345 protein-coding genes, 8 pseudogenes and 1 riboswitch (1 of these 354 cut by a window edge) are annotated in these 384,448 nt (G+C 63.3%); of the genes and pseudogenes, 163 read left to right on the forward strand and 190 right to left on the reverse strand.

Translation table 11 applies throughout. The features are described from left to right. The 5 genes in view from P9255_RS01240 to P9255_RS01260 are tightly spaced (at most 22 nt apart) and all read right to left on the reverse strand, a layout consistent with a single transcriptional unit that may run on beyond the window. Positions 1-229, reverse strand: partial view of an N-carbamoylsarcosine amidohydrolase gene (locus P9255_RS01240; protein ID WP_309768473.1) — the beginning only. 383 nt of this gene lie to the left of the window's left edge; 229 of the gene's 612 nt are visible here — the first part of the coding sequence; it begins with the start codon at positions 227-229; its stop codon lies off the left edge, out of view. Further along, complete coding sequence (locus P9255_RS01245) at positions 226-1,266, reverse strand: 2,5-dihydroxypyridine 5,6-dioxygenase (protein WP_309768474.1); 1,041 nt, start codon at positions 1,264-1,266, stop codon at positions 226-228. The genes P9255_RS01240 and P9255_RS01245 overlap by 4 nt, the downstream gene beginning before the upstream one ends. Before the next feature lie 16 nt (positions 1,267-1,282). Continuing rightward, positions 1,283-2,113, reverse strand: coding sequence for an alpha/beta hydrolase (locus tag P9255_RS01250; protein WP_309768475.1), 831 nt, complete (start codon positions 2,111-2,113; stop codon positions 1,283-1,285). A gap of 14 nt (positions 2,114-2,127) precedes the next feature. Then, positions 2,128-2,883 carry an Asp/Glu racemase gene (locus tag P9255_RS01255; RefSeq protein ID WP_309768476.1) on the reverse strand — a complete coding sequence of 252 codons (756 nt, stop codon included), beginning with the start codon at positions 2,881-2,883 and terminating at the stop codon, positions 2,128-2,130. A 22-nt stretch (positions 2,884-2,905) separates the two neighbouring features. Beyond that, positions 2,906-4,117 (reverse strand): FAD-dependent monooxygenase, encoded by a 1,212-nt coding sequence (locus P9255_RS01260; protein WP_309768477.1) that lies wholly within the window; start codon positions 4,115-4,117, stop codon positions 2,906-2,908. Positions 4,118-4,317: 200 nt separating this feature from the next. On the opposite strand from P9255_RS01260, the gene P9255_RS01265 reads away from it, so the two are divergent. Beyond that, positions 4,318-5,103 carry a TetR/AcrR family transcriptional regulator gene (locus P9255_RS01265; RefSeq protein WP_309768478.1) on the forward strand — a complete coding sequence of 262 codons (786 nt, stop codon included), beginning with the start codon at positions 4,318-4,320 and terminating at the stop codon, positions 5,101-5,103. Positions 5,104-5,125: 22 nt separating this feature from the next. Here P9255_RS01265 and P9255_RS01270 read toward each other — a convergent pair whose 3' ends face one another. The 4 genes from P9255_RS01270 to P9255_RS01285 all read right to left on the reverse strand — a co-directional run bounded on the left by P9255_RS01270 (position 5,126) and on the right by P9255_RS01285 (position 9,850). Further along, positions 5,126-5,353, reverse strand: coding sequence for a hypothetical protein (locus P9255_RS01270; protein ID WP_309768479.1), 228 nt, complete (start codon positions 5,351-5,353; stop codon positions 5,126-5,128). Between the two features lie 72 nt (positions 5,354-5,425). Continuing rightward, entirely contained in the window at positions 5,426-6,835 is a 1,410-nt protein-coding gene (locus P9255_RS01275; RefSeq protein WP_309768480.1) for an MFS transporter, read from the reverse strand. Positions 6,836-7,195: 360 nt separating this feature from the next. Next, positions 7,196-8,743 (reverse strand): serine hydrolase, encoded by a 1,548-nt coding sequence (locus P9255_RS01280; RefSeq protein ID WP_309768481.1) that lies wholly within the window; start codon positions 8,741-8,743, stop codon positions 7,196-7,198. A gap of 117 nt (positions 8,744-8,860) precedes the next feature. After that, positions 8,861-9,850, reverse strand: coding sequence for a homocysteine S-methyltransferase family protein (locus P9255_RS01285; protein WP_309768482.1), 990 nt, complete (start codon positions 9,848-9,850; stop codon positions 8,861-8,863). Between the two features lie 230 nt (positions 9,851-10,080). On the opposite strand from P9255_RS01285, the gene P9255_RS01290 reads away from it, so the two are divergent. Next, positions 10,081-11,115, forward strand: a complete 1,035-nt coding sequence (locus P9255_RS01290; RefSeq protein WP_309768483.1) for a helix-turn-helix domain-containing protein — start codon at positions 10,081-10,083, stop codon at positions 11,113-11,115. A 364-nt stretch (positions 11,116-11,479) separates the two neighbouring features. Here P9255_RS01290 and P9255_RS01295 read toward each other — a convergent pair whose 3' ends face one another. After that, positions 11,480-13,867, reverse strand: coding sequence for a phosphocholine-specific phospholipase C (locus P9255_RS01295; RefSeq protein ID WP_309768484.1), 2,388 nt, complete (start codon positions 13,865-13,867; stop codon positions 11,480-11,482). Between the two features lie 343 nt (positions 13,868-14,210). Beyond that, positions 14,211-15,110: a LysR family transcriptional regulator gene (locus P9255_RS01300; RefSeq protein WP_309768485.1), complete on the reverse strand. Its 900-nt coding sequence runs from the start codon at positions 15,108-15,110 to the stop codon at positions 14,211-14,213. 107 nt (positions 15,111-15,217) lie between these two features. Between P9255_RS01300 and P9255_RS01305 the strand changes: the two genes are divergently transcribed. The 5 genes from P9255_RS01305 to P9255_RS01325 all read left to right on the forward strand — a co-directional run bounded on the left by P9255_RS01305 (position 15,218) and on the right by P9255_RS01325 (position 19,098). Beyond that, positions 15,218-16,090 carry an aldo/keto reductase family oxidoreductase gene (locus tag P9255_RS01305; RefSeq protein ID WP_309789057.1) on the forward strand — a complete coding sequence of 291 codons (873 nt, stop codon included), beginning with the start codon at positions 15,218-15,220 and terminating at the stop codon, positions 16,088-16,090. Between the two features lie 225 nt (positions 16,091-16,315). Continuing rightward, positions 16,316-17,086, forward strand: a complete 771-nt coding sequence (locus tag P9255_RS01310) for a hypothetical protein (RefSeq protein WP_309768487.1) — start codon at positions 16,316-16,318, stop codon at positions 17,084-17,086. A gap of 95 nt (positions 17,087-17,181) precedes the next feature. Continuing rightward, positions 17,182-17,886, forward strand: coding sequence for a glutathione S-transferase C-terminal domain-containing protein (locus tag P9255_RS01315; RefSeq protein WP_309768488.1), 705 nt, complete (start codon positions 17,182-17,184; stop codon positions 17,884-17,886). 15 nt (positions 17,887-17,901) lie between these two features. Then, the gene (locus P9255_RS01320; protein WP_309768489.1) at positions 17,902-18,519 is read left to right on the forward strand and encodes a TetR/AcrR family transcriptional regulator; all 618 of its coding nucleotides are present in this window, start codon (positions 17,902-17,904) and stop codon (positions 18,517-18,519) included. A 144-nt stretch (positions 18,520-18,663) separates the two neighbouring features. Next, the gene (locus P9255_RS01325) at positions 18,664-19,098 is read left to right on the forward strand and encodes a pyridoxamine 5'-phosphate oxidase family protein (RefSeq protein WP_309789058.1); all 435 of its coding nucleotides are present in this window, start codon (positions 18,664-18,666) and stop codon (positions 19,096-19,098) included. Positions 19,099-19,188: 90 nt separating this feature from the next. On the opposite strand, the gene proP is transcribed toward P9255_RS01325, so the two are convergent. Next, positions 19,189-20,655, reverse strand: coding sequence for a glycine betaine/L-proline transporter ProP (gene proP, locus P9255_RS01330; RefSeq protein WP_309789060.1), 1,467 nt, complete (start codon positions 20,653-20,655; stop codon positions 19,189-19,191). A gap of 517 nt (positions 20,656-21,172) precedes the next feature. Between proP and P9255_RS01335 the strand changes: the two genes are divergently transcribed. The 10 genes from P9255_RS01335 to P9255_RS01380 all read left to right on the forward strand — a co-directional run bounded on the left by P9255_RS01335 (position 21,173) and on the right by P9255_RS01380 (position 31,109). Next, on the forward strand, positions 21,173-22,405 hold the full coding sequence (locus P9255_RS01335; protein WP_309789061.1) for an urea ABC transporter substrate-binding protein: 1,233 nt from the start codon (positions 21,173-21,175) through the stop codon (positions 22,403-22,405). A gap of 65 nt (positions 22,406-22,470) precedes the next feature. Further along, on the forward strand, positions 22,471-23,340 hold the full coding sequence (locus P9255_RS01340; protein ID WP_309768493.1) for an ABC transporter permease subunit: 870 nt from the start codon (positions 22,471-22,473) through the stop codon (positions 23,338-23,340). Between the two features lie 9 nt (positions 23,341-23,349). Beyond that, positions 23,350-24,432 carry an ABC transporter permease subunit gene (locus tag P9255_RS01345; protein WP_309768494.1) on the forward strand — a complete coding sequence of 361 codons (1,083 nt, stop codon included), beginning with the start codon at positions 23,350-23,352 and terminating at the stop codon, positions 24,430-24,432. Further along, positions 24,429-25,139, forward strand: coding sequence for an ABC transporter ATP-binding protein (locus P9255_RS01350; protein WP_309768495.1), 711 nt, complete (start codon positions 24,429-24,431; stop codon positions 25,137-25,139). The genes P9255_RS01345 and P9255_RS01350 overlap by 4 nt, the downstream gene beginning before the upstream one ends. Beyond that, positions 25,136-25,843, forward strand: coding sequence for an ABC transporter ATP-binding protein (locus P9255_RS01355; protein ID WP_309768496.1), 708 nt, complete (start codon positions 25,136-25,138; stop codon positions 25,841-25,843). Before P9255_RS01350 ends, P9255_RS01355 begins: the two co-directional genes overlap by 4 nt. Positions 25,844-25,856: 13 nt before the next feature. Continuing rightward, the gene (locus P9255_RS01360) at positions 25,857-26,843 is read left to right on the forward strand and encodes an acetamidase/formamidase family protein (RefSeq protein ID WP_014252311.1); all 987 of its coding nucleotides are present in this window, start codon (positions 25,857-25,859) and stop codon (positions 26,841-26,843) included. A gap of 81 nt (positions 26,844-26,924) precedes the next feature. Next, positions 26,925-28,079, forward strand: coding sequence for a transporter substrate-binding domain-containing protein (locus tag P9255_RS01365; protein ID WP_309789062.1), 1,155 nt, complete (start codon positions 26,925-26,927; stop codon positions 28,077-28,079). A 1-nt stretch (position 28,080) separates the two neighbouring features. Beyond that, positions 28,081-28,731 carry an ANTAR domain-containing protein gene (locus P9255_RS01370; RefSeq protein ID WP_309768498.1) on the forward strand — a complete coding sequence of 217 codons (651 nt, stop codon included), beginning with the start codon at positions 28,081-28,083 and terminating at the stop codon, positions 28,729-28,731. A 42-nt stretch (positions 28,732-28,773) separates the two neighbouring features. Further along, a complete protein-coding gene (locus P9255_RS01375) occupies positions 28,774-29,538 on the forward strand; it encodes an SDR family NAD(P)-dependent oxidoreductase (protein ID WP_309768499.1) in 765 nt (254 codons plus the stop codon). Positions 29,539-29,567: 29 nt separating this feature from the next. Next, entirely contained in the window at positions 29,568-31,109 is a 1,542-nt protein-coding gene (locus P9255_RS01380; protein ID WP_309768500.1) for an amidase, read from the forward strand. A gap of 115 nt (positions 31,110-31,224) precedes the next feature. Here P9255_RS01380 and P9255_RS01385 read toward each other — a convergent pair whose 3' ends face one another. Next, positions 31,225-36,090, reverse strand: a complete 4,866-nt coding sequence (locus tag P9255_RS01385) for an NAD-glutamate dehydrogenase (RefSeq protein ID WP_309789063.1) — start codon at positions 36,088-36,090, stop codon at positions 31,225-31,227. Positions 36,091-36,533: 443 nt separating this feature from the next. Between P9255_RS01385 and P9255_RS01390 the strand changes: the two genes are divergently transcribed. Beyond that, the gene (locus tag P9255_RS01390; RefSeq protein ID WP_309768502.1) at positions 36,534-36,761 is read left to right on the forward strand and encodes a hypothetical protein; all 228 of its coding nucleotides are present in this window, start codon (positions 36,534-36,536) and stop codon (positions 36,759-36,761) included. A gap of 236 nt (positions 36,762-36,997) precedes the next feature. On the opposite strand, the gene P9255_RS01395 is transcribed toward P9255_RS01390, so the two are convergent. Next, positions 36,998-37,405 (reverse strand): Hsp20/alpha crystallin family protein, encoded by a 408-nt coding sequence (locus P9255_RS01395; RefSeq protein WP_309768503.1) that lies wholly within the window; start codon positions 37,403-37,405, stop codon positions 36,998-37,000. Positions 37,406-37,422: 17 nt separating this feature from the next. Beyond that, a complete protein-coding gene (locus P9255_RS01400; RefSeq protein WP_309768504.1) occupies positions 37,423-37,866 on the reverse strand; it encodes an Hsp20/alpha crystallin family protein in 444 nt (147 codons plus the stop codon). 249 nt (positions 37,867-38,115) lie between these two features. On the opposite strand from P9255_RS01400, the gene P9255_RS01405 reads away from it, so the two are divergent. The 3 genes from P9255_RS01405 to flhC all read left to right on the forward strand — a co-directional run bounded on the left by P9255_RS01405 (position 38,116) and on the right by flhC (position 39,957). After that, complete coding sequence (locus P9255_RS01405) at positions 38,116-38,499, forward strand: hypothetical protein (RefSeq protein WP_309768505.1); 384 nt, start codon at positions 38,116-38,118, stop codon at positions 38,497-38,499. A 574-nt stretch (positions 38,500-39,073) separates the two neighbouring features. Continuing rightward, positions 39,074-39,370, forward strand: a complete 297-nt coding sequence (locus P9255_RS01410; protein ID WP_309768506.1) for a flagellar transcriptional regulator FlhD — start codon at positions 39,074-39,076, stop codon at positions 39,368-39,370. A 2-nt stretch (positions 39,371-39,372) separates the two neighbouring features. Beyond that, complete coding sequence (gene flhC / locus P9255_RS01415) at positions 39,373-39,957, forward strand: flagellar transcriptional regulator FlhC (protein WP_309768507.1); 585 nt, start codon at positions 39,373-39,375, stop codon at positions 39,955-39,957. A gap of 529 nt (positions 39,958-40,486) precedes the next feature. Here flhC and P9255_RS01420 read toward each other — a convergent pair. Together P9255_RS01420 and P9255_RS01425 are read right to left on the reverse strand one after the other, a co-directional pair. Then, positions 40,487-41,827, reverse strand: coding sequence for an MFS transporter (locus P9255_RS01420; RefSeq protein ID WP_309768508.1), 1,341 nt, complete (start codon positions 41,825-41,827; stop codon positions 40,487-40,489). A gap of 125 nt (positions 41,828-41,952) precedes the next feature. Beyond that, positions 41,953-42,912, reverse strand: a complete 960-nt coding sequence (locus P9255_RS01425; RefSeq protein WP_309768509.1) for an MBL fold metallo-hydrolase — start codon at positions 42,910-42,912, stop codon at positions 41,953-41,955. 174 nt (positions 42,913-43,086) lie between these two features. Here P9255_RS01425 and P9255_RS01430 point away from each other — a divergent pair, with 174 nt between their 5' ends. After that, entirely contained in the window at positions 43,087-43,893 is an 807-nt protein-coding gene (locus P9255_RS01430) for an IclR family transcriptional regulator (protein WP_309768510.1), read from the forward strand. Beyond that, positions 43,883-44,716: an IclR family transcriptional regulator gene (locus P9255_RS01435; RefSeq protein ID WP_309768511.1), complete on the forward strand. Its 834-nt coding sequence runs from the start codon at positions 43,883-43,885 to the stop codon at positions 44,714-44,716. The genes P9255_RS01430 and P9255_RS01435 overlap by 11 nt, the downstream gene beginning before the upstream one ends. Before the next feature lie 120 nt (positions 44,717-44,836). Here P9255_RS01435 and P9255_RS01440 read toward each other — a convergent pair whose 3' ends face one another. Together P9255_RS01440 and P9255_RS01445 are read right to left on the reverse strand one after the other, a co-directional pair. Next, entirely contained in the window at positions 44,837-45,055 is a 219-nt protein-coding gene (locus tag P9255_RS01440) for a DUF2783 domain-containing protein (RefSeq protein ID WP_309768512.1), read from the reverse strand. Positions 45,056-45,060: 5 nt separating this feature from the next. Further along, on the reverse strand, positions 45,061-46,743 hold the full coding sequence (locus P9255_RS01445; protein ID WP_309789064.1) for an FAD-dependent oxidoreductase: 1,683 nt from the start codon (positions 46,741-46,743) through the stop codon (positions 45,061-45,063). A gap of 946 nt (positions 46,744-47,689) precedes the next feature. Here P9255_RS01445 and P9255_RS01450 point away from each other — a divergent pair. The 5 genes from P9255_RS01450 to P9255_RS01470 all read left to right on the forward strand — a co-directional run bounded on the left by P9255_RS01450 (position 47,690) and on the right by P9255_RS01470 (position 54,523). Then, positions 47,690-48,772, forward strand: a complete 1,083-nt coding sequence (locus tag P9255_RS01450; protein ID WP_309789065.1) for a hypothetical protein — start codon at positions 47,690-47,692, stop codon at positions 48,770-48,772. A gap of 24 nt (positions 48,773-48,796) precedes the next feature. Continuing rightward, positions 48,797-49,747: a KpsF/GutQ family sugar-phosphate isomerase gene (locus P9255_RS01455; RefSeq protein WP_309768515.1), complete on the forward strand. Its 951-nt coding sequence runs from the start codon at positions 48,797-48,799 to the stop codon at positions 49,745-49,747. Between the two features lie 9 nt (positions 49,748-49,756). Next, on the forward strand, positions 49,757-51,055 hold the full coding sequence (locus tag P9255_RS01460; RefSeq protein ID WP_309768516.1) for a cytidylyltransferase domain-containing protein: 1,299 nt from the start codon (positions 49,757-49,759) through the stop codon (positions 51,053-51,055). Positions 51,056-51,320: 265 nt separating this feature from the next. Beyond that, positions 51,321-51,785, forward strand: coding sequence for a ProQ/FinO family protein (locus P9255_RS01465; protein ID WP_309768517.1), 465 nt, complete (start codon positions 51,321-51,323; stop codon positions 51,783-51,785). A gap of 458 nt (positions 51,786-52,243) precedes the next feature. After that, the gene (locus P9255_RS01470) at positions 52,244-54,523 is read left to right on the forward strand and encodes a filamentous hemagglutinin N-terminal domain-containing protein (protein WP_309768518.1); all 2,280 of its coding nucleotides are present in this window, start codon (positions 52,244-52,246) and stop codon (positions 54,521-54,523) included. Positions 54,524-54,562: 39 nt separating this feature from the next. Here the strand turns inward: P9255_RS01470 and P9255_RS01475 are convergent, their stop codons facing one another. The 7 genes from P9255_RS01475 to P9255_RS01505 form a co-directional block, all read right to left on the reverse strand. Further along, entirely contained in the window at positions 54,563-56,044 is a 1,482-nt protein-coding gene (locus P9255_RS01475; RefSeq protein WP_309768519.1) for a M81 family metallopeptidase, read from the reverse strand. Continuing rightward, positions 56,041-57,300 (reverse strand): Zn-dependent hydrolase, encoded by a 1,260-nt coding sequence (locus P9255_RS01480; protein WP_309789066.1) that lies wholly within the window; start codon positions 57,298-57,300, stop codon positions 56,041-56,043. Before P9255_RS01480 ends, P9255_RS01475 begins: the two co-directional genes overlap by 4 nt. 36 nt (positions 57,301-57,336) lie before the next feature. Then, positions 57,337-58,038, reverse strand: a complete 702-nt coding sequence (locus P9255_RS01485) for an ABC transporter ATP-binding protein (protein ID WP_309768521.1) — start codon at positions 58,036-58,038, stop codon at positions 57,337-57,339. Beyond that, positions 58,035-58,802: an ABC transporter ATP-binding protein gene (locus P9255_RS01490; protein WP_309789067.1), complete on the reverse strand. Its 768-nt coding sequence runs from the start codon at positions 58,800-58,802 to the stop codon at positions 58,035-58,037. The genes P9255_RS01485 and P9255_RS01490 overlap by 4 nt, the downstream gene beginning before the upstream one ends. Further along, positions 58,799-59,782, reverse strand: coding sequence for a branched-chain amino acid ABC transporter permease (locus tag P9255_RS01495; RefSeq protein WP_309789068.1), 984 nt, complete (start codon positions 59,780-59,782; stop codon positions 58,799-58,801). Before P9255_RS01495 ends, P9255_RS01490 begins: the two co-directional genes overlap by 4 nt. A 35-nt stretch (positions 59,783-59,817) precedes the next feature. Beyond that, complete coding sequence (locus tag P9255_RS01500) at positions 59,818-60,678, reverse strand: branched-chain amino acid ABC transporter permease (protein ID WP_309768524.1); 861 nt, start codon at positions 60,676-60,678, stop codon at positions 59,818-59,820. Positions 60,679-60,758: 80 nt separating this feature from the next. Beyond that, positions 60,759-61,967, reverse strand: a complete 1,209-nt coding sequence (locus P9255_RS01505; protein ID WP_309768525.1) for an ABC transporter substrate-binding protein — start codon at positions 61,965-61,967, stop codon at positions 60,759-60,761. A 212-nt stretch (positions 61,968-62,179) separates the two neighbouring features. On the opposite strand from P9255_RS01505, the gene P9255_RS01510 reads away from it, so the two are divergent. Further along, entirely contained in the window at positions 62,180-63,016 is an 837-nt protein-coding gene (locus P9255_RS01510; RefSeq protein ID WP_309768526.1) for an FCD domain-containing protein, read from the forward strand. 233 nt (positions 63,017-63,249) lie between these two features. Here the strand turns inward: P9255_RS01510 and P9255_RS01515 are convergent, their stop codons facing one another. Further along, the gene (locus P9255_RS01515) at positions 63,250-63,735 is read right to left on the reverse strand and encodes a DUF4142 domain-containing protein (RefSeq protein WP_309768527.1); all 486 of its coding nucleotides are present in this window, start codon (positions 63,733-63,735) and stop codon (positions 63,250-63,252) included. A 397-nt stretch (positions 63,736-64,132) separates the two neighbouring features. Between P9255_RS01515 and P9255_RS01520 the strand changes: the two genes are divergently transcribed. Next, on the forward strand, positions 64,133-64,453 hold the full coding sequence (locus P9255_RS01520) for a hypothetical protein (RefSeq protein ID WP_309768528.1): 321 nt from the start codon (positions 64,133-64,135) through the stop codon (positions 64,451-64,453). A gap of 116 nt (positions 64,454-64,569) precedes the next feature. On the opposite strand, the gene P9255_RS01525 is transcribed toward P9255_RS01520, so the two are convergent. Together P9255_RS01525 and P9255_RS01530 are read right to left on the reverse strand one after the other, a co-directional pair. After that, a complete protein-coding gene (locus P9255_RS01525; RefSeq protein WP_309768529.1) occupies positions 64,570-64,803 on the reverse strand; it encodes a hypothetical protein in 234 nt (77 codons plus the stop codon). 1,099 nt (positions 64,804-65,902) lie between these two features. Then, entirely contained in the window at positions 65,903-67,201 is a 1,299-nt protein-coding gene (locus P9255_RS01530) for an MFS transporter (RefSeq protein WP_404980239.1), read from the reverse strand. A 392-nt stretch (positions 67,202-67,593) separates the two neighbouring features. On the opposite strand from P9255_RS01530, the gene P9255_RS01535 reads away from it, so the two are divergent. Next, on the forward strand, positions 67,594-68,721 hold the full coding sequence (locus P9255_RS01535) for an alanine--glyoxylate aminotransferase family protein (protein ID WP_309789069.1): 1,128 nt from the start codon (positions 67,594-67,596) through the stop codon (positions 68,719-68,721). A 238-nt stretch (positions 68,722-68,959) separates the two neighbouring features. Here the strand turns inward: P9255_RS01535 and P9255_RS01540 are convergent, their stop codons facing one another. The 5 genes from P9255_RS01540 to P9255_RS01560 are packed head-to-tail and all read right to left on the reverse strand — an operon-like array spanning position 68,960 to position 73,564. Further along, positions 68,960-69,877 (reverse strand): type VI immunity family protein, encoded by a 918-nt coding sequence (locus P9255_RS01540; RefSeq protein ID WP_309768532.1) that lies wholly within the window; start codon positions 69,875-69,877, stop codon positions 68,960-68,962. Positions 69,878-69,887: 10 nt separating this feature from the next. After that, on the reverse strand, positions 69,888-70,424 hold the full coding sequence (locus tag P9255_RS01545; RefSeq protein ID WP_309768533.1) for an SMI1/KNR4 family protein: 537 nt from the start codon (positions 70,422-70,424) through the stop codon (positions 69,888-69,890). Between the two features lie 10 nt (positions 70,425-70,434). After that, on the reverse strand, positions 70,435-71,445 hold the full coding sequence (locus tag P9255_RS01550) for a PAAR-like domain-containing protein (protein WP_309789070.1): 1,011 nt from the start codon (positions 71,443-71,445) through the stop codon (positions 70,435-70,437). 11 nt (positions 71,446-71,456) lie between these two features. Continuing rightward, positions 71,457-72,545, reverse strand: coding sequence for a beta-ketoacyl synthase N-terminal-like domain-containing protein (locus tag P9255_RS01555; RefSeq protein WP_309768535.1), 1,089 nt, complete (start codon positions 72,543-72,545; stop codon positions 71,457-71,459). After that, positions 72,542-73,564 (reverse strand): DUF2169 domain-containing protein, encoded by a 1,023-nt coding sequence (locus P9255_RS01560; protein WP_309768536.1) that lies wholly within the window; start codon positions 73,562-73,564, stop codon positions 72,542-72,544. The genes P9255_RS01555 and P9255_RS01560 overlap by 4 nt, the downstream gene beginning before the upstream one ends. Positions 73,565-74,359: 795 nt before the next feature. Here P9255_RS01560 and P9255_RS01565 point away from each other — a divergent pair. Continuing rightward, entirely contained in the window at positions 74,360-75,118 is a 759-nt protein-coding gene (locus tag P9255_RS01565; protein ID WP_309768537.1) for a 3-oxoacyl-ACP reductase family protein, read from the forward strand. Between the two features lie 3 nt (positions 75,119-75,121). Here the strand turns inward: P9255_RS01565 and P9255_RS01570 are convergent, their stop codons facing one another. Continuing rightward, positions 75,122-76,009, reverse strand: a complete 888-nt coding sequence (locus P9255_RS01570; RefSeq protein WP_309768538.1) for a LysR substrate-binding domain-containing protein — start codon at positions 76,007-76,009, stop codon at positions 75,122-75,124. A gap of 293 nt (positions 76,010-76,302) precedes the next feature. Here P9255_RS01570 and P9255_RS01575 point away from each other — a divergent pair, with 293 nt between their 5' ends. Next, positions 76,303-77,580: a ribulose-bisphosphate carboxylase large subunit family protein gene (locus P9255_RS01575; RefSeq protein WP_309768539.1), complete on the forward strand. Its 1,278-nt coding sequence runs from the start codon at positions 76,303-76,305 to the stop codon at positions 77,578-77,580. A 7-nt stretch (positions 77,581-77,587) separates the two neighbouring features. After that, positions 77,588-78,979, forward strand: coding sequence for a four-carbon acid sugar kinase family protein (locus P9255_RS01580; protein WP_309768540.1), 1,392 nt, complete (start codon positions 77,588-77,590; stop codon positions 78,977-78,979). Between the two features lie 136 nt (positions 78,980-79,115). Here P9255_RS01580 and P9255_RS01585 read toward each other — a convergent pair whose 3' ends face one another. From P9255_RS01585 to P9255_RS01600, 4 genes are all read right to left on the reverse strand, one after another. After that, on the reverse strand, positions 79,116-81,023 hold the full coding sequence (locus P9255_RS01585; RefSeq protein WP_404980230.1) for a TRAP transporter large permease subunit: 1,908 nt from the start codon (positions 81,021-81,023) through the stop codon (positions 79,116-79,118). Beyond that, positions 81,020-82,051, reverse strand: a complete 1,032-nt coding sequence (locus tag P9255_RS01590; RefSeq protein ID WP_309768541.1) for a TRAP transporter substrate-binding protein — start codon at positions 82,049-82,051, stop codon at positions 81,020-81,022. Before P9255_RS01590 ends, P9255_RS01585 begins: the two co-directional genes overlap by 4 nt. A gap of 112 nt (positions 82,052-82,163) precedes the next feature. Next, positions 82,164-83,276: a zinc-binding dehydrogenase gene (locus P9255_RS01595; protein ID WP_309768542.1), complete on the reverse strand. Its 1,113-nt coding sequence runs from the start codon at positions 83,274-83,276 to the stop codon at positions 82,164-82,166. Between the two features lie 37 nt (positions 83,277-83,313). Then, positions 83,314-84,759: an aldehyde dehydrogenase family protein gene (locus P9255_RS01600; protein WP_309768543.1), complete on the reverse strand. Its 1,446-nt coding sequence runs from the start codon at positions 84,757-84,759 to the stop codon at positions 83,314-83,316. Between the two features lie 177 nt (positions 84,760-84,936). On the opposite strand from P9255_RS01600, the gene P9255_RS01605 reads away from it, so the two are divergent. From P9255_RS01605 to P9255_RS01615, 3 genes are all read left to right on the forward strand, one after another. After that, a complete protein-coding gene (locus P9255_RS01605; protein ID WP_309768544.1) occupies positions 84,937-85,875 on the forward strand; it encodes a LysR substrate-binding domain-containing protein in 939 nt (312 codons plus the stop codon). A gap of 141 nt (positions 85,876-86,016) precedes the next feature. Then, positions 86,017-87,174 carry a CaiB/BaiF CoA-transferase family protein gene (locus P9255_RS01610; RefSeq protein WP_309768545.1) on the forward strand — a complete coding sequence of 386 codons (1,158 nt, stop codon included), beginning with the start codon at positions 86,017-86,019 and terminating at the stop codon, positions 87,172-87,174. Further along, positions 87,171-88,118: a CoA ester lyase gene (locus P9255_RS01615; protein ID WP_309768546.1), complete on the forward strand. Its 948-nt coding sequence runs from the start codon at positions 87,171-87,173 to the stop codon at positions 88,116-88,118. The genes P9255_RS01610 and P9255_RS01615 overlap by 4 nt, the downstream gene beginning before the upstream one ends. A 57-nt stretch (positions 88,119-88,175) precedes the next feature. Here the strand turns inward: P9255_RS01615 and P9255_RS01620 are convergent, their stop codons facing one another. The 5 genes from P9255_RS01620 to P9255_RS01640 are packed head-to-tail and all read right to left on the reverse strand — an operon-like array spanning position 88,176 to position 92,471. After that, positions 88,176-88,943 (reverse strand): SDR family NAD(P)-dependent oxidoreductase, encoded by a 768-nt coding sequence (locus P9255_RS01620; RefSeq protein WP_309768547.1) that lies wholly within the window; start codon positions 88,941-88,943, stop codon positions 88,176-88,178. A 21-nt stretch (positions 88,944-88,964) separates the two neighbouring features. Continuing rightward, complete coding sequence (locus P9255_RS01625; protein WP_309768548.1) at positions 88,965-89,177, reverse strand: hypothetical protein; 213 nt, start codon at positions 89,175-89,177, stop codon at positions 88,965-88,967. A 25-nt stretch (positions 89,178-89,202) separates the two neighbouring features. Then, positions 89,203-90,852: an MFS transporter gene (locus tag P9255_RS01630; RefSeq protein ID WP_309789071.1), complete on the reverse strand. Its 1,650-nt coding sequence runs from the start codon at positions 90,850-90,852 to the stop codon at positions 89,203-89,205. A gap of 60 nt (positions 90,853-90,912) precedes the next feature. After that, positions 90,913-91,275, reverse strand: a complete 363-nt coding sequence (locus P9255_RS01635; RefSeq protein WP_309768550.1) for a 5-carboxymethyl-2-hydroxymuconate Delta-isomerase — start codon at positions 91,273-91,275, stop codon at positions 90,913-90,915. A 17-nt stretch (positions 91,276-91,292) separates the two neighbouring features. Further along, on the reverse strand, positions 91,293-92,471 hold the full coding sequence (locus P9255_RS01640) for a mandelate racemase/muconate lactonizing enzyme family protein (protein ID WP_309768551.1): 1,179 nt from the start codon (positions 92,469-92,471) through the stop codon (positions 91,293-91,295). 140 nt (positions 92,472-92,611) lie between these two features. Between P9255_RS01640 and P9255_RS01645 the strand changes: the two genes are divergently transcribed. Next, complete coding sequence (locus P9255_RS01645; protein WP_309768552.1) at positions 92,612-93,361, forward strand: GntR family transcriptional regulator; 750 nt, start codon at positions 92,612-92,614, stop codon at positions 93,359-93,361. A 65-nt stretch (positions 93,362-93,426) separates the two neighbouring features. Here the strand turns inward: P9255_RS01645 and P9255_RS01650 are convergent, their stop codons facing one another. The 3 genes from P9255_RS01650 to P9255_RS01660 form a co-directional block, all read right to left on the reverse strand. Next, positions 93,427-95,442: a TonB-dependent receptor gene (locus tag P9255_RS01650; protein WP_404980240.1), complete on the reverse strand. Its 2,016-nt coding sequence runs from the start codon at positions 95,440-95,442 to the stop codon at positions 93,427-93,429. Positions 95,443-95,707: 265 nt separating this feature from the next. Next, positions 95,708-96,229: a hypothetical protein gene (locus P9255_RS01655; RefSeq protein ID WP_309789072.1), complete on the reverse strand. Its 522-nt coding sequence runs from the start codon at positions 96,227-96,229 to the stop codon at positions 95,708-95,710. Positions 96,230-96,281: 52 nt separating this feature from the next. Beyond that, positions 96,282-97,703 (reverse strand): MATE family efflux transporter, encoded by a 1,422-nt coding sequence (locus P9255_RS01660; RefSeq protein ID WP_309768555.1) that lies wholly within the window; start codon positions 97,701-97,703, stop codon positions 96,282-96,284. 170 nt (positions 97,704-97,873) lie between these two features. On the opposite strand from P9255_RS01660, the gene P9255_RS01665 reads away from it, so the two are divergent. The 4 genes and pseudogenes from P9255_RS01665 to P9255_RS27245 all read left to right on the forward strand — a co-directional run. Beyond that, complete coding sequence (locus P9255_RS01665; RefSeq protein WP_309768556.1) at positions 97,874-99,076, forward strand: serine hydrolase domain-containing protein; 1,203 nt, start codon at positions 97,874-97,876, stop codon at positions 99,074-99,076. A gap of 31 nt (positions 99,077-99,107) precedes the next feature. Further along, positions 99,108-99,260: pseudogene (locus tag P9255_RS27240) on the forward strand (TetR/AcrR family transcriptional regulator); the annotation flags it as partial. Positions 99,261-99,275: 15 nt separating this feature from the next. After that, positions 99,276-99,683: a TetR family transcriptional regulator C-terminal domain-containing protein gene (locus P9255_RS01670; protein WP_309789073.1), complete on the forward strand. Its 408-nt coding sequence runs from the start codon at positions 99,276-99,278 to the stop codon at positions 99,681-99,683. Positions 99,684-100,003: 320 nt separating this feature from the next. After that, positions 100,004-100,156, forward strand: a pseudogene (locus P9255_RS27245) (porin); the annotation flags it as partial. 227 nt (positions 100,157-100,383) lie between these two features. Here P9255_RS27245 and P9255_RS01675 read toward each other — a convergent pair. Further along, on the reverse strand, positions 100,384-101,310 hold the full coding sequence (locus P9255_RS01675; RefSeq protein ID WP_309768558.1) for a LysR family transcriptional regulator: 927 nt from the start codon (positions 101,308-101,310) through the stop codon (positions 100,384-100,386). Between the two features lie 121 nt (positions 101,311-101,431). Here P9255_RS01675 and P9255_RS01680 point away from each other — a divergent pair, with 121 nt between their 5' ends. The 7 genes from P9255_RS01680 (at position 101,432) to P9255_RS01710 (ending at position 109,953) form a co-directional block, all read left to right on the forward strand. Then, positions 101,432-102,820 carry a M20 family metallopeptidase gene (locus tag P9255_RS01680; protein WP_309768926.1) on the forward strand — a complete coding sequence of 463 codons (1,389 nt, stop codon included), beginning with the start codon at positions 101,432-101,434 and terminating at the stop codon, positions 102,818-102,820. A gap of 29 nt (positions 102,821-102,849) precedes the next feature. Next, entirely contained in the window at positions 102,850-104,142 is a 1,293-nt protein-coding gene (locus P9255_RS01685) for an MFS transporter (protein ID WP_309768559.1), read from the forward strand. Between the two features lie 9 nt (positions 104,143-104,151). Next, complete coding sequence (locus tag P9255_RS01690; RefSeq protein ID WP_309768560.1) at positions 104,152-105,297, forward strand: aminotransferase class V-fold PLP-dependent enzyme; 1,146 nt, start codon at positions 104,152-104,154, stop codon at positions 105,295-105,297. A 123-nt stretch (positions 105,298-105,420) separates the two neighbouring features. After that, positions 105,421-106,545 (forward strand): cupin domain-containing protein, encoded by a 1,125-nt coding sequence (locus P9255_RS01695; protein ID WP_309768561.1) that lies wholly within the window; start codon positions 105,421-105,423, stop codon positions 106,543-106,545. 16 nt (positions 106,546-106,561) lie between these two features. After that, the gene (locus P9255_RS01700; RefSeq protein ID WP_309768562.1) at positions 106,562-107,281 is read left to right on the forward strand and encodes an SDR family NAD(P)-dependent oxidoreductase; all 720 of its coding nucleotides are present in this window, start codon (positions 106,562-106,564) and stop codon (positions 107,279-107,281) included. A 36-nt stretch (positions 107,282-107,317) separates the two neighbouring features. Further along, the gene (locus tag P9255_RS01705) at positions 107,318-108,553 is read left to right on the forward strand and encodes a dienelactone hydrolase family protein (RefSeq protein WP_404980241.1); all 1,236 of its coding nucleotides are present in this window, start codon (positions 107,318-107,320) and stop codon (positions 108,551-108,553) included. 218 nt (positions 108,554-108,771) lie between these two features. Beyond that, positions 108,772-109,953: a porin gene (locus tag P9255_RS01710; RefSeq protein ID WP_309768565.1), complete on the forward strand. Its 1,182-nt coding sequence runs from the start codon at positions 108,772-108,774 to the stop codon at positions 109,951-109,953. A gap of 57 nt (positions 109,954-110,010) precedes the next feature. Here P9255_RS01710 and catA read toward each other — a convergent pair whose 3' ends face one another. The 7 genes from catA to andAc are packed head-to-tail and all read right to left on the reverse strand — an operon-like array spanning position 110,011 to position 115,749. Continuing rightward, positions 110,011-110,943, reverse strand: coding sequence for a catechol 1,2-dioxygenase (gene catA, locus P9255_RS01715; protein WP_309768566.1), 933 nt, complete (start codon positions 110,941-110,943; stop codon positions 110,011-110,013). A 44-nt stretch (positions 110,944-110,987) separates the two neighbouring features. Then, positions 110,988-111,278, reverse strand: a complete 291-nt coding sequence (gene catC / locus P9255_RS01720; RefSeq protein ID WP_309768567.1) for a muconolactone Delta-isomerase — start codon at positions 111,276-111,278, stop codon at positions 110,988-110,990. Between the two features lie 13 nt (positions 111,279-111,291). Next, positions 111,292-112,428, reverse strand: a complete 1,137-nt coding sequence (locus P9255_RS01725; RefSeq protein WP_309768568.1) for a muconate/chloromuconate family cycloisomerase — start codon at positions 112,426-112,428, stop codon at positions 111,292-111,294. 14 nt (positions 112,429-112,442) lie between these two features. Further along, the gene (andAa, locus tag P9255_RS01730; RefSeq protein WP_309768569.1) at positions 112,443-113,666 is read right to left on the reverse strand and encodes an anthranilate 1,2-dioxygenase system ferredoxin--NAD(+) reductase; all 1,224 of its coding nucleotides are present in this window, start codon (positions 113,664-113,666) and stop codon (positions 112,443-112,445) included. After that, positions 113,656-113,979, reverse strand: a complete 324-nt coding sequence (gene andAb / locus P9255_RS01735) for an anthranilate 1,2-dioxygenase ferredoxin subunit AndAb (protein ID WP_309768570.1) — start codon at positions 113,977-113,979, stop codon at positions 113,656-113,658. The genes andAa and andAb overlap by 11 nt, the downstream gene beginning before the upstream one ends. Positions 113,980-113,988: 9 nt before the next feature. Beyond that, positions 113,989-114,462 carry an anthranilate 1,2-dioxygenase small subunit AndAd gene (gene andAd, locus P9255_RS01740; RefSeq protein WP_309768571.1) on the reverse strand — a complete coding sequence of 158 codons (474 nt, stop codon included), beginning with the start codon at positions 114,460-114,462 and terminating at the stop codon, positions 113,989-113,991. Positions 114,463-114,477: 15 nt separating this feature from the next. Beyond that, positions 114,478-115,749, reverse strand: a complete 1,272-nt coding sequence (andAc, locus tag P9255_RS01745; protein WP_309768572.1) for an anthranilate 1,2-dioxygenase large subunit AndAc — start codon at positions 115,747-115,749, stop codon at positions 114,478-114,480. 153 nt (positions 115,750-115,902) lie between these two features. On the opposite strand from andAc, the gene andR reads away from it, so the two are divergent. Further along, a complete protein-coding gene (gene andR / locus P9255_RS01750; RefSeq protein ID WP_309768573.1) occupies positions 115,903-116,871 on the forward strand; it encodes an anthranilate 1,2-dioxygenase regulatory protein AndR in 969 nt (322 codons plus the stop codon). A gap of 884 nt (positions 116,872-117,755) precedes the next feature. On the opposite strand, the gene P9255_RS01755 is transcribed toward andR, so the two are convergent. Then, positions 117,756-119,177, reverse strand: a complete 1,422-nt coding sequence (locus P9255_RS01755; protein ID WP_309789074.1) for an aldehyde dehydrogenase family protein — start codon at positions 119,175-119,177, stop codon at positions 117,756-117,758. A gap of 139 nt (positions 119,178-119,316) precedes the next feature. Continuing rightward, entirely contained in the window at positions 119,317-120,429 is a 1,113-nt protein-coding gene (locus tag P9255_RS01760; protein WP_309789075.1) for an AraC family transcriptional regulator, read from the reverse strand. 245 nt (positions 120,430-120,674) lie between these two features. Here P9255_RS01760 and P9255_RS01765 point away from each other — a divergent pair, with 245 nt between their 5' ends. Further along, positions 120,675-122,018 (forward strand): UbiD family decarboxylase, encoded by a 1,344-nt coding sequence (locus tag P9255_RS01765; RefSeq protein WP_309768576.1) that lies wholly within the window; start codon positions 120,675-120,677, stop codon positions 122,016-122,018. Next, a complete protein-coding gene (locus P9255_RS01770; protein WP_404980242.1) occupies positions 122,018-122,596 on the forward strand; it encodes a UbiX family flavin prenyltransferase in 579 nt (192 codons plus the stop codon). The genes P9255_RS01765 and P9255_RS01770 overlap by 1 nt, the downstream gene beginning before the upstream one ends. Before the next feature lie 68 nt (positions 122,597-122,664). Here the strand turns inward: P9255_RS01770 and P9255_RS01775 are convergent, their stop codons facing one another. The 6 genes from P9255_RS01775 to P9255_RS01800 all read right to left on the reverse strand — a co-directional run bounded on the left by P9255_RS01775 (position 122,665) and on the right by P9255_RS01800 (position 129,838). Then, positions 122,665-123,582 carry an ABC transporter permease subunit gene (locus P9255_RS01775; protein ID WP_309768578.1) on the reverse strand — a complete coding sequence of 306 codons (918 nt, stop codon included), beginning with the start codon at positions 123,580-123,582 and terminating at the stop codon, positions 122,665-122,667. Beyond that, positions 123,579-124,361, reverse strand: coding sequence for an ABC transporter ATP-binding protein (locus P9255_RS01780; protein WP_404980243.1), 783 nt, complete (start codon positions 124,359-124,361; stop codon positions 123,579-123,581). The genes P9255_RS01775 and P9255_RS01780 overlap by 4 nt, the downstream gene beginning before the upstream one ends. A gap of 50 nt (positions 124,362-124,411) precedes the next feature. Then, positions 124,412-125,425 (reverse strand): ABC transporter substrate-binding protein, encoded by a 1,014-nt coding sequence (locus P9255_RS01785; RefSeq protein ID WP_309768579.1) that lies wholly within the window; start codon positions 125,423-125,425, stop codon positions 124,412-124,414. Positions 125,426-125,570: 145 nt separating this feature from the next. Then, positions 125,571-126,953, reverse strand: coding sequence for an NAD(P)/FAD-dependent oxidoreductase (locus P9255_RS01790; protein ID WP_309789077.1), 1,383 nt, complete (start codon positions 126,951-126,953; stop codon positions 125,571-125,573). A gap of 19 nt (positions 126,954-126,972) precedes the next feature. Beyond that, on the reverse strand, positions 126,973-128,646 hold the full coding sequence (locus P9255_RS01795) for a thiamine pyrophosphate-dependent enzyme (protein ID WP_309768581.1): 1,674 nt from the start codon (positions 128,644-128,646) through the stop codon (positions 126,973-126,975). A 43-nt stretch (positions 128,647-128,689) separates the two neighbouring features. Beyond that, positions 128,690-129,838 (reverse strand): porin, encoded by a 1,149-nt coding sequence (locus P9255_RS01800; protein ID WP_309768582.1) that lies wholly within the window; start codon positions 129,836-129,838, stop codon positions 128,690-128,692. A gap of 370 nt (positions 129,839-130,208) precedes the next feature. Here P9255_RS01800 and P9255_RS01805 point away from each other — a divergent pair, with 370 nt between their 5' ends. The 6 genes and pseudogenes from P9255_RS01805 (at position 130,209) to P9255_RS01830 (ending at position 135,143) form a co-directional block, all read left to right on the forward strand. Next, positions 130,209-131,201, forward strand: coding sequence for an ABC transporter substrate-binding protein (locus tag P9255_RS01805; RefSeq protein ID WP_309768583.1), 993 nt, complete (start codon positions 130,209-130,211; stop codon positions 131,199-131,201). Next, on the forward strand, positions 131,201-131,989 hold the full coding sequence (locus P9255_RS01810; RefSeq protein WP_309789078.1) for an aspartate/glutamate racemase family protein: 789 nt from the start codon (positions 131,201-131,203) through the stop codon (positions 131,987-131,989). Before P9255_RS01805 ends, P9255_RS01810 begins: the two co-directional genes overlap by 1 nt. 130 nt (positions 131,990-132,119) lie before the next feature. Beyond that, positions 132,120-132,473 (forward strand): hypothetical protein, encoded by a 354-nt coding sequence (locus P9255_RS01815; RefSeq protein WP_309768585.1) that lies wholly within the window; start codon positions 132,120-132,122, stop codon positions 132,471-132,473. Between the two features lie 20 nt (positions 132,474-132,493). Further along, positions 132,494-133,399, forward strand: a pseudogene (locus tag P9255_RS01820) (LysR family transcriptional regulator). A gap of 662 nt (positions 133,400-134,061) precedes the next feature. Further along, positions 134,062-134,526 carry a GNAT family N-acetyltransferase gene (locus P9255_RS01825; protein WP_309768586.1) on the forward strand — a complete coding sequence of 155 codons (465 nt, stop codon included), beginning with the start codon at positions 134,062-134,064 and terminating at the stop codon, positions 134,524-134,526. Then, on the forward strand, positions 134,523-135,143 hold the full coding sequence (locus tag P9255_RS01830; protein ID WP_309768587.1) for an NAD(P)H-dependent oxidoreductase: 621 nt from the start codon (positions 134,523-134,525) through the stop codon (positions 135,141-135,143). The genes P9255_RS01825 and P9255_RS01830 overlap by 4 nt, the downstream gene beginning before the upstream one ends. Here the strand turns inward: P9255_RS01830 and P9255_RS01835 are convergent. Continuing rightward, positions 135,140-136,606, reverse strand: coding sequence for a PLP-dependent aminotransferase family protein (locus P9255_RS01835; RefSeq protein WP_309768588.1), 1,467 nt, complete (start codon positions 136,604-136,606; stop codon positions 135,140-135,142). The two genes, P9255_RS01830 and P9255_RS01835, sit on opposite strands and share 4 nt — an antisense overlap. Positions 136,607-136,708: 102 nt before the next feature. On the opposite strand from P9255_RS01835, the gene P9255_RS01840 reads away from it, so the two are divergent. Together P9255_RS01840 and P9255_RS01845 are read left to right on the forward strand one after the other, a co-directional pair. Beyond that, positions 136,709-137,476: an NAD(P)H-binding protein gene (locus P9255_RS01840; RefSeq protein WP_309768589.1), complete on the forward strand. Its 768-nt coding sequence runs from the start codon at positions 136,709-136,711 to the stop codon at positions 137,474-137,476. A gap of 192 nt (positions 137,477-137,668) precedes the next feature. After that, on the forward strand, positions 137,669-138,115 hold the full coding sequence (locus P9255_RS01845; RefSeq protein ID WP_309768590.1) for a carboxymuconolactone decarboxylase family protein: 447 nt from the start codon (positions 137,669-137,671) through the stop codon (positions 138,113-138,115). A gap of 561 nt (positions 138,116-138,676) precedes the next feature. Here the strand turns inward: P9255_RS01845 and P9255_RS01850 are convergent. The 13 genes from P9255_RS01850 to P9255_RS01910 all read right to left on the reverse strand — a co-directional run bounded on the left by P9255_RS01850 (position 138,677) and on the right by P9255_RS01910 (position 153,159). Continuing rightward, positions 138,677-140,176 (reverse strand): FGGY family carbohydrate kinase, encoded by a 1,500-nt coding sequence (locus tag P9255_RS01850; RefSeq protein WP_309768591.1) that lies wholly within the window; start codon positions 140,174-140,176, stop codon positions 138,677-138,679. A gap of 11 nt (positions 140,177-140,187) precedes the next feature. Continuing rightward, complete coding sequence (locus tag P9255_RS01855) at positions 140,188-141,159, reverse strand: shikimate dehydrogenase (protein WP_309768592.1); 972 nt, start codon at positions 141,157-141,159, stop codon at positions 140,188-140,190. Further along, positions 141,156-141,806, reverse strand: coding sequence for a glucose-6-phosphate isomerase (locus tag P9255_RS01860; RefSeq protein WP_309768593.1), 651 nt, complete (start codon positions 141,804-141,806; stop codon positions 141,156-141,158). Before P9255_RS01860 ends, P9255_RS01855 begins: the two co-directional genes overlap by 4 nt. A 2-nt stretch (positions 141,807-141,808) precedes the next feature. Beyond that, on the reverse strand, positions 141,809-143,197 hold the full coding sequence (locus tag P9255_RS01865; RefSeq protein ID WP_309768594.1) for an FAD-binding oxidoreductase: 1,389 nt from the start codon (positions 143,195-143,197) through the stop codon (positions 141,809-141,811). Between the two features lie 28 nt (positions 143,198-143,225). After that, on the reverse strand, positions 143,226-144,011 hold the full coding sequence (locus tag P9255_RS01870) for an SDR family oxidoreductase (protein ID WP_309768595.1): 786 nt from the start codon (positions 144,009-144,011) through the stop codon (positions 143,226-143,228). After that, positions 144,008-144,772: a ribose-5-phosphate isomerase RpiA gene (gene rpiA / locus P9255_RS01875; protein ID WP_309768596.1), complete on the reverse strand. Its 765-nt coding sequence runs from the start codon at positions 144,770-144,772 to the stop codon at positions 144,008-144,010. The genes P9255_RS01870 and rpiA overlap by 4 nt, the downstream gene beginning before the upstream one ends. Positions 144,773-144,812: 40 nt before the next feature. Then, positions 144,813-145,658, reverse strand: a complete 846-nt coding sequence (locus tag P9255_RS01880; RefSeq protein ID WP_309768597.1) for an SIS domain-containing protein — start codon at positions 145,656-145,658, stop codon at positions 144,813-144,815. Beyond that, a complete protein-coding gene (locus P9255_RS01885; RefSeq protein ID WP_309768598.1) occupies positions 145,658-146,371 on the reverse strand; it encodes an HAD-IA family hydrolase in 714 nt (237 codons plus the stop codon). The genes P9255_RS01880 and P9255_RS01885 overlap by 1 nt, the downstream gene beginning before the upstream one ends. Beyond that, positions 146,368-147,882: a xylulokinase gene (gene xylB / locus P9255_RS01890; RefSeq protein ID WP_309768599.1), complete on the reverse strand. Its 1,515-nt coding sequence runs from the start codon at positions 147,880-147,882 to the stop codon at positions 146,368-146,370. The genes P9255_RS01885 and xylB overlap by 4 nt, the downstream gene beginning before the upstream one ends. 41 nt (positions 147,883-147,923) lie before the next feature. Next, positions 147,924-149,378, reverse strand: coding sequence for an aldehyde dehydrogenase family protein (locus P9255_RS01895; protein WP_309768600.1), 1,455 nt, complete (start codon positions 149,376-149,378; stop codon positions 147,924-147,926). Between the two features lie 14 nt (positions 149,379-149,392). Next, positions 149,393-150,421, reverse strand: a complete 1,029-nt coding sequence (locus P9255_RS01900; protein WP_309768601.1) for an ABC transporter permease — start codon at positions 150,419-150,421, stop codon at positions 149,393-149,395. Positions 150,422-150,432: 11 nt separating this feature from the next. Further along, positions 150,433-151,995, reverse strand: a complete 1,563-nt coding sequence (locus P9255_RS01905) for a sugar ABC transporter ATP-binding protein (RefSeq protein WP_309768602.1) — start codon at positions 151,993-151,995, stop codon at positions 150,433-150,435. A 69-nt stretch (positions 151,996-152,064) separates the two neighbouring features. After that, positions 152,065-153,159: a sugar ABC transporter substrate-binding protein gene (locus P9255_RS01910; protein WP_309768603.1), complete on the reverse strand. Its 1,095-nt coding sequence runs from the start codon at positions 153,157-153,159 to the stop codon at positions 152,065-152,067. A gap of 512 nt (positions 153,160-153,671) precedes the next feature. Here P9255_RS01910 and P9255_RS01915 point away from each other — a divergent pair. Then, a complete protein-coding gene (locus P9255_RS01915; RefSeq protein WP_309768604.1) occupies positions 153,672-154,907 on the forward strand; it encodes an RtcB family protein in 1,236 nt (411 codons plus the stop codon). A gap of 305 nt (positions 154,908-155,212) precedes the next feature. Then, positions 155,213-157,369 (forward strand): TonB-dependent receptor, encoded by a 2,157-nt coding sequence (locus tag P9255_RS01920; RefSeq protein WP_309789079.1) that lies wholly within the window; start codon positions 155,213-155,215, stop codon positions 157,367-157,369. 81 nt (positions 157,370-157,450) lie between these two features. Here the strand turns inward: P9255_RS01920 and P9255_RS01925 are convergent, their stop codons facing one another. Then, positions 157,451-158,071 (reverse strand): LysE/ArgO family amino acid transporter, encoded by a 621-nt coding sequence (locus P9255_RS01925; protein WP_309768606.1) that lies wholly within the window; start codon positions 158,069-158,071, stop codon positions 157,451-157,453. Positions 158,072-158,177: 106 nt separating this feature from the next. Between P9255_RS01925 and P9255_RS01930 the strand changes: the two genes are divergently transcribed. The 3 genes from P9255_RS01930 to P9255_RS01940 all read left to right on the forward strand — a co-directional run bounded on the left by P9255_RS01930 (position 158,178) and on the right by P9255_RS01940 (position 160,617). Beyond that, positions 158,178-159,068, forward strand: a complete 891-nt coding sequence (locus P9255_RS01930) for a LysR family transcriptional regulator ArgP (RefSeq protein ID WP_309768607.1) — start codon at positions 158,178-158,180, stop codon at positions 159,066-159,068. A 167-nt stretch (positions 159,069-159,235) separates the two neighbouring features. After that, positions 159,236-160,399 carry a DUF4382 domain-containing protein gene (locus P9255_RS01935; RefSeq protein ID WP_404980231.1) on the forward strand — a complete coding sequence of 388 codons (1,164 nt, stop codon included), beginning with the start codon at positions 159,236-159,238 and terminating at the stop codon, positions 160,397-160,399. Between the two features lie 56 nt (positions 160,400-160,455). Next, the gene (locus P9255_RS01940) at positions 160,456-160,617 is read left to right on the forward strand and encodes a hypothetical protein (protein WP_309768608.1); all 162 of its coding nucleotides are present in this window, start codon (positions 160,456-160,458) and stop codon (positions 160,615-160,617) included. A 356-nt stretch (positions 160,618-160,973) separates the two neighbouring features. On the opposite strand, the gene P9255_RS01945 is transcribed toward P9255_RS01940, so the two are convergent. Further along, positions 160,974-164,480 carry an indolepyruvate ferredoxin oxidoreductase family protein gene (locus P9255_RS01945; RefSeq protein WP_309789080.1) on the reverse strand — a complete coding sequence of 1,169 codons (3,507 nt, stop codon included), beginning with the start codon at positions 164,478-164,480 and terminating at the stop codon, positions 160,974-160,976. Positions 164,481-164,579: 99 nt separating this feature from the next. Here P9255_RS01945 and P9255_RS01950 point away from each other — a divergent pair, with 99 nt between their 5' ends. The 4 genes from P9255_RS01950 (at position 164,580) to P9255_RS01965 (ending at position 169,982) form a co-directional block, all read left to right on the forward strand. Beyond that, complete coding sequence (locus P9255_RS01950) at positions 164,580-165,485, forward strand: LysR family transcriptional regulator (RefSeq protein WP_309768610.1); 906 nt, start codon at positions 164,580-164,582, stop codon at positions 165,483-165,485. Between the two features lie 9 nt (positions 165,486-165,494). Then, positions 165,495-166,388, forward strand: a complete 894-nt coding sequence (locus P9255_RS01955) for a LysR substrate-binding domain-containing protein (RefSeq protein ID WP_309768611.1) — start codon at positions 165,495-165,497, stop codon at positions 166,386-166,388. Between the two features lie 95 nt (positions 166,389-166,483). Next, on the forward strand, positions 166,484-168,442 hold the full coding sequence (locus tag P9255_RS01960; RefSeq protein ID WP_309789081.1) for an aconitase family protein: 1,959 nt from the start codon (positions 166,484-166,486) through the stop codon (positions 168,440-168,442). A 97-nt stretch (positions 168,443-168,539) separates the two neighbouring features. Beyond that, on the forward strand, positions 168,540-169,982 hold the full coding sequence (locus P9255_RS01965; RefSeq protein WP_309789082.1) for an MFS transporter: 1,443 nt from the start codon (positions 168,540-168,542) through the stop codon (positions 169,980-169,982). A gap of 145 nt (positions 169,983-170,127) precedes the next feature. Here the strand turns inward: P9255_RS01965 and P9255_RS01970 are convergent, their stop codons facing one another. Beyond that, positions 170,128-170,541 carry a hypothetical protein gene (locus P9255_RS01970; RefSeq protein WP_309768614.1) on the reverse strand — a complete coding sequence of 138 codons (414 nt, stop codon included), beginning with the start codon at positions 170,539-170,541 and terminating at the stop codon, positions 170,128-170,130. 398 nt (positions 170,542-170,939) lie between these two features. Here P9255_RS01970 and P9255_RS01975 point away from each other — a divergent pair, with 398 nt between their 5' ends. The 13 genes and pseudogenes from P9255_RS01975 (at position 170,940) to P9255_RS02035 (ending at position 185,986) form a co-directional block, all read left to right on the forward strand. Next, positions 170,940-172,409, forward strand: coding sequence for a glycosyl hydrolase (locus P9255_RS01975; RefSeq protein WP_309768615.1), 1,470 nt, complete (start codon positions 170,940-170,942; stop codon positions 172,407-172,409). Positions 172,410-172,608: 199 nt separating this feature from the next. Then, positions 172,609-174,282, forward strand: a complete 1,674-nt coding sequence (locus tag P9255_RS01980; protein ID WP_309768616.1) for a methyl-accepting chemotaxis protein — start codon at positions 172,609-172,611, stop codon at positions 174,280-174,282. A 202-nt stretch (positions 174,283-174,484) separates the two neighbouring features. Beyond that, positions 174,485-175,018 carry a DUF488 domain-containing protein gene (locus P9255_RS01985; protein ID WP_309768617.1) on the forward strand — a complete coding sequence of 178 codons (534 nt, stop codon included), beginning with the start codon at positions 174,485-174,487 and terminating at the stop codon, positions 175,016-175,018. Positions 175,019-175,092: 74 nt separating this feature from the next. Then, the gene (locus P9255_RS01990) at positions 175,093-175,965 is read left to right on the forward strand and encodes a GNAT family N-acetyltransferase (protein ID WP_309768618.1); all 873 of its coding nucleotides are present in this window, start codon (positions 175,093-175,095) and stop codon (positions 175,963-175,965) included. Between the two features lie 3 nt (positions 175,966-175,968). Then, a complete protein-coding gene (locus P9255_RS01995) occupies positions 175,969-176,895 on the forward strand; it encodes a glyoxylate/hydroxypyruvate reductase A (RefSeq protein ID WP_309768619.1) in 927 nt (308 codons plus the stop codon). Positions 176,896-177,060: 165 nt separating this feature from the next. Then, on the forward strand, positions 177,061-178,470 hold the full coding sequence (locus P9255_RS02000) for an aspartate aminotransferase family protein (RefSeq protein ID WP_309768620.1): 1,410 nt from the start codon (positions 177,061-177,063) through the stop codon (positions 178,468-178,470). Between the two features lie 43 nt (positions 178,471-178,513). Continuing rightward, entirely contained in the window at positions 178,514-179,011 is a 498-nt protein-coding gene (locus P9255_RS02005) for a winged helix-turn-helix transcriptional regulator (protein WP_309768621.1), read from the forward strand. Between the two features lie 109 nt (positions 179,012-179,120). Continuing rightward, complete coding sequence (locus tag P9255_RS02010; RefSeq protein ID WP_309789083.1) at positions 179,121-180,185, forward strand: tartrate dehydrogenase; 1,065 nt, start codon at positions 179,121-179,123, stop codon at positions 180,183-180,185. Between the two features lie 18 nt (positions 180,186-180,203). After that, complete coding sequence (locus P9255_RS02015) at positions 180,204-181,685, forward strand: NAD-dependent succinate-semialdehyde dehydrogenase (RefSeq protein WP_309768623.1); 1,482 nt, start codon at positions 180,204-180,206, stop codon at positions 181,683-181,685. Further along, entirely contained in the window at positions 181,682-182,641 is a 960-nt protein-coding gene (locus P9255_RS02020; RefSeq protein WP_309768624.1) for a M14 family metallopeptidase, read from the forward strand. The genes P9255_RS02015 and P9255_RS02020 overlap by 4 nt, the downstream gene beginning before the upstream one ends. An 18-nt stretch (positions 182,642-182,659) precedes the next feature. After that, a complete protein-coding gene (locus P9255_RS02025; RefSeq protein WP_309768625.1) occupies positions 182,660-183,004 on the forward strand; it encodes a cupin domain-containing protein in 345 nt (114 codons plus the stop codon). Between the two features lie 225 nt (positions 183,005-183,229). Further along, a pseudogene (locus P9255_RS02030) lies at positions 183,230-184,239 on the forward strand (ABC transporter substrate-binding protein). A 28-nt stretch (positions 184,240-184,267) separates the two neighbouring features. Beyond that, on the forward strand, positions 184,268-185,986 hold the full coding sequence (locus P9255_RS02035) for a GMC family oxidoreductase N-terminal domain-containing protein (RefSeq protein WP_309789084.1): 1,719 nt from the start codon (positions 184,268-184,270) through the stop codon (positions 185,984-185,986). On the opposite strand, the gene P9255_RS02040 is transcribed toward P9255_RS02035, so the two are convergent. From P9255_RS02040 to P9255_RS02065, 6 genes are all read right to left on the reverse strand, one after another. Continuing rightward, complete coding sequence (locus tag P9255_RS02040) at positions 185,974-187,401, reverse strand: aldehyde dehydrogenase family protein (protein WP_309768627.1); 1,428 nt, start codon at positions 187,399-187,401, stop codon at positions 185,974-185,976. The two genes, P9255_RS02035 and P9255_RS02040, sit on opposite strands and share 13 nt — an antisense overlap. A gap of 31 nt (positions 187,402-187,432) precedes the next feature. Further along, positions 187,433-188,233, reverse strand: coding sequence for an ABC transporter permease (locus P9255_RS02045; RefSeq protein ID WP_309789085.1), 801 nt, complete (start codon positions 188,231-188,233; stop codon positions 187,433-187,435). A gap of 5 nt (positions 188,234-188,238) precedes the next feature. Further along, complete coding sequence (locus tag P9255_RS02050) at positions 188,239-189,150, reverse strand: ABC transporter permease (protein ID WP_309768628.1); 912 nt, start codon at positions 189,148-189,150, stop codon at positions 188,239-188,241. After that, entirely contained in the window at positions 189,147-190,481 is a 1,335-nt protein-coding gene (locus P9255_RS02055; RefSeq protein WP_309768629.1) for an FAD-binding oxidoreductase, read from the reverse strand. Before P9255_RS02055 ends, P9255_RS02050 begins: the two co-directional genes overlap by 4 nt. 2 nt (positions 190,482-190,483) lie before the next feature. After that, the gene (locus tag P9255_RS02060) at positions 190,484-191,197 is read right to left on the reverse strand and encodes an HAD-IA family hydrolase (protein WP_309768630.1); all 714 of its coding nucleotides are present in this window, start codon (positions 191,195-191,197) and stop codon (positions 190,484-190,486) included. Between the two features lie 72 nt (positions 191,198-191,269). Continuing rightward, on the reverse strand, positions 191,270-192,346 hold the full coding sequence (locus P9255_RS02065; RefSeq protein WP_309768631.1) for an ABC transporter ATP-binding protein: 1,077 nt from the start codon (positions 192,344-192,346) through the stop codon (positions 191,270-191,272). Positions 192,347-192,446: 100 nt separating this feature from the next. Here P9255_RS02065 and P9255_RS02070 point away from each other — a divergent pair, with 100 nt between their 5' ends. Further along, entirely contained in the window at positions 192,447-193,418 is a 972-nt protein-coding gene (locus P9255_RS02070; RefSeq protein WP_309768632.1) for a LysR family transcriptional regulator, read from the forward strand. Here the strand turns inward: P9255_RS02070 and P9255_RS02075 are convergent. From P9255_RS02075 to P9255_RS02125, 11 genes are all read right to left on the reverse strand, one after another. After that, positions 193,332-193,748 (reverse strand): AraC family transcriptional regulator, encoded by a 417-nt coding sequence (locus P9255_RS02075; RefSeq protein WP_309768633.1) that lies wholly within the window; start codon positions 193,746-193,748, stop codon positions 193,332-193,334. The two genes, P9255_RS02070 and P9255_RS02075, sit on opposite strands and share 87 nt — an antisense overlap. Next, on the reverse strand, positions 193,745-194,914 hold the full coding sequence (locus P9255_RS02080; protein ID WP_309789086.1) for an FAD-dependent oxidoreductase: 1,170 nt from the start codon (positions 194,912-194,914) through the stop codon (positions 193,745-193,747). The genes P9255_RS02075 and P9255_RS02080 overlap by 4 nt, the downstream gene beginning before the upstream one ends. Further along, on the reverse strand, positions 194,911-196,299 hold the full coding sequence (locus tag P9255_RS02085) for an FAD/NAD(P)-binding oxidoreductase (RefSeq protein ID WP_309768635.1): 1,389 nt from the start codon (positions 196,297-196,299) through the stop codon (positions 194,911-194,913). The genes P9255_RS02080 and P9255_RS02085 overlap by 4 nt, the downstream gene beginning before the upstream one ends. Next, entirely contained in the window at positions 196,284-196,595 is a 312-nt protein-coding gene (locus P9255_RS02090) for a (2Fe-2S)-binding protein (protein ID WP_309768636.1), read from the reverse strand. Before P9255_RS02090 ends, P9255_RS02085 begins: the two co-directional genes overlap by 16 nt. Next, positions 196,592-198,427: an ABC transporter ATP-binding protein gene (locus tag P9255_RS02095; RefSeq protein ID WP_309789087.1), complete on the reverse strand. Its 1,836-nt coding sequence runs from the start codon at positions 198,425-198,427 to the stop codon at positions 196,592-196,594. The genes P9255_RS02090 and P9255_RS02095 overlap by 4 nt, the downstream gene beginning before the upstream one ends. Continuing rightward, entirely contained in the window at positions 198,424-199,356 is a 933-nt protein-coding gene (locus P9255_RS02100; RefSeq protein ID WP_309768638.1) for an ABC transporter permease, read from the reverse strand. The genes P9255_RS02095 and P9255_RS02100 overlap by 4 nt, the downstream gene beginning before the upstream one ends. Further along, on the reverse strand, positions 199,353-200,309 hold the full coding sequence (locus P9255_RS02105; RefSeq protein WP_309768639.1) for an ABC transporter permease: 957 nt from the start codon (positions 200,307-200,309) through the stop codon (positions 199,353-199,355). Before P9255_RS02105 ends, P9255_RS02100 begins: the two co-directional genes overlap by 4 nt. Positions 200,310-200,397: 88 nt before the next feature. Then, positions 200,398-202,020, reverse strand: coding sequence for an ABC transporter substrate-binding protein (locus P9255_RS02110; protein ID WP_309768640.1), 1,623 nt, complete (start codon positions 202,018-202,020; stop codon positions 200,398-200,400). Between the two features lie 76 nt (positions 202,021-202,096). Further along, complete coding sequence (locus tag P9255_RS02115; RefSeq protein ID WP_309789088.1) at positions 202,097-203,371, reverse strand: FAD-binding oxidoreductase; 1,275 nt, start codon at positions 203,369-203,371, stop codon at positions 202,097-202,099. Positions 203,372-203,398: 27 nt separating this feature from the next. Continuing rightward, positions 203,399-204,067: a haloacid dehalogenase type II gene (locus P9255_RS02120; protein WP_309768642.1), complete on the reverse strand. Its 669-nt coding sequence runs from the start codon at positions 204,065-204,067 to the stop codon at positions 203,399-203,401. A 199-nt stretch (positions 204,068-204,266) separates the two neighbouring features. Next, complete coding sequence (locus P9255_RS02125) at positions 204,267-205,745, reverse strand: aldehyde dehydrogenase family protein (protein WP_309768643.1); 1,479 nt, start codon at positions 205,743-205,745, stop codon at positions 204,267-204,269. Between the two features lie 246 nt (positions 205,746-205,991). Between P9255_RS02125 and P9255_RS02130 the strand changes: the two genes are divergently transcribed. Further along, positions 205,992-206,864 carry a GNAT family N-acetyltransferase gene (locus P9255_RS02130; RefSeq protein ID WP_404980232.1) on the forward strand — a complete coding sequence of 291 codons (873 nt, stop codon included), beginning with the start codon at positions 205,992-205,994 and terminating at the stop codon, positions 206,862-206,864. A gap of 12 nt (positions 206,865-206,876) precedes the next feature. On the opposite strand, the gene P9255_RS02135 is transcribed toward P9255_RS02130, so the two are convergent. Together P9255_RS02135 and P9255_RS02140 are read right to left on the reverse strand one after the other, a co-directional pair. Beyond that, positions 206,877-208,454 carry an ABC transporter substrate-binding protein gene (locus tag P9255_RS02135; RefSeq protein ID WP_309768644.1) on the reverse strand — a complete coding sequence of 526 codons (1,578 nt, stop codon included), beginning with the start codon at positions 208,452-208,454 and terminating at the stop codon, positions 206,877-206,879. Between the two features lie 49 nt (positions 208,455-208,503). Then, positions 208,504-210,558, reverse strand: a complete 2,055-nt coding sequence (locus P9255_RS02140; RefSeq protein ID WP_309768645.1) for an FAD-dependent oxidoreductase — start codon at positions 210,556-210,558, stop codon at positions 208,504-208,506. A 96-nt stretch (positions 210,559-210,654) separates the two neighbouring features. On the opposite strand from P9255_RS02140, the gene P9255_RS02145 reads away from it, so the two are divergent. Both P9255_RS02145 and P9255_RS02150 read left to right on the forward strand, forming a co-directional pair. Continuing rightward, the gene (locus P9255_RS02145) at positions 210,655-211,644 is read left to right on the forward strand and encodes a LysR family transcriptional regulator (protein ID WP_309768646.1); all 990 of its coding nucleotides are present in this window, start codon (positions 210,655-210,657) and stop codon (positions 211,642-211,644) included. A 107-nt stretch (positions 211,645-211,751) separates the two neighbouring features. Further along, positions 211,752-212,537 (forward strand): spherulation-specific family 4 protein, encoded by a 786-nt coding sequence (locus P9255_RS02150; protein WP_309768647.1) that lies wholly within the window; start codon positions 211,752-211,754, stop codon positions 212,535-212,537. Between the two features lie 10 nt (positions 212,538-212,547). Here the strand turns inward: P9255_RS02150 and P9255_RS02155 are convergent, their stop codons facing one another. Both P9255_RS02155 and P9255_RS02160 read right to left on the reverse strand, forming a co-directional pair. Beyond that, positions 212,548-212,823: a hypothetical protein gene (locus P9255_RS02155; protein WP_309768648.1), complete on the reverse strand. Its 276-nt coding sequence runs from the start codon at positions 212,821-212,823 to the stop codon at positions 212,548-212,550. A gap of 128 nt (positions 212,824-212,951) precedes the next feature. Then, on the reverse strand, positions 212,952-213,092 hold the full coding sequence (locus P9255_RS02160) for a hypothetical protein (protein ID WP_309768649.1): 141 nt from the start codon (positions 213,090-213,092) through the stop codon (positions 212,952-212,954). Between the two features lie 199 nt (positions 213,093-213,291). Here P9255_RS02160 and P9255_RS02165 point away from each other — a divergent pair, with 199 nt between their 5' ends. Further along, complete coding sequence (locus P9255_RS02165) at positions 213,292-214,026, forward strand: ABC transporter substrate-binding protein (RefSeq protein ID WP_309768650.1); 735 nt, start codon at positions 213,292-213,294, stop codon at positions 214,024-214,026. A 30-nt stretch (positions 214,027-214,056) separates the two neighbouring features. On the opposite strand, the gene P9255_RS02170 is transcribed toward P9255_RS02165, so the two are convergent. The 4 genes from P9255_RS02170 to P9255_RS02185 all read right to left on the reverse strand — a co-directional run bounded on the left by P9255_RS02170 (position 214,057) and on the right by P9255_RS02185 (position 217,999). Beyond that, positions 214,057-214,581, reverse strand: coding sequence for a DUF4142 domain-containing protein (locus tag P9255_RS02170; RefSeq protein ID WP_309768651.1), 525 nt, complete (start codon positions 214,579-214,581; stop codon positions 214,057-214,059). Positions 214,582-214,658: 77 nt separating this feature from the next. Next, a complete protein-coding gene (locus tag P9255_RS02175) occupies positions 214,659-216,356 on the reverse strand; it encodes a methyl-accepting chemotaxis protein (protein ID WP_309768652.1) in 1,698 nt (565 codons plus the stop codon). Between the two features lie 302 nt (positions 216,357-216,658). Next, a complete protein-coding gene (locus P9255_RS02180; protein ID WP_309768653.1) occupies positions 216,659-217,117 on the reverse strand; it encodes a ribonuclease in 459 nt (152 codons plus the stop codon). A 114-nt stretch (positions 217,118-217,231) separates the two neighbouring features. Next, the gene (locus tag P9255_RS02185) at positions 217,232-217,999 is read right to left on the reverse strand and encodes an H-NS family nucleoid-associated regulatory protein (RefSeq protein WP_309768654.1); all 768 of its coding nucleotides are present in this window, start codon (positions 217,997-217,999) and stop codon (positions 217,232-217,234) included. Between the two features lie 380 nt (positions 218,000-218,379). Here P9255_RS02185 and P9255_RS02190 point away from each other — a divergent pair, with 380 nt between their 5' ends. From P9255_RS02190 to P9255_RS02210, 5 genes are all read left to right on the forward strand, one after another. Further along, positions 218,380-219,741, forward strand: a complete 1,362-nt coding sequence (locus P9255_RS02190; protein ID WP_309789089.1) for an MFS transporter — start codon at positions 218,380-218,382, stop codon at positions 219,739-219,741. Positions 219,742-219,769: 28 nt separating this feature from the next. Then, positions 219,770-220,741 (forward strand): dipeptidase, encoded by a 972-nt coding sequence (locus P9255_RS02195; RefSeq protein ID WP_309768656.1) that lies wholly within the window; start codon positions 219,770-219,772, stop codon positions 220,739-220,741. 52 nt (positions 220,742-220,793) lie between these two features. After that, positions 220,794-221,366, forward strand: coding sequence for a PAS and helix-turn-helix domain-containing protein (locus P9255_RS02200; RefSeq protein WP_309789090.1), 573 nt, complete (start codon positions 220,794-220,796; stop codon positions 221,364-221,366). 315 nt (positions 221,367-221,681) lie between these two features. Continuing rightward, entirely contained in the window at positions 221,682-223,967 is a 2,286-nt protein-coding gene (locus P9255_RS02205; protein ID WP_309768658.1) for a filamentous hemagglutinin N-terminal domain-containing protein, read from the forward strand. Between the two features lie 99 nt (positions 223,968-224,066). Further along, the gene (locus P9255_RS02210) at positions 224,067-225,470 is read left to right on the forward strand and encodes a glycerophosphodiester phosphodiesterase family protein (RefSeq protein WP_309768659.1); all 1,404 of its coding nucleotides are present in this window, start codon (positions 224,067-224,069) and stop codon (positions 225,468-225,470) included. Positions 225,471-225,482: 12 nt separating this feature from the next. Here P9255_RS02210 and P9255_RS02215 read toward each other — a convergent pair whose 3' ends face one another. Beyond that, positions 225,483-226,796, reverse strand: coding sequence for an MFS transporter (locus P9255_RS02215; RefSeq protein ID WP_309768660.1), 1,314 nt, complete (start codon positions 226,794-226,796; stop codon positions 225,483-225,485). Positions 226,797-226,837: 41 nt separating this feature from the next. Beyond that, positions 226,838-228,112: a glucarate dehydratase family protein gene (locus P9255_RS02220; protein WP_309768661.1), complete on the reverse strand. Its 1,275-nt coding sequence runs from the start codon at positions 228,110-228,112 to the stop codon at positions 226,838-226,840. Between the two features lie 153 nt (positions 228,113-228,265). Between P9255_RS02220 and P9255_RS02225 the strand changes: the two genes are divergently transcribed. Then, complete coding sequence (locus P9255_RS02225; RefSeq protein WP_309789091.1) at positions 228,266-228,970, forward strand: GntR family transcriptional regulator; 705 nt, start codon at positions 228,266-228,268, stop codon at positions 228,968-228,970. 11 nt (positions 228,971-228,981) lie between these two features. On the opposite strand, the gene P9255_RS02230 is transcribed toward P9255_RS02225, so the two are convergent. Then, positions 228,982-230,619, reverse strand: a complete 1,638-nt coding sequence (locus P9255_RS02230; protein WP_309768663.1) for a methyl-accepting chemotaxis protein — start codon at positions 230,617-230,619, stop codon at positions 228,982-228,984. A 113-nt stretch (positions 230,620-230,732) separates the two neighbouring features. Next, positions 230,733-231,554, reverse strand: a complete 822-nt coding sequence (locus P9255_RS02235; protein ID WP_309789092.1) for a methyltransferase domain-containing protein — start codon at positions 231,552-231,554, stop codon at positions 230,733-230,735. Between the two features lie 134 nt (positions 231,555-231,688). Between P9255_RS02235 and P9255_RS02240 the strand changes: the two genes are divergently transcribed. Further along, entirely contained in the window at positions 231,689-232,759 is a 1,071-nt protein-coding gene (locus P9255_RS02240; RefSeq protein ID WP_309789093.1) for an SDR family oxidoreductase, read from the forward strand. Positions 232,760-232,813: 54 nt separating this feature from the next. Here the strand turns inward: P9255_RS02240 and P9255_RS02245 are convergent, their stop codons facing one another. Both P9255_RS02245 and P9255_RS02250 read right to left on the reverse strand, forming a co-directional pair. Then, positions 232,814-233,233 (reverse strand): organic hydroperoxide resistance protein, encoded by a 420-nt coding sequence (locus tag P9255_RS02245; RefSeq protein WP_309768666.1) that lies wholly within the window; start codon positions 233,231-233,233, stop codon positions 232,814-232,816. A gap of 36 nt (positions 233,234-233,269) precedes the next feature. After that, on the reverse strand, positions 233,270-233,488 hold the full coding sequence (locus P9255_RS02250) for a DUF4148 domain-containing protein (protein ID WP_309768667.1): 219 nt from the start codon (positions 233,486-233,488) through the stop codon (positions 233,270-233,272). Between the two features lie 244 nt (positions 233,489-233,732). Here P9255_RS02250 and P9255_RS02255 point away from each other — a divergent pair, with 244 nt between their 5' ends. The 3 genes from P9255_RS02255 to P9255_RS02265 are packed head-to-tail and all read left to right on the forward strand — an operon-like array spanning position 233,733 to position 235,943. Further along, positions 233,733-233,855, forward strand: a complete 123-nt coding sequence (locus tag P9255_RS02255) for a hypothetical protein (protein ID WP_309768668.1) — start codon at positions 233,733-233,735, stop codon at positions 233,853-233,855. 7 nt (positions 233,856-233,862) lie between these two features. Further along, positions 233,863-234,603, forward strand: a complete 741-nt coding sequence (locus tag P9255_RS02260) for a response regulator (RefSeq protein ID WP_309768669.1) — start codon at positions 233,863-233,865, stop codon at positions 234,601-234,603. Continuing rightward, a complete protein-coding gene (locus P9255_RS02265; RefSeq protein WP_309789094.1) occupies positions 234,600-235,943 on the forward strand; it encodes a HAMP domain-containing sensor histidine kinase in 1,344 nt (447 codons plus the stop codon). The genes P9255_RS02260 and P9255_RS02265 overlap by 4 nt, the downstream gene beginning before the upstream one ends. 11 nt (positions 235,944-235,954) lie before the next feature. Here P9255_RS02265 and P9255_RS02270 read toward each other — a convergent pair whose 3' ends face one another. Continuing rightward, a complete protein-coding gene (locus tag P9255_RS02270; protein ID WP_309789095.1) occupies positions 235,955-237,661 on the reverse strand; it encodes a cytochrome c biogenesis protein DipZ in 1,707 nt (568 codons plus the stop codon). Between the two features lie 205 nt (positions 237,662-237,866). Here P9255_RS02270 and P9255_RS02275 point away from each other — a divergent pair, with 205 nt between their 5' ends. The 3 genes from P9255_RS02275 to P9255_RS02285 all read left to right on the forward strand — a co-directional run bounded on the left by P9255_RS02275 (position 237,867) and on the right by P9255_RS02285 (position 240,012). Next, the gene (locus P9255_RS02275) at positions 237,867-238,418 is read left to right on the forward strand and encodes a thioredoxin family protein (RefSeq protein ID WP_309768672.1); all 552 of its coding nucleotides are present in this window, start codon (positions 237,867-237,869) and stop codon (positions 238,416-238,418) included. A gap of 281 nt (positions 238,419-238,699) precedes the next feature. Continuing rightward, positions 238,700-238,807 carry a hypothetical protein gene (locus P9255_RS27250; RefSeq protein ID WP_404980244.1) on the forward strand — a complete coding sequence of 36 codons (108 nt, stop codon included), beginning with the start codon at positions 238,700-238,702 and terminating at the stop codon, positions 238,805-238,807. Between the two features lie 182 nt (positions 238,808-238,989). Then, a complete protein-coding gene (locus P9255_RS02285; protein WP_309768673.1) occupies positions 238,990-240,012 on the forward strand; it encodes an SGNH/GDSL hydrolase family protein in 1,023 nt (340 codons plus the stop codon). Between the two features lie 19 nt (positions 240,013-240,031). Here the strand turns inward: P9255_RS02285 and P9255_RS02290 are convergent, their stop codons facing one another. From P9255_RS02290 to P9255_RS02305, 4 genes are all read right to left on the reverse strand, one after another. Next, positions 240,032-240,253 (reverse strand): hypothetical protein, encoded by a 222-nt coding sequence (locus tag P9255_RS02290; RefSeq protein ID WP_309768674.1) that lies wholly within the window; start codon positions 240,251-240,253, stop codon positions 240,032-240,034. 179 nt (positions 240,254-240,432) lie between these two features. Beyond that, complete coding sequence (locus P9255_RS02295; protein WP_309789096.1) at positions 240,433-241,590, reverse strand: hypothetical protein; 1,158 nt, start codon at positions 241,588-241,590, stop codon at positions 240,433-240,435. Positions 241,591-241,958: 368 nt separating this feature from the next. After that, positions 241,959-243,131, reverse strand: a complete 1,173-nt coding sequence (gene glf / locus P9255_RS02300; protein ID WP_309789097.1) for a UDP-galactopyranose mutase — start codon at positions 243,129-243,131, stop codon at positions 241,959-241,961. Then, on the reverse strand, positions 243,119-244,303 hold the full coding sequence (locus P9255_RS02305; protein ID WP_309768677.1) for a glycosyltransferase family 1 protein: 1,185 nt from the start codon (positions 244,301-244,303) through the stop codon (positions 243,119-243,121). The genes glf and P9255_RS02305 overlap by 13 nt, the downstream gene beginning before the upstream one ends. Positions 244,304-244,652: 349 nt before the next feature. Here P9255_RS02305 and P9255_RS02310 point away from each other — a divergent pair, with 349 nt between their 5' ends. Further along, positions 244,653-246,881 carry a family 1 glycosylhydrolase gene (locus tag P9255_RS02310; protein WP_309768678.1) on the forward strand — a complete coding sequence of 743 codons (2,229 nt, stop codon included), beginning with the start codon at positions 244,653-244,655 and terminating at the stop codon, positions 246,879-246,881. A 14-nt stretch (positions 246,882-246,895) separates the two neighbouring features. Here P9255_RS02310 and P9255_RS02315 read toward each other — a convergent pair whose 3' ends face one another. Both P9255_RS02315 and P9255_RS02320 read right to left on the reverse strand, forming a co-directional pair. Further along, positions 246,896-247,138 (reverse strand): hypothetical protein, encoded by a 243-nt coding sequence (locus tag P9255_RS02315; protein ID WP_309768679.1) that lies wholly within the window; start codon positions 247,136-247,138, stop codon positions 246,896-246,898. Further along, positions 247,135-247,764: a peroxidase-related enzyme gene (locus tag P9255_RS02320; protein ID WP_309789098.1), complete on the reverse strand. Its 630-nt coding sequence runs from the start codon at positions 247,762-247,764 to the stop codon at positions 247,135-247,137. Before P9255_RS02320 ends, P9255_RS02315 begins: the two co-directional genes overlap by 4 nt. 217 nt (positions 247,765-247,981) lie before the next feature. On the opposite strand from P9255_RS02320, the gene P9255_RS02325 reads away from it, so the two are divergent. Together P9255_RS02325 and P9255_RS02330 are read left to right on the forward strand one after the other, a co-directional pair. After that, positions 247,982-248,557, forward strand: a complete 576-nt coding sequence (locus P9255_RS02325) for a peroxidase-related enzyme (RefSeq protein WP_309768681.1) — start codon at positions 247,982-247,984, stop codon at positions 248,555-248,557. A 21-nt stretch (positions 248,558-248,578) separates the two neighbouring features. Continuing rightward, entirely contained in the window at positions 248,579-249,781 is a 1,203-nt protein-coding gene (locus tag P9255_RS02330) for an acyl-CoA dehydrogenase family protein (RefSeq protein WP_309768682.1), read from the forward strand. A 117-nt stretch (positions 249,782-249,898) separates the two neighbouring features. Here P9255_RS02330 and P9255_RS02335 read toward each other — a convergent pair whose 3' ends face one another. The 4 genes from P9255_RS02335 to P9255_RS02350 form a co-directional block, all read right to left on the reverse strand. After that, positions 249,899-252,163 carry a xanthine dehydrogenase family protein molybdopterin-binding subunit gene (locus P9255_RS02335; RefSeq protein ID WP_309789099.1) on the reverse strand — a complete coding sequence of 755 codons (2,265 nt, stop codon included), beginning with the start codon at positions 252,161-252,163 and terminating at the stop codon, positions 249,899-249,901. Next, the gene (locus P9255_RS02340) at positions 252,160-253,170 is read right to left on the reverse strand and encodes a xanthine dehydrogenase family protein subunit M (protein ID WP_309789100.1); all 1,011 of its coding nucleotides are present in this window, start codon (positions 253,168-253,170) and stop codon (positions 252,160-252,162) included. The genes P9255_RS02335 and P9255_RS02340 overlap by 4 nt, the downstream gene beginning before the upstream one ends. Continuing rightward, positions 253,167-253,712, reverse strand: coding sequence for a 2Fe-2S iron-sulfur cluster-binding protein (locus P9255_RS02345; protein WP_309768686.1), 546 nt, complete (start codon positions 253,710-253,712; stop codon positions 253,167-253,169). Before P9255_RS02345 ends, P9255_RS02340 begins: the two co-directional genes overlap by 4 nt. Positions 253,713-253,809: 97 nt before the next feature. Next, on the reverse strand, positions 253,810-254,883 hold the full coding sequence (locus P9255_RS02350; protein ID WP_309768687.1) for an AraC family transcriptional regulator: 1,074 nt from the start codon (positions 254,881-254,883) through the stop codon (positions 253,810-253,812). A 141-nt stretch (positions 254,884-255,024) separates the two neighbouring features. Between P9255_RS02350 and P9255_RS02355 the strand changes: the two genes are divergently transcribed. From P9255_RS02355 to P9255_RS02380, 7 genes and pseudogenes are all read left to right on the forward strand, one after another. Further along, positions 255,025-255,375, forward strand: a complete 351-nt coding sequence (locus P9255_RS02355) for a hypothetical protein (RefSeq protein ID WP_309768688.1) — start codon at positions 255,025-255,027, stop codon at positions 255,373-255,375. 133 nt (positions 255,376-255,508) lie between these two features. After that, positions 255,509-255,880: pseudogene (locus tag P9255_RS27255) on the forward strand (class I SAM-dependent methyltransferase); the annotation flags it as partial. 10 nt (positions 255,881-255,890) lie between these two features. Next, positions 255,891-256,343 (forward strand): hypothetical protein, encoded by a 453-nt coding sequence (locus P9255_RS27260; protein WP_404980245.1) that lies wholly within the window; start codon positions 255,891-255,893, stop codon positions 256,341-256,343. After that, a complete protein-coding gene (locus P9255_RS02365; protein ID WP_309768690.1) occupies positions 256,340-256,516 on the forward strand; it encodes a hypothetical protein in 177 nt (58 codons plus the stop codon). The genes P9255_RS27260 and P9255_RS02365 overlap by 4 nt, the downstream gene beginning before the upstream one ends. 412 nt (positions 256,517-256,928) lie before the next feature. Next, entirely contained in the window at positions 256,929-257,696 is a 768-nt protein-coding gene (locus P9255_RS02370) for an FkbM family methyltransferase (RefSeq protein ID WP_309789101.1), read from the forward strand. A 40-nt stretch (positions 257,697-257,736) separates the two neighbouring features. Beyond that, complete coding sequence (locus tag P9255_RS02375) at positions 257,737-258,933, forward strand: hypothetical protein (protein ID WP_309768692.1); 1,197 nt, start codon at positions 257,737-257,739, stop codon at positions 258,931-258,933. Between the two features lie 168 nt (positions 258,934-259,101). Continuing rightward, positions 259,102-260,091: a sulfonate ABC transporter substrate-binding protein gene (locus tag P9255_RS02380; RefSeq protein ID WP_404980233.1), complete on the forward strand. Its 990-nt coding sequence runs from the start codon at positions 259,102-259,104 to the stop codon at positions 260,089-260,091. Between the two features lie 22 nt (positions 260,092-260,113). On the opposite strand, the gene P9255_RS02385 is transcribed toward P9255_RS02380, so the two are convergent. Next, complete coding sequence (locus P9255_RS02385; RefSeq protein ID WP_309768693.1) at positions 260,114-260,338, reverse strand: hypothetical protein; 225 nt, start codon at positions 260,336-260,338, stop codon at positions 260,114-260,116. Positions 260,339-260,721: 383 nt separating this feature from the next. Between P9255_RS02385 and P9255_RS02390 the strand changes: the two genes are divergently transcribed. From P9255_RS02390 to P9255_RS02400, 3 genes are all read left to right on the forward strand, one after another. Further along, positions 260,722-260,952, forward strand: coding sequence for a hypothetical protein (locus P9255_RS02390; RefSeq protein WP_309768694.1), 231 nt, complete (start codon positions 260,722-260,724; stop codon positions 260,950-260,952). A 108-nt stretch (positions 260,953-261,060) separates the two neighbouring features. After that, positions 261,061-261,564 carry a GNAT family N-acetyltransferase gene (locus P9255_RS02395; RefSeq protein WP_309768695.1) on the forward strand — a complete coding sequence of 168 codons (504 nt, stop codon included), beginning with the start codon at positions 261,061-261,063 and terminating at the stop codon, positions 261,562-261,564. Between the two features lie 90 nt (positions 261,565-261,654). Then, positions 261,655-261,828, forward strand: a riboswitch (FMN riboswitch). Positions 261,829-261,920: 92 nt separating this feature from the next. After that, on the forward strand, positions 261,921-262,421 hold the full coding sequence (locus tag P9255_RS02400) for a 6,7-dimethyl-8-ribityllumazine synthase (protein WP_309768696.1): 501 nt from the start codon (positions 261,921-261,923) through the stop codon (positions 262,419-262,421). Positions 262,422-262,686: 265 nt separating this feature from the next. On the opposite strand, the gene P9255_RS02405 is transcribed toward P9255_RS02400, so the two are convergent. From P9255_RS02405 to P9255_RS02445, 9 genes are all read right to left on the reverse strand, one after another. Next, positions 262,687-263,481 (reverse strand): SDR family oxidoreductase, encoded by a 795-nt coding sequence (locus P9255_RS02405; protein WP_309768697.1) that lies wholly within the window; start codon positions 263,479-263,481, stop codon positions 262,687-262,689. Between the two features lie 23 nt (positions 263,482-263,504). Continuing rightward, entirely contained in the window at positions 263,505-264,974 is a 1,470-nt protein-coding gene (locus P9255_RS02410; RefSeq protein WP_309768699.1) for an FGGY family carbohydrate kinase, read from the reverse strand. Between the two features lie 25 nt (positions 264,975-264,999). Continuing rightward, positions 265,000-266,082 (reverse strand): ABC transporter permease, encoded by a 1,083-nt coding sequence (locus tag P9255_RS02415; RefSeq protein ID WP_309768700.1) that lies wholly within the window; start codon positions 266,080-266,082, stop codon positions 265,000-265,002. 24 nt (positions 266,083-266,106) lie between these two features. Then, positions 266,107-267,654 carry a sugar ABC transporter ATP-binding protein gene (locus tag P9255_RS02420; RefSeq protein ID WP_309768701.1) on the reverse strand — a complete coding sequence of 516 codons (1,548 nt, stop codon included), beginning with the start codon at positions 267,652-267,654 and terminating at the stop codon, positions 266,107-266,109. Next, positions 267,651-268,292 carry a DUF2291 family protein gene (locus P9255_RS02425; protein WP_309768702.1) on the reverse strand — a complete coding sequence of 214 codons (642 nt, stop codon included), beginning with the start codon at positions 268,290-268,292 and terminating at the stop codon, positions 267,651-267,653. The genes P9255_RS02420 and P9255_RS02425 overlap by 4 nt, the downstream gene beginning before the upstream one ends. A gap of 67 nt (positions 268,293-268,359) precedes the next feature. Next, complete coding sequence (locus tag P9255_RS02430; protein WP_309768703.1) at positions 268,360-269,304, reverse strand: D-ribose ABC transporter substrate-binding protein; 945 nt, start codon at positions 269,302-269,304, stop codon at positions 268,360-268,362. A 43-nt stretch (positions 269,305-269,347) separates the two neighbouring features. Beyond that, on the reverse strand, positions 269,348-270,145 hold the full coding sequence (locus tag P9255_RS02435) for a GolD/DthD family dehydrogenase (RefSeq protein ID WP_309768704.1): 798 nt from the start codon (positions 270,143-270,145) through the stop codon (positions 269,348-269,350). A 34-nt stretch (positions 270,146-270,179) separates the two neighbouring features. Then, a complete protein-coding gene (locus P9255_RS02440) occupies positions 270,180-271,124 on the reverse strand; it encodes a transketolase C-terminal domain-containing protein (protein WP_309768705.1) in 945 nt (314 codons plus the stop codon). After that, positions 271,117-271,971, reverse strand: a complete 855-nt coding sequence (locus P9255_RS02445; protein WP_309768706.1) for a transketolase — start codon at positions 271,969-271,971, stop codon at positions 271,117-271,119. Before P9255_RS02445 ends, P9255_RS02440 begins: the two co-directional genes overlap by 8 nt. A gap of 176 nt (positions 271,972-272,147) precedes the next feature. Between P9255_RS02445 and P9255_RS02450 the strand changes: the two genes are divergently transcribed. Next, positions 272,148-272,915 (forward strand): DeoR/GlpR family DNA-binding transcription regulator, encoded by a 768-nt coding sequence (locus tag P9255_RS02450; RefSeq protein WP_309768707.1) that lies wholly within the window; start codon positions 272,148-272,150, stop codon positions 272,913-272,915. Positions 272,916-272,932: 17 nt separating this feature from the next. On the opposite strand, the gene P9255_RS02455 is transcribed toward P9255_RS02450, so the two are convergent. The 7 genes from P9255_RS02455 to P9255_RS02485 all read right to left on the reverse strand — a co-directional run bounded on the left by P9255_RS02455 (position 272,933) and on the right by P9255_RS02485 (position 280,060). Next, complete coding sequence (locus P9255_RS02455; protein ID WP_309768708.1) at positions 272,933-273,262, reverse strand: hypothetical protein; 330 nt, start codon at positions 273,260-273,262, stop codon at positions 272,933-272,935. A gap of 335 nt (positions 273,263-273,597) precedes the next feature. Beyond that, the gene (locus P9255_RS02460) at positions 273,598-274,560 is read right to left on the reverse strand and encodes an ABC transporter substrate-binding protein (RefSeq protein WP_309768933.1); all 963 of its coding nucleotides are present in this window, start codon (positions 274,558-274,560) and stop codon (positions 273,598-273,600) included. 80 nt (positions 274,561-274,640) lie between these two features. Next, on the reverse strand, positions 274,641-275,549 hold the full coding sequence (locus P9255_RS02465) for an SMP-30/gluconolactonase/LRE family protein (protein WP_309768710.1): 909 nt from the start codon (positions 275,547-275,549) through the stop codon (positions 274,641-274,643). A gap of 39 nt (positions 275,550-275,588) precedes the next feature. Beyond that, positions 275,589-276,560, reverse strand: coding sequence for an ABC transporter permease (locus tag P9255_RS02470; protein ID WP_309789102.1), 972 nt, complete (start codon positions 276,558-276,560; stop codon positions 275,589-275,591). Beyond that, positions 276,557-277,492, reverse strand: a complete 936-nt coding sequence (locus P9255_RS02475) for an ABC transporter permease (protein WP_309768712.1) — start codon at positions 277,490-277,492, stop codon at positions 276,557-276,559. Before P9255_RS02475 ends, P9255_RS02470 begins: the two co-directional genes overlap by 4 nt. Beyond that, positions 277,489-278,973, reverse strand: a complete 1,485-nt coding sequence (locus P9255_RS02480; protein ID WP_309789103.1) for a sugar ABC transporter ATP-binding protein — start codon at positions 278,971-278,973, stop codon at positions 277,489-277,491. Before P9255_RS02480 ends, P9255_RS02475 begins: the two co-directional genes overlap by 4 nt. Before the next feature lie 49 nt (positions 278,974-279,022). Continuing rightward, on the reverse strand, positions 279,023-280,060 hold the full coding sequence (locus P9255_RS02485) for an ABC transporter substrate-binding protein (protein WP_404980234.1): 1,038 nt from the start codon (positions 280,058-280,060) through the stop codon (positions 279,023-279,025). 439 nt (positions 280,061-280,499) lie between these two features. Between P9255_RS02485 and P9255_RS02490 the strand changes: the two genes are divergently transcribed. Together P9255_RS02490 and P9255_RS02495 are read left to right on the forward strand one after the other, a co-directional pair. Further along, positions 280,500-281,270 (forward strand): SDR family oxidoreductase, encoded by a 771-nt coding sequence (locus P9255_RS02490; protein ID WP_309768714.1) that lies wholly within the window; start codon positions 280,500-280,502, stop codon positions 281,268-281,270. A gap of 62 nt (positions 281,271-281,332) precedes the next feature. Then, entirely contained in the window at positions 281,333-282,481 is a 1,149-nt protein-coding gene (locus tag P9255_RS02495; protein ID WP_309768715.1) for a hypothetical protein, read from the forward strand. A 45-nt stretch (positions 282,482-282,526) separates the two neighbouring features. Here the strand turns inward: P9255_RS02495 and P9255_RS02500 are convergent, their stop codons facing one another. Beyond that, positions 282,527-282,877 (reverse strand): hypothetical protein, encoded by a 351-nt coding sequence (locus P9255_RS02500; RefSeq protein WP_309768716.1) that lies wholly within the window; start codon positions 282,875-282,877, stop codon positions 282,527-282,529. A gap of 11 nt (positions 282,878-282,888) precedes the next feature. Beyond that, the gene (locus P9255_RS02505) at positions 282,889-283,230 is read right to left on the reverse strand and encodes a hypothetical protein (RefSeq protein ID WP_309768717.1); all 342 of its coding nucleotides are present in this window, start codon (positions 283,228-283,230) and stop codon (positions 282,889-282,891) included. A gap of 19 nt (positions 283,231-283,249) precedes the next feature. On the opposite strand from P9255_RS02505, the gene P9255_RS02510 reads away from it, so the two are divergent. Beyond that, positions 283,250-283,822 (forward strand): DUF3005 domain-containing protein, encoded by a 573-nt coding sequence (locus P9255_RS02510; RefSeq protein WP_309768935.1) that lies wholly within the window; start codon positions 283,250-283,252, stop codon positions 283,820-283,822. 26 nt (positions 283,823-283,848) lie between these two features. After that, positions 283,849-284,064 carry a DUF3460 family protein gene (locus tag P9255_RS02515; protein ID WP_309768718.1) on the forward strand — a complete coding sequence of 72 codons (216 nt, stop codon included), beginning with the start codon at positions 283,849-283,851 and terminating at the stop codon, positions 284,062-284,064. A 3-nt stretch (positions 284,065-284,067) separates the two neighbouring features. Here the strand turns inward: P9255_RS02515 and gcvA are convergent, their stop codons facing one another. Next, positions 284,068-284,955, reverse strand: coding sequence for a transcriptional regulator GcvA (gene gcvA, locus P9255_RS02520; RefSeq protein WP_309768719.1), 888 nt, complete (start codon positions 284,953-284,955; stop codon positions 284,068-284,070). Positions 284,956-285,055: 100 nt separating this feature from the next. Here gcvA and P9255_RS02525 point away from each other — a divergent pair, with 100 nt between their 5' ends. After that, positions 285,056-285,898 carry a DMT family transporter gene (locus P9255_RS02525; RefSeq protein WP_309768720.1) on the forward strand — a complete coding sequence of 281 codons (843 nt, stop codon included), beginning with the start codon at positions 285,056-285,058 and terminating at the stop codon, positions 285,896-285,898. Positions 285,899-285,905: 7 nt separating this feature from the next. Further along, a complete protein-coding gene (locus P9255_RS02530) occupies positions 285,906-286,628 on the forward strand; it encodes a sulfite exporter TauE/SafE family protein (RefSeq protein WP_309768721.1) in 723 nt (240 codons plus the stop codon). A 68-nt stretch (positions 286,629-286,696) separates the two neighbouring features. On the opposite strand, the gene P9255_RS02535 is transcribed toward P9255_RS02530, so the two are convergent. The 5 genes from P9255_RS02535 to P9255_RS02555 form a co-directional block, all read right to left on the reverse strand. After that, positions 286,697-288,424, reverse strand: coding sequence for a tannase/feruloyl esterase family alpha/beta hydrolase (locus tag P9255_RS02535; protein ID WP_309768722.1), 1,728 nt, complete (start codon positions 288,422-288,424; stop codon positions 286,697-286,699). Positions 288,425-288,574: 150 nt separating this feature from the next. Next, on the reverse strand, positions 288,575-289,516 hold the full coding sequence (locus P9255_RS02540) for an ABC transporter substrate-binding protein (RefSeq protein ID WP_309768723.1): 942 nt from the start codon (positions 289,514-289,516) through the stop codon (positions 288,575-288,577). A 57-nt stretch (positions 289,517-289,573) separates the two neighbouring features. Further along, entirely contained in the window at positions 289,574-290,617 is a 1,044-nt protein-coding gene (locus P9255_RS02545; RefSeq protein WP_309768724.1) for an ABC transporter permease, read from the reverse strand. 17 nt (positions 290,618-290,634) lie between these two features. Then, positions 290,635-292,146 carry a sugar ABC transporter ATP-binding protein gene (locus tag P9255_RS02550; RefSeq protein WP_309768725.1) on the reverse strand — a complete coding sequence of 504 codons (1,512 nt, stop codon included), beginning with the start codon at positions 292,144-292,146 and terminating at the stop codon, positions 290,635-290,637. A gap of 68 nt (positions 292,147-292,214) precedes the next feature. Next, complete coding sequence (locus P9255_RS02555; protein ID WP_309768726.1) at positions 292,215-292,973, reverse strand: GntR family transcriptional regulator; 759 nt, start codon at positions 292,971-292,973, stop codon at positions 292,215-292,217. Positions 292,974-293,106: 133 nt separating this feature from the next. Here P9255_RS02555 and P9255_RS02560 point away from each other — a divergent pair, with 133 nt between their 5' ends. Further along, a complete protein-coding gene (locus tag P9255_RS02560) occupies positions 293,107-294,405 on the forward strand; it encodes an L-fuconate dehydratase (RefSeq protein WP_309789104.1) in 1,299 nt (432 codons plus the stop codon). Between the two features lie 45 nt (positions 294,406-294,450). Here the strand turns inward: P9255_RS02560 and P9255_RS02565 are convergent, their stop codons facing one another. The 5 genes from P9255_RS02565 to P9255_RS02585 all read right to left on the reverse strand — a co-directional run bounded on the left by P9255_RS02565 (position 294,451) and on the right by P9255_RS02585 (position 298,366). Further along, complete coding sequence (locus P9255_RS02565; RefSeq protein ID WP_309768728.1) at positions 294,451-295,197, reverse strand: glucose 1-dehydrogenase; 747 nt, start codon at positions 295,195-295,197, stop codon at positions 294,451-294,453. A gap of 153 nt (positions 295,198-295,350) precedes the next feature. Then, on the reverse strand, positions 295,351-295,872 hold the full coding sequence (locus P9255_RS02570) for a c-type cytochrome (RefSeq protein WP_404980235.1): 522 nt from the start codon (positions 295,870-295,872) through the stop codon (positions 295,351-295,353). Beyond that, on the reverse strand, positions 295,865-297,142 hold the full coding sequence (gene soxC, locus P9255_RS02575; RefSeq protein WP_309768729.1) for a sulfite dehydrogenase: 1,278 nt from the start codon (positions 297,140-297,142) through the stop codon (positions 295,865-295,867). Before soxC ends, P9255_RS02570 begins: the two co-directional genes overlap by 8 nt. 143 nt (positions 297,143-297,285) lie before the next feature. Next, positions 297,286-298,155, reverse strand: coding sequence for an MBL fold metallo-hydrolase (locus P9255_RS02580; RefSeq protein ID WP_309768730.1), 870 nt, complete (start codon positions 298,153-298,155; stop codon positions 297,286-297,288). A 19-nt stretch (positions 298,156-298,174) separates the two neighbouring features. Then, entirely contained in the window at positions 298,175-298,366 is a 192-nt protein-coding gene (locus P9255_RS02585; protein ID WP_309768731.1) for a hypothetical protein, read from the reverse strand. 144 nt (positions 298,367-298,510) lie between these two features. Between P9255_RS02585 and P9255_RS02590 the strand changes: the two genes are divergently transcribed. From P9255_RS02590 to P9255_RS02655, 14 genes are all read left to right on the forward strand, one after another. Beyond that, on the forward strand, positions 298,511-299,326 hold the full coding sequence (locus tag P9255_RS02590; protein ID WP_309768732.1) for an OBAP family protein: 816 nt from the start codon (positions 298,511-298,513) through the stop codon (positions 299,324-299,326). Positions 299,327-299,373: 47 nt separating this feature from the next. After that, a complete protein-coding gene (locus P9255_RS02595; protein WP_309768733.1) occupies positions 299,374-299,589 on the forward strand; it encodes a hypothetical protein in 216 nt (71 codons plus the stop codon). Positions 299,590-299,643: 54 nt separating this feature from the next. Continuing rightward, positions 299,644-299,859 (forward strand): DUF2795 domain-containing protein, encoded by a 216-nt coding sequence (locus tag P9255_RS02600; RefSeq protein ID WP_309768734.1) that lies wholly within the window; start codon positions 299,644-299,646, stop codon positions 299,857-299,859. A 61-nt stretch (positions 299,860-299,920) separates the two neighbouring features. Further along, positions 299,921-300,373 (forward strand): DUF3597 domain-containing protein, encoded by a 453-nt coding sequence (locus P9255_RS02605; protein ID WP_309768735.1) that lies wholly within the window; start codon positions 299,921-299,923, stop codon positions 300,371-300,373. Positions 300,374-300,479: 106 nt separating this feature from the next. After that, positions 300,480-300,779: a DUF6723 family protein gene (locus P9255_RS02610; RefSeq protein ID WP_309768736.1), complete on the forward strand. Its 300-nt coding sequence runs from the start codon at positions 300,480-300,482 to the stop codon at positions 300,777-300,779. A 225-nt stretch (positions 300,780-301,004) separates the two neighbouring features. Further along, the gene (locus P9255_RS02615; protein ID WP_309768937.1) at positions 301,005-303,362 is read left to right on the forward strand and encodes a PAS domain S-box protein; all 2,358 of its coding nucleotides are present in this window, start codon (positions 301,005-301,007) and stop codon (positions 303,360-303,362) included. A 312-nt stretch (positions 303,363-303,674) separates the two neighbouring features. Beyond that, positions 303,675-304,391, forward strand: coding sequence for a YrzE family protein (locus P9255_RS02620; protein WP_309789105.1), 717 nt, complete (start codon positions 303,675-303,677; stop codon positions 304,389-304,391). A gap of 38 nt (positions 304,392-304,429) precedes the next feature. Continuing rightward, positions 304,430-304,879, forward strand: coding sequence for a YsnF/AvaK domain-containing protein (locus P9255_RS02625; protein ID WP_309768738.1), 450 nt, complete (start codon positions 304,430-304,432; stop codon positions 304,877-304,879). A gap of 85 nt (positions 304,880-304,964) precedes the next feature. After that, complete coding sequence (locus tag P9255_RS02630; protein WP_309768739.1) at positions 304,965-305,852, forward strand: YsnF/AvaK domain-containing protein; 888 nt, start codon at positions 304,965-304,967, stop codon at positions 305,850-305,852. Between the two features lie 228 nt (positions 305,853-306,080). Further along, complete coding sequence (locus P9255_RS02635) at positions 306,081-306,284, forward strand: cold-shock protein (RefSeq protein WP_159834819.1); 204 nt, start codon at positions 306,081-306,083, stop codon at positions 306,282-306,284. Positions 306,285-306,463: 179 nt separating this feature from the next. Next, positions 306,464-306,682, forward strand: coding sequence for a hypothetical protein (locus P9255_RS02640; protein WP_309768740.1), 219 nt, complete (start codon positions 306,464-306,466; stop codon positions 306,680-306,682). A gap of 285 nt (positions 306,683-306,967) precedes the next feature. After that, complete coding sequence (locus tag P9255_RS02645; RefSeq protein ID WP_309789106.1) at positions 306,968-309,403, forward strand: EAL domain-containing protein; 2,436 nt, start codon at positions 306,968-306,970, stop codon at positions 309,401-309,403. Between the two features lie 14 nt (positions 309,404-309,417). Further along, the gene (locus P9255_RS02650; protein ID WP_309768742.1) at positions 309,418-310,152 is read left to right on the forward strand and encodes an iron-containing redox enzyme family protein; all 735 of its coding nucleotides are present in this window, start codon (positions 309,418-309,420) and stop codon (positions 310,150-310,152) included. A gap of 109 nt (positions 310,153-310,261) precedes the next feature. After that, entirely contained in the window at positions 310,262-310,990 is a 729-nt protein-coding gene (locus tag P9255_RS02655; RefSeq protein WP_309768743.1) for an OmpW family outer membrane protein, read from the forward strand. Positions 310,991-311,038: 48 nt separating this feature from the next. On the opposite strand, the gene P9255_RS02660 is transcribed toward P9255_RS02655, so the two are convergent. Together P9255_RS02660 and P9255_RS02665 are read right to left on the reverse strand one after the other, a co-directional pair. Beyond that, positions 311,039-311,296: a DUF3072 domain-containing protein gene (locus P9255_RS02660; RefSeq protein ID WP_309768744.1), complete on the reverse strand. Its 258-nt coding sequence runs from the start codon at positions 311,294-311,296 to the stop codon at positions 311,039-311,041. Between the two features lie 67 nt (positions 311,297-311,363). After that, positions 311,364-312,239 carry a LysR substrate-binding domain-containing protein gene (locus P9255_RS02665; RefSeq protein ID WP_309789107.1) on the reverse strand — a complete coding sequence of 292 codons (876 nt, stop codon included), beginning with the start codon at positions 312,237-312,239 and terminating at the stop codon, positions 311,364-311,366. 360 nt (positions 312,240-312,599) lie between these two features. On the opposite strand from P9255_RS02665, the gene P9255_RS02670 reads away from it, so the two are divergent. Then, the gene (locus tag P9255_RS02670) at positions 312,600-314,087 is read left to right on the forward strand and encodes an amidase family protein (RefSeq protein WP_309789108.1); all 1,488 of its coding nucleotides are present in this window, start codon (positions 312,600-312,602) and stop codon (positions 314,085-314,087) included. A gap of 12 nt (positions 314,088-314,099) precedes the next feature. Here P9255_RS02670 and P9255_RS02675 read toward each other — a convergent pair whose 3' ends face one another. From P9255_RS02675 to P9255_RS02685, 3 genes and pseudogenes are all read right to left on the reverse strand, one after another. Then, on the reverse strand, positions 314,100-314,801 hold the full coding sequence (locus P9255_RS02675) for a CBS domain-containing protein (RefSeq protein ID WP_309789109.1): 702 nt from the start codon (positions 314,799-314,801) through the stop codon (positions 314,100-314,102). A 340-nt stretch (positions 314,802-315,141) separates the two neighbouring features. Further along, a pseudogene (locus P9255_RS02680) lies at positions 315,142-315,408 on the reverse strand (DUF1488 domain-containing protein); the annotation flags it as partial. A 202-nt stretch (positions 315,409-315,610) separates the two neighbouring features. Then, on the reverse strand, positions 315,611-316,540 hold the full coding sequence (locus tag P9255_RS02685) for a LysR substrate-binding domain-containing protein (protein ID WP_309768749.1): 930 nt from the start codon (positions 316,538-316,540) through the stop codon (positions 315,611-315,613). A gap of 170 nt (positions 316,541-316,710) precedes the next feature. Between P9255_RS02685 and P9255_RS02690 the strand changes: the two genes are divergently transcribed. The 9 genes from P9255_RS02690 to P9255_RS02730 are packed head-to-tail and all read left to right on the forward strand — an operon-like array spanning position 316,711 to position 325,006. Beyond that, on the forward strand, positions 316,711-317,775 hold the full coding sequence (locus tag P9255_RS02690) for an ABC transporter substrate-binding protein (protein WP_309768750.1): 1,065 nt from the start codon (positions 316,711-316,713) through the stop codon (positions 317,773-317,775). A 47-nt stretch (positions 317,776-317,822) separates the two neighbouring features. Next, positions 317,823-318,902, forward strand: coding sequence for an ABC transporter ATP-binding protein (locus P9255_RS02695; RefSeq protein WP_309768751.1), 1,080 nt, complete (start codon positions 317,823-317,825; stop codon positions 318,900-318,902). Further along, on the forward strand, positions 318,889-319,761 hold the full coding sequence (locus P9255_RS02700; protein ID WP_309768752.1) for an ABC transporter permease: 873 nt from the start codon (positions 318,889-318,891) through the stop codon (positions 319,759-319,761). Before P9255_RS02695 ends, P9255_RS02700 begins: the two co-directional genes overlap by 14 nt. Before the next feature lie 15 nt (positions 319,762-319,776). Next, positions 319,777-320,574 (forward strand): ABC transporter permease, encoded by a 798-nt coding sequence (locus P9255_RS02705; protein WP_309768753.1) that lies wholly within the window; start codon positions 319,777-319,779, stop codon positions 320,572-320,574. Beyond that, the gene (locus tag P9255_RS02710; RefSeq protein ID WP_309768754.1) at positions 320,571-321,701 is read left to right on the forward strand and encodes an FAD-dependent oxidoreductase; all 1,131 of its coding nucleotides are present in this window, start codon (positions 320,571-320,573) and stop codon (positions 321,699-321,701) included. The genes P9255_RS02705 and P9255_RS02710 overlap by 4 nt, the downstream gene beginning before the upstream one ends. A gap of 6 nt (positions 321,702-321,707) precedes the next feature. Continuing rightward, a complete protein-coding gene (locus tag P9255_RS02715) occupies positions 321,708-322,067 on the forward strand; it encodes a (2Fe-2S)-binding protein (protein WP_309768755.1) in 360 nt (119 codons plus the stop codon). Further along, on the forward strand, positions 322,057-323,463 hold the full coding sequence (locus tag P9255_RS02720) for an NAD(P)/FAD-dependent oxidoreductase (RefSeq protein ID WP_309768756.1): 1,407 nt from the start codon (positions 322,057-322,059) through the stop codon (positions 323,461-323,463). The genes P9255_RS02715 and P9255_RS02720 overlap by 11 nt, the downstream gene beginning before the upstream one ends. Further along, on the forward strand, positions 323,456-324,628 hold the full coding sequence (locus P9255_RS02725) for an FAD-binding oxidoreductase (RefSeq protein ID WP_309768757.1): 1,173 nt from the start codon (positions 323,456-323,458) through the stop codon (positions 324,626-324,628). Before P9255_RS02720 ends, P9255_RS02725 begins: the two co-directional genes overlap by 8 nt. A gap of 24 nt (positions 324,629-324,652) precedes the next feature. Next, positions 324,653-325,006 (forward strand): RidA family protein, encoded by a 354-nt coding sequence (locus tag P9255_RS02730; RefSeq protein WP_309768758.1) that lies wholly within the window; start codon positions 324,653-324,655, stop codon positions 325,004-325,006. A 2-nt stretch (positions 325,007-325,008) separates the two neighbouring features. Here the strand turns inward: P9255_RS02730 and P9255_RS02735 are convergent, their stop codons facing one another. The 3 genes from P9255_RS02735 to P9255_RS02745 form a co-directional block, all read right to left on the reverse strand. After that, entirely contained in the window at positions 325,009-325,962 is a 954-nt protein-coding gene (locus P9255_RS02735; RefSeq protein WP_309789110.1) for a TauD/TfdA family dioxygenase, read from the reverse strand. A 39-nt stretch (positions 325,963-326,001) separates the two neighbouring features. Then, on the reverse strand, positions 326,002-327,018 hold the full coding sequence (locus P9255_RS02740; RefSeq protein WP_309768760.1) for an ABC transporter substrate-binding protein: 1,017 nt from the start codon (positions 327,016-327,018) through the stop codon (positions 326,002-326,004). A gap of 235 nt (positions 327,019-327,253) precedes the next feature. Then, positions 327,254-327,847 carry a nitroreductase family protein gene (locus P9255_RS02745; protein ID WP_309768761.1) on the reverse strand — a complete coding sequence of 198 codons (594 nt, stop codon included), beginning with the start codon at positions 327,845-327,847 and terminating at the stop codon, positions 327,254-327,256. Between the two features lie 265 nt (positions 327,848-328,112). Between P9255_RS02745 and P9255_RS02750 the strand changes: the two genes are divergently transcribed. The 4 genes from P9255_RS02750 to P9255_RS02765 all read left to right on the forward strand — a co-directional run bounded on the left by P9255_RS02750 (position 328,113) and on the right by P9255_RS02765 (position 332,490). Continuing rightward, positions 328,113-328,745 (forward strand): NAD(P)H-dependent oxidoreductase, encoded by a 633-nt coding sequence (locus P9255_RS02750; protein ID WP_309768938.1) that lies wholly within the window; start codon positions 328,113-328,115, stop codon positions 328,743-328,745. 5 nt (positions 328,746-328,750) lie between these two features. After that, complete coding sequence (locus P9255_RS02755; protein WP_309768762.1) at positions 328,751-330,364, forward strand: rhodanese-like domain-containing protein; 1,614 nt, start codon at positions 328,751-328,753, stop codon at positions 330,362-330,364. A gap of 182 nt (positions 330,365-330,546) precedes the next feature. Next, positions 330,547-331,365 (forward strand): MetQ/NlpA family lipoprotein, encoded by an 819-nt coding sequence (locus P9255_RS02760; RefSeq protein ID WP_309768763.1) that lies wholly within the window; start codon positions 330,547-330,549, stop codon positions 331,363-331,365. Between the two features lie 135 nt (positions 331,366-331,500). Next, a complete protein-coding gene (locus P9255_RS02765) occupies positions 331,501-332,490 on the forward strand; it encodes an aliphatic sulfonate ABC transporter substrate-binding protein (RefSeq protein WP_309768764.1) in 990 nt (329 codons plus the stop codon). A gap of 39 nt (positions 332,491-332,529) precedes the next feature. Here P9255_RS02765 and P9255_RS02770 read toward each other — a convergent pair. The 3 genes and pseudogenes from P9255_RS02770 to ssuD all read right to left on the reverse strand — a co-directional run. Further along, positions 332,530-333,318: pseudogene (locus P9255_RS02770) on the reverse strand (ATP-binding cassette domain-containing protein); the annotation flags it as partial. Next, positions 333,315-334,157, reverse strand: coding sequence for an aliphatic sulfonate ABC transporter permease SsuC (gene ssuC, locus P9255_RS02775; protein WP_309768766.1), 843 nt, complete (start codon positions 334,155-334,157; stop codon positions 333,315-333,317). The pseudogene P9255_RS02770 and the gene ssuC, both read right to left, overlap by 4 nt. 36 nt (positions 334,158-334,193) lie before the next feature. After that, the gene (ssuD, locus tag P9255_RS02780) at positions 334,194-335,357 is read right to left on the reverse strand and encodes an FMNH2-dependent alkanesulfonate monooxygenase (RefSeq protein ID WP_309768767.1); all 1,164 of its coding nucleotides are present in this window, start codon (positions 335,355-335,357) and stop codon (positions 334,194-334,196) included. Positions 335,358-335,662: 305 nt separating this feature from the next. Between ssuD and P9255_RS02785 the strand changes: the two genes are divergently transcribed. Then, entirely contained in the window at positions 335,663-336,619 is a 957-nt protein-coding gene (locus tag P9255_RS02785) for a sulfonate ABC transporter substrate-binding protein (RefSeq protein ID WP_309789111.1), read from the forward strand. A 1-nt stretch (position 336,620) separates the two neighbouring features. Here P9255_RS02785 and P9255_RS02790 read toward each other — a convergent pair whose 3' ends face one another. Together P9255_RS02790 and P9255_RS02795 are read right to left on the reverse strand one after the other, a co-directional pair. Beyond that, positions 336,621-337,829: a YbfB/YjiJ family MFS transporter gene (locus tag P9255_RS02790; protein ID WP_309768769.1), complete on the reverse strand. Its 1,209-nt coding sequence runs from the start codon at positions 337,827-337,829 to the stop codon at positions 336,621-336,623. A gap of 80 nt (positions 337,830-337,909) precedes the next feature. Beyond that, positions 337,910-338,845, reverse strand: coding sequence for a LysR family transcriptional regulator (locus tag P9255_RS02795; RefSeq protein WP_309789112.1), 936 nt, complete (start codon positions 338,843-338,845; stop codon positions 337,910-337,912). A gap of 113 nt (positions 338,846-338,958) precedes the next feature. Here P9255_RS02795 and P9255_RS02800 point away from each other — a divergent pair, with 113 nt between their 5' ends. Next, positions 338,959-339,690 (forward strand): alpha/beta hydrolase, encoded by a 732-nt coding sequence (locus P9255_RS02800; protein WP_309768771.1) that lies wholly within the window; start codon positions 338,959-338,961, stop codon positions 339,688-339,690. Positions 339,691-340,138: 448 nt separating this feature from the next. Here P9255_RS02800 and P9255_RS02805 read toward each other — a convergent pair whose 3' ends face one another. The 6 genes from P9255_RS02805 to P9255_RS02830 all read right to left on the reverse strand — a co-directional run bounded on the left by P9255_RS02805 (position 340,139) and on the right by P9255_RS02830 (position 348,326). Continuing rightward, entirely contained in the window at positions 340,139-341,089 is a 951-nt protein-coding gene (locus tag P9255_RS02805; protein ID WP_309789113.1) for a hydroxymethylglutaryl-CoA lyase, read from the reverse strand. Positions 341,090-341,102: 13 nt separating this feature from the next. Further along, entirely contained in the window at positions 341,103-342,464 is a 1,362-nt protein-coding gene (locus P9255_RS02810; protein WP_309768773.1) for an MFS transporter, read from the reverse strand. A 95-nt stretch (positions 342,465-342,559) separates the two neighbouring features. Beyond that, positions 342,560-343,375, reverse strand: coding sequence for an enoyl-CoA hydratase-related protein (locus P9255_RS02815; RefSeq protein WP_309768774.1), 816 nt, complete (start codon positions 343,373-343,375; stop codon positions 342,560-342,562). After that, complete coding sequence (locus P9255_RS02820) at positions 343,372-344,541, reverse strand: CoA transferase (protein ID WP_309768775.1); 1,170 nt, start codon at positions 344,539-344,541, stop codon at positions 343,372-343,374. Before P9255_RS02820 ends, P9255_RS02815 begins: the two co-directional genes overlap by 4 nt. Further along, entirely contained in the window at positions 344,538-346,277 is a 1,740-nt protein-coding gene (locus P9255_RS02825) for a hydantoinase B/oxoprolinase family protein (RefSeq protein ID WP_309768776.1), read from the reverse strand. The genes P9255_RS02820 and P9255_RS02825 overlap by 4 nt, the downstream gene beginning before the upstream one ends. A 3-nt stretch (positions 346,278-346,280) precedes the next feature. Beyond that, positions 346,281-348,326: a hydantoinase/oxoprolinase family protein gene (locus P9255_RS02830; RefSeq protein ID WP_309768777.1), complete on the reverse strand. Its 2,046-nt coding sequence runs from the start codon at positions 348,324-348,326 to the stop codon at positions 346,281-346,283. A gap of 161 nt (positions 348,327-348,487) precedes the next feature. Here P9255_RS02830 and P9255_RS02835 point away from each other — a divergent pair, with 161 nt between their 5' ends. Beyond that, the gene (locus P9255_RS02835) at positions 348,488-349,426 is read left to right on the forward strand and encodes a LysR family transcriptional regulator (protein ID WP_309789114.1); all 939 of its coding nucleotides are present in this window, start codon (positions 348,488-348,490) and stop codon (positions 349,424-349,426) included. Here P9255_RS02835 and P9255_RS02840 read toward each other — a convergent pair whose 3' ends face one another. The 4 genes and pseudogenes from P9255_RS02840 to P9255_RS02855 all read right to left on the reverse strand — a co-directional run bounded on the left by P9255_RS02840 (position 349,427) and on the right by P9255_RS02855 (position 353,320). After that, on the reverse strand, positions 349,427-350,323 hold the full coding sequence (locus P9255_RS02840; RefSeq protein ID WP_309789115.1) for an ATP-grasp fold amidoligase family protein: 897 nt from the start codon (positions 350,321-350,323) through the stop codon (positions 349,427-349,429). Positions 350,324-350,719: 396 nt separating this feature from the next. Then, a complete protein-coding gene (locus tag P9255_RS02845; RefSeq protein WP_309768780.1) occupies positions 350,720-350,983 on the reverse strand; it encodes a hypothetical protein in 264 nt (87 codons plus the stop codon). Positions 350,984-351,201: 218 nt separating this feature from the next. Continuing rightward, positions 351,202-351,336, reverse strand: a pseudogene (locus tag P9255_RS02850) (MBL fold metallo-hydrolase); the annotation flags it as partial. A gap of 220 nt (positions 351,337-351,556) precedes the next feature. After that, a complete protein-coding gene (locus P9255_RS02855; protein WP_309768781.1) occupies positions 351,557-353,320 on the reverse strand; it encodes a tannase/feruloyl esterase family alpha/beta hydrolase in 1,764 nt (587 codons plus the stop codon). 336 nt (positions 353,321-353,656) lie between these two features. Here P9255_RS02855 and P9255_RS02860 point away from each other — a divergent pair, with 336 nt between their 5' ends. Next, the gene (locus tag P9255_RS02860) at positions 353,657-354,427 is read left to right on the forward strand and encodes a 3-oxoacyl-ACP reductase family protein (protein WP_309768782.1); all 771 of its coding nucleotides are present in this window, start codon (positions 353,657-353,659) and stop codon (positions 354,425-354,427) included. Position 354,428: 1 nt separating this feature from the next. Here P9255_RS02860 and P9255_RS02865 read toward each other — a convergent pair whose 3' ends face one another. Both P9255_RS02865 and P9255_RS02870 read right to left on the reverse strand, forming a co-directional pair. Then, on the reverse strand, positions 354,429-356,015 hold the full coding sequence (locus P9255_RS02865) for an amino acid carrier protein (protein WP_309789116.1): 1,587 nt from the start codon (positions 356,013-356,015) through the stop codon (positions 354,429-354,431). Positions 356,016-356,156: 141 nt separating this feature from the next. Next, on the reverse strand, positions 356,157-357,899 hold the full coding sequence (locus P9255_RS02870; protein WP_309768785.1) for an IlvD/Edd family dehydratase: 1,743 nt from the start codon (positions 357,897-357,899) through the stop codon (positions 356,157-356,159). Positions 357,900-358,135: 236 nt separating this feature from the next. On the opposite strand from P9255_RS02870, the gene chrA reads away from it, so the two are divergent. Next, positions 358,136-359,356: a chromate efflux transporter gene (gene chrA, locus P9255_RS02875; RefSeq protein WP_309768787.1), complete on the forward strand. Its 1,221-nt coding sequence runs from the start codon at positions 358,136-358,138 to the stop codon at positions 359,354-359,356. Between the two features lie 123 nt (positions 359,357-359,479). Here chrA and P9255_RS02880 read toward each other — a convergent pair whose 3' ends face one another. Together P9255_RS02880 and P9255_RS02885 are read right to left on the reverse strand one after the other, a co-directional pair. Next, positions 359,480-360,223 carry a carbonic anhydrase family protein gene (locus tag P9255_RS02880; RefSeq protein WP_309768788.1) on the reverse strand — a complete coding sequence of 248 codons (744 nt, stop codon included), beginning with the start codon at positions 360,221-360,223 and terminating at the stop codon, positions 359,480-359,482. 112 nt (positions 360,224-360,335) lie between these two features. After that, the gene (locus P9255_RS02885; RefSeq protein ID WP_309768939.1) at positions 360,336-361,493 is read right to left on the reverse strand and encodes a PDDEXK nuclease domain-containing protein; all 1,158 of its coding nucleotides are present in this window, start codon (positions 361,491-361,493) and stop codon (positions 360,336-360,338) included. A 141-nt stretch (positions 361,494-361,634) separates the two neighbouring features. Between P9255_RS02885 and P9255_RS02890 the strand changes: the two genes are divergently transcribed. Next, a complete protein-coding gene (locus P9255_RS02890; RefSeq protein WP_309768789.1) occupies positions 361,635-361,859 on the forward strand; it encodes a hypothetical protein in 225 nt (74 codons plus the stop codon). A gap of 24 nt (positions 361,860-361,883) precedes the next feature. On the opposite strand, the gene P9255_RS02895 is transcribed toward P9255_RS02890, so the two are convergent. Continuing rightward, on the reverse strand, positions 361,884-362,492 hold the full coding sequence (locus tag P9255_RS02895; RefSeq protein ID WP_309768791.1) for a CDP-alcohol phosphatidyltransferase family protein: 609 nt from the start codon (positions 362,490-362,492) through the stop codon (positions 361,884-361,886). A 207-nt stretch (positions 362,493-362,699) separates the two neighbouring features. Here P9255_RS02895 and P9255_RS02900 point away from each other — a divergent pair, with 207 nt between their 5' ends. Together P9255_RS02900 and P9255_RS02905 are read left to right on the forward strand one after the other, a co-directional pair. Then, a complete protein-coding gene (locus P9255_RS02900; RefSeq protein ID WP_309768792.1) occupies positions 362,700-363,329 on the forward strand; it encodes a lysophospholipid acyltransferase family protein in 630 nt (209 codons plus the stop codon). A gap of 28 nt (positions 363,330-363,357) precedes the next feature. Beyond that, positions 363,358-364,287: a phosphatidate cytidylyltransferase gene (locus P9255_RS02905; RefSeq protein WP_309768793.1), complete on the forward strand. Its 930-nt coding sequence runs from the start codon at positions 363,358-363,360 to the stop codon at positions 364,285-364,287. Between the two features lie 10 nt (positions 364,288-364,297). Here the strand turns inward: P9255_RS02905 and P9255_RS02910 are convergent, their stop codons facing one another. Further along, positions 364,298-365,056, reverse strand: coding sequence for a helix-turn-helix domain-containing protein (locus P9255_RS02910; RefSeq protein WP_309789117.1), 759 nt, complete (start codon positions 365,054-365,056; stop codon positions 364,298-364,300). A gap of 134 nt (positions 365,057-365,190) precedes the next feature. Between P9255_RS02910 and P9255_RS02915 the strand changes: the two genes are divergently transcribed. Continuing rightward, the gene (locus P9255_RS02915; protein WP_309768795.1) at positions 365,191-365,823 is read left to right on the forward strand and encodes a YebB family permuted papain-like enzyme; all 633 of its coding nucleotides are present in this window, start codon (positions 365,191-365,193) and stop codon (positions 365,821-365,823) included. A gap of 216 nt (positions 365,824-366,039) precedes the next feature. On the opposite strand, the gene P9255_RS02920 is transcribed toward P9255_RS02915, so the two are convergent. The 5 genes from P9255_RS02920 to P9255_RS02940 form a co-directional block, all read right to left on the reverse strand. Continuing rightward, the gene (locus P9255_RS02920; RefSeq protein ID WP_309768796.1) at positions 366,040-367,485 is read right to left on the reverse strand and encodes an NAD-dependent succinate-semialdehyde dehydrogenase; all 1,446 of its coding nucleotides are present in this window, start codon (positions 367,483-367,485) and stop codon (positions 366,040-366,042) included. A 142-nt stretch (positions 367,486-367,627) separates the two neighbouring features. Beyond that, on the reverse strand, positions 367,628-368,452 hold the full coding sequence (locus P9255_RS02925; RefSeq protein ID WP_309768797.1) for a DUF1932 domain-containing protein: 825 nt from the start codon (positions 368,450-368,452) through the stop codon (positions 367,628-367,630). Between the two features lie 93 nt (positions 368,453-368,545). After that, positions 368,546-369,880, reverse strand: a complete 1,335-nt coding sequence (argG, locus tag P9255_RS02930; protein ID WP_309768798.1) for an argininosuccinate synthase — start codon at positions 369,878-369,880, stop codon at positions 368,546-368,548. A gap of 110 nt (positions 369,881-369,990) precedes the next feature. After that, positions 369,991-370,311 carry a DUF1330 domain-containing protein gene (locus tag P9255_RS02935; RefSeq protein WP_309789118.1) on the reverse strand — a complete coding sequence of 107 codons (321 nt, stop codon included), beginning with the start codon at positions 370,309-370,311 and terminating at the stop codon, positions 369,991-369,993. An 82-nt stretch (positions 370,312-370,393) separates the two neighbouring features. Further along, the gene (locus P9255_RS02940) at positions 370,394-371,410 is read right to left on the reverse strand and encodes a 1-aminocyclopropane-1-carboxylate deaminase (protein ID WP_309789120.1); all 1,017 of its coding nucleotides are present in this window, start codon (positions 371,408-371,410) and stop codon (positions 370,394-370,396) included. 175 nt (positions 371,411-371,585) lie between these two features. Between P9255_RS02940 and P9255_RS02945 the strand changes: the two genes are divergently transcribed. The 3 genes from P9255_RS02945 (at position 371,586) to P9255_RS02955 (ending at position 374,976) form a co-directional block, all read left to right on the forward strand. Continuing rightward, complete coding sequence (locus P9255_RS02945) at positions 371,586-372,074, forward strand: Lrp/AsnC family transcriptional regulator (RefSeq protein ID WP_309789121.1); 489 nt, start codon at positions 371,586-371,588, stop codon at positions 372,072-372,074. 190 nt (positions 372,075-372,264) lie between these two features. Beyond that, entirely contained in the window at positions 372,265-373,251 is a 987-nt protein-coding gene (locus tag P9255_RS02950; RefSeq protein ID WP_309789122.1) for a hypothetical protein, read from the forward strand. 1,260 nt (positions 373,252-374,511) lie between these two features. Beyond that, the gene (locus tag P9255_RS02955; RefSeq protein WP_309768803.1) at positions 374,512-374,976 is read left to right on the forward strand and encodes a hypothetical protein; all 465 of its coding nucleotides are present in this window, start codon (positions 374,512-374,514) and stop codon (positions 374,974-374,976) included. Between the two features lie 1,387 nt (positions 374,977-376,363). On the opposite strand, the gene P9255_RS02960 is transcribed toward P9255_RS02955, so the two are convergent. Continuing rightward, entirely contained in the window at positions 376,364-377,338 is a 975-nt protein-coding gene (locus P9255_RS02960) for a ParB/RepB/Spo0J family partition protein (protein ID WP_309768804.1), read from the reverse strand. Further along, positions 377,335-378,546 carry an AAA family ATPase gene (locus P9255_RS02965; protein ID WP_309768805.1) on the reverse strand — a complete coding sequence of 404 codons (1,212 nt, stop codon included), beginning with the start codon at positions 378,544-378,546 and terminating at the stop codon, positions 377,335-377,337. The genes P9255_RS02960 and P9255_RS02965 overlap by 4 nt, the downstream gene beginning before the upstream one ends. A 622-nt stretch (positions 378,547-379,168) precedes the next feature. Here P9255_RS02965 and P9255_RS02970 point away from each other — a divergent pair. Beyond that, complete coding sequence (locus tag P9255_RS02970) at positions 379,169-380,569, forward strand: replication initiation protein (RefSeq protein WP_309768806.1); 1,401 nt, start codon at positions 379,169-379,171, stop codon at positions 380,567-380,569. A 55-nt stretch (positions 380,570-380,624) separates the two neighbouring features. Here the strand turns inward: P9255_RS02970 and P9255_RS02975 are convergent, their stop codons facing one another. Next, a complete protein-coding gene (locus P9255_RS02975) occupies positions 380,625-381,785 on the reverse strand; it encodes a YbfB/YjiJ family MFS transporter (RefSeq protein ID WP_309789130.1) in 1,161 nt (386 codons plus the stop codon). Between the two features lie 929 nt (positions 381,786-382,714). Between P9255_RS02975 and P9255_RS02980 the strand changes: the two genes are divergently transcribed. Then, positions 382,715-383,884 carry a YihY/virulence factor BrkB family protein gene (locus P9255_RS02980; RefSeq protein ID WP_404980236.1) on the forward strand — a complete coding sequence of 390 codons (1,170 nt, stop codon included), beginning with the start codon at positions 382,715-382,717 and terminating at the stop codon, positions 383,882-383,884. Between the two features lie 39 nt (positions 383,885-383,923). Here the strand turns inward: P9255_RS02980 and P9255_RS02985 are convergent. Next, positions 383,924-384,448 (reverse strand): molybdopterin dinucleotide binding domain-containing protein (locus tag P9255_RS02985; protein ID WP_309789123.1); only part of this gene is annotated, 525 nt, incomplete at its 5' end.

The following is a 384,448-nucleotide window of genomic DNA, read 5'->3' on the forward strand; positions in this document are numbered from 1 at the left end:
CCGAATCATCGTCTGCATAGACGATGCGGCTATGCGCCACCGGCCACTTCATCTCGCGCGCCGCCGCGAGCAGCGGCACGGTGTTCGCGATCGCTTCGGCAATGTTGCCGCCGCCGAACACGGCCGGATCGGCGAAGCCATTCACAAAGTCGATGACGAGAAGCCCGACCGGGCCTTTGATTTCAAGCGTTTGTCCGAAGCCCTGACGTGCGTAGACGGTATCGCTCATTGTGCATCCTCCACGGTTTTGCCATCGCGCACGACGTCCACGCCATCGAGCGAGACGGTGCAGCGTCGCAACGGAATGTCGATATGACAGGCGGTCGTGCGTGCGCCGCCGCCTTCGTTGTTCGGCCCGAGGGAGAACAGGAAATTGCCGTCGAACGCGCGCGCGTCCATGCCCAGTGTCGCTTCGCGGTCGTACAGCCCGAGCGTGGACCAGTGCGCGCGCTTTTGCAGACCCCAGCCGATATGCGAGATCGCGTAGGCTTCCGGATCGTCGAACGTCTCCATGTATTCGCGCAGCAGGTCCGCATCGACGCCGCCCTCGATCCTGCGCGCATAACCGGCTTCGACCGTCAGCACGATCGGCTCCGTGCAATAGCGCTTCTGGGGCAGGAGAATGTCGCCGCGATCGATCACGATGCGCCCGTTGGCGCCGCCTTCGTTCGGAAACGTCAGCGCGAAGCCGCTCGGCCAGTGATCCCAGCGGCCGGGTTCATCGACGAAACCGTATTCGGCGATGGCCGGAAATTCGCCCATCGGACAGCGCAGGTCGGTGCCGGCTTCCGATGTCACGCGCATTTCGCGCGACGCTTCGATCCGCTTCGCCGCAGCGAGCACGCGCGTGCGGTCACCCGGCGTCGGCGTCATGCGCACGAGCACTTCGGGCGGCTCCACGGCGAGAAGGATCTTCGTGCCGGACGCCAGGATGTCGTGCTGTTCGGGCGAGAAAAGCAGCGTCATCAGATCGAGCACGAGATCGCTCGCCTTCAGTGCGGCGATGGCCGCGCGGTTGCCCGTGAGGGGCGTCTCGCCGAGATAGGCGAGGGCGTCCCGCGAGAGCGCCTTTTCGCCGTTGACGGGCGGCAGGTCGAGGCGGTTGACGACCGCGCCCATCGACTGCGTCGCGATCAACGCACAGGCGAGCGTTTGCGGATGGGTCGCCGCGCCGGTCAGGATGGTCACGCTCTGGCCGGGCTCGAGCCGCGAAAGCGCAAGCACCTGCTTCCAGGCTTCGACAAGTTGGTAGTCGCTGATTGGCATGATGATGTGCGATGGATTAGTCGAGCGCTGCGCCGAAGAACGAACCGAACGCGCGATAGAAACTTTCCTCGTCGTCCCACGGAATCATGTGGCCGGCGTCCGGCACCTTTACGACTTCGACCTGCGGCAGCAGGCCGCGGATCTCGTCGATGTCCCCGCTGCGGATGACGTCGCCGCGGCCCGCCGCCATCAGCAGCGCGGGCTGGTTCACATGCGGCATGTCGGCGTGAACGTCGTCAGCATGGAAGCCTTCGAAGCTCGCGCGGATGGCGCGTTCGTCGCAGGTATGCAGCCATTCGGCGCGCAGGCGCAATTGCTCGTCGGTCCACGTCGGGCAGAAGCGGCGCATGCCTTCGATATCGAGACCTTCACGTGCAAGCGCGATCGAATCCACATACCACGGCAATGCCGATGGATACGCGCGTCTTCCCGGACCCGACACGGGCGGATCGACAAGCGCAAGCCGTGCGATCGTGTCGCCTTGCGTGCGCGACGCCGCGCGCAGTGCGATGCGCGCGCCCATCGAGTGGCCGAGCACGCTCGCGCGCGCAAGGCCGATTGCGTCGATGAAGGCAAGCAGGTCGCCGGCTTGCGCATCGAGGCTGTAGTCCAGTTCGGGCGATGCGCTCGACAGGCCACGGCCGCGCACATCGAGTACATAGGTATCGAAATGCCTGCCGAATCGTTCGCCGACGAAGCCCCACGTGACTGCGGGACTCGTGATGCCCGGCACGATGACGACCGCATCGCGCCCGCTGCGCGGGCCGCTCGCGCCGCCATAGCGCAGGTAGTGCTGGCGGATGCCGTTCGCGTTGACATTCGCGCCGTAGAGATACGTCGATTGCATCGATGCGTCCTCGTTCAGTAAGCGCCTGAAAGCAGCGCGCCGGCGCCGGGCACGACGGGCCGCAGGTCGAGCTGGCGCAACATCGCATAGGTGGTCGCGATGGCCGCGGTCACGACCGGCTTGCCGGTCATCGCTTCCACCATCGGCACGACGGACAGCGACGGCATCTGCACGCAGGCCGACAGCACGATGGCATCCGCGTCCTGATACTTCAGGGACTTCACGATGTCCGGCAGATTGCGCGGATCATGGCGCGCGACTTCCAGATTGTCGGGAATCTCGAGCGCACGATAGTCGATCACTTCGAACCCTTCATGCTGGATGTAATCGACCACGAGCTCCGTGAGCGGCTTCATGTACGGCGCGACGACGACCACGCGCTTCGCCTTCATCACCTTGAGGGCATCGACGAGCGCGCCCGCGCTGGTGACGACCGGCGCATCTGCGCCATTCGCGGCGGTGTGCGCCTGCAAGCGTTGCTGCGACGCCCGGTGATAGCCGCGTCCCATCGCCATGATCGCGACGAGGCACGCGTAGCCGAGCACGTCAACGCGGGCATCGGAAAGCTCGACAGCGCAGCGGTCGGACTCCGCATCCATCTGCGCGAGTTCTTCCTTGACGACCTTCTTCATCCGCATGCGGCTCGAATGAAACGTGAAGCGCTCCGGCTCGATGCCTTGGCGCGCCGTCAGCATGGCGGGAATTTCGGTTTCCATCGTCGTGTTCGAACTCGGGACGATCTGGCCGATGCGATAAATCTTTGCGGACATGTCGAATAACCTCTTGATGTGATCAGGCGGCGGTGAGCGTGCGCGGTGCGAAGTCGGTCGCGTTGTACGCATAGACCCAGTTCGCCTGAATGCCCGATGCCTGCGGATTCAGATACGACTTGAACTTGTAGATGAGATCGCGCTTGCGTTGCGCGAACGCGCTCGGCAAGTGATACGTGCGGCCCCGTTCGCGCGACTCGAGCTGCACGCGGCTCGTGCGCGGCAGGCGCTCGGCTTCGTAGTCGCGCAATGCATTCGCGATATCGCTGCCGTGCGCCTTCAGCGAACGCGCCAGCACGAACCCGTCTTCGATCGCCATCGCCGCGCCTTGCGAAAGAAACGGCAGCATCGGATGCGCGGCGTCGCCGAGCAGGGTGACGTTGCCGCGTGACCAGGTTTGCATCGGATCGCGATCGAAAAGGCCCCATTTGAAGACCGAATCGGCGCGCTCGAAAAGGCGGATCAGGTTCGGATGCCAGCCTTCGAAGGTCGCGAGCAGCTCCTCGCGGCTGCTCGCGGCATTCCACGATTCCTCGACCCACTTCTCCGTTTCCGCGACCGCGACGATGTTGACCGCCTTGCCGCGACGCACGAAGTAGGTCACGACGTGCGCGTTCGGCCCGAGCCAGAAGGAAGAGTCCGGGCTCACGAAGTCGGGCATCTCGTCGAACGGCACGACTGCGCGAAAACACATGTTGCCGGTGAAACGCGGCGCCTCGTCGCCGAACAGCTTGCTGCGCACGATCGAGCGCACGCCATCCGCGCCGACGATCAGATCGGCTTCGAATTCGCTGCCGTCGTCGAACAGGGCGACCGCGCCGGCCTTGTCCTGACGCACGTCGACACAGCCGGTGGAAAGACGCGCGGCACCGGGAGGCACGAGCGAAGTCAGAATGCGATGCAGGTCCGCGCGATGCACGTGATAAAACGGCGCGCCGTAGAGAGCGGGGCAGACGGCCGCGAGCGGCGTGCGAAAGTTCTCGCGCGCCGTCTCCCAGTTGCGGCCGACGATCGCCTGCGGCACGAAGGCCACGTCGCGCAGTGCGTCGCCGAGGCCGAGCGCCTGCAGCACCTTCACCGCGTTGGGCGTCATCTGGATGCCCGCGCCGACCTCGCCGAATGCGCTCGCGCGCTCGAAAAGCCGCACGTCGATGCCTTGCTGCGCAAGCGCGCCCGTGAGAGCGATGCCGCCGATTCCGCCGCCGATCACGCCGACGCGAAGTGTTCTGCTCATGGTCTCGTCCTTCTCGAAAAGTAAATCCGTGTGGATGCGCGACCAATATTATATGGCCGTATAAATAAATGCAACGGCGAACGCGTGGCGAAGTGACGGCTGCAGGAAATTGCGGACATGCGGTTGAACGACCGTAAAATATGCGGCGACCGCAGCCGCATGCATCGGGCGGCCTTCCATTCAACGCAGCACGGCCACGCATGACGAAAGACCAGACTACCCACGCTCACGCACACGGAGATTCGGCCAGGCGCAAACGGCTCGGCCGTCCGGCGGGCAACGTGAATCAGCGCGAGAACATCCTCGACGCCGCCGAAGTCGATTTCTCGCAGCGCGGCTATGCGGGCACGTCGCTCAAGGAAGTGGCGGCGTCGTGCGGTGTCACGCAGGCGCTGATCACGTATTACTTCGGCACCAAGCAGCAGTTGTTCGAGCAGGTCTTCCTGCGTCGCGCGACGCTGGTGTCGGAAGAGCGGGTCAGTCTGCTGCGCGCGCTGGGCGATAGCGGCGCGAAGCCGAACGTGCGTGACATCGTGCGGGCGTTCTTGCAGCCGCTCGTCGCGTTGCGCCAGTCCGACGGCGGCCGCGCGTTCATCCGGCTGCAGGCGCGCCTGCATACCGAGCCGCCCGACATCTCCTACAGCCTGCGCAGCACGGCCTATGGCGACTCCACCGACGCCTACGTCGACGCACTGCGCGCCGCACTGCCCGGCTTGCCCGCGAAAGACCTCTACTGGCGCGTGACCGCGATGATCGGCGCCTATCTGTACGCGTTCTCGGATACGCACCGGCTCGACATGCTGGCCAAGGGCGCATGCGATCCGTGGGACGCGAAGGAGACGCTGGAGCAGTTGACGAGCTTCATCGTCGGCGGGCTGGAGGCGCAGGCGAGCGCAGCGGCCAAGCCGGAAACGACGAGCCGCGCGAAGAAAACGGTGAAGGCACCGAAGGCCGCGAAGACCGCCCGAGCGCCGCGGGCGGCCTGAGTCACGCCTGAAGCCGCATGGATTACCGGCGCAGGCCGATTTCCATCGAGTCGATCACGTGCGTGAGGGTCGCGTGCATCGACGTGAGCGCGGCCGGCGGCAAGTCCGCGCTGGCGGTCTCGCCGATCATGTCGCGCAGCGTCTCCTGAACATCGATGGATGCGCTCTGCGGCAGCGCGGCGGCGATCACGCTGATCGCGGCGGTGAGTCCATGCAATCTGCCCGTCAATACTTCGAGTTCCTGGCTCATTTCTGACTTCCTGTCGTTGCGTTGATTGAAGCGTAAAAGCGGACCGTCGGCGATGAGGACGGTCCGCGGAGATCACATCGGTTCGGTGGCCGGATGCGCTTTCAGCTTGACGAAGAGCGCGAGCCCCGCGATCACCGAAGGCACCGCGAGCAGGGCGAACACCGCCGGCAGGCCGAGCTTCCACTGTGCGAACAGTCCGCCGAGCGCAACGCCCGCAATGCCGCCGAAACGCCCGACGCCGTACATCCACGAGACGCCGGTCGCGCGGCTCTGCGTCGGATAGAACATGGCGGCGAGCGAGGGCATCGACGATTGCGCGCCGTTCATCGTCGTGCCGGCGAGAAAGATCAGCGCGCTCACGAGCCCGACGCTGCCGATCGCCTGCCCGACCACGAAGATGAACACCGCGGTCAGCAGATAACCGAGCATCACGATGACGTTCGCGTTCCAGCGATCCATCAGCCAGCCCGACGCCACGGTGCCGATGCCGCCGCCGAGCGGGAAGAGCGCGGTCAGCAGCGCGGCGCGTTCGGGCGTGAATCCCGCTTCGTTCATGAGGAGCGGCATCCAGCTCATCAGCAGATAGAAGATGACGAGGCCCATGAAGTACGTGAGCCACAGCATGATCGTGCCGACGAGAAAGTGCCTCGAGAGAATGGCGCCGACGGACGTCTTCGCGTGGATCTGCACGCGTTCGGAAAGGCGGAACGACTGGACGCGCGACAGATCGAGCGGCGCGATCTTCACGAGCGGCGCACCGATTTTTTCCTTGGGCGCGCCCTGCTTCACGAGAAAGCGCACGGATTCCGGCACCCACAGCACCACGCCGAGAACAAGGATCAGCGGCAGCACGCCACCGACCACGAAGAGGCTATGCCAGCCATACGCCGGGATGAGCCACGACGACATGAAGCCGCCGAGCGCCGCGCCGACCGTGAAGCCGCAATACGTCGTGTTGACGATAATCGCGCGGCTTCGCTGCGGCGCGTATTCGGAGACGAGGGTGATGCTGTTCGGAATCGCCGCTCCGAGACCGATGCCCGTGAGAAAGCGCAACGTCACGAGCGATTCGATGGAGCCCGCGAACGCGGTTGCGAGACTCATCGCACCGAAGAAGGCCGTCGCAGCGATGAGCACGCTCTTGCGCCCGAAGCGGTCGGCGGCAGGGCCGGAGATGACCGCGCCCGCGGCCAGTCCGAAGAGCGCGGCGCTCAACACGGGCGCGAGCGCAGCCTTCGAGATGCCCCAGCCTTTGACGAGCGCTGGCGCGATATATCCGATGGCCGCGGTATCCATGCCATCGATCAGCACGATCAGGAAGCACACGCCCATCAGGACCCACTGGAAGCGCGAGAAGCGATGCGCGTCGATGAACGCTTCGACGGGCACGTCCCCGCTCCACGCATCGCCGCGATCGGAAACCGATGGATGTCCCGCCCGCGGCGGAAAGGCCGGGCCGGATTGAAGCTCTGCTTGCGACATGAACAACTCCTCGTTGTCGACGGCTCGCACCGTCCATGAATGCCACCAGGCCGGCCAGATGCCGGAACTGCGCGAAGCGGGGGCCCACCGGTTTCGACGCGGTTTTATTATATGTATCTATAATTAATAAACGCAATCGGGAAAAAAATAGGGGTTTGGCGTGCGGGTGGCGGCGGAGCGGGGCGCAAGATTCGAGCGACCGGCAGTAAAGCGGCTGCGCGCGTGACGGCCGCCGCGGCCTTCATTCGGCAGGCGAGCGGGTGCGACGACGCGACGGGCGGCGCCGTCGTCGTGCGATTCGTCGTGGTGAATATCCTCGCCTGTGCCGTCGGCCGCAGCATGCCGAACGCGCGATCCTCATCAACGCGAGAACGTGCCGAGTCCTTCCGCGTCGTAATACTCGATCGTGACCTGATCGCTCAGGAACGAGACCTTCGAGATCGTGCCGGGCGCGGCGTTCTCGTTGGTGAGCGTGAACGTGAACGTGTCGCCGTCCCAGTGCGAGAGAGGAAGACGCAGCGGCGTGGCGCCGATGGTCAACACGAGCGTTCCGCCCGCATCGCTGATTTGGATGGGACCGTGGTAATCGTTGTTGTAGGCGCCGGTGTACGTCGACAGTGAGCGCGCCGGAAGCGGCGACGCCGGCGGCGATACGCCGACGAGCGATCCCGACGGTTTCGTCTGGTCCGCGAATGCGTGGCTGGCAAGCGTGAACCAGTCGCGCTGTATCGAGCCGAACTGGACGAGATCGAAGAACTGCGCGGTGAGCGTCTCCGGTACGCCGACCGGAAAGCCGTTAGTGAGTGCGACGATTGCGCACCCGGTTGACGGCACCACCACGAAATTCGTGGCCGCGCCCGCGAAGAACGCGCCCGAATGGCTATAGGTCGCGCGGCCCGCAGCCGACGTCCCGACGTTGAAACCGAAGCCGTAGTAGCTGGCGGGCTGTCCGTTCCCGGCGGGCTGAGTCTGCGACTGAGGACTGATTGCGGCGCTCAAGGCGTTCGCATCGACGATTCCCGCGCCGTTGAACATGCCGTTGCCGAGCATCATCGCCAGCCATCTGGCCATGTCGTTCGCGGACGAGCTGACGCCCCCCGCAGGCGACTGGGCGTCCGGCATCGAGCCCAGGCCGACCACCCATTGGCCGTTGCGCTTGACGTGGCCCGTCGCGCGATTCGCCCGCGCAACGAAGTCGGCGTAGCGCGAACTCGTGCTCGTCATGCCGAGCGGCTGATACAGCGTGCGCTCCGACAGCGTCGCCCAATCGATGCCCGCAGCCGCCGCCACCGACAGCGCGCCCGCGGTCAGGCCGAAGTTCGTATAGGCGTAAGACCGCCTGAACGGAGTGAGCGGCAGGTAACGCAGGCGTTCGAGCACGCTTCGCTGATCGAATCCCATGTCTTCGAGCAGATCGCCGGCGTGATCGGGCAGGCCGGAGCGATGCGCGTACATGTCGCCGACAGTGACGGCCGCGGTGGTGTCGGGATTCGACAGTGCGAACCAGGGCAGATTCGCTTGCACCGGCGTGTCCCACCTGATTGCGCCGATGCCGACCTGATGCGCGACGACCATCGACCCTACCGGCTTCGACAGCGATGCGAGCTGAAACACCGTATCGGGATCGACCGGCAGGCCCGAGCCGATGAGCCGGGTGCCGAAGCCTTTTGCATACACTGTCTTGAGGTTACGCACGACCGCGACGGACATGCCGGGCACGCCTGTGTTCGTCATCAGGGTGTTGGCGAGCGCGTCGAGCTGGGCGATCGCGGCATCGATCCGTGCATCGGGCACGGGTGCGTCCGTGCTGTTGCCGCCGGAATTGGAATCGTCCGAGCCGCCGCATCCCGCGACGGCGCCGCACAACGCGGCGCCCAGAAAGCGCCGCCGTCCCTTGTTCTGACTCATTCCTGGTCTCCGGCGTGACGATCGCGGCGCGCGAGACTGCTTGTCCGATCGTTCGAGGTGTCCTCGCGCGCCAGCTTTCAGTTATAGGCCATGACCGGCGATTGTTGAAAGAGTCGTTCACGCAGTGCGTGCCGGTTGCGAAAGATTCTTTGTCCTGATGAAACCTGCACCCGTCAAAGCATGGCAGATCGCACTGACATGACGATGATCCGTTCCGCAGCATCCGCCCACCACGTTCATGCGCGGCAACAACGCACGCAGCGCCCGATACTGCGCGCCGAGCTCCTCCGGATCGCCATCGTCGAGATCGGTGGAGTCGTCCAGCTCGGCATGACTGAGCCGCGATGCGTTCGCGCGGACGCCATGAACGCGATCGAGCCACGCGCCGCCATCGCCGAGCACGGTTTCGAAATGCGATGGATGCGCGCAATTGATCATGTAATACGCGGCATACCCGCCGGATTCTTCATCCGCGCGCTCGACCGCATCGCGCAGTGCATCGCCCGATGGCAAGCGTCCGTCGGTTTCGAGCGTGAACGAAATCGCGACAGGCATATCGGCTCGCCTCGCCGCGTCGATCACGCCGATGCCTTCGTCCGGGTAAGTGATCGTGAACGCCGCGACCATGTCGGCCGCGGTTGACGCGAAAGTGTCGATCTGCGGCTGATGATAGGCGCGCGCCTCGTCACGGGTCATGCGCGATTCGATCCGATAGGCGTCGCCGCGCGGCCCGAGACAACCGCTGATGACGATCGGCGTTTCCGGCGTCTCGAAGTCGGCCCGCACCCGCACGAGCATGTCGATCGCCTTCCGGTTGACGTGCGCCAGCGCGGCGTCCGGGTAGCCCAGCTTGCGGCCCCAGTCCGCGTTGGCGCGCCAGGTCGGCGCTTCGAGCACGAGACCGACGCCTTCTTTGGCGGCGATGCTCGCATACGTGCGGAAATAGCTTTCCAGACGCGCGGCGCCGTCGGCGTCTTTCAGCAGGTCGAAGGCGGCGAAGCAGGGCAACTCGATTCCTTCGTGGAAGATCAGCGTCGTCTCGATTCCGCCGTCGGTCATGAAAAGCCCGTCATCGAGCTGGGGAAGGCGAGTGCGGTACTGGCTCATGGTCATGCTCCGTCAACGAGGTCACGTCAGAGAGGTCGTCCGCAATGCGTCGCCGGTCGTGGCCGAGTGTAAGGAGGGGATACAACATGCGCGTCCGGGCGCCCGCTACGGCGAGGCGTACTGGCGCGAACGGCTTCCTTACACTTAAATAACATTGGGACGGAGCCACGATACGGCGGGCCGCCGTCCGACGCCAAAGCCATTTCGGCAACTTACCGGACAAAACGGCCATGAACGACCGCACGCCCGCGCGCATCTGCATCCTGGCGCTGCCCGAGACATCGGCGTCCGTGGTGTACGGCATGTATGACATGTTCATGTCGGCGGGGCGCGATTGGGGCGTCATCGTCGAAGGCACGCCGGGGCGCGCGCCGATTTCGCCTCGCGTGGTGTCGCGTCACGGCGGCACATTCGTCGCCGGCAACAACGTGCGGATCACGGCGGATGCCGCGCTGGATGCGTGCGCGGATGCCGACGTCATCTGCGTGCCCGAACTGCTCGTTTCGCCCGGCGAGCCGCTCGCCGGCCGCTTCGACGATGAAATCGCGTGCCTCAGACGCTGCCATGCGCAGGGAAAGATACTGGCGACGGCGTGTTCCGGCGCGATCCTGCTGGCGGAAGCGGGCCTGCTCGACGGCCTCGACGCAACGACGCACTGGGCGTTCTGCGAGTCCATGGCGCGGCGCTATCCGTCGATCAGGGTCCGCGCGCACCGGGCGCTCATCGCATCGGGGGAGGGCGAGCGGCTCATCATGGCGGGCGGCGGCACGTCATGGCTGGATCTGGCGTTGTATCTGATCGCGCGGCTGGCCGGCATCGAAACGGCGATGCAGACGGCGCGCATCAATCTTGTCGACTGGCACGACGTCGGCCAGCAGCCGTTCGCTCGGCTTGCGCGCACGCGTCAGGCGGAAGATGCGGTCATCGCGCGTTGTCAGTCATGGATCGCCGATCACTACGCGCAGTCCTCGCCCGTCAGCGCGATGATGCAGCTGAGCGGCCTGCCCGAGCGATCGTTCAAGCGCCGTTTTCAGCGGGCGACAGGAATGTCCCCGCTCGCATACGTGCATACGCTGCGCCTGGAAGAAGCGAAACAAATGCTCGAAGCCGACAGTCAGCCGATCGAAGCCATCGCCAATGAGGTCGGCTATGAGGACGCGGGCTTCTTCACCCGTCTCTTCACGCGCAAGGTGAACCTCACGCCGGCGCAGTATCGGCGACGCTTCGGCGGCATGCGCGATGCGATTGCGTCCGTCAAGGCGTAATCATCGCGACCGGCTTCCGAACGTCGATGCAATTTAGTTAGGCTCACCTATCATGCGTCTTGTATCCTTCGATACCGGCCGCACCACGCGGCGAATCGATTAGATGCTGCATCAACGCTCGCATGGTTGCAACGGTTCCGTCCTGCCTCCGTGTAAGCAGCCAGATCAGCGAGGCGCCGTGCATCCAATCGGCGGAACGGGAGGAGGCCCAAAGCGGTGGACGCGATCACTTGTCTCTGAAACGCCGCTGTCGTTAGCGGCCGGACTCTCAGTGTCCACGCCGGCCGCTGTCAAGCCGCGCTGCGGCCGGTGAGATCAACAAGCGAGAGGCGCCGGACCGACACGGGGCGCCCCTTGTGCCGCTTCAGAAGCTGTCGGGCATGCCCATCGCCGGGTCGGTTACCGAATGTCGGCCCGTCTCCATCCGTCCAGCGATGCGCCGGAAGAAGCTGCGGTCCGTGGCGCTCGTGATTTCGAAGTCATACCAGTACCCGGTCTGAGCGACGTTCCAGAACAGCGCGGCAGGAAGTGCGCCGTTCGTGCTTACCGTCCAGCTATTTCCCGCGCCGAGCGCATCATCGCGACCGAAAGGCGCGGGCGCCGGCCAGGCGCCGAAGCCCGGCGCAGGAAAGCCGCCGAAGCCGGATGGATTTCGACCGAAGCCCGGAACGGGCAGACCCGGAAACGCCTGCAATGCACCGTAGAACTTGTTCGACCTGACGGTGAACTGCGCCGGCCCCGCGCCATCGTTGCGCAGTTGCAGGTGCAGCGTGCCAGTCAGCAAGCCGTAGCCGACACGCACTTCCGGATTGACGTCCCGGTGCCCCTTCTGCGCGGCGAGCTGGCCCCTGAATTCGCGATGGAAACCGTTCGGGCCGAGTACCCAGAGATCGTATCGGCCCTGGTCCGTCGAAGTCGGCGTCCACACGTCGTCCAGCGTCTTGCCCGGCTCCACTGCATAACGCTTCGGCAAGCGGTCCAGATGCAACTTGTCGTAGACGTGGAACACGGCGCCCTGCCGACCGGTGTTGGCGAACAGCAGCCGGACGGCGCCGGAGGCCGTATCGACATGAGCGCTGGCATGGAGTTCATAGGGCAGCGCACGCGACGGGCGGAAGCCGCTTGCCTGCTTCGGCATGCCGCGGTTCGCATCGGGCACGATCTGTCCGAGCGCCTGCTGCGTTGCGCGCAGCGCATCGGCGTCGGCCTTGCTTTTTTCGCCCGCGATGGTCGGCAGCGGTTCGTTGTTCGGCGACGCGAAATTGAACGCCGTCGTCAGATCGCCATTGATCAGCCGGCGATACGGTGAGATGTTGCTCTCCTTGATGCCGAAGCGCGCTTCGAGGAAACGCAGCACCGATGTGTGGTCGAACGTCTGCGAATTGACCCAGCCGCCACGGCTCCACGGCGAGATCACCCACAGCGGCACGCGCGGGCCGGGTCCGTACGGCTTGCCGTCGGGACCGGCGGGCTGGCTGTTGGGCTGCGCGCCGGTATCGGCGCGAGTCACGTACGGATGCGTGAAATATTCGGCGCTCAGGTCGGCGCCGTTCAGCGTGGTCTTGCCGGCGTAGGTGCCGTCACCGTTCGGCGACGGCGCCGCGGCCGGAGGCACGTGATCGAAGAAGCCATCGTTCTCGTCGAAATTGACGAGCAGCACGGTCTTGCTCCAGACCTCGGGCACGGCGGTGAGCGCATCGAGGAATTGCTGCACGAACCACGCGCCCTGAACCGGGCTCGACGGCCCCGGGTGCTCGGAGTAGACGTCCGTCGGAATCACCCACGAGACTTCCGGCAGGCGGCCGTTCTTTACGTCGTCGGCGAACGCCTCGACGAACGTGCCGTTGGTATTCGGGTCCGTGTCGGTGGTCGGCAGGGTGTTCGCGTAGCCCTTGATCAGCGGCTGGGCCACGGCATCGGCGGGACTGAAGGCCGGCTCGGCGGCCTGCGTGAGCGACGTGTTGACCTGGCGCGTCGCAGGCAGTGCCTCGTTGGCCTTGCGAAACTGCCTGAAGCCGAGCAGCGGATTGCAGCCGTAGGTGTTCTTGATGTTCTGATAGACCTTCCACGTGACGCCGGCGTCTTCGAGGCGCTCGGCGGTCGTCTTCCAGTCGAAGTACGCGGAGGCGGACGTGGTCACGTCGAAGTCTCCGCTGAAGTTGTTCACAAAGGTCTTGCCATAGGCAGGACCATGCGTGCCCGTCGCATGGATGATGCGGTTCGGGTGCGTGCCGCCGAGAAACGCGCAGTGATAGTCGTCGCAAATCGTGAAGGCTTCGGCCAGCGCGCGCTGGAATGGAATTTCAGCGTTGTCGAAGTAACCCATCGTCTGGTTCTTCTTCGACACCGGCCACGCAGCCATGCGGCCGCCATCCCACGCATTCTGCGTGTCGACCCAGCTATGCGGCGTCCCGGCGACGCGCTGCGCATTGCCTCTGGTTTCGTCGAGATGGTAGGGCAGGTCGATGTTGCCGTTCGCGTCGATCTGCTGCCATACGTTGCGGCCGTCAGGCAGCGGGATCGTGAAGCGATCGCCGTAGCCGCGCACGCCCTTATAGGTGCCGAAGTAATGGTCGAACGCGCGGTTCTCCATCATCAGAATGACGACGTGCTTGACGTCCTTGATCGTGCCGGTGTCGTGATGCGCGGGAATCGCGAGCGCGCGGCGGATGCTCGGGGGAAATACGCTCAGGGCCGCGGCCGACAGGCCGGCAGTCGCCGTGCCTTGAAGAAATTTGCGACGGGAGTTCACGGGGCAAGTGCTCCTTCTTTCCTGCTGATCCTCGAAACCTTCGATTGCCTTCACCGCAGCCGATCCTCCCGGCGACCCGGCCTGGCTCGTCACGTCCGATGCCCATGCACCGGCCGCATGCCATGCTCGATGTCGCCGGCAAGAAAGACCGCCTGCCGAGACCCCGCTCGTGGAAGTTCGAAGGACGTGTTGTTGTGCGCGCGTAACCGGCCGTGCTGCGACTGCCGGTTGCGGCGATTGACGAATATAGGGCGCGGAAATGACGGGACGGTGTCGGAAAGAGAATCGTTGGCCGTGCTTACATATGCCTTGCGAAGGCAGGCGAGCACGACCGCATGCGCCGCTACATGCGGTCGTTCTGCTTTAGCCAGTCGATGAACGCGCGCAGCGGCGCGGGCACATGCCGGCGTCCCGGATAGTAGAGAAACGGCCCGGAAAACGGCTGTCTCCAGTCGTCGAGTATCGGCACGAGCGCACCGCTTTCGACGTGCGGCTGCAACATCTCCTCGAACAGATGGATGACCCCGAGACCTGCGATCGCCGCGTCGATCATCAGGCCCAACGCCGCGCCGGGACGCACGACGAGGCGCGACGGCGGATCGACGCGAACCACTTCGCCATCGCGCTCGAACTGCCACGCGGGCCGCGCACCGCCGGAGAATTGTCCCCGCACGGTGGTATGCGAAAGCAGATCACGCGGATGGCGGGGCGTGCCGTGCGCGCGCAAATAGGCGGGCGAAGCGGCGGTCGTGAATTGGTCGATGCGCGGGCCGATCGGCATGGCGATCATGTCCTGTTCGAGCTTGTCGTCGTAGCGTATGCCCGCATCGCAACCGATCGACAGGACATCGACGAAGCCGTCCTCCACCATCACTTCGACGCGGATGTCGGGATACGCGTGCATGAACCCCGCGAGCAGCCCCGGCAGCAGCGTGCGTGCGGCGCTCGCGGGGACATTGAGCCTGAGCGTGCCGCTCGGCGAATCGCGATAGCCGTTCAGCACATCCAGCGCCGCTTCCATTTCGCCGAACAACGGCGTGAGCGTTTCTATCAACCGCTGACCCGCCTCGGTCGGCGACACGCTGCGCGTCGTGCGGTTCAGCAAGCGCAAGCCCAGCTTGGTCTCGAGCCTGCGCACGGCCATCGAAAGGCTCGAAGCCGATACGCCGTTCGTACGGGCCGCGTCGCGGAAGCCGCCTGCCCGGGCGACGGAGACAAAGGCAGCGAGATCGTTCAGTTCCACATTCGGACCGTTTTGTTTTTTGAACAACCCGTGCAACTTAGCGGTATTCAATCGACGCTGCAAGCTGGAGATAATGCGCCATCCAATCTGCCACCGGGAGCCGTGCAATGATGAAGACCTATGAGTTTGCGGGACGCGAAGTGAATCGAATGGGCTATGGCGCGATGCAGCTTGCGGGACCGGGCGTATTCGGTCCGCCGAAGGATCGCGCGTCCGCGCTCGCGGTGTTGAGGGAAGCCGTTGCAGCGGGGGTGAATCACATCGACACGAGCGATTTCTACGGCCCGCACGTGACCAACGAGATCATTCGCGAGGCGCTGCATCCGTATCCATCGAACCTGACCATCGTGACCAAGCTCGGCGCGGTGCGTGACGACAAGGGCGGCTGGCTGCCCGCTTTCGAGCCAGATGACTTGCGTCGCGGCGTCGAAGACAATCTTGGCAACCTCGCCGTCGATGCCATCGACGTGGTCAATCTGCGCATCATGGGCGACATCCACAGGCCGACCGAAGGCTCCATCGAGCCGCAGATGCACGCGCTCGCAACGATGCAGCAGGAAGGCAAGATACGGCACATCGGCTTGTCCAACGCGACATCGATGCAGGTGCGGGACGCACGGAAGATCGCGCCGATCGTTTGCGTCCAGAATCACTACAACCTCGTGAATCGCGATGACGACGCGCTCGTCGACGAACTCGCGCGGGAGCACATCGCGTATGTGCCGTTCTTCCCGCTCGGCGGTTTTTCGCCGATTCAATCGGACACGCTGGCCCGGATCGCGGCGCGTCTGAGTGCAACCCCGATGCAGATGGCACTCGCGTGGCTGCTGCATCGATCCCCGAACATTCTGCTGATTCCGGGCACGTCGTCGGTGACGCATTTGCGCGAGAACCTGAAGGCCGCCGATATCGTGCTGAGCGACGAAGTGCTGAAGGAACTGAATGCGATCGGCATTGCCGGCGCGGGGCCGGCTCGCTAAGGTGCGTGCGATCCGCGTTCGGGCCACGCTTGGCATTAACCGGATGCGGCAAGCCCTCGCCGTGAGATCCCACAGCACCATAACGGCCGTCGATCGAAGCGCGCGCGCCGATAGCCCCAATCATCACTCGGTGCCGCGCTTTTCGAGTATTGCTGCAAGGGGCATGAATCACGTTCGCGTTCCGCTGCGCGCGAACGCTCTTCACACGCGCGACCTGGGATCGGGATGACAACCTTCGTCGACTATCCGGCTGTGGTGTTCGTCGTTCTGCTCGCGCTGTTCGTGAGCGCGGTAGCGTTCGGCGCGTACGTGCTGCGCCGCTGGGCGGTGCTGCCCGAGAGCGACCGCGAAGACTTCAATCTCATCCAGACATCGACGCTGACGCTGCTCGCGCTGCTCGTGGGCTTCAGCCTGTCGATGGCGGTCAACCGCTACGACTTGCGCAAGACGCTGGAGGAAAGCGAAGCGAATGCCATCGGCACCGAGTACGCCCGCGCCGATCTCGCCGATGCCGCGACCGGCGCGAAGATCAAGTCCGCGCTGATCCGCTATGCGAAGCTGAGACTGGCGAACTATAAAACGCGCTCGTCCGGCGAACTCGCAAGAATCGCGAGCGATACCACCCGCGTCGAGGCCGAGCTCTGGCAACTTGCAACGCAAGTGGCGAAAGCGCAGCCGACGCCCATCGGCGCACTGGTCGTGTCGGGCATGAACGACGTCCTCAACTCGCAGGACTATTCGGAGGCCGCCCGCATCAATCACATTCCGCTCGGCGCGTGGTATCTGATGATCGTCATCGCCCTGGTCGGTTGCGTGGTGCAAGGCTACGGCGCGAAGGGAAGCCTGCGCAAAGGCCTGCTCATCACCATTCTTCCGGCGACGGTCGCGCTTTCGCTCGCGCTCATCGCCGATATCGACAGCCCGAAAGGCGGACTCATCCGCGTGGAACCGCGTGACCTCACGCGCCTCATGCAGTCTCTTGCACCCGATTCGTGACGAGCCGCCCTCGCGGATCGGCTCTCGCTTCTGCGCGTTGTGGATCGATCGATCTAAAATGTCGCGATAGTGGCCACGACACGGAGACGACCTGCATGATCGAGTTTTATTTTCACCCGACGCCCAATCCCGCGAAGATCGCGCTCTTTCTCGAAGAATCGGGACTGCCTTACGTGCTGAAGCCTGTCGACACGAGCAAGGGCGAGCAGCATTCGCCGGCGTTCCGCGCCATCAACCCGAACGGCAAGGTGCCGGCCATCGTCGATACGCAAGGGCCGAGCGGCAAGCCCGCAGCCGTATTCGATTCCACCGCCATCCTGCTCTATCTCGCGGAAAAAAGCGGCCAGTTTCTCGGCGCGCCGGAAGATCGCCCGCAACTGCTGTCGTGGCTGATGTTCGTCGCGAGCGGACTCGGGCCGTTCTCCGGGCAGGCCGTGCACTTCCAGTATGCAGCGCCCGAAGGGCTCGACTACGCTGTGAACCGCTACCGGCGCGAGGCGGAGCGCCATTACGAAGTGCTCGACGAGAGACTGAAGGGCCGCGAGTTCATCGTCGGCGACAGCTATACGATCGCGGACATGTCGGCGTGGGGATGGATCGATCGCGCATCGCGCGTGTTCAGGAACAGCGACGCTCCGCTTGCCGCCTATCCCGCGTTGCAGCGCTGGTTCGCGAAGATCGACGCGCGGCCTGCAGTGGAACGTGCGCGCGCGGTGAACAAGACGCATGCGTTCAAGACCGTCAACGACGACGAGACCAAGCGCGCGCTGTTCCCGTCGAACTACCCGAAGTCCGCGTAACGAAGGAGCGCGCGCATGCCACGTCCGCGTCAATTCGACGAAGATGCCGTGCTCGATGCGGCCACCGCGCAGTTCTGGTCGCGCGGCTATGAAGCAACGTCGGTGCGCGATCTGGCTGCAGCGATGGGCCTCACGTCCGCGAGCCTTTATAACGCGTTCGGGGACAAGCGCGCGCTCTATGAACGCGCACTCGAACGTTACGTCGAACGCGGATTTCGCGCGCGCGTGCAGCGGCTCGAGCATCAGGTGGCCCCGCGCGATGCCATTGTCATGTTCTTCGATGAAGTCATTCGGCTTTCGGTGAAGGACCCGCATCGCAAGGGCTGTCTGATCGTGAACTCGGCGATGGAACTCGCGCCGCACGACAAGCAGTTTCAGCGCGTGTTGAATCGCATGCTGAAGGACATCGAAGGCTTCTTCGCGCGCTGCGTGACGGCGGGGCAGGAGGACGGCACCGTTTCCTCCGATATCGACGCCGCCGACATGGCGAAGTCGCTCCTCGCGTCACTCATGGGCTTGCGCGTGCTCGCGCGCGTCAACCCGAAGCGCGAACTGCTGGAAGGCGCGCTGCGGCCTGTGCTGGCGATGCTCGACGTCAGGCCGAACGCGAATCGTGCGCGTTGCAAGCGTTGATCTTGCAGGCACGATCGGGGTTCATCCGTGTCACGGTCGCAATCCTCATACGAAGCATCCCGATCCCTGTTCATGTCCACGACAAGAAGCGGCACGAGCGTTGCGCACGTCGTTGGCGTTATCGACCGAACAGGAGGAAAACCGATGAGCACACTGAGCTTGGATGAACTCGCGAGCCGTATGGCCGAGATCGATTTCGCGATGCTGTTGACGCGCGCGTTGAACGGCAAGATCGCCGCGAGGCCGATGAGCAATAACCGCGATGTCAGGTTCGACGGGGACAGCTACTACTTCACGCTCGAGAAGACGCACATGGTGCAGGAAATCGAGGCTGATCCTACCGTTGCGCTGACCTTCACCGGCAGCGCGAAACCGGACGGTGCGCCGCCGCTGTTCGTAGCCGTCGAGGGCCGCGCCGAACTCATCCGCGAGAAGCCCGCGATGAAGGACCACTGGAATGAAGATATCGAAAAGTGGTTTGCAGAGGGCTTTGAGACGCCGGGAATCGTGCTGATCAGGGTGAGCGCGGAGCGCATCCACTATTGGGCGGGCGAAGACCAGGGCGAAATCGCGGTGTAACGCGAGGCGCGCCGCGACGCTGTGGCGCCGAAGGTCCGCCGGACGAACGCGCCGGCGGACGGTCGTAGCATGACGCGCTGAGCCTCGCCCTCAGGCACGCTTCTTTTGAGGAACGATCTCGCGTTTGACCGCAGGCACGACCTTCAGTTTGTCGTGCGTCATTGCAAGCGCCTCGGCGCGCGTCGCGACGCACGGTCCGGAGCCGAGCAACGGCGCGCCCGCCGTCTCGCGCATGGCGAACACGGACACGAGGCCGATGACGGACGCTCCCATCAGGTAGTAAGCGGGAATCATCGGATTGCCGGTCTGCTCGACGAGCCACGCGGTGACGAGGGGCGTCGTTCCCCCGAAAAGCGATACCGAAACGTTGAAGCCGATCGCCAGCGCGCCATAACGAATCCGCGTGGGGAACAATGCGGGCAGCGACGACGGCATCACGCCAGTGAAGGTGGAGAGCAGTGCGCCGAGCATGAAAAGCCCGGCGAACACCGGCCATGCCGCGCCCGTCCGGATGAGCAGCAGTGCGGGAATGGACAACAGAAAGAGTCCGATGCAGCCGCACATCATCACGGGCCTGCGGCCGATGCGATCGGACAGATGACCGGCCCAGAGCGTCATCGGGATCATCAGCACCATGACGATCAGCACCAGGAAGAGGCTATGTGTCTCGTCGAAGTGCAGCGTTGCCGACAGGAAACTCGGCAGATACGACAGCGCCATGTAGTCGGTGACGTTGAAGATCAGTACGAGGCCGACGCACTGGATCATCGGCCGGAATTGCTGCCTGAGCAGGGCGCGCAGCGAGAGCTTAGGACGCGCTCGTTCGTGCGCCTCGCGAATCTCGGCTTCTTTCTTGAAGACGGGAGTTTCCTCGAGCCTCATGCGAATGTAGAGGCCGATGAGTCCGAGCGGCCCGGCGATAAGAAACGGTACGCGCCAGCCCCACGATAGAAGCGCTTCGTGCGAAAGGCTCGTGGTCAGCAGCGCGACGGTGCCTGCGCCGAAAACGTATCCGACGAGGGTTCCGACTTCGAGAAAGCTGCCCGCGAATCCGCGCCGCCTGTCCGTCGCGAATTCGGCAATGAAGGTCGCTGCGCCGCCATATTCTCCGCCGGCCGAGAAGCCTTGTACCAGGCGCGCAATCAGCAGCAAGACGGGCGCCAGCATGCCGATCGAATCATGGCCCGGAATGAGACCGATGCAGAAGGTGCTTGCGGCCATCATGATCATCGTCATCGCGAGCACGCGCTGCCGGCCGATCTTGTCGCCGAGCGGACCGAATACCGCGCCGCCGATTGGCCTCACGAGGAACGCTGCCGCGAACGTGCCGAAGGTCGCGATCAGTTGCGCCGACGGGCTGCTGGACGGAAAGAACACGCGGCCGAGAACCACCGCGATATAGCTATAGACACCGAAGTCGAACCACTCCATCGCGTTGCCTAGGGCCATCGCGCCGACGGCGCGCTTCAGCAACGCGCGGTTGACAACGGTGATCGCGCCCAGCGTAACGGTTGACGATGCTCTGGTTCCGGCATTCTGCTCGTGCAAAGGACTCAATCGTCTCACTCCTGATTCGATGCGAGGCGCGCTTGATCGAGCGCGCAGGCAGGAAGCAGCCGATGAGGCGCGTCGCCCTCGGCATTGTTGGGTTGTTAGCTGGAGTTTGCGGATCGCGAGGCATAGGCGTCGTCGCTAACGCGCCTGGATAACGACAAAATGCGACACGCGATGTGTTTCTCGCCGAGCCTTCAGGCTTCGGCAGGGTCGTGCGAATCGGGGCGCGGCTTGTGTGAGTATGTGTGCGCGTGATCGAGGCCGTTCCTCGCGCTGGCCGGACATCGATAGCCGGGTGACGCCGCGGGAACCCTGCCGTTCTGCGGTCCTGCCTATTTTTGATTGCCGTTGACAACTAAAAATTTGACGCATTAGACTTGGCCTCATCCCTCGCGGCCCGACAAAGATGTCCGCCCGAGGACCCGGCACAGAAGCCCCCTGACGAACCGACGGTTCGTCAGGGGGCTTTTTTTTGTCCGCGTTTTTCCCCTGTTCTAGCGCTCATTTATGGAGAACCCGCATGTTGATGAAGCCGTCGGGCTGGATGCGTCTCGCCTTTACCGCAGGACTTGCCCTCACATCGCTTGCATCGAGCGCCGCCGATCCGGTAAAGATCGGCCTGCTGGAAGATGCCTCGGGAAACTTCGCACTGGCGACCATCCCGAAGATTCACGCCACGCAGCTCGCAGTCAATGAGATCAACGCGAAGGGCGGCATCCTCGGACGTCCGGTCTCGCTGATTGCCTACGACACGCAGTCCGACAACACCAAGTTCCAGGAACTCGCGCGGCGTCTGGTTCAGACCGACAAGCCCGATGTGATCTTCGGGGCGTTCTCCAGCGCATCGCGCGAGGCGATACGGCCCATCATGGATCGCGCGCATCAGCTCTACTGGTACGACAACCAGTACGAAGGCGGCGTGTGCGACACCAACACCTTCGTCACGGGCGCCGTCCCCGAGCAGCAATTCTCGACCCTCATTCCCTGGATGATGCAGAAGTACGGCAAGAAGGTGTACACCATTGCCGCCGACTACAACTTCGGGCAGATCTCGGCTGAATGGGTGCGCAATATCGTCAAGGAGAACGGCGGCACGATGGTCGGCGAGGAATTCATTCCGCTGTCCGTATCGCAGTTCGGGCAGACGATCCAGAACATCCAGAAGGCGAAGCCCGACTTCGTCGTGACGCTGCTGGTCGGCGCGAATCAGGCGTCGTACTACGAACAGCAGGCTTCATCGCATCTGAATCTGCCGATGGCAAGCTCGGTGAACGTCGGTCAGGCGTATGAACACAAGCGCTTCAAACCGCCTGCGCTGAAGGACATGTACGTCACAGCGAACTACGTGGAGGAAGTCGATTCGCCCGCCAGCAACGACTTCAAGAAGCGCTTCCACGCGAAGTTCCCGAATGAGCCGTACATCAATCAGGAAGCCGCGAACGCTTACGACGCCATCTATCTCTACAAGGCCGCCGTCGAAAAAGCGAAGACGACGAATCAGGAAGCAGTGCGCAAGGCGCTTGAAACCGGCATCTGCACAGAAGGCGCGCAAGGCAAGGTCTGCATCGATCCGAAAAGCCATCATGCGAGCCATACCATCTATCTGGTGCGCGTGAAGGACGATCACTCCGTCGAGATCCCGAAGGTCTGGGAAAACGTGCAGCCGTACTGGCTCGGCAAGGTGGGCTGCGATCTGCCCAACAAGCCGGATCATCGTCAGTACACGCCGTCGAACCTGCCCAAGAAGTCCTGATCCGGGCGGACGCGCGCGCGCCGAACACGGCGAACGCGCGTTCGCCTTCTGAACGTGGAGCATGCATGGCCACCTTTTCGGTTCTCTATTCGCTCGTCTATCAGTTCGGCGACAGCTTCGCCTATCTGGTCCTTGCGGCGCTCGGTCTCGCGGTGATCTTCGGCATGATGGGCGTCATCAATCTCGCGCATGGCGAGTTCATCATGTGCGGCGCGTATGTGACGATCCTCGCGGCCAAGCGCGGCGTGCCGCTTCCTCTTGCGATGCTGCTCGGCGCGCTTGCGGCGGCGATCGCGGGCGTGGTCATCGAGCGGCTCGTCATTCGTCACCTGTACGATCGCTTGTTCGATTCGGTCGTGGCGACGTGGGCAATCAGCCTCATCGTGCAGCAGACGATGCTGCTCGTCGCCGGTCCTTCGATAGAAGGCATCGGCACGCCGTTCGGATCGTTCTCGCTCGGCGATTATTCGTTCTCCACATATCGTGCGCTGCTGCCGGCTATCGCGCTCGCCATCCTCTTCGGCCTCTATCTGCTGTTCTTCAAGACGAATTACGGCGTCTGCGCCCGCGCCACGATTCAGAACGCCAACATCGCGCAATGTCTCGGCCTGCGCACGGACCGGCTCTATACGCTGACGTTCGCGCTCGGCGCGGGGCTCGCCGGGCTGACCGGCGCGCTCTATGCGCCGACCATGACCGCGGTGCCGACGATGGGCAGCAACTTCATCGTGCAGGCGTTCGTGTCGGTAGTGGTCGGTGGTGCGAACGTGATTGCGGGAACCACGCCCGCAGCCGCGGTGCTCGCCGTCATCCAGACCGCGCTCACGGCGTCGTATGGTCAGCTGTTCGGGCAGATCGGCTTGCTCGTGACGGTCATCGTCGTGATCCGGCTGATGCCGCAAGGTCTCGGCAATCTCTTTTCCCGCTCGCGCTAGGAGGCCGACGTGAAGCAAACGAAAGTGCCTTCGGGGCTGGCCCCGGCCGGCGCCACGACACGCGCGCTGCAGTACGCCCCCTGGCTCGTGGCCCTCGTTCTGCCGCTCATCGTGGACGCCACCACGAGCGGCAACCTCGCGTACTGCCTGTTGTGGGCGTTCGGTGCGGTCGGCCTCGCCGCGATGTGGGGCTACGGCGGCATCCTGTCCTTCGGGCAGACCGCCTTCTTCGGCCTGGCGGGTTACAGCTACGGCATCTTCACGCTCAATTACGGCGATGCGTGGTTCGACTCATGGCTGGGTCTCGGCGCGGGGCTGGCGGTGAGCGTCGTCGTCGCGGCGCTGATCGGCTACATGATTTTCTATGGCCGCATCAAGGGCGTGTTCATCGGCATCGTCACGCTCTCGGTGACGCTCGTGCTCGAAACCTTCATGTCGCAGACGGCCGGTCCGCAATGGGCGATCGGCGAAGCGCGGCTGAACGGCTACAACGGCATGGGCGGCATGCCGCCGCTGACGATTCCCTGGCCCGGCGGGCCGCTTACGCTGGAAAACGCGAGCTTCTACTACCTCGTGCTGATCCTGCTGCTCGTCGTCTATGTCGCGATACGCAGGCTGCTCGACGGCACGTTCGGACTCACGCTTATCGCCATTCGCGAGAATCCGCAGCGCGCGGAGATGCTGGGCGTCGACATCCGCCGCCATCAGCTTCTCGTCTTCGTGCTCGGGTGCACGCTCGGCGGATTGTCGGGCGCGCTGTACACGATCTGGGGTTCCTACATCACGCCATCGACGATGGGCCTCACCTCCGCCGCGATGCCGGTCATCTGGGTCGCGACCTCGGGGCGAAAGAGCATCGGCGGGACCATCGTCGGCACGGCACTGCTCGTGTGGCTCTCGCAGAACCTCGCGGTGTACGGCAGCCAGTACGCGCTCATTCTGCTCGGCGCGATCCTGCTGATCGTCGTGCTGGCAGCGCCGGAAGGTCTGCTGCCGTTCGTCACGCGGCATCTGCGGCGTCTGTATCGCCGCGCGGGCCACGATACGGGCCGCGGCGGTGCATGTCTCAAACGAGAGGAGGGCAAGTCATGACCACGCTGCTGGAAACGCGCGGACTCAAGAAGCACTTCGGCGGCGCCCACGTCATCAACGGCATCGACTTCAGTATCGATGCAGGCGAGATTCGCTGCGTGATCGGGCCCAACGGTGCGGGCAAGAGCACGTTCTTCAAGCTCATCACCGGAGAGCATCGGCCGTCGGAAGGCAGCGTGATGTTTCTCGGCCAGGACATGAGCCATGTGCTGCCGCATGAACGCATCCGCATGGGCATGAGCATCAAGTTTCAGATTCCGGGCGTGTTTCCCGATCTGACCGTGCGCCAGCATCTGCAGTTGTCGCTGCATCGTGCGAAAGACGATCGGCCTGAAAGTCTCGACGAGCTGTTGCAACGCTTCATGCTGGAGAACGAGGAACACGTGCTCGCGCGCAACCTGTCACACGGCAAGAAGCAATGGCTCGAGATCGCGATGGCCGTGTCGCTGCGTCCGAAGCTGCTGTTTCTCGATGAACCCGTGGCGGGCATGTCCGTCGAGGAAACGCACGCGACCGGCGAGCTCATCAAGCGTCTTTCGGCGGCCGGTCTCACGATGATGGTCGTCGAGCACGACATGACCTTCGTCAAGCAGATCGCCTCGCGCGTGACGGTTCTGCACGGCGGAAGCCTGCTTGCCGACGGTCCGCTCGACGACATCCTCGCACGCGACGATGTCGCGGAAGTCTATTTGGGGAAGAAGAAATGAGCGCGTTGCTTCAGGTGTCGGGCGTGGAAGCGGGGTACGGCGGCGGGCGCGTGCTCAACGGCGTGTCGTTCGGTGTCGGACGCGGCGAAGTGCTGGCGCTGATCGGACGCAACGGCGTCGGCAAGACGACGCTGATGCGCGCGTTGATCGGTCTGATCGGCCTCGATGCGGGCAGCATCGAACTCGATGGCGAATCCATCGGCCACGATAAGCCTTATGCCCGCGCGCAGAAAGGCATGGGCTACGTGCCGCAGGGCCGCGAAGTCTTCGGGGCGCTGACGGTCGCCGAGAACCTGCAGGTCGGCGCACAGGCGAATCGCGCGCAGGCGGCGCGAATGAAGGACACAGTGGTCGGGTACTTCCCGATTCTGAAGAAGCGCTATCAGCAGAAAGCGGGAACCATGAGCGGCGGCGAACAGCAACAGCTTGCGATCGCGCGGGCGCTCATCAGCTCGCCGAAGGTGATCCTGCTCGACGAGCCGTCCGAAGGCATCCAGCCATCCATCGTCGATCTGATCGGTGAAACGCTTCAGCAGATCGCGCGCGAAACAGGGATCGGCGTGGTGCTGGTCGAGCAGGACATGGGCATGGTCGAGCGCATCGCGACACGCTGCTGCGTGATGGACAAGGGACGGATCGTCGAGACACTGAGTCCCGCGCAACTCGCGGACGAACAACTGATTCGCCAGTATCTGGCACTGTGACGGAGAGCGAAACATGAAATGGCTTGAGGACTCGATCATGATGAAGCGTGGCGTCGGCGCTGATCGTGAACCGGTGGAACACCACCTGACCGAGGAGATGCAAAAGACCTATCACTACACCATCGGGCCGTACTCGCAGCCGGTGCTGCACGTGAAGCCCGGCGATCGCGTCGTGGTCGAAACACGCGATGCGTTCGAAGGCAAGATCAAGGAGGAGACGGACAAGCCGTCCGAAGTGCTGCAGGTGCCGTTCCTCAATCCGCAGAACGGGCCGATCATGATCGAAGGCGCGGAAAAGGGCGATGTGGTCGCCGTGTACATCGAAAAGATGGCGCCGCGCGGTGACGATCCCCACGGCTTCTGCTGCATGATCCCGAACTTCGGCGGACTGACCGGCACGGACTACACCGCGTTGCTGAACGAGCCGCTTCCGGAAGTGGTGCGCAAGATAAAGATCGACGAAGAGAACGTGTACTGGAGCAAGCGCAACACGCTGCCGTACAAGCCGCATATCGGCACGCTGAGTCTTTCGCCCGAGATCGATTCGATCAACTCGCTCACGCCCGACAATCACGGCGGCAACATGGACGTGCCCGACATGGGGCCCGGCAGCATCACGTATCTGCCGGTGCGCTCGCCGGGCGGACGGCTTTTCATCGGCGATGCCCACGCCTGTCAGGGCGACGGCGAAGTCTGCGGCACGGCGGTCGAATATCAGAGCACGACGACCGTACGCGTCGACCTCATCAAGAAGTGGCAGATCGACTGGCCGCGCCTCGAGAACGAGGATGCGCTGATGAGCATCGGCAGCGCCCGGCCGCTGGAAGACGCGACGCGCATCGCCTATCGCGAACTCGTGCTCTGGATGGCCGCGGAGTACGGTTTCGACAAGTGGGACGCGTACATGATGCTGAGCCAGGTCGGCAAGGTTCGACTCGGCAATTTTGTCGATCCAAAATACACGGTGGGCGCGATGGTCGCCAAGCACTATTTGAAGTAACGGGTCAGGCCGAAGCATCCCAGGCAGTAGCTGCAACGCGCGGAGCGTCCGTTCCGCGCGCATTCCAGAGCGTGTGACGAAATGGCTTTGTCCGATCCCATCCGAGTGGGCCTGCTGTGCTCGACGAGCGGCTCGACCGCGTTGCTCGAGCAGTCTCAATGGCGCGGTGCGCGCCTCGCCGTCGAAGAGATCAATGCGCGCGGCGGCATTGGCGGGCGCGAACTCGTCGCCCTTCACTACGATCCCGCGTCCGACCCGGCTGCGTTCCGCGAACTCGCGGAGCGGCTGATCGTCAAGGACGGCGTCAACACCATCTTCGGCGGCTACACGTTGACCAGCCGCAAGGCGATGTTGCCCGTCGTCGAAAAGCACAACCGGCTTCTGATCTACGCGCAGATGTACGAGGGTTTCGAGTACTCGGACAACATCATCTACAGCGGGGCGTCGCCGAATCAGAACGGCGTGCAACTCGCGGACTTCATGACCGAGACTTTCGGCGCGCGCGTGTACTTCGTCGGTTCGAGTTACGTCTATCCGTACGAATGCAACCGCACCATGCAGGAGCTGCTGCTACAGCATCCGGAAGGCGCGATTCTCGGCGAACGCTATCTGTCGCTCGACGCCACGCGCGAGCAGTTCGAACAGGTCGTCGCGGACATCCGCCGCAAGTCGCCTGACTGGATTTTCAGCACGGTCATCGGTGCGACGGTGCCTTATCTTTACGATGCCTACGCGCACGCGGACTTCGATCCGTCGCGCATGCCGATCGGCAGCCTCAATACATCGGAGACCGAAATTCACGCGATGCAGCCCGGCATCGCGGCAGGGCACTACACGGCGGCGCCTTATTTTCAGAGCGTCGACACGGAAGAGAATCGCCGCGCGGTGGCGCATCACCAGTCGCGCTACGGCTCCGACACCCCGACGGACGTGAACTGGGAAGCCGCGTACTATCAGATGCACATGTTCGCGGAAGCGTGCGCGCGGGCAGGGTCCGACGAGATCGACGTCATCATGCCGCATCTGCTCGGCTCGGAATATGCCGCGCCGCAGGGCAGGGTACGCATCGATCCGGTCAATCATCACATGGCGCTCTTTCCGCGCATCGGCCGCGCCAATGCCGACGGCCAGTTCACCATCCTGCGCGAATCGAAGTTCGCTGTCGGCCCCGATCCATACATGACGCATCAGACGCTCGGGGACTGGGTCACGAAGTTGAGCACGCGAGAGTACTGACGTGAGCGCGCGAATGGACAGAAGCCAGCGAAGCCTGACCGGTTCGATTCTCGAGCGCAATGCGCGCGTCGTCGTGTTTCATCCGGACGACGATGACGGGCTGACGCTTACGAACCATCTCCGGCGCATGGGTTTTCAGGTCGAGCGGTGCTGGCCGCCCACGGACACGCTGCCCGAGAAGACGGATCTGGTGTTTCGCGCGTTGCTCCCGGAAGAGCGCGCGCCGAAAGGCGAGTGGGGCGGGCCGGATGCGCCGCCTGTCATCTGCGTGGTGGCGTATGAGAATCCGACCTTCATCGATCAGGCGATCAAGATGGGATCGGACGGCATCGTCACGACGCCGATCCGTGCCTCCGGCCTGCTGTCCACCGTCGTGATCGCGCTGCATCACGCGAAGCGCGCGCGTCAGTATGCGCAACGGATCGCGAAGCTCGAACAGAAACTGCTCGACAGCCGGCATCTGCAGGAAGCCAAGAACATCTTGATGACCATGCATCGCGTGAGCGAACGCGAGGCTTACGACATGCTGCGCGCGCAGGCGATGGAAAAGCGCGTGACCATCGACGACATCTGCCATTCCGTCATTCAGGCGGGGGAAGTACTGCAGATTGCGCGCGGCATGGCGTCGGAGGACGGGCGCGAGCGGGAATGAGCGCCGTCGTAGCGTCATTTCATCGACAAAGGAGCGACGAAGATGGACCTGCAACTGAAGGGCTTGAAAGCGATCGTGACCGGCGGAACCAAAGGCATCGGTCTCGCGATCGCACGCACGCTTGCTTCCGAGGGCGCTGAAGTCGCTATCTGCGCACGTGATCAGGCGAGCGTCGAAGCGACTGCGAATGCGCTGACCGAACTGAGCGGCGCGCGCGCGTCGGGGGCGGCCGTCGATGTCTCGGATGGCGACGCGCTGAAGGCGTGGGTCGGGCGCGTCGGTTCGGAGTGGGGCGGGCTGGACATCGTCGTGGCCAACGTGAGCGCGCTTGCCATCGGCAACGACATCGAATCGTGGCGCAAGGAGTTCGAAACCGATCTGCTCGGCACCGTCAATCTCGTGGATGCCGCCATGCCCTATCTCACGGCGAGCCAGGCGGCATCGATCGTCGCCATCTCGAGCGTGTCGGGCCGCGAGATCGACTTCGCGGCCGGGCCATATGGCGTCTTCAAGGCCGCGCTCGTGCATTACATGCAGGGGCTCGCGAATCAACTGGCGTCGAAGGGAATTCGCGCGAACACGGTATCGCCGGGCAACGTGTACTTCGAAGGCGGCGTGTGGGACTGGATCGAGCACAACGATCCGGCGCTTTTCGAACGGGCGCTGGCGCTGAACCCGACCGGCCGCATGGCCAGGCCGCAGGAGATCGCCAATGCGGTCGCATTCGTCGCGAGTCCGGCGGCGAGCTTCGTGAGCGGCGCGAACATCGTCGTCGACGGTGCGCTCACGCGCGGCGTTCAGCTCTGAAGAACGAATCAACTCAACGGGGGCATCGAATGGATACACGCAGTGCGATCGACATCGATCTCGGCAATCTCACGGTCGAGGCCGTGCAGGAAGGCTTCCGGAGCGGCAGTTTCACGGCGGAACAACTGGCGCGCGCCTGCTTCGACCGGATCGAGCGCTATAACGGCGCTTACAACGCGCTGATCTTTCTGAATCCGGCGGCAATCGACGATGCCCGCAGGATCGACGAACGGCGCGCTGCCGGCGAAGCGCTGGGGCCGCTCGCGGGCGTGCCTGTCGTCATCAAGGACCCGATGGACATGGTCGGCTTTCCGACCACGGCGGGATGGTCGAAGCTCTACAGCAAGACGGGCGGCATCGATCTGATGCCCGAGCGCGATGCGCCGGTCGTCGCGCGCATGCGGCGCGCGGGCGCGATCCTGCTCGGCAAGACGAACGTTCCGATCCTGAGCCACACGGGCTCTCATGCGAACGATAGCTGGGCCGGCCCCACCATCAATGTCGCGAAGCCCGACCGCGTGCCGGGCGGCAGCAGCGCGGGAACGGCGTCGGCGGTGGCGTCGGGCATGGCGGTGCTCGGGCTCGCCGAAGAGACCGGCGGATCGATACAGAACCCCGCATCGGCGCAAGACCTCGTGGGCATCAAGCCGACTATCGGGCTCGTGCCGAATGCGGGCGTCGTGCCGTTGTCCAGCAATCGCGATGTAGTCGGGCCGATCGCCCGCAACGTGCGGGATGCCGCACTCTGTCTCGACGTGCTCGCCGGCTACACGGGCGAAGATCCGAAAACGCTCGCGAGCATCGGCCGGCAACCGGATGGCGGCTATGCGGCCGCGCTGGACCGCAACGCGCTGCGGGGCAAACGCATCGGTCTGTACGGTCCCGGATGGCGCACGCAGCCGCTTTCCGACGAAGCCGCGAGGCTGTATGAGCGCGTGAAGGGTGAGTTGGTATCGCTCGGCGCGACGCTGATCGACGATCCGTTCCAGGGCTCGGGCTTCGCCGAATTGCGCAAGCCGACTGCGCCGCTTCACAATTTCGATGCGCGCGGTCTCGAGTCCATTCCCTACGACTTGCAGAAATACCTGGAGCGGCTCGGCAAGAGCGCCGCTATCAAGAGCTTCGCGGAATTCGCGGAGGCCACGCGGGACGAAGACCCGTTCGCACCGGACGGCGTGCTGAAATACATGCACAGCCTCGCGGATTTCAAGGCCGCACTCGCCAATCCGTCGCTGCCGCCCGAGATGCCCGAATTCGTCGAACTGAAGGCGCGCTATTTGCGCATCTTCGACAAAGTGTTCGACGAGCAAAGACTCGACGCCCTCGTCTTCCCACAAATGCGATGCGAGCTTCCGCCGCTGCACGGGACCGACATCATTCAGGAGACGACGGTGGGGGAGATCAACATCGCGGGTCTGCCGGGCATCGCCGTGCCGGCGGGGTATTACGAGTCGGGTGCGCCGTTCGGGCTTATCTTCGTAGGTCGCCAGTGGGATGAAGCGGCGCTGCTAGGGCTCGCCTTCGCGTATGAACAGGGCGCGGGCAGGCGAAAGGCGCCGGTGCTCGGATGATGCTCCTTGCGTTAGGAATCCGGCGCTCCTGAATTCGTCGAAGCGAGACGGCTCCGGGACAGCCTGCGCGGAAAACGGGCGACAGCGACGGCGCGCGCCGCTGTCGCTGAGCAGCCTAGGCGCGTTCCAGCACCGCCATCTCGCGCACCACGACGAGCAGCATCGAAAGACTCGCGACGCCGCTTGCACGCAGTTCCGCGAGCAGGCGCGTATAGCGATCCAGCGCATCCTGCCGCCGGGCGCGCCAGGTTTCGACGATCACGTCGGCCGCATCGATGCCCCGCGATTCTTCCAGCGCGCTCACCGTCAACGCGCGCTTGAGACGCGCGAATTCTTCGAGCGCCGCCGCACGCGCCAGCAGATCCCAGTGCGTCGAGATCGGCAGCGCCATTGCGCGTTCGGCTATGCCCCGATAGTCGAGCAGCGTGCCGATGCCGAAGTACACGCTCGCGACAAGTTCGAGACTGCGCTCGGAGCACGCCGCGACTTCCGCACTGTCGAGCACCGCCGTTGCAATCTCGCCGCTTGCAACGCGCGCCGCGATGCTGCTTTCGACGCCCGCATCCTCCAGTTCACGCCGAAGCCCGTACCAGGCGTCCAGTTGCGCGGCAGGCAGCAGCGCCGGCAGTTGCGGCATGAGCCGCTGCGCCGCCTCGCGGCAACGCGCGAGCAGGCCCCTCACTTCGTCCGCACTGGCGCCGTTGCGCTTGACTTGCCGCAGAAACCACAGCGACGTTTGATCGAGCAGGCGCACGACATCGACGAACATGCGGGCCTGCACTTCGTCCGCGACGATATTGTCCAGCGCGTCGATAGAGCGCCACAGGTCGTCGAGATCGAAGACATCGCGCGACAGCAGCGCGGCGCGCACGATATCGCTCGGGCGCGCATCGGTTTCCTCCATCAGCCGATGCACGAACGTGCAGCCCACGCGATTCACCAGCGCATTGGTCAAATGCGTCGCGAGAATCTCGCGCCTGAGCGGATGCCGCTGCATCGCTTCGCCGTAGCGCTGCTGCAGGGGCTTCGGGAAGTAATCGGGCAGCATGCCGGCGACGAGCGCATCTTCCGGCACATCGGATTCCAGCAGTTCGTCGTAGAGCCACATCTTTCCGTAGGCGAGCAGCACCGCGCGTTCCGGCGATGTCAGCCCGGACTTCGCCGCCGCGCGCTCAGCGATGTCATCGTCGTTCGGCAAGAACTCGATGCGCCGCTTGAGCCGCCCCGCGCGTTCCAGATAGCGCATCATGCGCGCTTCCGCATCGAGCGTTTCGGCGACATGGCGCTTCGCAATGGAAAGCGCCTGCGTCTGCGCGTAGTTGTCCTTCAGCACCAACAGTCCGACTTCATCGGTCATCTCGGCGAGCAATGCATTGCGTTGCTTCCCGGTCATCTCGCCGTCCGCGACCACGAGGCCGAGCAGAATCTTGATGTTGACCTCGTGATCCGAACAGTCGACGCCCGCCGAGTTATCGATCGCATCCGTGTTGATGCGCCCGCCGTGCTGCGCGAACTCGATGCGCCCCAGTTGAGTCAGGCCGAGATTGCCGCCTTCCGCGACGACCTTCACGCGCAGTTCCGCGCCGTTGACGCGCACGCCGTCGTTCGTACGATCGCCGACCTGCTGATGCGTCTCCGCGCTCGACTTCACATACGTGCCGACGCCGCCGTTGTAGAGCAGGTCCGCTTGCGCGAGCAGGATCGCGCGAATCAACTCGTTCGGCGTCAGCACGGATGCGGCGATGCCCAGCGCCGTCTGCACCTGGGGCGACACCGGAATGGATTTCGCGGTGCGCGGATACACGCCGCCGCCGGCCGAAACCAGCGAGGCGTCGTAGTCGGCCCAACTGGAGCGCGGCAGCGCGAACAGGCGCGCGCGTTCCTCATAGCTCGTTGCCGCATCGGGCGTCGGATCGAGGAATACATGCCGATGATCGAACGCCGCGATCAATCGGATATGGCGCGACAGCAGCATGCCATTGCCGAACACGTCGCCGGACATGTCCCCGATGCCAACCACGGTGAAGTCGGTGGTCTGCGTATCGAAGTTCATCTCGCGGAAATGGCGCTTCACCGATTCCCACGCCCCGCGCGCTGTGATGCCCATTCTCTTGTGGTCGTAGCCCACCGACCCGCCGGACGCGAAGGCATCGTCGAGCCAGAAGCCGTATTCGTGCGCGATGGCGTTCGCATAGTCGGAGAACGTGGCCGTGCCTTTGTCCGCGGCGACCACGAGATACGGATCGTCGGCATCGTGGCGCACCACGTCGGGCGGCGGCACGATGCCATCGGGCGTGCGATTGTCCGTCACGTCGAGCAGGCCGCGCAGGAACATCTGATAGCACGCGACGCCTTCGGCGAGAAACGCCTCGCGGTCCGTGAGGGGCGGCGGGTTCTTCACGACGAAGCCGCCTTTCGATCCCACCGGCACGATCACCGTGTTCTTCACCATCTGCGCTTTCATGAGGCCGAGCACTTCGGTGCGGAAATCCTCGCGACGGTCCGACCAGCGCAGTCCGCCGCGCGCCACGCGTCCGCCGCGCAAATGCACGCCTTCCACGCGAGGCGCGTAGACCCAGATTTCGAACATCGGCCTGGGTTCGGGCAGGCCCGGCACTTTCGACGGATCGAGCTTGAACGACACGTAAGGACGCGGCTCGCCGTTCGCATCGCAATGAAAGTGATTCGTACGCACGGTCGCCGTGATGACGCCGAGGAACTGGCGCAGGATGCGGTCCTCGTCGAGATTCGGCACCTGGTCGAGCGCCGCCTCGATATCCGCGAGCACGGACTCGGCGGCCTTCTCACGATCCTCGGCAGTCCCGCCGCGCGAAGGATCGAAGCGAACCATGAACAGTTGCAGCAGTTTTCTCGCGATCAGCGGATTACCGATCAGCGCGCGTTCGATATACGCGTCGCTGAACGTCGAGCCGACCTGACGCAGATACTTCGCATAGGCGCGCAGGATGGTCACGTCGCGCGAGCCGAATTCGGCGCGCAGCACGAGCCGGTTGAAGTCGTCGTTCTCGATCTCGCCCGACCACGCGCTGGCGAAGGCGTTTTCGAAGAGCGGCTTCACGCGGTCGATATCGAACTCGACCTCGTCCTGCAATTCGAGCCCGAAGTCGTGAATCCAGGCGTTCGGCGCGCCGGTCGGCTCGATCAGATACGGACGCTCCTCATCGACGCGCACGCCCAGATGTTCCAGCATCGGCAGGCTGTGCGACAGCGCGATCGGATCGCCCGCGCGATACACCTTGAAGCGGAACGCGCGCCGCCCGGCTTCGATCGGGCGATACAGACTCATCGACAAGCCGCCCGGCTGCGTATGCGCGGCCTCGATCAATTCGATGTCGCGCACCGCCGTGCGCGCCGGATAATCCTCGCGATAACCGGCCGGGAAGGAATCCGCGTAGCGTTGCAGCAGCCGGTTGCCTGCTTCCTCGCCGTGACTGTCGATCAGCGCATCGGCGAGATCGTCCTGCCAGCGGCGCGCCACCTGCACGACGCGCGTTTCGAGTTCGCGCGTATCGACTTCCGGCATCGTGCCGCGATCCGCGCGCACGACGATATGAATGCGCGCCAGCGGCGACTCGGAGAGCAGCGGCGTGAACTCGATGCTCTTGCCGTTGAACGCCTCCAGCAGCACTTTGCTGATGCGCCGGCGCAGGTCCGTGTTGAACTTGTCGCGCGGCACGAACACGAGACAGGACACGAAGCGGTCGAAGCGGTCGCGCCTAACGAACAGGCGCGTGCGCTGATGCTCCTGCAGACGCAGCACGCCGAGCGCGATCTCGAAGAGCACGTCTTCGTCCGCCTGAAAGAGTTCGTCGCGCGGATATTGCTCCAGCACCGTGATGAGCGACTTCGCCAGGTGGCCTTTTTCTAGGAAGCCCGCGCGCCGCACGATGTTCGCGCACTTGCGCCGCACGATCGGGATTTCGGAGGTCGGCACGAGATACGCGGTCGACGTGTATAGCCCGAGGAAACGCCGCTCGCCTGTCACCTTCCCGTCCGGCGACGTGCGCTTCACGCCGACATAGTCGAGATAGCCCGGCCGATGCACCGTTGCACGGGAGTTGGCCTTGGTCAGGAAAAGCGGTGCCGCGCTTTCGATGATCGACGCCGCACCCGGAGGCAGCGGCGTCAGGTCGCCGGGCGTCGTCTCACGCAGATTCTCGCGCAGGATGCCCGTTCCCGAACCGGGGACGCCCCGCAGCGCGAAGCCGCCGTCGTGTTCGACGAGATCGTAATCACGGCTGCCCAGAAAGGTGAAATGGTCCGCGACCATCCATTCGAGGAACGCGCGAGATTCGACGCCGTCGGGGGTGGTGTCGCGCGTCTTGAGTTCGCCGATCGCGGCGCGGGCGGCGTCGATCACCTTCGGCCAGTCCTCGACCGCCGCGCGTACATCGCCCAGCACGCGCGCGATGTTGTCGCGCACTTCGTCGAGGCGTTCCGCGTCGCTGCAACGATCGACTTCGAAATGGATGAACGATTCGAGTTCGGAGTTGCCATCGCCCGCTTCGGCGTGGGCTTGCCCGATCCGCTCGATCTCGCCCGCATGCGTGCCCTTGCTCGAACGCCACACGCGGAATACCGGATGAATCGCTGAATGAAGCGCGAGGCCCAGGCGATTCAGTTCCATCGTCACGGAATCGACGAGAAACGGCATGTCGTCGTTGACGATTTCCACCACCGTGTGATCCGAATGCCAGCCGTGCTGCTCGAGATTCGGGTTATAGACGCGCAGCACTTCACGCCCGCGCACGAACTTCTGCGCCGTCTGCCAGTGCGCCATGGCCGCGCCGTAGAGATCGGCGACATCACGGCTCGCTATGTCCTCGACATCGACCTGTTCGTAGTAATAGCGCAGCAGCGGCTCGATGACGTGGAAGGCCGGCTCGGGCAATCGCCCTCGTGCGAAATCCAGAAGATCATTGATGAGGGGTTCGACGCGCGCTTCGTTCCTGACAAGCATGATGTCCTCCCGAGGCTTGGCGCTTCAATGGGCTGCTTCCTTCGAGTGCATGCCGATTATGCGCCGCGCGGCGCGTTTGGCCTTGTTCCGGCCATGTGCGCTTGCACAACGCGAGGCCGAGTCACGGGAGCGCGGCTTATGGGAGTCGTTGCAGGCGAGGGAGTTGACTCGCTCCAAGTTATACGACAGTGGGGCGCATCTGCTTGGGGTCGTTCTAATGTGCTCAACTGTCCTGGCACGGGCGCGAGTTGCCAAACCTCTGATTTAAGGACCTGCTTCGTAACTGTAAGGAAAATTAAAAGTACTGCATAGACGAAAACTGGATCGGTAATATCACACGTCGTTTCGATCCTTGTCAGAACATAGTGAAAAAGAGGAGCGAACCGTTCACCGTATCGCGGCATCCAGGTGCCGATGCAAAACAGAATCTGAGAGAGATACCAATGATCATCTATCACGGCGGAGCGGCGTTCGAGCCGAACGTCACGCGTAACGGAAATGCTTTCGTAGCCACAGCGTCGATTCTCGAAGAAGACGGCCATTCGACTTCGCTCGGGAAATGGGGCTTTTTCGCGAACGAAGACTGCGCGATGCACTTCGCGATTCGATCGGCGACTGCCTTCATCGAAGGCGATGAATTGCCGGTGCCGCCCATCAGGCTGTCGGCTTAAAACGGCGCATTAATCAGTCGCGCTCGTCAGGCGCTGATGCTGTGATGCACGTACGGTAGCTCGCATGGCGTCATCTTGCGCCGGCTTGTGCCACGATAAGCGGTCGGACACTGCTACTCGCTCCTCACTGCGCGTCGCTAGCTCCTGTTTGAGTCTAAAACGCCGGACGGCACGCTTGCGGTCGTGGACGCAGCGCCGCGCTGCGCCGCGTCCACCTCATGCCGTGCGGCTCGTTCTCAGCTTGCAGTGACCTCGATGCGCCGCGGTTTGGCTTCCTCGCGACGAGGCAGGGTCAAACGAAGCACGCCGTCTTTTAACGACGCATCGATCCTCGACAGATCGAAGTCGTCGCTCACCGTGAAGCTCCGCGAGAAGCGCGGCGCCCGCACATCGGCATGAATCAGCCGCAGGTTGGGCGGCACGGGCACGACGGACTCGGCGTCGATCGTCAGGCGTCCGTCCTGAACTTTCACGTCCAGCCGGTCTTTCGAAACCCCGGGCAAGTCAGCCCAAAGGGTGACCGAGTGCGCGTCTTCGATGATGTCCACAGCCGGCATCCGGGGATCGCGCCGGCGCTGATCATTCGACTCTTGCGGAGCCACTGCGCTTTGCCCGCGCTCTGTAACTCGTGTCGTATCGCTCATGACATCACCTCATTCGCTCATGACTGGACGGTGATCGCGCGCGGCTTGGAAACCTCGCGCTTGCTCACGGAAATCAGCAAACAACCGTCGACGTACCGGGCCTGCACCTTGTCGGGATCGGCCTGCTGCGGCAGTTCGATGGCCCGTCGGAAGGAGCCGCTAAAGCGCTCGTGAGCGTATTCGCGCGTGCCTTCGGGCAACGCGCCATCGCGCGTCACGCGCTGGCCGGCGATGATGAGCAGACCCTTGTCGACTGACACGTCGAGCTTCGCCGGATCGAGACCGGGCGCAAACGCGACGATCTCGATCGTGTCGTCGGTCGAACCGATGTTGATTTGCGGGAATGCGTCGAAGCGGCCTGAACGCAGGCTGCTCGGAAGGCCGTCGAACAGACTCGACATCTGCCTTTGCAATCTCTCCAGCTCGGTAAAGAGATTGGCCCCAGTGAAAGCGTCATTCATCTTTGCTCTCCTCTGGCGGCAAGAGGGAAGCTGTTTTTTGCGCTCCAGCTTAGCTGCCCCGATGCCGCGGACAAAGTAAGTTGAAACACGCAGCGCGCACTCGTCGCGTCTGCCTTTCTACCGCCTAATATAAAAAAACTTTCTAAAAATTCAAGGGGCCGTCTAGCCATTCGACCGGCCATTTATCCACTTGAAAATCGCTTGCCCGACCATACAGTCCCCCGCGACTTTGCTCTCAGGAGACAACTCGTGGAATTCGATACGGACTGGATTACCCTCGGAAAGCATCGCATCAAGCTGCGCTCGACGAAGGGCTTCCCTAGCGAAATCATGCACCGGGTCGCTGAAGTCACGCGTCTCGCGGTCGATCACAACATGAGCGCGCGGGCGCGCATCGTCGAGATCGTGTTTCGGCAGGAGAAGGCCTACGACGTCACGATTGGAACCACCATGGCCGATGATCGCGTGTGCGCGCCGCAGCTCGAAGCGGCGATCGCGACCGTGATGGGCCTCTTGCCGGATCAGGTGAACCTCTTCGTCGAGGCGGTCACGCAAGAGGAGGTGGACCTTCACTTCGGCGTCTACGAGCGAATGCTCGCGGAAAAGCTCGGTACCGTGCCGCCGCTGCAGTGACGGGCGGCTGGGCGAGGCGAGGGATGAAACCGGTCGCTCCTCGCGCGGCGATGAACGCGATCTTTGCCTGCCGGGTCAGGCCATCGTCGTATCGGCTCGTCTTGAAGCGTTAGCCTGGACACCGGCTGTACAACAGCCGCAGCGTGGCGGCCCGGACGCCGTTTGTCACGTGCGCGCGCCGTCGTCCATCGTTCGCGCACGCTCCCAATTTGCCCCGGAGAAAGTAAGGCTGTCGTATTTATGCGTCGGTCGCTAATACCGATTCAGTAATCCTTGCTTCTTTTTGCGTCAGAAGTCGCGCCGTCGTTACGTATTGCTTTCCTGCCGACATCGGCTATAGGCGAGTAAAAGAGGGCGCAAAAACCCGGTATTACCGTCTATCTTCTTTGGAAAATGCGCCGTAAAAGAAAGAAGACTCTTCTCTCGTCAACGATTGCGCACGCTCGTTCAGACCATAGCAAACGTTGCGCGCTGTAACTAAATGTTGCAAAACGCTGTGCTTAGTCAGACAATTCATTCGCGCCTTGACTGACAGCGCGATGAGCAAGTCGAACTTACTTACTGGTCTGCCGCCATGAACGCCACCTCCGATCTGAGTGCTATCCGCGAATTGAACATGTCGTACTTGATGCTCGCACAGCGCGTTCTCGCGTCGGACCGGGAGGCGGCGCAGTCGCATCTCGGCCTCTCGGCGGAAATGGCGGACGCACTGTTGAAGCTGTCGCCTGGTCAGGCCGAGAAGCTGGCGTCGTCGTCGCAAGTGCTCTGCTTCTTTCGCATGAGCACCGATGCGATGCTGGCTGGCCTCGCCGGTCGCAGCAACGAGGCGCGCGCAACGGCTCCTTCTAACGACGTCCTGCTGGCGGCCTGACCATGACTACGATCACCGCGTCCAAAAGTCTCGCCGACGAAGCCGCCCAGGTCATGCGCGCGATTACGCTCATCAAGCTGGGCGCTCGCATGCAAGTGCTGGAGTCCGAGTTCCCGAAGCTTTCGCGCGAGCGACTGATTCGCCTGTACCGGGAAGTGAAGGGCGCATCGCCGCCCAAGGGCATGCTGCCGTTTTCGGAGGACTGGTATCTGACCTGGGCGCCGAACATTCATACGTCGATGTTCGCCAACGTCTACGCGTTCCTCGAGGAAAACAGCGAAGGACTGGATCGGGTCGATCTGCTGACGCGTGCCTATGCGCTGTATGCCGAGCACTTCGAGATGAACGGGGAGCCGTTGCAGATGGACCTGACTCGCGCCTGGACGTTTATCCGCTTCAAGGACGCTGGCCTGCTGCGTCTTGCAGGCTGCACGCGCTGTCGCGGCAAGTTCGTCGCTCACGCGCACGAGCCGTCGCACTCGATGGTGTGCGGCATCTGCCAGCCACCGTCGCGCGCCGGCAAGACGAAGGCGGCAGCGAAAGCCGCGCTCGAGCGTAGCGCGGCAATGCAGGCACAGGCGGCCTGAGGGGTTATTTGCGGCGTGCGGCGCGCCAGACGGCTGATCTGGCGTTCGCACAGTCTAAGTCGCTCAGCCGCGCGCACCATCGTCAGCCGATGCTCGCAGACCGCCTCGATCACTTTAATGCGTTCGAGTTCGTGCATGCTTGCCGTGATCAGTCCACGCTGTCCAAGATTGAGCCCTCGATGACGCATCGAGCCAGCATGCGCCCGAGGGCGGAAATCGGACATTTCTAATGAGCCCAAATCGGACATTACTAAAAAGGCGTGACAAGTAAAACCGACGCTAAATTGCGTTATGTCAACTTGGCTTTCGAAAGCAGCAGACGCCGTCCCACGCTTCGATACATGGGACGCTCAAAGCCGAAAAAACGCGCTACATCCGGCTCCGGCCTTCAGCCCACCGGTGATCAAACCCCTGCCCGAAGCGCCGATCAGCGGTGACGATATGCTCGTCGTCGTGTAAGCCCTTGCAGCGCGCGCCATCTACGATGTTCCAACTCTGCGGCAAACGAAGCACCAAATCCGATACGTCTTTACTGCGTGCTCCTCGCGTCCTTTTTCACACCCGCCATCAGCGCGAAGCCGCTCAGCACGAGCAGTGCGGCAAGCAGATGCACCGCCAGATCCATGCTCCCTGTGCTCGTGCGAATTTGCCCAATCACCCAGGGACTGACGATGCCGCTCGTGATGCCGATGCTGCTGATCAGTGCGATGCCTGCCGCGGCTTCATTGCCTGACAGGTGGCTCGGCGGTACCGCCCAGAAGATCGGCAACGCGGCGAAGATCAGCACCGCCGCCGTGGAAAGGATCGCCAGCATCGCCGGAAGACTGCTCAGGTGCAGCGTCAGCGCTGCCAGCGCAATGCCGCCGCCGATGGTGCAGAAGGCGAAGTGCTTGCGGCGCTCGCGTAGCCGATCCGAGCGCCGCGCGATGAGAATGAGGCCGACCGCGCCGATCGCATTCGGGATGACCGTATATAGACTGACCTGCACCACGTCCGTGATGCCGAAATCGCGGATCATCAGCGGCATCCAGAAGTTGAGCGTCAGTGACGCACACGTCAGCGCGAAATAGATAAACGCGAAGAGATAAACCCGCGGATTCAGCAGCGCAGCCGCGAAGCTGCGCGTGTCGTGTCGATGTGAGCTTGCCTTCGCCCCGCCCTGCTCCTGCGCACACAGTGTCATGATGCGCGTGCGTTCCTCATTGGTGAGCCAGGGCGCGTCCTTCGGTCTGTCGACCAGGTAAAACAACGCGACGAACGCGAGCAGAACGGCCGGCGCGCCCTCGATGGCGAACATCCATTGCCAGCCGAAGAGGCCCATCACACCGCTCATATCGCGCATGATCCAGCCGGATATCAACCCGCCGAGGACGCCGGCGACCGCCACGCCGGCGAAAAACACCGACATCACCCCGGCGCGGCGGCTGGCGGGAAACCAGTACGTGAGGTACAGCACGATGCCCGGGAAGAAGCCCGCCTCGAAGACGCCGAGCAGGAAACGCAGTACGTAGAAGTGCGCAGGCTTCGACACGAACATCATGCCGACCGAGGCGATCCCCCACAGCAACATGATTCGCGTGAAAGTATTTCGTGCTCCGAATTTCGCCAGCAGCATATTGCTTGGCACTTCGCACAGCACATAGCCGACGTAAAAGACCGCAGCGCCAAGCCCGTACATCGCATCGCTGAAACCCAGGTCGTGCTTCATCTGCAATTGCGCGAAGCCGATATTGATGCGGTCGAGAAACGATACGACGTAACAAAGGAAGAGGAAGGGAATGATGCGCCAGGCGACCTTGGCGAATAACTGATGATCGTCCACCGCCGCCTCGAAGGCGCTCGAGGATTCGATGTTGAGGGATTTGTGCATAGTCTCTCTCCACGACGGCCGATGTGCGTTCAGCGCATCGTTTCTTCCGGGGCGTCTCGTGCGCCCTTGTCGAGTGGCATGAAAAAAGGCCCCAGACACGGGACCTTCGGCGCCGGGCTATTGAATCAGTCCTGAAGCGCGGCCCACATTTCCTTGTCGCGCTGCGCCGTCCAGATGCGCGGATGCTTGATGCCGCTTGCCTCGTCATAGGCACGCGAAACGTCGAACGGCAAGCAGTGTTCGTAGATGAACACATGGCCGAACTTCGGGTCCATCGACTTGCGCGTGAGCGCCATCGAACCCTTCAGATCGAGGTTTTTTGCGACTGCGTCGCGGCCCGCTTGCAGCAGCGTCGTGACAAAGTCCTTCGTGTAGTCGAGACCCTTGTTGACTTCGGCGGGCGACAGCAGCGCCGGTCCACGGCCGGGAACAAGCTTCTCAGCGTTCAATGCGCGCAGTGCTTCGAGCGTTGCAGGCCATTCTTCAAGTTGGGCATCGCCGCAATAACAGGCAGCGTCGTATTCCACGAGATCGCCCGAGAACAGCACTTTCTGCGACGGCAGCCAGACAACCGTATCGCCTTTAGTGTGCCCCGCGCCCAGATGCGCGATCTTCACTTCGAGCTTGCCGAGCCACAGCGTGATTTCCTTCTCGAACACGAGCGTCGGCCACGTGAGACCCGGCACCGTCTCGACGCCCGCGAAGAGACGCGGAAAGCGCTCGATCTCCGACTTCATGTCCTGCTCGCCACGCTCGACGATCATTTCATACGTGCCGCGGCTCGCAATGACCTGCTGCGCGCCTTCCTCGAAATACGCCGATGCGCCCAGCACGCGCACTGCATGATAGTGCGAGAGCACGACGTACTTGATCGGCTTGTCGGTGACGCTGCGGATCTTCGCGATCAGGTCTTGCGCCATCGCGGGCGTCGCGGTTGTATCGACGATCAGCACGCCGTCATCGCCGATGATGACGCCCGAGTTCGGATCGCCTTCCGCCGTGTACGCGTAGGCGTTTTCGGAAAGCTGCGTGAACGTGATCTTCTTCTCTTCCAGGTCGGCCTGCGAAGCAAATGCTTTTGCCATGTCTGTCTCCGTGGATCGGCAGGGGATGACCAATAGTCGCGCCACGTGTCAAGTTTGTCAATGGCAAACAGACTTGCTATATTTAAACCAAGGGAAAACCCCGCGCTTGGGCGGCAATGCGCCAATGCGCTAGCATCGAACACTCGGACGTGACACACAAAGCGAGTCGGACAATTGAAAGAAGCGGCAGAGAAGTCACAGCGCGGCATTCAGAGCGTGGAAGTCGCCGGTCGCATCCTGCAAGCACTGGCGAAGCGGCGCACCGCGGCTCCACTGAGCGAACTCGCCAGCGCGGCGGCGCTTTCTACGGCGCAAGCGCACACCTACCTGGTCAGCCTGACCAGGCTGGGCCTCGTCAAACGAGATGCGTTGACCGGATATTACGAACCGGGGCCCCTCTCCCTGCGTCTCGGGCTTATTTTTGTCGAGCAACAACAGGCCTACCGTGTTGCCGCGCCGTACGCGGCGAGTCTTGCCGAGAAGCTCGGATTCAGCGTTGCAGTATGCGTTGCCGGTGCACAGGGGCCGATGATCGTGCGGTACGAGCGAGGCGCCTACCCGCTGCATGTCAACCTGCACATCGGGACGGTCATGTCGCTCAGCACAACATCGACCGGCCGGGTTTTCAGTGCTTTTCTAAGGCCGGACCGGTTCGCTGCAATGATGGAAAGTCAGGGAATCGCGCGGCTCAACCTCGGCTTCGACGATGCGGAATCGAGCGACAGCGCAAAGACCGAGAGTCTCGACAAAGTACGCAAGCGCGGCATGGCCCGCAGCGTCGATTCGCCGAGTCCGGGCATCAGCAGTCTGAGCGTCCCGGTGTTCGACGCCGATGGAAGCATGCAGCTCGCGCTGACCGTGATCGGTCCGTCCGGGGCGATGGACGTCGCCTGGAACGGGCAGATAGCCACTGAGCTTCAAGACGCATCCCGACGCATCACCGACTACTTGACCGAAAGCGCATCGATCCATGCGGACTGAATTCACAACCGGCACGAATGACGTCGCTAGCGCGGACATCAAAGCGCAACGCGGTATCAACGCACTCGACAGCACCGGCGAACTCTTGATGGCAATTGCGACGGCCAGCCAGCCCTTGAATTTGCGCGATCTGGCGGCCGCGGCCGGCATGCCGCCGGCCAAAGCCTTTCCGCATCTGGTGAGCTTGCAGAAGATCGGCCTCGTTTCGCGCAACGATGACGGCTCCTTCACGGCGGGGCCGCTCGGCTTCGAACTCGGACTGATCGCGCTGCAACGCATGTCTCCCACGCGTGATGCGGAACCGGAGATTGCGTCGCTCGCGGTGACGACGCAGATGACCGTCGCCGCCGCCACGCTTGGGCCTCTCGGACCGACGATCATCCGCCTGGAGGAATCCGTGCGGCCACAACACATCAGCCTGCGAGTCGGCACGGTCATGTCGCTGCTACATACGGCGATCGGACGTGTCTTCGCCGCCCATCTGCCGGAGGACGTGCTGGGGCGTTTGCTCGTGCAAGAGCCTATAAGACTGGCGGGCGTCGAGACGAAGCCCGCGCTGTCGCGGGCCTGTCGCGAGCGACTCAAGCGTATTCGCATCGAAGGGATCGATGAAGCATTCGATGCCCCCGTGCCCGGCATCGGCACCTTCGCCGCGCCGGTGCTGGATCACACGGGAAGCGTTCCGCTCGTCATTGCGGTCATCGGATCGTCGGCCAGTTTCGACCGCGACCCGCATGGACCTGTCGGCCACGCGCTCCTTGCGGCCGCCCAGCGCCTGTCATGGCGTTTCGGCTCGCTCGGCAAGGCAGTGGCGGGAACCTGACTCAAGCATCGGCGTCCGGCAGCGTGGCGGGGTCGGCCGCGAAGAACGCCGGGTGCGTCGCGCGAAGCCGACAGGTCTCGCCGTGACGGTTTCGGATAGGGTCACTCCGTTTTAGCGTGTTCACGCGGGCACCGGCACGCTCGCGCCTAAGCCCGCGCGTGCTTTCTCCAACGCCTCCTCGAGCACGTCCATGTCGCCGATGTGATTGGCGAGCAGCAAGATCAGCTTTGCGTTGACGAGTTGGCTGTCGGTTTCACTCAGCCCGTTATGCGTTTCGATCAGACGCTCGTAAAACCCGTCCATGTCCTTGATGTTCGGTTCGATGTTCAGGTGGCTCATGGTTCTCATCCGTTACAGGTGGCGCGGTCAACTGCCGCGGAGATGGATCGGGTGTCCATCTGGCGCCAGCGGGCACAGACGTGCTGATCAGGACGCAGCAGATAAAACGTTCCCGGGCGCGCGTCGAAGCGATGCATGACGATGCCTTCGACATCTTCGATCACCACCGCACCGGGCACCGCACATGCACTGGCCCCACGGGGAACGACGATCAGCGGTCGTACTGGAATCGGCAGGTGCGCCAGCTTCGAAAGTTGTGCGGCGGTCTTTTTCAGATCGTCATCGAGCCCGCAGAAATACAGTCCGACGAACTGGCCGTCGGCGATCTGGTTGAGGAACCATGCGTCCTTTCCATCCACGCGCACCGGCGCATCGGCACTTACTGCGCCAGGAACCATCGTGCAAGAGAATGCGTCGTTGGCTTCGTCCGGCGTGTTCAGCGGCGACCCTGACAGTACGGACGGAACCGACAATCTGCCGCTATTGACGATGCGCCGCGCGAAGGGATAGTCCTTCGCGAGCTTGAGCGTCGCGTCGCGAAACAGGCGCGAAACCGCGCTTTTCGGCGTGATGAAGTCAGTGGCGCGTGTCGAGTTCAGGATGTTTTCATCTGCCGCGTACTCACGTTCCGATGCATAGGTGTCGAGCAGAGCGGGCGGCGCATCGCCATTGACGACCAGCCTGAGCTTCCACGCGAGATTGTCGGCATCCTGCACGCCGCTGTTGGCGCCACGCGCACCGAACGGCGACACGCCGTGGGCGGAATCACCGGCGAACAACACGCGCCCATGACGGAACGAGTCCATGCGCAGGCAGGAGAACGTGTACACGCTGACCCATTCGAGATCGAATTCGACGTCCTCGCCAAGCAGCGCCTTTACACGCGGTATCACGCGCTCAGGAGCCTTTTCCGCAACCGGATCGGCATCCCAGCCGAGCTGGAAGTCGATACGCCAGACGTCGTCCGGCTGGCGATGCAGCAGCACCGACTGGTTGCGGTGGAACGGTGGATCGAACCGGAACCAGCGCTCCGTAGGGAATGAGGCCTTCATTTTCACGTCGGCGATCAGAAAGCGATCCTTGAACGTGCGGCCTTTGCTGTTCAAGCCGAGCATGTTGCGCATCGGGCTGCGCGCACCGTCAGCGGCGATCACGTACTGCGCGCGCAGAGCATAAATGCCATCCGGCGTCTCGATCTGTAATTCGACATGATCGTCGCGCTGCTCGAGACCGACGACGTTACTCTTCCAGCGCACCTGCAGGTTATGGAGCTGAAGCGCCCGCTCGGCGAGATAGCCCTCGACGTAATACTGCTGAAGATTGATGAACGCAGGCCGTGCATGGCCGGCTTCAGGTAACAGATTGAACGTGTAGATCAATTCGTCCTGCAGAAAGACTTTGCCGACGTTCCAGCTCACGCCCTTTTCGACCATTCGATCGCCGCAGCCGAGGCGATCGAAGATTTCGAGCGTGCGCTTGGCGAAGCAGATGGCACGCGATCCGCTCGACAGCGTGTCGTCGTTATCGACGAGTACGGTCTTTACGCCTTGCTGCGCGAGATCGATCGCAGCAGTAAGTCCGACCGGCCCCGCTCCGACCACAACGACAGGGTGAATCACGGCACTGGGGGCGTCGTGGTCCGGGGCTCGAACGTAATCGAACCGCAGCGTTTGGTAGTCGGTCGGCATCGGCGTCTCCAGGCTTCTTTTGTTTATAGCAAGTTATCTTGCTATCTACGAATTGAGCTCATTCTAGTTTCATTAGCGCCACGGAGAATGTGTGTTTACCCTAACGGGGTCCGCTGACCTCGGGTAGAGGCAATCGCGCGGCAACGTGCGAAACAGCGGTCCGACTGGCAAAGGCCCAATCAATGAATGTCTTTTAGTTGGATAGCGATTCAGTTGTTGCCGGTCTTCGAAATGCGGAATGGTCACGGAAAATCGACGTCTGGCGCATTGGAGGGTCGCGACACATTCGCCCCGATCTTTGTCGGGGTCTAGCCGTGTCGTGCGTGAGTAAATAAGCGCAAGTACTTACTCGTTCCGGCCACTAGCCGATTTTCTTCGGGGCAACCGATAAAGCGCCTTTCCTTGGCTGCCGCCGAAAGCCTGCGCGCCCGATTGCACCGTGCGCAGCCCGCTTAGGATGAAGCTCGTGGCACGCGTCCACCCGGAAGTCGCATCCGACGGGCGATCGACTGCATGTGCGAAGTCAAGACCACTAAGCCGAAACAGCCGCTCCGCCTAACGCCCCTCTTTCGCGAAACACCGAAAAGGCCGGTTTAAGCCTGTCTTTTCGCGTCTTAGCTTCGCGCGTCCATCGGTAACATTGTTCCCATCGTGCTGATTCTTCGTCTTCCTGGAAACACCAGCCACAATGCCTGATCTGAGAAATATTGCCGTCCTGAGCTGCTTCGGTGCGGACCATCCCGAAGTCGTCGAGTTCCTGAACGATCTCGACGCTGCACTCAAACGTCGTGGCGTCGCACTTGTCGTGTTGACGACGATCGCACAACGGAAGCTGACTGCTCTGTCTTTGCCGATACCGTACGACTTCAACGGCTTCGATTCACAGTTCGACGACAGCATCAGCCGTCCGCCCTTCCATCCGTTCGAACAAGCGCGCGACGGCGCGATGGCATGGGGCGCGGCCCCGCAAAGCGTCGAGCGCACCGCGCACGGCATCGCCAAATGCGAGGCGTTCTACAGGATGGTGGCAACGCATCTGAAGCCGGCCATTGGGATGTTCTGGAACACGACGCATCCGCACAGCCGGATTGCGCGCAACACCATGTCGGCGCACGGCGTGCCAGCTTATTGTATTGAGCGAGGATGGCTGATGGGCACGTTCCAGTTGCACAGCACGGAAAACAACGCGTTCAACGATCTTCATCTCGACTTTCCGACACGCCAGCGCCTCAAGCAGGACGTTCGCTCCCATGCCGAAGATCCCTGGCGTTTCAACGCTGCGCGCGACTACTACATCACCCGCGCCAAAGCAAAATACGCCGGTAAAGACAAGCTCGATCCGCAAGCGGTGCGGGCGAAATACGGCATCGACGATGCTCCGCTCATCGCATGCTTCAGCGCCGCCGCCGGTTCGTCACTTGTGCCGCATCAAGTGCCGTCCATGCGCTTTTCGTCACCGCTCTTCGACAACCTCCCGGCGGCACTTGCACTTCTTTCAGAGCATCTCGCCGCGTGGCCGGAAGCGCGTGTACTCGTTCAGGCGCACCCGATCGACAGAATAATCACCGAGGCGCTGCGCAAGGGAACGCTGCCGCTGCCCGACCGCTTCATCTTGTCTGACGCAGAGAACGTGCACTCATTGCTCGATGCAGCCGACCGCGTCGCCATCGTTGGCAGCACCACGGTTCAGTTCGATGCGCTGCTCTACGACAAACCCGTGCTGAGCATGTCTCGCAACGTTACGGTGACGGCGGGCGCAGCTTACGGCCTGGTGGAACACGGGGCGCAAGCGGTCGCCGACTGGAAGGACGACGTCGATGCACAAGCACAGGCAAGCGCGCGTCGCGGCCTGATCGGCTGTGTTTGCGCGGAGCGCCTGATCCGTCAACGCAGCCTGCCCGGCTTCGTCGAGAACGATACCGAGACCCTCGCAGACTTCATCGCATCGCTCGGCGACGGCGGCGATGACATGCAACACCGCCTCGACGCCTTCGCCGCCGAACTGCGGCAAAGCGTGCGCGGGCAGTAAGAGATAAAAACTTCGAGCAAAGACATGAATACGCCCTCTCACATCAGTATCGCGCGACAAGTATTCGACATCGAGATGAACGGCCTGCGCGCAGTGCGCAGTCTGATCGACGACAGCTTCGCAAGTGCCGTCGAATGCATGCTGGCGTCGCGAGGTCGCGTGGTGTTGTGCGGTATCGGCAAATCCGGGTATGTCGCCCGAAAGACGTTTGCAACGTTGGTCTCCACTGGAACGCCGAGCCTCTTCATGCATCCCGGCGAGGCGTTTCACGGTGACTTGGGCATGGTTCTCCCGGAAGACGTGTTTCTGATGATGTCGAACTCCGGTGAGACCGAAGAAATCCTGAGACTCGTTCCATTCATTCAGGACAACGGCAACAAGATGATTGCGCTTACCGGCAACGCCGAGTCGAGTCTCGCACGCGTGGCCGATCACCATCTCAACATTCGCATTGAGGAAGAGGCTTGCCCGCTGCAACTCGCGCCGACCGCCTCGACGACGGCCGCCCTCGTAATGGGCGATGCTCTCGCCATCGCATTGATGAAGGCTCGAAATTTCGACGCAGAGAACTTTGCACGCTTCCATCCGGGCGGTTCACTCGGACGCAAGCTACTGCAGCGTGTACGCGATGCCTTGCATCCCGCCACCTTCGTTCCGGCCAACGCCCCCGCCACCGCCGTTATCGCAAAGCTCGCACAGTCGCGAACGGGGCTTATCTGTGTGGGTACTGAAACGGCACTCGAAGGCATCGTTACCGATGGCGATCTGCGACGCGCGTTGAACCGTCAGGCCGACTCCGGGTTCTTCGACCTGAAGGCCGCAAACCTGATGACAGGCAAGCCCAAAACCATCAACAGCGCCGCGCGCTGCGCCGAAGCAGATGCCTTGATGGAAACCACGGGCGTGAACTCGCTCGTCGTGATGAGCGAAGGTTCGGTCACGGGCATTTACCAGCTTCTCAACAAAATTCACTGAAGGCTTCGAATGAAAGTTATCGCGTTCCTCCCGGCAAAGGGCTCCAGTTCGAGAATCGAAAGCAAGAACATGAAGATGCTCGATGGCAAGCCACTCTTTCTGCACATGCTGGAGAAGCTTACCGCTTGCGACTTCATCGACGAGGTCTATCTCGACACGGAATCGGAAGAGGTGATTGCGGCCGCAAGCGAGGTCTCGTGCAAGATCATGCGCCGTGACCCGGAACTGGCAAGCAACAAGACCGACGGCAATCAGCTTTTCTTAAACGAGGTGCACCACGCGAGCGCCGACATCTATGTTCAGGTGCTCGGGACAAGCCCCTTTATCACCCCCGAAACCATCAAGAGGGGCATCGATATACTCAAGGAGAACGCGCAATACGACTCCGCGGTGCTGGTCCGCAAAGAGCGTCAATACACCTGGTGTAGCGGACGTCCTTCCTACGACATCGAGCATATTCCAAACAGTGCCGATCTCGGGGACACGATCATCGAGACGATGGGGCTGTACATCGTCCGACGTCAGGCAGCGCTCGACACCCGCCGGCGCATCGGTGACGTTCCCTATCTTCTTGACGCCTCCGCGCTCGAAGCGGTGGATGTCAACTGGCCCGAGGACTTCGCGCTCGCGGAACTGATCGCGGCGGGCATGCGCGAGAAGGATCGCAAGCTACTCGGCAATATCAAGAATCACCTTACGAGTTCGATGCTTTCCGACATTCTCGACGATCTCGGCTATCCCGATCAGATCGTCAAAGGATTGACACCGAATATGAGCGGCGCCAAGCTCTTTGGTCGCGCAAAGACCCTGAAGCTGCGCAGGCTTGAGGAGGGTGAAGATTTCCGTGGCATCTATCATGCGTTGAAGTCGTATGAAACGATCGTTCCGGACGACATCATCGTCGTTGAGAATGAAGTGTCAACGCATGCTTATTTTGGTGAGCTAAACGCAAACCTTGCAATCCGCTCGGGCGCGGCGGGCGTCATCGTGAACGGAATGACCCGCGACACGGTGGCTGTTCGCGCCACGGGTCTGCCGGTGTTCGCACAAGGCTCGACCTGTCAGGACGTGCGCAAGCGTGCGACCACCGAATCCATCAACAAGACGATATCTCTCAACGGCATCGAAGTACGGCCGCAATCGCTGATCTTCGCGGACGCGGAAGGCGTGGTCGTGATCCCGCCGCGTATCGAGAAGCGCCTCATCGAGGAGATCTTCAAAGCGGCGGCAAACGAAAAGAGAATCCTCGTCGATATTTCCAACGGCGCCGACGTGGACCATCTGACCGCAAACTATGGCTTCTTTTAAGTAGCGAAACGCGAGTTGCTACGCGAAAGAAGATCGCCGGGGAAACGGATCGCGCTTGTTACAGTGCTGGGCGAACATGGCGGCGCATCCCGCAGCGTGGCCTTGCAAACCGGCGCAGATCCTTCAGCAGCGAGAGATGACAGTACGCTGAACTTGTGCCGGGCGAGGCTGCGGTGAACCCGTCATAAGCGGTCCGCCCGCCGCCAGAATGAAGCGGGCCGTTGCGGCTGATAAAATCCGTCAACGATCCTCAAGGGTAACCGTCATGGGTTTTGAACAACTCGCGCAACTGAAAGAGCAACTGTCCAAGCAATCGAAGAGTGCCCCGGCGAAGAAGCCGTCGCGCCCGCCTCGTCCCGCCACGGACGCGCAGCAGCGTCCGGTCGACCCGGTCGTGCACGCAATCGGAAAGCTCCAGCGGCGCTTTCCGGTCGCGTTTCCAAAGAATCCCGCTCCTAAAGTGCCGTTGAAGGTCGGCGTCATCGACGACTTGCTTCAGCGCGCATCCGACATCGGCTTGACCGATGCCGAGATTCGCAACGCCATCAAGGTCTGGTGTCGCGGCGCTCGTTATTGGAGCAGTCTCGTCGAGGGCGCTGCGCGCGTTGACCTCGATGGGAATCCGACAGGCAACGTATCGGCGGCCGACGCCGGGCGCGCGCGACAACTGGAAGCAAGGCGTTCGGCTCGTGCATCGACGACCTCAGGGGACTCGGCGCAAAAAAGCTGATGGCACCTCTGCCAGGCGCGCTGGAAAAACGGATGTCGCCTCGCAATGCCCGCCCTGCGTCATCCATGCCTTGCACTCGACCGGCAAGCCGAAGCGGTCGATGGCCGAGCATCGCCGTGTCGTCGATTGCATTGCGCGTCGCAATCCGCAGTGTTCGCCCGTTGCGTCGCGCGACGCCTTTGAAGGCGCTGCCGGACATCGTCGTTCATCGACTGCATCCAACGCCATGCGAGCGCCGAGGCGGCCCGGTACGCTGTGCGCGACAGCGCAGCGGAGCGCCCTTCCATAGGACTACTTGTCCTGCTGCGCCGACGTCATCGCGCTCGACCGTCGGCGTTCTTCACTAAAGGCCGTACGTACGTACGGACAAAGACGGCTCCCGTTGCATTTCGCTCAATAGTTCCTATGCTGAACTAAGTCCATCGTTCGACTGACACGCTTGCGATGCAGGAGGCGTCATGCACGGTTTCCGGGCCTTGCTGTCGGCTGTGGCAACGGTCGGCTGGTCATGCGTCGCAATCGCCGCCGGCCCGTTGCCGCAGAACGGCCGGTTCGTTGCGGGATCGGGAAGCATCGCTTCCTCCGGCACACGACTCGACGTTATCCAGAGCACGCCGCGAGGCGTCATCGACTGGAACAGCTTTTCCATCGGTCGCGATAACAGCGTCGCCGTGCAAAACGGCACGGGCGCCACCCTGTCGCGCGTCACCGGCACCAGCGCTTCGATAATCGATGGAAGTCTCACCGCCACCGGAAGCCTCTATCTGGTCAATCCGCAAGGGGTCCTCATAGGCTCCCACGGCATCGTCACAACCGGGGGACGCTTCGTCGCATCGACCCTCGATGTCGGCAACGATGATTTCATGAAGAGCGCGCATCTCACGCTGAACGGCGCGAGCAATGCTTCAGTGGTGAACCTCGGGAAGATCAGCTCCAGCGGCGGCGATGTTTTCCTGATCTCCGTCTCGCACACGGAGAATGCGGGCAGCATCGACGCGCTCAACGGCACGGCAGAGCTGGTCAGCGCAAGGCAAGTGCTGCTGAAAGACTCGGCAAGCGACGCACAAGTCTTCGTTCAGGCCGGCGCGCCCGGCAACGTGATCAATCATGGCGCCGTCCGCGCCGCGCAGATCCGGCTCGAAGCGGCAGACGGCAACGTCTATGCGCTCGCGGGCAATCAGTCTTCGCTTCGCGCAACAGGGACGGCGACGCGCACCGGGCGCGTGTGGCTTGTCGCGAAGTCGGGCGACGTTCAGCAGCATCAGCCCGTCGAGGCGGCGAACAGCGGCGGCGATGGCGGCGTGGTGGAAACGGTCGGCCGCACCATGCAGCTCGACGACACGACCGTCCACGCAGACAAGTGGCTCATCGGGCTGGACGAGCTAAAGGCCGGACCGCGCAACTCGGGCGCGCTTTCCCGAAGCCTGTCGGACGGCACATCGGTGGTGGTCAACGCGGCGGGAGATATCGACATGCTGTCGACGCTGCGCTGGAGCGGCAATGCTACGCTCGCGCTCAACGCGGGACGCACCATCGAGATTGGTCCAGTCGCGACGATCTCGAACACGGGCGCCGGCAAGCTGACACTGCGCGCGGATGCGCAAGGCATCGACAATCACGGCAGCGTCATCAACGCCGGCACCATCGACTGGACGAGGAGCACAGGCGCCGTCGCCGCGCTCGTCGACGAAAACGGCCGCTTCGTCCCTGGCACGGTGAGGGCGAACTGTGCGTGGATACCCCCGCCGTTCAGCGGACTGCGCACGCAGGTGACGGCGTATCGGCTCGTCAATTCCGTGGGCCAACTGGAACGCATCACGCAAGACCTGTCGGGAAACTACGCGCTCGGCAAGGATATCGCTTCAGACCGGGAGTTCACGCCGATCGGAACGGGTAGCGCGGAAGGTTTCACTGGACAGTTCGATGGATTCGGACACGGGCTCAGCCTCAGCTTTCCGAAAGGCGCCGACGGTCGCGAAGACCTGTTGGGACTCTTCGCAAGCATAGGGCGAGCGGGCGTCGCACGAAACTTCTCGATGACCGGCTCATTCGGCTACCTGGGGAGCGCGACCGCCGGGCTGGTGGCCGGCCAATCGGCGGGACTCATCGCCAACGTCAGCACGTCGGTGCAGTGGAACAGCGACATGATCGGCCTTTCATTGCCCGCAACCGTCGTTGGGTACAACACCGGGACGCTTGCGCGGGTCACGACAGACGCGACGATGTACGCTCAAGGACTGATGACGAGCCTCGCCGGCGCCAATGACGGCCGCATCGTGCAGTCCTCGGCAAACATCGCCTTCAGCGGCGGCACGCATGCACACGTCGGCGGACTGGTCAGTTACAACGGAAAGAACGGCGTCATCGAGCAGTCTTACGTGACGGGAACGGGAAGCGGCGTGACGGACGGTGGCATTGCGCTCAGCAACGCAGGGGTGATCAGGGAATCGTTCGCGGCGGCATCCCTTCCGAATTCCTTGCCGCCCGGTTACGTCGGCGCCGTCGCATCGAGCAACTCGGGGAACATCGCGAGTGACGTCTACTGGGACAAGGAAGTGTCGACACTCGACAACGGCGTGGCGTCCGGCACGATGATGCCCAGGGCGAACGGCCTGACGACCGCGCAGATGAGCCGCGCGTCGAGCTTCGCGCCAACGTGGGACTTCGCACCGGGCGGAACATGGACGTTCGTGCCCGGAGTCTCGCATCCGGTTCTGCAATGGCAGGTTCGGGACTGAGTGCCGATGCCTGATCGTTCGCGTCCGTCCCGAGTTCGCTCAATACTCGATGCCCGAATCCAGCGGATAGACGGGCCGCTTCAGGTTTTCGAACGGGAAAAGGCCATAGTCGGAGCTCGTGACCCCACGGCTATCGCATTCGACGAGACCACCCGAAATCGGCACGAAAACCGGGCGGCAGTACATGCGCGACTTGAGTATCAGAAACTTCGCGCCACGCGGATCGATGCCGACGCTCTCGAACACGCCCAGGTCCCACGGTTCGTGTGTCCGCTCGGTCAGTAGGATGCGCGCCACCGGCGTTTCCAGCACGGCGGCGCGGCCCATGTAGGCGCGTTGTCCGGTGTAGGTCGGGCCGCTGATGATGTACTCGCCATTGGTCAGCGCGCGCACGATGCCGGTCACTTCGAACGGCGGCTTGCCGAGCGATGCGACGCTTGCGAGCTTGTTGCCGATGCCGAGCGTGATCGTCGCGCCCTCGCCCGCTTCGAAGAGCTTCTCCACCGCTTCGGGATCGCACAACGGCCCGACGACGATGCGATCGAGACCTTGCCTTAGCGCTTCTTCGAATGCATCGGTCGTGTCGCAGGTTCCGCCCGACATGCAGTTGTCACCGTGATCGAGCAACAGCACAGGCTTGTCGGTTTCACGCGCGAGCGCGGCGCCTTCGCCGATCGACTGCGCAAGCGGCGCACTGTGATACACGAATGCGTCGCGCTCGTTCCAAATCTGCCGCGCGATACGGTCGGCGACCTCCTGCGCCTTCGCGCGCGCGCCATCCGCCACGACGACGACGCTGATGCAAGGCGCGGCGATATCGGCAAGCGAGAAGCCCGACAGTACCGACACGGCCAGCACGCCGTCCTCGCGCTCGGCTGCCCGCGCGGCATCGACGGCGCGCTTCATCGCGCCATCGGCCGTCGAGCTTCTGAGCGTGTGCGTGAGCAGCGGCGGTTGCGCCCATGCGATCACGGGGTTGCTTCTTCCATGAACGAGATCGAGCAGGAGCCGCGCCGCATGCTCGCCGCTTTCATACATATCGACGTGCGGATACGTCTTGAAGCTCGTGATCACATTCGCGTTGTCGATCATTTTCTGCGTCACGTTCGCGTGCAGATCGAGCGATACCGCGATCGGCGCATGCGGCAGCACAGCGCGTACGCGTTCCAGCAAATCGCCTTCGCCATCGGGAGAGTTCTCCGCGACCATCGCGCCATGCAGGTCGAGCATCACCGCGTCGCACCCTTCGGCTGCATCGACGATCGCCTGGCAGATCGCGTCATAAGCGGCAGCGGCAACACGCCCGCTCGGATTCGCCGATGCCGATATCGGCGTGACGATCTCGGCCCCTTCGCGCGTCGCGGCATCGATGAACGCGGACATCGCGGTCCGCATGCCCGCATTCTCGCGATACGCGTCGTCGCCATAACAGGGACCGTCGCGCCCGAACGCTTCGAGCGGCGTCGCGACCGGCGAGAACGTGTTGGTCTCGTGATTCATCCGCGCGATGAGAATCTTCATGCGGCGTCTCCTTCCACTGCATTGGCCGCGCGCAGTATCGCGCGCAGAAGCACGTTGCAGCCGGCCTCGAGATGATCGGCGCGTGCATCCTCGATCTCGTTGTGACTGATGCCGTCCTTGCACGGGACGAAGATCATCGCGGCCGGCGCCACGCGTGCGAGATACACGGCGTCATGTCCCGCGCCGCTCACCACGTTCATCGACGTGAAGCCGAGCGCGTCCGCGCTTTCGCGCACCGAAGCCACCAGCGTGTCAGCGAACGGTTGCGGCGCGAAGTAGACAACCTCGTCTACCGTCACAGGCAGGCTCGCTTGCGCGCACGCGTCGCGCAAGGCGCGGTCCATCGCGAGCAATGTGGCGTCGTCGGCGGCGCGCAGGTTGACGGTCAGCTTCACGCGCCCGGGAATGACGTTGCGCGAGTTGGGATGCACGTCCACCCAGCCGACCGTGCCCCGCCCATGCGGGGCATGATCGAGCGCGATGCGGTTGACCACGCGGATCAGATCGGCGGCGACCAGCAACGCATCGCGGCGCAGTTCCATCGGCGTCGGACCCGCATGCGCTTCCATGCCGTCGATGGTGACGTCGTACCAGCGCTGGCCAAGCGCGGCCTGAACGACACCGATCACCTTATCGTGCGCGTCGAGCACCGGTCCCTGCTCGATATGCGCCTCGAAATACGCGCCCACAGGATGCGCCGCGACGCGCTCGCCCGCATAGCCGATCGACGCGAGCGCATCGCGCACCGACACGCCTTCGCGATCCATCTGCGCGAGCGCATGTTCAAGCGTGAACGCGCCCGCGAACACGCCCGAGCCCATCATCACCGGTACGAAACGCGAGCCTTCCTCGTTCGTCCATACGGCGACTTCGAGCGGCGCGGCCGTGCGCACGTCGTTGTCGTTTAACGTGCGCAATACTTCGAGGCCGGCCAGTACGCCGTAGTTGCCGTCGAACTTGCCGCCGGTCGGCTGCGTGTCGATATGGCTGCCCGTCACGACAGGCGGCAGATCGTCGCGCGTGCCTGCACGTCGCGCGAAGATATTGCCGATCGCATCGACGCGCACCGTGCAGCCGGTTTCCTTCGCCCACGCGACGAAGAGATCGCGGCCTTGCTTGTCGAGCTCGGTGAGCGCGAGGCGGCACACGCCGCCTTTCTCCGTCGCACCGATTCTCGCCAGCTCCATCAGGCTGTTCCAGAGACGCGCACCGTCGATGCGCAAGCCGGCATGGGCCGGCATATCGTGAGCTTGCATTCGAGATTCCTTCGCTAGGTGATGGCGGGCATGGCGTCAGACGACGCCCACACCGAGATATCTGTCCTTGATGGATTCATCGGCGATGAAGGCATCGTTCGCCCCTTCGTACACGATGCGCCCTTGCTCGATGATGTAATGACGATCCGCGAGCTGCGTGCATACTTCGAGGTTCTGTTCGACGAGCAGGATCGCCACGCCTGCCTCGCGAATCAGCTTCAGTTGCGCGACGATCTCTTCGACGATCACAGGCGCGAGCCCTTCCACCGGTTCGTCGAGCATGAGCAGGCGCGGATGATTCATCAGCGCGCGGCCGATTGCGAGCATCTGTTGCTCGCCGCCGGAGAGCTGACCGCCGCCGTTCGTGCGCCGCTCTTTCAAACGCGGGAAGATGCGATAGATATCGGACAGTTGCCAGGGCGAGCCCTTGCGCGCGCCGAGCCGAAGATTCTCTTCGACCGAGAGCAACCTGAAGATGCCGCGATGCTCCGGCACGAAGCAGACGCCGCGCGCAGCGATTCTGTGAGGCGGGAGCTTCGCGAGGGCCGCGCCCGCGAATGTCACGCTGCCTCGCTGCGGTGTCACGATGCCCGCGATACTCTTGAGCGTCGTGGACTTGCCGGCGCCATTGCGCCCGAGCAGCGTGACCGTCTCACCCTCGCCGATCTTGAGCGATACGCCCTGAAGAATATGGCTCTTGCCGTAATAGCCGTGGATGTTATCGACAACAAGCGTCATACGCGGCCTCCGGTGATCATGTTGCCGAGATACGCGCTGCGTACGCGTTCGTCGCCGCGAATGCAAGCCGGCTCGCCTTCCACCAGCACCCGCCCTTGCTGCATGACGGTGATCGTGTCGGAGATGTCCATCACGATATCCATGTTGTGCTCGATCAGCACGACCGTATAGTCGTCGCGCAGGCTGCGGATCAGATGCTTCATGTCGTCGAGGTCGTCGATGCCCATGCCCGAGGTCGGCTCGTCGAGAAAAATCGCCTTGGGCCGTGCGGCGAGCGCCATGCCTACTTCGAGACGCCGCTGCTGACCGTGCGACAGCGCGCTCGCCTGCGTCGATGCAAAGCGTTGCAGCGCAAGCCGCTCGAGAATGCCATCGACCGTATCGCGATGTTCCAGCGCGCCGCGCGGCGGCGTCCATGCATTGAGCGCGCGCTTCGAGTCGACGCCTTGCGCGGCGAGGCGCAGGTTTTCGCGCACGGAGAGATTCGTGAAGAGGCTCGTGACCTGAAACGATCGCGCGATGCCCCGCTTCACACGACGATGATCCGGCTCATGCGTCACATCGTGACCATCGAACACGATGTTGCCCGCCGTGATGGGCACGGTGCCCGTCAGCACGTGAAAGAGCGTGGTCTTGCCCGCGCCGTTCGGGCCGATCACCGAATGCACCGTATTCTTCGCGATGCGCAGGTTCACGTCGGTCAGCGCCGAGAACTTGCCGTAGCGTTTCGCCACACCCTTCGCTTCCAGTATCGAGGCGCTCATGCCGGCTCTCCTTCATTGCGTCTCACCGCGCGCCAGATGCGTTCACCCAGCCCCCACAGCCCGCGCTGCATGAAGAGGCTCACGGCAATCAGCACGAGCCCGAGCAGCAGCAGCCAGCGCGGCCAGAGCGTCGAGAGCCAGTCGGCGAACAACACGTAAAACGCTGCGCCGAGCACGGAGGAAAAGAGGTTGCCCGTGCCGCCGATCACCGTCATCACGAGGATCATCTCGCTCGTGTGATAGTCGATGTTCGATAGCGGCGCGATGCCGGTCATCATCGCGTGAAGCGCGCCGGCCAGTCCCGTGACCGCGCCCGACACCACGAACGCAGCGAGCTTGAAGCGCCGGACATCGTAGCCCACGGCCGCGGCGCGCGCTTCGTTGTCGCGGATCGCGAGCAAGGTGCGGCCGAAGACCGAATGCGACACGCGCAGCATCAGCCAGAACGCGATCAGGAATAGCACCGCGACGAACGCATAGTATTGCCACGGCGATGCGATCGATACGAGCGGCTGCCCCAGGATCGACAGCGCCGGACGCGGAATATCCAGCAGGCCGTTGTCGCCGCCGGTGAGATCGGGTGTCGTGTAGGCGAGAAAGTAGAACATCTGCCCGAACGCCAGCGTGAGCATCACGAAGTACGCGCCGCGCTGACGAATCGAGAACCATCCGACGATCGCCGCCGCGACCGCGCCCGCCACGACCGCCCCGAGCAGCGCAACCGGCACTTGCAGCCCTGACTTCGTCAAGATCAGGCCGGCGCTGTAGCTGCCGAGTCCGAAGAAAATGCCCTGCCCGAATGACAGCAGGCCGGTATGCCCGAGCAGCAGATTGCAGCCGAGCGCGGCGAGCGCATAGACGAGCACTTCCGTTGCGAGCGATCCTGAACGCATCGTCATCGGCAGGATGCAGACGGCGATCGCGGCGAGCAACAGAAAGCGGTATCGATGCAGCGAATGCCTGAGGGATCGCTGGGGCATGCCCACGTCCAATGTCTTTGAATCGAGCTTGGAATTCACGCGGTCCTCCCGAGCAATCCGTTCGGGCGCAGCAGCAGCACTGCGGCCATCGCGACATAGATCATGAGACGGGCGCCTTCGGGCCATAGCGTGCTCATCACGCTTTGCACGATGCCGACCAGCAATCCGCCGACGAGCGCGCCGAGAAAGTTGCCCATGCCGCCCACCACGACGACCACGAATGCGACGCCGAGCGCCTCGATGCCCATGAACGGATCGACGCCGCGTATCGGCGCGGCGAGCACGCCCGCGAGCGCCGCCGTCCCTGCGCCGAGCGCGAACACGAGACTGAAGATGCGCGTCACGTTGATGCCGAGCAGGGACACCATCTCGCTCGATTCACTGCCCGCGCGCACCGCGCTGCCGAGGCGCGTGCCTTCGAGCACCCACCATAGAATGCCGGCCAGCACCGCCGTGAACGCGATCACGAAGAGGCGGTATTTCGGGTAGATGAAGCTGCCCCACATCACCACGCCGTTCAGGATGCCGGGCACGGCTACGTTATCGCCGATAGGTCCCCACGCGATGATCGCGCACTCCTGTATCACGAGCGCGAGACCGACCGTCGCGAGAATATGGAACTCGTGCTGTTGCGCATACACATGCCGCAGCACGGCCTTTTCGACGATCCACGCGCACGCGCCGACGACGATGGGCACGATGACGAGCGCGGTCCAGAAACTCATCGACCACTGCATCGCCTGATAGCAGAAATACGCGCCCAACAGATAGAACGCGCCGTGCGCGAAGTTCACGAAGCGCAGCAGCCCGAACACGATCGACAAACCGACCGCGAGCAGAAAATACAGCATGCCCACGCCGATGCCGTTCACGACCTGCAACAGATAAACGTTCATGGCCTTGCATCAGAAGAGTGGCGGCGCGAATGCGGGGCTTGCCTGCATTCGCAAGAGTACGAAGCGTCAGCGCGCCGGCATCAGGCCAGCTTGCACTGCGTCTTGTCGAGCGGCAGGAACGACTGGCCCGAACTCACGATGTCGGCGTAATCGTCCTTGTCTTTCATCTTGCTCTTCGGCTTGCCCTTCAACAGGTAGTAATTCTTCAGCACCTGATGATCGCCCGCGCGAATCTCTTCGGGACCGGTCAGGCCCGCGTACTTCATGCCCTGCAGCGCAGCGATGACTTTCTTCGGCTCGGCGGTGCCGGCCTTCACGATGCCATCGAGAAGAATCTTGGTGCAGATGTACGATCCCGCGAGACTGTAGTTCGGGTTCGACTTGTAAGCGGCCTTCACGCGCTGCACGAGATCGTGGTTGAGCGGTGTATCGATTGCATGCCAGTACTGCGCGCCGAAGTACACGCCTTCGCAGATATCCGGACCGAGCGCCTCGAACTGCTCGAGACCCGACGCCCATGCCATCAGGATCGTGCAATTGTTCTTCATGCCGAAGCTCACGGCCTGCCGCAACGTGTCCGACGACTGCGAGCCGAAGTTGAGAATGAGAAGGACATCCGGCTTCGCGGCGACCGCATTGGTCAGATAACCGCTGAACTCTTTCTCATTGAGCGAGTGATAGCTGTTGCCTACATGCTCGATGCCCTTTTCCTTGAAGATATTCTTCGCGGCGGACAGGAGGCCGTCGCCGAACACGTATTGCGGCGTGATCGTGTACCAGCGCTTCGCCTTGGGCATCGATTCGATCAGCGGCCGCACCGTCTGCTCGATCGCGCCGAAAGTCGGCACCGACCAGCGGAAGGTCGCGCTGTTGCAGTCCTTGCCGGTGAGCTCGTCCGCGCCTGCCGTCGTGATGAAGATGCCGTCGGCCTTCTCCGCTTCCTTGCCCATTGCGAGCGCTTCCGATGAGAGAATTCCGCCCGCGAAATAGCGCGCGTTCTTCTGCTGCGCGATCTCCTGCACGCGCCGCACAGCGGTTGCGGGTTTTCCCTCGGTATCGAGCGTCGTATAAGCGAGCGGTTGCCCGAGCACCTTGCCGTATTGCTCGATGACGAGCTTCATGCCGAGGTCGGCATACTTGCCGTTGGCCGCAAACGGACCGGACATCGGGACCGGGCAGGCGAACTGGATCGGCGAGCCCTGTGCAAAGGCGCTTTTTGCGAGAAGCGCCTCGAACGATCCGGGAATGGCCGACAAGGCGGCCAGCTTCAACATGTTTCGGCGATTCAAAATTGACGCTCCTCGTGAAGATGATCCGCCAGCCGCCCGGCGTGATGTTTCATGGTAAGTTCGAGCCTCGGCTGCTTCGCCGGGTTTATGATGATAAATAGAATGAACCTGATGCTAGGAACAATAAATTCCGGTGTCAATAAGGCAATATTCCAGTGTGCGGAGCGGCCTGTGCCCGCAAGGAAAAACAGACAGCGAGAGGGAGCATCGACATGGTGATGGAGCGTGCAAAACGCGCCGGCGCGGCAATCCAGATCGCGCAGCAGCCGATCAGGCAGCCGAAGCGCGCCGACCTGGTAGCCGAAGAGATCAAGCGGCTCATCACGGAAAAGAATCTCAAGCCGGGCGACAAGCTGCCCCGCGAGGTCGAGTTGCAGCAGCTCTTCTCAGTCAGCAAGAGCACGACGCGCGAGGCGCTCAAGTCGCTGGAAGTGCAAGGGCTCATCAAGGTGACGACCGGACCTTCGGGCGGCGGCACGATCGTGGAGGTGCCGCTCGCTCGCACCTTGCAGCTCTTGCAGAACTATCTGTTCTTCAAGGACGTGAGCATCGACGACATTTATACGGTGCGTCAGTTGCTGGAGCCGGAACTCGCGGCGGGCGCGGTGCCGCATCTCACCGACGAGGACTTTGTGGCGCTCGAAGCGAATATCGCGTGTTGCGACGAGCCGGCAGCGGCGCATGCCAATCGCGACATCGTGCGGCAACGCCAGGAAGACGTGAACTTCCACGATATTCTGGCCGCCGCGAATCCCAATCCGTTTCTGCGTTTCACCTGCGAGCTCATCAACGAGATGATCCGGCAGTTGATCGAGTTCAGGAACGATACGCCGCAGAGCGAGCACGAACGCTTCGGTCGTGCGAACGTGAAGATCCATAAAGCGATCACCGAAGCGGCGCGCGCTCGTGATGCCGATAAGGTGCGCGAATTAATGGTGATTCATATGACCGAGGCCCCGCGCTACGTAAAACGAATGAAGGGCAAATTGCGCGGTCGGCTCATTCTCGACTCGGAGATTCGCAAGCGCACGCGCGCGCGCGGCGATTGAATCGCGGACGGGGGTGCAGGCGCTGCGCAGCCGGAACTGTCGGTTATTAAATTAGGCGATCGGCACTCGCGTCGACCGCGAGAGCGCGGCGCGGATCACTGATACTTAGCCATCCTGTGAATAACCGAATGCACCGCGTCGATCCGTGTACGTGCATGGCGTTTGTATGGGCCATCGACCTCTGTCACGCAGCCGTGAAGCCAAACCGATCGCCTGCTGGCGGCGGCTGATTACTACCTGGATGCGCCCGACGACAGGGATTGCATGAGATGCAGTGCATGCTGAAGATGATCAGTACCGATCGGCACGCCACGCGAGGCGAACGCTTTCAGATCGGCATCTTCGCCATCGCTCGCCTCGCTCGCATAAAGCGCGTTACCCATCCGGTGAATGTGGAGCTGTGAGATCGCATACTCGCGATCGAACTCCGCACCGGACATATTCGATAGCTCCGAATAGAGCGTGTGGTTGGCCGGATCCGTCGCCTGAAGCAGCCGGACATGCTTGGCGTCTGCAATCTGCGAAAGTTCGCCGTTCACACGCGTATGCTCGGCCACCATCTTGCTGCCGAACGCGCGGACATTGGCCGACGAACCGCGCTCCATCGCCAGCTTACCGAGTTCGATCTCGGCCTTGCCGACGCTCGCCGCAGTGAGCATGAACTGCTGATCCGACGACGACACTTGCGCGCCCGACTGCATGAGGCGGCAGCCGGACATGGCGAGCGCGCCGGCGCAGGCTAAAACAGTGAACAGGCCTGAAGCCGCCCGCCGCGCTCGTTGAGCTTCGATGCACTTCATGAAGGACCGTCCCAGTTGGTTGGCGCGTGAGAAGTTCAGCATTGCTCATGCCGTGGGTCGCGCCAGCAATTTCTTTGTCGCTAATGACGGCGACGCGTAGCACAATTCGCGCTGCCGTAGTCGTAGCAATGGCCTGGTCATCCATTCGTCAGACGTGGCACACGAATCGCTATCCAAGCCGGCGTCGGCCCATGTACACGGGCAGCAGGAACTGAAACGGAGATTAAAGATGCGGAGTAGTCCGCCTTGTATTCCGGCCGCACAAGATCGTAGCGACGGGCAATGGGGGAAGTCAGCGTCAATTGCGAGCCATGCCGTGGCCGCCATGCGCGCCATTTGCGAGAAACATCGCAAGTCGCTACTGACGCAACATCAGGTAGTCAACGCTGTCTCGGTGATAGCCAACCATGTGGCTTGCAACCTCGCGGCTGATGACCAGTTCGGCCGCGATCTTTCCGTCGTCAAGCGCCTGGCTACCGTGCGGAAGCTTCCCGACGCAGCCGAGCGATTCGAAAAAGCCATTGAAGCGCTCAGGACGCGAACGCGCGTGCGCCCGGTCATCGCCCGGCGGGCTGTGGAGCTATTCGGTAGCAGTGACAGTTCTTACCCATACCGCCGACAGCAACAGTACATGTAATAGCGGTGGCGCTGCTGGCACCGACGCACGAGTTATCGCTCGACGTTCAGTCGTGAGCGGAAAAGTCAACCCGTGCGGTGTCCCTTCGTTGCGTGACGTGGCAGCATGCTGCTGCATCAAAGAATGCCCCTCTTGATAAGGTCGATGTGCTCGACGATCTGCCTGCGATGCTCGCACATCGCTCGAAGCGTCGTGCGCATCGTTTCCAGCAGTTCGAGGGACAGCGAGGTATCGTGGCCGTCGGTTCGAAGTTCGAGGACGATCTTTTCCTGGTGGCGTATTCGCTGCTCGGCTTGCGCAACATCCTTGTCAGCCTTGCGTAGTTGCGCCTCTTCGAATTCCAGGTCCATATGCCCTCCGTTTACTCCCGACGGTCAAGCAGCCGGTCGCTTCCCGATCAAGCACTTCTTGAGCAGCGCCGCTTCAAACTCGCCAATGATTGCTCGATAGTCGGAAGTGGATGCCACACTGAAAGAAGAAATAGTGAATGCGGTTGTTGTCTTGCGACCTGCAGCTTCGATGTCCCATGTCAGCTTCCGCCCTGGCATGCTACATCGTTGCCAGCGCCTCGGGAATCGTCGTGCTTGTCTATCAGTCTCCAAGTTCCTGAGAGCAAGACCGAAGCCACCGTTCGAGCTTAGACACTGAGACTGGTCATTGCGGGAAGCGACGTTTGGAAGTGTTATGGGGCGCTAAGCGGCGCTCGTTGTGAACTTCAGGTTGTCGTCCACTTCCGACGGAGGCGTCGGCTCGGGAGACGCACTGCGGCATCGATGCGGGGAGATACAGCAAGTCACGCCACCGAACGATAGGCTTCGCGCGACTCGCAAGCTATGAGTTGGGCACTTATCGTGCGGACACTTGAAATCGAGAGGGAATCTATCGATCGTGCTGCAGGCTTCGTTCCGTTGTGGGGCCGATCGAAGTTGTATCCGGAAACACGGAGCTCGCCGCCCCCTGTTCGATGCGCCCTGCCGGCAGTAATGGATTTGGCGGCGGCATCATCTTGGCAACACAGAGTATGTCCTTCACAAGCAACGCGCGACGGTCTAGCCTATGCCGTTGCAGCGCCCCCGACCGCACCGACAGCCGTGCCGGCACGCGCAGCCGAGCGCCTCGACGCGACCGCAATGCTGGCAAGCGTGTGACGCCCCTACTGCGCGGCGCGATGGGCGCACGATCGTGCGTGCGCTGCCGCATCTATCGCATCCCCGTTGGCTCGCCTCACAATCGACGTGAAGCAACGAACGCAACGCCCTCTTACCGACTGTCCGCCTCGCCGCAATCGGCCAACGGCATAGGGCGGCCTCCAGCGTGGCCAATACCATAGTCGATTCGGGGATACCAAGCGTTGCACCCGCCCTTCTCTTCTCAACACGGTCGCGTGTTCGTCGCGACCGTGTTGCCGCACCATGTCGAACATCGTCAAAGATTACGATGCACAGTCCGTCAATGAGTGGATTCAGGCTGCGCGAGGCCTCTCCCCTCAACGGCGGGGGCTTGCTTGATCGACAGCGTAACGACCGCCCCGACCAATGCACAGCCGCCGAGCACCAGCAGTCCGGTGGTGAAGTTACCCGTCATGTCCTTCAAATAGCCCATTACGTAGGGGCCGACGAAGCCCGAGAGATTCCCGACCGAGTTGATGGCGGCGATGCCACCGGCCGCTGACGCTCCGGTAAGAAACGCCGTGGGAATGGGCCACAGGAGAGGCGGCATGGCCGAGCAGCCGATCTGACCGACGCACAGCAACGCGAGCACCAGAACCGGCGCACTGACCAGACCGGCCCCGCCGACGCCTATTCCGGCCAGCAACAGCGCGAATGCAACGTGCTCCCGGCGCTTGAGTGTACGGTCGGAGTTGCGGCAGAGAAGCACCATGCCGATTGCGCCGAACACGAACGGCACGGCGGCCAGCACACCGGTCTGGAAGTTAGTGGCGCCGAAGCCCTTGACGATGGTCGGCAGAAAGAACGCCACACCGTAATTCGCAGCGTTCAGGCAAAAGTAGACGAACGAACAGATCAGCATCCGGGGATCGCTGAGAAACTGTTTGATTCCCATATGTCCACGCCCTGCCGAGAGCTTGCTTTGTTTCTCTTGCTCGATGCAGTTCTCGAGCCAGCTGATCTCGTCCTTCTTGAGCCACGTTGCTTGCGCCGGGCGGTCCGTCAGATAGAACACGACAACGAGCGCAAGCAGGATCGAGGGCAACGCCTCCAGGATGAACAGCCACTGCCAGCCATGCAGGCCTGCGGCGGTAATGTTCAGCAAGGCGCCGGAGATGGGCGCTCCGACCACCGACGAGAACGGAATCGCCAACATGAAGAGCGCCACCACTCGCGCTCGATAGACAGCAGGAAACCAGAGCGTCAGATAGAAAATGACGCCCGGGTAAAAGCCTGCCTCGCAGACCCCGAGCAGGAAGCGAAGCGTGTAGAAGGTCGTTTCATGCGAAACGCCGATTGCGTTCGAGATAGGCTGAATGAACGCGAACAGCAACGATATGACGCCCCACGACAGCATGATCCGGGCGATCCACAGCCGCGCGCCGAACTTATGGAGAGCGAGGTTCGACGGCACTTCCAGAAAGAAATAGGCGATGAAGAACAGCCCGGCGCCGAACGCGTAGACCGTATCGCTCAGACCCAGCGCCGCATTCATCTGGAGTTTCGCAAAACCGACATTGACGCGGTCCAGATATGCGACGAAATAGCAAAGCATGAGAAACGGCACTAGCCGCGTCATCACCTTCTTGATCGTGCGAGCTTCAATATCGGTCACAGATATGCCTCTCTGATAGTGCGCAGTGCGCCATCCGCAGTCTACGGACGGTCACGCAACCGCGTGATGTTTGATGTGTGATCACATGCGAAGTTAGAGTAGCGCCGCAGCCGCGTCAACTGATTAACGCCCCGGGAAAACCCGCCCAGGCGTCATGTTGTGGGCCTTATTATTGCAGTGAGTCAATGAGACGCCGGTCGCTGACGTGGACGAATTCTCTTGCATCGAAGAAGTCGCCGCGCGAAAGCGCCAACGTAATGCCTCGCTTCGACGCGACGCTCCTCGACCACGATCGCGCCTGGCTATCGTTAGAATCTGTTTTCGAACCCGCTATTCATCTGTTACAGGAGGCGACCGTGCCAGCGTTACTCCCCGATGTCGACCGAGATGGACTTCTCGAATACTCGGTCGTTTTCACCGACCGATCGATCAATCACATGTCGCAGCTTTTTCAGGGCGTCATGCGCGACATATCCGCTTCGCTGAAGAAGGTCTATCGCGCGAGGTCTGCGGTGATCGTCCCCGGTAGCGGAACGTTCGGCATGGAGGCGGTTGCCCGTCAATTCGCGACGAATAAGAAGTGCCTTGTCATTCGCAATGGCTGGTTCAGTTTCCGCTGGTCGCAGATTTTCGACATGGGCGGCATTCCGTCCGAATCGACGGTGCTGAAGGCGCGTCCGGTCGAAGAAGGCACGCAGGCCGCTTATGCACCGCCGCCGCTCGAGGAAGTCGTCGCAGCCATCAGGGAAAAAAAGCCGGATCTCGTCTTCGCGCCGCACGTCGAGACCGCGTCCGGCATTCTGTTGCCTGATTCGTATCTGCGCGCGGTATCGGATGCGGTCCATGCTGTCGGCGGAATGTTCGTGCTGGATTGCATCGCCTCGGGCGCGATCTGGGTCGACATGGAAGCGAGCGGCATCGATGTGCTGCTGAGCGCGCCGCAAAAGGGATGGAGCGCATCGCCGTGTTGCGGCCTCGTCATGCTGAGTCCCCTCGCCCGCGAAAGAATCGACGCAACGACGAGTACGAGCTTCGCCTGCGACCTTCGAAAGTGGCTGCAAATCATGGAGGCCTATGAGAACAACGGGTTTGCCTATCATGCGACCATGCCCACGGACAGTCTTGCGACCCTTCGCGACGTCATGAAGGAGACCGAAGCATACGGTTTCGACAAGGTTAAAGCGGAGCAATTCGAACTCGGCAATCGCATTCGCTCGCTGCTGGCCGATCACGGGTTCAGGAGCGTGGCGGCGGAAGGTTTCGAAGCGCCGGGCGTCGTGGTCTGCTACACGGTCGATGATGCAATCCGATCCGGCAAGAGATTCGCCGATGCCGGCGTGCAGATCGCCGCTGGCGTCCCGCTTCAATGCGACGAGCCGCAAGACTTCAAGACGTTTCGCATCGGTCTGTTCGGTCTCGACAAGCTCCACGATGTCGAGGGGACGGTGGGGAGGTTTGCGAAAGCGCTGGAGACGATGCGGTAGGGTGTGGGTGAGGGATAGGTGCGCGACTACGAGCGCGCGGACGGTCGTCGTTATGAGGTGGGCCGGCCGTTGCGGTCGGGACTCGCAGTTCGCACTTGCCGCGAGGCGTGCTTCGAAGGCAAAGGTCGATGGCGTTAGCAGTTCTCACCGCAGAAGCGACGGGGCTTCGAAATTCCATCCGCTGGATGGGCCGCGCTCAGGCACAAGCTCATCCGCCCTGACACGCGCGCCTGCACGATCATGGCATGGCAGCGAATGCGTCAGATGCAGTGAAGCGGTGCAGCCAGCCATTGGTGGTCTCCGTTGTCCAGCGCGTACCGCCGAAAGAGGCATGATTGCGCACCTGCAATGGAAGAAGTGCCTGAGCAATTGCTTCGTAGTTCGCAAGCCGTTCGTGCCGATGACGATCGCCCAGTTCCGGCGCCTCGCCGGCCTGCAGGATGACGCCACCGGGAAGGCGCGACGAACGGTAAGCCACAGACTGCGCGGCCGCAACGGCGTTCGGGGCTTTCGATTCCAGCCGCTGCCCGATGACGGTCAGCCAGCTCGGGCACTTGTAGGCATCCCTCATGTGCATCACGGTGACGTCGAGATCCTCGGCCTCGACGCCCCAGTAGCGTCGCGCCCATGCGTACACCTGATTGAAGGACGACTTTCCGAGAGCTCCGTTGGCCTGCGCCTGGAAGAAGTAGCCGGCATATCCGGAGACGCAGCCAACAATCCCGAGAAGGTCCTGCGTGAATTTCAGCAGCCGTTCCGCAGGCAGCGCCCAGTCGAACTCGAATCGATAGAAACTGGCCCGCCCGGGCTCGGACGCGGGCTGGTAGCCATGAAACATCATCAGCCATGCATCGGTTGCGCGGTTGTCAAAGAAGCCGTAACCCCATGTCCGAGATCGGCGCAACTCGGGCAACTCGACCTGCTCGAATCGCAAGCGTGCCGCCGGCGTCCAGTCTTGCATCAGATTGCCGAGGGCAGTCGAGCAATAGCTGCAAAACGGGTTACCCCAGGTGCTCAAATACAAGTCGTAGACCGCGCGTGCCGTTTTGGGCCCGGGCGGAGTGTCGACGAACAGCACGAGATGCTGCTTCAGCTCCGCCAGCGGAATGGCAACCGCCGGGTCGGGGCTCGGGCTGATCAATGGGTTCGGCGGCATAGGCGTGATGTCAATTGTCGGGGAGGCTGCCACGGTCCGCGATGTGGCCTTCGAGCACATCCTTCTGAAACTCTCGTTGCGACCATAGCAAGTCCTCAAAATTTGCATAGGCAGTCTCATCCCCGCTCAGGCCGACCCACACGACCGCAGGCTCACCAGCGCTGTCGATCGACCGCTCGTCGAAGGCGATGAACTCAGTGGTATCGCCCGACACGATCACGAACTTATGCAGGGGATCGTAGTCATCCCACTCCTCTTCGTCCGAATCCGCCGATTCGACTATGTCCCGCGCCGAACGAAGCGACATGCGAACGTACTGCATATAGCCGGGCACGCCGTCGCTGATGCGCAGAAACTGGCGGAACGATGGCGGCAAGGGGATCCCGATATGCGCGCAATGTTTTTCGAGCGCGGCGAGATCGTCGGCCGACACCGGCGCTCGCAGCGTCGGCGTTGGCGTCGGTGCGCGCTTCTTGCGATAGGCAGCGTTTGCACGTTGGGCGCGCAGTGTTTCTTCGAGCATCGCCCTCATTTCGTCATCGTTCATGACTTGCTCCTTAAGCTGTGCAATTGCAGGAACTATGGGCCTTGACTCCGCCCGGGTGCGTCTCGGGGTTATGTTTGTCCATCGCCTTGCCGACTGTCGAGTTCACGTTCGAATCGGCCCACTTGAGGCTGCCCGGCAGCGGTCCGCCGAGGCCGACGGGGTGCATGTGATCGGGACTCATTGCATTGGCTTTGCTGCGCGGCATCGGCGTGGGCGCGCCCATGCCTTCCGGCGGATCGCCCGCCCATTTGTCGTGCAAACACTTGCTATGGAACTGTTTCGCTACGTCCTCGTGATCCTTGCCCTTCTCTTCCACCAGTGCATCGAAATTGTCGCTGAAGTCGCCGAGGCTGTCCGTGTACGCGCCGAACGCCCGGTTTTGCGCGGCTTGCTCGGCTTTGGACAAGCCAGAGAATTTGCTTGCCGGCTTGGAAGGAGTGCGTTCCGGTTTGACCTTCGGATGAGGCGACTCGTTATAGGCCTTGAGCATGGCGCACAACTGCTCGACCTCGCACGGTCCCCAGCGATGCTTCGTCTGCTTTTGCTTCTTGTCGCAGTCGACGTTGAGTTCCATCTGCGCGGGCGTACTGGGCGGCTGGTTATTGCCCGGCAACGTCCCCGAGTTGTCGGAACCGCCACCGTTATTGGTCATCGCATCGCCGAGCAACTGTATGTTCTGCCCTTCGGCTTGCACGTTCATGGAACCGGGCGCGACGAACTTCGTCTTGCCCTCTGTCGTCGACGAGACCACGCCGCCGCCGGTGCCCTGGCTAGCTACGTCCGGCGAAGGCTGGCTCTTGTAAGAACTGCCCTTGATCGCGATTTTCTTGCCTTCGATCTTCACCGTCGTCGTCGCGTCGTCGAGCCGGTCCGCTGAGCGACCCACGTTAGGCAGCGGCGTCGGGACGAAAGGCGCAGGCGGCCCTGGCATCTTGCAGACGTTGGGCAGGGTGGCGGCGGCAGTGTCGAGACTGTCTTCGGAGACCGGAGTTTTGGGCGGGTTGACGCCTACACTCGTCATGGCGATGCTCTTTAGTCACCGCCCAACGAGAGCACGACGGCGCTGCGATAGCCGCCTTCGCCGCCGGCCCAGAGCAACGGCCACGCGCCCTTGGCGTAGCCGCGCAGCCGCGACGCGACGGCGAGCGACGCGAAAAGCGGCCCGGACGCCGCGCCGACATCGCCCCAGCAATTGGCCGGACACAGGTAATCGTGGGCGTTGACGAACACAGCCTGTGTACGCAGGAGCGTGTAGGCCAGTTCTTCGCTGCGATAGCGCTCGCCGTTGATGTCACAGTACGTTGCGGTAATCGCATCCCGAGGCAGGGACAGACTTTCGGTTGCGCCTGCCACGGCAGCAGTCAGCCCTTCACCGACACACAGCCGCAAGCTGCGCAGCGGGTGCGGCTCGACGGCGGTGCAAGCAGCGGCCACTCGAGCCAGCACGGGTAGCCGGTGATGCCGGACCGCCTCACCGCTTGCCAGCAGGCATGCGCCGGCAGCCTCCCCGGGCGGGAAGCCGTTGCGGTTACTGCCGCTCATCAGCTGCCCGCCCTGATCGAGCCAATCCAACGTGTCGGAGTCGTAATAAGAGTCGACGCCGGCGGCGATACCGAGGTCGAGCTGCCCGGTCGCGATCTGCTGCGCCACGACCTGGATGGCCATTAACCCGCTCGCGTGACCCCGATGGATGCGGTGGACCAACTCGCTTGTCGTGCGGAGCGCGTCGATTACGGCACGCGCGCAGGTCTGCACGACATCGGCGGTCACGCCGGGGCGCGGCTCGGGCAGGCCGATCCAACAGGGCAGTGGCCGCCCGGAACGCGACCACTCGGCCTGTTCGAGCAACTCCGCGAGGGCCGCAGCGAGCAGGTGCCCGAGCCGTTCTCCTAAAGCCACTTGGGGGCTGAGCTCTGAATCGTTGGCCAGCCGCATCGACGACCCGGTCTTGTCGACGAAGAGCGGATGCATCTTGATCGCCGAGATCCCCGCCCGCACCGCCGCCGACGACGAGGCGCTGTCCAGACCGACAGGCGTTCGCGCGCCGACCGCGCACAGATACACTTCGCGGCGGGGCGCTTCATGCCACGATGCCACGGCCAGTTGGGCGTTGGGTGTCATGCTCCTGAACCCGCCGCCTTTTGCGTCACGATGGTGACATCCAGGTCATCGACGCGGTCGTTGCAGACGATCGACGTTTGCCACGACATCACGACGCGCGACTGATCCGGCTCCAGGAGAACCGTGCAGAGTTGACCTCTGTGCTCCTGATCCTTCCGGCCGAACCGCGTGCGAAAACACGGATGAATTTTCGGCAATGTGAACGCAAGCGTGCCCTTGGGCGACAAGTTCTCGAGTGCAACTTCCTCGCCACCCCGCAGGAACGGCCCTACCTGCTGGTCCAGCGGAGCGCAGTTGTTGTAGCGGCCGTCGAAGTCCTCGGCCCACAGCGGAAATCGGTTGCGCCGCCACGACTCGTCGTAGGTGCCGGCAAGTTCGCGCCTTGGCGACCAGCTGCATTCCACTGCGTTCAGGCCAGCGGGCGCAGGACGGTCGCGCCACGACGCAATCAGCCGATCGGGATATTCGATGTTGGGCAGCCGTCGATCGAGGCAATGCTCAGCCCGCACCGCGAATCCTGCGCCCACTGGATTGCGGTCTTCGATGCGGTGTTTAGCCGGGTCATCGGCTGAAAAATCCTGGCCGCCATAGGCGCGCTCGTAGAGGATCGGCATTGATTCGAACCACTCGGGTTGCGTAGGCACGAGGCCGCCGGCGAGGCGACGGTACCAGCAACGATCTCCGAAGACACGCAGCCGCTTGTTCACCGCACCGATCCTGAGGCGCACATCCAGCGCGCGCACTCGACGTCCCGAAGGCGCCCACGCTGAACCGTTGACGAGGACATCGGTGCCGGCTTTCACGCCGAACAGATCCGATTCGTGAATCAGGCTCGTTTTGCCGCGAGCGCCCCGGTACTCGCACGTCGCCGCGACGGGTATCTGCTCTTTCGCCAGGGACGTCGTCCCGTTCAGCGAGATGTCGAACGTAGCTTTGACGACAACCATCCACAGCTTGTTGCCGTCCTTGTCCTGACGCCAAATCTTGTCCACGGCGTAGGGCGTGCGATTATCGACCATCCACATCTCCAACCTCCCGGAGTTCCGCGGTGAACGCTGGACACTGGCAACGCGCGGATTCAACCGGCGTAAACCGACGAGACTTATCGATCTCAGCACGCAGACAAACAATCTGCGCCCACGGCGCGGACCAGTTCGTTAGCAATGGTCGGCGGCTGGCGCTGGAAGCGATGCGCAGAATCGTACGCACAACGGTCACTGCCATGACTTCACCGCACCGTAGCGCCGACCTACAAAGCGCTCGCGCTGACGCCGCCTGGTTGTTCCACCGGACGTGTTCTCTCGAATCCTCTCACCTGGAAAGACGAACGAAGGACACCTGTTCTTGAAAGAACGACCCGATCATGGCGATCAGCGGCTGCACTATCGGCAGCTCGCCGGTCTGGGCAATGCAGTCCTTGTCGATGCACCGGCCGTTCAAGCTCTACATCCACCGTGCAGCAAGCCGCTGGATACCGGGACGACGGGTTCCAAATCGATGCCTTAGCGATGGCGGCGAAAGAGACGATCGGCCCGCGTTCGAGGATGTCGCGGGCGATCAGTACTGCGATGGCGTTCCGATGGATGACTGCTTCCGCCGGTTGGGAGCAGCGCGCCTTTGCACAGTAAGCTGACATTCGCGTGCCCTCAACCCATGAGCATCACGATCCAGATTCCGAATGCGGTGCAGCTGACACACCTGCCAGCGCCCCATGTGATTTTTTCTCCTCGTGCGCGGAGATCATTTCGTTTGATGCGCGCCGGAACGAAGCCTATATTCTTGCTCACCCTTAACGACACGCAAGCACCGGAACAATGACGGAAGAGACACCTGTTGCGATCATCACGGGCGCGGCGAGCGGCATCGGCCAGGCGACGGCCCGCCTGCTGGCAGGCCGCGGCTATCGCGTCGCCATCGCCGATTTGCGCGAGCCCGCCGCCGCCGACTCCGCGCAGTCCATTCGCGCGAGCGGCTTCGAGGCGATGCCCGTCACCGTCGATGTCGCCGACGAAGCCAGCGTGAAAGGAATGGTCGAAACCGTGATCTTGGAGTGGGGCCGCATTGACGTGCTCGTGAACAGCGCGGGCGTGGAAAGCGCGAAGCCGTTTCTGGACATCACGCCGGACGAATTCCGCCGAGTGCTCGAAGTGAACACGACCGGTACGTGGCTCTGCTGCCAGGAAGTCATCCGCCAGATGGTCGCGCAAAAGAGCGGGTCGATCGTGAACCTCAGTTCCATCGCGGGGCAGAAAGGCGGCGGGATGCTCGGCACCGCCGCTTATGCGACGTCGAAAGGCGCCATCCTCGCGATGACCAAATCGCTCGCTCGCGAGTTCGCGAAGGCGGGCATACGCGTGAACGCGGTCGCACCGGCCTTCACGCTGACGGATTTCGTGCGCCGCCAGCTCGCGACGAAGCCGGAAGGTTTCATCGACTCCATCTACGCCGCCACGCCGATGGCGCGCGGCGCGCAGCCCGAGGAAATCGCGGCCGTGGTGGCGTTCCTCGCGTCGCCGGAAGCATCGTTCGTAACGGGCGCCGTCTATAACGCCGATGGCGGCAGCGCCATGTAACGGCTACGCCGGCTGCCCTTCGGCACGCTGCAATTCGTCGTTGATCCAGCTCGAGAGCGCGACCGTCTGCGGCCGCGCTTCCAGATGCGGCGCGATCCACAGCACGAGCTTGCGTGGTCCCGGCACGAAGCCGAACGGTGCGACGAGCGCGCCGGAATCCAGCTCGTCGCGCACCAGCATGCGCGGCACGGTCGCCACCCCGAGGCCGCATTTCGCGGCCTGAATCAGAAGATAGAAGTGATCGAACGACTCCGCAATCCGTGGTTGACGCGCGGGCGCATGATGCATCGCCTGGAACCAGTCGCTCCATGCGCCGGGGCGCGTCGCGGTGGCAAGCAGGCGCGCGCGTTCGAGATCGTCCACGCTCGTGATGCGCGTCTCGCGCATGTACTCCGGCGCACACACGACACCGATCCATTCGTCGACGAGCGGCTTCGGCACGATGTCCCTCGGCGGCCTGATGCTCGACAGCCGAATGGCCACGCTGATGTTGTCCCGCGCGAAATCCACTTCGCCCGATCCCATGCTGAAGCCAAGCTCGATCTGCGGCTCTTTCCGATGCAGCCGCGAGAGCCGCGGCAATAGCCAGTACATCATGATCGATTGCGAACACGACAGCGTGAGCGGCCCCGGGCGCACCTGATCGACGCTCGACTGAATCACATTGAACGCGCGCGACAGTCCTTCGGCAAGACGCGCGCCTTCGGGCGTCGGCTCCGTCCCGTGTGCATTGCGCAGTAACAGCAGCACGCCGAGATTGTCTTCAAGCGAACGGATGTGCCGGCTGATGGCGCCGTGCGTGACGGAAAGTTCAGTAGCTGCTTCGCCGAAGCTGCGCAACCGCGCGGTGGCTTCGAAGGCGCGCAGCGCGTTGAGAGAAGGACGGGGCACGTGCAATGGACCTCGCGAAACGAAGCTCGCGCGCTTCGAACCGTGTTCGAGCGAATGCGAGGCGTGATGGAAGGCGAACCCAGGAGGCGATGCAGCGAAGCACGTCGCTATTGTGAGTTTTTCGCAGCGTGTTCAGAAATCATATCGTTTGATGCTTTCAGGCGTCAATCTTATAGTCCACCGAACGTCAAGAAGCGCGCTTAGCCGCACGGCAGTGCGTGCGCGAAAGCCTATAACGGAGACATCCGGGCGCTCTCCTTCTCATCGCGCCTCCCGCAACGTAGAGCCATAACATGTCCAGACACTCCCATTCGCGCGCGGAATTCACGGCGCGTTATTTCGTGGAAAGCTCGGTGCCTATCGCGAAGGCGGCGGAAGTCATAGCGGGCGAACAGTCGAGCGGCACTTTTCTCGCGCTGCCCGGCGAAACCGATGCCCTGAAGGAACGCGCGCGCGCCCGCGTCACGCGCGTCGACTCGCTTCCGCCCGCGCTGGAACCCTCGCTGAAAAGCGCATTCGTCGAACGCAGGGAACCGGCGAGCCTCTACTATCGCGGCGAGATCGACATTGCGTTTCCCGTCGATAACATCGGGGCCAACCTGCCCGCGCTGTTGTCCACCATCGCAGGCAACCTCTTCGAACTCGGGGAAATCACGGGCTTGCGCCTGCTCGATATCGACCTGCCCGACGATTACGCACAGCGTTTCGCAGGGCCTGCGTTCGGCATCGAAGGCACGCGGCGGCTTTCGGGCGTGCATGCTCGGCCGATGATCGGCACCATCGTGAAGCCGAGCATCGGACTCATGCCGGACGAAACGGCGAAGATCGTCGATGATCTCTGCGCGGCGGACATCGACTTCATCAAGGATGACGAACTACTTGCGGACCCTGTCTACGCGAGCTTCGATGCGCGGCTCGGCGCCGTCATGCCGGTGCTGCACAAACATGCCGACCGGCTCGGGCGCATGCCGATGTACGCGATCAACATCTCCGGCAGCATCGACGAAATGCTGCGCCGGCACGACCAGGTGCTCGAAGCGGGCGGCACGTGCGTGATGGTGTGCGTGAACTGGGTCGGCTTCGCGGGCGTCGAACATGTGCGGCGTCATGCGCAGTTGCCCATACACGGCCATCGCAACGGCTGGGGCGCCTTCACGCGCCATCCGCAGCTCGGCTTCACGTTCACCGCGTATCAGAAGCTGTGGCGGCTCGCGGGCGTCGATCATCTGCATGTGAACGGCGTGCGCAGCAAGTTCTGGGAACCGGATGCATCCGTGATCGATTCGGCGCGCGCCTGTCTCGCCCCTTTCGCTGGCGTGACGCCACTGATGCCGGTATTCTCGTCCGGCCAATGGGCATCGCAAGCACCCGACCTCTTCGGTGCGTTGCGTTCGGTGGACCTGATGCATCTCGCGGGCGGCGGCATCATCGGGCATCCGCAGGGAATCGCGGCGGGCGTCGCCAGCATGCGTGAAGGCTGGGAAGCCGCGGTGGAAGGCGTCGACCTGAACACGTACGCGACAACGCATCCCGCGCTTCGCGCCGCCCTTTCCCACTTCAAGGCAGTCTGAACTGACGATGACCGATGCCAGACTGCGGCTCGCTTTCTATGGCGACGACTTCACCGGCTCCACCGATGCGCTCGAAGTGCTGGCGTTCGCCGGCCTGCGCTGCGCCCTCTTCCTGAAGCCGCCGACGCGCGACATGCTGGCCGCGCTCGGCGGCTTTGATGCGATCGGCGTCGCCGGCGACGGCCGCGCCATGACGCCCGCCGAAATGGATGCGGCATTGCCGCCCGTGTTCGAAGCGCTCGCGGCATTGCGCGCGCCGATCATCCATTACAAGGTGTGCTCTACGTTCGACAGCGCGCCGCACATTGGCAGCATCGGACGCGTGATGGAACTCGCGCGTGCGTCATTCGGGCCGCGCACCATTCCCATCGTGGCGGGCACGCCTGCGCTGAAACGCTTTTGTGTGTTCGGCAACCTGTTCGCGCGATCCGGCACCGATGGCCTCGTCTATCGCATCGATCGTCATCCGATCATGCGCGCGCATCCCGTCACGCCGATGGACGAAGGCGACCTGCTTCGCCACTTCGCGCGGCAAACGAATCTGCCGCTTTCGGGCTTTCATCTGCCGGACTTCGACGGCACGCGCGAGCAGATCGATCAGGCGTTTCATCACGCGCTCGGTGCCGCGCCTGCGGGTTTGCTGCTGGATACGGCATCGCCTGCGCATCTCACTGAAGTCGGGCGGCTGCTTTCGCGACTCGGCGACGCGCATGGGCCCGTTTTCGCGGTCGGATCGTCGGGACTCGAATACGCGCTCACGCAATGGTGGAATGAGAGCCGCACGCCGGGCGCACAAACGCGCGGATACGACCGCGTCGATGCGGCCGCGCCCATTCTCGCGCTGTCGGGCAGTGCATCGCCGTTATCGGCTGCGCAGATCGATGCCGCCATCGGCGCGGGGTTCGCCGGCATGGAAATCGATGCACGCGCGCTGATCGATACGCAAGACGGCGCGCGCACGCTCGATGCCATCGTGAGCCGCGCGCTGCATGCGTTGGGCGACGGTCAGAGCGTCATCATGCACACGGCGCGCGGGCCGCGCGATCAGCGCATCGGCAACATGCTCGATGCGCTCGTTGCACAGGGCATGAGCCTCTACGATGCGCGTCATCGCGGCGGGCGTCTGCTCGGCCAGCGGCTCGGCGCAATCGCGGATGCAGTGCTGCGTGCCGTGCCGCTGCGTCGCCTCATTCTCTCTGGCGGCGATACGTCGAGCCAGGTCACGCAAGTGCTCGGACCGGATGCGCTCGAAATCGATGCGCGGCTCACGCCGGGTGCGCCGCTTTGCCGGGTCATTTCAGACAAGCCCCATCTGCGCGACTTGCGCGTGGCGCTCAAAGGCGGACAAATGGGCGATGCGAATTTCTTCGTCACGGCGCGCGATGGCAACGTGAACTGAGCCAAGCTCTCGCAGCAGCGCCAAGGGCGGCGATGGAAACATCGTCGCCCTTGGCTTATTCAGCCCGGGCGCGCGATAAAGAGAAAGGCGGCGATATCGCGAACATCGCCGCCTTTCTCACGCTCGCCCGCAAAGGTCAGGGCGTCTTGAGGAATCCGATCGAGATCCACGGCACCAGCGCAATCACGATGATGCCGATGAACAGCGCGACCATGTAACCGATGATCGGCCGGATGCCTTCGTCGGGATGAATCTTGCTGACGGCGCAAGCGCCGTAGTAGCCGACACCGAACGGCGGCGCAAAGAGGCCGAGGCCCATCGACAGGATCACGACCATCGCGTACTGCACTTCGTGAATGCCGACATCGCGTGCAATCGGAAACAGCAGCGGTCCGAACAGCACGATTGCCGGAATGCCTTCGAGCACGCTGCCGAGCAACACGAACATCACGATCGACACGGCCATGAAGCTCATCGCACCGCCCGGCAGACGTTCCATGAACGCAGCGAGACTGTGCGAGAAGCCCGACTGCGTGAGCGCCCAGGCCATGGCCGTCGCGGTGCCGATGATGATGAGGATCGCGCCGGACAGCGCCGCCGTTTCCACGAGCATCGGCATGATGCGCTTGACGTCGAAGCGTCGATAGACGAGCAAGCCCGCGATCAGCGAATACACGATGCCGACCGTCGACACTTCCGTCGCCGTCGCCACACCTTCGACCACGGCAAAGCGGATAACGACCGGCAACGCGAGCGCCGGTATCGCAATCACGAGCGTCCTGCCGATCTCCGCGCCCGTCGCGCGTTTCGCCGATGCAGGCTTCACGCCGCGCGCGCGCCACCACACGAGCAGGCACAGCGCGATAGCGAGCACGAAGCCCGGCAGCAAGCCGCCGGTGAAAAGCGCGGAAATGGATACGCCCGTGACCGAACCGATGGTGATCAGCACGATGGAAGGCGGCACGGTTTCCGTCTGCGCGCCCGTCGCCGATAGCAGCGCGACGAGTTCGCCCGGCTTTTCTCCGCGCTTCTTCATTTCGGGGAAGAGAATCGGCGCGACGGCGGCCATGTCCGCGGCCTTCGAACCGGAGATGCCCGAGATGAGATACATCGCGCCGATGAGCACATACGAGAGCCCGCCGCGCACGTGACCGAGCAGCGACGCGAGGAAGTTGATCATCGCGCGCGCCATGCCTGTCATTTCGATCAGCAAGCCGAGGAAGATGAACATCGGCACGGCCAGCAGCAGCAGTTGCGACATGCCTTCGTCCATGCGGCTAACGACGATTTCGAGCGGCATCGATGTGGACAGCGACAGATACGAGAACACCGCGAGCCCGAACGAGAACGCGATCGGCATGCCCGAGAGCACCGTGAATCCGACCACGCCGACGAAGAAGATCAGCAGGTTCAGATTGCCGAGCGATTGCAGCACGGGACCGACGGTATGCAGCGCAGTCACGACCGCCGCCGTGACCACGATGCCGATCGCCGCCGTTTTCCAGCCGCGCGCGAGCAGCTTCACGAGCGACATGAGCAGCATGCACACGACGCCATAGACGATGGCCGCGACGCGCAGGCCATCGTTGATCTCGAGCGCCGGCGTGACGATGCCCCATTGCTGGTTGATGAACGCGTACACCGGCGCGGCGATCATCGCGAGGAAGAGCAGGCTCGCGATGAGCGCGACGTTGTCCCACACTGCGCCCCACTCCTCGCCCGCGCGATTGACGATGGCCGTCATGCGCATGTGCGAGCCGCGATGCAGCGCAGTGGCGGCGCCCGTCATCGCGAGCCAGAGAAACAGAATCGCCGCGAGTTCATCGCCCCAGACGAGCGGCTGGTGAAAGACGTACCGCGCCACCACGCCGCTGAAAAGCAGCACGATTTCGGCGAGCACGAGCAGCGCCGCGGGAACCGACACCATCAACCCGAGGATGTGATCGGCGAGCGCGAGTCCGCGCGGCATCGACGCCAGACCGCGAGCCCCTTCGCTCACTCCGTCCGGGGCTTGCGTGAAGTCATCGGCGATATGCGTTCTCATGCGAGTTTCCCGGTGACTTTTTCGAGCAGCGCCCATTCTTCTTCGCCGAAGAACTTCTTCTGCTCGGCGTAGAAGCCCGATTTCCGGAGCACGTCGCGGAAGCTGGCCACATCGGGCGCATTGAATTGCAGGCCCTTGCTTTCCAGCGTCTTTTGCAGCGACGCGTTCAGTTGCGCGACGTCCTGGCGCTGAAGCATGGCGTACGCATTCAGATGCTTCGACGTGATGTCGCGAACGCTCGCCGGCAGTTTCTCCCACGCGGCGCGGTTGCCGAGGAACCAGAAGCCGTCCCACATGTGGCTCGTCATCGAGCAATACTTCTGCACCTCGTAAAGCTTGGCCGTGTCGACCACGGCGAGCGCGTTCTCCTGACCTTCGACCACCTTCGTCTGCAGGGACGAATACACCTCGTTGAAGCTGATCGACGTAGGCGCCGAGTTCAGCGCGCGGAACAGCGAGATCCACAGGCGGCCCGGCGGCACCCGAATTTTCAGGCCCTGCAGATCGGCCGGTGTCGCGATGGCCTTCGAACTCGTGGTGATCTGGCGAAAGCCGTTGTCCCAGACCTTTTCCTGCACGACGAGACCGGCCTTCGTAATGAGGCCGCGCAGGTGCGCGCCCAGTTCGCCGTCGAGCGCGCCGAAAACCTGGTCGTAGTTCTTGAACGCGAAGCCCGTGCCGGTGATGGCGGTTCTCGGCACGAGGGAAGACAACGCGTTCGCGCCCGACAGCGTGAAGAATTCGAGCGCGCCCGCACGCAGTTGCGCGAACATGTCCGGATCGCCGCCGAGCTGGTTGTTCGCGAACACGCGAATCTCCATGCGGCCGTCGGTCTCCTTCTTGATGGCATCGGCGGCTTGCTGGATACGCACGTTCAGCGGATGCGACGCCGGCAGGTCCGTGCCCACCTTGTAGCTGAATTCCGCCGCTTGCGCGCGTCTGATCCACGGTGCGCCCATCAGGCCCGAGGCGGCCACCGCTGCCGTTCCTGCGCTCGTGACGAGGAAGCTGCGACGATCGAGTTTCATGGGTTGTCTCCTGTTCTGTGATATTTATGAGGACGCCGGTTTCATGATTGAACCGGCGCTTTGCTGCGAGAATTCGTGTGCCCTGCCGAGTGCCGTGTGCCCTTCAATCGGATCAGTCGACCGTGATGACAGGCTTCACCTCCTCAAAATTCTTCATGCGCGTGAGTGCGGTGTTGACCTCGTCGAGCGTGTAGCGGCCCGTGATCATTTCGTGGAACGGAAACGCGTGCTGGTGCTTTTCGAGGAACTGGAGCGCGAGCGAATAGCTGCGTGCATCGCCTGAAAAGGAACCGATGACCTGCAGGTTCTTCTTAACGATCATCGAGGGCGCGACCGTCGTCGATGCTTCGCCGAGCTGGCCGACCACCAGATAGCGGCCGCCCTTGCGGGCAAGCGCGAGACCTTCTGCGAACGCGGCGGGCACGCCGGTGAACTCCATCACGATGTCCGCGCCGCGGCCTTCGGTTTCGGCGAGCACCGCATCGAGCCGCTCCTGCGGCGTCGTGCCTTCCACGGCGATGCAGACATCCGCGCCGAAGCGCTCCGCCATTCTGAGCCGCGTGGAAGGCGAGCCGATCACGATGATCTTCTTCGCGCCGCGCACCCGTGCGTTGGCGGTCGCGAGCAGGCCGAGCGGACCCGCGCCCTGAATCAGCACCGTATCGGTCGGCTCGATTGCGCCGATCTGCGAGAACGCGTTCATCACCGAGCGCAGCGCGCAACTCGACAGGCTCGCGAGTTCGTTCGGCACCGAGTCCGGCACGCGCAGACGCCCCGCCTGCGGCAACACGTAGCCATATTGCGAGAAGCCGCCGAGCAGATACGGCGATTCCTCGATGTTCTCGTACATGTACGCGCGACGATTCGTGCAGAGCGTCGGCTTGCGCGCGGTCGTGCAGAAGTAGCAGCCGCCACAGGACGTATGCGTATAGACGATGCGATCGCCCTCCCTGAGCGGCGTGCCGACCGAATCGGTGGTCACGCCCGCGCCCGCGCGCACCACGCGGCCCACCATCTCATGACCGATGATCACGGGCAGATTCACCTTCAGCGAAAGCGAACCCTGCCACAGATGAACATCGGTGCCGCAAATCGAGCACATCTCGATCTTCACGAGCGCGGCGTTGGGCTCGGTCTCGCGCGGCAACGGCACCTCCTCGATCTTGAGCGGCGCCTTGAACTCACGCAGCACGGCTGCGCGCGAAAATTCCGGAACGGCTGTCATGCGCTTATGTCTCCTCGTCGATTGCATGCGCTCTGGATCAGCCGTGCTTCAGCACGACGGTCTTCGCGACGGTGTATTCCTTGAGCGCTTCCAGGCCCTTCTCGCGGCCGTGACCGCTGCGCTTCACGCCGCCGAACGGCAATTCGATGCCGCCGCCCGCGCCATAGTTGTTGATGAACACCTGCCCCACGCGCAGCTTCTTCGCGACGCGCATCTGCCGTGCGCCGTTCTCCGTCCACAGGCCCGCAACGAGTCCGTACGCGGTGCCATTGGCGATGGCGATGGCGTCGGCTTCATCCTCGAACGGAATAGCCGCGAGGACGGGACCGAACACTTCTTCCTGCGCGAGTTCGTGCGTCACCGGAACCGGCCCGAAAAGCGTCGGCGTAACGAAATAGCCGGTTTCGACGGCGCTCGTGTCGAGCGAGCCTTGCGCGATCACGCCAATGCCGTCCGCGCGTGCGCGATCGATGAAGCCCTTCACTTTCGTCTGCTGCGTGCCGTTGATGACCGGGCCGCACGGGAGATCCGCCGCCGGCGCACCGACGCGCACTTCCGACATCTTCTCCTTGAGCATCGCGACGAAACGGTCATATGCCGAACGTTGAATGAGCACGCGGCTGCCTGCCGAGCACGTTTGCCCTGCGTTCTGCGTGATGACACCGACGATCGTCTTCGCCGCGTTCTCGAAGTCGGCATCGTCGAACACGATCTGCGGTGACTTGCCGCCGAGTTCCAGCACACAGGGCACGTGGTTCTTCGCGGCTGCAGTCTGAATCAGCGTGCCGACTTCGGGAGAACCCGTAAAGGACAGGAAGTCGATATCGGAATGTTGCGACAGCGCCGCGCCCGCTTCCTCGCCGAGACCGGTCACGAGATTGATAACGCCCGAAGGCAAGCCCGCTTCATGCGCGAGCGCGGTGAGACGCATGCAGCTCATGCTCGCGTCCTCGGCGGGCTTGAGCACGACGGTGTTGCCTGTTGCGAGCGCGGGACCGATGGTGCGGCCGAACATCGATGCGGGATAGTTCCACGGAATGATCAGCCCGCATACGCCGCGCGGCTCGCGCTGCACGGTGACCTGAAAGCCGTCGAGGAACGGCAGCACGTCGCCGAGAATCTTGTCTGCGGCGCCCGCGTAGAACTCGAAATAGCGTGCGGTGGCGCGGATATCGGTGCGCGCCTGCGTGATCGGCTTGCCGGTGTCGCGCGCTTCGAGCTGCGCCAGTTCTTCGAGATTGTCCAGAATCAGCGCCGACAGCCTGCTCATGATGCGGCCGCGTTCGAAGCCGGCCATGGTGCTCCACGGACCGGCAAGCGCATCGCGCGCCGCCGCGACCGCGCGATCCACTTCCGGCTTGCCGCCGCGAGAGATCGAGGCAAAGACTTCGCCGTCGCTCGGCGAACGCACTTCAAGCGATCCCTTCGACTGTGCGGCGCCCCACTCGCCGCCGATGAAAATGGTACTGACCTCTGCTGGCATTGCTGTGTCTCCTGTTCGATATACGGTTGGCGATCGAAGTTATCGTCTTGCTTACGTGAAAAAAAGTATAGGGAGATCGCCCGAACCGCTACAAATACGAATTGGCAATAGAGGATATAATTGCTTCCTATATCCTGCGGCAATCCATGCAAAGGCTGCATAGGAGAGAAGACCAGAATGGACATTCGCCAGATGCGTTATTTCGTGGCCTGCGTCGATGCGGGAAGCCTCTCCAAGGCGGCGCTCGCCCTGTCCATCTCGCAGCCGTCGCTCAGTCAGCAGATCGCTGAAATGGAAAGCGATCTCGGCGTCCCGCTTCTCGTGCGCAGCTATTCCGGCGTCGCGCCGACCGAAGCCGGCGTGACCCTGTACCGTCACGCGCAATCCATCATCAAGCAGATCGCGCAGATGCGCGGCGACGTGAAGCGCGGCGAACATGCGCTTACCGGCCAGGTGGCCGTCGGCCTGCCGACGAGCGTCTCGTCGGTCCTCGCCGTGCCGCTTTTCGAGCGCATGCGCGCGACGTATCCCGGCGTCCAGTTGCAAATCTTCGAAAGCATGAGCGGCTATTTGAACGAGTTGCTCGCCAATGGCCGGCTGGACATTGCCGTGCTCTTTCGTGAGACCGAAACGCGCGGCGTATCGGTGATTCCGCTCTTCAACGAGCGTCTCGCCGTGCATGGCGCGGCGTGGGTCGGCAGTCCGCGTGCGAAAACCGTGCGGCTCGAACTGCTGTCCGGCGTGCCGCTCGTGCTGCCGGGCAAGTCGCACGGCTTGCGCTTGCTGGTCGAGCGCGCGTTCGATAGCGCGGGCCTCGATCTGAACGTGGTGGCCGATATCGATTCGCTTCCCACCATGCTCGAAATCGCGCGGCGTGGCGAAGCTGCGACCATCCTGTCGAGCTATCTCGGACGCGGACACGCCGGCAAAGGGCAAAGCACGCAAAAGGACCTGCTGACGCGCTTTCTCGTCGAGCCGACGATCGAACGCTCCGTCGCGCTGTGCCGCCTGAATGCCGTGCCGCAAACCGCGGCGTCGCGCGCGGTGCAGGAATGCATGGAGAAGATCGTCGCCGAAATGGCGCCGGACATCGACGGCGCCGCGAAGGAGAGATAAGCCGCCGGGCCGGGTATATTGGATTCGCCTATACCCCGTAGTTCCAAACAGTATTTCCTCCTTGAGCGTCACGCGCGCTACGATTTTTCGTACGGTGGCTGCACGGCCACAGACGTGACGCATACAACAAGGAGACAAGGCATGTCGCTTCCGCTTTCGGGCATCACGGTAGTGTCGCTTGAACAGGCCATTGCCGCGCCGCTCGCGTCCCGCCATCTCGCGGACTGGGGCGCGCGCATCATCAAGATCGAACGGCCCGGCAAGGGCGATTTCTGCCGCGACTACGACACCGTCATGAACGGCATGTCGAGCCAGTTCGTCTGGACCAACCGTTCGAAGGAAAGCGTCGCGCTCGATATCAAGAGCGACGAAGGCGCCGATGCCCTCTTCTCCCTGCTCGAAACCGCCGACGTCTTCCTGCAGAACCTCGCGCCGGGCGCGGCCGCGAAGCTCGGGCTCGACGCGAAGTCGCTCGTTGCGCGCTTCCCGCGGCTGATCGCATGCGACATTTCCGGCTACGGCAGCGGTGGTCCGTACAGCAGCAAGAAGGCGTACGACCTGCTCGTGCAATGCGAATCCGGCTTTCTCGCGATCAACGGCAGCGAAGCGGAGCCGGCCAAGTGCGGGCTCGCCATCGCGGATATCGCCACCGGCATGTATGCGCTGAACGGCGTGCTCATGGCGCTTTATCATCGCGAGCGCACGGGCAAGGGCACGGCGTTCGAGGTGTCGCTTTTCGATTCGATGACCGAATGGATGAGCTATCCCGCCTACTACGTCACAGGCAGCGGCAAGCCGCTCAAGCGCAACGGCATGCGTCACGCGACCATCGCACCATACGGACCTTTCCGCACGGGCGATGACCGCAGCATTTTCTTCGGCATCCAAAACGAGCGCGAGTGGCTGTCGTTCTGCGATGTCGTTCTGGGCGACGCCAGCATCGCCGTCGATGCGCGCTTCGACACGAATCCGCAACGCCTCGCCAATCGCGACGCCCTCGAAGCGCTGATCGAAGCCCGTTTCTCCGCATGGACGAGCGAGGACGTGCTCGCGCGACTCGATCGCGCCGCCATCGCCAATGCACGCATGAATTCGGTGGAAGAGTTCGTCGATCATCCGCAAGTCCATGCACGCAAGCGCACGCGCGAGATCGGCTCGCCGACGGGACCGCTTGCCACGTTCCTGCCCGCGATCACCATTGCCGACATGGAGCCGGTGATGAAGCCCGTTCCGGCTGTCGGCGAACATACGCAAAGTGTGCTCGATGAACTGCGCGCGAACAAACGGAGCGCCGCATGAGTGACGCAAACGAATATCGCCTGACGCGCACCGTGCTGGCGGTGCCCGCGAATCGCAGGCGTCATGTGGAATCGGCGGCGCGCTCATCGGCGGATGCGGTGTTTCTCGATCTCGAAGACGCCGTGCCCGAGTCGGAGAAGACGGAAGCGCTGCACGGCGCCGTGCGTGCGCTGCACGAACTGGACTGGGGCGCGAAGACCGTGCTCGTGCGCGTGAATGCATACGGCAGCCGTCATATCGACGATGAGATACGCACGCTCGCGCCGATCGCGCGGCTCGATTCCATCATCGTGCCGAAGGCCGAACGTCCCGCGCATATCGAAGCCATCACGCGCATGGTCGATGCCGCCGAAGGCGATGCGCGCGCCACGCCGCTCGCCATCGACCTGTTGATTGAAACCGCGCTCGGCCTCGTGATGGTCGAAGCGCTCGCGCAAAGCAGCACGCGCATTGCAGCGCTGCATCTCGGCGTCGGCGATTTCGCCGGCTCCATCGGTGCGCGCAGTGCGCAAATCGGCGGCTCCCCGGCGGGTTACCGGCAGACGTCGCTCATTGGCGAACGCTATGCCGAGACGCCGCTCGACCTCTTCGCCTATCCGATGATGCGCGTGCTCGTCGCCGCGCGCGCCTTCGGGCTGCGCGCCATCGACGGGCCGTGCGGCGCGTATCGCGATGAAACGCTCACGCGCGCCTGGGCGGAGAAAGCGGCTGCGCTCGGTTTCGACGGCAAGCAAGTGATTCACCCCTCGCAGATTGATGCGACGCGCGGCGCGTTCACGCCGTCGCCGGACGAGCTTGCGTTTGCGGCCCGCGTCGTGGACGCGATGCGGCAGGCGGAAGCCGACGGACGCGGTGCGGTATCCGTCGAAGGCAAGATGATCGACTATGCGAACCTGCGCATGGCCGAGCGCATATTGATGCTCGGCATGGCGGACCGCCGCTGAACGCTGCGCCGTCCGGCGATCGACCGGCGGCGCTTGCTCTCGCCTTCATTGCGCGGATCAGACCGCGCCCGCGCCCCACGACAGGAACCCGCCGTCCACCGGCAGCACCACGCCATTCGTATAGGCGGCTTCGTCCGACGCGAGATAACAAATTGCCGCGGCAATCTCCGATGTCGTGCCGTAGCGGCGCATCGGGATCGCGCGTGAGTATTCCTCGCGGAACGCATCGCTGTGCAGTGCTCGGGTCATGGGCGTATCGACAGGGCCAGGTGCGACCGCGTTCGCCGTGATGCCGTAATCGCACAACTCGACGGCCATCTGCCGCGTCAGCGCGATCACCGCGCCCTTAGACGTGCCGTACGCAGTGCGGCCCTTGCCGACCGCGCGCATGCCCGCCACCGAAGCGATATTGACGATACGTCCCCAGCGGCGCTCGACCATCAGCCGCGCGGCGTGCTGCGCGCATAGGAGGGTACCGGTAACGTTCACCTGCATCGTGTTGAGAAAGGCATCGAGCGGATAGTCGATGAACGGAACCAGCTTGGCGATGCCCGCACCGTTCACGAGGACGTCACATCGTCCGTGCGTTTTCGATATCTGTTCGAATGCGGAAGCGATGGACTCGGGCTTGCCGACATCCATCTGCAGCGCCGAAATCGACAACGCCTGCGCATTGAGGCGCGCAGCGGTTTCTTCGGCGCCCTCCCTGTCGAGGTCGGCCAGCACTACGTGATACCCGCGCTTGCCGAGTTGCTCTGCCGTTTCCGCGCCAATGCCCATTGCGCCGCCCGTCACCACCGCGACGCGTCCGCTCGTCTTCTCCACGTTGTCTCCGTTTATAAGCTGTCATGTGTGCGGCCCATTATCGGAGACGTGCCGGGGCTGCTCAATGGATATTAATGCAGCGTTTTGTGAGGAAACGTCACTGTCGAGCGTCGTCGACGCTTTGCCTTGCATCACCACCTTGTTCGCGATCATCAGTTGCGCTGCTTCTGCGAAGCTCGACCAGAACCCCGCAAAATGTCCGCGCCGCTCGAAGTCGATGAGCGTCGCGAACAACTGGTCGATTTGCCGATGGCCGCGTCTATCTGCAATGCGGCGCGGCCCGCGAGTTCGGGCGCGAGCAGCCAGGCCCAGCTTTCCCCCCGGCGATGAGCGTGGCGGACAACGCGTCTTCGAGATAAACGAAGCTGGCGTTGTGATTGATGGGCCGCATGCTGATGCGCCCGCTCGATTCGAAAGCAACCAGCGCTGAGGCCGCATGGGCAGCCCTCCTATCGCCGGTCGATGAGGCGATTGGCCTCTTCGCTCGCCGACGATTCGTCCGAGCCGGATTTTCTTCGATCACGCCTCGATGCTTTGCACGGCGAAACGCCGGAGGACGCAACACAGCGCTGGCGCTCCGACATCGTTCACTTCGCCTCGCGTGTATGGCGCATGCCGGAGTCGTCGTAAGCGGAGACGCGCTCTGCCTTGGTCTTCGACAACGCGATCGCCACGCCGCCCGCCATCGCCGAGACACCAGCGCCAGCAGCGACAGCTTGTAGTCCGACGAGATCGATCGCACATAGCCGACCACCAGCGGCCCGAGAAACTGGCCGATCAGATTGCCGACGCCGCTCACGAACGCCACTGCGGGCATCGCCTTGCGCATCGGCAGGATCTCGGTCAGACGTGTGAACACGAGCGGCATCAGCATCTTCAACGTGAAGCCGAGCGCAATGAAAAGCGCAATTTGCAGCCAGAAAAGCGAAGCAGGCACGCAGGCCGCGGCGATCATCAACAAGCCGGTCAGCATCGTCGGCACCGCAGCGTGCCAGCGTCGTTCCTGCCCATGCCGGTCGGACCGGCGGCTGATGTAGTAGATGCCCAGCATCGACATCACGAAGGGCGCGCCCGCCAGAAAACCGATCGTCGTCTCGCTCAGCGTGCCGTAAGACTTCAACACCGACGGCAGCCACAGCGTCGTGCCATAGAGCAGGATCGTGTTGAGGCCGAAGCCGAGGGTCAACAGCCATACGGCCGGCTCGCTGAAGATTGTCCACCACGGATCGCTTTCGGGCTTGGCATAGGCAGCCTGCTCTTCCGTCAGATCGCGCTGAATGACCGCTCGATCAGCGTCGCCGAGCCAGCGCGCGAGATCGATGCCTTGCGGAATCGCGCGGAACCAGACGATGCAGAAGACCCACGCCGGTAAGCCTTCCGCGATGAGCATCACGCGCCAGTCGTAATGCGAGATCAACGCGCCTGAGATCGGACCGGCGAGGAAGCCGCCGAGCGGCGCGCCGAGATTCCAGATGCCGAACGCGCGCCCGCGCTCCGCTTTCATGAACCATTGCGCGAGGAGCATGGAGGTCGCCGCATAGACGGGACCCTCGGCGCAGCCGAGCAGAATACGCACGGACAGAACTTGCCGGAACGAATGCGCGAAGCCGGTGAGCATCGCCGCGCCGCCGAACAGCACGAGGCATATCGCGACGAGCCGCCGCGCGCCGAACTTGAGCGCGAGCCACCCGGCGAGCAGTTGCGTGAACGCGTAACCCCAGGCGAAAGCGCCGCCGATCCATCCGGCCTGCAAGGATGTGAGGCCGAGTTCCTTCGACATGTGCGGCAGCGCCATCGCGATGTTCACACGGTCGAAGTAGGACAGCATGTAGACGGCGAATGTCATCGGCAACACGATCAGCCAACGATTCCTGCCGACGCTCGGCGTCTCTGTCGCCAATGGGTTCACGGCGGTCTCCTGTTAGTTTGTTTTGATTTCACGGCACTCGTGACACGCAGACCGCACGCGTCAGAGCGCTTCCTTCACGTATGAGCCGCTGTCCATTTCGACGATCTCCACGCTCAGCTTGACGAGCCTGTCCGGCGACCGGCGGCATCGCGCGCGCAGGACGTTAGCGATCAGCGATGCGAGCCGCGCGCGCGTCTCCACGTCGCGCCCCGGCAGCAAGCGCAACTGGGCATGCACGTAGCCGCGTGGCGCGTTCGCCGCGCCGACGCGCACCGCGTCGCAGCGCGTGACGCGCGATTTCAGATCGGCTTCGTCCCTGATCGCGCCGCTTGCAACGAGCGCTTCGTTGAGTTCGGCGAGCAGCGGCGCGAGGTCGCCGTCGTCGAGCACACCCGGCGAATAATCGATGATGAGATGAGGCATGACGGGCGTTCCTCGCGTTACTGGTCCATCGGCGCGCCATCGACCGTGCGGCGCATCGATACGGGCCGGTAAAGGGGCTCGCGCAGCGTCTCGACATCGTCATGCAGCTCCACGCCGATCCCCGGCGCATCCGTCACGGCGATGAACCCTGCTTGCGGCACCGGATGATGCTTGACGAGGTCCGAGCCGAGCAGCTTCTGCCCGGACTTGAGCACGAGATTCTCGAAGCCGGTCGGATACTCCTGGATCGCAAAGTTCGGCACGGCCGTGGCGACCTGCATGCACGCGGCCAGACTGATCGGCGAGAGCGGATTGTGAGGGGCGATATCGACGTTCTGCGCTTCGGCGAGCGCCGCGATCTTCTTCGCGCCGGTGATGCCGCCGCACACGCACACCGACGTGCGGGCATAGCGCACGCCGCCGCCCGCGAGCTGCATGTGGAATTCGGCGGGCGTCGAAAAACGCTCGCCGGTCGCGATCGGGACGCGAATCGCGTGGCCGACCGTCGTCATCTGCGGATAGAACTCGGGGCGCAGCGGGTCTTCGAGCCACATCGGCGTGAGCGGCTCGAGCACCTGACCGATCGCGATCGCCTCGGCCGGCGACAGGCGCCGATGCATCTCAATGAGCAGATCGACATCTGGACCGACGGCCTCGCGGAAAGCCATCACGCGCTCCTTCGCGTCGCGCACCTTGCCCGCGTGTGAGCGGAAATACGCTTCCCCCTCGGGTTCATCGAGGAACGGGTTGATGTGACCGACCGCGGTGAAGCCCTCGCCGCGCAGACGCCGGCAGTCGGCCAGGACTTCTTCCAGCGTCTCGGCGTAGACGTGACCATAGACGCGCAGCTTGTTCCGGTACGCGCCGCCGAGCAGTTGCCACACGGGCGCCTGGAGACGCTTGCCCAACAGGTCCCACAACGCGATGTCGATCGCCGATACCGCCGCGTTCACCGCCGTGCCGCGGAAGTGCGAGAAGCGCTGCATCACGTTCCAGTGCAGTTCGATCTGGTTCGCGTCCTGCCCGACGAGATACTTGCCGAACTTCTCGAGCGCGGCCTTGGCGGCTTCGATATGCCCCCACGAGCCGGCCTCGCCGTAACCGGTCAGTCCGGCTTCGGTGCGGATGCGTGCATAGAGGAACTGGCCGATGTGCAGAGCTTCGACGGAGGTGATGCGATGGACGTTTCGATTCATGAAGGGTCTCGACTGCGTGATGGTCGGGTCGCGGACGGACGAGCCGCCCGGCGAGCGTCGAGATGAACTTTATGAACAAGTCCGCTGCTTGGGAATCAAATTCTATAGTGTTGCTTCTGCATTCTATATAGAATTCGCCAATGGACTCTCTCGACCTCAGCCCCGCTTTCGTGCGCCTCGCCCGGCACATTCGTGAACGTATCGTCGGTGGCGAATGGCTGCCGGGGCAGTTGCTTCCGGGGGAAGAGGCGCTTGCGAAAGAGTTGAAGGTCAGCGTCGGAACCGTGCGCAAGGCCTTCGACGTACTGAGCGGACAGGGCCTCGTCACGCGGCATCGCGGGCGCGGCACGTTCGTCGCCCGGGCCACGAACGAGCGCGCATTCACGAGCTTCTTTCGTCTCGTGGAGCGGCGCAGTGGCGTCAAACGCCTGCCGGTCGACACCATTCTGTTGCGCGAACGCGCCCCGGCCGATGCCGCGGAGTGCGCGGCGCTCAAGCTCGAGCCGGCGTCGCTGGTGTATCGGCTGCGCCGGCGGCGCGCACTGGACGAGACGCCGCTCGTCGTCGAGACCATCACGTTTCCGTACAGCCGGGTCGGCGAACGCGAATGGGGCGACGATTGCGCGAGCGCGCATCTCGTGTATTCGTTTCTCGAGCAGCAGTGCGGCGTATCGGTCAGCCGCGTGGAGGACCGGCTTCAGGCCTGCCTGCTGCCTGAGGATGTGGCACAAGACTTCGGCCTGCCGGCAGGGCATCCGGTGCTGCTGTCCATCCGGACGGCCTTCGATCTGCGCGGCGCTCCGGTGGAGTATCGCCGCTCGTGGATGGTCACCGATACCCAGGACTATCTGAGCGAATTGCGCTGGGTCGCGGGAGACGACGGACATTGACGTCGTAGTGTGAACGTGCGATCTGCGCCGCCATCTCGGCCGACGATGCGCGCGGACCGTCCAGGCTAGAACGTCGTGCGCAGGCCGACCATCACGCTGCGGGCGCCTTCGGGCGCGATATCGCGCACGACCGAGCTTGCATAACGGATGTCCTGGTTGGTCAGGTTGTCCCCGCGCACATACGCGAGCCAGTTCGTCGCGCCGACGTGGAACTTGTACGTGAGCATCACGCCCAGCCGCGTGTAGCTCGCCGTCGGCAGATCGTTTTCGGGCACGCGATGCTGCGCCCACGCGTGCTCCATCTCCGCGCGCGCGCCGAACGGTCCATAGCCGTAGTCGAGCGCGACCGTCGCCCGCAGCGGCGAGATGCGCGGCAGCGGCTGACCGGTGTCTATGTTGCGGGCATGCGTGTAGTCGCCGATCAGCGAGACATCGACCTTGTGCGCGCCTTGCTCGAAAACCCGCCACTTTCCATCGAACTCGATGCCGTACAACTCCGCGCGCACGCCGCGATAGACCGCTTCGTTCAGCGCGTCGCCTGTGCCGGGCGGCACGACTTCGTCGCCGTCGTCCACCAGGCGTCCGGTGTTGTACTCGGTCAGGTAATTTTCGAAGCGGCTATAGAACGCGCCGATGCTGCCCCGGTTCGGCCCGCTCGCAAAACGCAGCGACAGATCGGCCGAGACGGCCTTTTCCTTCTGTGCCTCCGGATTGCCGATCAGGTACTGACCGGTCGCATCATGCGGCCCGTTGGCGAAGAGTTCGTACAGCGCGGGCGCGCGTTCCGTATAGGCGACGTTGCCCGCCACCGACCACGCGGGCGTCAGCTTGTACAGCGCGCCGAGCGACGCGCTGACCGCGTTGAAATCGCGATCCGCGGCGCTCGCGAACTTGTCGTTGCCCGCCGCGGCCGGGTCCTGCTTCACATGTTCATAGCGTGCGCCCGCGCTGAGGTTGAGCGCATCCGCGACCTTCCATTCTTCCAGCGCGAACAGCGCGATGTTGGTCGTCTGCGTGGTCGGCACGAGCGTCTCGTCGCCGAGCGCGGAGAACGTGTTCTGGCTGATCTGCACGCCGATCGCGCCTTCGAGCGGACCGATCTTGCGATGCTGCGCCTCCAGCCGCGCTTCATAGCCGTGATTGCGGAATGTCGTGCCGGTCTCGCCGTTGTCGATTTCCCTGTGCTCGTAGTCCGTGTAGCCGAAGTCGAATTTCAGTTGCGAAAACGGCCCCTGAAGATTGCGCACTTCGGACGCCACCGCGACGTGATCCTGATGCATGCGCAGCCGCACATCGTCTTCGGCGACGGAGCCGTAGTTCGCTTCGTAGCCGTTGTACGACACGCCCGCGTAGCCATCGGCCCACGTGTACGACGTACCGAGCGCGCCTCCGTGCCACCGGCCGTCGCTGTTCGGAATGCTGCCGTAGGCCTGGTCGGCGTCGGGGCCGTCGAGCGCGCGCTGACGATCGGAATGCGCGAAGCCCGGTATGCGCTTCTTGCTCGTTTCGCGATCGAATGCATCGACATGAAAGGCGAACTGCCCGTTGCCGCCTTCGACCATTGCTGCGCCGGCGCGCGCAAGGTTGGCGCCGCCGTAGCTCGCATCGAGAGCACCGTCCACGCCCTTGATCGGCTCGCGCGGGATGCGGTTATCGATTGTATTGACCACGCCGCCGATCGCATTGCCGCCGTACAGCAGCGCCGCCGGTCCGCGCACGATCTCGACACGCTCGACGGTTAGCGGCTCCTGCGGCACGGCGTGGTCATACGAGAGCGACGAGGCGTCCCAGGCTGCGACGCCGTTCTGCAGCAGGCGAATGCGGTCGCCATCCATGCCTCGGATGATGGGACGGCCGACCATCGGTCCATACGTCGTGGTCGATACGCCCGGCAGACCGTTGAGTGTCTCGCCGAGCGAGTTCGTTTGCCGGCGCGTCAGCTCATCTCCGAATAGCGCCGTCGCCGGAGCGATGAGGTCGGTGTCGCCGAGGGGATTGGCGGTCACGAAAACCGGGGAGAGCGCGTCACCAGGAATTGGAGAGCCGCTGACAGCCGCGTTCTGCTGTGCATGGCAATGAATGCGAAGCAAGCCAGCGATAGCGGTGAGAAATGAAGGATTCGTCTGGGCAGGTGCTTGAGGTTTTTATTCACGGTCAACTGTCCGGTTTTTACTGTGGCTCCTCCGCGCTATGAGTGTAACGATATAACATTGCACTCACAGCGCGGCACATGCATCGACAGACCTCTCGCCGATGCGCGGGTGCAATGTTATATTGTTGCATCCCGTAGGTAAACGGACGTTCGTCGGATGCAATCTGCCGACGGAAGCGGAACTGCAACCTGGCTCATTTCGGAATTGAGAACGCACTCTTGAGCGTGTTGACTCCTTCAAAGTGAGCCTCGATTTCTGTGAGACGCTCGTGAGAAACGGTTCCACCCATTCCGTCAATCAACTTCAAAAGCGGGTCGGGCGAGCCCGCCGCGCCCCACTGTCCCTCCGGTACTTCGACGACGTGCACCCAGATGCCGGTGCCGTCATCCGACGGATCGACGACTAGCGCGTCGCGAAGATGCGCGGTGATCTCGGCAATCGCGCGAAGCTTGAGATCCGTGTTGAGGAACGCCTCGGGCGCGATGATGCGAGCAAAACACATCGTGCGGCCACGCACGTAGGTGTGATCGAACCGGCCGCCGACGGCCCAGTCTTGCGTCGGTAAAACGCGAAACCATATCCAGTCGCGCAGAGAGGCCGCCTCGGTCGGACCGCCGATTTCGATGTCGAGCATTGCTTTCGACAATGCCTGTGCAAGGGACTCTTTCGTCCGGGGCGGATTGGGTTCTCGGGTCGTGACTTCGATGAATGGCACTTCGACGCTCCTTTCGGTGAAGGTGGCTCGATCGACAGGACGACGCAAGCGGTCAGCTCCGCCCGCGCCGGCCCCAGTCTGCGCGGATCGTCCATCCGGTCAGGATAAGCCCGTACATCACGAGTCCAGCGGCGATTGCAGCGAACAGCCACAGCACTGAACCGGTCAGCGTCAGTGCAAACCATCCGCCTCCCGCCACCAGTAGCAGCCGGGCCAGACCGCCTAACACGGGCCATAGCAAGGTCCCGGCGCCCTGGTTCGCGAAATACAGCGCAAAGCCAAAGCCGTACAGCCCATAAAAAGGCCCGACCACGCGCAGATAGGTGGATCCCGCGGCAATCATCGCCGGGTCGGAGCCGAACAGGCGCAGCCACAGCGCGGGGACAAATGCCGCCGTCAACCCGAGCCCCTCCGTCATGACGAAACAGACCGCTCCGCCGATCAGCGCGATCGACCGCGCCCGCGGACCGCGCGCCGCGCCCACATTCATGCCGACCATTGCGACCAGCGTGCCGCCTACGCCAAAGACCAGCGGGACCAGCAGATACTCGAGACGGGCGCCGGTGCCGAAACCGGCGACCTCGGCTGCACCGAATCGATGACCTATCAGCGCGGTGGCGGAGGCGATCGTTGCGTTGGTGACAACGGAAGACAGCGCGGCGAGCGCGCCCACGCGCAGAATCTTCGAGAACACCTGAGCGCGTAGACGCACCCACCGGAACCGCGCGGCATTGCGGCCGCTCAGGATGTACCAGCCGAAGAACAGCGCGCCGCAGAAGTAGTAGAGCAGCAGCGCGACGCCACCGCCTGCTACGCCGATGCGCGGGAATGGCCCAATACCGAAGATCAGCAACGGCGATAACGGCACCAGTATCAACACACCGCCGCACATGCCTATTGCGGGAATGGTCAGATTGCCGGTGCCTCGAATCACGGCAGCAAGTGCGTTCATGATCCACAGAACCGGCATGCCGAGAAAAACGACGTTCGAATAGGTCAGCGCCGCGCTGAGCGATGCGCCCTCACCGCCCAGCGCCCGATAGAGGGACGGCCCGCAACTGAGGATGACAACCGAGCAGACAAGCCCGAGCCCGCCCGTCAGCACGATAGCGTGAAGCACCAGCGCATCCGCCTCGTCACGCCGGTCACCGCCGATCGCCCTTGCGATCGCCGACGAGATGCCGCCTCCGAATGCGCCGCCGGACACCGTCTGCATCAGCATCAGCACCGGGAACACGATGGCCATCGCGGCGAGGACATCGGTGCCGAGCCGTGACAGATACCAGGTTTCAATAAGTCCGGTCGCCGCCTGCGCGACCATGATGATCACGTTGGGCCAGGACAGGCGGACCACGGTCGAAAGAATCGGCCCATCGAGAAGCAGCGTGCGACGCAGCGCATGTCGGTCGGCAACAGCACCGCTCACGACATCTTGCGCGCGCAGGTCTCCCGAGCCGGAAGAACGCGTGTTCATCAACTCTCCTGAAGCTCCGCGACGTCGTGTCACGCCGCCGGAAAGCCGCCATCTTAAATTTGAGCTACTAGTCGGTCAAGCGAAGCAAAGCTTGTTGACCGACTAGTAGCTCAAATGCTAACGTGCAGTCCAGTTGGGCGCTCGGCCCTGACTTTCCATGAGGTAGCAACGTGGCAAATGACCTTTCGATCGCGGCCCGGCTCGACTTCAAGCCACTCGACAATCAGCTGGGCGACGCCATCCGCAACGGCGTCGCGCCAGGTGTGGTCGCGATCGCGGCAATGCCTGACGGCATCATCTACGAAGGCGCGTTCGGCAACGCGGGCCTGGACGACGATGCGCCGATATCGCCGGACACGGTGTTCTGGATCCTGTCGATGACAAAGGCCGTGACAGCCGCAGCCTGTATGCAAATGATCGAGCAGGGCCGTCTGCATGTCGATCAACCTGCGGCAGAAATACTGCCGGCGCTGGCGTCGCCGCAGGTACTGGAAGGCTTTGCGCCGGACAACACGCCGCTCCTGCGTCCGGCGAAGCGCCCGATCACGGTTCGCCACCTCCTTACGCACACCTCCGGCCATACCTACTCGTTGTGGAGCGAAGCGCTCGCGCGCTACGAGGAGGTCACCGGCACGCCAGTCATTTTCTCGGGCAAGAACGCGGCGTTCGACGTACCGCTGGAATTCGATCCCGGCGAGCGATGGCACTACGGGATCTCGCTGGACTGGGTCGGCAAGCTCGTGGAAGCGGTCAGCGGTCAATCGCTGGACGTGTATTTCCGCGAGAACATCTTCTCTCCATTGGGGATGAAAGACACCGGCTTCGTGATCGGCAGCGAGCAAAGGCGCAGGCTTGCGACGGCTGCACAACGGCAGCCGGATGGTTCCTTAATGTCGGAACCCTATGAGCCGCCCCAACGGCCCGAATTCTTCATGGGCGGCACGGGTCTGTTCAGCACACCCCGGGACTATCTGACTTTCCTGCGCATGCTGCTGCAGGGCGGTAGCCTCGACGGCGTTAGAATCCTGAAGCCGCAGACCGTTGCCGCGATGATGAGCAACCAGATCGGGGACCTTAACGTCGAAAAGATGGTCAGCCCCCGCCCCGCACGTTCGAACGACTTCGATCTCTTTCCCGGCATGAAGCACAAATGGGGCTTTTCATTCGACATCAACGCGCAACCCGGCCCCTTCGGTCGAAGTGTAGGCAGTGCCGCGTGGGCGGGCGCGTTGAACACCCACTACTGGATTGATCCCGTGAAGCGGGTCACCGGCGCACTGTTCACTCAGGTGTGGCCGTTCTACGACGACCAGGTGGTCGGTTTATTCAACAGATTCGAGCAAAGCCTGTATCGGGCCATCGAGAAAGGCTGATCGGCGCTGCTCGTTGCAAGGAAGATTCGTGATGTCAAAGCCGTCGAAGCGTGAGCAGTTGCTTGAAGCGACAAAAGATCTCCTCTGGGAAGTCGGATTTGAAGCGATGTCGCCACGCGATATTCAGGAGCGTAGCGCTGCCAGGCCCGGCAGTCTCTACCATCACTTTCCGTCGAAGCTCGCGCTTGCCGGCGAAGCGATGAGCGAGATCGCGCAGAAGGACATCGCCAGAATCGACGAGTTCTTCGCCGTTGATGCCCCTCCTCTCGACACCGTGAAACGCTATCTTCGTCTCGAACGGGACAGCGTTCGCGGATGCAGGTTCGGGCGTCTGGTCAACGAGGCTTCCATCGAACATGACGAACTGCGCCGGCCCGTCACCGCGTTCTTCGACACCATCCGACGGAACCTGACCGACAAGCTATCTCAGGCGAAGGCCGAAGGAACACTGCCGCAGCGCGTCGATCCCGAGAAGCTCGCCCTCACACTTCTTGCTCTGATTCAGGGCGGGGCCATTCTCGCCCGGTCGTATCAGGATGAGTCGCTCGCCCGGCAAGCGATCGAAGGCGCGCTTTCGCTGCTCGCGCACGCCACGCAACAGAGCTGACCCACGCAACGACCCGAATGAGCGGTCGTCATACATTTATTTAGGATGTCTTTATATGACACATCTGTATGAGCTTTAATCGGCTCTATATATTGCCGGGCAGTGGCTCGTCATCATGGGGTTGCGGCGGTTTGGGGGCTCCTGGTTTCACAGCAGCCACAAGGGACGGTCATCAGGCACATGAAACTTCGATGATCGCGTGCGTCGCCATCCCTGCGTCGGCGCACGTTAGCAAGTAGGATTGCACCGCTGGTCGGTGAGTCATTGCTCACAGATGAGCAATCCGTTAGCCGGTTTTCGACCACTACCCTTCGACCACCGGCGTCGCGACCGGATCTATCCATCGTTTCCGTGCGGACAGCGCGGATTGGGGTTCGAGCTTGTGGGGTTTGAAAAGCGCATAAGACCTCGGTTACGACCACGAAGCAGTTTTCCAGTTGGAAGGCAGCTTCAACGCGAAAGGCGGTGGACTGCATGTCGTGCGCGCTCGCCGTTACGAATCAGCTACACCAGAAACCCTGGGTCGAGCATGTACAACGAAGCAATGGCTTTCGTTGAGGCCCTTTCAACGCACGCGATATTTCGGGCCGACTAATGACCATGTCTAACAGTCGATTTACAGCAATTCGTTAGAGAAGTTGCCGATCGGCCAGCGCCTCACCGTGCGACTCCATGCCGACTTCTCCCGCCCGCACGCAGCTCATCGGCCGCGCAGTTCAGAAGAGGTCCGCTTCAAATCCGCAATGATCCACTGCAGACATTCTTCGGCCAGCGGATCGAGCTGTCTTCCGGCAAGCGACATCACCTGCAATCGCCGCTGCGTGAGCAAGGGATTATCGAACGCAATTGCGGTCAATTCGTCGCCAGCGAGTCGCTTGGCAACCGACACATACCCGGACGGCATGATCGCCTCCGGGATCGCCTGCGCAAAGCGGTATAGGGCTGCAACATAGCGACTCGTCATCATCGGCAATATCTCTATGCCTTCGACATCGCACGCGATATCGAATAACTGACGATTGGTTGTCCCTTTGTCCTGCAGCAGCACGGGAAAGGCAGTCAGATCCCTAAGAGCGATCTTCGAGCGCCGGGCGAGTGGATGCGCGCGATGCATCAGCGCCATTACCGGCGCGCGCTGCGTGAACTCCACCACCACACCGGCCTCCGGTTTGAAGCTGAACGCCAGCGCAATTGATGCCTCCCCCGACAGTAGCATCTGGCTCGCGCGATCGGATTGCACCACTTCGAGTTGAATCGCCACATCGGCATGATTTGCGCAGAACGCAGCCAGTGACACGGGCAAGAAATCGAACGCAAAGCCTTCGGTGCAGGCGATAGTCAACGTGCGTGCCCGCCGCCGCTCTTCGCCCTGAATCTCTTCGAATACCGCTTCCGCATCGGCTAACGTGCGCTGCGCATGACGCAGCAAAAGCCTTCCCGCATGCGATAAAACCATGCCGCGCGCATGGCGCTCGAATAAAGAAACGCCGAGATCGCCCTCCAGCTTTGCGATATGACGGCTCAAAGCCGACACAGTCAGACCAAGCTTCTCGGTCGCGGCGCTCAGTGAACCAGCCTGCGCCACCACCGAAAAATAGTAAAGCGACGGCTCAAGCAGCTTGCGCATGACAGAGTACCGGCAATGACAGAGGTTTGAGTAAAACGCAAATGTACCTTGTTTGATTGCGAATACACAAATACTTCGATAGGGCTAACCTGAATCCAGGATGACCCACACACCTCACGACATGTCCCGACAAAGCGCCCTCGCCCTCGCCCGTTCGCACTTCGACAGCGGCGATTTCTTAGCCACGCTGAGCCGCCGCGTGGCGCTCGCAACAGAAAGCCAGCGCGCCGACGCAGCGCCGCTTCTGCGCCGTTACCTCACCGAAGAAGTCGAAAGTTCGCTCGCAAAGCTCGGCTTCGTATGCGAGATCGTCGATAACCCCGTGGCGGGCATGCCGCCATTTCTCTTGGGCGAACGCATCGAGTCGCCGGACCGCCCGACCGTGCTGCTCTATGGACACGGCGACGTGATCGATGGCGATGCACGGAACTGGACGAACGATCGTTCGCCATGGCAAGTGCGAGTTGAGGGCGATCGCTGGTATGGACGCGGCATCGCGGACAACAAGGCGCAACACTCGATCAATCTCGCCGCGCTCGCGGCTGTCTTTGCCGAGCGCGGCGAACTTGGCTTCAACGCGAAGATCATCTTCGAAATGGGCGAGGAAGTCGGCTCGCCTGGCCTCAATGCGATGTGCGAAAACATGCGCGAGCGCCTGTCGGCTGACCTGTTGATCGCATCGGATGGGCCGCGCCAGCGCGCTCCAGCGCCGACGATCTTCCTCGGCTCCCGCGGCGCACTGCATTTTCGCTTGCGCGTGAACAACCCCGCCGGCGCGCGTCACTCGGGCAACTGGGGCGGCGTGCTCGCGAATCCCGCAACCGTGCTTGCCAACGCGCTCGCAAGTCTCGTCGATGGCAACGGCCGCATCCGCATCAACGGGCTCTTGCCGCCACCGATTCCGCCGCAAGTGCGCGCGCGCGTCGCACAACTCGAAGTGGGCGCGGACGAAGGCGATCCGGCGTTGTCGTCGAACTGGGGTGAGCCCGGACTCACGCCCGCCGAGCGCGTGTTCGCTTGGAACACGCTCGAAGTGCTCGCGATGAATGCGGGCAATGTGACGAACCCCGTCAGTGCGATCCCGCGTGCGGCCGAAGCGGTATGCCAGCTACGCTTCGTCGTCGGCACGGAATGGCTGCGGGCGAAAGAGCTCATCGAGCAACATCTGGCGCGCGAAGGTTTCAACGGCATCGAAGTGTCGATAGAAGCATCGGGCGCCGCGACGCGCCTGGATCCGAACGATCCGTGGGTCGCGTTCACCGAGCGGTCGATCGAGGCATCGACGGGAAAACCCGTGACGCTCTTGCCGAATCTCGGCGGCACCATTCCCAACGAATGCTTCGCCGACACGCTGAATCTCGCGACCATCTGGATTCCGCACTCGTATCCCGGCTGCCGTCAGCATGCGCCCGATGAACACGTGCTCGCACCCGTGATGCGCGAAGCGCTGCAATTGATGACCGGCGTGTTTTGGGACCTCGGCGAGTCCGACGTCCCTGCCGCGCGCTAACTCCACAACGAAACTTCGGAACGCACACCATGGATTCCACTGTCATCGAGGATCGCTCGCGGCCGCAAAGCGCGAAACCGTTGCGCCGGCTGATCGTGGCGACGAGTATCGGCAATGCGCTGGAGTGGTTCGATTTCGCCGCATACGGCTTTTTCGCGGTCACGCTTTCAAAGCTCTTCTTTCCCGCGCACGACGAGACCGTGTCGCTATTGATGACCTTCGGCACCTTCGGCCTCTCGTATGTGTTTCGCCCGCTCGGCGCGCTGGTTCTCGGACGTTATGGCGACCGGCGCGGGCGCAAGGCCGCGTTGCTGGTCTCGCTCGCGCTCACCACCGTCGGCACGCTCATCTGCGCATTGATCCCGACGTATGCGGCAATCGGCGTGGCCGCGCCCATCGGCCTGATGACCGCGCGCATTCTGATCTCGTTTTCGACAGGCGGCGAGTTCGGCAGCGGCACCGCGTTGATGATCGAGCAGAAGAGCAAGCGCAAGGCGTTTCTCGCAAGCTGGCAGTTCTCGAGTCAGGGCATGAGCACCGTGCTTGCGTCATTCGCCGGGCTTGCATTGAGCACGATGCTTTCGCCCGATCAGATCGAATCGTGGGGATGGCGTACGCCGTTCGTTTTCGGTCTGCTCGTGGCGCCCGTGGGGCTTTATATCCGCAAGCATATCGACGACACGCTGCCCGCCTCATCGCAACACACGCAGAACGCCGCACCCATTCGCGACCTGATCGCGCATCACAAGGGCCGCATCTTTCTGGCGGCGGGCATCATGGCGGTGTCCACAGCGGCGAGCTATCTGATGATCCTCTATATGCCGACGTATGCGGTGAAGCAACTGCACTTGCCGGCATCGACGGGCTTCGCCGCGACGGTCGTCACGGGGACCATCCTCATGCTGTTCACGCCGCTGATGGGCCATCTCGCGGATCGTTATGGCCGCAGCCGGATGATGGTGGTCTCCGCGATGGTGACGTTCGTGACGATCTATCCGTGCTTCGCGTGGCTGCTGTCGAGTCCGTCGTTTGCCGTGCTCATGGCGATCATGGTGCTCGCCGGCGCACTGAAAGCGATCTACTTCGGCCCGCTTGCCGCTGTGCTCTCATCGCTGTTCCCCACTTCGGTTCGCAGCACCGGCCTCGGCTTCAGCTACAACATCGGCGTGATGCTTTTCGGCGGCTTCACGCCCTGGCTCGTCACCGCGATGATCGGCGCGACGCACAATCCCCTCTCCCCGGCGTTCTATCTGATGGCGTGCGCCGTGCTGAGCCTCGCTTGCATAGCGGTCTATCACTTCAAGCTCGTGAAGCATATTTAAACGATGACCATGAATCAGGATCCTCGCAATCAGACCGGCGACTTCGGCGGCTGGCTCATGTATCACTCGGTCGGCGTCTATCCGGGCCATCGTGAGGCCATGCGCGATGCGCTCGCTTCTTTCGCCGACACATGGTGCGCCGCCGACGATACGCGCTGGGACGCCGCCCTCGCCGCGCGCGCCCGCCTGCTCGGCGACTGGGCCTCGCTCATCGGCGCGAGCGATGCTGACGTGTTCGGCGCGCAGAACGTCACCGATGCCTTCGCGCGCTATCTCGACGGCCTCGCCGATGCGACGCTGAAGAATCGCACCGTGCTCGTCGCCGCCGATTGTTTCCCGAGCCTGCACTTCCTGCTGTCGGGTCTCGCGCAGCGACGCGGCTTCGAACTGCGCACCGTGCGCGTGCGCGAGGGCGAAACCTACGTGCGCGACGAAGACTTCATCGAAGCATGGACCGACGACGTCGCGCTCGCATTGGTCACGTGGGTATCGTCGCTGACGTCGAAGCGCGTGAATCTCACTGCGATATGCGAGCACGCACGACGCCGTGGCAGTCTCGTTGCGCTCGACGTGACGCAAGGCATCGGCATCCTGCCGCTCGATCTGAACGATACGCCCTTCGACTTCGTATGCGGTTCGACGCTCAAATGGCTATGCGGCGCGCCGGGCACCGGCCTCGGCTATATCGCGCCGAAAGCGTTGCAAGGGAACGCAAGCCCGGCCGTGCGCGGATGGTTCAGTCAGGAAGACCCTTTCAACTGGGACATCGATTCGTTTTCGTACGCAAGCGACGCGCGCCGGTTCGATACGGGAACGCCTTCGGTGCTGCCCTTCGTCGCATCGCAGCCCGGCATGACGTGGCTGCGCGCGCAGCCTCCGGGAAGCGTTCGCGCACACAATCTGTCGCTCGGGCATGAACTCATCGCGATGGTCGACGACAAAGGCTATCGCCTGCTCTCTCCGCGCAACGACGACGAGCGCGGTGGCAGCATCATGGCCGAAGCGCCCGCGCATCTCGACGCCGCAAAGCTCGTCGTGCAACTGAAGGAAGCAGGCGTGTTCGTCGATTCAAGAGGCCGCACGCTGCGCTTCTCGCCGGGCGTGTGCACGACGCGCGACGGTATCGACCGGCTCGCGCAATGCCTTCCGGCATGAAGACCACGATGGTCCGTTCGCGTTCACCGCGACGCATCGGAATTGCTTGTGTGCTGACAGGCCCGCCGGCAGGCGCCGTGTATCACGCGCCGCTGTCCAACTTCATCATTCAAGCGACTCCTCATGAACTCGACCGTAACCGCATCCATTCTCGCTGACGCCGCGATCGAAGGCGTGCAAGGCTTCATCGTTCCGATGAAATGCACGGACCTTCCCGCGACGATGCAGTTCTTCATCGCGCGCCTCGGCTTTCGTCTCGACGCGATCTTCCCCGCCGACGGTCCGCGCACCGCGATTCTTTCGCGCGGCACCTTCAAAATCCGCCTCGGCCTGGACGTGAAAGACGGCCTGCAAACGCTGCAGGTGCTCTGCGACGATCCCTCTCAAACGCCCGGCGAAACGCGCGAACTCGTCGCGCCCAACGGCGTGACCGTGCGGCTCGTGCACGCCAATCCGCCGATGCATCTGCCTAAGACGCGCCAGCAACTCGTGCTTTCCCATGCGGGCGATGCCGCGCACTGGAGCATTGGCCGCGCGGGCATGCGTTATCGCGATCTGCTGCCCGAGCGTCATGGCGGTGCGTTCATCGCATCGCATATCCGTATCCTCGATGGCGGCCCGGTGCCCGATTACGTGCACTTTCACAAGATCCGCTTTCAGGCCATTTTTTGCCGCAAAGGCTGGGTGCGTCTTGCATACGAAGGACAGGGCGAGCCCTTTCTGCTGGAAGCGGGCGATTGCGTATTGCAGCCGCCGGAGATTCGTCATCGCGTGCTGGAAAGCTCGGCGGGCGCCGAAGTGATCGAACTCGGCAGCCCCGCCGAGCACATCACGATGGCCGATCACGACATGCGCCTGCCGAACACGCTTTACGATGCAGATCACGATTTCAACGGTCAGAGCTTCGTGCGCCATGTCGCGAAGCAGGCGACGTGGACGCCTTGGAAATCGCCAGGCTTCATCGCGACCGATACGGGCATCGGCCACGCGACGAAGGGTCTTGCAGGCGTGCGCGTGGTGCGTCCGGCGAGCGCCGGCCAGCAAGCTGCGCGCATGCACGACACCGAGTTCTGCTTCTTCTTCGTGCTCGCGGGTAGCGTGGACGTGAGCGCAAACGATCGGCAATGGCATCTGGAAGCAGACGACAGCATCGCGATTCCGGGCCAGCTCCGCTATGCGTTCGATAACTGCAGCGCCGACCTCGAACTACTCGAAGTGACCTTGCCTGCGGATTTCTCGCTAGCCTGAGCTTATCGAAATGACAATGTCCATGATCGATCACACGACCGTCGCTTTTGTATCGGGCGCCAATCGCGGACTCGGCGCGCAATTCGTCGCGCGCCTGCTCGCACGCGGCGCGGGCAAGGTGTACGCCGCGTCGCGTACGGGCGATACTGCGATCCACGATACCCGCGTTATTCCCATCGCACTCGATGTGACTGACGACGCCAGCGTCGCGTGCGCCGCGAGCCTCGCCGCGGATACGAATCTGCTCATCAACAACGCCGGCGTCAATCGGCAATCGGGGTTCTTTGCCGACGATGCGATCAACCATGCACGCGCCGAACTCGAAGTCAATTACTTCGGCATACTTCGCATGGCCCGCTCATTTGCGCCTGCCCTGAAGACAAACGAAGGCGCGATCATCAACGTGCTCTCGATTCTCGCGCGCACGGCGCTTCCCGCGATGGGCTCGTTGTGCGCATCGAAGGCAGCGGCGCTGCGCCTGAGCGAATCGCTGCGCGCCGAACTCGCGCCTCTTCGCGTGCGCGTCATCGCGGCGCTTCCCGGCGCGATCGATACGGACATGAGCCGCGATTTCGCTGGCCCCAAACTCTCCCCGGCCGAAGTTGCCGATGCCGCGCTCGACGCGCTCTCGGGCAGCGCGAGCGAAATCCTTATTGGCGCGATGGCGCAGCAGCTTGCTGCGGGTCTCGCCACGGATCGCGCCGCGACACAGGCCCAGCTTCATTCCACTTTTTAGCCGCGTTCATCGACGGAGACGACATTGGGTTCCTACATCGACATCGACATCGACATCGACAGTAATGATGGCCAGCGCTTTCGCGCTTATCAGGCCGTGCCTGCGCAGGGCTCGGGGCCGGGCCTCGTGCTGCTGCAGGAAATTTTCGGCATCAACGGCTATATGCGCGCCATGGCCGACCGCTTCGCTGAAGAGGGGTACGTCGTGCTCGTTCCCGATCTGTTCTGGCGAATGAAGCCGGGCGTCGAACTCGGCTACAGCGAAGCGGATTTCAACGAGGCACTAGGCCATAACGAGCGGCTCGACATCGATCTCGCCATCGCAGATATCGGCTCGACCATCGCCGCATTGCGCGCATTGCCGATGCAGTCGGGCAAGGTCGGCGCGATCGGCTATTGCCTCGGCGGCAAGCTTGCGATGCTTGCGGCCGCACGTCTGGAGTTAGATTGCGCGACGAGTTATTACGGCGTCGGACTCGATGCGTATCTCGACGAGATACCGAATATTCGCTGTCCGATGCTTTTTCACTTCGCGGGCAACGACGCATTCTGCCCGCCGGAAACACGCGAGCGTCTGCAGCAAGCGTTTGCAGCCAATCCGCGCATCGCGGCCCACGTGTATCCGGACTGCGATCATGCGTTCGCCACGCCCGAGCGGCCCCATTACGACAAGCCTGCCGCTACCATGGCGTACTCGCGCACGGTCGCGCTGCTGCGCAACGTGCTCGGTCCGATTCACGATCTGAACGCGCTGTGGGAACGCCACTGCTATTACGAATTCGCCACGCGAGACGTCGATGCGATCATGCCGACGATGGTCGCCGAGCCCTACGTCAACCACGTCCCGACGATGACTGGCGGCGTCGGTCACGATCAGTTGAAGCGGTTCTACAAATATCACTTCGTTGCTGCGAATCCCGAGGACACGAAGCTCATTCCGGTCTCGCGCACGATCGGCGCGGACCGCATCGTCGATGAATTCGTGTTTTGCGCCACGCATGATCGCGAGATCGACTGGCTCTTGCCGGGACTGGAACCTACGGGCAGGTACTTCGAGGTGCCGATGCTCGCGGTCGTCTGCTTTCGCGGCGACAAGCTCTACAACGAGCACATCTACTGGGATCAGGCTTCCGTGCTCGTGCAGATTGGCGTGCTCGATCCGACCGGCCTTCCCGTCGCCGGCATTCAGACAGCCAAGAAGATGATCGATGAAACACTGCCGACCAATACGCTAATGCGCAATTGGGAATCGAGCGAAGGCAAGCCGGTCTGAAGCGATCATCGAAGCCGATCGTACAAAGCGCGCTGTCCATCGGGCAGCGCGCTTTTTTTTTATCGACGCACCAACACAGCACGAGCCTTGCGGTTCCTGCAAACCCGTATTGATAGATTGCGAATACGCGAACGAATAAGGCTCGGTACTGTTACGTGACGGAATCGACATGCATTCCGTTCGAGCTTGCGAAGACCCACAATCACTCATCATTCGTTATGCCAATGAACAGAAAAGCGATCTCCTGCGCTGCGTTTCTCGCTGCATGCGGTATCGGGCAGGCTCATGCCGCGTCCGTCACGTTGTACGGTCTCATCGACTACGGTGTCAACTATCAGAGTAACAGCGGCGGCGGCCGCGTGATCGGCGGATCGAGCGGCATCATGCAGGGCTCGCGCTGGGGCTTCAAGGCCAATGAAGACCTGGGCGGTGGTCTTGCGGCTATCTTCCAGCTCGAGAACGGCTTTGATGCCGGCAACGGCAGATCGCTGCAGGGCGGCGCGCAGTTCGGACGGCAAGCGTGGCTCGGCCTTTCCAGCAACGCGTACGGTACGGTCACGCTCGGACGTCAATACGACTCGCTCGTCACATTCGTCGAAACACGCATGAATTCTTCGAATTACGGCGGCGGCACCACCGCGCATCCGGGCGATCTCGACAACCTGAACAACAGCAAGCGCGTCAACAACTCGATCAAGTACATGAGCCCAAGTCTGGGCGGATTCACGTTCGGCGGCGTCTACGGATTCGGCGGACAGGCCGGCGACTTTTCGCGCAACCGGATATGGTCGACGGGCATTGGTTACGACTATGGCAACTTCTCGGCGGGCGTCGCGTACATGAACGTGCGCAACCCGAACCAGTCGTTCTTCACAGCCACGCCGACCAACGTATCGGGTACGAACCTGAACAACATGACGGCAAGCCCTGTTTATAGCGGCTATGCATCGGCGCGAACGTATCAGGCCATCGCTGCGGCCGGGCGCTATACGATCGGCCCGGCGACCATCGGGCTCGTCTATAGCAACGTGCAGTTCAAGAATCTCGGCGATACGTCCTCCGGTTCGAACCCGCTTCGACTTTCCGGCACCGCGAAATTCGACACTGCTGAGGTCAACGCCACGTATTACTGGACGCCTGCGTTGCTGAGCGAACTGGTGTACAGCTATACGCGCGGATCGGGCGTGGGAAGCATCGGCAGCTCGCACTATAACAACGTGTCGCTGTCGCTCGACTATTACCTCTCGAAACGCACCGATGTATATATCATCAGCAGCACGCAGTTTGCAGACGGCACGGACTCGACAGGACGGCCCGCGCACGCCACGCTCAATGCGTTGACGGCATCATCGTCGGATCGGCAAACCTTCGTGCAGTTGGGCATCCGGCACAAGTTCTGAGGCTGCAAAGACAGAACCCCCGCGCGAGGCGGGGGTTGTTCGATACATCGATCTTCTTCAAGCGACCGCTGCGCGATCCCGCTGCACGATCTGATTGTCCTTGCCCTGCACCAGCGGCGTCAGCCTGAAGTCGAATTCGATTTCCTTGTAGTCGTCGGCCTTTAGGCCCAATGCGTTGCCGCCGCTTTTCTCGACAACATGCGGAATGAGATCTTCACGCGTGGCGTAGGCGAAGTCATCCCAGATCAGTGGATCGCCTTCGATGTTGATCTGCGTTGTCAGCTTGCGGCAGCCGTCCGCGCTCACGAAGAAGTGAACATGCGCCGGACGGTTGCCATGCCGGCCGAGCACGTCGAGCAAGTGCTGCGTCGCTCCTTGCGGGGGACAGCCGTAACCCACAGGCATCAACGTGCGGAACTCGTACTTGCCATCTGCATCCGTTCGCACCGCGCCGCGCAGATTGAAGTCGCTTTGCGCGCCGGTCGGATCGAAGTGCGAATAAAAGCCCTTCGAATTGGCATGCCAGCATTCGACAACCGCATTCGCAAGCCGCTTGCCGTCCGGTCCCGTGACCGTTCCGCGAATGACGAGCGGACCCGCGTTTTCATCGGCATCGAGATCGATCTTCGATACCCCTTCCCGTACCGCCGCACCCGCGACATACAGCGGGCCTTCGATAGTACGCGGCGTGCCGCCGTTGATCTCCGTCTCGCGATCTTCCGCATCCATGCGAATATCGAGGAGCTTCTCGAGGCCAAGGCCCGCCGCGAGCAAGGCTGCCTCACCGTCCTTGCCGAGCCGGTTCAGATAGTTCACGCCCGCCCAAATTTCATCCGGCGTCATGTCGAGATCGTCGATCGCCTTGAACAGATCGCTTAGCAAGCGATGCGTGATTTCCTTAGTGCGCGCATTGCCTCGATCGCCGCCAAGGTTCGCCGCCGCTTGCAACAAGTTCTGGACTTCATCGCTTTGAAATACTTTGACGCTCATGATTCATGTCTCCGTTCGTATGTGGGAATTCATTTTTCTACCGCTCAACCGTCGTCGTCCCTGATGGATGACGGATGGCGACACAACGGCGTCACCGATATCTTCATGTACGGAAACAACGGCAACGCGATAAGAATCTCGTGCAGTTCCGCATTGCTTTCGACATCGAAGATGCTGTAATTCGCGTACTCTCCGGCAAGCCGCCAGATATGACGCCACTTGCCGCTGTGCTGAAGCGCCTGCGAATAGGCCTTCTCTCGTGCCTTGATTTCATTGGCGACATCAGCAGGCATGTCGACGGGAATGTTCACATCCATTCGTACATGGAACAACATCGCTCATATCCTCTCAACGGGTGACTTTCATCAGGCCATCGCGCGTGAACCGCTTGACCACGGCTTCATCAAGTTCGATGCCGAGACCGGGGCCGTCCGGCACCGTCAGTTCGAAGTCACTGTAATCCAGAGGCTTCGTCAGAATTTCTTCGGTAATCAGCAATGGCCCGAACAATTCGGTGCCCCACTGCAGGTTCGCGAAGCTCGCAAACAGATGCGCCGATGCGACCGTGCTGAACGCGCCTTCGAGCATGGTGCCGCCATATAGCTCGATGCCCGCGGCATCGGCTATGGCTGCGACACGCTGCGCCGCAAAAAGTCCGCCGCTCTGCTCGATCTTGATCGCGAACACATCGGCGCCGTCGTTCTTCGCAATCTCGAACGCGCTGTCCGGCCCTTGCAGGATTTCATCGGCCATCAATGCGACGGTAAAACGCCGCGTGAGACGCGCCATTGCCGCGGGCGATGCGACCGGTTGCTCGACCAGTTCGCAGCCCGCATCGGCCAGCGCGGGGATTGCCCACGATGCCTGCGTCTCGCTCCACGCCATGTTCACATCGACGCGCACGGCCGCGCGATCACCGAGTTCGCGCTTGATCGCGGCAACGTGCTCGATATCGGTTTTGATCGGCTTGGCGCCGATCTTCAGCTTGAAGATGTTGTGGCGGCGTGCTTCGAGCATCCGGTGTGCTTCGGCAATATCGCGCGCCGTATCGCCGGATGCGAGCGTCCATGCAACCGGCAGACGATCGCGCCGGCGCCCGCCAAGCAGTTCGCTGACCGGCACGCCCAGGCGCTTGCCTTGCGCATCGAGCAATGCCGTCTCCAGCGCGCTCTTCGAGAAGTGATTGACCTTGACGAGCTTGCCGAGATGCGCCATCAATGCCTGCACGCGCGTCGCGTCGCGGCCGATGCACGCAGGCGCGAGATAAGCATCGACCGCGAGCTTCATCGATTCGGGGCTTTCGGGTCCATACGCCATGCCTGCGATGGTCGCGCCTTCGCCGATGCCCACGATTCCATCGCTGCAGAACACCCTGACGAGCATGAGCGTCTGTCCGTGCATCGTCGCGACGGAGAGCTTGTGCGGGCGTATCGTCGGCAAATCGACGAGACGCGTTTCGATACGTTCGATGATCGCTGTAGTCATTTCGTGGCCTTTGTTCATGCGGCAAGCAGCGTGCGCAATGGCACGGCGGTGTTGCGAAGCGCGTCGATACCGAGTGGCTTGCCCGCTGCAAGCAGCCGCTTGCATGCGCCCATGTCGCGGCCCGCATTGACGGCGGCAACGGCGGCCAACGCGCCCGAATCGTTCAACGCGAGCACGCAGAAGGAACCCGACGACGGATCACCGCGCAGCACGCTCGTATGCGCGGCATCGAAGAGGCCGAGCGTCTGCACGTTGCACTCGTACTGATCGGACCAGAGCCACGGCGTCTCCGCGTAACGCTCTTGTGCGCCGAGCATGTTCGCGGCCGCGACGACCGGCTGGTTCTCGGCGACCTGCCACGATTCCACGCGCACATGGCGCTGCAGCAGCGGGTTGAAATGCATCGTGACCTCGCCTGCCGCGAAGATCGCGGAATCATCGGTTCTGCATTGCTCATCGACGACGATGCCGTTGCTCACCGCAAGCCCCGCTGCCTGCGCAAGCTCCACGTTCGGCACGACACCGATGCCGATCACGACGATGTCCGCCTCGATATCGCCGCGATCCGTCTCGACGATCGCGTGACCCGCACCGCGTCTCACGGCGAGCGGCTTCGTAGCGAGCCGCATGTCAACGCCTTTGCCGCGATGCAGCGCGTGGATGAAGTCGGCGACCTCGCGCGGCATCGAACGCACGAGCAGCCGTTCAGCAGGCTCGACGAGCACGACCGCGCAGCCGGCCTTGATCGCGGACGCCGCCACTTCGAGACCGATGAAGCCGCCGCCCAGCACCGCCACGCGCTTGCCCGGCAAAAGCGCCGCGCGCAACGCGCGTGCATCGTCGACGGTGCGGACGTAGTGCAGCTTCACGCCGTCATCGACGTGGCCCGGAAACGGCCGCACGCGCGATCCTGTAGCAAGCAGCAGACGCTCGTACTCGATGCGCGAACCATCGCTCAACATGACGCTTTGCGATGCGCGATCGATCGCATCGACACGCATGCCGAGCCGCATGTCGACACGTTGTGCGTCATACCAGGCGGCATCGCGAATGAAGATGCGGCGCTCACCTTCTTCCGACAGCAACGCGCCTTTCGACAGTTCGGGGCGGTCATAGGGCAACGCGCGTTCATCGCCGATCATGACGATGTGCGCATCGGCATCGCGCGCACGCAGCGTTTCGGCTGCGCGGCGCGCGGCGTGTCCCGCGCCGACGATCACATAGGGCTTACTCGACATGAATCTCGACCTGTCCATCGACGATGCGGATTGGATAGCTGCGCACCGCTTCGGTCACGGGCGCGCAGCGCGGCGCGCCGCTGCGGATATCGAAAAGCCCCTGATGCAGGGGACATTCCACGCAGCCATCTTCGACATAGCCTTCCGACAGCCGCGCGTGTCCGTGCGTGCAGAGGTCGTGCAACGCGAAGACTTCATCGCCGATGCGAAAGACCGCCACCGGCTTGTCGCCCGCGACGACCGCTGACGGCTCGCCTGCGGTGAAGTCGTCGAGCATGCCGATGGCTTGCCAGGTATTCGTCGCTTGGTCCATGTCGGCTCCTCAGATCGGCGTCGCGAGCAGCGTCTGCACGCGCGATGTGTCGTAGATCACGCGCTTGGCCTGATAACGCAGGCCGTCTTCGGTGCGCACGACCTTGTCGAAATACTTGCCCGCCTGATAGACGTTCGACTCGCCGTTGGTGCGCGTCTGAATCACGACGTAGTTGCTCTCGGTCTCGATCACGCCGTCTTCTTCACGCGTCACGGCGAGCCCCGACGTCATGTGCCGGTAGCTATGCTCCTCGAAGATATTCGCGTGCCGCAGCGACACGACGCGGTCGCGCAGCATCTTCCGGTTCGTGCAGTGGATAATCCCGACGGGCAAGCCCATGTCCGCGTTCTCCTTCGGCACGATCTCGTAGAGGCAGTCCTCCGTGAAGAGCGCGGGCCACGCTTCGAGCCTGTCGTTATCGAGCGCGTTGATGTATTGGTCCTGCAGGATGTGCAGTTCGAACCACAGCTTCATCTGTTCCATGCGTCGCCTCGCTGCTCAATAGCCCATCAGTTGCTGATAACCGACCCAGAACTTGCGGATCAGGCTTTCGGTGATGACCGTATCCTGCTGATCAGGATTGGCGCGCGACATCTCGATGACGGAAGTCGCATCCGCATCGCGCACGGTCCCGCGCTGCACGAGCTCGGTCGCTTCGGTGTCTTCCATCGAGATGTAACCGGCGGGGCCGACGAGATTCGCCTGCTTGATGCGCAGCGCGCGCAGCTCGGGCGTATCGTCCGCATAGCCGAAGAAGTGGAAAACCAGTTCGAAGTTGTTCGGCCCTTTCGGCAACAATTGGCGCGCGACCAACGTGTTGTGAATCTGCTGGATGACGAGTTGCGGGAAGATGGGCTGAATGTGGTTCGTCGTGTCTTCTTCGAATTCGGAGACGAGTCCCAGAATGGAATCGTCTTCGAGCGCGAAGCCTTCATCGAACGAACGGATGTTCTGCTGCTTGTACGCGGACGACGTGTCTTCGCCCGTCTTCGTCACCGTGATGATGCTGTGCAGGCCATGCGTCGCGTCGGGAATCGAGCGCGCCTTCATGCCGACGCGGAAGATGTTGAACGTCGTATGGAACAGATGCAGCATGCTCGCGTGGTACGGGTCCTTCACGTTTTCGAAGTAGAGCTTCCAGTTGGACTTCGAATACTGACGCGTGCAGCCGAGATATTCGATCGGCTTGTGAAAGATGCGGTCGATCCACGGGCGCATTTGCGCGCCGAGATACTCGGGCAGCGGCGCGACTTCATCGCTGAAGCTCGCAAAGACGAGGCCCTTGTAGCTATCGACGCGCAGCTTGCGCAGGCTGTGATTCTTCGGGTCGAAATCGGCGGGCATGCCGGTCATGCCCTTCTGCCCGCGCCTGAACGGCACGCCGAGCAGATTGCCGCTGTTGTCGAAGCTCCACTGGTGATACACGCAGGTATGCGATGTCGCGTTGCCGCGCGATTTGCGGCACACGGACGCGCCGCGATGCGCGCAGCGGTTGACCCACGCGGCGAGCCCGCCATCCTCCAGCCTTGTTACGACGACAGGCGTATCGCCGACGAACGTGCTCTTGTAATCGCCGGCTTTGGGAATTTCCGCTTCGAGCGCGACGAAATTCCAGGTCGGGCCGCGAAAGATGCGCTCCTGCTCGCGGTCGTAGACGGCTTGCGAGCTGAAGACTTTATAGGGCACGCGAGAGCCGTCGTCGTGCGGGAAATGAACGTGATCCGAATCGGTCGGACCTTGCGGACGAAAAGCCAGTTCAGCCGTTTCCACGGATGTTCTCCTGTTGCGGGGGCGCCGTAATCGATACGTCACGGTGTCATCGCATTTTTGAAGAGAGAGAATGGCGGGTCTATCCACCAAAAACGGCGCTGATTCACGTACTATCCAAAAACGGCGGTTTAATCTGCTTTCGCTCGCATAGCCATGTCCCCGACTTTTTTCGCGCCCGACGCGTTACGCAGCTATCGGCTTTTCGAATCTAACGATCTCGACGAGACGCGCGACCTTATCTCGCGGGTCATGCAGCCGCATGTGCTGGTGCCTTCGGGTAAGGACCGCGGGCATTCATACATGGACTTCGTCAAGCTGGGCCGCCTCGGACTCGGCGCCATTTCGTTCGGCACGTCCATGCATGTGGATGTCGAATCCGTCGATGGCTACTATCTTCTGATGTTCTGTCTGCGAGGTCACGCAGAGGTCCGCACGCTCGATGCCACGCTCGCCGTCGATCGCAATAACGCGGTGCTGTGCGCGCCGGGCCAGCCGTTCGACGCGTCGTTGTCGCCGGACTGCGAGCAATTCGTCCTTCGCATCGACGCCGACGCGTTCAGACGAGCGAGCCGTGAAGCCGGCGCGTTGCTGTCGCCGCGCATCTGCATCGACAGTCCGCCCTTGCAGGGATGGATGCAGCAGTTGCGGGCGCTCACGGGATCATCGGCTCTACTGGAAAGCGCACGTTCGAATGCGCATGTCGCCGGACACATGGAAGGGCTGTTGATCGATCTGCTTGCTTGTGCGTTGCCGAGCGAGCCGCGTGCGGCGCTTGCGCAGTCATCGCTCGCGCCTGCATTCGTCAGGCGGGCTGAAGAATTCATGCGCGCGCACGCGGGCGAGCCGTTGCAACTCGAGGACATCGCTCGCGCGGCGGGAGTATCGGCGAGGACGTTGCGCGAGCGGTTTCATATCGCACGGGGCATCAGCCCGATGCAGTTTCTGCGCGATGTCCGCATGCAGCAGGCGCGCGAGGCGCTGCTTGCGGCAGGGCCGCGGGCCCGCATCGCAGATATTGCACTAGCCTGCGGCTTCTTCCATTTGGGCCGTTTCTCGATTGCCTACGCGAAAGCGTTCGGAGAATCGCCGTCAGACACATTGCGAGAGCGAACATCTGGCTGAGAACGGCATCTACTCTGCCCCGGCCAGCAGCGTGATCATCTGAACGTCAATGGAAAAAGAAGAACTCGCTCCATTAGAGACGACGTCGGCAGACACGCATCTCCGAATTGCAGAGTCATGCACGCTTGCCATCGCACGCACAAGACGCCTGTGCTGTGTAGGCTGACGCGCCAATACGGAACGAGCGCCGAAATGCGCCTCATCAGTGCAGGCGGAATCAGCGCGAGATGTTCCCGAAGACACCGCGCTCACGTTCCAGCGTATGCGGGTATTCACCGAATGTGACCGAACTCGTTAGTGACGGTATAGCGTGTGCGTTCGTCGGTTATTTAGAGTTCTGCGCGCGCTCGCAGCCTCTTGCCGACGGACGAGAAACTCTCGGCGATGGCCGCACGCGCTGGAAAGAAGGACTTGATGTTCGACGGAAACCGCGCGTGCCTCACGAGCCGTCGCTGTGGCGCGCATACCGCGCCTTCCGCGGAGCACGCCATTGCCGCCGAGTTTAGCGAGCACGGGATCCATCAGGCGCGATGCGTCCGTAGACCCAGGGCCGCTCGCATCACGGGCTGGAGCAGGTCTGCCCTGCGTCCCTACAGTTCATACGCTCGTCGGCAGCGTGCCCGGTTGCACGCAATAAGGTGACCCATATCGCTTCGCCCAATGCTCAAGCGTCAGATGCAGGTTCGGAGGCGCTAACTGAAAAGAGATTGCCGATAACGGGCAGACCCGGCAGATCCTTGACGCTACGCAGCGCGCCGCTGGCGCCATGCTGAAGGCAGGGCACCACTCACCTCCATACCTCAGATTCGACGTGTCCGAGAACAGACGATAGAGCGTCGGGCGGGATCGGAAAAAAGGCGCGTCGTCCGACGCGCCTTCGTTCATCAGAGTTCCGCCAGCTTGTCGAGCGGCGGCACCGGTCCCTCGTTCGCCAGCAGCGCGCGCTTTCTCACGTAGCGCATGATGCTGGTCGAGCCATAGCGCGATCCGCCCATGCCCGACTTCTTGAACGCAGTCTTCTCGCCGGCGAACATCATCACGCGCGGCAGTTCGGTATCGTTGATGCTCACGCCGCCCGCTTCCATCTTCGTCGCGAAGTCGCCGGCCGTGTGCGTGTCCGGGCCGAATACCGCGCCGCTCAGGCCAAACATCGAATCGTTCATCAGGCGCTCGGCTTCGTCCGGGGTCGAGAAGCGCATGACCGGCACCACAGGCCCGAAAGTCTCGTCCGTCATCAGCGTCATCTCGTGCGTCACATGGGTGACGATGGTCGGATCGATCCACACGGCGCCGTTCACCGTCTCGCTCTTGCCGCCGAGCACGATCTTCGCGCCCTTCGCGAGCGCATCGTCGAGTTGTGCATCGATGATGGACGCCTGCTGACCGAAGATCATCGGGCCGTAGTGACCGCCGTCGCCCGCTGCGTGACTGCGCTTGAGCGTCTGCGCTTGCGTCGCGAGTTCGGCGACAAGCGCATCGTGGAGCGAGTCGTGCGCGTACACGCGTTCGATCGCATAGCAAACCTGACCCGAGTTATAGAGCGCGCTGCGCAAAATGCTGGTCGCCGCGCGCTTCACGTCCGATCCTTCGAGCACGACGGCCGCATCCTTGCCGCCGAGTTCGAGGAACGCGGGAACAAAGGCTTGCGCCGCCGCTGCCGCGATTTTCTGGCCCGTCGGCACGCTGCCGGTGAACACGACGGCATCCGATTGCGCCACGATCGCCGCGCCCGTTTCGGCCGCGCCCTGCACGAGATTGACGATGCCCTTGAGCGCCGGCACCGCATCGAGCGATCGCTTGAGCGGTTCGACGAAGCGAGGCGTGACTTCGCTCGGCTTGATGACGACGGCCGCGCCCGCGACAAGTGCGGGAATCGCATCGATGAAGGACAGCACGAGCGGGAAATTCCACGGGCTGATGACGCCGACCACCGGATACGGCGCATACGTCACCTTGAATACGACATCGGGATGCGCTTCGAGCTTGCGGAACGGCGTGGCGAGCACTTCGGGTGCGGCATCGCAAAAGCCGTGGATGAAGTGAATGACCGCGCCGAGTTCTTCCTCGGAAATGCGGCGGCGCGCCGTATCGACGGACAGCGCATCGACGATTTCCTGGCCGTTCGCCTCGAGTTGCGCGGCCCATTCGCCGAGCGCCTTCGTGCGATGTTCGAGTCCGAGCGCGTTCCATGCGCGCTGCGCATCGCGTGCCTGCGCGATCACGCGCGCGACATCGTCCGTGGATGCCGCATTGAATTCGTAGTCGTGTTCGCCCGTGCGCGGATTGCGTACCTTAATTGACTTCATCGTGTTTCCGGTCTGTTGTCTGCCCGGTAATTGGGCGGTTGTCCAAAGTAAGGACGATGCTAACAACAGATATTTCGACACGGCAGCCACGCGCGCCGGATGCGGCCGATTTCCTACAACTGAGAGCGTTGTTCCGATATCAACGCTTGTCCGCGGTATCCGTGTTGTGCGTTTCGCTTCTTGCACGCGCGGCTTCCGGTGCATCGCGCTGCTGCGTGGAAGGACTCGCGAGACGCCGCGCATCTTTCGGCGCGAAGCCGAAGTAGTCGCGAAACGCCGCGGTGAAGCTCGTCTGATGCTGATAGCTCGTCGCAAGGGCGACTTGTCCAACGGGCAAGCGCTCGTTGACGAGCAATCGCAATGCATGATTCATGCGGCACCGATGCCCGTATTCGAAGATCGTCATGCCATATAGAAACTTGAAACCGCGCTTCAGCTTCGACGCATTCGTGCCAACGGCGCGCGCCAGTTCCGGAATCGTCGGCGCGACGCGCAAGTCCGCGACGATCATCCGCTGCGCCTGTTCGATCAGCCGAAGATCGCGCGCGGAAAGCGTCTCGCCCGGCGAATCGTCGCGCAGATGCGCGAGCCACATTTCAATGCACGCGCACAGTATTTCGTTGCACTTGCCTTCGAGATAGAAAAGCTGACGCGCACCCTTGTACGGCGATGCCAGCAATTGCTCGGCAATCTGCAGCGCGTCGACACTAAAGGGCATCTGCCGGTTGTAGATCTGATCGCGATCGATCGACGCCAGCTCCGCGCGAATCTTGTCGGCCTCGCCCCCGAGCGCATGCACGAGGCGGTCGAAATAGCGCCGCGTCACATACATGCCGACCGATTGCCACGGCCCCGGCCCGCACGTCACCTGATACTGCACGTCCGCGCCCTGGCTGCACACGAGGAGATTCGGCGCGTTGACATGCAGATGCCCTGTATCAGAGAAGTCAACGCTCGCCGGTCCGGCAATCGAAAAATGAAACTCGACGAAGCCTTCGGGAAGGATCTTCTCCGAGCGGCTATGCGCATAGTTGCAGTCCGATACGACGAGATAGATTTCGTCGCGGATGCTCGCCATCTTCCACACGCCCTCTTCCGCACCGCCTGGCACCGTGACGGTTCCGCCGTATAAGCCGAACTCCGGAACGCTCACGCAATCGGGCTGCACGCGCAGCTGATAGAACGCTTCGGTGAGGCGTGCCTGCCGGCCTGCGAGCGCATTCCTGAAGAGTCCAGCGTGTGAATCGGTCATTCTGTCTCCTGGCCGTTGCGTGCGGCACTACTGCCTGGACGCGCGCTCGATCATTCATGAACCTGCATTATGGGTCGCCAAAAGTATCGTGGCGACCCGAGCGCGATGCATCGACGGACCCGGCGAAAAAAACCGCTTCTCCTATGATCGCGGCTTCTTTGCGCATCCCGGCAAAAAATGCCGCGGGTATAAGAAAGCCACAGGCGCGCAGTCCGCGCTCATCCCTCGTCATGCCTTCTTTCACGATGAAACACTACCTCTCCCGGCTGCGCGCACGCGGCGACTTGCTGACCGTCACGCGCGAAGTCGATCCGCGCTTCGAAGCCGCCGCCGTCGCGCGACGCCTGCAGCGCGAAACAACGAAGCCCGTGCTCTTCGAAAACGTCCGCGGCAGCAAGCTGCCCGTGCTGCTCAATCTCTATAGCGATCACGACCGTCTGCGCGAAATTATCCGCTGCGCGCCGGAAGAGACGTTCTGCGCGCGTCTGGATCGCGAGATAACGCTTGCATCGACTCTCGACAACACTGTCGAACATGTGCCGATGCCATCGGACTGGATCACCGGCAAGCTGTCCGACCTGCCGATCCTCACGTATCACGAACGCGACGGCGCGCCGTACATTACCTCGGGCATCTTTCTCGCAAAGGACCCGGATACTGGCGTGCCGAACCTCTCGTTCCATCGCTCGATGGTCGTCTCCGACGACGAACTGCGCATTCGCCTCGGCAGCAGTCACGACCTCGCGCAGTACCAGTTGCGAGCGGAAGCGCGCGGCGAGGCGCTCGAAGCCGCCATTCTGATCAGCGCGGCGCCCGAGCTGTTCATCAGCGCGTGCGTGTCGCTGCCGCCGGAAGGCGACGAACTCGCGCTCGCCGCGGCCATTCGCGGCGGCCCGCTCGCGATGCGCCGCGCGCTTACCGTCGACCTCGACATTCCGGTGGCCGCCGAGATCGTCATCGAAGGCCGTATCCTGCCGAACGAGCGGCGTCCCGAAGGTCCGTTCGGCGAATTCATGGGCTATTACGTCGAAGTCGGCGACAACCATGTGTTCGAAGTCACGCATGTCGGCTGGCGTGAAGGCGCGGTGTTTCATGGCCTCATTTGCGGGTCCGACGAAGACCTGCGACCGCTCGAAGCGGCAACGGCCGCACGCATCTACAAGACGATATCGGCGCAGGTGCGCGGCGTGCTGGACGTCACGTGCAAGCCCACGGTGATGAATACGATCATCAAGATCGACAAGCAATACGACGGCCATGCGCAACACGCGCTCCTCGCCGCGCTCGGCTCGCATCTCGACTACAACAAGCTGTGCATCGTCGTGGACAAGGACATCGACATCTACGACATGGACGAGGTAATCTGGGCGTTCCTCACACGCGGGCGCGCGGACACGCGCACGATGGTCATCGAAAACGTGCCTGGCTTCTATCGCGATGCCCACAAGGATCACTGGGGACGTCTCGCCATCGATGCGACGAAGCCCTGGGGCCGCGAAGCGGAGTTCGATCGCAAGTCGATTCCGGGCGTCGATACGCTCGTGCTCGAAGACTATCTGCCGCAAGCCGTCGCGCGGGCGTTGCGATGATGGCGCAACGCCCACGCCGTATCGTCGTTGCGATCACGGGCGCGACGGGCGCCGCCTATGGCGTGCGTCTGCTCGCGGCGCTGCGCGAACGCGCGGTGGAAACGCATCTCGTCGTCTCGCGCGCCGGATGGCTTACGCTGCATGACGAGATGGCGCTCGATCGCAACGCGATGCGTGCGCGCGCCGACCAGTGGCACGAGCCGAACGAGATCGGCGCGACGCTCGCGAGCGGATCGTTCCAGCATGACGGCATGGTCATCGCGCCGTGCTCGATGAAGACGCTCGCGGCCATCGCGCACGGTCTCGACGACAACCTCGTCACGCGCGCAGCCGATGTCACACTGAAGGAGCGGCGCAAGCTCGTGCTGCTCGCGCGTGAAACGCCGCTCACGCTCGCGCATCTGAACAACATGACGCTCGTGACGCAGATGGGCGGGGTAGTCATGCCTCCGCTGCCGTCGTTTTATGCAAAGCCTGGCAGCATCGACGAACTGGTCGATTACACGGTGCAGCGCGTGATCGATCAGTTCGGCCTCAACGACGACCACGCCTACGCACGCTGGCAAGGCTTGCGCTGATCGAGGCGCAATGCACAAGGGCCGCTCGAATCTCCCGGGCGGCCCTTCTTTCTCGAGCGTTCGCAGCGTCAGACCTTCGCGCCCACCGGCTCGAGCTTTTTCTTCGACGCGCCGCGCTTCTTGCGCGTCGCCATCGACAGCAAAGTGCCGAGCACGAACAGCGCCGTCACGAGTTTGAGGTCAGATGGCTGGAACCCGAGCGCGAGCACGACGGAGATCAACTGGAAGTAGATGATCGAGCCAATGACCGGCGCGATCACCTGCCGCGTCATCGAGCGATTGCCGATCACCGCTTCGCCGAGCAGCAGCGCAGCGAGTCCGTTCACGAGCACGCCGAAGCCCATATTCACGTCGGCGAAACCCTGGTTCTGCGCGAGCATCGCACCGCCCATCGCGGCAAACAGGTTCGCCAGGCCGAGACCGACGAGTGTGTACACCTTCACGTTGATGCCCTGCGCCTTCGCCATCGACGCGCTAGATCCGATCGCGCGCATCGCGAGTCCATGCTCAGTGCCGAGGAACCACAATACGCACGCGGCTATCGCCACGTCGATCACGCCGAGCATCGCGATACGCGGCAGATAGCCGCCGCCATCGCCGGGAAGCCATGAGAACACGCTGGGAAACGCGAACAGCGCGGCATTCGGCTGGCCCATCACGCGGATATCGATCGAGTAGAGCATCGACAACACGAGAATGCCGCACAGGAGCGTGTTGACCTTCGCCTTCTCGTGGATATAGCCGGTGACAATTCCCGCGAGAAAGCCCGCCAGCGCGCCGCCGAGCAGGGCCATCACCGGATTGAGGCCGAGCATCAGCAGCTTCGCGCACACGCACGCGCCGAACGGAAACGCGCCCTCGCCCGTCATGTCGGCGAAGTTGAGGATGCGAAACGGGATCATGATCGCAATCGCGATCAACGCATAGGTCAACCCTTGCATCAGGCCGACCGGGACCAGATCGACAAAACCACTCAGGAAGTTCATGCGTTCACCGTCACGGCCGTCGCCGGCTCCTCGTTGAAGTAGGCCATCAGCTTCTCGATGGTCATCGCGCGCTTCGCGTCGCCGGACAAATCGCCGACGATGCGTCCGTCGCGCATCATGATCAGGCGATTGCCGAAGTCGATGGCGTGCTGCATGTTGTGCGTGACCATCATCGTCGTGAGGCTCTGCTCGCGCACGACCTGCTCGGTCACGCGCATTACGATGGCCGCCGTGCGCGGATCGAGCGCGGCCGTGTGTTCGTCCAGCAGCAGCAGTTCGGGGCGCTGCAGCACGGCCATCAACAGCGACAATGCCTGACGCTGGCCACCCGACAGCAGTGACGCCTTCGTCTTCAGGCGCTTTTCAAGCCCGAGGTCGAACGACGCCATGCGGTCGCAGAATTCCTTCGACAACGCGCTCGTGAGCCCCAGCCCGAACGATCGCTTGAGGCCGCGCCGGTTCGCCACCGCGAGGTTCTCTTCGAGGCTTAGCGCCGCAGCGGTTCCGACCGACGGGTCCTGGAACACCCGGGCGATATGCCTTGCGCGCTTGTGCGTGGGCAGCGGCGTCACATCGCGTCCGTCGATCACAATCGCGCCGCTGTGGGGCGTGACTTCCCCTGCAAGCAGATTGAGGAACGTCAACTTGCCCGCGCCGTTGCCGCCCACCACGACAGCGAAGTCGCCGGCGAACAGCTTGAGCGATACATCCGACAACGCGATGCGCTCATCCACGGTGCCGGGGTGAAATGTCTTGCAGATCTTCTCCGCCGACAGCATGGGAATGTGGCGCTCGCGCATCGTCGTTACCTTGGCCCGATTGCGTCCGTTCAGTTGATGAAGCATTTGCAGTCCTCGAAAGCGGCGGGCACCGTCAACCCCAGCGCCTGATACTGGCTCTTGCTGATCTGCGTGACGTAGTCCGATTGCGTCGGCAATACGGGCGGCAGCGCCGATGTCTTCTCGCCCTTCAGCACGCGGCCCGCGAGCTTCGCGGCATTCGCACCGACCGATTCCAGCGACACTGCATACGACGCGGTCGCCATGCCCTTCTTGATGAACTCGGTCTCCGAGCTCAGGACCGGAATCTTGAGGCGCTGCATGCTCGCGGCGACGGCGGGGATGGCCGACTGCACGAGATTGGATCCGGTGATGTACACGAAGCCCACGCCTTTCAAGAGTTGCGCGCGCTGCGTGATGTCGTTGACCGTATCGACGCTGACGGCCTTGAACGTGAGCCCCGCGCGCTCGGCCGCGGCTTCGAGCGCCTTCGTCGTCACGACGTCGTTCGCTTCGCCGGGGTTGTAGAGCGTGCCGAACGACTTCACACCGGGGAACGCCTTCTTCGCGAAGGCGAGCACGGCATCGAAATCCTGCAGGTCCGACGATCCCGTGAAGCGGTCGCCGCCCTGCTTCCAGCCCGGCACGAGGCCAGCCGCGACCGGGTCGGTCACTTCGGTGAAGACGAGCGGCGTCTTCGCATCGGGCACCGCCGAGCGCGCCACCTGCGAGACCGAAGTCGTCACCGTGAGAATAAGCGCGGGATGCTTCGCGGCGATCTGCGAGAACATCTGCGGCATCAGGGCCTGCGTGAAGTTGGCGTCGCTGTAGACGTAGCTGACGTTCTTGCCTTCGACATAGCCTTCCTTCGCCATCTGCTGCTTGAAGCCGTCGATGGTCTTTTCGAGCGACGGATGCGGCCCGAGGTTGGCAATGCCGATGACGGTCTGGTCCGCCGCGGCCGGCAGCGCGGTCACGGCGAATACGGCCGCGCAGATCGCGCCCAGTGCTGTCGACAACGTGCGGTTCGTCGAGCGTGCGCTCGTGCTGAAGCGTTCTTTCATGTTGTGTTCCGGGTATCGGGTTCGGCGCTCCGCGACGGGAGCGGACGGCGGCTCGGCGATATTTTTATCACCGTTGTTTTGCGCGACATTAAAGCGAGCGGTGCAATTGCCGTTTGGCTACAACTCGCGCCGCTTTGCCTATATTTCAGGCGGCCACGCGCGGCACGGCAGCGCGCATGCGTTCGACGAGAATCCGCGCGGCGCGCTCGCCGCTCGCGCAGGCGCCCGTCAGCAGCGCTTGCGACAGCCAGTCGCCGCAATACACGACAGGCGCCGCGCGCGCTTCCGAATAGTCATCCGCCCGTTGCTCCTGCCAGCGCCAGAACTGGTTCACGCGCGCGCCGTAGCCCGGCGAAAACACCGGCAGCTTGCGCGCTATCCACTGATTCGCAACCGCCACCACATGCCGGTCGAAGCCGGGAATGCGGGCGCGCAATTCATCGCGAATAAGGACATCGAGTTCATGTTCGACGCCGCGCTGCACGGCTTCACTGGCGGCTTCCGGCGTGAGTTGGCAGTAAATCTGCGTAAGCGGCCGGCCGTTCGCGGGCGCAGCGGGCAACTGCTGATACGTGGCGATGCGTCCGGGCAGGCCGCGCATTGCGAACTGCATCATCGGCGGCAGCGGCTTTGCAAAACCGTAATGGACGACGCCGAGCGAGTTGTAGCGCACGGCATCGAGCATCCGGCGTTCGGCTTGCGTGGGTTCATCGACGATTGCTTTTGCCAGCGACCCCTCGACCGCGCACACCGCATAGTCGGCGCGAAACAGCTCGCCGTTTTGCAGCGCGAGTTCGACGCCGTCGGCATGACGCCTGATCTTGCGCACCGGCAAGCCGGTCCGCAAATCCAGTTGCGCTGCGAGCGCGTGGCAGACGCGGCCCATGCCACCTTTCAGCGTATTCACCGTGCTCTGCCCGACCATATGCGGCATCGTCGATACATAGAACAGCGCGGACAGATCTTCCGGATTGAAGCTGCGCGTCGCCCGGAAGACCGGCTCGATCATGCGCGTAAGCACGTTCGGTCCTAGCGTCTCGCGGATATACGCGGCAAGCGTCATGTCGTCGAGGCGCGCATCGACGGCAAGCGCGCTCGTCGCCCAGTCGGGATCGACCTGCTTCTTCGCACGCAGCATCGCGATGGCGTGAGCCACGAGGCGCACGCGTTCGCCGGCGCCAAGGCCGGGCGTCGCCAGGGAGCGCGGCGACGGCATCAGTTCGATGGTGTGCTCGCCCTGCGGCGACTTGCACTGCGCGGTCAGCCGATGCAGCGGCACGAGGGCGTCGTGCATCGCGAGGTCATCGACGAGACGGTTGAACGCCTGCCCGAACGGATAGACGAGGCGCGCGCCGCTGTTGTAGACGAGATCGCCGGTGCGCCGGTCGCCCATGCGTCCGCCGACGACGCCCGCTGCATCGAACACCGTCACGCGCACGCCCGCCTGCTTCAGCCGGTAAGCGGCCGTGAGTCCCGCGATGCCCGCGCCGACCACGGCGACGTGCCTGCCGGATAGAGAGTGATTCATCGTTTGCCTTGAAGTGCCGTCAATCGACGGGCCGGGTGACAGTGGAAGGAACGCGCAATTCGATCAGCGACACGCCGCCCGATGCCCACGCCCGCTGCAACGCCGGCGCGAAGGCTTCGGTGGTATCGACCGATTCGCCGCGCGCGCCGAACGACTGCGCGAAAGCGGCGAAGTCGATGACGCCGAGCGCCGTGCCCGTCGTGCGGTCGAACAGCCGCCGCTGCGCGTTGCCGATCGCGCCGTAAGCGCGGTTGTTCACCACGATCACGAGCAGGTTCAGGCCGAGGCGCACGGCGGTTTCGAGTTCTTCGGCGTGCATCATGAAGCAGCCGTCGCCCGCGATAGCGACCACGCGCCGCGCCGGATCGAGCAACGCGGCGCCGATAGCGGCGGACAGGCCGTAGCCCATCGCTCCGCTTTTCGGGCCGAGTTGCGTGGCGGGCCGGCGATGCCGCAGATACCGCTGCGGCCACAGCGCATAGGCGCCCGCGCCGGACGCGACGAGCGCATTGCGGGGCAAGGCGGCATCGAGCGATTCAAATACCGCGCGCAGATCGAGCGGACCGGAACATCGTCCGCTTCCAACGAACGCGATGCGGTCTGCTCGCGCTGCGCGAACCCATGCGATGCGTTCATCGCCCGGAGCGGGCGCATCGGCGGCAGCGGCCCAAGCGCCGACGAAGGCGTCGGCATCGGCGGGAATCGCGAGGTCCGCGCGATACGCAGCGTTGAGCTCGCTTGCATCGGCATGAATATGCACCAGCACGTTCGCCTGGCGCGGCGGCGTCCATAGCGTGAAGCCGCTGAACGCTCCCGCGCCGACCGTGTTGAGCTCGCCGAGACGCGCATTCAACGCGATGATGCAATCGGCTTCACCGATGCGCGCCGCCAGCGCGCGATCGATACCGAGGCCTATCTCGCCCGCGAAGTTCGGATCGTCGTGATCGATCAGATCCCGTCGCCGGTACGTCGTCGCGATAGGCAAGCCGTGCGCGCGGGCGAGCGCCGTCAGCGTCTTCAGCGACGCGGCTTGCCAGCCGGTTCCCCCGACGATCAGGAGCGGCCGCCGCGCCTCGGCCAGCAGCGTCGCGAAGCGCGCGAGATCATGCGATGCGGGCGCGGCGGCGATGGCCGCCGGACGGGGCAGGTCGGCGACATCGGCCATCTCGCGCGACACGTCTTCCGGCAGCACGAGCACGACCGGCCCGCGACGGCCCGACATCGCGACATGCCACGCCCGCGCGAGCATTTCCGGAATGCGCAACGCCGATTCGATCAGCCCCACCCACTTCGTCAGCGGGCCGAACACTTGATGAAAATGCCCGACGCCGAGCATGGCCTCGCGCTCGGAGCACTGCATGTCCGCCTGACCGACGATCATCACGAGCGGCGCGCTGTCGGTATGCGCGGTGTGGATCGCGAGCGTCGTGTTCAACGCGCCCGGCGCGCGGGCCGCGAGGCACACGGCGGGCTGGCCGCTCAACTGGCCGATGGCCTGCGCTGCGTAGGCCATGCCGGCTTCGTGCCGGAAGCTCGCAAGACGGATCGCGGGCGCGCGCACGGCGAGGGCATCGACGAGTTCCAGAATGCCTTCGCCGGGAATGAACGTCACCACAGGCACGTCGAACCGGCGCAACGCGTCGGCAAAGATCGCGGCCCCGCTGCGACGCGCTGGCGAAAAGGTGTCAGGCAAGGAAGCGTCTCCGGAGAGGGTCGCGGCGGTATCGCTCATTCGATCAGAAACGGTGGAAGATGCCCGCCGTCACCGCGAGCTGGCGCTTGCTCGTCGATGCCCCGCCGCTGCTCGCATATTCGATGTTCGCGTGCTGCGCATCGCCGGCGGCGAGCTGAAAGATGGCGTCGAGATAGAGCGCGGTGCGCTTCGACAGGAAGTAGTTGTTAAACAGCGAGAACTGATGATACTTGGGAGAAAAATCCGTGGGTTGCACCTTTCCCAACGTGTACGTGTAGTCGAACGAGAGCTGATACGCCGGCGTGATGTACCGGCTCACGTTCGCCTCGATGTTGGTGTAGCCCGCGCGTCCGTTGGCGAGGCCCAGTTCGGCGACGCCGAGATCGTCGTATCGGCTATGCGTGACGACGAGACCGAAGGTCGTCTGTCCCGCTACGAACGATCCCCCCGCGCCGTAGATTTCCATGCTCGATGGCGAGACCGCGAGCGCGAGGGTCGGCGATTCGGGCGATATCGACGCGAATAGCGCCGTGTTCCACAGCCCTTCGCTCGATGCAATCGCCGGATGGTTCATGTGCATGTACGCCGCCGACAAGGTCACCGGGCCGTTTGCATAGTTCAGGCCGAAGCTGAATGCGCTCTGGTTCCCGAAGCTGCCGGCGACGCCGCCGAAGCTGTACATCGCCGCACCCTGCAAGCCGCGATAGTTCGGCGACACGTACTTCACCGCGTTGTTGGTGCGGAACTGGAAGTTGAAGTTGTTGTTGTCGCCGACGGTCGCGGCATAGCCGTTCCACATGTACGCCGCCGAATACTGCGCGAGCCAGTCCTGCGTCACGTCGTATTGGCGGCCGAAAGTGATCGTGCCGTAGTCTTTCGATTGCAGACCCACGAAAGCCTGACGGCCGAACTCGCGGCCACCCTGTGCCGATCTTCCCGAGTTCGGATCAAAACCTCCTTCGAGCTGGAACACTGTGCTCAAGCCCCCGCCCAGATTTTCGACGCCGCGCATGCCCCAGCGGCTTGGACCATTGGCCGTCGACAGCGACGCTCCGGCGAGCGAATTGTTCGTGTAGATGAGGCCTTCCATCAGCACGCCGTACAGCGTGACGCTGTTGTCGGCGGGCGAAGTTTGCGCGTGTGCGGCGGTGGCCGCTGCAAGCAGCAGCACGGTAGAGCAAATTCGTTTCATGTTCTTGTCTCGTTCAGGCGGCGTTGAGCGTCGTGAGGTCGGGGCGTTGCAAGCAGCGCTAGTGCATGGCTGGATGCCACGCCACGCAGACTAAAAACCGCCGCTCGAACCGGCAATCCGATAAAAAAACTTAGAACCGAAATCCTCCATTTGAGGCTCGCTTGACTCACGCTTGCCCTCGACGCTTCATCGAACGTGCGTGAAATCCCCCATACGCACGCTTCGTACGTGCATCTTCCGTGCGATGCGCCGGGCAATGCGAGGACACGCGGCCAATTACATAGGCAATCGGGTTTGTTTATTTTGTCGGCTCGCTCATGCGGGCCTTCGTTCGCACAATCGCAAGCAGCCAACTCTTCGGGCATCCAGCATGCGTTCTCTTTCTGACTTGACGGGCAAGCTGTGCGGACTCGCGCTCTCGGTGGCATTGCTGCACACGGGTAGTGCCTGCGCACAGGCGCGCACCGTGATCGGCATTGCGAACTTCGGACCGCACCCCGCGCTTTCGCGCACCATCGCCGGATTCAAGGACGAAATGGCGAAGCAAGGCTATATCGAAGGCAGCAACACCGAATACGTCTATAGCGATGCGAACTTCACGCCGGGCCTCGTGCCGCAGTCGCTCGCGCAGATCGTCGCGAAACATCCCGCTGTGATCCTCACGGTGACGACGCCGGTTGCGCAGGCATCGGTGCGCAATGTGCCGGACCGCTCGATCCCGCTCATTTTCGCGCAGGTGACAAATCCGGTCGCCGCCGGTCTCGTGCCGGACTGGGCGCATGGCAGCGATCGCATCGTCGGCACGGCGACGGTCACCGATTACGATGCCGTGCTCGCCTTCGCGAAACGCGTGTTTCCCGACGCGACATCGTTCGGGGTACTGTACAACGCGGGCGAAGTGAACGACGTGGAAGCGGTGGCGAGTCTCAAGGCTGCCGCTGCGCGCGCGAAGCTGACCATGATCGCGACATCGGTCGATGCGACCATCGACGTGCCGCAGCGCGCCGCCGCCATGAAGGGCGTCGGCTTTTTCTACGCGATCGGATCGAACCTCGTGCAATCGGCGCTGCCCGCGCTTGCGTCAGTGACTGATCGCATGAAGGCGCCGATTTTGAGCGCGGAGCACGAACTCATCAAGAAGGGCAATCTCGTTGCGGTGGCGTATGCGCCGTCCTACGAATCGCAAGGCGCGCACGCTGCCGATCTCGCAGTGCAGATGCTGCATGGCGCGAAGCCGTCCGCGCTGGCGGTCTATCGGCCACAGGCTCAGGACTATGTCGCGATCATCAATCGGGCGAAGATGGCGGCGCTTGGTCTTCCGATCGCGCCCTCACTTGCCGATTGCAAATGCTTCATTAACTGATGAAGCCGGCGCGCACACGCACCGTGCATGGCGTGAGCATCGGCATCCTGATGCTCGATACCGGCTTCGCGCGCTTGCCCGGCGATATCGGCCATGGCGCAACGTGGCGCTTTCCCGTCCAATACGCGCTTATGGAAGGCGTGACCGGCCCGATGGTGATGGCGGCCGCCGCGGGCGACCGGCGCGCGGCGGCCCCCCTCATCGACCGTTTCGTCGATGCCGCCAACCGACTCGCGCGTCTTGGCGTCGATGGCGTTGCGACCAGCTGCGGTTTTCTTGCCGCGTTCCAGGAGGACATTGCGGCACGCTGCGTGGTGCCCGTCGCTACATCGAGCCTGCTGCAGATTGCGCTCGCGGCGAGCGTGCTGCCGGGCAATCAGCGTGTGGGCGTGCTGACCGCGAAGTCGTCGGCATTGACGGCGTCGCACCTCGTCGCCGCGCACGCCGACCCGACGACGCCCGTCGTCGGCTTGCCCGAAACTTCACGCTTCTTTGAAAACCAGATGAATGATGCGGCGCACGTGAGCTTCGATGAACAGGCGCAGGACGTGCTCGATTGCGCAGCCCGATTGCTTCAGCAGCATCCTGAAGTGGGCGCGATCGTCAGCGAGTGCGCCAACTTCGCGCCCTATTCGGCATTGATCGCTGAGCGTTTTGGCGTGCCAGTATTTGATATCGCCAGCCTGATCGACTGGTTTCATGCGGGACTGCGGCCACGTGAGTTCGGACGGCCAACCGCTATCCGCAGTGATTCGCCGATGCAGGCCAGCGGCTTTGATGAGCAATAACCGACACCATCACGCTTATCTGACCAGACCTCGTTGAAGGTCGCGCCTGAAGGGCAGGCTTCGCGCACCACCAAATTCAGCATTCCGATTCTCGCGAACAGGCGCGCAGTGGAGACGATGTACAACCGCTATGGTTGATCTCTCCGTGCACATCTTCTCGGACGACACCGTTTGGTGTGTGGATCAGGGTTCACTGAACGCCACAGCCTTCCCGTACGTCAATAAGACGCTCGACCGAGGCGCTCAAAAGCTGGTCCGGCTCGATCCCGACTCCGGACGCGTGCTCGATGTCCTGCGCTTCGACGACGCCATCCTGCCCATCGGCGCTCAACTGAACGATCTGCGTTTTCACGGTTCGACGATGTATCTGACCGACTCGGGCCTGGGCGGACTGATCGTGCACGACCTGTCGAACGGCAAGACCCTCCGGAGGCTCTCTGCAGATCTATACGTGTCTTCCCTGTACTATCCGTCAAATTCATAAATAATATGGACGGTATAAACGTGGCGGATTTCAATAAGGTCGACCTTAACTTGCTTCGCGTGTTTCAAGCGGTTCTCGAAGAGCGGAGCCTGACTCATGCAGGCAAGCGCTTGGGCCTCTCGTAGCCGGCCACGAGCTACGCATTGGGACGGCTTCGCGCAATGTTTGATGACCCGTTATTCGTGCGCACGCCGGAAGGCATGTTGCCGACCTCCGTAGCACAGCGGCTGAAGGATCCAATTGGCCGGGCCCTTGCGGCTGCAAGGGAGGCGTTGCGTCACGGTGAACCGTTCGATCCTGCGACCAGTACGCGCGAATTCCGCGTGTCGATGTCGGATGTTGGAGAGCAGGCTTTCCTTCCATCCATTTGCGAAAAACTTCAACAGGTCGCGCCGCGCGTTCGGATCGCAGCCGAAGCAGTTCCTGTCACTGAAGTTGAAGAACGCATGCGGCTCGGGCAGCTCGATTTCGCCATCGGGAACCTGCCATCGCTGAAGACGACAACGGAGCACGCGCTGCTGTTCAAAGATGAGTACGCTTGCATGACCCGCAAGCGGCCCGGCATGCCGGCCAGGCGACTTACTGCGCAACAGTTCCAGCAAATGTCTCACGTCGCAGTCGCATCGTTGGATCGGAGTCACGTGTTGATCGAGGAGTCTTTGCGGCTCGGCGGACTGTATCGCCGCATTGCGCTGCGCGTGTCCCACTTCAACGTAACGCCGGAGATACTCTTGCGCACCGACTGGATGGTAACCCTGCCTCGCGGCGTCGCCGACATCTTCAACGACGCGAATCAATTCGCGGTGTACCCGCCGCCCATTGACCTGCCGCATTTTGAATCGACGATTCACTGGCATGAGCTCTACGGGTCGGACGAAGGCAACCAATGGTTCCGCAAGCTGTTATTGGAGACTTTGCGACGATGAGCCAGCGGGTGTTGATTTGCGCCCGGAACCGACCGTGACTCTTAGTGGGAATAGGTTAGTTTTTTCGCCCCTATCTATCGACCGCAACGGCAACCGGCGTTGGAATGTTGGCGGCGATCTCCGTCGCCGTCGCGACGCCGTTCTCCAATGGCGCAAAGCAGAGGTCGCCGGTCCTCTTTGTATTCTCGGTCCGAGCGTCCCGGTTAGCGACCTGTTCAATTTCGTTCATCTGCGCCTCTCGGCCACCCAGGCTCGATTCATCTTTCTGTGCCGGTGACCCAACGGCCGCAAACGGACGTGCAACAGTCGTTCGGGCGACTGCTAGGCGGGCATGACGAGCGTCTGCAACTGGCCGGACTGCGCCAGCTCAATGCGATGGATCGCGCTACACACACCATCGTGCAGTTTGGGTGAGCCGTCGCCATCGGCGCACCCTGGATGCCCCGTCCACCGCTCGGACGAGGGATGCGAACAGGTGATTCTCTCTGACCTCGCAACGAGGGGCCGGCCGCGTTGAAGTTTTCATTGACCACCCGGTAGTCGTCGCAATAGACAACGCATTACCAGTCGATCCGATGGACTAGTCCGTGACACGATTTTTGGCCCTTATGACTAAGTCATCGCTCCGATATCGTGTGTGTCATGAACTGTGGAGAACGCCAATGAACATACCGCCCGAATTCCAGCATCTTGATTCGCCCGACGAATGGGCCGAAGCCTTTCCAATCATGCAGGAACTGCGTCCGCATCTGCGAGACGCCACCTGCTTCGCTGCACAGGTCCGGCGTCAGCATGAAGAACACTATCGCCTGTTGGCCGCTCGCGACGCATCGGGCGCCATCCTCGGCCTCGCCGGCTATCGTCTGCAGATGAATACGCTGTACGGTCGTTTCCTCTATGTCGACGACCTCATTGTTACCGCGCGGCAGCAACGCAGCGGCATCGGTGCGGGGCTGCTCGACCAGGTCCGCGACATCGCGCATCGTTCTGATTGCGCGCATCTCGTACTCGATACCGGCCTGCACATGCCGTTCGCGCAGCGCTTTTACTTCCGCAACGGCCTGCTTGCAAAAGGCATGCATTTCGTCGAGTCGCTTCAGCCGATCCACAAGGAGGCCGCGCAATGAAGGTGCTGTTCATTAATGCCAGCCCGCATCGCGAAGCCAGCCACGGCTATCAGCTTGCGCTCGACATGATCAGGAAGCTCGGCGCACGCGCGCAAAGCCACATGGTTAGCCGGGACCTTGCCGCATATCCTTTGCCGCCGCTCACCAGCGACTACGCGCGCGCCATCACGTCGCGCGAGCCGGATGAGCGCCATTTCGAACTTTCCGAACAACTGATCCGCGAGATCGAAACCACGGACGTGCTCATCATCAACACGCCGATGCACAACTTCACGGTGCCCGCCGCGCTCAAGCTGTGGATCGATTACGTGTTGCGCATTCATCGCACCTTCGCCAGCACGCCGGAAGGAAAGGTGGGACTGTTGCGCGATCGGCCGGCATTCGTCATCGTCGGCTCGGGTGGTCATCACAGCGGCGAGCATGCGTTACAGCGCGATTTCCTCTCGCCGTATCTGCGTTATGCGCTCGGTTGCATCGGCGTAACGAATGTGCATTTTCTGCTGCTGCAAGGTCTCGTGCGCGGCGAGGCAGCCGTGACCGAAGCAATGAAGGCGGCGCGCGAAGCGCTCGCGCAACACGATCTCTTCAACACTCAGAACGCCACCGTGACGCTCTAGCCGTCATACGCGCGCCGCAACTGGCGCACGAGCCGCGTCGCTTCGGCTTCGTCCGCAACGTTCGCGAAGCCGAGCACCACGCCGCGCAAGGTGCGCTTCGTGCGCGCGCCGATATGCCACGACGACAGCGCGCTCACCGCCAGCCCGGCTTCCTGCGCACGCGCGGCAATGGCGAGATCGTCGACGGGGACGCCGCTGACGTTGTTGAACAGCATCACGAGATGCATGCCGCCCGACGGCCGCTCGATGCGTACCTTCTCCCCGAACGCTTTTTCCAATGCCCGGGCGCAGACCTCGCGGCGCTCCGCGTAGAGCGCGCGCATGCGCTTCAGATGCCGCGCAAAATGCCCTTGTGCGATGAAGTCCGCGACGGCCGCCTGCAACAGGTAAGGCGGTCCGGCGTTCATGCTCGTCGTGAGTTGCGCGAAGCGTGCAATGGCCCGCTCGGGAACGACCACATAAGACAGCCGCAGCCCGGGAAACAAGACCTTGCTGAAGGTGCCGCAGTAGATCACGCGGTCGTCGACATCGAGGCTCTTCAGCGCGGGCAGCGGTCGCCCGGCGTAACGAAACTCACTGTCATAGTCGTCCTCGACGATCCAGCTTCCCGTGCGTCCCGCCCAGTCGAGCAGCTTCATGCGCCGCGCCAGCGAAAGCGTCGCGCCGAGCGGACTTTGATGCGACGGCGTCACGATGGCGAAGCGCGCGTGCGGCGCGTGCGCCTGCCCGGCATCGACGTCGATCCCGTCGTGATCTACCGGCACCGGCGCGAGCTTCAGCCCCGCCTGATTGAGAAAGTCGCGCGCCAGAAAATAGCCCGGCTCTTCGAACCAGGCGCTGTCGTTCGGTTTCGCAAGACTGCGCAGAATGAGTTCAAGCGACGCGCGATAACCGCTCGTCACGAACACCTGTTCTGGCTCGCACTCGACACCACGCGACAGGCCCAGATAAGTCGCAACGCGTTCGCGAAGCGGCCCGAAGCCGGCGGGGTCGGGATAAGTGAGCGAGGCTAAATCTACGCTGCGCGCCCGATGCGCGATGATGCGGCTCCACACTTTGCGCGGAAAAGCATCCAGCGCGGGCAATCCGGGACGCAGCGGGCGGGCTTCATGGCCGAGTCCTATTGCCGGTGCCGGTTTCGCGCGCGGCACATCTGCGCATTCTCGTACCCGAGGCGCTGCCGAGTTCACAACCGATGCCGGCAGCGACGACGACACAAAAGTGCCCGCCGCGCCGCGCATCTGGAGATAGCCCTCGTCGACGAGTATGTCGTAGGCCGTTTCCACCGTGCCGCGCGCCGTGTTGAGCTGCGTGGCAAGCGCGCGCAGTGCGGGAACGCGGTCGCCGGGCTTGAGGTGTCTCGCCCCGATCGCGGCCTTGAAGCGCTCGCAGATCTGCAAATAGATCGGCAGTGTCTGGCGCCGGTCGATATCGATCTTCAGTGCGTGTTGCGGATTCCGCATGCGTGATCCTTGGACTAGTCAGATCGACGATTCTTGTCCCTTCTAACCAAGACATGATTCTCACACAATGATTTCACTTTCACCAATTGAACGAGGTGTGTCATGAAGATCGTCGTCATCGGAGGGACCGGGCTGATCGGTGCGAAGGCTGTGGCCTTGTTGCGCGAGAAGGGACATGAGGCGGTCGCCGCATCGCCGAGCACGGGCGTCAACGCGATCACCGGCGCGGGCCTGGACGACGCACTGCGCGGCGCGCATGCCGTGATCGACGTGACCAATCCGCCGACGTACGAAGGCGATGCCGTTACGTGTTTCTTCCGCGAGGCGACGCGCAATCTCCTTGAGGCCGAGCGCAAAGCGGGCGTGCAGCACCATGTGGCGCTGTCGATCGTCGGCGTGGATCGGATGGAGGGCAATGCATACTTCGCGGCGAAGTGCGTGCAGGAACGGCTGATTGCGGCATCGCCCGTGCCTTATTCGATCGTGCGTGCCACGCAGTTCATGGAGTTTCTCGGCACCATCGCCGATCTGAGCACCGCCGAGGGCAATGTGCGTCTTTCAGCGCATCAGTTCCAGCCCATCGCCGCCGACGATGTCGCGGCCATCATCGTGGAGATCGCCCTGGGCGTGCCGCTCGACGGCATCGTGGATATCGCCGGTCCCGAGCGCGGCGCAATGCATGCGTTCATCGGCACCTATCTGCGCGCTACGCGTGACGCGCGCAGGGTGGTCGCCGACGACAACGCAACCTACTTCGGCGGCTCGATGGCCGAAAATTCGCTCGTGCCGACAGGCCAGATGCGGCAGGGCCGCATGAGTCTCGGCGACTGGCTGGATCGCACACGTCTGACGAATACGGCAACGGCCTGATGCGTCACTGACGTTCACGACTTGATTTGAAACGTGCGCGACCATGCGGCGCTGTCGGACGGCTTCGCCAGCAGGAAAACTCCGCTCAGCATCGCCGGCGTAACGTCACAAGCCGTGCGCAAAGGTGAAGTAACCGACCTGCGCCTGTAAGCGCAGGAGACATTTTCAACGGACAAAAGGTAAAGGACGAAGATGACCCGCTTGAACTGGCACGAGATCGCCCCGGACGGCGCAAAGGCGCTTCTGGGTGTCCATCACTATGTGACGAGAAGCACCAACCTGCCCGAGGAGCTTATTCATCTTGTGTTCCTCCGCGTTTCCCAGATCAATGGATGCGCTCATTGCATCGACAAGCATAGTCGTGATCTCAGAAAGACGATGTCCATCGACAAGATCGCGCTGGTACCGGTGTGGGACGAGGTCTCGCACCTGTTCTCCGATCAGGAGCGCGCAGCTCTCGCCTGGGCCAAAGAGGTGACGCGCGTCAGCGAAACGCACGCTTCGGATGAAGCCTATGCAGCGGCCTCAGCGGCATTCGCGCCGAAGGATCTCGTCGACCTCACGATAACGATTGCCGCGATGAACGCTTTTAACCGTCTCGGTGCGCCATTCCGACTCCCGGTCGCTGCCAAGGCTTGAGCTCATTGCGGCGTCTGACGGCGCGTGTCGGACAAGATCCGTGCAATGTCTTTACGCGAACGGAGATATTTCAATGCTTCGCCTGCTACTAAAGATGCATCTGTTCGACTCTAGTTGGTGTGGAAGGGCCTTGCAGATCCGGGATGTAAAAGTGAGGCTTGCGTTTTTGTAATTCAAAGCGAGGTCTACGACGCCGAAGTCGATCGAACCCAGATGACGGGTATCGCCCGGGAACGGTCAAAGAAACAACGGATGACGACGGGCCGAAGAGGGTCGGGAGTTCACATTGGCGGACGGCGTGACCGGTCATTCGAGACAGGCTGACGTGCGAACGGCCGGAAAGCGGCGGTCAGCCGCCTGAACAAAGCCGATGCTCGAATGACCGCAACGGTCGATAACCACCCCTTCACGCATGACAATCACTCGCCCGGCGCCCTACGTCTGGACAACGCTTACCGCTGCCGCGATCCCCTCCCCGTTGAAGCAAGCCGTGCCCCGACAAGCCCCCCTAACCGGCTATCCCCCGCCCCCGCCACACACCCTCACCGATCCCCCGTCCACCTACTCCACCCCCAACCCATCCAACTCGTCATAAATCTCCTGCGCCCCCGCATAAACCCGCTCGAAGATCGGCATCATGCGATCGTACCTGTCGCTCGCGCACTCGTCCGGCTGCACTTCACCGTCGAACCTGACGAACGCGCTGACCGCATCCGAAAGCCGCGCAAACTGCCCATATGCAGTGGCCGCGAGGACAGCGCAGCCCAACACGCCGCACTCCACTTCGGCAGGAACGAGAATCGGCGTGCGATACATGCTTGCCTTGATCGCGAGCCACAGCGCCGCCCTCGCCCCGCCGCTCGCCGCCACGATCCGCTCGATCCCGCCGCCTTCCGGCCGAAGCAGCGCAATCTGACGCCGCACCGCAAAAGCCACGCCCTCCAGCACAGCGCGATGCAGATGCCCCAGCCCATGCTTCGCCGTGATGCCGAAAAACTGCGCGCGCGAATTGGCGTGGTCGCCAAGACGCTCGCCCGTCAGGTACGGCAGAAAGAAGAGGCCATCGGAACCGACGGGCGCGCTCGCCGCCTTCTCCGTGATGACATCGTAGGACAAGGCATTCTCATGAAATGCGCGCCTCGCCCAGCGCATCGCATCGCCGCCGGAATCGAGCAGCATGAAGCGGCCCCACGAGCCGTCGCATGTGACGAGATTGGAGACATCGGGATGCAGCATCGGCGTATCGGCGATCACCGTGATGATCGACGACGTCCCCGTGATATCCGACGCCAGCCCCGGCGCATGAACGCCCGAGCCGAGCACCGATACCGGATAATCCGCGCCGCCGACGAGCACCGGCGTACCCTCGCGCAAGCCGGTCTCCCTCGCCGCACCCTGCGTCACGCCGCCCAGTATTTCGTTCGGCGCGCGAATCGGCGCGAGCTTCGAGACATCGAGGCCGAACGCGTCGAATAGCGGCCGGGACCACGTGCGGGTCGATGCATCCATCAGAAAGCTGGTCGATGCATCGCTCCAGTCGCATGCACGCTCGCCCGTCAGCCGGAAGTTCACGTAGTCCTTCGGCATGAACACGGTCGCCGCGCGCTCGAATGCGACCGGATCGTTCGCCCTGATCCACTGCAGCTTGAACGCGGGCCACGCAGGCGTCGCGGGATTCGCGGTCTGCCTCGCATGCGACGCGTAATCGGCCCGCGCGCGAAACGCCGCCACTTCGGCGCTCGTGCGCTTGTCGTTCCAGAGCGGCGCGGTGTCGCGCGTCAGGTTTCCATCCGCATCGATCAGAACCGTGCCGTGCATCTGGCCGCACGCGCACACGGCAACCACGCGCGCCGCCGCGCCCGGAACGCTCGCGAGCACTTCGCGGATGGAACGCGCCGCGCCCGACCACCAGTCGGCGGGACGCTGCTCCGACCAGCCATAACGCGGCACGATCTGTTCATGCTCGTGCGCGGCAATGCCCCTCACGACGCCGCGCGCATCCACGAGCGCGGCACGCACGCTGCCCGTGCCGACATCGATCGCCAGGTAGAAGCTGTCCATCGGCCACCGCGTCAGGCGGCGCCTGCGCGCGGCGCGGGCTTGCCGGCATCGGCGGCAATGCGGCAGAGCGCCTCGAAAGCCGGTCCGCGCGTCGGAATATCGACGTGAAAAACTTCCGCCATCACGCGCGTCCAGCCATAAATGAAGTAAGTCCAGCCGTCCTCGACCTGCAAGCGCTTCCGATCCTGCTGTGTCCGCGCCTGATCCAGAAACACCAGTTCGCCGCGATAGTTGAGCTCCCATACGATCGCGCGTTCGGGAAACACGGCCGCCTGCGTGAGCGGCGAGCCGGGCGCGTCCTTGCCGAGTCCCGTCGCGTTGATGACGAGCGCGCCCGGCGAAAGGCGCGTCATCACGCGATCGTTGTCCCCGGATTGCGAGACGAGTATGTACTCGCATGGCACGCCGAGGTCCAGCTCACGATGAATGCGCTCGATCTCTTCCAACCGCTCGCGCGACGGGTCCGACACGATCACGCTCGCAGGCCGGTCCGCGCCGCGATCCTTCTGCATCAGATGCCACGTGATCGCAATGGCCGATCCGCCCGCGCCCATCACGAACACTTCGGCAGCCGACGCGGAAAAGTGCTGCGCGGGCAGGAAACCATCGAGCGCGAAGCCCGCCGTGATCGGGTCCTTCGCGTGGCAGACGAACCTGCCATCGCGCTTCGACAGGCAACTGGTTTCGCCCATCGTCCGCGCGTATTCGTCGATGTCATCGAAAAGGTCGTGGCACGCGGCGTAGAGATCGATCTTGTGCGTCGTGACCAGCGCGCCGAGAGAAAGCGGATCGTCGCGCAGGAAGCGCACCGCCTCGCGATACTTCGCGGCATCCGCATGCGGCGCGAAGTCCATGCCCTTTATCTCGACGTCGCCCAGACCGAGATGCCTGGCCCACTCGGGAAACACACGCATGATCGAACTTTGCGCGGTCGTCACGCCGATGAACCAGAACGTGGGCTTGCCTGCCGCTTCGTAGGTCATCGTGCGCGCTCCGTCCGTGCCAGCAGTTCGGCGATTTGCGCCTCATCGCGCGCCACGTACGCCGGATTCGTCTCGCTGCGATAGCCGCCGTCGCCATCGTCGACAATGCGCAGCTTCATGCCGTTGGCGCGCTCGATGATCGCGTAATCCTGCCCGGCATCCGCGGGATAGCAGAACAGCATCACGAAGTCATCGGCGCCCAGATTGACTGACCGGTGAATCCATCGAGGCGGCACGTAGCACACCGTATGCGCCGCGATGTCGACGATGCGCGTATCGCCATCGGGCGATTCCATCAGCATGAGCCCGCGCCCCTTGAGCCCGAAGTACAGCTCGGGCCTGTCGATGTTCGCGTGAATGTGCCCGCGCGTCATGAAGAACTCGTCGCCCACTTTGCCGGGGGTCATGCGCGTGACACCCGTGATCAGATCGCCGGGCGCATCGCTCGGGCGATGATCCGTCACGTCGTACACGATGTCATCGCCGTGCGTTGCAACGAGCGCGGCGAAGGCTTCGGCATCGGCGTACAGGCCCTGGAGGTCCTTCAGGCGCTTCTGATAGCGCGTGCCCGTGCCTTCCATCAAGCCGCTCGACAGATCGACGTTGAACGCGCGCGGCTCGGGCCAGTTCGAAACGGATGGCTTCATCGTCACACCACTTTGCCGGGGTTGAGAATGCCGAGCGGATCGAGCGCCGACTTGATGGCGCGCATCGCCGCGATATCGGTTTGCCGGCGGCTTTGCGGGAGATAGTCGCGCTTCTTCGTGCCGATGCCGTGCTCGGCCGAAATCGAGCCGTCGAACTCGCGTGTCACGTCGTAAATCACGCGGTCGATGTCGTCGTGATCGTGCTTGCCCAGGCCCGGCACGTCCACGACGATATGGATGTTCCCGTCGCCCAGATGGCCATAGGTCATCACGAGCGCGTCGGGCCAGCGCTCGCGCAGACGCGCTTCGCAACGCTGTGCGGCATCGCCGACCTGGGCGATGGAAAAGCTCACGTCGTACGCGGCGTGATTGGGGATGAAGCGCTGGTATTCGCCGGGCGCATCGCGGATCGCCCAGAAATCGCGCGCGTGCGCTTCCGACGATGCAATCGCCGCATCGGTCACCACGCCCGCTTCGAGCATCGCGCCGAGAAATTCCTCGAAGGCTTCGCTGTGTCTCGCGGGATCAGTGCCGACGCTTTCGAGCAGCACGTAGAACGGATGCGCTTCGGCGAGCGGCGCGCGCAGCGTCGTGAGATTCGCGATGACGGCATCGTGATAGCCCGCCCACATCACTTCGAACGCGGATACGCCAGGCGCGAGTCCGGCTTGCGCGCGCGTGAGCAGCGTCGTCACCGCCGCGAACTCGGGCAATCCGCACCATGCCGTCGCAGTAGCCGTGGGTTTCGGCCGAAGACGCAATACGACGCGCGTGATGACCGCGAGCGTGCCTTCGCTGCCGATCAACAGATGGCGCAGGTCATAGCCGCTGTTGTTCTTGATCATCTTGTTGAGGCCGCCGATGACCTCGCCGCTCGCGAGCACCGCTTCGACACCCAACACCTGATCGCGCATCATGCCGTACTTGATGACGCGATTGCCGCCCGCATTCGTCGCGAGATTGCCGCCGATGACGCAACTGCCGCGCGCTCCGAGATCGAGCGGAAAGTAGAAGCCCGCGGCGCTCGCCGCTTCCTGAACGGTCTGCAGCGCGACGCCCGCTTCGACCGTCATCGTCGCCGAGACGGCATCGATTTCGACGATGCGGTTCATGCGCTCGAGACTCAGCGCGACTTCATCGCCACGCAGGTTCGCGCCGCCGACGAGGCCGGTCAGGCCGCCCTGCGTCACCACCGGCTGTCGATGGCGCGTGCAGATCGCCAGCGCCTGCGCGACTTCGCCGGTATTGCGCGGACGAAGCAGCGCGAGCGGCACGGCGCCGGGCAAGCCGCTCCAGTCCACCACCCGTTTGTCGCCGAATTCGTCCGGCAAGGCCACCACGTCTGCGCCGAGTGCATCGCGCAACGCGTGAATTGCATCGAGTGCGGTCATAGGCGCCTCGTCTCCGTTAGTCGGTGCATCACCATATCGTGTAGCCGCCGTCCATCACGATGTCCGATCCCGTCACGAACGCGCTCGCGCGCGACGCGAGGAAGACCACGCCCGGCGCGATTTCGTCCGGCGTGGCCATGCGTTCGAGCGGCGTGTAGTCGAGCCAGACCTTGCGCCACGCTTCGTTCTCGAAGCCGCGCTTGGTCAGTTCGGTGCCGACATATCCGGGCGAGATCGAGTTCACACGGATGCCGTCGGCCGCCCATTCGGCGGCGAGCGAACGCGTCAGATGAATGACGCCCGCTTTCGATGCGTTATACGAGGCCTGCGGCTGGGGCTTGTTCGCAATGCTGCCGCTCATGCTCGCGATGTTGACGATGCGCCCGCTCTTCTGCCGCGACATGTGACGCGCGGCGCTGCGGCAGCAATAGAACACGCCGTCGAGATTCACGGCGAGCACGGCGCGCCAGGCGGCGTCGTCGGTTTCGAGCGCAGCAGCGTTCCTGACGACGCCCGCGTTGTTGACGAGCACGTCGAGCTTGCCGTGCTGCGCGACGACGGCATCGAAAGCTGCATCGACCGATGAGGAATCCGTCACGTCCAGCGCGACGAAGCCGCCGTCCACGGCTTCGGCGGCCCGCTGCCCGAGCGCCGCTTCCCGGTCGGCGATGACGACCGTCGCGCCCGCATTGCGCAGCGCCCTCGCAATCGCAAGCCCGATGCCCTGCGCCGCGCCGGTGACGACGCACACTTCGCCGTCGAGCCGGAACACATCGAGCGTCGCGCCGCTGCTTTCTTTCGGGATGTCGCTCATTGGCGCGCTCCATCGAATACGACGATGTCCGCCGTGCCGTCCGCGTGACCCACGATCATCTCGCTCGCGATGCCGGTGAAGAGACCGTGCTCCACCACGCCGGGAATGGCGTTGAAGCGCGGCGCGAGCGCAAGGGGATCGCGAATGGCTTCGAGATGGCAATCGAGAATCCAGTTGCCGCTGTCCGTCACGACGAGCGCGCCGTTCTTCATGCGCCGCTCGATCCTGACCCCGGCGTCGAATCCCGCCGACACGAACAGTTCGCGCAACAGGCGCTCCGTGCTCTGCCAGCCGAACTGGATGACTTCGATCGGCAGCGGAAAGCGCCCGAGCGTGTCGAAGACCTTCTTGTCATCGACGACCGCCACCATCTTGCGCGATGCCGCCGCGACGATCTTCTCCCACAGCAGGCACGCCCCGCCGCCCTTGATCATGCTGCCCTGATGGTCGATCTCGTCCGCGCCGTCGATGGTCACGTCGAGCCGGTCGATCTGGCCCAGGTCCGTCAACGGCACACCCAGCTCGAGCGCCAGTTCGCGCGTCGCATTGGATGTGGGCACGCCGACGATATCGAGCCCGTCCTTCACGCGCGGCGCGAGCGCGCGCACGAACCAGTGCGATGTCGTGCCGGAGCCGAGCCCCACTTTCATGCCCGGCGCGAGGTAGTGGTCGACGGCCTTGATGCCCGAGACGAGCTTCGCCTCGTCCTGTTTCGATTGCGGCTCCAGCCGGGCGTAGCCCGGTTCGATGTGCGTGCTCAATTGCGTCTCCGTTGTTATCGAAACGCCCTTGAAACAAGGGCTAATCCATGAATTTGTCGGTGAACCAGGGGTCGAGCGCCGCGAGGTTGTCGGGCAATTCCCGTCCTTGCCGCAAGCCCAGCATGGCGACCAGCATGTTCACTACGAGCAGGTGATTGATCCGCGCCGTGAGTGGCGTGTACAACTCCGTGTTCTCGTACGCGGGCACCGCGATGGTCAGGTCGCATGTCTGCGCGAGCCGCGAGCCCGGCGCGCAGATCGCTATCGTCACGGCACCCTTGCCTTTCGCCATCGCGGCGGCCATCACGAGCGATTTCGTCGAACCCGAATGCGAGAAGAAGACCGCGACTTCATCGTTACGCAAGGTCGGCGCGAGCAGCAGTTGACGCTGGCTTTCCAGCACCACGCGGCAATGCAGCCCGAGGCGAAAGAACTTGTGCTCGGCATCGAAGGCGATGGTCTCGGATATGCCGAGGCCGAACAGAAAGATGCCTTTCGCATCGATCAGATATTGCGTTGCCCGCTCGATGGCCGCGGAATCCACGTCCCGCGCGAAACGCTGGATCGCGTGCAGCGAATTGTTCACGATCTTGCTGCAGACGCTTGCGGGGCTATCGGCATTCGTGATCGCTTCGTAGTCGAACGGCGCCTGCGGGATCAGTCCCTGACCGAGCCGGACCTTGAAGTCCTGATAGTCCGCGCAGTCGAAGCGGCGGAAAAAGCGCACCACGGTCGGGTCGCTGGTTTGCGCGGCCTCGGACAGCTCGGCCATGCTCATCTTGAGCGCGGCTTCCGGCGCGCCCAGCAATACATCGGCGATGCGCAAGGTCGCGCCCGCGAGCGTCGGGTGTTCGAGCGCGATACGGCGCAACAGGTCGTTTCTCATCAGGCTCCCGGCAGGCGCGACGCGTTGAGCGCGGCGCACCTCGTCACTAAATCGGCGAACGAATCGAGCCGCCTGTCATCCGGCACGGGAACCTCGGGCCCGGTGCCCCAGTTGACGATCAGACAGCGAACCTGCGCGCGTTGCGCACACTCGGCGTCGATGCGGGTATCGCCGATATAGAGCGTGTGCTCGGGCGCGGCGTTCATCTGTTCGAGCGTCATCAGCAGATGGCGGGGATGCGGCTTTCGTTGCGCAAGCATATCGCCTCCCACGACCGCGCTGAAATACCGCTCGATGCCGAAATGCGCGAGCACGGCCTGCGCCAGTTGCTGCGCCTTGTTCGTGCAGACGCCCAGCTTCACGCCGGCCGCGTGCATCGCGGGAATGGCGTCGAGTGCATCGGCGTAGACGGTCGCCTTCTCGACCGGGTGCTGCTTGTAGATCGACAGATACGTTTCAACGTCCGCGCTCACGCGCTCCTCGTCGAGCGCAAGACCGAGCCCCTTGTACAGCTTGTCGATCAGGCCGTACGAACCTTCGCCGATGAACTTCTCCACGAAGCCGACCGTCTGGGCGGGGATGCCGTGCGTCGCGAGCAGGCGGTTCACGGCGCTCGCGATGTCGGGCGCGGTATCGACGAGCGTGCCGTCGAGATCGAATACGACTGCATCGACAGGTCGTTCCGCCTGGAGGATGGATTCAATGACGGTCATCGGGTCGGGTTCTCCATGGCGATGCGTTGATAAACCGGACGCAGGGTGTCGTACAGCGTGCGGAAGGTGTCGAAGCGTGCGTCGTATAGCTCTTTGAGCGATGCGTCCGGGCTCACGCGGTCCGTCACGCGCAACGCGCCGGCCGCTTCGTCGAGCGATGTCCACCAGCCCGCGCCCACGCCCGCCGCCAGCACCGCGCCGTACGCGCCGCCCTCGGACGCGCCGGTGACGGTGGTCACTTCGCGTTGCAGCACGTCGGCCAGCATCCGAAGCCACAGCGGTTCGGCGGTTGCGCCGCCGGAGACGCGCACTTCGTCGCACGCGAGACCCGCCGTCTCGCCCAGCGATGCGATCGCGCGAATGTTCAGCAGCACGCCTTCCATGACGCTGCGAACCAGGTGAGCCGCATCGTGCATGGAAGTCAGGCCGATCCACGACGCGCGCCCGTCCGCCGCCACGTGGGGGCATCGTTCGCCGAGCAGATACGGCAGGAAAAGCAGTCCGTCCGAACCGGGCGCGGCCGTCTGCGCGAGTTCCGTCATGCGCTCGAACGATATCTCCGGCGCCATGCGCCGCAGCGCGCCCCGCAGCCATTCGAACGCGCCGCCGGCGGAGAGCGTCACGCCCATCACGTGCCAGCGTCCGGGCGCGTTGCCGCAGGAGATCTGCAACTGTCCGGTGGCCTCGGGACATGCGCGCAGTCCGCCCGCGACGATACCCGCCGTGCCGATGGTCACGCCGAGCGGTCCGGCGTCGATGACGCCCATCGACGTCGTCTGGATGACGGAGTCGCCGCCGCCGCCGAACACGGGGACATCGGCGGGCAAGCCCCACGCCTGCGCGAGATCGCGCCGCAAGGCGCCCGCGCGCTCCGTCGACTCGACGACTTGCGGAACCAGCGACGCGGGCAAGTCGAGCAGCGACATCAGCGCGCCGGACCACTCGCGACGGCGGACATCGAAAAGACCGGTGCCGGACGCATCGGATACGTCGGTCACATGCTCGCCGGTCAGCCGCAGACGAAGATAGTCCTTCGGATTGAGCATCCGGCGCATGCGCGCGAACAACGCGGGCTCGTGCTCGCGCATCCACAGCAGCTTGCCTGCGGTGAAACCCGGCAGCATGCGGTTCTGCACGAGCTCGAGCAGGCCGTCGAGACCGCCCGCGCGCGCGGTGATCTCATCGCAATACGGCGCCGCGCGCTGATCGCACCAGAGGATTGCGGGCCGCAGGACGTTATCGGCTTCGTCGAGCGCGGTGAGGCCATGCATCTGCCCCGACAGCCCGATGCCCGCCACGGCACGGCGATCCGGCAGCGCATCGAGCACCTGCGCGAGCGCGGCCTGCGTCGCCTGCCACCAGTGCTCGGGGTCCTGCTCGGCCCAGCCGGGCCGGGGCGACACGAGCGGATAAGCCGCCAGCGCCTTCGCCGCGACATTGCCCGCGCCGTCCACCGCGATCACCTTGCATGCGGAGGTGCCGACGTCGATGCCCAGAAGATAGCGTTCCATGCCCGTTCCGTTTGCGTATGCGTTGCCGTCGTGCGCGCGGTTCAGGCGCCGTGCCGCAACCGCACGTGCTTGAGATGGAGATAGCCTTCCATCCCTTCGCGTCCGTGCTCGTAGCCCGTTCCGCTTTGCTTGCGGCCGCCGTACGGCGCGTTCATGATGCCGGCATCGACATTGTTGATGGCGACGTTGCCGAAGTCGAGTTCGCGCGACAGCGCAAAGGTTTCCTTGACGTGCTCGGTGTACGCATAGGCCGCGAGGCCCGCTGGCGTGCCGTTCGCCGCATCGATTGCGTCCTCGAGCCGCTCGTAGGGCGCAACGCCGATCACCGGGCCGAAGGTCTCCTCGCGCATCACGAGCATGTCGGGCGTGCCGTCGGCAATCACGGTCGGTGCGTGGAAGAAGCCGTTTTCATGCGATGCCATCGCGTCGGGCCGGCCGCCGCCGCAAAGAATGCGGCCGCCGCGTTCGCGAGCGTCGTCGAGATGACGGCGCACCTTGTCGAGACCGGCGCGCGTGGCCATCGGTCCGACGTCGGCGCGCTCCTGTGCGATGCCATCGGCGACGACGAGCTTGCGCGCGCCGTCGGCCAGTCGCGCGAGGAACGTGTCGTAGACCGCTTCCTGGACGTAGGCGCGATTGATCGAGATGCAGATTTGCCCGGCATTGCGGAACGCGCGCCGCAGCGTGCCCGCGACCGCGAGATCGAGGTCCGCGTGCGCCGTCACGATCAGCGGACAGCTTCCGCCGAGTTCGAGCGACAGCCCCGTGATGCCGCGCACCGTCCTGTAGATGTCTTCGCCCGCGCTGCCGGAACCCGTGAACGCCACCTTGTCGATGCGCGGATGCCCGACGAGCCGCTTGCCCGCGTCCTTCGCGCCCATCACGAGATTGGCGACGCCCGCCGGCAATCCCGCGCGATGCACGCAGCGGAATACGGCCTCGGCGCTCGACGGCGTGAACTCCGATGGCTTCACGACGATGGTGCAGCCCGCCGCCAGCGACGCCGCGAGCTTCCAGCCGATCAGTTCGACCGGATAGTTCCACGGTGCGATGGCCGCCACCACGCCGACCGGCTCCTTTTCCACGAAGCTGACGAAGCCGTCCTCTTCGTTCGGAATGGTTTCGCCGTAGATTCGCACCGCCTCTTCCGCGTAGTAGTGGAAAGCCTTCGCGAGCTTGCGGGCCTCGCCCTGCGCTTCGGCGAGCGGCTTGCCCATCTCGGTCGTGATCGCCAACGCGATGACGCGTTCGTCCTGCGCGATGTGATCGGCAATCGCATGCAGCAGGCGCGAACGCTCGAACGGGTTGACGCGGCGCCAGCTCTTGAAGGCACGCGATGCGGCATCGACGGCTTCATCGATGATCTGCTGGTCCGCATCCGGCGCGCGGGCGACGACTTGCTCAGTCGCCGGATTGACGACATCGATCCACTCGTGGACGCTTTCGCTGCCGAAGCGTCCATCGATATACATCTCGCACGCACGAGGTTCTGTCATGGTCCGGATCAAGGTTATTGCGAAACGAAGTTGACGCGGATGGCGTCCACCGCGACCGCGATGAAGATCAGAATGCCGCCGATCATCTGCACGTAGAACGAGGGCACTTCGGTGATCGCGAGGCCGACGTGAATCACGGTCAGCAGCAGCACGCCGCCCAGAATGCCGAGCGCGCCGCCGCGTCCGCCGAACACGCTCACACCGCCGATGATCGGCGCGGCGATGGCGTAGAGCAGGAAGCCTTCGCCCTGATCCGACGTGATGGCCATCTGCCATGCGGCGAGGAGATAACCCGCGACGCCCGCGAGAAAGCCCGACAGCGTGAACGCAATGATCTTGACGCGATTCACGCGGATGCCCGCCGAGTTGGCGGCGAGCGCGTTGCCGCCCGTCGCGTACAGATAGCGGCCGAGCACCGTCTTGCGCAACATGAAACCCATGCCGATCAGCACGACCAGAAAGACGATGGGCATGACCGGCCAGTTGTCGATCGTGTACTGGCCGATCCAGATATAGCCCGTGGACATGTCCGAGATGGTGTTGCCCTGCGTGACCGCGAGCAGCGAGCCTTGCAGCACGATCATGACCGCCAGTGTCTGAATGAGCGACACCATCTTGAGCCGCGTCACGCACAGGCCATTGAAGAAGCCGATTGCCGTCGCCACCGCGATGCCCACCGGCACGCCGACGCCGGGCGTCAGTCCGAAGCGCGTCGAGAGAATCGCGCCGATGGCGGCGGAGAAGCCCATGTTGCTCGCGATCGACAAGTCGATTTCGGCGACCATCAGCGGCATCGACACGGCGAGCGCAAGCAGGCCGAGCACGGTCGCCTGAACCAGCACGTTCTGCAAATTGGACAGCGTGAAGAAGAACGGATTGAGCACGCCGAATACCACGACGAGCGCCGCCAGCCACAACCACACGACGTTCTGAAAGACCCATTGCACGCCGGCCTTGCCGCGTCTCGCGCCGGGCGCGCCGCCGGCATGAGCGGCAAGGGCTGCCGGGGCGTGCGACGAAGGAAGGTCGCTTCCTGTTTGCATGGACTGTCTCCTCATGATTGGCTCACCAGCGGCTCCGGCCGAGCGCTATCGATCGATGCCGGCTCCACGTTGAACGCGGCCTGCAGAATGGCGTCCTTTTCGATATCGGCGCCGGTGTATTCCCGTTCGATGCGCCCGCCGACGAACACGGACACGCGATCGACCATCCGCACCATCTCGTCGAGATCGCTCGTGATGACGATCACGCTCAATCCTTCCCGCGTCAGCGTATCGATGATGCGATGCACTTCCTCTTTCACGCCCACGTCGATGCCGCGCGTGGGTTCGTCGAGAATCAGCAGCTTCGGCGAGGTCGCCAGCACGCGGCCGAGGCAGACCTTCTGCTGATTGCCGCCCGAGAGCGTGCCGAGCAGCACTTCGGCAGTCGGCGCCTTCACGCGAAACCGTTCGAAATAGCGCTGCACGACGCCGCGTTCCGCATTCGAATCGATGACACCGGCGCGGGACACGTGATTCAGGCTCGACAGCGTGATGTTGTGCGCGATGCTTTGCAGCCCGACGAGTCCGTCGCGATGACGGTCGTCCGACAGATACGCGATGCCGCGCTGGAACGCCTCGCCCGGATGATCGGCCGGCGCGCTCGTGTTGCCGTCGTGCGTGATCCGGCCGCGCGTCGCGCGATTCGAGCCGAAGAGCGCGAGCGCGAATTCCTTCGCGCCCGAGCCCGGCAGTCCCGCGAAGCCGACGATCTCCCCCGGCGCAATGCCGAACCGGTCGACTTCGATGCCCGGCGCGGCGAGCCCTTCGACGCGCCAGCCTTCGCGCTCGACTCGCGCGACATCGCGCCGTTCGCGATAGAACAAGGGCACATCGCGCCCGATCACCAGTTCCGACAGTCCGTCCGAGTCGATCTTCGAGAGGTCGTCGTGCTCGCCCGCGAGCCTGCCGTTGCGCAGCACGGATACGCCATCGCAGATATCGAGGATCTCTTCGTTGTAGTGCGAGATGAAGACGAAGCTCACGCCCCGCGCCTTCAGGCTGCGCATGAAGTCGAACAGATGCTCGCGGTCCGCGAGCGTGAGCGCGGTGGTCGGTTCATCGAGGATCAACAGCTTGCCGCCGCTGTGCAGCGCACGCAGGATGTTGAGCTTGCGTTTGGCGACCGCCGAAAGCTGCCGCGCGGGCATGAGCGGATCGAAGTCCGTGCCTTCGAGCGCGGCTTGCACGTTGTCCATCAACGCGCGCTGATCGACACGGCGCGCGATGCCGCGCTTGAGCGGCCAGCGGCCGAGCATGAGGTTGTCCGCGACGGACATGGAATCGACGATCATCGGTTCCTGCGTGACGAGGAACACGCCGCGCGCTTCCATCTGCTGGACGTCCGAGCCTTGCACATCCTCGCCATCCAGGACGATGCGCCCCTCGCTCGGCGCGGTCTGCCCGCTGATGAGGCGCACGAGCGTGGACTTGCCCGCGCCGTTCTCGCCGAGCAGGCCGTGGATCGTGCCGCGCCGGATGTTGATCGATACCTGGTCGAGCGCGAGCACGGCCTTGTATCGCTTGACGACATCATGGGTGCGCAGGATGTATTCGTTGCTGCCTGTATCCGCCATTCAGAAAGTCTCCGGTCGGCGTTCGGCGCGCGGTGCGCGCGCCGTTCAACTCACTCGCACTGGCGCAAATCAGGAGTAACGGATGCCCCATTCGTTATAGGCGATGTTGCCCCACTGCCGCTTGTCCTTCACCGAACCGGCATCGACGACGAACGGCTGAATGACGAGGCTCGGTCCCGTCTCCGACTTGGTCACGACCGCCTTTTCCCAGAAGTACTGACTGTTCTGATAGTCGCCGTGCGGCACCGGCTGGCCCTTGAGCGAATACTTGTCGAGCATTTCGACGGTGATTTGCGCATAGGCGATCGGGTCCTGCGACACCACGGCGTCCATGTAGCCATCGGCGATCCATTGCAACGCGGCGGGTTCACCGTCGATGTTCACGAAAATGACATGGCCCTGCTCGCCGACCTTCTTCCACTTGCCCTTCTGCTGCAACGCCGTGACGATGCCGCGCGCGGGCGAATCGCTGGGCGCGTGAACGGCGTCGAGGTCGGGATATTCGGACAGCGTGGAAAGCGTGACCGACAACATGTTCTTCAGCAGACCTTCGGTCGGACGGCTGATGAGCTTGACGTCGGGATACTTCTTCATCGTCTCTTCGAAGCCCTCCTTGCGCAGACGCCACGCGACCGACTGCAGCGCGCCATAGCAGTTCAGTACCGTGCCCTTCGCGGAACCGTTCTTCTTTTTCAGGGCCGCGACGATGGTTTCCGCGGCCATTACGCCGCCCGCCTTGTTGTCGAAGTCGACGGTGATCGCGACATCGCCGCCGAGCGCCGGGGTATCGATGATGCCGACCGGTATCTTCTTGAAGTTGAACTTCTTGATGACGCTGACGATGGCCTGACTGTCGATCGGATCGGCGATGATCGCCGAGGGGTTCTTCAGCATCAGGCTGTTCCACTGCTCGAGTTGCGTGGTGTTGCTGAAGTTGGCGTTGACCGCCTGAAACTGCCAGCCCTTCGCTTCGACGGCTCGCTTGACCGCTTCCTGCTGCGTGACGAAGAAGTAGTAGTCGAGGCTCTTGTTGCTGAACGGCACGAACACTTTCTGCTGGGCGAATCCGAGCTTCGACACCGACGACAGCGCAACGCCGCCGGCCGTGGCGGCGAGTCCCGCCAGAAACTTTCTACGCGATGCGACTTCTGATGCTTCTTCCATAGTTGTTGTCTCCTCAACATCGGTATGGACCAGCGACGCTTGCTCGGACAGGCTCGACAGGGTTGTTAGTGCCGTTCCCTCTCGACGTAGTATTACGATCAAAATATACCGATGAAGCGTTTCGGCGATCAAGCTAGGGTTTACTACTTGATGCGGCGCAGCGCCTTGCATATTCAGGCTTCGGCTTGATTTCGGGTGATGTTCAGCATGAATCGCCACGGCTTGCTTGACGTAGTTTTACTATCGTTTGTGCCGTTTCGACGGTTCCCGTCACATGCGCGGGTTGATGCATCGTTGCGGCCGGTTGAACCTGTCGGCCGGCGTGTAACGCCGGCTTCGGCGTCACGGGGCTGAAGGTCGCGGTTGCGCGCGCAGGGCGGCTCGCCGTCGTCTCGACGCTTGCCGGATTAGATTGAAAAAGGGTCGCGCCACTACCGAGGTGGCTACGCCGATTGCTAGCATTCCACTATCGACGCCTGGTGCGTAGTCAATCAAATCTGGACAGAAACACCATGAAACACGACGAATACGACGTACTGAACGTCGACGGCGGCCGCCCGGTAAAGATGTGGACCCGGGGCGTGCCGGTCGAAGAGGAAGCCAAGCGCCAATTGAGCAACACGGCGAAGATGCCGTTCATCTACAAGCACATCGCGGCGATGCCCGACGTTCATCTCGGCAAGGGATCGACGATCGGCAGCGTCATCCCGACGCTCGGCGCGGTGATTCCGGCAGCGGTCGGCGTGGATATCGGCTGCGGAATGATGGCGGCCAAGACCACGCTGAGCGCAAACGATCTGCCGGACAATCTGGGCGCCTTGCGCAGCGCCATCGAAAAGGCCGTGCCGCATGGCATGTCGCCGAAGACGCGCGGATTCAAGGGCCGCGACAAGGGCTCGTGGGAGACGCCGCCCCAACCTGTCGATCACGCATGGGCGGCGCTGAAAGACGAGTTCGACGTCATCGTGCAGAAAACGCCGAGGCTCAGGAACACGAACAACTACAAGCATCTCGGCACGCTGGGAACGGGCAATCACTTCATCGAAATCTGCCTCGATGAAGAGGGCTTCGTGTGGTTCATGCTGCATTCGGGTTCGCGAGGCGTGGGCAACGCAATCGGCTCGCACTTCATCGAAGTCGCGAAAGAGGACATGCGCGCGCACTTCATCAACCTGCCCGATCAGGACCTCGCGTATCTGCCCGAAGGCACGCAGCATTACGACGATTACGTGCAGGCCGTCGGCTGGGCGCAGAAGTTCGCCCGCATGAACCGCGAAGTGATGATGTCGAATCTGATCGCCGCCGTGCGGACGGTCATCACGAAGCCGTTCGAGACACACGTCGAAGCGGTCAATTGCCATCACAACTACGTGCAGAAGGAACATCACTTCGGCAAGGACGTGCTTCTCACGCGCAAGGGCGCGGTGTCCGCACGCGCGGGCGAGCTCGGCATCATTCCAGGATCGATGGGCGCGAAGAGCTATATCGTTCGCGGCAAGGGCAATCCGGAGAGCTTCCATAGCTGCAGCCACGGCGCGGGACGCACGATGAGCCGCACGGAAGCGAAGCGTCGTTTCAGCATCGACGATCAGGTGCGTGCGACGGAAGGCGTCGAATGCCGCAAGGACGCGGACGTGATCGATGAAATTCCGATGGCCTACAAGGACATCGACGCCGTGATGGAAGCGCAGCGGGATCTGGTCGAAGTGGTGCACACGCTGAAGCAGGTCGTTTGCGTGAAGGGCTGACGTTCACTCTCGCGCTTGCCGGCTCCGGGCCGCTTTACCGCGTCGAGCATCCGGCCCTTGCGCGAACCCATTCGGCCGTCATCGAACGATTCCTGGCGGTGGACATGACTTCCGGGGCGTGATCGTCAACGTGCGGCACGGCCGCGATGAACACGGCATGTCGGTCGAAGGACCGACATGCCGGTTCGCTCGAGGAACGGATCGGTTCATCGGCCGGATAGTTTACAAACCGATATCACTCCGTCAGAATGCGTCCGTGCAAATGCGAATGGTTCGCATTTCCCAAGACGAGAACGACGAAGAAAATGACCTCAGCAGCGCGCGACGCCGGTGCTCCCGGCGGGTGGACCTTGCGGCCATCGATCCTGGCGGTACTTCTGCTCTTTGCCACCAGTCATTGCGCGCTCGCGCAGCAAACCGGCCCTGCAGCGGCCGATACGACGCTTCCCGCCGTCTCCGTCACCGCCGCGAGCGACAAAGACCAGGGACAGCACCTTCGGAGCGACGTGAGTGCCGGCGCGCTCGGCACTCGCACTCAGCTCGACACGCCCTACTCGACCACGATCGTCACGGGCGAAGAACTCGCGGATCGCCAGGCGAAAAAGCTCGGCGATGTCTTCGCGCAGGACGCGTCGGTATCGGACAACAGCAACCCGTATAACGCATGGGCGAGCTACATCACCGTGCGCGGCTTGCAGCTCGACTGGCAAAACGGCTTTCGCATCGACGGGCAACCGATCAATGCCTACGGCATCACGATGCCTTACGAGCAGCTCGAAAGCGTGCAACTGTTGAAGGGCCTGTCCGGCTTCATGTATGGCTTCGGCGCGCCGGGCGGCGTCGTGAATTACGTGACGAAGAAACCGCCGCTCACCGACCGGCAGATTGCGAGCGTCAACGTGGGCTATGCATCGACCAACATATGGTCGGAGCATATCGACCTCGGGGGACGCGTCGGACCCAACGCCATGTTCGGCTACCGTTTCAACGCGACCCACGAGGAAGGTAAGACCTATAACGACGGAAACGTGCGCCGCGATTCATTCTCGCTGTCCGCCGACGCCCGCCTCACGCGCGATCTGACCGCGACGTTCGGCGCGTTGTATCAGGAGCGGCATGCATCCGGCATCACGACGGCGATATCCACCTCCGGCCTTACGGGCAACGCGCTGCCCGTACCGTTGAGCGGTGGCAGCAGCACGCTCGTGACGCCCGATCAGCACCTGAACACCAATCTGCAGCTCTACACGGCCGGCCTGCGCTACAACCTGAATCAGGACTGGACGATCTCGGCAACCTACGGATTCAGCAAAAGCACGCGCTATCGAAATGAAAGCACGTTCTATCTGACCGACCTCGCGGGCGATTACACCGATACGCGCTTCGAAGGCAATGAAGGACATCAACTGAACGCGTGGCAGATCATGGCGGAAGGACTCGTGAAGACAGGGCCGTTCCAGCATCAACTCGTGTTCGGCGCGTCCTATCAGAAGCAGACGAACGACAATACCGCCAACTCGTTCTATGAGCAGATCGGCGTCGGCAACATCTATCAGCCGAACGTGAACCGCTACAGCGGCGGCGGCTATATCACCTATCGCAATGCGGACATCGTGCAGAAGGCCATTTTCGCAAGCGATACGATCGCGCTGACATCCCGCTGGTCCGTGCTCGGCGGCGTGCGCTTCACGAACTATGAACAGCACGGTTACGCCGTCGACGGCACGACGAGTTCGACGTATTCGAAGAATGGCGTTGCGACGCCTTCCGTCGCATTGATGTACAAGCTCACGCCCGGCACGACGCTCTATGCGAGCTACGTCGAATCGCTCGAAGCGGGCAACGTCGTCGGCACGACTTACGCGAATTCCGGCGCGGTGCTGAATCCGCTTCGCAGCAAGCAATACGAAGTCGGCGTCAAGACACAGAACGAACGCTGGAGCGCGACGGCTGCGCTGTTTCGCATCGAGCGCGGCGCGCAGTATGCGAACAGCGACAACGTCTTCGTGGAAGACGGCGAGTCCGTGTTTCAGGGCGTGGAGGCAGGCGCGGACGTGCGGCTCGGCCGCGATTGGACCATTGGCGGCGATCTCATGTGGATCGCCACGAAGTACAAGAAAGGTTCGGACTACGACGGTAATCGCGTCGCCGGCGCACCGGGGTTCATCGCAGCCGCGCACGCGGCGTATGCCGTGCCCGTGGTGCCGGGCCTGACGCTCGGCGCGTCGGCCAAGTTCACGGGCAACACGAGCCTGCGTCCTGCAGGCGACATCAAGGTGCCGGGCTACATGATCTACAGCCTCGGCGCGACTTATGCGACGAAGATTGCAGGACATAACGTCGGCGTTCGTGCGGCCATCGATAATCTGACGAATCATCGCTACTGGGAATTCCAGTACGCGAACTATATTCAGCCGGGCGAGCCACGCACTGTCGCGATCAACGCACGCGTGGAGTTCTGATTCAACGACGCGCAGGAGGGGCGGGCGTCGGAGGGTTGACCGCATGACAACGCGTTCAACCCGTCATCCTCGCAACGCGAATCAACGCACCTGAGTGAAGGCGATGGCGAGCACCATCGCGCCGATCGCGCCATCGAAGACACGCCACGCGCCCGCACGACGGAACAGCGGAGCCAGCACTCGTGCGCCATAGCCGAGCGCGATGAACCAGACAAGGCTCGCAGCCATCGCCCCGATGGCGAACGTCAGTCGCCCTTCGGCGGGCTCGCGAGCGCCTGCCGTGCCGATCAGCAGAAACGTGTCGAGATAGACGTGCGGATTGAGCCACGTCAACCCAAGCGTGGTCAGGATCGCCGCGCCCGCGCCGACTGTTGACGTGGCCTTGGCGCCGGCTGCGGCATCGATCGTCGCATGGGACGGCTTCCATGCGCGCCACAGCGCGTTCAGGCCGAACCAGAGCAAGTAGGCGAGACCCACATAGAGCAGCGCGTGGACCACGCGCGGATAGCTTTCGACCAGTGCCGATGCGCCGCCCACGCCCGCTGCGATCAGCGCGAAGTCGGACAGCGTGCACAACACGACGATCTTGCCGACGTGAGAGCGCAGGATGCCCTGCCGGAGCACGTAGGCGTTCTGCGCGCCGATGGTCACGATAAGCGATGCGCACAGCGCCGCGCCGTGCCAGAAGGAAAGCGAGTTCATGGATGCAATCGGAAGAGAGTTGGACAGGATCGACGACTTCCGGTAGATTGCCCGACAGCTTCGACGAAGCAAAGCTAACTTTCCTAACGCCGATTAAGCATCGCTAATGCTCGACTACGCTCTCTTCGATGCACTATGCGCCGTCGTTCGCCACGGCTCCTTCGAGCGGGCGGCGCGTGCACTGAACGTCACGCCTTCCGCAGTCTCGCAGCGCGTAAAACTGCTGGAGGAACGCGTCGGCACGGTGCTGGTCAGGCGCGGTACGCCTTGCGTCGCGACGCCGTCCGGCGCGCTGCTGTGCCGACATACCGAGCGCGTGCAGATTCTGGAAGCCCAGCTTGCGGGCACGCTGCCCGATCTGCCGGGTTTGGCCAAAGGGCGGCCCACGTTGCGCGTGGCCGTCAATGACGACAGTGTCGGCACCTGGTTCGTCGATGCGGTCGCGCCTTTCTGCGTCGAGCGACAGATTCTGCTCGATCTCGTCATTGACGATCAGGATCACACGGCGCAACTCATTCGCGAAGGCGCCGTGCAGGCCGCCGTCACCACGCAGGCCGAGCCGGTGCAGGGCTGCCGTTCGACGCATCTCGGCCGCATGCGCTATTTCGCGGTGTGTTCGCCCGGCTTCTTTCAGGCGCACTTCGCCAAGGGCGTGACGCGCGAAACGTTGCGGGCCGCGCCATGCGTTTCGTTCAATGCGAAGGACGAGTTGCAGAAGCGCTTCATTCGCCGCATGACACGCGCGGAAGTGAATCCGCCGCTGCACTGGATTCCGCACGTCGCGGGTTTTCTTCGGGCTTGCGTAGCCGGACTCGGCTGGGGCATGTGTCCCGAACGCATGATCGGCGAGCAATTGCAGCGTGGCGAACTGGTGCAGATGGCGCCCGGCCGGCACCTCGACGTTGCCTTGTACTGGCAGAGCTGGCGGCTATCCATCGGCTGGCTGGACGAGTTCGGCGGGATGCTGCGCACACGCGCCGGCGAATGGCTTGGATGATGACGACATTTCGGCCACGTGCTGCGCTGTTGTTCGCCGCAATCACGGTGTCTGTTTCGCCCTTACGTATCGATGTAAAAGTTACAGTTCGGCCGTTCCTCGTTACACTCCTCCGATCAATTGCGGTATAAGCTGCCGTCACTTCAAACAAAAACAAAGGTGACGAAATGAATCGAGGATATTGGCGAAGACTCGGCCTGACCGCAGCAATGTCGACACTGCTCGCTGCCTGCGGAGGCGGTGGCAATGACGGATCAAACGCCCCGACGGGTACGCTCCACGTGGCCATGACCGATGCACCCGCGTGCGGCTTCGATCACGTCTATGTCACCGTTTCGCAGGTGCGAGTCAACGCGAACGCCCAGGCCACGGACAGTGACGCAGGGTGGACCGCCATCGTTCCGTCCACGCCGCAAAGAATCGATCTGCTCTCCCTGACGAATGGCGTGCTCGCCGATCTCGGTCCAGTCGCGCTGCCGGCTGGTCAATATCAGCAGGTGCGCCTCGTCCTGGCTCAGAATACCGGCAACACGCTCGCCAACTCGGTCGTGCCCACGGGCGGCGCCGAACAGCCGCTCGCGACGCCCAGCGCGACGCAAAGCGGTTACAAGATCATCCAGCCCTTCACGGTGCAGCCGAACACGCTCGCCGACCTGGTGCTGGACTTCAACGCCTGCAAGTCGGTTGTCGCGCGCGGCAACGGGTCGTATGCATTGAAGCCGGTCGTGACCGCAACCCCGGCCACGGTGAGCGGGCAAATCTCCGGCTATGTCGCGGCTGCCGAAGCGGGCGCCACGGTATATGCCGAGCAGGGCGGGAAGGTCGTCCGGGGAACCATCGCCGATACCACCGGCAAGTTCGTCCTTTCGCCGCTCATTCAAAGTTCGACGCAAGGCACCTACGATGTCGTCATCGTTCAGAACAACGTCGCCTCGGGCATCGTGCGCTCGGTGCCGGTCGTCGTGAATGCGAACACGGCAATTTCGACGCCCGCCGCGCCTATTGCCCTGCCCCCTTCGCCGATGAGCATCGTGAGCGGGACGGCGACGCCGACCGCGAACGCGCTCGTACGTGCATTACAGACGCTCGATGCGAACCGCTACGAAATCGCGTCTGGCAACGCGAATCTGGATAGCGGCGCATACCGGTTGTCGTTGCCCGCAGCGGCGCCGCTGATCAGTACGTATTCGTCATCGCTGCCGCTCAGCTTCGCTGCAGTGCCCGCCGCAGCCGGTCAATACACGCTGGAGGCGGATGCTGCTTCGGGCGCAACGCAGTCCGCGCCGGTCGACGCCACGATGAGCCAGACCAGCGTCGACTTTACTTTCTGACAAACCACGATGGGGCGGCCGGCTTTGCGGCGCCCCTTCCCTAATGGAGCTGCTTAATGAAGAAATCCGTCGTTCTCGTTTCATTGCTGGTTGCCGCCGGCATGTTCAGCGGATGCGCCGTTTATGTCCCCGATGCGCCGTATGTCACGGTCAAACCGCAAGGCGGTCCGGGCAACGGATTCTGCCCGCCGGGGCAAGGAAAGAAAGGCAACTGCTGAGTGAGCCGGCTAGGCACGAAATGGGAGCGTCGCGAGTGCGGTCAACGAACGAGTGCAGCAGCCGTCGACGTGTCCGCTCTCGCGTTGCCGAGCCTGGTGTCGAGTGGCGCACCGCACGGTGCTTCGATAAGACTTCCATCAGTGGCCCGGTGTTGACACGCGGCCCAACTGCGTGCCGTGCGGCTCGATAGCGTGTGTTGCGTATTGCAATCGGAACGACGCGTTGCCGAAGCGCCGACGAAGTGAAGTCCGCTGCACTCACGCCGCTTGGCCGGAGACGATCGCCGTACGTTCGCGCAACCTGCCGTCCGCCACTGCGAGGCGGGCGGCGTCGAATGCGCCACCGATGATCCGATTCACGCCGCCGCTTTCGTCGCCGGATGACCCCGCTCGTACTGCCCGCGCAAGGCGGCACGCTTCGCTTCGGCGATGCCGGCATTACGCTCCTTCACATGGCCGTAGCCCCGAACGCTCTGCGGTAACCTGGCAAGCTCGATTGCCGTGTCGAGCCGTTGCGCATCGAGCGATCCGACCACCTCGCGCATCGATGCCTCGTATTCTTCTATCGCCTTGCGTTCGCGCCGGCGCTCCGCCGTATATCCGAACGGATCGAACACGGACCCTCGCAGCACCTTCGCTCGCGCGAGCACCCTGAAGACGGACAGCATCCAGCTTCCGAACTCCTGCTTGACCAGTCGCCCCTGCTTGTCCTTCTTCGCGAGCAACGGTGGCGCAAGATGGAATCGAAGACGGAAATCGCCTTCGAACAGCGTGGCTGCGCGCCGGGCGAAATCCGTGTCCGCATGGAGACGCGCGACTTCGTATTCGTCCTTGTACGCCATCAGCTTGTACAAGCTCACGGCGATCTCGCGGCTGACCTTCTCACCGCCCACGCGTTGCTGCTCTTTTTCGGCGGCCTCTCTGACGTAACGTTCATAGCGATGTGCGTAAGCGGCATTCTGATAGGCCGTCAGCCGCTGCACGCGATCCGCGATGATCTGCGCGAGCGTTTGTCTCCTGGGCGGCATCGCGATGACGCTCACCGGCTCGCCGATACCCGCTGCCGCCTTGACCGTGTTCACATCGAGCGCGGCGTGCCGGCCCCACGCGAATGCCGCCTTGTTCATCTCGATGGCCGCGCCGTTCAGTTCGATGGCGCGCATCAGCGATCGCTCTTCGAGCGGAACGAACCCGCGTTGCCATGCGAAGCCGAGCAGGAACATGTTGGTCGCCACGGCGTCGCCCATGAGCGCAGTTGCGATGCGAGTCGCTTCGAGCGAGTGCGTGACCAGCGAATGTTCCTGCACCTGCGCAATCAGGGCTTGCGGCGACGCGGACCAGTCGGGATCGCGGGCGAAGCTGCCGGTAGGCGCGACATCGGTGTTCACGACGGAGACCGTGCGAGCCGGATCGCACAAACCGATCGCATCCTTGCCTGCCGCCACCATCATGTCGCAGCCTAGTATCAGGTGCGCTTTCCCCGCTGCGACCCGTGCGGCGTGGAGCGCCTCGGGCGCGCGCGCGATCCGGATGTGCGACATCACCGCGCCGCCCTTCTGCGCCATGCCGGCCATGTCGAGGACGAGCACGCCTTTGCCTTCGATATGCGCCGCCATGCCCATCAACGCGCCGATCGTCACCACGCCCGTTCCGCCGACACCGGTCACGACCACGTTGTACGGCTCGCTCAAGCCGGGCAACTTCACCGCCGGCAGATTGGACGGAACGGCGACTTCCGCCTTGCGCGGCTTGCGCAACGTGCCGCCTTCCACCGTGACGAAGCTCGGACAGAATCCCTTCACGCACGAGAAGTCCTTGTTGCACGAGCTCTGGTCGATGGTCCGCTTGCGGCCGAGCGGCGTTTCGAGCGGCAGAACCGACACGCAATTCGACTGCGTGCCGCAATCGCCGCACCCTTCGCAGACTTCCTCGTTGATCAACACGCGACGCGCGGGATCGGCGAGTTTCTTTTGCTTGCGGCGTCTGCGCTTTTCGGCGGCACAGGTCTGCGCATAGACGATGACCGTCACCCCGGCGACCTCGCGCAGCTCGCGTTGCAGTTCCTCCATCCTGTCGCGATGCAGAAGCCGCGTGCCCGCGGGCAACGAAGCCGCATCGAACTGCGCGGGTTCGTCCGTCACCAGATGCACCTGCTTCACGCCCTCCGCCGCGACCTGATTCACGATCTGGAGGACGCTCGGCCCGCCCTCCACGGGTTGCCCGCCGGTCATGGCGACGGCGTCGTTATAGAGAATCTTGTAGGTGATGTCGATGCCCGCCGCGACCGCCGCACGGATCGCCAGCGATCCCGAGTGCATGTAAGTGCCGTCGCCCAGATTGGCGAAGATATGGCGCGTCGCGGTGAACGGCGCCTGGCCGATCCACGAAACGCCTTCGCCGCCCATCTGCGTGAACGTCTCGGTGCTGCGGTCCATCCACATCGACATGAAATGGCAGCCGATGCCCGCGACCGCCCGGCTTCCGTCGGGCACCCTGGTGGACGTGTTATGAGGGCATCCCGAGCAGAAGTACGGCACGCGTTGCGGCAGCTTCGTGTTCAGCGCGGGACGCGCTTCGTTGCCGGCAAGCGTTTCGAGGAAAGCGTGAACGCCCGATGGCAAGCCATCTTCGCCGAAGACACGCGCCAGCCGCGCCGCGATGGTTGCCGCGATGGTCGAAGCATTGAGTTCGCCGTTCGGCGACAGAAGAATGCCGTCCTTGGGAACTTGCACCCATTCGCCGGCTTCGGCGTACTTGCCGACCACGCGCGGTCTCGACGACACCGGCTCGTTGTACAACTGCTCCTTGATCTGATACTCGATGATCTGACGCTTCTCTTCGACGACGAGTATCTCCGACAGCCCGTCCGCGAACGCCCTGACGCCTTGCGGCTCGAGCGGCCAGGAGACGCCGATCTTCAGCACGCGAACGCCGAGCGCGCGTGCAGCTTCCTCATCGAGCCCGAGCAGCGCGAGCGCTTCACGGGTGTCGAGATAGCTCTTGCCGGTGGTCACGATGCCGAAGCGGGCCTGCGGCGCGTCCCAGACTTGCCGATTGAGCCGGTTCAACCGCACGTATTCGAGCAGCGCGTAGAGCCGTTCGCGTTGCAGCCGGTTCTCCTGTTCCAGCGGCGCGTCGGGCCAGCGCAGCGAAAAGCCATCGGGCGGAACGGGATAGCTATCGGGAATCCGGATCTCGACCGATGCCGGATCGACCTCGAACGACGATGATGTTTCGATGGTGTCCGTAATCGTCTTGAAGCCGACCCAGCATCCCGAATAGCGCGACATCGCCCAGCCGTGAAGGCCGAACTCGACGAATTCCCGGACGCCGGACGGATTCAACACCGGCATCATCGCGGCGATGAACGCGTGTTCGCTCTGATGCGGCAGGCTCGACGACTTGCAACTGTGATCGTCGCCCGCGACGACAAGCACGCCGCCGTGCTTCGATGTGCCCGCGATATTGCCGTGCTTGAACACGTCGCCGCTGCGGTCGACGCCCGGCCCTTTGCCGTACCACATCGCGAATACGCCGTCGACCGTCGCGTTCGGGTCGAGGTTGACCATCTGCGTGCCCCACACGGCGGTGGCCGCCAGTTCTTCGTTGAGGCCCGGCGTGAACTTGATGTTGCTGCCCTCCAGATGCTTCCTGGCTTTCCATAGCTCCTGGTCAACCGCGCCTAGCGGTGAACCGCGATAGCCCGATACGAAACCGCCCGTCTTCAGGCCCCGGGACTCGTCGCGCGCTTTCTGCGCGAGGAGCATCCGCACGAGCGCCTGAGTGCCGGTCACATAGACGCGTCCTTGCGGCTTCAGATACTTGTCTTCCAGCGAAACGGAACTGGAAAGTTCGGCTGTCATCGTCGAGTCTCCGGGCATGTCATTGGTTTCCACGGAGTTTAGGAACCGCCCCGCCTATCGTAAAATCATAAATTCGAAAACCCGCTATGACTTTTTCGAATGCCGAGCGACATCACGATCCGTCAACTGCGGTACTTCGTCGCCGCCGCGCAAAGCGGTCAGATTTCGATGGCTGCCGCAAACGAGCATGTGTCGCAGTCCGCGGTGACGAACGCGGTGTCGTCGCTCGAAGGCGCGCTCGGGACGAAGCTCTTCGAACGCCTGCCTCATGGCGTCGCGCTGACGCTGGACGGCCACGACTTCTACAACCACGCGCGGCACGTGCTCGACTCGCTCAGCGACGCGCTCCACAAGTCCCGCTCCCGTTCGAAGGAAGCTCAGGGCACGGTGCGGATCGGGGCTTCGTACACGGTGCTCGGCTACTTCCTTCCCGAAGTGCTCGCGCGATTCGCCGCGAGCTATCCCCAGGTTCACTTCGAGTTGCACGATCTCGACCGGCCGACGCTGGAAGCGTCCGTGGCGTCGGGCGACATCGACGTGGGCGTGGCCATCCTGTCCAATCTCGAGTCGATCGGCCGGTTCGAGCATCGCAGCCTCGTCAGCTCGCCGCGAAAACTGTGGGTCGCCCCTTCGCATCCGCTCGCCAGGATTCAGCGCCCGACGCTTCGGGATATCGCGGCGCATCGGTACATCATGCTGACCGTCGACGAGGGCGAGGAATCCGCGCTGCGCTACTGGAAGAAGGTGACGCCCCGGCCCGACATCTTTTTTCGCACGGGATCGATGGAAGCGTTGCGCGGACTCGTGTCGCACGGATTCGGCGTCACCATCCTCTCGGAGATGGTGTTCCGCCCGTGGTCGCTCGAAGGCAAGCGCATCGAGGCGCGCGAGATCGCCGACGCCGTCCCGCAGATGGACGTCGGCATGTTGTGGAAGAAGGGCTCGCCGTTATCTCCTGCAGCGAACGCCTTCGCCGATTTTCTCGGCTACGGGCGCGGAGGCTGAGAAGACGCCATGCGAATCGATCATTACAGCCTCGAACTCTTCATCTCTGTTGCGCAGACCGGTTCGATCGCGCGTGCCGCGAGCCTGAACCATATCGCCGCGTCCGCGCTGAGCCGGCGGTTGACCGATCTCGAAGCGGTGATCGGCCTGCCGCTCTTCATCCGGTCGGCGGCCGGCGTCGAGCTGACGGAAGCGGGACGTCATGCGCTTTCGTGCGCGAAGTCCGTCGACGGGCAGCTCAGGCAGATGGCGCGCGAGATTCAGTCGCTCGGCGGTCAGGTGGCCGGGACGGTGCGGCTATTCGCGAACGCTTCCGCGATCGTCGGCTTTCTGCCGGAGCTTCTCAAGGGCTTTCAGGCGGCGTATCCGCTCGTGGAAATCGCTCTCACGGAGCAGATCAGCGACGAAGTGATTCGCGCATGCCTCGACGGTCGCGCGGACGTCGGGATATCGGCGAATCGCGAGGCGCCGTCGCAACTGCAGACGTGGCGCTTCGCCCATGATCCGCTGATGGTGGTGCTGCCGCCCGGCCACGAACTCGAGCAGCACGACACCCTTGCTTTCGACGATGTGATTCGCTATCCGGTCGTGGCATTGCAGGCCGGCGGCTCATTGGATCAGGTCCTCAAGGAACGGGCGGAAGCGGCGAGAACGCCCTTGCACCTCGTCGTCACCGTCAACAGCTTCGACGCTCAGTGCAGGATGGTCGAAGCGGGTCTCGGCATCGGCGTCGTGCCGACGAGCGCCGCTTCTGCGTTCGCGGGATCGCGCAATTTCGTCCGCAAGCCGCTCGATGAAGAATGGGCGCGGAACCGCTCGTTGCAGGTCCATGCCTATCGCAAGACGCCGGCGCTGCGCGCGGTTCAGGCGCTGATCGATTTCCTCACGCAGCATAAGGGTTAGTTCCGATCTCGCAATCTGCGAGATGGTCCCTGCTTAATCAGCACTTCCACCGTGGCGCGCTTGCCGTCTACAGTCTCCTCCCAAGGAGATGTTCGATGGCAAGCCTAACCCTCACGGGCCGGATTCTGTTTCTGAGCACCGACCCGGACCTCGTTCAGCAGCAATTCGAAGGCCGCGACCTGACGCTCGCCACGGCGGGCGCGTTGAGAGACGACATCTCGACCGACGAGATCACGCCGATGAGCGTCCTCACGCGCTTCGACGAGCGGCTCGGCGCGGTGCCTTACGTCGGGTTCCATGCTGGCGATCGCAATCCCATCGGCCACCACGCGGTCCGGGACGGCGGGTTCTGCGTGACGGTCGGCGGCAATCGTTACGGCAAGGGTTCATCACGCGAGCATAGCCCGCTGGCCGAGTACAGCGCGGGCATTCGTCTCGTCATCGCCCGCAGCTTCGAACGAATCTATCGGCAGAACGCGGACAACCTCGGACTCTTCACGTCGACGGACTTCGGTTTGATCGACCGCATCCAGCGGGGCGAGGCCGTCGATATCGAAGAGCTCGTCGGCTCCCGCGACGCTCTTGCGGCCGCGATTCTCAGGAACGGCGGACTCCTGCGATACGGCGCGGCGCACATGAAGCAGATCGTTCCCGCATCGGCGCAACCGGATGCGGGGCCGCGAACGCTTACCCAGAAGATTCTCGAGCGTCATGCGCTGAAAACCGAAGGGACGGACGCGACGCTCGCGCCCGGCTCGGGGACGTTCATGCGCGCCGACTGGCGCTTCATCCACGAGTACTACACGGGGATGGCCGCGCACATGCTTCACAAGACCTTCGGCCGCCCGCTGACCTTGCATCAACCCGAAACGATCCTCGCGTTCGAAGATCATCTCTCGTATTCGCACAAGAGCGAGCTGCATATCAGGAACGGCCTGCTTCCTAACGTGCGGGAACTGTCGAGCGCGCATCGCGCGTTCGCGAAGGACTATGGACTCGTCGATCACGGCTATCTGAACGAACTGGATGGCGGTTTCGACGAAGGGTCCGAAGGCATCTCGCACGCGATGATGGCCGAGCAGTACGCGCTTCCGGGCCAGGTCGTCGTCGGAACCGACTCGCATACGCCGCACAGCGGCGCGCTCGGTTGCGTCGCTTTCGGCGTTGGCACGACCGACATGTCGAATGCGTTCGTCACGGGCGCCGTTCGCCTGACCGTGCCGCAGTCGCTGCGCATCAATCTCGACGGCCATGTTCCCGCAGGCGTCACGGCGAAAGACATCGTCCTGCATCTTCTCGCCGATCCCGCCATTCGAAAGGGCTCCGGCGTAGGCAAGGTCTTCGAGTTCGCCGGCTCCGCAATCGCCGGTCTGAGCACGGACGAACGCACCACGCTCACGAACATGACCGCCGAACTGGGCGGCTTCACCGGCATCGTCGCGCCGGACCGCGAGACGGTCCGCTTTCTCAAGGAGCGACGCGGCATCGATTTCGCGCTCGAAGCCTGGATGTGCAGCGATGAAGGCGCAGCGTACGTGGCCGTGATCGATATCGACTGCGCCGCGATCACGCCGATGCTCGCCGCGCCGGGCGATCCCGGTAACGGCGTGCCCTTGTCCGCGCTGAGCGAACGGCCGGCGGTGGACATCGCCTACGGCGGATCGTGCACGGCGGGCAAGCGCGAGGACTTCGAACACTATCACGAAGTCTTGTCATGGGCTGCGGCTCACGGGCTGACGGTTCCATCGAACGTTCAGCTTTTCCTGCAGTTCGGCACGTCCGACGTGCGCGACTATTGCGTCGAGCGTGGCTACCTGAAGGCATTCGAGCAGGTCGGCGCGACCCTCCTGCAACCCTCTTGCGGCGCGTGTGCGAACTGCGGCCCCGGGTCATCGACGCAGTCGTCGCAGGTCACGATCAGCGCGATCAATCGCAACTTCAACGGCCGCTCGGGGCCGGGCAAGGTATGGCTCGCAAGCCCGCCTACCGTCGCGGCGAGCGCGATCGCAGGCAAGGTGATGTCGTTCGACGAGTTGCAGCGGCTCTGCGCGTGACGCGTCCGTGCGCTCTCCGATGCGGCAACAACGCGGGCAATCGCCCGGCGTGCTTTCAGTTTCAGTGAACGATCACATCATTATTCAGGAGACACCCATGGCCATCGCGGACAGTAGCTCGGGCTTTCGAGCGCCAGCCCAGGGCGCGTCGGAAGCGGCAATTACCGGCGGCGAAGTCGGTGAAATCTCCGCCCGGCTCGATCGGCTGCCCGCGACGAAAGCGGTATGGAAACTGATCCTGCTGCTGAGCCTCGGCTTCTTCTTCGAGCTGTACGATCTGCTCTTCACCGGCTATATCGCGCCGGGGCTGGTCAAGAGCGGCATTCTTTCATCGACGACGCACGGGCTGTTCGGCACATCCGGCGTGGCAAGCTTCATCGCAGCGCTGTTCTCGGGACTCTTCATCGGCACCGCTGCATGCGGCTTTCTCGCCGATAAATTCGGCCGCCGCGCCATCTTCACTTACTCGCTTCTCTGGTACGTCGCGGCCAACACCGTCATGGCGTTCCAGGACACTGCATTCGGGCTGAACCTGTGGCGGTTCATCTCGGGACTCGGCATCGGCGTGGAACTGATCACCATCGGCACGTATATGTCGGAACTCGCGCCGAAGCATTTGCGAGGCAGAGCGTTCGCGGTTTGTCAGGCCATCGGCTTCTCGGCTGTGCCAGTCGTCGCCTACCTGTCCTACCTGCTCGTGCCGATCGCGCCGTTCGGGTTCGACGGCTGGCGCTGGGTCGTCCTGATCGGCGGCGTGAGCGCCCTGTTCGTGTGGTACTTCCGCCGCAATCTTCCCGAGAGCCCGCGATGGCTCGCGAGCAAAGGCCGTATCGACGAAGCGGATGCGGCGCTGGCGCAACTCGAGAGACAGGTCGAAAGCCAGTCCGGTCAGCCGCTGCCGCCGCCCGGTCCGTCCGAACCTGTTCCGCGACGCGCCGGTTTCGCCGATATGTGGAAGCCGCCCTATCGTCGCCGGACGGTGATGCTCATCATCTTTCACATCTGCCAGACGGTCGGCTTCTACGGCTTCGCGAACTGGGTGCCGACCTTGCTGGTGAAGCAAGGCATCACGGTCACATCCAGCTTGCTGTACACCACTGTCATCGGGCTCGCGGCGCCAATCGGTCCCTTGCTCGGATACTGGATCGCAGACCGCTTCGAGCGCAAGCATGTGATCGTCGCGATGGCGTCGGTCAATATCGCCGCCGGTCTTCTCTTCAGCCAGGCGGGTTCACCGGCCACGATCGTCGTGTTGGGCGTGCTCCTGACGCTGGCCGGCAATATCATTTCATTCACGTACCACACCTATCAGCAAGAGCTTTATCCGACGACGATTCGCGCGCGCGCCGTGGGCTTCGTGTACTCCTGGAGCCGACTGTCCGCCGTATTCAGTTCGTTCGTGATTGCGTTCGTCCTCAGAGATTTCGGCGTGCACGGCGTCTTCGTCTTCATTGCAAGCGCGATGTTCCTCGTGATTCTCGCAATCGGCCTGATGGGTCCGCGAACGCTGGGCAAGTCTTTGGAAAGCATTTCGCACTAGCCGCGCAATTGCCCTGATTGCTTCTCGATCGTCCTTGTGAGCGGCGATCGAAGATCGCCCGTGTGCCTCGTCCGCACCGGGCGAGCGTGCGCTTCGTGCGCGAGTCGATAGCGGACGACGCGACAGCCTGACGCGGCCGCCGTGATCAATGCGCGCGAAAATGCCGGACATAGTTCAGCGCCCTTCTTATGCGGACGGCGCGATCTTCGAACACGTATGAAGCGATTAGCGCAAGCGCACCGGCGACCACTCCCGTCAGCACATGTTCGAGATAAGGCGCGCGATACCGGCTCGCGTGCGAATACGCATCGCCCAACATGCTCAGCACCGCCACGACGGCTGCGTTGCCATAGCGATTCGCGTACAGCTTGCCTGCGGGAGTGAACGTGACGAGGACCGCCAACAGTCCGGTAAAAAGCCCTGTCTCGAGCGCAGTCGTCCAGTGCGCGAGATTCATGACCTGACTCCAGCTTCCGGGCATGCACGTCATGCATGCGCACGCGGGCTGCCAGAAACGCTGGATGAAACGTGTCGCGCGCCGCTTCCACTCGCTGGCCATGATCGTCCTTTCGCTTCCGCGTCCGATTCAATCGACGCCGTCGTTCGCTATCGCTCCTGACATCTCCTGAACTATACGACTCTCTGTTGACAAGGTGGATGCGCGTCCACGTTGCAACAACCGGCCGGTTCACGGTGCCGCGACCGGTATTCAAGAAACGTGTCGAAGTGCAAGTGTCGATCCGGTAAATCTCAGTTGCCGTGCGCGTTGCGGCAGAGTTCGGCAAAAGACTTCACACTTGATTGGCTATCGGATTCAGGCAATCGTCACGCTCTCGATAGTTAGGTTTCCTTTCAATGACCGTTGACGTGCGCGCTTTCGAACGTATGCGATACAGACCGAATCGCCATCAGCACCGGAAACGTTCATAGCCCAACTCATTGCAATCGCATTACTCAATGAAACAACGTGGCAAGCGTATCGAACAACTCCTGCATTGCAGGACTGTTCACCAACGGTTGTCCCGCCGCGCGTTCCTGTGTCTGCTGATGGCCGAAGCCGGCGGCGCGGCGTTATCGGCATGTGGAGGCGGCGGCAGTCCGCCATCCGGGACCGTTGCTTCGAGCAGCGTCGCAAACGGCGCATCAGGAACAGGAAGCGCGACGGAGTCATCCGGCAACACGGTTTCGGTCGATGCAACGCATCCATCGAGCAACGCGGTTTCGCCGAGCGCAACTTACCCGCCCGCTATCACTATTCCACCGGCCGCATCCATCACCGATAGCGCGGGCGCGGTGTGGACGCTGGTTGACGGTCGCGTGATGAAGGACGGCGTGAACGCGCTGACCGGTTCGAGCGTTGCACTGTCACTGGTGCTCTATTTCAACGGCATCATCTACGCGCAGAACCTGAGCGGCGTGTGGTATCAGAACGGCTCGCCGTGGAAGAACATCGGGAGCATCGATCCGCGCAACGTCGTCAAGCCCTCGAACACGTCGCTGTTCTATGGCATCAACGGTCACATGGCCTGGGGCGCGGGCGTCTACGTCACCATGACCGCCGAGCGGCAGCTTGCGATTTTGAAGGACCTCGGCGTGACGATGTATCGCTGCGACACGGCCGACGCCGGCATGTCGGCGACGCTTGCCATGGCGCTGCGCGGCGCATTCGCGGGCAGCGGTGTCGGCATCATGCCGGTGCTCAATCCGCGTTCGGCGGGCTGGAATCCGACCGGCACCGAAGCCGCGGCGTACTCGCTCGGCTATGACCTTGCCGTGCGCTGCACGCAGCCGCTGAAGGGCCTCGTCACGCATATCGAATGCGGTAATGAACTGGATACCGTGGGCCTGCAGATTGGCGGCGACGGCAGTCAGACGTCCGACTGGAACCCGGCAGAGTGGCCGGCGTTCCGTGGCGTGATTCGCGGCATGATCGCGGGCGTCAAGGCGGTCGATCCGGCCATCAAGTGCGGCGTGAACGTCGGCATTCCGATGGCGTATCGCGCGCTGCAAATGCTGTGGAACGGCCTTTCGCCGAACGGCACGGCAACGGGCGTATCGGGCGCGGCATCGGTGCAGTGGGACTACACGACGTATCACTGGTATCACAGCTCGGGCAAGATCGAGTGCGCGGGTCGCAACAACGCATGCATCAACGTGCTGCAAGTGCTGAAGGACTCGTTCAACGTGCCGATCTGGCTGACCGAATGGGGCTGGTCCGGCTCGGCGGATTCGCCGGCGGCGCGATCGGCGTATGTGCAGGAAACGATGGCGTCGTACTACGCGATCAAGGACAAGTACAACCTCGAAAGCATCATGTTATTCACGATGATCGACGCGGACTACGGCCTGATCGAGAGTGACGGGGTAACGAAAGGCCCGGCGTACGAAGCGTTCAAGAACTCCATCGCGGCGAATCGGGTTGAGTGAATTAGGTATCTATTACATAGCACAGCCGTGCGATTAACCAAATAGGTAAAGTTTCCGCGAGACGGGTCGATAAATGTAATGAAGGCGACAGTTTCGCAGCATCGGTTTGTCAGGCGACCCTTGGCGAACTCAGCGACCGGCGACCGGCCGTGACTCTCACTGTTCCTGCCCAACCTTAACAACCGGTCCTCGACTATCAATGAATAAACTGCACCACCTCAAGGTCGGCACCCGGCTGACTGTCGGCTTCGGCGTTCTCGTTGCGATGCTCGTTCTCGTCGCCGCAATCAATCTCTTCAACATGCGCGGTCTCAACAATGAGATCACATTGATAACCGATGATCGAATGGTCAAGGCGGCCGAGGTATCTAAAGCCAAGGACTCGGCGAGCCAGACGGTATTGCGATTGCAGCGCGCTGCAATCACTGGACGCCCTGACGACATCGAGGCCATGAAAGCCGGTGTTATTGAGGCATCCAGATCAACGTCACAGCGCCTGGAACGCGTGCAGCGGCTGATTTCGTCGTCACGCGGTCAGGAGCTTTTCAACGCGGTGGTCGAGGCACGTGGCCGCAACACCGCTGCGCGCAATGTCGCCGTGGACATGCTGACGGCAGGAAATGTTGACGATGCCCGGGCGCAGATCGCCGGGCCGCTGGCGACCGCTCAGAGCCAGTATTTCGCGGCGCTCGACGCGCTGGTTTCTTACCAGTTCGAACTCGCCGACGAGTCCGCGAAGGAAGCGCATGCCGCCTATGGCCGCGCGTTCGTGCTGTCGATCGGGGCGACCATCGCGGCCGTGTTCATGGCGATTGCCGCGATGCTGGTCATCACCCGCTCCGTGACGAAGCCCGTGAAGGATGCACTCGATGCGATGACCGCACTCGAGCAGGGCGACCTGACGCATCGAGTGGAAGCGGTTGGCCGCGATGAACTCGCCGATCTCATGCGCGCGATACAGGCGGCGTTCGCCAGGCTGTCCGCGCTTGCAAACGGCATCAAGGAGTCGGTCGACGTGATTCGAACGGCATCGGGAGAGATCGCGGCCGGGAGCACGGACCTGTCTTCGCGCACGGAACAGCAAGCCGCGTCGCTGGAGGAAACGGCAGCGAGCATGGAAGAGTTGACTGCGACCGTCAAGCAGAACTGCGAAAACGCGATGCAGGCGAGCGGCCTCGCCGACAACGCGAACGTCGTCGCGAACGAAGGCAGCGCGATCATCGGACAGGTCATTCAAACGATGGACGCAATCGAGCAGAGTTCGGGCAAGATCGCGGAGATCATCGGAATGATCGAGGGCATCGCATTCCAGACGAACATCCTCGCGCTGAATGCAGCCGTCGAGGCCGCGCGTGCAGGCGAGCAGGGGCGCGGTTTCGCGGTCGTTGCGAGTGAGGTGCGCAGTCTTGCACAGCGGTCGTCGGCTGCGGCGAAGGAGATCAAGGACCTTATCGAAACGTCCGGAGGTCGCGTGGAGGCCGGTACGGAACTGGTCGCGAAGGCGGGCGAAACGATGCAGCGGGTCGGCACTGCGATCCAGCGCGTCACCGACATCATGGGCGAGATAGCGTCCGCTTCGAACGAGCAGACGCGCGGTATCGAGCAGGTGAATCAGGCCATCTCGCAGATGGACGAGGTGACGCAGCAAAACGCGGCGTTGGTCGAGGAGGCGGCTGCGGCGGCGGGATCGATGGAGGACCAGGCGAAGCAATTGAGCGCAGCGGTTGCAGTGTTTCGGACGGGAGAGACGGTTGCGGCTGCTGGTCCCGTAACGCGGCCGTTGGTGCGTGAAAGGGCGCGCGCGGCGGTCGGTGCGGTGAAGGCGTCGGGTGCGCCGGTGCTTTCGGGTAATGGCGACTGGTCGACTTTTTGAGCTCGAAGTGGATGTTGGGGGGGGGGAGGCGGGCCTTGCACCGTGCTTCGTTAGTGCGAGCGTGGCGGCGCGGCGAAACTGATCGTGCGGGTTCCGTCGCGGGGTCACCATACGTCTGCGGCGATACATCGATCGCATCGGGCGTCATCGCACGCCCCCGGCACACCTCCTGCTCCTCACTCCGAAACCGCACGAGCCGCCCATGCCCCTTCCCTTCTACACCATCGGCCATTCCACCCGATCCATCGACGAACTGGCCGCACTCCTCCACGCAGCGAACGTCGAGCGCCTGATCGACATCCGAACCGTACCGAAATCGCGCACGAACCCCCAGTTCAACGCCGATACCTTGCCCACGAGCCTGCAACCCCACGGGATCGTCTACGAACGCATCGCCGAACTCGGCGGCCTGCGCAGCAAGGCCAGAGACATCCCGCCCGAAGTCAACGGCTTCTGGGAGAACCGCAGCTTCCACAACTACGCGGACTACGCACTGTCCGACGCCTTCCGCACCGGTCTCGATCTCCTCATCAGCCTCGGCCGCGAACAGCGCTGCGCCATCATGTGCTCCGAGGCCGTCTGGTGGCGCTGCCACAGGCGCATTGTCGCCGACTATCTGCTCGCGCACGGCGAGACCGTGTTCCATCTGATGGGCGATGACCGCATCGAAGAAGCGCGTCTCACACAAGGCGCGATCGTCCATTCGCCCACCGCCGTGCAGTACCCGGCTGCGTGACGCAGCAGGATCGTCCTATCCGCGCTCGGCGCAGCGTGCCAAAGTGACAGGCATCTTGCAACGTGGAGCATGCCGTGTCCGCCGCCGAAACATCCGCTCTTCTCTACCGCCCCTTCACCGCCGACGACATCCCCGCGGCGCACGCGTTATCCGTCGAAGTCAAATGGCCGCATCGCGCCGATGACTGGCGCTTCGTGCTCGATCTAGGCGAGGGCTTCGTCGCGCAGGAAGGCGAACGCGTCGTCGGCACGGCGCTCTGCTGGAAGCACGGCGACGATGGCGGATCGCTCGGCATGGTCATCGTCGCGCCGGATAGCCAGGGCAAAGGCATTGGACGCAAGCTGATGGAACTGCTGCTCGACGCGCTCGGCAACCGCATCACCGTGCTGCACGCAACACCCGCCGGCGAGCCGCTCTATACGAAGCTCGGCTTCCGGCGCATCGGCGCGGTCCATCAGCATCAATCCGCCGATTTCTCCGTGCCCTTCATCGATCTGCGGCCAGGCGAACGCATCCGCGCAATCGATGCAGGCGATACCCCCACGCTCGTCGCACTCGCATCGCGCGCAAGCGGCTTCGATCGCAGCGCAGTATTGCCCGCGCTGCTGGACGCCGCGCAAGGCGTGGTGATCGAACGCGACGGCCACACGCTCGGCTTCGCGCTCATCCGCGATTTCGGGCGCGGCCGTGCAATCGGCCCCGTCGTTTCCATCACCGCCGATGACGAACACGTGCGCCACGCCCAGGCGCTGATCTCGCACCTGCTTGCGCGTAACGAGGACCGCTTCACGCGCATCGACACGCCCGGCGACAGCGGCCTGTCGGACTGGCTCGCGACCGTCGGCCTGCCGCGCGTCGATACCGTCATCAAGATGGCGCGCAACGGTACGCCGCCGCACGATGCATCCGTCGCGCAATTCGCGATCATCAATCAGGGGCTCGGCTGATCCATGACGATTCTCTATAAGGCCGATCCCGAACGCGGCAGGCAATGGGCGCAGCACTTCGCACAAAAAGCGCCGGACGTCCCCTTCCGTGTGTGGCCCGATATCGGCGACGCCGCCGCCGTCCGCTATCTCGCCGCATGGCAGCCGCCTGCCGACATCATGCAGACGCTGCCCAACCTCGAAGTGATTTTCTCGGTAGGCGCGGGCATCGATCAATTCGATCTGTCGAGCGTGCCGCCGCATGTCGCCGTCGTGCGGATGACCGAGCCGGGCATCGTCGAAGGCATGACGGAATACGTCACGCAGGCGGTGCTCACGATTCACCGCGATCTGCCCGACTACGCAACGCTGCAGCGCGAGCGCGTCTGGCGCGAGATGCCCGTGCGCCCAGCCGCGACGCGGCGCATCGGCGTCCTCGGTCTCGGCATGCTCGGCACGGCGGTGCTTCAAACGCTGCGTCTCTTCGGCTTTCCGTGCGCGGGATGGAGCCGCTCGCAGCATCACATAGAAGGCGTCGAATGCTACGCGGGCGATGCTTCCTTCGATGCCTTCATCGCGCGCACGGATATCCTCATCTGCCTGTTGCCGCTCACCGATGCGACGCGCGGCGTCATCGACAGGCACGTCTTCGCGACACTGCCGCAAGGCGCATCGCTGATCAATGTGGGGCGCGGTCCGCACGTGATCCAGCAGGACCTGCTCGATGCGCTCGACAGCGGCCATCTGCACGCCGCCATTCTCGACGTGACCGATCCCGAGCCGTTGCCGCCGACACATCCGTTATGGACTCATCCGCGCGTGCGCCTCACACCGCATATCGCGAGCGCGACGCGCCCCGAGTCCGCCGTCGAGGTCGTGCTCGACAATCTGCGCCGCCATCGCGCGGGAGAACGCATGACCGGGGAAATAGACCGCACGCGCGGCTACTGAACAGTCGTGCGAATCGCGCAGCACAAAATGCTGCGCGGCCCCTGAAAAAAGCCACATTTGCGCTTTTTGGCGATTTTTTTGGCGATGCGCGCGATACCTTCCTGCCGATAGTATGAAAGCGGTCAAGAGCCATTCCGAACACTTCGCGAAGAGGAAAGCCGCATCATGTCGATCAAGTCGCTCGTCGAATCCGACCGCAAGCATCTGATTCATCCCGTCGTCAGCTATCGCGCGCACGAGGCGCGCGGCGTCACCGTGCTCGATTCCGCCGACGGCGTGTTCCTGCGCGATATCGAAGGCAATCAGCTACTCGATGCGTTCTCGGGCCTATGGTGCGTGAACACCGGCTACGGACACGCGAGCATCGTCGAGGCCGCGTCGAAGCAGATGGCGAAACTGCCGTACGCAACCGGTTATTTTCACTTCGGCTCGGAGCCCGCAATCGAACTGGCCGCGAAGCTCGTCGAGCTCGCGCCCGCGTCGCTGCAACACGTGTACTTCACGCTCGGCGGCTCCGATGCGGTCGATTCCGCGCTGCGCTTCATCACACACTACTACAACGCAACGGGCCGTCCGTCGAAGAAGCATTTCATCGCGCTGCAACGCGGATATCACGGGTCGTCGTCCGTAGGCGCAGGGCTCACGGCACTGCCCGCGTTCCATCGCAACTTCGACCTGCCGCAACGCACGCAGCATCACATTGCGTCGCCGTATGCGTATCGCAGCGATTACGCCGATGACGCCGCGCTCATCGATGCATCGGTGAAAGCGCTCGAATCGAAAGTGGCCGAACTCGGCGCGGAGAACGTCGCCGCATTCTTCTGCGAGCCGATCCAGGGATCGGGCGGCGTGATCGTGCCGCCTGCCGGCTCGCTGAAGGCAATGCGCGAAGCGTGCCGCAAGCTCGACATTCTCTTCGTCGCCGATGAAGTCATCACCGGCTTCGGCCGCACCGGCCCGCTCTTCGCATGCGAAGGCGAAGGCGTGGAGCCGGACCTGATGACCGTCGCGAAGGGCTTGACCGCCGGCTATGCGCCGATGGGCGCGGTGCTCATGTCCGATGCGGTCTATCGAGGCATCGCGGATGGCGGCGATGCCTCTGCGCCGATCGGTCATGGTCATACGTATTCGGCGCATCCGGTGAGCGCGGCCATCGGCCTCGAAGTCATGCGGCTCTATCACGAAGGCGGCCTGCTCGCAAACGGCCAGGCGCAAGCGCCGCGTTTCGCGCAAGGGCTCGATGCGCTGCTCGATCATCCGCTCGTCGGCGATTCGCGTCATCGCGGCTTGCTCGGTGCGCTCGAACTCGTCGCGGACAAGGACAGCAAGCGCGGCTTCGACGCCTCGCTCAAGCTGCCCGATCGCATCGCGGCGGCGGCATATCGCAACGGTCTCGTGTTTCGCGCATTCGGCGACAACATCCTCGGCTTCGCGCCGGCGCTCTGCTATACGGAAGCGAACTTCGACATGCTGTTCGAGCGCCTCACGAAAACGCTCGACGACGTGCTCGCCGCAAGCGAGGTCCGCGCCGCATTGAAGGGCGTTTCCGGATGTAGTTCTCGCGCGGCCGCGTGATAACATCGACCGACCGCCGACATGCAAGACCGAACCCGCCACGATGAGCAACGACAGCAAGCTGGACCGCATCGATCTCCGCATCCTCTCGCAATTGCAGAAGCGCGGGCGCATCACGAACGTGGAGCTTGCCGATGCGGTCGGTCTGTCGCCGAGTCCTTGCCTGATCCGCGTAAAAAGGCTGGAAAAAGCGGGGTATATCGTCGGTTACGGCGCGCAGATTCAACTCGAGAAGCTCGGCGACGTGCAGGTGGTCTTCACCGAAGTCACGCTCGCCGATCATCGCCGCGAGGACTTCATCAAGTTCGTGAATGCCGTGAAAGATGTTGACGAGATCGTCGAGTGTCATCTCGCGAGCGGCGGCTACGACTATCTGCTGAAGTTCGTCACGCGCAGCGTGAGTCATTATCAAAGCATCATCGAAGGGCTGCTGGAACGCGGCATCGGCATCGAAAAGTACTTCAGCTACGTCATCATCAAGACGTCGTTCGTGAAGTCGCACTATCCGCTCGAAACGCTCTTCTCGCAGCCGCAACACTGAGGCGCACGCCTCGTCCCCCTTTCGTTTTGTCAAAGGCAAGCTCGCGCTCATGCATTGCTTATGCACGCGCGTGCTTTTTCACGTCGATCAACTTCACGCGGAGTAATCCATGTCCAGCACCTATCGTATTGCCGTGATTCCGGGCGACGGCATCGGCAAGGAAGTGATGCCCGAAGCATTGCGCGCGCTCGATGCCGTGAGCAAGCGCTTCGGCATCGGGCTCGAGTATCGGCAGATCGAATGGGCAAGCTGCGACTACTACGCGCAGCATGGCCAGATGATGCCCGACGACTGGAAAGCCTGGTTGCAAGACGCGGACGCCATTCTGTTCGGCGCCGTAGGCTGGCCGCAGACCGTGCCGGACCACGTCTCGCTGTGGGGTTCCCTCCTCAAGTTTCGCCGCGAGTTCGACCAGTACATCAACCTGCGCCCTGCGCGTCTTTTCGATGGCGTGCCCTCGCCGCTCGCGAATCGCAAGGCGGGCGACATCGACTTCATGATCGTGCGCGAGAACACCGAAGGCGAGTATTCGTCGGTGGGCGGCGTATCGTTCGAAGGCACCGAGCGCGAGTTCGTCTCGCAGACCTCGATCTTCACGCGCAAGGGCGCCGAACGCGTGCTGAAGTTCGCGTTCGACCTGGCGCAGCAGCGCGAGAAGAAGATAACGGTCGCGACGAAGAGCAACGGCATCTCGATCAGCATGCCGTGGTGGGACGCGCGTGCCGCCGAGATCGCGCAGCAGTATCCTGAGATCGTGTGGGACAAGCAGCACATCGACATCCTGTGCGCGCGCTTCGTGCTGAATCCGGATCGCTTCGACGTGGTCGTCGCGACGAACCTCTTCGGCGACATTCTTTCGGACCTCGGCCCCGCATGCACGGGCACCATCGGCATCGCGCCGTCTGCGAACATGAATCCCGAGCGCAACTTTCCGTCGCTGTTCGAGCCGGTTCACGGTTCCGCGCCGGATATCGCGGGCAAGGGCATCGCCAATCCGGTCGCGATGATCTGGTCCGCTGCGATGATGCTCGACTTCCTCGGCGAGCGCGAAGCGCATGACGCGATGCTCGCCGCCATCTCCGCGGTGCTCAAGGAAGGCCCGCGAACCGGCGATCTGGGCGGCACGGCGAAGACGGCGGACGTCGGCGCAGCGATCGCCCAACTGCTCGCCTGATGCTTCCGGAGAACCATCATGACGCAACGATACGAACTGAGCGATCTGATCCGCGCCGATAACTTCATCGACGGCAAATGGGTCGCGGCGGCGAGCGGCAAGCGCTTCGCCGTCACCGATCCCGCGACGGGCGAAGTCATCGCGCAGGTCGCGGACAGCGGCCCCGCCGATGCGCGCGCCGCCACCGATGCCGCCGCACGCGCGTTCCCCGCGTGGCGCGATGCGTTGCCGAAGGATCGCGCGGCCGTGCTGCATCGCTGGCACGCGCTGATCGTCGAAAACGCGGATGCGCTCGGGCGTCTCATCTCGCTCGAACAGGGCAAGCCGTTCGTGGAAGGGCGCGGCGAAGTGATGTACGGCGCATCCTATGTCGCATGGTTCGCCGACGAAGCCACGCGCATTTACGGCGACATCATTCCGCAGCAGCAGCGCGGCAAGCGCATGAGCGCGGTGAAAGAGCCGGTCGGCATCGTCGCGGCCATCACACCGTGGAACTTCCCGCTTGCGATGATCGCGCGAAAGATCGCGCCGGCGCTCGCGGCGGGCTGCACGGTCATCGGCAAGCCAGCGGAAGACACGCCGCTCACCGCGCTCGCGCTCGTGATGCTCGCGCACGAAGCAGGCGTGCCGCCGGGCGCGTTGAACCTGATCAGCGCGTCGCGCGAGCACGCGCAGGAAGCGGTGGCGGACTGGCTCGAAGACGGCCGCGTGCGCAAGATCACCTTCACCGGCTCGACGCCCGTGGGCAAGTATCTCGCGCGTGAATCGGCGGGAACGCTCAAGAAGCTGTCGCTCGAACTCGGCGGCAACGCGCCCTTCATCGTGTTCGACGATGCCGATATCGACGCCGCTGTCGCGGGCCTCATGGCATCGAAGTTTCGCAATGGCGGACAGACCTGCGTGTGCCCGAATCGCGTGTACGTGCAGTCGTCCGTGTATGACCGCTTCGCCGACTTGCTGGCGAAGCGCGTCGCCGCGCTGAAGGTCGCGCCCGCCACCGACCCCGATGCGCAGATCGGCCCGATGATCAACGCACGCGCGGTCGAGAAGATCGAGCGTCATGTGAACGATGCGGTGAAGCGCGGCGCGCGCATACTCACGGGCGGCAAGCGGCTCGATATCGGGCCGAACTTCGGTCCCAACTATTACGCGCCCACGGTGCTCGCCGACGCCACGCCCGACATGCAACTGAGCTGCGAGGAAACCTTCGGTCCTGTCGTGCCGCTCTTCCGTTTCGACGATGAAGCCGAGGCCATTCGCGCGGCGAACGATACGCCGTTCGGGCTTGCATCGTACTTCTATAGCCAGGACGTGAAGCGCATCGATCGCGTGGCTCGCTTGCTCGAAGCGGGAATCGTGGGCATCAACGAAGGCGCGCTTGCGAGCGAGGCCGCGCCGTTCGGCGGCGTGAAGGAGTCCGGCTACGGACGCGAAGGCTCGAAATACGGTCTCGACGATTATCTGTCGATCAAGTACCTGTGCCAGGGCGGTCTCGAATGAACGCCTATCCGATCGAGATCGCGTTTCCGGACATCGGCTTGCATGAAGCGGGCAATACGGGCGTGCCGTATGTGCATACCTTCGATTCGGGCATCGACGGTCCGCACGTGATGATCAACGCGCTCACGCACGGTAATGAAGTGTGCGGCGCGATCGTCGTGGATGAACTGCTGCGGGCCGAACTGCGTCCGCGTCGCGGCAAACTCACGCTCGCGTTTGCGAACGTCGATGCCTATCGCCGTTTCGATGCCGGCAAGCCCGATGCTTCGCGCTTCGTCGACCAGGACTTCAATCGCGTGTGGACCGCGCAAACGCTCGATGACGCATCGCGCGATTCGAGCGAACTGCGCCGCGCCCGCGCGATGCGGCCCGTCGTCGACACCGTTGACCTTCTGCTCGACCTGCATTCGATGCACGAGAAGAGCAAGCCGTTGATCGTCGCAGGGCCGCTCGACAAGGGCATCGAACTGTCGGCGCAGCTCGGCGCGCCGGCCACCGTCATCTGCGACGAAGGGCATCCCGAAGGCCGCCGCATGCGCGATTACGAAGGCTTCGGCGATGCATCGAGTGCGAAGAACGCGCTGCTGATCGAATGCGGACAGCACTGGGAAGCGAGCGCGGTGACGGTCGCGCGCGATGTGACGGCGCGCTTTCTCGTGCTCTCCGGGGTAATCGACAAACAAGACCCGCCCGACGGATGGATACAGCCATCGCCGCCGGAAATGCTCGTCGTGCGCGTGACGCAACCCGTCGTCGCGACGAGCATGGATTTCCGCTTCGCCGGCGAATTCACCGGGCTCGAAGTCTTTCCCGATGCGGGCAGCATCATCGGCTGGTCCGAAGGCAAGCCCGTCGAAACACCGTACGGCGACTGCATGCTCGTCATGCCTTCATTGCGGCAATTGCGGCCCGGCGTCACGGTCGTGCGGCTCGGCAAGATCGAGCGGCGCATTTAACTCAACTGAGAGCGAGAGATGAAAGTTCAGCAGATCAGGCAAAGCGTGGCGATCGGAGGACTGGAAGACTGGGGCACGGCCGGACTGCCCGGCACGCAGGAAATCAGGGTATCCGGCGTGCAGAAGGTCATTCCGGGCAGCGAGGCGATCGATACAGGCGTGTTCGAATGCACGCCCGGCACGTATCGCCGCTCGGTGAAACAGGCGGAGGTCATGCACTTTCTGGCGGGCAGCGGCCGCTTCACGCCCGACGGCGAAGACACCGTCCACTTTGCAGGCGGCGATACGCTCTTCTTTGCGGCGAATACCGAAGGCACATGGGAAGTCGATGAAACCATGCGCAAGGTCTATGTGATCTTCTGAACGACATAACATCAGGTCATGGTCACTCCAACAATTGCGGCGTTGCCCTCGTCTATTTGACTCAATATATTTCGAATCATCCCCGCGTCGTCGCCGCTTCGGACTGAAACCGGGCGGGACTGCGCGACCTGCAACAGGTCCACTGCTTCAACCTTTGTCGAGGAAAACGCCGTGATGAAGATTGCAAGGTTCCGCTGTCCGCACATTCCCCTTCGTCCGCTTGCGATGACATTGCTGCTGTCCGTCGCGGGTGCGGCGCCCGCCTTCGCGGCCGGCAAGATCACGTTCGTGTCGCAAGGCGGCGCCTATCAGGAAGCGCAGACCAAGGCGATTCTCGATCCCGCCGCGAAAGAGCTCGGCATCACCATCAACCAGGACAGCATTCCCGATGCGTGGCCGCAGATCAAGGCGCAAGGCGCGACGGGCAAGCCGATCTGGGACGTCGTCGATACGCCGACATCGAACTGCCTGCGGGGCGGGCGTGAAGGGCTGCTCGAGAAGCTCGATTTCTCGAAGATCCCGAATGCCGCGACCATTCCCGAGAAATACCGCACGCCTTATTCGGTGCCTTACGAGTTCTATTCGACCGTCATCGGCTACAACAAGAAGACGCTCAGGAAAGTGCCGCAAAGCTGGAAAGACTTCTGGGACGTGAAGAACTTCCCCGGCACGCGCGCACTGCGCAACGATCCGACAACCGTGCTTGAAGCCGCGCTGCTCGCCGACGGCGTTGCGCGCGACAAGCTCTATCCGCTCGATGTCGATCGCGCGTTCAGGAAGCTCGAAGAAATCAAGCCGCATGTCACGGTATGGTGGACGTCGGGGGGCCAGTCCGCGCAATTGCTGCATGACGGCGAAGTCGACATGACGATGATCTGGAACGGCCGCGCGAGCGCCGTGATGAAGGACGATCCCGATGTCGCGTTCACCTTCAACGACGGCATCCTGCAGAACACGCAGCTTTGCATCCTGAAGAACGCGCCGAATCTCAGCGACGCCGTGCGCTTCGTGAACGCGGCCGTATCGCCGGAATTGCAGGCCAACCTTCCGCTTTATATCGACTACGGTCCGGGCAATCCCGCTGCATTCAAGACAGGCAGATCAGCGACAAGCGCGCGGCCGAGTTGCCGAGCGCACCGGCCAACGCCGCGAAACAGGCATTGATGTCCGAAGAATGGTGGGCGTCCGAACCGGGTATTCAGGCGAAGGCGCGCTGGCTCAAGTTCATGCAGTAGCGCGGCTTTCGCCCGGGGACGTTTCGACGTGTTCGACTATCTGATACTCGGCGGCGGCTCGGCCGGCTGTGTGCTGGCCGCGCGTCTTTCCGAAGATGCGCGCGCGAGCGTCTGTCTCGTCGAAGCGGGCCGCGATATCTCCGCGCAATCGATGCCCGATGCGATCCGCAGCCGCTATCCGGGCCGCGCCTATCTCGACACGCGCAACATCTGGCATGCGCTGAAAGCACGCATGAGCGCGCGCGCCACCTTGCGGCGCTACGAACAGGCGCGGCTGCTCGGCGGCGGCTCCGCGATCAACGCGCTGATGGCCAATCGCGGTTCCCCCGCCGACTACGACGAATGGGAAGCACTCGGCGCATCGGACTGGAACTGGGCAACGTGCCTGCCGTACTTCCGCAAGCTCGAGTCGGACTGCGATTTCAGCGGCGATCTGCACGGCAGCGACGGACCGCTGCGCATTCAACGCACGCCGCTCTCGCGCATATCGCCGTTCGTGCGCGCAGTGCTTGCCTCGCTCGCCGATCGCGGTCACGCGATGCACGAAGACCAGAACGGACCGTGGCAGGACGGCACGTTCGTCGGCTCCATTGCGGTGAGTCCGCAAGGCGAACGCATCCCGACTTCGGTGTGTTATCTCGACGATGCCGCACGTGCGCGCCGCAACCTGACGATACGCACCGGCGAAACAGTCGAGCGCATTCTGTTCGATGGGCAACGGGCGATCGGCGCGCGCATCGTTCGCGCCGACGGCACGCATCACGATGTGCAAGCGCGGCGCGTGATCGTATCGGCGGGGGCGATTCACAGTCCCGCGTTGCTGATGAGAAGCGGCATCGGGCCGGCGGACGAGCTCGCCGCGCTCGGTATCGATGTCATAGCGGATCGGCCGGGCGTGGGCCGCAACCTGATGGAGCATCCGTCGATTGCCGTGTCCGCGTTCCTGCCGCGCGCCGCGCGCACACCGTTCCCCGACGAGCATCACGAGCAGGCCATCGTGCGTTTTTCTTCCGGCCTTCCCGATACCGTTCAGGGCGACATGCACGGCGCCATTCTTTCTCGATCGGGCTGGCATTCGGTGGGCTATCGCCTGGGCACGATCTTCTTCTGGGTCAACAAGTCGTATTCGCGCGGACGCGTCACCCTTGCTTCGCCCGATGCAGGCGATGAACCCACGGTCGATTTCGCCATGCTGTCGGATTCGCGCGATCTCGAACGATTGAAACTCGCGCTGCGCTTCGGCGCTTCGGTGCTTGCATCGCCGGCGATGAACGCGCACCGCGATGTAGTCTTTCCGTCGAGCTATTCCCCGCGCGTGGCGGCCGTCGCAGTGCCGGGCAAGTGGAACGCGCTGCAGCGCGGCGCATTGAGCGCGCTGCTCGATGCGGCAGGCCCGATGCGCCACGCGTTGATCCGAAGCGTCGTGACGCAGGGCGTGACCATCGGCCAACTGCTCGATGACGACGACGCGTTGACCGCGTTCGTCATGCGTTCGGTGGGTGGAACATGGCATCCGTCGGGCACGTGCCGCATGGGTTCATCGAGCGACAGATACGCCGTCACCGATTCGCGTGGCGCGGTCTACGGCGTCGATGGCCTCCACGTATGCGATGCCTCGCTGATGCCGTCCATTCCGTGCGCGAACACGAACGTCCCGACGATCATGATCGCGGAGCGCGTAGCCGATGCGTTACGCGGCGCGCTGCAAGCCGAACTCACAGCGCATACGGAGCACTACGCGCCGTAGCCCACGATGCCCTTCACTTCGAGAAACGCCTCCAGTCCCCACTCGCCGTACTCGCGGCCGTTGCCCGACTGCTTGTAACCGCCGAACGGCGAGCCCGGGTCCCACGCCGGATAGTTCACGTAGACGCTGCCCGCGCGCATCTTCCTCGCGACGCGCCGCGCTCGTTGCAAGTCCTTCGACTGCACGTAGGCCGCGAGGCCATACGGCGTGTCGTTGGCGATTGCAACGGCCTCTTCCTCGTCGCGATACGGCATGATCGCGAGCACCGGTCCGAAGACTTCCTCACGCGCAATCGTCATCGACGGATGCACGTTCGCGAACACCGTCGGCTTCACGTAGTATCCGCGCGCGAGTCCGTCCGGGCGTCCGGGACCGCCTGCGGCCAGCGCCGCCCCTTCGCTCATGCCGATCTCGATCATCCGCTGCACGCGTGCGTACTGCACGTCGCTGACCACGGGCCCCATCGTCGTGCCGGGCGCATCGGCCGGGCCTACGCGATGCTGTCCCGCCGCGCGCGCCGCGATCTCCACCGCTTCATCGTGACGCGATGCCGGCACGAGCATCCGCGTCGGCGCATTGCACGATTGACCGCTATTGCCGAAGCACGCGTTCACGCCCGCTGTCACCGCTGCTTCGAGATCGACATCGTCGAGCAGGATGTTCGCGGACTTTCCGCCGAGTTCCTGGTGCACGCGCTTCACGGTCGGCGCGGCGAGCTTTGCGATTTCGATGCCCGCGCGCGTCGATCCGGTGAACGACACCAAGTCCACATCCGGATGCGCGGAAAGCGCCGCGCCGACGGTCGGGCCATCGCCGTTCACGAGATTGAACACGCCTTTGGGCACGCCCGCGGCATCGACGATTTCCGCGAAAAGCACTGCGTTCATCGGCGATACTTCGCTCGGCTTCAGGACGACCGTGCAGCCCGCCGCGAGCGCAGGCGCAACCTTGCACACGATCTGATTGATGGGCCAGTTCCACGGCGTGATGAGCGCCGCCACGCCGACCGCTTCGTGATCGATCAGCGTCGAGCCTTTCATGCGCTGCCATTCGAAACGCGCGACCGTGCGCAGCGTCTCCTCGATATGCCGCTTGCCGAGTCCCGCCTGCCACGCATGTGCGAGCTTCTTCGGCGCGCCGATCTCGCGCATGATGACGTCGGCCATCTCGTCGTAGCGCGCGAGATACGCGTCGAGCAGACGCTCGAGCATTGCAACGCGCTCTTCGATGCGCGTCGTGGCGAACGATGCAAACGCGCGGCGCGCGGCGGCCACGGCGCGATCGACGTCGCGGGCATCGCCGAGTGCGACTTCCGCTATCGTCTCTTCCGTCGATGGATCGATGACGGGCAGACGCCTGTCGCCGGAAGGATCGACCCATTCGCCATCGATATAGAACTGCTGCAAATGTCGCATGTTTTTCAGGGGTGAAATGATCACGCAATGGTCAGGCTCGCGCCGCGGGAGAAGAACGCCGGCTCACGACGACGATCATCACGAGGCACAAGGTCAGGGCCGTCAGCATCGTGCTGATGGCGGCGATGGTCGGATCGATTTCATCGCGCAGCGTGACGAACATGCGGCGCGTGAGCGTCTGATTGTTGCCGCCCGAAATGAAGAGCGCGACCACGGTTTCATCGAGCGCCTGAATGAACACGAAGACCGCGCCCGAGATCACGCTCGCCTTGATCTGCGGCAACGTGACCGCCATGAACGCGCGAAAACGATTCATGCCGAGACTGCGCGCCACCATCTCCTGCGTGCGATCGAAAGTGCGCAAGTCCGCGCCCACGGAGATCAGCACATAAGGCAGGCCGAGCATCGTATCCGCGACGATGAGACCGCCGAGCGTGTTCACATACCCCATTTGCGTGAAGACGAAGAACACGCCGACCGCGACGATGATGATCGGCACCATCAGCGGCAGCATCAGGAGCGGGCGCAGATAGCGCAAGGACGGATGCGATCCGTACTGGATGCCATACGCCGCCGCGATGCCGAGCGGTGTCGCGATCAACGCGGCGCATGCGGAAGCCGCGAAGCTCGTCTTGGCCGCGTCGATCCAGGCGGGGTTGTCGAAGAACGCGTGATACCAGCGCAGCGAATACGCGGGCGGCGGAAAGGTGAGAAAGCGCGCATCGGAAAAAGAAAGCGGCACGACGATCACCACCGGAATCATCAGGAACGCGAGAATCAGCATCACCGATGCGCCGAGCGTCATGCGCCCGAACGACCATGTATTTCTCATCGCCATCATTTCGCCCCCAGCGTTTTCTCGAGCGGAATCACGCGGCTGACCGCATAGAAGATCGCGAACACGCAGATCAGCAGCACCACGCTCACCGAACTCGCCGCGCCCCAACTGTTGTAAATCTCGACGTTGCGGCTCACGATCATCGAGACCATCATCGATTTGCCGCCGCCCATCAGCTCCGGCGTGATGTAAAAGCCCAGGCACAGCACGAAGACGAGCGTCACGCCGGCGAGCACGCCGCTCATCGAAAGCGGCAGGAACACGCGAAGAAACACATGCAGCGGCGACCCGCCGAGGCTCGCGCCCGCCTGCGAGAGATTCGGCGCGATCTTCTGCATCGCGGAGAAGAGCGGCAACACCATGAAAGGCAGGAGAATGTGCACCATCGCGATGATCGTGCCGAACTGGTTATACGAGAGCTGCAAGGGACGATCGATCAGGCCCATGCCGAGCAGCGCCTTGTTGATGAGACCCGTGCGCTGCAGCAGCACGAGCCACGCATAAGTGCGCACGAGCACGCTGGTCCAGAATGGCAGGATCACCATGCCGAGCACGAGCGCGCTCCATCGCGGCGATATCGAGGCCGCGAAGTACGCGACCGGATAACCGAGCAACAACGTGATGACGGTCACGACGAAGCTGAGCTTGAACGTCAGCAGGAAGGTGTCGAGATAAGCGCCCGTGAAGACGCGCTTGTAGTTCACGAGCGAGAACGCGCCATCGTGCACGAACGATTGCCACGACAGCCACGCGAGCGGCGCGACGAGCAGCACGATCACGACGAGCAGCGCCGGCGCCATCAGCAGCAGCATCGTGCGGTCTTCGCGACGTTGATGGCGCACCGTTGGGTCGAGCGTCGCCGCATGCATCCCGGCGGTGTTCTGGAGTACGCGTTTGGCTGTGGTCATCATGCACCTACGGCGTCGAGAAACTGATACCACGCGGCGACGAGCCTCACGCCCGGCGCGCGCAGCGTATGAAAGGGCACCGGCCGCAGACCGTCCTGCGCGAGCAATGCAAGCTCGGGCTTTTCGCCGAGCGCAAGCGCAGCCGCATGCTGACCGATGAGACTCGCCATCGCCACGCCCGCGCCGTTGTAGCCGAGGCAGAACGTCGTGGCGTCGTCGCTGCGGCCTACGTGCGGCAGCGCGTTGAAGGTCATGCCAACATAGCCCGACCAGCGATACTCCACCGCTACATCCTGCAACTGCGGAAAGAGCGCGATCATCGCGCGTTGCAGCGCATCGAAGCCGGTCGGCTCGCCCTCTTTACCGAACGCATCGCGTCCGCCGAAGAGCATGCGGCCGTCGACCTTGCGGAACCACTTCATCATGCGCCGCGTTTCGGTATAGCTGCGGCGATTGACCATGAGTTGCGCGTCGATCTCTGGCGGCAACGGCGCGGTGGCGATCATCGCGCTTCTGAACGGCACGAGCTCGCGATGATACGAAGCGGTGGCATCGGTGAGATTGGAGTACGCGTTCGTCGCGACGATGACCTGCCGTGCACGAATGTTTCCGCCCGGCGCGCTCAGATGCACCCGGCCGTCCTTCGCACGCGACATCTCCGTGACGGGCGTCGATTCGTGAATCGGCACGCCGCGCGCAGTCAAACCCGCCGCGATGCCACGCACATATTCGAGCGGCAGGATAGTGCCCGCATCCGCGCTCAGCACGCCGCCGACGAAGCCCGCCGATCCCGTCTCATGCGCCACTTGCGCGCGCGACAGCACGCTCATCGACGTATCGTTGAGCGACGTGCGCAGCCAGTCCGCTTCGGCGCAAATCGACGCGAACGCACGCTCGGTATGCGCGCACCGCAGGCTGCCGGTCCGCTCGAAGCGCGCGCGTTCGATCCCGAATTCCTCGACGAGCGCCTCGACCGTGCGCACGCCATCGTGCGCAAGCCGATGCATGCGCTTCGCCACGTCGATGCCATGCGCGCTCGCGATTGCCGGAAACGACACGCGGAACTTCGACGACACGACACCGCCGTTGCGCCCGCTCGCGCCCCAGCCGACCGGATTCGCATCGAGCACCGCGCATTCGACGCCGCGCTTTTGCAGCGCATAGGCGGCGCTCAAGCCCGAATAGCCCGCACCGATGATGGCCACTTCGACATCGATATCGCGGGCGAGCGGCGCGCCCGTGCTGACCGGCGCATCGAACGCGGGCACGCGCGCGGCCATCGCGCGCCACAGCGATTCCGGTTGCGGGCGAAGCGGAGCAGACGGGGCGCGCATCGTCAGGCAGCGGCGCGGACTTCGTCTTCGACGGCATCCGCGAGGGCGGCAAGCGTCGCGAACTTCCACGTCGGCTCCGTGACGGTCTCGGGCACCGGCGTCGCGCCGAAGCCCTTCATGCCCTGGCGACGTTCGATCCAGCACGTCGCATATCCGAGCTTCGTCGCAATGCCGATGTCGTGATACTGGCTCTGCGCCGTGTGCAGGATCTCTTCGAACTTGTAGCCGAACGCGGCCTGACGTCCACGGTTGTAGGCGAAGAATTGCGGATCGGGCTTCGCGACGCCGGTTTCATCGCAACATACGGTGTCGTCGAACGGATTGCCGAGCGTATGGGCATACGCTGACAGTGCGACGCGATCTGCATTCGTCATCGCGACGAGACGGAAGTGCTTGCGCAGGCGCTTCAACGCCGCGACCGAGTCTTCGAACGCAGGCCATTCGAGCACGTCGCGCTGGAACGCTGCGGCGGATTGAGCATCGTCAGGCAGTCCCAACTTTCTTGCCAGATGGAGATACACGTCCGCCATTGCATGGCTCGAACGGCCGGGATGCGTCGCGCGCCCTTCCATATACGGCTCGAAAATCTGATCGTCGGTCAGGTCCTTCGCCTTCGGGCCGCCGAGCCGGCGCACGGAATCCAGCACGCCCTTCTCGAAGTTGATCAGCGTGCCGACGACATCGAACGTCAGAACCTTGAAATCGGTGAGATTCATTGCTTCATCCTCTACGGGTTGCATCGCTACGTTGACAGTCGAAATCGCCCGTGCACAGGCGGTGAATGGAAATCAGGCTGCGACTACGATCGTGTCTTGCGGATCGAGCGCCACGGTCATCGATGCACCCGGCGCGGGAATCCGCTTGCGGGCATCGTGACCGCCCGGCTGGCGAAGACTGATCGCGGTGCCGTCGGGCAAGGCCGCGAACACACGCAGGCTCTCGACCTGATACAGCACTTCGGTGACGCGGCACGAAAGCCGGTTGGCATGTGCATGACGATTCTCGCCGTCGATGACGAGCTTTTCCGTTTGCACCGCCAGCAACAGCTTCGGCGCGTGCGGCAGCGGATGCGCCGTGCGCAGGATGATGTCGCCGAGCCGCACGGCATCGTCGCCGGCGCGCGTGACGTCGAGCATCGTTGCTTCGCCGATGAAGCTCGCGACGAACGCATCGCAGGGGCGGTCGTAAAGGCGCTCGGGCGTATCGATCTGCACGAGCCTGCCGTCCTTCAACACCGCGACGCGATCGCTCATCGTGAGCGCCTCGCGCTGATCGTGCGTCACGTTGACGATGGTCGCGCCGAGCTGCCGATGCAGCCTGCGCAATTCGATCTGCATGGTCTCGCGCAATTGCTTGTCGAGCGCGGACAGCGGTTCGTCCATCAGAATCAGTTGCGGCTCGAAGACGATTGCCCGCGCCAGTGCGACGCGCTGCTTCTGCCCGCCCGAAAGCTGATGAATGCTGCGGCTCTCATAGCCTTTGAGCTCGACCATCGCGAGCGCATCGGCCACGCGCCTGGCCCATGTCGACTTCGGCTCGCGACGCGCACGCAGCGAGAACGCGACGTTCTCGCCGACCGTCATATGCGGAAAGAGCGCGTAGTTCTGAAAGACGATGCCGATGTTCCGCTTGTGCGGCGGCGCGAATGTAATGTCACGCTCGCCGACCCATACGCTGCCCGAAGTCGGCTGCACGAAGCCGCCGAGAATGCCGAGCAGCGTCGTCTTGCCCGAGCCCGAAGGCCCGAGCAGCGAGACGAATTCGCCGGGCGCGATATCGAGCGACACGTCATCGAGCGCAGTCACCGCGCCATAGCGCCTGGTGGCGGACCTGATCGACACTCCGGTTTTTGCGCGTGCGTCCATGGCATTCGTCTCGTCGAAAAGAGAGAGGTTGGGAAAATACTAAGTCGCGATGTTTTTGACGGCAATTCCAAAATTGTTGGATCGGGCATAACATCAAGTCATGCCTAACCTTCGAAAGAAACTGCCCAGCGCAAACGCGCTCTTCGTGTTCGAAGCGGCCGCGCGCTGCGGCAACTTCACGCGTGCCGCGCAAGAGCTTTATGTGAGCCAGCCTGCGGTCAGCCGCATGCTCGCACGCATGGAAGACCATATCGGCGTGCGGCTTTTCGAGCGCGTGCGCGGCGGCATCGAACTCACGGAAAGCGGCGAGATTCTTTATCGGAAGATATCGGAGGGTTTTAGCGGCATAGAAGGCGCCATACGTGAAATCGAAGCGCGTGCAACGGGCATCGAAACCGTGACGTTGTCGGTGTCCACCGGATTCACCACGCACTGGCTCATGCCGCGCATGAGCCGTCTTAATGAGGCGTTTCCTTCCATCGACCTGCGCTTTCAGTTGATTTCCGGGCGCATAGGCGGGCCGCTCGTCGACGTCGATCTCGGCATGCGCTTCGTACACGACGACGAGATTGACGAAAACGCCGTGCTCGTGATGCCCGAGATGCTTTTGCCGGTGTGCAACCCGCGTTATCACGAACTTGCAAAGACGCAAGCGGCGCGCGCTCACGGCGACACGGTCATCGTGATGGACGACGAAGAACGCGGCTGGCACGAGCGCTTTCATGCGTTCGCATCGAAACAGCGCCATGCGGCCGGCATGCTGCGTTTCAACGACTATGCGATCGTCGTGCAGGCGGCCTTGCTCGGTCAAGGCATCGCGCTCGGCTGGCTCAACGTGACATCGCACTGGCTCGCGCAAGGCGCGCTCGTGCCGGCCGAAGAAGAGCTGATCGTCACGAGCCGGCGCTGTTGCCTGCTTACGCCGCCGAACCGGCCGGTAAGGCCCATCGTCGCGGACGTGCGTGAATGGATCATTCAGGAAGCATCAAGCGACATGCGCACGGTCGAACGCACTTATCCGGGGCTCGGCTTGCGCCACGCGCTTCAACAGACCGGCATCGAACTCGGCTGAACGCGCCTTCTCGCGCGTGCGTTCGATGAACGCGCTCGGCGTCATTCCGCAAAGACGCTTGAAATGCCGCGCGAGATGGCTCTGATCGAAGAAGCCCACTTCGGTGGCCACGACCGATCCCGGCACGCCCGCGAGCAACAGGGTCTGCGCGCGGCGCACGCGCAGCTCGCACAGATACTTGTAGGGCGACAGCCCGAATTGCTCGCGAAACACGGTTGCGAAGCGCGATACGCTCAATGCCGACAGATCCGCGAGTTGCGCGAGACTCACGGTCTTGTCGAAATTGCTTTCGATGTAGGCGAGTGCGTCGACCAGATTGGCTTGGCTCATGGCGAAGTCTCGGAAGTGACCGGTTCTGCGTGCGTCGGGGATGACCGTTGAAATCGTCTGACGGAGAACGATGAAAGATCGATGGACGTGCTGCCCGTATCGAGCAATTCGGCAAGCGTTTCGCCGACGCCCGGCCCGATCTGAAAGCCCGATCCGCTGAAGCCGAACGCATAGAAAAGGCCATCGACTTTCGAACTCGGACCGATGACCGGTTCCGAATCCGGCAGATAGCTTTCCACGCCGCTCCATACGCGGATCACATGCAGCGGCCGCATCGCGGGCACCATGCGAAGAAACTGCGCCATCTGCGCGACGGTGTTCTCGGGCAACACGGATGCGCGCCGCGTGAGCGCATCGGCGGGACCAGGCGGGCCGCCGCCCAGCACGATATTGCCGCGCGCCACCTGCCGGTAATACACGCTCTCTTGCTTGATCGACGTATAAACGCCCATCGACGCGCTGAGCACGTAGGGCACCGGTTCGGTCACGGCCATTTGCGGTCCGCGCGCGACGAGCGGCACGGGTTCCCCGGCTTGCGTGCAGAGCGTATCGGCCCACGCGCCCGCGCACACCAGCACTTGTTCCGCGCGATACACCTCGCCCGCCGCACTCTCCACGCGAAAGCCGCCCGCTTCCTTTTCGATGCGAACCACTTCCGTGTTTTCGACGATGCGCGCCCCGAGCCGCGACGCCGCGCGTCCGAACGCGGGCGCGGCAAGCCGGGGATTCGCATGACCGTCCAGAGGCGAAACGGATGCCGCGAGCACATCGCGGCCCAGATGCGGAAAGCGCTTGAACATGGCCGCGCCGTCCAGCACTTCGAGATCGAGTCCATAGGCGCGCGCATCGGCGGCATAGCGATGAAAGTATTCCGCGTCATGCGCGTGATAGCACACGCGCGTATGACCCGACGGCATGAACTCGACATCCTCGCCCAGCAATTCGCGCGAGCGCCGCCATGTTTCGAGCGCGCGGTTGGACATCGCAAGCTGTTCGAGCGCGCGCCCTTGCCGCCGCACGCCGCCGAAGTTGACGCCGCTGGCCTGCTGCCCGGTCAGGCCGCGCTCGAGAAGGATCACCGATCGCTGGCGGCGGCGCAGAAAGAAAGCCGTCGCCGTGCCCATGATTCCGCCGCCGATCACGATGACATCGGCCCGATCGCTCATTCGCTCGTCTCCATGTTTTCTTGCGTCGTGACTGCCATGGGCAGCGGCTTGACGGGCGCTTGTCCGCGCAACCGGCCGACTGCTTCGAGCGGCACGCGCGCCTCGGCTGCGATCACTTCAGCGCCTGCGTGTGCACAAAAGCGGCCCTGGCAACGGCCCATGCCGACGCGTGAAAATGCCTTCGCGCGATTCGCTTCGGTCGCGCCCATCTCGTTCACGACGCGCCGCAACTCGCCTGCGGTGATCGCCTCGCATCGGCAAACGATGGTCTCGTCCGGCAGTGCGGCGGCGAATCGCGCAGGCCAGGGAAACGCGGTGCGCAGGCCCGCCGCGAAGCGCGTGAAGCGCTGCAATTGCATGCGCAAGCGGCCAGCTTCGTGTTCGTTGCGCGTCACGCCGATATCCGTCAACGCGGCCAATGCAGCGAGACGTCCTGCGTGTTCGGCGGCATCGGCGCCACGCACGCGCGCGCCATCGCCCGCCAGATAGACGCCCTTCACGCTGCTGCGGCCGTCTTCATCGGCGACGGGAAGCCATTGCTGCAAGTCTTGATCGAAGCGGAACTGGCAGCCGGCCAAGTCCGCAAGCTGGGTCTCGGAGCGAAGGTGATAACCGAGCGCGACCGCATCGCATGGCACTTGCAGCGTCGCGCCATTGGCCTTTTTAACGCGCAGGCTCTGCACACCGTTCTCCGGCGTTCCTTCGATGGCGAGCGGCGTAATGCCGCGATGAACCGGCACGCGGGCGTCCCTGAGCACGCGCATCAACGCGATGCCTTTCTTCAGCGCCGACGGTATGGCAAGGAGCTGCGGCAATGCGCGCACACGATGAGAGAACGTCGATGTATCGAGCACGGCGCCGACCGTCGCGCCCGCCTTCACGTATTGCGCGGCGACCAGATACAGCAGCGGACCCGTGCCCATCATCACGACGCGCGAGCCGATTGCGCAACCCTGCGACTTCAACGCGACCTGTGCACCGCCGAGGCTGTACGTGCCCGCGTGATGCCAGCCGGGAACCGGCATCAGCCGGTCCGTCGCGCCGCTGCAGATGATGAGCGCATCGAACGCCAGCTTGCGATGGCGCGCACCGCACACCACATGCACCGCATTCGGCTCGATGTTCCACACGAGCGTATCGGGCACATAGTCGATGTTCGCGCGCAACGCGTCGAAGTCCCGATGCAGTGACCGCGCGCGGTCCGCTTCCGTTCCATAGAGCGTTTCGTATGTGCGCGTGAAACCTTCGGGCTGCCGGCGATAAATCTGCCCGCCATCGCGCCTGCCTTCGTCGATGACCACCGGACGCAAGCCCGCTTCGACGAGCGCCTGCGCGGCCCGCACGCCCGCCGGTCCCGCGCCGATCACGATTACAGTCGCGGCCATAGGCCCTCCGTGTGCGCGAGCCGCGTGACGATGGACATGCCTTCGACCGCCGGCGTCGTGCATGCGCGCACGCGTTCGCCGTCCGCGGTCCACACCCAGCAGTCCTGACACGCGCCCATCACGCAGAAGCCGGCGCGCCGGCCATCGCCGAACTCGGAATCGCGCAAGGCTTCCTGCGATGTCAGCAATGCAACCATCAACGTATCGCCTTCCGCTGCGAGCGCGTGCTTTCCATCGATAAGGATGGCGAACGTTCTGCGCCCTTGCTCCGCGACTCTCACGAAACGTCCGCTCATGCCGTCACCGTGTCGGGCGACTGCATGCGCGCGAGATCCTCCGCGCTGTGATGACACAGAATCTGCGCGCCCGACGGAAGCGTCTTCTTCGCGGGCGGCGTCACATTGCATCGACCGTCGATGCGCGCGGCGCAGCGCGAGCGGAAGCTGCATAGTTCATGAGCATCGCTTTCCGGTCCCATCGCGGGCAACGGAGCGAGCGCCGTCGCGCGTCGCGCATCGAGCCAGCCGGGACGCAGCGCGGGCACCGAATCGACGAGCAAGCCCGTGTACGGGTGATACGGCGGATGCGAGAGCGCATCGCGCTGGCCCGCTTCGACGCACTGGCCCGCATATAGCACGATGACGTCGTCGCAAATCGCGCGCACCGTCGATATATCGTGGCTGATGAACATGTACGACACGTGCAGTTCACGGCGCAGTTCCGCGAGCAGGTCGAGAATCGCGGCGCCGACGACCGTATCGAGCGCGGACGTCACTTCATCGCAGAGTATGAGTTCGGGATTCGCCGCGAGCGCGCGCGCAAGATTCACGCGCTGTTTCTGTCCGCCCGACAAGCCGCCCGGCTGACGCTTCGCGATGGAAGCGGGCAGCTTCACGAGATCGAGCAGTTCGAGCATGCGCTTTTGCGCCGCCGCGCCGCGCAGGCCGTGATAGAAGTTCATCGGCCGGGCAAGGATGTCCGCGATGGTGCGGCTCGGGTTCAGCGCGGTATCGGCGTTCTGGAACACGATCTGCACACGCCGGTACTGATCCAGCGTGCGCGCCGAGAGCTTCGCGGGCAACGGCTTGCCGTCGAGCAGCACGTCGCCGCGCGCGCGGTTGACGAGACCCGCGATCACGCGTGCAAGCGTCGTCTTGCCCGATCCCGATTCACCGATCACGCCGAGCGTCGCACCGCGTGCGATCTTGAGGCTCACGTCATCGAGCACGCGCACGGCGGGCACGCCGTTGGCATCGACACGGCCGTAGCCCGCGCTCAGATTGCGTATTTCGAGCAGCGGCGTCTCCTTCGCGGTATTCGTGGCGTCCAGTTCGACTTCGGGGCGGCGCGTCGCGGCAAGCAACTGGCGCGTGTACTCGTCGACGGGGGCGTCGAGCACCTGGGCCGTCGCGCCGTTTTCGCGCACGCGCCCGCCATTCAGCACGACGATGCGATCCGCCATCTGTGCGACCACAGCCAGGTCGTGCGACACGTACACCGCCGTGGTGCCGAGTTCGCGCACCACGCCCTTGAACGCGGCGAGCACTTCGATCTGCGTGGTCACATCGAGCGCGGTAGTCGGCTCATCGAACACGACGACAGCGGGATCGGTGATCAGGGCCATCGCCGCCATCAAACGCTGCAACTGCCCGCCCGACACCTGATGCGGATAGCGATCGCCAATCGTTTCGGGGTTCGGCAGCGCAAGCGAGCGAAACAGGCCGATGGCTTTGCGGCGCGCGGCGGCAGGCGTCGTCAGCTTGTGCAGCAACGCGGGCTCGGTCACCTGATCCATGATCGTGCGCGCCGGATTGAAGCCCGCGGATGCGCTCTGCGCAACATACGCGACGGTACGGGCACGCAACGCGCGACGGCCCTTTTCATCGAGCGAGAGGACATCGACATCGCCGATCTTCACCGAGCCGCCCGCGATCGAGCAACCACCGCGCGCATGGCCGAGCAGCGCCAGTGCGATCGTCGTCTTGCCCGAACCCGACTCCCCGATCAGCGCGAGCACTTCGCCCTTCTTCACCGTGAAACCGACGCCCTTCACGATTTCGACAACCGGATCGGGGGCGCTGCCCGCGACCACGCGCAAGCCCTTCACTTCGATCATGTTCGTCGTCATTGCCCGCCTCCTTGCGAACGCGCGCCGTGACGACGCAGGCTATCGATCAGCAGATTCACGCCAACGGTGAGCGTCGCGATTGCAACCGCCGGCATCAGCACCGCAGGCGCGCCTTCCGCCAGACCGCCGATGTTCTCGCGCACGAGCGATCCCCAGTCCGCATTGGGCGGCTGCACGCCGAGGCCGAGAAAGCTCAGGCCCGATAGCAGCAGCACGATGAACACGAAGCGCAGGCCGAAGTCCGCGAGCATCGGATGAATCATGTTGGGCAGCACCTCGACGCGCGCGATATAGAACAGCTTCTCGCCGCGCGCCTTCGCCACCTGCACGTATTCGAGCGTCATGATGTTGACCGCGAGCGAGCGCGAAATGCGGAACGCGCCGGGGATATAGGCGAGCGCGGCGACGGTCATCAGCATCGGAATCGACGAGCCGAATGCCGCGATCACGACGAGCGCGAGGATCTTGCTCGGGATGGAAATAAGCGCATCGAAGAGACGGCTCAGCACTTCGTCGACCCAGCGGCCGGAGACGGCGGCCACCAGTCCGAAGAACGTGCCGGTCACGCTCGCCGCGACGGTCGCGGCCAGCGCGAGACCGACCGTGTACTGCGTGCCGTAGAGAATGCGGCTCAGCATGTCGCGGCCCAGATAGTCCGTGCCGAGCAGGTGCGCCGCGCTGTACGACGCGAATATCTCCGTCGATGTGAACGCCCCGCCTTTATACGGCGCGATGACCGGCCCGACGAACGCGACCACGAGCCAGAACACGACGATCGCAAGACCGATGAGGCCGAGCACGGAAAAGCGATGCACGAGGCGGCTGAGCGCACTGCGCCTGACGGCCGCGGGCGCCGGCTCCTGCGGGGCATCGGCGGGCGGTTGGTCGTATAGCACGGTCGTGGCGTGAGAAGAGACGTTCCGGTTCATCGTTGACGCAGCCTCGGGTTGGAGACGATCTGAGCCAGATCGGCGATGAGAACGAGTGCGAGATACGCCGCGCAGAACACCATTACGCAGCCCTGCACGAGCGGCATGTCGCGGTTGGTGACGGCATCGACCATCAGGCTCGCGAGACCGGGATAGTTGAAGATGGACTCGACGATCACCACGCCGCCGAACAGATACGACAGCGACAGCGCCACCGCATTCGCAATCGGCCCGATGGTGTTCGGCAACACATGGCGCAACACCACGCGCATCGGCGATGCGCCCTTGAGCACGGCCATCTCCACATACGATGCGTTGAGCTGGTCGAGCACGGCGGCGCGCGTCATGCGCGCCATCTGCGCGACGATCACGCAGCAGAGCGTCATCACGGGCATCGCGTAAGTGCGCAGCAGCGCGCCGAACGACGATACATCCGACAGATACGACAGCGCCGGCAGCCAGCGCAGCTTCACCGCGAAGATCAGCACCGCGATGGTCGCGACGAGAAACTCGGGCACCGCGACCGTCGAAAGCGTCAGGACGTTCAGCGTGCGATCGAGCAGCGAGCCGCGATACATCGCCGAAAGAATGCCGATGGTGAGCGCGAGCGGCACCGAGACGAGCGCCGTCAGTCCCGCGAGCACGAGCGAATTCGGCAGACGCGTCGAGATCAGTTCGCTGACCGGCAGGTTGTTCGACAGCGACGTGCCGAAGTTGCCCGTCACCACATGCAGGAGCCATTGCACATAACGCGTGACGGCGGGCTGATCGAGACCGAACTGATGCCGCAGCGCTGCGACCTGCTCGGGCGTGGCCGCCTGGCCGAGCGCCTGCTGCGCGGCATCGCCCGGCAGAAGACCGGTGATGCCGAATACGATCATCGACACGATCCAGAGCGTCAGCAGCGCGAGGCCGAGGCGCGCGGCGACGAGTCGTTGCGCGTGAACTTTCATCGGATATCGCCTCTCGTTCGAAGGGTTGATATCGCGCGCCGTATCGTCGACACGTCGCGCGTCCGCCGCTATTGCACTTCCTGCACGCTCATGCCTCGAGCCACACGTTCTCCGCGAACATCCAGCCCATCAGGCCCGCGAGCGGAATGCCGCCCAGGCCCTTCAGCTTCGTCGTGTGTGCATCGAGCGAACTCTGGAACATCGGAATGCCGATGCCGCCGTCCTTGTGCACGAGCTCCTGCATGTCGCCGTAGATTTTCTTGCGCTTCGCATCGTCCGGCTCGCCGCGCGCCGCGACCAGCATCTGATCGAACTGCGCGCTCTTCCAGTTCGCTTCGTTCCACGGTGCGTCGGACTTGAAGAACTGCGTGAAGATGACGTCCGCGCTCGGGCGCGCATTGATGTTGCCGAAACCGAGCGGATGCTTCATCCAGTGATTCGACCAGTAGCCATCGGACGGCACGCGCACGACCTGCAGGTTGATGCCGGCTTGCGGCGCCACTTGCTGCATGAGCACGGCCATTTCGACGGAGCCTTCCGCCGCCGGCGATGCGTATAGCTGGATCGGCGCGTTGCCGAGCTTCGCCTTCTGGAAGTGGAACTTCGCCTTCTCGGGATCGAACGTGCGCTGCGGCAGACCGGACATGTAGTACTTGTTGCTCGGATCGATCGGCTGATCGTTGCCGATCGCGCCATAGCCGCGGAAGATGGTCTTGCGCATCTGCTCGCGATCCATCAGGTGCATCATGCCGCGCCGGAAATCCGCATTGCCGGTGATGCCGCCGTCGTCGCGCATGATGAGATCGGTGTACTGGCCGGTCTTCGTTTCGAGCACCGCAAAGCCCGGCGTCCCCTTGATGCGTTCCGTCGAACGCGCGCTCACCGCGTTGATGAGCTGCACGTCGCCCGACATCAGCGCATTCACGCGCGCCGGTTCGTCCGCGATACCGATCAGTTCCACTTCGTCCAGATGCGGCATGCCGGGCTTCCAGTACTTCTCGTTGCGCACGCCCACGGTACGCACGCCCGGTGCGAATTCCTTCAGCTTGAACGGTCCCGTGCCCACCGCCGTTTTGAAATCCGTCGTGCCGTCCTTGATGATGAGGAAGTGCGAGTCCGCGAGAATCACCGGCAGGTCCGCGTTCGCGCCCGTCAGCGTGATGGTCAGTTCGTTCGGGCCGGTCGCCTTGACCTCCTTGAACTGATCCGCGAGCGTCTTTGCCTTCGAGCCGATCGCCGGGTCCTTGTGACGCATCAGGGAATAGATCACGTCCTGCGGCGTGAGCGACTTGCCGTCGTGGAACAGCACGCCGCTGCGCAGCTTCGCGACCCACACGGTCGCGTCCTTCGTCTCGAGCGACTCGGCGAGCGCCATCTTCGCGCCGAGGTGGTTGTCGAGTTCGGTGAGACCGCTATAGAACATGAACGCGCGGGCGTAATCGGTGCCGAGCGCGCCCTTCGCGGGATCGAGCGTATCGGCTGCGGACGACGATTGCGTCGCCACGCGAATGCGGCCGCCCTGCTTCGGCTTGTCCTGTGCGAAAGCTGCGCCGCTCGCGGTGAGGAGACCCGCGCCCGTCATCGACAGCAGGCCGCCCGCGGCCATCGCGCGAAGGACGTTGCGCCGCGACGCGCCACGGCGCGTCAGTTCTTCGAGCCGCGTGCCGGCATCGGCGTGGGCGAGTGCTTCAGGCGATTTGTCGATGCTCATGGACTTCTCCGCGATAGGGGCTATGAATGTGCGGCGGCTCGTTCGGTGCTGGCCGCCTGTCTTTGCTTCCGATGCTTCAATAGAACACGTCTTTGATCGAGTAATACGCGCCGACGAGCGGCAGGAACCAGGGCTTGCCCGTGTGGCCGGGAATCGCGGGCCAGTGGAACTCGCGCCACGGGTTCGCGTCGGCGTTGCCGTTCATCACGTCGGCCATGACCTGGCCCATGTGCGTCAACATCTGCGTGCCGTGGCCGCTGTAGCCCATCGAAAAATAGATGCCGTCATGCTGGCCCGCACGCGGCAGGCGGTCCGCGGTGATATCGACGAGACCGCCCCAGCAATAGTCGATACGCACGCTGGCGAGGCTCGGAAAAATCGATGCGAGATTGCCTTGCAGAATGCGTCCGCTCTTTTCATCGGAGGGGCGCTCGGATGCGGTGAAGCGCGCGCGTCCGCCGAGCAGCAACCGCGAATCGGGCGTGACACGAAAGTAGTTGTGCATCAGGCGGCTCGTCGTGTACGAGCGGCGGTTCGGCATCAGTTGCGTCAGCCGGTCGGCGGGCAAAGGCTCGGTCACGATGATGAACGAACCGACCGGGGCCATCCTTCGCCTGTACCACGAGAACGGGCCGTGTTTCGACGGCCCCGTCGCGATCAGCACCTGCTTCGCGCGAACCGCGCCGCGCTTCGAATCGATGCGATATGCGCCGCCTTCCTTCGCGATTTCCGTTACTTCGGCATGCTCATAAAGACGCGCGCCTTGCCTGGCCGCCGCCATCGCAAGTCCGGCGGCGAACTTGCCCATGTGCATCTGGCCGCCATGACGCTGCAACAGGCCGCCGTGAAACGCGTCGGATTGCACTTCATTGCGGGCCTGCTCGCGGTCGAGCAGGTCGATGTCGGGATCGACTTCGCGGCGAATGAGTTCGGCTGTCGTCGCGATATGTTCGAGATGATGGGGCTTCGCGGCGAGCTTGAGCTTGCCTGACGCGAGGTAATCGCAATCGATGTTCTCCTCGCGAATCAGACGCTCCACCGTGCCGACGGCCGCCGCATACGCGCGATAGCAGCCCTGTGCGCGTTCGACGCCGAGCTGCGCGCGCAGCGCCGCATAGTCCTGCGCGACGCCCGTGTTGCACTGACCGCCGTTGCGCCCCGACGCGCCGCCGCCGATGCGCCCCGCATCCAGCACCACGACCGACGCGCCGCGTTTGCCCAGCGCGAGCGCCGCCGACAGACCCGTGAACCCGCCGCCGATCACCGCGACATCGGCGTGACCGTCGACCGGGCCTTCGCAGGCCGACGTCATCGAAGGCGCCGTGTCGAGCCAGTAGGAGTCGAGTTTCATCGGCATTGCTCGCGTGAAGGGGTGCGGTTACAGACCGAGTTGCGTGGCGAGATCGCCGATGGTGTCGACTTCGTAGTACTCGTAGTAAGGCGTGCCAGGCTCGTGGCCGCGCTTGACGAAAGCCTTGTGCTTGATGCCCATGTCGTGCGCGGTCATCAGGTCGTAGCGCAGGCTCGACGAAACATGCAGCACGTCTTCCGGATTGCAGTTCAACTGATCGAACATGTACTCGAAGCCCTGCATCCGCGGCTTGTACGACTGCGCCTGCTGCGCCGTGAACACGCGATGAAACGGCGCGCCCAGCTTGTCAACGTTGCTCTGAATCTGATCGTTCGATGCGTTCGACAGAATCACGAGCTTGTACTTCTTCGCAAGACGCGAGAGGCCTTCGGGCACGTCCGGATGCGGGCCCCACGTCGGCACGGCGAGATAGAATTTCTCGGCTTCCGTCTCGTTGAATTCGACGTTCATGCGCGCGCACGCGCGGCGCACCGAATTGACGATGACATCGCGATACGGCTTCCACGCACCGAGCACTTCATCGCGACGATAACCCGCGAAGAACTTGACGAATTGCTCGAGGTCGTCGCCCTTCAGGCGGTCGGCGTACATCTCGCGGGCCATGTCGGCCATGCGGAATTTCGTCAGCGTGCCGTAGCAGTCGAACGTGATGTACTTCGGCTCGAAATCGATCATGGTTTCAGTCCTGTCGTGTAATGAACCCGTCCGGAGTTCGGTGGTGAAAACAAGGAACAGCGAACTGTTGAGAAAAATTTAAACAAGGCAAAAATGACTGCTGGCGTTGAATGCATGCCTCTTTACGATACAAGTCATGCGTTTTGAAGCGCCGCGACAGCACAAAATGCGGCGTCTTTTTCGCGCACGATCGTGCGTCTCAACCGTCCGTGTCGATGAGCACGCTCTTGAAGCGCAGGTTCGCCTCGTATGACTGACGCCCCAGGTCCTTGCCAATGCCCGAGCGCTTGTAGCCGCCCGTGGGAATCACGAAATCGCTCGTGCGTCCATAGCGATTGACCCAGACGGTGCCCGCTTCGATGCCGCGCACCATGCGCAACGCGCGGCCGATATCGGCGGTATGCACGCCGGCCGCGAGCCCGTATTCCGGATGCGACGCGAGTTCGAGCGCTTCCTCTTCCGTGTCGAACGACTGCACGGTCAGCACCGGGCCGAAAATTTCGCTGCGCACGACTTCGCTCTCCTGTGTCACGTCGCATAGCAAGGTCGGCGAATAGAATGCGCCCGGCGTCGCGGCATCCGCGCGTGTGCCGCCGTGCCGCAAGGTCGCGCCGCTCGCGATGCTGCGCTGAACGATCGCATCGATGCGCTGCGCCTGCGGCTCCGAGATGATCGGCGGCAAGGTCGTGCCGGCGGCCCATGTGGGTCCCGCCTTCAGTTCGCCGAACGCCTGGGCGATACGCCCGATCACTTCGTCGGCGACCGCGCGCTGCACGAGCAGGCGCGAACCCGCCACGCATACTTGTCCCGCATTGCCGGTGATCGCGCCGGCGATGCGTCTTGCCACTTCGTCGATGCGCGGTGCATCGGCGAATACGATCTGCGGGCTCTTGCCGCCGAGTTCGAGCGTGACCGGCTTCGTGCCCGTCTCCGCGCATGCGGCCATGATCGCGGCGCCGGTGCGCGTCGAGCCGGTGAACGTGACCTTGCCGATGCGCGGATGACGCACGAGCGCATCGCCGGTCGTGCGGCCATCGCCCTGAACGACGTTGAACATGCCGGGCGGCACGCCTGCTTCGATGGCAAGCTCCGCCAGCCGCAACGCGGAGAACGGCGTCATTTCCGACGGCTTGAGCACGACCGCATTGCCCGCTGCGAGCGCGGGCGCGATCTTCCATGCGCCCATCACGAGCGGAAAATTCCACGGTGCGATCGCGCCGATCACGCCATAAGGTTCCGCGATCGTCATGCCGAGATGACGATGATCCGTCGCCGCGACGTCGCCGCCGATCTTGTCGGCAAGCTCCGCATAGAAGCGGATGCTCTCGGCGGTGAACGGCACGTCCCAGTTGTATGCGTCGCGCACCGGTCGCGTCGAACCCACGGCTTCGAGCGGCGCGAGGTTCGCTGCATCGGCAGCGATGAGATCGGCGAACTGGCGCAACACGCGTGCGCGCTCGCGTGGCGCTCGCCGCGCCCAGTCGCTTCGCCTGAACGCGGCGTATGCGTTCTGCACCGCATAGTCGATCATCGCGTCATCGGCGAGGGGCACCGATGCATACGTGAGGCCATCCGATGGCCGCCGTACATCGATGCGCGACGCGCCCGCATCGATCAGTTCGCCGCCGATGAAATGCCCGCTCCTGATGCCGATGCTGGCGGGATCGAAACGGTCCATATGCGTGAGTCCTCCTGAGGCTGCTGCGTTGGCATGACATCATCGTAGGACCGGAAGCCCGGCATATTTCGCCGACAAAATTGCCGAATCAGCACAGCGCGCGCGTTGTCGGCCCGATAACCGGCCGTTTTGCGTTGCATCACACGCGAAGGCCCGCTGGCTATGTGGGACAGGAAGATCGTCCTAGCCATGCGCGATGCGCGGTGTCACAGTCACGGTAAATGTCTTCAAGGTGAGGAGGCCGGCGTGCCCGACTCGAACAATCGCGATGTGGTCGAATACCGGGCTTTCACGCTCGACGACATCCCCGCCGGTCATGCGCTTTCCATGTCCGTCAAGTGGCGGCATCGTCTGGACGATTGGCGCTTCGCCGCGCGACTCGGCCGCGGTTTCGCCGCCGTCGACGGACAAGGCGCGCTCGTCGGCACCGCGCTCGCGTGGCAATTCGGCGAAAGCGCTGCGACGCTCGGCATGTTCATCGTGTCGCCCGAACGTCAACGGCAAGGCATCGGGCGCGGCCTGCTCGACCGTCTCATCGCGTCACACGGCTCGCGCATGCTGCTCATTCATGCATCCGAGGAAGGCAAGCCGTTGTGCACGGAGCGCGGCTTCACGCGCATCGATACCATTCATCAACATCAGGGCGCGGCCTTTCAGCCACCGCTCGTTTCACTGCCGCCCGGCGAGCGGCTTCGTCCGATCGGCGCGAAGGACACGCCCCGCCTCGCCGGCCTCGCCTCTCGCGCGACCGGCATGGATCGCACCGAGTTGATGCCGCATCTGCTCGATGTCGCGAGCGGCATCGCGCTGGATCGCGACGGCGAGCTCATCGGCTTCGCGCTTTTCCGGCGCTTCGGCGACGGTCATGTGATCGGTCCGGTGATCGCGCCCGAATCGCCGGACCAGAGCCGTGCGAAAGCACTGATCAGCTACTGGCTCGCGCTGAACGCGGGCATGTTCGTGCGCGTCGATACGCCGCTGCGTCACGGGCTTTCATCGTGGCTCGAAGGACAGGGGCTGCCGCTCGTCGATACCATCGAGCAGATGGCGCTGAACGGCACGCCATCCACCGATGAATCGCTCACGCAGTTCGCCGTCACGAGCCAGGCGCTCTGGTAGAGCGAAGCGCGCCTACGCCTTGGCGAGCCATGCGAACTCAGCGAAGCGATAACCCATCACGCGGCCCGACGGACTGCCCTTCAATCCACGCAGCGTCGAACTCTGCGCATCGATGAAGTTGATGAACGCGGGAATCACGAGACTGTTCTTCTCATAGACGATGGTTTGCATGTCGCCATACATCTGCTTGCGCTTCGCATCGTCGCGCTCGCGGCGCGCCTGCACGAGCAGTTGATCGAACTGCTCGTTCTTCCACCCCGATTCGTTCCAGTTCGCATTCGAGCGGAAGAACTGCGTGTACAGCAGATCGAGCGTCGGGCGCGGCAGGATGGAACCGTAGGTCATCGGATACTTCATCCAGTACGTGGTCCAGTAGCCATCCGCCGGGACGCGGCGCACGTTGATGTCGACGCCCGCCTGCTTCGCCGCTTGCTGCACCAGCATCGCGGAATCGAGCGCCGTCTCCACCGATGGCGGCGCGATGATCTCCGCACGCGCGGTCTGCGCGCCGGCCTTCTTGAAGTGAAACTGCGCCTTGTCCGGGTCATAGGCGCGCTGCGGCAGTCCCTTCATGAAATACGGATGCCACTCCGGCACCGGATGATCGTTCGCGAGCGTGCCATGTCCGCGCAGCATCACGTTCACGATGCGCTGCCGGTCATGCAGATACTTGATGCCCTCGTTGAAGTCCGCACTCTTCGTCGGCAGCATGTCCTGCCGCAACGCGAGGTCCGAATAGAGCTGCGACGGGCTTTCGAGCACGGTCGCCTTGCCGGTCTGCCTGATGCGATCAACATCGCGCGCGGGCAGCGGCGAAATGAGCTGCACGTCGCCTGCGAGCAGCGCGTTGGTGCGCGCCGCATCGTCGCCGATGCCGATGATCTCCACTTCATCCAGATAGGGACGCCCCGGCTTCCAGAAGTTCGGATTGCGCGTGCCGATGCAGCGCTGCGCCGGCGTGAACTCCTTGCATACGTAAGGGCCGGTGCCGTTGCCCTTCGAGAAGTCCGTCGTGTTCGCCGCGACGATCACCAGATGCGGGATGGCGAGCAGCGCCGGAAGATCGACGTTCGGCTCCGTCAACGTGATCTCGACCTTCAGCGGCCCCGCCGCTTTCACGGATGCGATGCCGTCCGCAATGGACTTCGCCTTCGAGGCCGTCGCCGGGTCCTTGTGACGCATCAGCGAGAACACGACATCATCGGATGTGAACGGCTTGCCGTCGTGAAAGTGCACGTTCGGCTTGAGCGTGACGTTCCACTTCACGAAGTCGTCGGATTCGAGCTTCTCGGCAAGCGCGTTCTGCGTCTTGAAGTCGGCATCGAGTTCGGTGAGGCCGCTGTAGAACATGTAGGCGCGCGAATAGTCGCCCGTATGCGTGCCCTTCGCGGGATCGAGCGAATCCATCAGCGACTGATGCGCAAGCGCCACGCGAATGCGTCCACCGCGTTGCGGCGCGCCTTCCGTCGCGGCGAACGCAAGCGACGATGCCCCCGGCAGAATCAGCGTGGCGGCGCCGGCTGCGGCCAGCGTCCTGATGGCCCGGCGGCGGGAAGGATCGGCGACAACGAAGTCTTTCGGCAATGTCATGGGCAGCCTCGCTCGGTGATGTCGTCATGCGGATGAATGGAATGGTCCGTCACAGCGCGAGGCAAAGCCGGTACGCGTCGTAGATGGCCGTGTGGATGTCGCGCGATGCGCTCGCATCGCCGATGCGGTAAAGATTGAATTGCCCGGCCTCGCCTTCCTGTGCGGCGGGCTGCGGCTTCGCTGTCGCGAATGCTTCGAGATCCGTGTAGCCGTCGTTGACCGAATACATGCGCGCGGCTTCGTAGAGGTCGTCGACTGCGAGCATGCCGCGCTCGACGACCACATGGTCCGCTTCCATCTCGAGGAGCTCGCTCGTCAGATGATGACGGAACACCGCGCGCCGCTTGCCGTTCTCCGCTGCGTTCACTTCGACCAGTTCGACATTGGCGCGCACCGGCACGTCCCAGCGCGCAATGTCGCGCATCCACGCCTGGTCGTCGCCGCGTCCGCCCGTCTCCTGCGCGGGCGTGCTGTCGATCAACGCAAGCGATACGTCGAGGCCCGCATCGACATAACGTTCCGCGCAAAGATAGGCGTTGTGCCGGCCGGTGCCGTCGTACACGAGCACGCTGCCCGCGCGCGGCGGGGTTTCCGTCAGCGCGTCGAACACCGACTTGCATAGATCGCCGCCGGGCAACGTATCGAGATCGGGCAGGCCGCCCGTCGCGATGATGACGACATCCGCGCCGTGATTGAGCACATCGCTGAGCTCGGCATAGTGGTTGTAGCGCACGTCGACGCCCAGCTGCGCGAGTTGCGCGACGCGCCAGTCCACGATGCCGATGAGATCGCGCCGCCAGCTTCCGGTCGCCGCGAGCAGCATTTGTCCGCCTGCCGTCGAGTTCGCTTCGAGCACGGTCACGTCATGGCCGCGTTTCGCGCTGATGCGCGCCGCCTCCAGTCCCGCCGGTCCCGCGCCGACGATGAGCACGCGCTTCTTCTGCGCGGCCGGTGCGATGTCATGCGTGAGATAGGTCTCGCGCGATGTCGCCGGATTATGGATGCACGTCGCGCGAAAATTGCGGCAGAACGATGCCCCGACGCACGGCCGCGCCTCGTCTTCCTTGCCCGCTTCGACGAGCCGGACGAGATGCGGCTCGGCGATATGCGCGCGCGTCATGCCGACCATGTCGAGCAGGCCTTCGCGGATCGCATAGCGCGCGGTGGCGAGGTCGGCGATCTTCGCTGCATGGAACACGGGCAGGTCCACCGCGCGCTTGAATGCCGCGGCTTTGGGCAGCCACGGCGCGGACGGCACGAACATGCCGGGCATCGAATTCACCGCGAGCGACATCTTCGTGTCCATGCGTCCGAACGTGACATTGAAGAAATCGAAGAGACCCGTGCTTTGAAGAATGCGCGACATCTCGAGCCCTTCTTCGAAGCTGCATCCGTCTTCGAGTGCGAAGCGGAATCCCACGATGAAATCGTCGCCCGTCTGCTTGCGTATTTCCTCATGGACTTCGATTGCAAAGCGCACGCGGTTGGCCGTCGAGCCGCCGTATTTGTCGGTGCGCAGGTTCACGGTCGGGTCCATGAACTGGCCGATGAGATGCCCGCCCGCGTGCGTTTCGACGCCATCGAGACCGCCATCGCGGCAACGTTTCGCCGCGAGGCCGAAGTCGCGGATGACGCGCTTGATGTCGGCGTCGTGAATGGCCTGCGGGATCGCGCGATGCAGCGTTTCGCGCACGGCCGACGGCGCGATCATCGGCAGCCACGGCTCGGTGTAGGCATCGCCGCGCCGGCCGAGATGCGTGATCTGGCACATCAGCGCCGCGCCGTGCGTGTGAATGCGATCGGCGAAGCGCCGCAAATGCGGCACGACGGCATCGGTCGATACGTTGATCTGCTGGAACGTGTTGGGACTGTCGAGACTCACATTCGACGAACCGCCGAACATCGTCAGCGCGAGGCCCCCTTTAGCTTTTTCCTCGTGATACCGTTGATAGACCTCTTGCGGGAATTCGTCGCGCGTCAGGCGGCTTGCGTGACTCGTGCTCATCACGCGGTTCCTGAGAACGAGATGCCTGAGGGCGAACGGCTGAAGCAATGGGTCCGACGATGCAGGTGCGGCGGCGCGGTGATCGGTGTCGTGGGTCATGGCCTGCCAGATGAGTTGAGCGTCGGACTCAAGGTAAGGAGACCAATATCGGCCGTCAATTTACAAATCGATGCATGCCCCATAACATGGTGTTGTATGAGTCTGCGACTTCCTTCGCTTCAGGCACTGCTCGTATTCGAAACATCGGCGCGGCTTCTGAGCTTTACCAAGGCAGCCGGCGAGCTCAACGTGACGCCCGTCGCCGTGAGCCGCATGGTGGCGCGCCTCGAAGACGCGCTCGACTTCAAGCTGTTTGAACGCACGAAACTAGGGCTAACCCTGACGGATCGCGGCGCAACGTTGCAGCGTGCGGTCGCATCGGGCTTCGGTCAGATCGGCGACACCATCGACCAGCTAAAGCGCGATCATGCGCGAGGCGAGATCGTCACCTTATCGCTCGCGAGCGGGTTCGCCGCGTTGTGGCTTCTGCCGCGTTATGCCGAGTTCCGCAAGCGCTTTCCGTCGATCAACCTGCGTCTGCAAGTCATGCCCGGCCGCCTGTATGGACCGCTCGAAGATGCGGATCTCGGCATCCGGCTGCATGGACCCGGCTCGGAAAGCGATCCTTCGTGTCTTTGTCCCGAGATCATCGTTCCTGTGTGCAGTCCGAACTATCTCGCAGAGTCCGGACCGCTCGATGCACCGAGGCACAGCGAAGGCCACGCCTACATTCATCTGGACGTGACCACGCATTCATGGGCAGATTTTCACCGCGCGACGGGGCTGTCGGACAATGGCATCGGTGAAGCGGTGCATCACACGGACCCCGGCCTTGCCGTGCAGTGCGCGATGCTCGGTCAGGGCGTCGTGCTCGGCTGGCTGCTGGCCATCGCCGCGCCGCTCAACGAAGGCAAGGTGGTTCCCGCATGGGACCGCTATATCGAAACGGGCTGTCACTACGTGCTCGAATATCGTTCGTCGAATCCGTCGGATGGCACGCGCCATGTCGCGCGATGGCTGATCGAACAGCTCGGCGAGGAAGTCGATCGCGCGCGACGCCTGCTCGCGCCGATGAAGGCCGTGTCGAGAAACCGTGCGGGGCAATCGGCGCATCGAACCGACATCAGCGATTGCCCAACGCGCTAAAGAAGCGCGCGACGACGCCGTTAGTACGTCGAGGCAAAGCCGGAGCGATTCGGCGACGTAGAGAATCAGATTGCCCGTCGCACTGGCGGCCGGCGTCAGGAGAACAGATGAGAGTCATCAAGTTAAGCGCAGTTGGGTCGTCAATTGCGCTAAGCGGCGCTGCGCTCGCGGGCACCGTGGCGAGTACGCCGGGCGCACCCGTCACGCTGGTCGTGCCCGCCTATTTCGATGCAGCGAGAGGCGTCGCCAATTGGGACGCGCTCACGGCAACCGCGCGCAAGATACCGACCACTGCCATTCTGAATCCCAACAGCGGGCCGGGCGTTACCGCCGATGCGAACTACACGGCCGCCATCACGCGATTGCGGACCGCAGGCGGCAAGGTGATCGGCTATGTGTCAACGTCGTACACGAAGCGGTCGCTCTCCGCGGTAGTCGGCGACATCAACCGATACATCGCGCTATATCCCGTCGACGGGTTCTTCATCGACGAAATGACGGCGGATAACCAAGCGTCGCACATTCAGTTCTATCAGTCGGTCTACAACTATATCAAGGCGCTGAAGCCGACTTATACGGTCATCGGCAATCCGGGGACGAATATTCCCGAGCTTTACGCGAGCCTGCCGACCGCCGATCAGTTCGTCGTGTTCGAAAGCAATGCGAAGAGCTATGCGACTTATCAGACGATGGGATGGCAGGCTGCTTATCCGAAGAGCCGGTTCGTGCATATCGTCTATAACGTGAGCGCCGCGCAATTGCCGCGCGTGGTGACGTATGCAAAGACACATGCCGCTGGAAGCGTCTACGTCACGTCGCTTACGCTGCCGAATCCGTACAAGGCGCTTCCCGCGTACTGGAACAACGAGGTAGCGGACGCGCTCGCGCCGTGACCTGCCGCCGTTACGCCCTTGCGCGATGCACCGCCCCTGCCGCTCTCGCCTGAACCGGCGGCCAGTCAGGAAGCGGCGGTTCGCGGTGGTCGACATCGGCCATGCCGTAGGCCAGTGCATACCGCCTCGCCGATAACGCGCACGCGAACTGGCCGAGTGCGCCGCTCGCGCGCATTCCGCCATCGGGCGCACGCAAGATGAGCATCGCCGTGTAGAACGCACCGTCCTCGACGGCGAGCGGCGTGAGGGTGCACCCCTTGTAGAGCACTTCGTATTGGCTTTCCATTACCGCTTTCTCTCAGATATGTTGGAATGTTTTACCTGCATTTTACGAAAGTCAGGCGGTAATTAAGACCCTGCGTATACCCCTAGTAACGGCAAAAACTTCATATCATCGGCAAGCAGCGAAGTGACTCATTCCAGCGACAGGCGCGCAACAAAGGCGAGCAAGGTCGCGCCGAACGTCCAGCGTTGCACTTGCTGCATTCGGGGATGGCGCGTGAGCCAGCGTGACAGACGCGCCGCGCCGGCGGCGAGCGTCAGAGGATAGAGCATCGGACGGCATCCTTATGAACGGCGCGTGCTGACGATAGAATCAAGCTCGACGCGCGCGCCGAACAGGATGTTTTCGCGCCGTCGCCCCGGCGCAGCAGACGAGCCCGGTTTTCCGCATCGTCGATGATCGCCTGAAGCCTCTTCTGCCCCGACGAGTTCTCCGAGCATTCTCCACCCTTGAGTTATCACCGACACCATCATGCATATCGATCAAGACGTCGTTCGAAAGATTGCGCCTGAAGGCAGATTGCGGGCATCCATCAACCTCGGCAATCCGATCCTCGCCAACAGGCGCGCGGATACCGGCGAGCCGTTCGGCGTATCGATCGATCTCGCGCGCGAGTTCGCGCGGCGGCTGAATGTCGATATCGAACTCGTCGCCTTCGATACCGCCGGCAAGTCGGTCGAAGCCGTCGCCAACGAGCAGGCGGACATCGGCTTCTTCGCGATCGATCCGCTGCGCGGCGAAAGCATCGCATTCACGGCGCCGTACGTGCTGATCGAAGGCTGCTATCTCGTGCGCGACGAATCGAGCATCCGTGCCAACGATCAGGTGGATCGTGAAGGCGTTCGCGTGACGGTCGGCAAAGGCAGCGCGTACGATCTCTTTCTGACACGCGAACTGAAGCATGCACAAATCGTTCGCGCGCCGACATCGCAAGCGGTCGTGCAGACGTTCATCGACCAAGGGCTGGATGTGGCGGCGGGCGTGCGTCAGCAACTGGAAGCGGACGCCGCGCGCACGCCCGGATTGCGGCTCCTTGGCGAACGCTTCATGGTCATCCGGCAAGCGATGGGCACGCCGAAAAGCCGCGGGGACGCGGCGGCCGACTTGCTGCGTGCATTCGTGGAGGAGATGAAGGGATCCGGCTTCGTCGCGGAAGCGTTGAAGCGGCATGGAATTGCCGGTGCGTCCGTCGCGCCGCTGGAGTAGCAGCGGCTGCGTACAAAGCAGCGCTTCGATTCACCGGCCGAGCGCCCATTCCAGCCGCCGCGCCTGATCCAGATGCAGGATGCACGCCGGACGCGACGCCGCCAGCAGCGCCTTGACGTCGGCGCTCGTCGTCGTGCGGATGAAGCCGTCGAACGCCGCGATCGATCGCTGATGCCACCCGATTTCATGCTCCAGGTACGCGAGATCGAAATCGCGGCTTTGCACATCGTCGAGCGCGGCGAGGTCGTCGCGTAGCTGCCGCGCCATCGACTCGCTCATCGCGCTCGATTGCGCCCGCTCGCCCAGCCGGTCGAGCATGGCGGCCATCTGACGGTTCATGCCGTCATGTTCGGCGATCATTCTGCGCGCGTAGTTCTGAATGCTGAGCGACTGCGTTCTGCGCAAGGCGAGTTGGCCAACTGCCATTTCCACCTGATTGGCGACGATGAAGACGCCAGCCATTTGGGCATCGGTGAGACGTGTGCCCTGCGCATGGGCGTGCAGATTCGCTGCGATCAGCAAAAGCATCACGGCAACGAGCGATAGGTGCTTCATGGATCGCCTCATGAGTCCACGCGATAGCAGCGTGAAGACGAGGCTAGCACAGCACCGGTCCGCTCGCGCACGTCGCCTTAGAACGTCTCCCAGTCTTTGTCGGACCCGGTGGCGGCCATTGCCGGCGAAACTGCATCGGCCGTCGCGCGTTTCGTCGCTTTAGGCGCAATACGGCTCTTGATGTTCGCCGGCGCGGCAACCGTAGTCTTCGCCGGAGCGGCTTCCGCACTGGCGCGACTCGTCCGGAAAATGGCCACCGCTTGCCGAAGCTGCTTCGCCTGATCGTCGAGTGACCCGGCCGCTGCGGCTGCCTGCTCGACGAGCGCGGCGTTTTGCTGCGTGACTTCATCCATCTGCGTGATGGCCTGATTCACCTGTTCGATGCCGCGGCTTTGCTCATGCGACGCCGACGCGATCTCGCCCATGATATCGGTCACGCGCTGAATGGCGGACTGCACGCTGCGCATCGTCTCGCCTGCCTGCGCGACCAGTTCCGTGCCCGCGCCCACGCGATCGCCCGATGTTTCGATCAGCGCCTTGATTTCCTTCGCGGCGCTCGAAGAACGCTGCGCGAGACTGCGTACTTCGCTCGCGACGACTGCGAAGCCCCGGCCCTGCTCGCCCGCACGCGCGGCTTCCACGGCTGCGTTCAGCGCGAGAATGTTGGTCTGAAAAGCAATGCCTTCGATGATGCCGATGATGTCCGCAATCCTGCCTGAGCTTTCCTGAATGCCGGCCATCGTATCGACGACCTGACCGACGATCGCCGCGCCTTCGTTGGCCACCGCACTGGCGTTATCGGCGAGGCCGCTTGCCTGGCGCGCGTTGTCCGCGTTCTGCCTGACGGTGCCAGTGAGTTCTTCCATGCTCGCCGCTGTCTGCTGAAGCGACGCGGCCTGCTCTTCCGTGCGCGCGGACAAGTCCGTGTTGCCCGCCGCGATCTCGTTGGTCGCGCTGGCAATGGCGGTCGCGGATGTCGTGACCGCGCCGATCGCGTCGAGCAGGCGGTCCTGCATCGCACGCACGGACGCCATCAGGCTCTTGTCGTAGCCGGCGGGAACGTGAACCGGTTCGGTGAGATTGCCCGCTGCGATACGTTCGCACGCATCGGCGACGTCTTGCGGATCGCCGCCCAGCTTCTTCAGCACGTTGCGGATGATCCAGCCCATCGCCACCGTCAGCAGCAGGCCCACGACGCCGACGATGCCGAGCATCTCGAGCAGCCGCACGCCGAATTCGCTATCGATGTCATCGACGTAGGCGCCGGTATAGACGTGCCAGTCCCATGCGCGCACGTATTCGCCGTATGCGGTTTTCGGCAGAGCGTCCGTCTCGCCCGGCTTCGGGTAGAGATAGCTCGTGAGATGGGTGCCGTCGAGCCCGTGCTTGACGATTTCGGCGGTGAAATGCTTGCCCGTCTTGTCGACGAGATCGTTGATCTTGTTTTCGGTTTCGGGGCGAATCGGGTTCAGCAACTGCAGCATGTTCGAATCGACGACGAGCATGTAGCCGCTTTGTCCGTAGCGGACGGGGCGCAGATGCGCGATGGCTGCCTGCTTCGCGTCGGCCTCGGACATCGCGCCGCTCTGCGCCTGTTTGACATAGTGGTTCACCACGCTCACCGCGGACTGCACTTGCTCGGCGAGGCCGCGCTGGCGGTCGTGCATCATCAGCGTGCGGGTCATCGTCGCGCTCAACAGCGACAGCACGATCAGGCTCACCCAGATGAACCCGACGGTACTCCACAGCGTCGCCCTGAAACTCAGTCTTCTCATTTCGTCCTTCCTCTTTGCTTTACGCATCCGTCCCGATCTTTCGTCAGCCTTTCGGCTGCTGGGTGAAATATCGGCGGGGAAAGAGGAAAGTTGAGTCTGGCGGCGATGCTCGAGCGCCACGGCTCTCAGATGCGACGCGCACAGGCCGGACAAGCAGAGACATTGCCGGCTCGCGCATCAAGAATTAACGCGCGTTGCCGTCAACCAAGGGAGTGCCGTCGTTCACGGTGCAGATTGGGATTCGATTCGCGCTCGCAACTTCCGGTGCATCGCGGCGACTTTCTCTCCGGCTCTACAGAAACTCACTGCGCGATACGCTTGAAGGTCGCGTAATAATCATCGGTGTAATAGCAGTCACTCGTCTGCTTGCGCGGCCCGCCGCATACGATGCGCCGTTGCCCCCGATCGGTGGAACCGGGCGTACGCACCGTGTATGCATGGTAGTAGCCGCGAGGATGTTGCGGCAGCAACACCGCGCTGTTGCGGAACAGGACACCGTCTTCGCCGAAAGGAAATGGTCCGCCCGCTTTGATCAGACGCAGCGTTTCGGCAGCTTCTCCCGGCAACTGCGCCTGGGCGATGGCCGACAACGCACCGCGTTCCTGTGTCCCCGATGCAGGGACGGCGGCGCTCGCACTCTGCGCCGCCGAACTCGCCGATGCGCCCGAATCCTGAGCCGCGTTTCGCGACCCGTCCTTGTTGCATCCGCAAAGAATCGCGCTTATGGCGATCGTGCAGGAGAAAGCCAACGCGCGGTTCATCAAACGGTTGTCTCCGGTTGACCTGCATTCGACGACGACGAACGAAGCAAGAATATCCTGAGTGACAGACCGGATCAATCATCGGTTCCACACGCGCTTTCTCCCCCGACGCAATCAGACAGCCTGCTCCGCGCCTCCGAGTCCCGACGCGTCCTTGCTCGCTCCGTTTGCGCCATTCATCGCAGCGCCGGGCGCGGCCTTCCGTGCAGCTTTTTTAGCAGTGGCCTTCTTGCTTGCGGGCTTCCTGGCGGAAGCTGACGTTTTATTGGCGGCCGCCGCTCGCTTTGCCGGCGCTTTCTTAGCCGTGGCGGACGACTTCTTCGCAGCGCCTTTCTTGCGAGCAGTCGCCAAAGCGCCTTTACCGCCCGATGACTGAGTTTGCGTGTCGGCTTCCGCCGCATCGATCAGGAATTTGTTTCTGTCTTTTGCGCCCGCGAGCCAGGCCGGCGCTTTGCCTCGGCCGCTCCACGTCGCACCGGACTTCGGATCGCGATACTTCGCCGGCTGCGGACCCCTGACATAATTGCCGGCCTTGGCGGGCGCTTTCTCGGCAGATCCCGTTGCACTCGCCGCATTACCGTCGATCAAAAAGCGGTTCCGATTCTTCGCGTTCGCAATCCAGCCCGGCGCGCGGCCGCGACCGCTCCATTCAGCGCCGCTTTTCGGATCACGATACCGCGCCGACGCATTCGATTCGCTTTTCGCTTCGGTGCCCCGGCTTTTACTTCCGCTGTCTCGCCCGAGATCATCGACGGTTAAACCGTGTTCTTTCATTAGGCGCTGGATTTGCGCGATGACACCGGCTGACTGCTTCTTTCTAAGCACTTCGGCCTGAGCCTGCAGCTTCGCAATCCTTGCATTCAGGCTATCAATTGTTGCCATTCTGATTCTCCCATTCAATGACGATGTCGCGACTATGCCATATACGCGCGACACCGAGCGAATTAATCGCAAACGCAGTCCGACTGAATCGCCGAATACATTGCTGCGATGATTCGCGAACCGGTTTCTCAGAGACACTCGCATTTACGTTAAAAAGAGTTGCAGCCAGGCAAACCGACTCGGCGTTAGAAATACGGCAATGAACCGCGCGCCGTCAATCGACGCGTATTCGAAGCGCAACGCGATCGCCGCCCTGTCGCGCATCTCGCATCGGACACCCCCGATTACCTAGGTAATTGACACGTATGGACCTAGGTAATTTGAGCCTCTACTCTCGTTCGGACACCGCAAGGCATCGACACTTGAAGAGGAGAGGCACCATGCCAGATCAACGCAGCCAGGAAGTTGACACCGGAACGTTGCGACGCGTCATCGCGGCAGCCTCGATCGGCAACTTCGTCGAATGGTTCGACTTCGCCGCGTACGGATTTCTCGCCACCATTCTCACGCGCGAGTTCTTTCCGAGCGGCGACCCCACGGTCGGCCTGCTCAAGACCTTCGCGGTCTTTGCCGTTGCGTTCGCATTCCGGCCGCTCGGCGGGCTGGTCTTCGGCATCGTCGGCGACCGGATCGGCCGCAAGCGCACCCTTGCCTTCACGATCCTGCTGATGGCCGGTTCGACGACGCTCATCGGTCTGCTTCCGACCTACGCGACCATCGGTTACTGGGCGCCGCTGCTGCTTACGATCATCCGCTGCGTGCAAGGGTTTTCCGCAGGGGGCGAGTATGCGGGCGCCTGCGCCTATGTGATGGAACATGCGCCGCGCCGCCGCCGCGCATTCTTCGGCAGCTTCGTTCCGGTCTCGACGTTCTCGTCGTTTGCATGCGCCGCCGTGGTGGCGTATCTGCTCGAGTCGACGCTGTCCGCGCAAGCGATGATCGAATGGGGCTGGCGCGTGCCGTTCCTGATCGCGGCGCCGGTCGGTCTCATCGGCGTCTATTTGCGCGTCAATCTCAACGAAACGCCCGCGTTCCAGGCCCTCGAAGGCAAGCATGAAGTCGCGCATGCGCCGCTCATGGAAACCCTGCATTCGCAGTCGTGGAATATATTGAAGCTGGGTGCGTTCGTGTCGGTGACGGCGTTGTCGTTCTATACGTTCACGACTTACTTCGCCACCTATTTGCAAGTGGCCGGGCATCTCTCACGCGGCACGTCGCTGCTCGTGACCGTGCTCGCGCTCTTCTTCGCGGCGGCCCTGTGCCCGCTCGCCGGCCTCTTCTCGGATCGCGTGGGCCGCCGCGCGACGATTGCAACGACGTGCGTCTTCATCATCGCGTCGGTTTATCCGGCTTTCTCACTGGGCGGCTCTGGCGTGCTCTCGCAGTCGTTGCTGGGCGTCGCGCTGCTTGCCATCGGCGCCGTGCTTTCGGGCGTGGTGACTGCGCCGTTGATGTCGGAAGTGTTCGCGACGAAAACGCGCTACACGGCGTCCGCCATCACCTACAACCTTGCGTACACGATTTTCGGCGGCACCGCGCCGCTCGTCGCCACGTGGCTCATTTCCTCCACGGGAACGAACCTGTCGCCGGCGTACTATCTGATCGCGATATCGATCCTCGCGATGATCGGCGGTCTCTCGCTGCACGAAACGTCGAAGACCGCGCTGAAAGATGCCGGCGCCGCGACGAATAACCGAAACCAGGCCGCGTCCGTGAAACGCGCATACAAGCGCACCGTCTGAGCGACGCCACTCTTTCAGGAATGAATCGATGAACAGCCTGCACGATTCGAGCATCATCATCGACGGATTGAACATTTCGAAGTTCGAACGTTCCGTCTTCGAGGACATGCGCAAGGGCGGCGTGACCGCCGTGAACTGCACCGTTTCGGTGTGGGACGACTTCCAGAAAACCATCGACAACATCGCGGAAATGAAACAGCAGATCCGCGAATACAGTGAGATTCTCACGCTCGTCCGCACCACGGACGACATTCTTCGCGCCAAGAAAGAGAACAAGACCGGGATCATTTTCGGCTTCCAGAACTCTTACGCGTTCGAAGACAATCTCGGCTATATCGAAGTGTTCAAGGAACTCGGAGTCAACGTCGTACAGCTCTGCTACAACACGCAGAACCTGGTCGGCACGGGCTCCTATGAACCGGACGGCGGACTGTCGGGATACGGCCGCGAGGTGATTCAGGAGATGAACCGCGTGGGCATCATGGTGGATTTATCGCATGTCGGTGCGAAGACTTCTTCGGATGCGATTGCGTGCTCGAAGAAGCCCGTCACCTACTCGCATTGCTGTCCATCGGGATTGAAGGAGCACCCGCGCAACAAGACGGACGACCAGCTTCGCGAGATTGCGGAAGCGAACGGCTTCGTCGGCGTGACGATGTTCATGCCGTTTCTGCGGCGCGGCGCGGACGCAACCGTCGATGACTATCTCGAGGCAATCGAATATGTCATCGATGTGATCGGCGAAGACAAGGTCGGTATCGGCACGGACTTCACTCAGGGTTATAGCACTGAGTTTTTCGACTGGATCACGCATGACAAAGGCCGTTATCGTCGTCTCACGGACTTCGGCAAGGTCGTGAATCCGGAAGGCATTCGCACGATCGGTGAATTTCCGAATCTCACTGCCGCGATGCAGCGCGCGGGCTGGAGCGAATCGCGCATCAGGAAAGTGATGGGGGAAAACTGGCTTCGCGTATTCGGTGAAGTCTGGAACGGCTGAATCGGACACGGTCAGGCTACACTGCACAGGAGCTACGCACGACAAAGACCCCATGCCGACCACGACCGATCCGACGCGCACGCTCGATTACGAGGACCTTTTCAGGCACTTGCCCGTCGCGGTCATCGTGGCTCGCGAACGGATCATGGTCAACTGCAATATGCGCGCGCTGGAACTGTTCAGAGCCGAACGCAGCGACATCGTGGATCAGTCGTTCTCCAAGCTCTACCCCCAGCAGAAAGACTTCGCGACGACCGGCCGCCGTCTCGCGCCGCTCATCGCGAAGCGCGCGGTATTCAGTGACGATCGCATCATGCGCCGCATTGACGGCAGTCATTTCTGGGTAACGGTGCGCGGCTTCGGCTACAACCCGAAGCGTCCTTTCGAACTGGCGATGTGGACGTTCACCGATCTGTCGGACAACGGCAAGCAGACCGATGTCGCAAGCACGCTGACCGAACGCGAGCGCGATGTGGCCGCATATCTCGTGCATGGGATGACGAGCAAGGAGATCGGCAAGGAATTGAACATCAGTCCGCGCACGGTCGATATTCATCGCGCGAGCCTGTTGCGAAAATACAAAGTGCGGACAACGCCCGATCTTATCGCGCGCTTGCTTGCGTGAACGCGCCTGGCTGATCGAGACGTTCTGCGTGGCATATGAACCGCTAGTCACAACTCACTTGATTAGCGGGGCAATGTCAGCGCTCGGCACGGGATTTTGCTGGGCATGCGCGGGCAATTGATATCGCCATGCAGTGCACCATCGAATCTCGGTTGAGCGATTCCACTTTAGTCTAAAACAGTAAGGCAAAGACAAGGGAAGCGCTTAAACCAAACCGAGGAGTACGGCATGCGTAGTCGTGATCTTTTTGCCGATGTGCATCGCAGGTTCGCTATCGATCGTCCTCTCTTACCGCTTCGCCTCACGCGCGATGCCATGTTCGCCGCACTTCTTTCCGCACTGGTCAATACGTCCATCGCAGCCGGGCCGCTGCCGCAGGGAGGTCAGTACGTCGCGGGCACCGGGTCCATCACGACGCAGGGCAGTACCGTCAACATCGTGCAGAACACGCCGCGCGGCGTGATCGACTGGCGCAGCTTCTCCATCGGCAATGGCAACACCGTCAACGTATTTAACGGCACCGGCGCCACGCTGAGCCGCGTGACCGGTACGGAGCGCTCGGTCATCGATGGCAAGCTCGGAGCCTCGGGCAGCTTCTATCTCATCAATCCACAAGGCGTCGTGATAGGCGCGAACGGCATCGTGACGACAGGCGGCCGCTTCGTCGCATCCACGCTCGATGTCGACAATTACGCCTTCATGAGCGGCGGAACGCTCGGTCTCACCGGATCGAGTGATGCCGTCGTCGTCAATCTCGGCAAGATCGACTCGACCGGCGGCGATGTATTTCTCATCTCCCGGAAGCTCGTCGAGAACGATGGCAGCATCACCGCGCCAAAGGGATCGGTCGAACTCGCCACCGGCAATCAGATGTTGCTGCGTGATTCGGCGACCGGCCCGCAAGTCTTCGTGCAGGCCGGCACACGCGGCGATGTGGTGAACAAGGGCACGATAGACGCCGCCCAGATCGATCTGCGTGCAGCCGACGGCAACGTGTTCGCGCTCGCCGGCCAGCACGCCGATTTGCGCGCCACCGGCACGGCGATTCGTGAAGGCAAGGTATGGCTCGTCGCGGATCGCGGCACGGCGCACATCCATGCGAAGGTCGAGGCATCGAATGTGGATGGCGCTGGCGGCACGGTGATCACGACCGGCGACGCGCTTCATCTCGACGACGCAGCGATCAGCGCCGCCCTATGGAACATCAGCGCGCCGGTCTTCAATGCAGGACCGCTCAACTCCGCGACGCTTGCGCGCAATCTGTCGAGCGGCACGTCGATCACCGTCAACGCGACGGGCGCGCACAACGCAAGCGGCGATATCGACATGAGCGCGCCGCTGCACTGGACCGGTGGCGCCAGCCTCGTGTTGAACGCACTGCATAGCGTGACGCTCGGCCCGCTCGCGACGCTGTCGAACGCCGGCGCCGGGAATCTGACGCTGCGCGCCGATTCGGCGGCACGCGATAACGGCGGCAGCGTAACGAATGGCGGCACCATCGACTGGTCGCAAGGTACGGGCATCGTGTCCGCCTACTTCGACCTCAACGGGACCTACACAGCGGGGAACGTGCTGCAGAACGCATCGTGGAAACCGGCGCCTTTCAGCGGCATGACCACGCAATACACGCCCTATTACCTCGTCAATTCGAACGCCGACCTCGTCAAGATGGGTGAGAACCTCATGCCTAACTACGCGCTCGGCCGCGATCTCGATCTGAGCGCGGACGCGGGCAAGATCAACGTGATCGGCGGAGGCATCGCGCTATCCGGACAGTTCGACGGCATGGGTCACACCATCAGCCAGTTCCACGGATATAGCGTCGGCGAGGATCCGAGCTACGTCGGGCTCTTCGGCGCAATTTTCTATGGGGGCGTCGTGCGCAATCTGGGCATTATCGATTCGACCGCCTACGGCTCCTACAATGCGGGTGCCGGCATACTGACCGGCATCAACCGCGGGCTGGTTTCGAACGTCTATACCACCGGAAGCGCAGGCTCGCCCGAAGTCAGCGGACCCGGCGGCGGCGGGCTGGTCGCGCAAAACGAAGGCACCATCGAACGATCGTGGAGCAGCGCGAATGTCGGCAGCCAGGGCGAGTTCGGCGGTCTCGTCGGCATCAATAACGGCAAGATCGTTCAGTCGTTCGCCACTGGCGCCGTGTATGGCGGATCGCATTCGGAAGGCGGCGGGCTCGTTTCGCAGAACAACGGATCGATCACACAGTCGTATGCGTCGGGCAGCGCGCAGATGTACTACAACGGCGGTCTCGTGCTCGATAACAACAAGACAGGCACGATCAGCGAATCGTTCGCGAGCACGAACATCGTTCCGCAATTCAATGCCGAACTCAAAGGCGGCGTAGCGTTTTCAAATGCGGGATCGATTGCGAACAACGTCTACTGGGACCGGACAATGACCATGACGGACAAATCCGTCTACGGCGGCACGCCGGTTCCGCCTGCGAACGGTCTCACCACGGTCGAAATGCGGACGGCATCGAGCTTCGATGCAAGCTGGAACTTCGGCCCGAACGGCACATGGGTCATGCCCGCAGGCGCGCAGCATCCGATCCTGCGCTGGCAGCTCGACGCCAGGTGAGGATCCTTCACTGAAAGCCGATTGAGAGCTTCCGGACATATGACGGTCACCGCGCTCTCGCATCATGCGCGGGGACCATCATAAGGACACGGAAAGCCGATGAAGCGCGATCGAAAGCACGCTCTACCCGCAATGCCGAAATTTTCGCTGGCACTGACTGCATTCACCCTGACGCTTGCCGCCTGTCATGGCGACGGAAGCGACGCTGCGCCCAATGCGCCCGCCCCCGCCGCATTCTCGACGCTCGATGGCAGGATGCCGCTCGTCATCGGGCATCGCGGCCTGCCGGGCTTGCGGCCCGAGGAGACGCAGCCATCGTATGAACTGGCCGCGACCAGCGGCGCGGATGCACTCGAAGAAGATTTGCACTTGTCGAAGGATTGCGTGCTCGTCGCGCGGCATAACCCGTGGCTGTCGGACAATACGAACATCGCGGAGGTCGCCAAAACGAACGCATCCGTTGCCGCGAGAAAGCGCACGGTGCCCGGCGTGCTCGTCAATGTGAAATGGCAGAGCACGCCGCAGACCGGGCCTTCGCAATATCTGACGGACCTGACCGATCCGAACGATCCGAAGTCGGTGCTGAAGTCGCTGATCGTCGATGGCGAGGATCACACCGGCGACTGGTCCATCACGGACTTCACCGCCGCCGAACTCGGCACGCTGATCGGCGGCACCACGTACGATGCCGCGAACGAGCGTCCGTCCGAATACAACGGCAAGTATCCCGTTCTGACGTTCCAGCAGATCATCGATATCGCGAAGGCGCAAAGCGCTGCAACAGGCCGCACGCTTTCCGTGTATCCGGAGACGAAGAACCCGACGTGGAACAACGCGCAGGCCATCGCCAACGGATGCGGCGCGCCGGGCAGCCATCCGCTCGAAGACGCGCTCATCAAGATTTTGAACGACAACCAGCTCAATACTCACGACGCCGCCGTGTTCGTGCAGAGCTTCGAGCCGTCGAGCCTGCAATACATGCGCGCGCACGGCCTCAATACGAAGCTCGTGCAACTGATCGATGGCTACGACGTCGACTATCGCACGGGCGCGGTCATCTACAACGAGATCACCGATAGCCGTCCGTTCGACTGGACCGTTGCCGGCGATCCGCGCTGGTTCGACGCGATGCTCACGCCGCAAGGTCTCGCGCAGATCAGGACGTATGCGGATGGCATCGGTCCGTGGAAGCCGCAGATCGTACCGCTCAGGATCGCGCCGTTCCCCGCGACCAACGCCGACGGCTCGCCATTCACCGGCTCGACTGCGCAAGCGACCTCGCAGCCCGCCACGAGCGTCGTCAGCGACGCGCACAAGGCCGGCCTCTTCGTTCACGTCTTCACGTTCCGCAACGAGAAGAAGTACCTTGCTGCGGACTACAAAGGCGATCCGTCGGCCGAGTATCTGAAGTTCTACCGCACGGGCGTCGATGGCGTGTTCACCGACTTCGCCAACACCGCCTATGCAGCGCGTGCAGCTTATCTCAAGGAACTCGGGCGATAGCGCGCACCGCCATCACGTTCCGCGCCGCGTGACTCGTGCATGACCCCGAACCGCGGGCGTCATGCGCGCGAAGAAGACGATGACCGAAGCCGCCACCGACATCGCCGCGAGCGCGGTCAGCCCGCCCTGAATCGAGCCGGTCTTCTGCTCCAGAAAGCCGAAGGTCGCGGGCGCGACGAAGCCGCCGAGATTGCCGATCGAGTTGATGAGCGCAATCACGGGAGCGGCGATGCGCGCATCGAGATAGCCCTGGGGGATCGGCCAGAACAGCGAAGAAGCCGCCTTGAAGCCGATTGCCGCAAAGCAGATCGCGACGAACGAAAACACTGCGCTGCCCGTGCCCGCCGCATACATGCCCGCCGCCGCGATCAGCAGGACACATGCGACCCACGCCTGCTGGAACTTGAAGCGCGCCGCCAGTGCCGCGAACATATACATCGCGACGATCGAAATGAGCCACGGCACCGAGTTGAACAGGCCGACCTGGAAGTCGTTCAGATGCCCCATCTTGCGGATGATGCTCGGCAGCCAGAAGGTCGCGCCGTAGATCGTCAGGGATACCGAGAAATAGATCAGGCAGAAGATGACGATCTGCGGATCGCGCAGCAGGCTCAGCGCCGATGGCTTCGCCACATGCGTGGATTCGCGCTCGCGCTGCTCTCCTTCGATTTCGGCGACGAGCGCATCCTGCTCGGCGCGCGTGAGCCACTTCGCGTCATGCGGCTTAGAGTCGAGCCAGAACCACACGAAGCCCGCGAGCACCACCGAGGCCATGCCTTCGATGATGAACATCCACTGCCAGCCGTGCAGGCCGTGGCCTTCGATCAGCAGCAACGCGCCGGAAATCGGCCCTGAAAACACCGAGGCGAGCGCCGAGCCGGACAGGAAGATCGCCATTGCGCGGCCCCGCTGATCGCGCGGCAGCCATTGCGTGAAATAGAAGACGACGCCGGGAAAGAAGCCCGCTTCCGCCGCGCCGAGCACGAGACGCATCACGTAGAACGAGGTCTCGCCGCGCACGAACGCCATGCCGACCGCCGCCAGCCCCCACGTCACCATGATGCGCGTGAGCCACGCCTTCGCGCCGAAGCGCTGCAACAGCATGTTCGACGGCACTTCGAACACCGCATAGCTGACGAAGAAAAGCCCCGCGCCGAGACCATACGCCGCCGCGCCAATGCCGAGATCGGCGCTCAAGTGCTGCCGCACGAAGCCGATGTTCACGCGGTCGATGTAGTTGACGATGAACATCACCACGAAAAGCGGCAGCACGTGCCACTTGATTTTCTTGACGGCGCTTTGCAGCGCGTCGGCTCGGTTGCTCATGAAACTGTCTCCTTCGTTATGGGTGTCGAGCGTCGAGCCGGTCAGAAGCGCGGGTTCTTGCCGCTGAAGTCCGGCTGATACTTGCGCATCTGCGTCAGGTCATCGCGATTGCGCACGCCGCACGCGAGGTATTGCTCGTGCAGCACGGCGAGCTGCTCGCGGTCCAGTTCGACGCCGAGACCCGGCGTCGTCGGCACGCGCACCGCGCCGTTATCGAACTTCACGCGGCCGCCCTTGATGACCTCTTCCTCCTGCCACGGATAGTGCGTGTCGCAGGCGTACGTGAGATTGGGGATGCTCGCGGCGACGTGCGTCATCGCCATGAGGCTGATGCCCAGGTGCGAGTTCGAGTGCATCGACATGCCGAAGCCCCACAGACGGCACATGCGCGCGAGCGTCTGCGTCGCGCGCAGGCCGCCCCAGTAGTGGTGATCCGAAAGCAATACTTTGATCGAGCCCATGTTGCAGCCGCGACGGAAATCGTCCATCGTCGTGATGACCATGTTGGTCGCGAGCGGCAGCTTCGTATGCTTCTGCAACTCGGCCATGCCTTCGAGACCGGGGCAAGGGTCTTCGTAGTATTCGAGGATTTCGTCGAGCTCGGGTGCGGCCGCGATACTGGTCTGCAGCGTCCAGTTCGCGTTCGGATCGAGGCGTAGCGGCATGCCGGGGAACGCCTTCGCAAGCGCCTTCATGCAGGCGATCTCATGCGACGGCTCGAAAACGCCGCCCTTCAGCTTGATACTTTGGAATCCGTATAAATCGATCATGCGCTGCGCCTGCGCCACGATCTGTTCCGGGCTGATGCCCTCGCCCCATGCATCGGGCGCGTACGGTTTATCGATATGCTCCGCGTACTTGAAGAACAGGTAGGCGCTGTACGGCACCGCGTCGCGCACTTTGCCGCCCAGCAAGTCCACGACCGGCGCGCCGACGATCTGCCCTTGCAAATCGAGCATCGCCACCTCCAGCGTGCTGATGACCTTCGGCGCGTTCTTCGCCGCATGGGAGCCTGGGGCAAGCTCGAACTCGACCGCGCCTGGCGTCGCCCTGATCGTCGCGCGCACGCGTTCTTCCATCGCGTTCAGATCGAACGGCGAAAGGCCGATGGCCAGCGACTTCGCCTGATCGAGCACGCGCAGCATCGGTTCGTCGCCGTAGGTTTCGGAGATGCCGACGCGGCCGTCGCTCGTCTCCAGTTCGACGATCGCGCGCAACGCCCACGGCTCGTGAATGCCCGCAGCGTTGAGCAACGGGCCGTCGCGAAAGGCGATCGGCGTGATTCGAACCTGGGTGATGGTGATGTCGCGCGTCATGTCGGAAATCCAGTTAGCGAGGAAGTCCGTGCATGTTAAACACTAATATATTAGTGTTTCATTGGGGAAAGTACTGAGCAGGGCAGACCGTTCGGCTCCAATGCGCGGGTTGGTATGCTACGGACCGAATCCGTCTTCGATTAAGCTTTCAGCATGAATCTCAACGACGCACCACCGATGGCGCATCGCCTCGACCGCTCCCGCCACGCCGCGCCGCAAGTCTTCGAACGGCTGCGCGCGATGATCGTCTCGCTTCAACTCGCGCCCGGCAGCGTGCTTTCGCGCGCCGATCTCGCCGCCCAGTACGGTCTCAGCCAGACGCCGGTGCGCGACGCGCTGATGAAACTCGGCGAGGAGGGTCTCGTCAACATCTTTCCGCAGCACGCGACGGTCGTGAGCCGCATCAGCGTGAGCGCCGCGCTGCAGGCGCACTTTCTGCGCCGGTCAATCGAAATCGAAGTGGTCCGCACGCTGGCGATCGAGCGCGACGCCGCGCTGATCGACCGCCTGCGCGCCACCATCGACGCGCAAAGCCGCGTGCTCGATCCCGCCGACAACGAGCGCTTCGTGCTGCTCGATCAGGAGTTTCACCGGCAGATGCTGGAGGCTGCGGGCGTGCCGCAATTGTGGGAACTGGTGCGGCGGCGCAGCGGCCATATCGACCGGCTGCGGCGGCTGACCTTGCCCGTCGAAGGCAAGACGACGGCCGTGGTGCGCGATCACACGGCTATCGTCGACGCCATCGAAGCGAGCGATCCCGACGCCGCGCAAGCCGCGATGCGCAGCCATCTGTCGGGCACGCTCGGCCAGATCGATCAGATTCGCGCGAGTCATCCGGACTTTCTGACGGATCACTAGCGCTCGATTCGTCAGAACGTCGCCCAGTCGCCTTCGGCTGCGGAAAGCGTCTTCACGGCGCGCTTCGGTTGCGTGGCGCTGCGCGCCGGGGACGTAATCGCGGGCACCGGCGTCCCCGTCCGAAACACCGCGACCGCCCCGCGCAGTTGTTCGGCCTGGTCCTCCAGCGAGCCGGCTGCGGCCGCCGCTTCTTCGACGAGCGCGGCGTTCTGCTGCGTGACCTCGTCCATCTGCGCAATCGCCTGATTCACCTGCTCGATGCCGCGACTCTGTTCATGCGATGCCGCCGCGATCTCGCCCATGATGTCCGTCACGCGCTGAATCGCGGTGCCGACCTTCTGCATCGTCTCGCCTGCCTGAGCGACGAGTTCGGTGCCCGCGTGCACGCGGCTGCCCGACGTTTCGATGAGGTCCTTGATCTCCTTCGCGGCACTCGACGAGCGCTGCGCAAGGCTGCGCACTTCGCTCGCCACGACTGCGAAGCCGCGGCCCTGCTCACCGGCGCGGGCCGCTTCGACTGCCGCGTTGAGCGCGAGGATGTTCGTCTGAAACGCAATGCCTTCGATCATGCCGATGATCTCGGCGATCTTGCCCGAACTCTGTTCGATGCCGGCCATCGTTTCGACCACTTGCCCGACGATCGCGCTGCCTTCGCTCGCCACTGCGTTGGCATTGTCGGCGAGGCTGCTCGCCTGCTTCGCGTTGTCGGAATTCTGTTTGACGGTGGACGTCAACTGCTCCATGCTCGCCGCCGTTTCCTGCAGCGACGCCGCCTGCTCCTCGGTGCGTGACGACAGGTCCGTGTTGCCCGCCGCGATTTCCTTGCTTGCGCTCGCGATCGCTTCGCCGCTGGCTCGCACGCTGCCGACCGTCACCGCGAGCTTGTCCTTCATGGCCGCGACGCCGGCAAGCAAGCGCCCCATTTCATCGTGTGTCCTGACTATCACTTCTCGTGTCAGGTCGCCGCTCGAGATATGTTCGAAATGATCGAGCGCCTCTGCGAGCGGCGTCATGATCGCGCGTCGAAGGAAGTACCAGCCCGATACCGCAGCGGCGATACCCACGAGCAGCGAAACCAGGCCGATGATGCGCAGCGTCGATACCTTGCTGTCGTTCTCCGCATCCTGACGCGCCGCGTCGGTAAGCTGGAATTCGCGCAGCTTCCTGAACGCCGCGCTCACGCGGTCATACGACGCCGGCAGTTCATTCAGCGCCGAGCGGCGGACCTGCTCCTGATCGTGCCTGCCGATGGCCGCGCCGAACGCTTCGATGGCCTTGCGCATGTCCGCCCGCGCCGCGACGACCTCTTTCGCGATCATGTCTTCATCCGTGCCGCGCGGGATCGCATCGTATTTCCTGTACCAGTCGTCGGCGCTGTTCAGGAGGCTCTCGGCGCGCGCACGCGCTTCGCCCGCGCCGGGTGCGTCAGGCTCGAGCGCATAGGCATCGAGTTGCATGCGCGCGCGGCTCAGGTAGATGTCGGAGACGCCTAGCGCATTCACGGACGGCAGCGTGCTCAGGCCCAGATCTCTCGCGGACGCGTCGATCGCATTCATTCCGTAAAGGCCGAAGCCTACGCAGACGCAAAGCAGACAGCCCAGAAAGGTCATGGTGAGCGCAAGCCGCGCCCGAATGGTCAAAGTGTTCATCTCTCTCGTCTATGCGCGCGCAAGTCAAACGATCCTGCGCTGGGTCTTGGGGTCACTTGCTTATCGGCGCGCATACGCGAAACTGTAATGAGAATGTAGTGATCCGAACTCACTCATGTCTCTGCGATAACCACGGTTGCCTGCATCGCGCCTTCGATGGCTTCGTGTCCGAACTCATCGGCGATGGCGGCCGCGCAGGCATCCGTTGCAATCGACAATGCATCTGGCCCGCGCGCTTCGATCTCGAACCGCAAAGGTGTGCCCTGACAGAAGCCGATGGCCGCTGTCATCGCCGAATCAGCACGACTGTGACCAGCCACGTCGTCGAACGTCGGGCTTTTGTCGAAGCTCCCTCCACGCAGGTCGCGCTCGATGACCGAACGTTCGTAATAATCGTGCGGCGTACGAACGAAGAACATCGGCGGATCGGTGGCGAAGATGCGCGACATCGTCTGTGTCACGGTTAAAGCGAACGCGTTGTGCTCGATGCGGTCCCACACGTTGAAGATGAACACGCCATCGGTGCGCAAGACGCGGCGCATCTGCGCGAAGGCTTTGGGCTTGTCGGGAAAGAACATCGCGCCGAACTGACAGACGACCGCATCGAAGGAGGCATCGTCGAAGGGCAAGCACAGGGCGTCGGCTTGCCGCCACTCGACGGGCCTCGCGGTGCCGTTGGCTCGTGCGCGTTCGAGCATCGCCGGATTGAGGTCCGTTGCGACGATGCTGGCCGATTCGTCCAGCGCGTTCGACAGCGCGCGCGTGACGACGCCCGTTCCCGCCGCCACTTCGAGCACGCGCGCGGGTCTTCGCAACGCGACGCGAGCCGCGATGTCATCGGCATAGTGCTGGAACATCAGCGGCACGAGGTATGCGTCGTATATCTCGGGGATCGCGCCGCTGAAGCGCTTGTCGGCAATGTCGTGAGCGACCATATCGCCTCCTTCGCCGTGCAGGCGTGGGCGGTCCTATGAGTCTAGGCGATCGCGTCGCATCCAAGCAGGGTCGGGCGCAATCCGTCACACTAACGCGATCACGTCGTTAAACCGAAGCACGAGCACGGACTGCAATGGACAATCGAGCACTCATCATCGGCGCAACAGGCGTCGTCGGACGCAATCTTTTCGAGCATCTTCAATCGCGCGGCGACTGGTCGATCACCGGGCTATCGCGTGGCAGAACGCCTGCGCCTGCCGGCATGGAATCGATCACGGCGGATCTCACATCGGCGTCGTCGGTGGCGGATGCCCTCGGGGGTCAGCAATTCAGCCACGTCTTCTTCACCGCATGGTCGCGGCAGGCCACAGAAGCGGAGAACATCCGCGTGAACGGCGCGATGGTCTCCAACGTGCTCGGTGCGCTGGGGCCGACGGGATCGATCGAGCATGCCGCGCTCGTCACGGGCCTGAAGCATTATCTCGGACCATTCGAGGCGTATGCGAAGGGCGCCGTGCCGATGACGCCCTTTCGCGAAGAACAGGGCCGGCAACCCGTCAACAACTTCTACTACGAGCAGGAAGATCGGCTCTTCGAAGCGGCGGGACAGTACGGCTTCGGCTGGAGCGTGCATCGTCCGCATACGATCATCGGCTATGCGGTCGGCAATGCGATGAACATGGGCGTCACGCTCGCCGTCTATGCGACGCTTTGCAAGGCGACGGGCGAGCCTTTCGTGTTCCCGGGTTCGGCTGCGCAATGGAACGGACTCACCGACATGACCGATGCGCGCCTGCTCGCGCGTCAGCTCGAATGGGCCGCGACCTCGCCGATGGCGCGTGACGAAGCGTTCAACGTCGTCAATGGCGACGTGTTTCGCTGGAAGTGGATGTGGGAGCGTATCGCCGGTTATTTCGGCGTGGAACCCGCGCCCTTCGACGGTCAGACGCGGCCCCTCGAAAACCGCATGCAGCATGCCGCCAGGGTCTGGGCCGACATTGCCGCGCGTCATTCGCTTGCCGAAGCGGACATCGACAAGCTCGTCTCGTGGTGGCATACGGATGCCGACCTCGGCCGCCCGATGGAAGTGCTGACGGATATGGCGAAGAGCCGCAAGGCCGGCTTCCTCGACTATCAGAGCACGCCTGATTCGTTCTTCGACCTGTTCGACCGCCTGAAGGCGGAGCGCATCATTCCGGCCTGATATCGGCGCGAAGGCGTGCATCACGGCACGCCTTCATCCGACGATCGCACTGCCTCACACGACGCGAATGGTCACGTCGATATTCCCGCGCGTCGCCTTCGAATACGGACACGTGCCATGCGCGCCCTCCACGATGGCCGCCGCCACGTCGCGCTCGATGCCCGGCAGACTCACCGCAAGCCGCGCACGCAACTGATAGCCGCCTTCGTTGGTGCCGAGATCGACTTCGGCATCGACGGCGGTATCGGCGGGCAGCTTCACCTGCAGTTTCGCGGCGGCCTTGCTCATTGCGCCGATGAAACAGGCCGACCAGCCCGCCGCGAATAGCTGCTCGGGATTGGTGCCCGCGCCCGCCGATCCGGGCGGCGAGAGTTGAATGTCGAGCCGGCCGTCGGTGCTGCGCGCGTGGCCTTCGCGGCCTCCCGTCACGTGAGTGCTGCCGGTGTAGAGAACGGTGTCGATGGGCTTCGTCATGGTGTGTTCCTCAAAGTATCGTGTTGATCGACCGTCTTAGCTGCCGCGATACAGGCTCGACAGCGCGGCGATCTGCCCGCTTTTTTGCGCCTGCACGAGTTCGTTGCGCACTTCGGCGCGCGTCTTGCCCATGTCGCGATGCGCCTGCTGCGCAACGGAGGTGTCCGGCATGGCGGCAGCGCTCGTGACGGCGGCTTGCGCGGCTCCGGCGAAAGCACTGGCGGCGAGTACGAAAGCGATGATCGAAGTCTTCATGATGGTCCTCTGCGATTGAATGATTGAACGGTTGAACGTCTTGACGGCGCCTGCTTCGCTTGCTGCCGTTGACGTATTGGAACGCCGCGGTGTATCCGTCATGTTTCAGCGAAGCGGGGTGTTCGAATCGTCATGTATCGCGTGCGACAGCGGATACACTGCGATACAAAACGCTTCCGCCGCGAGTCGAATGCCGGCGCGTTTCGCGATATAAAGCTTCCATCATCCATGCTGGAGCAATGTCGTGAAGCGTATGCTCGCAATCGTCGCCCTCGTCGCTGGAGGGATGGCAACCGAACTGGCGCATCCGGTGCACTGTCTGCTGATCCATCCCGCCCGGCTGCAAATCAAGCGCAAGAGATCCTGAACGAGCGATGGAACACACCGACCATGTGCTGATCGTCGACGACGATCGCGGCATCCGCGAATTGCTCGCGACGTATCTCGAGAAGAACGGCATGCGCGTGTCGCTCGCCGCGAATGGCCGTCAGATGCGCGCCGCGCTCGAACAGGGCGCGCCCGATCTGATCGTGCTGGACCTGATGCTCCCCGGCGAAGACGGCCTCGTGCTATGCCGCGAACTGCGAGCGGGCAAGTTCCGCGCGGTCCCGGTGCTGATGCTCACCGCGCGCAACGAGGAAGCGGACCGCATTCTCGGGCTCGAAATGGGCGCCGACGATTACTTGCCGAAGCCCTTCGCCGTGCGCGAACTGCTCGCGCGCATGCGCTCGGTGCTGCGGCGCACGCGCATGCTGCCGCCGGGCATGGAGGTGACGGAGACCGCGCCGCTGCTCGCATTCGGCGACTGGCGGCTCGATACCACCGCACGCCATCTGCTCGATGCGGAAGGCACGATGGTCGCGCTATCGGGCGCCGAATATCGCTTGCTGCGCGTGTTTCTCGATCATCCTCAACACGTGCTCACGCGCGACCAGTTGCTCAACCTCACGCAGGGCCGCCAGGCGGATGCGTTCGATCGCTCCATCGATCTTCTCGTGAGCCGCCTGCGTCAGCGTTTGAGAGACGAGGCGCGCGAGCCCCGCTACATCAAGACGCTGCGCAGCGAAGGTTATGTGTTCTCCGCCGCCGTCACGCCGCTCGGCGGCGCTCAATGAGCGCGGAGATGGGTGCATCGACGAATGCGCCGGCCATCGCATCGGCATGGCTGCACTGGCCGCGCACGCTGTTCGCGCGGCTCGCGCTGATCCTGCTGATCGGGCTCGCGCTCGCGCAGACCGCCGCGTTCTGGCTGACGATGACCGAGCGCGACCAGAGCATGACGAGCGTCATGACCGGTTATGTCGAGCGCGAAGTGGCAAGCTCGGTCGCGCTGCTCGATCATCTGCCGCCCGACGAGCGCGCCGCATGGCTGCCACGGCTTGCGCGGCGCAGCTACGAATTCATGCTCGGGCCGGGCGTGGGCGGCGCGGCGCCGGACGCCGCGTTGTCGGCGCGCTTTGCGCAGTCGATTGCCGATGGCATCGGCAAGCGATATCCGCTGACCGTGAATGCGGTACCCGGCGATACGCAGCGCTTCCAGGTGCATTTGCGTCTCACCGACGGCTCGCCGCTCACCATCGACATGCGGCCGATGCAGGGCACGCCCGTATCCGGCTGGCTGCCGTTCGTGCTCGCGCTGCAGCTCGCGGTGATCGTCGCGTGCAGCTGGCTCGCCGTGCGGCTCGCGACGCGTCCGCTCGCGCAACTCGCCCGCGCCGCCGACACGCTCGGCCCCGATCTCAAAGGACAGCGCCTGCCCGAGCACGGACCCGAGGAAGTCGTGCGCGCGGCGAAAGCCTTCAACGCGATGCAGGACCGCGTCGCGATGTACATGGCGCAGCGCATGCAGATTCTTGCCGCCATCACGCACGACCTGCAAACGCCGATCACGCGCATGCGTCTGCGCGTCGACGTGATGGACGACGATGCAACCGGCGCGAAGCTCCGGCAGGACCTTCAGGAGATGGAGACGCTCGTGAAGGAAGGCGTCACGTATGCACGCACGCTGCACGGGACGCAGGAGCCTGCGGTGCGCGTCGATCCGGACGCGCTCATCGAAAGCATCGTTGACGATTATGTCGATGCGCGCAGGAACGTGTCGCTCGAAGGACGCATCGGGCATCCGCTGGTGACACGGCCACAAGCGTTGCGGCGCATCGTCGGCAATCTGGTCGACAATGCGCTCAAGTTCGCGGACGCAGCCGAGATTCACATCGAGTCATTGGCCGATGGCCGCACGCGCGTCTCGGTGATGGATCGCGGCCCCGGAATACCCGATGCATCGCTCGAGGCGGTGTTCGAGCCGTTCGTGAGGCTCGAAGGCTCCCGCAACAGAAGCACGGGCGGAACCGGGCTGGGACTCGCCATCGCGCGCCAGCTTGCGCGCGCGATGGATGCCACGCTCACGCTCCATAACCGCGAAGGCGGCGGTCTGGAAGCGCGGCTCGTGCTTTGATCGTCTTGCGATCAGCCGAAGGTGAACGCGTAGGCCCGCGCGCCGGCATCGAGAAACTCGATCCCGAACGTGCGATCGACGATGGGACCGCTTTGCCGCACGAGCTGATAGAGACGCGCGGCGGTAACGGTTCCGTTGCCGTCCGCATCGATATCCGCGCCATGCGATGCGCCCGGCGGCTTGCCGTCGATCGTGACACGAATGCGTACCGGCTTGCCATCGCCGGCGGGCGCGAGCACGAGATGCAGGTCACGCGCATGGAAGCGATAGGCGACGCGCGCGTGCGGTGCGGCGGGAACGGCGGCTTCTGCGCCGACGGTCCATTGTCCGCCGAAGGCCCATTCGTTGAGCGCAAGCTGTTTCGGTAATGCGTAGGTTTCCGAAGCGTTCTGGATGATGCGCTGCGCAGGCGTGAGTCCTTGCGACTCGCGATAGCCGAGATACGTTTCGTTCGATGCGACCTGCGCGACATCGGCGGCCACTTGTGCGCCGCTCGCCGCCACTGCACCATCATTCGTTGCGCCCGGCGTCTTTCCGAGCAACTGACGAATGACGCCTTCGGCCTCGTCATAGCCGCCTTCGCCGAACTGGTGATACCGCACGCGCCCTTCTGCATCGACGATATAGAACGCCGGCCAATAGCGATTGCCGAACGCTTGCCAGATGCGGTAGTCGTTATCGACGGCCACCGGATACGACACGTTCAGATCGCGCAATGCTCGCTTCACGTTGCGCGTGTCGTGCTCGAAGCCGAACTCGGGCGTATGCACGCCGAGCACGACGAGCCCGTCGTTCCCGTACCGCTGCGCCCATGTCCTGAGATAAGGAAGCGTGCGCAGGCAATTGATGCACGAGTACGTCCAGAAGTTGACGACAACCACTTTGCCGCGCAATGCATCGCGTGAAAGCGGCGATGTGTTGAGCCATTCGGTCGCGCCATCGAGGGCGGGCAGCTTGCCTTCCACCGGCAAGGTCGATGGCGGCTTCGGCGGCATTGCGGAAGCCAGGCCGACGAGCCTGCTTTCGATGCCATCCGTCGATACGCCCTTCACGCTAGCGAGCACGCGCGTGTTGACGCCCGATGCGATCGCCGCAACGGTCAGCAACACGAGCGCGCCCATCGCGCGGCGCACGTGCTCGCCGATGCCGAACGAACGCTTGAGCGCATCGAGCGCGCGCTTGCCGAGCGACGACGCCACCGCGAGCGCAACCGCCGCGCCGCTCGCATACGCGGCGAGTGCGGCGCCGGTCGTCCACGTTGCGCCATCGAGCGCCGCGCCGGACAGGATCGCGCCGAGGATCGGTCCCGCGCACGGCGCCCACAGCAGGCCCGTGGCCGCGCCGAGCAGCGTTGCGGACAGAATGCGGCGCGACGCGAGTTGCGACTGGGAACGCGCGATGATCCGGTCGGCAATCGACGACAGCGGACGCGCGATGCGCGCTGCGATCGACGGAAACACCAGCGATCCGCCGAAAAGCGCAAACGTGGCGAGCGCGATCCATCGGCCATACTGGCTCAATTGCGCGGCGCTTGCGAGCCCCGCGGCACCGAGGCCGGTGACGATCGTGAACGTGCCCGCGAGACCCGCCAGAAGCGGCAGACGATCGGTAAGAAAAGGCCGGTCCGTGCGCGCGAAGACGAACGGCACGACCGGCAGGATACATGGACTCAGCACGGTAAAAGCGCCGCCAAGAAACGCGATGACGATGAGTAGCACGAGAGTCTCCACGAGGTTGAGCGATGGCCCTTATTTCACGGCTCCCATGTATCGCGTGAATGTCCGCAGTGCTGTGGTTGTGTATCGCAATGTATCTGCGCGAGGCGCCGATACACGTTGACGCGATCGCCTTCCATCGCCGACACAGTGCCGATACACCGGGGCGCTTCAATGCACTCCATCGTTAATCACCGAGGAGGTCGTCATGTTGAATCGTCTCAGGATTGCAGCCGTCGCCGTGGGAATTGCAGCGACCGCTGGTGTTGCGGCCTTTGCATCCGGGAGCGTGTCGGCGCTTGCGCCCGCCGCCATTGCGACTGGTGCGGATGCGCCGAATTTTCGGGGCATCGACAACTGGTTCAACAGCGCGCCGCTCGATCTTGCGAAGCTGCGCGGCAAGGTGGTGCTCGTCGATTTCTGGACCTTCGATTGCATCAACTGCGCGCATACGCTGCCCTATATCAAGGCGTGGGATGCGCGGTATCGCGACAAGGGGCTCGTCGTCGTAGGCGTGCACTCGCCGGAATACGCGTTCGAACGAGACACCGGCAATCTGAAGAAAGCGATCGCCCGCAACGGCATTACGTATCCGGTCGCACAGGACAATGGTTTCGCGACCTGGCGCGCGTACGGCAATCAGTACTGGCCTGCGCTGTATCTGATCGATCAGAACGGCAAGCTCGTTTATAGCCACTTCGGCGAAGGGCAATACGCACAAACCGAACAGAAGATACGCAGTCTGCTTGATGGGAGGTGATCGAAACGTGTCGTGAGCACGGTTTTCGACGAGCGTGGCGTGGCGTGGCGTGGACACAAGCAGGATGCCATCTGCCGACGTGGCCTTGCTTCCGCTCGACGAAGCTCCTGAGAAGCAACGCGCGCAGACGGTCCATAGCAATTTCGGCGAAGTTGCACCCGGCGTCGTTCACTACATCCGCGCGACAGGAGCCTCGTCGCAGTCAGTGCGCTCGTCGCGAACGGCAGGTCGCGCAGAATCCGTATCACCTCAATCGTGCGATGGACAATGTTTTGACTCGGATGGAGGCGTCGGAAGTGCTGACTCAGCTTGCGTTCCATGCGGGATGGCCGAATGTGTTGTCAGCGATGCCGGTATTCAAGGATGTGAGGAGCAAGCGAGATGGTTGAATCGCCGGCTAAGCGCTTCGCGATCGAGGGCCACAAAAGAACGAACGCGCGGTCGTCCTCAAGCCCTGTCAACATCGCACTCTTCTTGCTTATCCCAACCTCGCGTCCCTGAGCGAAGCACCGCCCATCGACGACTATCCTGAACACATTCGACCGGTCGACCGCCCCGGCATGGAGAAGCGATGCATCGCGCCGCAGTCACATCCCTTATCCGTTCTGCAATTCTTGCTGCGCTGATTGCAGTGCTTACAGCATGCGGAAGCGGAAACGATTCGAATCCCGTGAACCCGTCCGGGCCCGCAGGCGGCATCCGCCTGCAAGTCGTGGCGTTCGGCGACAGTCTCTCGGACGCAGGCACCTACGCCCCGATTGCCGGCGTCGTCGGCGGCGGGCGCTTCACGACCAATCCCGGCCAGGTGTGGGCGCAGGACGTCGCGCAGTATTACGGCGATACGCTGTCGCCCGCCTATACGATCGATCTGGGTCATCAATTACGCGCGCAAAGCGGTCTCGACTACGCGCAAGGCGGCTCGACGGTCGCCACGCCCGCGGATCAGTATCAATACCTGACCGATGTGATCGGCGACATTCAGATGCCCGTGACGCAACAGCTGTCGAGCTATGTCGCCACGCACGGCAGCTTCAATGCGAACCAGCTCGTCCTGGTCTGGGCCGGGTCGAACGACGTGCTCCGCGCAGGCAGCCCGCCTGCCGCCAACGGCACCGTCGAGACGGCAGCTACGACGCTCGCGCAGCTCGTCGCGCAGATCGTGCAGCGCGGGGCGACGCATGTGGTGCTAGTGAATTTGCCGAACATCGGCTTGTCGCCGAAAGGCATCCGGTCCGCCGATGGCGGCGCGAACTATACGCAGCTCTCGCAACTCTTCAACGCAACGCTCAACGCCGCGTTGCAGACCAACGGCGTGCAAGGCAAGGTCATCCTCGTGGATGCGTACACATGGACGACGCAGACCATCGCGAACTATCAGGCCAATGGCTTTGCCGTGTCGAATACGGGCCAGGCCTGCGATCCGTCGAAGACACCGCGCGATACGTCGCTGCTCTGCTCGCCCGCCACTTACACGACGTCGAATGCGGACCAGACCTACATGTTCGCCGATGAACTGCACCCCACGACCCGCATGCACGCGCTCTTTGCGCAGTACGTGCAGGCGCAGATCGCAGCGAGCGGGCTCGGGCGCTGAGGCACGAAACAGCGCTGAGTCAATCGGAAGATAGCGCCATCTGGCGATCGATTTCTTCCATCCCGACCGCCAGCGCGAACTGACACGCCTCGTTCGCCGATGCGAATTGCCCCAGCATGCCGGTCGCGCGCTGACGACCGGCCTTGTCGCGCAGAATGAGCATCGACGTGTAGAGGCCGTCGTCGAATGCGGCCAAAGGTGTGATGACGAAGCCCCGATAGTCCGCATGCACCTGGTTCATGCGCGTCTCCTTCATTAGGGATAGACCTAGTTCAAGGGACCGGCGAAGCGCTTGCCTGCCCGTCCTTCAGGTCACTTAACTATACGGCGGCGAGCGAAAAAGAAGCGTTGAAAGCGATTCCATGACGCGGTCCGAAAAACGCCTGTTTCGGACCGCAAGCCCGTGCAGTTTCGCGGGTATCAGCTGGATTGCCGGGCGCTCGCGGCACCGATGCGCGGGGTGCGCGCGTCGGCTGCAAACCACGCTTGCCCGATCGCATACTCGGCCGCCGCACCGAGCGCGAGAATGGCCGAGCCGATCTCCAGCAAGTGCGCCGGCGACATCGCGTTGGACAACCACCAGAACGTGAGCAGGGAACCCATGCGCATGACCCACATCACCAGATCGCGTGCCACGATGCGATCCACGAGTTCGCCGCGAATGTCCAGCGCGCGCTGATTCAGTACATGCTCACTGGCGTTAAGGAACGGCCCCGCAGCGGATCGGAGGATCGAATGCGCGACGAACAGTGCAGGCAGCCACGCGCTCGCGCCCAGGAGGACGAATGAGATCGCCACCGCGAAGCACGACCAGCCGAGCCAGCCCGAACGGTTATGCACGCCGCGGCTCTTGCGCGTGACATAGAGCGCAGCCGCACCGGCGAGGCCGGCGACGCTGGAAACCCATCCGAGATCGCTCGCCGATCCGAGCGACATCGCCGCCCCGACGGAACCCACTGCGCCGCCGACGCCAAGCAAGCCCGATTCGAGAAAGAACAGCGGCAGGCAGTTGCGAAATTCCGGTTGCGCGATGACCGCGAGTGGATTCTTCGCGGGAACCATCGGCGCTTCGGTCACGTTGCGTCCGAGCATCAGGCCGGCTCCGATGCAAACCATGCCATACAGCTTGTAAAGTGCATGGCTGCTGTTGCCGGTCTTCGCGAGGAAAAGCGTAGCAACGAGCGTTGCGACGATGCCCCCGGCAACTGCAAGCGCGCCTGAACGCGACGCATAACTGTCGCGTTCCGCGTCGCTCAGCACGCTCATTTCCAGCCAATACCGCGCGCTCCATGTGAGCCCGAGGAAAAGGCCATAGACAGCGGCCATCATCGGAACGGATTCGTTTCCGGTCAGCAAAAGCGCACCCGGAATCAAAAAGCTCAGTCGCATGAGGCGGCGCCCGGTCAAGCCGAAATACGGGCCGAGCAGATAAACGAAGAGCGCGCAGCCGCTGGCGTCGCTCAGCATGTACGCGGTGAAGCGAAACATCGCGTTAATGTCGTCGACACCAACGACGAAATAGCCGATAAACGCGGCCAACGTGCCAATCGCTCCCTGAAACGCTACAAAGAGGAGCATTTCCTGCTCGTGCTTCAACATGGTCTTGCGTGTACTCGTGGATGTCCCCGCGCGAAAGCGTCGCGCTGGGACCGGCTTGAGGCCGGAGACAATCGATTAACGGGGATCAGGCTGGGAAGATTGGTGCCGGCGCTGGCGTCCGGTAAAACCTGCCGATCCCTTAGGGAAGGCGATCAGCATTTCCGACTAGCGATCGCGCGGGAGCAAAGTGTATTCGCATCGCCGAGCAATTGGCAAGGATTTCTAGGGGTTTTTATTTAGGAGAATTATTTACCGCGTCGCTGGTGGCTCGCAGCACGCCGGCCGCCGGAAGGCGATATGGAAAAGATGACCGATGCCGGCGCGTTGCACGCCGGCATCGTTGAGTGTTACGCGGCCTGCTTCATGCCTTCCTTTTCGGCGATCCGCTGAACCATGCTCAGTGCCTGCGCGACGACCTGGTCCATGTTGTAGTAACGATAGCTTCCGAGCCTTCCCGCGAACGTCACCTCCGGCTTTGCGTCGGCGAGTTCCTGATAACGCCGGAAAAGCTCTGCGTTCGCAGGCCGCGGGATCGGATAGTACGGGTCGCCCTCGTCGCTCGGATACTCGTATGTGATGCTGGTCTTGGCGTGCGTCTGGCCCGTCAGATACTTGTACTCGGTAATGCGCGTATGCCGCACATCCTCCGACGGATAGTTCACGACGGCAAGCGATTGAAAATGCGCCTCGTCGATCGTTTCATGCCGAAACTTGAGCGAGCGATACGGCAGCCTGCCGAGACAGTAGTCGAAGTATTCGTCAATCGGGCCGGTGTAGATGAGCCGGCGGTATCGAACCTGCTCGCGCACGTCCTTATAGTCGGTTGCTAAACGCACTTCGATGTTCGAATGCGAAAGCATCTTCTCGAACATGCGGGTATAGCCTTCGAGCGGCATGCACTGGAATTCATCGTTGAAGTATCCGTCTTCGGCCGTGGTCCGTATCGGTACGCGCGACGTCACTGACCGATCCAGATCGGATGGATCGATGCCCCATTGCTTGCGCGTATAGCCGCGAAAGAATTTCTCGTAGAGCTCGCGCCCGACCTTGCTGACCACGACGTCTTCCGACGTTCTGATATCGGCCACAGGCTCGGCGCGCGCCGCCAGAAAAGCCTCGGCCTGTTCAGGCGACATGTTCATCGAATACAGCATGTTCAGCGTAGTCAGGTTGATCGGCATCGGTACGAGCATGCCGTTGACCGATGCCAGTACGCGATGCCTGTACGGTCGCCACTGCGTGAATCGCGAAAGATAATCGACGACACGCTGCGCGTTCGTGTGAAAGATGTGCGGCCCATAGCGATGAATCAAGATGCCGTCGCTGTTGTACTCGTCGTAGGCGTTCCCGCCAATATGCGGACGCCGGTCCACGACCAGCACGCGCTGGCCATATTGCGCGGCCAGTCTTTCGGCCATCACACTACCGGCGAACCCCGCGCCGACGATCAGGTAATCGAAGCCCCTGCCGCCCTTCTGGCCCGAACCTGACCATTGATTCGTACTGTCTAGCGTGCGCATTTTTGGACCTCCGCCAGCATCGCCGCGCAAGTGTTATCCCATGACATCCCTGCAAGCACGGCCCTCGCGCGAGCAACGAACGCGGAGCGGTCTGCCGAATCGATCAACGCCTCCTCGATAGCCCGCTCGAAGCCGCTCGCATCGGAAGCGATTCGCACGACGCCCGTATCGCCGTAACGCGACACGACATCCGCAATCGGTGTCGACACGACCGGACGTCCTGCCGCAAGATATTCGGGCGTCTTCGTCGGACTGATGTAGCGGGTGGACTCGTTGAGCGCGAACGGCATGAGCGCGACGTCCCAGCCCGCGAGATAGCGCGGCAAGTCGTCGTAGGTTTTCTGGCCCAGGTAGTGAATATTCGGGGCTTGCGGCAGATCGGCGGGATCGATCTTGACGACCGGGCCGAGCATGATGAACTGCCAGTCAGGCCGCGCAATCGCCAGTTCGCCGAGCAATGCGGTATCGAAGCGTTCGTCGAGCACGCCATAGAAGCCCATGCGCGGTCGCGGCAGCGCTTCCTGATCGTGCGGTTCCTCATGCCCTTCACAGGCCTTCTGGAAGTGCGCGACGTCCACGCTGCTCGGGAAAGCGTGAACGTTGCGATGAAACCGCCGCTTGGATTCGTAAAGGCTTTGCCCGCCGGTGAATACCACGTCCGCTCTTTGCATGAGACGCGCCTCGCGTTGCGAGAGCTGCGGCGGCGCCTTCTTGAAGGCCGACAGTTCGTCCATGCAGTCATAAACGACGAGACGCGCATCGAGATGGTCCGTGAACGCGAGCATCATCGGCGAGTAATACCAGAGCGCGAGATCCTGCACGTTTTCGAGCGCGAGATATTCGTCGAGCAATACGCGCTGGGATTCTTCGTCCTGTTCGCTTGTCTGGCCGGCAGGCAGACAGGGCGTGAGAATCTGTATTCGGTCGCCGGCGGCATGCACGTCGAGCCGGGGCCGCGTCTCATCGATACGTCTGGGTTCTTCGAAAAACAGCACCCGTGCATGCTTTGCGAGCCGCGAGAGCAGATGCTGCGGCCGTTGATACACGAAGTCCCATCGCAAGTGCGACAGGCACAGTACCGTCCGTGGCAGTCCCGATCTCGCCGGCACGATGCGCGGGCGAACGACATTCGACGGACGATGACCACCGCCGGACTCGGCAACGTCAGGCACGATTTGTTGTTGGGCTAGCGACTGGGGCAAGGAAGGCCTCCGTTCATACGCATGGCGGTTAATTCTCACCCGACCCGCAATTCCGCCTGTGTCCGAACGTGCAACGTTGGACCTTCAGCGCTCCTGAGAGCCGGTTGCCTTTTGCTTCCACAACGACGACGATTGCGCGAAGCATTCCATCGAACAACTAAGAACCGGGCAGACACGAGCACATCGGAGGGTTCCATTCGACGATGGGCAATCGTCGTTCCCGAACGGCTCGACGAAAAGTGAAGCGCCAGTTCGAAGCAAAGGCATATGAACTGCTCAGAGGGATGCGTCGCGTTAAATCAACGTAGAGTGCAAAGACATGGAAGAAAGGCTGGTGCTATGGGGCGGGCTGGAATGCACGATCAACCGCGTGCGGGACAGGTTCTTCAGTCAGTTGGACCGCAATGGCCACGCAACGCGCGAGAGCGACCTCGAACGCTTCGCCTCATTGGGCATCGAGGCGTTGCGTTACCCGGTGCTGTGGGAGCGAACCGCTCCGTCCGGCATCGAAGCAGCCGACTGGTCGTGGCTGGACGCGCGCTTGCCTGAACTGCGCGATCTGGGCGTCGAGCCGATCGCCGGGCTTCTGCACCACGGCAGCGGCCCCTTGCCCGGTGGACTGCTGGACCCCGATTTCGTCGAGCGTCTCGCGGAATTCGCACGTGCGGTCGCACAGCGTTATCCGTGGCTCGAGTACTACACGCCCGTCAATGAGCCGAACACCACGGCGCGCTTCAGCGGGCTCTATGGCGTGTGGCATCCGCACGGCACCGATGACCGAACCTATTTGCAGGCATTGATCAATCAATGCAAAGCCACGGTGTGTGCCATGCGAGAGATCCGCGCCTTCAACCCGCGCGCGAAGCTCGTGCAGACGGACGATCTCGGCAAGACACAAGGCACGCCTGCGATGGCGAAGCTCGTCGATTTCTACAACGAACGGCGCTGGCTTTCGTGGGACTTGCTGTGCGGCATGGTGGTGCCGGGCCATCCTCTGTGGCAATACTTCATGGACGCGGGCATCGCCGAAGACGAGGTTCTCTGGCTGGCCGACAATCCCTGTCCGCCAGACATCATCGGAATCAACTACTACATCACCAGCGAGCGATGGCTCGACGATCGCGCCGAGAATTATCCCGAGGCTTATCGTTGCGACTGGTACGGGCATCGCCTTGCGGATATCGAAACCGCGCGCGTCCTCGCAGGGCCGACAGGCGGCATCCGGGCTTTGATCGACGAGGCATGGCGGCGCTACGAGCGGCCGCTTGCGATCACGGAAGCGCATATCGACGCGACGCGTCAGGATCAGATGCGCTGGCTGCATGAGATATGGACCGCGGCAAGCGATGCACGCGAGCAAGGCGTTGACATCCGCGCGGTGACGGTCTGGGCACTGCTCGGGTCATACGACTGGAATTGCCTCGTCACCGACGATCGCGGCTACTATGAGTCCGGCCCGTTCGATGTGCGCGGCACGACACCGCGCGAGACGGCACTCGCCGCGCTGATGCGCGATCTTGCTGCAGGGAGAGCACACGATCATCCGGTGCTGCACGGCACCGGATGGTGGCGCAGGCCGGGGCGCTTTCTTTGCGAGCCGGTCGTCTACGATGCGTCGGGCGTCGTCTCGCTGCACGCGAGGCCGAAGATCGCGCCGGAAACCGCACCGCCGATACTCATCATCGGTCGCGGTCCGCTCGGTCGAGCGTTCGAGGAAATATGCGCGCAGCGCGACTTGCGATACGAGCGGCTTCCGTCGGACTTCATGCGCGGCGCCGATGCAGGTGCGATCGATCGCCTCATCGACAGGCATTCGCCCTGGGCCATCATCAATGCAGGCGAACTCATCGACGTGGACGAAGCCGAGCGTGGCGGCGGCGAGCAGCTTCGTCGCATGATGGCGCATGCAACCCGCTTCGCCATGGCTTGCGCCAAACGTTCGATCCGCTATGTGATGTTTTCGTCGGACTACGTGTTCGACGGCCTGCGCGCGCGTCCCTATGTCGAGACCGACGATGTATCGCCGGTCAACTGCTACGGCAGCATCATGGCTCAGACGGAAGCCAGTGTGCTGCGTGCCTGCCCCGATGCACTCGTCGTGCGGACGAGCGGCCTCTTCGGGCCTTGGGACGACAGCAACTTCCTTCTGGGCGCGCTGCAGGCGCTATCGCAGGACCGGCCTTTCGCCGCGGCGCATGATCTGACGATATCGCCGACCTACGCGCCCGATCTCGTCCATGCTTGCCTCGACCTGCTCATCGACGCCGAAGCGGGCATTCTTCATCTGAGCAATCGCGGCGCCGTGACGTGGGCGGACCTCGCCATTCAGGCCGCGACCATCGCGAACCTGAACGCCGATCTCATCAGCAGGCGCACTGCCAAAGAGATGAAGTTCGCGGCGGCGCGGCCTGCATACAGCGCGTTGACGAGCGACCGCGCAGCCGTCCTTCCGACACTCGACAGCGCGCTGTATCGTTATATGGAGCATTGGCGCATGCACTTGCGTGACGTCTCGGACGATGCATCGAGGCTGCGGATCGCGCGATGACTGTCGGACGCACGTTATTCGATCGGCGGCTCGAAGAAATCGGCGGAATAAGTCATGTTGAAGTATCCCGCCTGCGCGAAGAGCGCGATGCACCGAAGCCGTTCGGCGCGGGATGCCTCGCTGTCGCTGTCGTTGCGGTTCGAAGCGGCGCAACCGCACCCGCTCATCGCGCGTCTGGCTTCACGCAGAAAGCGGCGCTCGCGCGCACGTTCGGCGCGCTGGAACAAGCTGTTCAGAATCGGATGCATCGTAGTCACGCGGTCTTCAGATCGCGCCCGGTAAAGAACCGATCGTCCGGCACCACGTTCAACGCAATGGTCAAGCGGTTCGCGTAATTGAAAAAAGCCGCTATTTCCAGCACTTCGGTGACCGCTTGCTGCGTGAAGCCGATCTCCCGCAAGCGCTGCAAGTCGTCTTCACCGATGCTCGCCGGATCGCGCGTCACGCGCTCCGACACTTCCGCGAGGGCCGCTTCCTTCGGCGAGAGGCGCACATGATGAAAGCCCTGCGCAATGCGCTGCGCGCGCACCGTATCGCCGGTCACGTTCGCGAGCGCCTGCGTGTGATTGAACACACAATAGCTGCATCCGTTCGCCGCCGATGTCACCACCGCAATGAGTTCGCGCTCGGCCGCCGTCAGATGACTGCGATGCGGATCGAAGAGATGCTCGTAGAACGTGACGAGCCGATAAGCGGTATCCGGAGTCACCGATAAAGCCGCAAGCCAGTTCGGCACGAAGCCATACTGTCGCCGGAATTGCGCATGAATCGACGCGACGTGCGGCGGCAGGCGCGCTTCGTCGGGCACGACGAAGCGCGAGATCGGCTCGCGACTCACGGTGGCATCGGCGAGCGTGTCTTGTTCGGGCGCGAGCGTGGACATCGTCGGGTTCTCCTGTCGCTTCTGAAAGTGCTTCAAGGTAGCGCACGAACACGGTCACCGGTACGACCCATTTTTCATAAGCTAATCGGTGAACGCGCTGTTCCACTCGTCGCGCCGGCCGAATTTGCAAATCGCAAATCGATATTGGATCGCGCCAGAGGACGCTGCGCATAATGAATCGCAGTCTTTCCCGAACGCCCAAGACGAGGAATGCGACATGGCAGAAGTCCTCAGCGCCGATGCTCACGTCATCGGACGGCTCGACGTGCCCGATCACGACACGCTCGGCGACGATATCCGCGATCTCGTCGACAAGCACGACGGCGACAACTGGATTCGCGCGCTGTCCGTGAACCCGGAGACGGCACGCCGCTTCACGCAGTATTTCGAGAAGCTTTTCAGCGCGACCGAAGGGCGCCTGCCGCTCGACGAACGGGAACTGATCGCGGTGATCGTATCGCGCACGAACGGCTGCGGGCTATGCACGATTCATCATGCACATGCGCTCGCCGCTGCTTTGCGGGACCGCGTGCGTGCACGGCGCATCACGCTCGATCATCACCTCGCCGATCTTTCGCCGCGTCAGCGCGCACTCGCCGAAATTGCCGAGACCATCACGATATCGCCGCGTTCGATCACGCCGCATCACATCGAACGATTGCGACGCCTCGGCCTCGACGATGCCGACATTCTCGAAGCGATCGAAACGGCATCGTGGTTCAACCATACCAATCGCATCTTCATTGCAACGGGCGTCGTGCCGGACGAGAAGTATTTCTCGACGCTTGCCTGAACCCCGCACAGGAGACTCTCGATGAGCGCAGTGCTCGAACCGGCGATCACGCCGTCATCTGCAAGCGGCGCATCGCATCTGCTTTCGGACGAACTGCTCGACGCAATCGGCAAGCGCGCCGCGAGCTATGACCGCGACAACCACTTCTTTTCCGAAGACCTGCGCGACCTTCACGAAGCCAACTTCCTGCGTGCGAGCGTGCCGCTCGAATTCGGCGGCCTCGGACTCACGCTCCCGCAACTGCTTCGCGAACAGGCGCGACTCGCGGCGCGTGCGCCATCGACCGCGCTTGCGCTGAACATGCATCTCTGTTGGGTCGGCGCGGCGCTGCATCTTTATCGCCGTGGCGATACCTCCGCACAATGGATCCTCGAAGAAGCCGGCGCGGGCAAGGTCTTCGCGGCAGGTCACGGCGAACCGGGCAACGATCTCGGGCTCGCATGGTCATCGGTGAAGGCGACGCCGCTGCCGGACGGCGGCTATCGCTTCGATGGCCGCAAGATATTCACGTCGCTTTCGCCCGCATGGGACTGGCTCGGCGTGCATGGCATCGACGAAACGGACCCGCATGCGCCGAAGATCGTGCATGCGTTCATTCGGCGCGATGCAGCGGGGCATCGCACGGTGCAGACATGGGATGCGCTCGGCCTGCGCGCCACACGCAGCGACGACACCTTCCTCGAAGGCGCAATCGCGCCGCGCGACAAGGTCATCCGCGTGCTTCCGCTTGGCATTCCTGACGATCCGTTCGTCGACGGTATTCTCGGCGCGGTGCTGCCCGGCCTGGGCGCGGTGTATTACGGCATCGCCAGACGCGCGTTCGATGTGGCCGTCGAATCGGCGAAGCAGCGAAGTTCGCCCGCTATTGGGGGCAAGACCTTCGCATACAAGCCGCTGACGCAGCATGCCGTCGCGCAGGCGGCGATCGAGCTCGCGAGCATTCAGGCGCTGGTCGAGCGTGCGGCGGACCAATGGTGGAACGGCTATGCCGATGACGATCCGTGGATCGCGCACTTGCTCGCGGCGAAGCAGCATGCGGTGGATGGCGCGTTGCGCGTGGTCAATCTCGCGCTGAAGATCGCGGGCGCAGCGTCGCTGTCGCGAAACAACGAGCTGGAGCGGCTTTATCGCGATGTGCGCGCCGGCGCGTTTCATCCGCCGAATGCGGATGCGGCGCACGAAGTCATCGGGCAAGCCTGGCTCGGGGTGCTGGGCAAGGCGTGATCGGCCTTTCGCTTAGATGCCGGCTTCGGGCGAGACGGCTTGCGTTGCTATGCCGTCCGCTGTGCGCGCTGCTTCAGAACGGCCGTCCGCGACTGCATCGGACGGCCGTTCGCATCGTCATGCAAACAGCTTGTCGAGCGTGATTGGCAGGTCCCGCACGCGCTTGCCGGTCGCATGCCAGATCGCGTTCGCAACTGCGGCCGCCACGCCTACCACCCCGATTTCCCCGACGCCCTTCGCGCCGAGCGGATTCACGATATCGTCGTGCTCGTCCACGAATATCACGTCGATGTCGTGCACGTCCGCATTCACCGGCACGTGATACTCGGACAGGTTGTGGTTCATCTGCCGGCCGAGCTCGTGATCGAACTGGCCATTCTCGTGCAGCGCCATGCTGATGCCCCACACGACGCCGCCCGACACCTGGCTCGCCGCCGTCTTCGGATTGACGATGCGCCCCGCCGCCACGGCGCTCACGACGCGGGTCACGCGCACCGCGCCGAGCGCTTCGTTGACACGCGCCTCGACAAAGACCGCCGAATGCGTGCCCATCGAGTACGACTGCTGCTTGTCGTGAGGCGTCACTGTCACCTGAGCATCGATGGTGTCCAGCCCAGCGCGTTTCATCAGCTCCCCTAACGGGAGACGTTCTTCAGCGCCATCGCCGCACGCCACATGATCGCCGTCTATCCGCACCGCTTCGGGAAGCGCGCTGGCGAATGCCGCACCGCCGTGTTCGCGTGCGAGCGCGACGACCTTGCCGCACAGGCGCACGCCGGCGGCATGCACCGCGCTGCCCACCGACGATACCGTCCACGACCCGCCTTCCAGCGGCGCTTTCGACAGACGGCTATCGCCCAGGCGAAAGTTGACTGCCTCGAGCGGCACGCCGACCGCATCGGCAGCGAGCTGGCTCATCGCCGTGTACGTGCCGGTGCCGATATCGGCCGTCGCGCTGCCGACGATCACGCGGCCATCCGCCGTTATCTCCGCACGCGCGGATGCCTCGTTCTGCATCGCGTCCCATATGCCGGTCGCAACGCCCCATCCTATTAGTTCGTTATCCTCACGCATGGAACGCGGTGCAAGCGGACGATTCTCCCAGCCGAATCGTGCGGCCCCTTCTTCGAAACATTCGCGCAGCGCCTTGCTCGAGAACGGCAGATTCTTGTTGCCATCGCGTTCGGCGTAGTTGATGAGGCGCAGCTTCAATGGGTCGATAGCGAGCGATTCCGCCAGTTCGTCCATCGCCATTTCGAGCGGAAACAGGGCTTGAGCCGCGCCCGGCGCTCGCATGTCGGCGGGCGTCGGCACATCGAGCTTGCTGACCTTGTAATCGAGCCTGACGTTATCGCATGCATAGAGCTGACCGGCCCAGTTCACCATCACGTCGCAATAGTCCTCGTATTGCGATGTCTCCGATACCGCCTCGTGGATCACCGCCTGCAGCTTGCCGTCCTTGTTTGCCGCCAGCGCGACGCGTTGCAGGCTCATCGGCCGATGCGCGAACGTGAACATCTGCTGGCGCGTCAGCACGACGCGCACGGGGCGCTTGAGATCGCGCGCGGCCATCACCGCGAGCGGCAGGTGATACTGCGGACGCAGCCCCGAACCGAACGCACCGCCGACGAACGGCGAGATCACTTCGAGCTCGTCGTCGGCAAAGCCGAACACTTTCATCAGATACTGCTTCGTGTTGAGCACGCCCTGCGTCTTTTCGTAGACCGTGAACTTGCCCGACGGCTCCGGAATCACCGTGCAGCCGTGCAATTCGATCGGGTTGTGATATTCGGCGGGCGTCGAGTAACGTTGATCGATGCTGACCGGCGCGGCCATGAGCGCAGCGTCCGCATCGCCGCGTGGCGCGGGCGGCGGCTCGAACCCGCCCTTTTCTGTTGACGGCGGATAGGCATCCGCCTCGGCCTCGCGGAAATCCGTGCGGTGATCGGTGCGTTCGTAAGTCACGTCGATGAACGATGCAGCATGACGCGCGAGCTCATGGCTCTCTGCGATGACGAGCGCAACAGGCTGCCCGCTATACCAGATGCGATCGTCCCACAGCGGACGAAACGGCATGCCGCCGGGAGCGGACTGGTCCTTGTAGGCATCGTCGTGAAGCGGCATGTCCGGGCGGTTCTCGTGAGTGAGCACCATGAGCACGCCGGGCAGTTCGAGCGCGCGTGCAGCCTCGATCGATACGATGCGTCCGGTCGCGATGCGGCTCGGTAGCGCGAAGCCATAGGTCATGCCATCCGCGAAAAACTCGCCTGCATAGCGAGCTTCGCCCATCACCTTCTTTCTGCCGTCGACGCGATTGACCGGCTTGCCGCTCGATTGCGCGGCCTGCGCCGCGATGCGTTCCAGTGCGGTCGTGGAGTTCATGTCGGATCGTCCTCGCTTGCGGCCAGCTTGTTTCCCGATGCGTGTTCGAAGGCGCGCACGATCGCGCGCGTCGTCAGTTCGATCTTGAATGCGTTGCAGGGCCGGCCGCGTGCGTCGCTTACCATCGCGCTCGCAAAGTCACGCACCGCCGCACGCGTAAGCGTCTTGCCGCGCAGGGCGGCTTCGGCATCGCGGTTACGCCACGGCTTATGCGCGACGCCGCCGAGCGCGCATCGCACATCGTCGATGCGGTCGCCATCGAGCTTGAGGCCAAGCGCCACGGCAACGAGCGCGAACGCATACGATGCCCTGTCGCGCACTTTCACGTAAGCGTGATGATCGGCGAATCCTTCGGCGGGCAAGTCAACGGCGAGGATCATTTCATCGTCGCGGAGGTTCGTGTCTTTCTGCGGCGTATCGCCGGGCAGCCGGTGAAATTCGTCGAATGCAATCGTGCGATCGCCGCTATCGCTCGTCACGAGGACGGAAGCATCCAGTGCCGCGAGCGCGACGCACATATCGGACGGATGCACGGCGATGCAGTGTTCGCTCGCGCCGAGGATCGCGTGAATGCGATTGACGCCGTTCATCGCGCCGCAGCCGGCGCCCGGCTCGCGCTTGTTGCAGGGCGTCGCGGTGTCATAGAAATAATGACAGCGCGTGCGTTGAAGCATGTTTCCGCCGACGGTCGCGACATTGCGAATCTGCGCGGACGCGCCGGCGAGAAGCGCCTTCGAGAGCAACGGGTAGCGCGACTGGATGCGTTCGTCGTAGGCCACGGCGCTGTTCGTGGCGAGCGCGCCGATACGCATGCCGCCGTTATCGGCTGCTTCGATGGCTTTCATCGGCAGACGGCGGATATCGACTAGTCTATCCGGGCGCGCAACGCCTTCCTTGATGAGGTTGACGAGATTCGTACCGCCGGCGAGGAAGGCGGCGGCCGGTGCGTTGTGGGCGTTCAGCGCGGAAGCAATGTCATCCGCGCGTGTGTAGGAGAATCGGTTCATGACCGGTCCTTCTTTTCATGCGAACGATCACGCGAACGCGAGACTTCGACGATTGCTTGCACGATGTTGGGATAGGCGCCGCAGCGGCATACGTTGCCGCTCATCGCCTCGCGAATGTCGGCGACGTCGTGTGCGTGGCCTTCGGCGAGCATGCCGACGGCCGAGCATATCTGGCCTGGCGTGCAGTAGCCGCACTGGAAGGCGTCGTGGTCGATGAATGCCTGCTGCATGGGGTGCAGCTCGTCGGCGCTTGCGAGGCCTTCAATCGTCGTGATCGACGAGCCATCGTAGGACGCGGCCAGCGCGAGGCACGTGTTGATGCGCTGGCCGTCGACCAGCGCGGTGCACGCGCCGCATTGGCCGTGATCGCAGCCTTTCTTCGTTCCCGTCAACTGGCAATGCTCGCGCAGCAGGTCGAGCAATGTCGTCCAGGGTTCAATGTCGAATACTCGTTCTTGGGTGTTGATCGTCAGGGTGCAGCGGACGTGCTGCGGTTCTGGCGCTGTCGTGTCGAGCGCCGGCGCGGTGGGGGCGGTGGTCATGGGAGGCTCTCTTTGGGAGTCTTTTGCTTAGCACGCCGCGTGCCGGATTGTTCGTGCCGGCTTGCAGGCGCCCCGCCCAGGACGAGGGAAATAGAGTCTAGCCCCGAACAACTTCGTCAGACGATCGCTGGCGCAACGTCTGTGGCAGAGAAAGCTCGACCGCGGCGCCGTCCGACGCAACCGGACCTTCGCTCAACGCTTTCGAATTCCGCCGCCACCCCGCCGGCGGCATCCCGAACTCCCGCTTGAACGCGCGATTGAACGCGGCCTCGGACTCATAGCCCACATGCTCGGCAATCCCGGCGATCGACCGCGTGCCGTTACGCAATTCCTGCGCTGCAATCTGCAACCGCCAGCGCGCAAGATACTGCATCGGCGGTTGCCCGAGCAATTGCGTGAACCGCTGAGCGAGCGCCGACCGCGACAGGCCCGCCTTGCGCGCCAGCTCATCGACGGTCCAGCCATGCTCCGGCCGGGCGTGCAGCATCGCAAGCGCACGGCCCACGAAGCGATCGCCGACGCCCGCGAGCCAGCCCTTGCGATCCGCCGGCAACGCATCGATGCAACGCCGCACCGCCTCGACGAACAGCAACTCCGACAGACGCGCAAGCACGATCGCACTGCCCACGCGCCATTCGGCCGCCTCGACCGTCGCCAGGCTCAACGACGATTCCAGCCACGCCGAGCGCGGATCATTTCGCATATCTACCTTGAACAGACGCGGCAAGACCGATAACACCGGGTTCGTCAACGTGTCGTCACTCGCAAGAAAGCCGCATATCACCCGCGTGCGCGGCTCGCCGCCGCCGCCATACGTCAGCTTCATCACTTCGCCGGGCGTGGTCTTGAGATAGTGCGCCATCATCTCTTCCGAACGCGCAGGCGTGATCGAAAGCGAACTGCCCATCAGATGCGGCTCACCTTGCGGCACGACGAGCAATTCGCCGGCATCGACGCGGATTGCGGATGAGGGATCATCGACGAGAGAAGCCCAGCAGGTTCCTTCCGTGACGAGGTGATACGAGACGATGCGCTCGGCGCGAGGCAGGAACGTCGCGCTCAATTCCTGTGAAGCCTGGCCGACCACGCACCACGGCGCTGTGAAGTCGCCGTTTAGATAAACCGCCCCGCTGAGCCGCACGAGACGAAGAACGTTCGATAGCGCATCCATGATGCTCGCTCGTCAAATCTGGCGTCCTTCACAAAACTTCTGGACGCGCAGTCATTCATTGATTCGGCTTGCGTGCCGATACTAGCACTCACACGAACCCGCAACAACGAACTCTGAAGCACGCCACCACCGGAGGCCGATGTGAATCATCCCGACGTCTATCGCGCTCGATGCATCTGCGGCGGCGTGCGCTTCACGCTGAACGGCGAACCCGCGGGCGTCGGCTATCAAGGACGTATCGTGCCCCTCGACGCATTCGTGCTCTGGACGCGTAACGCGTTGCACGTCACGCGCGGCATCGATGACATCGGCGCTTACAGAACGAGTCCGCGCGACTCGCGTCACTGGTGCAGGTCGTGCGGCGGCTATCTGTTCACCGAGCATCCGAGGCTCGGTCTCGTCGACGTTCATGCGTCCATCCTCGGCGACGCGCGATGCGAGGAAGCCGCACGTCTCATGGACGATATGCGCATCGCGTACCGCGATTCATAGTTTCGATTGCGATGTGCCCGATTGCCGCGCGGGCCCATTCGTATCGCAGTGTCGCGGCGCCGATCGAACGTGCAACACGGATGCATCGCGCATTCATGCCGTTCGCGTACTGTCCGCCTATCAGGAGCCTGTTATGTCCGCTGTCGAATCCGCTCTCTCGCCCGCCATCGATCTCGCCGCCGTCAAGGTCCGCCAGCAAGCCGCCTGGTCGACGGGCAACTATGCCGTCGTGGGCACGACGCTACAGATCGTTGGAGAAAGCCTTTGCGAAGCGCTCGACGTGCGCGCCGGCAGCCGCGTGCTCGATGTCGCAGCGGGCAACGGCAACGCGACGCTCGCCGCCGCGCGACGCTGGTGCGATGTGACCTCGACCGACTACGTGCCCTCGTTGCTCGAAGCCGGCCGCGCACGCGCCGCTGCCGAAGGTCTCAGCGTGCAGTTCCAGGAAGCGGACGCGGAAGCGCTGCCCTTCGCGGATGCATCGTTCGATGTGGTGATGTTCAACCTTCGGCGTCATGTTCACGCCGGATCAGCAGCGCGCGGCCCACGAACTTGCGCGCGTGTGCAAGCCGGGCGGCAAGATCGGCCTCGCGAACTGGACACCGGAGAGTTTCATCGGTCAGGTCTTCAAGACGATCGGCCAGTACATTCCGCCAGCCCCGGGAATGAAATCGCCGGCGCTATGGGGCACGCGGGCGCGGCTGGAAGAACTCTTCGATGGCCGTGCGCGCAGCATCCATACGACGAGCCGCGACTTCACGTTCCGCTACAGGTCGCCCGCGCATTTCATGGACGTTTTCCGCACTTACTACGGGCCGATGAACAAGGCGTTCGCCGCACTCGAAGGCGAGCGGCAGGAGGCGTTCATCCGCGACCTGACGATGCTGATCGAGAGCCGTAACCGCTCGGGCGACGCCACGCTCGTGCTGCCGAGCGAATACCTCGAAATTGTCGTGGAGCGATCGTGAACACCATCAGACGCGGGTTTTCCGCATTCCCTGACTATGCACTGCACCTGTGGTGGTCGGCTTGCATGATTCGCCTTCGCTACGGCTCCGCGCTGCTTGCGCTGCCGCTGTGCTCGTCGTTATGCTTCTTCGGGCTGCGTTTCGTGCTGGAGTCGGCGGGCGTATCGGTCTGAGCGTTTCCGTATGCTGACGATCGTGACCGCACCTTCGTCAGCCGCTGTGTGTCGAATCGCGGCGCGGGCGCATCGTGATTCGCCATCCGGGCCACCAGATGCCGGACTGTCCCCGCCAATCACGGCCATGTCGGGGCACATCGCGCCGCTCGGCACGACAGCGATCTCTCGCGTCTATCGGCGGTAGTCCTTATTTCCATACATCTTCGGGTAACGGCGCAGAGTGCGTCGTTTCATGAATCGAATCCGACGGGGGGATTATTCGAAAAGCGGTGGCGCATGACACGCGTGCGAACGAGCGTTCGAAGTGACAAGCTGAATGATTTCTGATGCGGTTAATCCCGATCGCGATTATGCTACCGCGTAATGCAGCGTCATCCGGTTGTCCTTACTAACGCGAGGTACGGTTTTCATGCATGCCGATGCTGTTCAGCGGGCTTTATCCGATCCCTTGCGAGCGCTCTCGTATGTCAGGAACCTGGCATTGATCGACAGAAGAAATCTCTATCAGCATTGGGAGACGACTCACCTCGAAAAGCTGTTCGCCTACCTGAATGTGGACTGCGTGTTCGACATCGGCGCAAACCAGGGGCAGTATGCGACGATGCTCCGCCGTAAGGTCGGTTACGGCGGCCTGATTTTCTCCTTCGAGCCCAATCCTGAGGACGCGGCCATCGCGCGCGAGCATGCAAAGGGAGACGACAAGTGGGAGGTAGTCGAACTGGCGATCTCCGAAACAGAAGGAGAGGCGCAGTTCAACGTCATGCGGTCGAGTCAATTCAGTTCGCTGAGCGCCCCAAGGCACGACGAAGTCTCGCTATTTGAAGAGATGAACTCCGTTTCTCATGTCGTCACGGTCAGAACCGAGCGCCTGGAAACCGTATATCGGCGGCTGAGACACGAACATGGCTTCGAGCGTCCATTCCTCAAGATGGACACGCAAGGGTTCGACGTCAAGATAGTCAAGGCATCGCCCGATGTCATGCGCAGCTTCGTCGGACTTCAGAGCGAACTCGCCATCAACAAGCTTTATACGGACTCCGTCGATTTCCGCGATGCATTGACCGAATACGAGCGATGCGGCTTTCTGCTCAGCGCGTTCGTACCGAACAACGCCGGCCACTTTCCGAGGCTGGTCGAGACGGATTGCGTGATGATCCGGGCCGATCTGGCTGGCTGACGCGCTTCATGGCAGTTCGTTTGCGTCACGTCGATAGCGAATGAAGGATATTTCCATGACACAAGAAAAACGCGCGGTCATCATCTGTTCGCAGGATGCTTTCGCTAACGGCATCAAGCCGAAGGAGCTCGAAGCCTACCTCAAGCGTAACGGTTTCTCCTCCGTGCTCCGCTTCGATTCCGGCAAGCTATCGCGTCTTGCGAAGACAGGCGTGCGTCGGCTTCTTCCTGCTTTGCATCCCTTGAAGCTCCAGTTGTATCTGCACGAAGCGTTGCTCGCTGTCGCGGTGAAGATGGGCGGTTCCGCGTGCCTGTCCGCAACATCGGGTCTACTCTGGCGCATCATGATGTTGCGCGGCAAAGTGTTGGGGAAGACGCTCCGCGCAAGAGGCCATTTCAATCTGCTCATTTGCGAAAGCAACATGGATCAGACGGTGACGCTCGGCAAGCGTGTCGCCGATGTGCAGATCCTCGACCTGCCATCCCCTTTCGCGGAAGAGATGCTCTTCGGCGGCGAACTGACGCCGGCCGGATACGAGAAGCTGCGCGATGTGGAAGTGGCGTCTTATACCGCCGCCGATTATCTTTCTTTTCATTGGCACACCTACGCCGACTATGTCCGGCAGAAGAAATACGACGGCAGCAACTTTCTGCCGATCACCTACGGCACGCATGAGAAAACGAAGCTGGCCCGGTATAGCGAGCAGCCGCGCATCATATTCCTGGGCTATCTCGGCGGCTATTGGGTCAATCTCCCGCTGCTGTCGCGGCTATGCAAGCTATACCCGAAGCTCGACGTGTATGGCGGCCCCGAGCCCGACGCGTCGCTCGGCATCAATTACAAGGGATATGCGCCATCCATCGATGTGATCGCGGACTATCAGTTCGGTCTTGTCACCATCAGTGACGACGAACTGCGGCAGCATAGCTTCTCGTCCAAGCATCTCGAGTACATCTCTTACGGCGTACCTGTGCTTACGCCGGCCTGGCGAAGAGATGCGGCGCTCGATGATAGTTCGATCTACTACACGGCTGACGATTTCATCGAACAGATTGAACGCGCCAGCACTCGCGAAGCCTGGGAAAGCCTTCATGCCGCCGCGCTGAAGGATGCGGCGCGCTTCAGCTGGGACAATGCGCTGAGGGCGCTGGAAGTGAGTCAGAAGCGCAGCGAGGTCTGGGAGGCCAGCACCGATCAGCTAGAGCCTGAGCAAGCGGTGATGCGGACGTATCCCTGATCCTGCTCAATCGCACCCGAGTCCGCTGACACTACGGGCGACAAAGCGGCGCAAACGAAATGCATATGACGCCACGCACAATAGCGTTATGCATATTCCTACGTTTGCCCGCAGGTCCGGGCGCTTTAGCATCTGAAATCTTTCAATTGCCAAAGCGCCGATTTCCTCATGTCAGAAGCCAAGAAAACCACCGACCGTCGCGCGTTCTTATCTCTCTCCGCCCGCACTGCGATGGCCGCCGCGACGTTCGCGGCCGTTCCCGCTTCTTTCGCGCAGCAAGCCGGCCAAGGCCAGTCGCGCGTACTGAGAGTCGGGAACCAGAAGGGCTATCTGAATCTGCTGAAAGGACGCGGAACGCTTGAAAAGCGGCTTGCCCCGCTTGGCGTATCGGTGAGCTGGACTGAGTTCTCCGCCGGCCCCGTACAACTCGAGGCGCTCAACGTGGGCTCCATCGACTTCGGCGACGTAGGCGAAGCACCGCCGATCTTCGCGCAAGCTGCCGGCGCACCGCTCACCTACGTCGCGGCCACGCCGACGCGGCCCAAGTCCGAGGCCGTGCTCGTTCCGGCCCAATCGTCGGTTCAGACGGTCGCGGACTTGAAGGGCAAGCGCGTGGCATTGAACAAAGGCAGCAACGTGCACTACTTTCTCGTCAAGCTGCTGCGCCAGCACGGCCTGCAATACAAGGACATCGAGCTGGCCTTCCTGCCCCCTGCCGATGCGCGCGCCGCCTTCGAGCGCGGATCGATCGATGCTTGGGTCATCTGGGACCCGTTCCTCGCCGCCGCGCAAAAGACGCTGAATGCACGCATCATTGCGGATGCGAGCGGCGTCGTCGGCAATCGCGCGTACTACTTCTCGTCGCAGAACTACGTGGCGAAGAATCCCGATGTGATTCGCGTCGTCATCGAGGAGATCAGGGCGGTCGATCAATGGGGCAAGCAGAATCCCGACGCGCTTTCGGGCGAACTCGCGCGGCTTTGGGGTCTGCCGAAGCTCGTCGTCGATCTTGCGGTCAGCCGCCAGGTGTTCGGCACGGAGGCGATCACGAGAGAGATCATCGGCGAACAACAGCAGATTGCCGATACGTTCCTGGACCTCGGCTTGTTGCCCAAGCATGTCGATGTCGCGAGAGCCGCGCCGCCCGGCCTCGCGTGAACGCCGTGCAGCGCGCGCCGCGTCACGAATCGCGGCGCGCGGAGTGACTGCGCTGGTCGATCCATAGACGCGCCCAGCGCGCTGCATACGCGATTGCGTGGTCGGCCTCGAAGAAGTAATCGAGCGCATCGAATGTGAAGGATGCGCCGCGCGCCGACGTACTGTTCTCGATGATCAGGTTGGCCGCGTACAAGCCGCTCGGCAGCGCGTGCGCGGATGGTGCAACGTCATATCCCTTGTATCGCATGAGGCGTTTCCTTGCTTGAATACGATCGCGGACGACATCGCCCTCGAAGCACCATGCTAGTGACCGGCTCGCACTCCGCAAACGAATGCTTTGACGTAAGCAAATCAGCTTGAGCGTTAATTGATCCGTTGCACCGGTGATTTCTGCAAGCCAGAGCTTCTCTACTGAGTCTCTTCTGTATTTCGTGCGCCTGATCGGAAGGCGCTATTGCGAGGGACAGTTAGTTGCGGGCATAAGTGACTCTTCGAAACCTGCACACCGCGTCCGCAAGTCACGGAATACGGACATCCCACGGGCTTTCGGACCATTCATAGAATGCGGCCTAACGAACCCTGCAGATTGCGCCGGTATGGGCCGCGCCGCCAACGATTGGGAGGGACAACATGATCATCTATCACCGAGGCGCGGCCTTCGAGCCCTTCGTCTCCCGCGTGGGGACTGCATTCATGGCCAAGGCCTCGATTCTCGAAGAAGATGGCCACCTGACATCGCTTGGCGATCTGGGCGTGTTCGCCAACGAGGAGAGCGCGTTCAAGTTCGCCGTCTATTCGGCCACCGCGTTTATCGAAGGCGAACAGCTGCCGACACCCGCCTCGCAAAGGTACACGGCGTAGCCCGCCTTTATAACGAACGCACGTTCGACGCCGCGTGTGTCCGCTGGTCTGCGGTTTGCTCGACTTCAGTCGAGCTACTCATAACACCGCAGATAGGGAGCGAACGCCGTGACGCCATCAGGAACCATCATCCTTGTCCAACGCGAAGACCCGTGGTCGAAGGACGCACAGGCGCTTCTCGATGAACTCAGCGCCATGCTCGCCGTCTTCTCTGGCGATAGCGGCCAATCGCGCTTCTGTCTGCAGGACGTCTGCTCCGCGCGAGGCGCGTTCCTCGTCGCGCGAAACGAACAAGGGATCGCGCTAGGTTGCGGCGCATTCCGTCGCTTCGATTACGGTGTCGCCGAAGTCAAGCGACTCTACAGCCGTCCGGACACATGCGGCGTAGGCACCGCGCTCCTCGCGCAACTCGAAGCCGAAGCGGCTGCGGTCGGCTATCACAAGTTTCTGCTCGAAACGCGGGCCGTCAACCGGAAGGCGATCGCGTTCTATGAGCGCAACGGCTTTCAGGCGACGAGCCCGTACGGCATCTACGTTCATCAACCCGATGCGCGCTGCTTCGAGAAGGCGATCATCGTTCCGGCCGAGCAGCGTCGAATGGACCAATGCTGAAATCGCCGGAAACCCGCATAACGAAGCGGTGTTTATGCGAACGCCGCATGTTTCGTGATACCGTACCTTCGTTCTTCGACACCACGGAGGACACGTTCTCGGGGCGGGGTGTGATTCCCCACCGGCGGTAATCGTCGTGATGTTCAGTCACGCGACGTAGCCCGCGAGCGCTCATCGGTGCGCAGGCAAGTTGCATCGAACGAGGTCAGCAGACCCGGTTGGATTCCGGGGCCGACGGTATAGTCCGGATGAAAGAGAACAGGACAGCCAGCATTTTCACGCCCGACGTGCGCGCTTTTCAGCGTGCAAGGGCGCGGTTGTCCTTCGCCCTGTTCACACAAAACAGGCTGAAGTCCATGAACGCACCCAATATCATCGAATCACAAGCGGTATCCGCTACCCGTTCCAACCGTCCTCGCATTGCGTTCGTCCAGGCTTGCTGGCATCGCGATATCGTCGATCAATGCAAGACGTCTTTTCTCGAAGCCATGCAGCAATACGGCTACACGAGGGACGATATCGATCTCTTCGAAGTCGCCGGCGCATTCGAGATTCCGCTGCATGCGAAGCGGCTTGCGTCGAGCGATCAGTATGCGGGGATTGTCGCGGCGGGGCTGGTCGTCGATGGCGGCATCTATCGGCACGAGTTCGTCGCGCAGGCTGTCATCAATGGCTTGATGCAGGTGCAGTTGGACACCGGAACGCCGGTGTTTTCGGCGGTTTTGACGCCGCATCACTTCCATCACGGTGAGGAGCACGTCGGGTTCTTTCGCGAGCACTTTCTCGTGAAAGGGCGGGAGGCGGCGCATGCTTGTGCCGATACTGTCGGCAAGTTGAGCGCATTGCCGGTTGCTTGACGGTTCGTATATTCGCGTCGGTTTATTAGCTCGCCCCTCCCCGGGGCGGGGCGACTTTCTCGGCTGTCGACCAGAGTTGGCGCTTGAGCGCCATCACTCTGGTCCCATGCAAGGAAAGCAGCTATTCTCGAACCGCACGATGCACTGACTCATGTGCTCACTCCGTAGAACATCGGTGGCACTCGGATTACTTAGCAGCCTTGAATGACCTTCCGCGCCCCAAGCGAGCCCCTCGGCTCGTCAAAGCCATCGGAACGCTCGTCTGTCATGACATGAACATGCCACCATCCACGTTCACCGTCTGCCCCGTGATATATCCGGCGTCCTCCGATGCAAGGAACGTCACCAACCCCGCGACATCGCCTCCATTCCCCGCACGCTTCATCGGAATGTTAGCCACCCACTCCGCCATCAGTTCACCCGGCTTGTAGTCGCCGAGCAACTTGCCCCAGGCCTCATCGTTATATGACCACATGTCCGTCGTGATGATGCCCGGACAAAACGCATTCACGGTGATGCCCGTCGGCGCAAGCTCCTTTGCAAGACTCTGCGTGATTCCCAACACTCCGAACTTGCTCGCCGCATAGTGCGGCGTGTAGACGAAACCCTGCCGCGCCTGTCCCGATGCCGTGTTGATCAAACGGCCGCCCTTGCCAGCGCGCAACATGCGCGTCGCCGCTTCCTGACAGCACAGGAACACGCCTTTGGTATTCACGGCCATGACCTTGTCCCACTCGCTTTCCGTGAGATCGGGCAGCTTCGCAATCGTGATGACGCCCGCGTTCTGCACCGACACATCCACTTCGCCGAGCTTGGCCGCGACTTCTTCATACAGCGCGACGACCTGGCTCTTGTCGGTCACGTCCATCTCGACCGCGAGCGCATCGAAGCCCGCATCGCGCAGATGCGAGGCCGCATCGTGCACGCTCTTCTCGTTCGCGGTCACGCAAACCTTCGCGCCTTCCTGCGCGAAGCGTTCCGCGATCGCCAGACCGATGCCGCGACTGCCGCCCGTCACGACGGCCACCTTGTTCTCGAACCGCTTTGCTTCGTAAGCCACGTTGCCCTCTCCTGAAGACGAATTTACAGACGTTCGATCCAGCGCAGCCATTGCGCATGATTCGCAGCCGCCGCATCGACGCCGCTGCCCGGTTCCACACGCCGCGCAATCACGCGCTTGCTTTGATACGTTTCGAGCGATGCGATCAATCCGCCCTTCCATGCCGCAAGCGCAGCCGCACCCGCCGCCGATATCTCGCTCAGCGCGAGCGTGCTGACCGGGCGATCGAGCGTATCCGACAGGTACTGCAGCAGGAACGGACGCTGCACCAGGCCGCCATCGAGATACAGTTCGCGCAGCCGCACGTTGGCCGCCTGCTCCATCACGGTGATGACGTCCTTGATCTGATAGACGATGGATTCATACGCCGCGCGCGCGACGTGCTGCCACGACTTCGAAAAATCGAGCCCGACGATCTGCGCGCCGCCCGGATACTTCCAGTGCGGACAGCCGATGCCGGAAAACGCGGGCAGCACGAACACGCCCCCGTTGTCGTAGTCGATGAAGGCCTGCTCCGCTTCGGCGAAATCATCGAAAAGACGCAGCTTGTCCTTGAGGAACGCGGGCGTCGAACCCGCGCTGATCACGATGCCTTCCAGCGCATAATCCACGCGCTCGTCGCTTGCGAAGCACAGTGTCGAGACGAGGCCATGCGCCGGTTCCTGCGGATGCGCCCCGACGTTCATCATGATCGACGAGCCGGTGCCCATCGTCGCTTTCGCCACGCCCGGATGCAGGCATCCTTCGCCGACGGCCGCCGCATGTGAATCGCCGATCATCGATAGCACCGGTATCGCGCGTTCGAGCAGGCCGTCGAAGTCGGTCGCACCGAAGTCGGACGCGGACGGCATCGGCTCCGGCAGACGCAAGCCTTGCAGGCCAAAGCTATCGACCAGTTCGCGGTCCCATTGCAGCGTTGCGAGATTGAACAGCATCGTGCGCGACGCGTTCGTATAGTCGGTCCGGTAGGCATGGCCCTTCGTCAGCCGATACAGCAGCCAGCTATCGACCGTGCCGAAGTACGCATCGCCTGCGGCGATCGCATGGCGCACGCGCTCGTCGTTCTCATTGAGCCAGACGAGTTTCGACCCTGAAAAATACGGGTCGATCAGCAAGCCTGTCTTCTGCGCGATGACCGGTCCGAGTCCGTCCGCCTTCATGCGCTCGCAAATGCCGAGCGATCGCTGGCATTGCCACGACACCGCCGGCACGATCGGCTCGCCCTGCTCGTTCCACAGCACGACCGTTTCGCGCTGATTCGAGATGCCCACGCCTGCTATCTCGTCGCGCGGTCCTTCGAACTTGCCGATACACTCGGCCACCGCGCGCAACACCGACTCGTAGAGCGCATCGGCATCCTGTTCGACGAAGCCCGTTCGGGGATGCGTGCACGTCACCGGCGCAAAGCCGCGCGCATGCACCTGGCCTTCGCTATCGAACAGCAATGCCTTCGTGCCGCTCGTGCCCTGATCGATCGCCAGAATGGTTTTCATGTGATGACCCTCGTATTGACGCGCATCACGCGGTGAGCGAAACCATGCGCGACTGCAGGCGCTGCTGCAACTGGTCGATGACCACCGCGAAGATGATCACGAGTCCCTTGATGACCATCTGCCAGAAGTCGCTGATGCCGCACATCACCATGCCGTCGCCGAGAATGCTGATCACGCACGCGCCGACGACCGAGCCGAACACGGTGCCGCGTCCGCCCATCAACGCGGTGCCGCCCAGCACGACCGCCGCGATTGCGTTGAGTTCGTAGGTCTGTCCGGTCAGCGGGTGAGCCGTCTGCAACTGCGCCGTGATGACGAGGCCGACGAGCGCCGCGCAGAAGCCGGAGAACATATAGACGAAGAGCTTCACGCGATTCGTGCGAATGCCCGAGAAACGCGCGGCCTGTTCGTTGCCGCCGATTGCATAGATGCGGCGCCCGAGCGGCGTCTTGCGCGCGATGAAGATGGTCACGACCGCGAGCACGAGCATGATCCAGACGGGCATCGAGAGACCGAGTATCGTGCCGTTGCCGATGAATTCGAAGCCCGTGTTGCCGAGCGCCGGATTGCCTTCGAGGTCCGCAAACGTGCTGCCGTTGTTGACGAGCAGCGCCGCGCCGCGCACGACATACAGCATGCCGAGCGTCGCGATGAACGGTGCGACGTTCAGCATCGTGATGAGATAGCCGTTCACCGCGCCGATGAGCGCGCCGAGCACGCACGCAATGATCGTCACGCCGAACGGACTGAAGAACACGATGTGATGCCCGATCTTCACGCCTTCGAGCAGCAGATACCCCGCTGCCATCCCGCTTATGCCGACGATCGACCCCACCGACAAGTCGATTCCCCCCGTCAGTATCACGAGCGTCATGCCGATGGAAAGAATCGCGACGACGGTCACGTGCTTCGCCATGATGAGCATGTTGCTCGTCGAGAGAAAGTTCTCCGTGGCCAGCGAGAACACGATGATGATCGCAAACAGTGCGATGAAGATCCGCAGCTTGAGCAGGTTGACCGCGATCCGCGACGCGACATACGCGCCATGCCGGCTATGCTTCGCATGCACCGGATGCACCGGCGGGTTGCTACTGTTGGGAGTGTTCATGGTATCGATCTCGGTTTGCTTCTCTCAGACCACGGCGGTCGCGGGCGTCGATGCCCGCACGATCCGCTCGCTGTCGAATTCATCGCGCCTGATGTCGGCGGTGAGCTTGCCGCTCGCCATCACGAAGACGCGATTGGAGACGGCCATTGCTTCGTCGAGCTCGGACGTCGCATAGATCACGGCGATGCCCGATTGCGCGAGCAGGCTGATCGTCTTGTAGACGTCCTCTTTCGCGCCGACATCGATGCCGCGCGTGGGTTCGTCCATCAGCAGCACCTTCGGCTTCGTGAGCAGCGCCTTGCCGATCACCACCTTCTGCATGTTGCCGCCCGAGAGCGACGTGATGGGCGCATCGACGGATGCCGCCTTGATCGCGAGCCGCTTGACGATATCGTTCGCGGCTTCCACTTGCCTGTCGCGCGCGAGCGACCCGACGAAGCGGCGCGTGAACTTGCCGAGGCTCGACAAGGTCATGTTCTCGAGGATGGTCATCAGTTGCACCATGCCCTGCTTCTGCCGGTCTTCCGGCACGAGCGCGATGCCGGCTTCGATGCGCTTCGGAATGGGCAGGTCTTCGATCGCCTTGCCCGCCAGCTCGATCTCGCCGAGCGCGAGCGGCTGCGCGCCCAGCAGCGATTCGAGCAACTCCGTGCGGCCCGCGCCCATGAGTCCGTATATGCCGATGACTTCGCCCGCCTTCACGGAGAACGAAACGTGATCGACCGCGTAGATGCCGTTCGAACGCTTGAGCGCGAGGTCTTTCACGTTGAGCACTTCATCGCCGATGGCGTGCTGCTCGAATGCGAAGCGCTTTTTCGACGAACCGACCATCGCCTCGATGATCCACGGAATGTCGATGTTGGGGATATCGTCTTCGGCGACGAGACGCCCGTTGCGCAGAACGGTGATGCAATCGCCGATCGCCATGATCTCTTCGAGACGATGCGAGATGTAGATCACCGTCACGCCTTCTTCCTTCAGCTGCCCGATGATCTTGAAGAGAATCTCGACTTCGGTCTTCGACAGCGCGGACGTCGGCTCGTCCATGATCAGCACCTTGATGTGCTTCGACAGCGCCTTCGCGATCTCGACCAGCTGCTGCTGGCCGACGTAGAGATCGCCGAGGCGCGTGCGCGGACTGATCGGAATGCGCAGGCGGTCCAGCAGCACTTTCGCCTGATGGTTCTCCATCTTCGCGCGGATCATGCCCGAGCTCGTCAGCTCGTTGCCGGCGAAGATGTTCTCCGCCACCGTCATGTCGGGGAAGAGATTCAGCTCCTGAAAAATGATGCCGATGCCATGATGCTCCGCGCTGCGTACATCGGTGATATGCGCGATCTTGCCATCGACCCATATCTCGCCGGACGTCGCCGTCTCCGCGCCTGCGAGCAGTTTCATCAACGTGGACTTGCCCGCGCCGTTCTCGCCGATCAGCACGTTGACCTTGCCGCGACGCACCTTGTAGTTCACGTCGACGAGCGCGGCGGTGCCGGGATACTGCTTCGACAGTGCGCGCGTTTCAATCACGTTCGACGTGTTCATCGTGCGCGGTTCGCTCGGAGTTTCGTTCATTTCCAGGCCACCGGTATCGCGCGAATCTCGCCTGTCGGCTCGGTCCATGTGCTGTAGACGGCGGCGACGTCCACCGTCTCGCCGACCTTCAGCTTCATCGACTGCACGCGATTCACGACGAGCTTGTTCAGCTCCTGGCCGAACGCGGCGAAGCGCGTCTGGTCATCGAAGTCGCTGTACTTGACGCCGGGGAAGCCATCGCGCACGCCGGTGCCGACCACGACCGGGCCGGTCTGCAACACGACGTGCACAGGTTCGCCGCCCGATGCGGGAGCCACGTCGACATAAGCCTTGCCGACACGCGAAGAACCATCGATGCGCGTCACCTTGCCCTGCACGCGCAGCCAGAAATTGCACGGGAACGCCGTGCTCTGACGGAAGCCGTACTGCTTGCACGCATCGTCGAAGTTCGAGTTGAGCGCGGCGATCACTTGCGAAGCCGGCTTCGCATTCTTGTCGGCATAAGGGATGAGTTGCTCGCTCAGCATCTTGCCGGCGTCCGGCCCCTTGTGCTGACCCTGGCTGCGTATCGCCGCGAGTTCGGTATCGGTGACGACGTGGCACGCGCCGAGACCCGCCGCACCGAGCACGAAGAGCACGGTGAGCGCGCGCCGGGTGGCGTAGATTGGATGAACCATGACGACCTCACATGACAAGCCTTGCACGGGCGCGGCCATGACCGCGCCCGCCGAACGGCGCAACGCGTTACTTCGTGTAGTAGAAGTCCTTGACCTTCGACGCGTTGTCCTTCGTGATCAGAATGCCGCGGAACAACTGGCGCTCCTGCTCGCCGGTCTTGCCGGTCGTGATGTACTTGTCGAGCAGGTCGACGCCGTGAATCGCAATGCCTTGCGCCTGCAGCATGACCGTTGCCTTGAGCTTGCCCGCGAGGATGGAATCGCGCTCGTCGTTGCTGCCGTCGATGCCCATCACGACGACATCCTTGCGTCCCGCCGATTCGAGCGATGCAATCGCGCCGAGCGCAACCGGACCATTGCCGCTGATGACGCCCTTGATCTTCGAATGCTCCTGCAGGATGGAATCCATTGCCTGCTTGCCGGGCAGAAGCGCACCCTTCGCGTCCTGACGCGCGACCATCTTCAGGTCGGGGTATTGATCGAGCACCTGATGGAACGCCTGCGAGCGCGTCACGCAGTTCTTGTCCGCGAGATTGCAGGTGAGCTCGACATATTCGCCCTGCTCGCCGATGGTCTCGACGAAGCGTTGCGCCACTTCCGTTCCCGCTTGCAGGTTGTTATGGCTCAACTGCGCAAGCGCGATACCGTCCTTCGGAATCTCGCGATTGATCAGCACGACCGGCACTTTCTTGTCGACGGCGGTACGCACCGTGGCGACGCTCGCGTTCGAATCGGCGTTATCGAGAATGATGCCCTTCACGCCCTTGCCGATCACCAGATTGACGAGCTCGTTCTGCTTGTTGACGTCTTCGCCATGCGAAAGAACGATGGTGTCGTAGCCGAGCTTCTTCGCTTCGCTTTCCGCGCCCTTCGCTTCGGCTGCATAGTACGGATTGTCGAGCGCGTTCACGAGAATCGCGATAGTGCCCTTGCCCGCCGCATTGGCGACGCCGGGCACGGCGGCGGCGAACGAAACGGCCACCGCCGCAGCGACTGCTAGCTTCTTCCACATGGTGTTGTCTCCGGTTGATTTGTGTTGTTCGAGCAATGCCACATCAGGCGATCGTATAGCCGCCATCGATCATGATGTCCGCGCCGGTGATCATGTCCGCGCCGTTCGAGAGCAGGAACAGAATCGCGGCGGCGATTTCATCGGTATAGGCGAAGCGGCCGACGGGAATCAGCTTCTTCATGTTCTCGCCCTTCTCGCCTTCCCATGCGGCCGCGCCCATCGGCGTGAGCACGACGGTCGGCGATACGGTGTTCACGGTGATGCCGCGCCCGGCCCATTCTTTCGCGAGCACTTTCGTCATGCCGATGAGCCCGGCCTTCGCTGACGTATAGGCGCAATGCTGATCGATCGCGACGGTCGCCGCCTGCGATGCGATGTTGACGATCTTGCCGCCATGCCCGCTCGCCAGCACGACGCGCGCAAAGTGCTTCGAGCACAGAAACGGGCCGGTGAGATTGACGTTGATCTGCCGCTGCCATTCGTCGTAGCCGATGTCTTCCGCAGGCGTCAGCGTGATGCAGCCCGCCGCGTTCACGAGCAGATGCAGATCGCCGAAGTGCGTATGCGCGGCCTGGATGGCGCGCTCGACATCGGCTTCATTGGCGACATCGCAAGCGAAGGCTTTTGCGTTATCCGCGCCGAGTTCATCGATGGCGGCCTGCACGCGCGGCTCTTCGAAGGCCGGATAGAGAATCGCGACGCGCGCGCCCTTCGCGATCAGCGCGGCGTTCGTCGCCATCGCAATGCCGCCGAGACCGCCCGTCACGACCGCGACCTTGCCGTCCAGACGAAAATCGAAATCGACGCCGTGGCGCAGCGACATGTCGTACTGAATGCCCATCTGTGTCTCCTGATCCTGTGTCTTGTCTGCGCGCTCAGTTGGCGCACTGCGCGCGGATCGCATCGGCGATGCCGGCTGCATCGATACCATAATGGCGGCGGATGCCCTTGCGCGTGCCGTACTTCGCGAACTCGCCTTCGGTGATGCCGAGCATCTTCAGCGGCCGCGCAAACTGACGCCGCGCCATCAACACGGCCACCGTCGCGCCGATGCCGCCATGCAGCGAATGCTCCTCGACAGTGACGATCGCATCGTGGCGTTCGATGATCGCGGCGAGCGCGTCATGATCGAGCGGGCGCAGCGACGAGAGATTCACGAGGGTCGGCGATATGCCGCTGTCTTTCTGTACCGATTCGCACGCATCGAGCGCTTCGCCGACGACCGAACCCATCGCGATGACCGCGACGCGCGAGCCTTCGATCAGCACATCGGGGCGGCCCGGCACGAAGCGATACGACGCGTCGTGCACGACCGGGAACTTCGCGTTGTCGAGACGGATGTAGACCGGGCCATCGAAGGATGCGGCGTAGTCGATCATCTGCACGACCTCGACTTCATCGCAGGGCGCGAAGATCTGCACGTTGCCGAAGCCGCTCATGATGGAGAGGTCGTCGATGGCATGATGCGTCGATGCGAGCGGCCCATAAGCCACGCCCGCATTCAGGCCGAGCATCTTCACGTTGGTGCCGCTATAACAGACGTCGTTCTTGACCTGCTCGTTCGCGCGTCCGACCAGAAACGGCGCAGCGTTCGCCGTGAACACGATATGGCCGCCGAGCGCGAGACCCGCCGCCATGCCGACCATGTTCTGCTCCGCGATGCCGACGTTGATCACGCGCTCGGGATAGTCCTTCATGAACGGGCCAATCTTCGAGGTGGACGTGGAATCCGCCACCATCACGATGATGTCCTGCCCGGAGGCGGTCAGCCGGCCGAGCGCGCTTACCGCGCCGTCCCGCAAGTCAACGAATTCACGCATGGTCGAGCTCCTTCAGCGCCTGCTTGAGTTGGTCTTCGTCGGGGAACTTGTGATGCCAGGCCGGCACGTTCTCCATGAACGATACGCCGCGTCCCTTGATGGTATGCGCGATCACGACTTTCGGCTTTCGGTTCGCGTAGTCGAGACTTTCCAACAGTTTCCAAATGGAGTCCGACTGGTTTCCGTTCACGTCGTGAACCTCGAAACCGAAAGCGCGGAATTTTTCGTCGAGCGGATCGAGATCCATGATGTTGTGCGTGAAGTCCGCCAGTTGCAGGCGATTGCGATCGACGATCACGACGAGGTTCGACAGCTCGAAATGCGCCGCCGCCATCGCAGCTTCCCAGTTGGAACCTTCCTCGAGTTCGCCGTCGCCGGTCAGCACGAACACTCGTCCGGCCGGGCCTTCCTGTTGCGCGGCATGACGCTGCTTGGCCATCGCGAGACCGGCGGCGATCGGCAAGCCGTGGCCCAGACCGCCCGTGTTGACCGTCACCCACGTCGGCAGTTTCTGTCGCACGGGATGGCCCGGAAGACGCGAATCGTCCTTCAGATAGGTAAGCAGTTCATCGTCCTTCAGCCAGCCGAGTTCCGCAAAGCAACCGTAGAGGCCGCCGACACCGTGCCCCTTGCTCAGGATGAACTCGTCGTGCCAGCGCACGCTGCTGTCCGCATCGATCTCATAGCGAAGCACGTGAAAATAGAGCGCGGCGAGGATGTCCGCCTCCGACATGTCGCCGCCCGTGTGACCGCTTTTGGCGGCGGCGTTCATGACGCAGATTTTCTTGCGGATCTCTTGCGCCCGGCGATGCAGCGCGTCGCCCGACTGCTTGAAGGGGTTTTCCATTCCCTGCTCCCAGACTTCCCGTTTGCTTGAGACAAAGTTTCTTTTAGTTTCTTTCGAAAGTCAAAGACAAATGAATCGAAAGAGGGAAAACCCCTAAAACGAACGCCGCGGCGTTTCTGATCAGGCAGAATACGGCTTGGGGCGGCGCGGGATAGCGCATGTGCAGGAAGGGCGGAATGGATCAACGAACCAGAACAGAGAAGATTTTCGAACGTGTGCGGGCGGCGAAGCTCGTGAAGCTCTCGGAGTTGTCGAGCGAGTTTGGCGTTTCGATGCCGACGATTCGAAAGGACATCGACGAACTGCAGCGGCTCGGGCGTGTCGAGCGCGTGCATGGCAACGTGCGCCTGCGTGCCGAGCGTCCGGAGCCTGCGAGGCGCAGCTATGAGACGCCGGTGCTGCCGACGAGCGAGGAGAAGGCGCTGATCGGTGCGAAGGCGGCGAGTCTGATCGAGAACGGGGATTCGATCATTCTGGACTGCGGCGCGACGGCGACGGAGCTTGCGAAGAATCTGCTGGATCGCCAGAACCTGCGCATCGTGACGAACGCGTTGAACATTGCGATCCTGCTCGGCGCGGAGCCGACGAATCGCGTGATGCTGACGGGCGGCCTCTTCAAGCCGGAGACGATTGCGGTGTCGGGCGAGAAGGCATCGACGTTCTTCGAGGGCATGTTCGTCGACAAGCTGTTTCTGGCGGCGGGCGGCGTGTCGATGGAATCGGGCATTTCATATCCCGACTTCATCGATTTGCACGTGAAGCGCGCGATGATCGACGCCGCCAAGACCGTCTATTTGCTGGCGGATTCGAAGAAGTTCGGCAAGCGCGAGTTCGCGGCGTTCGGCGCGATGGACCGTATCGATTACCTCGTCACCGACGACGGCCTCGGCGACGAGTTCGTGCGATGGCTCGATGGCAACGGCACGAAGATTCTGTATGCGTGAGCGCGGGCCGCGCGGCGTTATTTGCCGTTTCGAGTAGAACCCGTAGATTGTTCCTGATGCGTGGCGGTTCCGGCGCCGCTGCCGGGCGTGGCGGCGGCTCGGCCGGCGCCGGTGCCGCCCGCGTTGCCGGTTCCGCCGGCGCCTCCGGTGGTGCCTCCGGGGCCGCCTGTCGCGCCGGTGGCTGCGGCGGAGGTTCCTCCGTTGCCGCCGGTGTTTTCGCCGGCGCTGACGCCGCCGGCCTTGTGGGCATCGCCGACGCCACCGAGCCCGGCGCTGCCAGCGGCGAGGGCGGCGGCGGAGACGGAAAGTATCGTGGCGGCGAGAAGAGTGGCGGGGAGTTTGGGCATGGGGGGCTCCGGTGGAACGATCGACGCAAGGGGAGCCGCAATGCACATGCCAAAGGCCAGCGTGGTGTTAGCGAGCCAAGGAGTCTGAGGATGTGGATGCTCGGCGGGCGCAGAAGATCAATCAAGGCTGCTAATTAATTCGATAGCCTGCGGAGTGACCGAACGAATCAGTGCTTCGAGCCGGAAACGCTGCTTTCTTCGGTTACTCTCTTTGCATGCGACCAGAACAAGGCGCTAAAGCCCCAACTCTGGTCGACAGCCAGAAAAGTGCCCCGCCCCGGGGAGGGGCGAGCTAATAGACCGGTACGAACAAGAGCTCCACGGAAAAGGAACCCCTACTTCTTCCCGTCAACAACCGCGACGACCTCCTCCCGCGAATATTCCTTATTAGCCAACGCCCCCGTCGGCGTCTTGGCCAGCACGGCGTCGAGTTCCTCGGGCTTCACCTCGAGCACCGGCATCCGGATGTCATGCGGCACCTTCTTCCCCGCCAGCACCTGCTGCGTGACCCAGAACGCAAACGAGGAAGCCCCCGGCGGAATCGTCACCGACATCGTTTCGTAGCCGCTCTTGCGCTGCTCCGCCCACCACGCCAGTTCTTCCTGACGATTGCCGAGGATGATGATCGGTGTCGGCCGCCCCGCCGCCTTGATCGCCTGCGCCGCGCCGAAGCCATCGCCGCCCTGCGTGACGACGCCATCGATCTTCGGCAGCGTCGGCAAAATACCCGCGACCTGTTTCTGCGCGACGGTCTGCGTCCAGTCGCCATGCACCGAGCCGACGATCTTCAGCCCCGGATACTTCTTGATCTGTTCGACGATGCCCTGGTGAATCTCGTCATCGACCGACACGCCCGCCAGCCCGCGAATCTCCAGCAGGTTGCCCTTGCCATTGAGACGCTTCGCCAGATAATCCACCTGCATGCGCCCCATGCCCTGGAAATCCACGGCGATGCGATACGCGCACGGCTCCGTCGCAATGCCGTCGAAAGATACGATGGTCACGCCCGCGCCGCACGCCTGCTTGATCACGCCATTGAGCGCGGTCGGCGAGACGGCATCGACGGCAATCGCCTTGTAGCCCTGCAAGATGAGATTCTGTATCTGCTGGACCTGTTCCGTCGCCTGACTCTCGGCGGTCGTGAAGCTCGGCGCGGACGCCACGATCTTCTGCTTCACCGCGGCATCGGCGACGTTGGACCAGCTCTTGAGCATCTGCTGACGCCAGCTATTGCCCGCATAGTTGTTCGACAACGCGATCTTCATCGACGACGTATCGCCGTTCGCCACCTGCGCCATCGCCGATGCGCTCGCCAGCGCCACGCATGCCGCCGCAATCGTCTTGAGAATCTGCACTCTCCGTCTCCTGTCGTTATTGATTAGCGCGCCGCGCCGCGCACGCCCACATGAAGCGCGTAAACCGATGATGTCGCGGTGATGAACAGCCGGTTGCGCCGCAGCCCGCCGAACGTCAGGTTCGCGACGACTTCCGGAATCAGTATCTTGCCGAGCAGCGCGCCATCCGGCGCATAGCAATGCACGCCGTCTTCCGCGCTCGTCCACACGTTGCCGTGCTCGTCGGTGCGCAGGCCGTCGGGCACCCCGCTTTGCATCTCGATAAACACGCGGCCATTGCGCAACGCGCCATCGTTCGCGACATCGAAGACGCGTATGTGACGCGGTGCATCGTCGTCGTGCGATGCAGCGGAATCCGCGATATAGAGCTTCGATTCGTCCGGCGAGAACGCGAGGCCGTTCGGCTTCGCGAAGTCGTCTGACACGAGGCGCACTTGCGTTTCTCCCGGCGCGACGCGATACACATTGCATCGCCCGATCTCGCTATCCGAACGATATCCTTCGTAGTCGCTGATTATTCCGTAGTCCGGATCAGTGAACCAGATCGCGCCTCCGGAATCGACGATCACATCGTTCGGCGAGTTGAGCTGCTTGCCTTCGAAATGCGATGCGATCACCGTGATACTGCCGTCGTGCTCGGTGCGCGTCACGCGCCGCGCGCCATGCTCGCAACTCACGAGCCGGCCTTCGCGGTCGCGTGTATTGCCGTTGCTGTAATTCGACGGCGCGCGATACACGCCGACACCCATTCCCGGCGCCCAGCGCAACATGCGATTGTTCGGAATGTCGCTCCAGATGAGCAGGTCCGTCGCCGGAAAATACACGGGACCTTCGGCCCACAGGCAATCGCCGGTCAGCTTTTCGAGGAACGCGTTGGGCTGAAGCAGCAGCCGGAAGCGCGGATCATGCACTTCGTAGTCTTGGGCTTTCATGTCTCCTTGTCCTTCTAGTTGTCTTTCCCGTTCGTTGATTCAGCGCGCCGCCTTGCCGCCCGCCGCCACCGTCACCGCGATGATGAGCACGCCATACACGATCGAGCGCACGCCCGCATCGGCGCCGACCGCGTTCAGCACGGCATTGGTCAGAAAGAGGAACATCGATGCGCCCCATACGCCCGCGATCGTCGCCTTGCCGCCGGCCACGAGCGTGCCGCCGATCACCACCACGGCGATCGAAATGAGCATGTATTCGACGCCCATGTCGAGCGACGCCCCGCCCGATGTGGCGGCGATCAGCAACGCGGTCAGCGACGCGAACATCGACGACATCACGTAGGCGAGGCAGCGCGTGCGATGCACGTCCACGCCCGCGAGCCACGCCGCCCGCGCGTTCTGTCCGATTGCCGAAAGCCTGCGCCCGTACACCGCGCGATGCAGCAGCACAGCGAGCGCGATCGATAGGACCAGCGCCACCAGCGCGATATACGGCACGTTGAGAAAGCGGCCCGTCGCGAATGCGCCCAGGCCCGGCGGCGGCGGCGGAAGCTGCCTGCCCTGCGTGATGGCGACCGACTGAATGATGAAGCTCGAGGACAGCGTCGCGATGATCGGCGGAATGCGCAGCATGCGAATGAGCGCGTAATTCGCGAGGCCGATCGCGATGCCCACGCCGAGCGCGGCCGCAATGCCCAGCGCAATGTTCCCGTTCGCGCCGCCCATCACGTGCATGCCGACGACACCGGCGAGCGCGATCGTCGATGGCACCGACAAGTCGATGTTGCCCACGCCCGATGTGATGACGAGCATCTGCCCGAGCCCGACCAGCACCATGAATACGCCGTAGGTCAGCGCCGTCTGCGCCACGTTGCTCGCGATGCCGAAGCCGAAGATCGCGACGATGGCGAGCCACACGAGCACCGCGCCGACGAACGACCAGGCCCACGGCGCCTGAATGGCCTTGATGCGCGACCACGCGCTCGCGTTGTTGTCTGCGATGGTGTTCATCGGCGCTCTCCGCGTTGCAGCAGCACGCGCAACGACAAAACCACGATCAGGATCGCACCCTGCATGCCGACCTGCCAGTCCGACGAGATATTCAGGAATGCGAGGAATGATGCCGCGAGCGTCAGCGTGATCGCGCCGAGCACCGCGCCGATCACCGAGACGCGGCCGCCCACGAACTCACCGCCGCCGAGGATCACGGCTGCGATGGAAAGCAGCGTGTAACGCAACGCGAGATTGGCGTCGGCGGATGTGGTGAGGCCGAGCAGTGACAAGCCCGACAGCACGCCGAACACGCCTGCCACGCCATAAAGAGTCGCCTTGCTGCGTACGAGCGACCAGCCGAAGCGGCGCATCGCGCGCGGATTGCCGCCCGCACCGCGCACGCGCACGCCCGCCGACGAACGCATCAGCAGGAGATGACCGATGATCGCGATCAGCACCGACCATACGATGGGCGCGGCGATGAACGGCGTCTGATAGTTCATCGCCGCGCCTAGCCACGCAGGGCTCGTGCCGCCCGGCGACGGCAACAGTACGATTGCAAGCCCGCTCCACACGAACGAAAGCCCGAGCGTCACGACGATCGACGGTATCTGCCGCAATTCGATCAGCGCGCCGACCGCCGCATAGGCCAGCACGCAGCCGGCGAGCGCGAGCGCACCGAGCCACGGCGTCTTCACGAGCAGCGTCGCGCCGATGCACGCGACGAGGCTCACGAAGGGCCCGATGGAAAGGTCGAGATCGTTGACGGTGATGATCGCAAGCTGGGCGAGCGTTGCAAGGACGATCGGCACGGCGAGATTCAGCAGCAGGCTCGAGCCGAAGTAGCTCATCACGGCGGGCTGCATGACGAGGATCGGGATCAGCACCGCGACGAGCGATATCGCGGGAAGCATCGCGCGCAAGCGCGCTTGTGTAACGGCGAGAGTCATGCAGCCTGCTCCTCGAAACTCGCCGCGAGCAACGCTTCCTCCGTGCATTCGTCGGCATGAAGCACGCGCGTGACGGCGGACGAACGGAACACGTAGGTGCGGTCGCAATGCGACAGTTCTTCGTTTTCGGTGGTGTACCAGATGAAGGTGCGCCCTTTCGCGGCTTCATCGTGGACGAGCTGATAGATGTCGCGCTTCGTGCCGACATCGACGCCGCGTGTGGGATCGTCCATCAGGATCAGGTCGGCATCCGATGCGAGCGCCCGCGCGAACAGCACCTTCTGCTGATTGCCGCCCGATAGCGACAGGATGCCCGCGCTCATTGCCGCGCCGCGAATGCCGATCTTCACGCGCCATGCTTCGACGATCGCCCGCGCCGCCGCCAGATCGACGAGACCGCGCTTGCGCGGCGCACCGCCCGCGAGCCATCGCACGTCGAGGTTCTGCGCGATCGACCAGATCGGGAAGACGCCGTCGCGGCCGCGATCGCCGGCGACGAAAGCCACTTTCGCGCGGCCCGGACCACGGCTCGACGCGGCTTCATAGATGGCGAGCAACGCTTCGGTCTGGCCCTGGCCCGCGAGTCCCGCGAAGCCGACGACTTCGCCACGCGACGCTTCGATGGACGTGTGACGCTTGACGCCGACGTTCCATTTGAAGTGCCGTTCACCGCTCTGCGCAGCTTGCGAGCGACTTTCGCTCGGCGTCTTGTCCGCCTCGAGATGCTGGCCCATCGCCTGAATGATGGATGCGCGGCTCGACTGCGCACGCGGCAGCACGCTGACGATGCCGCCGTCGCGCATCACCATCACGCGGTCCGCCACGCGCTCGATCTCGCCCAGCATGTGCGTGATGAGCAGGCACGTGATGCCGCCCTGCGCCGCCTTGCGCACGAATTCGAGCAGTTGCTCGGCGGTATGCGCGTCGAGGGATGACGTCGGCTCGTCGAGGATCACGAGGCGCACGGGCGCATCGGTGACGGTGAAGCCTCGCGCGATCTCCACCATCTGCTGCTGCGTCAGCGTGAGATCGGAGACGAGTTCGTTGCCCTTCAACCCGTTGCCCGGAAAGATTTCTTCGAGCTTCTCGCGCATCAGCTTCGTCGCGGTGCGCCGCCATCCGCGGCCATGCAGTTGCGGATGCACGATGCACATGTTCTCCGCGACCGTCAGATTCGCGCACAGCGACAGCTCCTGGAACACGCAGCGCACGCCGGCTTCGCGTGCAGCGTTGGCGTCGTAATGCGGCGCGTCCTTGCCCTCGACTTCGATGCGTCCCTGCGTCGGCGCATGCACGCCGGCCAGCACGGCCATCAGCGTCAACTTGCCCGCGCCGTTGTGCCCCGCGATGCCGACGCATTCGCCTCGCATGAAGGCGAAGTCGATGCCGTCGAGCGCGCGCACGCGCCCGAACGTCTTGCCGATGCCTGCAAAGCGAATCAGCGCTTCATCGCCGGCAATCGTGTCTCCTGCTCCGCCCATTCACATGCTCCATGCGTGGCGTTACGTTTTTACTATTCAGCTATCCGAATCACTTCTTCTTGTCGAGCAGCGCGACCGTTTGCGGCAGCGTGTACGTCACGTCGCTGATCCCGCCGGGCGGCGTCGCCGCGAGCTTCGCCGGCAACTCCTGCTGCGATATCTCGAGCAGCGGCACGTTGATGGTCACGTCCTTCGGAATCTTTTTGCCCGCGAGCACCTGCTGCGCGACCCAGAATGCGAACGTCACCGCGCCCGGCGGATTCGACAGCGAACGCGACTGATAGCCGTTCTTCGTCTGCTCGTTCCACCAGTTGAGCTCGGGATACGTGCTGCCGATGATCATCGGCGGAGTCGGGCGATTCGCCGCCTTGAACGCCTGCGCAATGCCGAACGACATCTCGCCTTCGGTGGCGACGCCATCGACTTGCGGCAGCGTCGGCAAGATGCCCGCGACGGCCTTCTGCGCGACCGATTGCGTCCAGTCGCCGTTCACCGATCCGACGAGCTTCATGCCCGGATACTTCTTCATCGCCTCGAGCACGCCTTCGTGCATGAGGTTGTCGACGGAAATGCCCGCCACGCCGCGCACTTCGAGAATATTGCCCTTGCCGTTCAGACGCTGCGCGAGATAGTCGACGCCCTGCGCGGCCCAGCCCTTGAAGTCGAAGTTCACGCGATACGCGCACGGCTCGTCGACGATGCCGTCGAAGGACACGACCACCACGCCCGCCGCGCACGCCTTCTTGATGGTGCCGTTGAGCGCCGTCGGCGACACGGCGTCGATGACGATTGCGTTATAGCCCTGCAAGATCAGGTTCTGCACCTGCTGCGCCTGCTCGGTCACCTGATTTTCCGCCGTCGTGAAGGCGGGCGCGGCCGCGACCTTCTTGTCGGCGACGGCCTGCTGCGATACGCCGTTCCAGCTCTTCAACATCGACTGACGCCACGCGTTGCCCGCGAAGCTGTTCGACAGCGCGATCTTCTTCTGCGACGTATCGCCGGTAGCGACCTGCGCGTGGACCGCGCCGGACATCATGCATGAGGCCGTGGCGAAGGCCATCGCCGCGTGTTTTGCTGAACGGGACATCGTGTCTCCTTTGTCGTGCTGCGTGTTTTTGTCGGTTCAATGCGTGCAGCGCGCGTGGCGAATGCTCGTGCGTTTCAGCGCGATTGCCGTGAAGCGCGCCGAAAGGAAAGCGAATGGGGAGAAGCGGTACGTGCGCGCTCGATGCGAACGCCGGAGCGGAATAGCTGAAACGACATGGTCATGAGCACGCCTCTTCAAAGCGCATCGGCCAGAGCGCCGATGCAATGCTTTCAAACAGTTGCCTTCCAGGACTGCCTTCAGTTGCATTGCGGTCAGGCCAATCACAGTGGTCAGGCCACCGCACCGCCGAGGCAGTATAGCGACTGCCTTTGCGCGATGCAATTCGAACTACGTGACCGGTAACATCGCTGCCCGCCAACCGCCCGTTCGATGGAACGAAACGTGCAGACGCGTCTGTACTGACTCAATCGGACAGGCCATGAATACCTTACGTTTCACATCCAGAGTAGTCGTCGTCACGGGCGCGGGATCGGGCATCGGCGAAGGGACGGCGCGCCGCTTCGCGGCGGAAGGCGCGAACGTCGTGCTCGCCGGGCGCACGCAAGAGAAGCTCGAACGCGTCGCACGGGACCTCGATCCGTCCCGCACGCTGATTCACCCTTGCGATGTCTCTCGCCATGAAGACGCGGAGCGGCTGATCGAAGCGGCCGCCGCGCGCTTCGGGCGCATCGACGTGCTCGTGAACAACGCGGGCGTCGCGCCGACGGGACGCATCGACGAAGCATCGCTCGACGACTGGCGCGCCATCATGTCGACCGATCTCGACGGCGTGTTCTATTGCAGCCGCGCGGCCATCCGTCATCTGATCGCGGCGAAGGGGTCGATCGTCAATGTGTCGTCGGTGTCGGGGCTGGGCGGCGACTGGGGCATGAGCTTCTACAACGCAGCCAAGGGCGCGGTGACCAACTTCACCCGTGCGCTCGCCATGGACCACGGCCGCGACGGCGTGCGCGTGAACGCGGTGTGTCCGAGCCTGACCGCGAGCGACCTCACGCAGGACATGTTCGACGACGATGAACTCATGGCGAAGTTTCGCGAGCGCATTCCGCTCGGCCGCGCCGCCGAACCGGACGACATCGCGGCGGTCATCGCCTTTCTTGCCAGCGACGACGCGCGCTTCGTGACGGGCGTGAATCTTCCCGTCGACGGAGGCCTGAGCGCATCGAACGGACAGCCGCCGCAAGCATGAAACGCGCGCGGCCGTGATTCGGTATGTCCATTGCTCGATCTTCCGGCAAGGAGGAATCGGGCATGGAGCTGGACTCGGCCGCATGGTTCGGCAAGACGTTCTCGGAGTTGTGCAGGAAGCAGCGGTCCGCCGCGACGACCATCACGTTCGTGCTGGGCGCGGGGTTCTCGAACTCATGGGACCCGCGTTACCCGACCGGCGCGGCGCTCTTCAATCTCGCCGATGACGACTGGACCGCGTGGTCGCCCATTCTTGCCGAATTCCTCGCGATGATCGGCTTTCCGGCCGATCGCACGACGCTGGATCGCGAGTTGTTTCTCGACATCGTGTATCAGGTGGGCATGTTGAGAAAGTATCCGCCGATACGCAACCGCTTCGTCGACGACTCCTGTCTCGACGCCATCGAGCGCGAGCTCCGGTATATCGTGTACCGGAAATTCAACGAGACCGCGCCGCCGCCGAAGCGAGTCGATAACCGGTTCCGGCTCGACGCCACCGGTTCGCCGGAGAAGGACGCGATCCTCTCGCTCTTCTCGGCGCTGATGCATCCGTCGTGCGCGAGCGCGGATCACGGGGCCGATCATGCGCTGCAGGTGAGCTTCGTCACGACGAACTATGACTTCGTGATCGAAGCCCTCGTCGACAGCGCGAATCCGCAGGCGCGGCATGCTTCGCGCCGGCTTTATCGCGGCATTACGCCCGTTTCATGGTGCGGAGAAGATGCGTTGATCGCGGGGCATCTGCGACCGTCCGGCAATCTGTTGAAGGTCAACGGCGGCTTCGAGCTGATCATGACGCAAGAAGGCTTGCAGATCGATTACCGCGAACGCGATGACGAAGCCGTGCGACGTCATCCGCCGCAAATCATGCTGCCGTCCCGCGCGCAGGACTACGACCAGCCCTATTTTCAGGCGCTTTTTCCGAAGGCGGTGCGCCTGCTGCAGGAATCACGCGTCGTGGTGCTCGTGGGCTACGGGTTCCCCGAAGAAGACGCGCTATTGCGGCTGCTGCTCCGGCAGTTCGCGGAAGCGCCCGCCGATGGCCGGCAACGCGTGCTGCATTACGTCGATCTTGCCGACGAACGCACGCAACTGGTTCGCGCACGCCGCGCGTTTCCGCATGTCGGGCGCGATGGCGGCCTCGTCGTCAAGCCCTTCGAAGGCTCGTTCGGGCAGTGGTGCAAGGACGTGCTGAGAAGCCTGTCGATATGATGAAGCGTGACGAGCGCGCGCTGACGACACGCGCGTTTGCAACGCTTACCAGCCCTGCGACCCGCCCGCGTCGTGCTTCGTCGCGGGCGACGGCTTGCCGCTTTGCGCGCCCGGCACGCCGGTGCCGCCCGTATCGCGGCTCGTGCCGCTGCCCGCGCCGCCCTTCGATACCGTCCCGTCCGACTGCCCGTTCGGCGCGGCGTGGATGCGTGGTCCTTCCGTGGACGCGCCCGACGTATCGCCGTTGCCGGATGGCAGGCCCGCGCCCTGTCCGCCCGATCCGCCGCCCGGACAGCCCCCGCCGCCGCAGCCGAGGCCGCCGCCCGCCGCGTGAACGCTGCCTGCGAGCGCCAGCAGCGCGCCCGACAACATGAGTTTGATGGCGTCCGCTTTCATTGGCATCCTGCTCACAGCGCGAGCGCCTCGTGCTCGTCGATCCACGCGATCGCGCCTTCTTTCGCGAAGGCCATCGCTTCGTTTTCATCGACGAAGGACAGGCGGAACTCCATGTCGTGCGACTCCATCGCGTCCCCGTCGTTCGCGGTCGGCAGATAGATGCGCGCATTGCCGACGATGCTTCCGTCGTCGATGCTCGCCGATGTGTGGATCGTGCATGACCGGTACTTGATTTCCATGACGTGCCTCCGCGCCGAAAATGAAAGATTGCGCGACAACGCAGCATAAGCCGTGCCGCTTGCGCCGATGCCGGGCACGCTGAATGCATCGACACGCTGCATCGATGCATTCATGAACATAAGCGAGGACGCAATGCAGAACGCCGAAGGAAATCCGTCACAGGCACAACAGAACGAAATGGCGGCGAAAAGCCCGGTCAAGACGCCCGCAACCGGCACGGTCGGCCCGGACGCCGCGAAGCAGGCCGAAGAATTCGGCAAGACGAAGCACGCGGGTTCCGCCGAACCTGGCGCGGCGGACGACAACTCCCCGCTGCCATCGTTCGACGAGTCGGGCAACCAGTCAGCCGCGCGCGATTCGGGCGATCCGGTGCAGCGCGCGAGCGGCCGCATCCGCTCGGTCGATTCGGACGGCATGGAATCCACCGACGACACCGTCGATGCGGATGCGAAGTCGATCGAAGCGAGCCGCGATCTCTCGGGATGGCACGACAACGTCATCTCATCGAACGCAACGCTCTCGAACAATGTTCCGGCGCCAGCGGCCGGGCTCGGCGGCATTGACAGCCGGCCGACCGGCAACATGCCGTCGATTCTGCCGAAGCAGGGTTATCGCGTGGTGATGGGCGAGACGGAGTATGACCGGGAACTGAACGGGTCGAAGACATCGCACGTGTTCACGCTGGAACGCACGCAAGAGACCTGAAGCGACGAACGAGAAGGAGAAGGGAAGTGGGCATCTTCACGAAAGGCAATCTCTATGTATCGGAGTTCGAGCAGTTCCTGAACCGGCTCAAGCACGATCATCCCGAGATCGACCGTAATCAGATGATGGGCCGCGCGTTGTTGTGGGACAAGCTGCCGAATCTTCCGGACTCGGGCGACGTGGCGGGAAAGGAAGGCGCGGTGAAGCAGCCGTCGTACGTGTACTACAGCAACAACGACTGACCGCTACTGCGCGCCTTCCTCTTCGAGCCAGCCGCAGAACGACGTCACGACGTCGTCGGCCGGCCGGCTTTCCGGGATGTACGTGCAGTAGGTCCGCGACGGCAGACGCGGACCCGCGAACGGCATCACGAGCCGGCCGGCCGCGAAATCGTCGGCGACGAGCGCGGTCGGTCCCATCGCGACGCCTATTCCGTCGATTGCGCCCTGCAGGGTCAGAAAGAAGTGATCGAAGGTGACGACAGCCGCCGGCCGCAACGCGGGAATCCTCGCCTTCGTCAGCCAGTCGGGCCAGAGACGCGGCAGGCTCGATGTATGGAGCATCGTATGGCGATGCAGGTCGTCGGGCGTGCGTAGCGGCACGCGCGCGAGCAGCGCGGGACTGCACACCGGCAGCCGTTCCTCGGACAGGAACGGGCGCATCGAATAGCCGTAGAAAGTATCGGGACCGCCGCGAATGATCACGTCGTACCCTTCCTTCAGCGCTTCGAGCGGCTCGTTCGACGTCTCCACGTTCACATCGATATCCGGATGCGCCGCGCGAAACGCGACGAGCCTCGGTACGAGCCATCGCAAGGCGAACGTCGCGGGCGCATTCACGGATAACGTGCGCGGCACGGCTTTAGGAATGCCGTAGCGTGCCGTCGCCTGCGCAAGCTGCCCGAACAACGGCCCGATCTCCGCGAGATACGCTTCGGCCGCGCCCGTCAGCACGACGCGCCGGTTTCTCCGCTCGAACAGCGATGCGCCGAGCCATTCCTCCAGCAGACGCACTTGCTGACTGACCGCGCCTTGCGTCACGTGCAGTTCCGCTGCGGCGTCCTTGAAGCTGCCGAGCCGGCCCGCAGCCTCGAAAGCGCGCAATGCATTCAGGGAAGGCAGGTCTCGTTTCATCGCAATAGAAAATCTGACGCGTTCGGCGAATTTATCTGGTTTGCCGGACCGGAACAAGATAGATATTCTGGCGCATGTCCTGACCCACACCGGAACGCGCATGTTCAGCTACACCGGCGGCGTCGTGCTTTTCGCCGCTCTGCTTCACGCGAGCTGGAACGCGATGCTGCACGGCAATCGCGACCGCTTCCTCTCGATGACATGGATGAGCATCGCGATTGCGGCGGTATCGTCGGTTGCGGTCATGGCGCTTCCCTTGCCCGCCGATGCCGCCTGGCCCTGCATCGTCGCCTCCGGGCTCGTCCATATCGTCTACAACGTGAGCCTCGTGCGCTCGTATGGACGGGGCGATCTCGCGCAGGCGTATCCCATCGCGCGGGGATCGTCGCCGCTGCTCGTTACGCTCGGCGCGGCGCTGTTTGCGCACGAGGCGATCGGTCCGCTGCACGCATTCGGCATCGCGCTGATCTCGGGCGGCATCATGGCGCTTGCGTTGCTGGGACGTCGCGTGTCGCGATCGAGCGTGCTGGCGGCGCTGACCACCGGGGTGACCATCGCGATCTATACGGTGATCGACGGCATCGGCGTGCGTGCATCGAACGGACAGGCGCTCTCCTATACCGCGTGGATGTTCCTCTTCTACTGGCTGATGCCGCTGCTCTTCGCGACCATGCGCGGGATGCACGCGCTCTGGACGCCGATACGCACGGCGCCCGCAGCCATCGGCTCGTCGCTCGCGGGCGGGCTCGTCTCGATCGCCGCGTACGGCATCGTCATATGGGCGATGCAGGCGGGTGCGATGGGCGCGGTATCGGCGTTACGCGAAACGAGCGTCGTATTCGCCGCGCTGATCGGCAGGGTGTTTCTGCGCGAGACGGTCGACGCGAAGCGCTGGCTCGCCTGCGTCGTCGTGGCGGCGGGCGCTATCTGCCTGGGCTTGTGAGGCTTCGATGGCTTATCTGATGGTACTGACGGTCGGGCTGATGGCCGGCGTGTTGAGCGGGATCATCGGCACCGGGTCGTCGATGATGCTCATGCCCGTGCTCGTCATCCTCTATGGACCGCAACAGGCCGTGCCGATCATGGCGATTGCGTCGATACTCGGCAATCTCGGCAAAGTGCTTTCGTGGTGGCGCGAGATCGACTGGCGGGCGTGCATCGCGTATGCGGTGACCGCCGTTCCCGGCGCGATGCTGGGCGTTCGCACGTTGCTCGCACTGCCATCGCGCACGGTTGACCTCGCGCTCGGCGTGTTCTTCATGGCGATGGTGCCCACTCGGCGATGGCTGGCTCGCCGGTCCATCCGCTTCTCGCTCTTTCAGCTTTCGATGATAGGCGCGGTGGTCGGCTTTCTCACGGGCATCGTCGTCTCGACTGGGCCGATCACCGTGCCCGTCTTTATGAACTTCGGTCTCGTGAAAGGCGCGTTCCTCGCGACCGAAGCGGCCGCATCGCTCGCGGTGTACGGCGCGAAGGTCGCCTCGTTTCGTGAAGCGGGCGCGCTGCCGCCGGGCATCGTCGCGCAGGGACTCATCACCGGCGCGTCGATCATGGCGGGGACGTTCTGTGCGCGCGGCATCGTCGCGCGGATGTCGGCGAATGCGTTCCGGCTCGTCGTCGATGCGCTCATGCTGTCATCGGGCCTGACGCTGCTCTGGGCCGCCAGCCGATAAGACCGCCGACGCCACGGCTCCTTGCGAAGCCGCGGCATCGCTCGTCTCACTGAAACGTCATTGCAGACTTACTGCGAAGCGCACGTGAAGCTCGCCGCCACGTTCACATTGCCCGAGCCGTTATAGCGCGGGAACGTCGGATACTCGCACAGCGGCCGCGTGCGGCCCGGCACGCCCGCCGTGTCGGCGACGGTTTGCGCGGGCGGCGCCGTGCCCCGTTCGACCCAGTTCTCGAGCGTCGTCAGCGAGTCCCACGATGCGTTGAAGATCGTGCTGATCGAATGTCCGTAGCCCGGAATCTCGTAGTAGCGCACGAAGTTCGCGACCGTGGATACACCCATCGTCTGCTGCAGCCGCACGTAATACTGCTCGGTCGACTGCGTGCTGACGAGCGCATCGGACATGCCGTGGGCCATCAGGATCTTGCCGCCCTTCTTGTCGAACGCGGACAGGTCCGTCTTGTTCACGTCCTGCTCGGCCGTCAGCGCGCTGATGCGGGCCTGATAAGCGCCCGGATTCTGCGGATCGACATTGAGCGAATTGACGTTCGGATCGCGCGCCACGAAGTAGCGAATCCACTGGTCCCAGAAGACGCTGAAGTATGGCGCGGTCGCCGGCATCGGGTTATTCGGCTGCAGCAGGTTGAGCGCCAGCGCCGTCACCGTGGCCTGCGCCGGCGCGGGATTGTTGACGCCCAGGTCCGCGCCCCACACGTTGAAGCCGGGATACTGCGTCTCGCCGCTCGCAAGCGGATATGCAAACGTAATCGGCGTCGCATACACCTTGAGCGCGGCGATCTGCGCATCCGACAGACAGGAGAGACCGGTATCCGCGCCGCCCGGACAGCGCAGCGGCGCGCCGTTGAGCATGGCCGTCGATGGATCGAACGTCGCATTGCATGCGGGCATGTTGCTGATGAGGCCATCGGCGACGCCGTCGAGCGCATCGCACGTGGCGGTGGCCGAATCGAGCAGCGCCTTGCGCTTCAGCTGGCTCGGGTACGCGCCCGGCTGCGCGAGCGCCCGCGTGATGCGGCCGAACTGCAGATCGAGCGTAGCGGCGTTCCATGCCGGATAGAGCGCGATGATGCCGTCCCAGTCCTGCGGCCAGCGCTGCACGACCGCGAGCGCCTCGCGTCCCCCCGACGATCCGCCCGCGAAGTACGCGCGCTTCGGCTTGTCCACCGCATAGCGCCTGGACAGCAGATAGACGGCAGTGTCGCGCGTCTTTTTCAGCGCATCGCCGGAGAAGTTGGCGACGGCTTCGTCGTTGGTGCCGAAGGAGCCGTCACGGCTGCCGAGCGCGCCGGCCTGATGACCGGAATCGCTGCTGAACACCGCGTAGCCGCGTGCGAGCGGCGCGGGCTGCGTGGTCGGGCCCGCCGGAACGTTGGCCGTCACGGACGGCACGGTGCCGTCGTATCCGCCGCCGCCGAACATGACGACCTTGCTGTTCCACTGCGTCGGCATCGCGATGCGGAAGTTGATCTTCGGCGCTGCCTGATCGACCGGCGAAATCGAGCCGTCCACCTGACAGTATTCGGGCGTGGCGGTCACGCCCGTTCCCGATGCCGCGACGGTTGTCGCCGCCGTGACGGTCGCGCCCGTCGTCTGAAGGCCGATGGCGCTCGCCGGCACGGCCATGCCTGCGAGTTGCGCGCAACTCAGCGGTGTCTGCGCGGGCGTCGACGAACCGTTGTCGTCCCCGCCGGAACAGGCGGCGAGCGCGAGCGCGGTGAATGGCGCGGCGACGATGAGACCACGATGTGCTAAAGAGCGGCCGAGTGCTTCTGGCATGTCCCCTTCCTCCATGTAGTTTGCTTCGCTATGTTGACGGTTTTCACCGGACGCCCCGCTCGCGGGATGCCGCGGCAACGGCGTGACACATCGTCGTCGCGGCGCATGGAGAAAGTCAATTGGGTGTTTACTACACCCGGCCGCGCCCGATCAGTCGTACAGCACTGCGGCGATCTTCGGGTCGTTCATGTTGCTCTTGTCGTACCAGTAGAAGCCGGTATCGACCTTCTTCGGCAGCTTCTCGCCCTTCAGCGCCCTGACCGCCGAATCCACCACGCACTTGCCGATACCGATCGGGTTCTGCGTGATCGCGCCGAGCATCAGCCCGTTGTTGATGTCCGCCTTTTGTTCCTTGCCCGAGTCGTAGCCGATCAGCACGAGCTTCTTGCCCGACTCCTTGATGCCGATGGCCGCGCCCGCAGCGGAGCCTTCGTTCGCGCCGAAGATGCCCTTGATGCTGGGGTTGCCCTGGATCATCGCCTTGGCGATTTCCGCCGACTTCAGGTGATCGCCAGCGCCGTATTGCACCGATACGATCTTGATGTTCGGATGCTTCGATTTCATCTGATCGACGAAGCCATCGCGACGATCGATGCCGGTGCGGCTCGTCTGGTCGTGAACGATCACGCCGACTTCGCCCGCATTGCCGATTGCATCGGCCATCTTGTCGGCGGCGAGCGCGGCGGCGGCGACGTTGTCGGTGGCGCACGTCGTGAGCGGAATGTCGCCATCGACGCCCGAGTCGAACGCAATGATCGGAATCTTGTTGTTCTGAGCGCGCCTGAGCAGCGGAATCGTGGCCTTGCTGTCGAGCGCGGCGATGCCGATGGCCTGCGGCTTCTTCGCGAGCGCGGCGGACAGCATGTCGATCTGCTTGTCGACCATGGCTTCGGTCTCGGGTCCTTCGAAGCTGATCCTGACCTTGTGTTCCTTCGCCGACTGTTCGGCGCCGGACTTCACCGCCTGCCAGAACTGGTGCTGGAAGCCTTTGGAGATGAGCGGGATATAAGGCTCGTCCGCGTAGGCCGCGCCCGTTGCGCAGCCGAGCGCGGATACACCGATCAGGATAGCGATGATTCTTCTTTTCAACATGATGCGTCTCCTCCTTGGGTTTATATCGGTTCTTGCGAGATGTTCTTCGCGCGGTGGTCAGCGCTTCCTGCGCCGCAGGATGTCCGCATAGACCGCGAGAATGATGATGAGGCCGGTCACGACGATCTGCCATTCCTGCGCCACCGACATGATGCGCAATCCATTGGTCAGCACGCTCATGATGAACGCGCCGATGATGGTGCCGAGAATCGTTCCCGCGCCGCCGCTCAGCGACGTTCCGCCGATCACGACCGCCGCGATGGCGTCGAGCTCATAGCCTTGTCCGAGCGCCGGCTGCGCCGAGTTGAGCCGCGACGCGATCAAGAGACCCGCGACGCCGCAGATTGCGCCGCCCAGGCCATAGATGGCGATCTTCCAGCGGTCCACGTTCACGCCCGATAGGCGCACCGCTTCCTCATTGCTGCCGAGCGCGAACGTATAGCGGCCGAGCGCCGTGCGATTCAGCGTGATGGAACTCACGATCGCGATAACGAAGAGAATCAGCACCGCATTCGGAATCGGCACGCTCGGGAAGAAATAGCCGATCAGCGAGTCCTGCGAGATCATGTAGAAGTTCTCGGTGTCGGTGAAGTAGATCGGCTTGTTCGACGACACGACGAGGGAAAGGCCCTTCAGCAGCATCATCATGCCGAGCGTCGCGATGAAGGGCGGTATCTTCATCTTCGCGGTCAGCGTGCCGGAGATCGTGCCGCACAGCGCACCCGTTGCGATGGCCGCGACGATGCCGAGCCACATCGGCAGATGCCAGTAGGTGAGAAACACGCCGCATATGACGGCGGTGAAGGTCATCAGCGTGCCCACGGACAAGTCGATGCCGCCCGTGATGATGACGAACGTCGACGCAATCGCCAGCACGCCGTTCACGGCCGTCGCCTGCAGAATGCCCAGGATGTTGTCCGTCTGCATGAACGCGGGCGAGGCGAAGCTGAAGAACACGAGCAGCAGGATGAGGCTTGCGAAGGCGAGCAGCTTTTGCAGCGCGGTCGGAGAGAAAAGCCGGCCGCGCAGGCCGCTTGCGCGTCCCCCGGGGCTGAGCGCGGCGCTATCGGATGGCTGGGAAGGCTGCGATGGCTGGTTCATGGTCGGTCCTCGCGGCTTTAGGCCGCTTGCAGTGTGGGACGACGCGTCGCGAGCTGCATGATGCGCTCTTGCGTCGCTTCGCTCGCGGAAAGTTCGCCGGTGATGCGCCCTTCGCACATCACGACGATACGGTCACTCATGCGCAGAATCTCCGGCAGTTCGGAGGAGATCATCACGATCGCCTTGCCCTGTGCCGCAAGCGAGCGCAGCAGCCGATAGATTTCGCTCTTTGCGCCGACGTCGATGCCGCGCGTGGGTTCGTCGAAGAACAGCACGTCGCAGTCGCGCTCGAGCCATTTGGCAATGACGATCTTCTGCTGGTTGCCGCCCGAGAGCAGCCGCACCGGCTGCGTGGGCGAGGGCGTTCTGATTGCAAGCAGCCTGATGAAATGCGACGCCGACTTGCGAATGCGTGAACGCCGCAGGAACATGCCCGCCCAAAGAAACTTGCCGAGGTCCGACATGACGATGTTCGATTCGACATCCATGCCCGTTGCGAGGCCGAAGCGCTTGCGGTCCTCCGACAGATAGCCGATGCCCCGCGCGACCGCATCGCTCGGCCTCTTGATGCTGGCCTTCGCGCCCTTCACGAAGATCTCGCCGGACGCGATCGGATCGGCCCCGAACACGGCGCGTGCGACTTCGGTGCGGCCCGCGCCCATCAAACCGGCGAAGCCGAGAATCTCGCCTTTGCGAAGCGTGAAGCTCACGTCGCGCACGAGCGGTCCCGCGTTGAGATGCCTGACGTCGAGCGCGACATCGCCCTGGTCCGAACCGCCGAGGAAAGACGTCAGATCGGTGAGCGTGCGGCCCACCATCATGCCGATGATCGTCTCCACGCTCGTCTCGCGCGTGCCGACGGTAGCGACGTATTCGCCGTCGCGCATGACGGTCACGCGGTCCGATATCTGTTCGAGCTCGTCCATCTTGTGCGAGATATAGACGATGCCGACGCCGCGCTCCTTCAGTTGCCGGATGATGCGAAAGAGCTCGGCGATTTCCGCGTCGTTGAGCGCGGAGGTCGGCTCGTCCATGATGAGCACGCGCGAATCGAACGATAGCGCCTTCGCAATCTCGACCATCTGCTGGCTAGCGACGGTGAGCGTGCCGACCACGGTGCGCGGATCGAGATTGACGTGCATGCGCGCGAGAATGTCGTGCGCCGCGCGATTGAGCTTGTCCTCGTCGAGCAGGAGGCCCATCAGCTTGCGGGGCTCGCGTCCGATGAAGATGTTCTGCGCGACGGTCAGATGATTCATCAGATGCAGCTCCTGATGAATGATGCCGATGCCGAGCGCCTGCGCTTCACGCGGACTGGTGAACTCGACCGGCTTGCCGTCCACGAACATGTCGCCTGAATCGCGGCTGTAAACGCCGGCGAGAATCTTCATCAGCGTGGACTTGCCCGCGCCGTTTTCGCCCATGAGCGCATGGACTTCACCCGGCATGAGTTCGAACTGCACTTCATGCAGCGCGCGCACGCCTGGAAAACTTTTACTGAGCTTGCTGACAGAAATGAGCGGAGTCATGGAGTCCCGTTTCAAGAGGTTCGATACTGCGTGTCGATACCGCTGAACATCCACTGCCACTGCTACAGCTACTGCTCGAAGAGATCAGGCCTCTTCCCGGCCGAGCGGTGCAGCTCAGTCACGACCTGGTCGAGATGGTCGTGCATGGCTTTCGCGGCGGCATCGGCTTCGCCCTTTCGTATCGCTTCGAAAATGCGTTCGTGTTCTGCGAGCGTATGCACGAGCCGCTCCGGACTGGCCAGAATCTGCCGCGCGCGATCCAGCGCGTTGCGCGATACCGCGACGATTTCCTTCACACGCGGCAACGCGATTGCATCGAGCAGGATTTCGTGAAAGCCCAGGTCCAGCGCATGGAACGCAAGACGCTGCGTATTCGCGACGGCCGCGCGTTGCTGCTCCAGATTGCTGGCGAGTGACTCGAGCGTCGCCGGCGAAAGATGAAGCGCCACGTCGCGCACCGTTTCCACTTCGAGCGCACTGCGGATGAACAAATGCTGATGAATGTCGCGCAGCGCGATGGGTTTGACTCGCGTGCCGCGCTGCGGCAAGACTTCGACGAGGCCCGCGTGCTCGAGCCGCGCCAGTGCAGCGGAAACAGGAAAGCGCGACACGCCCATGCGTTCGCATACGGCAATCTTGTCGATCATCATTCCCGGTTCGAGCGCCAGCGTGACGATGGCTTCGCGTAACGCTTCCTCCACCGCATCGGTGAGACTGCCGCGCTGCGCGCCACCGATCTTGTGCAGTGCGTCATACGGAGTACTCATAGTGTTCGTATCGGACGAAGTACTCACGGGGCGCTTGATTTCCGATGAAGATGCTAGCATGCTAGAAAGCAGATTCGATGTTGTCAACGCGTGCAAATGCCTAGTCGTCGTTAAGCGCTTATGACGTCATCGAACTTCATTGGTGTTTTCCCGCAGACCGAAGTCGATCGCCATCGCCCCGGAGGGCGCCCTGATGACCACGATCACCAACCTGTCCGTTCGGGACATCCGCTTTCCCACTTCGCGCTCGCTCGATGGCTCCGACGCCATGAACGCCGCGCCGGACTATTCCGCCACCTACGTCACGCTCGAAGCGGATTCACCGTCCGGCGTGACGGGCCACGGCCTCACCTTCACCATCGGACGCGGCAACGAGATATGCGTTGCCGCCGTCAATGCGCTCAGGCCGCTCATCGTCGGCAGGACGCTCGAAGACATCACCGCGAACATGGGCGCGTTCTGGCGCGCGTTCACATCGGACAGTCAGTTGCGCTGGATCGGTCCCGACAAGGGCGCGATTCATCTCGCGACGGCAGCGGTCGTCAACGCGGTGTGGGATTTGTGGGCGAAAGCCGAAGGCAAGCCGGTGTGGAAGCTGCTCGTTGACATGACGCCCGAAGAACTGGTGCGATGTCTCGACTTACGCTATGTCACCGATGCAATCACGCCCTACGAGGCCATCGCGATCCTGAATCGCCATGCGAAGACGCGCGGCGAACGCGAGAAGGAAATGCTCGACCGCGGTTATCCGGCTTATACGACATCGGCGGGCTGGCTCGGCTACGACGACGACAAGATTCGCCGGCTCGCACGCGAAGGCGTCGCGCAGGGCTGGACGCACTTCAAGCAGAAGGTCGGCGGCAATCTCGAAGAAGACGTGCGCCGTGCGCGCATTCTTCGCGAAGAGATCGGCGCGGATGCAAAGCTGATGATGGACGCGAACCAGGTGTGGGACGTCGATGAAGCCGTCGCCAACATGCGGCGTCTGGCCGAGTTCGATCCCTGGTGGATCGAAGAACCCACGAGCCCGGACGATGTTCTCGGCCATGCGGCCATCCGTCGAAGACTCGGTTCCATCGGCGTCGCGACGGGCGAGCACTGCCAGAACCGCGTGATGTTCAAGCAGTTGCTGCAGGCCGAAGCCATCGATTTCTGTCAGATAGACAGTTGCCGTCTCGGCGGCCTGAACGAAGTGCTGATCGTGCTGCTGATGGCCGCGAAGTTCGGCGTGCCGGTATGTCCGCACGCGGGCGGCGTCGGGCTATGCGAGTACGTTCAGCACATATCGCTGTTCGATTACATTTGCGTGTCGGGCTCGCTCGAGAATCGCGTGCTCGAATACGTCGATCATCTGCACGAGCATTTCGTCGATCCCGTCGTGATCCGCAACGGCCGGTACATGCCGCCGCAGCAGCCGGGCTACAGCATCGAAATGAAGGCGGCTTCGCTCGACCGGCATGTGTATCCGGATGGCGAAGCCTGGCGTTCGTGAACGCGTGCCCGGCCGTTCGAAGGCCGGGCGTGTATCGACCGCTGATTAACGCAGCCCGCCGCTCGCAATGATGCTTTCGCCCGTCAGCCAGCGTGCATCGTCCGATGCGAGGAACACCGCAACGGATGCGATGTCGTCGGGCTGGCCCAGGCGGCCTAGCGGCGTCTGCGCGACGATGGCGGCATCCATCTCCGAACCGATGATGCCCGCCGTATTCGTGCCTTCGGTCACCACCATGCCCGGGTTGATCGAGTTCACGCGAATCTTCTTCGGCCCGAGCTCACGCGCGAGCGCCCCGGTGATGGCGTCGACCGCGCCCTTGGTGCCGCTATAGACCGCGCTTGCGGGCGGCGTGATGCGGCTCACTACCGAACTCACGTTGATGATGCTCGCGCCTTCGCCCAGATGCTCCGCGGCGGCCTGCGTCACGAGCAGCACGCCGAGCACGTTGACATTGAACTGCTTGTGGAAGTGTTCTTCGGTGATCTCTTCGATCGCACCGAATTCATAGATGCCCGAGTTGTTCACGAGGATATCGAGCCGGCCATACGTTTCGACGGCCGCATTCACGATGCCTTGCGCATCCGCCGCTTTCGACACGTCGCCGCCGACCGCGATCGCGCGTCCGTTGGCTGCTGTGATGTCGGCCACGACCGCATCCGCGCCCGCTCTGCTGCTCGAATAGTTCACCACCACCGAAGCGCCTTCCGCTGCGAGCTTTCTGGCGATTGCAGCGCCGATACCCTTCGATGCACCTGTGACGACGGCGACTTTCCCTGTGAGCTTGCTCATGATCGTTTCCTTTCAAGGATGGTTTGCGGCGGTTCATCGGTCGAACCGATCTGCTAAGCGCAAATGTAGACAGGTCGATCAATGCGATAAAGCGGCTCGCAACGAATTGACTGGCGGGAAATCACGAATAATCGATTCCTTCCGATGCGTTCGCTACAACGCACCCGGTCTCGGGTCGCCGACGAAGCCGTCGCGGTTCGGCATCTTCACGCGAGGCAACGACCGTGCATCGAGCCGCGCGTCTTCCGGCACGATCCTGTTCAGATAGAGCACATACGCGCTGACCGCATAGACCTCGTCCGCCGACAGCGATTGCGGCGCGTTGTACGGCATCGCGCGGCGTATGTAATCGAAGAGCGTCGTCGCATACGGCCAGTAGCTGCCGACCGTCTTCTTCGGCTTCGCGCTCGACAACGTGCCGATGCCTCCTGCGAGCGGATCGCCGATGCCGCCCTCGCCGTTCGCGCCGTGGCACATCGCGCACTTCGCGCCGAAGATCAGCTTGCCGTGCGCGACATCGCCGGAACCTGCCGGCAGGTTGCGACCTGCCGCATCGATGTCGATGTCCCATGCGGCGATCGCGTCTCGATCGACAGGATGACCGATGCCGTAATCGGTCGCGAACGCATACGAGGGAATCGTGAAGGCCGTCGCCATCAAGAGCGTCTTAAGCATTGCGCACCTCGCCGCTCGCATCGACATGCCAGTTATGAATGCCGTTGTAGTGATACTGCGTGTTGAGCCCGCGCGCGGCCACCAGCGCTTCACGCGACGGCTGCACGTAGCCGGTTTCGTCCGTCGCGCGGCTTTGCAGATCGGCGGGGCCGCCGTCCCATCGCCAGTCCGCTTCGAAACGCGTGAGCGCCCGGTCATTCACCGCACTCGTCAGACGCGCGGCGCGCCAGCTCCGGCCGCCATCGGCCGATACCTCCACGCCCTTGATGCGGCCGCGTCCGGACCATGCATAGCCGCTGATCGCATAGAAGCCCCGCTCTTTCAGCCGATGCCCCGCCGATGGACGCGTGATGACCGACTTCGCATCCATCTCGAAGACGAACTGACGCGCGCGGCCATCGGGCAGCAGGCTCGTGTACTTCGATGTTTCCTCTCGCGTCATTTCCGGCGCGCGCACGAGTTTCAGACGCCGCAGCCATTTGATGTTCGTATTGCCTTCGAAGCCGGGTACGACGAGCCGCACCGGGTAGCCGTTCTCCGCGCGCAGACGTTCGCCGTTCTGCGCATACACGACGAGCGCGCGTTCGAGGATTCGATCGAGCGGCAGGCTGCGCGTCATCGCCGCGCCGTCGGCGCCTTCGGCCAGCAGCCATTGCGCGGACGGTTCGATGCCGACCTCGTCGAGCAAGGTCGAGAGCCGCACGCCCGTCCATTCGCAGCACGACAGCAGGCCGTGCGTGAGTTGCACCGGCAAGCCGCTCGGCCCGTTCCACTCCGTGCCGGTATTGCCCGAGCATTCGAGGAAGTACACGTGCGATTCGGCGGGCAGGCGCACGAGATCGTCCATGCTGAAGACGCGCGGCTCGCGCACGAAGCCGTGAATCACGAGCCGGTGCTGGTCCGGATCGATCTTCGGCACGCCCGCGTGATGCCGCTCGTACACGAGGCCGTTCGGTGTGAGGGTGCCGAAGAGATCGGCGAGCGGCGTCATCGATGAGCCGGAGCCCGGCATCGCGGGAGCGCGCGCGCTACGTCGAATGACATCGCGTTCGAACGATGCAGGCCCGCCATACGCAGGCGACAGCAGCGGCGAGCCCGGCGCAAGCGTCCACGACGGCACGGCGAGCGGCGCGGACGGCGCGAGCACATCGGCCCGCAATGCAGCGCCCGAGGCGAACATGCCGGCCGTGCCGGCCGCGAGCTTGCGCATGGCGTCGCGCCGTCCTTCCGCCACGCGCGGAGATCGCGTGGTCTTCGTTGGTTTTCGCATCGTATGGAATCCGTAATGATCTCCGCCGCTCGATGAGCGAAAGAGCCGCGCGGCCCTGAAAGCGCAGGCGCATCATTCTAGTCAACGGACGTTCGTCCGCTAACCAACGAGGATTCATATCGTTATGAGAGAAGCCGGGACGTTCAGTAGACCAGCAACTGCTCGGCGGGAATGCCGGGCGAACGTCCCGCCAGTCTTTCGAATTCGAAGGGATCGTGACTGCAGAAGACAGTCAGCTCGGAACCCGCGCTTCGGCAAAGCTCGCGCAGGCGTGCCTGATTGTGCAGGCGCGCCGCGCGATCCTTCTCCATCATCCATTGATAGAACGCGAGGCCCGGCGTGCAGCGCGGGCGGTCGCGGTCCATCTCCGTATGGAAGAAGTAGGCGTCGGCGGCGAGCAGCAGCCATCCCGCGCCGTCCTTGCGCACCGCGATGCCCGCGTGTCCGAGCGTATGGCCGGGCAGCGGCACGAGCGCGATGTCATCCGCGAAACCCGGCAGCGGACGCACGGAGTCGAAGCCGCGCCACGTCTCACCGCCTCCGCGATGCACCTTCCAGTGGCCGCGCGTTGACCACTGCTGCGGGCGGAAGCGCTGCCGGTCGAGCCACGTCCTCTGCGCGAGCGCATCGTCGCGTTCGATCTCGAGCATATGCACGGTGGCCTGCGGGAAGTCATCGAGGCCGCCCGCGTGATCGAAGTCGAGGTGACTCATCAGGATGTGGCGCACATCGCTCGCCCTGAAGCCGAGACGCTCGATCTGCCGCACCGCCGTCATCTCTTCGCGGAACGCCGGCTTCAGCATGAAAAGAAAGAACGTGCTCAGGCGGCTCTGCGGATTCGCGACATCCCGCAGGCCGAAGCCCGTATCGATGAGCACGAGGCCGTCGTTCGTCTCGACGAGCAGGCAATGACACGTCAGCTCGCCGCGACGCAACAGGCTCGGCGTGCGGCCGTCGAACAGCTTGCCGCCGAGCGGACAACTCGAGATGCAATTCAGGTGATGAACGCGCATGAGGACCGCTCGCGCGTCATCAGGACTTGTCGCCGCCTGCGGGCTTCACTTCGGACAGATCGTCGGCCCTCACCTCGGCTTCGCGCACCGTGGTGCCTTCGTCGTCGGTTTCGGAGACATCGGTCGTAAAGGTTTCGTCGCTGCCGGTTTGCGCCTGATCGTCGGCGTTCTGCGATGCATCCGGTTTGCCGTTCTGGGGTGACGTGCTCATGATTCGCTCCTGAAGGTGAACGTGAGGGGGACGGATGCGGCACTGCGAGATCCGCACGCCGACCTTCAAGCAATCGCAGTGCCGCGCGCGCTTGCGTTCGCCCACGCGTGCCGGAACGCTTATTGCTGCCCGACGGACAAGGGAATGCATGACAAAACGGAGACATGGATGACCAACCGGCGCGTGCTGTCGAACCAATCGGACCCGCTGATGCCGCTCGCCGCAGGCGTGGTCGCGGGCCTTGCTGCGGCTGCGGGGCTCCTGATCGGCCGCCGTGCGAGCGCGCTTGCGCGCACGGGCGAGGGCCACTCGGCGAAGCATCGCCTGCTCGATCTCGCATCGGGCGTGATGCAGCCGAAGTATCCGCTCGACGCCATGAGCACGTGGCTCAACGGCTTCCACATGTATGCGGACGACATGGGCCGACAGGTCGAAGCTCACCACTTCTGCATTCATCTGAAGCACGACCTGCATCAATGCGTGATCTTCGATTCGAACCGGCCGGATGCGCGGCTCATCGGCATCGAATACATCATTTCGGAAGCGCGCTTCCGGCAACTGCCCGAGGAAGAGAAGCGCCTCTGGCACAGCCATCACTATGAAGTGAAGTCGGGCACTCTGATTGCGCCCGGCATACCGGAGATGGCCGAGCGCGCCTATTTCAACGATCTCGTGTCCACTTACGGAAAGACCTTTCATACGTGGCAGATCGATCGCGACGACTTCCCGTACGGCCCGCCGCAACTGATGATGGGTTTCACGCAGGACGGGCAGCTCGACGAATCAATGCTCGCTGCGCGCGATGCGCGTCTCGGCGTCTCGTGGGAAGACCGGCGGCGCAAGCGCTACGACATTCCCGTGCCCGACATCGCGCCGGGTGCGAATGCGTGGGAAAGCGGCACCTCAGTGCAGACGACGCTCATGGACGTCCCGTTCAGGGACGGGCGCGATGCGTCGTGATCGGCCAAACGCAGTCCAAACCCAGAATGGAGGAAGGACAAATGCGCATGAACCCCATCACCCCCATTACTCGCATGGCAGTGCTCGGTGCAGTCGTCGCCGCGATGTCGCTCACGGCGGGCTGCAAGCGCGGCTCCGATAACGCCGCCGGCGGCGCAGCAAGCGACACCTCCGCAGCGTCCGCGCCGATGGCGTCCGCCCCTGCCGCGACGAGCTTCCCCGCGACCGCCGCCAGCGACGCCCCCGCCGGCGCGAGCCAGTAAGCGAGGCTGCATCGCGCAGGCGCTTTTCGAATCATCCTCTCAAGGAGAAATGCGATGGCCAAAGACGAGTCCAGCGGCTCGAACAACATGTTCATCGAGATGCAGAAGGCGCTCAAGGGAATCGACTATCCCGCGGACAAACAGACGCTCCTCGAGACCGCGCGCAGCAACGGCGCGAGCGAGGAAGTCACCAACGCGCTCGACGCGCTGCCCGAGCAGGAATACGACAGCCCCGCCGCGGTATCGAAGGCGGTCGGCCAGGAAGAGTGAAAGTCTTTCAATCACCTGCACTGCGCGGACTTCGCGCTGCTCCAACCAAAGGGGGAACACAATGAGCATTTTCTCGACGATCCTGAACAAGATCTTCCCGCATGACCATCCGGCCGCGACGACGTCCGGGGCGGCCACGCCGCCGGCGGCATCGAACGCGACGGGCGGTGCGCCGGCCGCGGCGCAGGCCAATCCGTCGGCTGCGCCGGCCACGCCCGGCACCGAACCCGCGCGTCCTCCCGTCACGCCGATGCCCGAAGTTGACGTCGAAGCAATCCTCTCGCAAAAGCAGCAGCAGAACGGCGCAAACCTGAACTGGCGCACCTCGATCGTCGATCTGATGAAGCTCCTCGGCCTCGACAGCAGTCTGCAGGCGCGCAAGGAACTCGCGTCCGAATTGCACTACACCGGCAATACCGAAGACTCGGCTTCGATGAACATCTGGTTGCACAAGGAAGTGATGAAGAAGCTCGCGGAGAACGGCGGCAAGGTTCCCGACGATCTCAAGAACTGACGCGCGGACTCGCGATGACCGGCTCTGTCGTGCGATCGGCAGTCGAAGCATTCGGCGTGCGGCATGCCGAGCGTTCGCGCCGTTTCTACTGAGGGATGTGATCGCCATGAAAGAACCGGTCTCGCGTCGCGCGAAACTCGTGCTGTTCCCATGGAAGAAGAACGTGTCGGCGAAACCCGGCCTCACCGACGATGATTACGCGATCTACGCGTCGTATCGGCCTCACGTGAGCGGCGCATTCGTCGGCACGCTGAAAGTCGTGCGGCTCACCGACGGGCGTCTGCTCTACCCCTTCGACGGCGCCGAGGAGATCGGCCCGTTCACGCTCAAGGACGACGCGAAAAACGCGGCGCAGGCGCGGGGCCGGGAAATCGTCGCAGCCGATCTGCGGATGCCGGAGATGTGAGCCCGCCCCGCCGCACGGGGACCGACGGGCGCGCTCGCGCCTTTTCTTGCGCGGCTTCCTCATCGCCAGCGCGCGTTTGCCCGCATCGCCGCGCCATGCTTGAACGGCACCCTCGCACGAAGAAGGCCGCAAGCCGCTAAAATGCCGGGTTGAGACAACTCCCGTCCATGCTTTGCGAATTGCCGCGTGAAGGGTCAACGAGTACAAGAACCGATGACGATTGCCATGCGCAAGAGCGACAACCCGAACGACCGTCACACCCTTCGAGACTGGGCGCGCATCTGGGTCGAATCGACGACGAACCTTGCCGCCTTCTTCCTGTCGCCCGAGGGTTTCGTCTCCACATGGAACCCGGGCGGCGGCGCCATCTACGGCTATGCACCCGATGAAATCATCGGACGCCATTACTCCATCTTCTTTCCCGACGAGGTTCGCGAACGCGGCATCGTCGAGACGGAGTTGCGCGAAGCGCGTGAGCACCGGAGCTTCGAGACCGAGGGCTGGCGCAAGCGCAAGGACGGCTCGGTGTTCTGGGCAAGCGTGCTGACGACCTCGCTCGTCGATAGGGACGGCTCGGTGCTCGGCTTCGTGAAGATCGTTCGCGACGAGAGCGACAAGCGCAAGGCGCACGATGCGGTCATCGAAAGCGAGCGGCGCTTCAGGCTGCTCGTGGAAGGCGTGACCGATTACTCGATCTTCATGCTTTCGCCCGAAGGTCTCGTGACCAACTGGAACAGCGGCGCGCGGCGCATCAAGGGCTATACCGCCGACGAAATCATCGGGGCTCACTTCTCCCGCTTCTATACGCCCGAAGACGCCGCCGCCGGCCTGCCGCAACGCGCGCTCGACACCGCCGCGCGCGAAGGACGCTTCGAGTCCGAAGGCTGGCGACTGCGCCGCAACGGCACGCGCTTCTGGGCGCATGTGATCGTTGACGCCATCCGCGACGAAAAAGGCACGCTGATCGGCTTTGCAAAGATCACGCGTGACGTGACCGAGCGGCGCGAAGCGGACCAGCTTCTGGAAGAAACCCGCGCGGCGCTCCTTCAGGCGCAGAAGATGGAAGCCATCGGCAAGCTGACGGGCGGCGTCGCGCATGACTTCAATAACGTGCTGCAAGTGCTGCGCGGCAATCTCGAACTGTTGCGCACCCGCTGTCTTCACGATAGCTGGAGCATGGAACGCCTGGGCAGCGCGATCGACGCTGTCGAGCGCGGGGCCAAGCTCGCATCGCAATTGCTCGCGTTCGGACGCAGGCAGGCGTTGCGGCCCGTATCGGTGAATCTCGCGGCGATGGTGCGCGGCATGGACGATCTGCTGCGTCGCGCGCTCGGGGAGACCATCGAAGTGGAGACCGTCGTATCGGGCGGGCTGTGGAATGCGTTCGTCGACCTGCATCAGCTGGAAAACGTGCTGCTGAATCTTGCGATCAATGCGCGCGACGCAATGCCCGAGGGCGGCAAGCTCACGCTGGAGCTCGCCAACGCGATGCTCGACGACCGCTACGTGCGCAGCTTGTCGGATGTGCCCGCCGGCCAGTACGTGATGCTCGGCGTGACCGACACGGGCGGCGGCATGACGCCCGAAGTCGTCGAGCGCGCATTCGATCCGTTCTTCACGACGAAGCCCGAAGGCGAAGGCACCGGCCTCGGACTGAGCATGGCGTACGGCTTCGTCAAGCAAAGCGGCGGACATATCCGCATCTATAGCGAAGTCGGTCACGGCACGACCGTGCGCGTCTATCTGCCGCGATCGTCCGTCGAGGCGATAGAGCCGGTGATCTGGCGCAACACCCCGGTCACGGGCGGCACCGAGACGGTGCTCGTCGTCGAGGACGACCGGAAGGTGCAGGCGACGGTGATCGAGATGCTCTCCGATCTCGGCTATCACGTGCTGAAAGCGGACAACGCCGATCAGGCGCTCGTGGTCCTGAGCAGCGGCGTTCACGTCGATCTCATCTTCACCGACGTCGTGATGCCCGGTTCCGTCAAAAGTCCCGAGATGGCGCGTCGCGCGGTCACCATGCAGCCGCATGTGCGCGTGCTGTTCACATCGGGTTATACGCAGAACGCCATCGTGCATGGCGGGCGTCTCGATCCGGGCGTCGAGCTGCTGAGCAAGCCGTACAGCCGCGAAGACCTCGCTTTCAAGCTCCGGCAGATGCTGGGCTCGCCGGCTGCGCCCGCTGCGGCGCCGGTCGATGAAGCATCGGCGCAATCGGCCCCGAAGGATGCGAAGCGCGTGCTCGTCGTCGAAGACGACGGCGCGACGCGCGAAGCGGTCGGCGAACTCATCGTCATGCTCGGACATCAGGTGGTCAGCGCCGCGAACGCGCAGTCGGCACTCGATGCGATGTCGCAAGGCCCGTTCGACGTGCTCCTCACCGACATCAACTTGCCCGACATGACGGGCATCGAACTGGCGCGACGCTGGATTCAGCGCTTCCCCGACATGAACGTGATCTTCGCGTCGGGCGACACCGTCATGCAGGAGGACGTGGGCGACTTCCCGTGGCGCGCGTTGCGCAAACCCTATACGCTCGAACAACTGGACTGCGCGTTGCGCGAGACGGGCGCAGCCTGAGCATGCGTCATCGCTGCGGCGCATGGCCGAGACCGCGATAGTCGCCCGCGTCTCGGCCGACGACCCTCGTTAATTCATTGCTCACTGCGGACGGGCCGCGTCCGCCCCTGCAGGAATGATTTCGATTTATCCGACGCTTGTTACGGCGTCCAAAATGATTCGAACCAGCTTGTAAATCTGCTACGACGCTCGCCCCCTTCGAGCGTCGGCGCACTGTCGCGTGTCGCGGCACAACGCTTGCGGAAAGCGTTCACCTGAAGCGCAAGCGCCACCTGCGGCCATGCGGAAGGTGTGACCTATTAGGGGAACAACATGAAACTTCTCACCACGCGCGACGGCCTGCCACGGTTGTCGTGGTGCTCCATCATCGCGGGCGTCATCTTGTCGATGGTCGTCTATCTCATCATGAGCGTGCTCGGCACGGCGATAGGCGCATCGCTGCTCTCTCCGATGTCGAAGCCCGATACATTGCACGGCTTCGGCTTTGGCTCCGGCGTTTGGGTCATCGTCACGACGGTGCTCGCCGTATTCGTCGGCTCCTACTACGCCGGGCGATGCGCGCCCGTGCTCGGCTGGCTGCACGGTCTGCTCGCGTGGGCCGTCATGACGCTTCTGATCGTCTATGGAATGACCTCGATCATTACCGGCGCAGTGAGCACGGCAGGCAGCATAGCCGCGACGAGCGCGCAGGTCGGCGCGACAGCCGCCGACCAGTCGGGCACCGCGAGCCAGATGATCGACACCGCGAAGCAACAGGTGCAGGCGGCGGTCGCATCGGCGGCATCGGCGGTATCCAGTCCCGAAGCCGAGCAAAACGCGCGTCAGGCCGCCGACACGGCCGCTCGCAACGTCGCCCGCGCAAGCTGGTTCTCGTTTGCGGCGCTCGTGGTAGGGGCGATCATCGCCATCGTGTCGGGCAATGCAGGATTCAGGCATCAGCCGCCGTTCGAGGAAGGCGGCGGCTCCGCCACCACGCGCGATACGGCGGCCACGCGTAACCGTCCGCTGCAAAGCGGCGGACGCGCCTGAGCATCGACGTGAAGACCACCAAAGAAACGGAGACCCCGATGAACCCGGACGAAACGCCCAGGCACGTGAGCCCATCGACGGATTCGTCCGACGAAGTTCGGCTGGCGGCGGTTCAGGAAGAACTCGCCGTCGGCGTCCGCAAGACCGAAACCGGCTCGGTGCGCGTGCGCAAGGTCGTGCACGAGGAGATGCAACCGGTATCGATGCGCCTTTCCACCGAACAGGTCGAAGTCTCGCGCGTGCCGGTGAACCGGGCCGTCGATGAACGGACGGAACCGAGGCATGAAGGCGACACGCTCATCATCCCCGTCTTCGAATACGTGCCGGTAGTGCGGATGCAACTCACGTTGAAAGAAGAAGTGCATGTCCGGACGATCCATACGCAAGAGGACGTCGTTCGTCAGGTTCTTTTGAACTCCGAAGAATTGATTGTCGAACGGCGCGACGGCCCGGACGGCGAATGGAAACCCGATCGAAGCAGCGAGTGACGGCAGGCGGGAACGCTCGTTGCGCTTCTCGTGCACGCGCTTCAATCCTCGGCCTGCGTACGCCTTTCTTTAAGGAGATCATGCAATGACTCAGACCATCATCGGTGTATTCAACACCATCCAGGATGCGGAAATTGCCCAAGCCCGGCTCGAAGCAGAAGGCATCTCGAGATCGGACATGAGCGTTCACGCGCAGAACGCGACGAACACGACCGGCGCCGATCTCGGCACGCGCGATGTCACGACGGATACGTCGGACGCCGGCTATCACGAAGGCGCGATGGGGCGTATCGAGCACTTCTTCAAGAATCTGTTCGGCGATAACGACCGCCCGGAAGAGATCGGCCACTATCAGGAAGCGGTTCGCCGCGGCGGCGCATTGCTGACCATCGATATCGCCAACGAGTCGGATACCGAGCGCGTGCGCGATGCGCTGTATGCCGCGGGCGCCATCGACATCGACGCGCGTGTCGCCCAGTGGCGCAACACCGGCTACACCGGCTACGACAGCAGCGCGCCGGCCTACACCGCCGATGAAATCGACGCTGAACGCAAGGCGTTCCCGGTCGTGCAGGAATCGCTCGAAGTCGGCAAGCGCGAAGTTCAGACGGGCGGCGTGCGCGTGTACTCGCGGCTCACCGAGACGCCGGTCAGCGAGTCGGTCAATCTGCGCGAAGAACATGCGAGCATCGAGCGCCGCGCGGTCGATCGTCCCGCGACCGCCGCCGATCTGAAGGAAGGCTTCGTCGAGATTCGTGAGACGGCGGAGCAGCCGGTCGTGGCCAAGACGGCGCGCGTCGTCGAGGAAGTGGTCGTCGGCAAGGAATCGTCGAACCGGACGGAGACCATTACCGACACCGTGCGCGGCACCGAAGTGGAAGTGGAGCGGACCACGGGCGTCGAAGGGACGGGCGTCGGCACGCGAGTGGAAGGCGGCGCAGACGTGCCGCCGGTAAAGAAGACGCCGCTTTAAGCGCGGCAGCGTTCAGCGGTCCGTCACGCGCGGGCCGCTGAACGCGTACGGGCATCCCAAAAAGTAGTTGACTGAATCATTCGGGTTCGGCATAATTCAATGTGAAGTTCAAGAAGTCGATTGCTGTTCATCAATAGTCCGATTCCCCTCCGGTATTCGTTGTCCACTCCCTCCTTGCTGCTTCGCCCTGCTCACTGAGCGATCACACTTATTCATTTCAGGATTCTCATGGATACCGGTACGGTTAAATGGTTCAACGACACCAAGGGTTTTGGCTTCATCACGCCGGATAACGGCGGCGACGACCTCTTCGCACACTTCTCGGAAATTCGCGCTGACGGCTTCAAGACGCTCGCCGAAGGCCAGAAGGTGAGCTTCGAAACGAAGCGCGGCCCGAAGGGCATGCAGGCTTCGAACATCAAGCCGCTGTAAGTGCTGCACATCGGGAGCTGAATAATCGGCTCCCGATTTCTCGCTGGTCCGCTCCGCTCTCCTCCCCTCTGCGTTTCTCCCGGCCAGTCGTTACAGGCCCTTCCCCAATACGTCGTCAGACGCAGTGATTGCAGACTTTCCGCTCCTTGACGGAAGGCATTCACCTACACAATTAAAAAATGACATCGAATCAACATTACCGCGGTTATGCGGTGCACCCCTTCGCACATCGTCTCGGCGATAACAGTTTCTCGGCTAACGTACTGCTCGAACGCGCCGAACAAAATCCCGGCGATACCGATTACCAGTTTTACTCGCTCGATTACTTTCCCAAAGAAGCCGACGCAATCGCTTATTCGAGCCAATGGGCTCGCGAGTGGATCGACACGCGAGGCTGATCGCCCGCGCTCTTCTGGCTGCGACGCACCACTCGGTAACGTTCGCCCGCACCGTACTCGTCTCCTGCATTTTTTCCCTCGCGGAACATTATCGGATCGACCTTCCGATAATTAAGATTCAACGCGCCAAACGTTTGCTCGCGCAGACATAGCCTTCAGTCGTCGCCCTGCCTGCCGTTATCGGAAGAAGGAGGTTTATCCGGCTCGACCGTCGGATGCCTCGCCCCGACCCCGGCTTTGCAGTCGCATCGTTCCGTCGTTTGAGAGCGAACAAGAAAGGAAAACATGCGCGTTGCCTCGAAAACGACGAATCGGCAGTTATTCAACACAATCTGGCCGTTCCTGGCGGTCGTCATCTCCCTGCTGGCGATGGCGGCTACGAGCCTGGCGATCATGTCGTCGGTGCGTGCCTATATCGGCGGGGAAAGCACCTGGTCGAAGGGGCAGAAGGACGCGGTGTTCTATCTCGTCCGCTATGCACAGACCGGCGATGAACACGCATTCTGGGAATATCAGAGCGCGATTGCCTATCCGCTGAACTTGAAGCGCGCGCGTCTCGCGCTCGACCGTCCCGATCCGGACGAGCCCGCCGCGCGCGCGGCGCTGCTTGCGAGCGGCGTCTATCCGGCGGATGTCGGCGCAGTGATCTGGGTCTATCGCACATTCCGCCGCGCGAGCTACTTCCAGGAAGCCGTCGCGTACTGGACGGCCGGTGATCTGCTCGTTGACCAGCTCGCCGATGCCGGCCGCCAGTTGCGCGCCGCCGTGAAGCGCGGAGAGGCCGGGCGCGCCGACGTTGACCATCTCACCGACGAGGTCTGGAACATCAACGGCGCGATCGCCCCGATTTCGCGCGCCTTTGCCGACGTGCTCGGCTCCGCCTTCCGGCAGACGGCGATGCTGCTTTTCACGGTCAACGTAGTGATTGCCGTGCTGCTCGTCTGCTTGTCCGGGTGGTACGCACGGCGCTTCATCACCGCGCGGCTCGCGACGGAAAACGCGCTGCGCCGAAGCGAAGCGCGCGCGAAGGCGACGCTCGGCTCCATTGGCGAGGCGGTGATCTCGGTCGGTCCATCGGGTCTCGTCGAGTTCATCAATCCGGCCGCGGAAAAGCTCTTCTGCCGGGAAGCCGCCGCATGCGTGAACCGGCCGCTGGGGGCGCTCGTGACGGTCGCGCGCGAATGGGATCGCCGGCCCGTGGACGTGATCGACGAGGCGCTCAAGGAAGCGGAACCCGAAGACGTGAGCGGCGACCTGATCCTCACGAACGCGATGGGCGTCGATATCGTCGTGCAGGCGATCACGTCGGTCGTGCGCGATCAGTCGGATGTGCTGACCGGCGTCGTGCTGCTCCTGCGGAACATGACGCGCGAGCGCGAGTACGTGTCGAATCTCGCGTGGCAGGCGACGCATGACGGCCTGACCGGATTGCTGAATCGCACGGAATTCGAACGGCGTCTGAGCACCGCGCTCGATCGCGAATCGGATATCGATCCGTCGCATCGCGCGCAAATGCTGATGATGCTGGACCTCGACCAGTTCAAGGTCGTCAACGATACCTACGGTCACGCCGCCGGCGATGCGATGTTGCGCGAAGTGGCGCTTTTCATCGAAGAATGCCTGCGCGAAGACGACGTGCTCGGCCGCCTCGGCGGCGATGAATTCGGCGCGCTGCTCTGCAATTGCGACAAGCAGACCGCGATGCAGATCGCGGAGCGGTTGCGCAAGGACGTCGCGGCTTTCGAATGGTCGTGGGAGACGCATCGCCTGTTGACGAGCGTGAGCATCGGCGTAGTCGATCTCCGGCAGAACGGGCTCGATGTCGAGACCGCGATGCGCTACGGCGACATCGCGTGCTATCTCGCCAAGGAACGCGGCCGCGATCGCGTGCATCTCGCGGTGCCCGGCGACAAGGAACTCACGCGCCACGCGAGCGAGATGTCGTGGTGCGGACGCATCAAGGACGCGCTCGCGAACGACCGCTTCTGCCTCTATACGCAGGAAATCCGCGCAACCGATTCGCACCTGCATGAAGGCCTTGCCAGCAGCGTCGCTTACCCGCGTCATGTCGAAATCCTCTTGCGCATGGTGGGCGAACGCGGCGATATCGTGCCGCCGGGGCTCTTCATGCCGGCAGCGGAACGATATGGCCTGATGTCGGCCATCGATCGCTGGGTCGTGCGCGCGGTGTTCTCGACGTTATCGCAAATGCCGCAGCCCGAACGGATGGAATACGCGATCAACCTCTCGGGCGCATCCATCGGCGATGAACGCTTCCTCCAGTTCCTCAACGAGCAATTCGCGATCAGCGGCGTCGCGCCATCGTCGATCTGCTTCGAAGTCACCGAGACCACCGCTGTCGCCAATCTCGCCGCCGCAGCGCGGTTCATCCGCGAACTGAAGAAGCGCGGCTGCAAGTTCGCGCTCGACGACTTCGGCGCCGGCATGTCGTCGTTCGGCTATCTGAAGCACTTGCCGGTCGACTACATCAAGATCGACGGCGGATTCATCAAGGACATGCTTAAAGATGCCGTTAACCGGGACATGGTGGCGGCTATCAACGACATCGGCCATTCAATGGGCCGTCTGACCATTGCGGAATACGTGGAAAGCGAGGCGATTCTTCGCGCGCTTCGGGAGATGGGCGTCGATTTCGTTCAAGGCTTCCATGTCGGGCGTCCCGAACCCTGGGCGCAGCACGTCGAACCTATCAACATCTAACAGGAGAGTACGTTTTGGATCCGACTTTTCAGCGGGTTGGCGATCTGAAGGACATCGCCAGCTACCCGGCATGGCTTGGCGACGTTCTGGCCGAGACGAACGAAGCGAAGCAAGGCGTCGTCACGCATCCCATTTTCGCGGCGATGCGCGAGGCGAAGCTGGAAGCGCGTCAGGCGGAGGCGTTCCTCGTCAACGGATGGCCGGTCGTCGAGCAGTTCCCGCAATACATGGCGATGAACCTGCAAAAGGTGCGCTACGGCCATTCGCGCGGCGAAGACCTGGCGCGGCGTTACCTGACGCGCAACATCCGCGTCGAACAGAATCACGCGGATTACTGGGTCGACTGGGCTGCGGCCCACGACGTCAGCAAGCGCGCGCTGATGAAAGCCAACGGTCCGACGCTTGCCTATGCGCTCAGCCACTGGTGCTGGAAGAGCAGTTCGACGGACGCGCTCGCGGCCAGCATCGCGGCAACGAACTTCGCGATCGAAGGCGTGACCGGCGAATGGTCGACGCTCGTCTGCAGCAGCGATACGTACGCGAACAGCTTCCCGGTATCGATTCGCCGCAAGGCGATGCGCTGGCTCAGCCTGCACGCGCATTACGACGACGCGCATCCGTGGGAAGCGCTGGAAATCGTGGCCACGCTGCTCGGCAATGCGCCGGGCGTCGACGAGGTGCATACGGTGAAGCGCAGCATCGCGATGAGCTACGAGTACTTCAAGATGAGCCTCGACTGCTGCCTGTAGCAGCCGGCTTCCCGCTGTATCAAAGAGCGCCGTCCGCATCCGCACACGCGTTGTCGTGTGCGGAACGGATGCGCTCTGCCCGGCAAACTGGAACCAATCTGGACAAGAGATGAAAAAGAAGCAATTTGCGTGTGCTGCCGCAGCGGCCCTGTGTGTCACGGGCGCTCACGCACAGTCGGCGGGAAGTGTCGTCGTCAACGCCGGGTGGATGCACTTCGCACCGCAGGACTCGAGCGGCCCGTTCAAGATCACGGCGCTGGGCCAGACCACGACGGCGCCGGGCGCGGGCGCATCCGTAAGCGATGCCGACACGTTCGGCCTCACGGCGACGTACTTCATCACCGATCACATCGCGGCTGAAGGTGTGATGGGCGTGCCGCCGAAGTTCAATCTGTACGGCACCGGCACGCTGAGTCCGTTCGGCAAGCTGGGCTCCGCGCGGGAATGGAGCCCGACGCTGCTGCTCAAGTACTACTTCGGCGGCGCGCAAAGCCGTTTCCGCCCGTACGTGGCGGCGGGCGGTTCGTATGTGTGGTTCTCGGGCGAGAAGCTGAACGGCGCGATGTCGAGCGGCGCCTTCCTCTACTCGAGCCAGTTCGGCAACGCGCTGACGGGACCGACGACCGTCAAGCTCAGCAGTTCGTTCGCGCCGGTCGTGAATGCGGGCCTTGCGTACAACTTCAACGAGCACTGGTCGGCCGCCTTCTCGGTGTCCTACATGTGGCTGAAAGCCCGTGCGACGCTCGAGACGCAATCGGCGGTGGGCACGGTCAAGAGCGAATCGAAGATCAAGCTCGATCCGATCGTGACGTTCCTTTCGGTCGGCTACAAGTTCTGAGCCTCTTCGCGATGCCGCCGCCGTGACGGGCGGCGGTTCATCGCAGGGTCAGGATTTCTGTCCACGGCCCGTCTTTTCCTGCAATTCGTCGATCCTGCGGGAAGCGTCTGCTTTCGTCAGCGACGGATCGAACGGCTCTTTCGCCTCTTCCGACAACGTCTTCAGATACGACGCCTGCGCGCCGGTCATCGGCTCGTCGCCTGTGACCCATTCGTCGGGGTCCTTCTCGGCATTCGACGTGGGGTTGGCTTTCGGGTTATCGGCTTGCGCGTCGCTCTGCGTCTCTTCGGTGTCTTTCGATTTCATCGGTCGGTCCTCCTTGCCGGATGCGGGTCGTGATGGTGTGCCCGGCGCAAAGAACGTGCCTCCGCGCTCAGCTTCCCGACAGCGCCGCCCGTACATGCGACACGAATCGCGCAGTCACCGCATTGTCCCGCGCCGATGGCCACGCGAGCCCGACGCGCCATTTCGCGTGCCTGCCGGCGAGCGGCAGGACGGTTGCATCGCGCAGCAGATGTTGCGCGCGCGACGGAATGAACGCGACGCCCACGCCCGCCGCCACCGACGTCAGCACAGCCTGAACGTCTTCCGCATGCTGCGTGACATTGGGCACGAAGCGCCGCTCGCGGCACCATCGGTCGATCTGCGCCGCGAGGCCCGGCCCGCGTGCGCGCGACAACGCGATGAACCCGATGTCGTTGAGCACCGCAAGATCCGAGGGCAGGCGCTTGAATGTGCCGTGCGGCGGCATCGCGAGCGCAAGTCCTTCGTCGATGACCTTGAACGACGACAAGCCGGCGCTCGCCGGCAAGCGCAGGAAGCCGGCATCGAGCTTCCCCGCCAGAAGCCGCCGCTCCTGCTCGGCAGACGACAGATCGCTCAGCGTGATCGCGACGCCCGGATTCGCGCGCCGGAAATCCGCGATGATGCGCGGCACGAGCGTCAGCACCGAAAGGCAAATGCCGATGCGCAGATGGCCGGTTCGGCCGCTGCTCGCATCGCGCGCACGCGCAAGGATTTCGTCGGCGTCTTGAACGAGCGTCTCGGCGTCGGGGAGAAAGCGCTCGCCGAACAGCGTCAGCTCCGCGCCGTGCCGGCCGCGCTCGAACAGCTTGCCGCCGATGCTGGCTTCCAGCGCGCCAATTTGCTTGCTGAGCGCGGGCTGACTCATATGCAGGGCGTCGGCGGCGCGGCTGAAATGGCGCAGTTCCGCGACGGCGAGAAAGGTCTTGAGCAGTCTGAGTTCCATTCGTTTCGGTGATCGAATGCGGCAAATCATTCATTTTACAAATCGGATGCGGCGACGTTCAATGGCTGCCTGAACTTTCGTCCGAGGTAGCGTGATATGTCATCCGAAAAGCAGAAGCGTCCTGCCGATGCGGCCGCTGCGCGCGAAGTGCCTAAGCCCGCGACGCGCCCGCGGCGCATCCAGGTCGCGGAGGCACGGACGCACGACCGCCCCGCAGGCGGATCGATTGCGCTGAGCTTCGCCGTGGTCAGGCGAGATGTCGAGCCGTCATTGAAGTAGGGAGGCGGAGCGCCCGGTTGCCCGATACGGGCATGGACGCCATACTGCTGCATACCGAACAAGCGCACACGCCCTTCGAACATGACGCAAGACTCGCTCGTTTCCCTTTCCGCCGTCGATGCACGCGCACTCATCGGCAATCGCACAGTCTCGCCGGTCGAATTGCTCGACGCGTGCATCGCGCGCATCGAAGCAGTCAACCCCGCCGTCAACGCGTTGGCCGCGCGCTGCTTCGAACGTGCGCGGGTCGAAGCGCATCGCGCGGAAGCGGCCGTCATGCACGGCGAGCCGCTTGGCCTGCTGCATGGCTTGCCCATCGGCATAAAGGACCTGGAGGAAACGGCGGGCGTGCTCACCACCTACGGCTCGCCCCTCTATCGCACCCACATTCCCGAACACGACAACGCGATGGTCGCGCGCATCCGCGCGGCAGGCGCGATCGTCACGGCAAAGACGAACACGCCCGAGATGGGCGCGGGCGCGAACACGCGTAACGTCGTGCGGGGCGCAACGGGCAATCCCTTTGCGCCCTTGCTGAACGCAGGGGGATCGTCCGGCGGGTCGGCTGTCGCGCTCGCCACCGGCATGCTGCCGCTTTGCACCGGCTCGGACACCGGCGGTTCGCTGCGGATTCCAGCGGCGCTATGCGGCGTCGTGGGTTTTCGTCCGTCGCCGGGACTCGTGCCGGGCGATCGCCGGGAACTCGGTTGGACGCCCCTCACGGTAAGCGGCCCGATGGCGCGCACCGTGGCGGATACGCGTCTTCTGCTCGCCGCGCAGGCAGGCTTCGACGTGCGCGATCCGCTCAGCTATGAAGTGGACGTGAATACGATCGCGCAGCGCCGGCACGTCGATATCGGCGCCCTGCGTATCGGCATCACGGAGGACTTCGGCGCTTGCGCAGTGGATGACGCGTCGCGCGCCACGTTCCGCGCGAAGGTCGGCAAGCTGGCGCATTACGTCGATGTCTGCGAGCCCGTCAGCATCGACATGACCGATGTGCACCGCTCGTTCGATGTAATCCGCGCCCAGAACTTCATCGCGCAGTTCCGCGAGACATACGAACGCGATCCGTCGCTGCTCGGACCGAACACGCGCGCGAACTATGAGATGGGCATCGCCATGACGCTCGCCGACGTCGTCCGGGCGCACGCCACGCAGACGACGCTCTACCGGCGATTCCAGCAGCATTTCGAACGCTACGACATCGTGCTTTCGCCGACGACGCCCATCACGCCCTTTCCCTGGTCGCAATGGCATCTCGACGCCATCAACGGCGAGCCGCTCGACACGTACTATCGCTGGCTCGGCCTGACTTACGTCGTATCGCTGATGACGAACCCGGCGATGTCCTTGCCATGCGGCGTCGATCATGCGGGCATGCCTTTCGGCTTGCAACTGATCGGCCCGGCGCGCGCGGATGCGCGTTTGCTCGACATCGCGGAAGCCCTCCAAGCGGCAATCGCGGACGATGATGCATTCCGGCGCCCGACGCCCGATCTCGATACCTTGCGCGAACCGGTGGCGGAACTGACGTCGATCGTCACGCACCCGCCCGCGCACGGCTGAGCCACGTCAGCGTCAGACGCCAGGCATGATCGGATACGGAATCGTGTGATCCTCCACGCGCTTCACGCCGGGGATATTTCCGGAGGCGATACGCATCGCATCGAGCTGATCCGTGGACCACACCGTGCCCCACAAGTGCACGACGCCATTGCGCACGACGATATTGCGGCCCGGAAACGCCCAGCCGCGCGCCGCCAGTTCGCCCATCAGCATCGCGCGAATCTCCTTGTCGCTTGCCGATGTACCCTGAGCGCTCTCCGCCACCGGCGCCGGCACGGACGCGAGCGCCTGCACGAGATTCGAGCGGCTCACGATGCCGACGAGCCGGTGATCGCGCAACACGGGCACGCGCTTGATATGACGCGTTTCCAGCACCGAAGCGATCTCGGCAAGCGAAGTGTCCTCTTGCACGCACACCACGTCGCGGCTCATGATCTCGCCGACCGTGCGCGCATGTGACTTCACGTAATCCGCCGCGCCATCCGAGCCGATCAGGTCGAGCCACCACGAACGCCTGCCCTGGCGCTTCTCGGTATCCGTCTCGCTGCGATGAAGCAGGTCGCCTTCGCTGACCATGCCGACCACATGCTGGTTCTCATCGACGACCGGCGCGCCGCTGATGCGGTGCCTGACCAGCAATTTCGCCAGCTCATGAACGGTCGTGTCCGGCGTGACGGAAACGAGCGTCGAGGTCATCACATCGCGTGCTTGCATGATGGGCTCCGGTAGGGTGAATCATCAGTTGATCGAAACGATGCCGCCTTCGCCTATCACGATACGCCTCGCCCGATGTCAGGCGTTGACATGCGTCAACGGCGCACGAGATGCGAAGCGTTATCCGTCGATACCTGCCGATCGCGATACGTGCAGGCCGGCGCGTTTGCGTCGAAGCACATCGCACGCATCATCCGGCTCCATGCGGATTTCTTCCCGCGCGACGCTCCCGCTTCGACGGCGGCGATTCCGGCAACGCGGGTTCGGGCGGCAACGCATGTTCATGGCTCGATGAGTCCGCGCGGCGGTGCGTCCTAAGATTCGCGGGAACTGCGTCGCTGAAGCGGAAATAGCCGCTGCGAAGCATCACCGGCTTGCGTCCGACGCTCGTGAGCAATTGTTCGGCGGCCCCTTCGATGGCGGCGCGATTGCGCTCGAACGCGCGCTGCAAGTCGTCCTCTCGTGAGGACGCGGCCCCGAAATGATCCTTCAGCGCCTCCGCCGATATCGTGCATCGAACCCGCTCGCCGCCCGCGATGGCCTCGAACACGAGCGCGGGTTCGTCGCCCTGATAGACGGGTGTGGCGCCCGGAAACGTGATGTCCATGATGAGGAGCCCTCGCAGGACGATGAGAAGCGAGCGGCACATGCGCCGCGGCCGACGCTTCCAGTGTTCCCGCCGCGACGCCCGAGAGCGTTGATCCAGATCAATGCGCGCACGCCTGCCTGCGCGAAAACGACGGCGCGGCGCAAGGGATGCCGTCGCAGGCGGCCACTGTATTCGCCCGCGAAAACATACGGCAGCAGTCTCAGCGCGATGTCCGCGCGCCGCGCCGCGGCGGGACGACTTCCGCGAGCAGTTCGCCATGCAGTTCACGAAGAATCTCGACGAACGCCAAGGTGAGCCTTTCACGCGGCCGATGCGGCGGAAACAACAGATAAGTCGGGAAACGCGTGGCCGGAAGAAACGGACGAATGGCGATATCCGGCCCCGCGAAGTCCCGCGCGACGATCGGATGCGCGAGCGTCACGCCCATGCCGTGCCGGACCATTTCGCAGCTTATCGCGGTGTACTGCGCTTCTATCGCAAGCACGCGCTCGACACCGGCGCGCTGGAAAACCTCGTCCATCAATGCGCGCGTGCCGTCGCCGTGACACAACGATATGAACGATTCGCCTTCGAGATCTTCGGGCCGGATGCTGCGCTTGGCCGCCAGCCGGTGCGAAGCGGGCATCACGCATACAGCCGCCACGTTCGATAGCTGCTCGACCTCGCAATCGGATGCCTCGCTGACATACACCGCGACGCCGAGGTCGCAGAACTGCGATGCGGTCCAGTGATTCACGGTGCCGGACGTGTTCACGTGCAGCGACACCGTGACCTCCGGAAACTGCGCGACGAAGCGCTTGATGGCGTGCGGCACGAGCGTCATGCCCGCCGACGGCATCGCCGCGATGCGCAGACGTCCGCTGCCGAGATTGCGTATCTGCGCGGCCGCGTTCGCCAGTCCCTGCAAGCCGACGAACGCGCGCTCGACTTCGCGAAAGAACGCCGTGCCTTCGCTCGTCGGTATCAGACGCACGCCGCTGCGCTGAAAGAGCTGCAGGCCCGTATCGCGTTCGAGCTGGGAAATCAGGCGGCTCACGTTCGGCTGCGACGTGAAGAGCGCCTTGGCGGCGGCCGTCATCGATCCCGAGACCATCACCGCGCGAAACGCCTCGATGTGCTTCAGATTCATGCGTGCTTTCCTTCGCGTTTTCCCTGAGCGGAACAACCATGACCCATATCATTCCTGCATGGATACGTATTTTATTCGTATTGGACGATATGACACGCCGGCGCGACACTGCATCACAACGACAGGTTTAGAAGCCCGCCCCACACATACCGGTACTGGAGATCGTCGTCATGAAGAGAGCGCTGCATCGCCGTCTTTCCGCCCCTGCCCGCACCGCCGTCGCGGCGCTTTCGCTGGCTGCCCCCCTTGCCCCGCTTCTCGCGCACGCCGAAACCACGCTCTATGTCGCGAACGTCGGCGGCTCGAACGAGCAGTTGTATCGGCAGAAGGTGATTCCGCCGTTCGAGAAGGCGCATAACGTGAAGATCGTCTACGTCGCGGGCAATTCGAGCGATACGCTCGCGAAACTCCAGGCGCAGAAAGGGCATCAGCAGATCAACGTCGCGGTGATGGACGACGGCCCCATGTATCAGGCGATGCAGCTCGGCCTGTGCGCGAAGGTCGAAGACGCGCCCGTGATGAACGACCTGTATCCGCTCGCGAAGCTCGGACCGACCGCGGTCGGCGTCGGCATGGTGGCAACGGGCATCGGCTATAACGAGGAAGCCTTCAAGAAGGCCGGCCTGCCGCCGCCCGATTCATGGAAGGTGCTCTCGGACGCACGCATCAAGGGCAAGCTGGGCGTGCCGCCGATCACCAACACTTATGGGCTGCATACCCTCGTGATGCTCGCGCGCATGAACGGCGGCGGCGAGAAGAATATCGATCCGGGCTTTTCCGCGATGACGAAGCAGGTCGCGCCGAACGTCCTCTCGTGGGCGCCGACGCCCGGTGAGATGGACGGCCAGATGCAATCGGGCGACGTGATTCTCGCGCCGTACGGCAGCGGACGCGCGGTGGCCCTGCAAAACACGGGCTTTCCGCTCAAGTTCATCTACCCGAAGGAAGGCGCGGTCGCGCTGCAAGTGGCCGCATGCACCCTCGCCGAGAACGCGCAGCCGCAGCTGTCGCAGCAATTCGTGCAGTACTTGCTGAGCCCGGAAGTGCAGACGATGCAGGCGCAAGCCATCGGTCTCGGTCCCGTCAACAAGACGGTCAAGCTCACGCCGGAGATCGCCGCGCGCGTGCCTTACGGTCCCGAGCAGATCGGCAAGCTGACCGCGATGGACTGGACGAGCATCAATCAGCATCGCACGGAATGGACGGAGCGCTGGAATCGTTCGGTCGAACGCTGATCCCCCTACCCGCCTCGTGCACGTGATTCGATGAAGGAGCAAGGCGCATGGCCTTCCTGACTTTGCAGGGCATTTCGAAACGCTACGGCGATTTCACCGCGATCGAGCAACTCGATCTTTCGGTCGAACGCGGCGAGTTCTTGTCGCTGCTCGGGCCTTCGGGCTGCGGCAAGACGACGACGCTGCAGATGGTCGCGGGCTTCGTCACGCCGAGCACCGGGCGCATCATGCTCGACGGCCGCGACATCACGCACGAGCGTCCGGAGAAGCGCGGCATCGGCGTCGTGTTTCAAAGCTATGCGCTCTTTCCACACATGACGGTGGCGGGCAACGTCGGCTTCGGGCTCGAGATGCGCAAGGTCAGGCGCAAGGAGCGCGAAGCGCGCGTGACCGAAGCGCTCGCGCTCGTGCGGCTCAACGGCCTCGGGCATCGCTATCCGAAGGAACTGTCGGGCGGGCAGCGGCAGCGCGTGGCCATTGCGCGGGCGATCGCGATGGAACCCGAGCTGCTGCTGCTCGACGAACCGATGTCGAACCTCGACGCCAAGCTGCGCGAGGAGATGCACATCGAGTTGCGCGCGATCCAGAAGCGCCTCGGCATCACGACGATTCTCGTCACGCACGACCAGGTCGAAGCGATGACCATGAGCGACCGCATCGCGGTGATGCATCGCGGGACCATCGCGCAACTGAGCACGCCGTACGACGCCTATGAACGCCCCGCGACGCCGTTCGCATCGACGTTTCTCGGCCGCACCAATGCGTTCGCGGGCGAAGTGCTGCGGCGCAATCCGCGCTGCGCGGAGGTATCGGTCGCGGGCGCGACGCTGCACGTGCCGCACGAGGGCCGTCATGTCGATGGCGCGGTGAACGTCTATATCCGCCCCGAGAAACTGCATCTCGCCAATGGCGATGCCCGGGTGCGCGGCCGCATCTGCACGCGTGTCTTCGTCGGCAATCAATGGCTGCTCGAAGTGGAGACGGACCTCGGCAAGCTGCGTGTGGCGCAGCCGAATCACGGCGCGCCGCCGCCCGAAGAAGGCGATGAAGTCGGTCTGGCATGGACCGACGACGACCTGCGCGTACTCACGCAAGAGACGGCAGGAGGCGCACATGGCCACGCTTGACGACGCCCGTCCCGGCGCGGCGCCGTGGCTGCTGTCGGGTCCCGCGCTGCTGCTTTTCATCGGCCTGTTGCTAGTGCCGCTGCTGCTCACGCTGATGCTCTCGTTTCGCGTTTTCAGCGATACGGCCGGCATCCAGAGCACCTACACGCTGACGAACTATTGGGAAGTCGTTAGTGATCCGTACTATGGCGCCATCTTCCTGCGCACGGCGGGTCTCGCCTTCGCCGTCACGCTGCTGTCGATCGTGCTGGGCGTGCCGGAGACCATCGTGCTTGCGCGCATGAAGCGGCCGTGGCAGTCGCTGTGTCTCCTGATCGTGCTCGGGCCGCTCCTGATCTCGGTCGTCGTGCGAACGCTCGGCTGGCAGATTCTGCTGGGCAACAACGGCGTGCTGAACAACGTGCTGCAGGCGCTGCACATCACGGACGAGCCCATCCGCCTCGTCTTCACGATGACCGGCATGATCATCGCGCTGACGCACGTGCTCGTGCCGTTCATGGTGATGTCCGTCTGGGCCAACATGCAGAAGCTCGACAGCCAGGTGGAATGGGCCGGGCGCTCGCTCGGCGGCTCGTCTTTCGCGGTGTTTCGCCGCGTGGTGCTGCCGCAGATCATGCCTGGCGTGCTGTCGGGATCGATCATCGTGTTCGCGCTGTCGGCATCGGCGTTCGCGACGCCCGCGCTGATCGGCGGACGACGCCTGAAAGTGGTCGCGACCGCCGCCTATGACGAGTTTCTCGGCACGCTCAACTGGCCGCTCGGCGCGAGCATCGCGGTGCTCCTGCTGATTGCGAACGTGGCGATCGTGATGGGATGCAGCCGTCTCGCGGAACGCCGCTTCAAGCACATCTTCGACTGAGCGCGAGAGGACCTCATGAAACAGAACGGCATGCTCGGCCTCGTCTATAACGCCTTCTTTCTCACGTTCATCATTGCACCGCTCGCGGTGGTGATGCTCGTCGCGTTCACCGACAAGGGCTTCATCTCGATGCCCTTCGACGGCGCATCGCTGCGCTGGTTCCACGCGATCATCGAGAACGGCGACATCGTCTCGGCATTCTGGCTCTCGGTGCGCCTCGCATTCGCGGCCGCGACCATCGGCGTGTTGCTCGCCGTGCCCGCCGCGCTCGCCATCGCACGGTATCGCTTCCCCGGCCGCGCCGCGCTCACGAGCTTCTTTCTCTCGCCGATGATGATTCCCGCGGTCGTGCTCGGCATCGCGTTCCTGCGGTTCCTGTCGCTGCTGCACCTGTCGGGATCGTTCTGGTCGCTGGTTTGCGCGCACGTGGTCATCGTGCTGCCGTATGCGCTGCGGCTCGCGTTGTCGTCGGCGGTCGGGCTCGATCGCGATGCCGAGCGCGCCGCGCTCTCGTGTGGCGCGAGCCGCTTCACCGCGTTTCGCCGCGTGGTCCTGCCGATGATCCGCACCGGCGTCGCCGGCGGCTGGGTGCTGTCGTTCATTCAGAGCTTCGACGAGCTCACGATGACGATCTTCGTCGCGACGCCCGGCACCACGACGCTGCCCGTCGCCATGTACAACCAGATCGCGCAGACGATCGATCCGCTCGTCGCGTCGGTGTCGGCGGTGCTGATCGTCGGCACGGTGCTCCTGATGATTCTGCTCGACCGCATGGTCGGACTCGACCGCATCCTGATCGGAGAAGCGCGATGACACAAGCAAGCACCGCCGATGTGATCGTCGCCGGCGGCGGCCTCGTCGGTTCCGCCGTGGCTTACGGCCTTGCCCGCGAAGGCGCGCGCGTAACCGTGCTCGACGAAGACGACGGCGGCTTTCGCGCATCGCGCGGCAACTTCGGCCTCGTGTGGATTCAGGGCAAGGGCTACGGTCTTTCGCCTTACGCACGCTGGTCGCGCAGTTCGGCCACGCGCTGGCCCGGACTCGCGGAGGCGTTGCTCCAGGAAACCGGCATCGACGTGGCGTTGAAGCAGCCGGGCGGCTTTCACTTCTGCTTTACCGACGACGAACTCGCCGAACGCGAGAAGCGCCTCTCGACGCTACAAGCCGAACTCGGCGACTACCCCTACGAAATGCTCGATGCCGCCGACGTGCGCGCGCGCATTCCGCAGATCGGCCCCGCCGTGCTCGGCGCGAGCTATACGCCGATGGACGGCCACGTCAATCCGCTCAAGCTGCTGCGCGCGCTGCATGTCGCGATGCAGGCGCGCGGCGTGAGGCTCGTATCGGGCGAACGCGCGGAGCGCATCGAGCCGCAGGCGAACGGCTTCGTCGTGCACGGGAAACGCGGCGTCTATCGCGCGGGACGCGTGGTGCTGGCGGCGGGCCTCGGCAATCGCACGCTCGCGCCGTTCGTCGGACTGAATGCGCCGGTCGCGCCGAATCGCGGGCAAGTGCTGGTCAGCGAGCGCGTCGCGCCGTTCCTTCATTACCCGACGCTCAACGTGCGACAGACCGACGAAGGCAGCCTGCAGTTCGGCGATTCGATGGAAGAAGTCGGCTTCAACGATTTCACGACGACGCACGTGCTCGCCGACATCGCGCGTCGCGGCGTGCGCGCCTTTCCAATGCTGCAAAACGTACGGCTCGTGCGCATGTGGGCCGCACTGCGCGTCTACAGCCCCGACGGCTTTCCGATCTACAACGAATCGGAAGCGCATCCCGGCGCGTTCGTCGTCACCTGTCATAGCGGCGTGACGCTCGCCGCCGCGCATGTGATGCGCATCGCGCCGTGGGTCATGGGTGCGCCGATGCCCGACGAATTGCCCACGTTCTCCGCGCGCCGCTTCGACAACGCCGAACAACTGACACTCGCACACTGAACCGACATGACTTCACACACAACGTTGTTCAAGCCGCTCGCGGGCACGGGCGCGGGCGCGGCCATCGACATCTGGTTCAACGATCAGCGTTTGTCCGTGCCGGGCGGGCGCTCGGTGGCGGCCGCGCTGCTGGCGGCGGGCGTGTCGCGCTTTCGTGCGACGCCGGTCTCGGGCGCGCCGCGCGCGCCGTACTGCATGATGGGCGCGTGCTTCGAATGTCTCGTCGAGATCGACGGCGTGCCGAGCCGGCAAAGCTGCATGGTGGAAGTGAAGGCCGGCATGCGGATTCGCTCGCAGGAAGGCGCACGCGACCTGCCGCCGATGGATCTGACCGATGCCCCTCTGGAGAACGCGCATGGCCGCTGATTTCGCATCCGAAGCCGTCGATGTGGTCGTCGTCGGCGCGGGCCCCGCCGGCATGAGCGCGGCGACGATCGCCGCGCGCGCGGGCCTGAAAACCGTGCTGATCGATGAACAGGACGCCGTCGGCGGGCAGATTTATCGCGGCATCGTGAAAGCCGATGCAGAGCGCAAGCAGATACTCGGCCCCGACTATGCGGCGGGCGCGGGCATCGCGCAGGCCTTCGCCGCATCCGGCGCGCGTCATGTGACCCATGCGACCGTGTGGCAAGTCACACGCGAACGCGGCGTCAATTATCTGAAGGACGGAAAGATCGGCAGCTTCGACGCCGAGCGAGTGATTCTCGCGAGCGGCGCGCTCGAACGTCCGTTCCCGATTCCCGGCTGGACCCTGCCCGGCGTGCTGACGGCAGGCGCCGCGCAAATCCTTCTGAAGAGCGCGGGCGAAGTGCCTGCCGCGCCGCCGGTGCTCGCGGGTTGCGGACCGCTGCTCTATCTGCTCGGCTGGCAATACGTGCGCGCCGGCGTGCCGATCCGCGCACTCGTCGATACCACGCGCCATGAGGATCGTTGGCGCGCGAAGCGTCACATGCTGTCGGCGTTGCGCGCGTGGCCGTTTCTATCGAAGGGCCTCCAACTGATCCGCACATTGCGTGAGGCCGGGGTGCCGATCTTCGAAGCCGCCGACGATCTGCGCGTGGAAGCGCGCATCGGCGCGGACAACGTGGAGCGCGCCGCTGCGCTGAGCTTCACGACGCAGGGCGCGACGCATCGCATCGAGGCCGACGTGATCCTGCTGCATCAGGGCGTCGTGCCGAATACGCAGTTCACGCAGGCGCTGCGCGCATCGCACCGATGGGACGATGCCCAGCTCTGTTTCACGCCGAAGGCCGACGAATGGGGCGAGCTGGACGTGCCCGGCATCTTCGTCGCGGGCGATGGCGCGGGTATCGGCGGAGCGCAGGCGGCGGCCTTGCAGGGCACGCTGGCGGGACTGGCCGTTGCCGCGCAGCTCGGCGCGATCGGCAACGCGAAGCGCGATGCGGAAGCCACCGCGACGCGGCGTGCGCTCGCGGGCGTGCTGCGCATTCGTCCGTTTCTCGACAGCCTGTATCGTCCGCGCGATGTCAACCGCATTCCGAGCAACGAAACCATCGTGTGCCGCTGCGAGGAAGTCACCGCAGGCGAGCTGCGCAAGTTCGTCGAGCTGGGATGCGTCGGACCGAATCAGGCGAAGTCCTTCGGGCGTTGCGGCATGGGTCCGTGCCAGGGCCGCATGTGCGGTCTCACGGTGACGGAAGTGATCGCGGATGCGCGGCGCGTCTCGCCCGCCGATGTCGGCTACTACCGCATTCGTCCGCCGATCAAGCCGCTCACGCTCGGAGAACTCGCCGGTGAATGACGCACGCGCGGTACAGGAAGCCGATGTGCTCGTGATCGGCGGCGGCCTGCACGGCACGAGCAGCGCGCTTCATCTGGCGCGGCGCGGCGTGAAGGCCGTCGTGCTCGAAGCGGATTATGTCGCGCGCCATTCGTCGGGCGTGAATGCAGGCGGCGTGCGAACGCTCGGGCGTCCGTTGCCGGAAATCCCGCTTGCGTTGATGTCGCGCGAAATATGGCATGGCATGACCGAACTCATCGGCGAGGACGGCGGCTTCGTTCCATCCGGACAACTGAAGATCGCGGAAACCGACGAAGAACTCGAAGATTGCCGCAAGCGCGTCGCGCTGCTGGAATCTCACGGTTTCACGCATGAGAAGGTGATCGACCGCGAGACGGTGCTGGAACTGGAACCGGCGCTCGCGCGGCACGTGACGGGCGGCATATGGGTCGAACGCGATGGCTATGCGCTGCCCTTTCGCACGACGACGGCGTTCCGGCTCGCAGCGCAAAAGCTCGGCGCGCGGTTTCTGGAAGGCACGCCGGTGCGCCGCATCGAACAGCGGGGTACGCGCTGGTTCGCTCATACGCCGCACGGCGCTTTCAGCGCGGAGAAGCTGCTCGTCACGGCGGGCGCGTGGTCGGGCGAGCTTGCGAAGCAAGTCGGCGAACCCGTGCCGGTACATCCGGAAGGGCTGATGCTGATGGTCACGCATCGCGTCGCGCCATTCTGCCGTGCGACGCTCGGCGCGACGGGCAGGCCGCTCTCCTTCAAGCAGTTCGACAATGGCACCGTGGTCATCGGCGGAAAGCTGATCGGGATCGCGGAACTCTCGAACCGGCATGGCGAAGTGGACTTCATGCGCCTCGTGCGCAGCGCGCGGACGGTCACGGATCTCTTTCCGCACTTGCGTCATCTCGGCGTGAATCGCGCATGGGCCGGTGTCGAGGCTTTCACCGAAGACGAACTGCCGGTGATCTCCGCGAGCCGCAAGGCGTCGAATTTGTACTACTCCTTCGGCTATTGCGGCAGCGGCTTCCAGTTGGGACCGGGCTGCGGCAAGCTCATGTCGGAATTGATGCTCGACGGCGCGCCGTCCATTTCACTCGATGCCTTCGCGGTCGACCGATTCAATCGGATTCCGAACGATTCGAAAGCGAACGCGCTGCATCTCGCGACTCACTAACGGTAACTCAACTGGAGTACATGCATGACCGACATCCAACGCATCGAAACCAACCAGCGCATGAGCCGCGTCGTCAAGGCGGCGGGCCTCGTGTTCATCGGCGGACAAACTTCCGCCGATCACACGCCCGATGTGAAGGTTCAAACCGCGAAGGTACTGGACAAGATCGACGCGTTTCTCGAGAAAGCGGGCATCGACAAGACCCGCCTCGTTTCCGCGCAGGTATGGCTCGCGGATATCGATCGCGACTTCGCCGGCATGAACGAAGTGTGGGACGCATGGGTGCCGCAAGGCCACGCGCCCACGCGCGCCACGGTGCAGGCGAAGCTCGCCGCGCCCGAGCTGCTGGTCGAGATCGCGGTGGTTGCGCTGGCCTGAGGCTAGTTCAACGCGACTGCGGCGGCAGCGCCGACGGGCGTCCCCTGTATTGCGACGGACGCCCGGCCATCCGGCCCGACCGGCACGTCGCCGACGAGCGTCGTGCGATAAAGCTGGCGATCGAAGTCGAGATCGAAGATATCGGTCGGCGCGAGATGCGCGGTCGTGCGGTTGTCCCAGAACGCGACGCTGCCCGCCTCCCACTTGAAGCGCACGGTGAACTCGGGCCGCGTCACGTGCTCCCACAAGAGTTCGAGCAAGACCTGACTCTCGCGCGGCGCGAGCCCGACGATATGCTTTAGAAAGCCCGGACTCACATAGAGCGCCCGCTCGCCCGTCTCCGGATGCACGCGCACGAGCGGATGCTCGCTCACCAGCGTGCGATCGTTGACGGCCTTCGAGAACGCTTCGGTGCCGCTTGCGCCCTGCGGCGGCGCGAAGCGATGCACGCCACGCAAGCCATCGACGAAGGCCCGCAACGGCGCGGACAACTTCTCGTACGCGATGACGAGATTGGTCCACTGCGTATCGCCGCCGTAGGGCGGAATGGTCACGCCGCGCAGGATCGACGCGAACGGCGGATTGACGGCCGCGGTGACATCCGTATGCCACCCGGTCCACGGACGCAGCAACGCCTGCCCTTCGAAGCGCGTCGCCTTGCGAAACTTGGAGATGGAGTAGATCTCCGGGTGCCCATCGACATGACCGAACACCGGATGCCCGACCGTCAGCTCTCCGAACTGTGCAGAAAACGCGACGTGCTGGTCGTGGCTGAGAAACTGTTCGCGGAAGAACACGACACGCCACTTCAAAAGCGCGGCGCGAATCGCGTCAACTTGCGCACGCGACAGCGTTTTCCTGAGATCGACGCCGCTAATCTCCGCACCGATATGCGCGGACAGCGGACTGACTTTCACACCGGCCTCATGCTCGTTGACGACAACGGCTGCGTTCACTGATATGTCTCCGTTCGAATGATGGAATGGCGCTCGGCCTCAGCTGCCGGGCGCGGCGGGATCGTCGGCGAAGAAGTAGTCGCGCCACGTCTTCGGTTCGTGCTTGATGACGCCGACCTTGGAGAGAAACGCGCCGAGCGGGAGCGTGTTGTTCGGCGTCGTGGCGAAGCTCACTTCCTTGTCGCTGAGAATGCGTTCGACGAACGCGGGCGAGAGCTTCGAGCCGTCCTGCCGAATGTAGATGGCTGCTGCTTGTGCCTTGTCGGCTGCAATGAGCTTCGCTGCGTCTGCAAGCGCCGCGCGCACGGCGGCGTAGGTCTTCGGATTGTCGCGCCGCCACTTGTCCGATGTAACCGCGACACTGCTCGTCGCCAGCCCGCCGAGTATGTCGGTGGAACTCAGCACCTTGTGGATCTTCGGATCGTCGAGTTCCTGGTACTGATACGGCGCGTTCGAGAAATGCAGGTCGATCACGGAACTGCCCGACAGCATCGCGGTCGTGGCGTCCGCATGCGGCATGTTCACTTCGAAGCGATCGAGCCGCGCGTAGTGCGCGTCTCCGAAAGCCTGCGCGGACGCCATCTGCAACAGCCGCCCTTGCTGCGATACCGCGACCGACACCACGGCGATGCGGTCTTTTTCGCCGATATCCCTGATGCTGCGGATGTGCGGATCGTTCGATACGAGGTACACCGGCACCGCGCTTTGCGCCGATATCGCGCGGAAATCCTGATGCCCGCGCGTGCGATCCCAGATGGTCATGAGCGGACCGATGCCGAGCGTCGCGATATCCGCCGCACCGGACAGCAGCGCCTCGTTCACGGCCGCGCCGCCGGAAAGCGTGGTCCATTGCACGTCGATGGCCAGACCCGCGCGTGCGCCCTCTTTCTCGATCAGCTTCTGATCCTTCGCCACTTTCAGCAGCAATGAACCGATGCCGTATTGATCGGCGATCTTCACGGCGCCTTCGGCATGCGCGCGGCTCGAAGGAGCAGCGAATGCCGCAATGAGCGCGATCGTCGAAGAAAAACGCTTGAACCAGCAGGATTTCGTCATGCGGTGACCGTCCAGGCGATATGCGCCGAGAGGGTCACTGTACAAGCGGCATTCCTTCTTCCCAACGAAGAAAGGATGCTACGGATATGCAGTCACGTGAAAAGCGTGCGCTGCTGACTCATCGCCAGCGTCACCGCACGCGGCGAGGATGACCGACAGCGCGAGCGGCATCGATCTGAAAAGCACTTTCATCAGGCGTTATCGTTTTTCGTGCCGACAATCTTGAGTCGCGCGGCTATGCGCTTTCGCCCCATGCGCCGAAGCGCGCGATCTCGTCGAGCGGCAATCGCGCACGAGGCGCAAGCTCGCGTTCGGCCAGTTCGGCGGGCAATGCCTGGGCGTCGCCGTGATGCGCTACCGAGATCATGCTCAATGCCGTGTAGCGCTCGGGAATCGCGAATGCCCTGCTGAGTCCGCTCGCGTCGAAACCGCCCATCGCGTGAGCGGCGAGGTCTTGCGCATGGGCTTGCAAGAGCAGCGCCATCGCTGCGGCGCCGGCGTCGTAGCTTGCGCTCGGATTGACCGTGCCTTTCCCGGTGAGGGTATCGGCGAGCACGGCGATCAACACCTGCGCGTGCTCGTTCCACTTCTGATTGAACGGCACGAGCAACGCGAACGCGCGATCGAACGCCTCGCGGTCCTGCGACTTCTCGAACACGAGAAAGCGCCACGGCTGCACGTTATACGCAGACGGCGCCCAGCGCGCCGCCTCCAGCAACGCGACGACCTGCGCGTGCGCGACGGGACGATCCGCATAGGCGCGCGGGCTCCATCGTCCGGCGATCAGCGGATGAATGGCGATATCGGTCGGTGCGGGACGGTGTGTCATAAGCCTCTCTGGACGAGTGTCTGCAAGCGTGGGCTTCAGCATACCGCGTGCAGATACACCTGCAGAACAGGCATCCAACGAATGCTTTGCGATATGCAATCCACTGCCGATGCTTAACGCCCGAGCACGAGCGTACGCTGCCACACCCATGCATATCCTTAGCGCAATTCATGCGTTCCGATGCGCGTTGCCGCTCGTTATGATGGCTGGCTCGGGGCTTGCAACATGGCCGACATCATTACAAGGGAGTCCGATCTTGACCCAGATGCAATCACCGCGCAGGCCGCTCGTCGTCGGAATCGGCGGCACGACGCGCCCGGCGTCGTCGACCGAACGCGCGCTGGCTTTCGCATTGAAAGGCGCGCAGGAAGCCGGCGCGCGCGTGCAGTTGTTCGGCGGCGCGTTCCTGCACAGCCTGCCGCACTATGCGCCGGAGACTCGCGAACTGACCGACGAGCAGCACGAACTGATCGAGGCGGTTCGCGCCGCGGACGCGTTGATCATCGCGACGCCCGGCTATCACGGCGGCATCTCGGGGCTCGTGAAGAACGCGCTCGATACGCTCGAGGAGCTACGGCTCGATGATCGCCCGTATCTCGATGGCCGCGCGGTCGGCAGCATCGTGACGGCTTATGGATGGCAGGCTGCGGGCACCGTGCTGACATCGCTGCGCTCTATCGTGCATGCGTTGCGCGGCTGGCCGACACCGTTCGGCGCGGCCGTCAACACGCTCGAAACGCGTTTCGAAACCGCCGATACGTGCTCCGACCCGAAGGTCGTCGAGCAGCTGCGCACAGTGGGGCGGCAGGCGTCGACGTTTGCCCTTGCGTTCGGCGCGCATGCATCGTCGGATGCGTATCACGCGGTCGAGCATCGCGTTGCCGTCGTGCAGAGTTGATGCACATGAACGGGACCACGCTGGCGGTGTGGACGGTTCACGATGTTCGCGACGCCCTTCTCGCAAAACGCGAAGTCGCGCTGCTCGATGTGCGCGAGGAAGACCCGCATGCGCAATGCCATCCGCTCTTCGCGGCAAATTTCCCGCTGGCGCGCATCGAACTCGATGCCTACACGCGGCTGCCTCGCCGCGACGTGCCTGTCGTATTGCTGGATGACGGCGAAGGGCTTGCATCGCGTGCGGCGCGGAAGTTCGCGGAATTGGGTTACACCCGGGTCGCGCTGCTCGAAGACGGCCTCGCCGGATGGATTCGCGCGGGCGGCGAAGTGTTTCGTGACGTGAACGTGCCGAGCAAGGCATTCGGTGAATTCGTCGAAGCGCAGCGTCATACGCCGATGCTGTCCGCCGCGACGCTGCATGAGTTGCAGAAGAATGGCGATGACGTCGTGGTGCTGGATGCGCGCCGCTTCGACGAATATCGCACGATGAACATTCCGGGCAGCATCAGCGTGCCGGGTGCGGAACTGGTGTTGCGAGCGCGCGCACTGGCGCCGGATGCGTCGACGCGCATCGTGGTGAATTGCGCGGGCCGCACGCGCAGCATTATCGGTGCGCAGTCGCTGGTCAATGCGGGCGTGCCGAATCCGGTGGCGGCGCTGCGCAACGGCACGATCGGATGGACGCTTGCGGGGCAGGCGCTCGAACACGGCAGCGAGCGGCGATTCGAAACGGACGCGGGGCGCGATGCGTCGTCGCTGGATGCATCGCGGAGGGCGGCAAAGGCGCTTGCGACGCGAGCGGGCGTGCGGCGCACGTCGTTCGAAGAGGCATCGCGATGGGCTGCGGATGCGGCGCGGACGATCTATCGTTTCGACGTGCGCACGCCGGAGGAATATGAAGCTGGCCATGCGCTGGGCTTTCAGAACGCGCCGGGCGGCCAGCTCGTGCAGGAAACGGAGATGTTCGCGCCGGTGCGTGGCGCGCGCGTCGTCCTTTTCGACGATGACGGCGTGCGAGCGAACATGACGGCATCGTGGCTCGCGCAGATGAACATCGAGACGTATGTGGTCGATGATGATTCATCAGGACGGCTGACGGAAAAGGGGCAGTGGCGGCATGATCGCCCGCAGCCGCCGAGTGTGCCGTCTGTATCGCCTGCTGAACTGTCGGCGCTGCTCGAGGATTCGGGAAGTGGCGTTGTGTTACTCGATGTGGGGCCGAGCGCCAGTTATGTGAAGGCGCATATTATCGGCGCGCGGTGGATTTTGCGATCACGACTGACACCCGCGTACGACGACTTGCGAAGCTTGCCCGACGCCAGGCGCTATGTGGTGACATGTGGTGCGAATGCGCTTGCGCCTTACGCTGCGGCTGACGTTGCTGCGCTGACGGGCAAGCCGGTGCATGTGCTGGAGGGCGGAACGTCGGCGTGGGTACGTGCGGGGTTGCCGACGGAAGGCGGCGAGAACGGGTTGGCGTCGCCGCGAATCGACAGATATCGGCGTCCGTACGAGGGCGTGGATAACGCGCGGGAAGCGATGCAGGCGTATCTGGAATGGGAGTATGAGTTGGTGGCGCAGCTGGAGCGAGATGGGACGTGCGGGTTCTTTGTGGTGTAAGTAGCGCAAGGATGATGTTGTCGAGCCAGGAGGCTCGGAGGACGTGAGTTGTCAGCGGGCGTGGAAGGCGATTCAGGGCTCCGTCAAGCTTGATAACGATATCGCCCGATATTATTTGCCGCCAGCGCCCCCGCTAATTAGCATCACGACTCACACATCAGAAAGCGCGGGGAACGCAAACCATGAAACCGATAAAAACCGCCTTATTCACGGCCCTGCTGACATTAGGCATCGTATCCACGCAACCATCGCAAGCAGCGGACAAGACGATACGAGTAGGCATCATGTCCGGCGAAGACGAGGACGTCTGGCGCGCGGTCGCAGCAAACGCCGCAAAACAAGGCATCAAAGTGAAGGTGACGACCTTCTCCGACTACACGCAGCCGAACGAGGCGCTATCCCAACACGACCTCGACGCGAACTCCTTCCAGCACAAGCCTTATCTGGATGCGCAAGTCAGCGCCCGTCATTACGACATCGTGCCGGTAGGCTTCACTTACGTGCAACCGATCGGCCTGTATTCACGCAAGGTGAAATCGGTAGCAGAGTTGCCGCAGAACGCCGCCATCGGCGTGCCGAACGACCCGAGTAACGAAGGCCGCGCGCTGTTGCTGCTGCAGGCTAACGGCATCATCAAGCTCCGCGAAGGCGTGGGCCTGCTGCCGACGGCACGCGACATCGCAAGCAATCCCAAGCATGTGCAGATCAAGGAGCTGGACGCAGGCATCGTGGGCCGCGCGATCGGCGATCTCGACGCGGCCGTGGTGAACACCGACTGGGCGATCAAGGCCGGCATCAAGATTCCGCAGGAGCGCATCGCGCAGGAAAACGTGACGGGCAACCCGTATCGCAACTTCATCGCGGTGAATGCGAAGGATGCGCAAGCGCCCTGGGTCAAGACGCTCGTGCAGAGCTATCAGCAAGCGAACGTGGCATCGGCGATCCTGACCGTCTATCACGGCGCCACGCTGCCCGCCTGGGACGGCGCCCCGCAACATTAAGCGGCCGCCACGGTGTGTCCGCACGCTTATCTGCGCGCGCGAGATGAATAGCTGAATCCATCAGTTAGCGCGGGATCGTCGCATTGCTACGATGACGATCCCGCGACCTCGCATCCGACACAAGGACACACCGCAATGGCGCCGATGACCCGACGCACCTTCACCCGCCTCGCGCTCGCTTCCACGCTCGGTGCCGCGCATTCCTTCGCATTCGCGCAGGCATCGCCGCAAGTGCTGCGCATCGGCTATCAGAAGTCATCGACGCTCATCACGCTGCTCAAGACGCGCGGCTCGCTGGAGCAAGCGCTCGCGCCGCTGAACGTGCGCGTATCGTGGCACGAATTCGCAAGCGGTCTGCCGCTGACCGAAGCGCTCAACGTGAACGCCGTCGACTTCAGCGCCGATGTCGCCGACACCGTGCCGATCTTCGCGCAAGCCGCCCACGCGAGCTTCGTCTATGTCGCGCAGGAAGCGCCGTCGCCGCACGCGCAGGCCATCATCGTGAAGAAGGACGGGCCTATCCGTTCGCTCGCGGATCTCCGGGCCAAACGCATTGCCGTGACCAAGGCCGCCGGCAGTCACTATCTCCTCTTCGCTGCACTCGCACGCGCGAAGCTCGAACCCGCCGACATCAAGACCGCCTATCTCACGCCCGCCGACGGACGCGCCGCATTCGAGCGCGACAGCGTCGACGCATGGATCACGTGGGACCCGTATGTCGCGTCAGTGGAAAAGACGAGCGATGCGCGCGTGCTCGTCGATGGCGCGGGGCTCGCTTCGTATCAGCGTTACTACCTCGCATCACGCACGTATGCCGCTGCGCATCCGCAGATCGTCCAGACGGTGTTCGATCAGCTGAAAAGCGCGGGCGAGTGGCTGCTTGCGCATCAGCAGGATGCCGCGAATGCGCTTGCGCCGGTGTGGGGTCTCGATGCCGCGACCATCGAACGTGCAAATGCGCGCCGCAGCTATCTGGTGCGCGCCGTGACGGCGCAGAACTTCGGCGAACAGCAGACTATCGCGGACACGTTCCATCGCAACGGCTTGCTGCCCGCGCATATCGACACGAAGGACTCGCTCGTATGGGACTTCGCCGCGAAGCAGGCCAAGCCGATCGCGGTGTGATGACGTTGCGGGCCTTCATCAGAGGCCCGCGTTTGCTTAGGCTTGCTTCAGAATGCGGCGCAGCACGCGTTCTTCCAGCGCCGACGCTTCCACCGACGCCTGCTTGCGCGGCCGTGCAAGCGGCACAGGCTGATCCAGTGCGATACGCCCTTCTTCGATCAACAGAATGCGGTCGCCCAGCACGACGGCTTCGTGAACGTCATGCGTCACGAGCAGCGCGGTGAAGCGGTGCTCGCGCCACAACCGCTCGATCAGCGCATGCATTTCAATGCGCGTGAGCGCGTCGAGCGCGCCGAGCGGTTCATCGAGCAATAGCAGTTGCGGCCGATGCACCAGCGCACGCGCGAGCGCGACGCGCTGCCTTTGCCCGCCCGACAGTTGCGACGGCCAGTCGTTCTCGCGTTCCAGCAGCCCGACTTCGGCGAGCACCGCGCGAGCCTGATCGCGTGCGCCGCGCTTCAAGCCCAGCATCACGTTCTGCAGCACCGTCTTCCACGGCAACAGCCGCGCGTCCTGGAACATGATGCGCGTATCTAGCGCTTCGCCGTTGCTCGCGCGCTTCGTCAGCGCGCCGCCGCTCGGCGTTTCAAGGTCGGCGATAAGGCGCAGCAGCGTCGACTTCCCGCATCCGCTGCGTCCGACGATCGTCACGAAGCTCCCCTGCTCGATCGACAGGTCGAGCGCCGACAACACCGTGCGATCGCCATAGCGCTTTTCGACGCCGCGCAGTTCCACCGCGACGTCATGCGCCGACCGCGCATGCGGCTGCGTGCGCTCGACGGTGAATCGCTCGTCCACTCTCAACGACACAGACGCAGTCGCGCTCATGCCTTTCCTCCTCGTTGATACGCCGGATGCCAGCGCAGCGCCACGCGCTCGATGCCCTTCGCGAGCACATCCGCGAGCTTGCCGAGCACCGCATAAAGCAGAATGCCGACGACCACCACATCCGTTTGCAGGAACTCGCGCGCGTTCATCGTCATATAGCCGATGCCCGATTGCGCCGAGATGGTCTCCGCTACGATCAGCATCACCCACATGAGGCCGAGGGCAAAGCGCACGCCGACGAGAATCGACGGCAACGCGCCTGGCAGAATCACATCGCGATACAGCTCGAAGCCCTTCACACCATAGCTGCGCGCCATCTCGACGAGGTTGGCATCGACGGAACGGATGCCGTGGAACGTATTGACGTAGACCGGAAAGAACACGCCCAGCGCGACGAGAAAAATCTTCGCTTCCTCTTCGATGCCGAACCACAGAATGACGAGAGGAATCATCGCGAGCGCGGGAATGTTGCGGATCATCTGCACGGTGGAATCGAGCGCGACTTCGAACGGACGAAAGAGCCCGGTCCAGAGTCCGAGCACGAGCCCGACGCCGCCGCCGATCGCAAGCCCCAGCAACGCGCGCCACGCGCTGACTTTTACGTTCGCCCACATGTCGCCCGACTGAATGAGCGTCCACGCCGATTTGACGACAGCGAGCGGCTCGGGCAGCACGCGCGTCGAGAGCACGCCGGCGCGCGCCGCATATTCCCACAGCAGCAAAATCGCGATGGGCACGAGCCACGGCGCGATGGCCGCGCCGATGCGCCTGAAGATGAGCGCGCCGTTGCGTGTGTTTCGCGGCGCGGCGGGTATCGCCTGGGTGAGGGCATCGGCCATGCTGCTAGTTCCTCCGATGAGAGTGTCGTTGCATGATCAGCTCTGACTCGCGTTCGGCAGATAGCCGTTGCCGACGATTTCGCCGAACGGTCCCGACAACGGGCCGGACTTCTGCCCGACCCGGACACCGCGCTCGCCGAGCAGCGGGAATACGAGTTCGGCGAACCGATACGACTCTTCCAGATGCGGATAGCCGGAAAGAATGAAGGTCTCGATGCCGAGTTCCGCATACTCCCTCATGCGCGCCGCCACTTGTTCTGGATTGCCAACTAATGCGGTGCCTGCCCCGCCGCGCACGAGGCCCACGCCCGCCCAGAGATTCGGATAGATTTCGAGCGTTTCCCGGCCGCCGCGCTTGCCGCCGTGCAATTGCGCCATGCGGCGCTGGCCTTCGGAATCCATCTTCGCAAAGGCGGCTTGCGCGCGTGCCACCGTTTCATCGTCGAGATGGCTGATCAGGCTGTCCGCCGCCGCCCACGCTTCCTCTTCCGTCTCGCGCACGATCACATGCAGACGAATGCCGAAGCGAATCTTGCGGCCCTGCGCCTCTGCGCGGGCGCGGATATCGTCGAGCTTCTTCCTCACCGCTTCGGGCGGCTCGCCCCAGGTGAGGTAGGTATCGATATGCGTCGCGGCGATATCGTGCGCCGCCGCCGACGAACCGCCGAACCACAGCGGCGGATGCGGCTCCTGCACCGGCGGATACAGCACCTTGCCGCCCTTCGATTGCAGATGCTTGCCCTCGAATTCGATGGCTTCGTTCGCATGCGACGCGCTCAGCAGATTGCGCCAGATATGCAGGAATTCATCGGTGATTTCGTAACGCGTGTCGTGATCGACGAAGAGGCCGTCGCCTTCGAGTTCGGCCGCGTCGCCACCGGTCACGACGTTGATGAGCAGACGTCCGCCCGAGAGCCGGTCGAACGTGGACGCCATGCGCGCGGACAGTCCGGGCGACGAGAGCCCCGGACGGATCGCGACGAGAAACTTGAGCTTCTTCGTGGCCGCGATGAGGCTCGATGCGACGACCCATGCGTCTTCGCACGAGCGCCCCGTAGGCAGCAGCACGCCCTGATAGCCGAGCGTATCGGCGGCGACTGCGATCTGCTGAAAATACGAGAGGTCAGCGGCGCGCGCCCCTTTCGACGTGCCCAGATAGCGGCTGTCACCGTGGGTCGGAATGAACCAGAACACATTCATGCGCTATTCCTCTTTTCCTTCGTTGAGCGTTGAGGGTCAACGTCGATTGAGGGCGATGCCGTCGAAGACGAGTAGGCCAGTTTAAGGACGCGGGCCGCCGCCGCGAACAATGGAATTCAGCTTTGGTTTTCTGCTTTGGTGCTTTGGTGCTTTGGCCGCGATAGCGGCGCGCATGTCGACATGACGGTGATTTGCTTATCTGCAAACGTGATTTCACGGCGCATGTCCGCTTCGCTAGCATGGCGAACCGGGCCGTCTCGTGCATGCAGGCGGTCTCGTCACTCACATGCCGGAGGCTTTGCACCATGAATCGCACGACACTCAAAAGCCGCCGAATCTTTTTGGCTGCGCTCGCCGGAACACTCGGCGGAATCGCCGCGCCGTCCTGGGCGAAGTTTGAGAACGATCGCTTCAGAATCGGTTATCAGAAGGCCGCGAGCACGCTCGTGTTGCTCAAGGCGAATGGCACCCTCGAGAAGCAGCTTGCGCCGCTGGGCGTGAAAGTGACGTGGACGGAATTTCCCGCTGGGCCGCAACTGCTGGAAGGGCTGAATGTCGGCGCAATCGACTTCGGCTATGTCGGCGAAGCGCCGCCCGTTTTCGCGCAAGCGGCGGGCGCGGACTTCGTCTATACCGCCTACGAGATTCCGACGCCGCGCGCCGAAGGGGTGATCGTCGCGCAGGATTCGCCGATCAGGAGCGTGGCCGATCTCAGGGCCAGGAAGATCGCCTTCAACAAGGGATCGGACGTGCACTGGTTCATCGTCGCGTTGCTGCGCAAGCACGGGCTCGCCTATACCGACATTCAGCCCGTGTTCCTCGCCCCCGCCGATGCGCGCGCCGCGCTCGAACGCGGGTCGATCGATGCGTGGGCGATCTGGGACCCGTTCCTCGCCGCCGCGCAGGCGCAGAGCAATGCGCGCCTGATCGCGGATGCCGACGGCGTCGCGAGCCATCATCAGTTCTTCCTGAGCCAGCGCGAGTTCGCGCAGAAGCGTAAGGACGTGATCGGCATCGCGATGGAGGCGCTCGGCAAGCAGGGGCAATGGGTCAGGCAGAATCCGGCGGAAGCCGCCACGCAACTCGCGCCGATTCAGGGGCTCGACGCCGCGATCATCAAGACCGGGCTCGAGCATTACGAGCATGTGTATCGTCCTATCGATTCGTCGGTGCTCGAACAGCAGCAGCGCATCGCGGATTCGTTCTACGAACTGAAGCTCATCCCGCGCAAGATCGTGACGAAGGATGCCGCGCTGACCTGATTCACTTCGACCGCGCCACCGCGACACGACCGGCAATGTCGATGATGAACGCCACGCCGAGGGCCGCCGCGCCGATCGCGAACAGCAGCCGGTAATCGCCGCCGCTTCGCGAGAACAGGAACGACAGGCCATAGGCGGACGCGGCCTGCATCACCGCGAAGCTCGTCGTCGCGGTGCGCCATGCGCGTTTTTGCGCAGCGGGATGATGCGCGAGGAGTTCGTTCACGCGCCCGAGCACGAGCGGTACGATGCCCGGCGTGAATGCGCCGACCACGACGCTCGATACCGTCAGCAGCGCCGCGCCCGATCCCAGGACCGGCAGCAGGACCGCGACGAGCTGAAGCGCGAGCGCGACCCGTAGCGCACGCCCGAAGCCTGCGCGGTCCGCGAGATGACCGCTCAACAGCGGCCCTGCGATGGCGCCGAGCCCGTACAGCACCCAGTATTGCGCGCCGGCATCGACACCTTTGCCGAGCCCGCGCGCGACGTAATCGACGAGAAAGATCATGTGCGGCACGAGGCCGACCGCGTTTAGCCCGTACTCCGCGAAGAGCGCGCGCAACGCGGGGGCTGGCGGCGCTTTCGCTGTCGGTTGTTCGCCGGCTTGCGACGGCGGCGCATCGTGCGCGGGCCATCCGTTCCACGCGATGACCGTCAGCAGCAGCGACACCGCCGCCAGCCCGAGCCACGTTTGTTGAAGCCCCTGCCGCAGCAAGAGAGGCACGATCGTCCCCGATGCGGCGATGCCGAGTCCTACGCCGGTGAAGATCGCGCCGCCCGCGAACCCGCGTCGCGATGGCGCGACGTGCGCGAGGATCGTCGGTGCGGCGAGCACCATCAGCGCGCCGCCCGAGATGCCCGACGCGAGCCGCCACACGAAGAACCATGCGAACGAGACCGGAAACGCGCACGCGATGAACGCAATGGTCGCGAGCAGCATCATCGCGCGCAGCACCGTTGCCGGACGTGCACGACGCACCAGCGCACCCGCCGACAGCGCGCCGACCAGATAGCCGCCGAGATTGGCCGCGCCGAGATAAGCCGCCGTCGATGCCGGGAACCAGTGCGCGCCGATGATGGCCGGCAAGAGCGGCGTATAGGCGAAGCGCGCGAGCCCGATGCCGACGAGACTCGCGCTCGCGCCCGCCAGCACGCCGCGCCACACCTGGAACGTCGCGCCCTCCGTTTGATTCGACACTGCGTATCGCATGCTGCCTCCGTACCGTTGCACGCAGTTTATATTCGCGCGATTCGCGAGAGAATCGGCGGCAGACGGAAGAGACTCTTTCGCTAGGCGGTCAACCGGCCGCGCGTGCCGATCCGCAATTGCCTGAACTGGCGGCGCAGGCGCGGCGTCGCGAAGTTGACGAACGCGCGCACTTTCGGCACTGCGAGCCGCCCTTGCGGCGTCAGCAGATGAACGGGCAACGGCGCGTGCTCGCTGTCCGGCAACACGATGCGCAGCGCGTCGCCTTTCACTTCCTTCGCGACGTGATAGGAAAAGAGCCGCGTCACGCCCTGGCCATCGACGGCGGCCGCCACCGCCGCGCGCACCGTATTGACCATGATGCGCGGCGCGAACTGCACGACTTGCGAAATCGCGGAGCCGCCCGATGCCGGAAAGCTCCACGAATCGAGCCCGAAGTGCGTCATCGAGATGATGCGATGCTGCGCGAGATCGGCGGGCGTATCGATCGGCGGATGGGCGGCGAGATAGCCAGGCGACGCGGTCACGACCCGCCGCACGTCGCCCACGGGAATCGCGATGAGCGTGGAGTCCGCGAGATGCGCGATGCGCAGCGCGATATCGATGCCTTCGTCGATCAGGCTCACGGGCCGGTCGAGCAGTTGTAGGCGCACGGACACGGCGGGAAAGCGCGCGAGGAAGTCGTCGAGCATCGGCGCGAGCAGCGCTTCGCCGGCGGCGACGGGCGCGGTGATCGTCAAGAGACCGCGCGGCGCGGAGCGTTCGTGCGCGACGAGCAGGTCCGCTTCTTCGATGTCGGTCAGGATGCGCCTGCATGCGGACGCGTACCGTTCGCCGGCTTCGCTCAGCTTGATGGTGCGTGTCGTGCGATGAAGCAGCGCGGTGCCTGTATGCGCTTCGAGAAAGGCGATGGCGCGGCTCACCGCGGCGGGCGACCGGCCGAGCCGCCGTCCCGCGCCCGCGAGACTGCCTTCGTCGAGGGTGGCGATGAACACTTTCATCGCGTCGATTCGATCCATGGATGATTTGCGCGCGCCGGTTGAATGTTGCGCCAAGTCTAACCGCGCGTGGCACGCATCCGCCGATGCGATGTACGATGCATCACCTTGCGCATCCACGGAGCACGATCTGCATGTCATCCACGCACGCGAGAACTTTCATCCTGATCCACGGTGCATGGCATGGCGGCTGGTGCTGGCGCTTCGTCGCGGATCGGCTCGTGGCGCGCGGGCATCGGGTGTTCGCGCCTTCGCTGACGGGTCTCGGCGACCGGCGTCATCTCGTGGGCGCGGCGGCATCGCTCGATGTGCCGATTGCGGACATCGAGAATCTGATCGAATCCGAAGAACTGAGCGATGTCGTGATCGTCGGCCACAGCTTCGGCGGCCTGGTGGCGTCGGGCGTGGCGGACCGCAGGCCGGAGGCGATTCGCTCGCTCGTCTTTCTCGATAGCCTGCTCGTCGAGAACGGACAGGCCGCTTTCGATGTGCTGCCGCAAAACGTCGTGAAAGAGCGCATGGACTCGGTCAACGCAAGCGGCCAGACCCTCGCGATGCCTGTGAACGGACTCGCGGGCACCGGCATCCCGGACGATCACCCGCTCGCGGACTGGGTGCGGCGGCGGCTGACGCCGCATCCGGTGGCGACGTATCGCACGCCCTTGCATCTGAAGCACCCGCTCGGCAATGGCTTGCCGTGCACGTACGTGCACAGCGCGAACCCGTCGTATGACACGCTCGCAGCGGTGCGGGAACGGGTTCGCGCGCTGCCCGGCTGGGAATGGGAAGCGATCGATACCGGGCACGATGCGATGATCCTCGCGCCGGATTTACTCGTGGCGGTGCTGGAGAGGCTGGCGGCATGAGCCGGCTTTCGTTCGGTACGTAGTCTTCGACGAAACGAAGCTGACAGCTCACGGGATCGCGAGCGGCGAGCGGCAGGCCGAGTTCGCGGCGGCGGGTCGCCATTGTGAATGGCGGTCGGCGGGAAGCAGCATCGGGGCGGCCGCCACGGGGTAGCGGGAGGCGCGAGCGTTGTCGCTGCGTATGACTCGTCCGGTCGCATTCAACGCTTCAGGATATCGACGGACCGTCGCGACGCTTGCTTGCGTCTCGCGCGCGATATCGGAAGACGAGGCTTCGGTCTGCCCGAACTCGCGAAGCGTTCAAGCGCCGCGACGATCGAAGCTGGCGTGACTTCAGTCATTTATCCGCTCGTTCATCCGCTCGTTCATCCGCTCGAACGTGAGCGGATAACACAGCAATCGAGCGGATACCGGGCAGATTCGGGAAATGCGCTTCACCGAAGCATCTTCACGCCGCCACCGCCTCCCTTCCCCGGAACGTCTTCGGCACGCCCGCGCGCGCAATCGCTCCGGTGAACGGTTCACCGGGCAACCACTGCGCGAGCGTCTCGCGCATCGCGAGCAGCTTGTCCAGATCAATACCCGTCCTCAAGCCCTCGGCTTCCAGCAGGAACACCGTATCCTCGGTATTGATGTTCCCCGTGGCGTTCGGGGCAAACGGGCATCCGCCCAGACCGCCGAGCGACGAATCGAACACGCGCACGCCCGCATCCAGCGCGGCGAGCACGTTCGCCAGCCCCAGACCGCGCGTGTCGTGAAAATGGCACGCCACCGGCACCGGACCGGCCAGCGCGCACACCTTGCTCATCAGCGCACGCACCTGCCCGGGATTCGCATAGCCGACCGTATCGGCGACGGTGATCTCGTCCGCGCCCGCCTCGATCAGCTTGTTGACGAGCGCGAGCACCATGCTCTGCTCGACCTTGCCCGCGATGGTGCAGCCGAACGCCGTCGCCACGCCCGCGCCGAGCACGACGCGCGGCGCGCGCTCATCCCGCTCCGCGACGATGCGCCCGAAGTCCGCGAGCGACTCCGCCGTGCTGCGCCGCACGTTCTTGAGATTGTGCGCGTCGCTTGCCGACAGTACGTAGTGCACTTGCGCGACGCCCACATCGAACGCACGCTGCGCGCCCTTCAGGTTCGGCACGAGCGCCGCCGCGTGCAGGCCGTCGATCGCGAGCGCGCCGCGCGCCACGTCGGCCGCATCGGCGAACTGCGGCACGACCTTCGGCGGCACGAACGACGTCACCTCGATATCGCGCACGCCCGCATCGACCATGCGGCGGCACCATTCGAGCTTCTGCTCCGTCGTGAGAATCGTGCCGACCATCTGCAGGCCATCGCGCAGGCCGACTTCGCGCACGCGGACAGCGGGCGTTCCAATCACTGCATCATTCATCTCGATTCCCTTTTCAAAGCGTCGCATCCGCGACCGTCGCGCCGCCCTCGGCACGGCCTTCGTCCTTCGCCGCCACCGCCGACGTCGAAGGCGCGAAGCGCACCGCCGCAATTGCGCCGAGCACCATCAGGAGCGCAATCGCGCCCAGGCCGCCGACCATGCTGTTCGTCATCGTCTTGATCGAGCCGATGATCATCGGGCTCACGAAGCCGCCGAGCAGGCCGAGGCAGTTGATCATCGCGACGCCGCCCGCCGCGCCGCTGCCGCGAATGTAGTCCGTCGAGATTGCCCAGATCAGCGGATTCGGCGCGAGAATGCCCGCCGTCGCAATCGAAAGCGCGACGAGCGACAGCGCCAGATTGCCGGTCGTGAACGCCGCGATGACGAGGCCCGCCGCGCCGCAGACCATCGGGATCGCGCAGTGCCAGCGGCGCTCCATCGTGCGGTCGGAATGGCGGTTCAGCGTGACGAGCGCCACCCAGCTCACGAAGTACGGAATCGCCGAATAGCAGCCGATGGCAAGCGAACTCGTCACGCCCGCGCTCTTGATGAGCGTCGGCAGCCAGAAGCCGATGGCGAACACGCCTGCGATCTGCGTGAACCAGACGAAGCCCATCACATAGACGCGGTAATCGCGAAGCGCGCGGGCGAACGTGTGCTCGGCGTGCGTCGCGGAGACGCTCGACGTCTTGCGGATATCGCGCAGCACGATGTTCTTCTCGGCTTGCGTGAGCCACTTCGCTTCTTCCGGGCCGTTCTGCAGATAGAAGTACGCCATCACGCCGAGCACGCTGGCCGGCAGGCCCTGGACGATGAACATCCACTGCCAGCCGTGCAAGCCGGCGTAGCCGTTGAAGTAGGTCATCAACGCGCCGGACAGCGGCCCGCCGAAGAGGCCGGCAATGCCCGTCGCACACGTGAAGATCGCGATGACCTTCGCGCGGCGTTCGACCGGGTACCAGCGCGTGAGATAGAAGATCACGCCGGGATACAGCCCCGCTTCGGCCAGCCCGAGAAAGAACCGCACGGTATAGAGATGCGACGGCAGCGTGACGAAGGCCGTCCCCGCCGCGATCAATCCCCACAGCACCATGATGCGCGAGAACGTCCGCTTCACGCCGATGCGCGCGAGCAGCAGGTTGCTCGGCACTTCCATCAGCACGTAACCGAGGAAGAAGATGCCCGCGCCGATGCTATAGGTGAGATCGCTGAAGCCGACATCGTGCTTCATGTCGAGCTGCGCAATGCCGATGTTGATGCGATCCAGAAACGCGAACACGTAGCACAGGAACAGAAACGGGATCAGCCTGCGCGTGATCTTGCCGTAGGTCCGTTCCGCGTCGGGCGCGTCGAAACTGCCAGGGTTGGGGGTCATGTCTGTCTCCTCCGGTGATTCCGGGTGTCGTGCCGGCCGGTCGATGCCGGCCGGTGCTTGGCTTCCTGCTCGATGCTGCGTTCCTGCGTCCGCGGTCAGCGGCCCTTGAACGCGGGCGTCCGCTTTTCGTTGTACGCGCTGATGCCTTCCTGTCTGTCGGCAGTCGGGATCAGGCGGTTATACGCCTCGATTTCGACGTAGAGGCCCGTGCGCAAATCGCCCTGAATGCCGAGATCGATGGCCTTCTTCGCCTGCGCGACGGAAAGCGGCGCGCTCGTGCAGATATCGCGTGCGGCTTCGATCGCATCGGCGAGCACGCGGCCGCGCTCGCACAGCCGGTTGACGACGCCCCAGGCGAGCGCCTCGTCGGCGGTGAAGCGCGCGCCCCGCAAGATCAGCTCCTTTGCGCGCCGCGTGCCGATGGTGCGCGGCAACTGCTGCGTGCCGCCGCCGCCCGGCATGATGCCGCGCTTGACTTCGGTGAAGCCGAATACGGCGTCTTTCGCGGCGTACGCGAAATCGCAGGCGAGCAGCAGTTCGAGTCCGCCCGCCACCGCCGATCCGTTCGCCGCGCAAATGAGCGGCAGCGGGCAATACGTGATCGCGCGGTTCATGCGTTCGAAGAGATAGTGCTGCACGCCGAAGTCGTCATCGGTCATGCCTTCGCGCTGCTTCAGGTCCGCGCCGCCGCAGAACGCGCGATCGCCCGCGCCCGTCAAGATGACGCAGCGATACAGCGACGGATCGGCCTCCAGCGCGCCGAACACGCGGATGATCTCGTGACCCATCGTCGTGCTGATCGCATTCGATACGGCCGGACGGTTGAGCGTCACGACCAGGATATGCTGGTCGATCTCTTCGAGCTGCAGCGTTTCGAGCGGCACGTGGCCGAGTTGTTGTGCCAGTTTCAAGGTGTCTCCAGTGGCGTCTTGGCCAGCAGATGATTGTGTTCGCCGAGCTTCGGCGTCCGGCCCACATGCGCGGGCCGCGCGCCGCCGAACGAAATCGGCACGCCGACGACCGTTGCCGCGCCGTCGTCGGTGGTGCGCAAGAGATCGAGCGCCTTCGTCTGCTCGTGTGCGACCACCTGGTCGATGGTCTGAAGCGGGCCGCTCGGAATGCCGGCTGCATCGAGCGCGGCGAGCCAGTGCGCGCCGCCCGCCTGGCGGAACCGGGCGTGCAACAGGTCGATCAGCTCGACGCGGTTCTGCACGCGCGCGCCGTTGGTGGCGAAGCGCGCATCGGCGGCGAGCGCGGGGACGGCGAGCACGTCGCATAGGCGGCGGAACAGGCGGTCGTTGCCGGCTGCGACCATGATCGTGCCGTCCGCGCATTCGAACGCCTGATGCGGCACGATCGCGGCCGTGCCGGAGCCCCAGCGTCCCGGCAGCACGCCCGATGCAAGATAGTCAGCGATCTGGATGCCCGCCCAGCTGATCGCCGTCTCGTACAGCGAGACCGAGACGACTTCGCCCTCGCCCGTCTGCTGCCGCCGGAACAGCGCGGCCAGCACGCCGATCGCGGCCCATAGCCCCGTGCCCATGTCGTTGACGGATACGGGGATGCGGCTCGGCGGTTCGCCCGGCTGCCCGAGAAAGCTCATGAGGCCCGAGAGCGCCTGCACGAGCGGATCGTAGCCGGGCTTGTCGCGCAACGGTCCCGACGTGCCGAACGCGCCGAGATTGCAGTACACGAGCGACGGCTTCGAGCGCCGCATGTCGTCCGCGCCGAGGCCGTACTTCTCGGTGCCGCCCGCCTTCAGATTCTGCAGCACCACATCGGCGCGGCTGCGGATGAGTTCGCGCAGCGCATCGGCTTCATCCGGATTCGACAGCGACATCGCGATGCTCGATTTGCCGTGATTGACCGCATGAAAGAGCGCCGCCGCGCCGTCGATGAAGGGCGGGCCCCAGTCGCGGGCATAGTCGCCGCCGTCCGCGCTCTCGATCTTGATGACCGACGCGCCCAGCGAGCCGAGGATCATGCCCGCGTAGGGCGCGGCGAGGCTGTGGCCGATCTCGACCACGCACACGCCTTCGAGCGGCAGCCGCGAGGAGCTATCGTCGTGCGCGTTCATTCGGCGGCCACCGCGAGCGCGGGCTCTTCGTGCGTGACGCTCTGGCCGTAGCCGTAGAAGCGCTGCGCGGCGTCCTCGCTGATGTAGCCATCGGCGACATCGGCGGCGACGCGATCCCGTTCGCGCGTGGCGGGATCGCCGTATCCGCCGCTGCCTGCGGGCTGCACGGTCACGCGATCGCCGCGATACACCACCGTCTGGCCGCCCTTCGCCGCGACTTTCTGCTCGCTGCCGTCGGCACGCTGCACCGTGCACTGAAAGCGCGTGCCGGGCAATCCGCCGAAGTGGCCTTCGGGCGCCGAGCGTCCGCGCTCGCCGGATACCGTGAACGTCGCTTCGTCGTATTCGACGCGATACACACGCCGCGACGTCAGCCCGCCGCGCCGGCGTCCCGCGCCGCCGCTGTCGGTGACGAGCGACCATTCCTCGACGACGAGCGGCGACGTCGCTTCGATCATTTCGATGGACTGGCTACCCGCATTGCCCACATACACGCGCACGCCGCTCACGCCGTCCTTCTCGGCGCGCGCGCCCATGCCGCCCGCGTGGACGTCGTGCATCGTGACGAACGCCTGGCCCGTTTCGGCGACGCGCGCCGGGTCCGTATCGCGGCCGCTGAAAATCCCCGCGCACGACGCGCAATTGCTTTGGCCGGTGATGCGTTCCGGCACTGCGGGCGCGAGGGCTTTCAGCAAGAGATCGATCACGCGCGGCGAAGTCTCCGTATTGCCCGACACCACCGACGCCGGGTACTGGCAGTTGAGCACGCTGCCTTCGGGCGCGATGATCGTCACGGGGCGATAGCAGCCCTGGTTGATCTGGATTGCCGGATCGGTCAGCGCCTTCACGGTGAACCACGTGCTGTTGCAGGTGACGGAAAGCGGGCAGTTGATGCCGCCGCGCACTTGCGCGCCGGTGCCGGTGTAATCGAACGTGATGTGATCGCCTTCGACCGTCACCTTCACTTTCAGAAGCGGACGCTCCTGCTTCCAGCCCGGCGCTTCGATCGGATCGAGATACTCTTCCGCTTCGTAGACGCCGTCCGGAATGCGCGCGATTTCCGCGCGAATCAGCTTCTCGGAATGGTCGAGGCTCTGGCTCATCACTTCGGCGAGCGCATCCGCGCCGTACTTCGCGACGAGTTCGCCGATACGCCTGTCGCCGACGAAGGTGCCCGCGTATTGCGCCTGGATGTCGAGCCGCAGTTCGTGCGCGTTGCGGCTGTTCTTCGTGAGCAGGTTCAGCATGTCCTTCACCGGCTCGTCGTTGCGATACAGCAGGACCGGCGGAATGCGGATGCCTTCCGCGAAGATATCCCACGTCGTGACGGTGTAGCTGCCGGGCGATTGCCCGCCGATATCCGTCCAGTGCCCGCGCGTCATCACGAACGCGACGATCTTGCCGCCGGCGAACACGGGGCGCGTGAACTGCACGTCCGGCTGGTGATTGCCGCCGCCGACATACGCGTCGTTGCTGACGATCACATCGCCGGGCCGCAGGTTCTCGCGGCCCACGGCTTCCACCGAGACGCGCGTCGAGATGACGGCCGAGCCGAGCATCGTCGGGATGTCGTTGCCCTGGGCGACGAGTTGCATATCGGCGTCGAAGATCGCGGCTGACGAGTCGCCGCTTGCGTGCATCAGCGGGCTGCCCGCGGTGCGCATCATCGCGATTTTCATTTCGCGCGCAACGGCGAAGAGACTGCTGCGGATGATTTCGTAGGTAACGATGTCCATGAATCAGGCTGCCAGTTCGATGACGAGGTTGAGATCACGATCGACGCGCGCGACGTGCGACGCCTTCAGCACCGCGCAACTGCTGTGCTCTTCGATCACGGCCGGCCCTTCGATGCTCGCGCCCACCGGAATCTCGGTGCGGGCGAACACGGGCAGCGTGCGGACGTTGCCGTCGAAGTACACGTCGCGGGTGCGCGTCGGCGCGGGCGTCGCGCCGCCGTTCTTCTGCGCCGCGCTGCCGCGCCAGCCGGTTGACGTGACGAGTTGCAGCCGCACGTTCGCGACGACGATCGGCTTGTCCTTGCTCACGAAGTTCCACTGCCGCAGATGCGCCGCCTCGAAGTTCGCCGCGAGCGCATCGCAGACGCCTTGCGTGTCGTCCGGCACTTCGACGGTGATCACATCGGGCTGGCCGGCGTAGCGGCAATCGGCGAGACGCACCGCCTTTACGCCCTGTGCATCGACGCCATGCCGCTGCAGCTCTTCCATGCCCTGTGCGCGCAGATCGTCGAGCGCGCCGCTCAATGTGGCGTCGTCGATCTTCGCGAGATCGCTTTCGAGCGGACGCTGATAGTCGTATTGCTGATCGGCGACGGTCATGCCGAACGCGCTGAAGAGTCCCGGCAGCGGCGGAATCACGACGCGGCGAATCCCCATTTCCTGCGCGAGATCGACCGCGTGCACCGGGCCCGCGCCGCCGTAGCAGATGTAGCTGAATTCGCGCGGATCGTAGCCGCGCTCGACCGTCATGATGCGGATGGCCTGCGCCATCAGCGCGTTCGCGACGGAGCGCACCACTTGCGCCGCTTCCGGCACCGAGAGACCCAGCGGCCTGGCGATCACTTCATCGACGACACGCCACGCGGCCTTTGCATCCAGCTTGAATTCGCCGCCGAGGAAGCTGTCGGGATCGATATAGCCGAGCACGAGATTGCAGTCGGTGACGGTCGGGCGCGTACCGCCGCGTCCATAGCAGGCGGGGCCGGGATCGGCTGCCGCGCTTTCCGGTCCGATACGCACGCCGCCGCCCGCATCGATCCACACGATGGAGCCGCCGCCTGCGCCGACCGAATCGATATCGATGCTCGGCGAGCGCACCGTGTAGGTGTGCAGCACGCTCTTGTTGCGCAGTTCGGGGCGGAAATCGCGGATCAGCGAGACATCGAACGTGGTGCCGCCCATGTCGCCGAGAATCGCGTTTTTCAGCTCGCTCTTCTCGCAGTTGCGGATCGCCGCCGATACGCCGCCCGCCGGTCCCGATTCGAGCAGGACGATGGGGCGGTCCGCGACCATCGCCGGGCTCGCGAGGCCGCCGTTGGACTGCATGAACAGGAACTTGCCCGCGAAGCCCAGTTGCGCGAGCGCATTGATGAGCCGGCCGATATAGCGGCCGCAGACCGGCCCGAGCATCGCGTTGATGACGGTGGAGCTGGCGCGTTCGTACTCCATCGCTTCGGGATTGACTTCGTGCGATGCGCAGATGAAGCGGTCCGGCAGCAGGCGGCGAAGCGCATCGACGGCTTCGCGTTCGTGCTGCGGATTCACATGCGCGTGCAGGAGACACACGGCGACGGCTTCGACATCCGATTCGCGGATCTGCGCGGCGATGCGTTCGAGTTCGGCGTGATCGAGCGGCGTCGCGACGGTGCCGTCGTAACGCATGCGCTCGGTCACTTCGAGCCGCCAGCGGCGCTCGACGAGCGGACGCGGGTTATCGAACAGCAGATCGTAGAGATCGGCGCGGTCGTGGCGCGAAACACGGCGCAGTTCGAGGATGTCGCGAAAGCCGTGCGTCGTGACGAGTGCGGTTTTCGCGCCGGTGCCTTCGACGACCATGTTGGTCGCCATCGTCGTGCCGTGCCCGAGGAAGGACACGTCCGTGCTCGCGGCTCCCGACAGCTCGAGAATCTTGCGAAAGCCTTCCACGGTGCCGATAACGCGATCCTTCGGCGTCGTCGGAACCTTGGTCGACCAGATGCGGCCCGTTTCGTCATCCACCATGACGACGTCGGTGAACGTGCCGCCGACATCGATACCGATTCGTTTCAATTGCGTCTCTCCATGTTCGTTGTGTGTTTGAGCGCCATGCGCGTTGCGGCTATGATCTGCCGCACCAAAGGCATCGGGCATCGACGGAATCAGTGTAGAGAGGACGGGGCCGGGCCAGATAATGAAACGTTCCGATCAGGTGAATCAGTGGGGTTATATCGGTGATAACCAGTATCGACGCGATCCTGCGGCGCTTGCGCGGGAACCACGTGGCGCTGTTGATCGCGCTCGACGACCACGGCTCCCTTCGCCGTGCCGCGCAACAGGTCTCGCTCTCCCAGCCCGCGACGACGAAATCCCTGCGCGAGATCGAAGCGATGTTCGGCGCGGAACTGTTCGCGCGTTCGCCGCGCGGCATCGTCGCGAATGAGCTCGGGCGCTGCGTGATTCGCCATGCGCGTGCCGTGCGATCGGAGATCGGCGCATTGCGCGACGAACTCGCGGCGATCATGCGCGGTGGCGGCGGGACGCTCGCGATCGGCGCGGTGATGGGATCGATGCCCGTATGGCTCACGCCGATCCTGAAATCGTTGCGCGAGGTGCAGCCGGATATATCGGTGGAAGTGTGGGAGGACAACAGCGCGCGGCTGCTGTCGATGCTCGATCAGCGCCTGCTCGATCTGGTTATCGGCAGGCCCAGCACCAGCGTGCATCCGGATGCTTACGACTTCGTGCCGCTCGAAGCGGAGGAGGTGTGCTTTGTCGTGGACGGCGCGGACCCGCTGGCGAAGGTGGAGAGCATCGAGCTTGCGGACCTGAGCGGCAATCCGTGGATCGTGCCGCAGGCCGCGCTGCCAATGCGCTCGCTGCTCGAACAGCTCTTCGACGACAGGCAGCTGCCGTTTCCGCGCTATGCGATCGAAACGTCATCGACGTTCGCGACGCTCTCGCTGCTGCGTTCGGGAAGCGGGACGGTCGGTCTCGTGCCGATGAAGGTCGCGCGCTACTTCGAGGAACACGGGCTCGTCGCCGTGCTGCCCATCAGGATCGACCGGCGCGGCCCGCCGTATGGCATCGCGACCCGGCGTGGCGCGACGCTGCCGCAGCCGGTGCAGCGGTTCATCGACCTCTGCGTGGCCAGGCGGGACGCCGAAGCGTGATCAGGCTTTCTCGGTGGCCCACTGCTGGCGTATCGTTTCGAGCATGCGGCCCCATTCGTAATCGACGCTGTCCGGCGACATGCGCAACACACCCGCGCCCGGAGTGAACGTTAGCTCGCCGAAATAAATCTGCTCTCGCAGCGAGTAGAGATCGACGCGCACGTACTCGAAGTCTCTGGCGAGTTCACCGGCGGTCTTCAGCAACGCATCGAGGTTCGCGGGTCGCGGCACGGGCTTGTCGCTCGGCTTGTAATGACCGAAGCGGATGTTCTGCAGATTCCAGTTCGCATCGAACGTGTCGCCGTGCGGCGTTTCGCCGAAGCGGTCGGAGATCACGAGGATGAAGATCGTCTGCTTGCCGGACTTCTCGTTGAAGACGTGGAACTTGAGGTCGGGCGGCACGGTGCCGGTGTCGTCGAGCAGCAGTTCTTCGAAGAAGATGCGCGGCTTGATCGCCCGATAGTGCCGCTCGCGCGCGATGCGGTAGAAGTCCGTCGACAGCCACGATTGCGCGAGCTGCGAGAGTTCTTCGAACGAGGTCGTCGACTTGTCGCGGACCACTTTCACGAAACCGCTGCCGTGATTGGCTTTCATAACGAAGGCGTTCGGCAGTTCGTCGAAGACGGTTTTCGTGAAGACGGAGGGCGCCGCGAGCAGTGGAATCAGATATTGCGGGCCGATCTTGCGTGCGATGTAGTCGCGCACCGCGAGCTTGTCGCTCAAGTTGACATAGCGCGGATCGGGGTGCAGACAGCGCCGCAGAATTTGCTCGTTGAACGTAAGGGGACGCCGCAAGTTCGGGAATCGCCCAATGCGCCTGCGATGAACGAAGCTCAGGAACACATCGTCCGGCAACCACACCTTTGCGCTGTCAAAGAGCCGTTTCGAAAGCGACATCCGGGTATTCTCCGTGTGACTGATTTTGTAATATTGGTCGTAAGTTCAAGCCCCGTTTCGTTCACGAGCGCCTGACGTCGTTCACCGGGTGGGGATGGACTCGAAATCGTCCCAAGCCGCCGATGCCCCGACCGTGCGGCAACCAACACAACGAAATCAAAAGGCTTGCCTGCCAATTTTGCTTGTATTAAGCGGCTGCGAAGCGCCGCTCCTCGTTCGACGAGCGTAGCAGACGCTTATGAGGAACCGGAGCGCGGTTCCCCACGCTGCGAGGCAAATTGTCGTATTCGCGGAGAATTAGCAAGACGAATTCCCGCCAGATGTCCCGCCTGGCGCACGATGGTGCTCGGGACGTTAGGAATTCGAAAGGTTGGCGTGTGCCGTTCGCGTGTTTCTTTAGTCTGCGTAATCGCTGAAGAGGTCCGGTGTGGCGTCGCTCGCTGGCGGCCTCGGCTGCAACGATCCGTCGCGCACTTGTTCGAGCATGGCTTGCGGCAACCACGTTTCTTCCATCTGACCGATGCCGCGTTCGATCATCTGTTGCAGGAAAAACGACTGCTTGTGTCCCGTTACTTCTGCCAATAGCCGCAATCTCTGTTCGATCGCCGGCTCGACGCGTACCGCGACCACCTTCAACTTGTTTTCGGCGGTCCTTCTCACCTTCTGCTCCTTAGCCGCTGCTGCCGCTTGGTTCGTTGCCAGTTGGCGCGTCGAGAGACGCGCGTGCAGCGGTGCTTCTACCACGGAATTTTGGTGCGGTGCAAGGTTTCGTGAAGCCGGCCGAGTGCGAGAAGCGTGGCATCAACCCCCGCAGCGCTTCCCGCATTTCGTTGTCGCGCCCTGTCGTCCGGATGTGCATGGCGAGGTGCCGCGACTCCGATCACATGCCGTGCGCCTTCCGGAAAATACGCGGACGTCCGCAGTACGCGCGCCGCGTGATAGTGCGACAACCCGACATGCCTGATCGGCTTGACCGCGTTGCCGCGAATCTTTGCGATAAGGTCCTGCGCCATCGTCCGCGATCATCACGCGCGAGTTTGGAAACCTGCGCGAAGCTGATCGATGCGCAAGCGCTGGCAATCGGTCTGCACGCTTCGCTAAACGCAAGTCGAGTTCGATCTACGGGGCGCCATCGGCGATTGAATCTGCGTCTAACCCGCAGCACCGAGGCAAAAAGAAAGCGCAATGCCGTGTAACACGGCATTGCGCGTTGAGCCAGGCGTGCGTCGCGACTTACGGCGCCGCTACGCCCTGCGTTTTTGGTGCATACGGCGCATAGAAGCTGGAGCCTGCCCAGGCGGGCGCCGCTGCGGTATAGAGCGGCGCGCCTTGCGTGTAGTTCGCGCCGTCGTGCCAGTCGCCGCTGCCGGTGTACTTCGCGACAGCAGGATACGGATACACCGGACGCGACGCCGTGACCTTGTTCGCCGTGTCGGTCTGATACGACATCACCGCGTTCGGCGCTGCGTCATGCTCCACCCAGCCGGTGATCTGCGACACCAGGTCGATGTTCGGAAAGCCCTCGCCGCCGCCGCAATGACCCACGCCCGGCACGACGTAGAGCCGCGTGAATTCGTTCGCGCTGGCTTCGCCCATCGTGTTCTGCACCGCCTGGTAATACGCGATCGTATAGAGCGGCGAGATGTGCTGATCGGCCCAGCCGTGCCACAGAATCAGCTTGCCTCCGGCCTTCCTGAACGCGGACAAGTCGGGATTGGTCGCGTCGTTGAGCGCGTGGTTCGACTGCAGATAGCCCGGATAGAAGTTCGCGTCCTGATAGCCGAAGGTATCGATGTTCGGCGTCGCCGGCGAACCCGTGAAGATGAGGTTGTACGCGCCGGAAACGATCGTATAGCTGAAGAGGCTCGTGACGGGAACCGGCGCATCGGTCGAGTTCGAGGTCGGCACTTCCACGCCGATCCAGTTCGCCTCCGAACCGTATTGCGGCGAGCCGCCGAGCATCCGCACGCCGGTGGTCGAATCGGTCGGGCCGGAATAGATCTTCGTGGCCGTCGCGACTTCGGCGGCGGTCAGGCAGCTACTCGTATCCGATGCGCTCGCCGGGCATTGAATCGATGCGGGATCGAAGTGGCACACGCGCGGATCGACGATGAGCCCGTCAGCCGCCCCCGATTGCCCGCCGCAAGCCGCCACGACCGCCTTGTGCAGTACTTCCGCCTTGTCGGCATACAGCACCGCCTTGCCCGCGCTCGTGCCCGTCGTGCTGTTCGATTCGACGCTCCATCCGTGATACAGCGAGTTCTGAATCTGGAAATGCGCAGCCGGCGCACCCGCGACGATACCGTTGTAATCCGACGGATAACGCTGCGCGGCCATCAGCGCTTCGCGGCCGCCATCGGAGCAGCCGACGAAGTACGAATACTTCTGCGCCTGACCGTAGTAAGCCTGAATCAGCTTCTTGGCGGCGAGCGTGGTGATGTGCTGTCCGCGATAAGCGAAATCGGCCTGCTTTTGCGGGTCCGTGGTCCATGCGGCGCTTTGCCCCGAGTGGCCCATATCGGTTGCCGCAGTGACGAAGCCGCCCTGCTGCACGAGCGGGCACGTATAGCTGAAGCTGAACGAGCTTTGCTTGGTCGGATCGCTGAGATTGCCGCACAGACCGCCGCAGCCGAGTTCAGCGAAGCGTTGCGTCCATGAATCGACGGGAAGCGCGACTTCGAACGTATTGGAAGGGGCAAGCGTGCCCTTCACCGTGCAGAAGTTGACCGACGCGCCGTTGATGGTCGCGGCCGTGACCGTCGCGGAGCTGATCGCGCTGCCCGCGCCGCCGATATCGCTGAGATCGACCGAAGCGAGCTTCGAGCAATCGACGACGGGCTTCACCACGGACAGCGGCGCATTGCTTGCCGGCGCGCTGTCGCTACTGCCGTCGCTGCCACACGCGGCGCTCAGCACGGCGGTCATGCACATGACGAACAATGTCAGGAGCGAGGCTGCGCCCGACCGTGCCATCCCAAAGCGATTCATGCGTTTCATGAGTCTCCCTCTTCAAATAGTTGTGCCGCGTATCGCTATCGGCATCGGAGTACGTTGCTGCCGGGGGTCAAAATGGCTCGTGCGCCGGGGCGGCGGAAGGGCGGGTTAACCAGCGCGTGAAACGCCGGAACGCGTGCGTGGGGCAACGCATCGCCTTGCTGACACGGACTCGAAGGAGTACGAGGCGCGACGCTGTCCGATAAACAGATTAGATGGCCCCGACAGGTCTTTCGAATTGGCTGCCCGGCCATGTATGCGCCTTGCTGGCACGCAGAGCGACGCCGCGCTGCGCCGGCACGCGGCCATCCATGTGCTCAACGACTACGAGGAACAGAGATGAAACTGCAAGGGAGAAAGGCGCTCGTCACCGGAAGCGATTCCGGCATCGGTCAGGCCATCGCGATCCTGTTCGCCGAAGAAGGCGCGGACGTCGCCGTGATCTACCACACCGACCGCGCGGGCGCGGAGAAGACAGCGGAACAAGTCGCGGCCACCGGCAGGCGGGCAATCGTCTTGCAGGCCGATGTCGGCGATCCCGCTTCGGTCGCGCGGATGTTCGAGGAAACAACGACGCAGCTCGGCGGTCTCGACATCCTCGTCAACGACGCGGGCGTCGGCGCGGGCGGCGCCGAAGTCGCGGAGCTGGAGGACGAACAGCTCGAGACGGTCATCAGGACGGACCTGTTCGGTCCGCTCTATTGCTGCCGCGCGTTCGTGAAGCTGCGCCGGGCGAGCGGGGGCGGCGGGCGCATCGTGAATATATCGTCGGTGGCGCAGCATCTTCCCACGCCGGAAAGCGCGCCTTATGGCATGGCGAAAGCCGCGCTCGGATCGCTGTCGCGCAGCCTGTCGCGTGAAGTCGCCGAGGACAGGATCAACGTGAACAATATCGCGCCGGGGCTGATCCAGACGCCGATGACGCAAAAACGCCTTGATGATCCGGACGCCCGCGAGAAATCGATGTCGGTGATTCCGTGGCATCGGCCGGGACAGCCGGAGGAAATCGCGCGTGTTGCGCTCTTCCTCGCGTCCGATGACGGCGACTACGTCACCGGACAGACATGGACCATCGACGGCGGACTATCGATGCAATGGGGCGGCGCGTGACTCAGGCTTCCGCGCGGGTCTTTTCGCCCGCGCGCGCTTTCGAATCGTCGCGGCTTCGTGCGGACCAGTACTGGGTCCGCACGCCGATGTCGTCGGACCGGAAGGGGCCGCCGCGCGTGGCCCGATAATGCGCGAGCGCCCGATACACGAGCCCTTGCCCGAGCAGCACGATCGGCACGTTGAGCAGCACCATCACGATGTTCATGAGATCCGACAGCGCCCACAGGTTCGGCAATTCAAGCCCCGCAAGCACGGTCAGCGCGCCGAACGGCACGAACACGAGCGATCCGAGCACGCGTATGCCCGCGATAAAACGTGGACTGCGCGAGATGAAGTTCGCCGATATTTCGGCGAACGAAATCATGCCGAGCAAGGTGGTGAACGCGAAGAGTCCGTAGCAGACGCACATGACGATGCGGATCACGTCGCCGGCCCACGCCGGGACCAGCGCTTCCACCGACGCCAGATACACCGTGATTTTCGACGCCCGCACCGATTCCCACGCCTGGCCATCGACCGTGCCGGTCCACACGTGCGCCATCACGACGATGAAGCCCGTCATCGTGCAGATGACCATCGTATCGAAGAACACGCCGAGGCTTTGCACGAAGCCCTGTTCGCAGGGGTGATCGTTATCGGCGATGGCGGCGGCCATCGTGATGGTCCCCTGCCCCGCTTCGTTCGACATCAGCCCGCGCTTGACGCCTTGCGCAAGCGCGGTGCCGATCGCGCCGCCGAACAGCGCATGCGGTGCGAACGCGCCGACGACGACCTCGTGAAAGAAGTACGGAATGAGCGGCAGATTGATGAGGATGATGACGAGCGACATCACGCAGAAAAGCGTCGCCTTGATGGGCACGAGCACATCGGTATAAGCGGTCACGCGCCGGATGCCGCCCATGATGATGAACGCGCACGCCAGCACGAGCCCAGCCGCGATGAAGTAATAGACCGTCGATTGCCGCGCGAGATGCGTGCCGGCCACCGTATCGGCGATGGTGCCGATCGCCGTGAAGACGTTGAACGTTTGCGGCGGCACGTTGAACAAGGCATAGACGATGAACACGAGCGACAGGAAGGCGCCGACGAAGCGCCGTCCGCCGAGAATGCGTCGTCCATAGAACGGCAGGCCGCCGACGAATTCGTCGTCCTTCCTTTCCTTGAACAGCTGCGCGAGCGTCGATTCCATGAAGGCCGTCGCCATGCCGAAGAATGCGGCGACCCACATCCAGAACAGCGCGCCCGGACCGCCGACCGAGATCGCGCCCGTAATGCCGACGATGTTTCCGGGCCCCGCGCGCATCGCGAGTCCGAGCATGAACGATGCGAGCGCGCTCACCCCGGTACTCGATGATTGCCTGCGCAGCATGATGCGCACGATCCTGCCGATGTTCATCGTCTGGATGAAACGCGTGCGAATGGTGAAGTGAATGCCGACGCCGACGAGCAGCAGGATCGCGAACGGAAACTGCCCGAGCACCGGGATTCGCGAGTAAGCCTTGAAGTTGGTGGGGAAGTCCCAGAGAAAGTCGGAGACAGGCGCGATGAACGCAAAGAACGCGTTCACGGATTGGAAAAGGTCATCCACGCGGGGCCTTCTTTGTTGCTTCGAGCTGTTTGCAGCAGGAGTTCGGATTAGAAAAACCCGATTCGATGGAACCGGGCCGAGTGCCAGCGCGCATCATCGGATGCGCGGGCGCGTATTATACGGCGCGCGTTCGCGTGCTCTTCACGAACCGGCTTCGTCGGCGGATGAGGCGTCTTTGGACGCCGCGCGCAGGAAGTCGAAGTCGCATCCGGCGTCGGCCTGCAGCACGCGCTCCTGATACAGCTTCTGATAGCCCCGCGCGATGCGCTCGGGCGGCTTCACGTCCTGCGCCCGGCGCGCGAGCTCCGCTTCATCGACGAGCAGGTCGATGCGGCGCTCGCGCACGGAGAGGCGAATGCGGTCGCCGTTGCGCACGAGTCCGATCGGCCCGCCGAGCGCGGCTTCCGGCGTGACGTGCAGCACGATGGTTCCATAGGCCGTGCCGCTCATGCGTGCATCGGAGATGCGCAGCATGTCCTTCACGCCCTGTTGCGCGAGCTTCCTCGGGATCGGCAGATAGCCGGCTTCGGGCATACCTGTGCCGCTCGCGGGGCCGGCGTTCTGCAGCACGAGGATGTCGTTTGCCTCGACATCGAGACCGGGATCGTCGATGCGCGCCGCCAGGTCTTCGAGCGACGTGAACACGACCGCGCGCCCTTCCTGCTCGAACAGCGATTTGTCGGCGGCGGAGCGCTTGAGGATCGCGCCGCGCGGTGCGAGCGAACCGAACAGCGCCACGAGCCCGCCTTGCGGCTCCACCGGGTCGGACGACTTCCTGACGATACGATGATCGACCCACGCCTCGCGTTCGGCCGCGATGCGCTCGCCGAGCGTTTCGCCGGTCACGGTGATCGCGTCGAGATGCAGTTGGGGTTCCAGTTCGCGCAGCACGGCTGTCATGCCTCCGGCAGCGAAGAAGTCCTCCATGTAGTGCTCGCCGGTCGGCTTCAGGTTGACGAGCACGGGAGTTTCATCGGAGATGGCGTTGAGCCTTTCGAGCGACACGGGAATGCCTAGCCGTCCCGCGACAGCCGTGAGATGGATGATCGCGTTGGTCGATCCGCCGATGGCGAGCAGCACGCGCACGGCGTTCTCGACCGACTTCGCGGTGATGATCTGGCTTGGCCGCAGAGGTTCGCGAATGAGTTGCACCGCGCGTGCGCCGCTGGCTTCGGCTGCGCGGATGCGGTCCGCATGCACGGCGGGGATGGCGGCGGTGCCGGGCAGCGACATGCCGAGCGTTTCGGCGATGCAGGCCATGGTGCTTGCGGTGCCCATGACGGCGCAGGTGCCGGCGGTGGTCGCGAGACGCCCTTCGATCTGATCGATTTCGTGCCCGCTGACCTCGTTCGCACGGAACTTCGCCCAGAAGCGGCGGCAGTCGGTGCAGGCGCCGAGGCGTTCCCCCTGGTGACGGCCGGTCATCATCGGGCCGACGACGAGTTGCACGGCGGGGATATCGGCGGCGGCGGCGCCCATCAGCTGCGCGGGAACGGTCTTGTCGCAACCGCCGATGAGCACGACGGAGTCCATCGGCTGCGCGCGCAGCATTTCCTCGACGTCCATGCTCATGAGGTTGCGGAACATCATCGACGTCGGGTTCAGGAAGACTTCGCCTAACGAGATCGTCGGAAAGTCTATCGGCATGCCGCCGGCTGCGAGGACGCCGCGTTTCACTGCATCCACGAGCTCGGGCATTCCGCGGTGGCAATTGTTGAAGCCGGAGCCGCTGGTCGCGATGCCTACTATCGGCTTGTTCAGCAAGTCCGTCGAATAACCCATCGATTTTGCGAACGAGCGGCGCAGGTATAACGCGAAGCCGCGGTCACCGTAGTTGGTCAGGCCTTTCGACAGGCCTCCGGCCTCTGGATCTTCCTTTTGCATTTGCTTTCTGTCTCCGGTGTGCTTCGGGTCGCATGTCGTGTGCTCTTGTTCGTGGAGGTATATTAGCTCGCCCCTGCCCGCGCGCACCGATACGCCGGGAGCCGAATGAGCAAGCAAAGCAAAGTCAAAGGACATGGTTAGCGAACAGAAAGCCGCGTATGCGCTGCAATCTGTAGCTCACGCGATGACGATCACAACCGGATGCCCTGTTCCCCTCCATGATCCACGAACCGCACATGACCGCTGCGACACAAGCCCGAACGCGAGCCGCACTCGAAGTGCTAGTGGCCTTCCTGAAGCTGGGCCTGACGAGCTTCGGCGGCCCGGTTGCGCACATCGGCTATTTCCGCCGGGAATTCGTCGAGCGCCGGCGCTGGCTAGACGACGAAACGTTCACCGATCTCGTCGGCCTGTGCCAGTTTCTTCCGGGGCCTGCGAGCAGTCAGACCGGCTTTTCGATCGGCCTGCTCAGGGCGGGCTGGCTCGGCGGCCTCGCCGCGTGGTGCGGCTTCACGCTGCCGTCCGTGCTGTTGCTCGTCGCCTTCGCCGTGATCGCGCCGCGCGTCGGCGGGCCGGTCGGCGATGGCCTGATTCACGGACTGAAGCTCGTCGCCGTGGCGGTGGTCGCGCAGGCGGTGTGGGACATGGCGCGCCGGCTGTGCCCCGATCGACGGCGCGCGGGCATGGCGCTTGCCGCAATCGTCGCGCTCGGCGTGCTGACGACCGTCTATGCGCAAGTCATCGTGATCGGATGCGGCGCGGTGCTCGGACTCGTGCTGTGCCGTGAGACGGCGACACCGGCGAATCGGCCGGCCGCCTGCGAGCATGAGTTTCGCGTGTCGCGCACGGCGGGCGTCATCGCGCTGGCTGTGTTCTGTGCGTTGCTGTTTGGTCTGCCGCTATCGTCCCTGACTCGCGACGTTCATCCCATCGCTATCTTCGACGCGTTCTATCGTTCGGGCGCGCTGGTTTTCGGTGGCGGTCATGTCGTGCTGCCGCTGTTGCAGCAGCAGACCGTCGCGACGGGATGGATATCGCCGAACGACTTTCTCGCCGGCTATGGCGCGGCGCAGGCGGTGCCGGGTCCCCTTTTCACGTTCGCGTCGTATCTCGGCTGGATGGCGGCCGGCCCGACGGCTCGCTGGGCCGGCGCGCTCGTGGCAACCGCCGGCATCTTTCTGCCGGGGCTGCTGCTCGTCGTCGCGGCGTTGCCCTGGTGGCAGGCGCTGCGCTCGCGACCTTCCGTCGCCGCGATGCTGGCCGGCGTGAACGCGGCGGTCGTCGGATTGCTGGGCGTGGCGCTTTATTCGCCGGTCTGGACGAGCGCGGTTCGTTCGGCCGTCGACTTTGGCATCGCAGTGTGCGGCTTCGTCTTGCTCACGCGGTGGAAGACGCCGCCGCTTGCCGTCGTCGTGTTGTGCGCGCTGGCGGGGATCGCTGAGTCGGTGTGGCGCTAGTTCAACCGGCCCAGCACACGCAACGGTTTTGCGCTGCCGTCGCTGAGCGATATCGCCATGGCGGCGGGCGCACGCTTCGTTCGCGGGGCGCTTCGTCGGGTTTGCGCCGGCAGTAACGGCGAGTCAGCCGAAGAAGTTCACCGCGCCGGTTCGAAGGTCGTACATCGCGCCGACGATCCGGATCGTGCCGTCAGTCTCGAGACCGGCAAGCACGGGACTGTCGCGCCGAATGGCCGCGACCGTCATCTCGACGTTCTTGCGCGCGACGGCATCGACGAACGCGTAGTTGGTCGCGGATCGGTCGCCGTCGTACGGGGTGGCCTGTACCGCCGGCTTGATCCGGTCCAGCAAGCCGGTGAGATGGCCCAGCTCGGCGTTGGCAATGGCGCCCTTGATCGCGCCACATGCGGTGTGGCCCATCACCAGCACGACTTTCGCGCCGGACAGTTTGCACGCGAATTCCATGCTTCCGAGGATATCGTCGTTCTCGACATTGCCGGCGATCCGGCAATTGAAGATATCGCCGATACCGAGGTCCATGATGACTTCCGCCGGCGCGCGCGAATCGATGCAACTGAGCAGCACGGCTGCGGGATACTGCCCCGCGGCACTCGCCCGCTGTTCGCTCAGATAGTTGCGCGCTTTTCGTTCGCCCTTCTGGAACCGGGCGTTTCCCCGTTTCATGACCTGGATGATCTGGTCCGGCGTCATGCTTTTGCGCTGGGCTTTCGTCAATGCGCCGGCGCGCGCGCCTTCGATAGACAACGGGCCGGTGGCAAGCGCGGCAACGGCGACGCTCGCCCGCTTGACGAAGCCGCGCCGGGCGGTGCCGGCATCATGCTGCGAACGGTTCGAATCGGTGGACATGACGCTGACCCTCCTCTTCTTTTTTTGGGCGGAGGGACGTGCCGGCCCCGACGCGCGCAGACTTACTATAGGCAATCCAGCGCGGCGTTCAAGCTCCCGAAGCGCGACGCGCTCATTCCCCTTCGTCCGCGCCCGCCCTGCCCGCTTCCCATTCGCGCCGAACCCTGGCCAGTTCTTCGGCGAGCACCTTTTCGTCAGGCAGCATCATGTGATATTCCGCTGCGAGCACCTTGTTCGGCAGGCCGTCGAGCGCATAGCGAGCCACGGCCGCGTTCGTCCGCGCGCAAAGAATGAGGCCGACAGGCGGATTCTCGCCGGGCAGCGTCCAGTGCTCCCTCGCGTAATTGCAGTACATGTGCATCTGCCCGACATCGGCGTGATTGAGTTCGGTGAGCTTCAGGTCGATGATCACGAGACACCGCAGCCGTCGATGAAAGAACAGCAGATCGACGCGATACCAGCTATCGCCGATGCGCAAGCGGCGCTGCCGCCCGACGAATGTGAAGTCGCCGCCCAACTCGAGCAGAAAGTCTTCGAGCCGATGAATCAGCGCGTCTTCCAGCTGGCTTTCCGAATACTCGTCCTTGAGGTCGAGGAATTCGAGCACGTACGGGTCCTTGATGGCTTCTTCGGGCGTCACGATGTCCCCGCGCTCCGCGATGCCGCCTTTCTCCAGCATCGCGCGCTTGTCGCGCGACATCAGCGTGCGGGTGTAGAACTGGCTGCCGATCTGCCGGTCGAGTTGCCGTACGCTCCAGCCGCCGTGCAGGGCTTGCGCCTCGTAGAAGCGGCGTTCGTCGTCGGAGCGCGTGCGTCGCATCAGATGGACGTAGTGCGTCCATGAAAGCGGGAATCGCTCGGCCAGTTGCGCGAGCGTTGAATTCCGAATCGCCGATTCGGATTTCGCCTTCGCGGCCGATACGCCGGATTTCCGATTCCGCGATTCGGAAATCGCTTCGGTCGTCGCGGCGGGCAATGCCGGATAAGCCTGATAGAAAAGCCGCATCAATTCGAGATTGTCGACGCCGAAACCGCGCCCGAAGCGCGTCGTCAGATCGGCCGACAGCCGCCGCAACAGCGCCTGTCCGTACGCCGCGCGGCCCGCGCCGCCCTGCTCGAATTCGACGATGCGATGCCCGATGCGCCAGTAGGTCGCCGTCATCAGCGCGTTGATGCTGCGCGCCGCCGCCTGCCGGCCCTGCTCCAGCAGCGCGAGCACGTCGCCGAGCGTCGCGCCGTAGTCGTCCTCGGGGAGAATCACGTCGTTCATCATCGTCCTTGTCTGCCGTTGCGAGCGCAAGCTCACCGCCGTGCAGTGTCGCATACGGGCTTGCGTCGCCTACCGCACATCATTGTCCGACGATTCGTCCTACGCTTCGAGCTTCCTGCGACCGGACGTTTCGCTGGCTCAATGACCCGATATTTCACCTCAAGGCAAGGCGCGATCAAGCGTCTGATGGACCTCAAGCGGCAAGTCGCGCGCACCGGCTATTCGTTCGCCAACATCGCCGGATGCCGCGCAGACGGCAGCGAAGTGAGCGGCATCGACGCCGTGCTGCTCGACGTGCGCGCGGGGCGCATCGGCTATTTCCGTCATGAGGACGCCAACGGCGATCAGCTCGTCTACATCAGCTGACCCGAGCGGCCGCGTGCCGCGTCTTCAACGGCCGCCGGCCTCGGCGATGCCCGCCCGCACGCGACGCATCGCCGTCAGCACGGCCAGCGCGATCAGCGCGCGCCACAGCCACACCGCGCTTTCGCCGATGCCGTACCCCAGGCCGACCCACAACGCGAACGCCCCGATGACGAACGCGCGATCGCTCTTGCCGAACGGCCCGTCGTAACGACGGCTCGCGCCCGCGAGCGGTCCGATCAACCCCGCGCATTCGACGATCACCGCAGTCAGCGCGAAAAGCCAGACATCGGCCGAAGGGAATCCCGCGACGGCGAGAAACGGCAGGACCAATGCGATATCGGATATCACGTCGCCCATTTCGTTCAGATACGCGCCCAGGGTGCTTTTCTGGCCGTGCTCGCGGGCGAGCATGCCGTCGATGGCGTTGAGCGCCATCCGCGCGAAGAGCCAGACGGGAATCAGCAGGAACATGGCGTGATGCGGATACGCAAGTCCCGCCATCGCACCGACCGCGATCGATCCGATTGCCGCACCGACCGTCACCTGATTCGCCGTCACGCCGTGCCGCGCCAGCCAGCCGGTCAAAGGGCGCAAGAAATTCTGGAAGCGGGGTTTGAGTGCGTAAAGGCTCATGGAATGGGGGTGCCGTGTGGCCGGACATAAACGCGCTACTATCGCGACCCGCGACGGGCCCGTCAACCGTCAGGATTCCCAAGCTCATTAAACAGGCGCATTTGTGGCAACACAGAAGATATTTGGCATAAGTCGTCAAGGCCGATTGCTTCCACGCCGGCGCTATGACAGGAATAGCGCCCTGACGACAACTCGAACACTCGACCGATGAAACTCATCCACAGGTGGCAGCGCGACCTGCTTCTCGCTTTCGTGCGGCTCGTGGCCGGCGCTTATCCGCTCTGGCACGGCGGAGCGCCATCCGCGGCACAGAAGCTGTACTTCTCGAATCACACGAGCCATATCGATACCCTCGCCATTCTGGCCGCATTGCCGCGCGGTCTGCGCAATGCGGTGCGGCCGGTCGCCGCGCGCGACTACTGGGATTCGGGCCCGCTCAAGCGACATATCGCGCAGAAGCTGCTCAACGTCGTGCTGATCGATCGCCGCCGCGAAACGGAAGGCGATCCGCTCGACCCCGTACGCGACGCGCTCGCGCAGGGGCATTCCATCATCATTTTTCCGGAAGGCACGCGTGGGGCGGATGCGCTGCCGCAAGTTTTCAGGAGCGGGCTCTTTCATCTGGCGAGCGAATTTCCGCATGTCGAGCTTGCGCCGGTTTATCTGGAGAACCTGCAGCGGATCATGCCGAAGGGCGCGCTCGTGCCGATACCGCTCATCTGCAAGCTGCACTTCGGCGCATCGGAGGCGCGGCGCGAAGGGGAAGACAAGGCTTCGTTCCTCGCCCGTATGCGCGATGCCGTGATCGCGCTCGCGCCGCAATCCACCGCGCAGTGACGCGGATATTTCGCACATCAAGGAAATCATGCCGACAACATTCTGGAAACTCGTGGCCGGCGTCACCGGCGTGCTCGCCGTGGCGACGATCATCGGCGCGATCCTCGGCGCACGCACCAAGGCCACGAACGCGACGATCATCAACCTGAACCAGCGCATCCACGCGTGGTGGGGAATGATCGCGGTGATGGTCATCGCCATCGGTCTCGGCGACAAGGCGACGTACGTGGTATTCGCGCTGCTCTCGTATCTCGCGTTGCGCGAGTTCATCACGCTCACGCCGACGACGCCGAGCGATCACACGACCCTCTTCGTCGCGTTCTTCGTGGCGGTGCCGGCGCAGTACGTGCTGCTCGGCATCGACTGGTACGGGATGTATTCGATCTTCGTGCCGGTGCATCTTTTCTTCGCGATGTCGCTGCTGTCGGCCGTCACGCAGGACACGCGCGATTTCCTGAGCCGCAATGCGCGCATCAACTGGGCGCTGATGGTCTGCGTCTACGGACTGAGCCATGCGCCCGCGTTGCTGACGCTCGATATTCCCGGTTATCGCGGACAAAACGCGCTGCTGCTGTTCTATTTCCTGCTCGTCGTGCAGTTGAGCGATGTGCTGCAGTATGTCGTCGGCAAGCTGTTCGGGCGGCGCAAGATCGCGCCGGTGCTGTCGCCATCGAAGACGGTGGAGGGATTCGTCGGCGGCGGCCTGCTCGCGGCGTTATGCGGCGCGGCGCTGTATCGCGTGACGCCGTTCAGCTTCGGCGCGGCGTTGCTGATGTCGCTTGCAATCGTGCTGACGGGGTTCGTCGGCGGGCTCGTGCTCTCGGCGGTGAAGCGCTCGCTCGGCGCGAAGGACTGGGGAACGATGATCGCGGGACACGGCGGAATGCTGGATCGGGTGGATTCGATCTGCTTTGCTGCGCCGGTGTTTTTTCATCTGGTGCGGTATGTGTATGTGTGATCGCGCGTGCTCAGCTCTTGCCGTTGCGTGAGCGCTTGCCGCCGCGCATGTCCGCGAACGCTGCGGGTTCCCATTCGCGCGCGCCCAGCAGCATGCCGATTCCACGGCGATGCGCAATCGGCGCTTTCGCCGACTCCGCGTGCAACTCCGCCACGCGCGCACGAAGCGTGAGCAGTTCGCCGCGAAGCTGCTCGATCGCCGGTTCGGTGAGCATCGCGTGGGCGAATTCCATCGTCGCTCGGGGATGATCAAAGTCGCTCGCGACGAAGTCCGGCAGCGCCTCCTCCATGAAGAAGCGCCGGATGGGGCCGCCGGGAAGCCAGTGAAAGTCTCGCTCCACGAGCAGGCGAATGCGGTCGCCGGGCATCAGCATGATGAGACCCATGCGTTCGAGCTTGAGCAGCTTCTCGAGACACTGCGCATGGGTGATGCGATATTCACCGACGATCTCCGCTACCGTCCAGTGATTCAGCGCGCATACCGCGACCAGCAACAGCCTGCGATTGGCAACGAGTTGGGCTTCCTGGGCGTGTGTGAGCGTCTTTCGCCTCGGCGTGACGGACGCGGCTTCGTTGGTGAGTTCGGCCAGCGTGAAGCCGAGCAACGCACTGACCTGCGCGAGACGTTCGACGGTGAAACGCTCGCTTGAAAACAGGCGTTTGACGCTCGGCTCGGACAGTTCGAGCGCATGCGCGACTGCGCGATACGTCAAGCCTTGCGCTTTGAGATGGCGTTTGATGACCGCGATGATGCGCGCCACTTCGTTCATGTTTTCCTGGTATCGGATTTCGATACCCGACCGTGCAAGCCGCAATGCCGCGTGGCAAAGAGCGTGCGTTCGATGACCGGGGATTGCATGCTAACGCTTCTCTACTGGCAATGCGATCACGAGGACATTCGAACATGCTCGCCATCAATCACGCTCAGGCGCTTCCGGTGAATCTGCAAACCGGCGATGTGGTCTTTGTCCGCGTTCGCGCGCGGCCGTTTCGAGAGATTTCGATTGCGACGGAGTCGTGGACGCATCATGTCGGGATCGTAATCGGCGAGAGCGACGGCGAAACGTTGATCGCGGAAAGTGCATTCCCGCTGAGTCGCATCACCACGCTTCGGGCCTTCATCGCGCGTTCGGAAGGCGGGCGCGTGGCCGTCGGCCGACTGCGCGCTTGCCTGACGGACGCGCAGAAGGAACGCATCGCGGCGGCCGCGCGGCGGCGCATCGGCATCTGGTACGACACCGGATTCAACATGCATTCGACGCGGCAATTCTGCTCGCGCTTCGTGCACGAGGTGCTTCGCGATGCAACCGGCGTGCGCGTCGGCGAAGTGGAGACGTTCGCGGCGCTGCTTGCGCGTCAGCCGGGAGCGGCGCTCGGGTTCTGGCGCTTGTGGCACTTCGGACGCATTCCGTGGCGGCGTGAGACGGTGACACCCGCCAGTTTGCTGAACAGTTCCGAGCTGGAGGTGTTTTTCGAGAGCGGCGAGGACGGCGTCGCTCGTCCGATGATTCATGCGCCACATGAAGCCGTTCAATGATGAGATGAACGGCGCGCCATCGTCCCGATAGGAGCGGGCGCGAAAACGTGGCGTGAGCGTGGTGTGCTTGTCGTCAGCTTCGAGCTTCGTTGACAAGAAGACGAGTCGATGCAATGGGAAAATGCGCAGCAAATCTGGACTACGACGCGCAGCGGGAGGAGATGCAAGCGCCCGCGCATCTCCATGCACGGGCGCTTCCCATCACTCAGGCAAGACTCAAACCGCCATCACCGTGACCGACTTCGTCACGAGATACGGCTCCAGCGCCTCCGGTCCGCCTTCGGAGCCATAGCCCGAATCCTTCACGCCGCCGAACGGCATTTCCGGCCACGGCGTCGCGGGCTGGTTGATCCACAACATGCCGACTTCGAGCCGGTTCGTCAGCAGATGCACGTTCTTGAACGAGCGCGTGAACGCATAGCCGGCGAGACCGTACGGCAGACGATTCGCCTCCGTGATCGCGTCTTCGAGGGAGTCGAAGCCGCGGATCGCCGCGACCGGACCGAACGGCTCGTTGTTGAACACGTCAGCTTCGAGCGGCACGTCCGTGAGCACCGTCGGCGCGAAGAAGTTGCCCGCGCTGCCGATGCGCTCGCCGCCCGTCGCCACCGTCGCGCCCGCCTTGCGCGCGTTCTCGATCACGCTCGTCATCGCCGTGATGCGTCGTGCGTTGGCGAGCGGCCCGAGCGTCGTGCCCTCGGCGAGACCATCGCCAACCGAGAGCCCTTCCGCGTGCTTCACCAGCGCCTTCGCGAAGTCATCGCGCACGCTGTTGTGAACGAGAAAGCGCGTCGGTGAAATACACACCTGCCCCGCATTGCGGAACTTGGCCGCGCCCGCCGCCTTCACCGCAAGCTCGACGTCCGCATCCTCGGCGACGATCACCGGCGCATGACCGCCGAGTTCCATCGTCGCGCGCTTCATGTACTGGCCCGCCAGCGCGGCCAATTGCTTGCCGACCGCGGTCGAGCCCGTGAACGTCACCTTCCGGATGACCGGATGCGAAATCAGATACTTCGAAATCTCGGGCGGATCGCCGAACACGAGGCCGAGCACGCCGTTCGGCACGCCCGCATCGGCGAATGCGCGGATCAGTTCGGCGGGCGATGCCGGCGTCTCTTCCGGCGCCTTCACGATGAACGAACAACCCGTCGTCAGCGCAGCCGACAGCTTGCGCACGACCTGATTCACCGGGAAATTCCACGGCGTGAACGCCGCAACCGGACCGACCGGCTCCTTCACGACCGTCTGCTGCGCGTTGACGTTGCGCGGCGGCACGATGCGCCCGTGCACGCGACGCCCTTCGTCCGCGAACCATTCGATGATGTCCGCCGCCGAGTTCACTTCGATGCGCGCTTCGACGAGCGGCTTGCCCTGTTCCTGCGTCATCAGGCGGGCGATCGAATCGGCGCGTTCGCGCACGAGCGCGGCGGCCTTGCGCATCAGCGACGCGCGTTCGAGCGCCGTCATCCGGCGCCACGTCGCGAAGCCGGCTTGCGCGGCAGCGAGCGCACGATCCAGATCGCCGATGCTGGCCCGCGCGACCGTGCCGATCTTCTCGCCAGTGGCCGGATTCAGCACGTCGATCGTGGCGCCGCCCTCTGCGTCGCACCACTCGCCGTTGATGTAAAGACGCGTGTTCTGATACGTTCCTGCGGTCATTGAGCACCTCTTGCTAAAAAGATGGCCGGGCCGGCGTGCTCGCCAGCCAGGATTCTGCTTCGATGAGAAATGCGGTGGAAGAGTCGAGCCTGCATCGTTATTCAAGGATACGCAGGAAATCGCACGACCGCACGCTTCGCGGTCATCGGCGCGATCCGTCGAAGAACTCGGTGAGCGCATCGGTGGCGGTCTTGTCGGCCGCGAGCCGTGCGTAGAGTCCCGAGGCTCCTTCGTAGATGCGATGCTCCGCGAAGTCGTCGCCGATGAACGCCGCGATCTCTTCCATTTCCGCGACCCAGCGATACGCCTTCGGCGGCATGCGCGGCACGTTGCTCGCGAGCCAGGCGGCAATCTCCGGCTGGCTTTCAGCGAGTTCGTCCAGCAACGCGCGGCCTGCGCCATTGCGCATCGCTGCGAGCGACATCGCCGCGCCGATCGCCGTCAGCCCCTTGGTGATGCCCGCGTACGACATCTTGAGCGCCGACGCCGCGCCGATCGGCCCGTCGAGCAGACGCACGGCGAGGCCGGCGCCGGCAAGCCCGTTCGCTCGCGGCGCGTGCGAACCCGAGAAATAGAACTTGGGCGATGAGGGCAAGCCGATGATCCCGCCATCGACGAATGCGGCGCCGGCGGCATCGACGGTCTGCGCGATTGCCGCGACGGTCTGCGGGCTGATGGCGTTGCAATCGATATAAACGGCTTTCTTCGCGGCTCGCGTGAGCGCGGGCGCGAGGCGTTGCGCGGTATCGACGGCCACGGCGGGCGGCACGATCGACAAGATGAAATCCGCCGCGGCGAGTTCGTCGACACTCGCGTCTTCCATGCCGGCGTCACTCGCGCGGGCGATGCTGGCCGCGCTGCGGCCTTCGAGCGTGGTGAGCACGCGCGCGCCCGACGCGCTCAATAGCTTGCCGACGGCCGCGCCCATGCTTCCCGCGCCGAGGAGCGCAATGGTGTATCGAGTCAAAAGCGGCTCCCTGCGGTCAGTGGAACAGACGCACAGGATACGCGGATGAGCGCGGCTTCGCAGAACGCGCCATGCTCATCCGGCCGGCGCGCGTTACTCGCTGTCGCCCTTGATCTGCGGCAGCGCGGACGACTCGCCCGGCGTCAGCAGGCCGACTTGCGCGTAGATGCGCAGCTTGTCGCGCGTATCGGTGATATCGAGGTTGCGCATGGTCAACTGACCGATGCGATCGCGCGGCGAGAAAGTCGACGCCACCTTCTCCATCGACAGGCGCTCCGGCTGGTACGTCAGGTTCGGCGACTTCGTGCTGATAATCGAATAGTCGTTGCCGCGGCGCAGCTCCAGCGTGACTTCGCCGGTGATCGCACGCGCGACCCAGCGTTGCGCCGTCTCGCGCAGCATGATGGCCTGCGAATCGAACCAGCGGCCCTGATACAGCAGACGGCCGAGGCGACGCCCGTTCTCGCGATACTGCTCGATCGTGTCTTCGTTATGAATGCCGGTGACGAGGCGTTCATACGCGATATGCAGCAGCGCCAGCCCCGGCGCTTCATAGATGCCGCGGCTCTTCGCCTCGATGATGCGGTTCTCGATCTGATCGCTCATGCCGAGACCGTGACGCCCGCCGATGCGGTTCGCTTCGAGCAGCAACTCCACCGCGTCCGTGAACGTCTTGCCGTTGAGCGCGACGGGGCGGCCTTCTTCGAATCGAATGGTCACTTCTTCACGGTCGACCTTCACGTCGTCGCGCCAGAACGCCACGCCCATGATCGGATTCACGATTCTGATGCCCGATTCCAGGCTTTCCAGGTCCTTCGCTTCGTGCGTCGCGCCGAGCAGGTTCGAATCCGTCGAGTACGCCTTTTCTGCCGACATCTTGTACTCGAAGCCCGACTGGCGCATGAACTCCGACATTTCCGCGCGCCCGCCGAGTTCGTCGATGAACTGCTGATCGAGCCAGGGCTTGTAGATCTTCAGGTCAGGATTCACGAGCAGGCCGTAGCGGTAGAAACGCTCGATGTCGTTGCCCTTGTACGTGCTGCCGTCGCCCCAGATGTTGACGCCGTCTTCCTTCATCGCCGCGACGAGCATGGTGCCCGTGACCGCGCGGCCGAGCGGCGTCGTGTTGAAGTAGGTGACGCCGGCGGTCGAGATATGGAACGCGCCGCACTGCAGCGCGGCGATGCCTTCCGCGACGAGTTGCGCGCGGCAGTCGATCAGGCGCGCGCCTTCTGCACCGTACTGCGTCGCGCGTCGGGGAATGGAGTCGTAGTCGTCTTCGTCGGGCTGGCCGAGATTGGCCGTGTAGGCGTAGGGCACCGCGCCCTTCAGGCGCATCCAGTGCAGCGCGGCGCTCGTATCGAGGCCGCCTGAGAATGCGATACCGACTTTTTGCCCAGTCGGAAGGCTTTCAAGAATTGTGCTCATTAGCGAAACCGTTAAGTTGACGTGCGGGGTTGGGTGCAACTTTCGAGTATCAACCATGCCCGGTGATATGACAAGTTGGGCAAGTTTAGACCATCGCCGACGGCAGGCCGCTATTGGAGGATGTCGGTCGCCTTGTGGGAGGCATCGACGCCATCGATGAGAAACACCGCGCCGCGCGCGTGGCGCGTGCGTAGCGGCAGGATGCCTTGATACGCGTCGGACGCGTACCAGTCGCGGGCTTGCGCGAGGTCGGGGAAGGCGATCACGATCAGATCACCTTTCCACTCGCCTTCGCAGAGTTCGCATCGTCCGCCGTGGACGATGAAGCGGCCGCCAAACGGCGCGAGCGTATCGTCGATACGTTGCAGATACTCGACGATGTCCGCGCACAAGTTGACTTCATATAGATGGCCAATCGCATAAGCGGTCATTTCGAAGCTCCCGTGGTGATGTCGCACGCCGTCAGCCTGGCCTTGGCAGCGCCGTGCGTCCATTACGCGGGAGGTAAAGCGCCTAGCCGTTGCGGAACAGGAAGCTGTACGCGTTCAACGCCGGGACGCCGCCGAGATGCGCATACAGCACCCTGGAACCTTCGGGGAATTCGCCGTTGCGCACCATCTGGATCATGCCGTCCATCGACTTGCCCTCGTAGACGGGATCGGTCAGCACGCCTTCGAGCCGTGCGCAAAGACGGATTGCGTCCAGCGTGCCTTCGTTCGGCAGCCCGTATTCGGGGCCGCCGAAGCGCGTATCGAGAATCACGTCGTCGCTCGTGATGTCCTGCCCCAGTTCGACGAGTTCCGCGGTGTGCTTCGCGATGCGCGTAATCTGCTCGTGCGTCTGCTGCGGTTTCGCCGATGCATCGATGCCAATCACGCGTCGCGCGCGGCCATCCGCGGCGAATCCGGCGACCATGCCCGCCTGCGTGCTGCCCGTCACCGAGCACACGACGATGTAGTCGAACCTGAAGCCAAGTTCCGCTTCCTGCTGCCGCACTTCTTCCGCGAAGCCGACGAAGCCGAGTCCGCCCAGCCGATGCTCCGAGCATCCCGCCGGAATCGGAAACGGCTTGCCGCCCGCTTCCCGGACGCTATCCATCGCGTCCTGCCAACTCTTGCGAATGCCGATATCGAAGCCGTCCGGCACGAGGCGGACATCCGCGCCCATCATCCGCGAGAGCTGAATGTTGCCGACGCGGTCGTAGACGGCATCCGAGTAATTGACCCAGTTTTCCTGCACGAGAACGCATTTCATGCCGAGATGCGCCGCGACGGCGGCAACCTGCCGCGTCTGATTCGACTGGATGCCGCCGATCGAAACGAGCGTATCGCACCCCTGCGCGAGCGCTTCGGGAATCAGGTATTCGAGCTTGCGTGTCTTGTTGCCGCCGAACGCGAGGCCGCTGTTGCAGTCTTCGCGCTTTGCGTATAGCTCGACCTTGCCGCCGAGATGCGCCGAAAGACGCTTGAGCGGCTGAATGGGCGTCGGGCCGAAAGTCAGCGGATAACGGGGGAAACGTTGCAGGTTCATGGTCGGCATCCTCGTGATTGGGCTCCGGCAGTCGCGCAGATCGGCGACGCCATGCGGACAATCGTAGTCAAGCCGGCGATAAAAGGCGTTGCGAAATTAATAGGACGCGCTTAACGTTTGAACGCAAGTGTGATCCCGAACCTACGGTTATTTCGTCAGATGGTGATTTCGCGCAATGAAAAAATCCTCGGCAGCGCAAGAACCGCATGAGACCGACCGCGTCGACCGCGCGATCCTGCGTCAGCTTCAGCGCGACGCCTCCATATCCAACGTGGCGCTCGCGGCAAAGGTCAATCTGAGTCCGCCCGCGTGTCTGCGGCGCGTCGAGCGCTTGCGCGAAGCGGGCCTGATTCGCGCGACCGTCGCGCTCCTCAATCCCAAGGCGCTGGATGCGGGGATGCTCGTGCTTATCGGCGTGATGCTGGACCGATCGACGCCCGAGTCGTTCACCGCATTCGAGAAAGCAGCGCAGAAAGTGCCCGGCTGCATGGAGTGTCACGTCGTCACCGGCGAATTCGATTTCTTCATGCTGATCCGTACGCGCGACAGTGATAGCTTCAACCGGCTGCACGCCGAAAAGCTGCTCTATCTGCCGGGTGTACGGCAGATACGAACATTCGTCGTGTTGCGGGAGATTCTGTTGACTACCGCGTTTCCGGTGTGACGGCTTCTAGTCCCGCTCGTAATGCTTCGTTATCCTATCGAATCTATTGCGTGTTGCGCCGATGCTTGGTACGAGAGCGTACATACTGTTTCTCTATCGCATGGATTATCGACTAACCTGATTGCAGCTTGTCTTTCGCATGTCAGTGACGCCGTCGCCGCGCGTTCAACCTTTACCGATGAGAGGCGCCATGTTCAACTCGGCAATACTCGAAGTCGCTATCGGCATCGTCTTCATCTATATGCTGCTAAGTCTCATGTGCACCGCGTTGCGCGAGGGACTGGAGGGATTGCTGAAGACGCGCGCGTCGTATCTCGAGAATGGTATCCGCGAGTTGCTGTTCGACCTGAAGGGCGAAAATCTCGCGAAGGCCTTCTATGAACATCCGCTCGTTTTTAGCCTTTTTGCCGGGGAATATGCTTCGCCCGCGCCGGGAAAAATAGCGGGCGCGCTGACACGCGGCAAGTCGCTGCCGTCGTATATACCGGCCAGGAACTTCGCGGCGGCGCTGATGGACATCGTCGCTCGCGGTTCGGGCCGAGCGTTGGTGTTGACGGAAACGGTTACCGTCGCGGGCATTCGTGGGCAGCTTGCACTGATGGACAATCCCGCCGTGCAGCGCGCCGTCCTCGCCGCGCTCGATACCGCCCACGACGATCTCGACAAAGCGAGAAAGAATCTCGAGCGCTGGTACGACAGCGCGATGGATCGCGTATCGGGACGATACAGACGATCGACGCAATGGGTGCTGTTCTGGATCGGACTCGTGATGTCCGTGGGCTTCAATGTCGATACGCTGACCCTCGCCGATTACCTCTACCGCAATGAAACGCAACGCGGGGCTATCGTCGCGCAAGCGGGTTCCATCGCCAGGGACGCGAGCGGCCTGCCGGTGAATTTCAAGGATGTCAAGGAACAGATCGACGAGCTCAGGCTTCCCATCGGATGGGACTTCGTTTTCAATGAGAAAGCAAGGCAGAGCGGCACTCGAACGAACCTCTGGAACGAATATCACGCCTACTTCACGAAGCCGCTAGGGTGGCTGCTCACGGCTTTTGCCATTACCCTCGGCGCGCCGTTCTGGTTCGATGTACTAAACAGGATCATGGTCGTTCGGTTGACCGTGAAGCCGCATGAGAAGAGTCCCGAGGAGGCATCGGAGGACCGACAAGCGTGATTTCGGACGTTGCGTTAGATGGGTGGCGTGCGGAGCATAGGTGCGCAGGCATTCGCGCCATCGTTCGACGTGGGTCGCTTGCACTCGACGTCACGGCGGTCGGTGGTCAGAGGGTCGTGGTTGGCGCCCTGTGTCATTACACGATGCGACTTGCCGATCCTTCGCACGCTGATCGCGGGACACGGCGAGATTCGCGATCCTGCTACTTTTGTGCGTATTCCTTTTGCGCCTTCTCCGGTTCAGGCGATCGTGCCGGCGCGGCCTCATCAGTCGTCGTCACGATCGAGGCCCCGCGCGTGCGACGCTGTCGGCCCGTGGCTCGACGCGCCGACTTACGCCTATTGGCGCGGCGTCGTTGGCATCTCCGCCGCACGTCCGATACCGGCTTTGACAACGACCGATTGCGGCGCTTGCGTCGTTGACTTTATGCCCGGCACTGCAGCGCACTCCGGCTCGGTGGAAGGCGTTTCATGAAGCTCGATGTCTTCGTAACGTGCGGCTGCTTCACTGATCAAGGTGCTGCTTCTCGCCATGCACCCAGCCTTGCCCGACTGCAATCGTGCCCTTGCGGTTCAACGTGTCGGCGCTCAATACCGCATGTCTAATCATCGGTGCTGTCGCCCGCCTGCGGCGCGACCGGTGAACTCCGGTACGGTCGATTTCGCCTTACGGCACCCAAGGCTGCGCGTGGTGGCGGCGTCGTCGAATCCGGTCGACAACCGGTGCGAGTCTCGATTCGTGGTCTTGCCGGGATAGTCTCCACTGATCGTCACAATGACGTTGCTGATAGTGCGATATCGCGCGGGTACAGCCGGTCATTTATTAGGGATATGTCATCTGCACCCGACGCATGCTGTTAGGCTGTTAGTTGCATAATGTTCGTTCGTCCCCTTCGTATGCCATTTCAATAAGGCGATGCAGCCGAGCTGGAGGGCTCAAGCCTGTGCCGTTCCACCGCCTCATACGGTCTTTCGCCGTCTGATGCGGGGACGAGAGACACGGTTCGGCAGGCGCAGGCGGCAGGTTGTTGAGGTGGTGGTGAAGCGAAGCCACTCGGCTGTTCCGTCAGTTCCGCGACCGTCACATGGAAGGATCAAGATGCGTCGAAGTGTCCGTCGCGCAACGCGCGATCACGCCGGAGCGTACCTGCATCGGATCTGTCGGATGTCGACTGTCGATGGTGCCTATCCCACACCGTGCCCCTCAAGATTCCCTAGCCTGCGATCGTTAACCGAGAAAGGTCATCCAACGAGCGATCCAATGTCAACCACCATCCCTTTCCGGCGCTCCGCGCCAGCAATGCAGAAACGCCAGACAAAAGCACAGTTGCTTCCGATGCCCCGTGCGGTGGCTGACGAGTTGGCTCTACTCGCTCATTTATCGTTGGAAGCCCTCCGCGCCGGTTCGTCCGACATTGCTCCGGCTCGACAGATGGCCGAAGTTGTCCTCGTCGCAAGATTCATGGCAGAAGCGGGACATGGCTACTTTCCAGACGACGCATTCTTCGACGCGGACGCCATCATGACCAGCGTATTCGACGCCGGTCAGCGCTCAGGATGTTGGTCGATTAGCGGGGAGGAGGTCGAACGGCTAGCGCCTATCGTTTCTCTTTACGATCATCAGCTACGGCGAGCGACACTGGGAGCATTGACTGTTGCCAGTGCAAGGCTCGAGCAGTTCAAGGCGGGTGAGTCATATCGGGGCTTGCAGAAACGGCGCGCTTAACGGCGCTGCTCCACGACGGTCGAGGTGCGTGCGGCTCCCAGAGTTCGCGGAGGATCGATCGATATCGCTTACACGCGTGCGGGTCCTTGGCTACGGCATCCGTGTCGTTTGATACAGGTTCGGCTTTCCGGTGTCGCGTACACGGGCATTGTGCAGGACCGGACTCCGCACATAAGAAATCGATGCCGACGCGTAGCCCAAGCGTGAAACAAGTCGAGAAAACGTGCCTATTCAACTGAATTTCCAGCGAAATTCGCTTCTCGGCATTGGTTTCCGAGTGTTTCACGGGACGCGGCTTCTCGAGTCGATGCAGATCCTAGCTACGTTGGATGGCACCGGTGTTCGATCGCGGCAGTCCTGCAATGCGCCCCCACGTTGAGTCGTTGCGGCTCGGCGGACTAGCGGAATGCATCCGCGCATCTTTGCAGTCCAGTACGCAAATGCCTGTCTGTCAGCTCGATCCCCGCTCCCGCGCAACGCGGTGCGGCTCTTCGGAAGCCGGGCGCTCGCCCCGACTGATTTCCACGTTATCAACCGCGCAACTCTGAGCGACGATTCCATCGCGTTGACGCGTTGTTCTCGAAGGGAGTTCGCGTCTTTTTGCCTCGGGTTACGAATCAGTCGATAGCGCGCGGAGGATATGTACGGCGACGAGCGCATGACACGAGTGACTTGTTCGCTTGAGGCGACGTTGCCAAGCGGGCGGCCGATAGTGCACAGTAACCGTCGGGCAATTAGCCCGCTACTCGACACAGACGGCGAGTCCCTCTCGCGAGTGGTTTCCTTCCATTTCGGCGACGCCAATAATGGATCGTGCTGAAGTGTCCGAATTCGGACACCACGCGCCGATGTGGGGCGCCGCAGCGATCGAAGCGCCGATTATGCGGTAATTGGAGCCCCGCCCCGCGACGTTCACGGGGACGGGAGGCGCGTTTCCGGGGCTGCTACTCCCGCACGTTCTGTTCGTGCACGGAGATCGGTCCACGGGTTTTCCGCGCGTTCGAGCCACGCGCGGCCAAACTCTGAGCCAGGGTCCAGCAGACGCCAACGCTTGAGCAAGGACACTGTCCGAATTCGGACACCTAGGGATGGCGCACGCCTGCACGACTGAGCGACGTCGAAACTTGAAACGCGCATGAGTTCGTTACCATTGCAAGGACTCCCGCAAAGGCGGCATACCGCGAGCCGGTTCTTACAACAGGAGCCCCCAAACCCTTGCCAACATCGCCGCGCGCTCGTCTTCAAACGGCGAGTCACAGGCGAATCTAGGTGGAACACTGTCCGAATTCGGACACCGCACAATGCAGGAACAGCGCTCAAAGCACGCGTCAACCTCGAGCCGACTCCATAAGAGGCGTAAAAAAACCCGCTTGCGCGGGTCTCTCGTCTACTCCGACCTAATAGAGAACATCTTGCCTATATGTTCTCTCAGTTGGTCCTCCTGCTCCTCAGTGACCACTCCAGCCTTGAACTTGAAGGTCAGCCCCTTCACATCCTTGGTGATGCTGCCGGCCTGCACCTTTCCAGCAAAGATCTTCAAGATACTGCGGCCGCCAGCGTCCGTGGCCGACTCCCCCCGGCTGACCTGCGCTATCAAACTTGCAGCCAGCTTGGTTTGGACCAAGTCCCCGGATAGAACCTGCGGCCATAGTTCGTGAAGCGCCCGAAGTCCCGGCTCCCCAGACTTCTTGAGTGCGTTCGCCACGTCTTGCGCCGATGACGCCCCCAGCACCGACGGCGTCAAATCCAGATCACGTTTGACAAAGTCCGGCAGCGCGTCAAACGCGAGGAAACGATACAGATCGCTGCGCGATATCCCCATGGCTTCTGCAAGGCGCGTGCGATTAGGAAACTCGGCTTCGGCACGACGAATAGCGATGGCGATCTCATAATCAGACAGGTCATCGCGAGTGACGTTCTCCATCAACGCGAGCGCCGCCATGTCCTGATCCGAGCACTCGATGACAACAGCCCGAATCGTTTCCCTGTTGATCAGCTTGTGTGCGCGGAACCGTCGTTCACCCGCGACGAGTTGGAACGCCTCCCCAATTCGTCGCACGGTCACCGCCTGCAAAAGGCCGACCTCATCGATCGACCGGGCAAGCTCGGATAGCTTCGCCTCGTTAAACTGACGTCGCGGTTGCCACGGATTGGGCGCAATCGAGTCCAGCGGAATGTCCGTTTCGACGCCCTTCGCCTCGAGTTCCTGGATGCGCAACTGAGCCGCCGCTAGCGCGCTCGTAATCCCCGGCATCGTTTGCGGCCCACGCGCCGTGCGATCCTTTTTGTTCTCGCCCTTGAAATCGGCAGGCTTCGGAAGGTTGGCCGTTTTGGCCATGAGTTGTTCTCGAATGTTGCTCATGCAGCCTCCTTCCAGGATTTGACGAACATGTCGTCGAGCCACTTTGCGTACTGCATCATCGGTTGCCGAACTCGCTGTAGCGACTTTGCGGTGGAATGCGTGCTGACGATATCCAGCGCCGTCGAGAAAGAAAGGGCGCCGCCGCTCATCACCGAACTAGCCGGAATTTCGAAGGGATCGAGCCATCGGCCGTACGCGCTCTGCGCCCATTGACGGACGACGGGTGCGGACGACGTCTTGCCGTAATCCACCTTCGACAGCAGGATCGAGATGAAGTCATAGACCTTGTCCTCTTCATAAGGCAGAAAGTCTTCGGCGACATCGGAGAACAAACGCCAGAACGCCAGGGAGCTGATGAAGTCGAGGTTCTCCGGAATCATGGGCATGACGAGCGCGTCGGCGGCCAACAGCGCATTCAAGTTCATATACGACAGTGACGGCGACGTATCGATCAGGATGTAATCGTATTGCGCGCGCAACGGCTCCAATCCTTGCCGCAGGACCGCCCAGAACCGGTAACCCTGAATCGTCTTCTGCCGCGCAGGGAGCAGGAACTCAGCGCCATAAAGAAAGGTATGACCGGGGATGATGTCGAGGCCATCCCAGTACGTTGACTGCACGCTTGCGCCCAGACCGCCTTCGACGTTCTGGTCATATATATAGGGGAGCACGGTGTCGTCCCCGGAAATTTCCTTCTCCGCATACAGTCCACACAGTTCGGACGCGGAAGCCTGAGGGTCCAGATCGACGAGCAGTACCTTGCGGCCGAGAAGCGTGAGCGCTTGCGCAAGGCAGACCGTCGTCGTAGTCTTCGCCGACCCGCCTTTCAACTGCGCGGTGGTGAGCACCTTCCCTTTGAAGTCGCCCTGGCCGTCATCGAGTCCGGTTTGATAGATATCCGAGGCCATCTTCACCCAGACGCGAACCTCAGGCAGCGTGAAAGTGCGGCTACGGCCGTTTCCATTCAACGTACCCGATGGCAACCCGCCTTCACCTTTAGTGACCAGATACTGGATCTGCTGACGCGTGAGATTGCACATCTCCGCCAACTCGCTGATGGTGTAGATAGGAGCGGTCTTGCGCGGCCGGGGCGCCAGTATTTGCTCGCGAAGGTTGTCGGAAAAGGGTTCGAGGTTATCCGCGAATTCTGCGACTTCGCGGAGGGAGACCTTCCGGTCTTCCATAGGTAGGCTGCCTACGTTGGCCATTCTGCGCTTTCTCCATGTATTGACGCTAAAGCGCAGAATACACGAATGCGCGTAAACAGGGTTACATAGCGCCTAAATATCCCACTTTGCAACGCACGAGCTTTGTTTTTGGTCTGTTTTTCTAGCGAAACGGTCGCAGCCCTTTCCACGCTCGCAACCGCCGCCGATCTCGCACACAAGCCCGAAATCATCCCAGCACAAAAACCGCCCCCGGGGTGGTTTTTGTGCTGGCACTTTATTCTGGCAAATCACCTTTCGAATCAGCCAGTTAGACGCCCCAAAGGGGTTTAGGGCACGCGTGTCGGCAAGGTTGTTCGTTTTGTTTTTTATAAACTTCCACCGACCTACAAACTAACAGGACGCAATTTCTGCTTTGAAATCAACAACGACGCCTGTGGATAGGGGCGGTTTTTGTGCTGCATAGGGCGGTTTTTGTGCTGGCTGAGGCGGAAACTAGGCAGCGCAGGACGCTTTTTGTGAGCAAAGGGACGCTATTTGGGCTGGAACACGTCCTCGGGGACGGTTTTTGTGCCGACGTTCGAAGGGTATTTGCGGGGCGGTTTTTGTGTTGACACGCGTTCCTTGGCTGTTAGAGTGCCGGGGACCTCCGCCGAATCGAAGAATGGAAGACCAGGATTTCACCGTCACGCCTCAGCAACTTGCGCTGGACATCTACGAAGATATGTCCGGCCAGGGTGCGGCCATTTCCGAGGCGACACGCGATATCGGTTTCCTGCGGAACAACATCTTCACGCGCGTCGGAGGATTGGGCATTGCCGCGCGGCGCGTGCTGGACGCCGCCTACTTCATCGTGGCGACCAAAGCGCCGGACGAACTCATCGACGATAAGGTGTACACCTTCACCGCCGATGTGAACTACTTCAAATGGCTCATGCGCTATGACAGCCGCAACCATAGCCATCTGATCGCACAGATGCGGGCCGCGGCGCGGGCGCGCGTCGAAATCATGACCGCGCCGTCGATCGAGGAGTTGACCGAGAAGGACTCGTGGGGAACCATCAGCCTGCTCGGCGACTGTTACATCGAGCGTAATGTCGTCTGCGTGCTGCTTTCCGGCCGCGTCATCAAGTATCTGATCAGCCCGTACAAGGCGCATTGGCTGAGCTTGCGGGCGTCCACGGCCTTCTCGCTTTCGCTCGCGCGGGCAATCTACGACCGCCTCATTCCGTGCCAGGGCCACGGCGTCACCGAATGGTTTCCGTTCGACGAAGTGCTCGAATGGCCGGGAAAAGTCGGCGAATCGCGCAAGGAAGTGAAGGAGTTCAAGAAGCGCTTCCTGGAACCGGCCATCGACCAGCTCAACGAAGTATCGGATTTCGATGTCAGCTGGGAACCCAATGCCGACCGCGTCACACGCGACAAGCTCAAGATTCGCTTCCGGTTCACCAAGAAGCAGGGCGCGGATGCGGCGCGCGCGGGCATCCAGGATTCGATGTACCTGTTGCTGAACAACGAATTTGCGTTCGATACCCGCGACTTCGAGCGCCTCGCGAAACACCGCGACGTGTGGACGGATGAACGCCTCGAACAGGCCATCGAGTACACGCGATTCAAGCTCAACGAAGGCAAGGTCACGGTCAGTCCTCGCGGCTATCTGTTCAAGGCGCTGGAAGGCAATTACCGCATCGGCGAAGCGGACCGGCGGATGGCCGCGATCAAGGCGAAGCAACTCGAGGACGACAAGAAGAATCGACGGGATCGCGAGTCCGCCCAGGCGCAACTGGAAGCAACGATCCAGGCGCAGAACGACTCCGCGCGCGCGAAGATGAGCGAAGAGATTCGCGCTGGCCGCGAGTTCTTCGAAGCTGCCGACGCGCACACGCGGAAGGACCTGTGCCACTCGTTCGTGAGCCAGCTGATTCCACAGCGGTTGATAGAAAAGCAGGGGCTATCGCGCGAATCGTTAAGTGCGGAAAACATCCTGACCGTCAATCGCGTCGTCGCCGATGCTTTTTGCTCGCACGTCTTCGTCAAGATGAAGAAGGCGAGGCCGGGCGCGTAACTCCCGCTGCATCATTCGGATGCCGAAATAAACTGCACCGAAGCTCATTCGCTTCTCATGAGACATCCCGCAATGGCCTCTGGCAAGCCGCGAGCGCCGCGCCGGCAGCCAGCACCAGCGCGGAATAGACGAGACCGCGCGTGAGACCGGCGCTGTCGGATATGCGTCCGATGACAGTCGGTCCGACGATCTGACCCACTGCGAAAACGATCGTGAACGCGTTGATTCCGCTTCCCCACTGACTGGCCGGCAGGTTGTGCCGTACGAACGCGGTCGTCGATGCAACCGCCGAAAGGAACGTCGCACCGAATAACGCGCCGGAAGCAAATGCCGCGAGCGGATGCGCGATCACGGCGGGAATGACGGTCGCCACGGCGAGCAACGCGTTCAGCAGCGCGAGCGCCTGTCCACCGCGCATCCTGTCGAGCAGCCCCGACCACATGCGCGCGGACACGATCGTCGCGACGCCGAGCAGCGTATAGAAGCCCGTGACGACGCCGTCGGACAGGCCTGCGTTTCGCAGCAGCGCCACGATGAACGTCATGTAGCCGATGTACCCGATCCCGAAGCACGCGTATCCGGCGAGCGCGAGAGTAAAGCGCCGTTGACGGATCGCCTGGTCGTGCATGACGGCCCGCGCGCCATCCGTCGTTGCAGTCGGTTGCTCGCGTTCGATGCGCCGCGCAGCGGCCACGGCGATGACCGAACTGGCGGCGCATGCCGCGGCCAGCGCGAACCAGGCGAACCGCCAGCCGTGCAAGCCGGGTGCAACCGTGATGGGCACGAGTATCGACGACATCACGATGCCCCATCCGGTGCCGCCGTAGTAGAGACCGATGATGAGTCCCGCGCGGCCCGGCGACAGTGATGCGAGCCGTGCGGCCAGCACGCCTCCGCTGACGAACACGAGCGCGCTGGCGGCGCCGGTGACGACGCGGAGTATCAGAAGGGCGTTCGTATCGGTGACGGCGCCGCTGAACGCCATCAACATGGCCGTCGCGAGGCAGCCGGTGACGAACGATGTCCGCGACGCCCATCGACGCGAAAGGCGCGCGAAGGCGATGGCGCCGACGAGGTATCCGAAGGCGTTTGCCGTGTTCATCGCGCCGGCCTGCGCGAAGTTCCAGGCGAGGTCCTGCTTCATCGACGGAAGCAGCAGCGCGTAGGAGAAGCGTGCGAAGCCGAGCGCGATGGCGCTGCCGAGCGAGAGCGCCATCGCGACCGTGAGCGCGTGCCGCGCGACGGATGCTCGAACGGTCGATGATGCTTCGTCCGGCCCGGCGCGGCTCGTTTCGCGGAAAGCATGGTCGGCGAGGGCTTCGCTACGGTCGTCATGTCGTTGCACGCGGGGTTGTCCTGGTCGGGCTTGCGCGGCGATTCATCGGCGGTCGTGAGACTGCCGTCTGGGTGCTTCTTGCCGATGTATGGTAACGCGGCGGACGCGTTGTGCTGCATGCGTTTCGTCGTCCGAGCGCCGACGGTCGAGGTTGAAAGAACGCCCGCATGCGGCGGTGACGCATCGCGAGCGCGCCGCTGGCTCTGCGGTGATCGAGCCACTGAGCGCGCGCCGGGCGCGTGGCGCCGCGGCCCGCGATGACGTCCCGCACGCAACCCGCCGCCGACGATACCGCAACGTACGAAGAAGGGCAGGCACCGACTGCCACTTCACGCGTACGCGCCCGATCCGCGTCGTTCGAAAGAACCGCCCGCAGGCCAGGCGATGCAAGCACAGTCGTTGCTACCAGCGAAGATGCGAACCAACGCACCGAAGGCACCTTTCCCCCAAGCCTCAAGGAGCATAGCCATGCCAGACGCTTCCGACCCGCAAAAGCCCGACCCTGCGCAAGCGGAGATAGCCCGCGGCACGCCGCCCGCGCGAACCCCGGAGACGTTACCCGACACCGACCTGCAACCGGACCAGCAACCCGTGCGCCGGATGCCCGATCTGTCCAGGCCCGGCGCTGACGGCTGACATCTACCTACGCCCGCCGCGCCGCGCCGACGCTCCCGTGCCCCGGGTGCGACGGGCCACGCCGCGCCAGCGACAACACGCGCTCGCCGCGCGCAAGCGTCTTCCTTCAGGCCATCGCCCGCGCTGGCATCGCCAATGCTATACGCCCTCAGCAAGCCAAAAAGGAGGAAGCGATGGACAAGACCCCCGCCCGGGAATCGAAATCCCTGATGAGCCGCGTCATTGCGTGGCCCGCTCGCACGTTCAAGCGATTCAGCGCCGACCGCAGCGCGCCGATGGCCGCGAGCATCGCGTTCTATTCCGCGTTCTCGCTCGCGCCGACGCTCGTCATGGTCATCGCCATTGCCGGACTCGTGTTCGGCGCCGAAGCCGCGCGCGGCCAGCTTTTCCACCAGATCAGCGGGATGCTCGGCAAGGAAGCCGCCGAAAGCGTGCAAACGATCGTCGAGCACGCGCATCGCAGCGGCGGGGGCGGCATCGCGGCGATCGTCTCCTTCGTGCTCCTGGCGGTCGGCGCATCGGCGACGTTTTCATCGCTGAACACGGCGCTCTCGATCATCTGGCCCGCCGACAACAAGGAGAAGTCAGGCGTCGCGACCATGGTCAAAGTGCGCCTGATTTCCTTCGGCCTCGTGATGGGCGTCGCGTTCCTGCTGATCGTGTCGCTCGTTCTCGATACCGCCGTGCAGGCCGCCGGAAAATGGGTGTTCGGGGAATCGCCGCTCGTCATCATCGGCGATATCGTGCAGTTCGTGCTCGGACTCGTCATCCTGTCCGCCGCATTCGGCGCGTTGCTGAAATATCTTCCCGATGGTCACGTCGAGTGGCGCGATGCCCTCGTCGGCGGCGCAATCTCCGCTGTGCTGTTCTCGGTCGGCAAGAAGCTGTTCGCGCTGTATCTGACGCACGCGGGGACCGCCAACGCATTCGGCGCGGCGGGGTCGCTCGCGGTGCTGCTGATGTGGCTGTACTTCGCGGCGGCCGTGGTGCTGCTCGGCGCGGAAGCCGCGGCCACGCGCGTCGAAGCGCGCGAGGGCAAGGCGAGCGAACATGAAGCGCCCGCAACCGCGGACAAAGGCGCCAGAGCGATGCCGACGCCTGCGCCTGTCATGCGCGTCGAGCACCTCGACGACGTGAAGCCCGCAGCGCAAATCGAGCCGGTGATCGTGCCGCGATCGTCATCGTCATCGTCATCTTCGTGGGCGCAGACGGTCGCGAAAGGCGTCGCTACGCTGAAAGCCAATCCCAGCCGCATCGCGATCGCGGCGGCGGGAGCGGGCCTCTTCGTGTTCACGAAGGGATCGCGCCGGACGCAGGGGCGGCATCGCTCGGCGAAGGCGTAATCGAACAGCGGGGCGGCCGCGCGCCGCCCCTCGCCGCATCTACGACGGCGTGCCCGTCTGCCGCCGATGCTCCGGCGTCTCGGCCGCCACCGTTGCGCCCGTCTTGTCGTTAGGCACGTCGCCCTGGTGCCAGCTCTGCGCATCGGCGCTCACCTCGCAATCGCCCCGGCTCAGCGAAAGGAGCACGGGTATCGACTTGTACGAAGGCGTGCCGCTGCGCGGATCGTTGTCCGCGAGTGAAACGAGGCAATTGGCTTCCGGATAGTACGCGGCGATGGACCCCGGCGCGATATCGAACGCGACTGCCGTCAGCCCGCACAAGCGCCGCGTTCCGCCGACGCTCACCGTGCTCTCGATCGTCTCCAGATCGACCAGATCGCCATGCTGCAAGCCGCGCGCTTCGAGATCGCGCTCGTTGACGAACACCACGTCGCGCCGGCCGGTGATGCCGCGATACCGGTCGTTGAATCCGTAGATCGTCGTGTTGTACTGATCATGGCTACGGATGGTCGCGAGTATCAGTGCGTCGTCGCGATTCACGCGCGGGTCCATCATCACGCCCTT

The sequence above is a fragment of the Caballeronia sp. LZ019 genome, from assembly GCF_031450825.1.
Classification (GTDB): domain Bacteria; phylum Pseudomonadota; class Gammaproteobacteria; order Burkholderiales; family Burkholderiaceae; genus Caballeronia.

What these genes read in the sequence shown, in the direction of transcription:
- P9255_RS02260 (WP_309768669.1), top strand. Translation starts at nt 233,863, where the DNA reads ATGGAACACACCGACCATGTGCTGATCGTCGACGACGATCGCGGCATC.
- P9255_RS02620 (WP_309789105.1), top strand. Translation starts at nt 303,675, where the DNA reads ATGAAACTTCTCACCACGCGCGACGGCCTGCCACGGTTGTCGTGGTGC.
- P9255_RS02380 (WP_404980233.1), top strand. Translation starts at nt 259,102, where the DNA reads ATGTCAGAAGCCAAGAAAACCACCGACCGTCGCGCGTTCTTATCTCTC.
- soxC (WP_309768729.1), bottom strand. Translation starts at nt 297,142, where the DNA reads ATGCGAAAACCAACGAAGACCACGCGATCTCCGCGCGTGGCGGAAGGA.
- P9255_RS02245 (WP_309768666.1), bottom strand. Translation starts at nt 233,233, where the DNA reads ATGACGAAGCCCATCGACACCGTTCTCTACACCGGCAGCACTCACGTG.
- P9255_RS02195 (WP_309768656.1), top strand. Translation starts at nt 219,770, where the DNA reads ATGAACAGCCTGCACGATTCGAGCATCATCATCGACGGATTGAACATT.
- P9255_RS02880 (WP_309768788.1), bottom strand. Translation starts at nt 360,223, where the DNA reads ATGTCCACCGATTCGAACCGTTCGCAGCATGATGCCGGCACCGCCCGG.
- P9255_RS01465 (WP_309768517.1), top strand. Translation starts at nt 51,321, where the DNA reads ATGGGTTTTGAACAACTCGCGCAACTGAAAGAGCAACTGTCCAAGCAA.
- P9255_RS01725 (WP_309768568.1), bottom strand. Translation starts at nt 112,428, where the DNA reads ATGACTACAGCGATCATCGAACGTATCGAAACGCGTCTCGTCGATTTG.
- P9255_RS02060 (WP_309768630.1), bottom strand. Translation starts at nt 191,197, where the DNA reads ATGAATCTCACCGATTTCAAGGTTCTGACGTTCGATGTCGTCGGCACG.
- P9255_RS01635 (WP_309768550.1), bottom strand. Translation starts at nt 91,275, where the DNA reads ATGCCTCATCTCATCATCGATTATTCGCCGGGTGTGCTCGACGACGGC.
- P9255_RS02265 (WP_309789094.1), top strand. Translation starts at nt 234,600, where the DNA reads ATGAGCGCGGAGATGGGTGCATCGACGAATGCGCCGGCCATCGCATCG.
- P9255_RS02285 (WP_309768673.1), top strand. Translation starts at nt 238,990, where the DNA reads ATGCATCGCGCCGCAGTCACATCCCTTATCCGTTCTGCAATTCTTGCT.
- P9255_RS02710 (WP_309768754.1), top strand. Translation starts at nt 320,571, where the DNA reads ATGACACAAGCAAGCACCGCCGATGTGATCGTCGCCGGCGGCGGCCTC.
- P9255_RS01515 (WP_309768527.1), bottom strand. Translation starts at nt 63,735, where the DNA reads ATGTCCGGCTGCCGCCTCATGCAGTCGGGCGCGCAAGTGTCGTCGTCG.
- P9255_RS01385 (WP_309789063.1), bottom strand. Translation starts at nt 36,090, where the DNA reads ATGCTTGTCAGGAACGAAGCGCGCGTCGAACCCCTCATCAATGATCTT.
- P9255_RS02800 (WP_309768771.1), top strand. Translation starts at nt 338,959, where the DNA reads ATGTCATCCACGCACGCGAGAACTTTCATCCTGATCCACGGTGCATGG.
- P9255_RS02885 (WP_309768939.1), bottom strand. Translation starts at nt 361,493, where the DNA reads ATGAACGACGTGATTCTCCCCGAGGACGACTACGGCGCGACGCTCGGC.
- P9255_RS02490 (WP_309768714.1), top strand. Translation starts at nt 280,500, where the DNA reads ATGAATACCTTACGTTTCACATCCAGAGTAGTCGTCGTCACGGGCGCG.
- P9255_RS01445 (WP_309789064.1), bottom strand. Translation starts at nt 46,743, where the DNA reads ATGCCGACCGACTACCAAACGCTGCGGTTCGATTACGTTCGAGCCCCG.
- P9255_RS01390 (WP_309768502.1), top strand. Translation starts at nt 36,534, where the DNA reads ATGATCATCTATCACGGCGGAGCGGCGTTCGAGCCGAACGTCACGCGT.
- P9255_RS01320 (WP_309768489.1), top strand. Translation starts at nt 17,902, where the DNA reads ATGCCACGTCCGCGTCAATTCGACGAAGATGCCGTGCTCGATGCGGCC.
- P9255_RS01545 (WP_309768533.1), bottom strand. Translation starts at nt 70,424, where the DNA reads ATGAACGATGACGAAATGAGGGCGATGCTCGAAGAAACACTGCGCGCC.
- P9255_RS02765 (WP_309768764.1), top strand. Translation starts at nt 331,501, where the DNA reads ATGGCGCCGATGACCCGACGCACCTTCACCCGCCTCGCGCTCGCTTCC.
- P9255_RS02585 (WP_309768731.1), bottom strand. Translation starts at nt 298,366, where the DNA reads ATGAGCACGTCACCCCAGAACGGCAAACCGGATGCATCGCAGAACGCC.
- P9255_RS02565 (WP_309768728.1), bottom strand. Translation starts at nt 295,197, where the DNA reads ATGAGCAAGCTCACAGGGAAAGTCGCCGTCGTCACAGGTGCATCGAAG.
- P9255_RS01285 (WP_309768482.1), bottom strand. Translation starts at nt 9,850, where the DNA reads ATGAGCCAGTACCGCACTCGCCTTCCCCAGCTCGATGACGGGCTTTTC.
- P9255_RS02630 (WP_309768739.1), top strand. Translation starts at nt 304,965, where the DNA reads ATGACTCAGACCATCATCGGTGTATTCAACACCATCCAGGATGCGGAA.
- P9255_RS01610 (WP_309768545.1), top strand. Translation starts at nt 86,017, where the DNA reads ATGTCGCTTCCGCTTTCGGGCATCACGGTAGTGTCGCTTGAACAGGCC.
- P9255_RS01525 (WP_309768529.1), bottom strand. Translation starts at nt 64,803, where the DNA reads ATGGACCTGGAATTCGAAGAGGCGCAACTACGCAAGGCTGACAAGGAT.
- P9255_RS02470 (WP_309789102.1), bottom strand. Translation starts at nt 276,560, where the DNA reads ATGAACACCATCGCAGACAACAACGCGAGCGCGTGGTCGCGCATCAAG.
- P9255_RS02145 (WP_309768646.1), top strand. Translation starts at nt 210,655, where the DNA reads ATGAGTCTGCGACTTCCTTCGCTTCAGGCACTGCTCGTATTCGAAACA.
- P9255_RS01945 (WP_309789080.1), bottom strand. Translation starts at nt 164,480, where the DNA reads ATGACAGCCGAACTTTCCAGTTCCGTTTCGCTGGAAGACAAGTATCTG.
- P9255_RS02590 (WP_309768732.1), top strand. Translation starts at nt 298,511, where the DNA reads ATGCATGACAAAACGGAGACATGGATGACCAACCGGCGCGTGCTGTCG.
- catA (WP_309768566.1), bottom strand. Translation starts at nt 110,943, where the DNA reads ATGAGCGTCAAAGTATTTCAAAGCGATGAAGTCCAGAACTTGTTGCAA.
- P9255_RS02580 (WP_309768730.1), bottom strand. Translation starts at nt 298,155, where the DNA reads ATGCGCGTTCATCACCTGAATTGCATCTCGAGTTGTCCGCTCGGCGGC.
- P9255_RS02955 (WP_309768803.1), top strand. Translation starts at nt 374,512, where the DNA reads ATGTCAACCACCATCCCTTTCCGGCGCTCCGCGCCAGCAATGCAGAAA.
- P9255_RS02310 (WP_309768678.1), top strand. Translation starts at nt 244,653, where the DNA reads ATGGAAGAAAGGCTGGTGCTATGGGGCGGGCTGGAATGCACGATCAAC.
- P9255_RS01360 (WP_014252311.1), top strand. Translation starts at nt 25,857, where the DNA reads ATGAAATGGCTTGAGGACTCGATCATGATGAAGCGTGGCGTCGGCGCT.
- P9255_RS02325 (WP_309768681.1), top strand. Translation starts at nt 247,982, where the DNA reads ATGGCAGAAGTCCTCAGCGCCGATGCTCACGTCATCGGACGGCTCGAC.
- P9255_RS01410 (WP_309768506.1), top strand. Translation starts at nt 39,074, where the DNA reads ATGAACGCCACCTCCGATCTGAGTGCTATCCGCGAATTGAACATGTCG.
- P9255_RS02055 (WP_309768629.1), bottom strand. Translation starts at nt 190,481, where the DNA reads ATGCGCGCCCCGTCTGCTCCGCTTCGCCCGCAACCGGAATCGCTGTGG.
- P9255_RS02790 (WP_309768769.1), bottom strand. Translation starts at nt 337,829, where the DNA reads ATGCGATACGCAGTGTCGAATCAAACGGAGGGCGCGACGTTCCAGGTG.
- P9255_RS01965 (WP_309789082.1), top strand. Translation starts at nt 168,540, where the DNA reads ATGGCCATCGCGGACAGTAGCTCGGGCTTTCGAGCGCCAGCCCAGGGC.
- andAb (WP_309768570.1), bottom strand. Translation starts at nt 113,979, where the DNA reads ATGGACCAAGCGACGAATACCTGGCAAGCCATCGGCATGCTCGACGAC.
- P9255_RS02015 (WP_309768623.1), top strand. Translation starts at nt 180,204, where the DNA reads ATGACGCAACGATACGAACTGAGCGATCTGATCCGCGCCGATAACTTC.
- P9255_RS02530 (WP_309768721.1), top strand. Translation starts at nt 285,906, where the DNA reads ATGGCTTATCTGATGGTACTGACGGTCGGGCTGATGGCCGGCGTGTTG.
- P9255_RS01885 (WP_309768598.1), bottom strand. Translation starts at nt 146,371, where the DNA reads ATGACCGTCATTGAATCCATCCTCCAGGCGGAACGACCTGTCGATGCA.
- P9255_RS01310 (WP_309768487.1), top strand. Translation starts at nt 16,316, where the DNA reads ATGACAACCTTCGTCGACTATCCGGCTGTGGTGTTCGTCGTTCTGCTC.
- P9255_RS02810 (WP_309768773.1), bottom strand. Translation starts at nt 342,464, where the DNA reads ATGACCCCCAACCCTGGCAGTTTCGACGCGCCCGACGCGGAACGGACC.
- P9255_RS02430 (WP_309768703.1), bottom strand. Translation starts at nt 269,304, where the DNA reads ATGTGGAAGAAGCTAGCAGTCGCTGCGGCGGTGGCCGTTTCGTTCGCC.
- P9255_RS02345 (WP_309768686.1), bottom strand. Translation starts at nt 253,712, where the DNA reads ATGACCACCGCCCCCACCGCGCCGGCGCTCGACACGACAGCGCCAGAA.
- P9255_RS02340 (WP_309789100.1), bottom strand. Translation starts at nt 253,170, where the DNA reads ATGAACCGATTCTCCTACACACGCGCGGATGACATTGCTTCCGCGCTG.
- P9255_RS02110 (WP_309768640.1), bottom strand. Translation starts at nt 202,020, where the DNA reads ATGAGCATCGACAAATCGCCTGAAGCACTCGCCCACGCCGATGCCGGC.
- P9255_RS01395 (WP_309768503.1), bottom strand. Translation starts at nt 37,405, where the DNA reads ATGAGCGATACGACACGAGTTACAGAGCGCGGGCAAAGCGCAGTGGCT.
- P9255_RS02185 (WP_309768654.1), bottom strand. Translation starts at nt 217,999, where the DNA reads ATGGCAACAATTGATAGCCTGAATGCAAGGATTGCGAAGCTGCAGGCT.
- P9255_RS02125 (WP_309768643.1), bottom strand. Translation starts at nt 205,745, where the DNA reads ATGGACCGTTTCGATCCCGCCAGCATCGGCATCAGGAGCGGGCATTTC.
- P9255_RS02465 (WP_309768710.1), bottom strand. Translation starts at nt 275,549, where the DNA reads ATGAAAGCCCAAGACTACGAAGTGCATGATCCGCGCTTCCGGCTGCTG.
- argG (WP_309768798.1), bottom strand. Translation starts at nt 369,880, where the DNA reads ATGAGCACAATTCTTGAAAGCCTTCCGACTGGGCAAAAAGTCGGTATC.
- xylB (WP_309768599.1), bottom strand. Translation starts at nt 147,882, where the DNA reads ATGGAACGCTATCTTCTGGGCATCGACGTCGGCACCTCCGCATGCAAG.
- P9255_RS01340 (WP_309768493.1), top strand. Translation starts at nt 22,471, where the DNA reads ATGGCCACCTTTTCGGTTCTCTATTCGCTCGTCTATCAGTTCGGCGAC.
- P9255_RS02895 (WP_309768791.1), bottom strand. Translation starts at nt 362,492, where the DNA reads ATGAGCCTTTACGCACTCAAACCCCGCTTCCAGAATTTCTTGCGCCCT.
- andR (WP_309768573.1), top strand. Translation starts at nt 115,903, where the DNA reads ATGTCCCCGACTTTTTTCGCGCCCGACGCGTTACGCAGCTATCGGCTT.
- P9255_RS01685 (WP_309768559.1), top strand. Translation starts at nt 102,850, where the DNA reads ATGGATTCCACTGTCATCGAGGATCGCTCGCGGCCGCAAAGCGCGAAA.
- P9255_RS02785 (WP_309789111.1), top strand. Translation starts at nt 335,663, where the DNA reads ATGAATCGCACGACACTCAAAAGCCGCCGAATCTTTTTGGCTGCGCTC.
- P9255_RS01930 (WP_309768607.1), top strand. Translation starts at nt 158,178, where the DNA reads ATGCTCGACTACGCTCTCTTCGATGCACTATGCGCCGTCGTTCGCCAC.
- P9255_RS01435 (WP_309768511.1), top strand. Translation starts at nt 43,883, where the DNA reads ATGCGGACTGAATTCACAACCGGCACGAATGACGTCGCTAGCGCGGAC.
- P9255_RS01765 (WP_309768576.1), top strand. Translation starts at nt 120,675, where the DNA reads ATGAAACACTACCTCTCCCGGCTGCGCGCACGCGGCGACTTGCTGACC.
- P9255_RS01605 (WP_309768544.1), top strand. Translation starts at nt 84,937, where the DNA reads ATGGACATTCGCCAGATGCGTTATTTCGTGGCCTGCGTCGATGCGGGA.
- P9255_RS02150 (WP_309768647.1), top strand. Translation starts at nt 211,752, where the DNA reads ATGAGAGTCATCAAGTTAAGCGCAGTTGGGTCGTCAATTGCGCTAAGC.
- P9255_RS02605 (WP_309768735.1), top strand. Translation starts at nt 299,921, where the DNA reads ATGAGCATTTTCTCGACGATCCTGAACAAGATCTTCCCGCATGACCAT.
- P9255_RS01270 (WP_309768479.1), bottom strand. Translation starts at nt 5,353, where the DNA reads ATGAGCCAGGAACTCGAAGTATTGACGGGCAGATTGCATGGACTCACC.
- P9255_RS01695 (WP_309768561.1), top strand. Translation starts at nt 105,421, where the DNA reads ATGAACTCGACCGTAACCGCATCCATTCTCGCTGACGCCGCGATCGAA.
- P9255_RS02095 (WP_309789087.1), bottom strand. Translation starts at nt 198,427, where the DNA reads ATGACGACGAACATGATCGAAGTGAAGGGCTTGCGCGTGGTCGCGGGC.
- P9255_RS01995 (WP_309768619.1), top strand. Translation starts at nt 175,969, where the DNA reads ATGACGATTCTCTATAAGGCCGATCCCGAACGCGGCAGGCAATGGGCG.
- P9255_RS02480 (WP_309789103.1), bottom strand. Translation starts at nt 278,973, where the DNA reads ATGGGCGGAGCAGGAGACACGATTGCCGGCGATGAAGCGCTGATTCGC.
- P9255_RS02660 (WP_309768744.1), bottom strand. Translation starts at nt 311,296, where the DNA reads ATGAAATCGAAAGACACCGAAGAGACGCAGAGCGACGCGCAAGCCGAT.
- P9255_RS02570 (WP_404980235.1), bottom strand. Translation starts at nt 295,872, where the DNA reads ATGCTTAAGACGCTCTTGATGGCGACGGCCTTCACGATTCCCTCGTAT.
- P9255_RS02235 (WP_309789092.1), bottom strand. Translation starts at nt 231,554, where the DNA reads ATGGTCGCTCACGACATTGCCGACAAGCGCTTCAGCGGCGCGATCCCC.
- P9255_RS01305 (WP_309789057.1), top strand. Translation starts at nt 15,218, where the DNA reads ATGATGAAGACCTATGAGTTTGCGGGACGCGAAGTGAATCGAATGGGC.
- P9255_RS02730 (WP_309768758.1), top strand. Translation starts at nt 324,653, where the DNA reads ATGACCGACATCCAACGCATCGAAACCAACCAGCGCATGAGCCGCGTC.
- P9255_RS02065 (WP_309768631.1), bottom strand. Translation starts at nt 192,346, where the DNA reads ATGGACGCACGCGCAAAAACCGGAGTGTCGATCAGGTCCGCCACCAGG.
- P9255_RS02370 (WP_309789101.1), top strand. Translation starts at nt 256,929, where the DNA reads ATGCATGCCGATGCTGTTCAGCGGGCTTTATCCGATCCCTTGCGAGCG.
- P9255_RS01700 (WP_309768562.1), top strand. Translation starts at nt 106,562, where the DNA reads ATGTCCATGATCGATCACACGACCGTCGCTTTTGTATCGGGCGCCAAT.
- P9255_RS02645 (WP_309789106.1), top strand. Translation starts at nt 306,968, where the DNA reads ATGCGCGTTGCCTCGAAAACGACGAATCGGCAGTTATTCAACACAATC.
- P9255_RS01850 (WP_309768591.1), bottom strand. Translation starts at nt 140,176, where the DNA reads ATGGACAGCTTCTACCTGGCGATCGATGTCGGCACGGGCAGCGTGCGT.
- P9255_RS02720 (WP_309768756.1), top strand. Translation starts at nt 322,057, where the DNA reads ATGGCCGCTGATTTCGCATCCGAAGCCGTCGATGTGGTCGTCGTCGGC.
- P9255_RS02935 (WP_309789118.1), bottom strand. Translation starts at nt 370,311, where the DNA reads ATGACCGCTTATGCGATTGGCCATCTATATGAAGTCAACTTGTGCGCG.
- P9255_RS01420 (WP_309768508.1), bottom strand. Translation starts at nt 41,827, where the DNA reads ATGCACAAATCCCTCAACATCGAATCCTCGAGCGCCTTCGAGGCGGCG.
- P9255_RS01640 (WP_309768551.1), bottom strand. Translation starts at nt 92,471, where the DNA reads ATGAATCGAAACGTCCATCGCATCACCTCCGTCGAAGCTCTGCACATC.
- P9255_RS01365 (WP_309789062.1), top strand. Translation starts at nt 26,925, where the DNA reads ATGGCTTTGTCCGATCCCATCCGAGTGGGCCTGCTGTGCTCGACGAGC.
- P9255_RS02410 (WP_309768699.1), bottom strand. Translation starts at nt 264,974, where the DNA reads ATGAAAACCATTCTGGCGATCGATCAGGGCACGAGCGGCACGAAGGCA.
- P9255_RS02040 (WP_309768627.1), bottom strand. Translation starts at nt 187,401, where the DNA reads ATGCGACATTTGCAGCAGTTCTATATCGATGGCGAATGGGTCGATCCT.
- P9255_RS01980 (WP_309768616.1), top strand. Translation starts at nt 172,609, where the DNA reads ATGAATAAACTGCACCACCTCAAGGTCGGCACCCGGCTGACTGTCGGC.
- P9255_RS02615 (WP_309768937.1), top strand. Translation starts at nt 301,005, where the DNA reads ATGCGCAAGAGCGACAACCCGAACGACCGTCACACCCTTCGAGACTGG.
- P9255_RS02375 (WP_309768692.1), top strand. Translation starts at nt 257,737, where the DNA reads ATGAAGGATATTTCCATGACACAAGAAAAACGCGCGGTCATCATCTGT.
- P9255_RS02435 (WP_309768704.1), bottom strand. Translation starts at nt 270,145, where the DNA reads ATGGGCATTCAGTACGACATGTCGCTGCGCCACGGCGTCGATTTCGAT.
- P9255_RS01400 (WP_309768504.1), bottom strand. Translation starts at nt 37,866, where the DNA reads ATGAATGACGCTTTCACTGGGGCCAATCTCTTTACCGAGCTGGAGAGA.
- P9255_RS02560 (WP_309789104.1), top strand. Translation starts at nt 293,107, where the DNA reads ATGACCACGATCACCAACCTGTCCGTTCGGGACATCCGCTTTCCCACT.
- P9255_RS02700 (WP_309768752.1), top strand. Translation starts at nt 318,889, where the DNA reads ATGGCCACGCTTGACGACGCCCGTCCCGGCGCGGCGCCGTGGCTGCTG.
- P9255_RS01785 (WP_309768579.1), bottom strand. Translation starts at nt 125,425, where the DNA reads ATGAAAGAACGCTTCAGCACGAGCGCACGCTCGACGAACCGCACGTTG.
- P9255_RS01480 (WP_309789066.1), bottom strand. Translation starts at nt 57,300, where the DNA reads ATGCAAGCTCACGATATGCCGGCCCATGCCGGCTTGCGCATCGACGGT.
- P9255_RS02290 (WP_309768674.1), bottom strand. Translation starts at nt 240,253, where the DNA reads ATGAACCAGGTGCATGCGGACTATCGGGGCTTCGTCATCACACCTTTG.
- P9255_RS27250 (WP_404980244.1), top strand. Translation starts at nt 238,700, where the DNA reads ATGGAGGCGTCGGAAGTGCTGACTCAGCTTGCGTTCCATGCGGGATGG.
- P9255_RS02505 (WP_309768717.1), bottom strand. Translation starts at nt 283,230, where the DNA reads ATGAATGCATCGATGCAGCGTGTCGATGCATTCAGCGTGCCCGGCATC.
- P9255_RS01575 (WP_309768539.1), top strand. Translation starts at nt 76,303, where the DNA reads ATGTCCAGACACTCCCATTCGCGCGCGGAATTCACGGCGCGTTATTTC.
- andAd (WP_309768571.1), bottom strand. Translation starts at nt 114,462, where the DNA reads ATGGAACAGATGAAGCTGTGGTTCGAACTGCACATCCTGCAGGACCAA.
- P9255_RS02690 (WP_309768750.1), top strand. Translation starts at nt 316,711, where the DNA reads ATGAAGAGAGCGCTGCATCGCCGTCTTTCCGCCCCTGCCCGCACCGCC.
- P9255_RS01950 (WP_309768610.1), top strand. Translation starts at nt 164,580, where the DNA reads ATGCCGAGCGACATCACGATCCGTCAACTGCGGTACTTCGTCGCCGCC.
- P9255_RS01315 (WP_309768488.1), top strand. Translation starts at nt 17,182, where the DNA reads ATGATCGAGTTTTATTTTCACCCGACGCCCAATCCCGCGAAGATCGCG.
- P9255_RS02415 (WP_309768700.1), bottom strand. Translation starts at nt 266,082, where the DNA reads ATGAACACTCCCAACAGTAGCAACCCGCCGGTGCATCCGGTGCATGCG.
- P9255_RS02020 (WP_309768624.1), top strand. Translation starts at nt 181,682, where the DNA reads ATGAACGCCTATCCGATCGAGATCGCGTTTCCGGACATCGGCTTGCAT.
- P9255_RS01275 (WP_309768480.1), bottom strand. Translation starts at nt 6,835, where the DNA reads ATGTCGCAAGCAGAGCTTCAATCCGGCCCGGCCTTTCCGCCGCGGGCG.
- P9255_RS01810 (WP_309789078.1), top strand. Translation starts at nt 131,201, where the DNA reads ATGAAGCCGGCGCGCACACGCACCGTGCATGGCGTGAGCATCGGCATC.
- P9255_RS01245 (WP_309768474.1), bottom strand. Translation starts at nt 1,266, where the DNA reads ATGCCAATCAGCGACTACCAACTTGTCGAAGCCTGGAAGCAGGTGCTT.
- P9255_RS02070 (WP_309768632.1), top strand. Translation starts at nt 192,447, where the DNA reads ATGCCTAACCTTCGAAAGAAACTGCCCAGCGCAAACGCGCTCTTCGTG.
- P9255_RS01895 (WP_309768600.1), bottom strand. Translation starts at nt 149,378, where the DNA reads ATGACAGAACCTCGTGCGTGCGAGATGTATATCGATGGACGCTTCGGC.
- P9255_RS01915 (WP_309768604.1), top strand. Translation starts at nt 153,672, where the DNA reads ATGAAACACGACGAATACGACGTACTGAACGTCGACGGCGGCCGCCCG.
- P9255_RS02385 (WP_309768693.1), bottom strand. Translation starts at nt 260,338, where the DNA reads ATGCGATACAAGGGATATGACGTTGCACCATCCGCGCACGCGCTGCCG.
- P9255_RS01770 (WP_404980242.1), top strand. Translation starts at nt 122,018, where the DNA reads ATGGCGCAACGCCCACGCCGTATCGTCGTTGCGATCACGGGCGCGACG.
- P9255_RS01350 (WP_309768495.1), top strand. Translation starts at nt 24,429, where the DNA reads ATGACCACGCTGCTGGAAACGCGCGGACTCAAGAAGCACTTCGGCGGC.
- P9255_RS27260 (WP_404980245.1), top strand. Translation starts at nt 255,891, where the DNA reads ATGTTCACGCCGGATCAGCAGCGCGCGGCCCACGAACTTGCGCGCGTG.
- P9255_RS01265 (WP_309768478.1), top strand. Translation starts at nt 4,318, where the DNA reads ATGACGAAAGACCAGACTACCCACGCTCACGCACACGGAGATTCGGCC.
- P9255_RS02240 (WP_309789093.1), top strand. Translation starts at nt 231,689, where the DNA reads ATGGACAATCGAGCACTCATCATCGGCGCAACAGGCGTCGTCGGACGC.
- P9255_RS02675 (WP_309789109.1), bottom strand. Translation starts at nt 314,801, where the DNA reads ATGCAAGCACGCGATGTGATGACCTCGACGCTCGTTTCCGTCACGCCG.
- P9255_RS01615 (WP_309768546.1), top strand. Translation starts at nt 87,171, where the DNA reads ATGAGTGACGCAAACGAATATCGCCTGACGCGCACCGTGCTGGCGGTG.
- P9255_RS01880 (WP_309768597.1), bottom strand. Translation starts at nt 145,658, where the DNA reads ATGAGAAACGACCTGTTGCGCCGTATCGCGCTCGAACACCCGACGCTC.
- P9255_RS02085 (WP_309768635.1), bottom strand. Translation starts at nt 196,299, where the DNA reads ATGGCCGCGACTGTAATCGTGATCGGCGCGGGACCGGCGGGCGTGCGG.
- P9255_RS02510 (WP_309768935.1), top strand. Translation starts at nt 283,250, where the DNA reads ATGCAGAACGCCGAAGGAAATCCGTCACAGGCACAACAGAACGAAATG.
- P9255_RS01925 (WP_309768606.1), bottom strand. Translation starts at nt 158,071, where the DNA reads ATGAACTCGCTTTCCTTCTGGCACGGCGCGGCGCTGTGCGCATCGCTT.
- P9255_RS02900 (WP_309768792.1), top strand. Translation starts at nt 362,700, where the DNA reads ATGAAACTCATCCACAGGTGGCAGCGCGACCTGCTTCTCGCTTTCGTG.
- P9255_RS02750 (WP_309768938.1), top strand. Translation starts at nt 328,113, where the DNA reads ATGCAATCACCGCGCAGGCCGCTCGTCGTCGGAATCGGCGGCACGACG.
- P9255_RS01550 (WP_309789070.1), bottom strand. Translation starts at nt 71,445, where the DNA reads ATGACGAGTGTAGGCGTCAACCCGCCCAAAACTCCGGTCTCCGAAGAC.
- P9255_RS02625 (WP_309768738.1), top strand. Translation starts at nt 304,430, where the DNA reads ATGAACCCGGACGAAACGCCCAGGCACGTGAGCCCATCGACGGATTCG.
- P9255_RS01590 (WP_309768541.1), bottom strand. Translation starts at nt 82,051, where the DNA reads ATGAAACTCGATCGTCGCAGCTTCCTCGTCACGAGCGCAGGAACGGCA.
- P9255_RS02525 (WP_309768720.1), top strand. Translation starts at nt 285,056, where the DNA reads ATGTTCAGCTACACCGGCGGCGTCGTGCTTTTCGCCGCTCTGCTTCAC.
- P9255_RS02855 (WP_309768781.1), bottom strand. Translation starts at nt 353,320, where the DNA reads ATGAAACGCATGAATCGCTTTGGGATGGCACGGTCGGGCGCAGCCTCG.
- P9255_RS02135 (WP_309768644.1), bottom strand. Translation starts at nt 208,454, where the DNA reads ATGACATTGCCGAAAGACTTCGTTGTCGCCGATCCTTCCCGCCGCCGG.
- P9255_RS02975 (WP_309789130.1), bottom strand. Translation starts at nt 381,785, where the DNA reads ATGGCGCTCTCGCTCGGCAGCGCCATCGCGCTCGGCTTCGCACGCTTC.
- P9255_RS01855 (WP_309768592.1), bottom strand. Translation starts at nt 141,159, where the DNA reads ATGACCTACGAAGCGGCAGGCAAGCCCACGTTCTGGTTCATCGGCGTG.
- P9255_RS01645 (WP_309768552.1), top strand. Translation starts at nt 92,612, where the DNA reads ATGGACTCTCTCGACCTCAGCCCCGCTTTCGTGCGCCTCGCCCGGCAC.
- P9255_RS01755 (WP_309789074.1), bottom strand. Translation starts at nt 119,177, where the DNA reads ATGAAGTCAATTAAGGTACGCAATCCGCGCACGGGCGAACACGACTAC.
- P9255_RS02025 (WP_309768625.1), top strand. Translation starts at nt 182,660, where the DNA reads ATGAAAGTTCAGCAGATCAGGCAAAGCGTGGCGATCGGAGGACTGGAA.
- P9255_RS02335 (WP_309789099.1), bottom strand. Translation starts at nt 252,163, where the DNA reads ATGAACTCCACGACCGCACTGGAACGCATCGCGGCGCAGGCCGCGCAA.
- P9255_RS01580 (WP_309768540.1), top strand. Translation starts at nt 77,588, where the DNA reads ATGACCGATGCCAGACTGCGGCTCGCTTTCTATGGCGACGACTTCACC.
- P9255_RS01540 (WP_309768532.1), bottom strand. Translation starts at nt 69,877, where the DNA reads ATGCCGCCGAACCCATTGATCAGCCCGAGCCCCGACCCGGCGGTTGCC.
- P9255_RS02905 (WP_309768793.1), top strand. Translation starts at nt 363,358, where the DNA reads ATGCCGACAACATTCTGGAAACTCGTGGCCGGCGTCACCGGCGTGCTC.
- P9255_RS02010 (WP_309789083.1), top strand. Translation starts at nt 179,121, where the DNA reads ATGTCCAGCACCTATCGTATTGCCGTGATTCCGGGCGACGGCATCGGC.
- P9255_RS01425 (WP_309768509.1), bottom strand. Translation starts at nt 42,912, where the DNA reads ATGGCAAAAGCATTTGCTTCGCAGGCCGACCTGGAAGAGAAGAAGATC.
- P9255_RS01800 (WP_309768582.1), bottom strand. Translation starts at nt 129,838, where the DNA reads ATGAAACGAATTTGCTCTACCGTGCTGCTGCTTGCAGCGGCCACCGCC.
- P9255_RS02460 (WP_309768933.1), bottom strand. Translation starts at nt 274,560, where the DNA reads ATGGCGCAGGTGGCGAACGGCGATACGTCGTCGATGAAGATCGCGTTG.
- P9255_RS01600 (WP_309768543.1), bottom strand. Translation starts at nt 84,759, where the DNA reads ATGCCAGCAGAGGTCAGTACCATTTTCATCGGCGGCGAGTGGGGCGCC.
- P9255_RS02180 (WP_309768653.1), bottom strand. Translation starts at nt 217,117, where the DNA reads ATGAACCGCGCGTTGGCTTTCTCCTGCACGATCGCCATAAGCGCGATT.
- P9255_RS01290 (WP_309768483.1), top strand. Translation starts at nt 10,081, where the DNA reads ATGAACGACCGCACGCCCGCGCGCATCTGCATCCTGGCGCTGCCCGAG.
- P9255_RS01910 (WP_309768603.1), bottom strand. Translation starts at nt 153,159, where the DNA reads ATGGAAGAAGCATCAGAAGTCGCATCGCGTAGAAAGTTTCTGGCGGGA.
- P9255_RS02210 (WP_309768659.1), top strand. Translation starts at nt 224,067, where the DNA reads ATGAAGCGCGATCGAAAGCACGCTCTACCCGCAATGCCGAAATTTTCG.
- P9255_RS01460 (WP_309768516.1), top strand. Translation starts at nt 49,757, where the DNA reads ATGAAAGTTATCGCGTTCCTCCCGGCAAAGGGCTCCAGTTCGAGAATC.
- P9255_RS01555 (WP_309768535.1), bottom strand. Translation starts at nt 72,545, where the DNA reads ATGACACCCAACGCCCAACTGGCCGTGGCATCGTGGCATGAAGCGCCC.
- P9255_RS01495 (WP_309789068.1), bottom strand. Translation starts at nt 59,782, where the DNA reads ATGCCCCAGCGATCCCTCAGGCATTCGCTGCATCGATACCGCTTTCTG.
- P9255_RS02120 (WP_309768642.1), bottom strand. Translation starts at nt 204,067, where the DNA reads ATGATCGATTTCGAGCCGAAGTACATCACGTTCGACTGCTACGGCACG.
- chrA (WP_309768787.1), top strand. Translation starts at nt 358,136, where the DNA reads ATGACCGCTGCGACACAAGCCCGAACGCGAGCCGCACTCGAAGTGCTA.
- P9255_RS02160 (WP_309768649.1), bottom strand. Translation starts at nt 213,092, where the DNA reads ATGCTCTATCCTCTGACGCTCGCCGCCGGCGCGGCGCGTCTGTCACGC.
- P9255_RS01805 (WP_309768583.1), top strand. Translation starts at nt 130,209, where the DNA reads ATGCGTTCTCTTTCTGACTTGACGGGCAAGCTGTGCGGACTCGCGCTC.
- P9255_RS02050 (WP_309768628.1), bottom strand. Translation starts at nt 189,150, where the DNA reads ATGATGACCACAGCCAAACGCGTACTCCAGAACACCGCCGGGATGCAT.
- P9255_RS02440 (WP_309768705.1), bottom strand. Translation starts at nt 271,124, where the DNA reads ATGCGTGAATTCGTTGACTTGCGGGACGGCGCGGTAAGCGCGCTCGGC.
- P9255_RS02450 (WP_309768707.1), top strand. Translation starts at nt 272,148, where the DNA reads ATGGATCAACGAACCAGAACAGAGAAGATTTTCGAACGTGTGCGGGCG.
- P9255_RS01940 (WP_309768608.1), top strand. Translation starts at nt 160,456, where the DNA reads ATGAAGAAATCCGTCGTTCTCGTTTCATTGCTGGTTGCCGCCGGCATG.
- P9255_RS01355 (WP_309768496.1), top strand. Translation starts at nt 25,136, where the DNA reads ATGAGCGCGTTGCTTCAGGTGTCGGGCGTGGAAGCGGGGTACGGCGGC.
- P9255_RS01865 (WP_309768594.1), bottom strand. Translation starts at nt 143,197, where the DNA reads ATGACCGCACTCGATGCAATTCACGCGTTGCGCGATGCACTCGGCGCA.
- P9255_RS02105 (WP_309768639.1), bottom strand. Translation starts at nt 200,309, where the DNA reads ATGAAAGTTCACGCGCAACGACTCGTCGCCGCGCGCCTCGGCCTCGCG.
- P9255_RS01530 (WP_404980239.1), bottom strand. Translation starts at nt 67,201, where the DNA reads ATGACGCGGCTAGTGCCGTTTCTCATGCTTTGCTATTTCGTCGCATAT.
- P9255_RS01560 (WP_309768536.1), bottom strand. Translation starts at nt 73,564, where the DNA reads ATGGTCGATAATCGCACGCCCTACGCCGTGGACAAGATTTGGCGTCAG.
- P9255_RS01260 (WP_309768477.1), bottom strand. Translation starts at nt 4,117, where the DNA reads ATGAGCAGAACACTTCGCGTCGGCGTGATCGGCGGCGGAATCGGCGGC.
- P9255_RS01675 (WP_309768558.1), bottom strand. Translation starts at nt 101,310, where the DNA reads ATGCGCAAGCTGCTTGAGCCGTCGCTTTACTATTTTTCGGTGGTGGCG.
- P9255_RS02555 (WP_309768726.1), bottom strand. Translation starts at nt 292,973, where the DNA reads ATGCTAGCATCTTCATCGGAAATCAAGCGCCCCGTGAGTACTTCGTCC.
- P9255_RS02540 (WP_309768723.1), bottom strand. Translation starts at nt 289,516, where the DNA reads ATGTTGAAAAGAAGAATCATCGCTATCCTGATCGGTGTATCCGCGCTC.
- P9255_RS01475 (WP_309768519.1), bottom strand. Translation starts at nt 56,044, where the DNA reads ATGAAGATTCTCATCGCGCGGATGAATCACGAGACCAACACGTTCTCG.
- P9255_RS01325 (WP_309789058.1), top strand. Translation starts at nt 18,664, where the DNA reads ATGAGCACACTGAGCTTGGATGAACTCGCGAGCCGTATGGCCGAGATC.
- P9255_RS02545 (WP_309768724.1), bottom strand. Translation starts at nt 290,617, where the DNA reads ATGAACCAGCCATCGCAGCCTTCCCAGCCATCCGATAGCGCCGCGCTC.
- P9255_RS02795 (WP_309789112.1), bottom strand. Translation starts at nt 338,845, where the DNA reads ATGGATCGAATCGACGCGATGAAAGTGTTCATCGCCACCCTCGACGAA.
- P9255_RS01970 (WP_309768614.1), bottom strand. Translation starts at nt 170,541, where the DNA reads ATGGCCAGCGAGTGGAAGCGGCGCGCGACACGTTTCATCCAGCGTTTC.
- P9255_RS02535 (WP_309768722.1), bottom strand. Translation starts at nt 288,424, where the DNA reads ATGCCAGAAGCACTCGGCCGCTCTTTAGCACATCGTGGTCTCATCGTC.
- P9255_RS02840 (WP_309789115.1), bottom strand. Translation starts at nt 350,323, where the DNA reads ATGTCGCTTTCGAAACGGCTCTTTGACAGCGCAAAGGTGTGGTTGCCG.
- P9255_RS02230 (WP_309768663.1), bottom strand. Translation starts at nt 230,619, where the DNA reads ATGAACACTTTGACCATTCGGGCGCGGCTTGCGCTCACCATGACCTTT.
- P9255_RS02980 (WP_404980236.1), top strand. Translation starts at nt 382,715, where the DNA reads ATGGACAAGACCCCCGCCCGGGAATCGAAATCCCTGATGAGCCGCGTC.
- P9255_RS02220 (WP_309768661.1), bottom strand. Translation starts at nt 228,112, where the DNA reads ATGACGCGCGACATCACCATCACCCAGGTTCGAATCACGCCGATCGCC.
- P9255_RS02805 (WP_309789113.1), bottom strand. Translation starts at nt 341,089, where the DNA reads ATGAATGATGCAGTGATTGGAACGCCCGCTGTCCGCGTGCGCGAAGTC.
- P9255_RS02920 (WP_309768796.1), bottom strand. Translation starts at nt 367,485, where the DNA reads ATGACCGCAGGAACGTATCAGAACACGCGTCTTTACATCAACGGCGAG.
- P9255_RS01510 (WP_309768526.1), top strand. Translation starts at nt 62,180, where the DNA reads ATGGTGATGGAGCGTGCAAAACGCGCCGGCGCGGCAATCCAGATCGCG.
- P9255_RS02740 (WP_309768760.1), bottom strand. Translation starts at nt 327,018, where the DNA reads ATGACGAAATCCTGCTGGTTCAAGCGTTTTTCTTCGACGATCGCGCTC.
- P9255_RS02665 (WP_309789107.1), bottom strand. Translation starts at nt 312,239, where the DNA reads ATGGAACTCAGACTGCTCAAGACCTTTCTCGCCGTCGCGGAACTGCGC.
- P9255_RS01255 (WP_309768476.1), bottom strand. Translation starts at nt 2,883, where the DNA reads ATGTCCGCAAAGATTTATCGCATCGGCCAGATCGTCCCGAGTTCGAAC.
- P9255_RS01680 (WP_309768926.1), top strand. Translation starts at nt 101,432, where the DNA reads ATGTCCCGACAAAGCGCCCTCGCCCTCGCCCGTTCGCACTTCGACAGC.
- P9255_RS01845 (WP_309768590.1), top strand. Translation starts at nt 137,669, where the DNA reads ATGACCCGCTTGAACTGGCACGAGATCGCCCCGGACGGCGCAAAGGCG.
- P9255_RS02820 (WP_309768775.1), bottom strand. Translation starts at nt 344,541, where the DNA reads ATGAACGCGCACGACGATAGCTCCTCGCGGCTGCCGCTCGAAGGCGTG.
- P9255_RS02100 (WP_309768638.1), bottom strand. Translation starts at nt 199,356, where the DNA reads ATGAACCGGAACGTCTCTTCTCACGCCACGACCGTGCTATACGACCAA.
- P9255_RS01955 (WP_309768611.1), top strand. Translation starts at nt 165,495, where the DNA reads ATGCGAATCGATCATTACAGCCTCGAACTCTTCATCTCTGTTGCGCAG.
- P9255_RS01670 (WP_309789073.1), top strand. Translation starts at nt 99,276, where the DNA reads ATGAGCGAGATCGCGCAGAAGGACATCGCCAGAATCGACGAGTTCTTC.
- flhC (WP_309768507.1), top strand. Translation starts at nt 39,373, where the DNA reads ATGACTACGATCACCGCGTCCAAAAGTCTCGCCGACGAAGCCGCCCAG.
- P9255_RS02745 (WP_309768761.1), bottom strand. Translation starts at nt 327,847, where the DNA reads ATGACACACCGTCCCGCACCGACCGATATCGCCATTCATCCGCTGATC.
- P9255_RS02090 (WP_309768636.1), bottom strand. Translation starts at nt 196,595, where the DNA reads ATGAGCGGACGTTTCGTGAGAGTCGCGGAGCAAGGGCGCAGAACGTTC.
- glf (WP_309789097.1), bottom strand. Translation starts at nt 243,131, where the DNA reads ATGCGCACGCTAGACAGTACGAATCAATGGTCAGGTTCGGGCCAGAAG.
- P9255_RS02950 (WP_309789122.1), top strand. Translation starts at nt 372,265, where the DNA reads ATGTTCAACTCGGCAATACTCGAAGTCGCTATCGGCATCGTCTTCATC.
- P9255_RS01565 (WP_309768537.1), top strand. Translation starts at nt 74,360, where the DNA reads ATGACGGAAGAGACACCTGTTGCGATCATCACGGGCGCGGCGAGCGGC.
- P9255_RS02475 (WP_309768712.1), bottom strand. Translation starts at nt 277,492, where the DNA reads ATGACTCTCGCCGTTACACAAGCGCGCTTGCGCGCGATGCTTCCCGCG.
- ssuC (WP_309768766.1), bottom strand. Translation starts at nt 334,157, where the DNA reads ATGGCCGATGCCCTCACCCAGGCGATACCCGCCGCGCCGCGAAACACA.
- P9255_RS02320 (WP_309789098.1), bottom strand. Translation starts at nt 247,764, where the DNA reads ATGTCCACGCTCGCGCCCGAACAAGACACGCTCGCCGATGCCACCGTG.
- P9255_RS02390 (WP_309768694.1), top strand. Translation starts at nt 260,722, where the DNA reads ATGATCATCTATCACCGAGGCGCGGCCTTCGAGCCCTTCGTCTCCCGC.
- P9255_RS02250 (WP_309768667.1), bottom strand. Translation starts at nt 233,488, where the DNA reads ATGAAGACTTCGATCATCGCTTTCGTACTCGCCGCCAGTGCTTTCGCC.
- P9255_RS01935 (WP_404980231.1), top strand. Translation starts at nt 159,236, where the DNA reads ATGAATCGAGGATATTGGCGAAGACTCGGCCTGACCGCAGCAATGTCG.
- P9255_RS02760 (WP_309768763.1), top strand. Translation starts at nt 330,547, where the DNA reads ATGAAACCGATAAAAACCGCCTTATTCACGGCCCTGCTGACATTAGGC.
- P9255_RS02425 (WP_309768702.1), bottom strand. Translation starts at nt 268,292, where the DNA reads ATGGTTCATCCAATCTACGCCACCCGGCGCGCGCTCACCGTGCTCTTC.
- P9255_RS02915 (WP_309768795.1), top strand. Translation starts at nt 365,191, where the DNA reads ATGCTCGCCATCAATCACGCTCAGGCGCTTCCGGTGAATCTGCAAACC.
- P9255_RS02655 (WP_309768743.1), top strand. Translation starts at nt 310,262, where the DNA reads ATGAAAAAGAAGCAATTTGCGTGTGCTGCCGCAGCGGCCCTGTGTGTC.
- P9255_RS01660 (WP_309768555.1), bottom strand. Translation starts at nt 97,703, where the DNA reads ATGAACACGCGTTCTTCCGGCTCGGGAGACCTGCGCGCGCAAGATGTC.
- P9255_RS02910 (WP_309789117.1), bottom strand. Translation starts at nt 365,056, where the DNA reads ATGAACGAAGTGGCGCGCATCATCGCGGTCATCAAACGCCATCTCAAA.
- P9255_RS01485 (WP_309768521.1), bottom strand. Translation starts at nt 58,038, where the DNA reads ATGACGCTTGTTGTCGATAACATCCACGGCTATTACGGCAAGAGCCAT.
- P9255_RS01830 (WP_309768587.1), top strand. Translation starts at nt 134,523, where the DNA reads ATGAAGGTGCTGTTCATTAATGCCAGCCCGCATCGCGAAGCCAGCCAC.
- P9255_RS02000 (WP_309768620.1), top strand. Translation starts at nt 177,061, where the DNA reads ATGTCGATCAAGTCGCTCGTCGAATCCGACCGCAAGCATCTGATTCAT.
- P9255_RS02445 (WP_309768706.1), bottom strand. Translation starts at nt 271,971, where the DNA reads ATGGAAAACCCCTTCAAGCAGTCGGGCGACGCGCTGCATCGCCGGGCG.
- P9255_RS01500 (WP_309768524.1), bottom strand. Translation starts at nt 60,678, where the DNA reads ATGAACGTTTATCTGTTGCAGGTCGTGAACGGCATCGGCGTGGGCATG.
- P9255_RS02970 (WP_309768806.1), top strand. Translation starts at nt 379,169, where the DNA reads ATGGAAGACCAGGATTTCACCGTCACGCCTCAGCAACTTGCGCTGGAC.
- P9255_RS02945 (WP_309789121.1), top strand. Translation starts at nt 371,586, where the DNA reads ATGAAAAAATCCTCGGCAGCGCAAGAACCGCATGAGACCGACCGCGTC.
- P9255_RS01455 (WP_309768515.1), top strand. Translation starts at nt 48,797, where the DNA reads ATGAATACGCCCTCTCACATCAGTATCGCGCGACAAGTATTCGACATC.
- P9255_RS01450 (WP_309789065.1), top strand. Translation starts at nt 47,690, where the DNA reads ATGGCATGGGGCGCGGCCCCGCAAAGCGTCGAGCGCACCGCGCACGGC.
- P9255_RS01710 (WP_309768565.1), top strand. Translation starts at nt 108,772, where the DNA reads ATGCCAATGAACAGAAAAGCGATCTCCTGCGCTGCGTTTCTCGCTGCA.
- P9255_RS02600 (WP_309768734.1), top strand. Translation starts at nt 299,644, where the DNA reads ATGGCCAAAGACGAGTCCAGCGGCTCGAACAACATGTTCATCGAGATG.
- P9255_RS01900 (WP_309768601.1), bottom strand. Translation starts at nt 150,421, where the DNA reads ATGCAAACAGGAAGCGACCTTCCTTCGTCGCACGCCCCGGCAGCCCTT.
- P9255_RS01840 (WP_309768589.1), top strand. Translation starts at nt 136,709, where the DNA reads ATGAAGATCGTCGTCATCGGAGGGACCGGGCTGATCGGTGCGAAGGCT.
- P9255_RS01835 (WP_309768588.1), bottom strand. Translation starts at nt 136,606, where the DNA reads ATGCGGAATCCGCAACACGCACTGAAGATCGATATCGACCGGCGCCAG.
- P9255_RS01975 (WP_309768615.1), top strand. Translation starts at nt 170,940, where the DNA reads ATGAAACAACGTGGCAAGCGTATCGAACAACTCCTGCATTGCAGGACT.
- P9255_RS01280 (WP_309768481.1), bottom strand. Translation starts at nt 8,743, where the DNA reads ATGAGTCAGAACAAGGGACGGCGGCGCTTTCTGGGCGCCGCGTTGTGC.
- P9255_RS02485 (WP_404980234.1), bottom strand. Translation starts at nt 280,060, where the DNA reads ATGTCCCGTTCAGCAAAACACGCGGCGATGGCCTTCGCCACGGCCTCA.
- P9255_RS02225 (WP_309789091.1), top strand. Translation starts at nt 228,266, where the DNA reads ATGAATCTCAACGACGCACCACCGATGGCGCATCGCCTCGACCGCTCC.
- P9255_RS01585 (WP_404980230.1), bottom strand. Translation starts at nt 81,023, where the DNA reads ATGAGAACGCATATCGCCGATGACTTCACGCAAGCCCCGGACGGAGTG.
- P9255_RS02075 (WP_309768633.1), bottom strand. Translation starts at nt 193,748, where the DNA reads ATGAGCCAAGCCAATCTGGTCGACGCACTCGCCTACATCGAAAGCAAT.
- P9255_RS02715 (WP_309768755.1), top strand. Translation starts at nt 321,708, where the DNA reads ATGACTTCACACACAACGTTGTTCAAGCCGCTCGCGGGCACGGGCGCG.
- P9255_RS02170 (WP_309768651.1), bottom strand. Translation starts at nt 214,581, where the DNA reads ATGAAGCACCTATCGCTCGTTGCCGTGATGCTTTTGCTGATCGCAGCG.
- P9255_RS02960 (WP_309768804.1), bottom strand. Translation starts at nt 377,338, where the DNA reads ATGAGCAACATTCGAGAACAACTCATGGCCAAAACGGCCAACCTTCCG.
- ssuD (WP_309768767.1), bottom strand. Translation starts at nt 335,357, where the DNA reads ATGAATGTGTTCTGGTTCATTCCGACCCACGGTGACAGCCGCTATCTG.
- P9255_RS02080 (WP_309789086.1), bottom strand. Translation starts at nt 194,914, where the DNA reads ATGAGCGATCGGGCCGATGTCATCGTGATCGGCGGCGGAATCATGGGC.
- P9255_RS02890 (WP_309768789.1), top strand. Translation starts at nt 361,635, where the DNA reads ATGACCCGATATTTCACCTCAAGGCAAGGCGCGATCAAGCGTCTGATG.
- P9255_RS02500 (WP_309768716.1), bottom strand. Translation starts at nt 282,877, where the DNA reads ATGAAAGCGGACGCCATCAAACTCATGTTGTCGGGCGCGCTGCTGGCG.
- P9255_RS02455 (WP_309768708.1), bottom strand. Translation starts at nt 273,262, where the DNA reads ATGCCCAAACTCCCCGCCACTCTTCTCGCCGCCACGATACTTTCCGTC.
- P9255_RS02870 (WP_309768785.1), bottom strand. Translation starts at nt 357,899, where the DNA reads ATGCAAAAGGAAGATCCAGAGGCCGGAGGCCTGTCGAAAGGCCTGACC.
- P9255_RS02005 (WP_309768621.1), top strand. Translation starts at nt 178,514, where the DNA reads ATGAGCAACGACAGCAAGCTGGACCGCATCGATCTCCGCATCCTCTCG.
- catC (WP_309768567.1), bottom strand. Translation starts at nt 111,278, where the DNA reads ATGTTGTTCCATGTACGAATGGATGTGAACATTCCCGTCGACATGCCT.
- P9255_RS01595 (WP_309768542.1), bottom strand. Translation starts at nt 83,276, where the DNA reads ATGACAGCCGTTCCGGAATTTTCGCGCGCAGCCGTGCTGCGTGAGTTC.
- P9255_RS01920 (WP_309789079.1), top strand. Translation starts at nt 155,213, where the DNA reads ATGACCTCAGCAGCGCGCGACGCCGGTGCTCCCGGCGGGTGGACCTTG.
- P9255_RS02205 (WP_309768658.1), top strand. Translation starts at nt 221,682, where the DNA reads ATGTTCGCCGCACTTCTTTCCGCACTGGTCAATACGTCCATCGCAGCC.
- P9255_RS02295 (WP_309789096.1), bottom strand. Translation starts at nt 241,590, where the DNA reads ATGCTCCTCTTTGTAGCGTTTCAGGGAGCGATTGGCACGTTGGCCGCG.
- P9255_RS02045 (WP_309789085.1), bottom strand. Translation starts at nt 188,233, where the DNA reads ATGAGAAATACATGGTCGTTCGGGCGCATGACGCTCGGCGCATCGGTG.
- P9255_RS01780 (WP_404980243.1), bottom strand. Translation starts at nt 124,361, where the DNA reads ATGCTGTCGGCGGAGAAGATCTGCAAGACATTTCACCCCGGCACCGTG.
- P9255_RS02420 (WP_309768701.1), bottom strand. Translation starts at nt 267,654, where the DNA reads ATGAACGAAACTCCGAGCGAACCGCGCACGATGAACACGTCGAACGTG.
- P9255_RS01440 (WP_309768512.1), bottom strand. Translation starts at nt 45,055, where the DNA reads ATGAGCCACCTGAACATCGAACCGAACATCAAGGACATGGACGGGTTT.
- P9255_RS02215 (WP_309768660.1), bottom strand. Translation starts at nt 226,796, where the DNA reads ATGAGCAACCGAGCCGACGCGCTGCAAAGCGCCGTCAAGAAAATCAAG.
- P9255_RS01690 (WP_309768560.1), top strand. Translation starts at nt 104,152, where the DNA reads ATGAATCAGGATCCTCGCAATCAGACCGGCGACTTCGGCGGCTGGCTC.
- P9255_RS02860 (WP_309768782.1), top strand. Translation starts at nt 353,657, where the DNA reads ATGAAACTGCAAGGGAGAAAGGCGCTCGTCACCGGAAGCGATTCCGGC.
- P9255_RS01860 (WP_309768593.1), bottom strand. Translation starts at nt 141,806, where the DNA reads ATGAAGCCATCCGTTTCGAACTGGCCCGAGCCGCGCGCGTTCAACGTC.
- P9255_RS02965 (WP_309768805.1), bottom strand. Translation starts at nt 378,546, where the DNA reads ATGGCCAACGTAGGCAGCCTACCTATGGAAGACCGGAAGGTCTCCCTC.
- P9255_RS02610 (WP_309768736.1), top strand. Translation starts at nt 300,480, where the DNA reads ATGAAAGAACCGGTCTCGCGTCGCGCGAAACTCGTGCTGTTCCCATGG.
- P9255_RS01985 (WP_309768617.1), top strand. Translation starts at nt 174,485, where the DNA reads ATGCCCCTTCCCTTCTACACCATCGGCCATTCCACCCGATCCATCGAC.
- P9255_RS02275 (WP_309768672.1), top strand. Translation starts at nt 237,867, where the DNA reads ATGTTGAATCGTCTCAGGATTGCAGCCGTCGCCGTGGGAATTGCAGCG.
- P9255_RS02200 (WP_309789090.1), top strand. Translation starts at nt 220,794, where the DNA reads ATGCCGACCACGACCGATCCGACGCGCACGCTCGATTACGAGGACCTT.
- P9255_RS02705 (WP_309768753.1), top strand. Translation starts at nt 319,777, where the DNA reads ATGAAACAGAACGGCATGCTCGGCCTCGTCTATAACGCCTTCTTTCTC.
- P9255_RS02165 (WP_309768650.1), top strand. Translation starts at nt 213,292, where the DNA reads ATGCATATCGATCAAGACGTCGTTCGAAAGATTGCGCCTGAAGGCAGA.
- P9255_RS02155 (WP_309768648.1), bottom strand. Translation starts at nt 212,823, where the DNA reads ATGGAAAGCCAATACGAAGTGCTCTACAAGGGGTGCACCCTCACGCCG.
- P9255_RS02635 (WP_159834819.1), top strand. Translation starts at nt 306,081, where the DNA reads ATGGATACCGGTACGGTTAAATGGTTCAACGACACCAAGGGTTTTGGC.
- P9255_RS01790 (WP_309789077.1), bottom strand. Translation starts at nt 126,953, where the DNA reads ATGAATCACTCTCTATCCGGCAGGCACGTCGCCGTGGTCGGCGCGGGC.
- P9255_RS01250 (WP_309768475.1), bottom strand. Translation starts at nt 2,113, where the DNA reads ATGCAATCGACGTATCTCTACGGCGCGAATGTCAACGCGAACGGCATC.
- P9255_RS02595 (WP_309768733.1), top strand. Translation starts at nt 299,374, where the DNA reads ATGAACCCCATCACCCCCATTACTCGCATGGCAGTGCTCGGTGCAGTC.
- gcvA (WP_309768719.1), bottom strand. Translation starts at nt 284,955, where the DNA reads ATGAAACGAGACCTGCCTTCCCTGAATGCATTGCGCGCTTTCGAGGCT.
- P9255_RS02400 (WP_309768696.1), top strand. Translation starts at nt 261,921, where the DNA reads ATGAACGCACCCAATATCATCGAATCACAAGCGGTATCCGCTACCCGT.
- P9255_RS02685 (WP_309768749.1), bottom strand. Translation starts at nt 316,540, where the DNA reads ATGAATCTGAAGCACATCGAGGCGTTTCGCGCGGTGATGGTCTCGGGA.
- P9255_RS02140 (WP_309768645.1), bottom strand. Translation starts at nt 210,558, where the DNA reads ATGACCCACGACACCGATCACCGCGCCGCCGCACCTGCATCGTCGGAC.
- P9255_RS01815 (WP_309768585.1), top strand. Translation starts at nt 132,120, where the DNA reads ATGGTTGATCTCTCCGTGCACATCTTCTCGGACGACACCGTTTGGTGT.
- P9255_RS01870 (WP_309768595.1), bottom strand. Translation starts at nt 144,011, where the DNA reads ATGAGCGACATCCCGAAAGAAAGCAGCGGCGCGACGCTCGATGTGTTC.
- P9255_RS02330 (WP_309768682.1), top strand. Translation starts at nt 248,579, where the DNA reads ATGAGCGCAGTGCTCGAACCGGCGATCACGCCGTCATCTGCAAGCGGC.
- P9255_RS01825 (WP_309768586.1), top strand. Translation starts at nt 134,062, where the DNA reads ATGAACATACCGCCCGAATTCCAGCATCTTGATTCGCCCGACGAATGG.
- P9255_RS01380 (WP_309768500.1), top strand. Translation starts at nt 29,568, where the DNA reads ATGGATACACGCAGTGCGATCGACATCGATCTCGGCAATCTCACGGTC.
- P9255_RS02670 (WP_309789108.1), top strand. Translation starts at nt 312,600, where the DNA reads ATGACGCAAGACTCGCTCGTTTCCCTTTCCGCCGTCGATGCACGCGCA.
- P9255_RS01960 (WP_309789081.1), top strand. Translation starts at nt 166,484, where the DNA reads ATGGCAAGCCTAACCCTCACGGGCCGGATTCTGTTTCTGAGCACCGAC.
- P9255_RS02550 (WP_309768725.1), bottom strand. Translation starts at nt 292,146, where the DNA reads ATGACTCCGCTCATTTCTGTCAGCAAGCTCAGTAAAAGTTTTCCAGGC.
- P9255_RS01375 (WP_309768499.1), top strand. Translation starts at nt 28,774, where the DNA reads ATGGACCTGCAACTGAAGGGCTTGAAAGCGATCGTGACCGGCGGAACC.
- P9255_RS02755 (WP_309768762.1), top strand. Translation starts at nt 328,751, where the DNA reads ATGAACGGGACCACGCTGGCGGTGTGGACGGTTCACGATGTTCGCGAC.
- P9255_RS01905 (WP_309768602.1), bottom strand. Translation starts at nt 151,995, where the DNA reads ATGGCGGATACAGGCAGCAACGAATACATCCTGCGCACCCATGATGTC.
- P9255_RS02640 (WP_309768740.1), top strand. Translation starts at nt 306,464, where the DNA reads ATGACATCGAATCAACATTACCGCGGTTATGCGGTGCACCCCTTCGCA.
- P9255_RS01470 (WP_309768518.1), top strand. Translation starts at nt 52,244, where the DNA reads ATGCACGGTTTCCGGGCCTTGCTGTCGGCTGTGGCAACGGTCGGCTGG.
- P9255_RS01760 (WP_309789075.1), bottom strand. Translation starts at nt 120,429, where the DNA reads ATGACCGATTCACACGCTGGACTCTTCAGGAATGCGCTCGCAGGCCGG.
- P9255_RS01775 (WP_309768578.1), bottom strand. Translation starts at nt 123,582, where the DNA reads ATGAACTTCCTGAGTGGTTTTGTCGATCTGGTCCCGGTCGGCCTGATG.
- P9255_RS01335 (WP_309789061.1), top strand. Translation starts at nt 21,173, where the DNA reads ATGTTGATGAAGCCGTCGGGCTGGATGCGTCTCGCCTTTACCGCAGGA.
- P9255_RS01490 (WP_309789067.1), bottom strand. Translation starts at nt 58,802, where the DNA reads ATGAGCGCCTCGATACTGGAAGCGAAGGGTGTGGCGAAACGCTACGGC.
- P9255_RS02350 (WP_309768687.1), bottom strand. Translation starts at nt 254,883, where the DNA reads ATGGATGCGCTATCGAACGTTCTTCGTCTCGTGCGGCTCAGCGGGGCG.
- P9255_RS02175 (WP_309768652.1), bottom strand. Translation starts at nt 216,356, where the DNA reads ATGAGAAGACTGAGTTTCAGGGCGACGCTGTGGAGTACCGTCGGGTTC.
- andAa (WP_309768569.1), bottom strand. Translation starts at nt 113,666, where the DNA reads ATGTCGAGTAAGCCCTATGTGATCGTCGGCGCGGGACACGCCGCGCGC.
- P9255_RS02825 (WP_309768776.1), bottom strand. Translation starts at nt 346,277, where the DNA reads ATGGACATCGTTACCTACGAAATCATCCGCAGCAGTCTCTTCGCCGTT.
- P9255_RS02695 (WP_309768751.1), top strand. Translation starts at nt 317,823, where the DNA reads ATGGCCTTCCTGACTTTGCAGGGCATTTCGAAACGCTACGGCGATTTC.
- P9255_RS02940 (WP_309789120.1), bottom strand. Translation starts at nt 371,410, where the DNA reads ATGAACCTGCAACGTTTCCCCCGTTATCCGCTGACTTTCGGCCCGACG.
- P9255_RS02115 (WP_309789088.1), bottom strand. Translation starts at nt 203,371, where the DNA reads ATGAAACTCGACTCCTACTGGCTCGACACGGCGCCTTCGATGACGTCG.
- P9255_RS02190 (WP_309789089.1), top strand. Translation starts at nt 218,380, where the DNA reads ATGCCAGATCAACGCAGCCAGGAAGTTGACACCGGAACGTTGCGACGC.
- P9255_RS02495 (WP_309768715.1), top strand. Translation starts at nt 281,333, where the DNA reads ATGGAGCTGGACTCGGCCGCATGGTTCGGCAAGACGTTCTCGGAGTTG.